Source organism: Pseudomonas sp. OST1909 (assembly GCF_015277575.1).
In the GTDB taxonomy this organism is placed as follows: domain Bacteria; phylum Pseudomonadota; class Gammaproteobacteria; order Pseudomonadales; family Pseudomonadaceae; genus Aquipseudomonas; species Aquipseudomonas synxantha_A.
The window spans coordinates 979,606-1,440,978 of the sequence record NZ_CP063780.1; the positions used below are offsets into that span (position 1 = coordinate 979,606).

The following is a 461,373-nucleotide window of genomic DNA, read 5'->3' on the forward strand; positions in this document are numbered from 1 at the left end:
GGTGTTTGTCGAGCCGATGGCCGGTTCAGCTGGCGTATTGGTGCCACCGCAGGGTTATCTCAAGCGCCTGCGCGAAATATGCGACCAGCACAATATCCTTTTGGTGTTCGACGAAGTGATCACAGGCTTTGGCCGCACCGGCTCAATGTTCGGTGCCGACAGCTTCGGCGTGACCCCGGACCTGATGTGCATCGCCAAGCAAGTCACCAACGGCGCTATTCCGATGGGCGCGGTGATTGCCAGCAGCGAGATCTACCAGACCTTCATGAACCAGGCGACGCCGGAGTACGCGGTGGAATTTCCCCATGGTTACACCTACTCGGCGCACCCGGTGGCTTGCGCGGCGGGCTTGGCGGCATTGGACCTGTTGCAGAAAGAAAACCTGGTGCAGAGCGTAGCCGAAGTCGCACCGCACTTTGAGAATGCGCTGCACGGTTTGAAGGGCAGCAAGAATGTGATCGACATTCGCAACTACGGCCTGGCCGGTGCTATCCAGATTACCCCGCGTGATGGGGATGCCATCGTGCGTCCATTCGAGGCCGGCATGGCATTGTGGAAGGCCGGTTTCTATGTGCGTTTTGGCGGCGACACCCTGCAGTTCGGGCCAACCTTCAACAGCAAGCCGCAGGACCTGGACCGTCTGTTTGACGCGGTCGGCGAAGTGCTGAACAAGATCGACTGATTTCTCCTTCTATATAGAACAATTTTTCAGGAGCCCTGCATGAGCCTTATCCAGCATTTGATCAATGGTGAGCTGGTCAACGACAGCGGTCGTAGTGCCGACGTCTATAACCCGTCTACCGGCCAGGTGATTCACCAGGTGCCGTTGGCCAGTCGTGAAACCATTCAACAGGCGATTGACTCAGCCAAGGCGGCGTTTCCGGCCTGGCGCAATACGCCTCCGGCCAAGCGTGCCCAGGTGATGTTCCGTTTCAAGCAACTGCTGGAGCAGAACGAAGCACGGATCTCGCAGTTGATCAGCGAAGAACATGGCAAGACCCTGGAGGACGCGGCGGGTGAGCTCAAGCGTGGGATCGAGAACGTGGAGTACGCGTGCTCGGCACCGGAGATTCTCAAGGGTGAATACAGCCGCAACGTAGGGCCGAACATTGATGCATGGTCGGACTTCCAGCCGTTGGGCGTGGTGGCGGGTATCACCCCGTTCAACTTCCCGGCGATGGTGCCGCTGTGGATGTACCCGCTGGCGATTGTGTGCGGTAACTGTTTCATCCTCAAACCTTCGGAGCGTGATCCGAGTTCTACGTTGTTGATCGCGCAACTGTTGCAGGAGGCTGGGCTGCCTAAAGGCGTACTGAGTGTGGTGCACGGCGACAAAGGCGCGGTGGACGCATTGATTCAAGCGCCGGAAGTTAAAGCCTTGAGCTTTGTAGGCTCGACGCCGATTGCCGAATACATCTATAGCGAAGCGACCAAGCGCGGCAAGCGTGTGCAAGCGTTGGGCGGGGCGAAAAACCATGCGGTGCTGATGCCGGATGCAGACCTGGACAACGCCGTGAGTGCCTTGATGGGCGCGGCTTATGGTTCTTGCGGCGAGCGTTGCATGGCGATTTCGGTGGCGGTGTGCGTGGGCGACCAGGTGGCGGACGCGTTGATCGCCAAGCTGGTGCCGCAGGTCAAGGCGTTGAAGATCGGGGCGGGCACCACCTGTGGCCTGGATATGGGCCCGTTGGTGACGGGGCAGGCACGGGATAAGGTCAGTGGCTATATAGAAGAGGGTGTTTCGGCGGGTGCAGAGCTGGTCGTTGATGGTCGCGGCTTGAGCATTGCCGGGCATGAACAAGGATTTTTCCTTGGCGGCAGTCTGTTTGACCGTGTTACCCCCGAGATGCGTATCTATAAGGAAGAGATCTTTGGGCCAGTGCTGTGCGTGGTCCGGGTGGATAGCCTGGAAGCGGCGATGCAACTGATCAACGATCATGAATACGGCAACGGTACCTGCATCTTCACGCGTGACGGTGAAGCGGCGCGGCTGTTCTGTGATGAGATTGAGGTCGGCATGGTAGGGGTTAACGTACCGTTGCCGGTGCCGGTTGCGTATCACAGCTTTGGTGGCTGGAAGCGCTCTCTGTTTGGCGACTTGCACGCCTATGGGCCGGACGGGGTGCGTTTCTATACCCGTCGCAAGGCGATCACTCAGCGTTGGCCGCAACGGGCCAGTCATGAAGCGTCGCAGTTCGCCTTCCCTAGTCTGTAAGACTCGGTAAGCGAAAGCCGGCCCCCTTGAGGCCGGCTTTCGCGTTTCTAAGGCATTTTCGACCGATATGGCAGAAATGTGAAAAAGAAGGTTGACGGCAGATTCTGGAAGCCTATAATTCGCCCCACTTCCGGCGCAGTCGAAACGGAAAACTCCTTGTTAAACAATGAGTTACGCAGTTTTCGACAGCAAGTTGCTTCAGTTCATCGAAGCCAAAAGGAAGTTGAAAAAGAGGTGTTGACAGCAGCGTGTAACGCTGTAGAATTCGCCTCCCGCTTCGGAGAGATCTTAAGCGCAAGTGGTTGAAGTTGTTGAAGAAATCTTCGAAAGCTTCTGAAAATAATCACTTGACAGCAAATGAGGCTGCTGTAGAATGCGCGCCTCGGTTGAGACGAAAGATCTTAACCAACCGCTCTTTAACAACTGAATCAAGCAATTCGTGTGGGTGCTTGTGGAGTCAGACTGATAGTCAACAAGATTATCAGCATCACAAGTTACTCCGCGAGAAATCAAAGATGTAACCAACGATTGCTGAGCCAAGTTTAGGGTTTCTTAAAAACCCAAAGATGTTTGAACTGAAGAGTTTGATCATGGCTCAGATTGAACGCTGGCGGCAGGCCTAACACATGCAAGTCGAGCGGTAGAGAGAAGCTTGCTTCTCTTGAGAGCGGCGGACGGGTGAGTAATGCCTAGGAATCTGCCTGGTAGTGGGGGATAACGTTCGGAAACGGACGCTAATACCGCATACGTCCTACGGGAGAAAGCAGGGGACCTTCGGGCCTTGCGCTATCAGATGAGCCTAGGTCGGATTAGCTAGTTGGTGGGGTAATGGCTCACCAAGGCGACGATCCGTAACTGGTCTGAGAGGATGATCAGTCACACTGGAACTGAGACACGGTCCAGACTCCTACGGGAGGCAGCAGTGGGGAATATTGGACAATGGGCGAAAGCCTGATCCAGCCATGCCGCGTGTGTGAAGAAGGTCTTCGGATTGTAAAGCACTTTAAGTTGGGAGGAAGGGTTGTAGATTAATACTCTGCAATTTTGACGTTACCGACAGAATAAGCACCGGCTAACTCTGTGCCAGCAGCCGCGGTAATACAGAGGGTGCAAGCGTTAATCGGAATTACTGGGCGTAAAGCGCGCGTAGGTGGTTTGTTAAGTTGGATGTGAAATCCCCGGGCTCAACCTGGGAACTGCATTCAAAACTGACTGACTAGAGTATGGTAGAGGGTGGTGGAATTTCCTGTGTAGCGGTGAAATGCGTAGATATAGGAAGGAACACCAGTGGCGAAGGCGACCACCTGGACTAATACTGACACTGAGGTGCGAAAGCGTGGGGAGCAAACAGGATTAGATACCCTGGTAGTCCACGCCGTAAACGATGTCAACTAGCCGTTGGAAGCCTTGAGCTTTTAGTGGCGCAGCTAACGCATTAAGTTGACCGCCTGGGGAGTACGGCCGCAAGGTTAAAACTCAAATGAATTGACGGGGGCCCGCACAAGCGGTGGAGCATGTGGTTTAATTCGAAGCAACGCGAAGAACCTTACCAGGCCTTGACATCCAATGAACTTTCCAGAGATGGATTGGTGCCTTCGGGAACATTGAGACAGGTGCTGCATGGCTGTCGTCAGCTCGTGTCGTGAGATGTTGGGTTAAGTCCCGTAACGAGCGCAACCCTTGTCCTTAGTTACCAGCACGTAATGGTGGGCACTCTAAGGAGACTGCCGGTGACAAACCGGAGGAAGGTGGGGATGACGTCAAGTCATCATGGCCCTTACGGCCTGGGCTACACACGTGCTACAATGGTCGGTACAGAGGGTTGCCAAGCCGCGAGGTGGAGCTAATCCCACAAAACCGATCGTAGTCCGGATCGCAGTCTGCAACTCGACTGCGTGAAGTCGGAATCGCTAGTAATCGCGAATCAGAATGTCGCGGTGAATACGTTCCCGGGCCTTGTACACACCGCCCGTCACACCATGGGAGTGGGTTGCACCAGAAGTAGCTAGTCTAACCTTCGGGAGGACGGTTACCACGGTGTGATTCATGACTGGGGTGAAGTCGTAACAAGGTAGCCGTAGGGGAACCTGCGGCTGGATCACCTCCTTAATCGACGACATCAGCTGCTCCATAAGTTCCCACACGAATTGCTTGATTCATTGAAGAAGACGAAAGAAGCAGCCCGAAATTGGGTCTGTAGCTCAGTTGGTTAGAGCGCACCCCTGATAAGGGTGAGGTCGGCAGTTCGAATCTGCCCAGACCCACCAATTTTGTGTGGGAAACGCCTGTAGAAATACGGGGCCATAGCTCAGCTGGGAGAGCGCCTGCCTTGCACGCAGGAGGTCAACGGTTCGATCCCGTTTGGCTCCACCACTACTGCTTCTGTTTGTATAAAGCTTAGAAATGAGCATTCCATCGTTGTGATGGTGAATGTTGATTTCTAGTCTTTGACTAGTTCGTTCTTTAAAAATTTGGGTATGTGATAGAAAGATAGACTGAACGTTACTTTCACTGGTAACGGATCAGGCTAAGGTAAAATTTGTGAGTTCTCTTAATCGAGAAATTCGAATTTTCGGCGAATGTTGTCTTCACAGTATAACCAGATTGCTTGGGGTTATATGGTCAAGTGAAGAAGCGCATACGGTGGATGCCTTGGCAGTCAGAGGCGATGAAAGACGTGGTAGCCTGCGAAAAGCTTCGGGGAGTCGGCAAACAGACTTTGATCCGGAGATGTCTGAATGGGGGAACCCAGCCATCATAAGATGGTTATCTTGTACTGAATACATAGGTGCAAGAGGCGAACCAGGGGAACTGAAACATCTAAGTACCCTGAGGAAAAGAAATCAACCGAGATTCCCTTAGTAGTGGCGAGCGAACGGGGACTAGCCCTTAAGTGGCTTTGAGATTAGCGGAACGCTCTGGAAAGTGCGGCCATAGTGGGTGATAGCCCTGTACGCGAAAATCTCTTAGTCATGAAATCGAGTAGGACGGAGCACGAGAAACTTTGTCTGAATATGGGGGGACCATCCTCCAAGGCTAAATACTACTGACTGACCGATAGTGAACTAGTACCGTGAGGGAAAGGCGAAAAGAACCCCGGAGAGGGGAGTGAAATAGATCCTGAAACCGTATGCGTACAAGCAGTGGGAGCCCACTTTGTTGGGTGACTGCGTACCTTTTGTATAATGGGTCAGCGACTTATTTTCAGTGGCGAGCTTAACCGAATAGGGGAGGCGTAGCGAAAGCGAGTCTTAATAGGGCGTCTAGTCGCTGGGAATAGACCCGAAACCGGGCGATCTATCCATGGGCAGGTTGAAGGTTGGGTAACACTAACTGGAGGACCGAACCGACTACCGTTGAAAAGTTAGCGGATGACCTGTGGATCGGAGTGAAAGGCTAATCAAGCTCGGAGATAGCTGGTTCTCCTCGAAAGCTATTTAGGTAGCGCCTCATGTATCACTGTAGGGGGTAGAGCACTGTTTCGGCTAGGGGGTCATCCCGACTTACCAAACCGATGCAAACTCCGAATACCTACAAGTGCCGAGCATGGGAGACACACGGCGGGTGCTAACGTCCGTCGTGAAAAGGGAAACAACCCAGACCGTCAGCTAAGGTCCCAAAGTTATGGTTAAGTGGGAAACGATGTGGGAAGGCTTAGACAGCTAGGAGGTTGGCTTAGAAGCAGCCACCCTTTAAAGAAAGCGTAATAGCTCACTAGTCGAGTCGGCCTGCGCGGAAGATGTAACGGGGCTCAAACCATACACCGAAGCTACGGGTATCACGTAAGTGATGCGGTAGAGGAGCGTTCTGTAAGCCTGTGAAGGTGAGTTGAGAAGCTTGCTGGAGGTATCAGAAGTGCGAATGCTGACATGAGTAACGACAATGGGTGTGAAAAACACCCACGCCGAAAGACCAAGGTTTCCTGCGCAACGTTAATCGACGCAGGGTTAGTCGGTCCCTAAGGCGAGGCTGAAAAGCGTAGTCGATGGAAAACAGGTTAATATTCCTGTACTTCTGGTTATTGCGATGGAGGGACGGAGAAGGCTAGGCCAGCTTGGCGTTGGTTGTCCAAGTTTAAGGTGGTAGGCTGGAATCTTAGGTAAATCCGGGATTCTAAGGCCGAGAGCTGATGACGAGTTAACTTTTAGTTAACGAAGTGGTTGATGCCATGCTTCCAAGAAAAGCTTCTAAGCTTCAGGTAACCAGGAACCGTACCCCAAACCGACACAGGTGGTTGGGTAGAGAATACCAAGGCGCTTGAGAGAACTCGGGTGAAGGAACTAGGCAAAATGGCACCGTAACTTCGGGAGAAGGTGCGCCGGTGAGGGTGAAGGACTTGCTCCGTAAGCTCATGCCGGTCGAAGATACCAGGCCGCTGCGACTGTTTATTAAAAACACAGCACTCTGCAAACACGAAAGTGGACGTATAGGGTGTGACGCCTGCCCGGTGCCGGAAGGTTAATTGATGGGGTTAGCTAACGCGAAGCTCTTGATCGAAGCCCCGGTAAACGGCGGCCGTAACTATAACGGTCCTAAGGTAGCGAAATTCCTTGTCGGGTAAGTTCCGACCTGCACGAATGGCGTAACGATGGCGGCGCTGTCTCCACCCGAGACTCAGTGAAATTGAAATCGCTGTGAAGATGCAGTGTATCCGCGGCTAGACGGAAAGACCCCGTGAACCTTTACTATAGCTTTGCACTGGACTTTGAATTTGCTTGTGTAGGATAGGTGGGAGGCTTTGAAGCGTGGACGCCAGTCTGCGTGGAGCCAACCTTGAAATACCACCCTGGCAACTTTGAGGTTCTAACTCAGGTCCGTTATCCGGATCGAGGACAGTGTATGGTGGGTAGTTTGACTGGGGCGGTCTCCTCCTAAAGAGTAACGGAGGAGTACGAAGGTGCGCTCAGACCGGTCGGAAATCGGTCGTAGAGTATAAAGGCAAAAGCGCGCTTGACTGCGAGACAGACACGTCGAGCAGGTACGAAAGTAGGTCTTAGTGATCCGGTGGTTCTGTATGGAAGGGCCATCGCTCAACGGATAAAAGGTACTCCGGGGATAACAGGCTGATACCGCCCAAGAGTTCATATCGACGGCGGTGTTTGGCACCTCGATGTCGGCTCATCACATCCTGGGGCTGAAGCCGGTCCCAAGGGTATGGCTGTTCGCCATTTAAAGTGGTACGCGAGCTGGGTTTAGAACGTCGTGAGACAGTTCGGTCCCTATCTGCCGTGGACGTTTGAGATTTGAGAGGGGCTGCTCCTAGTACGAGAGGACCGGAGTGGACGAACCTCTGGTGTTCCGGTTGTCACGCCAGTGGCATTGCCGGGTAGCTATGTTCGGAATAGATAACCGCTGAAAGCATCTAAGCGGGAAACTAGCCTCAAGATGAGATCTCACTGGAACCTTGAGTTCCCTGAAGGGCCGTCGAAGACTACGACGTTGATAGGTTGGGTGTGTAAGCGCTGTGAGGCGTTGAGCTAACCAATACTAATTGCCCGTGAGGCTTGACCATATAACACCCAAGCAATTTGTTTCTCGAAAGAGCATCAGATTGCGGTGTGTGAAGACGAAGATGAACCGAAAGTTCGACGCTCACAAAACACCGAAAGCTGTCACATACCCAATTTGCTGAAGCGAGACCAACTGGTCGCGACTCAGTACCCGAATTTCTTGACGACCATAGAGCATTGGAACCACCTGATCCCATCCCGAACTCAGCAGTGAAACGATGCATCGCCGATGGTAGTGTGGGGTTTCCCCATGTGAGAGTAGGTCATCGTCAAGATTAAATTCCAGAACCCCTGTTTGCTAACGCAAACAGGGGTTTTGTTTTGGGCGGTCGAAAAGCGTCTGCCCTTGCCCGTACCGCTGGCGTCTCTCAATCGCCCGACAAAATTGCACAGTTATTTCCGAGCCAGAGCACTAGAATAGCCGCCTAACTATTTTTAGAGTCAGAGCCCTATCTATGCCCGATCTGGTTGATGCCGTTGAGGTATCGGATTTACCACTGGACGAGCTGGTGGCATGCCATGAGTGCGATTTGCTGATGCGCAAACCAACGCTCGCCCTTGGCGAAAAGGCCCAGTGCCCACGCTGTGGCTACGAGTTGTACGCTCACCGCCACAATGTGGTCGAGCGGAGCCTTGCTTTAGTACTTGCGGCCCTGCTGCTTTACATCCCGGCGAACTTTTTGCCCATCATGCAGCTCAATCTACTCGGGCAGTCCTCGGAGGACACCGTATGGAGCGGCGTTGTTGGCTTATTCGATACCGGTATGCAAGGCGTTGCTGCCGTTGTGTTCTTGTGCAGCATGGGGATCCCCTTGCTCAAGCTGCTCTGCCAATTGGCAGTGTTGCTCAGCATCCGCTGGAACATCGGTCGCAGTTACGGGCTGTTGTTGTACCGCATCTACCACCATATGAAGGATTGGGGGATGCTGGAGGTCTACTTGATGGGCGTATTGGTGGCGATCGTAAAGCTCGCCGACATGGCCTCCATCACGATCGGCCTGGGTCTGGTCTGCTTCGTCAGTTTATTAATGGTTCAAGTTCTGCTTGAGGTGGTCATGTCGCCCCATCAGATCTGGCAAGCACTGTCAGGAGAGGATGACCATGCGGGCGATTGATGCAGGCATTCTGATTTGTACCGAATGCCATGAATTGAACAAGCAGGAAGCGGATACCGAAGAGCAACTCTGTAACCGTTGCGGCGCGTTGATCCATGCGCGTCGCCCCAATAGCCTCACCCGTACCTGGGCATTGCTGATCACCGCAGCGATCTTGTATATCCCCGCCAACCTGTTACCCATCATGACCGTCAACTCCCTCGGCCAAGGTGACCCGAGTACCATCATGGCGGGTGTGATCCAACTGGTGCAGCACGGCATGTTTCCTATCGCCGCCGTGGTGTTCATCGCCAGTATCCTGGTGCCGACATTCAAGTTGGTAGGCATCGGCCTGTTGCTGTTTTCGGTGCAGCGTCACCAACCGCTGTCTGCGCAACAACGCATTGTGATGTACCGTTTTATCGAATTCATTGGCCGCTGGTCCATGCTGGATATCTTCGTGATCGCCATCCTGGTGGCGGTCGTTAACTTTGGGCGACTTGCCAGTGTCGAGGCCAATCTCGGCGCTGCAGCGTTCGCCAGTGTGGTGATCTTGACGATGCTTGCCGCAGTAACTTTCGATCCCCGACTGATTTGGGATAACACGGAGTCGGACGACGACCATGAGTGATTTGCCTAAAGCTAAAACCCGCCCGGCCTCCAATTGGTCGGCTATTTGGGTGTTGCCCCTGATTGCCCTGATCATCGGTGGCTGGCTGGGGTGGCGCGCCTACTCCCAGCAAGGTCTTGAGATTCAGGTTCGCTTTGAGAGCGGCGAGGGTATTCAAGTCAACAAGACTGAAGTCGTCTACAAAGGCATGACCGTCGGCAAGGTCAAGACCCTGGCCCTGGATGACGAAGGCAGTAATCGCGGGGTGATCGCCACCATCGAGATGAACAAGGATGTAGAGCAGTATCTGAGGACCAACACCCGCTTCTGGTTGGTCAAGCCCAGCGTCAGCCTCGCCGGCATCACGGGCCTGGAGACCCTGGTTTCGGGTAACTACATCGCCGCCAGCCCGGGCGATGGTGAGCCCACGCGCAAGTTCAAGGCGCTGTCTGAAGAACCACCGTTATCCGACGCCAAGCCGGGCCTGCACCTGACGCTCAAGGCCGACCGCCTGGGCTCGCTGAACCGTGGCAGCCCGGTGTTCTACAAGCAGATTCAGGTCGGCCAGGTCAAAAGCTATCTGTTGTCCGAAGACCAGAGCATCGTCGAGATCAAGGTTTATATCGAGCCGACCTACGCCAGCCTGGTGCGCAAGCACACGCGTTTCTGGAACGCCAGCGGCATCAGCATCGACGCCAACCTCTCCGGGGTGAAGGTGCGCAGCGAATCGCTTTCAAGCATCGTGGCCGGTGGTATCGCCTTCGCCACGCCGGAGAATCGCCAAGACAGCCCACCCACCGACCCGAGCCTGCCTTTTCGCCTGTACGAGGACTTCGATGCCGCCGCAGCCGGCATCAAGGTCAAGGTCAAACTCACCGATTTCGAAGGCCTCCAGGCCGGGCGTACCCCGGTCATGTACAAAGGCATCCAGGTTGGTAGCCTGAAAACCCTGAAGATCGACCCGGACCTGTCCAGCGCCAGCGCCGAGTTGACCCTTGATCCTTTGGCCGAAGACTACCTGGTCCAGGACACGCAATTCTGGGTGGTCAAGCCGTCCATCTCCCTGGCAGGCATCACCGGCCTGGAAGCACTGGTCAAAGGTAACTACATCGCGATCCGCCCGGGTGACAAAGGCACCCCGCCACAACGTGAGTATGTGGCCCGCGCCAAGGCGCCGCCGTTGGACCTGCGCTCCCCCGGCCTGCACATGGTGCTGCTCACCGACAACCTGGGCTCGCTGGATGTCGGCAGCCCGATTCTGTACAAACAGGTCAAGGTGGGTTCGGTGCAGAGCTACCAGTTTTCACGCAAGAAGAAGCAACTCGTGATCGGCGTTCATATCGAGAAAGAGTATGAAGGCCTGGTCAACGGCTCGACACGTTTCTGGAACGCCAGCGGTGTCACTCTCACTGGTGGGCTCACCGGTGGCATCCAGGTCAAAAGCGAATCCCTGGCCAGCCTGATGGCCGGCGGTATCGCCTTCGAAACACCGGAGCCCAACGTTCCCCTGAAGCACCGTATCCCGCGCTTCCGTTTGTTCGCCGACCGTGACGCCGCGAATCAGCATGGCACCCTGGTGACGATCAAGGTCGATCGTGCCGACGGCCTGCGCCCCGGTACAGCCGTACGCTTCAAAGGTCTGGATGTTGGCAAGGTCGAGAGCGTCGACCTCAGCGCCGACATGCAGTCTGTATTGCTGCGCGCCCGTATCACTCAGGTAGCTGATCGTATCGCCCGCGCAGGCAGCCAGTTCTGGGTGGTCAAGCCGGAGCTGGGCCTGATGAAGACCTCCAATCTTGAAACCCTGGTCACCGGGCAATACATCGAGGTGCAGCCGGCGGTGAAAAATGCCGGGCCGCAAAAAAACTTTGTTGCACTGGATCAGCCACCGGAGGCTGTCCATCAGGAGCAAGGCCTGAGCCTGACACTCAGCGCCGCTCGCCGTGGTTCGCTCAAAGAAGGCGTGCCGGTCACTTACCGTGAAGTCACCGTGGGCAAGGTCATCGGCTATGAGCTGGGCCAGACCGCCGACCGTGTGCTGGTGCATATCCTGATCGAGCCCAAGTACGCCCCCCTGGTACGCAGTGGCAGTCGCTTCTGGAACACCAGCGGCTTCGGTCTCGACTTTGGCCTGTTCAAGGGCGCGACGGTGCGCACCGAGTCCCTGGAGACTTTGGTGGCCGGCGGTATCGCCTTTGCCACGCCAGATGGCGAGCGCATGGGCAACCCGGCACGGCCACAGCAGACCTTCCCGTTGTTCGATAAGTTTGAAGATGAGTGGCTGACCTGGGCGCCCAAGATTCCACTCGGTAAATAAACCGATGCGCGGCCTTCGCGAGCAAGCCCGGCTCCCACAGGGATATGCATTTTCGGCAAGTATGCATTCTAACTATGGGAGCCGGGCTTGCCCGCGATGAGGCCCACAAACACACCGCAAATCCCAAGCCGAAAAAAAGGCCGTGATCCAAAAGATCGCGGCCTTTTTGCATGTCAGCGCAACGCGTCAGACCTCATCCAGCTCCGGCTCATCGGCTTGCACATTCATCGTCGCCTTCACCACATCATGGCGACGGATGTATTTCCAGTCCGCCTCATCAATGTAGATTCCGTTCGGCCCGCTGCCGCCTTCCAGGTCGATCGCCACCTGGGCGGAAACCTGCGGCTTCACGCTGGCCAGGATCGGCACGAAGCCCAGTTGCAAGCTGGTTTCCAGCAAGGCAGCCTGGTTCTTCTCATCGATGTCTGCCGCTTCATCGAGGTAATACGGCAAACGCACACGGCCGGCCTGGTCGCGGTCCATCAAGTGCAGCAACAGATACATGTTGGTCAGCGCCTTGATGGTCATGGTGGTGCCGTTGGACGCGGCGCCATCGATGTCGGTATGAATCACCGGCTGACCGTGCACCTTGGTGATCTCGAACGCCAGTTCGAACAAGTCCTTGAGGCCCAGCTGGTTATGGTTGGCCGCAACGAGGCGCGCCAGGTATTCCTTGGCCTCTTCGTTCTTGTTGTCCTGCTCGGCGCTCTGGCTGAGGTCGAACACCGACAGCGTTTCGCCTTCTTCATACTGGCCAGCACTGTGGATGATCTGGTCGATATGCTTGAGGGCTTCCTTGTTCGGCGCCAGCACGATGCGAAAGCTCTGCAGGTTGGAGACCTGGCGTTTGTTGATCTCGCGGTTGAACAGCGCCAACTGGTGTTCAAGGCTGTCGTAATCGCTACGGATATTGCGCAGGGTACGGGCGATATCGGTCACCGCTGCTCGGCGTGCCTTGCCCAGCGTCAACGCTTCGTCGGTGCGGTGCGCATAGGCGTTGATCAGCAGCTGCAGGCGACGCTCCATGTCATCTTCGCTGTCGAACTTGGCCACACCCTTGAGGCGCACCTGGGCGTACAAGGCTTCGATCTGGCCGTCGGCGCGCAGCAAGCCCTGCCAGCTATCCTGGTAGTCATTGAGCAGTGGCAGCAAGTTGTCCATGGAGTCGTCGACCGGGTCCATGAACGGCGTGCCGAACGGCAGGTCCGCCGGCAACAGCTGACGACGACGCAACGCATCATCCAGCGTGCGTTGCTTGGCTTCCATATCGCCGATCTGGCGGCCGACCAGTTGCAGCTTGGCCGACAATTGCTGGACGCGCTCGGTAAAGGCATCGCTGGAGCGCTTCAGCTCATCCTGGGCGGCTTCCATTTGCGCCAGGTTTTCCAGCTTCTCGCCTTCTTCTGCACTCAGGGTCTGGGTGCGGCGGAAATCTTCCAATGCCTTCTGAGCATCCAGCACCTGCTGATACAGCGCTTCGGTCTGGGTCTTGCTCGCCGCGCGGTCGGACGCTACGGCCTGCTGGGTTTTGAGTTGCTTGAGTTCTTTTTCCAGGCGCTCCTTCTGGTCGCGCAAGGCGGCGCGGTCGGCCAGGGCCTGCAACGCAGGCGGCTCGATGTGCGAGATGTCGATGGACAGCCCCGGCACTTCAAAGCGCTCGCCCTTGAAGCCATCGAGGATCTGCTCCAGGGATTTGACCCACTGGCCGTCCTCGTCCAGCGTGATGCCGTGCTCACCCAGAGGCAGGCTGAACAACGAGCTGTTGAACAGGCGCATCAGACGTTCGACATCCTGTTGCGAGAACTCCTCGCGCAGCTTGGCATAGCTGTTGTTGTCGGCGTGATCGAGTTGCTGCCTGACCGACTTCAAGCGCTTTTCCAGGTCGCGCAGACGCTCGTCCAGGTCCTCGGCGCTGAACTGTCGCGACTGCGCCAATGCGCCCGCCAGTTCATCGTGGGCGTCTTTGGCGGCGAGCAACTGTTGCTCCAGCACCTTGACGTCATCCACCAGGGCAAAGCGATGCTTGAGTACCGACAGCTCGCCCAGCCAACGCTGGATACCGCTGATCTCCCGCTCCAGACGCATCAGTTCCTGAGTACCGCCACGCTGGTCGTTCTGCAGCGCGTCCTGCTCGTTGCGGTAGTGCTCGGCCTGGATGGTCAGCTCTTCCTTGCGTGCACTGGCGTATTCCGACCAGGTGCCCAGCAACGAATCCAGCAGCGGTGACAGGCGGTGCAGTTTGCCGCGCAAGGCGTCGCGTTGTTTTACGCCATTGGCCAAGGCTTCAACCAACGGCCCGGCGGCGACCAGGGAGTTGTAGTCCTGCTCCATGCGTCGTACATCACGGAAGGCTTCTTCGCACGCAGCGATGTAGTCGACACTGCCTGAACGCAAGCTGTGTTCGAACGCGTCGAGGAACAGTTGCTTGAGCTTGGCCGCGGTGATTTCGCGCATGTGCAGCAGGTTGATAAACAACGCACGGAACGTCTTCAAGCTCTGTTCGCTGGTGGAGCGCAGCGGGATCAGGGTCAGGTCCAGCGGGATCGACGTATGGCCGCCCACCAGCAAGCGCCGCAGTTCATCAGGCTTGAGTTCGTAGGCTTTGAGGCCCTCGCGCTCAAGGTTGGTAAACAGCTCTTTCTGACGCAGGCAGGTGTCGTTTTTCTGGTAATGAGCCAGGTCCAGCTTGCCCGCATAGGCAAAGAACTGGTGGCCGAAACCACCGCCCGGCCCGCGTCCGACCACGCCGATGACGTGCGGGCCGTGGGGCAGGGAGACTTCTACCAGGATGTAGCTGGTGTCGGTGGCAAAGTAGAAGCGCCGCGATTGTTCCAGCGTGTACTTGCCGAAACTCATGTCCGACATGCGCGCCAGGATCGGGAACTGCAAGGCGTTGATGGATGCGGATTTACCCAGGTTGTTCGCGCCATACACCGACAGCGGCTCTTCCAGCGGGAACAAGCCCAGGCTGTAACCGGCGGTGTTCAATAGGGCGAAGCGGCGGATGCCGTAACGTTCCTTACTCATACGTCGGTTTCCTGTTCTTCGGCAATGGCTCGGGCCAGGGCGTCTTCTTCGCTTTCCTCATCGAAGGCGCTAAGGTCCAGCGGGTCATCGGTCTTCAGCAGTTTTTCATCGCTGTCTTCGTCGATGATCACTGGCACCGGCAGCGGCAATACGCTGTGCACGCTGGCGGCGAGGTCGCGGTCCTGCTGCACCGACAGGCACACGTCGAGGAAACGGTGCATTGGTGGCAGGAAGCGGTAGATACCGTTGTCTTCGCTGGCAAAACCGAGTTGGGTCATGCGACGCATGATTTTTTCTTCGAGCTCTTCCTGGGTCTGCACTTCGGCCTGGATAAACAGGTCGCGGTACTTCTCCAGCAACGAAGGCAATTCGTCGCGCCCCAGGCTGCCGCCGTCGAGCACGGCAACCGGGTCGCGGCCCTGGTCGGCCAGGTGCTCGACGATAATGAAGGTAAACAAGGCCAGGCGCTGGGCGGTCTTGTTGACCTGCGCGGCAGCCACGGCGGTGTCCGGGACGAAGTAGTAGAAACCGCGGGTATCGCATACCAGCTCAAAGCCCAAGGCCTTGAACAGCGTGCGGTACTGGTCCTGGAAGTTCGACAGCTGCGCGTACAGCTCCGGGTCGCGGCGGCTGACGTGGTAACCCTTGAACAGCTCGCGAAAAATCGGCGCCAGCTGGGACAGTTCGGATAGATCAAGATGCATAAGGGGTGCTCGCAGAATTCTCGGTGGCGTCAACGCCGGCCGGGAGCAGGGCGAAGGAGCGCAGGCTGACCTGATGCTCGTGGGTGTGGTAATCGCGACGTTCCAGGCGCTCGCGCTTGAAGCGTTTTTCCCGGGACAGGCGTGAGAACCAGTACAGCAATTCGTCGGTGGCGCCGTCCGGCTCCTGCTCCAGCAGCCAGGTCATCAGGTCCGGCATCGGCAGGGCGTCTTCGCAACGTTCGAGCATTTCCTTGACCGTACGCGGGGCGCGCGGGGCCTCGCCCTTGTGGGATTTGTGCGCCTTGGGGAATCGCGCCGGTTTCGGCTCGAAATTGGCCAGGGCATACACATAAGCCTCGACCTGGCTGGCGCTGCCCAGGAAGGTGCTTTGCGGTCGGGTGAACATCGGCATCGCCGCTTGCGGCACCGCGTCCAGGCCTTTACGGCGAATCGCCGACAAGGCCAGCGCAGCGCCGCGAGTCACTGCGTTATGCCGGCGTGCTTCTTCGCGCAGCGGCAACAGCAGCTCGCGCGCATGGCGCAAGGTCAGCTGGGCGCTGGTCTGCATTTCGAGGATGCGCGCGTGGGTGCGCAGCAGCATGTCGTCGTCCACCAGGTGGCCAAGACGCTGTTGCTCGGTGAGCATGCGCAGCAGCACGTTTTCCACCTTGCGCACGCCTTGCTCGAAGGCGCCGTCAGCGTTCACCAACTGGATCATCGGCTCGACGTATTCGTCCCAGGTTGCCAACACCTCGGCGTAGCGCTGGCGCAACGGGATCTGGCGGTCGCTGGTCTTGGCGCGATCGGCCACGGCGGCGAGGGCCTGTTCGTCGTTGGCAAGCTTTTTCAGCACGTCGCGCACGCGCATATCCAGCAAGCGTAGTTGCCGGGCCAGGTCATGGCCGTCGCGGATGTCGAAGGCGTCCTGGATATAACCGGCCAGACGCTCGAGGTGGCGCAGGTAGGCTTCGATTTCCAGGCACAGGCCAAGCCGGTGCTCCTTGCGAAGATAAGCGAGGAAGTCGTGGATCTGCGCGTTGAGCTCGAAACGGTTCGGGCTCTTGGCGACAGGTACCAGGATATCCAGGCGAATCCACACGTCCAGCAGGCTGGTGATGTCCTGGGGCGTGCTGTCCAGTTGTTGGGCGGCCAATTGTGCGCGCAGCTCGCTCAGGCTCAGGGTGCCTTGGTCGAAGTGTTCGCACAGAGGCTCAAGTAAGGCCCAGTGTTCGGCGAGGGCGCGCAGGACGCGCTTGGGTTCGATCATGGGAATGGCCGGCTGGTTGGCGATTAAAAGTCGCGATTGTACTGCATCAGACGCGGGATTTATCCACAGCCGGTCAGTGCGCAGTGGGCGATTGTTGCCGAACAGCGGTAGAATCCCCGCTCTTTACTTATCCACAAGTGGCCGAGCTGTGCTTATCGAGTCCCGACGTCGCGCTTACTTGACCGCCATGCAGGTGGTCAACTGGCTGCCCCGCACCGAACTGCCGTTTGCCGCGCCATCTCGGGCCGAGTTGTTGCAGGCGCTTGAGCCCTATGAGGCGTTCGAGTCGTCAGGGGAAGAGGCGGCCGCGCCTGTGGCGGTGGTCAAGCCCCCAGTCGAAACACGCCCGGCGGTCGAACGGGCAAAGATCGAAGTGCCACGCCCTGCGCCGGTGACCAAGGCTGCCAAGGTGGTGGAGGAGGCTGCGCCGGTGGTCAAGGCACCGGTAGTGCCGCCGCCCCGCTTTGCCCTGCAATTGCTGCGGGCCGGGCGTTGCCTGTTGCTGGTGGAGCTGCCCACCGGCGAGCGCTTCCAGTCGCGCGACCCGGCCTACCTGCTGCTCAAGGACATGCTGCGCGCCGCCGGCCTGCCCGACAGCCCGCAAATCATCGGTGAGCCGGTGCGCTGGCCGCTGCTGGTACGCGGCACCATGGATCAGGGCCCGGAAGCTGCGCGGGATTTTGTCCAGGGCTTTGTCTCGGCGCGTCTGGAAGACGAACCCTGCGTGTGCCTGTGGCTGATCGGCTTGCCTGCCGTGCGGTTTGCCGGTGAAGCCAATGCCGAGGCCTGGTACCGCGAACTTCAGGTCGACAGCCTGGGTTCGGTATGGGCCCTGCCGGGTCTGGAATTATTAATGGAAGAGCCACAGCGTAAGGCTGATGTCTGGCAAGCCATGCGCCGGCTGATGGCGCGCTGGAAAACAACTGATGAGTGAGGCTTTATCCTTCCGCCCGATGACCGAGGCCGACCTCGACGCGGTGCTGAAAATCGAATACGCAGCGTTCAGCCATCCCTGGACGCGAGGGATCTTTCTCGACGGGCTGGGCAAGTACCAGATCTGGCTGATGTTCGAAGGCGAGCAGCAAGTGGGCCATGGGGTGGTGCAGATCATTCTCGATGAAGCGCATTTGCTGAACATTACCGTCAAGCCGGAAAACCAGGGGCGCGGATTGGGTCTGGCGCTGCTGGAGCACCTGATGTCTCGTGCCTACGCGGCCAGCGCGCGGGAATGCTTCCTGGAAGTGCGGGACAGCAATACCGGGGCGTTTCGGTTATATGAGCGCTATGGCTTCAATGAGATTGGCCGTCGCCGGGATTATTACCCGGCTGTGGGTGGCCGCGAAGATGCAGTCGTGATGGCCTGCACCCTGGTCGACTGAACACACAGACCAATGTGGGAGGGGGCTTGCTCCCGATAGCGATGGGGCAGTGACTTATTAAGTGCCTGACACACCGCCATCGGGAGCAAGCCCCCTCCCACATGTTGAACCGCGTTTTTTCAGCGGTTACCGTCTACAGGGTCAATATCGGCCAGCTCGGCCTCATCCAGGCCATTGCCGCCGCCAATTTCGTCCTCGTCGACGATACTCAGGTCAAAATCCGCCGGGTTATCTTCACCTGCTTCCCTGGCATCCCGCGCGCCATCCTCGTGAATCAGCGTTTCCGGGCTCATATCATCATCGGTTGATTCATGATCAGCGGTCGAGGCCCCGGTCATCCCGGCCTCTCGCACCCGTTCGTCGGGCATCAGCTGCTCGCGCTCGCCACGCGGGATTTCATCGCCGATTTCCGCTGTCTGGTCCTCTTCGTCAAAATCCAGCTCGCGCATCGAACCCATGCGGTCTTCGTTGTCGTCGATCGGTTCCGGCTGGGTTGCGCCGTAGGGACGTCGTGATTCAGTCATGGCCAATCCTCATACTGTGGGGCTTATAGTGTGTGGACAGGCGCTGCGTCCTAAAGATTCAAGCTAATTAACACTCGGCGTGACCCGGACGAGGGGTTGTCAGTCACAAAACTGCGCATCATTCCTGAGGCTTTCCCTGATGAACGAACTACAAGACCTGCTTGATAACAACGAACGCTGGGCGGATGCGATCAAACAGGAAGATCCCGAATTCTTCGCCAAGCTCGCCCGCCAGCAAACCCCGGAATACCTGTGGATCGGTTGCTCCGACGCGCGGGTGCCGGCCAACGAGATCGTCGGCATGTTGCCCGGTGATCTGTTTGTGCACCGCAACGTGGCTAACGTGGTGCTGCACACCGACCTCAATTGCCTGTCGGTGATCCAGTACGCGGTGGACGTGCTCAAGGTCAAACACATCCTCGTCACCGGCCACTATGGCTGCGGCGGCGTGCGTGCGTCGATGCAGGACCGCCAGTTCGGCCTGATCGACGGCTGGTTGCGTACTATTCGCGACCTTTACTACGAAAACCGCGACGTGCTCGCCCAACTGCCGACTGAAGAAGAGCGCGTGGACCGCATGTGCGAACTCAATGTGATCCAGCAGGTGGCCAACGTAGGCCACACCAGCATTGTGCAAAACGCCTGGCACCGTGGGCAGAGCCTGTCGATCCATGGCTGCATCTACGGCATCAAGGACGGTCGCTGGAAGAGCTTGAACACCACCATCAGTGGCTTCGAGCAACTGCCGCCGCAATACCGCCTGCGTCCGTTGGGCGAAGCCTAGGGCCGTTTGTTTTCGCGCCACCAGGCCAGGCCCTGGGCGTTCAACGGCTCTTTGCTGCCGGTGATCCAGCCCCGGCAGTTCAGCTCGCCGCAATGGCAAGCGAACTGCCGGTACAGCGCGTCTTCAGTAATGGCGTAATCCAGGGTCAGCAGGCTGCCTGCGGTAATGGTGTTCAGGGTCCATAGTTCCATGTACGTGGTGTCCAGGAGCACGTTCGGCTTGCAGGAGTGACGTATCAGGCCGCAGAACCACCTATCGTACAAGTGAATACGCGGCGACAGTTGCAGCGTATGCGCCCGGCGCTCGCTCACTGCGTAGCCTGAAACCAGGGCGATGCGAACTCGACTGTCAAAGTCGATGCGAGCCTTGATGCCACCCCGCTTGCCATTAGGGTATCGCACGACCTTGAATTGTGCGGTCGAGGGGTAACCCTGTTCCACCTGCAGCGTCTCAAAGGGGTAGAGGCAGTCATTCACTGCCGTTTTAGCCTTATCCATGGCTTGAGTTTTCATCACTCTCCTGAATTGGGCTGCATGGATCTGGGGTGTTCTGACTGCCAGTCTTGCAGCAAGTGGGCGCAAGCCAAGACTCGCCGAAGTTGGAGCTGGTTTCTACTGTCAGATCTGACAGTAGAAACCGCGGGTTCGCGTTAAAGCGCGGGAGAGGTAACGGTGGGGGTCGGTGCGGCGTTTTTCAGCTGCTTCAATTGCGCCTTGATAGTTGGTGTGGCGCACTTGGTATTGGCCTGCTCCGGGGTCAGGTTGCGCACCGAAGTAAAGAACAGCTCACAGGTCTGCTCCTTGCGTGTGACCTGCCAGGTATTCAAGCAGGCTTTGAGCAACACATTCGCATCGCTGGCGGGTTTCTGGCCCATGCCCGCTTGCCAGCAGGCCGCGCTTAAATCCTGCCCCATTACTTTCAATCCGGCCTCGTCGGCCTTTTGTTCATCGCCGTCATAGCTTGCCGGGTCCGCCGCGTACCAGATGTAGCTGGGGTGGTTGGCGCCCAGCACTGACACGCTCGTGCCTGGTGTCGGGCTGATCTGGGTCAGCTCCAGCACGCCTACGCTCTGACCGTATTGTTGCTTGACCCAACTGCGCACCGGCGCGCCGAACGCCACCATCGGCAGCGAGCCGTTGGCGTGCAGGCTCAGCTCCTTGACCATGCGGGTCTGGTAGTCGGTGAAGTAGCTGTAGACGTTCTCAAGGTCCTTGCCTGCATTGGACGGGGCGGCGATGGGCGCGATATCGATGATGGTCTGGTAAGCCGGTGTCTCGCTGGCCGGGATGCCGTTGTCGGTAAGCAAGGCCGCCCAGCGGTCAGTGGTGGCCGACTCCAGGTAATCCTGGGCCTGGGTGAGCGAATAGTCCGGCGGAAAGTGCAGCAGTTCGATGCTCTTGCGGTTCTCCAGGGCCATGCCCAGCGGCAGGAACAGGTACCAGTTATAAGCCCACTTGCCATCGCTGTTGAGCCGGCTGGCACCCTGATAAGCGAGGTCGGCGGTATTGAGCAAGGTGGTCAAGGATTGGCCGTAGGTGTCCGGTACGCCGCTGAAATTCGCCCAGACCTGGCCATCGTGGGTTTTCACACTGACCCTGGCGCGGCTGTAGCCGTCACGCTGCAGGCTCTGGTTCAAGTAGTGCTCAGCGGTCTGCTCCAGTGTCCATGGCCGAAAGCAGATAACGTTGCAGTTATTGGGAAATGCGAATAACTGGGTGACGCGCTGCGTACTGCCCAGAGGCACCTCGATGTCGGCCTGTACGACCGCACTCACCAGCAGTGCGGCGAGGGTGAAGGACAGCCTGGTCGTTTTAAACATAGTTGGTTCCTTGTCAGCGACGCCCGTCTGCGCGGGATAAAAGCCCACCTGCACACAGTAGCGGCTGACCGGGAAAATCGCGTGTTAAATCGCCAGGCATGTCGTTATTGGATAAGCCTCTACGGGTGAAATTGCAAAGCGTTGGTCAGGTCGCCCATGGGCTTCTGGCCGCGAGCGATCATCGCGTCGTCACGCTGCTTGAGGCCGTCCAGAGTCTCCAATTGGAACACCCGGGTGATCAAACGCAGGATCGATGCAGTGTCGTACACCGTGTGGTCAACCGTGCCTTTGCGCGCAAACGGCGACACCACCAGGGCCGGCACCCGCGTGCCCGGACCCCAGCGGTCACCCTTGGGCGGCGCGACATGATCCCACCAGCCGCCGTTTTCATCGACGGTGATCACCACCACCATGTTTTTCCACTGCGGGCTCTCTTGCAGCACTTTCAGGGCGCGGGCGATATGGCGGTCGCCCGAGGCCACATCGGCATAACCGGCGTGCATGTTCAGGTTGCCTTGGGGTTTGTAGAAACTCACGGCCGGCAGCTTGCCGGCCTGGGCATCGGCGAAGAACTTGTTCGTGCTTGATTCATCCCCCAAGCCGCCGTCGCGCAGGCGTTTATCACGTTCCGCACGGTTTTGCGGACCCTGCTGCTTGAAGTAGTTGAACGGCTGATGGTGGTACTGGAAGTTTGGAATCTTGGGGATACCGCCTGAGTCCTTGAACTGCTCCAGAGTGGCCTGCCACGCGCCGGCATACCAGGCCCAGTCGACGTGCTTTTTCGACAGCTTGTCGCCAATGTGCTCGTGGGTTTGCGGCACCAGCACATTGGGCAGGTCAGGCTTTGAGTAATCCGGGTTTTGCGGATCGCGAATCCAGGTGGGCCAATACGGCGGGGCCAGGGTGTTTACGGCGTAACCGTCCGGGGTCAGTGCGCTGGGGCCGAACTGCGGCGGGCCGGTCATGGCGCTGGCCGGGGACGCGTCCAGCGGCTTGAGGCGCGTGTCGGTGGGGTCATCGCTTTGCAGCGTGGCGATCTGCGCCTTGGCCACCGACTGCGCGGCATTGGGATAAACCGGCGCCGTGGCGCTGATCAGGTAGTGGTGGTTAAGGAACGAGCCGCCAAATGCGCCCTGGAAAAAGTTATCGCAGAGCACAAACTCCCTGGCCACGTCCCACAGGCGCAGGGAATAACGACTTTGGGCGTAATGGCCCATCACCAGGCCCCCGGCATCGCCCCAGGCGACAAAACCGTCGTTCTTGCCGCCGTTGATCTGCATCTGGTTTTGATAGAACACGTGCCACAGGTCGCGGGTCACCAAGCTCAATGGCAGGTCTTCGGCGTTCGGGCCCTTGAGGGCAAACGGTGCGTTGGGCAGGTTTTCCTGGAATTGCACACCGCTGGGGTAGGTCACTCCGTCCACCGTTTGCGGGCCGACTTGCAACACACCGCCCCATGTGGGCGGCAGGCTGGCCAGCACACTACCGTCGCGGTCGCGCTGCCGGGTGTCAGTGGCGGATAACGCCGACAGTGGTTTTTCAAGCCCGGGGAAATCGGCAAACAGGTTGTTGAAGCTGCGGTTCTCGGCGTAGATCACCACCACGGTTTTAACCTGGTCGCTCAAGGCCTTGTCCAGCTCCTGGGGCGTGTGCGGCCGGGCTATCGGTGTGCTCGGCGCTTCGCTGGTATGGCCGCAGGCACTCAAGGTCGCGCCTACCCCCAACACCGCCGCACCGCCGAGGAAGCGCCGACGGCTGGTGTCGACCGGTGTTTTGGGGGCGCAGTCGGGGGCAGGGCGGTCGTTGTGCTCGTCACTCATTGCGGGGGAAGTCCTTGGCGAGATGTTGCAAGATGTTTCGCAGGACGGTAGCAATGGAATGTGACGGAACGAAGACAGGCTTGAGAGCGCTACAGAACAAATTGTGGGAGCGGGCTTGCTCGCGAATGCGGTGGATCAGTTAATGAATCCGTTGACTGACACTCCGCATTCGCGAGCAAGCCCGCTCCCACACCGACCGCTGTTAAGGCATCACAGGCGGCAAATATTTCAACGTCGTCCCCAGCGCCCACAACAAGAACAACACCAGCGGCGTGTGCACCAACAACTGCACAAACGAAAAACCGATCAAGTCCCGCGCCTTCAGCCCCAACACCCCCAGCAGCGGCAGCATATAGAACGGGTTGATCAAGTTCGGCAGTGCCTCGGCGGCGTTGTAGATCTGCACCGCCCAGCCCAGGTGGTATTGCAGGTCATTGGCCACTTGCATCACATAGGGCGCCTCGATAATCCACTTGCCGCCACCCGATGGGATGAAGAAACCCAGCACCGCCGAATACACGCCCATCAGCAGCGCGTAGGTGTCGTGGGAGGCGATGGAGGTGAAGAACGTCGAGATATGGTGCGCCAGGGTCTGGCCGTCACCGCCCTTGACCACCGTCATCAGCGCGGCAATCGAGCCGTACAGCGGGAACTGGATCAGCACGCCGGTGGTGGTTGGCACCGCACGGGCCACGGCATCGAGGAAGCTGCGCGGGCGCCAGTGCAGCAGGGCGCCGACCATGATGAACAGGAAGTTATAGGTGTTGAGCCCGGAGATGGCGCTGATCGCCGGCTTGGTTGAGAACTCATGGAACAGCCAGCCGGCTGCCAGCAATGCCAACAGGATTGTCAGCAACGGGCTGTGTTCCAGCCATTCCCCCGGACGCGTCGGCGGTTGCGGCTTGGGCAGGTTAAAGGCCGGGTCGACGCCGCAGGCCTTGGCATCCCGGGCACTGTTGGGGCCTGGCGCGGTGGCGTAGGCGATGATCAGCGACACCACGATCAGCGCCAGAAGCAGCACACCGGATTGCCACAGGAAGATCGTTTCGGTGAACGGGATCATCCCGGTGATCGACAGGATCGACGGCGGCAAGCTGGCCGGGTTGGCCTGCAACTGGGCGGCTGACGACGACAGCCCCAACGCCCACACGGCACCGAGGCCCAGGTATGCCGCAGCGCCGGCGGCGCGGTAGTCCATGCGCAAATCGGCACGACGGGCCAACGCCCGCACCAGCAAACCGCCGAACACCAGGGACAAGCCCCAGTTGAGCAACGATGCCACCATGGAAATCAACGCCACCCAGGCTACCGCCGAACGACCGTTCTTGGGGATGCGCGCCAAGCGGTCGATCAACTTCACTGCGGGCGGGGAGCTGGCGACTACATAACCGCCGATCACCACAAACGCCATCTGCATGGTGAACGGGATCAGGCTCCAGAACCCGTCGCCAAATGCCTTGGCCGCTTCGGCGGGCGCTGCGCCCATGCCCAAGGTCGCCACGGCGACGATAATCACCGCGAGAGCGGCAAACACCCAGGAGTCGGGAAACCAGCGCTCGGCAAAATTGGAACAACGCAGAGCAAATCGAGCGTAGCGGCTTTCTTCGATAGCATCGGCCATGAAGCTTTCCTCTTGTATTTATTATGGGGTTTGGCAGTTTTACGGCATGTTCCTCTACCCCCATTGATTTGGGAATGTAGTTATCTTCAACGATCAATGAGTAAAACAAATATATCCGTCGTGATTGCCTTCAATGGGTTCAGCTCATAACCTGCACGCCATTTTGTTTGTCTGCCGAGCCTGCACATGACTGCCACCTTTTCCCCACGGGCGCAGCGTTTTTCCCGCTCCGACTACAAAACCCTGGGCCTGGCCGCCCTCGGTGGAGCCCTGGAAATCTACGACTTCATTATTTTTGTGTTTTTCGCGCTGACCCTCAGCCAGTTGTTTTTCCCCCCGGAAATGCCTGAGTGGCTGCGCCTGTTGCAAAGCTTCGGCATCTTCGTTACTGGCTACCTCGCCCGTCCGCTGGGCGGCATCCTGATGGCGCACTTTGCCGACCACCTGGGGCGCAAGCGCGTATTCAGCTTGAGCATCCTGATGATGGCCTTGCCCTGCCTGCTGATCGGCATCATGCCGACCTACGCGCAAATCGGTTATTTCGCGCCGCTGATCCTGCTGGCACTGCGCGTGCTGCAAGGTGCTGCGGTGGGCGGCGAAGTGCCTAGCGCCTGGACCTTCGTTGCCGAGCACGCACCGCGCCACCATCGCGGCTACGCCTTGGGCTTTTTGCAAGCGGGCCTGACCTTCGGTTACCTGCTGGGCGCATTGACCGCGACCTTGCTTGCGCAAGTCTTCACCCCCACCGAAATCCTCGACTACGCCTGGCGTTTCCCGTTCCTGCTCGGCGGCGTATTCGGCGTGATTGGCGTATGGCTGCGTCGCTGGCTCAGCGAAACCCCGGTGTTCCTCCAAATGCAGGCGCGTCGCCAGGCCGCCGCCGAAATGCCATTACGCACCGTGCTGCGCGAGCATCGCGCCGTGCTGTTGCCGGCCATGATCCTGACCTGCGTACTCACCTCAGCCGTGGTGGTGCTGGTGGTCATCACCCCGACCATGATGCAGAAAACCTTCGGCATGAGCCCCAGCCACACCTTCGCTCTGAGCGCGTTGGGCATCGTCTTCCTGAATATCGGCTGCGTCCTCGCCGGCCTGCTGGTGGACCGCATCGGCGCGTGGCGCGCGGTGCTGGTCTATAGCCTGTTGCTGCCGGTAGGGATTTTTATCCTGTACGCCAGCCTGATCAGCGGCGGCGTGTGGCTGGGCGCGGCGTACGCCGTGGCAGGCTTGAGCTGCGGCGTGGTGGGCGCGGTGCCGTCGGTGATGGTCGGGCTGTTTCCGGCGCAGGTGCGGGTATCGGGCATTTCCTTCACCTACAACATTGCCTATGCGCTGTGGGCGAGTACTACGCCGCTGCTGTTGATCGCGCTGATGCCGACCAGCCCGTGGGTCTGCGTGGGGTATTGCGTGGTGATGGGGGCGGTGGGGGTGGGAAGTGTGGCGTTATTTGGCAAACGCCACACCTTGGCCGCCTGAGGGTCAGGTCAGGAAGTGCCAGAGCAACAAGGTACCCACCAACCCAACCACCGAAACAATCGTCTGCAACACGGACCACACCCATATCGTCTGCTTCAACTGCAAGCCAAAGTACTCACGCACCATCCAGAACCCGGCGTCGTTGACGTGACAAAAAAACACCGAGCCGGCGCCAATCGCGAGGGCGACCAATGAGCTTTGCGTTGCCGCCAGCCCGGCCATCATCGGCGCGAGGATACCCGCCGTCGTAGTGGTCGCTACGGTGGCCGAGCCGGTGGCTTGGCGCAGGGCCACGGCGATCAGCCAGGCCAGCAACAGGTAGGGCATGTGCGCGCCTTCGGCGACCTTGCTGATGGTCTGGCTGACGCCAGCGTCCAGCAGGGTTTGCTTGAGGCCGCCACCGGCGCCGATGGTCAGCAGCAACACGGCGATGGGCGCCAGGGCTTTGCGCAGGGTGTTACCGACGTCGGCGCGTGGCATGCCTGCGGCCCAGCCCAGGCAAATCACTGCGGCGATGACGGCCAGGCCGAGGGCGATCAGCGGTTCACCGAGAAATTTCAAGGTCAGGCCGAGGGGGCTTTCCGGCGCCAGCGCGACTTTGGCCAGCGTGCTGCCGAGCATCAGGATCACCGGCAACAGAATGATCAGCAATGACACCCCAAAGCTCGGCTGGCGCGGGGCCTTGGGCGGTGCGCTGAACAGTGCGCCGATCTCGGCGGGTTCATCCACATGCAGGCGCTTGGATAGCCAGTTGCCGTAGAGCGGCCCGGCCAGGATCACCGCCGGTACCGCCAGGCAAAAGCCCAGCAACATGGTCAGGCCCAGGTCGGCGTGCAACGCGCCCACGGCAATCAGCGGCCCCGGGTGCGGCGGCATCAGGGCGTGCAGGGTGGTCATGCCCGCCAATGCCGGGATGGCGATTTTCAGCAGCGGCTGGTTCGAACGCTTAGCCATCACAAAGATGATCGGCACCATCATCACCAGGCCCACTTCAAAGAACAGCGGCAGGCCGATCACCATGGCGACCAGCGCCATCACCCACGGCAATGACTTGCCTTTGCCCAGCCCAAGCAAGGTAGTGGCGATACGGTCGGCTGCGCCGGATTCGGCCATCAGCGCGCCGAGCATTGCGCCCAGGGCAATGATAATCCCGGCCTCACCCAGAATCGCCCCGGCGCCCTTGCTGAACGCTTTGGCCACTTCCTCTGGTGGCAGACCGGCACCCACACCGGCGATAAAGGTACCGATCAGAATCGACAGGAACGGCGGCAATTTGGTCGCGCTGATCAGCACGATGATGCTCGCGATGGCCAGCAGGACGCAGAGCATAAGGCGGGTGTCGTGAACCATCCACGCGGCAGTCGATAACTCCAAAACGGAACTCCTTATCGAGCAGGTTGGCTAATATGTTTCTTTTTGTTTCGGCTTGAAAAGCATACCTGATAGAACTGCCCCAGCGTGTCCATGAACGATTTTGGTGCGCTCAACGCTAACGACGTTCTGGCGCTCAGATGACAATTTTGCAAACCATGCCCGTGGATCTGGCCTATAGCTCTATGATCCGCTTCCTCCCAACCCACAAGGACATCCCATGAGCGCAGGACACAGCCACGCCCAAGTACGCGCCGGTCACGAACGCAAGTTATGGATCGCCCTGGGGCTGACCGGCAGCTTCATGCTGGCCGAAGTCATCGGCGCCTTTGTCACCGGCAGCCTCGCGCTGTTGTCCGATGCGGCGCACATGATGACCGACGCCCTGGCCCTGGCGATTTCCCTGGTGGCGATCCAGGTCGCCAAGCGCCCGGCAGATCGCAAGCGCACCTTCGGGTATGCGCGGTTCGAGATTCTGGCGGCCGCGTTCAATGCATTGCTGCTGTTCGCCGTGGCGTTCTACATCTTGTACGAGGCTTACCAGCGGCTGCAGGCGCCCGCCGAGATCCAGTCCACCGGCATGTTGGTGATTGCGCTGCTGGGGCTGGTCGTCAACCTGATCTCCATGCGCCTGCTCAGCGCGGCCAGCGGCGAGAGCCTTAACGTCAAGGGTGCCTATCTGGAAGTCTGGAGCGACATGCTCGGCTCCGTCGGCGTGATCATTGCCGCGCTGGTGATCATGTTCACCGGCTGGGGTTGGGTCGATTCCGTGGTCGCGGCCGCCATCGGCTTTTGGGTATTGCCGCGCACCTGGACCCTGCTCAAGGCGAGCATGAACATCCTGCTGCAAGGTGTGCCGGAGGGCGTCGATATCGAGCAGGTGGAGCAGGGCATCCGCAGCGTGCCTGGGGTCAGGGACGTGCACGACCTGCACATCTGGGCCCTCACCAGTGGCAAGAATGTGCTGAGTACGCATTTGGTCGCGGATGCGTCCCAGGGTACTGAGCAACAGATCCTCAGCCGAGTGACGGAGTTACTGCACGAGCAATTCGATATTTCCCATGCCACGATCCAGGTCGAGGGCGAGGGTTTTCAGCATGACGATCACGACGACGTGCATGCCTGAGCCTGGCTAACGGATTTGTAATCTTTCACCCACGGCCCTGATAAGTACCGACAGCTACATTGCCTCCGCTGGGACACCTCAGCGACTTCATGGGCGTGGAACTCTCGTTATGGCAATTTCCGTTAGAACACTGTTGGGGGCGGCGGCATTGGCAATGTGGATATCCGCAAACGCCGCCCAGGCACAACCCCTCACCCTCGATGCAGCGCTGCAAACCGCCTTCGCCAACAACCCGGACCTGGCGGCCGCACAATGGGAAATCGACATCGCCCAGGGCGGCCGCCAGCAGGCCGGCTTGATCCCCAACCCGGTGGCCTCCTGGGACGCCGAAGACACCCGCCGCAACAGCCGCACCACCAGCATCAAGCTCAGCCAGACCCTGGAACTGGGCGGCAAGCGCAGTGCGCGCATCGAGGTGGCCACTCGCGCCCAGGATGCCGCCGCGCTGACCCTGGAGCAGCGCCGCAACCTGTTGCGCGCCGAGGTCATCGACAGCTATTACGGCGCTCTGCGCGCTCAGGAGCGCCTCGACCTGGCGCAACGCTCAATGACGCTTGCCGAACGCGGCCTGGTGGTCGCCAACGGGCGCGTCACCGCCGGCAAGTCATCACCGGTGGAAGCCACCCGCGCCCAGGTGCAGGTATCGGAAATCCGCCTGGAACTGAACCGCGCCCAGATTGGCCTCACTGACGCCTACCGCCGCCTGGCCACCAGTACCGGCAGCGCGGCCACCGACTTCCAGGCCGTCGCCACGCCAAGCACCTCCGCGCCGGCGTTACCCGCCGCCGCGCCATTGCTGGCCCGTCTTGAGCAAACCGCCGAACTGCGCCTGGCCGAACTCAATATTGTGCAGAACGAAGCCAGCGTGGGCCTGGAAAAAGCCCAGCGCATTCCGGACCTGGATGTGTCCATCGGCAGCCAGTATGACGCCAGCGTGCGCGAGCGGGTCAACCTGGTGGGCGTGTCGATGCCGATCCCGCTGTTCAACCGCAACCAGGGCAACATCCTCGCGGCCACTCGACGCGCCGACCAGGCCCGCGACCTGCGCAACGCCGCCGAGCTGCGCCTGCGCACCGAAACCCGCCAGGCCCTGGACCTGTGGCAAACGGCGAACACCGAAGTGCGTGCGTTCAACCAACAGATCCTGCCTGCCGCACAGAGCGCGGTCGACAGCGCCACCCGTGGCTTCGAGATGGGCAAGTTCAACTTTCTCGATGTGCTCGACGCCCAGCGTACCTTGATCGCGGCCCGCACCCAGTACCTCGCGGCGACGGCCCAGGCCACCGATGCCTGGGTGCGTATCGAACGAATTTACGGCGACCTCGCCCGGTTTTGATTTTTCCTGGAGTCCCCTGATGAACAAAAAACATGGCATGGCGCTCGCCGTCGCCTTGGGCCTGCTGCTATCGGGCTTGGCCCACGCCGAGGAAGAAGAAGGCAAACTTGAACTCACCGAGCAGCAGATCCAGGCCGCCGGTATTCAACTGGCCCAGGCTCAGCCGCGCTCGATTAGCACGGTGCTGACGCTGCCCGGCGAGGTGCGTTTTGATGAAGACCGTACCTCCCACATCGTGCCCCGTGCTGCGGGTGTGGTGGAAGCGGTGAACGTCAATCTGGGCCAGTCGGTAAAAAAAGGCGAGCTGTTGGCGGTGATCGCCAGCCAGCAGATTTCCGACCAGCGCAGTGAGTTGGCGGCCAGCCAGCGCCGGGTCGAACTGGCGCGTACCACCTTTGAGCGCGAGCGCCAGTTGTGGCAGGACAAAATTTCCGCCGAGCAGGATTACCTGCTGGCGCGGCAAACCCTGCAAGAGGCCGAAATCGCCCTGAACAATGCGCGGCAGAAGATGACCGCCCTCAGCGGCAGCGCAGTTCTGGCCGGTGGCAATCGCTATGAACTGCGGGCGCCGTTCGCCGGGGTGGTGGTGGAAAAACACTTGGGCGTGGGCGAGGTGGTCAGTGAAACCAGCAACGCGTTCACGCTCTCGGACCTGTCTCAAGTGTGGGTCACCTTCGGTGTCTTTCCCAAGGACTTGAACAAGGTCCGTGTAGGCAAACCCGTAAAAGTCAGCTCGACGGAAATGGGCACCGAAGTGCTGGGCACCGTGGCGTATGTCGGCAACTTGCTCGGCGAGCAAACGCGCACCGCCACCGTGCGTGTGACGGTGCCCAACCCCGACGACGCCTGGCGTCCTGGTTTATTCGTGGCCGTGCAGGTCGCCACCGATACCTACCAGGCCAAGGTCACCGTGCCGCAAGCTGCGATCCAGACCGTCGAGGACAAACCCTCGGTGTTCGTACGCACCGCAGACGGCTTTATCACCCGTCATCTTGAACTGGGCGTCAGTGAAAACGGCTACGTCGAAGTGCGTCAGGGCCTGGAGGCCGGTGCGCAAGTGGCGACGGCTGGCAGCTTCATCCTCAAGTCCGAACTGGGCAAAGGCTCGGCCGAACACGCCCATTGATCTGCGAGTGACTCCCCATGTTTGAGCGCCTTATCCAATTCGCCATCGAGCAGCGCATCATCGTGTTGCTGGCGGTACTGTTGATGGCCGGTGTCGGCATCGCCAGCTACCAGAAATTGCCCATCGACGCGGTACCTGACATCACTAACGTGCAGGTGCAGATCAACTCGGCGGCCGCCGGTTTTTCGCCGCTGGAAACCGAGCAGCGCATCACCTTTCCCATCGAAACCGCCATGGCCGGTCTGCCCGGCTTGCAGCAGACGCGTTCGCTGTCGCGTTCCGGTTTGTCCCAGGTCACGGTGATTTTCAAGGACGGCACCGACCTGTTCTTTGCCCGCCAACTGGTCAACGAGCGCCTGCAAGTGGCCCGAGGACAATTGCCCGATGGCATCGAAACCGCGATGGGGCCGATTTCCACCGGGCTCGGGGAAATTTTCCTGTGGACCGTGGAAGCTGAGGACGGTGCGCGCAAAGAGGACGGTACGCCTTACACCCCCACCGATTTGCGGGTGATCCAGGACTGGATCATCAAACCGCAGTTGCGCAACGTGCCGGGCGTGGCCGAGATCAATACCATTGGCGGCTTCGCCAAGGAATATCAGATCGCACCGGACCCCAAGCGCCTGGCGGCCTATAACCTGACGCTCAACGATCTGGTGACCGCGCTGGAGCGCAACAACGCCAACGTTGGTGCCGGTTATATCGAGCGCAGCGGCGAGCAGTTGTTGATCCGCGCGCCGGGGCAAGTGGCGTCTATCGATGACATCGCCAACATTGTCATCACCACCTCGGACGGCACGCCGATCCGCGTGCGCAATGTGGCTCAGGTCGACATTGGCCGCGAGCTGCGCACCGGCGCCGCCACCGAAAACGGCCGTGAAGTCGTGCTGGGCACCGTGTTCATGTTGATCGGTGAGAACAGCCGCAGCGTGTCCCAGGCAGTGGCGAAAAAACTTGAGGAGATCAACCGCTCGCTGCCCGAAGGCGTGGTGGCGGTCACCGTCTACGACCGCACCAACCTGGTGGAAAAAGCCATCGCCACCGTGAAGAAGAACCTCTTCGAAGGTGCGTTGCTGGTGGTGGCGGTGTTGTTCCTGTTCCTGGGCAATATCCGTGCGGCGCTGATCACGGCGATGGTGATTCCGCTGGCGATGCTGTTCACCTTCACCGGCATGTTCACCAACAAAGTCAGCGCCAACCTGATGAGCCTCGGTGCGCTGGACTTCGGCATTATCGTCGACGGCGCGGTGGTGATCGTCGAGAACGCCATCCGCCGTCTGGCCCATGCTCAGCAGCGTCACGGCCGCCTGCTGACCCGCAGTGAGCGCCTGCACGAAGTGTTCGCCGCGGCCAAGGAAGCGCGACGGGCGCTGATCTTCGGACAGTTGATCATCATGGTGGTGTACCTGCCGATCTTTGCCCTCACCGGCGTGGCCGGGAAGATGTTCCACCCGATGGCGTTCACGGTGGTGATTGCCTTGCTCGGCGCGATGATTCTGTCGGTGACCTTCGTACCGGCGGCGATTGCGTTGTTCGTCACCGGCAAGGTCAAGGAAGAAGAAAACTTCGTCATGCGCAGCGCACGCCGGGTGTATGACCCGGTGCTCAATTGGGTGATGACGCGCCGGTCCTTGGTATTTGGCCTGGCGCTGCTGACCATCGTCCTATCGGGCCTGGTCGCCAGCCGTATGGGCAGCGAATTTATCCCCAGCCTCAGCGAGGGCGACTTCGCCCAGCAGGCGCTGCGTGTACCCGGCACCAGCCTGACGCAATCGGTGCAGATGCAGCAGCAACTGGAAAAAACCTTACTGGCCCAAGTGCCGGAAATCGAGCGGGTATTTGCACGCACCGGTACGGCGGAAATCGCCTCCGACCCGATGCCGCCGAATATTTCCGACAGCTACGTGATGCTTAAACCCAAGGACCAATGGCCAGACCCGAAGAAGTCCCGCGAGGCCCTCATTGCCGACATCCAACGCGCCAGCGCGATTGTGCCGGGCAGCGTGTACGAGTTGTCGCAGCCGATCCAGCTGCGCTTCAACGAACTGATTTCCGGGGTGCGCAGCGATGTGGCGGTGAAGGTGTTTGGCGATGACATGGCGGTACTCAACAGCACTGCCGGGGAAATCGCCGAGACCCTGCAGAAGCTCAACGGCGCCTCGGAAGTGAAGGTGGAACAGACCTCCGGCCTGCCGGTGCTGACCATCAATATCGACCGCGACAAGGCTGCGCGTTTTGGCCTGAATGTGGGGGATGTGCAGGACACCATAGCCGTCGCTGTCGGTGGGCGACAGGCCGGTACGTTGTACGAAGGTGATCGGCGTTTCGACATGGTGGTGCGCTTGTCCGACGCGCTGCGCACGGATATCGAAGGCTTGTCACGGCTGTTGATTCCGGTGCCGGCGCTGGCCGGTAGTACATCGGGGCAACTGGGCTTTATCGCCTTGTCCCAGGTCGCCAGCCTCGACCTGGTGCTGGGGCCCAACCAGATCAGCCGCGAGAACGGCAAGCGCCTGGTGATCGTCAGCGCCAACGTGCGGGGGCGCGATATTGGCTCGTTTGTCGAGGAGGCCGAAGCCGCCATCACCACCCAGGTGAAAGTCCCTGCCGGCTACTGGACCACCTGGGGCGGCCAATTTGAGCAGTTGAAAGAAGCCTCCGAGCGCCTGCGTATCGTGGTGCCGGTGGCGTTGCTGCTGGTGTTCGGCCTGCTGTTCATGATGTTCAACAACCTCAGGGACGGCCTGCTGGTGTTCACCGGGATTCCCTTCGCGCTGACTGGTGGAATCATGGCGTTGTGGCTGCGGGATATTCCGCTATCGATTTCGGCAGGGGTGGGCTTTATCGCGTTGTCGGGTGTGGCGGTGCTTAACGGCCTGGTGATGATCGCCTTCATCCGCAACCTGCGTGAAGAAGGCCGCTCGTTATCGGTGGCGATCCACGAAGGCGCGCTGACCCGCCTGCGCCCGGTGTTGATGACCGCGCTGGTGGCGTCTTTGGGGTTTATCCCCATGGCGCTTGCCACCGGTACCGGCGCCGAAGTACAGCGCCCGTTGGCGACGGTGGTGATTGGCGGGATTATTTCTTCGACTTTGCTGACATTGCTGGTGCTGCCGGCGTTGTACCAGTGGGCCCATCGCCGTGAAGAAGAGGCCGAATAACAATCTTGAATGCACCACACAACCAATGTGGGGGGGGGCGGTGCGACGATTCGACTTGCTCCCGATAGCGGCAGGTCAGTTGATACATGTGTTGACTGACACACTGCCATCGGGGGCGAGCCCCCTCCCACATGAGATCTCTGTTGTTTGCAAAGGAAACACCAGGCTAAACCGTGTGAAACGCCCCGGCTGGCTGGTGACATGAGCATGCCCCTGATGCAAATGCATGATCGATTTCACAATGGCCAACCCCAGCCCGTTGCCGCCTTCGGCGCGGGTACGGCTGCTGTCGGCGCGGTAGAAACGTTCGAACAGGTACGGCAGGTGGTGCGCGTCGATGCCTCGACCGGGGTTGCCCACCGACAGCGACACGCTCTGGCAGTAGGTTTCCACCAACAGCAGGATGCTCGAACCTTCAGGCGTATGGCGTATGGCATTGGAGAGCAAATTGGAAATCGCCCGCTGGATCATCAGGCGATCCCCCGTTACCCAGGCATCGCCGCGCAGGCTCAGGGTGACTTGCTTGTCTTCGGCACTCAGGGCAAACAGCTCCATCACTCGCTCGGCCTCTTGCCCCAGGGATACGTCGGTGAATGACGCCCGCGCCGCCGGATGGCTGACCTGGGCCAGGAACAGCATGTCGCTGACGATACGAGCCAGGCGTTCGAGCTCTTCGGTGTTGGATTCCAGCACCGCCTTGTATTCCTGCGGCGGGCGCTCACGCGAGAGGGTCAACTGGGCCTTGCCCATGAGGTTGGTCAAGGGCGCGCGCAGTTCGTGGGCCAGGTCATCGGAGAATTGCGACAGTTGCTGCACCCCGGCATCCAGGCGGTCGAGCATCACGTTGATGCCTTGGGCCAGTTCACCCAGTTCGTGGGGCAAGTTGTCCACCGACAAGCGATGGGTGAGGTCCTGGGTCGTGACTTTCGCCGCCACCTGGCTGAACTGCTTCAACGGCGCCAGGCCACGTTGCACCAGCCACCAGGCGCCCATGCCGATCAATATCAACAGCAGCGGCAGCGCAATCAGCGTGGCGCGCAGGTAGGCACTGAGCAATGCCTGGTCGTCCATGCGGTCCAGGGACAGCAATACTCGCACACGTTCACCGTTGGCCAGGCGCATCAGGCTGGAGGCGCTGAGTATTTGGTTGCCGTAGCTGTCGACCCAATTGAGATAGCCAATGGTTTCCCGTGGCTTGAAGTCGGTGAGCAGTGGTTCCTGGGGCTTGCTGCCGACGTTCAGCAGCACGCTGTTATCGGGCGCGGTACCGACGATTGTCAGGTGGAAATTGTCGTGGCCCATCACCAGGTCCATCAGCGAATGTGGGCGGCCGCGAATACCATGGACGTCCAGGCCCAGGGCGAGGCTGTGCTGGATCTGTTCCATCTTGCTTTCCAGGTTCTTGCGCGCCAGTTTTTCAAGCTCATGGGTGAGGGCCAGGTAGGCGAGGGTCGCCAGCAGCAACACCAGGCCCGCGCCCATCAGGCTGACGGTCAAACCCAGGCGCATCGACAGGCTGCCGGTTTTCATGGGCGCGCCTCCAGCACGTAGCCGACGCCGCGAATGGTGTGGATCAGCTTGACCTCGCTCTGGTCGTCGACCTTGGCGCGCAGGCGGCTGATGGAGACTTCCACCACATTGGTGTCGCAGTCGAAATTCATGTCCCACACCAGCGAAATAATCTGCGTGCGGGTCAGCACTTCACCGCTCTGGCGCATCAGCACCTGCAGCAGGGCGAATTCCTTGGTGGTCAAGTCGATGCGCCGAGTGCCGCGATAGGCGCGGTGGCGACGCGGGTCCAGTTCCAGGTCCGAGACGCGGAACACTTCCGGCTGGGGGATGTGTTCGCTGCGCCGCAACAGGGTGCGCACCCGCGCCAGCAGCTCGGGGAACTCGAACGGCTTGACCAGGTAATCGTCGGCGCCCATGTCCAGGCCCTTGATCTTGTCCGCCAGCCTGCCGCGGGCCGTGAGCATCATCACCCGCTGGTTGCCATTGCGGCGCAGTTGTTCCAGCACTTGCCAGCCATCCTTGCCCGGCAGGTTGACGTCCAGAATCACCAACTCGTAGGCATGCTGCTCGGCCAGGTGCAGGCCATCAATGCCATTGGCGGCGCAGTCGGCCACGTAGCCGCTTTCGTTCAAACCCTGTCGCAAATAGTCAGCGGTTTTTTGCTCGTCCTCAATCACAAGGATACGCATGGGGGTTACCTCTTGAATGATGGAGAGAAGGCGCCCATGTCCTTATGGCGGCTGTTATCAAAGTGGGAAAAGTCTGAAGGCTGAAGTAACTCTAGGGTCAACTGCGACCGTCGGTCGCACCGCGCCGCAGGCAAAAAAAACGCCCCAAGCGGGGCGTTAAAAATTCATCTCTTTCCAAAGGAGCTACACAAAAGCTTCAGAGATGAACGTGCTCGGTAAATAAGTTGGCGCGAGTATAGAAAGTTGAACTTAACGAGAAGCTGAGGCCAATATTACAATTTTGATAACCGGCTATTTGTGAACAGATGTTAGTTAATCGCGAGCGAATGTAAGTGTCACAAAACGGCCAGTGGATATTCGGCAATCAAGCGAACTTCTTCCAGATCGGACTCAAAGGCACTTGAGCGCACGGTGGCCTGGCGCAAGCGCAGGGACAAATCCTTGAAACGCCCACTTTGCACCACGTACTTGGCCTCGATATCCCGTTCCCAACGGCGTTGATCGGTCAGCGGGTTACCCGCCGCATCGCGACGCATATACACGGTGTTGGCATTGCTGTAGTCGGCGCCGGTGCCCTTGCCGTAGCGGGTCATGAACGACAGGCCCGGGATGCCGAACGCCTGCATGTCCAGGTCGTAGCGCACCATCCATGAGCGCTCCTTGGGCGAATTGAAGTCGCTGTACTGGATCGAGTTGTTGAGGAAGATCGAATCAGACTGGCGCAGGTAGTCGAAGTCATCGTCCCCATTGTTGCGCTGGTGCGACACGGCCACGCTATGGGCGCCGACCTTGACCCCAAGCCTGGCGCTCCAGATGTTGTTGTCGAATTCGCCGAGTCGTTTGCGGCCTTCGTCCACGGCCTTGTAGTAGTTGAAATCGCCGAACAGTGACACGTCGTCGGTCAGCGCATAGTTGGCATTGCTGCCCAGGTAGTACTGATCCCAGGCGTCCTTCAAGCGGCTGCTGTAGAGGCTCAAGCCAAGGTGGCTGTTGAGTTGGTAGTCTCCGCCGAAGTAGGCGATCCAAGGCGAGTCGACCTTGCCCGCATAGAACGTCGCAAAGCCTTTGTTCATCCCGCTTTCATTGGGCTGGCTCATGCCGCTCAAGCGTCCGCCTTGCAGGCTCAGACCTTCCAGGCTGGTGTTTTGCACGGTGAAACCGCGAAAGCTTTGGGGCAATACCCGTGAATCGCCGTACGCCACAGCGGGCGTCAGCGGGAATACGTCGCCGGCCTTGATTACTGTATCCAATACCCGCAGTTTCGCCGCGCCGCCGAGTTTGCTGTAGCGGTTTTCGGGCTGATTGGCGCTGTCCACTGGCAACACACCGAACGAGCCCTTGCCGCCACTGCGGCCTGCACCGGAGTCGAGCTTGAGCCCCAGCATGGCAAACGCGTCCAGGCCAAACCCCACGGTGCCTTGGGTAAAGCCGGATTCGAACCGGCTGATCAGCCCCTGCGCCCAGGCTTCGGAATAGCCGTTACCGGTGGGGCTGGATTGGCCCTTGCGATCGTCGCGATTGAAGTAAAAATTGCGCGCCAGTACGTTCAGGCTGCTGCCTTCGATAAAACCGTCGGGCTTTTCCTGCCCTGCCGCCACGGCCAGGGGCAACGCGGCCATCAGTGAAAAGGGAAGGGTGTAGTGACGAATATTCATGATGCGCTCCTCGGTGATGGCAGTTATCGGCTTCTTATAGAGGCAGGCGTTCTTATTGATCTGGCCCAGGCTGATAGTTGCAAACGGCGTATAACAGGCGCATTGCGTGAAGATTACGATTCTGGAAACTAACGGCCATCTAACAAATACGTAATGTTCTGGTGAACCTGGTGTCAGGGTTGGTTGGTTAGTCTCGACACTTAACTTTTAGTCGAGGACTTGGTCATGAACTTCTATACAGTGGGTTTGGGTGTATTAACGGTGGTCTTGTCGTTCGGTGCACTGGCCGAAGGCGGAGGGGATCGCACCTTTGCCCTGATGATGGAGCGCAACGAGAAAGCCATGGCCGCTTACGCGATCAAAAAAGGCAAGGCAGTACCCCAGGTGCAGACCTATCGCTACGGCATGGACCTGGATATCGCCAAGGTGGTCAACGTGACGCCGCCGATCCGCTCGTGCAACGCCGTGCCGTCGCGCATGACCTATGAAGACTCCAGCGGCAAGCTCAATACCCTGGAATATCAAGTGATGGGTGTGTGCCGATTCAATGGGGGCTGATGGCGCTGAAAATATAGTTCGACTTGGGCTGCAAGCTCTCTTTAGAAAATTGCGCCAGCGCCGATGCAGATTAGGACGCCCACCCCATTTGCCTAATGGTGCCCCATGTTCAATACCCGCCTGAAGCAGGAGCTGACCGCTCTGCGCGAAGAATTGTCGAGCTTGCTACAGGTGAAAGAGAGCCTGGAAAGCGAAATGCTCGTCCTGACGCTGGACGCCGAAGGCCGGGTGGAGTGGGCGAATGCCAACTTCCTGCAGGAACTGGCTTATTCATTGAGTGAGATTGTGGGGCGTGCAATCGAAGACCTGGTACCGGCCCATGTGCGCCAGGATGAGTTTCAGTTGCGCTTCAAGCACGCCCTGGCCCGCGGCGAACACTTCGCCGGCGCCGTGCGCCTTATGCGTGGCAATGGCAAGGAAGCGTGGTTGCGCTCGATCGTGCAGCCGGTGCGCAGTTCGCAGGGGCATATCAAGCATTTTTCGATGTTCTCCAGCGACCTCACCCGCACCATCGAGAGTTCGCGTGAGCATGAAAACCTGATCACCGCGCTGATGCGTTCCACCGCGTTGATCGAGTTCGACCTGGACGGAAACGTGCTCACCGCCAATGACCGCTTCCTCAGCAGCATGGGGTACAGCCTGGCGCAGATCCAGGGTAAACATCACCGTATGTTCTGCGAACCGCAGGAATACAACAGCGCCGAGTACCAGCAGTTCTGGAAGCGCTTGAACGCCGGAGAGTTCGTGGCGGCGCGCTTCAAGCGCGTGGACAGCCACGGTCGCCTGGTGTGGTTGGAAGCCACCTATAACCCTGTGCTGGACGCCAACGAACGGCTGTACAAAGTGGTCAAGTTCGCCACGGTGATCACCGAGCAGGTCAACCGCGAGCAGGCGGTGGCCGACGCCGCCAACATTGCCTACAGCACCTCCTTGCAAACCGACGACAGCGCCCAGCGCGGCACCACCGTGGTCACCCAGGCGGTGGACGTGATGCGCGACCTGGCCCAGCACATGCAACAGGCCGGCGAAGGTATCGAGGCGCTGAACGCTCAGTCCCAGGTGATCGGCAGCATCGTCAAGACCATCAGTGGCATTGCCGAGCAGACCAACCTGCTGGCGCTCAACGCCGCCATCGAAGCCGCGCGTGCCGGTGAGCAGGGGCGTGGCTTTGCGGTGGTGGCCGATGAAGTGCGGCAACTGGCTTCACGCACCAGCAAAGCCACCGAGGAAATCGTCGGCGTAGTGCGCCAGAACCAGGACATGGCCCGCGATGCGGTTGCGCTGATGGCCGACGGTCGCCTGCAAGCCGAGCAAGGCCTGGCCCTGGCGGCCGAGGCGGGTACGGTGATTGTGGAAATTCAGGACGGTGCGCAAAAAGTGGTGAGTGCGGTCGGGCAGTTCGCCAATCAGTTGTCGAGCTAAAGAGCACGTTCGGACACCAAACTCGATTTTGGCGACAACAGAACCCAAATGTGGGAGCTGGCTTGCCTGCGATAGCATCACCTCGGTGTACCTGATGTACCGAGGTGTCTGCATCGCAGGCAAGCCAGCTCCCACATGAGTTTTGTCGTGTTTTCAGGTGCGTGGCATGCACTCGATGGTGCGGTTTAGCACGGTCTTGGCCATCTCCAGCAAATGCCACGCGGCATGGATTCTGGCACGGTCATGGGGTTGCAGGTGATCGCAACAGTCCCACACGGTGGCAGAGGCGCTGTTGATCAGGTGTGAGATATAGAGTTGAGCGTCTTCGAAGCTGAGGTCTTCGTTGACGACGAGGCAGTCCATGGGTGGATCGGGAAGTGCTTTGGTCATGGTGTAACTCCTATTGGGCATGGGAGCGACCACCAACGCTGCTAAACGTAGGGTGGCAGCTGTACGCGGGTTAGCAGACCGGTCAATAGGAAAACCAGCGCACCCGAAGGTGCCCCGCGCACAGCCACCATAAATGCAGATGTGGACCGTGTGCCTATTGAACTCAGGCTGCTAAACCCGATCACTGAAATCCAGCGACGGACCGAAGACTAGCCATCGATTCCAACAGGCACAAGGCGGCAGGGATTGTCTCGGAAACGTCCTGCAATTTAAAGGGACACAGCTTGCTGGCCCTTTACAAACCATGACCAAATGCCAGCAACACCACCTCATCCAACTGTGGGAGCTGGCTTGCCTGCGATAGCGGTGTGCCTGATACACCGAGGTGTCTGCATCGCAGGCAAGCCAGCTCCCACAGTTTGAACGTATTCCAACCCAGCACTCAGCGTCCGAGCATCTTTACCCAACGCGATGGCGGCATCCCGTATGTGCTGCGAAATTGCCGGGTCATGTGGCTTTGGTCGGTGAAGCCTGCGGTCATGGCCGCATCCACCAACGATTGGCCCTGGGCCAACAAGTGGCGCACCAGGTCCAGTCGGCGCATGGTCAGGTAGCGGTAGGGGCTGGTGCCGAACAACAAGCGAAAATCCCGCGATAACGCCCAGCGGTCGCGGTCGGCATGGTCGGCTATTTCATCCAGGGTGATGCTGCGGCCCAGGGCGCTGTGGATAAATTCACGGGCGCGTTCGGCGGCTGCGTAGTCGAAGGATTTACGGCTGACGACGGCACCGGATGCCTCGCTCAGGGCCTGGGCCAGGTCGAACATGGCGTCCTGCTCTTGCATCGGGTCAATCGGGCAATCCAGGCTTTGCAGCAATACCTCGCTGGCACGGTGCAGCCGAGCGTCGGTGGACAAGCCGCCGGGAATGAAAGGCAAGGGTTTGCCGCCGAGGATCTGCTGGATCAGCGCCGGCTCCACATAAATCATCCGGTACTTGAAGCCTTCATCGCTGCCGGCACGGCCGTCGTGGGTTTCGTCCGGGTGAATCACCATGGTGGTGCCAGGCATGCTGTGGGTCATGCCACCGCGATAATGAAAACTCTGCACGCCGAACAACGTGCGCCCGATGGCGTAGGTGTCATGGCGATGGGGGTCGAATGCGAAACCGGCAAAGTACGCCTCGATACGGTCCAGGCCGCTGGCGTGCGGGGCGCGGTGCAGCCAGTCGAGGGAGTGGGTGGGTTTGCCCATGGTGACTTGTCACAGAAGGAGGTGGGAACACGTTAACCGAGTCTGCCGCGGTTGTCTGCCTGGGGTCTTGTACGATTGTGCAGGCGTCGGCCGGGGCCTATGATCGCTGTTCGTCTACTACGCTGGTGAACCCTCCATGGATGTTTTCAACCCTGCCTATGTGGCGCCGCTGGTCTCGCTCGCGCTGCTGTGGACGGTCGCCGTGGTGACCCCCGGCCCCAACTTCTTCAATACGGCGCAATTGGCCGCCAGTTGTTCGCGACGTCACGGCGTAGTGGCGTCGGCGGGCGTAGCGACGGGCACGATTATTTGGGGGCTGGCAGGTGGCCTGGGTATCAAGTCGCTGTTTACCGCCGCGCCCATGTTGTACCTGGCGTTCAAGATCATCGGCGGTTGCTACCTGATCTACCTTGGGCTAAAGCTGTTCAAGCGCTCGGCGCCGACAACGGGGCAGGCGGTGTTGCCCGATGAGCCGCGACGTTCATTATTTTCCGCATGGCGTTTCGGTTTGCTCGGCAATTTGTCCAACCCCAAGGCCGCTCTGTTCGTCGCCACGGCCTTCGCCTCGACCATGCCGCCCTCACCCTCGCCGACGTTGCTGACCTTGGCGGTCATCACCATGGCTACGTTGTCGTTCAGTTGGTATTCCAGCGTAGCCTTGGTGTTTTCCAGCGAGCGCATGGCCAACCTCTACAGCCGTTCGCGCAAGTGGCTCGACCGCTTTGCCGGCAGTTGCTATCTGTTGTTCGGGGCGCATCTGGTGGCGAACCGCTGACTACCCGTGGTAAGAAGCCTTACTTTCAACAGTGAGGCCAGGTCATGAGCAAGGTGCGGGTAGGTATTATTTTTGGTGGCCGTTCGGCTGAGCATGAGGTCTCGCTGCAATCGGCGCGCAACATCGTCGATGCCCTCGACCGTTCGCGCTTCGAGCCCATCCTGATCGGTATCGACAAGGCCGGCCACTGGCACCTCAACGACACGTCGAACTTCCTGATCAACCAGGAAAACCCGGCCCTGATCGCCCTCAACCAATCCAACCGCGAATTGGCGGTGGTGCCCGGCAAGGCCAGCCAGCAGGTGGTGGAAACCTCCGGGCAGGGCCTGCTGGAACATATTGATGTGATCTTCCCGATTGTCCACGGCACCCTTGGCGAAGACGGTTGCCTGCAAGGTTTGCTGCGTATGGCCGACTTGCCTTTCGTCGGCTCCGACGTGCTTGGCTCGGCCGTGTGCATGGACAAAGACATCAGCAAGCGCCTGCTGCGTGACGCGGGTATTGCCGTCACGCCGTTCATCACCCTCACCCGTGGCAACGCGGCGCGCACTTCCTTTGAAGCGGCGGCGAACAAGCTCGGCGTGCCGATGTTCGTCAAGCCCGCCAACCAGGGCTCCTCAGTGGGCGTGAGCAAAGTCGGCAACGAAGCCGAGTACCGCGCCGCGGTTGAACTGGCGCTGGGCTTTGATGAAAAAGTGCTGGTGGAGTCCGCCGTGCAGGGCCGTGAAATCGAATGCGCTGTATTGGGTAATGATCACCCCATCGCCAGCGGTTGCGGCGAAATTGTGGTGAGCAACGGCTTTTATTCCTACGACAGTAAATACATCGACGATCAGGCCGCCCAAGTGGTGGTGCCTGCGGCTATCAGCCATGAAGCCAGCGAGCGAATTCGCCGCCTGGCCATCGAAGCCTTTGAGGTGCTGGGTTGCGCAGGGCTGGCGCGGGTGGATGTGTTCCTGACGAATGAGGGCGAAGTCCTGATCAACGAGATCAACTCACTGCCCGGTTTTACCCGCATCAGCATGTACCCCAAGCTGTGGCAAGCGGCGGGCATGAGCTACAGCGAGTTGGTGAGCCGGTTGATTGAGTTGGCGCTGGAGCGACATGCGGGGCGCAAGGGGTTGAAGATCAGCCGCTGATTGCTGGTGGCTTGCGGTTCAAGGGCTGCTTCGCAGCCCAGCGGGAGCAACCTCCCTCGCCACAAGGTACGGTATGTCCGTCAGGTCGTACGAGCAATCCACGAATAGATCAATGTCTTCGGCTCCTCCAAGTGATGCGTCCTCCTGCGATAGCTGGCAAACGTCGGTGACGTGCAATAAGTGCACACGTCACTCACCTCGATCTGCTCGCGCTTGACCCCCGCCGCTTGCAGCAACAGCAGCCCATACCCGCTCAAGTCAAACCAGGCACTTCCCGCTTGCCTGGCGTGGGGCGGTGTAATGTGCGGAGCTTGTAGCGGTGTCGTTTGCTCAATGCTCCAGGGCGCCTGGCTGTCCTCCCATAGGTGGCCTTGATCCGCTTGGAACTGGGCAATGAACGTTTCACTCACCTCATAGCAGCAAGGCTTGATCGACGGCCCAATTGCCACCCGCAACTGGTCCGCGCTAATGCCTTCATCGATAAAACGCTGCACGGCATTGCCGATAATCCCGCGTTGCAGGCCCTTCCAGCCGCCATGAATGGCGGCCACTAAATCACCGCCTGCGATCAGGATGGGCAAACAGTCGGCCGTGATGACCGCAATTGGCTGCCGGCTCCGGGTGAACACCCCGTCCGCCTCAACCGTATTAGTCACTTGGCCCGACTGCCATTCAATCACCGACGCGCTGTGCACCTGCTTGCAGATGAACACATCATCAGGTCGCAGCGGGTCATCAATCGAACAAAAACCGTGATCGACGCCGGGTAGGGCGCCGAGGTTGTGGGCTGTGTGCACCGTGCATTCTCCGTTGATCAAAACCCCTTAGTCACCCAGCGCCTCACCTTCACGCCGAGGGTCAGCACCGCCGCTCAATGTCACCTTGCCCTGGGCATCCCGCGTGCGCACGATGGCCTGCACGCCGCTGGTCATATCGATCTCGCTCAGGGCATGGCCCTTGTCCTTGAGCGCTTGTTTGAGCGCAGGGCTGAACAGGCCGGTTTCCAACTCAGTGGCGCCATTGCGGCTGCCGAAATTCGGCAGGCTGATGGCCGCTTGCGGGTCGAGCTTCCAGTCGAGCATGGCCACCAGGGATTTGCTCACGTACTCGATGATCTGCGAACCGCCCGGGGAGCCCACGGTGGCCAGCAACTCACCACTGTTGCGATCGAACACCAGGGTCGGAGCCATGGCCGAGCGCGGGCGCTTGCCGGGTTGCACGCGGTTGGCCACAGGCTGGCCGTTTTCTTCGGGGATGAACGAGAAATCGGTCATCTGGTTGTTGAGCAAAAAGCCCTGGACCATCACGTGGGAGCCGAACGCCGCTTCGACGGTGGTGGTCATCGACACCGCGCCACCCTGGTCGTCCACCGCCACCACTTGCGAGGTGGAGATGCGCAGCGGCGAGCGATCCGGTGCATACGCCACTTGAACGCCCTCCGGTTGGCCAGGCTTGGCGACCCCCATGCTGCGCTCGCCGATCAGCGCGGCGCGCCGGGCCAGGTAGTTGGGTGCAACAAGGCCGGCAACCGGCACGGGGGTGAAGTCTGCATCGGCCACATACAGGGCGCGATCGGCAAAGGCCAGGCGCCCGGCTTCGGCAATCAGGTGCACGGCCTCGGGTGTCGGTTCAAGCCCGGCCGGCGAAGTACTCTTGTTCGGGGTCATCGGCGCGATCGCCAGGCGCGGGTCGCGGGTCTGCAGCGCCTGCAAGGTGCCAAGGATCTGCGCCACGGCAATCCCGCCAGAGGAGGGCGGCGGCATCCCGCAGATTTTCCATTGTTTGTAGTCGGTGCACAGTGGGGCGCGCTCCTTGGCGCTGTAGCCCTTGAGGTCGGCTACGGACAAGCTGCCGGCATTGTGATTGCCCTGCACCTTGCGTGCGATCTCATCGGCAATCGCCCCGTGGTACAGCGCATCCGGCCCTTCCTTGGCGATGCGCTTGAATACCTCGGCCAGCGCCGGGTTTTTCAACAGCGTGCCGGTGGCTTTGGGCGAGCCATCGGCATTCAGGAAGTACGCCGCCATCTCGGGCGATTGCGCGATAAAGCGATCCGCCGCGATCAAGCTATGCAAGCGCGGTGAAATGGCAAAGCCCTGCTCCGACAGGCGGATCGCCGGCTCGAACAGCTTTGCCCATTGCAGATGGCCGCTCTTGTTGTGCGCCATTTCCAGTGCGCGCAATACACCCGGCGTACCGACAGAGCGCCCGCCAATTTGCGCATCGGTGAACGCCATCGGCGTGCCGTCGGCCCTCAGGAACAAGCGCTCGGTCGCCCCCGCCGGTGCGGTCTCGCGGCCATCGTAGGCCTGCACGTTTTTGCCATCCCACAGCATGATGAACGCACCGCCACCAATGCCGGAAGACTGTGGCTCCACCAGGGTCAGCACCGCTTGCATCGCAATCGCCGCGTCGATGGCCGAACCGCCTTGGCGCAACATCTCGCGTCCGGCCTCGGCAGCCAGCGGGTTGGCGGCGGCGGCCATATGACGCTCGGCGTGGCGGGTATTCAGGTCAGTGCGGTAGCCCGAACCCAGCTCCGGTGCTGGTGGTTGTTCGGTGACAGACGTGTGGCAGGCCGCAAGGGCCAGGGCTGCTGCGATGACCGTCAACTGACGGCGGGAAGTCAAAAACACGCGCTGAACTCCGTTCATTTTGAGAATGATCTGTTGTCCTTCGGGAACTGCGTTTTACAGATAAATCGTGCCTTGCATGTACAGCACCGCCTTGCCGGAGATAATCACGCGGTCGCCCTTGAGTTCACAGCGCAACTGGCCCTTGCGCTGGCCGCCTTGCTCGGCGGTCAGTTGCAACTTGCCCAGGCGCTCGGCCCAGAACGGTGCCAGCGAAGTGTGCGCCGAGCCGGTGACCGGGTCTTCATTGACCCCCACATTCGGGCCGAACCAGCGTGAGACGAAATCAAACTGTGTGCTTTTGGCGGTGACTGCAATCCCACGTTTGGGCAGGCCCTTGAGCCGTGCGAAATCGGGTGTCAGTGCCGCCACCTGCGCTTCATTTTCCACCAGCACGATGTAGTCATCGGTGCCAAACACCTCGGCAGTTTCAATGCCCAGTGCGCTCAACATTCCGGCCGGTGGCTCGCAGCGTTGGGGCTGTTTGGCCGGGAAATCCATCGCCAGTTCATCGCCATTGCGCGTCACCCGCAACTCGCCGCTGCGCGTGGCAAAACGCAGCACTTGCGGCGCATCGGCCAGCATATGAATCAATACCCAGGCCGCCGCCAAGGTGGCATGGCCGCACAGGTCTACCTCGACTTCGGGGGTGAGCCAGCGCAGCTCGTAGAACTCGCCACGGGGTACAAAAAACGCGGTTTCCGAGAGGTTGTTTTCAGCCGCGATATTCTGCAGTTGCTCGTCGGGCAACCATTCGGTGAGCGGGCACACCGCCGCCGGGTTGCCGCCGAAGGGGTGTTGGCTGAAAGCGTCGACTTGGTAGATGTCCAGTTTCATCGGGGCACTCCGCATTTTAGGGAGGCTGGACACTAACAGTGGGGGTGGGGGGCGTCAAAATACAGTTGGGGAGTTTTTTACGCGCACAAAAAAACGGCCTACCTTTCGGTAAGCCGTTTTTAGTACTTGGTGGCTACACAGGGACTTGAACCCCGGACCCCAGCATTATGAATGCTATGCTCTAACCAACTGAGCTATGTAGCCAAGTGGCGCGCATTATTCGCTCGGAACGGCAATGCGTCAAGTCTTTTTGTTGAGTTTTTTTCTACGCTTTCAACCGTTTAACCGAAAACGCTGCTTTGGGTGACAGGCGGCAGGGAGGGGCGCTGGCCGATGCGCTCTGTAGCGGGGGCAGATGCAGAGCATTGGTGTCTATCAGGCCAAGTCTGACAGTGTTGGGCAGATATCCCTGTCGCCCAACGCTTGCCCGGCTAATTCAGCTTAGCGATGCAGGGGGGTGTGGGTCACGCGCTTGAGCTGTTCGCGTGCCCGTGACAGGCGCGAGCGCACGGTGCCGATAGGGATGTCCAGTACGTCGGCGGTGTCCTGATAGCTACCGTCGGTTTCCAATGAGGCGTACAGCGTCTTGCGCATCTCGGTCGGCAAGTGATCGATAGCGCTCAGGGTATTTTCCAGGCGCCGGTTGATCTCAAACTCCCAATCCAGACTGTGGGTATCTTCCTGGCCATGCCACAGCGACTCATCGAATTCGCAATGTGCGGGTTTGGCATACAGGCGCCGAAAGTGATTGCGGATCAGGTTCTGCGCGATGCCGCACATCCAGGTGCTGAGCGTTGCGGTGCCGCTGAAACGGTCGCGATTACGCCAGGCTTCCAGGTAGGTCAATTGCAAAAGATCATCCGCATCTTCCGGGTTAAGCACGCGTTTATGAATAAAGCGGCGAAGCTTTTTCTGTTGATCGTCTGTCAGATGAAGCATGAATTGAGGCGAATTGCCACCAAGGTGAACTAAGGCTTCAATAGGAATATTCATGATTTTTTCCTTAAGGTAGACGCAGTCGAAACGTATCGACAGGAACCCGATTGCACTGCTTGTGCCAAACAGAAAAAATCACGTAACTACTTAATTTATATATATAAATATCTTGAATTGATGCTTTTTTGCGCAGACTTTTGCACGTGAGGATTAGAGGTCCGTGCAAGTATTTTCAAACCTGCCGTCGTCTCGATTTTCAATGGAACCATATGGGTAGGCTTTGCCACACAGAGACACACTCTTCCTGAACTGGCCTGTCCATGAAAGTCGAATCGCGCAACGATGTGCCAACGGTCCAACGCCTGGATCAACCTGTTATCAGCAATACTGCCGTGCCTGCGCCTGCGAAGGGTGTTGATGAACTGGCCCAACTGTTCACTCAGGAAGTAGAGCTCAATAAACTTCCGCTGGCCCAGCGGCAGATGGGCCCGCGCGTGCCTGCTGCGGAACAACTGGTGCAGCTTTATGACCAGTTGGGGCATCCGGCCCAGGCGAGCATGGCCTCGGTTTCTCGCCGCATCAGGATGCAGTTACTGCAAAACGCCAGCGTCGACAAATTGCTCGACCTCACAGGCGGCGACCCGGCGCGTGCGTTCGTGGTCCTCAAGCACGTGGCAAGCCAGGCGGACACTGAACTGCGTAAATCCGAGGCTGCCTTGGCCCGCGCAGCCATTGCCAAATTCGAGGCGCGTTTCAAAGGAGAAATCCAGGCTGGCCTGAACATTGCCGTCGCTTTGCAAGCAACCGGCGCAGACCCGCAGGAACGCCAGGCGCTCCGCGCGCTCTACTATGCCAGCGTGGTCACGCGCCAATCGCTGGCGACCATGATGCAAGCCCTGCTGGGCGTATACGGCGGCGAGCGCTTCTATGAAGGGCTCAATGTGATGCGTAAAGCCTTGGCAGACGATATCGCGGCCCGGGTGTCATCGATGCCCACCCCACTGTTGCGTTCTTTGCTGCTGGGCCTGCGAAGTTGTGGGCAGTTGGGCACCGTATTGGCCGATTGCCTGGCGTTCAACCTGCGACTGGGCATTGATCAGGACGCCGTTTCCCTGCTGCAGCGCCTGCTTGGATACGCCGACAGCGGCGTTGCCGCCGAGGAAATCCTGCGGTTGGGGAATGAGATGGGGAGTGGTTCGCCCTCCAGGCAACTGGCCGCTCTCAACGCGCTTTACCCTCTTATCCGGCAGTTGCCGTTGGCCTTATGGTCTGACAGTAGAGTCCGTGAGGAAACCTTGTTCAGGTTTGTAGCGGTGATGGACGAGCTGAACCGGATCGACGGTGGTACCCAGCGTTTTCCTGAGTTGGCCGGGGTTATGACGTGACCCTGCTGTCGACCATCAACGGCTTGCTGCTCAAAGTGGCACAGCGCGCAGAAGTGCTGGGCGCCGTGGTGGTCATGGCCATTGTTTTTATCTTTATCGTGCCACTGCCGACCTGGCTGGTAGATATTCTGATTGCGCTCAATATCTGCATATCTTGCCTGTTGATCGTACTGGCGCTTTATCTACCAGGCCCTCTGGCGTTCTCATCGTTCCCATCGATCCTGTTGCTGACCACCATGTTTCGTTTGGCGCTGTCGATTGCGACCACGCGCTTGATCCTGCTGGAACAGGATGCCGGTGACATCGTCGAGGCCTTCGGCAATTTCGTGGTGGGGGGAAACCTGGCGGTAGGGATGGTGATCTTTCTGATCCTGACCCTGGTCAACTTCCTGGTGATCACCAAAGGCTCGGAGCGGGTCGCCGAGGTGGCGGCGCGGTTCAGCCTGGATGCGATGCCGGGCAAACAGATGTCTATCGATAGCGATCTGCGTGCAGGGCTGATTGACGGCATGCAGGCGAGGGACAAGCGTGAGCAGTTGTCGCGTGAGAGCCAGCTGTTTGGGGCCATGGATGGGGCGATGAAGTTCGTCAAGGGCGACGCTATCGCCGGCTTGATCATCGTCGTGGTCAACCTGTTGGGCGGCTTCTCCACAGGAATGTTCCAGCACGGCTTGAGCGCAGGCGATTCGATGGCGTTGTATTCGGTACTGACGATCGGCGATGGCCTGATTGCACAGATTCCGGCGCTGCTGATCTCTTTGACTGCGGGCATGATCATCACCCGTGTTGCGCCGGATGGACGCAAAGGCGTCAGTAACATGGGCGTCGAAATTGCCCGGCAAATGACCAGCGAGCCCAAGAGTTGGATAATTGCCTCGGTGGGAATGCTTGCGTTTGCCGCGGTCCCAGGTATGCCTACCCTGGTATTTATCCTGATCGCGCTGATCACCGGCAGCGTGGGTTACTACCTGGTGCGCCAGCGTCAACACCAGTCAGGGCCTTCCAACGAGGCCGCCGAAGTCGTTCGCCCTGAAGAGAACGGTAAAGAGGACTTGCGCGGCTTTGACCCGTCGCGCCCTTACCTGTTGCAGTTTTCCCCTGTTCTGCGTGGCACGCCTGAAGTGACGAATCTGATTCACGGGATTCGCCAGGCGCGAAATTCGCTGGTCGCCAATATTGGCCTGACATTGCCGCCGTTCGAAGTCGAGCTCGATGACTCCCTGGCCCCTGATGAGATGCGCTTTTGTGTGCATGAAGTCCCCATGGTCAGGGCGTCAGTGGTCAATCATATGGCTGTTGAGCGCATGGCGTTTGAGGTTGAGCCAGAGCACGCCATCGCCGGGTTGGCTGAGCGCGATGAACAGGATTGGCTCTGGTTGGCCCCTGACGATCCGCTGCTTGATGATCCGCAACTGGAGCGCTTCACCGCCACGAGCCTGATCCTGGAGCGTATGAGGAAGGCGATGATGCTCAGCGGGCCACAGTTCCTGGGGATTCAGGAGAGCAAGTCGATCCTGAGTTGGCTTGAGCATAATCAGCCGGAACTGGTGCAGGAACTGCAGCGCATCATGCCGCTGTCGCGTTTTTCTGCGGTGTTGCAGCGCCTGGCCAGTGAAGGTGTCCCGCTGCGGGCGGTGCGGCTGATTGTCGAATCGCTGATCGAGTACGGACAGCATGAGCGTGAGCCGGAAGCCCTGGCCGACTATGCACGCATTGCTCTCAAGGCGCAGATCTATCACCAGTACAGCGAAGCCGACGGCCTGCACGCCTGGCTGTTGTCTGCGCAAAGCGAAAACATCCTGCGCGAAGCCCTGCGCCAGACCCAGACCGGGGTGTTCTTTGCGTTGGACCAGGATCACAGCGCGGCGTTTATCAACCTGCTCAATCAGGCCTTTACCTTGAGGGCCAAGAGCAAGAGCGTGATGTTGGTGGCGCAGGACTTGCGCAGCCCCTTGCGGACTTTATTGCTCGAAGAGTTCAACCATGTACCGGTGCTGTCTTTCGCTGAGTTGGGGAGCACATCCAAGGTCAAGGTGTTGGGGCGCATTGACCTCGGTCAGGAAGCATTGATGCGTGGCGCAGCGGCATGATTTCGCAGCCATGGACAGTACGAAGGAGGGCTCGATGATGTATGAGTTACGCGTGCTTGATGGGCTGCGCCAGGGCGCTGCGTTGCCGTTGTTCGGCGAGCGATGGAGCATCGGTGCCCAGCCGGACGCTGACCTGGTGCTGAGCGATCCTGGGGTCGCCGAGCATCATGCCCTGCTGCAGTTTTGCGACGCTAACTGGTCGGTGCAGGCCCAGGCGCAGCTGGTGTACGGGGCTGATGGCCAGGCCTTGGCGCAGATCCCGAGCCTGGCGTTGAACGCGCCCTTTCTGGTGGGCAGCGTGAGATTGTGCGTCGCCTTGGCAGATCATCCATGGCCTGGGCCTGAACCTGAGGCCCCGGTATCTGCAGCATTGCCATCACCGGAACAACCTGTGCAGACACTGCCGTTATCGTCCATCTCACCCTCGCAGCAAAAGCGGTTGATCAGCCTGATGCTGGTGGTGGCGGTAGTCATCGCAGTGGTGGGCATGGTTTCAACCGGGGAACATGACGCGCAGGCTTCGCTGATGCCATCGGTGATTGGCAAACAAGAGTTGGCTTCACCGTTTGATGTGCGTCAGCAGTTGTTGAAAATGCTCGGCGAGCGTGAGCTGAGCCAACGGATCGACTTGCAAGTCATCAACGGTCAAGTCGTGCTAAACGGCGATGTTTCCCAGGACGACGTGGAGCTGGTGTCGCGGATGCTCAGCCGCTTTGGTGAGCAATTCGACAGTATGGTGCCGGTGATCAGTCGTGTACGTGTGCGAGATGACGCCTTGCCGTTCAGGATCGTGCAAATAGTCGGCGGACCTAACGGCCATGTGGTTCTGGAAGAGGGTAGCCGGCTCTTTTTGGGGGATCAGGTGGACGGCTTGCGCCTGGTGCTGATCGACAACAGCAAAGTGGTTTTTGATGGCGCACAGCGTTACGAGGTGCACTGGTGAGTACCTCCGAGCAAGCGCGTCTGGACGCCTGGCAGCAACGCCAGGCCCAGGCGCTTGGCAGCTTTGCGCCGGTGTCCATGCGCGGGCGAATCCAGCGCGTCAACGGTATGCTGCTGCAGTGCCGGCTGCCTCAGGCGCGTATCGGTGACTTGTGCCAGGTGGAAAAAGGTCCGGGTGACTGCATGCTCGCTGAAATCATCGGTTTTGATCAGCAGGATGCGGTGCTCAGTGCCCTTGGGAACCTGGAAGGCGTGCGCGTGGGGGCGCCGGTCGAGCGCCTGGGCGTGTCGCATAGGGTGCAAGTCAGCGAGGCGCTCCTGGGCCAGGTTCTGGATGGTTTCGGAAGGCCGATTACGGGCCAGGGTGCCAGCGCATTTGTCGAATCCGAACTGCCGGATACCAGCCCGGTGTTATGTGAAGCGCCCTTGCCCACCGAGCGGCCGCGTATCAACCGTGCGCTGGCCACCGGGGTGCGGTCCATCGATGGATTGATGACGCTCGGTGAAGGCCAGCGTGTCGGTCTGTTCGCCGGGGCCGGTTGTGGCAAAACCACCTTGTTGGCCGAGATCGCCCGTAACGTCGAATGCGATGTCATCGTGTTCGGCTTGATCGGCGAGCGGGGGCGCGAGCTGCGTGAGTTTCTCGACCATGAGCTCGATGAGCAACTGCGCTCCAAAGCGGTACTGGTGTGTGCCACGTCTGATCGCTCCAGCATGGAGCGTGCCCGCGCCGCTTTTACCGCCACGGCACTGGCTGAAGGTTTTCGGCGCAAGGGCCAGCGGGTGTTGCTGCTGATTGATTCCCTGACCCGTTTCGCCAGGGCCCAGCGTGAAATCGGCCTGGCTGCCGGCGAACCCCTGGGGCGCGGAGGCCTGCCGCCTTCGGTGTACAGCTTGCTCCCGCGCTTGGTGGAGCGCGCCGGGTTGACCCGTGACGGCGTGATCACAGCGATCTACACAGTGCTGATTGAGCAGGACTCCATGAACGACCCGGTGGCCGATGAAGTACGTTCATTGCTCGACGGCCACATCGTGCTGTCGCGCAAATTGGCTGAGCGTGGGCACTATCCGGCGGTGGATGTGTTGGCGAGCCTTTCACGAATATTGAGCAACGTTGCGGCGCCAGAGGATATTCAGGCGGGCACGGCGTTGCGACGGTTGTTATCGGCGTACCAGCAGATCGAGTTGATGCTCAAGCTGGGCGAGTACCAGCCTGGCAGCGATGCGTTGACGGACCTGGCCGTGAACAGTCGCCAGGCGGTGGACGGTTTCCTGCGCCAGGATTTGCGTGAGCCGACACCGATGGCCGTCACGCTGGAGCAACTCAAGGAGCTGACGACCTATGTCCCCTTCTGATGTGCTGCACGATGAAGTGCAGATGCTGCGTTGCCTGCGCAGGCACAGGGCCGATCGTGCCGAACGTGCCCTGCGTGAGGCCAAGCGTGCGCAGCAGGCCCTGCTCGCGCATATCCAGCAGGCCCAGGATGCACTTGAACACGCTCGGCAGGAGCAAGCCCGGCAAAGTGCTGAGTTGCTCAGTCAGCACCAGGGCCAGCTCTTGACCTTGGCGGGCCTGAAATCCTGGAACGCACAGGAGCGCTCCTTATCCGCCAGTACCCAGCGCGAAGAGGGGCAGCTTGAGGCGCTGCGCAACCAACGGCAAGAAAAGGAACACCACGTTGGCAGTGCTCAGAGGCAAGCCACCGAATGCCTGCGACAGGTGGAAAAGTTACAGGAGCTATCACTTTTGCTTGCACAGGAGCCGACATGACCCAGGTTGCGAATAAACCCACTGAACGACCCCCCCTGCGTGAGCGCGAAGAGCGTGAGTCAGGAGCGGCGGGCGTGGTTGCGTGGGAACAAGGGCGACTGTTTGCGCGTTTGTTTGCGGGTGATGGGGAGGGCGCCGGGACGAGCGCCGGGACGAGCGCCTCCTTGTCGCGAAAAAAATCTGCGGCCGGTATTGCCATGATCGAGGCGCTGGCCGAACAACTGACGCCTCGTGTGTTGGCCGGTTCGCAGTGGCCGTTGCAGGCAGTGTTGTACTTGCCACGCCTGGGGCGGATCAACGCCAGCGTGCGCCGAGAGCAGAGCGGCTGGGCCATTGGACTGGAAGCGGAACACGACGCTACGGCCCGCTGGCTCAGCGGCGTACGGCAACAGTGTGAGGACCGTTTTACGCAAGCGCTGGGGCTGCCGGTCAGCCTTCTTCTGCCAAGCGTCGGCAACCCATGATCGTACCGCTACTGACATTACCTTCGATCCAGAGTGACGGGGTTGCCGCACGCCGCCAGCTGGGTCGCGGCCTGTACCTGCCGTTCCATGTTGCGGGTCAGGCCGGTGAGTTGCGGCTTGAGCCTGGGCGTGCGCCTGTTGGCGGTGACGTGGTGTGCTTCGACACGCAGTGCGGTGTGCTGGCGCTCGCCAAGGCGGGGCCGTTGCTTAGCCTGCTGGGCGAATGTCCGGTGACCCTTGCAGGGGTCGACAACGAACCGGATTCCTGGTTCTGGACGTTGTTTCAGTATTACCTGAGCCCCGAAGTGCGAGCGCTGTTGGGTTATGTGCGATTGCTACACACCGGGCGACCAAAGGGCTTTGGCTGTCGCCTCACCGTGACCCTGGGGGCATCGTGGGTTGAGGGTTATGTGTGGTTGAGCAGCGAAAGCTTTTTGGCTTTGTACGAAGCGGGGGCCTGGCGGGCCACGGCTGCGCCGCTGCCGTTGTCGTTTCAACTGGCAATTGCGGTGACCCTTGGGCGGTTGCGGTTACCGATTGTACAGGCCGGCAGTCTGCGAGCCGGCGATGTGCTGCTGCTTGAACAGACCTTTTTCCAGGCCCGGGGCAGCGGTTATGTGTCGGTCGGCAGAGAGCGCCTGCATGGCGGCATTGACGATGACACCGGGTGGTTACGTTTCACTCTTACTTCTATCGAGGACGTGTCTGTGGACGAAGATTTAGATGTACCTCATCACTCGGGGCATGAAGACGATGAACCCGTAATGGACGTATTCGGCCCCGAGCCGTTCGATGAATTGAGCATGACGCTGAGCGTACGCTGCGGAACACTGAACCTGACCCTGGGGGAGTTGCGTAACCTCGTACCCGGCTCGGTACTGGGCATTACAGGCTTTGCCCCAGGCATGGCGGGTCTGTTTTATGGCGATCGGCCCATCGGCCAGGGGCAGTTGGTGGAAGTTGACGGGCGCCTGGGGTTGCAGTTGTCCCGAGTGGTGTTCGGTCGATGATACTTCAAGGGCTGGACCCGATCGTCCTGGCGATATTTCTGGGCGCGCTGTCGTTGATGCCCATGCTGTTGGTGGTCTGCACAGCCTTCTTGAAAATCGTGATTGTGCTGATGATTACCCGCAATGCCATCGGCGTACAGCAGGTACCTCCGAGCATGGCCATCAACGGAATCGCTCTGGCGGCCACCTTGTTCATCATGGCGCCGGTGGGGTACGAAATCGCCGAGAATATCAAGGCGTCGCCTCTGGACATGAGCAACGTGCAAACGTTTCTGCATACCGGCAATGAGGCCATCAACCCCTTGCGTGCATTCATGCTGCGTAATGTGGACGCGGATGTGCTGACCCATCTACTGGACAATACCGCACGTCTGTGGCCTGCGAAAATGGCTCAGGAGGTACAGCGTGAGGATCTTATCCTGCTGATCCCGGCCTTTGTGCTTTCGCAATTGCAGGCGGGGTTCGAGATCGGGTTCTTGATCTATATCCCCTTCATCGTGATCGACCTTATTGTTTCCAACCTGTTGCTGGCGCTGGGTATGCAGATGGTCTCGCCGATGACCATTTCCCTGCCGCTCAAGCTGCTGCTGTTCGTGCTGGTGTCTGGCTGGTCGCGGTTGCTCGACAGCCTGTTCCTTTCCTATCTCTGAGTGGCGTATGGAACCTATCGTGCTGTTCAAGCAGGGCATGTTGCTGGTGGTTGTACTGTCTGCACCGCCGCTGATCGTGGCGGTGGTGGTGGGGGTGCTGACCTCTTTGGTACAAGCGCTGATGCAGATCCAGGACCAGACATTACCCTTTGGTATCAAACTAGTGGCGGTGGGTATCACCCTGATCCTCACGGGCCGCTGGATTGGCGTGGAGTTGATCCAGCTGATCAACCTGACGTTTGAAATGATCGGCCGTTCGGCCCTGAACTAAGGCGTTGCCTGTGCTGCTTTATCTTGAGTATCTCCCCAGCCTGTTGATCGGCATGGCGCGTATCTACCCCTGTGGCATCCTGGTGGCGGCGTTTTGTTTTCAACATGTGCGCGGCCTGCCCCGGCACACCATCGTGATGGTCATGGCGTTGTTGCCCGCTCCGGGTATTCATGCTGCTTTGGCGGGGCAGGACTATTCAGCATTGATGCTCGGTGCGCTGATGCTCAAGGAGGTAGCGTTGGGGTTGCTGCTGGGGGTGTTGTTGGCGATGCCGTTCTGGATGTTCGAGTCGGTGGGAGCGCTGCTGGACAACCAGCGTGGAGCCTTGGCCGGTGGCCAACTCAACCCGTCACTGGGGCCGGACGCGACGCCGATCGGGCACATGTTCAAGCAACTGGCGATTTACTTGCTGATGGCCATCCTGGGGTTGGGCGCACTCACCCAGGTGATCTGGGACAGTTACCTGATCTGGCCACCCACCGTGTGGTTTCCGCTTCCAGCAGCTAATGCCATGAGCGTATTTGTCGGGCTGCTCAGTGACACATTCATGCACATGATGCTTTATGCCGCGCCCTTTATTGCCGTGTTGTTGCTGTTGGAGTTCGGTATCGCGTTGCTGGGGGTCTACAGCCAGCAATTGCAAGTGAGTACCTTGGCGCCGCCGGTCAAATGCCTGGCGGGAATCGGTATTTTGTTGCTGTACTTCGCGCTGTTACAGGATCTTATTGTCGGGCGTATGAGCCAGCTGGGTGACCTTAAGCACTACCTGGGGCTTTTGTTCAAGGTCTCGGCGCCGTGAGTGATTCGGGTGAAAAAAAGCACCCGGCGTCCGCCAAGAAACTGCGTGACCAACGTAAGAAAGGTCAGGTTGCGCAGAGCCAGGATGTGAGCAAGCTGCTGGCGCTGACGGCTATCAGTGAGGTCGCCTTGTTCACTGCCGAAACCAGCTTGCAGCGCTTTCAGCAACTGCTGGTGTTGCCGATTTCACGCTTGGGCCAGCCGTTTGCGCGGGTGCTGGAAGAAGTGCTGGTGGAGGGCCTGGTGATGTTTTTTTCGTTCTCTCTGTTGATGGCCGGGCTTGCGATTGCCGCGAAGCTGATTGCCAGTTGGATGCAGTTCGGCCTGCTGTTCGCGCCGGATACGCTGAAGATGGATTTCAATCGCCTCAACCCTATCAGCCAGATCAAGCAGATGTTCTCTGCCCAGTCGTTAATGAATCTGCTGATGAGCATCGCCAAGGCGTTCCTGCTGGGCCTGATTGTGTACGTGGTGGTCTGGCCCGCGTTGGGGGCGTTGATCAACCTTGCCAACAGCGACCTGCAGAGTTATCTGCTGGCGCTGATCGCGTTGTTCCGTCACCTGCTGCATGCCTGCCTGGGGCTGTTGCTGGTGTTGGCGCTGATCGATCTGACTTTGCAAAAGCACTTCTTCGCCAAGCGTATGCGCATGACACAGGTTGAGGTCGTCAAAGAATACAAGGACATGGAGGGCGACCCCCATGTGAAAGGCCAGCGCCGCCAGTTGGCGCATGAATTGGCGCAAGAGGAGCCGAAGGTCAAGCTGCCCAAGCTGGAAGAAGCCGACATGTTGGTGGTCAACCCTACGCACTTTGCAGTCGCGCTGTACTACCGCCCAGGCGAGACACCTTTGCCCCTGCTGATCAGCAAGGGCACGGACGACGAAGCGCGAAAACTGATCGCGCGCGCAAAGGTCGCCGAGGTCCCGGTGATTCAATGTGTGTGGCTGGCCCGCACGATCCATACCAAGCAGCTGGGTGCAAGCATTCCCCGCGAGACCTTGCAGGCCGTAGCGTTGATCTACCGCACCTTGCGCGAGCTGGATGACGAAGCCAAGCGCGAAACGCTGGAACTGCCTGAGCTTGATCAGCGCTGATCAGCGACTGGAGCCTGGGTCCAGTGCGCTGAGATTGGCCAGTGAGAGCATCCTGCTGAGGAGCCTGCCCGGATTGCAGTGAGAGGCGGGCAGTGCGTGCCAGATCACCAAGGCACCCTGGGTATCGAGATAGATAAAACAGCCATCAAACACGTGCGGCTGCTCAAAGCGGCGCTGCAATACGCGTTGTAATTGCCCGGCCTGCAACGCTTCGCGAGCGACATGCAAGGCCAGCCCAGGGCGATTACCCGCGTTGAGCGCGCGCACCTCGATGCCGCAAGTGAGAACCTGGTGAGTGGCAGCGCCGCTCACCAGGTTCTCCAGAAATACCTGGCGTGGTTCGTCGGGTATTTCCTTGATGCTCATCGTTCCAGCGATATCGTCTGGTAATCCGCTCGCTCCCCGGAAGGGCCGGGCTCGACGCGCATGTGAGATGGCCACCAGATCACCATCTTTTGTGCGGTCGATTGCGGGCGTGAGCAGGAGTCGCCTTGGCACGTGGGGGTGCATGCGCTGACAAGCAGCGCCGCACCGATCAGAGTGACGCACAACAATTGATGTTTCATGGGCGGACCTTTTGAGAGGGCGTAATCAAGGTGGGGCGCGGTACGCTGAGATGTTCATCCTTCACCACCGGACGCATGGCAATAAATACCTCGGCTTCCTCTCCCGGTTTCAACCAGGCGTGTGGCCACACGGTGACGGCAAGCGTTTGCGAGTTGCTGCATTCTTTTTCATCGATGCGCACATTGCGGTTGAACTGGTTGCGTAGTACTACGACTGCAACGTTGTACTCAGGGCCTGCATACCATTGGCTGCGCTCGGTACTCAGTGCGAGCAGGTCGCGGGTACTGCACAGCGTGTTCAACCCCAGGGGCATTGGCGCCAACTTGAAGGCCTTGGGCACTTGCCCAGTCGCCAGGTGCGCCAGGGTGCTGATCACGTCGCTACGCTTGATCACCGGCTGGTGAGGGGCGTTACGCCTGGCCAGCGGTGTCAGCGCCGCCTGCAGTTGGGCCTGATCTGCCTGGGGCAAATAGCGAGACGGATCGGCCTGGTCGCCGATGACGCGCGGCGTGATGATAAACAGGCGTTCACGCCGATTGTTCTGCCTTTCGCTGGAAGAGAACAGCGCTTTGCCCAGCAGCGGGATATCGCCCAGCAGCGGCACCTTGTTTTGCCTGTCGGTGCTTTCCGTGACGTGAAAGCCACCTACAACCATAGAGCGCTTTTCCGCCATGACGGCCTGGGTGCTGACGTTACCGCGGCGAACATCAAGGTCCCTGAGGCTACGGTTGGGGTTGGATTCGTCGAACGTGCCGTCCTCGATATCCACGACCAGATGTATCTGATGGCTTCCCCTGCTGGTGATGACGCGGGGCACGACCTGGACGCTGGTACCGACAGTGACTGGCAAGATGGTGGCGTTTTCACGTCCGGGCGTCAGGTATTGAGTGCGGTTGAAGTCGATCACCGCCGGCTGGTTTTCCAGGGTGAGCACGGACGGGTTGGAAACCATAGTCGCCAGCCCCTTGGCTTCCAGGGCGCGTATGTCGGCATAGAAACGTTCGCGATTCTCAAGCGACAACTGTTGGGATGACGAACCTGCACGGAACCGGCTGTTCTGAAACCCCCAGTTCACGCCGAACTCATCCAACTGCGTACGCTCGATATCCAGAATGATCGTGTCGATCTCCACCAGTTTGCGCGCCACATCGAGTTGAGCGATCAACTCGCGGTACATGGCCTGGCGCTCTGGCAGGTCATAGATCAGGACTGCGTTATTGCGAATGTCGGCTTCGACGCGAATCCGGCTGCTGGGTATCGGTGCACGCGGGGGGAGTGTGGCGCCAATATCCAATGGCATGGTGTTGCTGTTTGTACCGAGTATCTGCCCCAGCATGGGGTTGCTCAAGCGGGCAACATTCGGCGCAATAGGCGCGGGCTGTGAGGAAGGGCGCTGGCTCAGCACCGAGGAGATCGGATTTGAACGGGGCTCCAGCAGCCCTTGCACAATGCTGGAAACACCGGCAATGGTCAGCTTCTGGCCGCGGTAATCCACTTGACGATCAGCGGCGTTGGCGAACTTCAGCGGGAAGCTCAGCACCGTCTGTTTTTCATCCACGGTGCGGCGTTGGCTGCTGAACTGCTTGATTTGTTCGATATAGCGCCGAGGTCCGGAGACCAGCACGACGCCATCCTCGGGCAACTCACCCCAGCCGAAGCGACTATCGAGCAGGCCAATATCAGTGAGCGCCTGCTTGAGGTCGGCAATGGTCTCAGAGGAAACCTCCAGGCGCGCGGACTCCTGCTGGTCCAGGGTGCTGATGTAGAGTGTGTTGTTGTACAGGTACCATTGGAAGCGATGTTCTACTCCCAGCCGGTCGAGCAAGGATTGTGGGGTATTGGCGCGTATCTTGCCGTTGACGGTGCCCTCCAGCAGGCCCTCGATTTGCAGTTGCGTACCGAAGGTTTGGGCGAAGTCGTCGAGCACGTCCCGAACTGGCTTATGCTCGGCTTCATAAGCGTAGGCGGTGTTCTTCCATTCGGCGGGGATCGCCGCTAACGCGCTTTGGGTTGAAACCAGCAGCCAGGAAAACAGGAATACATTCCGCCAATGGGCTCTTTTGAATGAAGCATCAGGCGAGTCAAGGCACAAGCGGCCGCCCTTATGGGTCTTGTTAGGCATAGACAGTTCTCTGATTAGTACGAGCGTGAACGTAGCGGGGTGGGTTTGAGGTTTTGGGCTGGACGAACAAGACGCGCAACGATGGCGCGCCACGTGTCGCGTTGGTTCAGCAGGGTCTCGAGGCAATCCAGTACGTGGGTTTCACCACGGTCGGTGCGCAGACGTTGAATCAGCCATAGCGCACCTGTGTCAGCTTTTTGAGCCAAGGCACCCTGGAAATGGTTCAAGCTGGCCGCACCCAGGCGCAGCCAGTCTTGCAAGGCTGAGTTATCTGTCACCGCTGAGGTCAGTTGAACACCCAATAAAACGGCGTCGCCCTGACGTCGCAAGGTGACTTCGTCGTCACCTTCAAATAGGGCGATTTTTTCCTCCCTGCCGCTCAACCAGTCGCCCACGAGCGCTTTCATTTACTGAAAACTTTCAATGGTTGTTTTGAGCATCTGATTGACCGTTTTACCGTGCTCACTATAAAGCGCAAAGGTAACCTCCCTGCGCGTTACTAAGTTGTGAAACAACTCGCTGTCTTCGGCCATCAGGCTTTCTTCAAAACCGGACTTGAACTCCTTGTATGTAGATGTTTTATTTCTGGCAATCGAGTGAGTCAGCTCTTTGAAAAAATCCATGGTTTCTCTCTGATAGCTATATTGAAGGGCGAATTTAAACAGTCAGTTCTAAGGGGTGAATATAAATAAAGTCTCTGTGCTCGTAGGATTAGATCTCGATCGAGTACTCTTTGCCCTGGTTGAAAAAAGTGTCGAGCATGGCATTCCAGCTGATACGGAAGTCCCCCTCATCTGTTTTCAATACGAGTGTTTGAGGATGAACCGTGTCGTCGGCGTTTAACTTCCAGAATCTGCTCTTGTGACGGGCAAGGCCCTGTCTTATCTCCTCAAGATCATGGGGATGACAGAGCAACGTCGCACTGACTTCCTGAACTTGGCTATCCAGCAATTGTTTCAACAGCGCTGCGAGCCGTTGCGGGGCAGTTGTTTCGTCGAGCAGGCAGCGAATGGCCTGGTTGGTGATGGCGGTCGCGTAGTGTTCAAGGTTGTCGCACATCGATTGACGGTCGCGTTCCCATTGCTTGAGCTGAGCGTCGGCGCGTTGCCAGATTTCCAGTGAGGCTTGTTCAAGCATGGCCTCGCATTTTTTTTCGGCCATACGTATCAATTCGTCGGCCTGGGCATTGGCGTGGCTCAAGAGATGGTTGGCCTGTTCCCAATTGGCTAGCTCTTCGCGCGGGATAAGGTTGGCGCGCGTGCCGGATGCGTCCTTGCGTAACTCAATAGTATGTCGGCATAACATCGCTGCTTTCCTCATCCTTGCGAGACAGGGGCATGTTGTCGCTCGCCATGCTTGCGACGCGCCAGACGACGGCCTGCCAGAGGGTGTTCAATCGGCTGCTCGCACTTTCGAGTGGGGCGTCTGCTGTTTCAGCCTCGCTCACACGTGTACGTGGGAAACGCAATCGAAGGCGCTGCCAGGTAGCGGGCTCAACCCAGCTATGAAGTAGTCGCAGCGGATCGGAATGTGGGGGCAGCATGGAAGGGTGCAGCGCCATGGAGAGGCGCATGCACCACTCATGATGATCTTCACTCAAGGGTGATGCTGCCTGGGGATTGAACGTGTGGTTAGCCAATGCGAGCGCCAGGTTGAGTTGGTCCGTGGAGGCCAGGGCCAACCGAAGCACAGTGGCATGTGGTGCAGCCGGCAAGCAGGCGACAAAACCCGTAAGGTCCTCTGGCGCTGACCGACCGCGATAAAAAAGCCTTTCAATCGCACGATACTTGTCGCCTTTCCAGTCTTCGTGGGCCTGCTTCCAGGGAAAAGCCCACCATTGAGCCCAGGCCAGTTGCTCACGCATCAGATGATCGGGTCTAGGTGCCATGCGTTGGCCCCGTTGAGTTTCCTGTAAGCGCTGGCTCCAGATGAGGACGTTTGCGCCGCGCTTGCAGGAAGATCATGGCTGCCACGGCCGAAGCCAGACCGAGCAGCAAGATCATGATGCTGGCTCGCCAGAATCCGAGATCGTCGCCGGGCACCAGGAAGGGGCCGAAATACACCAGGCGTTGTTGTTCCTGATAAGTGGAGGCTGGTACAAACACCACGGTGAGTTTTTGCGGGTTATCCACTGCGGTGGTCATCCCCGGGATACTGCTCGCCACCATTCTGCGGACCCGGGCGCGGATGTTGTCGGGGTCCAGGCGTGGATCATGCTTGATGAATACGGAAGCGGATGCGGGCTGGACCGGTTCTCCCGGCGCTATGCGTTCAGGCAATACCACATGCACACGTGCGACGATGACGCCGTCGATCTTGGATAACGTGGTTTCAAGCTCTTGAGACAAGGCATAGATGTAGCGGGCACGCTCTTCCAGGGGGGTGGAAATTACCCCTTCCTTGCGAAAGGTATCCCCCATAGTGGTCCGGGCGAGCCGGGGAAGGCCGGCGGCTTCCAAGGTACGTACGGCGCGCCCGATGTCGCTTGTATTAACCGTTACGACGACCCCGTCTTTGGCCGGTACCTTTTGCGCGCGAATATGTTTATCAGCCAATTCGGCTACAACCTCATTGGCTTCTTGTTCGGACAGTTGGCGATGCAGTTCTACCCGGTCACCACATCCGCTCAATATAAAAGTCATACTCAAAACTAAAGCGACAAGCAGAGAGTTATTCATGCTCAAGACTGCATGTTGCTGATCTTGTCAATGCACTGCGTTGTCTTGGCAAGACATTTCACCATCAGCTGTGTTGTCAGTTGTGCGTTATGTAACTCGCGTGGGTAATTTCCGATGGCCTCAACATCGATTCCTTTTTTGGTGGAGCGGATTATTTTTGCGAAGCCATCTCTTGAGTTGCTGAGGTGCTTTGATGCCTCTGTCAAAAGGAGTGAGACTTCAGGCTTGGCAGAAATTGTGCTTATGGGATGGGAGCCTTCGAACAGTGACGTGAAAAAACTGACGTCCGTACCGCCTGCCGATTGTTCCGGTGGCGTACGGTCGTGTTCGGTATTGCTGCTTTTCTGTGAAAAGCGGTCGTTTACTATTTGCATGGAGTGTCTACTCATTCAGGGTGGACAGCGGCTCTAGAGCACTAAAATGCTCTGTCGGGCTGGTTGGATGATTACCTTTCGGGCTGGAAAGCCTGAAAGGTAATCGATCACCTCGTAATTATTGACCTGAGCCCGACCGGATCAATGCTTGAATATTTTTTACTTCAGCACTCTTCCAGCCATTTTTTATTGCATCAGCCTTCATTTTCTCGAAGATAGCTTCGGCTGAGCCCTCGGTCGCGCCTCCAGCTCCAAGCATATTCCCTGAAGATGTCTGCGTTACAGAGCTCGAACCAATTCCTGCACCAATATTCATATAAAAATCCTACTATGGTTTTTTTGGGTCTTTATCTTTCCATCGGTCAAATCACGGCAACGTCTACGTGTTACAGAGATTTGCTCCTGGCAACGACTGTGTGGCCCGTATAAGTAATGCGTTCCAGATGTTTCCATGTGGCGATGTTACTAAATGTTTTCTCGGACGGTTGTTTGATTGGATCTCTGGCAATACAGGATTTTTATGGCCTGCTTGTTAGCTGTAAGAGCAACAATTGAGCTTATGCCAGTGATATATTCAATTGTTTCATCCTGTAATACAGCGTGCGCTTAGCGACCCCCAACTCAATTGCTACGGTATCTACACAGTGGTGGTGGCGGTACATGGATTCTTCGATCAATGCTTTTTCAATCTGTTGAAGGCGTGTCTTCAGGTCCGTCTGCGGCGGTTGCTGTCTGCATACGGGAGTTGAGAGCGGCGGGAGGCCCAAGACGAACCGTTTCGCCGTCGAACGTAGTTCGCGCACATTACCCAGCCAGGAGTGACAGAGCAGTTGATGCAGCAGGCTGTCAGGAGCCGATGGGGCACTGCATTTGAACTGCTCCGCTTCTTCCTGAACCATTTCCAGAAACAACGGAATGATGCGTTCGCGCCGATCTCGCAGGGCGGGGAGCTCGATGTTGACCACATTCAAACGAAAGTAGAGGTCACGCCTGAAGGCGCCTTGTTCGACCATGATTTGTAGCGACTGCTGGGCTGATGCGATGACGCGCATGTCCACGGAGATCAACCGAGTCGAGCCCAGGCGTTCCACCCCACGGCACTCCAGCACGCGCAGGAGCTTGGCTTGCAGGTTCAGGGGCATGCTGTCGATCTCATCCAGGTACAAGGTACCCAGGTGGGCAGCTTCGACGAATCCAGCCCTTGATTGTATTGCCCCGGTATAAGCCCCGCTGTTGACACCGAACAACTGGCTTTCCGCGAGGCTTTCTGGAATGGCCGCACAGTTCACAGCAACAAAATTACCGCGTCGCCCCGATAAACGATGAATCCGCTGTGCAAGAGTGTCTTTTCCGGTGCCGGTTTCTCCCAGCAACAGAATGTCAACGTTGAGCGCGGCAGTGTTGTTAAGCGTGGTTTCAATTTCCGGACCTTCGATGAGTGAAACGTCTGTTTTATTATCCTTCTGGACGTAGGTCGACATGAATTGATACTCCCTGTTCGCTATTACTTCACTGTTGCAAATACGGTGTGCAAGCGCTATTTCAGTAGAACGTAGATTATAAAAGTTGTCACTCGGTGTAGAGAGGTTTAAGCGGAGGAGTGATGTAGGAAAATGATGGTAAGTTAACGTTTGTTGGTTGCAGGAATAAGTGCGGAGTTAATCGGTCGATTGGTAAGTAGGAATATTCTGAGAGTCTGTTTTTTTTAGATATAAGTCTTTTATCATAAGCGCTCGCCCACAAAAAAGCCGATGCAATGCATCGGCTTTTTCTGGTCCCGCAGTCAATACCGCGGATGGTACTTACACGTTAAAACGGAAGTGCATTACATCGCCATCCTTGACGACGTATTCCTTGCCTTCCAGGCGCCATTTACCGGCTTCCTTGGTACCGGCTTCACCCTTGTACTGAATGAAGTCGTTGTAGGCGATCACTTCGGCGCGGATGAAGCCCTTTTCGAAGTCGGTGTGGATCACGCCGGCAGCTTGTGGCGCGGTAGCGCCAACCTTGACGGTCCAGGCGCGAACTTCTTCGACACCGGCGGTGAAGTAGGTCTGCAGGTTGAGCATCTCGTAGCCGGCGCGGATCACACGGTTCAGGCCAGGCTCTTCAAGGCCCAGGGCCTCAAGAAACATATCTTTTTCTTCGCCGTCATCGAGCTCGGCGATTTCAGCTTCGATCTTGTTGCATACCGGAACAACAATGGCGCCTTCTTCCTCGGCAATGGCCTTGACCACGTCGAGCAGCGGGTTGTTCTCGAAGCCGTCTTCGGCGACGTTGGCGATGTACATCACAGGCTTGGTGGTCAGCAGGTGGAAGCCCTTGATCACAGCCTTCTCATCGGTGCCCATGCTCTTCATCAGGCTGCGTGCCGGCTTGCCTTCGGTGAAGTGAGCGATCAACTGCTCCAGCAGGCCTTTCTGGACCACTGCGTCCTTGTCTCCGCCTTTGGCGTTACGCGCGACTTTCTGCAGTTGCTTTTCGCAGCTGTCGAGGTCGGCGAAGATCAGTTCCAGGTCAATGATTTCGATGTCGCGCTTGGGGTCGACGCTGTTGGAAACGTGGATCACGTTCTCGTCTTCAAAGCAGCGGACCACATGGGCAATGGCATCGGTTTCACGGATGTTGGCCAAGAACTTGTTGCCCAGGCCTTCACCTTTGGATGCGCCAGCGACCAGACCCGCGATGTCGACGAATTCCATGGTGGTCGGCAGGATGCGCTTGGGGTTGACGATCGCCGCCAGTGCCTCCAGGCGTGGGTCCGGCATCGGCACGATGCCGCTGTTGGGTTCGATGGTGCAGAAGGGGAAGTTCTCCGCCGCAATACCGGACTTGGTCAGGGCGTTGAACAGGGTGGATTTGCCGACGTTGGGCAGGCCGACGATGCCGCAATTGAATCCCATGGTGTTTCCCCTCGGGTAAAAGTCAGGCCTTCTGGCTGTGCAGGTTTTTCATCGCGCGGTTCCATTCACCGGCGAAGATATCCGGCAGCACGCCGAGGGCAAAATCGATGCTGGCATCGAGTTTTTCCTGTTCGGCGCGTGGCGCACGACCCAGGACGAAATTTGAAACCATACTGGCAACGCCTGGGTGGCCAATGCCGAGCCGCAGACGGTAAAAGGTATTCTGATTGCCCAGCTGCGCGATGATGTCGCGCAGGCCATTGTGCCCGCCGTGTCCGCCGCCTTGCTTGAGCTTGGCAGCGCCGGGTGGCAGGTCCAGTTCGTCATGGGCCACCAGGATTTCTTCGGGTTTGATCCGGAAGAAGCCCGCGAGCGCCGCGACAGCCTGGCCGCTGCGGTTCATGTAGGTGGTGGGAATCAGTAGACGAATATCCTGACCCTGGTGCGAAAAGCGCCCGGTCAGGCCGAAATATTTGCGATCGGCCACAAGGTTGATGCCTTGGGCGTGGGCGATGCGCTCAACAAAAAGGGCCCCCGCGTTATGCCGGGTCTGTTCGTATTCGGCGCCTGGATTTCCCAGGCCAACGATCAGTTTAATGGCAGTCACGACAGGGGCCCTTCCTTTGGAGTTGTGGATAACATCGCTACACCAGCGTGCGGCGAAAGTGGACGACAGGAGCTCACTTATCCAGAGATAAACTTCGCGTTGTTGCCCGCTTTCTCGCTACGTTTCGGTCCGCGATGTTCCCTCAAGCTCCTTCGTTGCAGAGTGTATTACTCGGCAGCGGTTTCGCCGGCTTCATCTTCTGCTACAACACGTGGCGCGTGGACGTTGGCAACAGCCTTGTCGTCGTTGTGAGCCAGTGCAACGAACTCAACGCCTTTAGGGGCCTTGAGGTCGGACAGGTGGATGATGGTGCCGATTTCAGCAGCCGACAGGTCGACTTCGATGAACTCAGGCAGGTCTTTCGGCAGGCAGCTTACTTCCAGCTCGGTAGTGGTGTGAGAAACAACGCCACCTTTCTTGACTGGAGCTTCTTCGCCAACAAAGTGCACAGGTACGATAGCGGTCAGTTTCTGACCGGCTACAACGCGTACGAAGTCAGCGTGCAGTACGTGGCCCTTGGAAGGGTGGCGCTGCAGGGCCTTGATGATAACGTTCTGCTTTTTGCCGCCAACGTTCAGTTCGATAACGTGGCTGTAGGCAGCGTCGTTTTCGAGCAGTTTGGCAACTTCTTTGGCCAGCATGCTGATGGATTCAGGGGCTTTGTCGCCACCGTAAACTACAGCTGGAACCAGGCTTGCGAGACGACGCAGGCGGCGGCTCGCACCTTTCCCCAGGTCGGAACGCACTTCAGCATTCAGAGTAAAATCGTTCATGTTGTATCTCCAAAATAACCACATTCGCCCCAGCGTTTGCGACCAGCGCTAAAGGCGATATGGGCAAAAAAGCCCCGCCCCAACAGTATGTTGGGGCGGGGCGCTTTTCGTCAGTGAGGTGCTCCGAAGGTTTGACCCTTAACGGAACATCGCGCTGATCGATTCTTCATTGCTGATGCGGCGAACCGCTTCGGCAACTACCGGTGCGATATCCAGTTGACGGATACGCGAACAGGCTTGAGCAGCAGCGGACAACGGGATGGTGTTAGTCACCACCAGTTCGTCCAGCATGGAGTTCTCGATGTTCTCGATCGCTCGGCCCGACAGCACAGGGTGTGTGCAGTAGGCGAAGACTTTTGCAGCACCGTGCTCTTTCAGGGCTTTCGCCGCGTGGCACAGGGTGCCGGCGGTGTCGACCATGTCATCAACCAGAATACAGGTACGCCCTTCGACATCACCGATGATATGCATCACTTCAGAGTGATTGGCTTTTTCACGGCGTTTATCGATGATCCCGAGGTCCACGCCCAGGGATTTGGCAACGGCCCGTGCACGCACGACGCCACCAATGTCCGGGGACACGATCATCAGGTTTTCAAAGCGCTGGTCTTCGATGTCATCCACCAGAACGGGGGAGCCGTAGATGTTATCTACCGGAATATCGAAGAACCCCTGGATTTGGTCAGCGTGCAGGTCAACCGTGAGAACACGGTCGATGCCTACCACGGTCAGCATGTCAGCAACGACTTTCGCGCTGATAGCCACACGTGCGGAACGCGGACGGCGATCCTGACGGGCATAACCAAAGTAAGGGATTACAGCTGTGATTCGAGTCGCTGAGGAGCGGCGGAAGGCATCAGCCATCACGACGAGTTCCATCAGGTTATCGTTGGTCGGAGCGCAGGTCGGCTGAATAATGAAGACGTCTTTACCGCGGACATTTTCATTGATCTCGGCTGTAATTTCGCCGTCGGAAAACTTACCGACAGAGATGTCACCGAGAGGGATATGCAGCTGACGTACGACACGTCGAGCCAGATCGGGGTTGGCATTCCCCGTAAAGACCATCATCTTGGACACGCGCAGTACCTAGAGGCTGAGGGTAACCTGGATGAGTATTAGAAAATGGCAGGGGCGGCTGGATTCGAACCAACGCATGGCAGGATCAAAACCTGCTGCCTTACCGCTTGGCGACGCCCCTGTATCTGTTGCAACGAGTGCCTAACACTCGATTCCTTTAGAGCAGACTTTGCAGCTTGCGATGCAACATCGAAACGTTGCTTCCCTTTGCTACAAACCCTGTAAGGGTCTCTGTAAGAAGGGCCGAGACTTTATCAGCTTCAGCTTTGCTTGGGAAGCCCCCAAACACACAACTTCCAGTTCCGGTTAATTTTGCTTCGGTAAATTTACCTAACAAATTCAAAGCGTTACGTACCTCTGGATAACGCCTTGCTACAACCGGTAAGCAGTCATTTCGACTGTTTCCCTTGGGAACGGGGCGCACTTTAATGGGAGAAGAGTTACGTGTCAACAACGGATCTGAAAAAATTTCTGCTGTACTTACAGATACTTGCGGCACAAGCACGACATACCAGGGTTCTTCGGGTTCTACAGGGGTAAGTTTCTCCCCTACGCCCTCAGCAAACGCGGCGTGGCCACGCACGAAAACCGGGACGTCCGCGCCCAGCGCCAGGCCCAGCGCAGCCAGGCGATCGTGGTCCCAGCCCAGTTGCCACAAGTGGTTCAGCCCCAGCAACGTCGTTGCAGCATTCGAACTCCCACCCCCGATGCCACCGCCCATGGGCAGGATTTTGTCGATCCAGATATCTATCCCGAGCCGGCAGCCGGATTGTTGCTGAAGTTTTTTCGCCGCCTTCACGATCAGATTGCTGTCGTGGGGCACGCCTTCGAATTCGGTGTGCAGCTGGATCACGCCATCGTCGCGTACGGCGAAGGTCAGCTCATCGCCATAGTCGAGGAACTGAAAGAGGGTCTGCAGCTCGTGATAGCCATCTTCACGGCGACCAAGAATATGCAGCATCAGATTGAGTTTCGCAGGCGAGGGCAGGGTCAGGCGTTCTGTCACGTTATTGCCCCAACTTGCGCGGTTGCCAGTCCTTGATCACCAACGTGACATCAAGGTCGGTGCCGTGCAGCTTGATGCGCTCGGGCAGCCAATAGCCGTTCTGTTGCACGTAGCTCAGGTACTCCACCTGCCAGCCGTCCTGCTCCAGGGAGGCAAGGCGACTGTCGCCATTGAGGCTCAGGCGACTTTTGCTCTCGGGCGCTGGAAGACCGCGCACCCACCAGACCAAATGCGAGACAGGCAGCTTCCAGCCGATCTGCTGCTCCAGCAGTTCCTCCGGGGAGGTCGCTTCATAGCGGCCCTGGTTGGCCACTTCCAGGCTCACTTGCCCCGGCCGGCCCGTCAGGCGAGCCGCCCCCCGGCCCAGCGGGCCCGAGAGGCGAATGTCGTAATAATCCTGGCGTTGCAGCCAGAACAGGGTGCCGCTGCCGGAATCTTTCGGCGCGCGAACCCCGACCTTGCCCTCGATCTGCCAGCCGTCGATGCTGCTGAGCTGATCCTTGTGTTGTTGCCATTGCGCCGGGTTGCCCTGGCCTTCAACGGATTCACGGGTGCCTACGCCCGCGCAACCGGCGAGCAGGGCGATAAAACTGAAGACGATAATGTGGCGAAAGAACATAAGCTTAAAGGGTCTCGGATCCGGTCAGGCGCTTGATGGTGCCGCGCAGGATTGGGCTTTCGGGTTGTTCCTTGAGGAATTTTTCCCAGATTTGTCGTGCTTCGCGTTGCTCGCCCTTGGCCCAGAGCACTTCGCCCAGGTGTGCGGCAACTTCTTGATCGGGAAAGCGCTCCAGTGCCTGGCGCAGCAAGCGCTCGGCCTCGTCGAGGTTGCCCAGGCGGTAATTCACCCAGCCCAGGCTGTCGAGTACGGCCGGGTCTTCAGGGTTGAGCGCATGGGCCTGTTCGATCAGTACCTTGGCTTCGGCGTAACGCGTGGTGCGGTCGGACAAGGTGTAACCCAGGGCGTTGAGTGCCATGGCGTTATCCGGGTCGCGCTTGATGATCAGGCGCAGGTCCTTTTCCAGTTGGGCCAGGTCATTGCGCTTTTCAGCCTGCATGGCGCGGGTGTACAGCAGGTTCAAATCGTCGGGATATTGCAACAACGCCTGTTGCAGCAGCTTCCAGGCGCGTTCGCCCTGCTTGTTGGCCGATAAGGTCTCGGCCTGGATCAAGTACAGCTGGATGGCGTAGTCCGGCTCGGCATCGCGGGCCGCGGCCAGGCGTTTTTCCGCTTCGTCGGTACGGCCATTGCTCATCAGGATGTCGGCCTGGCGCAACTGGGCGGGCAGGTAGTCATTGCCGGGGCCGACCTGGGCGTACTCGAGCAGGGCGGCCTGCGGGTCGTTGCGTTCTTCAGCAATGCGGCCCAGGTTCAGGTGCGCCGAGTCGACATGGCTGTCACGTTCAATCAACTGTTCCAGGTAGCCCTTGGCCTCATCCCAGGCTTTGGCTTCCAGGCACACCAGGGCCAGCGAATAGCGCAGTTCGTCGTCGTCGGGGTATTGCTGGACCAGGTTGGCGAACTGCACTTTGGCGTCTTCCATGCGGTCCTGCTCAACCAGCATTCGCGCATAAGTCAGGCGCAGGCGCTTGTCGTCCGGGTATTTCTTGATGCTTTTTTCCAGCAGAGGAATCGCTTCCTTGCCGCGGTTGAGGTTCTGCAGCAGGCGTGCTCGCAGCAGAATTGGCGCGATCTCGCCGTCTTCCGGCGGGTTTTGCTCAAGCAATTTGAGTGCGGCGTCGGCTTCGTCATCCTGTTGCAACAGCAAGGCTTTGCCGAAAATCAGCTGGCTGTTCTTCGGATGCTTTTGCAGCAGGCGGTCGAAGCTCTTCATCAGGCCATTGCGGGTGTCCTGATCGGTGTCGGCGGCCGACAGCGCCAGGAAATCGAAATGCGTGTCGCCCTTGCCCTGCAGGACTTTCTCCATATAGACCATAGAGTCGTCATAGCGGCCCGCGCGCGCCAGTTGCACGGCGGCGGCGCGCTGGGCTTCCAGATCGTCGGGGGCATTTTTTGCCCAGATCAGCGACGTATCCAGCGCAGCCTGGTCGGCGCCCAGGTATTCGGCGATGCGAAACGCACGCTCGGAAATGCCCGGATCCTGGGTGTTGATGGCCTGGGTCACGTAATTATCCAGCGCAATATCGAAACGATTACGCTGGCCGGCCAGTTCCGCGGTCAGCAGGCTGTAGATCGTTTCTTCACTGAACGAGGAATAAACCTTGGGCTTTTCAGGGGCGGGGGAGGTGTCTTCTACCGGCGGCGTAGCCTCCGGCGACACGGGTGCCATGGCCTGGCAGCCGCTGAGAAAGACAAAAGCAAGGAGCAACGCGGAAGATCTATTCATATAGGAAGAGGACGACTAACCTGCGGTCGGATCATCATGACACAAGCCTTCGGCCAAACATAACCGAGTCTCAGTGGAGGCCTTTATAGGCATAACGCATTAGGACAATAGACGACGGTGGTTGTTCTGGATCTTTCGAAGTAGGACAATTGTCGGCTTCCCGACATCATCAGCGATATTGAATGGCCTTCCTCGCACTCGGTATTAACCACAAGACTGCCTCCGTAGACGTGCGCGAGCGCGTGGCGTTTACGCCAGAGCAGTTGGTTGAGGCCTTGCAGCAGCTCTGCCGGCTCACCGACAGCCGCGAAGCTGCGATCCTTTCGACCTGCAATCGCAGCGAGCTCTATATAGAGCAGGAACATCTTTGCGCGGATGTGGTACTGCGCTGGCTGGCCGATTATCACCATTTGAGCCTCGATGACCTGCGCGCCAGTGCCTATGTGCATGAAGAGGATGCGGCAGTTCGTCACATGATGCGTGTGGCGGCCGGTCTCGACTCGCTGGTGTTGGGCGAACCGCAAATTCTTGGCCAGATGAAGTCTGCCTATGCTGTAGCGCGTGAGGCCGGCACGGTCGGTCCGCTGCTGGGGCGCCTGTTCCAGGCCACCTTCAATTCGGCCAAGCAGGTGCGTACCGACACGGCTATCGGCGAAAACCCGGTGTCGGTGGCCTTTGCCGCTGTCAGCCTGGCCAAGCAGATTTTCAGCGATTTGCAGCGCAGCCAGGCGCTGCTGATCGGTGCCGGTGAAACCATTACCCTGGTAGCCCGGCACCTGCACGATTTAGGCGTGAAGCGCATCGTTGTCGCCAACCGCACGCTCGAACGGGCGAGTATCCTCGCTGAACAGTTCGGTGCTCATGCCGTGCTGTTGTCAGACATTCCGGCTGAACTGGTGCGCAGTGATATCGTTATCAGCTCCACCGCCAGTCAGTTGCCGATCCTCGGCAAAGGTGCGGTCGAGAGCGCGTTGAAACTGCGCAAGCACAAGCCGATCTTCATGGTGGATATCGCCGTTCCCCGGGATATCGAACCCGAAGTCGGCGAGTTGGACGACGTTTACCTCTATAGCGTCGACGATTTGCATGAAGTGGTCGCCGAGAACCTCAAGAGCCGCCAGGGGGCCGCCCAGGCCGCCGAGGAGATGGTCAGCACCGGTGCTGAAGATTTCATGGTGCGCCTGCGTGAATTGGCGGCGGTGGATGTGCTCAAGGCGTATCGTCAGCAGGGCGAACGCCTGCGTGATGAAGAGTTGCTCAAGGCCCAGCGTCTGCTCGCCAACGGCAGCAGCGCCGAAGAGGTGCTGATGCAATTGGCCCGTGGCCTGACCAACAAACTGCTCCATGCACCCAGCGTTCAGTTGAAAAAGCTTACCGCCGAAGGCCGCCTCGATGCGCTGGCCATGGCTCAGGAACTCTTTGCCCTCGGTGAGGGCGCGTCAGACAGCTCTTCGGATAAAAAACCGCAATGAAAGCGTCACTGCTCAATAAACTGGACGTGCTCCAGGACCGTTTCGAAGAACTGACCGCTTTGCTCGGCGACGGCGAGGTCATTTCTGATCAGGCCAAGTTTCGCGCTTATTCCAAGGAGTACGCCGAAGTTGAGCCGATTGTAGCCACCTACAAACATCTCACCAAAGTGCAGGCTGACCTCGAAGGCGCCCAGGCGCTGCTCAAGGACAATGACCCGGACATGCGTGAAATGGCCGTGGAAGAAGTCCGCGAGGCCAAGGAAAAACTCGCCGAACTGGAAGGCGACCTGCAACGCATGCTGCTGCCCAAGGACCCCAACGACGGGCGCAACGTGTTCCTCGAAATCCGCGCCGGTACCGGTGGCGACGAGGCGGCGATTTTCTCCGGCGACCTGTTCCGCATGTATTCGCGCTACGCCGAACGACGCGGCTGGCGGGTCGAGATCCTGTCCGAGAACGAAGGTGAACACGGTGGCTATAAAGAAGTCATTGCTCGGGTCGAAGGTGACAACGTCTACGGCAAGCTGAAGTTCGAATCCGGCGCCCACCGTGTGCAGCGTGTCCCTGCGACTGAGTCCCAGGGCCGTATCCATACCTCGGCGTGCACCGTGGCGGTGTTGCCTGAGCCGGACGAGCAGGAAGCCATCGAGATCAACCCCGCGGACTTGCGTGTCGACACCTACCGCTCGTCGGGCGCCGGTGGCCAGCACGTCAACAAGACCGACTCGGCGATTCGGATTACCCACTTGCCGTCGGGCATCGTGGTGGAATGCCAGGAAGAACGTTCCCAGCACAAGAACCGGGCGCGGGCCATGTCCTGGCTGTCGGCCAAATTGAACGACCAGCAAACCAGCGCCGCCGCCAACGCGATTGCCAGCGAGCGTAAGCTGCTGGTGGGCTCGGGCGATCGCTCGGAGCGCATCCGAACATACAACTTTGCCCAAGGCCGGGTAACCGACCATCGTGTCAATCTCACCCTTTATTCCCTGGATGAGATTCTCGCCGGTGGCGTGGATGCGGTAATCGAGCCGTTGCTCGCCGAATATCAGGCGGATCAACTAGCCGCGATAGGTGAATAAATGACCATCATAGCCAGCCTGCTACGTGCGGCCGACCTGCCCGATTCGCCCACCGCGCGCCTGGATGTGGAACTGCTGCTGGCCGCCGCCCTGGGCAAGTCCCGCAGCTACCTGCACACCTGGCCGGAAAAGATCGTCAGCAGCGAAGACGCCCTGACCTTTGCCGACTACCTGCAGCGCCGCCGCAGCGGCGAGCCGGTGGCCTATATCCTCGGCCAGCAAGGCTTCTGGAAGCTGGATCTGGAGGTCGCACCGCACACGCTGATCCCGCGTCCGGAAACCGAATTGCTGGTGGAAGCCGCTCTGGAACTGCTGCCTGCTACCCCGGCCAATGTCCTGGACCTGGGCACCGGCAGTGGCGCCATTGCCTTGGCGTTAGCCAGCGAGCGCCCGGCCTGGCAGGTCACCGCCGTTGATCGCGTGCTCGAAGCGGTGGCCCTGGCCGAGCGCAACCGCCAGCGCCTGCACCTCAATAACGCCACGGTGCTCAACAGCCATTGGTTCAGCGCCCTGCAAGGCGATCGCTTCGACTTGATCATCAGTAACCCGCCCTACATTGCTGACAACGATCCGCACCTGGTGGCGGGGGATGTACGGTTTGAGCCGGCGAGCGCCCTGGTGGCCGGGCCTGATGGCCTGGACGATTTGCGCCTGATCATCGATCAATCACCGGCCCATCTGAATGCTGGCGGCTGGCTGTTGCTTGAGCACGGCTACGACCAGGCCTTGGCTGTGCGTGACTTGTTGTTGAACCAGGGTTTTGAAGGCGTACACAGTCGTATCGATCTTGGCGGTCACGAACGCATCACCCTGGGGCACCGACCGTGCTGACCGATCAGGAGCTGTTGCGCTATAGCCGGCAGATTCTGTTGCAGCATGTCGACATCGACGGCCAGTTGCGCCTGAAACAGAGCCGCGCGTTGATCGTCGGCCTCGGTGGCCTGGGCGCTCCGGTTGCGCTCTACCTCGCCGCTGCCGGTGTAGGTGAGCTGCACCTGGCGGATTTTGACACGGTCGATTTGACCAACCTGCAACGCCAGATCATCCATGACACCCACAGCGTTGGGCAGACCAAGGTCGATTCGGCCATGCGTCGCCTGAGCGCGATCAACCCTGAAATCACCCTGACCCCCCATCGGGTGGCGCTGGATGCTGACTCGCTGGTCTCTGCAATCGGCGCAGTGGATGTGGTGCTCGATTGCAGCGACAACTTCTCTACCCGCGAAGCGGTGAATGCGGCCTGCGTCGTGGCGGGCAAGCCATTGATCAGTGGCGCGGCCATTCGCCTTGAGGGGCAATTGTCGGTGTTCGACCCGCGTCGCGCCGACAGCCCGTGCTATCACTGTTTATACGGGCACGGCAGCGACACCGAACTGACCTGCAGCGAAGCCGGTGTGGTCGGGCCGTTGGTGGGGCTGGTCGGTAGCCTGCAAGCGCTGGAAGCCTTGAAGCTGCTGGCTGGTTTCGGTGAGCCGCTGGTGGGTCGCCTGTTGCTGATCGACGCCTTGACCACGCGTTTTCGCGAATTGCGCGTCAAGCGCGACCCGGGTTGCAGTGTGTGTGGAACCCGGCATGGTTAAGGGCGCGCCCATCGGTGTGTTCGACTCCGGCGTCGGCGGCCTGACGGTGCTGGAAGAAATCCAGCAGTTATTGCCCCATGAATCGCTGCTGTACGTGGCCGACTGCGGGCATATCCCCTATGGCGAGAAGACTCCGGCGTTCATCCTTGAGCGTTCTCGAACCGTCGCCGAATTTTTCCGCGAGCGCGGCGCCAAGGCATTTGTGATCGCGTGTAACACCGCAACGGTCGCCGCCGTTGCCGATTTGCGTCAGGACTACCCAGATTGGCCCTTGGTCGGCATGGAGCCTGCGGTCAAGCCCGCTGCTGCCGCTACCCGCAGCGGCGTGGTGGGTGTGCTCGCCACCACCGGCACGCTGCAAAGCGCCAAATTCGCGGCCTTGCTCGACCGCTTCGCCACTGATGTACGAGTGGTGACCCAACCCTGTCCGGGCCTGGTGGAGCTGATTGAAGCCGGTGACCTGAACAGCCCGGCTTTGCACATACTGTTGCAGGGCTATATCGAGCCACTGCTCAGCGCCGGTTGCGACACCATCATCCTGGGTTGCACCCACTATCCCTTCCTCAAGCCGCTCCTGGCGCAGATGCTGCCCCCCAGCATTATCCTGATCGACACCGGCGCCGCGGTGGCGCGCCAGCTCAAGCGCTTGCTGGATGGGCGCGACCTGCTGGCAGTTGGCAATCCCGATACTGCACAGTTCTGGACCAGCGGCGATCTGACTCACCTAAGAAATATCCTACCGACACTTTGGAAACATCCCGGAGTTGTGCGAAGCTTTGGCTCGTGAAAATTTCGTGAAATGGTGCTGATAAAAGCTGAACTTCCGGCTCTACGTCAGCTTCTATAGCCAGTTAGCCTGTTTAAAACTCTATAACTTCGTTCGGAAGGATGTTTCTTATGAAGCGCTTGTTCTGTTTGGCTGCGATTGCGGCCGCTGTGTTGGGACACTCTGTTTCAGCCCAGGCCGCCGGCCTGGAGTTCGGGTTGGGGAGTACCAGTGATTCGACGTTGACCTATCGACTGGGCCTGACTTCGGATTGGGATAAAAGCTGGATGCAAAGCGATGTTGGCCGTCTGACCGGCTACTGGAGCGGCGCCTACACGTATTGGGAAGGTGATGACCGTGCAGGTGCCAGCAGCCTGTCGTTCTCGCCGGTGTTTGTGTATGAGTTTGCCGGCCAGTCAGTCAAGCCCTACATCGAAGCCGGTATCGGCGTGGCGGTGTTCTCCCGTACCCGGCTGGAAGACAACAACATCGGCCAAGCCTTTCAGTTCGAAGACCGCCTGGGTTTCGGCCTGCGGTTTACCGGTGGGCATGAAGTGGGCATTCGCGCCACGCACTATTCCAACGCCGGCATCAGCAGCAATAACGACGGGGTAGAGAGCTACTCGTTGCACTACACCATGCCGTTGTAATTCAACAACAACGAAGCCCCCCCTGTGGGAGCGGGCTTGCTCGCGAAATCGGTGTATCAGCTAGCACATGCATAGACTGACCCTCCGCCTTCGCGAGCTGCTCCCACATTTAGATCTTTGCTCATCGCAGGATCAGCGGTAGACCGTCGCGATGCCTTCCCGCTCTTCAAGACACTCCGGCGCTCCCATCTCGAACTCCCGGCAAATCAGCGGTCGAAGCGCATAGATCGTGCACATCATCGTGTCTCGATCCAGTGCCGCGCACCAGCCGTCGTCCAGGCGCAGCATCACTTCGCCGCCCCACTCATCGGTATCGATAAAGCGCTGCGGCACGCCGGTGTCGGTGATCAGCATGACTTCCAGCTGACAGCAGCAGGCCGCGCACGTCGAGCAAGTGACGGCCGGTTCAGTGATTTGGATATGGGGGATGTTGGTCATAGCCGCGCAGTGTAAGGCAAGTGCGTTAAACGTGTATGAATGCTCGGACAAGCGTCAGTGTTCGAGCTTGCGCGCGAGCCCGTGCAGCAAGGGGAACAGCATGGCCCATAACAGCGCTAGGCCGATCAGAGTCGCTGCCGTGCCGTAGCCAAAACCCACGCCGGCCAATTGGCTGCCGGCGTAATAAGACAAAGGCCCACCCACTGCGCCCAACAGGCCGGCCAGCCACCAGGGCCGTGCACTCCAGGCCAGGCAATGGCGCAGGGTCGTGGCCAGCAGCGCCCACAGTACGATCAACCAGAATGGAATCAACGGCCCGGGCTCGCTGAAGTGGAAAACGCCCAGGGTGCGCAACAGCGTGTCCAGCAGTGTGCCTGCCAGTGTCACGTTGAGCACGAGCAGGCCGTCATCCGCCAGCGAACTTATCCACAGCAGGTGCACGCTCAATACCGCCAGCCCCGCCAGCAGCCATGGGCTGTCGCCGCCGAGTACGCAGGCAAACCAGCCGCATTGGAACAGCACGGCATTGGCCAGGGTTTTAAGCACTGAAGCGCCCAAGCAATGGCGGGTTGATCGCCGCGGGTTTGGCCAGCAGCAGTTGTGCGGTACCGATGGTGCGTTCCATAAACCCGCCTTCGCAATAGCACAGGTAGAACTCCCACAAACGCAGGAAATACTCGTCGTAGCCCAGTTCCATGAGACGGCCATGGGCGCGGCGGAAGTTTTCATGCCACAGGCGCAGGGTACGGGCGTAGTGCAGGCCGAAGTCCTCCATGTGCAGCAGGTTCATGTCGGTGTCGCGGCTGACGATGTGCAGCATGTTCTGGACACAGGGCAGGGCGCCACCGGGGAAAATGTAGCGCTGGATGAAGTCGACGCTGCGCTTGGCCTGTTCAAAGCGCTGTTCGCGAATGGTGATGGCTTGCAGCAGCATCAGGCCGTTGGGCTTGAGCAAGTGCGCACATTGTTTGAAATAGGTCGGCAGGAACCGATGCCCCACCGCTTCGATCATCTCGATCGACACCAGCTTGTCATACTCGCCAGTGAGGTCGCGGTAATCGCTGAGCAGCAAGGTCACTTGATCTTGCAGGCCCTGCGTATGAATGCGTTTTTCGGTGTAGGCGAATTGTTCCTTGGACAGGGTCGTGGTGGTGACCTTGCAGCCGTAATGCTGCGCCGCATACAACGCCATGCTGCCCCAGCCGGTGCCGATTTCCAGCAGATGGTCGCTGGGCTTGAGCGCCAGTTTCTGGCAGATGCGCTCCAGCTTGTTCAGTTGCGCTTGTTCCAGGCTGTCATCGGGTGTCAAAAACTGCCCCGCCGAGTACATCATGGTCGGGTCGAGAAACTCTTCGAACAGGTCGTTGCCCAGGTCGTAATGGGCGGCGATGTTTTTCTGCGAGCCCTTGCGTGTGTTGCGGTTGAGCCAGTGCAGGCCTTGGGTGAACGGGCGGGCCATGCGTGCCAGGCCACCTTCCATGGCGTCGAGTACGTCCAGGTTGCTGGCCATCACCCGGACCACGGCGGTGAGGTCGGGACTGGTCCAGTAACCATGGATAAACGCCTCGCCGGCGCCGATCGAGCCATTGGCGGCTACCAGGCCCCATACCGCCGAGTCGAGAATCTGAATTTCGCCTAACAGGTGCGCTTCCCGTGCGCCGAACACTTGTCGCTCGCCGTCTTCGATCACCACCAACTGGCCGTGACGCAGTTGGCTGAGCTGGCGCAGCACCGCCTTGCGCAACAGCGCAGCGGTCATGCCATTGACGTTCAGGCGGTTAGCCTTGACCGATAAGCTAGGGGATTTCATGGCGGCGATCCTTGGTGTACCCGACGGCGGTGCGAGAGGCGCCATCGGCGGCCCGGTGGGAAAAAATCGGTGTGCGCTTGAGCAGCAGGCGCAAGGCTTGCCAGTAGATTGCCAGGCAGGTCTTGGCGGTCATCCAAGGGAAGCGCCACAAATAGCGATGCAGGCTTGCGCGGCTGAGTGAATGTTTTTCCAGGCTCAAGGTGGCGTCGAAAACCTTTTGCGTGCCCTGCCAGTCGGCCATGTGCACGCCGAGCCGGGCAGATGGCGGGCTGAAACTCATGCGGTATTCCAGGTCGCGCGGTAAGAAGGGCGACACATGGAACGCCTTGGCCACGGCGAAGTGCTGATGCTCATCGGCGTCGAGGGGCTGGGCCGGCAGCACGTAGTGATAACGCTCGCGCCATGGCGTGTTGGTTACTTCACACAGGATCGCGGCCAACTGCCCGTCGGCCTCGAAGCAGTAGAAGAAACTCACCGGGTTAAACGCCAGGCCCCAACTGCGGGCCTGGGTCAGCAGGCAGATAGCGCCCTGGGGTGTACGCCCCAGAGCTTTGCCGACTTCATGGCGCACCGCATCGCTCAAGCTCATGCCGTGGCACGTGAGTTCACGCAGGTAATCCTGCTGGCGAAAGCCGAAAGGCGCCAGGCGACCAGTGCCGGCCAGAGGTGAAAGCCCGAGCACTGCATCCTGTTCGCTGAGGTCCAGATACAGCAGGCCGATGCGGTAGCGAAAGGCGTGGGCCCTGGGCGTAAACCGGCGATGGGCGATCCAGCCGCTGTACAGGGCGCTGTTCACAGGCTTTCCCCGAACGCCTGGGCCACGCGCAGGGCGCTGACCACGCCGTCCTCGTGGAAGCCGTTGGCCCAGTACGCGCCGCAATAAAAGGTGTTGCGGGTACCGTGCAATTCTTCCCAGCGTGCTTGAGCAGCCACGGCAGCCAGGCTGTACTGCGGATGGGCGTAGGTGTAGCGCGCGAGGATCTTCAACGGGTTGATCACTTGCGTCTGGTTGAGGCTGACACAAAACGTGGTGTCGCTGTCGATGCCCTGCAGGATGTTCATGTCGTAGGTGACGGCGGCCTGATTCTGCGAGTGGCCGGTCAGCCGGTAATTCCAACTGGCCCAGGCCAGCTTGCGGTCAGGCAGCAAGCGTGTGTCGGTGTGCAGCACTACGTCGTTGTCGGCGTAGGGCAGGGCGCCGAGGATCTCTTGTTCGGCCTGGCTCGGGTCTTCAAGCAAGGCCAGGGCCTGATCACTGTGGCAGGCCAATACCACCCGGTCGAAGGTTTCGCTGCCGTCCGGGCTGTGGATAACCACCCCACCGTCGATGCGTTGCACTTTATGCACAGGGCAGCCGAGGCGCACACGCTCGCGAAAACTGCGGGTCAGCGGTTCGATGTAGCCGCTTGAACCGCCTTCGATCACGCACCATTGCGGCCGGTTGTTGATCGATAGCAAGCCGTGGTTCTTGAAGAAGCGCACGAAGAATTGCAGCGGGAAACCGAGCATGTCCGAAAGGGACATTGACCATATCGCAGCCCCCATCGGCACAATGTAGTGGCGGATAAACCTTTGGCCGTAACCGCCGGCTGCGAGGTAGTCACCGAGGGTCATCTCGGCACTGATACGCTGCTCTTGCAGGTCCAAAGGCGCCTGGCGGTTGAAGCGCAGGATATCGCGCAACATGCCCCAGAACCCGGGCGACAGAATATTGCGGCGTTGGGCAAACAAGCTGTTGAGGTTGTTGCCGTTGTACTCGAACCCGCTGCTTTGGTCGCACACCGAAAAGCTCATTTCGGTGGGTTTGAACGTCACGCCGATCTGGCCCAGCAATTGGATGAAGTTGGGGTAGGTCCAGTCGTTGAACACAATAAAGCCGGTGTCCACGGCATAGCGTTCGCCCTCTACGGTAACGTGGACTGTGTGCGTGTGCCCGCCGATGCGGTCGCCCGCTTCGAACACCGTGATGTCGTGGCGGCGGCTGAGCAGGTAGGCGCTGGTCAGCCCGGCGATACCGCTGCCGACAATGGCGATCTTCACAGATCATCCTTTTTCGGTGGCGGGCTGCGCAACATGCGCTTGCCGATGATCAATTGCGCGCGGTTGGGCAGCTTCGACAGCGGCCACAGGGTGGCAATGAACATGGCCGGGAAGGCAATCTCCAGCGGGCGTTTTTCCAGTTTTGCAAAGATGTGCCGCGCCGCCTTGTCGGCGGACCAGCTCAGGGGCATCGGGAAGTCATTGCGTTCGGTCAGCGGTGTGTCGACAAAGCCTGGGCTGATCACGGTGACGTCGATGTTTTCCGGCGACAGGCTGATGCGCAGGGATTCGAACAGGTAACGCAGGCCGGCCTTGGATGCGCCATAGGCTTCGGCGCGTGGCATCGGCAGGTAAGTCACGGCGCTGGCCACGCCCACCAGATGCGGGGTACGCCCCGCGCGCAACAGCGGCAGCGCGGCCTCGATGCAATAACTGCTGGCCAACAGATTGGTACGCACCACATGTTCGATGATCGAAGCGTCAAATTGCCGGGCGTCGACATATTCACAGGTGCCGGCATTGAGGAGCACCGTGTCCAGTGCGCCCCAGACTTGAGTGATGTGTTCACCGATCTCGCGCACAGTCTGGCTGTTGGTCAGGTCGCCGGCCACCACCAGCACTTGCCCTGGATAGCGATGGGCGAGTGCTTCCAGCGGGCCTTTGGTGCGGGAACTGAGGGCCACATGGGCGCCACTGTTGAGCAGTTCTACGGCCAATGCGGCGCCGATGCCACTGCTGGCGCCGGTCAGCCAATAACGGCGGGGCGATGCAAGGCTCATCCCATTCTCCTTTTCAGCCAACTGATGACGCCGCCGAGAATCGGCACATGTTCATAAAGCAGTGCGCCGGCATCGAAATAATCACGATGCTGGTAGACCTTGTCGCGCCACATCAAGTGGGAACAGCCTTGTACCCGGATCATCTTGCCTGCGGCCAGGCGCGGGTGACAAAAAATCATGGTCCAGCGCAGGTAGCCTTCGCCTTCGGCCGTCTGGTCGAAACCCTGAAACTCGAAATCCAGTTGGTTGACGTCGCTGTACAGCTGCGCGAAATAACGCTGCAGTTCGGGCAACCCATGGACTTCATGCAGCGGATCGGCAAATACAATGTCATCACTGTACAAACGGCCAAGCAGGTGCAGGTTGTGCTTGTCCAGCGTAGCGAAGGCTTCGGCGAAGCGGCGCAGGAAGTCATTCATGATCGGCCATCTCCTGACGTGAAGGCAGGCGGCGAAAGGCAGCCAGTGCGCGTTCCCGAGAGGCTTTGAGGTCGACGATGGCGCGGGGGTAATCCGCCACGCCAAACAAACCGCCAGCCGCTGCCGGGTTATGCACTTCTTTTTTATTCAGCGTGGCCAGTTCCGGCAGCCAGCGCTTGATGAAAATGCCGTCGCCGTCGAATTTCTCCGATTGGCTCAACGGGCTGAAAATCCGGAAGTACGGTGCCGAGTCGGTACCGGTCGATGAGCTCCATTGCCAACCGCCATTATTGGCCGCCAGGTCGCCGTCGATCAGGTGGCGCATAAAAAAGCGCTCGCCTTCGCGCCAGTCGATCAGCAGGTTCTTGGTCAGGAACATCGCCACCACCATGCGCAGGCGGTTGTGCATCCAGCCGGTTTCCAGCAATTGGCGCATGGCCGCGTCGATGATCGGCAAACCCGTGCGCGCCTGTTGCCATGCCGCGAGGTCTTCGGGGGCATTGCGCCAGGCCAGCGCTTCGGTTTCCGGGCGAAAGGCGCGGTGGCGGGACACCCGTGGGTAGCCGACCAGGATGTGTTTATAGAACTCGCGCCATAGCAGCTCGTTGATCCAGGTGATGGCGCCGATGTCGCCGCTTTCGAACTCGCCCTGATTGGTTTGCAGCGCAGCGTGCAAGCACTGGCGCGGCGAAACCACACCGGCGGCGAGGTAGGCCGAAAGCTGGCTGGTACCGGGTTTGGCCGGGAAGTCGCGCTCGTCCTTGTAATAGCTGATCTGCTCGTCGGTGAAGGCGTCGAGGCGGCGGCGCGCCTCGTCTTCACCGGCTGGCCACAGGGCGCGCAAAGTTTCGCTGGGCGACTCGAAACCGTCGACCGTGGTCGGCACCGGATCGCTTTTCACGTCGAGCCTGGCCTGAGTTTTCGGCGTTGCCACCTGGCGCGGCAGGGCGCTGTGCAGGCGGTTGTAGCAAACCTTGCGAAACTGGCTGAACACCTGGAAATAGGTGCCGGTCTTGGTCAGTACGCTACCGGGTTGGAAAAACAGTTGGTCCAGGTAGCTGTGAAACGTGATTCCCTGCGTTTGCAGCGTCTGTGCCACGGCAGCATCACGCTGGCTCTCGTGGATGCCGTATTCCTCGTTGACGTGCACAGACTCCACCGACAATTCCCGGCACAGTTCGCTCAGTGCAGCAGGCGCCTGGTCCCAGGTCGCGGCGTAGCGGATCAATAAAGGGATGTTCAGTTCGCCCAGCGCCTGACTCAAGTGCTGCAGGTTGCGCAGCCAGAAATCGATTTTGCACGGCGCGTCATCGTGGGCCAGCCACTGCTCGGGAGTGATCAGGTAAATGGCCGCGACGGGGCCACGCTGGCATGCAGCAGCAAGGGCCGTGTTGTCGTGCAGGCGTAAGTCGGTGCGCAGCCAGATCAGATGCATTTAGACGATTCCACGCTGGATCAATAATTGGTGGGCCGATAACGGGTCTTGCGCCATGAACAATTCAGGGACGTCGCGGGTGATTACGGATAACTCGGCGTTGTGAATGCGCACCGTCGGGCCGGCAATCACTATTGGGCAACTGACGCCGCCCAATAGTTTTGTCAGTGTCGACAAATGGAGGGTCTTGCTCGAATACAACAGCACGGCGCGTGGTTGCAGGTGTTCCACCGCCAGGGCCAGTTCGCCGGCAGGCAGCGGCCAGTCGAATACTTCCACCGGGCAGTCGGCGCTGCTGGCCAGCCAGGCACTGAGCCACAGGTGCGGTTCCAGCGGTAAGTCGGAATGGTTGACCAGCAGCAGCGGCGCGCCGTGGAGTTGGCGATTGTTGTGATAAATCCGCGCGCCGAACTTGCTGCGCAGCCACGACAGGAAAAACACCCGCTCCATCTGCGCGCCGAACTGACCCTGCCATCTTTGTTCCAGCTCCTTGAGCAACGGCAGCATCAATTGCTCGCACAAGGTGCGTGGCGGGTAGAGCGCCATGGCCTGGTTGAAGGCGTCATCGACCCGGCGTTCGGCCAGTTCGCTGATGGCATCCACCAAATGCTGGCGCAGGGCGTGCCACTCGTTTTCCATGGGCTCGGGGCGGGCGTGGGCTGAGTCGATCAAGCCTTTGACCTGACTGACCGGCACGCCTCGATTGAGCCAGGTGAGGATGGCGTGAATGCGTTGTACGTGTTCGGCACTGAACAGCCGGTGCCCCTTGGGCGTGCGCTGGGGCACGATGAGGCCGTAGCGGCGTTCCCAGGCGCGCAGGGTCACGGCGTTGACGCCGGTCTGGCGCGCCACTTCGCGGATTGGCAACCAGCCGTTTTCGAGGGCCAGGGCAATGTCTTCGCCGGGTTCGTCAAGCAGGGCAGCTTTCATGGGTTATATCGCATTACGCAGGCTGAGGTTTTCCGGGTGCGGTTGCAGGTAGGCCTGCTGCGCGATGTAACGGTCCGGGTGTTGGCGAAAGTGATGCTTGAGCAGGGTGAGTGGCACTACCAGCGGCACGATGCCTTGACGGTACTGGCCGATCACGGTTTGCATTTCCTGTTTGTCATCGGCGCTGATGACCTGCTTGAGGTAGCCGCTGATGTGTTGCAGCACATTGCTGTGTGTGCCGCGGGTGGCGCACTTCTTCAGGCCCGTCATCAGCTCGCCGAAGTAGCCGTGGGCCAGAGCCTGGAGATCGACGTCCTTGCCCATGCTGCCGAGCAAATGGCCCAGGCTTTTGTAATGCGCCGGGCTGTGGGCCATCAGCAGGTACTTGTAGCGCGAGTGAAACGTCAGCAAGCCGTGGCGGGTGAGCCCCTCGGCCAGCAGTTGTTGCCAACTGGCATACACGAATACGCGGGTCAGGAAATTTTCCCGCAACACAGGGTCGTTCAGCCGGCCGTCTTCTTCTACCGGCAGGTTAGGGTGGCGCGCACAAAACGCCTGGGCGTAAATGCCGCGGCCGCCACCGTCAACGGGCGTGCCGTTGGCGCGGTACACCTTGACCCGCTCCAGGCCGCACGATGGCGACTTCTGCATGAAGATATAACCGCACAGGTCGGTGTGTGCCTGGGCCATTTGCTGGCCGTAGTCGTGCAGTGGCTGCGTGACGTTGAGTTCACGGTTTACCGTGCCAACGGCTTGCGGCTGCGCAGGGTCGCCTACCAGCCGGATTGGCTCGCGGGGGATGCCCATCCCGATGGCAACTTCCGGGCACAACGGCACGAAGTCGAAGTAGTCGCTGAGTGTCTGGGTGCACAGCAGCGACTGTTTATGCCCACCGTTAAAGCGCACGTTCTCGCCGAGGAGGCAGGCGCTGATGGCGATCTTCGGTTTTGTACTACTCGACATACCCAAAACCTCTGCAATAATCCTGTACAACTTATAAAGTTTGTACAACTACGTCTCATCATAGATTCGATGTTGTACAAGTCAAATAGTTTGTATAGGTTTTTTGCAGCGTTACTTCCAGCCGATTTTCCAGCACTCGGCGTTTTGCAGGGTCTGCCATGGCAGGCGTTCGGCACGGTGAGTCAGCACCGCTTGCAACTCGATTTCCAGCACCGTGCCTTCGTCATCACGAAACAATTCGGTGACCAGAAAGTGTTTTTCCTTGTTGCGTGGCTGTGCTGCCGTCCATTTCGACAGCAGCAGCTTGCTGGGGTTGAGGCGGTTCATTGCAGGTGTGCGATCAAGCGTCGCGCCGCTTCCTGGCCACTGAGCCAGGCGCCTTCTACCCGGCCCGAAAGGCACCAGTCGCCGCAGACGAAAAGGCCCAGGTCGGCATCGGCCAGTACGCCGAACTCATGGCTGCCCGACGGGCGAGCGTAGAGCCAGCGGTGCGCCAGGCTGAATGACGGCGCGGGCATGGCGCTGTGCAGCAGTTCGGCGAAGGCGCCGTGCAAGTGCTCGATTACCGCTTCCTTGGACAGGTCCAGGTGCGCCTTGCTCCAGGCGCTGGTGGCGTGCAGCACCCAGGTGTCGAGGGTGGTGTCGCGCCCCGGTTTGCTGCGGTTGCGCGCCAACCAGTCAAGGGGGCTGTCTTGCACGAAGCAGCCCTCCATCGGTGTATCCAGGGGCTTGTCGAAGGCCAGCGCAATGGCCCAGGTCGGGTCCATTTTCACCCCGGCGGCGGCACTTGCCAGCTTGGGGGCAGCGGCCAGCAGGGCAGTGGCCTGAGGGGCCGGTGTGGCGATGATCACATGGCTGAAGGGGCCGTGACTCTCACCGTCGGCGTCGAGCAGGTTCCAGTGCTGTGTGCCCTGGAACACCTCGGTGATGCGGCAACCGAACTCCACCGGCAGGTCATCGAGCAGGGCGCGGGTGATGGCGCTCATGCGCGGTGTACCGACCCAGCGGATCTGTTCATCGGGGGAAGGCGTCAGTTGGCCGGACTTGAAGTTGTACAGCTGGGGCTTCCACTGTTCGGCCCAGCCATTGCTTTGCCAGCGCTGCACTTCGTTGACGAAGCGCCGGTCGCGGGCGGTGAAGTATTGCGCGCCCATGTCCAGCGCGCCGGCATCGCTGCGCTTGCTGGACATGCGGCCACCGCTGCCGCGGCTTTTATCGAAGAGTTGTACGGTGTGGCCCGCGTCTTTTAACGCTCGGGCGGCGGAGAGACCGGCTATGCCGGTGCCGATGATCGCGATGGGGACAGTCATGGGAGGCCTCGTTTTACCGTTGGGTACAGACTACGCCGACACCAATAGCTGTACAATATTGTTTTTTGGTATAAGTTTTGGCGTGCCTGATTGTGTGGCGTGACCTATGGTTAAGCTCAGGCTTGAACGCGCGTCACGCTCGATTATCAAATTGATCCCTGCTTATAAAATAGACCAGTGAGTGGCGGCGAACGTTACATGAGGAGAGTCCCATGCATATTTTGCTGACCGGCGGTACCGGCCTGATTGGTCGTCAACTTTGCCAACACTGGCTCGCCCAGGGTCATCGCCTGACGGTGTGGAGCCGGCAACCGGAAACGGTCGCCAGGCTCTGCGGCGCACAGGTGCTTGGGGTGGCTCGCCTGCAAGAGGTGATTGGCGCGGTGGACGCGGTGGTCAACCTGGCGGGTGCCCCCATCGCTGACCGGCCCTGGACCCACAAGCGCAAGGCATTGCTGTGGAGCAGTCGAATCAGTCTCACCGAAACCCTGCTGGCCTGGATCGACAGCCTGGAGCAGAAACCGGCGGTACTGATCTCCGGCTCCGCCGTGGGCTGGTATGGCGACGGCGGCGAGCGCGAATTGACCGAAGCCAGCGGGCCGGTGCTGGACGATTTCCCCAGCCAGTTGTGTATTGCCTGGGAAGAAACCGCCCAACGTGCCGACGCCCTGGGCGTTCGCGTGGTGCTGGTGCGCACCGGCCTGGTGCTGTCGGCGCAGGGCGGCTTTTTGTCGCGCCTGTTGCTGCCCTTCAAACTGGCGCTGGGCGGGCCGATCGGTAATGGTCGGCAGTGGATGCCATGGGTGCATATCAAGGATCAAATCGCCCTGATTGATTTTCTTCTGCACAAGACTGACGCCAGCGGTCCTTATAATGCCTGCGCGCCACACCCGGTGCGTAATCGCGAGTTTGCCAAGACCCTCGGCCAGGTTTTGCACCGCCCGGCGTTCATGCCGATGCCGGCGTTTGCACTGAAGGTTGGGTTAGGCGAATTGTCTGGTTTGTTGCTGGGCGGGCAGAAGGCCTTGCCTGAACGGCTGCTGGCGGCGGGTTTCACTTTCCAGTTCACTGAGTTGCGTGCGGCTCTGGACGACCTGTCCAGCCGCCTCTAAAGATAGGATGTTGCATGACCGATCACGCGTTGTTACTGGTCAACCTGGGTTCGCCAAAGTCCACTTCGGTGGCCGATGTGCGCAGCTACCTCAATCAGTTCCTGATGGACCCTTATGTGATCGACCTGCCATGGCCGGTGCGGCGTTTGCTGGTGTCGCTGATCCTGATCAAGCGCCCGGAGCAGTCTGCCCATGCTTATGCGTCGATCTGGTGGGATGAGGGCTCGCCGTTGGTGGTCTTGAGCCGTCGTCTGCAACAGCAGATGACTGCGCAGTGGACCCAGGGCCCTGTGGAACTGGCAATGCGTTATGGCGAGCCGTCGCTGGAAACCGCCCTGACACGGCTGGCCGCCCAGGGTATCGGCAAGGTGACACTGGCGCCGCTGTATCCGCAATTTGCCGACAGCACCGTGACCACGGTGATAGAAGAAGCCAGGCGCGTGGTGCGCGACAAGAAACTCGCTATCCAGTTTTCGATCCTGCAGCCTTTTTACGACCAGCCCGAGTACCTCGATGCTCTGGTAACCAGCGCACGCACTTACCTGGAGCAGGATTTCGATCACTTGCTGCTCAGTTTCCATGGCCTGCCCGAGCGCCATCTGAAAAAGCTCGACCCTACCGGCGGGCATTGCTTCAAGGATGCCGACTGCTGCAAGAACGCATCGCCAGAGGTGCTCGCCACCTGCTATCGCGCCCAATGCTTCAGCGTCGCCCGGGATTTTGCCGCGCGTGCCGGTTTGCCCGATGGCAAGTGGTCGGTGGCGTTTCAGTCGCGCCTGGGCCGGGCCAAGTGGATCGAGCCCTACACCGAGGCCCGCCTGGAGGCGCTGGCCCAGCAGGGCGTGAAGAAGCTGCTGGTGATGTGCCCGGCGTTTGTCGCCGACTGCATCGAGACCCTGGAAGAAATTGGCGATCGCGGGCGGGAACAGTTCCGCGAAGCGGGGGGTGAAGAGCTGGTGTTGGTGCCGTGCTTGAATGATGACCCGCAATGGGCGGCGGCGCTCAATACCCTGTGCGAACGAGCGCCCGTTGCCTTGTAGTCAAGCCTTGCGGTGACTCAAATGTGGCAGGGGGCTTGCTCCCGATGGCGGTGGATCAGTGACAGATATACTGCCTGATACTCTGCTATCGGGAGCAAGCCCCCTCCCACATTTAGTTTTATGCTCGTCAGAGATTGAGGGTCAGGCTGACGGTGAGGTTGCGCGGTTCACCAGGGTTGGTCCAATAGCGGCTATAGGACCGCTCGTAGTACTTCTCATCGAACAGATTGTTAAGGTTCAGCCCCACGGTGACATTCTTCGTGGCCTTGTAATGGGCCAGCAAATCCACGGTGTGGTAGGCCGGCAGTTCGAAGCCTGTGCCCGCCTCACCGGAGCGGTCACCCACATAAGTAAACGCCGCCCCCAGGTCTGAACCGCGCAACGCCCCGTCCTGGAATTCATAAACGCCCAACAGACTGCCGCTGCGCTTGGCGACCCCGAGAATGCGACTGCCCGTGGGGATGGTTTTGTCGCCCTTGGTCACTTCGGCGTCGATATAGGCCAGGGCGCCGATCACGCGTATGGCGTCGGTCACTTGCCCGGTCACCTGCAGGTCAAATCCCTGGCTGCGGGCCTTGCCAATGGCGCGGTCGGTGTTGGTCGCCGGGTCCAGGGTGAGCACGTTTTCCTTTTCGATATGGAAGGCTGCGAGCGTCGCGCTGAGGCGCTCGTCAAACAGCTCGCTCTTGATGCCCACCTCATAGCCCACGCCTTCTTCGGGCTTGAAGGATTTGCCGCCGGCATCCAGGCCGCTGTTCGGCTTGAATGAGGTGGATGCGTTGGCAAATACCCCGACTTGCGGTGTGAGCTGATAGAGCAGGCCGGCGCGCTGGGTCAGGGCGTCGTGGGTCTGGCGGCTTTTGGCGTGGTTGCGGGCGAAGTTGTCGGTGCTCTGTTCGAAGTGCTCGAAGCGCGCACCGATCATGCCTCGCAGGCGGTCGGTGAAGATGATCTGGTCTTGCAGGTTCAGCGCGTGGCTTTTGGTCTGTTCGAAGAAGTCGGTGCCGGAGCGTGCGCCATTGGGTTTGGCCTGGCCATAGACCGGTTTATAGATGTCGATAGGGTAGTCGCCGCCGATTGCTGTCACGCGCTCCTTTTTGCGGTAATCCTCGTATTCGGTGCCGATCAGCAGTTCATGCTGCCAGCTGCCGATATCGAACAGCCCACGCAATTCCAGCTGGGTGATGCTGTCATGCCAACCGGTCGAGCGTTCACGGTAGCGACGGTTGACGGTGTGACCGTCCCCATTCAGCGCACGGCTTTCCGACGCATCGCCCCACAGGCTGCCCTGCTTGTAGTGGCTGGCCAGGCGCAGCTTCCAGGCGTCGTTGAGGTGGTGTTCCAACGCGGCCTGGATGCGGTTGTTGTGGTTGCGAATATTGCCGTCGTTGGGCTCGCCCAGAAAGGTGGAATGGGACATGCCAGTATCGGCGACGATGCCCCGGTCGAAGGTGGAGCTGTGGCGCACGAATTCGCTTTCGACCAGCAACTGGGTGTCCGGGGTCAACTGCCAACTGAGCGACGGCGCGACGAACACTCGTTTAGCGTCCACGTGATCGCGGAAACTGTGCTTGTCTTCAACCGCCAGGTTCACCCGTGACAAGACGCGCCCTTCGCTGTCCAGCGGCGTATTCACATCCAGCGCAGTGCGGTAGCGGTCCCAGCTACCAGCACTGGTTTGCAAGGTGGTGAACGCTTCGGGCTGGGGTTTCTTGGTGACGATGTTCACCGTGCCGCCAGGATCGCCACGCCCATACAGGCTGGCGGCGGGGCCTTTGAGAACTTCAATGCGTTCGATATTTGCCGCGTCCGGGGTACTGGGGTAACCGCGGTTGGCGCTGAAACCGTCCTGGTAGAACTCAGACGTAGTGAAGCCGCGCACGCTGTATTCGTAGAGGGTCAGGCCACCGAAGTTGTTTTGCTTGGATACGCCGCCGGCAAATTCCAGGGCGCGCTCCACGCTGGTACTGCCCAGGTCCTTGAGCACCGTGGCGGGGATCACGCTGATCGATTGCGGTATGTCGCGAAGGGCGGTATCCGTTTTGGTGGCACTGGCAGAGCGGGTGGCGCGATAGCCCTGGACCGGGCCGGTGGCGGACTCATACGCCTCGGAGGTTACGCTGATGGTGTCCAGTTCCAGGGTGTTTTCTTCGGCGTAGGCAGGGTCGAGCAGCAAACCCAAGGCCAGGCCGGCCAAGGGCACAAACTTTCGAGACGGCATGATAGAGCGTTCCAATAGCGATATTGAAACAATATAACATGCCCAATGAGAATGAGTCGCCGCAAAAATGGCCTTGCAAGTGCCCGCGGACGGGCACTTGGGCGTATCGGCTACTGCTCTTCTTTTATCGGTGCGGTCGCCGGTGGCGGACGCAGGCCGATTTCCGCCGAGAGCTTGATCTCCTTGCCGTTACGCATGACCAGGATCGCCACCTTGTCGGTCGGTTTGATTCGCGCTACCTGGTTCATCGACTTGCGGCCATCACCGGCCGGTGCACCGTCGATGCTGAGGATTACATCGCCCAACTCCAGGCCGGCTTTCTGTGCCGGGCCATCACGGAAGATTCCGGCGACCACGATGCCTGGGCGTCCGGTCAGGCCAAACGACTCGGCCAGTTCCTTGGTCAAGGGTTGCACTTCAATGCCCAGCCAGCCGCGAATGACCTGGCCGTGTTCGATGATCGACTTCATCACTTCCATCGCCAGCTTCACCGGGATCGCAAAACCGATGCCTTGGGAGCCGCCGGACTTGGAGAAAATCGCCGTGTTGATGCCGGTCAGGTTGCCATTGGCATCCACCAGCGCACCGCCGGAATTGCCCGGGTTGATGGCTGCGTCGGTCTGGATGAAATCTTCGTAGCTATTAAGGCCTAACTGGTTGCGCCCGGTGGCGCTGATGATGCCCATGGTGACCGTCTGGCCCACGCCGAACGGGTTGCCGATAGCCAGTGCTACGTCACCCACGCGCAACCCGTCGGAGCGACCGAGGGTGATCGATGGCAGGTTCTTCAAATCGATTTTCAGTACTGCGAGGTCGGTTTCCGGGTCGCTGCCCACCACACGGGCCAGGGTTTCGCGGCCATCACGCAGGGCGACCACGATCTGGTCGGCGCCGGTAGTCACGTGATTATTGGTGAGGATGTAGCCTTCGGGGCTCATGATTACCCCGGAACCCAGGCTCGACTCCATGCGGCGCTGCTTGGGGCCGTTGTCACCGAAGTAGCGGCGAAACTGCGGGTCCTCGAACAGCGGGTGCGCCGGTTTGTTGATGACCTTGGTGGTGTACAGGTTGACCACCGCAGGGGCCGCAATGGTGACCGCGTCGGCATAGGTGACCGGGCCCTGCACCACCGTGTTGGTTTGCGGTGCTTGTTGCAGGTTCACATCCAGGGTAGGCAGGCCCACCCATTGGGGATAACGCTGAATAATCAGCATCGCGATCAGCACGCCAGCCAACAATGGCCATCCAAAAAAACGCAGTGCCTTGAGCATCAAGTAAGTCCTGACAGGTTGCAGGGGGCGGGCGAGCGCCCATAATGTCGCGCATTATACGAGGCTGCGATGCCTGCGAACCGGATATTTAGGAGTCTTTTATGGCCGTCCCCCTTACCACCCTCGTCGAGGAAGCCGACCGCTACCTTGGCAGTGCCAAAATTGCCGATTATTGCCCCAATGGCTTGCAGGTCGAGGGCCGCCCGCAGGTGATGCGCATCGTCAGCGGTGTGACCGCAAGCCAGGCGCTGCTGGACGCCGCCGTCGAAGCCGGGGCCGATCTGGTGCTTGTGCATCATGGTTATTTCTGGAAGGGCGAGAGCCCGTGTATCACCGGCATGAAGCAGCGCCGCCTGAAAACCCTGCTCAAGCACGACATCAGCCTATTGGCCTATCACCTGCCATTGGACCTGCACCCTGAGGTGGGCAATAACGCGCAGCTGGCCAAACAACTGGACATCACGGTCGAAGGCCCTTTGGACCCGAGCAACCCCAAGGTGGTCGGACTGGTCGGGTCGCTGGCCGAACCCTTGTCACCGCGTGATTTCGCCCGCCGTGTGCAGGATGCGATGGGGCGCGAACCGCTGTTGATCGAAGGCAGCCAGATGATCCGCCGCGTCGGCTGGTGCACCGGAGGTGGTCAGGGCTATATCGACCAGGCGATTGCCGCCGGGGTCGACCTGTACCTGAGCGGTGAGGCCTCCGAGCAGACCTTCCACAGCGCCCGTGAAAACGACGTCAGCTTCATTGCTGCCGGTCATCACGCCACCGAGCGCTATGGGGTGCAGGCGTTGGGCGATTACCTGGCGCGACGCTTTGCCCTGGAGCATCTATTTATCGACTGCCCGAACCCGATCTGAGCCTTAGAGCGCGACTGAATGTGGGAGGGGGCTTGCTCCCGATGGCGATGGATCATTGAAATGTACTAACTGACACACTGCTATAGGGAGCAAGCCCCCTCCCACACTTGAGTCTATTTGCGGCCAAACTGGCCGGTATATTCATATACCGTTTCGATCTAGATGGCGCCCTGAATAGAAGAAGGTGCTGTGCTAGCATGCCCCGCTCGAACACGGCCCGCCTGGCCGTCCATAAGATCGTTTTTCCGTGAGTAACCATGGTCGACAAACTGACGCATCTGAAACAGCTGGAGGCGGAAAGCATCCACATCATCCGCGAGGTCGCCGCCGAGTTCGACAACCCGGTGATGCTCTACTCGATCGGTAAAGACTCCGCCGTGATGTTGCACCTGGCACGCAAGGCTTTCTTCCCGGGCAAGCTGCCGTTCCCAGTGATGCACGTCGACACGCGCTGGAAATTCCAGGAAATGTACAAGTTCCGCGACAAAATGGTCGAAGAGCTTGGTCTGGACCTGATCACTCACGTCAACCCGGATGGTGTGGCGCAGGGTATCAACCCCTTCACCCACGGCAGCGCCAAGCACACCGATATCATGAAGACCGAGGGCCTCAAGCAAGCCCTGGACAAGCATGGTTTCGACGCAGCGTTCGGCGGCGCCCGTCGCGATGAAGAGAAGTCCCGTGCCAAAGAGCGCGTGTACTCGTTCCGCGACAGCAAGCATCGCTGGGACCCGAAGAACCAGCGCCCGGAGCTGTGGAACGTTTACAACGGCAACGTCAACAAGGGCGAGTCGATCCGCGTGTTCCCGTTGTCCAACTGGACCGAACTGGATATCTGGCAGTACATCTACCTGGAAGGCATCCCGATCGTGCCGCTGTACTTCGCCGCCGAGCGCGAAGTGATCGAGAAGAACGGCACGTTGATCATGATCGACGACGACCGCATCCTCGAACACCTGTCCGACGAAGACAAAGCCCGCATCGTCAAAAAGAAGGTCCGTTTCCGTACCCTTGGCTGCTACCCGTTGACGGGCGCGGTGGAGTCCGAAGCCGAGACGCTGACGGACATCATTCAGGAAATGCTCCTGACGCGAACTTCCGAGCGCCAGGGCCGGGTCATCGACCACGATGGCGCCGGCTCCATGGAAGATAAAAAACGTCAAGGCTATTTCTAAGGGGCTGTCATGTCGCATCAATCTGATTTGATCAGCGAGGACATCCTCGCCTACCTGGGCCAGCACGAGCGCAAAGAGATGTTGCGCTTCCTGACCTGCGGCAACGTCGACGACGGCAAGAGCACCCTGATCGGGCGCCTGCTGCACGACTCCAAGATGATCTACGAAGATCACCTGGAAGCCATCACCCGCGATTCGAAGAAGTCCGGCACCACCGGCGATGACATCGACCTGGCCTTGCTGGTCGACGGCCTGCAGGCCGAGCGTGAGCAGGGCATCACCATCGATGTTGCCTACCGCTACTTCTCCACCGCCAAGCGCAAGTTCATCATCGCCGACACCCCGGGCCATGAGCAGTACACCCGCAACATGGCCACCGGTGCGTCCACCTGTGACCTGGCGATCATCCTGATCGACGCCCGCTATGGCGTGCAGACCCAGACCCGTCGCCACAGCTTTATCGCCTCGTTGCTGGGCATCAAGCACATCGTGGTGGCCGTCAACAAGATGGACATCAACGGCTTTGACCAAAGCGTATTCGAGTCGATCAAGGCCGATTACCTGAAGTTCGCCGAAGGCATCGCGTTCAAGCCAAGTACCCTGGCCTTCGTGCCGATGTCGGCGCTCAAGGGCGACAACGTGGTGAACAAGAGCGAGCGTTCGCCCTGGTACACCGGCCAGTCGCTGATGGAGATCCTCGAGACCGTCGAGATCGCCAACGACCGCAACTACACCGACCTGCGTTTCCCGGTGCAGTACGTCAACCGCCCGAACCTGAACTTCCGTGGTTTTGCCGGCACTCTTGCCAGCGGCATCGTGCACAAAGGCGACGAAGTCGTGGTGCTGCCGTCACGCAAACGCAGCCGGGTCAAATCCATCGTCACCTTCGAAGGTGAGCTGGAGCACGCCGGCCCAGGCCAGGCCGTCACCCTGACCATGGAAGACGAGATCGATATCTCTCGTGGCGACCTGTTGGTGCATGCCGACAATGTGCCGCAAGTGACCGATGCGTTCGACGCCATGCTCGTGTGGATGGCTGAAGAACCGATGCTGCCGGGCAAGAAATACGACATCAAGCGCGCTACCAGCTACGTGCCGGGCTCTATCACCAGCATCGTGCATCGCGTGGACGTGAACACCCTGGCCGAAGGCCCGGCGAGTTCGCTGCAGCTCAACGAAATTGGCCGGGTCAAGGTCAGCCTTGATGCCGCCATTGCGTTGGATGGCTATGACAGCAATCGCACCACCGGCGCCTTTATCGTCATCGACCGTCTGACCAATGGCACCGTGGCCGCGGGCATGATCATCGCGCCACCGGCCAGCCAGGGCGGTGCAGCGCAGCACGACAAATTGGCACACGTGGCCACTGAAGAACGTGCCCTGCGTTTCGGCCAGCAGCCGGCCACCGTGTTGTTCAGCGGCTTGTCGGGCGCCGGCAAGAGCACGTTGGCCTATGCGGTTGAGCGCAAGCTGTTCGACATGGGGCGTGCGGTATTCGTGCTGGACGGCCAGAACCTGCGGCATGACCTGAACAAAGGCTTGCCTCAGGACCGTGCCGGGCGCACCGAGAACTGGCGCCGTGCGGCTCACGTGGCGCGTCAGTTCAACGAAGCCGGTTTGCTGACCCTGGCGGCTTTTGTCGCGCCGGATGCCGAAGGCCGTGAACAGGCCAAGGCGCTGATTGGCAGTGATCGCCTCTTGACCGTCTATGTGCAGGCGTCGCCGCTGGTATGTGCCGAGCGTGATCCGCAAGGTTTGTACGCGGCCGGTGGGGATAACATCCCTGGCGAGTCCTTCCCGTACGACGTGCCGTTGAATGCCGACCTGGTGATCGATACCCAGGCCTTGTCGCTGGAAGACAGCGTCAAGCAAGTGCTGGAGTTGTTGCGTCAGCACGGCGCGATCTAGGCTTTATTGCCGCACAAAAAAGCCCGCCACCGAGTGATCGGTGGCGGGCTTTTTACACATTCTCAAATGTGGACTCGGTCAATGTGGGAGCTGGCTTGCCTGCGATGGCGGACTGTCAGTTTATTTATCCTTTGCTGATCCACCGCTATCGCAGGCAAGCCAGCTCCCACATTGAATTGCATCCACATGTTGATCAGCGGCTGGCTGGAAAGTCTTTGTGCAACTGCTCCAGCAACGCATCCTTGTCTTCCCACAACCGGTTGATCCAGCCCTGGAACGCTAACCGGTACTCCCCATCCTGCTCATAATTCTTGCCAATGAATTCAGCCGGGATCTGCACCTCTTCAAACTGCACCACCACCTCCTTCACATTCCCGCACAGCAAATCCCAATAGCCGGGACGCCCGGCAGGGTAGTGAATGGTCACATTCACCAGTGATTTGAGCTGCTCCCCCATGGCATCCAGCACAAACGCAATACCGCCGGCCTTGGGCTTGAGTAAATAGCGGAATGGGGAGTTTTGCTGCGCATGTTTGCCCGGTGTAAACCGTGTGCCTTCGGCAAAGTTGAAAATCCCCACGGGGTTGTCGCGAAACTTCGCACAGGTCTTGCGGGTGGTTTCCAGGTCTTTGCCTTTCTTTTCCGGGTGCTTCTCAAGATAAGCCTTGGTGTAGCGCTTCATGAACGGAAAGCCCAGTGCCCACCACGCCAAACCAATCACCGGCACCCAGATCAGCTCTTGCTTGAGGAAAAACTTCAGCGGGCGAATGCGCCGATTAAGCACGTATTGCAGCACCATGATATCGACCCAGCTCTGGTGGTTGCTGGTCACCAGATACGAATGCTGATAGTCCAGGCCTTCAAGGCCGCTCAGGTGCCAGCGTGTGCGGCGCACCAGGTTCATCCAGCCTTTGTTGTTGGTCACCCAGGCTTCGTGGGTGTGGTTCATCAGCCATTCGCTGAAGCGCTTGGCGAAGGGCAGTGCCTTGAACAGCGCGACAATAAACAGGAACGAGCACAGCAGGATCGTGTTCAGCGCCAGCAACAGCGAAGCGATCACCCCGCGTACGGCGGCAGGTAGAAAATCCAGCATTTAGATATCCATAGGTCGGTTGGCGGCTTGGATCGCAGTCAGCGCGATGGTGTACACGATGTCGTCTACCTGGGCGCCGCGCGGCAGGTCGTTGACCGGTTTGCGCAGGCCCTGGAGCATCGGCCCCAGGCTCACGCAATCGGCGCTGCGTTGCACGGCTTTGTAAGTGGTGTTGCCGGTGTTCAGGTCGGGGAACACGAACACCGTAGCCTTGCCCGCCACCTGACTGTTGGGCGCCAATTGCCGGGCCACGCTTTCATTGGCGGCGGCGTCGTATTGCAGCGGTCCGTCGATCAGCAGCGAGCTTTGCTGTTCGTGGGCGAGCAGGGTGGCTTCGCGGACTTTTTCCACTTCTTCGCCGCTGGCCGAATCACCGCTGGAATAGCTGATCATCGCCACGCGTGGCGTGATGCCGAACGCGGCGGCCGAGTCGGCGCTTTGCAGGGCGATTTCCGCCAGTTCTGCGGCGCTCGGGTGCGGGTTCATCACGCAGTCGCCGTATACCAGCACCTGCTCGGGGAACAGCATGAAGAACACCGACGACACCAGGGTGCAGCCCGGCGCGGTCTTGATCAGTTGCAGGGCCGGGCGAATGGTATTGGCGGTGGAGTGGATGACGCCGGAGACCAGGCCGTCCACTTCGTCCAGGGCGAGCATCATGGTGGCGATCACCACTGTGTCTTCCAGCTGTTGCTCGGCCATGGGGGCGTTGAGGCTCTTGGTCTTGCGCAAGGCAACCATCGGCTCGACATAGCGCTGGCGAATCAGGTCCGGGTCAAGAATCTCCAGCCCCTCGGGTAGCTCGATACCCTGGGCACGGGCGACCGCTTCGACATCCTCCGGTTTGGCCAACAGCACGCAGCGGGCAATGCCTCGGGCCTGGCAGATGGCGGCGGCTTGCACCGTCAGCGGCTCGCTGCCCTCGGGCAACACGATGCGCTTGTTGGCGGCCTGGGCCCGTTGGATCAACTGGTAGCGGAACACCGCCGGCGACAGGCGCATCTCCCGTGGCGTACCGCAACGCTGGTGCAGCCAGCGTGCATCGAGGTGGCTGGCGACGAAGTCGGTGATGATCTCCGCGCGCTCGCGGTCATCGATGGGGATTTCCTTGTTGAGGCTATTGAGCTGGTTGGCGGTATCGTACGAGCCGGTGCTCACTGACAATACTGGCAATCCGGCCTGAAAGGCGCCGCGGCACAGGTCCATGATGCGCGGGTCGGGCAGGGTGTCGCTGGTCAGCAGCAGCCCGGCCAGTGGCACGCCGTTGATCGCGGCCAGGCTGACGGCGAGGATGATGTCGTCGCGATCGCCGGGGGTGACCACCAGGACGCCGGGCTTGAGCAGTTCTACGGTGTTGCGCATGGTACGGGCGCAAATGATGATCTTGGTCATGCGCCGGGTTTCATAGTCGCCGGCGTTGAGGACCTGCGCACCCATCAGGTCGGCGACATCGCGGGTGCGCGGGGCATTGAGTTCGGGCTGGTAGGGGATGCAGCCAAGCAGGCGGAAATCGCCGCTGCGCAACAACGGCGAGTGCTCTTTAAGGCGCGCCGAGAATGCCTCCATGCTTTCGTCGGTGCGCACTTTGTTGAGGATCACGCCCAATACTTTCGGGTCTTTGGGGCCGCCGAACAGTTGGGCCTGCAATTCCACCCGGCCAGAGAGCTCGGTGAGCACTTCGTTCTCCGGCGCCGAGACCAGGATCACTTCCGCATCCAGGCTCTTGGCCAGGTGCAGGTTGACCCGCGCGGCGTAGCTGGCGCTGCGGGTCGGCACCATGCCTTCGACGATCAGCACGTCTTTGCCTACGGCGGCCTGCTGATACAGGGTGATGATTTCTTCAAGCAGCTCATCGAGTTGGCCGTCGCCGAGCATTCGCTCCACATGGGCCAGGCCCAGGGGGTGTGGTGGCTTCAGGCCGTGGGTACGTGCCACCAGCTCAGTGGAGCGCTCCGGGCCGGTATCGCCCGGGTGTGGCTGGGCAATCGGTTTGAAGAAGCCGACTTTAAGGCCGGCCCGTTCCAGGGTGCGCACCAGCCCAAGGCTGATGGAGGTCAGACCCACACCAAAATCGGTGGGCGCGATAAAAAAAGTCTGCATGCGAATTCTCTGGAGGTGCATGGCTTGGGTGGCGCCCTATGCATGGGCGCCTACCGCGAATCAGGCGTCAAGGTTATCGTTATTCGCGCACTTGCGCACACCAGCCGCACGCAAAGGGTTGGCCTATTTTTTCAAGGCGTTGCGCGGGGTCCAGGACCCAGGCGCGCGACTGCCACGGTGGCTGGTGGCGCAGGTGCTGGGTGTGGCCGCAGGACAGCTCGGCAACCCAGTGCAGGTCTTCGTCCTGGCGGAATCCGGTGATCGTCGAGACCGTTGGTCGGCCCCGTCTGTCCGGGTTCTGTTCGCTTTCGGACAAATCCTTGTTTAGACTTGTCCGTTCTTCATTCTTATGCAAAAGGTCTCGCCCCATGACGATCGCCGCTAACAAGGCTGTCTCCATCGACTATACCCTGACCAACGACGCTGGTGAGGTCATCGACAGCTCAGCCGGCGGCGCGCCGCTGGTCTACCTGCAAGGCGCAGGTAACATCATCCCAGGCCTGGAAAAAGCCCTGGAAGGCAAGAACGTCGGTGACGAACTGACCGTTGCCGTAGAACCTGAAGATGCCTACGGCGAATACTCCGCCGAGCTGGTCAGCACGTTGAGCCGCAGCATGTTCGAAGGCGTTGACGAGCTGGAAGTGGGCATGCAGTTTCACGCTTCCGCGCCGGACGGCCAAATGCAGATCGTCACCATCCGTGACCTGGACGGCGATGATGTGACTGTCGACGGCAACCACCCTCTGGCTGGCCAGCGCCTGAACTTCCAGGTGAAAATCGTTGCAATCCGCGATGCTTCCCAGGAAGAAGTGGCTCACGGCCACGTCCACGGTGAAGGCGGTCATCACCATTGATTGTGGTTTGATCAATCGGTAGCAAAAACGCCCCGACTGGTTCGGGGCGTTTTTTTTGCCCTGAGAATATTCCCGGTCAACTCCTTGTAGGGGCGAGCTTGCTCGCGAAAAACCTGAGAACTCTGCTGGGCGCCAGGCTTCCCGCGTCATCGTTAACGATCTTCGCGAGCAAGCTCGCTCCTACAGTTGTTGGGCGTGTTTTCAGGCACATACAAAAATGCCCCGGACCTTTCGGTACGGGGCATTTCTTAACTGTTACGCAACCTGGGCTGCGTGGCAGTTGTTACCACTTAGGCTGCAGCAGGAACGCTCAGAGCCTTGATGTGGCCATTCAGGCGGCTCTTATGGCGAGCGGCCTTGTTCTTGTGGATGATGCCTTTATCGGCCATACGGTCGATAACTGGCACGGCCAGAACGTAAGCAGCTTGAGCTTTTTCAGCGTCTTTGGTGTCGATGGCTTTAACTACATTCTTGATGTAGGTACGAACCATGGAACGCAGGCTGGCGTTGTGGCTGCGACGCTTCTCAGCCTGTTTTGCACGTTTTTTGGCGGAAGGTGTGTTGGCCACCGTCGAGCTCCTCGAAAGACTTTTTAGGAAATAGCAAACAAAATAGGCCGCGAATCATGCCGATGACTTGATGGGTTGTCAAGGGCGGCTGATGCGAACTGCTGAGTGGTCGATCTGAAGAGGCGGGTGATTTATTTCCGGCGCTTGACCTGTAAACTCGCGAGCTTTGGCTCTGTGCTGTTGCAGGCGCGCAGTATCGCATAAGTGGGCGCTTTGTTCGCCTGCTCTTTATCTATAGGCGCAAACTCTTTCAATGAATCTGCTCAAATCGTTGGCTGCGGTCAGCTCTATCACGATGATCTCCCGGGTTTTGGGGTTTGTGCGTGACACTCTGCTGGCGCGCATCTTTGGCGCCAGTATGGCCACGGATGCCTTCTTTATTGCCTTCAAACTCCCAAACCTGCTGCGACGGATCTTTGCCGAAGGCGCGTTTTCCCAGGCGTTCGTGCCGATTCTGGCCGAATACAAGACCCAGCATGGTGAGGAGGCGACTCGTACGTTCATCGCCTACGTCTCGGGTTTGCTGACGCTGGTACTGATGCTGGTAACCATCGTCGGGATGCTCGCCGCGCCCTGGGTGATCTGGGCCACGGCGCCCGGTTTTGCCAATACGCCGGAAAAGTTTGCGCTCACCACTGATCTGCTGCGGGTGACCTTTCCTTATATATTGCTGATTTCCCTGTCTTCGCTCGCCGGGGCGATCCTCAATACCTGGAATCGTTTCTCGGTACCGGCCTTTGTGCCGACCTTGCTGAACGTCAGCATGATTATTTTTGCGCTGTTCCTTACGCCGTATTTCGATCCGCCCGTCATGGCCCTGGGCTGGGCGGTCCTGGCCGGCGGCCTGGCGCAGTTGCTGTACCAACTGCCGCACCTGAAAAAAATCGGCATGCTCGTACTGCCACGCCTGAACCTCAAGGACACCGGCGTCTGGCGCGTGATGCGCAATATGCTGCCGGCGATACTCGGGGTATCGGTCAGTCAGATTTCCCTGATCATCAACACCGCGTTTGCCTCGTTGCTGGTATCCGGCTCGGTATCGTGGATGTACTACGCCGACCGCTTGATGGAGTTGCCATCCGGTGTGCTTGGCGTGGCATTGGGCACGATCCTGCTGCCCACCCTGGCACGCACCTACGCCAGCAAGGATCGTCAGGAGTATTCGCGCATTCTCGATTGGGGCCTGCGTCTGTGCTTCCTGCTGGTGTTGCCGTGCGCCTTGGCCCTGGGAATCCTGGCCGAGCCGCTGACGGTCTCGCTGTTTCAATACGGGCAATTCGATGCGCATGACGCCTTGATGACCCAGCACGCGCTGGTTGCCTACTCTGTCGGCCTGCTCGGCATTATTGTGATCAAGGTGCTGGCACCGGGCTTCTACGCGCAGCAAAACATCCGTACGCCGGTGAAAATCGCGATTTTCACGCTGATTGTCACGCAACTGCTCAACCTGGTATTTATCGGTCCTTTGGCCCATGCCGGGCTGGCGCTGGCGATCAGTGCCGGAGCTTGTATCAATGCTGGCCTGCTGTTTTATCAACTGCGCAAACAGCAGATGTATCAACCACAGCCGGGTTGGGGGATGTTTACCCTCAAGTTGCTCGTGGCGGTGGCTGCGATGTCCGCCGTGCTGGTGGGCTTGATGCACGTGATGCCGGCCTGGGGCGATGGCGATATGCTGGAGCGCTTTATGCGCTTGGGCGTGTTGGTGGTGGCGGGCGTGGTGGTGTACTTCGGGATGTTGCTGTTGCAGGGTTTCCGCCTGCGCGATTTCAATCGCAAGTCGCTGGGATAGAGACTTTGCCGCGATAAAACGATTGTTTTATCGATTCGACCCATTTGGCCTGCGCTGTTGCCTGTCGTCCGGGGCCGGGTGTGGTTATAATCGACCACTTTATGAGCAAGAAGCGCGTTATGCAGCTGGTTCGAGGTCTCCACAACCTGCGCCCCGAGCATCGGGGCTGCGTCGCCACTATTGGCAACTTTGACGGTGTTCACCGTGGCCACCAGGCTATCCTGGCAAGGTTGCGCGAGCGTGCGGTCGAGTTGGGTGTGCCCAGCTGCGTGGTGATTTTCGAGCCACAACCGCGGGAGTTCTTTACCCCGGAAACAGCGCCGGCCCGTTTGGCGCGCTTGCGCGACAAGCTGCAACTGCTGGCGGAGGAGGGCGTGGACCGCGTCCTCTGCCTGGCTTTCAACCAGCGCTTGCGCAGCCTCAGCGCCGCCGAGTTCGTCGACCGCATCCTGGTGGACGGCCTGGGTGTACAACACCTGGAAGTCGGCGACGACTTCCATTTCGGTTGTGACCGGGTCGGGGACTTCGATTTCCTGCAACATGCTGGCGTCAACCAGGGTTTTACCGTCGAAGCCGCGCAAACCGTCGAACTGGACGGCCTGCGCGTGAGCAGCACCCAGGTGCGTAACGCCCTGGCTGCCGCCGACTTCGACCTGGCCGAGCGTTTGCTCGGTCGCCCGTTCCGCATTGCCGGGCGGGTACTGCACGGCCAGAAGCTGGCGCGCCAATTGGGCACGCCAACTGCCAACGTGCAACTCAAGCGCCGTCGTGTACCGTTGACCGGGGTTTACCTGGTCAGCGTCGACATCGACGGCCAATCGTGGCCGGGAGTCGCCAATATAGGCGTCAGGCCCACGGTTGCAGGTGATGGCAAGGCCCACCTGGAAGTTCACCTTTTGGATTTTGCCGGTGATTTATACGACCGGCGTTTGACGGTGGTTTTCCACCAGAAGCTGCGTGAAGAGCAGCGTTTCGCCTCCCTGGAGGCGTTGAAAACGGCGATCAATGCGGATGTCGCCGCCGCCCGTGCACTAGCCGCACCTAGCGCCCATCGCTAACCGAAGAGCCTTAAATGACCGACTATAAAGCCACGCTAAACCTTCCGGACACCGCCTTCCCAATGAAGGCCGGCCTGCCACAGCGCGAACCGCAGATCCTGCAGCGCTGGGACAGTATTGGCCTGTACGGAAAGTTGCGCGAAATTGGCAAGGATCGTCCGAAATTCGTCCTGCACGACGGCCCTCCTTATGCCAACGGCACGATTCATATCGGTCATGCGCTGAACAAGATTCTCAAGGACATGATCCTGCGCTCCAAAACCCTGTCGGGCTTTGACGCGCCGTACGTTCCGGGCTGGGACTGCCATGGCCTGCCGATCGAGCACAAAGTCGAAGTGACCTACGGCAAGAACCTGGGCGCGGACAAGACCCGCGAACTCTGCCGTGCCTACGCCACCGAGCAGATCGAAGGGCAGAAGTCCGAATTCATTCGCCTGGGCGTGCTGGGCGAGTGGGACAACCCCTACAAGACCATGAACTTCAAGAACGAGGCCGGTGAAATCCGTGCCTTGGCTGAAATCGTCAAGGGCGGCTTCGTGTTCAAGGGTCTCAAGCCCGTGAACTGGTGCTTTGACTGCGGTTCGGCCCTGGCCGAAGCGGAAGTCGAATACGAAGACAAAAAGTCGTCGACCATCGACGTGGCCTTCCCGATTGCCGATGAGGCCAAGCTGGCCGAGGCGTTCGGCCTGGCAAGCCTGGCCAAGCCGGCTGCCATCGTGATCTGGACCACTACCCCGTGGACCATCCCGGCCAACCAGGCGCTGAACGTGCACCCGGAATTCACCTACGCCCTGGTGGATGTCGGTGATCGCCTGTTGGTGCTGGCCGAAGAAATGGTCGAGTCGTGCCTTGCCCGCTACGAGTTGCAAGGCTCGGTGATCGCCACCGCCACCGGCTCCGCGCTGGAACTGATCAACTTCCGTCACCCGTTCTATGACCGTCTGTCGCCGGTGTACCTGGCTGACTACGTCGAGCTGGGTTCGGGTACCGGCATTGTCCACTGCTCGCCTGCCTATGGCGTGGACGACTTCGTGATCTGCAAGAAGTACGGCATGGTCAACGACGACATCATCAACCCGGTGCAGAGCAACGGCGTATACGTGCCTTCGCTCGAGTTCTTCGGTGGTCAGTTCATCTTCAAGGCTGACCAGCCGATCATCGAAAAGCTGCGTGAAGTCGGTGCGTTGATGCAAACCGCCGCCATCCAGCACAGCTACATGCATTGCTGGCGTCACAAGACCCCGCTGATCTACCGCGCTACGGCGCAGTGGTTTATCGGCATGGACAAAGAGCCGACCAGCGGCGACACCTTGCGTGTACGCTCGCTCAAGGCCATCGAAGACACCCGGTTCGTCCCGGCCTGGGGCCAGGCACGCCTGCACTCGATGATCGCCAATCGTCCGGACTGGTGCATCTCCCGCCAGCGCAACTGGGGCGTGCCGATCCCGTTCTTCCTGAACAAGGAAAGCGGTGAGCTGCACCCGCGCACCGTCGAGCTGATGGAAGTCGTGGCCCAGCGTGTCGAGCAGGAAGGCATCGAAGCCTGGTTCAAGCTGGACGCTGCCGAGCTGCTGGGCGACGAAGCGCCGCTGTACGACAAGATCAGCGACACCCTCGACGTGTGGTTCGATTCGGGCACCACTCACTGGCATGTGCTGCGTGGTTCACACCCGATGGGCCACGAGACCGGCCCGCGTGCCGACCTGTACCTGGAAGGTTCGGACCAACACCGTGGCTGGTTCCACTCGTCGTTGCTCACCGGTTGCGCCATCGACAACCATGCGCCGTACCGCGAACTGCTGACCCACGGCTTCACCGTCGACGAGACGGGCCGCAAGATGTCCAAATCGCTGAAGAACGTGATCGAGCCGAAAAAGATCAACGACACCTTGGGTGCCGACATCATGCGCCTGTGGGTGGCTTCCACCGATTACTCGGGTGAAATCGCCGTGTCGGACCAGATCCTGGCCCGCAGCGCCGACGCCTACCGTCGTATCCGCAATACCGCACGCTTCATGCTGTCGAACCTGACCGGCTTCAACCCGGCTACCGACCTGCTGCCGGCCGAAGACATGCTCGCCCTCGACCGTTGGGCTGTGGACCGTACCCTGTTGCTGCAGCGCGAGTTGCAGGAGCACTACGGCGAATACCGCTTCTGGAACGTCTACTCCAAGATCCACAACTTCTGCGTGCAGGAGCTGGGCGGTTTCTACCTCGACATCATCAAGGACCGCCAGTACACCACTGGCGCCAACAGCAAGGCGCGCCGTTCGGCGCAGACCGCGCTGTACCACATCAGCGAAGCGCTGGTGCGCTGGATCGCACCGATCCTGGCATTCACCGCTGACGAACTGTGGGAGTACCTGCCGGGCGAGCGTAACGAGTCCGTCATGCTCAACACCTGGTACGAAGGCCTGACCGAACTGCCGGCCGACTTCGAACTGGGCCGCGAGTACTGGGAAGGCGTGATGGCCGTCAAGGTTGCGGTGAACAAGGAACTGGAAGTCCAGCGTGCCGCCAAGGCCGTGGGTGGCAACCTGCAAGCCGAAGTCACCCTGTTTGCCGAGGACGGCCTGACCGCCGACCTGGCCAAGCTGAGCAACGAGCTGCGCTTCGTGCTGATCACCTCTACCGCGAGCCTGGCGCCGTTTACCCAGGCTCCGGCAGATGCGGTGGCTACCGAGGTGCCTGGCCTTAAGCTCAAAGTGGTCAAGTCGGCCTTCCCCAAGTGCGCTCGTTGCTGGCACTGCCGTGAAGACGTCGGCGTGAACCCTGAGCACCCGGAAATCTGCGGTCGTTGTGTCGACAACATCAGCGGTGAAGGCGAGGTTCGCCACTATGCCTAATGCAGCCAGTCGTTTCGGACGTCTGGGCTGGCTCGTACTGAGCCTGCTGGTCCTGGTCATTGACCAGGTCAGCAAGGCTCACTTCGAGGGCTCCCTGGAAATGTTCCAGCAAATTGTGGTGATCCCGGATTACTTCAGCTGGACCCTGGCCTACAACACCGGCGCCGCCTTCAGCTTCCTGGCTGACAGTGGCGGCTGGCAGCGCTGGCTGTTCGCCCTGATCGCCGTGGTGGTCAGTGCGGTACTCGTGGTCTGGCTCAAACGCCTGGGCCGTGATGACACCTGGCTGGCGATCGCCTTGGCCCTGGTGCTGGGTGGTGCGCTGGGCAACCTGTACGACCGCATTGCCCTCGGCCATGTGATCGACTTTATCCTGGTGCATTGGCAGAACCGCCACTACTTCCCGGCGTTCAACTTTGCCGACAGCGCCATCACCGTCGGCGCAATCATGCTGGCGCTGGATATGTTCAAGAGCAAGAAAACCGGAGAAACCGTCAATGACTGATCAGGTATTGGCTGAGCAACGCATCGGCCAGAACACGGAAGTCACTTTGCATTTCGCACTGCGCCTGGAGAATGGCGACACGGTCGACAGTACCTTCGACAAAGCGCCGGCGACCTTCAAGGTTGGCGACGGCAACCTGCTGCCGGGTTTTGAAGCGGCGCTGTTCGGCTTCAAGGCCGGTGACAAGCGCACCCTGCAGATCCTGCCGGAAAACGCCTTCGGCCAGCCCAACCCGCAAAACGTGCAGATCATCCCGCGTTCGCAGTTCGAAGGCATGGACCTGTCGGAAGGCTTGCTGGTGATCTTCAATGATGCGGCGAACACTGAATTGCCTGGCGTGGTGAAAGTATTTGATGACGCGCAAGTGACCATCGACTTCAATCACCCGTTGGCCGGCAAGACGTTGACCTTTGACGTCGAGATTATCGACGTCAAAGCGCTGTAACCGACCGTACGCGGTCTAAAATGTGGGAGGGGGCTTTCTCCCGATAGCGGTGTATCAGCTAAATGTGCAGACTGATATACCTGTATCGGGAGCAAGCCCCCTCCCACCTTTGATCTCCATTGTCGGTTGAGTCAGTGTCAAATCGACTCAATGTGGCTGCAATACACGAGGCACAGCATGCAAATCAAACTCGCCAACCCCCGTGGCTTCTGCGCCGGCGTGGACCGGGCGATCGAAATCGTCAATCGCGCCCTGGAAGTCTTCGGGCCGCCGATTTATGTGCGCCATGAAGTCGTCCATAACAAATTTGTGGTCGAAGACTTGCGCGCGCGCGGGGCGATCTTTGTCGAAGAACTCGATCAGGTGCCCGACGACGTGATCGTCATCTTCAGTGCCCACGGTGTTTCCCAGGCTGTACGGACCGAAGCGGCAGGCCGTGGCCTCAAGGTGTTCGATGCCACCTGCCCACTGGTGACCAAGGTGCATATCGAAGTGGCGCGCTACAGCCGCGACGGTCGTGAGTGCATCCTGATCGGCCACGCCGGTCACCCGGAAGTCGAAGGCACCATGGGCCAATATGACGCCAGCAACGGCGGTGCTATCTACCTGGTCGAGGACGAGAAAGACGTCGCCAACTTGCAGGTGCACAATCCGGAACGCCTGGCCTTCGTGACCCAGACCACCTTGTCCATGGACGACACCAGCCGCGTAATCGATGCCCTGCGCACGCGGTTCCCGGCCATTGGCGGCCCTCGCAAGGACGACATCTGCTACGCCACGCAAAACCGCCAGGATGCGGTCAAGCAACTGGCAAATGAGTGTGACGTAGTGCTGGTGGTCGGCAGCCCTAACAGCTCCAACTCCAACCGCCTGCGTGAACTGGCCGAGCGCATGGCTACGCCGGCGTACCTGATCGACGGTGCCGAAGACATGCAGCGCAGTTGGTTCGATGGTGTCGAGCGTATCGGCATCACGGCAGGCGCCTCCGCACCGGAAGTGCTGGTACGCGGCGTGATCCAGCAGTTGCAGGCCTGGGGCGCTACTGGCGCCGATGAGCTGGCAGGTCGTGAAGAGAACATCACGTTTTCGATGCCGAAGGAACTGCGGGTCCGCTCGCTGCTCTGACGCCAACAATGCCGGCATCGGCTCGGCATAATGCCTGCTCGGTCTTGTCACTGCGCAGACTGATGCGACCGCTGGGGGCCAGCACGATCTGATACAGGCTCTGTGCCTGGCTCGTGTCGCACACATGCACGGTGCCGGCACGGAAGCCTCCGCCGGCGAAAACCGGTTCTCCCAAGCCGCTGAAACGCACCTGGTCCGTGACCGGGCCATTACCTGCCACTGGCACGCGACCATCGCCCTGGCGCTCCAGCAGCACCGGGTTGTCGTCGTCCTGATGGCCGCGTCCACTGGCATCCAGTATCACGCGCCACCCCAGGCTCCAGTCCCTGTCGTTTGCATGAATGACCACCGCCTGATTGCGTGTGATGGCCTCCATGCGCGCGTAACGCAGCCCGGCGGCAAGTGATTGGGCCACGTTTTGTCGTTGCTGCGATTCAAGCAAACCTTTGAAACCGGGTACGGCCAATTGCGCGAGACAGCTGGTGACGATCAGCCCCAGCAGCATTTCAATCAGGGTGAACCCTCGTTGTGACATGTGCGTTCCCTCCGTGGACGCGAGTGAATCTTCGAGCTGCAGACCTAGGTATAGCGCCTGGCCCCGAATGCTGGGTGATGGCCTTTATGTCCAAAGTATTTCCCTTTGTTCCGGCAGCAGCGCTGCTCGAAATCCGCCGCTAGTCTTGGATCGCACAGCAGGGTTTGCCTGCTTTTTTCCGGCCTTCGACATGGATGACGACGGTAATGCCTGCCCGCCCGAATCGATTTTTTCTGCGTACCGCGCATCGGCACCAATCCGGCATGACGCTGATCGAGGTGCTGATAGCGCTGTTGATCCTGGCTGTCGGCCTGATGGGCGCTGCAATGCTTCAGCTCAACGCGCTCAAGTACACCGACAGCGCCAGGATGATCAGCCAAGCCAGCTTTATCGCCTACGACATGCTCGACCGAATTCGCGCCAATGCTGGTGCGGATTACACGTGGGGGAGGGACGAGTCGGGGCCGCCCAACACTTCGGCCGCCAGTGTGCGCGACCTGGACCTGCACGATTTCGAGGCCAATATCATTGGTTTTGCTGGCAAGGATGCCAAGGGTTCCGTGGCGGTAAGCGGGCATGAGGTCACCATCAGCATCAGTTGGGAGGATCGCCGCTCAGCAGGCACCCCAGGAGCACGGGAAACCTTCACGCTGACCAGCCGAGTCACCAGTGAGCAGGGAGCCTTGCAATGAATCGCCATGCCCGAGGTTTCAGCCTGGTGGAGTTGTTGCTCGCACTCGCCGTCGGGCTGGTGCTGGTGTTGGGGGTGAGTCAGGTGCTCATAAGTTCACGATTGACTCACGACAGCCAGCAGGCCGCCATGGTGCTGCAGGATGATGCGCGGCTTGCCCTGGGCAAGATCACACAGGACATTCGTCAGGCAGGCATGTTGGGATGTTTGGCAGCCACCGTTATCGACAACGCCCCGGCCGCCTTCGACCGACCGATAAGCTGGGACGCGTCGGGAAGTTCAAGGTCGCTGACGCTGGTCACCGCGCACGTCGGTGACGGCGCTGGCAAGCCCGACTGGACGGTGTTGTCCGACTGCAAGGAGACGGCCCATGCGTATGAGGGGGCAGCGCCTGCCGCCGCACCTGGCCTGATCCGCTTTGGCGTACGCCAGCTTACGTACACCTATGAATCGGGCCAGTTGAAGGTCAGTACTCCGGCAGCACCGGCAAAGGCGGTACTGATTGATAACGTGCGGGCATTCGACATCAGTTTTGGCTTGGCGGCTGAACCTGCATCAACGGTTGTGGTGCGTTACGACAGCCATCCGGCTGACAGTTCTTTGGTACGTAGTGTGCGTATCTCCTTGACTCTGCAAGACCCAGCTGGGCGGGTTAAGGACCAGACCTACAGTGTCGTCGCGGCGCTGCGAAATCGGTTGGGTTAGGGGTGATGTCGATGCTAGGCGGTATTCGGGTACGGCAGAACGGGATGGTGCTGCTGATCAGTCTGGTATTCCTGCTGTTGTTATCGCAGGTGGGGCTTTCGTCGATACAGGGGGCGGTCGCCCAGCAAAAAGTCGCGAGTAGCCTGTGGCAGCGTAATCAATCCTTTCAGTCTGCTGAAAGCGGTTTGCGGCGGGGGGAGTCGGTTGTGCAGAGGGGCGGCCCTGCGATGCCTGTGTGCCACTCGGTTATTACGTGTGCGCCGCCCAATGAAGCATTTTCCTTGACTGGCGCCGGGGCAAACCCTGTCTCAGCGGTCACCTGGTTGGCCTTGAGGGGCGGATTTTATGGCGTTCAATCCCTGGGGGAAGGAGCAGGGCTGGCTCATTTGCCGCCCGGTACACGGGCAGCGCTCTTTCGCATCACTGCCGTGGGCCTTGCAGGCCAATCGCGCACGGTGTTGGAGTCGGTTTATGCCCGGGTGGAGGAGGGCGGCAACGTCAGGTTTCGACGGATTTCATGGCGGCAACTTCAATAAGGAGCAATGGGATGGGCATGGATAGCCAGGGCTTTACCCTGATGGAGTTATTGATCGCCGTGGCGATCGTTGCGTTGTTGGCTGGCATTGCGTATCCCGGGTACATCGGCCAGGTAAAAAAGGTGTATCGCGCGCAAATCGTCGCGTTGTTGAGCGAGCAAGCCCAGCATCTGGAGCGCGCATATACCAGAGATGGCACTTTTATTGATGCGGGCGGCGTCATTGCGGGCAACGATCACTATAGAATCAGTGCGATTTTAAACCCCCAGGATTTCGACTTGCTCGCTACGCCTGCTGTGGACTCAGTCATGGCGGACGACGCGTGTGCAGCTTTCAGCTTGAGCAGCACCGGTATGCGAAGCAACCCGGGAGCGGCGCCTGAAATGTCGCGCAAAGTCTGCTGGGGGCAGTGATGAGAGTGCTTGAAGAGTGGGCGCCGGGCGCGCCTTTCCCTGTTTATCGGCGGGATCAGATGATGGCAAAGCAACAGCAAGTGGTGATTGTCGGCGGCGGAGTAATCGGGCTGTTGACGGCGTACAACCTTGCCAGAGAAGGGCGGGCAGTCATGCTGCTGGAGCGTGCGGGGCTTGGGCAGGAGTCTTCCTGGGCAGGTGGCGGAATTGTCTCGCCGTTGTATCCATGGCGTTATAGCCCGGCCGTGACTGCATTGGCCCATTGGTCCCAGGATTTCTATCCGCAGCTGGCACAGCGTTTGTTTGCTGCGACCGGTGTCGATCCCGAGGTCCATACCACGGGTTTGTACTGGCTTGACCTGGATGATGAAGCTGATGCACTGGCCTGGGCTGCGCGTGAAGGGCGGCCATTGAGCAAGGTGGACGTGTCCCAGGCTCATGATGCCGTGCCGGCGCTGGGAGGCGGTTACTCCCGGGCGATCTACATGGCCGATGTGGCCAATGTGCGCAACCCGCGCCTGGTAAAATCCTTGAAAGCGGCGCTGCTGGCGTTGCCGGATGTGACGATTCACGAGCACTGCGAAGTGTCGGGTTTTGTGCAGAACAACAATCGCGTGGTGGGGGTGAACACTGCGACGGGACCGGTTTTTGCCGATCAGGTGGTGCTCGCCGCCGGGGCCTGGAGCGGGCAGTTGCTGAGCACACTGGGCATGACCCTTCCCGTGGAGCCGGTCAAAGGCCAAATGATCCTGTACAAGTGCGCGTCCGACTTTTTATCCAGCATGGTCTTGGCCAAGGGGCGCTATGCAATCCCCCGCCGCGATGGGCACATTCTGATTGGAAGCACATTGGAACATGAGGGGTTCGACAAGACGCCGACCGAAACTGCGTTGGCGAGCCTCAAGGCGTCTGCGGTGGAACTGATCCCCGCCTTGGCGGACGCCGAGGTGGTCGGGCATTGGGCGGGGTTGCGGCCCGGTTCGCCGGAAGGTATCCCCTATATCGGAGAGGTTCCCGGCTTTCAGGGCTTGTGGCTCAATTGCGGGCATTACCGCAATGGCCTGGTGCTCGCACCGGCCTCCTGCCAGTTGTTCGCCGACTTGCTGTTGGGGCGGGCTCCGATCATTGATCCGGCGCCTTATGCCCCGGCAGGTCGCCTCAACGCTGGATAGACTTCGGCCCTTGTTCCAGATGCGCCTGGGTGCAGTACCACTCCTGGCGCGAACTCAGTGCGCGATCCTGCGGCAGGTGCACGCCGCAGTGGGCGCATCGCACCATCAGCGCTGCGTTCGGCTCGGCAGGTCGTTGCTGGCGGGCTGCAGGGTTTTTGAATTTGCGCCAGAACCATACCGCGGCAGCAATGACGGCAATCCAGAACAGTAGACGAAGCATGATGGGCAGTTTCTCGACAAGGAATGCGCCAGTTTAGCCAAGCTGGCCACAGGCGCACAGCGCAATAAATACTCGCTCATAAAAAAGGGAGCTCGTTCAGAGCTCCCTTTTGCGTTGCGTCGAACAATCAGTCGAACACACCGAAGGTCATGTAGCTGAACCACGAACGGTCTTCGTTGTTGCCAAGGGCCTGCGGCTCCTCTTCTTCGATAACGTCGCCGTTCTCGTCGTGAGGCTTGAGGTCCGAAGGGATGGCATCCTTGGCGTCCTGGTACTGCTTGATCACGTCCTGGTTGGCGCGGGTTTCACCCGGCGGCAGTGGCGGACGAGACTCGATCAGGCCCAAGGTGTACTTGCTCAGCCACGAACGGTTGTCGGCTTCGGCAACCTGAGGCACGAACTGGCCGTCTTTCAGGCTTGGGTGATCTGGGTAGTTGAGCTTCAGGGTTTCCAGGCTGGTGGTCGCCAGCGTGTCCAGGTGCAGACGCTGGTAAGCCTCGGTCATCACCGCCAGGCCGTCGCCCACGGATGGGGTTTCCTGGAAGTTCTCCACAACATAGCGGCCACGGTTGGCGGCAGCTACGTAGGCCTGACGGGTCAGGTAGTAGTGAGCCACGTGGATTTCGTAGGAGGCCAGCAGGTTGCGCAGGTAGATCATGCGCTGCTTGGCGTCCGGCGCGTAGCGGCTGTTGGGGTAGCGGCTGGTCAGCTGGGCGAACTCGTTGTAGGAGTCGCGTGCAGCGCCCGGGTCACGCTTGGTCATGTCCAGCGGCAGGAAGCGCGCCAGCAGGCCAACGTCCTGGTCGAACGAGGTCAGGCCCTTCATGTAGTAGGCGTAGTCCACGTTCGGGTGCTGTGGGTGCAGGCGGATAAAACGCTCGGCAGCGGACTTGGCAGCTTCCGGCTCGGCGTTCTTGTAGTTGGCGTAGATCAGCTCCAACTGGGCCTGGTCGGCATAGCGGCCGAATGGGTAGCGCGACTCCAATGCCTTCAGCTTCGCTGTGGCGCTGGTGTAGCTATTATTGTCCAGGTCTGTCTGAGCTTGCTGGTACAGCTCGACTTCGCTCAGGTTTTCGTCGACGACGTCCTTTGTTGACGAGCAAGCAGCAGTCATGGCGAGGATGGCGATCAGCAGCAGGTGTTTCACTTGCATGGCGGCTTGCGTCCCTATGACGGCCGCTGTCTTGGGCGGGGCCGTCCTGTTATGATGAGCGCCCCGTTGAAAGCCTCGGGGCAAAAGACGCCGTATTTAACCACAAGCGCGCAGCCGAAACCAAAGGCTGTGCCACGCCTAGTCTGAGCATGTCCGATAAAATTGAACTTCGCGCAGAGGTGCCGTCCGAATTGGGCGGCCAACGCCTCGATCAAGTCGCCGCACAATTATTCGCTGAGCACTCGCGCTCGCGCCTTTCCGCCTGGATCAAAGACGGCCGCCTGACTGTGGATGGAGCGGTTATCCGCCCGCGAGACATAGTCCATGGCGGTGCGATTCTTGAGCTGACTGCCGAGCAGGAAGCCCAGGGAGAATGGGTCGCCCAGGACATCGAGCTGGATATCGTCTATGAAGACGACGACATCCTGGTCATCAACAAACCCGCTGGCCTGGTGGTTCACCCGGCTGCCGGGCACGCTGATGGCACTTTGCTCAATGCCCTGTTGCACCACGTCCCGGACATCATCAATGTCCCGCGCTGCGGCATCGTGCACCGTCTGGACAAGGACACCACCGGTTTGATGGTGGTGGCCAAGACCATTCAGGCGCAGACGCAGCTTGTTACTCAGTTGCAGAGTCGCAGCGTCAGCCGGATCTACGAGTGCATCGTGATCGGTGTGGTGGTGGCCGGGGGCAAGATCAACGCACCGATTGGTCGCCACGGCCAGCAGCGCCAGCGTATGGCGGTGATGGAAGGCGGCAAGCAAGCCGTTAGCCACTACCGTGTGCTGGAGCGTTTCCGCTCCCACACCCATGTGCGGGTCAAGCTGGAAACCGGGCGCACCCACCAGATTCGCGTGCACATGGCGCATATCAACTTCCCGTTGGTCGGCGATCCTGCCTACGGTGGGCGCTTCCGTATTCCGCCGGCGGCAAGCCAGACAATGGTCGAATCGCTGAAGTCCTTCCCGCGCCAGGCACTGCACGCACGCTTCCTGGAACTGGATCATCCGACGAGCGGTAAGCGCATGAGCTGGGAATCGCCACTTCCAGACGACCTGGTCTGGTTGTTGTCGCTGCTCAAGCAGGATCGTGAGGCGTTTATCGGATGAGTGACTGGCTGATTCCTGACTGGCCCGCGCCGTCTCAGGTCAAAGCCTGCGTCACCACTCGTGCGGGCGGCGTCAGTCTGGCGCCGTTCGACAGCCTTAACCTGGGCGATCACGTCGAGGACAGCCTTGAGGCAGTCCTTGAAAATCGCCGGCGTCTGAGCGGCGCCTTCGATATCCGGCCTGCCTGGTTGCGCCAGGTCCACGGTACTCACGTGGTTGAGGCCGATCCAGGCCGTACTGTCGAGGCAGATGGCAGTTGGACCAGCACCCCCGGCATCGCTTGCACATCCATGACCGCCGATTGCCTGCCTGCGCTGTTCTGTAATCGGGCGGGTACCCGGGTTGCCGCAGCCCATGCCGGTTGGCGTGGCTTGGCGGCTGGCGTACTGGAGGCTGTATTCGAAAGCCTGGATACTGCTCCTGAAGACGTCCTGGTCTGGCTCGGCCCAGCCATTGGCCCGCAAGCCTTTGAGGTCGGCCCGGAAGTACGTGAAGCCTTCATGCAGCAACTGCCGGCCACCGCTGAAGCCTTTGTTCCCAGCCACAACCCCGGCAAGTTCATGGCCGACATCTACCAGCTGGCGCGCCTGCGTCTGGCAGCAAACGGTGTCACCGCTGTATATGGTGGTGGTTTTTGCACCGTGACCGATCCACGCTTCTTTTCTTATCGCCGCAGCCCGCGTACGGGCCGATTCGCCTCCCTTATCTGGCTTGAACGCTAGACTGTCCTGACCTGTATCAACCGTCCGCCGCTTGAAACCCCCAGAATCCACCCCATCTATAAGGGTATCTGGCAGGTTTCTTCATTCAGGATGTGTTTGTTCATAGCTCCGGCCTGCTCAAAAGGAAGGTGACTAATGCGTATTGATCGTTTAACCAGCAAATTGCAGTTGGCCTTATCGGACTCCCAATCCCTGGCGGTCGGCCTCGACCATCCGGCGATTGAGCCGGCACACTTGATGCAGGCGCTCCTGGAGCAACAAGGTGGCTCTATCAAACCCTTGTTGATGCAGGTGGGCTTTGACATCAACAGCCTGCGCAAGGAGTTGAGCAAAGAGCTCGACCAACTGCCGAAAATTCAAAACCCTACCGGCGACGTGAATATGTCCCAGGACCTGGCGCGCCTGCTCAATCAGGCGGACCGACTGGCCCAGCAGAAGGGTGACCAGTTCATCTCCAGCGAACTGGTGCTGCTCGCCGCTATGGACGACAACAGTAAGCTTGGCAAATTGTTGCTGGGCCAGGGCGTGAGCAAGAAAGCTCTGGAAAACGCCATCAACAACCTGCGTGGCGGCGAGGCCGTGAACGACCCCAACCATGAGGAGTCGCGTCAGGCCCTGGACAAATATACCGTCGACCTGACCAAGCGCGCCGAAGAAGGCAAGCTCGACCCGGTGATCGGTCGTGACGACGAAATCCGCCGCACTATCCAGGTTCTGCAACGCCGCACCAAGAACAACCCGGTGCTGATCGGTGAGCCTGGCGTGGGTAAAACCGCGATTGCCGAGGGCCTGGCCCAGCGCATCATTAATGGTGAAGTGCCGGACGGCTTGAAAGGCAAGCGCCTGTTGTCCCTGGACATGGGGGCCCTGATCGCCGGTGCCAAGTTCCGTGGTGAGTTCGAAGAACGACTGAAATCCCTGCTTAATGAATTGTCGAAGCAGGAAGGCCAGATCATTCTGTTTATCGACGAACTGCACACCATGGTTGGCGCCGGTAAAGGCGAAGGCTCGATGGATGCTGGCAACATGCTCAAGCCGGCCTTGGCGCGGGGCGAGTTGCATTGCGTCGGTGCGACCACGCTCAACGAATACCGTCAGTACATTGAAAAGGATGCGGCCCTTGAGCGGCGTTTCCAGAAAGTGCTGGTGGAAGAACCAAGCGAAGAAGACACCATCGCGATCCTGCGGGGCCTGAAAGAGCGCTATGAGGTCCACCATAAGGTGGCGATCACTGATGGCGCGATCATTGCGGCGGCCAAGCTGAGCCATCGCTACATCACCGATCGTCAGTTGCCGGACAAGGCCATCGACCTGATCGACGAAGCGGCCAGCCGCATTCGCATGGAGATTGACTCCAAGCCGGAAGTGCTCGACCGCCTGGATCGGCGCCTGATTCAACTGAAAGTAGAATCCCAGGCGTTGAAGAAAGAAGAGGACGAGGCAGCGAAGAAACGCCTGGAAAAACTTCAGGAAGAAATCGTCCGTCTGGAGCGTGAGTATTCGGACCTCGAAGAAATCTGGACCTCGGAAAAAGCCGAAGTACAGGGTTCGGCGCAGATCCAGCAGAAAATCGAGCAGTCCCGTCAGGAACTGGAAGCCGCGCGTCGTAAAGGCGATCTGAGCCGCATGGCTGAGTTGCAATATGGTGTGATTCCGGACCTGGAACGCAGCCTGCAGATGGTCGACCAGCACGGCAAGCCTGAGAACCAGTTGCTGCGCAGCAAGGTGACCGAGGAGGAGATCGCCGAAGTGGTCTCCAAGTGGACCGGCATTCCTGTCTCGAAAATGCTCGAAGGCGAGCGCGACAAACTGCTGAAAATGGAAAGTTTGTTGCACCAGCGCGTCATCGGTCAGGAAGAGGCTGTGGTGGCGGTATCCAATGCGGTACGGCGCTCCCGTGCCGGCTTGTCCGACCCGAACCGTCCAAGCGGCTCGTTCATGTTCCTCGGCCCGACCGGCGTAGGTAAGACTGAGCTGTGCAAGGCCCTGGCCGAGTTCCTCTTTGATACTGAAGAGGCCATGGTGCGCATTGATATGTCCGAGTTCATGGAGAAACACTCGGTGGCTCGCCTGATCGGCGCACCACCAGGCTATGTGGGCTACGAGGAGGGCGGTTACCTGACCGAAGCCGTGCGACGCAAGCCTTACTCGGTGATCCTGCTGGATGAGGTCGAGAAGGCGCACCCGGATGTGTTCAACATTTTGCTGCAGGTGCTGGAAGATGGTCGCTTGACGGACAGCCACGGGCGTACGGTGGACTTTCGCAATACGGTGATCGTGATGACCTCCAACCTGGGCTCGGCACAGATCCAGGAACTGGTGGGGGATCGCGAGGCCCAGCGCGCAGCGGTGATGGACGCCTTGACCACCCACTTCCGCCCGGAATTCATCAACCGGGTGGATGAAGTGGTGATCTTCGAGCCTCTGGCACGGGATCAGATTGCGGGTATCACCGAAATCCAGTTGGGCCGCCTGCGCAGTCGCCTGGCTGAGCGTGAGCTCGACCTTGAGCTGAGCGGCGAGGCGTTGGACAAGCTGATCGCAGTGGGCTACGACCCGGTGTATGGCGCACGGCCGTTGAAGCGTGCGATCCAGCGCTGGATCGAGAACCCGCTGGCACAGTTGATCCTGTCGGGCAGCTTTATGCCGGGCACTCGCGTCACGGCAACGGTGAAAGACGACGAAATCGTCTTCCACTAAGACCTGCAACCGGTGTAATAACAAGAGGCCTCGCATTGCGAGGCCTTTTTTTTCGATAGGGCGTTGAACTGTAAGGCAAAGGCTTGTAAAGTGCGCCCCGCAGCAACGTCAGCCCACGGGTTTCTTCTCCCCAAGAAGAAATCAGAAAGAAGCGCAAATCATTGTCTTAAAAGCAATTTAAAGGGTTGACAGGGGTTTTTAAGATTGTAGAATAGCGCGCCTCAGAGATGCTAACGTAGCGATACGGACAGGGTCGAAGAGAAGGTTACACAGCAGTAAATTTGAAATATGTAGTTCCGTGATAGCTCAGTCGGTAGAGCAAATGACTGTTAATCATTGGGTCCCAGGTTCGAGTCCTGGTCACGGAGCCAATTTCAAATCGGGGTATAGCGCAGTCCGGTAGCGCGCCTGCTTTGGGAGCAGGATGTCGGGAGTTCGAATCCCCCTACCCCGACCATATTTGGGTCGTTAGCTCAGTTGGTAGAGCAGTTGGCTTTTAACCAATTGGTCGTAGGTTCGAATCCCACACGACCCACCATTTTTGAGACCAGTTAGCGCTGGAATCAAATCTTAGAGTCAGAGGTTATAGCTCTGATTAAAGGCGGTTTTACGGTTTTGGAAAGTGTTACAGCACTTAGATATCGCCGTAGACATGCAGCCGTCTGAGGCGAACAGTAGTTTCGGTTCGTCATGATGTCAATGTGCATCGGTTTTGCGATGCGCATTCCGGGGTATAGCGCAGTCCGGTAGCGCGCCTGCTTTGGGAGCAGGATGTCGGGAGTTCGAATCCCCCTACCCCGACCATATTTAGTGAAAAAAGGCGCCTTTATGGCGCCTTTTTTTGTGCCTGGAGCAAAGTCGTACCGTTCGTCTGAAAAAAGCCGGATTTCGACATGGCGCTTTATTCCGGGCAAGCGAAAGCCTCTGGCCAACCAGAATTCCCTATAGGCAGTGCGCTTTGCTTATGAGCGTACTAGGGCGATGCTCGAGAAAATGATGAGCTTCGCATTGAATGCTCAGTTGAGGTGCGTTTCCTGAATGTGCCGACACCAAGCCCGCTCGCCATTAGCGTCAATAGTAGACTCTGCTCTACTTGATCTACTGGTGGGTCCATAGAGCATGTTATTGACTCGCGATGCAGTTGCGCAGATGCGAGCTCGAGAGCCCTCTGTAGCGCGCTTCGGCCAGTCGACTTGGTCGGCCGATCAATACTGACCTCTGTGCTGCTAGATTGTTGTGGAGCTGGCAACTTCTTGGGCTCTGGTTGAGCGGTATCCTTTGAGTGCACACCTATCTTGGCGGGTAAGGGGGTAGAGGGTGTGCCACTTGGATCAACCCGTCTCACTCGGCTTAGAGCGCCCTGAGCCAGGCTTCGCTCATGCAGAACAGCACGCATATGGTCGTAGTCCGCCTCAATGTAATTCATCGTTGTCGCTAGATTCGAGTGATTCAGCAGGCTTTTCGTGAGATGAATGTTTCGCTCAGGCTGCTTCATCAGGTCTGTTGCTAATGTGTGCCTGAAGCGGTGAGGGGTCATGCGCACGCCGATCTTATCGGTGAGCTTGCCGTACATTGACTCCACCTGGTCGATGTTCATTTCCTTGCCATGGAAGTGACGAGAGAATCTGTTGACGTTGAACAGCTGATCGTCTGGTGAAAAACCAATTTTCTCGGCCTCCCCCAGGATCCTGGATAAGTGTGGAGCGAGTCCTTCCATAATGGGGAGGAAAAACTCCCGATGGGTCTTCTCTGTTTCACCGCGGACCAAGATCATCTGGCTGTCCCAGTCGATATCTTTGTAGCGCAGGCACAGCAGGGCATTCAGGCGTATGCCTGTGTAATAAAACATCTCGAAAACGCTGAGCCAGAACCATGCTGGTGTTATCTGGCTGCGTTCATGCGTACAACGTTCTTGGCCTACAAGGGATGTGAGCCAGTTGCGTGCTCGTTGGATAGCGTCTCCATTGATTGTCTTGCTGGCTCGCTTAGGTGGGATAACGCTGGTTTTCTTGAATGGGTTGATCGAGGTATGTGTCATCAGGCCGTGTTCTATGGCGTAACCCCAAACAGTTCGAAGGTGATTTGAATAGGTGTTCCAGCTGCGTTTGGATAATCCCTTCTCAAGGACTTTTTTTCGCCATGCCAGAATCGCACGATGATCTATCTCCTCAACTGAGGCCGTTCGGAAATGCTTAAGTAGTGCTTTGGTCGAGGCACGATAGATCTTTGCACTGGCAGGTCGTAGATCATGGGCAAAGATGTATTCCTCCGTCAGATTCGAGGGCGTCGTCATTGTGGCGGCTCCGTTACTTCTGACTTCAAGGACAGGCTGATATTGTCGAAGGGGACCTCAGAGAAGATTGTTCGCGGGTCTACAAGTAGGTAACCCTTGAGCTGCTTGGATTTTCGAGGTCCAACAACGTCGCAGGTCCAAATATTCAGACTCTTATGCGTTTTTCGATGAAGTTTTTGTTTCTCGAAACTGCGTTGAACCAGCTGCCAGGCGCTGACTTGCTGTACTTTGGCCTGCTGTTCGATGTGGGGGAACTCAAGGACGTAGCGCTTGAATATTCCAGGCGTTACCAGCATAGCGGTCCCTGCTACGGTGTGAACCAGCGCTTTGGTATCGTTGATAATAATGGTCCGGGATGCGATGCCTTTCTTAAGCCATTCAACAAATCCCTGACCGATCTCGGTGTTATTGCTAGGCATCGGGGTGACTTCTTCGATTATTGCTAGAGGCGCACCCCGTTGATTGGAGGTTTGGGAAGGCTGGATGTCATCCAGTATCGGAGGCGCGGTTTGTGCCGCTGAGACCTCTTTGTTTTTGGTGTCTTCTGATGGCTCATTGATGTTACCAAGGAGCGCCAGTAGCTCGTCAAATTCGTCGTTACTGCTCGAGGAATGCTGCGGGAGTTCGAACGGTGATGGCTGTGCCAGTGCTAAAGGCGCCGGCGCAGGACTGGATTGAATGTCCGTAGGCGATTTTCTTGCCGGTGTGGCGACAGTATTTTCAGCTGCAGAGTCTCCTGCCGGATTGCCAGCTTCTACTTCAAGCGTCCCCAGGTACGCTGCGGGCCGATCATTTGGATCATTCCAGATCAGTGCCGGTGAGAGCTTCAGCAGGGTGAAGGTGTTTCGCCAGCCACGACCATTGTCTATCGTGGCTTTCCAGATTGCCTTGTCTTGGGCATTGGTTTGGATTACCCCCTGATCTTGCAGCATGTTGAAGAAAGGCGCATTCGAACTGGGTACACCTTCAACGCCTTGGGTCAGCAAATAGGCTCGCAATTGATCAGCAATAGGCTTGCTAACCAGCCAAAGAGCATCCTGTGTCAGCCAACCATCTGACGGTCCATCGGGTTGATTCAGTTTGAATGTATCTCGGACCAGGTGACGCAACCCATCTGCCAATTGACGCTGCAAAGACTGTTTGGGCGCGGACAGCGCGCGGGCTGGATTTCCACCGAGTTCCTGTGCGACGGACGCCTGATCGGCCTGGACCACGATCTCTCCCAAAATGCCGGCATGTTCGTACTGACCAGCCAAAATGAAGATTAACTGCGACCACACTTCGGGGAAATTACTGAGCCAATCTAAGATTTCTGAGGAGAGAATCTGCGCGTAGATCAGTGCGGCAGCGGCTCCGTGAAGTTGGTAGTTGCGTCCTTTCACGTAGCGGAATCGATAGGGACGATCGATTGGGCCATGCCATGGATGCCAGATTTTACCTCCCTCCAGTTCGATCTGTACGTCGACGGCAATCTTGCCGAGGTCGTGAAGCAAAGCGCCATAAGCCGCTGCCGCAGTCCACGCTTCGGCCTGGGCCGATTGAGACTCCGGTGGCGCACCTATGGGTAGAAGGTAGGTCTGTCGAATCTTCAGCGCATAGGCGACGATTTCTAGGCCGTGATCAAGCATGCCGCCTGGGTGTGCATGGTGGTGGTTCTGCGAGGCAGGGAGCTGCTGGACCAACTCTGCGTAGCGCTCCAGTGGACGTCGATAGAGCTCCACGAACTGAGAGCGCGATAGCGAAGCACGCTGCCAAATGTTCTCCAGCAACTTTTGACGCCGTGGGGTCGCTAGCAAATCCTGTCCCTGGGCAGGTTTCATAAAACCGTTTGGTGAAGAGGCAGCAGCAGGTAAGGTTTTGCTGCGGCGGAAGAATGAGAACATCATCAGCTCCATAAATGAATCATGGACTGGCTTTTCCGCTACTGGTGGGTTTACTTCAATGGGAAAAGGTCACCGGCTGCGTTAGGGTATTTCGAGAGGCGTTACGCCATGAGTGTGAGGCTCCAGGTGACTTCGCCTGCGCAGAACAGTTGCACGACGAGGTTCCGAACCCTTTTTTTATTGAGTGTCGCTCCATGAGTTGCGACTAACAGCATGTGAGGGCTACGACCTTTTTGCGTAGCAAGCCCTTTCAGGTAGGGCTTTTACCCTTGTGAACCATTCCATTCGATTTTAGAAACCATTTACCCTTTGGGCCATTTGACTGTGGAGTGGGATAGGGCGTCCGCGTACGCATAACGGCGCATCCTTTTATCCATTGGTCTTGCGGCAGCGCGAAATCAGGATTATAAATGATGTCAAAGCGCCTCTAGTTTACGGAGGGCTAGGAGAAGCATGATGACCGCTTACACCTCACAGACCTTTGCAAGTCGCTTGAGCTATAGCCTTGGTCGTGCGGTGCGCATCGTTTGGTGCAGCGAGAACCGCACTTTACGCTGGGTCAAACGTCTTGCCCTAATCGCATTAGCTGTATATTCCTGGGTATGGTTGGCTCATACGTTCATGGCTGTCCTGACTGTTGGTCTTATATTGCTGGCTTTGGCTGTAGGAGACTTTTCCAGACTACGTGGCATAGGCAATTCTGAGGATCGCGATGCGCCGTACGGGCGAAACGTATTTGGCCAACCATTAGACCCATGGGGTAATGTTGAGGGTGAAATTTCTGATGAGGATAATTTTTCCCATTAATTTAAGGCATAGAACCCGCTTACGGATCTATCCAGAATGAATGGATCCGTAACTTCCTGAGTTTATTATATTGCTTTTTTGATAATGTCGGCTCCAGCTAAACCCGCCTTTTCAACTGGTTGCGTCCCACGTGTGAGCCCCTCCATCGCCTTACCTGCACTTATTCCCGCCCATCCCAGTGCGCCTATCCAAAACATCGGTAGGATGATGAACATGGCTCCCATGACGAAGTTCAGAATCGCATCCTGGGCTGTTGAGTTCAGTCCCATGACAGGGTCAAAAGACAAATGGGGTGAGCCTGCTCCATACAGGGCGTCCAAGATAGTTGTGTCCACCCACCTCGCCAGTTGAAACCAAAAGTCCACGAAGATCAGCGCGAAAAATACTACTGTCATGGTCATGGCCACCTGCAGTTGATAGGCACCCACTACCAGTACCAGCGGGATGCAAATCACCATCGCCATCTTCAAGAACGCCATAACCATTGGTAGCGCCTGACGAACCATGTCCATGGCCGGGAAATATGCCAATGAGCCCAATGCGACCCCTAGGGTGCCGGTGACACGAGCTGCGCCATTCCACACCGTCCCGTTAATTTGCCCTCCGTAGTCCGTATAAACATCTCCTTTCACCTGGTTCGACGGTGAGACCAGTTGCCGAACAAGCGAGTCAGTCACTTCGTCCTGGGACAGCCACTTCGCCCAACCAAGCATTTTTGTCATGAGGTCAGGTGAAACTTGATCTTTGATACGATTTCGTAAGCCTACTCCGCTATCGGACCACCATTGTTTACACGTTGGATATCCTCCACCTCCGCTCACCTGTGGCAACCCCACATCACGCGAAGCGTTGTATGGCCAGGACGTTTTAGGTGTCTTGGAGTAGTCCGTGTCGTAGTAGCCCGATGTGTTCAACAAGAAATGGGAGCCGATCCAACTAAGGTCCTGCAAGAACTGGGGATCGTTGGCTTTCGTACCCAAGTCTGGTTGACGCATGAAGAGCCGGGCGCGTGAAGGTCCATAACAGTCGTGGGTAAAGTCGCCGATTTCCTGGGCGAGCAACGGGTTGTTGATCTTAGTGTTGTTCACCTCCATCCGGACTTGTCGCAGGTCGGTCCCACAAGGGATGGCTGCGACTGCTCCGTTGGTTAACCCTTTTGACAGCGCATGCATGAAGGCCCACCACATGGGCATCTGCGCAGTCTTTCCAGCCAGAGAGCTGAATGTTGTGTTCCAACCCGTGTCAGCTGGTTTAGGTAAGTTGTACTGACATTGCTGGGCTCTACTTTGATCGAACGCCAAGGTATCGAAGCTCACATTGACGGCAGGGACTGCGAAGAATGCGACGACGACGTAGCCAACATAGATGTTGGTCTCGATCCGGGCCAGTGAAAGCACGCCTTTGTTACCCTCATCGGCCCCTTCTCCACGGACCTTGAGCCATTCTCGAATAACGATTATGCAGAAGGGCAGGGCGAACAGGCCGGTATCTGAAATCATATCCCAGATACCGTTATTGATGATCCAGCCGACCAGCGTCAGGTAGTACTCCAAATAATCATTGGTGTAGAGCGTCACTGGGCACCTCCTATCTGATACAGCACTTTGCTCATCTCAACCATGGCAAACAATAAAACCACCATGACCTCGATCTTCAACAGGCCTTTGCGCTTCGATTGCGGCAAACGAGCCTTGAGCGTGAGCCAGGCAATCGCCAGTGCGATATAAAGCATCAGTCGCCAGGTGAAGAACGGCCAGTAGTTGTCGACACGCCATGCTTGCCATTGCTCAGCACTGTCGAACACGCTCATCAAGACGGCGCTGAGTAGCACTACGAGGGCGGTAGTTGCAAGCAGAGTGCCGAGTACAAGTAAAATGCCCCGCCCGAATCGCCGAGTCAGTGAGCGGTTGGGGATGGCGACAGGATCTTGAATATCGGTCATGGCCTACACTTCATTGTTTGCTCTTGGCCGGTGATTGCAACTGATTCAGGCGATCCGTTTCTGGATCTCCTGGAAACACGCCGCGGGAGTCTTCGGCCCGAGCTTTGCCGCGCTCAATGATGGTCAGAGGGGAGTTCTTCGCGAGCTGCTGACGCATATCCAGCTCCATCTTCAGATTGCCAATTTCCTGCTGCAGCGAGGAGCTTTGCTGACCGACTGCCTGGACGGCGAGGTCATTCGCCGCAACGTTTGGCTCTCGGCTACCCGCCATCAGCGTGCGCTGTAAGGTCAAGGCTTTCTCCAGCACATCGGACAGCGCCACTTCCGAGGCAAGCCTGCGAGCAAGCACGTCCTGATCACGCTCGTCCTTCAGGGCGGCGACTACGCCCCGGGTGATCGGCAATAAGTTACTACTCGCAGCTTCAAGATTTTCGACCGATAAGGTTTTGCCTCCGGTCAGTAGTTCCTGTAGCGCCTTTAGCTTGGTGTCGTATGTTTCCTGGATCAGTGGCGTGAGTCCGACGCCTGCTGCTGTCACCGTTTTAGGGCAGCTGTCACAGGTCTGCTGTTGCTGTTCCCCCAGTACACGATTGGCGAAGGTGGTGGCTTCCAGTGGCGATGACCAGACATTGCACACCATGCCGTTGTTGCAGCTGTCCTTGCTGATCGAACCGGTGTCGCCGGCCGCGCGTTTGTTCAGCAGGTTGTAACCCGCTTTTGTGACGTCACCCACGATACGGATTGGCTTCTGGCCGGAACCTCCTGCTCGATCACCCCCTACCCATGTGACACCATCGTTGCCACCTTTCTTTTCGACTTGCTCTACTGCCGAAACTGCGTCGGTATTGGATGCCAGTGTCTGGCTCATAGCCTGGCCTTCAGCAAGCTTGCCCCAACCCATCTGATTGCCGGCAATATCAGCCATTTTTTCCCCAATTGCCCGACAAGTACCTTTGGACCGGTCAAAGTCCAAGCGGGCCTGCAAGATGCCGTTGGTAATCAGGTTGTACAGCGCCGGGTTGGCACGTTGAAGAATTAGGGCTGGCAGCGAGGCGACGGCGCTGGTGGCGTTCTGCACCACCGAGCTCATGATGTTCTGGAATCCGGAGGTGGCACCATTCAACTGGTTCTGCAGGGTGTTACTCATGCTCATGTTTCCGCAAACCAGGTTGTTGTTCCAGCCACCGCCGACGGAAATACTGTCCATGTTGCCAGCACTCCCCATTGTCACGGCGTTCCCCCCGCCGATGTTGTAGAGCACGTCGTCGCCGATGACGCTGCCAGAGGAGGAGACGTTGATTGGGTCAGCAGATTGAGCTACGGCGCTGCCGAAACAGCAGATGAGGCAGATCGCCAAGGGGGTGAGTTTCATGTGGTGCTCCGGTCGCTGAAGTTCATTGGTAGTCCGTACTGCCGAGGAAGGTCTGGCCACGGCGTTGGCAGCACGAATACGGGCGCCAAAGCGCCCAAGCGTAGCCACCGTCTTGGGCGTCGATGTTGGGTCCGATGGTTGGAAATGTTGCGCAGGTGGGGTTGAGCACCGGGGTCAGTTCCTGCCACTTGCCGGTTGAGGCGTCACTTTCGCGCAGCGCTCCCGCTGGCCAGTAGCCTGGATAGGGAAGTGCTAGCATCGGCAGGTAGACGTGAACTTGACCGAGACGAGTGGTCACATCGCCTGCACGTTGTGCAATGACGGCACCCGTCTTGTAGTCATCGGTCTGGTTGAGAAAGCCGCTACGGGGATAGACATTCCCCCAGCTGCTCGCAGACAGCAGGCTGCCGACCTCGCGCATACCCGGAATGAGGGCTTCCGGGTATACGGCCTCGGGCACGCCATATCTCCAGGCAATGGGGTCCAGGGTGCTGAGGAAGTAAGGCACAAGCGGTAAGGTTGCGCCTTTGCAGGCATAGCCCGAAGCGCTGGCGAACTGGCTTAACGCCGCACCACCGGGATGGCCGATCACGTCTGCTTCCTTGAACTTGATGATGTTGTTTTCGGCGACGTGGTTGGTGGTACCGTCGTTACCTGCTTGAGCCATAGGGTTCAGTGTGCCAAGAGGCGACATCTCTATCCATGGATTCATCCCCGTATTTGAGTATGCAGACACCACTGCGTCCGGGACGTAGTGACGAACCTTGGTTGAGGTTTTGACTTTGCAGCCGAAAGGCGTGCAGAGCAGCCAATAGCAAATGCCGACCACCTTGTATTCCAGGCATGTCGGCGACAGCGTCGAGGCAACGATTGTGGCCGAGGTGATTGCAGCTGATGCACTGAAGGACAAGCTGAAGGTGATAGCCAGCGACAGTGGCCGTAACGCATACCGTGAGCGCTTCATCGTGACTGGCTCCGTGCTCGCTCGATCAGCGCGACGGCTTTAACCACATCTGGCTCTCCATAGACGACGTAGCGGCGATCAACGACTACGGCCGGGAGTTTCTCAACTCCTAGACTCCAAGCGTCCGTGACGCCTTGCTGGGCCTGAGCCAGTTCACTTTGCAGGCGCTTGCCATCAGGGCTGGCCAAGTAGCGTTGAATAATCGCTTCTGCCTGACGTGGGTCTGCTGGAAGCTGGCCCGTCAGCTGTTCTTCAAGGCGTTGTTGGTCATCGAGACGAATGGTGCGAACGCCGGCAGGCGCGGACACCGGGTGTGCTTGATTGGTGATCACCCATGTCTCGGCCTGGGCGACCATGGGCGTGAGTAGCAGGAAAAGGGTGATATACCAGCGAGGCAACTGATTGAGGTTGGTGTGGATGTCGGTCATGGCACCGTACCTGATGTGAGTTCAGGCTCAGGAAACCGTATGACGGCAGTTGGTGCAGCAGGAAATAGGATTTAGGGCGAAGAGGTATTTCAGTCAGTCAAAGTCGATATCTCAAGGGGCAAGTTGATAGTTATGAGATTTCGATCAGTATATGGGAGAAACAAGCTTAGAGTTGAAAGAGCGAACCGTCGGCATTTCTGGGAAGGAAATAGCCCTTGATGCAGGATATATCGCGTATGCAGAGTTGCACATGCGTTTGCTTGCGGAAGAAAGTGCCAGGGTATAGCTCTGGGCCCTCCAGGAAGGGAGAGCGGATTGAGGCGTAGTCCGGTAGCCCTACAGCATCTCGAGCTTGGTGAAGGGTCTGAAACACTGCACAATCGAGATGGCGCCTAAGGTTGTCCTGATCGCCATTAAACCCAGGCATATTCATCGGTGTTTCCGCGGAAGTAGCGACCAGAATGTCATAGGCGCCTCGCAGTTCGTCGAGAGCACCTTCGTCTGTCAGGTTTAGACATAAGCCCAAATCGATGATGGCCCCTACGACAAATGGGTCTTTGATCGCGCCCTTTCCACGCTTGGAATGCTTTTTAATATGTTCGGCATAGCTCAACGCACTCTCTGGGCTATTTTCCCAAAAGTACGCACCTTCGCCCAGCCAGTCATAATCATTGACGCTCTGCGCAACATGCTCACCAGCGATAACAGCTTCCCCAATTTTGCGATTACATCCATGAAAGCCCAGGACAAATGAGGGGAGTTGTTGATACATCAGCGATAAGCGGCTTTGAGCTGGCCTTTGACGTTATACACGCCAGTTTTTACGCGGAAAGCCTTGGCCTCAACTGGATCTTCAGCCAGGATCTGAGCCAGCTGACGAAAGCGCTCAGCAGCTTCGATATGCGGGTTATCAGTCTTGCTGGTCTTATTCGCTTTTACAATCATGTCGACCTCCTAGAGGGATCGGCGGGATATGCGCTCATTTTATAGACAATCGAAAGGTTTGTCAGGCTGACTTGTCCTGTCATTTAATGTCCTGTTTTCAATGCCCGCAAAATGGCATCTTGCAGGATCTTCGGGCATGCCCTGAAACGTTCGATCAGGAGCGTTTCCTCCGCTGGGAATTCACCTGACAAGACGAAGTGAACGTTTCCTCCTACTTTTAGGAAAGCTTACAGAACCTCACTTCCTGGCAGTCCCTTGGCTTGCTCATGGCGACCCCAAATCTCGCGAGATATGCCGCATTGGTCAGCCATCACAGCTTGCGTGAGAGCTAGTCGCTTGCGTTCACTTTTGAGCCTTGCGGCAATAGTTGGCATCAGACCTTTCCTTGTGGGCGACATTAGGCGTCGCCCTGGTTAGCTCCTGGCCTGCAGGTCTTTTTCAATATCGGTCAGGTTTTGTGCGAACGCCTGATCAAGCAGGCTAGGGCCTGCCGTTGCGTGCGACTAATGTCGCAAGCAAGGCTGGGGCGCAAAAAATTCTATTACGATGGGGGTTAAAGTATTCTAGGAAGACAGTCAAGCACTATCTATCTCTACAAGCTATAACTTTTGGCATTATTACCATTTGTATCCGGCCCCCACGGTCCCTCCCAGAAGTCCACTCGTAGTGGTTGCACCATTAGCTTGATAGATCCAGCTACCATTGGCAGACATGCCCGATACACCAATAGCCACCGCTGACTCTCCCTCAAAAGTTGAAGCAGATACGGAAATCATCCCATTTCCAGCAGACGTTACTTGCGGAAGAGCTGACATTGCCATTGCCGCTGCAACGCCTGCAAAGGCGTCACGTCGCAAGTCACTCACCTTTCTATCGGTATAAGCATTAGCCTCCTGAACTGCCTGCCGCGAGGACTGTCGAGACAGATTCAGTGTTTGGCCCAAGTTAACGGCGTCAGTTTCTTCAGTCGCGGGTGCGACGTTCGTCATTTGACGTTCCGCGCCGCGGGATCCTACCGAGACGGATTGAGCTCGGTCTGCCTGTGAGTTTTGTCCAATTGCCACTGCTCCAGCAGCAGTTGCTGAAGCGTTGCCCCCTAACGCGACACTACCATTTCCAGGAGCCTTAGAGTCTGCACCGACCGCAACAGCTCCTTGACCTTGTGCATTGGCACTTGCGCCAACTGCTATGCCTCTACTTCCCTTTTTCACTACAGCGACATCGCTTCCGTCGCCGCTACTATCGACTGCATTTGCCGAATTGTTGGCTTGTTTAACTAGGCTCGCCACCGCTCCTGAATTTTTAATCGATTCGAACTTCGCGATCTCGGCTGCGGTATTGGCGCTAGTAGCTTGAACGAGGGCACTGCCCGCATCTGTTCGAGCATCATTGGCTGTAGCAACGGCATTGTCCGCGCCTTTTTTTGCATCGGTGGCGGTAGCGACGGCTTTACCTGCATCAGCTTTGGCATCATCGGCGGTCGCGAAAGCCTTGCCCGCATCGGTCTTAGCATCGTTAGCGGTAGTGACGGCCTTGCCCGCGTCGACCTTGGCTTCGTTAGCTGTGGCGACCGCCTTGCCTGCGTCAGCTTTGGCGTCATCGGCGGTGGCGACGGCCTTGCCTGCGTCAGCTTTGGCGTCATCGGCGGTGGCGACGGCCTTGCCTGCGTCAGCTTTGGCGTCATCGGCGGTGGCGACGGCCTTGCCTGCGTCAGCTTTGGCGTCATCGGCGGTGGCGACGGCCTTGCCTGCGTCAGCTTTGGCGTCATCGGCGGTGGCGACGGCTTTACCTGCATCAGCTTTGGCATCATCGGCGGTCGCGAAAGCCTTGCCCGCATCGGTCTTAGCATCGTTAGCGGTAGTGACGGCCTTGCCCGCGTCGACCTTGGCTTCGTTAGCTGTGGCGACCGCCTTGCCTGCGTCAGCTTTGGCGTCATCGGCGGTGGCGACGGCCTTGCCTGCGTCAGCTTTGGCGTCATCGGCGGTGGCGACGGCCTTGCCTGCATCAGCTTTGGCGTCATAGGCGGTGGCGAAAGCCTTGTCCGCATCGGTCTTAGCATCGTTAGCGGTAGTGACGGCCTTGCCCGCGTCGACCTTGGCTTCGTTAGCTGTAGCGACGGCCTTGCCTGCGTCAGCCTTGGCGTCATCGGCGGTGGCGAAAGCCTTGTCCGCATCGGTCTTAGCATCGTTAGCGGTGGTGACGGCCTTGCCCGCGTCGACCTTGGCTTCGTTAGCTGTAGCGACGGCCTTGCCTGCGTCAGCCTTGGCGTCATCGGCAGTGGAGACGGCCTTGCCCGCGTCGACCTTGGCTTCGTTAGCTGTAGCGAGGGCCTTGCCTGCGTCAGCCTTGGCGTCATCGGCGGTGGCGACGGCCTTGCCTGCGTCAGCTTTGGCGTCATCGGCGGTGGCGAAAGCCTTGTCCGCATCGGTCTTAGCATCGTTGGCGGTAGTGACGGCCTTGCCCGCGTCGACCTTGGCTGCGTTAGCGGTGGTGATAGCTGTGCGGGCATCAGCTTCAGCAGCATCTGCTGTCTTCTGGGCGGTATCCGCTTTGGAAGTGACTGCTTGAACATTGTTGTTAGTCTTGTTTAACTGGTTACCAGTAATAGCATCAGAGCTGCCAGCACCAACAACCCCATCAACTACGCCTGTGACTTTCTGTGTGAGAACGAAGATAGTGCCATTACCACCGATACTAGTACTTCCCGTCCCTGCTCCGTTGATAGAAACACCTTGGGAGCCGTTAATGCTTGTTGTACCTCTGATGCTGTTGACAGTTGTATTGCCTGTTGTTGATTCAATACTCGTATTGTTGCCCCCAGTTAGAAAGAGGTTGTTATCTTTACTTGATACGCTAGTTTGAAGCGTAGGCGACCTTTGAGACCCGCTATCAGTGGAATGATTATTAAGGCTGAAGTCAGCGGCAGTGCAGGTAGGAGGCACCGACTGACCGACTCCACCAATGCTTTTTCCGCCACTTCCAGGCTCGCCGCATAGTGTAAGTCCGCCACCGGCAAATGCACTTTCTACTAAGAAAAGTGGCGATAGTATCAACGCGATTAGGGATGGTAATGCCATCTTCAATAGGCTTCGGATACTGGACTTCGTGATCTCTGAAACGATTTTCCACGATTGAGTTGCGTTGCTCCAAATAATACAGTAACTTCTGTTCATTATAAAGATCTCGTACTTAACTGATAAGGCCACTGCTATTCGCTAGTTAGCGGTCTTTTAAAGAGGGCCTAGCTTGTACATATTTAGGGAAGTAAACCAACTCGGTGAGTTGAATGATTATGGTTTCGTCAGCGAGCAGCATTGCAGAGCAATCTTGAGGTTTTGATTGCTGATGAACAACATACTTTGCCCGTGTTAGCATTATGTTTTGCTGAAAGTAGCCGCATGCGCATGCAGGGCAATTGCTCATTGCTTCTTCAACTGCTGGATTAGTCTGACTGAGTTCTATCTGCGTGGCTGTCAGAGGGGGAGGAAGGTGAGCAGGGTTTTTTCCGGCTTTGCGTAGGGGGTTCCCTACAAATGTCTTGAGCTTAGCGATGAGTATGCACGAAGTTTAATACGTGCCGGTGCTACGGCTGATCTATCGTGCCGGCTGGCTGCATTTTCGTGTAATCAATGTTTGATTGAGGTTCTGAGCTGGGAACGGTGACAACAGTTGAAAAGTTTAGGGATGGGGCGGCTTTTGAAATGATTACTCGATCCCGATAAGCGCCGATAGATTCGATATTGCAGAGTGTCTTCATATTTGTAGCTATGGCCGCAGGATTTTCTGCTGTCTGCTTGGGTGAGAGAACATCGTTAGAGTTCTCATGTTTAAGAGCTTTACTTGTTTTCCTATCGACTTCATTAGGATAGGTACCTTTCGCTATGAGAAAGTGTCTAAGTTTGGCAGAGAACACTTGTGAGCATGGTGTGGGGCTATGCTTTGTACGGCTTTGAACTTAACCGGTTGCAGTTTGCCTTACCATGGTAGTCATGCCAAGGTAGAATGTTGTTATTTCAATACTGCGGTGGGCAAGTATTACCTGGCGTTGCTGGGAGACTTTTAGACCACGGACGACAATACATGCAGGCCATGGCTGCGCTCTTTGGCGAAGTCAGCAGCCTGCCCTCGGGTATTCAGTTCAGTGAGATCGCCTGGACCCTGGCTTGCGATGTTGTGATCTGCATAACGTGCTAGATCAAATCAGCCCAAGCTAAAGCTACACCGGACGGCCACCTTCGTCTCTCGTACCATGCGGGGCGTCTCGATCAAGGTAATCATGCTCTTCCAGGACACGACCTGATCCACTTGATCAGGAGCCGCTCGCAGCGGGTCTGATCGCGTTTGTCGGCGTAAACGGCATCAGCGAAGGACATCTGCTTCTTCGGAGTTCAACCGGCGTGTTCGTATCGCCGGCTATCTCACCAAATCTGAAAATATTTTTCAAAGTTTCATTAGGGGCATAAGGGAAGCTCCGAAACGTAAGCGTCCGTGGAACTCACCTTGCTAATCTGCTTCCGGCAACAACTCAGCCATCGCTCCGTGCAGAGAGGAGAGATGCACAGGTTTTGTTAGAAATTTCGCATTCGAAGGAAGAAATCCAGGGGCGAGCACTGTGTTTGCGGACATGATGATGACTGGCACCTCAGGCCATCGCGACCAAATTGCCTGAGCCACGTCCAAGCCATCGAGCCTGCCAGGCATGCGAACGTCAGTGATCACTAAGGAAAATGGTTTCAAGCCCTCCAGTGCATTCAGCGCTTGATCGGCACTTGGGCAGTCGGTGACCACCAGACCGAGGATCGTTATAGCCTCTGCCATCACTGAGCGTAGAAATACGTCGTCCTCGACCAAGAGTACATTTAGCGACACGATGAAGCTCCCAGATGGGTCGACAGGGTGTAAAACACTCATCAAGTTTGTGCTGACCGGCTACGCCACTATCTATCCTAGAGCTAGTTTTGAAGGGCACAATGGCATCAGTATCGCACTTTTCCAGCCTAATCAAAGGACAATGATGAGACTGCACGAGTTCATCCTTACGCATACCGAGCAAATCTTGTCAGCTTGGGAAGGTTTTGCCCGCTCTATGGAAACCCCATTGCCGACGATGGATGCCAAGGGGTTGAGGAACCATGCTGAGCACATACTGAAGGCTGTGGCTCAGGACATGCCAACCCCTCAGACAGAGCGGCAGCAAATTGCAAAATCAGAGGGCCATGGCCCGGTGACTGAAGAGGAGTTGCCCTCCCAGACGCATGCGATGACGCGATTCGTCGCAGGATTTTCAATGGATCAAATGGTTTCAGAATATCGGGCTCTTCGATCAAGCGTGCTCAGGCTTTGGCTTGAAAACAACGGCGTGACCAATGCCCAAGATTTTCAGGATATGATCCGCTTCAATGAAGCCATAGACCAAGCGCTCGTCGAGTCTATTGCTACATTTGGGAGGGCAGTTGAATCGACACGCAAGACGGTTTTAGGAGTTTTAGGTCACGACCTACGCTCACCATTGGGCGCTGTGTTGATGGCGAGTGACCTACTCCGCGAGAGCGAAGATCTTGCAGCCAGAGAAAAACAGCTTGCGACGCAGATCAGTGCAAGTGTGCGTCGCGCCAACCAGATGGTAGCCGACTTGCTTGACCTAGCTCGCTGCAATCTCGGCAGTGGCATACCAGTAAATCCCGAGGGCGCTGATTTACGCGTCCTTTGCGCCTCTGTCGTAGAAGAGCTTCGCACCGGGTTTCCCGGCGCACAGATCATTTTGACCACAAGCGAGGCGGTGACAGGTATGTATGACCCGCCACGCATGGAGCAGGTGTTCACTAACCTAATTGGCAACGCGGTTCGGCATGGGGATTTAAAGCAACCGATTTACGTGGCATTGTCGCAGGACGACGACTTCGCGGTTTTCAGCGTGCAGAATCGCGGCGAACTCATTCCTTCCAGTGCAATGCCCCATCTTTTCAATCCTCAAGCCCGCTACTCAAGCTATGCGGCGAGAGAGAAAGGTGCATCTGCCGGCCTAGGGCTAGGTCTGTTCATTGCGGCGGAAATCGTCTCCGCCCACGGTGGAAAAATCGAGGTGGTGTCAACGATTGAGCAGGGAACAGTATTCAAAGTGCTGCTTCCGATTACCTAACGCGGCCTACACCATTTTGTAAGCGTCTACGGGCTACGCTTGCATGGCTGAACAGACGCCCACCTGTGCGGCAACAGTTCGGTAATCTCACTCGAACGCTGTGTCGGCAAGCGCGTAAGAACATCCTTTAAGTAAGCATACGGATCGTGCCCGTTGAGTCGTGCCGATTGGATCCAACTCATGATTGCAGCCGCTCGTTTTCCGCTGCGTAACGAGCCCGCAAACAACCAATTCGAGCGCCCAAGTGCCCACGGTCGGATTTGGTTCTCGCACCAATTATTGTCAATGGGGACGGCCCCGTCATCGAGATAACGCGTCAGCGCTATCCAGCGTTTGAGGCTGTAATCCAAGGCTTTGGCGATGGCCGATCCTTCAGGCACAAGCTGCCTCTGGGCCATCATCCAAGTATGAAGTGCGTCAATGATCGGCGCTGCTTTTTCCTGCCGTATTCGCTGCCGGTCACCTGGTTCCAGTTCGCGAAATTCTCGCTCCACTTCGTACAAAGTGGCAATGTAGTGCAGCGTTTTTTTGGCTATTTGGCTTATATTGGTCGCGTGCAAGTCGAAGAACTTGCGGCGTGCATGGGCCATGCAGCCGATCTCAGTGACGCCCAGTTCAAAGCCTGCTTTGTAGCCCGCGAAGTCGTCGCAGACTAGCTTGCCGTTCCAGTGGCCAAGGAAAGCTCGGGCATGTTCGCCAGCACGGCTCGGACTGAAGTCATAAACGACCGCTGCTAGATCGGAGAACTGGCTAGTGGCATAGGCACAGACATAAGCGCGATGAGTTTTCTTCGCGCCAGGCGTCAGCATTTGTACCGGGGTCTCGTCGGCGTGGACGACGCCGTGCGTCAGCACGGCTTCGCGCAGCGCATCAACCAGCGGCTGTAATTGCACGCCGCAGTTGCCCACCCACTGCGCCAAGGTCGAACGGGCGATGGGCAGCCCGGCGCGGCCAAAGATTTTCTCCTGCCGATAGAGCGGCAGGTGGTCGGCAAACTTGGCCACCATCACATACGCCAGCAGGCCCGCAGTGGGGATGCCCTTGTCGATTACCTGTGGCGATACCGGCGCCTGGATCAGCGTTTCGCACTTCCGGCAGGCCCATTTCCCACGCACGTGCTGTTCGACGGTGAACACGCCCGGCGTGTAGTCCAGCTTCTCGCTGATATCTTCGCCGATGCGCTTGAGGGCGCAGCCGCACTGGCAGTGGCTGTTGTCCGGTTCGTGATGGATCAGCGTGCGAGGAAACTGCGGTGGCAGCTGCGCGCGCTTGGGTTGCAGGCGCACTTTGGCTTCGACAGGTGCCGGTTGCAGTGCCTCAAGTTCGGCTTCGATAGCGGCAATATCCGTATCGATCAAGTCGTCGAGCAGGCTGACTTGATCCGGGCTCAACTGTTCGCTTCGCTTGGCAAACTTGAAGCGCTTGAGTAGCGCGATCTCGTGGGCCAGTTTCTCGTTGACCGCCTTGTGATGAGTGATTTGCTTGTCCATGGTCTCGACGCGCTGGATCAACCGTGCCGCCAAGGCACGCAGTTCTTCAGGGTTTAATTGATCGAGATTCGGATGCGAAGTCATGCCGCTGATTTTGCCAGAGAGGGCAAGTGGCGGCGATAGACTGATGGGCCAATTGCGCTGGCCAGCGCGCCATGGCAGACGAGTTAGAGCACCGTGATGGCTCCTCCGGAACCGACGCGTTGCCAAGGTAAACCGAGCACTCAGGCTTGAAGTTGCTCTGCATCCAACTCAACTTCAGAATCGTACCGCACGCCTGGCCAAAAGAAACGACCTTGATTCAAGCGCCGGGCAGCCAACCAAATCCCCACTCCGTCATGCACCAGCACTTTCATACGATTGGCGCGGCGGTTGGCGAACAGATAAGCACAGTGCGGCTTCGCCGCACCGAACACTGCGACAACTCGCGCCAATGCGGTTTCAGTGCCGGCGCGCATGTACATGGGCTCGATGGCGAGCCAGATGGTGTCGATGCGGATCATCGCAGCAAATCTCGCAGGAAAGCGGAACATGTCGCTGCATTTTCTGCTGGCCAGCTCACCACAACTATGCCTTTTAAATGAGGCACTTCGATTCGAATCGTGGCCGGAAGAACTTGAGGGCCCGCTGTCGAAGACAATGCCTTGACCGGAATAAAGGCAGTTTGCAGTGCCAGGTTTTTCTGCGCATGCAGCCGAATCCATTTATGGACGAGGTTGGCATTGAGGTTGTGGGTCAAGGCGACATTGGCAATCGAGGTGTCAGCCTGCGCGCACTCTGCGATGACCTGGGCCTTAGAGGACTTGGAATAGGAACGACGTTCTTGTGGCATGGGCGTCCGCTTAAAAGGGCTAAAAATGGTGTCCACTTAAATTTAGGTGGACACCATCGCCTCAAGCGACGTTTTCAGGAAGATGTATTGCCCTGACGGTTACTCCGAAACAGTCACCAAGTAAGCTTAAATACGCCCTCAGTACCTGATCGGAGTGCTCCGCGAGCCATATCTTTCTCTACGCCAAGGTACCATCGCTGATGTAACGTTTTTGCACTTGTCAGCTGTACTAAAACGAAGACTGAAGACGTGATTCTGAGATGCGCCTAGTCCAGAAAAGTAACCAATATTTTTAGGGAGAAGATGCAAGCAAAGTTCTTATTGAAGAGGGGCAGTTTCATTACGTCTACGGCGCAGAGCCAAATGTAGCCGATCTCACTTAGACTGGCGAGCTGCTACATGGCGAGGGAAGCGCGGTCTATGCCGAAAATCGCGAAAAACATTAAAACATCGAGGTGAGTTGGCACGGTGCAGCTCGGTGCATCACATCCTGTAGATTTACATCCGTTTTGCGATCGGACGGCTGAAGTGGCAAAAAAGCAATGGCGACGTGGTCATCGTGAGTTGTACGAAGCGTCCCTAGCTGTCGCTGTTCGTCCGTATCTGGGGTTCGATGTTTGTCCTCGCCGTGTCTTGTTTTTTGAACTGTATGTAGTGTTTTCCGTGCCTTAGGCGGCTTGCCATACCATTGAGGGCATTATTCTTAGCATTTTCTGATGCGGGTGTAACCGGCTTCGGCTTAAGCAGCTCACCAAGTCATGTAGGTGGTTTCTTTGCTGTTGTCGGATTCCCCCTACAGAATCTTGGGCGATCGGTAGGATCATTGAAGGAGCGGAATAGCTAAATTTTCTCGGTGTGCAAAGCGTATGGCCACGTTGCGAAACCGAGTGTACGCAGAACATTTCCTGACTAAGATTTTAATCCTTTGAGGCAACTTATGAATCCTCCACACTTAGCCTTCGCAGCGTTGGCTTCCATCTTCGTTATGTCAGGTGCCCATGCCGCGGATGGCACCATCAACTTTACCGGCGAATTGACTGCACAAACCTGCACGTCGAAGGTCAATGGCACTACTAGCGTACCTACCGTTACGCTGCCTAAGCTCAGTACTGCATCGCTGGCTTCGGCAGGGGCCACGGCGGGCTCTACGAACTTTACCATAGAGCTAAGCAAATGCACTGGCACAATTGCAACTGCTGCCGCGATCTTTGAGGCTGGGACTGGCGTTGATCCGGTAACTAAAAACCTAGTCAATACCGGCACTGCCAAAAATGTGCAGTTCCAGTTGCTCGACTCCGCTGGTAAGGTAATTCGAGCTGGCGATACCGCGAGCCAAGTTTCTAATACTACGCGTACCGCAATGTCCGCCGGCACTGCCGTGCTGCCATATGCCGTGCAGTACGTTGCCAGCGGTGCTAGCACTGCCGGTACTGTAGTAGGTTCCGTCACTTACTCGATTAACTATCAGTAAACAGTAATTCCCAAGCGCATTTTGCTTTCATTTTTAGATGCGCTTGTGGTGCTGGGAGATAAGTGTATGTACGCTCGGTGTCTTGCTCTAATGGCGGGATTGTTATGCTGCTCACAAGCGATGTCTTCAGTGGTAATTACTGGCACTCGTGTGGTTTATCCTGCTGATAAGAAGGAAGTTACAGTCAAAATCAATAACGAAGGTGCTAATCCGGTACTTGTGCAGTCGTGGATTGATCAGGGGGATTCGTTCTCCACACCGTCTAATTCTTCAGCCCCTTTTGTGATTTCGCCGCCAGTTTCGCGGGTGGATCCTGGCAAGGGGCAGAGTTTACGCCTGATGTTTACAGGCGCCCCATTGGCCGATAACAAGGAGTCGGTGTTCTGGCTTAATGTCTTGGAGATTCCTGCCAAGGTTGCGGCGAGTGAAGAGCAGAATGTACTGCAAATGGCTTTTCGCTCTCGGATCAAAGTGTTCTATCGTCCTTCCAAGTTACCAGGCTCCTCTGCTGCTGCAATTGACGCCGTTCAGTGGAAAGTTTTAGCCGATAAGAATGGTGCCTATGTACTGCAAGCTTTTAATCCGACAGCATTCTATGTTTCTCAGTCCGAGCTGACATTGATTGCTGCAGGTGTGAAAACCTCAAGCGAGCCTGGAATGATAGCGCCTGGAGAAACTCATCTATTTCCTTTGCCCGGTTTGAAGACAATGCCTAGTTCAGGTGTCGAAGTTGAGTATAGCGCTATTAATGATTACGGCGCCATAGTGCAGGCGCGTAAGGCGCTCCAGCCCTAGCAATTATTGAGTTCTTTTTCGGGTTACTTATGACGATGCTCTCTTTATTCCATTTCTTCTGGAAGGGCTCCTCTCGCTCTGATGCCAGTCCCTCAAGGAGGCGGGGTCAGAGGGTTGTGTTGGCTTGCGGCTCGTTCCTGGTGCTGCAAGTTTGGGCTGAAGAAGTTCAATTCAACGACGCATTTCTTCCCGCTGGGTCAAGTGGCATTGACTTGTCGCTCTTTCAAAGCGGCAACCCAGTGATGTCGGGGGAATATCGTGCTGATATTCTCGTTAACTCCACGTTGAACGGGCGCCAGGATATTCGAATCGTTTCCGACGACAAAGGTAAGAGCCCGAGAGTCTGTGTCAATATACGCTTGCTTGAGTTGATCGGAGTAAACATCACGATACTTTCACAAGAGGCGATGAGTGCGCTAATACCCGATAAAAGTTGTCCTGTCATAAGTGAAGTGATTGAAGGTGCTACAGCCTTTTTCTCGGCTGATACGCAGCAACTGGACTTCAGCATTCCTCAGATTGCCCTGCGTCGTAATGTCCGCGGTTACGTCAGCCCAGAGTTGTGGGATCGTGGCGTCAACTCGGCGATGCTTGGTTACGACTTCAACGCCCACCATAACAAGAACCACTCTGGTAATTATGACTCAGCCTACTTTGGGTTGAATACGGGACTCAATATGGGGAACTGGCGTCTGCGACATAACGGCTCGTTGAGCTGGCAGACGTTTTCGGGGGGGGAATACCAGAAGCTCAACACTTACGTTCAGCGAGATCTGACGGGCTTGAAGAGCCAATTAACCTTGGGCGAAGCGAATACCAATGGTGAGATATTCGACACGCTAGCCTATCGCGGAATTCAGGTTGCCAGCGACGATCGTATGCTACCTGATGCATTGCGTGGCTATGCCCCCGTGGTGCGCGGTATCGCCCGAACTAATGCCCGTGTCTCTATTAGTCAGGGCGGTAATTTGCTGCTACAAACGACGGTTTCGCCCGGCGCCTTTGTCATTGATGATCTGTACGCTACTGGTTATGGTGGTGATCTGCAGGTATCAGTGTTGGAGGCTGATGGTAGTGAACAGCACTTCAATGTGCCTTATGCCTCAGTGAGCCAGTTGTTGCGCCCAGGCACTTCACGTTTCAATATGACGGCAGGGGAGACACGTAATAATTTTATCAGCCAGCAAGCCAAATTGGTACAGGGCACTTACCAGTATGGTGTCGCCAATTCGCTGACTGGATACACGGGTGCCCAAGCCAGCCAAGACTACCTGTCGGTACTGGGCGGTGCAGCGTTCGGTACACCCATTGGTGCTATGGCGATTGACGTGACCCAAGCTCAGACAAAGCTATCATCCGGAACACGACAAGGGCAGAGTGTACGTCTTTCTTATAATAAAAACATACAAAGCACCGGTAGTAATCTCTCCCTTGCGGCGTTTCATTTCTCAACCAGCGGATATCTGGATTTCAACGACTCGGTTCTATTCAAAAGCGCCGAAGTCAGAGGCGATGATACTAGTCATTACGGGCGGCCCCGCAATCGATTGACCTTGTCCGTTGATCAAAGTCTCGACACCTGGGGGCATTTGTATTTGAGTGGTTTTACCCAGAACTATTGGAATCGCCCGAGCCAAGATGTGCAGTACCAACTCGGTTACAGTAAACAAGTTGGGAGGGTCAGTTACGGACTTAACATTAACCGTAGCCGCGCAGGGTTAGGGGAGCTGCAAAGTAGTCTGCTATTTACGCTTAGTATGCCTTTGGAGTTTGGTTCGTCTTACAGTAATCCTCCACAACTGTCGGCCCGTTTAGGTCGCGATAACCGAGGGGACTACAATCAGCAGGTGTCGGTAAGCGGTAGCGCTGGTGAAGATCGTGAGTACGGCTATAGCCTCACCGCAGATCGTGTTGGAGGGAGTCGTGCTACCAATACTTCGGTAGGCGGGCAATACATGAGCTCCAAGGTACGTTTAAATGGTTCTCTTAGTCAGGGTGATGGTTATAGCAATGCATCACTGGGCGGTGGCGGTTCTGTAGTGGTTCACCCACAGGGTGTGACATTGACGCCTTACACCGGTGAGACCATGGCCGTCGTCAGTGCGCCCGGGGCTGCGGGTGCAAAAGTGATGGGCTATCCGGGAATGCGACTCGACGGCAGTGGCAACGCCGTAGTCACTTACCTCCAGCCTTACCAGCTGAATGAGGTTGCCATCGACCCTGAAGGTACAGATCAAGGAGTTGAATTCAACGAAACAAGTAGGCAAGTTGCCCCCCGAGCTGGCGCGGTTGTGGCTGTGAACTTCGCAACTGTGCGCGGCGACGCCTTGTTGCTGAACGTTCGCTTGAAAGATCAGAGTCCACTACCGTTCGGGGCCAGAGTGATTGATGACGCCGGTAACCCGGTTGGTACTGTAGGGCAGGGCGGACAGCTGTATGCGCGAGTTAAGGAGGGCACCCAGCTCTTGCAAGTCAGTTGGGGGAGTGAGGACAGCCAGGCTTGTACATTGAGAGTCCCTGCGATGAAGGGCCACGGCGTGATGCAGAAGGGTAACGCTCTGTGCCTAAACGGTTCAGTGCTGACCGAAGTTGGAAATGGTGATCAGGATAAGAGTGTTGGATTATGATGGGCATGCCGGGCCCCTTCGCGTATACGCATAAAGAATCTCAAGTTGATAATGTTGATATAAAAAAAACTTCAGCCTTTAGATTAGTCATGGGTCTGATGTTGCTTGGGGTGCCCCTTATAACCTTGGCGGCAGATTGTACAGTGCATTCAGGGGCGCCTGGCCGAATAAAAATCCCACTGCAAGTTTCGAAACTTACCGTGCCGCGAGACATGCCAACTGGCACAGTAATTTACCAACAACAAATGAATACTGGGGCTCCGCCTCGTTACCGGTTAAAGTGCCCAGCAGGAGGTCCGCTGCCTGGGGACTTCGGAGCATCATATTCTATAACGCCCGGAGGGGGGCTAGTCGGGGGAGGCCTTGAAGGCGTTTATGAAACTGGAGTTAAAGGTATTGGAGTGAAGTGGGCTTTTTCCGGAGATGTATTAACATCAAACAGAGAAGATAGCTTGACGGGCTCATCACCTATTTGTGGCAACTATGGAGCAGAAGGTACGCCCGCAGGTTACTGTTTAACCGCAGCATTAAGTGCAATGAATGATTGGACCCGAGTGATAGTTAGTCTAATTAAGACAGGGCCTGTAGGGTCAGGTGTAATAGACGGTTCTGCGTTGGGTGAGTTTCAGAGAGATGTACGTGTGGAAGGTTATACTCCACAATTTACTTTGCAAGCGTCTATCACTGGACGAATTGATGTGGTAAGCCGTACCTGCAAAACGCCTGACGTGAATGTGCCAATGGGCAACTATAAAGTTTCGGATTTTCGTGGTGTCGGTGCGATGGTAGCTAGCATAAATTTCAATATAGAGCTATTAGACTGTCCCGGATTTCCAGGTAATTATCGGGCTGGTGCTGTATCCAGCGAGTTAGGTGTAGTAACCGCAGCACCTTTATCACCTAACTATATCAGTATCCAGATAGATCCTGTTATTCCGCCTATTGACGCGAGCGAAGGGATATTGGCGTTGACTCCAGGTAGCGCTGCGGCGAAGGGTATCGGGTTAAAAATTTCAAGGGTTGGAAACGTAAACGGGCCGATAATACTTTCGCAACTATTCCCGGCTGCAGGTGTTTCTTCAGGTGTTAGTGCGATAATGCTAGCAGACAGCACAACATCTGTTCCACTGAAATTTAATGTTGCTTACGTGCAAGTTGAAGAAATAGTAACTCCCGGTAAAGCCAATGCTGTGGCTACATACACAATTAACTACCGATAGCTAGCTCTGGGTTAGTGTAGATAGTAGGCCCTAGCTGTCTAGTGATCAGTTTGGTCTCGTTTTCTATACTGGATGTCTATAGCAGTTTAGATTCTATGCTGAGTAATTTATTTTGAGTTATTTATATTTGATCATCGCTTTTATTATTTCAGGTCAAGCCGCCAATGCTAATCCGCAAATCGATGTCGGTGAAATGTATAGCTATATTGAAAGCGACAAAATCTCTGTTGTTAAACATGTATTTAACTCGGGAGGGGGCAGTGATGCCTTGGTGAGAGTTGATGTGCTCGAGATTCTTTTCACTGTGAACGGTGTGCCAATAGAAATACCTATTAAAAATCCGCGTCAAAGTTTGATAGCAACCCCGAATCGATTTTTCGTTCCTGTGGGCGACTCGCGGGGAATAAGGCTGGCTTTTTCGGGTAAGCGAGATCATGAGCGGTACTTTAGGGTGCGTTTTAAGCCCTTAATACCAGAGCGATCTTCCAACTTTAAAGCAGCAGAGGATAAGTATGGTGTCAGTGAGAAGGCTCCCACTGTCAGTGTGAATTTGCTCGTAGGATATGGAACCGTACTTTTTGTGAGACCTACTGATACAGTATTCAATACCCTTATTAACGAAGACGTTCAGAGCTATATAATTGAGAATCAGGGTAATAGCGTAGTGATCGTTGATGCGTTCACGGATTGTCCGCAAGGGAAGCGCGCGCTTTGCAAGCCTGCAACGAAGCACCATCTATTACCTGGAAAAGACTTCAAGTTTGGAAAGCTATTGGGGCACGAATACCGCTTCACGCTCATTGAGGGGAGCAGTGTGAAAGATGTAATCGTGAGGGGGTAAGGCTCTTTGCAGTTTAATATTGAGGCGTGAAGAAATCGAAATGAACAGAACCATTAGGTATTCTCCGAACAGGTCTGTAGATGTGCTGAAATATGCCCGTCCCCTGATCCGAGCTACCCATGAGCCAGATGAGCTTTCCGAATGTGAATACGCGGGCAAGCGCAAGCAGGCACGCCGTGAATGCTTCCTCTCCGAGATAGATCATGTCGTGCCCAGGAGCGCTTTGCTAAAGCAGGTCGAACCTTTTACCCGAAGGCTGGCGGTGGTCGAAAACCCTATCCTCTGGAAACCATGCTGTGCATTCATCTGCTGCAAAACTGGTTCTCCCTGAGCGACCCAGTGATGGAAGAGGCGCTGTATGAAACCGTGCCTACATGCCAGTTCGCGGGTTTGACACTTATTGCGCCAATCCCTGAAGACACCACGATCATGATCTTCCGGCACTTGCTGGAGAAACATAAGCTCGCGCCTGCAATCCTCGCTGTCATCAATGGCTATTTGCAGGTCTGCCGCTGCGCCAGGGCACCATTGTATATGCGACCATTATTCTTCCCCCCATTTCGACAAAGAAAAAGGAAAGCACGAAGCCGAGATGCATCAAACCAAGAAAAGTAACCAGTATTTCTTCGATATGAAGGGCCATATTGGCGCTGATGCGGAGTCATGATCGGTTCATGATGTCCATGGCACTGCCGCCGATGTGGTCGATGTCATGCAGGTTGCCGAGCTGTTTCATGGCGAAGAAAATGCGGTATACGCGGATGCTGGATACATCGGGGTTGAGAAGTGTGAAAAGTATGAAAGTCGTGAGGTGATCTGGCAGATCGCAGCGCGCCGTAGCACTTATTCCAAGCTGAATTAAAGCAGTGTGCCTTCCAATATCCAAGCGCAAGATCGAGCACTGCGAAGCTCAGAGCGGGCCAAGGTCGAGCATTCTTTTCGACCGATCAAACGGCAGTTCGATTATAGGAAAGTACGCTTTCGTAGGCTGATGATAAACACAACTCAGTTGACTACGCTGTTTGCCCTGTCGAACCTGTGGATGGCTCGAAAGCAGCTGGTGGGTATGGGCGAGTTACGTGCTTAAAACGACGATGCGGGCAAGAACGCTCTCAATGCCCGATTCACCGTTGGCTTTTGAGCAAATAGTGGTGCGCTTCGAGAAAGTTGTGTCTGGCGGCCAGCATACGGCAAGTTGATCGGAGGATCCGTAGGTGGTTCGGCAGATTGTAGCTGTGTGCAACACCTACTCTAGAGATACAGCCATTTTGCGCCCGGACGGCTGAATTAGCAAAAACCTCAACTGGTGACGTGGTCGTCTTAAATTTATTGGAATGTCCCTAGCTGTCGCTATTCGTCCGTAACTGGGGGTTGATGTTTGTCCTCACTGTGTCTTGTTTTTTGAACGGTATGTAGTGTTTACCTTGCCTTTAGCGGCTTGCCAAACCACTCAGAGCATTACACTTAGCATTTTCTGGTGCGGGTGTAACCGGCTTTGGAGTAAGCAGCTCGCCAAGTCATGTAGGTGGTTTCTCTGTTGTTGTCGGATTCCCCCTACAGAATCTTAGGCGATCGGTAGGATCATTGAAGCAGCGAAATAGCTAAATTTTATCGGGGTGCAAGGCGTATGGCCACGTTGCGAAAGTGAGTGTACGCAGAGCATTTCCTACTGATATTTAAATTCTTTGAGGCAACTTATGAATCGTCCACACTTAGCCTTCGCAGCGTTGGCTTCCATATTCGTTATGTCAGGTGCCCATGCCGCGGATGGCACCATCAACTTTACTGGCGAATTGACTGCACAAACCTGCACATCGACGGTCAATGGCACTACTAGCGTACCTACCGTTACGCTGCCTAAACTCAGTACTGCATCGCTGGCTTCGGCAGGGGCCACGGCGGGCTCTACGAACTTTACCATTGAGCTAAGCAAATGCACTGGCACAATTGCAACTGCTGCCGCGATCTTTGAGGCTGGGACTGGCGTTGATCCAGTAACTAAAAACCTAGTCAATACCGGTACTGCCAAAAATGTGCAGTTCCAGTTGCTCGACTCCGCTGGCAAGGTAATTCGAGCTGGCGATACCGCGAGCCAAGTTTCTAATACTACGCGTACCGCAATGTCCGCCGGCACTGCCGTGCTGCCATATGCCGTGCAGTACGTTGCCAGCGGTGCTAGCACTGCCGGTACTGTAGTAGGTTCCGTCACTTACTCGATTAACTATCAGTAAACAGTAATTCCCAAGCGCATTTTGCTTTCATTTTTAGATGCGCTTGTGGTGCCGGGAGATAAGTGTATGTACGCTCGGTGTCTTGCTCTAATGGCGGGATTGTTATGCTGCTCACAAGCGATGTCTTCAGTGGTAATTACTGGCACTGGTGTGGTTTATCCTGCAGATAAGAAGGAGGTTACAGTCAAAATCAATAACGAAGGTGCTAATCCGGTACTTGTGCAGTCGTGGATTGATCAGGGGGATTCGTTCTCCACACCGTCTAGTTCTTCGGCCCCTTTTGTGATTTCGCCGCCAGTTTCGCAGGTGGATCCTGGCAAGGGGCAGAGTTTACGCCTGATGTGTACAGGCGCCCCATCACGGGCGCCAGGATATTCGAATCGTTTCCGGCGATTAATTTAAGAGCCGTAGAATCTGTGCCAACATACACTTGCTTGAGTTGACCAGAGTGGACATTACGATACTTTCACAAGGGGCGACGAGTTCGCTAATGCCTGATAAAAGTTGCCCCGTCATAAGTGAAGTCCCACGGGGCATGACGTCGACGCCTTACACCGATGAGACCATGACCGTTGTCAGTGCGCCCGGGGCTGCGAGTGCTAAAATGATGGGCTTTCCGGGAGTGCAACTCAGCCGCCGCGGCAATGCCGTAGTTACTTACCTGTAGTTTTACAAACCGAACGAGGTTGCCATTAACTCTGAAGGTACGGATCACGGTGTTGAATTGAACGAAACTAGCCGGCAATTTGCTCCTTGATATGGCGCGGTGGTGGCTCTGCTCTTCGCAATCTCACGCGGCGTCGCCTTATTACGGAGCGTGCGTTTGTAGGACCAAAGCCCATTACCTTTTGGGGCCATGGTGACAGACGAATCCGGAGAGCCGGTTGGCATTGTAGGGCTGGGGGGGGCAGTGGTACGCGCGGGTTAAGAACGGTACGCAACGCTTACAGGCCAACTGGGGCGGAGATAGTTATCAGCGCACTTTGCGAGTGCCAGCAATGAAAGCTCAAGGCCAAGTTCAGAAAGGTAGTGCACTGTGCCTTAGTGACTCGGTACTGACTGATGTCGGGTCAGGTGATCAGAGCAGGAGCGCAGGAATATGATGGGTGCTAAATTTTATTTCAGCAGGCTCCAGCTAAACAAGTGAACAAAGGTATTGGTGTGAGCGTGGTTTTTGTTCTGAAGTTAATAGTTCTAATTGTTGTTTTCTTATTTGCCGCGAGGTCTGAAGCAGCTGTCAGTTGCAACTACCTTAGTGAAGCAAAAAGTTTTAATGGTAATATGGCTTTACAAATCTCGAACATAGCCGTTCCTCGTGATGCGCCAAATGGCACAATACTTCACCAGCAGACATTTGTACAAAATGCTTCCGGTGTAGGACTTGAATGTACGGCACCCCCGGGTAAGGTTTACAATGTTTATCAAGTCGAGGGGTTAAGCGCAAGAAGCGACTATTATGGAGGGGGAAGTTATAAAGTCTACGAGTCTGGTGTTAAGGGGATTGGGGTCGCATGGCGTTTGTCTAACGATCCGAATAGCGCGATCGGCTCAGATCTAGTAGTTGATGAAGAAGTCTCGCCTGGTTGCACCCGTCAAGTGGATGGTCAGATCGCTCCAGAAGGAAAGTGTTTGATTCATTTAAGGGCCCTTACGAGTGCCGCGGTAGTTCTAATTAAGACTGGTCCCGTCGGCGAAGGTGTAATTAATGGCGGAAGGTTAGGGCGGCTTAAGTATTCTAGATTTATTGATGGAAGTGAAAAGTTTGCAATCTCGGAAGTCGGTGTGACGGGAAATATCAACGTGGTGAGCCGGACTTGCAAAACTTCTGATGTAATAGTGCAAATGGGTAGCTATAAAACGTCAGATTTCAATGGTCCAGGCTCTTTAGGTAAGGTGGTTGGGTTTGATATATCTCTAAGCGACTGCCCTGGCTTTCCTGGTACATATGGCGGGTGGAGCGCCTCTTCGGAGCTAGGTGTGGTGTCCCCTGTGAGTCTGGCGCCTAATACCATTAGTATTCGGGTAGACCCAGTCAATACGCCGTTTGATGCAGCTAAGGGTGTATTGAGTCTGACAGAGGGCGTGGATTCGGCAGCTGGTGTCGGTGTGCAGTTGCTAATTAGTTCTACACGAGCTCTACCACTATCACGAAACTTACTGATCGGAAGGCTGGATGCGGATGTCTCGACCTTCACCGTGACCCTTTTTGCTCGGTATCTGCAAACTGCTAACACGGTGATAGCAGGTAAAGCCAATACTGTCGCCACTTATACGATTATTTATCAATGAGACTCGTTGTATATGATAGCCATTTCTACATGCTATCGGTGGTAGTACGGAGTGTTGGGTGATGTCGATAAAGTTTTCATGTTTAACTCTATGTCTTGCTTTTCAAGTCGCATGGCTTTCTGTCTTTCGCAAATCGACGTAGGTGCTATATATGAACATCTAGAATAAGACAAAATTTGGTGTTAGGTGCATGTATAACTTGGGTGTGGGTGTTACTTTGGTCAGAGTTGGTATGTCGAAAATGGTTTCAGTGCAGGAGGAGTGCCAAAGGCATTTTACTAGACAAAGGCCCATGAGAGTTTGGTACCTGCACTGAAAGATTTTGTCGTGCTCGTGGGCGAGGCGAGTTATGTCAAATTCATTTTCTTGGGTGCGCGAGATAATAAGCGGTACTTCGAGTGCGCTTTATTCCCTTGCTGCAGGAAGAGGAAAATGATTCCTCAGTGGCAAAGTAGAGCTCTGAGGCCGTTGAGACTACACTAAATGTTAATATCAATCTGCTAATTGGGTGTGGGGCAGCATTATTTGTAGGGTTCACTGACGCAGTATTTTAAACCAGTATTAACGATGAAGTTAGACACTATAAAGTTGCGAGTGAGGAGATAGTGTAGGGATCGTGAGTCGTTCAGGGATTGGCCGCCAGGTAAGCTCGCGCGCTGCAAAGCCGCAATCAAGTGCCTCCTACTGCCCGGAAGAAGAGTCCAGTTTGAAAAGTAGGCTGATCATTAATGCCGCTTAGTCCTCATTGAGGGGGCAGCGCAAAAGACTTAATAGTATGAGAGTAAGTCTCATCGCGTTTTGATATCGCATAGGCGTTAAGGAATCGAGATGATTAGATTCATTAAGCGAGTCCTACTTTCAGGGGGACTGTTAATTTCGTTTTCCTGCGCATTGGAAGCAGGATCGGTAGCTGATCGCTGGGCCTACGGCATATCGTCGGTCAATGTTCTTCCCACTCAAGATTTCTATGTTTTGCCGGTAGATCCGCAGTTGCTCACCCAGCAACAGACATTAGAGTGGGATGGAGAGAAAGGCGACTTCCATCCATTTGGGGCGAGCTTTGATGTAAAGAGCACTGCTGGGGCGATTAGGGTCTATTTGGATACATCTGATATGAGCAGCAGGGCGGCTGAGGTAAGCCTCGTCGTGCAGCTCGACCAGAACAAGCTTTCCAGCACCGCGGTCGAGGTAGTCAATCAAGCTGATGCCCAAGCCGGTAAGCGAGTGTGGCTGAATATTTGGGCCGAACGTCCTGTTGGTGGCTATAAGGTTGGTGTCTATAGCGGAAACATCACGATGGTTTTTGACGCCGTCATGCCATTTGGCGCTTAACCACCTCCTGCTCGTAGGGAGCTAGTAGGGAACATCTGCCTGTGGTGTCGTTTTGTTGACTATATTGATATAGAGTTTTCTGACGCTCGTGCTGCGGCACGATGCATTACCCCCTTTTTTTGCGAGATTTACATGAAAGCAATCATAGTCGATGATCATCCGTTTATTCGCATTGCGATCAAGATGCTCCTTGAAAAAGAAGGCATGGAGATTGTCGGGTGCGCGTCTGATGGGATAGAGGCCATCCAGATGGCTAAGGACTCTATGCCTGACCTAATTATACTAGACATCGCCTTACCAAGGTTGGATGGACTGGAGGTTATTGGCCGTATCGGCACCTTGGGGTTGCACTGCAAGATCCTTGTGTTGACGTCCTTGAATGCTGAGTTCTACTCGATACGATGCATGAAGGCAGGGGCAGCGGGTTACTTGGCAAAAACCAGCGATATGGCTGACCTGAGCCGCGCTGTGAATGCTGTCATGTCCGGATATACCTTTTTTCCAAACCTAGCAATGAGTACGGTACGCCGCGATGACTCGGGCTCCAGCGATGAAAGTTTGATCCAGAAGCTGTCTGATCGTGAACTGTCGATCCTTCAGCAACTAGCACGCGGAATGACTAACAAGGAGATCAGTGAAGCGATGTTTCTCAGCAGCAAAACGGTTAGTACATACAAAGCTCGGCTGATTGAAAAGCTTAAGGTGAAGTCGTTGGTATATCTGGCTGACTTTGCTCGTCGCAACCATTTGATTTAACTCATGATTACTCTTCGTACAGTCATTTTCTCAGTTTTTTTGTTTGGTCAATGGATGTTGGGCGCGAGCGCATGGTCGTCTGATTCACTCACGCTCCTCAGTCGATCCAATGCTCAAGGGTTGACTGTGCCTCTGGCCGAAGAAGATTGGCGCTGGCTGCGCGTCAAGGGTGTTCTACGCTTGGGGGTTTCTGCTCCTGACTCAGCACCGATGGACATCACGTCAGATGATGCTTTTTACGAGGGGTACACTGCTGACTACATAGGTCTCCTTTCCGAGATGTTAAGTATTCGGATTGAGGTGATTCGTTACAATTCTAGAGCAGAGTCTATTGAAGCACTGAAGCAGGGGAAGATCGATTTACTAGGTTCTTCTACCGGTTATGAGTCTGCTGACCCGGACTTAGAGTTGTCACAAGCATACGGCGAGAGCCAGCCTTTGTTAGCCGTTAATTCCCGTTTTGGCGATCTTGAACTGGAGCCGACATTAAAAGGAAGGCGATTGGCGGTGTATGATCATTTCCTACCAGAAAGCATGATTAAAACTTTCTATCCGGATGCAGATATTAGACTGTACCCCTCGGAATTAAGCGCGTTAGGTGCTATAGCTTTTGGGCAAGCGGATGCCTTTCTTGGTGATGCCATTACCACCAGTTATCTGATTAATAAGTATTTTCCGGCCAACGTTCGGATTAATAGTTATGCGCAAATTCCGTATGATAATGTTGCGTTCGTGCTACTGCCTCAGAGTGAACCCTTGCGACGCATACTCAACAGCGCTCTCACATCTATTCCAAGTTGGAAAAATCTAACCATACTTCGTCGCTGGAGCGCTGGGGCAATCAATCTTCCGTGGCGACAAGCCGTGGATCTGAGTCCGCGAGAACGACGCTGGCTGGAAGGCCACTCACGCCTGAAAGTTGGCGTGTTAGATGGTTATCCACCTGCTTCATTTTTCAATCAAGACGGGCATTACAGTGGTGTCACTGAGGAGTTACTTGAAAAGATCACCGTCCGTACTGGATTAAACTTTGAGTTTGTGCGTATGCAAACGTTGGATGAGTTGAGCCGTGCGCTGCAAAATCGCGAGGTCGATATTATAGCGGGTTTCAATCGGGATACAGTCCAGGATGAGGCGTTTCGTTTTACTCGGTCTTATTTTGCTAGCCCGTTTGCCTTGATAGTTCGATCCGGACGAGTTGAAATCCGAGGCTTGCAAGACATGAGCGGTAAAGTGATAGCTATACGCAAGGCGCACACCCAGCGGCCTTATGTCGCCAAACATTACCCCGACATCAAATTGGTTGAAGTCGAGAGTGGCGCCGAAGGTATGGCATTAGTAGTAGATGGTAAAGTTGACGCATCCATCAATACTTTGATGAACGCAAATTATTTAATCCGTAAAATGGCCACTGATCAACTCAGAATTGTCGGGATTTTGGGGGACGACTCTGCGGAGTACGCCTTAGGGGTAAAGCGAGGATCGGTTGAGCTGTTTTCTATTTTGAACAAATCCTTGATGACAATTTCTCCTGAGGAATTTGACCAGTTGGCCAACCGTTGGCATTACGAAGTGACGATTGATGAGACTACTTGGCATCGCCATAGAGCTATTATAATTCAAGGCTTTATTTTTGCTGCTGTTTTACTATTGTTTGCTCTTTATTGGATACTATATCTGCGTAAATCAATTATGCGTAGAGAGCGTGCCGAGAAGGCTCTCAATGAACAAATGGAGTTCATGAGAGTTATGATTGACGGCACGCCGCACCCGATCTACGTTGGCGATCAAAAAGGTTTGCTGTTGATGTGCAACGCCGATTATTTGAATGCTGTGGAGCTCCGTCGCGAGGAGGTAATTGAGCGGCCGGTTGCTCAGGGCATCGCCGGATGGGATCAAGTTCTGCCTTATGAGCAGGCTTATGCGCGAGTGGTTAATGTCGGCGAGCCTCTACTCAAAGACTGCGTGGTTAGAGTTCAAAGTGGCAAGACATTCACCACTCAGCACTGGTTAGTACCATTTCGTGCCAGGGATGGCCAGATTAGAGGCGTGATTGCTGGGTGGGTCGATATTGGCGAACGCCACTCTTTGCTACATCAGCTTCAGGATGCAAAGGACGAGGCAGATCGTGCTAACCGTGCAAAAACATCATTTTTGGCTACTATGAGTCATGAAATTCGCACACCAATGAATGCGGTTATTGGCATGCTGGAGCTGGCGTTAAAGCGTGCTGATAAGGGGGTTCTAGACCGATTCTCGATTGAAGTGGCATCACGCTCTGCTCACGGATTACTTGACTTGATCGGCGACATTCTTGATGTAGTCAAGATCGAGTCAGGAAAACTGACTCTTTCGCCGCAACGTGCAAACTTGCGTACACTGATTGAGTCGGTGGTTCAGGTTTTTGATGGCGTAGCCCGGGCAAAGGGCTTGCAACTAATTCTAGAGTTCGACTCTCAAGCCAATGGCGATGTGCTAGTTGATCCGTTGCACTTCAAACAGGTCTTATCCAATCTACTAAGTAATGCTATTAAGTTTACCTTCCAAGGCTACGTACGCCTCGACTTGGGTGTCGTGCCCACGCCCGATGAGGGCAGGCTGGCAATCCGGCTTACGGTGTCGGACACAGGGCTTGGTATATCCGAGGACAACCAGAAAATACTGTTCAAACCTTTCAGTCAAATAAAGGACGGTGAGCAGGTAGTGCAACGTGGTTCGGGGTTAGGGTTGATGATCTGTCGCACACTATGCATTCTAATGCAAGGGGAATTGAACCTAACAAGCAAAGAGGGTGAGGGTACGCAGGTAGAGATTCTGCTGAGCCTCCTAAAACTTGATGCGTTGCCTGTGCAGACAAATACAATCGAAGTTGAAGATGATGATCGCGGCCCACTGCGGGTGTTGATTGTCGACGACTATCCGGCCAATAGAATTTTGCTTTCCCAGCAACTTAGTTATCTCGGACACACCGTGTCCGAAGCGGATGACGGCGCGCAGGGGTTGCAAACGTGGCTCGCCGGGCATTTCGATGTGCTTATAACTGATTGCAATATGCCGGTAATGAGCGGCTATGAGCTTGTAAGACGAATTCGACAGTTAGAGCTTGAACAGCAGGCCATCCCGTGTCTAGTGTTGGGCTTCACTGCCAATGCCCAGGAAGAAGAGAAGCGTCAGTGTTTGGAGGCAGGTATGGATGACTGTCTTTTCAAGCCCACTAGCTTGGCAGATTTGCACGCCAGCCTTCGCCTAGTTGAATCGAGGTATGTTGAGCCGCGGGCTGAACTAGTCGATGACTCTGACTCTATCGATCTCCGTGGACTTGAACAGTTAACAGGTGGAGATCGCAGTTCCATGTACAGATTGATATACGATTTGGCAGCCAGCAATGAAGAAGATTCGTCGCGCCTCGTCAAGCTATTCGGGGAGCAAGACCAGTCAGGGCTAGCGGAACTTGCCCATCGGATCAAAGGCGCAGCGAAGATTATCAAGTCCGAGCAGTTGATCTTGTACTGCGAACGCTTGGAAGTCGTATGTAAGGGCGATAAGGACGAAGCATTGGTTCAATCGGTCGATGATTTGCAGCGTGGCATGGAGAGACTATCTGTCAGGCTAAAGATCCTTTTAAAAGAACTAGAAATTGTCGACGTGTATTCCTGACGCGCTTTGGCCAAGGCTTCAAGATTGTGTAGGGGAATTCCTCTTTTTGCTCAGAAAAACCTTTCACTCCTTACTGAGACGCCCTACGGCAGCAAATTCAAATAAAGAGGATACTTGCGCTGTATCTTTAAGTAGGTGTCCAATGAACCCTTCCTCCATCACTATTCTCGTCTTAGAAGAGCATGCCTTCCAGCGCTCAATTGCACTAATGCTCCTGGAGCGGGCCGGCGATCTTAACGTGTTGAGTGCATCCTGCATCAAACAAGCCTTGCGAATCCTCCAAGGCGGGCAGCGCATCGATATTTTAATGTGTGACCTGCGGATGGATAGCATCGAAAGTCTGATGTTTTTGCGCCAAGCCAGGCAGAAACATCAGATGCCATCTATAATACTCAGTGGTTCATTGGGCGCTGAGCAGCAGTATGGAGTGGAGAGCTTAGTACCTCGGCTAGGCTTTGTCTTTCTGGGCACTTTAGACAAGCCATTGCAGCTAGAGCAACTGGTCCGTTTATTGTCCTTGTACCGACGTCAGCAAACTTCAGGGGGCATGGGCTCTACTTTATCCACGGTGGCAAGTGAAATCGCAGTAAGGCGAGCTTTTTCAGAGGGGCAAATTCAGTCATTCTACCAGCCAAAGTTTAACCTTCTTACGGATGAGATTGAGGGGGTCGAAGTTCTAGTTCGATGGCACCACCCACAACGAGGAATATTGTCGCCATACATTTTCATGCCGGTGCTGGAGCGTTGCGGTATGTTAAATGATCTGCTGTTCTCTCAGTTGCATCACGGGTTGGCTTTGCAGAAGAGCCTGAGGTCGCGTGGGCGTACCATGACTTTTGCTTACAATTTGGAAGTAGCCCAACTAGCAAGCCCCGACCTGATTCCCAGAGTGTCGGCCATTCTGAAAAGCCATTCTATGGACGCCGAAGGTCTGATATTCGAGCTTACGGAGCGAGGCACGAACGACGTACTAACGCACTATAGTGAGAGTTTGCGGCGCATTCAAATGTTGGGTTGCCGGCTATCTATCGATGACTTTGGAACTGGTTTCTCTTCATTGCAACGCTTGTGTCAGACTCCCTTCAGTGAAATTAAACTTGACGGCGAGATGGTTAGAAGTGCAATTCATGATGTTCGAGTTAAAGCTGTGCTTCAAGCAATGATAGTACTTGGGAATACGCTTGGTATCTCGGTTATTCTCGAAGGTATAGAGACTGAAGAGCAGCGCCAGACACTTATCGACATAGGGGGGGTTACCGGGCAAGGATACTTGTGCGCCAGGCCTATGAGCTCAGGAAGTCTGCTGCAATGGTTTGAGCGACAGAAATATTCAGAGGCAGAGTGCATCTAATCATCGATCTGTTTTAGCAGTGGAATCTGGGCAATGTTTTTTCGTTAAAACTTGAATATTATCGGAGGGCTATACATTTTCATGGTAATATTTGTGTTATGACAGGTTCGCGCCCATATGTGATAACAGTTGATATCGATTTTGTATGCAGTTTTAGAACGGAAGTAAAATTATTTCAAACTAAATCGTAACGGACGATCCAGGCGCTGGTCTCTGAGGCTGCTATTCGTTGATGCTGGGTGTGAATTTGTTCTGACCGAGGTGCTGGTTAACGGAGTAAATGCAGATTGCAGTACTTTGTTTCTCTGCGGATGCGAACGCATCCATATATGGGTCAGATTTGCATTGAGACTTTAGCCTGGTGCGGTTTTGGCAATCGGGGCGGCGCGCTTGGTGCGCTCTTGGATCCTGTACCTTGAGGTGTCTGGAATAGAATGTCGTATTGATTGCGCGAGTCCCCATTATAATTTAAGTACATACTTCGTCTTCCTCTTGCAGTTCTGGGTATGGATCTTGGCGTGATGGTTACAAGGAATTAGTACGAGAATTATCTGTGGAGAATGACTCGAGCTCGTTATATTTTTCCTACGTGTATATGGGCGATTTCTGTCTAGGAAGGGTATATGAGGGGATTTTTGCGTGCGGTATTTTGTGTTTGGCTTTCTCATCTCATATTTTGATAATTTCTAAGGGGTCTATGTGAACTATCTTTCAGCTTCTACGTTGATGATTATATTACTCGCTGCGCCTGTGATCCATGCGTCTGAAGGAACGGTTAACTTTGACGGCGCGCTGGTCTCAAGGAGCTGTAGCTCAACTGTAAACGGAGTTGCTGGTATACCTAATGTGAAATTGCCTAGATTGAGCGTAGAAGCTCTAAGCACAAAGGGAGAAACGGCAGGCCGTACTGAATTAGAGATTGGATGGACTTGTCCTGGAAATGCGGTTCTTGGTTCAGTGCTCGTGTACTTTGAGGGTGGTTCAAGAATTGATTCCCAGACAAATAATATTATTAATGCTGGAGGTAGTGCTACGGGTGTGCAACTTCAGTTGCTTGATGTCGAAGGTAAAAAGATAGACATCGGTAGTTTGAATCAGACGGCGGGTATAAGGAAGTTGGAGACGAGAGGCCCAGGTGTCTTTCTGATGCAGCAGTATTACGTTCAATATTATGCTAACGCGAAAGTTACTCCTGGCACGGTTGTAGGATCTGTTACATATTCCATGAATTATCAATAGTTTTAATGAGTGGGGCACTGCTTGCGTCAAGGTTGTCGATGTAATTCAGGCAGGCCAGAAAGTCGCAGTCCAGATCATCGACCTGCGCTGAAATAGTATTCAAAGTCTGGTTTTTCTGTGCCGACCATGGGAACTCGTCGCGTACGTTCCTCATCAGGACGGAGGGAGTTCATCTAAACTACAGCTTAGCGTTAGACGTTGATTGAGATGAGCGGTCATATCAGCCGAGGTTACTTCTGCGAACGCTGCTATGATCGCGACCGCGACAAACCTATCTTTGGGAAGTCGCGCTACTGCAAGATTTCAGGATGATAATTCGCTTCGTCTAATACTTGAAAAAACGACGTGTATTTTTCACTTATATTAATTATAGCCGCAAATCTTCGATGTGCGACTTGGTGGTAGAGCTTTATGGGAAACAAACAGCTAAGGGTAATGATCCTGGAGGCGGACTTCCTTCAGCGTCTGGGTATAGAGAAAATGCTCAACGATCTCGGCTATTATGCCGTAACAGCAATGACCTCTGGAAGAGAGGTGTTTTCGGTATTACGTTATGCTACTCAAGCATTTGATCTGGTTATCGCCAACGGTGATTTGGTGGAAGAGTCAGGTATCGATTTTCGGATAGGGTGTGATCTTCATCCACTCGTTCACCATATGCTGATCTATGAGTCCGCTGTCCCTGTGTTCGAGCCTGCCTTGAGCTATCGTGCACAGGCTGTTCAATCGATATTATCTCACCCTCCCGATATTCGTACAATGCGTTATCTGATGAGAACTATTGACAGCGAGGCGCTACCACCGCTTACTGCCGTTACGCCTGGTGATAACTAAAAGTATTAGACGGTAGGGCGTGCCTCTCATAATTAGAGCGACGCTGTTGGCACATATTTGGATTCGAAATTGGGAATGTAGATTCGCAGGATGCGAGGAAGCGTCATTATTGAGTCACGAGTGGGGGCAATGCTGAACGAGTCTTGGAGTGGCTGGCGAGGGGCTAGCTTATAAAGCTTTAGATGCAAAAATAGTAGGGATAGGAACTGATTTCTTCGGATTCTTCTGGTCATGTCTCGGCCCTGTCTGACTATTGTAGTATTGCCAAAGAGCTAGATCTGTTCTTTGCGCGCTCCCAATGGCGTTCCTTGAAGGGGTCGTTTAGAGTGTTTGGTGGGTCGTATATATCTCGTGGCTAAATTGCTATTGGCTACACTTTCTGCACCTATAGCGTTTGTAACTCGTAAGGTTAATTTATAATAAGGTTAGCCTTTTCCACATGCTCTGCTGATACTGTTGCTGGCAAAGCCTCTACATAGGTAAAGTGATCCAAGTTTTGAACTGGCTAGAGTAAGTTTGGAGTCGCTGCCTATTGTAATTGACGCCCGAATGGTAATTGCTTCGAAATTCTCCAATCATTTTTTGAGTATAAGTTAGTGGCTGTATTAGCCTGCTTTGAAAGTGGTCTAGGTTTCGATTTTATGTCAAGATATTCTTGACATTAACGAGGCCGCTAAAAGAGTGCGACTTCAATCGCTTGACGCTGATAATGAACTAGCAGAATAGGTCATAGTTAACAGTCGATCGGAGTAGTGACATGTTGTTATATGTTGTCCAGTGCTACGAAATTAATAATATCGTTCACGGTAAATAATTGATTCGGTTGCTTGCTCAAGTCAATGTCAGTGTTTATGGGCGGGGGATGTTTTAATTTCTTAGATTTGCTTGGATTGGCGTTTATAGTTGGTACTTTGTTGGGGGGGTATATGTATACTGCTTAATTTAATGTTGTCGCTTCGTTGTTGTCGTTTGCTTAGCTATTAAAATGCTCAACATTGCGCTCGGAGCAGGATACTTCAGTGAGTTAGAACAAAACTCATTTAAGCCTATAGCTAAATTATGGCTGTGGCGCGCTGGGCCATCGCTGCATCTCCGGATCTTGGTGAAACTAAATAGTTTGATTTTGTGCCGCGGCGATCTGAACCATACAAATGACTGAAAAGCTACAGGCTAGGGCGCGCTAATTAACAGGTGTAGATATTGCGTTAAAGCCTTTTTATGACTTCTCGGAAAGTTGTGCCTGTAAGATATTACAGTTAACTGTCGTTGGGATTTGTTGATTACTATGTTCTGCTGCTTGATCTGCAATTCATCCCATAAGAGATATATGTTTGTTGGGGCTATTTGAATTTTCCTGTGGTGAAATTCTTCATATGTAATGACTCCGGCATCGGCCAAAAGCAGCAGTGACTACAGAGTCAACTTGTCCCTGCCAACTTTCACTAGTGTTTCCGTGGATGCTATCTATCAAATCAGGTATCCAAACTGGCTCCGACCACTTTGCCGGCTCGGTAACAATCGTTCTAAAAATCAAGGCCCAGCCTCAATAAATCTAATTGCAGTTCTCCCGGGGTTATATGACTTTTCTAACTTAGTGCCATTTAGCTTCGTGCGGGTGAACTTGGGCCGTTGCAATCCAGCAATCGGCTTAATGTGCTTCATTTTTTGCGTTATGGAACGAAACGCCCCAGGCAGGAGCTTCTCGATTTTTGAAAGGATCAAATACAACCATTAAACTTTTACTTTTAAGGAGTCTCTAATAATGGGGTTCAAGGCAAACCGTAGGTGCATAATTATCTTCGTAATAGCTCTCTTCCTAGTATCTGGCTGTACTAAAACTACATGGGTTAAACAAGGCTGCGGGGAGATTGACTCAACAGTTGCGTATGCCGAATGTCAGGTAGAAGTACTGAGATCACTACCAATCCAAAATCTATATGTCGGCAATACCTTCAACGAAGAGTGCAAGGTTAAAGGTAGTAACAAGAAATGTCATTCTGATTCAAAGTATGAAACTTCAGACCCCCAAGCATCTTTGCGTAAAAGTCTTGAGGAGGCTTGTATGTTAAGGAGAGGTTGGTCACCTATCCAAACCCCAACTGAATTCGGTCGTATGATAGGGGGGTAGGTGGAAGCTAAGGATTGGGCATGACTTAGCGGCTAAAATCCAGAACTTAGGAAAGTCGTCTTACTTTATAGTTCTGCAGTCAGATTCCCGTTTCATCGACATCATAGCGATTCTTCATTTAGGATGACGCAGGGCGTGAAGCGTAGGCTATTTCGGTGACGCTTTCTGCTTCCGTATCATGCGCTCGTGCGGGTTCCGGCACTAGGCGCTGCCAGCGTTGGTGATTTAACTCCATTTGATGTACGCTACGCTCGTCCTTCATCTTGGTGCCCGCCGCTGCTTACCGTCGACGCGCCCTAGACTAGGGGCCATCGGATGAGGTGTATTGATACAGCGGCACAATGGTTATTTGATGTGTGCGCCATAGGGCACCCAGGCTGATGCCCTCCAGTTTATATGTATTGTTTATTTTTTAGTATAATGATTAACAGCCGATCGCGAGGGTTTGATGCCGTAAGCGACACGACCAACATGATGGCCATCGACCTCGATATCGTCTAGATAGGTTGTACGGGAAATACTAAGTAACCTCATGGGGTCTTACCGGCGATTAGTCAGGTACAAGCAATCGGCCTCGACACTCAGGTTTTCGCCGCAGTTTTACAAAAGAAATCATGCATCAGCTCAAAATTGATGGACGGCCAATGCTGTTCAGAATTGTAGATAACGTATTTTATCAGGACTTAAAGAGGCCGCGAGCATCACGGCCGTTTTTGTCGATAAGTGACCATTAGACGATCTTTGTTCCCATTAAGGGCAAATGCGGGGTGACCAGTATTGATGGTGTTTTGACGGACGGGAGGGGGGCAAATCGATCAGTTGAGGTCGACCAGATGAGTGTCGGTTGCGAGGGATTGCCTCGGCCGGAGCTGGCCGAGGCAAAAACAGCTGGATGGGACAGGATTATGCACGGGGCTAGCTACCTTGCAAATTAACCCTCTACCCAGTGAACATAAAAAGTATAACAGCCATCATCTGCACGACATGGCTCAGCGAAAGGATTTTTGCCGGCAGCCGATGCATTGGCGCCGAAGCCAAGAGTTAACAAAACGGAAAATAAGACATAGCGCAGTTTCATAGGTCTCTCCCTGAGCGAAATTGCTCGTATATACCTTGAGTTGAACTTGCAGAGTCATACCTATTGAAATAGGTATAGATTACATTCTGCGAACTTTTTATTTTCAGGCAATAGTACAAATGAGCTACTCAATCGATCTGGGCGCGCAGGTCGTCGCAAAATTTGTACAGAGACAGTATTCACCTGACACCTGACATAAGGTGCCGTCGTCGGCCGCGCGACATGGTAGTGCAAATATGGTGCGGAGCTAGTTATTTTTCTGAATCAACAAGTCAATAGCTGACGTCAGCATCACACCATCGACAGGACCTTCAAGTTTTAAAGATTTACCTGTTTTGTTGTCTCTAATTAGCACGGTGGGTGACGCTGTGACCCCAGACTTCATCGCTTCTTCAGCCTGCCGACTGATGCGTAGAGAGATCTGTTTATTGTTTGCAGCACAGGCCATCAGTGCCTGGTGAGTAACGTCGTTTATATCCAACTGACCATTGAAGCTTAGGCCGTTGCTACGGGTTCGCTCAAAGACCTGGTCGACGGCTTGCCAGAATGCCGGCGCGCCACCCAACTCTCCCGCGCATTCAACGATTTTGGCTTCGGTTATCGCGGCCGAACCGTGAAAGTCCAGTGGCAGGTGGTGCCACTGCAAGTTCACGCTCTTCTGCTTCTGGACCCAGGCTTTCAGAGCCGGTGTGTATATCTTGCAGTACGGACATTCAAGATCCGCAAACTCAGTCACAGTCCAGCGAGCATTGACCTGGCCGAACGTCCAAGGGCCTGAATGTTGTCGTGTTTGCACCTCGCTTTTGAAAACTTCAAAGCCGACAGTAACCAAAAAAAATCCTAGAAAACCCACTACCCCCATATACCGAATCATGTGTGGAGCTCGGTCGTAGGCTTCGATGACAGAAGTGCTTGTTTGCGCAGTGCTTCAAGGAGGGCGTGTTCAGCGCTCTTGGGTTGTGGATGTTGGTGAAGCCAATTGGCCAACACCGTTTGAAGCTGGGACTCGATGTCGCGACGATCCACCGCTCGTACCAAGACCTGTTGCAGCTCCTCTATCAGCACGGGCGCGCACACCTCCAAGGTCTGCAGGGCATCCTCACCAGGCTGTTCAAGCAACTGGGTCAGACTTTCAATCAGGTTTTGGGTCAAGGAATTCAGTGTTCTCATACGTGGCGCTCCAAGGCCGTGACTTGCTCGGGAAAAGTGATGATGTGAGGTTCGATACCGCGATAGCGGTCTAGCGTTGCGGCAACTTCAATGGCCGCGTCGAGCTCATTGCAGCCTGTGGTCTGCATGATGTCGTAGCGTTGTTTCTTCTCTTCCGGTTCTGTCATGGCCAGGGCCAGGTACAAACTAGGCGGTACCACCCGGAACAACATTTCCATACTTTTGGATAGCACAACGCCCTCGGTAAACTTCCCGCTTTCTTTGCGTGCAGATAGCATCATCGTCTTCTGAGCTGGGGTCAGTTCACGAAAGCGTGCGATCTTCTCCACCTCATCAGGCGGCATATTCAAGCAGATCCACCACTCGATCATGTTGAGCAGGGCCGATGCCTCTGGCGGCACGTCGTCAACGTTTTGAGTGGCCATCCAGAACCAAGCTCCCAGCTTTCGCCACATTTTGGTGATCTTGACGGAGTAGGGAGACAGCAGTGGAACCTTCAACTGGATGTGGCCTTCGTCAGTGAAGAAGATCAGGGGGCGGCCTTTGAATTGATCCCGCTCAGCGATGTTGTTGACCGTGTTGAGCAGCGAAATGTAGGCGATGGCCATCTGTGCGCTGTAGCCCTCTCGGGCATACGTAGCCAGGTCCACAATGGTGATGTCCGCTTCGGGCCATGGCGTACCTGGACGGTTGAACATGTCGCCTTCAGTGCCCATGCAGAACATGGACAAGGCTTCCGCCATCTCCAGGAAGCGTGAGCTTCGAGCGGCCGGTATACCCGGTTCATGCCCCATCTCTCGCAGTGCCTCACGGATGTCTTCGGGAAGCACAATGCGTTGTTCAGCCACACATTTTTGTGCCGCATTGAGAATGCATTGGCGGATGGCACTACGGTCGGCCCGTGTAAGACGTGCATCCTCTTTATCTTCCCCGCCAGTGATCATCAGCCTGGCTGTAATTTCCATCTCTCCCAGGATGTCGCGCTGTTCGTCTTCGGTTTGGCTTGCCAAGTGTTCGTCCGAGGCCTCAATGTCATCAGCCTTGAGCGTTTTGACGTTCGCGGTCGGCTCAATGAGTTTTTCGGCATCAGCGAAGGGCGCTAAGCTGACCCCAGATCCTGGTGCGAGCCGGACACGGTTGACCGTCAAACCGAGCTTCTTGGCAAAGTCCCCCAGCAGGCCAAAACTGTTGCCGGCCTCGACGATGAAAAGTCGCGGCCGATAGATGGCAACGATCTGACTGAGGATATTCGTTGCGCTAGCCGACTTTCCTGAACCCGTAGGGCCGAAGATGAATAGATGCGCGTTCATCTGGCGGTCGAGCTTGTTCAGCGGATCGAAGGTGATCGGCGCCCCACCTCGGTTGAACAAGGTGATTCCTGGGTGCCCCGTTCCGGTGGACCGTCCCCAGACGGGGGCCAGGTTCGCAATGTGTTGAGCGAACATGAGTTGCGCGTACCACTCCAGTGCTTTGCGCTCATTGGGATCAAAATTGCCGGGCAACCATCTGAGGTACGAGTTTAAGGGGGCAACCTCATCGCGAGGTTCCACGGGTTCCATACCCGCTCCCAGCAAGGCACTGCTCAGTTGCAAACTGCGCTCCTGCAGCTCCAAGTCGTCTTTCCCGCGTAGGTAAAACGCTACGCTACCCCGGTATAGCTTGTGCTTGCGGCCAAGCAACTGGCGGGCGACTGCAACGTCTTCGCGGGTCAGGATCGACGCTTGAGTATCACCAACGGCCTTGCGTGAAAGCTGCTCCAGGTGGCCTTCAAGTATGTCCTGGGGAGTGATCACGAGGGTGATACAGAGAATGGTGTCCTCTGGCATTTTGTCAAACAGCGCGTTGAGCGCATCACCACCCTTACGTGTTTCACCGGTCAGGTGTCCTGTCTTGGGCGCTTCCCGCAGGCGATCGAGCATCACCACGCGGTGGGGCAGACCGTCGAAGTACCACAAACCTTTCTCTGTGTCGGACAGCGGTTCGCGGTAACACAGGTTTTGCGAAAAGTCGGTCCCACTTGCCAACGGTAACTCGCCTTCCTCCGTTGCTGGCACTTGCTTGCAAACCACCTCATAGAAACGGCGGATATCAGCGTCTGCAGGGCCGAGATGGTCAGGCCGTGGATTGAACCAGTGAATCAACCAATGACGTATAGCGTGACCATCCATGCGATGGGTCTTAATGCCGGCATTCGCCAGCCCGCCTACCAAACGATCACAGATGATTTTTAAGTAGGGGGCAGGTGCTTGGCCGCGCACATCAGCTTGTGCCCCCTGAGTGCGTCGGTAGACGACAATGCGGACGCGGCGTTGCTGGCCCCTCCAAGGGAGTTGGCTGACCTTGGTGTCTTCAAATAGCCCGCCTGGCTTGGAAATAGCCTCCAGGTGCTGCTTGATCAGCTTCAAGTAAAGCTCGGTGAAGTCACTGCCCTGTGCTCGGGGTTGGATGTAGTCGTGCAACTGCTGCAGGTAGTTGTCCCAACTGGTTTCGTCCTGAGCGTACAACTGCACGACCCATGGGGAGGTTTCAAGCTCATCGAAAGAGTCTTGCAGGGCGTTTTCCAGGGCATCCCGGGCTTTGCGCAACCAGTCGGGATCTCGACCTTCGGTGCCGATCGGTGTCAGCTCAAAGAACGCAGCACGAGACACACCATCTTCCAACAGCATGGCTTTTTCCGCCGGCAGATAGTCCACCCACGGCAGAAGATCCACGAAAGAGGGGTTTACGTCATACATGCGGTCGACGTCAGCGGTAGTCGCTGGTTTTTTCTTTGGGTTGCGCCAATCACTCGGCGAGGGAATGCCCATAGAAGCCAGGCGTGCGAAATAGCGCTCTGTCGCTGCCTCAAAGGACTCAGTCGCCGATGCCTGCACGTCGACGTGCTCGGTAGCATTAGAGGCGAGGTCCGGCTCGACTCTGTCTGAGCTACGTCGTGTTTTAAACCGCTCAAAAAACCTCATTAATAGGCCTCCGTGCGTTCACCGGGCATGGCGTATTGCACGCGCTGGTACAGTGGAAATACGGTTGTGTACCCCGGAATTGGTGCAGGATCTGAGCCCGCTAGATGGGGAAAGACATACATGACCAGGTCCGGGTTGGGCAGACGCTTGAATTGGCTGTAAATCTCGTTCTGAGCTGTACGGGTAAATTTCGCATTCTCGCCCAGGGTTCCAGGCTGATTTGGTTGCAGAGGCCTACGCAGATCCTGTCGGGCATCGAGCAACTGGCGGTTACTCGTGCTATTGCCTGAACCTCTGGCGCCTTGATCCCAAACGTCCATCATCGTGCTGTCGCCATGGGGAAGAAGCTCGTCCTTACTGGTGGAGCAGCCAGTCCCGAGCATTGCGATCACCAGGTAGGTTCCGATTTTCAAAGAATGATTAGTCAAGCGCAGTCGAAGCATGACGGGCTCCTGAGCGATAGTTGACCTTGCGGCCTTGGAGTTCGTAATCGATGGTCAGCTGCTGGTCCAGGTGAACGGCAAGTTTCGCCCCGGGCTGCACGTACACTGCCGCGAAGGCTTGCCCGTAGAGCTTGTTCACCCAACTGGACACATCATTGACGCCTTGGCCGATGATCTTGCCCATGGCATCACTGCCTGAGCCGCCAACTGAACCGATGGTCCCGGACTGCGGATTTATAAATGAACTGCTGTTTCCATCCGATTTGATGAGGGAGGCAGCGCCGGCGCCGGCCGCAGTAATCAGTACCTGGGAACCGATGTATTGCGAGGCGTTGCTTTTACGATCGCCACTGATGCACGGAATACCGTAGGCATCGCTGATCCAGCCCAGGCCTCCCTGGATGGTGTTCTGGTTGCCATTGTTCTGGTTATTGCTGTTCTGACTGCCATTCGTTTCTTCTTGTGGCTGTGGCAGCGTCCGTACCGTGCCGTCATTGAAGACAAAGGTCAGGCTTTTGATCTGCCCGCGTACGCAAGATAGAGTCCAGTCGCCGGACGCTGTGCCGCTGGCCACGGCGCCGGCAACGTCGGGCAAATCGATACCGTTGGCGGTGAGGTTGTCCGGACCTATCAGCACTTTGAAGGGGTAGGGATCGTTGACTGTGCCGTCGATAGGCACCCGTCCGATCAATGCGGACATCGCGACAGAACCCATCAATGTGGAGTTCTGTGGCAGCGTATAGACCTTGCGTACCTGTTTGCGGGCCTCCTGTGGCGAGATCTCACTCGCTACGTTCTGAGCGCCCGTACGCAGAGCATTTTGGCCTCGATCTACGGACTCGCCGAAGGAGGTCGGGAAGTTGAATCCCGAGGCGGTTTGATTGGAACTGGCCGCAATGGGCTTCCCATTGATATCGACAGGGGTTGCGTCCTGCGGCTCGATCCAGACGACATCCGGTCCAGGCGCGCCTTTGAAGTCTTGCCCATCACCAGGCTGAACGCCGAATCCGATCGGCAAATCCGATCCCGACTGATTGCTGCTAGCTGATTTGCTGCTCAGGCTGTTGTATTGCTGCTGCAGCGTATCCAGGATGGTCTGGCTTTGTTGTTGTGACTCCTGTTTCATTGTTTGCTGGGCGTTTTGTAGCTTGCTGTCAACGTTGTCGTTGATCGACTGCAAGCGTCTTTGTAGCTCAAGGTTTTGTTGCTTCAACTCATCGTTATTCTTCAGCGCATTGGACACCTGGTCTTTGAGCTGTCTGCTTTCCACGACGATGGTGCGCAGCGTGTCGCCGGGGGTATCGCCGTCAACGCCAAGCTTTTTAGCTTCCCCCGTACTGAGCACGAGCGTTTCTGGAGCCTGAGCCTGCTTCTCAGAACTGTCCTTACTGAATAGTTTGACCACCACGAATAACGCCATGATCGCGAAAGGGATGACCAGGTATTTGACCAGGGGATTACTCTTCACGGCGACCTCCTTTCGGATCGATCTGGCTGACGGCCACCGGCAGTAACGATTCGGCCAAACCATGGCCGCGTGTCACCAGATAAATCGTTGTGGTGTCACTTGCATCACCCTTGGTGCCGAGGTACGGGTGCTGAAACGTCGCCGTTGTGAAGTCCCCCATCAGATCCCGAGGATCCAGTGCAAGTTGCTGAGTGCTGGTGTTGCGCAGTTTCACTGCCGTCACCCAGTAGTCGTCTAACCGCCACGCTCCTAATGCAGAGGCCTCGACCGGCAACGTCGGGAGCAAAGTGGTGAGGTTAAGGCCCCGCTTAAGATTGACCTGGGCGATACCGTCTACAGGCTCAACGGTGCGCAGAGGGGTATATAACATCTGTGCGGCATAGCGTGTAATGACCACAGGGATAGGCGTCTCACGGCGAGGCGTCGGCGGATCCTCGTCTTGAACGTTGGGCTCCGACATGGTGGCCGGAGCGCGACTGGTCGTTGGCTTAGAGCTGGCCTGCCCGTAACGAGGCGAGGGACCTTCACCGGCAACAATTTTTGCAGGCTCGGGCGCAGCCTGATTTGGTTTGCCTTCTGTAGCGATGATGTCCACCAACATGATGTCGCCACTGCTCATATTTTGGAGCTGCAGGCGAGTCGGAGGTATTGGTTCTTTGGCCAGAAGGTACAGTGCGCCACCCGTGCTCTGGACGCGCAGCTTATCAACCAAATTCCGGGGCAGACCCACTCGAACATTTTGGTCGACAAAGACAATGCGTTCCTGGCCGACGATTAAAGGCAGTGCCAGTGGAATTCGGTCCCAGCGTAAAATTTCAACGGCGTTGGCCAGCCCGCAGAAGTTGAGAATCAGTAATCCGATAATCAGCAGCCGACGCATCATCATTTACCTCCCGAACGGGCAGGTTCTGCGGAGACTTCGATGCGCTGAGGGTTACTGCTGTAGCAGTCCCAAGCCAAGCCAAAAGGATTTTTTTCGGGATCAACGTCGGAACGAATGATGTGCAAGGGGTAACGAGCCAGAGCTCTTTTTACACGCTCACCTCCGTAATGCTCGTCGGCAGTGATATCCAGGTTCACCGTCCAGTCGTTGATACTGTGCTGCTCTACATGCTGCTCCGAGGTATCGGTTATGCCTCGACCTGGTATTTCAAATACACCACGTTCGCGCTTGCGTAATTCCCCGCTGTTGCGGCGCAGTTCGAAGTCTTTTTGCAGATAAGCTTTGCAACTAGGCGTCAGGTATCCACCCAAGCGTGTGATGTTGTCCTCGTAGTCGGTTTCCCCGTCGACGGGCCAACGATTCATTTGCTGGAAGATATACAACCCAAAGGCATACACAGACTCTGGGGGGACATCCCACCACTGACGGGTGCTGCCCGACCGGAGGTCAGGCGGCACATGAATAGTCAGATCACGCGGCGCGCTCTGCCAGCCGTAGGCCATGTAAAGACCCAGGGCAATCAGTAGGCCAATGACCAGGCGCAGGCTGTTGATATGGGACAGTTGGGCGTCCACTTTTTTTCGATAAGTCATTGAGCCCCCGTTCTACGGCAGGTCCACGCACCCGTGCGTGTGATCAGGTGGGCCTTGTTCCAGGTAGGAAGATATCGTGCAACGCTCAGTTGCATCTGGCGGTAGAGCCAGGTGTCCGGTCGGCCGCGTTTCCAACGCCGTAAAAAACGGCTGGAGAGGGTCAGCCCAAGGATCGCAAAGAGCATGGCTGTGGCGATAATCAGCGCCCAGATATGGGTCAAAATTGCTGCCAGAATCCCAATTACCAATCCTGAGCCGGCACTGATCGCTAGGGTTGCCCACATTTCATCGGCAGTGAGGCCGCCCATGATGACCGGCTGATTGTTCAGCCGCACCGGTAGGAAAATTAGCGTCCCATCGTCAGAGAGTTCTGTCATGGCCAAGGCTCTTTAAAGAATGTTAGTCGCCTTGGTGATCAGGAAGATGGCGACACCCAAGATGGCCACACCGACAGCGGCCGTTGCTCCAAGATCAGCCCATTTCTTCTTGCCGTGTTGGATCTCGTGGTAAACGCCGAAGGCGTGCCACGCTACCCCGGTGAAAATGACGGCGCAGACGATCAGACCCATCAGCGACATGCCGTCAAAGGCGTAGTTCTGCATGGTTTGCATCAGGTTAGAGCCCTCACCTCGAGTCGGAGGTTGGGACTGGGGGAGGGCAGCCATGGACAGTTGTGGAAGAGCAAGCATGCCGATCAGCATGTAGCGTGTTTGTGAAAGCAAATTCATGGTGAGTCTCCAATACGATCAACTGAGTACAAAGGTGGTGAGGATCATGCAAAGCAGCAGGATGCGAACCAAAGAGGTCGAAGCAATCGTCCGGTCAAGGTTGCCGGTGGCCCATCCTCGGTAGCAGCTCCAGACGGCCCAGGCCCCCCACACGAACGTGATAGCCACGGCCACGCCGACGAAAAATAGGTAGCTCGACGAAGCCGGGAAACCACTCGCCGCTTGAAAGGCGGACGCCTGAGTGCCGTTCATGCTCATGGCTTGCGACCTTCGGTGGTGTATTGGCCCGAAAGCTCGGCTGGATCCCGAGGTTGGGCTCGGCTTGGCGTCAGGTAGCCCTCCAAGCCATGGCGGATTCGGGCGGTGTCACCCGCCAAGCGCTGGTAATCGAAGAAGTACCGTTTGCCCGGCTCGTCTGCTACTTGAGCGCTACGACGTGCTGTGTCCTCCAAGGCATTCAACTGGCGGATCATGACGTCCAGGTTGGCCTGTTCGGAGGCAGAAGCAGCTACCGCTTGGGAGGTAGACAGAATGATCCCGAAAAGCGAGATCAGTCCTGTCAATACGAATCGGCATGTAAGGGCGGGTAGGCGCAGTGTCTGGATCACGGCTAGGCTCAAGTCATTCCTGTTGCCGCCAGCTTGCCGTGATCAAGCTATAGTCGCCGCAAGAAAACCATATTCCGGGCTGTTAGGATTTCTTCGTACGGTAACTGCACCCTCAGTCTCGGTGGATCGAGCGTTTGAAGAAAAGAAGATAGCCGGTGGGCAAGGCAATGCCGTATGCCCAGCCCTGGGCATTTTGATTGCCAATCTGGACTTCGCCCCTGACTACGGGTTGAACGCTGATCAGTTCCCAACCCTCTTGGCCTAGCTGAGCAAGGCGCTGCTGGTGTTCCGGATCCTTCAGGAAACCTTGAATGTCAGGTTCGGTAGATGGCTCTTCGGACTTGAACATGAAGAGTTTTTTGGTTCGGACGAGATAGTGCAGAGGGGCGAATTCGGTATGGTATTCAAATGCCTGGCGACTCATGGCGACATCCTTCATGTGTGGAGCTGCCAGGTTTTCAGTATTGAGGATGTGCAATCAACCGGAAATGGTCTGCCACTAGGCTTGTGATTTCTGATGTTGTGCTGGAGAGGTCCGAGCATCCACGTAACGCTGCATGATGGATAACACCATCGAATTTAATGCCAGTATCTTCATTGCCCGCGTCACGGCCACATACAGCAAATTCAGTTCATCGTCTTTACGACCCTGATCGATATCGGGGGACAGAGGGTCAGCGCTAAAGTCGTCATACAGGCTGACAAAGTCCCACTCTAACCCCTTGGCTTTATGCCCTGTTGTCAGTGTGATCGTGGCATCCAACTCGTTGTCTACTGACCGAGAGCGCAGTGTCTGGATGCGCTGAGGCAGATCGGGATAGGCAGCGATGATCTTGATCGATCGCAGCATCTCCGTGTCTTGGCTAACCTCGGCAATTTCAACGTATTGCGAGAAGTCCCGGTAATCGCGCAGCAACTTACGGTTTTGCACGGCTTGGTTTTGGTTGCGGCTGAACAGATACAAGTCTTCCAGGTCGCGCAATGAATAACTGTCGATGCCACCTACCCAAAAGATCTTTGGATTGCTCGCTACCAAGCTAAGCGCGTTCTCTATGACGCCGGTAACCGTGCGATGGATGTATGTGCGATGCGGTAGGTCTTCAGGAAGCGCACGTTTAACCTGGGTTTTGGGGCCTAGCCCTTGCAGCTTTCGAGTTTCACCCTTGTAAAAAAGGATAATGTTGGCCACATGCGCGACTGCTGGACCGAAGCGAAAGCTCTGGGTCAGGTAGTGACGATCTGCATCGGCCATCCAATCACTGTTGAGAGCGTCTTCGGCACCACGGAAACGGTAGATCTGCTGGTGAGGGTCGCCGACAGTCACCTTGCGTATGCGCTGTATTTTAACCAAGTCGGCAATGACCGGATTCACGTCTTGACCTTCGTCGAGAAGAATTGCCTCAAACCGCTGGCTCAGGTCAGGTTTACTCAACTGATACAGCTTTAAATATCCATCGTGGGTGATCGACATTCCCGTGTCTTGGAGGTCGATCATCCGGTTCCAAATCGCTCTCGCAGTAGCCAGCGCCTTGTCCAGAAATCGTTCCTGCGCGCTGGTGAGCATTCGTTGTCCCTGAAACCTGGGAAAGTGTCCACGGCCGAGCTCGTTATCGGCGCTGGCCATGAAGTTGTTCAGCGTGCTCAGTACATCTCGTACCAGCTCCCAGTCCTGGGTATTGATGGCCCTGGCGATATCGGTAAGGCGTAAGTTATTGGTCTGTTTGGCGACGTATTGGCTGCCATAGACCGCATAGGCCAGGCCATGCGCTGTCTTGCAGACCACATTGCGAGGAAAACGCCCTTTGGCTGCGAGTTCGACGGGTTTGTTGTAGCAGAGGTAGAGCATTTTCACCGAGGCGTGGTGGGTGGCATAACCAACCAGTGTGGTGGTTTTGCCTGTGCCGGCGAAGGCTTGGACCAGTAACTTCTCAGCTTTTGAATCGACGATGGGCTGCTGTTCTTGTGTCCACTGCATGGGCAGCTCCTAAAGGTATTTTTTGAAACTGGAGACAGTGATGTAAACCGACACGCCCAATAACAACGCGCACGGCAGCAAAATCAGTAATGGGCTGATGCCGATCGGGATGGCCAGGTAAATCGTCCAAGGCACGATGGCCAGCGGAATAATAGTTCCGCGTGCTTTGTGATACAGGTAGCTCGACTCACGGCCGGAGCCGAACTTGCGCAGATCACGTCGCACCAGGCCATCCACCAGGCCCGTGAAAGCCGCCAGTGCAAACAGTGGGATTGTCAGTGTCAGGATGACCATTCGTACGCAAAAGGTGAGCACGGTATAAAGCGTGGCCAAGCCGTAATCCTGGAACTTGATCATGACCCGACCGAGCTCATAGCGCAGGTCGAGCGTGCCGGCTTGCTGCGGCGACGTGGAGCGAGCGTATTGGGTCAATGTGTTTATGCTGTCCTGCAGGCCGCTTTTTACCATCAGCCATTCATAGGTTGTTTTTGCCAGCCAGGTTGCGGTGCGCCCGGGCTCTTTGATGACGACACTGTGTAACAAATCCTGGGACAGCCAGCCCAGCTCATGTTCAAACATCTGCTGGGCGTGCCTCCATCCAGCATCCGGCCAGAACACGTACATGCACAGCCACTCAACGAGGATGGCGCCCAGCAGTGAGCCGAACATCACCCCCAGAAAGTGGAAGGGCGCTGAGATCACCATGCCCAGAAAGGATTTTTGTCCTTCCTGCTGTTGCTGGGCTTTTTCCGCGATATCGGCCATCGCTTTGCTCCTTTACGCTAAGCGACTTTGTCGTCGTTGGCCATAAGGCGGAAATCGTCGACCAGGTCTTCGGGTAGCGATTCGCTTAGTGACTGATATCCCGGCGCTTGCCACCATTCGCTGTTGGTTCCTGATCCTTTACGCATTCCTTCAACCAGGGCCTGCAGATCCTTGGGCATCACCTCGTCGGGATCACTTGCCGGCAACGGCATACGGATTTTCCAGAGGTTGCCGCCTTCGATCAGGGCAAAGCATTGCCCCTTGGGCAGAGCAACCACATGCGCCGGCTCGATCATTGGCACGCTGACGCTTTGGATCTGGTCGTGGGTGTTGGAGGTAAAGGCCGTCTTGCCGTTGATTGCGTCATTGGCGCTGCTGGCCGGTGTGCTGGTAAACACCTGAACCTTGGGTAATTGATTGGTCAGCAGCTCGGCAGTGGCGGTCTCGCGCACACGCAACATAAACAGGTTGTTGAAGTTACCGATGACCTGGACAGCTTTCGCCCTGTTACCGATCTTCGCTTCAATGTCGCTCATGGTCTGGGTATAGGCGGTGACTTGCATGCCGGCGCCGCCGCCTTTGTTGATCATCGGGATAAATTCTTCGCCCATCAGCTCGTTGAACTCATCAGCATGCACGTTGATCGCCACCTTCGCGCCGGAGGCACCGGGCAAGCCGTCGTCGATACCGAACTTGTAGATGTGACCTGCGACTGACACCAGGTCGCTGAACATGGAGTTCCCGACGGCTGCAGCCACTTCGGTATCCGACAGTGCATCCAGTCCCACATAGACCACCGCTCGTTTACGTATGACCTGCATCCAGTCGAAGATGGGTCGCGGATCTTCAAGATCCATGTAGTCAGGCGAAAGCAGCTCGGCAATTCGTCCTGTGGTCAGCTTCTCCAGCAGCGGCAGCAGGCTGGCAACGATCTTGTCGAAGTAGGTTTTGTCATAGCGCACTGCTGATCGCAGACCCTCCATCACGGGGTCGGAGATGCGCTGCTGAGTCAAGTACATGTCCAAGGCCACTACACGGAGTGGCCGGTCCTTCATGGCGAAACTGAGGTTTTTGCGATCGATCTTGCCCTCAAGTTCGACGATGGTCTGCCAGGCTTTAGGATCATGTTCAGCAAAGTGTTTCTGTGCATACTCGATGAACAGAGCGTCGATGTTGGTTACGTGCTTTAGGATCTGCTCGTAATCTGGCCGACGTCCAAGGGCCACCAAGGCGCGTGCGATGATATTGACGAACCGCCAGGCGAACTCACGGAATGCTGCTGAGTTGCCTTCCCCTGATAGCTGACCGGCAATTCGGGTCGCCACCTCTGAAATTCGGCCAAAGCGGCCCACGGCGTTGTAACGTGCGGAGTAGTCAGGCCATCCCAGGTGGAATACATAAAATTCGTCCAGTCGGCCGGCACGCATGCATTCGATGTACATGCGTTTGAGAAGGTCGGCATCGCCTTTAGGATCGAAGACAATCACCACCTCGCGATCAAGGTTCATCTCTTCGTTTTGTGCCGCTGTGCGCTGGCTTCGATGGACCGGCTGAACGCGTCGACCCATCTGAACGCGGCGCCGAGACAGGCTGCGGGTGCGTCTGATGTCCTGGGTGATAAACAGTTCCGCCAGGCGGGTCTTACCCACCCGCGTCGTACCCAGCACCAGCGAGTGACCAACCCGTTCACCCAGCGGCAAGCTAACGTCAATTTCATGGGGTTCTATACCGTGTAAACGCGGTAATCCACCCACTGGCGGCAGTGGCCGCACCGGATTAATCGCTACGTTCCACGAGGTGGCTTTGGTCAGGAGTCTGAGTGGAAAGGGGGCGAACTCCAGCCGCTCCTCGATGCGCCGTGCCAGGGAATAGATCGAGGTTGGCTCGACATACTCGGCGTATTTGGGCAGATAGGTGTCCATCAACCGCTGGGTGTGTTTCTGAGTCCAGCGAAAGCCCTTACCGATGAACAGGCGTTCATTACTGACCGGCATGTCCTTGCTGGTCATGGTGTAGTGGGGGAGACGCCGAATATTGCGTCGATACCGCAATACAACCAAAGCCTGTCTCAGGCGCACATATCCAAGAATCAAAAAGCCAAAGGCGGAAACCGCTCCAAATAAGGGAGTCAGTGCAAAGGCCCAGGGCGCAAAAATACAGAGCAGTGCTGCAGCGGTGCAGACACAGACCGTGTAAAGCTCGACGGCAGGACGAAGCAATGCCTCAATGGTGAAAGAACCAGCCATGGTTGGAGCCTTCTATAGCTAGGGGGGGTTCAATGGGAACTGTTCGTCCAGCTCCTGGCTTACTTGTGATATCTCGTGTGAAGCCAATCGATCAGCTAATTTCAAGCGCATTGCGATGGCATCACCTTGTTCTGTCGAGGTCACACGACCGCCATACAGCCAGGCCACATACCTCACTTGCTCCAAGATGAGCTGGCATGTTCGCGGGTCTTCCGGTTGTCTGATCACCACGGTGAGTGACTGAGGTGGTGGCATCCTTGCCTCCTATTGCTGAATGGCTGTTGCAGTGATGAGCAGCGGGTAGTGCTTGATTCCAAGACGTTGCGCCAGGTCATTTGATGGGACTGGTACCATTTGAAGGCCGCTTCCCCAACGTTGCACTTCAGCAAATCGCTCGGCGCCGGCCACGTTGACCACCAGACCAACAGCGTTCAGGTGCTGAAGCTGTTCGAGTCGTTGTGATAGCCAAACCCTTGAGCTTTCATCGTCACCCACAATAAACAAGGGTTGCAGGCCTGGCGCATTGATTACTCGACCTTGAACCTGGCCAGGTGTCAGCTGGTCTGAGCGCACTGGAAACGACCCTTGGCCGCGCACTCCGATGTTTTCTAACGGTGCAGACTGGCCGGTAGGTTCTGGTACCAGGTCTTGGTAGTAGGGCAGGGCGGAAACGCCGCCACGGTCTTCCACCACAATCAATGAGCTGGCATTCGCCACAATGGGCGAGATCGAACACAGCAACAGCATTAAGCTCAAGATTCTCTTCATGGGTTGTTCGCCATCAGGTTGATACCGGTTACGCGGCTAAGGTGTTTGGCAAAGGCACGGCGGTAGCGTGCGGCAGGTTCACCACCAGCCGGGCGGTGGTACCGGCCGGCGGCCGTGATCCAGTCCCCGCCCTTAGCCTTTTGCTCAGCCAGGATCTGGGCGGTAACCGAGAGGTTCTTGTAGGGATCCAAACCTTCGCAGGGATAACTGTAACGGTGGCCATTGGCACCTATGTTGGTTTGACCTAGACCAACGTCGACCCGACTGGGGCCTGCGGTTTGAAGCGCAATCATCAATGCCCTGCATGCATCGCTTCGGGTTGCAAATCGGTAGCCGGCGCCGGCGACATTCAACGTCCATGGCCAAGGCACTATTTGGCCGCGTAGTCGCGTACCGCTCTCCTGCAGTGCGACGGAGTAGAGCACTTCGGACGGAACGCCGGCAGGCAAGGCAATCAATTGATAGGCCGGTGGAGGGACCTCAGCGCTGTTGGCCAACGCCGCGCCCAACATAAAACAGCCTGCCAACACGGCGCGTACTACTGTCGCTGCCATTGCCCATTCACCTCGCGCACCACAGCAGGAAGCTCGCCGCCGAGCCCAAGGCCGAGCCAGCGGCCGGCATCGTGATTCAGTGTTATCTGCCGGCTGCGTACGCTGGTTGGCTCGATGCCTGCCAGGATTGCCCAGCGGCGGATGGTCTCGTCGTCCCCTTGGCTGCCCACGAAGTAGAGATCGAAGGGTTGTTTCTGAGCCTGAAGGTCTTTCACCCGGGCAATACAGCTGGTGCAACTGTCTTGAATAAATACGGCTAATCGACCTGAGCCTTTGAGAGCATTTGTCGCGCCGGAGGTTTTAGGAGACAGCGCCTCTGATGAAATTTGAATGACTTTTTCGTTGGGGTATAGGCGAGCGAAGGCTTGGTCATACGCCTTTTGATAAGCCAGTTCCTTGTCGATACGTTGCCGTTCAGCTTGCACCTGCAGTTCAGCGTAACGCCGGCGTTCTTCCGCTGATTTAGCTTCGATACCCAGTGCAGTCAGAGGATCCAGTCCTGGTGAATAGATGCCCCGGGGACCTTCCATGACGGTGCGATAGCGACTCCACTCTTGGGGTGTTAATCCCCACTCGCGGGCCAGTTCTGTCTGGCTGGCCCCTTGAGAAGAGTTCTGGGTTTCGCTGTTCTGCGTACTGGTGATGGACGTTGAAGGCCCTGGAGCAGCTGAGCAACCATAAGCCATCACAATGGCTGCCAGACCAATAATCAACGAGGCGTTTTTAGCGTTCATTTTCTTTGAGAGTGTGAGAAGGCCATACATAAAGGAGGTCCTATTGCGCGACGGTTATGATTTGCGGCGTTCCGGCCACCTCGAATCGTGCGGATTTGCCGTCCAGAGCGTTTAGGCGCCAGGCCGTACCGGCCACGGCATCACCCGGTCGGATGAGGTAGATCTGGTTTAACTGCGTGCTGCCAGGCGGTGCTACGGACAAAAAACGCTCACCGCCCCTGTATTCAATACCGACGATGGTGAAGGGCGGCGCTTGCGGTGTGATAACGCTGGTACTGGGCTTCTGAGCGGGACGAGGCTTGCGGACAACGGCTTTGGACTTGGACGGAGGAACTGCAGGTTGCTTGGTCTGGGCTTGGCTTAATTCGTGAACACGGCCATCGAGCAATTCGACATTTGCCTTGAGCACCACCAGCTCACCAGAAGACGCGGCATTACGGGAGAGATCCTGCACTGATTCGGTTGCTTGCTTCGCATAGGCCTGTGCGGCATCGATCCGATTTGACAGCGCTTGTTGTCCGGAGCGGAAGTCATCGTTGCTGACCCACTGCTTGCCATCCACAGAGTCCAGCCGTTCATCGACTTTGCTCAGTCGCGTCAGCATTGCATCCAGGGATTCTTTATCAGCAGTCGTAGACATGCTGATCCTGAGTAAGGACAGTTGATAATGTTCATAGGCCAGCATGCCTGTCAGGGCGACGAGGCAGAGGCTGAGTATCACAGTGGTTCGGGTAGGGCGTGGTATGTTCATGGGCGTCCTCGCGCAGAAGCGAAGACACCCTCTCAAACCGGCTAGTGGGGGTGCAGCAGGAAATAGGTTTTCCAGACTGCTTTGTTTTTAGGGCATGCCGTTGTGAACGGTTTGGCTACGGACAGCTAGGCTGCACCGCGGTGACGGACTTCTACTTCGCGATATTTCTGAACAAACCCTTCAACTGTAGATTGCCCGAGTCAACCAGGTGGTTGTCATCATAGTATAAAGCCACTCCATTTTTAGATCCCATGCATTGCTCATCTGGGCAAAGGTAAGGAGTCGGATCAATAACTGTGGCGTTACACTGTTTCGCGGCAGCATTTATTGCATTGCTGGCGTCGTAATTCCGCTTCTGATAGCTCATAAGAGATATCGAGATATCTGATTCATGTTGAAAAATACGTTTATGCAAATTTAATCCTTTATAAACGCTAAAAGGCATTTCTGGGATAGGTCTAACGATATATACAGGATGATTTGTAGCGATAGAGCAAACAGTCTTCGAATATTCAGCAGTATAGGCATTGATAAATTTCTGACCTTGAAGATGCTCTTGTCCTATTATATAGGTGCGGTAGCTATTTCCACGGCTTAAGTCCAAATACATCGCTGCCCGGCTAAATAGGATAACGGGAATGCCCTGGTAGGATTTAGCCAGTGTATCCAACTTTTCACGCATAAAATCATGGCATTTATCAGCTAGCTCTTTGTCATGCATCTCAAAGTTTTGCAGTATCGGGCAGCCACCACGAGCCCAAGACAAAGCCGCTTGTTTATTCTCCATTTGCACTGCTGCTGCAGTTGATTCTGCATGACTGTCACCGAACAATATGACAGATACTTCTCCAGAGCCGAGCTTGCAATCAGAAGCACCATAAGGGTTGGGGTAGCATTCTCGATCATAAAGCTTGCTGGTGTATTCAGGTCGACCTAAATCGACGTAAGCAAACCTTACTTCAGGATGATCTTTAACCACTGAGGAGATAATGGCAGATATACCAACCATGACCACAACTAGGCTTATGTATTGTATTGCAGCTTTGCGTGAAGATGTTTTTTTGTTTGTTTTCGATTCGACGAAGTAAAAGGATAGGGTCCCCATTACAAAAGAGAGAATTATCGCGCCTACCAAATGGTGTAAGCTATTTAATAAGCCACAGGTGTATAGGAATACAACTAGTGGCCAATGCCATAGGTACACGGAGTATGAAACTGTGCCCGTAAATTGTAATGCTCGATTATTGCCAAAAATCGATTGCGAATTAGCTGAAATTACAAGGGCTGCACCGAGAACAGGAATCAAGGCTAGATAACCCGGCCAAGGATCTTGCTCAGTGAAGCAAAAAATACTCATGAGAATAGCTGCTAGGCCAAGGCCCTCACACGCATATCCGAGTCGTCTACTGAAGTGAAGCGGGTACAAAATACCAATCCGCCGACGATTAGCTCCCAAGCACGAGTAGGCAGCATATAGAACGCGAAGACCGGATCAGTATTCGAAAGATGGATCGAAGTTGCCAGAGAAGCTATAGCGAGAAAAATCAAAGATATTTTGGTTTTTTGAGTGCCAAACAACTTGTGAAGGCCCATTAAAATCAGTGGGTAAACAAGGTAGAATTGCCATTCGACAGATAGCGACCAGGTGTGCAATAGCCAGTTTTCGTGCAGTGGTGCATCAAAGTAGTTCCCAGTTTTGGCGAACATAAAATTTGAGCTAAAGAAAAGACTGCTTTTAATTGACCGAATAGCTTCGCGGTAGTCATCTAAAGGAAGGTAGATGAACCCAAATATCAGTAGTGCTGCGCATAGTATCAGGAGTGCCGGAATAATGCGGCGAGCTCTCGACACATAAAAATTTATAATAGAAAAGTCCTGTGCCTGCAAACCCTTGAAGATAATTCCGGTCATCAAAAAACCGGAAATCACAAAGAAAACGTCGACCCCTACGAATCCCCCAGCAAATCCACTGATTTGGAAGTGGAAAAGCACTACGGATAGAACCGCCAGTGCTCGTAGTGCATTTATACTTTTCCGGAATTGCATCTTCGCGTCCATGGTCACCTACATTGTGGGGTGGCATTGTAGTGGCCATGGAGTCGCATTTGAACAAGAAATTGGTGTTCGACGTCAGTAGCTTTTATCGGCGATGTCTCTGGATAAGAGGAGGATCGTCCGCATAGGCAATTTGCACATGACAAGATGAGATTAGCTTCTGAACAAAAATGGCCACCCGAAGGTGGCCATGCAGTCATGCAGCAATCAACTGTCTTGCGAGTGCCATTTCAACCGAATCCCCATCCTGGTTTAACGAATCGAGGCCCGAATCAGGAACATCTCCCGACGTGCTTTGCGCCACGGCGATCTTTTTGGCCATCAGTTGCAGACAGGTGATCTGAGAGCTGTTGGCATAGCCAAAGAAAATCACCCGCACGGCTTGCTTCTGCCCAATCCGCCAAGACCGCCGAGCTGCCTGTTGAAGGGTGTACACGTTGTACCCCGTCTGCAGGAACGCGATGGTCGGAAAGTCGAGCAGATCCAGACCGGTCTTAACCAGCTCCGGGTTAGTGATCAGCACATCGATCCCACGATCTACCTGGTCTAGAATCCAATCCTCGCGCCTGGCGGTATCGACTGACGCCCTTAACACCGCCACCTTCAAACCGGCCTGTTCCAGCAACCGTTTGAGACGTGAAGTGGTGTCACGAGTGCCGCTGTACACGGTGTAGACCAGAACTTTGCGGCCTTTGGCTTTTTCCGCGAGGCAGAGGTCGAGCAGTGCCTGTTCCTTGGGCATGCGTTGTTCATCTGCAAAGATCGACGGCACAAAAGCCAGCGTGTCCTTGCTGCGTGGATGTTTGACAATCTCCGGCCGGAAACAGCAGTCCGGCCAGGCCAGCAGTACGTTGAGGACAACCCCCAGAAGGGTCGTATCTCGGCGTGCCAGTGCCTGGCGAAGCTCCTGGGTCAGTTTTCCTGCTATCTGCTGATAGGCCGAAGCCTGTTCAGCAGACATGGCTATGTCGATGAACTCCTCTTGGTACGCCGGCAACACGTTCCCACCGATATCCTTGAGTTTCAGAAATACAGTGAATGGCAGCACGAACCGGTGGATGCCTTTTGGACCGAAGCCTGGGGCCTTCACCGTTCGCACCGAGAGTTTTTTTCCCTTGGCGGTTTTGTGTGACTCGTTATCTCGCTCGGTGTAGATATCCTTCAATACGCCGTGATCCCGCATGAACGACATGGCCGCAGGGGCCATGCTGCCGCGTGCGTTTGGTCGATAACCGTCCTCGATCATGCGGCGGGTAAGGATCCGAAACAAAAGATAAAACAAGTCGTCGGCGTAGCCGCCCATAAGCGTACCGGTCAGCAAAACACACTTGTGTGCTTTAGCTGCCAGTACGCCCATAGCCTGGCCCTGAGCCGAACCACTGTTTTTGTACTCATGGCCTTCGTCCACCACCAGCAGGTCGAAATATCCATCGGGCAAGTAGCGCTTGATGAATTCAGTGGGTTGGTAACCACCTTCCCCAAAGCCAAACTCGATGTTGGCCATGGCTCGTTCCATGCGTTTGGCCTGACGGTCGTTGAAGATGAAATTGCCTTGAGCGTCCATCAGGTTGATGAACTCGCTAACGTTGTCGATCAGCATCGAGGCGAGGAAGTCCTCCCCGAAGTCGTTCAGCAGTCTGTCAGCGCGCACTGGGCCAATGGTCGGAATCCGGCACATTGACTTCAATATGATTGCTCGTCGGGAGCCGCTTTCAGCTTTGCCTGGGCGCATCAGCGTCCAGAGTGGGCCTTGGCAGTGAGGGCAGCTGCGACGGCGTTCCTCTTGGTGAAACTCTTCGAAGGTTATCCGGTTGCCTTCCTGATCTTCCAGCAGGCGTCCGCAGTCTGGGCAACCAGCAAGGTGATGGTTGCCTCCCACACGACGTGGCCAGCACACCGACCGCCAATGAAACCCCATCCGCATGCGCACGCGCCCGAGGATGAAGAACTCTTGCCGTCCGTCGTAAGGCTCGTTCAGTTGGTCGCGCAGCTTGAGCAACTTAACCAGGCTGTCGGGTCCATTGAGTACCCAGACGCGGGCGTCTGGAATGGTTTCGAGAATCTCTCGCCGCCACTTGTAGACCAGGTGTGGAGGCGAAATGATCAAGGTGCGGCGATAGCCTGCTTTGTGCATGACGGCGGCTACAGCGATGGCCATCATGGTTTTGCCAGTGCCCATCTCTGCGTTGATAACTGCAGCCTGCTCGTTTCGATCCAACAATAACGCTGCAACGGCTTGTACCACTTCGGCCTGAGCAGAAAATGGCTGACGTTTGAGTTCATCCATCACCCGTTGCCGGGCTGGGTTGATGTGACCGGCGTAGACCGGTGGATTTGATCGGTTGAGTGAGTCCAGCAGCTCATCACCGAACTCGTCGATGAATTCGGTCAGTCCGATGGAAAGAGGTGAGAGTGAGGTATGTGATAGGTCGTTCATGGTTGTTTCTCCTGGAAGGATAAAACAGGGCATGCACGACACCCCTGGGGGTATGGTGAATACCCTGGGGGTTGGTTAAGGAAATGCCTTATAGGCTGGTAGAGAATCAGTAATCCGATGGCAGCAACAAGGTGGTTACGCTTCGGTCGGCTTCAGTGATGATCCAGAGCCGGTTTTCGTCCCCGGCGTCGATGTCGTAGCTTGAGAACAGACGCTCTCCAGTAGTCAGGGCTCGTTGGTTGCTGCTCCAGTCTTCCTGGGGCAGCTCTCCCCAGTCACCGGAGAAATGCCGTCGCAAGTAGGTGCTTGGGTCGAGATGGCCGTGCTCCACCAGGTGGTGTACGGATTGGGTCAGTACCAACTGTCCAGCTTCAAACGTCACGCGTGAGGTGGTGTCCGAGACCGCCGGTGCAATCGGTTCGTCAGGTTCAGGTTGTTGATCCGCCGAAGAGGTGATGGTGATAACGCGTCCTTGGTTGGCAGATCCCGGCGTCATGTCCCATGCCCGAATGATAGGCACGAAACGATCGGTCAGGATCCTTACCTCAGAAACGTTACCGTCCTGGTCTTCGGTAAACTCGGTCTTGCGAACCTTGTCTTTGTAAGTATCGCCTTTGAGTACCAGCACTCTCCCGGACTTCGAGGTAACGACGCCCGATATTGCGCCGGCAGCCAGGGCTAATGCCAAGTGCCACCGGGACAGCTCTCGTACTGGTGGTCGTGGTTGAACACCCGTTTGACCAAAGTGCAGGGTGAAGTCTGGCCACATGCCGCGAAGCTGTTTGACTTCAGAGCTGAGCTGCTCCGGTTCGAGACTGATGCGATAGAAGTGCTCCAGCTCGCTGGTCGACGACAGGACCCTATAGGGCTCCCAAGACCAACTCTCAGGTAACACTTCTGCATTCAACGTCCCGGCGCCAATCGCCTGAAGTCGTGCGCGTACGTATTTGACTTCTTGCGGTCGAGCCAGGTCTTGGCGGCGAATTCGTATACCGAATATCACCACCTGTTTGAAGGTTGAATCGGCTGCGCTATAGATCCGCAGTTCAGTGAAGTGGTTACACAGCCAACTGCAGAGTTCGTCGTCCAGCACATAGTGTGGAACGATGAACACCAACACGCCGCCGTACTGCAGCAGTGGAAGCGTCCGTTGATAGAACATCTTCTCCAGACGCCGGCGTCCAGTGCCCTGATACTGCGAAGCGCCAGAGTGGTCCGCAACCAGATCGCCGTAGGGTGGGTTGAGCCAGAGCAAGCCAAAGGCCTGGCGGCTGATCATGGTGTCCATCAGATCGCTATGCAGCACACGATCCAGGAGCGTCCTGCAATGCGCCGCACGCTCCTGGTCGTATTCAACTGCGAATGTGTCTGTGCGGTCTCGCCCAAGAAAATGTGCTGCTTCGGCCAGGGCAACCCCTTCGCCGGCACATGGATCGCAGATCCGCATTTTGCCGGTGGGAGAGGGGGCCAATGCCTGCAGGGTCCGTTCCAGAGTCGTTTCGTCGGTAGGGTAGTAGCCATTGCGAGCGAAGTTGCGCGCCAAGCGTGGGAACATCAAGGCCATGATGGGGCTCCTGAATCAAGGCTCAAAAGTGAGCGTGGGTTGAGAGATGCCCTTGGCGAATCAAATCGCCCAGGGCGGGTTCAAGAACGTCGAGCTGCAGCGACAAACGCCAGGCCGAGATAGCGCCTAACGATCCGGGTAGGGGCTGCAACATGTCGTGTTGGGTGAGCACTTCCATCACTTGGTTATGCCAATGCGGTAGCAGCGGTAATGGGCATGTGTCCATTACCAGGGGCCATAGCTTTTGATGAGACGATTGCCCGTCCTGTAGAAGGGCGTAGGAGAAGTGGTTGGCCCGGTCGGGCTGCGCGCAGCGCCGGTCGAACAGCCAGAGGTGTACCAGGCTGCCGAATAACGTCCCGCGGAATTGCCGGGTGGTTCGTTTTTCCAGCAGGTCGACGTTGGGGAAGACAGGAAGACTCCGGCCGTCAACGACGATATGAAACTGGTCCAGACCGTTTTTCGCGGCGCCGAGGGTCAGTCTGGCCAAGAACTCCTGCAGTGCCGTGTCACGGCCCCAAGTCGAGAAAAACACTAGGTTGCGTTGTTCATCACAGACGAAAGCATCGACGTAAAGGTCAGGACATTCGTCAACCTGATACAGCCGTGTGAGAGAAGGGGTGGACATTGAGCATCCTCCGGATCGGAGGGCGGCCCCGCCCCCGAGGGGCAGGACACTGCCCCTCGGGGTTAATGGTTGGTGGGTTATCGATCGCGCTTGAAAGAGCGGGTGTGTGGATCGAAGCTTGTGGTCGTGTCGCCTTGGAACAACGGCGATTGACCAATCATGTAGAGGTTTACCCGGTACAGGGGGCGCAGTTGTAGGGCAGCGTTCGCTTGCGTTTCTGTCAGTCCGATTTCGGTGAAGTGCTCGCGCATTTCGTCATCATCGGACACTTCGTTATTGGTCAGTTGGTCTTCGACGGTCAGCAGGATGTGCTCACCGATGTCTGAGAAAATAGGATTCATAATGTGCTTCCTTGGTGGTGGAGCTCCCGCAAGGTGGGAGATTGGCAGTTCCAGGTTTGTTGCTTGAAGTCCAGCACATAGCCAAGCTCGCCGAGGCGAGTGCATTGCTGACGCAGGCGCTGCCGGTCAACGGTGGTGTCAAGTTTGACCGCATCCTTCAATGGCCAGATCGTGCCAAACAGAATCGCGTCTTGCTCTGTGGTGTTCTTCGAACTGGGTATTGGCATCCCAAAAGGGGCGTCCTCTTGTGATGACGATTTGTCGACGTCGCTTACCGCCGTTACGGTGGTCGGCGTTTTGCGCTGTCGCGCAGGCTTTGTTGGAGTTGAAGACGACTCTTCATCTATAGGATCTGGCTCGCTCGGTGAAAGCTTGGCAGCGTCTTCCGCCGTCAAGTTGTCCACGTCGTCGAGACTCATGCTTTCGAGCTTGGCCCGGATCTCAACCACTAACCGTCCAGCGGTTGAGTAGTACGAGGGGCGTATTTCAGTGATGAGGAAATCGCCTCTGTATTTTCCTTCATCGTATTGGTCGAGAAGCGCGTCTTTTATAACGAACTCGCCGATTGAGGTGGATAGCCGTCCGACGTTGAACTCGCCGTTGCGGCCGCTGATGGTACGAATGGCCAATTGGCCTGGGATGTTGATCATGCGCAGCTCCACTCTGCTATGAATGAAAAAAGCCCGACTAATGTCGGGCTTGGGGGGCTGTGAGTGTCAACGCGGTTATGGGCAAGAAGTGTGCATTTCTTCTTTGAGTGAGATGTAGAGGTAGAAAGCGCCAGGTGGCGATTCAATTCTGTCAATTTTCAGGTCCAACCAAACTCGATCTGTGCTGTTGCCGTCGGGCAGCAGCCGATAAAGGCCGAAATGGATCAGATCACTGTCAGGTTGCAGATTCAGCTCTCGGTAGGCCTCCAGGACAACATTGCCCAGTCGCTCACTGATAACAGATACATCCTGTGGGTTTTCAATATGCACCGCTTCTTGCCAGGCCCGAGGCGTTAGAACGACCGGGAGTTTGAGCAAGTCAGACGACACGAGGTTATTGGTATTTTGCATGGTGAACTCCAGGTGAGAAATCACCTGGCCCGTACGGGAGGTGATTTCCCGTAGGGTGTGATTTGGACGTTTGAGAGTTAGTGCGAGAAGCAGTAAGTGTTTAAGGTCGTTAGCAATCGTCGAAATCGTCTGGATCTGGACGCAGATCAATACGACTGCGAGCTTTCCAGTACTCTTCGAGCAGCCCGAATTCCGACAGCATTGGGTTGGCTTTCGGAGTGATACCCGTAAGGACGTCTATCTCTGCCAGGATACTGATCTTGAATGACGCTTCATCCCAAAGGGATTCAGACTCAAAGTATCTTGGGCCATCCTGTGAATCGAGGGCTGTTTCGATTGGAAGTTGTTTATCTAACTCGGTGTACATATGAGCTTGAGCCGCAAGTAGACCGATCTCGATCAACAGCTCCAAGCGCGGGGTGTAGTGCATCATGATGAATCTCCTTGGTACGGAAATCACCTATCCCGAAGGGAGGTGTTCCCTTCGAAATATCAGAATTGAAAGGCACCCCGAGGGATGCCTTGTTCTCAATCATGCGGACTGACGCATTTGCGCGTCAGGCTGTTGTTGACCATCTTCCGAATTGTCATCAGCGTTACCTTCCTGGTTTGCCAGGGGCTCAGCAGAGTCTTTCGGTTTGGCTTGGTAGACAGTATCGCCATCGACCTTGATCCAGCCGATAAAAAGAAGACGTCCTTTGAGGCTGGCTCCAGGTTGACCCTTCTTATCGCCCTTTTCATAGATAAAGCAGTCGGTCCAGATGTCACCGATACGGAAGCTCACAAGGACCTTCTTTCCTGCATCAACAGCGGCCTGGCTACGACGAATCAGCTTTTCAGCTTCAGCGCCAACGACATTGCAGTCGATGTAGGAGTACTCGGTGTCGTCAGACGAACCGCGTAATGCAGCAACGGTGACAGCCATGAATGGCTTGCCCTTGCCGCGAGGTTTCACTTCACGGATACGGTTGAGGTAACCAATACCAGTGGTGTGCAGGTCGAAAAACTTGGTGTCGTTGGTTTGAGTAGTGCTCATGGTGATTCTCCAATTTCGAAATAGCAGAAAGCGGAGAAACACTTCGCCCTTGGGGGAAAGTATTCCCCGCGAGGGTGGGTAGAGCAAAAGGGTTTGCTTAGTGCATGAACTTCATGGACGCAATCAGCACACCAACGGCAGCTGACAACATGACACCCATGCGTATTGTGAGTTTGACTTCAAGCTGAGCAATTTCAGCGCGAAGAGCGGTCACATCAGCTTTAGTGGCGAGTAGCGTGAGCATGTCGGTCTCCAGAGCATCAATGACAGCGTTTGCTTTCTGTTCCGGAACGTTGATCGAAATCAGCGCTTGGTAGAGAGCCAGTTCGGTTTTCATCAGACCTCCAAAAATTGAGAGGCCTGCCCTGACGGGAAAGGCCCGTCATGGGTGGGAAAGGTGCTTCCATCGACAAAGTCGACTGATCGCGCTACCGGAAGCTATGGCGATCTTGGGAGTGGATCAATGCGGTAAACCGCATCGTAGTCTTGCGGATCCAGACTACATGGGCATGTTGCTGACGACGTCAGCTATACATGGGTACAGCATGAAAAATCCTATTGCTGGTTGTCAAGCTCCATGTGAAGAATTTCAGAGAAGCCTCCCCAGCGGGAGGGTTCCCTGCTGGGGTGAATGAGGAGAGGTTTAGCAAGCAACAGGTGTCAGCTGTTGAGCCTTGCCACGGGAACGCGGTTTGCGCACCGGCTTTTCGACCTCACGAGTATTAGCCTTGTACCAAAGATTCAGATCTACACCTTTGGCACGGACCATGGCTGGCAAGTGATCCATTTCACGCACCATGCTGTCAGAAACGCAGGGTGGTGGAAGCTGCCCGTGAGACTTCGCCTGCGGCTTATCTGCTGGACGTATGTTCGACTTCTTCATGGCACGCAAAAACTCTCGGGCAACAACGCCGAGTGCGAAACCGAAGTTATAAGTGAGTTTGGACATGGTGATTCTCCTGCAGGTTGAGATGCGGAGAAAACACTGGCCCTGTCGGGGAAGTGATTCCCCGCGAGGTGAGTAGCATAAGGTGCTTCTATCGACGTTTGTCGACCGACCGCGCTACCAGAAGCTCAGCGGTCTTGGGCGAATCAACACGATTGACGTGTCGCAATCTTAAAGATCCTGGTTGCCTGGGCATGATGCTGACGACGTCAGCAAAACACGTCCATATCATCGAAGGGGGGATAGTGATGTGTCAAGCGGGGAGGGATATTTCGGGGAGGTCAAAGCAGATCGAATTTTGCAGGAGAAGCTACCGAGAGTAGCTGGGTCAACAGTCACTCTCGGATGTAGTACTAAGCGTCTTTCAGAAAAAAATACCACCTGTGCGGGATAAAGGCGTCATCGATCCCTGGGCTGTGATCTGAACGTCTCACTTCCTACACCTGGCCGATTATCGTGGCTGAGGCCAGCAAACATAAGGCACGCATCCGCGCACAAAGGGAGCCCTGCGTTTCGCCGGCGGGCCACCGGCAGGGAAAAGCAGCTACCAAAGGGTAGGCTGATAATCCTTCGCAAGATCATCAGGCTACCCTTTGTGTGAGCTTTAAAAAATGTGGGCCACAACACCAGTGTGGCCCTGAGATTACTGTGCTTCGAACCTCATCAAAGCCCTATGTGCCTTTGAACTCGCAATTCACGAGTTAGACGGCTGCGTGTCTGGCTTGAACAGGGAGACACAGGGAGAGCTTTGAACCAGATCCGCACGCCCTTCCCGGAGCTCAGCGTGCTTTGGGGATGGAGATGAGGCGAACCGCATCTCCGGGCGCTACTGATGACCGCCAGTAGCCAACGGGGTGGAAACGTTGTGGCGTGCATTATGTTGTTAGGCTGGGCGATATGCAACATAGCCAGTGTTGACCTGGGCTTTGATCAGTTCACTGCAGTGACGGCACCGTCAGGTATTACAGATGGAATGGGGATACCGGTCACTCCAGCTTTCGGGGAGACAAGCACTCCCGAGCGATTTACACCAACGGAAGTCGACTGAGTCAGATCGACCAGCGTCGATGGCATCCCTGCCGGCGCCGTGCCGTTGTAAAAGGTGTAGGTTGTTCCGGCATTGATGTAGGCCTCAATACCGAGCGGTTTCACATACCACATCGGTAGGTTCAGTGCAGTGTCGTCAGGCTTTCCAGAGAAGCCAGGATTGGACTGCGCAAACCCGGCGGCTGCCGATCGGTAAACAAGAAAGTTCCGTCCAAGTGAATCAACTGAGGCGAAGTCCGAGGCGGTTTGGGCCTGTTGCTGGGTTTCCATCAAGATCCCCGTGGCAATGATCAGAATCATCAAAACAGCCCATTGAAGTGTCATATCTGGTGATCTCTACGCTTGCGAAGGACAGCAAAACAGGCATGCAATGTTCTCATTCATCTTTGTAGCAAGAATAAGACACGCACGGATTGCAGCCTCCGATGGCAACGGCAAACTGATTATTTGCTTTGTAACCGACAGGACAACTGCATGAACCTGTATATGGATTTGGCCCTGGGCAGCCGCCAGCCGTGTGCGTGGCTGTCCAAAATGAACCGCCCCATCTGCCTGCGCCGCCTACACCTTTCCATACGGCGTTCTGACAAGAGAGCACTATTCCCACTGCACTCTTTGCAATGAGCGTGCGATCGCTGCAGGCGGAACCTTCTGTAGCAAGCCCCCCGACGGAGATGAATTCGTTGGTAGCGATTCGATCGTAGGCCGTTATTCTGCCGGTTGAAGTGATCTTCCCACCCCAGAGCTGGCCGCCGGTTGAGAAGTTTTTGTCGTTGTACACCTGGACCCAATCGGGGCTGTTCTGATAGATACCACCTCCCCATTTTTCGCTGTACCAGCCAGTGTCGCCCCGAGTTCTGAACCATCCACCCGTGTACGTTTCGCCCGTGACGTTCGCGGTCGCCGCGTTCACATTCGCGGTGGCTGTGACGTTGCGAGCTGTCACGTCGGCTCCAGTCGTAACGTTGCCAGAGGCGGAGATGCTCCCTGCATTATTAATGTTGTGGTTGCCCATACCAAGGTCAGTATTCATCGTGTTGAGTTCAGGATGATTTGGCACAGCATTTCGATACAAGTAATCGTTGGCCAAGGCGCCGTCCATGAGAAACAGTGCACTGGCAGTGTGGCCTGGCCCAGGCGCAATGGAGTAATTACTGAGCGCGACTTGCCAGCCACCGCGGATGCCTTGAACGACGTTAGGGTTGGTTGTAGATATGAAACCACCAGGTCCTCCAAGGTTTTCAGCAATGGCACGCACACCCATTTCCGGAAGCGTCTGTCCGCCCGTGGTGACCACAATCGCTTCTAGCTGATTGGGGTTGGGTTTTCGGGCCAGGCCCAGAATGGTCTGCCCGAAAACATTGGTAGAGCTGAAACCCGCTGGCAGGTAGTTGGTACTGATGAGCATCGGCACCGTAATTTGCACTGGCACGGTCGCCGACGCGTTAGCGAGCACTACGTTGAAATTGTCCTTCAAGTACTTGGCCTGGGCCTCTGAAATAGTTCGCTGCTGATCGGCCGCAATTCGATAGTCCTGGCCATCCATTTGTTTGATTTGCCAAACCATCGCCAAGGTCACAACGACACCAAATACGAGCAATCCGATTGCCATATCCAGGCTTAAGAAGCCTCGCTGTTTATTCTTACTGGTCATTCCAGAGGCTCCTTGAGGATTGGTGAGCGATATCTTGTTCCAGCAGTGTGATCTTCCCCGCATGGACTTTCTCTCGAATACTGGCACTGTCAGCTCCCGTGAAGAGCAGGCTCTGCAGGGTCAATCGACGACTGCCCTCACTGCCCGTCGACAAAGCCTGGTGAATGACCGCTACAAGCCCTTTGGAAAGTAATTCACGGGCGTTACTCAGCAGGGGCTGCGCTAGGGCTGCTATACGCTCAATACCTTGAGTGACGCTACCGGCATGGCCGGTGCAAATAATTAGATGCCCGTTGATTGATGCCTGGATGACTTGTGCGGCGGTTGCACTGTCGCGAATTTCACCGACAAACAACAAATCGGCTCGGGTGCGCAACGCCAATATCAATGCTTCCTCGTAGCCGCCCATCCTGCGTGAGACTGGAACCTGGATACAGCGTCCATTACCGTGTTGACCGTTCAAATAGGGTTCCGGTGGATCCTCTACAGCGACACAGATTCCCCCCCAGGTTTCAAGACGCGCTTTTACCAGCGAGGCCGCGCTGGAGGTTTTCCCAGAGTCCATTTCGCCGCAGATAAAAATCAGGCCACGGACTGTTTCACTCATCAGTTCGTCCTGGAGGTAATCAGGCAAGCCCAACATGTCCAAGGGACGGATCTGAACCGATGATTTGCTCAGGACGAAAACGGGCTTGCCGTTCAAGTCCAGCAGCTGTGTGACGCGAAGGACTACTCCATCTTCAATCAGAGCGAACTCAGGATCCTTTGTCTCAGCGTATTTCGCGTCACATTGCACACGTAAGCGGTCAAGCGCTGTCCGCCACTCGACGGGTGCTTCAACCCTTCGCGCCTGTCCCGGTAGGCCTTTGGCATCGGCATAATCGTCACCTAGGTACAGGTCGACGAATTCTGCTTCGGAGATCACGCTCACACAGGACTCCTTAGTACGAGGTCCAGGCGATGGTGTTGGCATCCGAAGAGCAACTAGTCGCAGCGGCCACCGCTGTGATTTCGCCGGCATTGGCAGTACCACCGTTGATCGCCGTTGTGGTCTGTTTGTCTTTGGCCATGTTGGACGCAAGCGTGATGCAGGCATTCTTCGGAAGATTGGATTCGGTGATGGTGAAGGTCATGCCGTTGCTGGTCACAGTAACGGCTCCGTTCCAACGGTTGGATAAGGCGTTGCCGTTAATGCTCATACCGCCTGTGGCCTCCAGGTTGATCAAGGACGGGGCCAAGTTGGTACCGGCTGTTGCATACCCTGTTGTGCTTTTCAGCCTTTTGGTATTGCTCAGCAAAGTGCCCAGGTTGCTCTGTTCAATGGTGACGTCCGAGCTACCGAATGTCCTGTACCCCATGAACACGATAAAACCGAGTGCCACGGCAATCAGCATCAGCCAGAACATCCCGTCCAAGGAAAGAAATCCGCGTTGGTTTTGGCGGGTATTAGTTCTCATCTTTACGACCTCATTTGGGTTTATTTAAGGGTTTCAGTCACATTGCCGGCCAACTGGAAGATGCCGATCACCACCAGAATCATCATGATTCCCATGGCCATCGAGGACACCCCAATAAGCGACTTCGCGATGGCCTCGACACGCTGGAGCGTTTGCTCCAGCCAGCGGTTGGAAAACCTTTCCATCGATTCGGCGAAGCCTTTGCGGGTGGCGAGCACTTCAAGAAACTGCATGGACATGGGGTCTGGAAATTCATGGCCAGCAAGTTTCAAGGCGGTACCGAAGTTTTTGCCGGCACTGACACCGTAATGAATGGCGCTCAACCGTTCCTTGAGCCATGGAGATGCGTTGCGCTGCAGCGACTTCAATGCGTCGAGCTGGTTGATGCCTGAGCGCAACATCACGGCCATGTTGAGCAAAAAGATGGAACCGTGAAGCGCCTTGTAGACCGACCACGGGGGAAGGCGCTCTGCTCGGACTCTCAGGACCTGGAGCAATTTATTCAACTGTAGCTTCCATGACGGGCTGGCGGCCGTGATCTGAAGCCCGCAAAACACCGGCAGGGTGAAGATCGATACGAGGATGAAGATGACGACCGCGATCAGGGTCACCAGTCCGTAGTGGGTCACGAAATTAGATAGGGCGTAGAGAAACGCCGGCACACCTGTCCAAGCATCGGGATTGGAGCGCTTTGTCATTGAAGGCACCATCCACGCGGCGATCACATACAGCAGCGCTGCCATAACGCTCCACACCACCGAAGGGTAAACCGTGGCTGAGGCCACCAGCTTGCCGATCCTCTGGCGTACTTCAATAATCCTCACGCAATCCCTAAAGGCCTGCACCAGGTTGCCGGTTTCTTCCCCGGAAGCGATCAAAGAGTTTTCGTCATAAGGCACCCAGCCTTCGCATGACACGCTGAACGACTTTCCTCCTTTGACCAATTGCGCGATTTCACGACAGGCAATCGATACGGGATGCCGTTTTTGGCCGTTATCACTGAAAGCTCGCGCAACAGTATTCAGGGCATCTTCAAGTGAAACGCCATCCCCGTGTATGCCCATAAGGCTTTCATAGAATTGAATTCGCTCGTTTTTGCCGAACTGTTTGGCGTAGAAGGTATCTGCCCAGCGGTTTAGCACCGCTCTGACGTCACTCAGCATGGGCGAGCTCCAGGGTTTGCCGGTCAAAGTCCAACGGCCCCACCATCATTTCGGCGTGACGTGGATCTACCAAACCTTGTTTGAGCTTGAGGACTGTGTGGGCAGTTTTGGTGATGCCGCCCATTTCCTTCACCCAGTAACGACGTGCTGCACTGGCGCCTTTTTTATTAAAAATGTGCATGAAATTGTTGTCGGTGATGAGCGCCTCCGCGGCTACTGTACGATCAACGACGCCCAAACCTTTGCAGTGTGGGCATCCAGGACCTTTGAGGTAGGTCAGGTCGACCGCGTCCAGGCCGCGCAGGCGTTGCACCAATGCACCGTTGAGCTGGTCCAGGTGAGCTGCGGCAGGTACATGACAGTGGTGGCACAGCACGGGAAGCAAGGACTGATTGACGATGCTGGTCATTAGCGCGGGATCTGTCACAAGGTAGCGGTCTACCCCCATGTCGATTAGCCGCTGAAGCGCCGCCACCGCGTTATTGGTGTGCAAAGTGGAAGACACCAGGTGCCCAGTCATCCCGCCGCGGAAAGCCGCTTGGGCCGAGGCAAGGTCTCTGATTTCCCCATACATCAGGACGTCCGGATCGAGTCGCATCGAGTTGGTGATGCCGTCGCTCCAGGTTTCTCCTGCGCCTAAAGGGGACTGGTTGGCCATGATTGGATATTCGGGCGGATCCTCCATGGTCAAAATGTGTTTTGTGCCACCGCACTCTTCATAGAGCAGGTTCAGGTTGACCTGCTGAGTCTTGGATTTGCCGGATCCTGTGGGGCCGGTGACCAAGTTCACGCCATAAGGAAAGCTGCGGATACGGCTAAACGCCTCAATTTGCTCGAGGAGAAAACCGAGAGCCTCAAGGGTCATTTTGGTTTTGTCGTCATACAGCAGACGCAGAACCATTAAAGGCCCCTCTACGAGGGGCCTGGTGGCAACCCGGGCACCAAACAGACCAAGTTGATCCACGTAGGATCGTTTGATACGTGCGTCCTGGCTGACTTGTGGCTGGTAGTGGTCTTTCGCAACATCACACATGCTGTTGTAGAGGGATGAGCAGAGCTCAAGGCCCACCTGACTTTGATGCTGCTCGGCCTCCCACAACAGCCCGTGGATGCGAAAGAAGATCTTGGTGATGTCGTGGCCCACCACAAAGTGAACATCGCTTGCATTATCCCGATGTGCCTTGTCTAGCAGTTGTACCACCTGCGCCTGGCGTTTGGTCTCGGTAGTCGAGAGGGCTCTGCCATTGGCGTCGTCATTCGCCTGGTAGAGCGCCTTGATCGTGCTCATCGAGCAGACCTTGACTGCAAACTGATGATTTTTGTGTTCTAACTCATCCTCGAAAGCCATGACATAGGGATCGGTTTGATGCTGGGCGGACACATAAAGGATTCCATCGTTGGTCAGTGCGCACAGCTGACGTAACTCCGGTTTCAGCTCGAACGATCCGCCAGGCGCAGTGAGCAATTGCTGATGCGAGTTCAGCAGCGCTGCAGCGGCCTCATCGAGAACTGGTTCCGCTTCAGTTTGTATTTCAGTCAAAGTCGTCATTGGCTCGAACCTCATCGCTGTCCTTGGATAAACCCGGGCAGCGTGGTGGCTGACGGGATGTTGCTGGAGACTGGGTTGCTACTACTTGAGGCGCTTCCCGGTGGAACATTGGAAAACCCGAGGGGGAAGCGCTTGCCTTCACGTTCCAGTGTCACGCTGTCCAGGGTGAGCTTCGCCACGCGGTAGCCTCCTGGGAGTTCCCGCGAGGAGGCGTCTGCGTCCACTTCAAATCCGCTGCTGTAGAGCAACTTGGCACGAAGCCGCCTTGCGGAGCCAAATATGGCTTTGACGACCGGCAGTTCTTGCTGGGTATCAGTGGCGCGTGTGGCGGTAATAGGGGGTGGGAGGAGGCCTTGAGGGACGAATGAGGCTGGAGACTGAGCGTTTGAATGGTTGTCATCGCCATTGATTGACCGCTGAGCCTGAGCCCTTTCCGCCTGCGCTTTGAGGAGGATCGTCTGACTTTGAACGATGGCCAGCTCACCTACGTTGACACCGAAGACACCGTTTTCCGCTGCCCAGCCAATAGAGGATCCGGCAGCAATAACCAGGCAGAAAAACTGCTGAATTTTACTTCGCATAAAGGTCACCTATAACTGACCATTCAAGATGGTCGGCTTTGTAATCAGCTTTGATTTCTGAAAGACGAAGCCCCTGACTTGGAGCGCCGGATAAAGAGTCGATTGGTGTAATACCTGTGGTGTAGCGCAGCTCGAATTGCTTCCACTGAGGCGGTGGTGGGGGTGGTGGAGCAGGCTGACCAGGTAGTGCCGGCTGGATGGGCACTACGACCGGCACCTCCTTCAAAACGGGGCTTTGGCCGAAGCTGTGCAGCCAGGAAGACAAATTCGCCAGCATGACGATGGCTTCTTTTAACGGTTCATCACCGGCTGCTGGCAAGGAAATGTCGAGTTTCAACGTGGCCGAGTTGCCGTCGTCAAAGAAGACCGGCCGATCAGCATAGTGGCCCTGAGTTGCCTGTATCAGTTCATCGGCCGTGCTATTGCCCGTGCGTTTGTAAGATGACAAGACCTTTGCACCATCGCAGACGGCACTTGTGAACAACCAGCCTTCAATGGACAGGGGCGACTGATAAATGCCGCTGCTGCATCCCTCAATGAAGTCTGTGACCGAAGGGCGTTTGGCCCAGGGGTGCTCCAGAGCCTGAGGCAACTGCTCCACGCCAGACTCTTGCTGCAGCCTGGCTAACTCTGCCAGGCGAAGTTGTTCTGCCTGGAAAGCTGCTTCTTTGGCTATCCGGTCCTGATGACTCTGCCATTGAACCCACGCGATGATGCCGGCAGCGATCAGCGCACCAACAATCGTCAGTTGCACCAACTCTGCTTTGGACAGCCCAAAGACAAGTGGTCGAAGCCGGTATTCGCGTTTCAGGTGCGAGGGTTGCAGTAGCTCTTCCACGTCCAGTGGTTGGCCACCCATTTCAAATTCTGAAGGCAGATACTCCTGGCTGAACTGGATGCCCCGACTGCGCTGTTGAACAACTCTCCGACGAACCTCGGCACCGGTGCCGATCATGTCGCAGCCAGAGATCACGCCTCCTTGAAACACCGCGACAAGGGCGTATTGGTCAAGGTCAGCGTCCGTTCTCCAGGCCGCAATCCACGAGTCCCCCAACTGGCCTGCCAGGGTCGCTGCGAGCGAGTACATGCCCTTGGTGACTTCGTCACTGCGCGCAACGAAACCGGCCTGGATGATGGCCGGTGTTCTGCGAATGGCGACGATATCTAACTGGTGTTCACGGCCGTACTGCCGTGCTTCCTTCATGTGGCCGGTTACGCTGCCCAATGGATGCCAGCGTAGGCCTGTGACGAACGATTTTCCTCTGTGCTGCAGGACCTGGACCCGCGCAGAGCGTGTGCTTTTTGCGATTTCCGCGACCATGACTTAACCCTTGAATGCGCTGCAACGCAGCAAAGGGCTGGGGCAAGAGCCCCACGGATCATTGGCGGCAGGAATACTCAGAGCGCTAGGGCTTCCAGTGTCGCTATCGACAACAGGTGTAATCAGCACGACTAGCACGTTGTGCTCCGTGCTGCGGATGCGACTACCACCCAGGCCGAAGAATCCAGGATCACCGACACCGGATTTGGTCGCGTTTTCGCTGTTCTCCTCAAAGCCCGTCAGAACCAAGGTTTGGCCGCTTCGCAATTTGACTTTGGGGGACAGATTTTTGGTGTCGTAGTCGGCTGTTTGGACGCTGGAACCATTGCTGGTGAAGGGGGTGAAGGTGGGTTTGCTGCTCATGCTCAGGGTGATCATCAGCAGCAGGTTGTCCTGGTCAATAATCCGAGGAAGCAACATCATGTTGAAACCGCTGGTGATCGTCGCGGGAGTCAGTGAGGTTGACGATCCTACAGAGGCCGTCGTGGTAGTCGAACTCGAGGCGATGTAGCTTTGCACGTTGCCGATCTGGATAGGGGCCGGTTGCAGATTGAGCGTAGTCACCGACGGCGAGCGGACATTTGAAATTCTGCCCTGCTCCGACAGTGCCTTTATGATCAAGTTAGATCCCGCCCAGGGCGACTTGGAGGTGTCCAAGATGCTCAGAGAGCCTGAGACCGCGTTGGCACCAATCCCGGTGGTGGCATTTTTTAGAGAAAAGCCCCACTTGTTGTTCAGGTTGGTATAGACCGCGGTCCAGTCCAGACCATTCTGATCCTTATCGCTGAGAGTCACTTCAAAGACTTTGACGTTGAACAGCACCTGGCGCGTGATGCTGCGGTTGATCGAGTTCAGGTATTTCGAAACGTTGGAAAGGACTGCAGGACGGTCGTTTACCGTCAGTGTTCCTGTTGATCGAGAAAGGAACATACGACCCTGCGGCTGCTGGCTTAGCATCGCTTGGACGTTTTTTTCAATGTCACCGATCAGTGATGTCTTGATCGAGACGGTGGTGCTCTGATTGCTACCAGACTCGCCCGATGCACCTGATGACGAAGATCCTCCACCACCACCCGAGCTTCCGCTACCTGTTGAGGTCAGCAGGCCGGACTTCACCGTGCTTTCGATGACTTGATCATCACCAAAGGCCCAGACATCGAACGTTTTGGTATCGAAATAGGTGACGTGCACGCTGCGATCATCTGACAAATAGTTCCATGCCAGGCCCTGTTGAGCGGTCACCTGATTCAACAAACCAGAAAGCTTGCCGCTGTACTTAACTGGGAATGTACGAGGCGCAATGAGCCCATCCATACCGGAAGATCGGCCGTTGCTCGGCATGTTGCCGATGACACCGGCTGGCATGAAACTGGACAGGTTATCCGGCGAGGCCATAACCGGAGGCGAATTGGAACCTGCGTTACCTTGATTGCGAATGGATAGGACACTTGGATCGATCGCATCTGGAGCCACGATGACCGGAACGCCACACTCGCTCGTGATGTAGTTCGCGACCTCTGCGATCCCAACGTTGTATGAAGGGCGATAAGTAATTTCGCAGTCCATGGCCAGCGGCAAACCGCGCTTGGCGACCATGGGTTGTTTGGATACCCATGGCTTGTCACTGAAAACGACGGTTTCGCGTGCCGGCTCTTGTTGCTGATTACGCAAGAAGCGGCTGTATTGGGAGGCGGTCGCTGCGTCGTTTTCGGCACGGCTGGCCGACTCATTCACGCGCTGCAGTGAGCAGGAGCTGATCAGAGCCATGACCAGTAATGAGGCTGTGCCTCGAATCCAGAGGCGTACAGTCATCATTTTTTCCTCTCTGCGATGTAAAGCACCAACTGTGCTGGGCTGCCGTCCACGACGAATGACCGAGGGGCTGAGTCGTACAGCGGAAAGATCTCTTTGATTGCCTCTTCAAAGCTGCCTTCGAATCGAAGCGGGGCGTCAATGGGGTAATCCAAGTCGTCGACCTTCCAGATCAGCGTCCATTTGGCCCTTGCTGCCCAGGCTTCCACGGTTTGCCGAAGTGTTGAGCCAGTGGTCGCCGTCCATATCTGGGCCAGCGGCTTTGGTGCGGTTACCACCGCGGGAGCAGGCTTTGGCGCGACTGAGGTACTTGGGGCAACGTTTCCAGACTTCCCAATGCTTGCAGGCTGAGTGGTAGAAGCGTTGATCGTGGATGTGGCTGCCGGGCTCGAAGTGGATTTCCCGGAAGAGGTCGTAATAGAGCCTTCCTTGGCGGGCACTGCTGGGGTAGATACTGGGGTTGCAGCTGCAGGTGCTGCAGTAGCGGTTTTGATCGGCGCCGGTGAGGGTACGGCGGCGACCACAACGGTGCTGGGCGTTTCGCCGCTGGTGGTGTTTTTCGGAGTCGCTGCAGCCGATGGAGTGGGAGGTACGGAGATGGCTGCCACTTGGGTTGGAGCAGTGCGCGATGTTTCCGGGAGCTGGTAACCGGGACGCAGCACGTAACACACCTGGCGATTCACTTCGTCCACCTTCACTTGCCAGGCCGGACCCGCGAGTACTTGCAGCGTGTTGCGCAGTGTCATTGGCCCAAGCTTGTACTGGGCCGCTGGGAGTGGTCTCGTGTAAAGGATGTTGACATGACCCGTGTCAGGCGAGCACAGCGTGTAGCCTGAACGATCCACGACGTACTGCATGGCATCGCGCACATTGGGGTGCATGTTGGCAGGAATGCTGATGTCAATGATCTGAGCCATCAGGTCACGCTGACCCGAGTCAGGCAAGGTACTGACCAGGGTGTAACGGCCGTAGCGCACGACGGGCTCTTTTTCAGGCACGACGCCGCTGGGATAGAGGTCCGGCGTCAACATGTCCGGGTTACGGCTGCTATCAAACGCCGGCTTAGGCGTCTGTGGCGTGTGGGTTGCGCAACTGGCGACGAGCGCGAGAAGGGAGAGTGTGGTGAAGTGCCTGATCATGTGCCGAAAGGCCCCCTTTGATAATGGAGGCACAGTGACAGCCGGTCATTGACGGCGCAGCAGGAAATAGAGAACTGCGTCGCAAGGTTTTTAAGCGATCGCTAGCTCGTAGGGGGATTTCTCACACCGATGAAAATGACCGGTTTGTTTTCGCGCGTCTGCGGTTCTTTTCAAGAAGAGCCCACATGCTCACGCAAAATGCTAAAGCTCCCCCAAGATCCATGCAGAACTGATCCTTCTGGAAGAAACCATGAGCTGCAACCTGGCCCATTTCCCATTGTAGGGAGACCAGTACGTAACTACATGCTAAAGCACCCGTCCAATGGGTGAGGTAACTTGGGCGAACCCTTGTCGTCAGCCATCGACGAAACTTCACAAATGCCAATATTCGAATCTTCGACTTTATGAAATGTTGCTTATTTGTAATGGGGGTGGCAAATAGAACTATCCCTACAAATGCAGCTGGCACCGCGAAACCTGTGGTGAAGTGTTCAACAAGGCTCGCATTGCCAAATCCAACAAGCTTGAAAATGGCACGTATTGGGAGGTGTGTCTCGTAGCGGCTCAGGTACGCAAGTAGCGCACAAATGAGAGCGGTGCTTACTAGAATGTAAAGCTTAACTGGAAAAGCCGTTCTTCTCATAACTATCCCATAATCGTTTTCCTATCCCTGCGAATTTTACACAAAAGGCGGGTGCTTAAACCAAACACTCTGCACAAGAATATTGTGGAATCCAGGCTTGGAAAAAGCCCACTAAATTGCTTACAAGTAAGTCAGCAGTTCGGATCTAGTGTTGGCCGCTGCATCGGGCTCAATGAGGTCACTCGCCAGTTGGCGTTTAACCAGCAGCATTTGCCAAAGCATCTGATCAATGGTGTTCTCCACTAGAGGGATTTTCACCACAACCATGCGTAGCTGCCCATTTCGGTAGGCTCTATCCTCAGCCTGATCCTGTAGTCCTGGCGTCCAGGGCAGCCCCAGGAACATGACATAGTTGGCAGCTGTCAGATTATTTCCGGTACCGGCGGCAGAAGTGGTAGCAGCGAACACTCTGGTGTCAGGATCACTTTGAAATCGGTCGATCGCTTTTTGGCGTTTACCGAGGGAGTCACTCCCTACCACCGTGACGCAGCCGTATCCGGCTTGCTCGCACTCAGCACGCAGAGTGCCGACCGTGTCCTTGAACTCACAGAACAGGATGACTTTGTCTTCCACATCCAGCTCGCACAGCAGCTCCATGACGACCCGAACCTTTACCTGCTCCAGTAACTGGCGCAGCGAGCCAAGCCTGGCAAGACTTGGTCTGTCTTCAAGGCGTATCCGGTCGTATTCACGACGTTCCTCGACTGACAGCTCTACCGGCAAAGTCTGCCGTTGCTTACCCTTGAGCTCCGTGAGCACGTCTTTGCGGCGCCTAAGCATCCAGTCGCCAATCGCCTCTCGAAGATTCTTGCGAAACTCTGGACTGCCGGCGAACTGTTCGCAGAATTCTTTGAGTGACAGCTTCCCAACGGGATGGCCGGAAAGCCGCAGGAGCGTGTGAAGTTCTGACTCTCGATTCAGGACGGGTGTACCGGTCAACAAATAACGATTGGGCACCTTGGCGGCAATGTCGAAGCCATGGCGCGTCCACGCGGCTGTCGGCTCTTTCAGACGGTGAGCTTCATCGATGATCATCACCTCAAAATGGCCTGCCTGAAGGACATAGTCGCCCAAGCGCTCGTAGTTAATGATTGTCCACTGCAACGAGTGATCAAAGACCTGCTGGCCAATTCTGGCGTCGGGATACACCATCTGGATTTCACGTTGCCAGTTGATAATCAGAGTCGACAAGGTGATGACGAGGATGGGGCTGTCCCCCGCTCGAATAGCGGCAGCGATGATAGCCTGACGCGTTTTCCCAAGGCCCATATCATCAGCAAGTAAAGCGCTTGTCCGTTGCAGCAGATGCCGGATGCCTGCCGGTTGATGGTCCAGCAATGAGTGCCCCGTCAAAGCCTGATCGATTTCTTCACTGGTGAACTCGGTCCGCTCGATGGATGGAATAGCGGCAAGGTATACGTCTGTTGAGACGTCCTCATGCCCAACTGGGGCTGCGCGCTCTTGCGGCGGACCTCCTAGGCTGATGCGGGTGACTTCATCAGCGGACACAATCGATCCGTCGGTCAGCAGCTCCTGTACGGTGTCGAGGATCTCGAACTGATCCTCGGACAGCCCCAACTCAAGGATGAGGTTAGAGCGCACCAACTCGGCAGTCGAATCAATGCGCCAAGACTTGGACTGGCCAAGGAACACACCGTGCATACGCCGAGATACAGCGACGGCGCCAGGGTGATAGTCGCCCGACAGCAGAATGCCCCCCTGAGCCAGTGGAGCTATTCGGAAAGTCAAACCCCAGGTGAAAGCTTGCCGGTCTGGTGATTTTTGCGCTGCTGCAAGCTTTGCAGAGAAGGTTTGCCAGCTCTCGTTGAAACGACTTTCGGTCAACTCCATCAGGCGGTGGAAGAGCAGATCCAGGTCATCCAGCAATTTACCCTTGGGCATTCGCCAGTAGCGATGTTTAGGATGCTCTGCACGGCGGATGTAGAAACCGTCACGCTCAAGAAACAGGCGGTTGGCCCCCTCGACGTACTGCAGCAGGATCCCGAAGTCATAGCCGTCGAAGATCACCTTTTCGACCAGGTCCTGCTGGCGGCTCATGAGGCGCGGACGGCTCATGTTCTGCTCAGACGCAGGTTGATCCATTCCGCGCACGCTTGAGCATGCAGCGTTTTCCGGTTTCGATTTGTATAGCGAGGCATGGATAGTGTGTGGTCGGGCCATTCCAGGTTGATCTGGAGTTCACCCGATTTGATTTTTGCCCAAAACCATTGATAAGCTCGGTCAACCTTTGAGCCCGACTTAGGTGTGCGATTGCCGAGCCCTCTCAGTTGTGTCGTCACGAGATGTTTGGGAGTCAATTTTGCCGCTGCTTCGCCCCAGGCACTCTCATCCAGTTGGACTTCAGCAGAGGCCAACGATTTCCCAATTTCGCGTACTGAAAAAAGACGGCAGTTGCCCCGATAAGCGCTGTAGTCGTAACCATCAATGCAATGGCCAAGCGCTCGATGTTCTGCATCAAGGTCCGCTGGGCATTTCAGCTCGACAATTTGCAGCCCATTCGGGCTTACGAGAAGTGTGTCGTTCGAATTAAGCAGCGTCCTCCAGGGCGTTGAAGAGTCCGCTTTTGTTTGGGGGTCTGCGGCATCAAGAGCTTCACGTATGTCTATCAGTGCCAGGTGAAAGCCATCCACTAAGTTGGCGATCTGGTGATAGGTAGCAGTACCTATGAAGCTTTTGATTTTTTGCAGTGCGTCACGGGCGTCGGGACCGTCGCTTTCATCAACGCTATTAAAAACATCATTCAGATCTTGCAGCCTATCGGCAATTTGAAGCCAATCAGGGTTGGACCACTCTGTCGGGCATCCTGAGAACAACCTGCTCCAGTCTTTTGTCTGCTCCAAAAGTTGATAGGGAATCTTATCCAGCAATGCAAAAAAGGTTTTCCAATGCGTCTTGGTCGAGGGGCGGCGGTTGACCATTGATGCTCCAAGCAGCAATCGATGCCACGGAGTTTCCGGACCTTCACGGTTTATTCGCGTCAATGCGCTGCCGGTATCAAAAACGCGTTGTTGGCCCAAGTACCGAACTGATGTTCTTGGAGCTTGTAAGAGCCATGCCAAGATGTCGATAAGTGGGAGGCCAGTGTCCGTGATGCGGCCCATTAGGCATTCCCTGGATTCCACGTAGTAGTCGTCGTCGCACAAGATAGGTCGAAATTCTTGAAGTTCATCCCATGGGCTTTCCAGGAAAATCTTTTGCTCTTCGTCCCATGGCCAAGGCCATTGGTTGGCCAAAACTAAGAGAGGTACCAGCACCGGTTGAGCTTTCAGCGCCTGCATTCGGCGTGTCCGGTCGCCTTGAGCCAGCCAGTTATAGAGCTTTGGGGAAGGGCACTGCGCGGAACGGATAGCGAATAGAAGTTCCTGGTCCAGGCACTGGCAATACTGCTTCAGCGTGCTGCCGATCTGTTTCAAGTAAAACTGCGTGCGCGGGTTGAAGTAACGATTGTTGCTTACAGACGCATCCGAGCCTTTGCGAATAAAACTACCCAGATCCTCAACCGCGAGCGCTACTGCTGCCGCTCGTGCCGACTTGCAAAACGATGTCAGAAGCACATCTGCAAACCAACGTCCCTTAAACCTCATCACCAGCTGCTGGGCTACTTGGACGGACGGTTTTTTTTTATGTACGCGATCTTTAGTTACGATCTTGCAGGCCATTAATTGCTGGCCGTCGAAGTACTGAAGCTGGTTGCCGATCCTGGCCAGAACCTGGCGCGTTTGAGCATTGGTACTGTCCCAAGCCACACACCAGCAGCGGGAGTGGACATTAGAGTTGAGGTAGTGCTCGATAAACGAGGTCAGGAGGGAAGGTGAGATCTGAAAGTGCAAAGCCCAAGTCTGGGCCACTTCAATCTGGCGATCTGAGAACTTCTCCAGCTTCGGCGCTAAGATGCGCAGTCCCAACACCGATTGTCTCTTCTGTACGCTCACCCATGACCTCCTCTGCAATATCGCAGAGGAATGTCAGGTATAGGGGAGCGGGCTTCTAGGGTTAATGCGTATCGGCGTGGCGGTGATTTATGTTGGCAATGTTGGAAGTTACATCCCTCTGGGCTTTTTGAGATCGGGTTTGCCATTCAAGGTTGGAAAACTCACCTTGCACCCATTCGATTTGAAGCCGGTACACCCCCAGAAGTCATAACCACCGTCCCCTTTTTTCTGCCGCCTTGCGAGGGGCTGACTGCATTTGGGACAGTTGAAAGCGCCACCTGCTGTGGCTGGGCGTGGAGCTGACGCCATTGGCACACTTGGCATCCCACGTTGCTGAGACAGTTCCTCTTCCAGGCGCTTATGCAAACGTGCAACGACGGCGCCGTAGGTGTCTTGTCCCTGGGCGATTTTGTCCAAATCGCGCTCCAGCTCCCGCGTAAAATCCAGCTCCACGAAACTGAAGAACCCCTCGAGCTTCGCAATCGTTTCCTCCCCCAGCGGCGCCGGTACCAGCTTGCGGCTTTTCTCCTCAATCAGTCCTTTGCTGGTGATGTTCTTCAAGATCGAGGCGAACGTACTGGGGCGACCGATACCGCGCCGTTCCATTTCTTTGATCAGGCTGGCCTTGGTGTAGCGTGACGGTGGTTGAGTTTTCTTCTTCAACAGTTCGCCGTTGTGGACTGAGAGAATCTGTTTTGGGGAGAGCGCTGGCACAGGGTTGTCTGCTTCTGCGTCTTCGTCCTCATCGGTATCATCACCCTTGAGTAGCTTCAGCCATCCCGGATGGCAGAATGTTTTGCCCGATGCAGTGAAGCGCAGCGCTTTGCCGCCAGGACCAACGGCGAGCAGTTTCGCAGTACGCACGTCGTAGACAGCGGCTTCGAGCTGGCTGGCCAACGCCCGAACCCAGATCAACTTGTACAGGGCCAGTTCGTCATCGTTTTCACCGGCTGACCTTTCGGACCAATAGGTAGGTGTGATGGCAGGGTGACCTTCCTGCGCGCCTTCTGCAGCTTTGAACATGCGTCGTTCATTCACGACCTTCATCCCAAGAGCGTTGGCCACCGTTCGAACATCTACCATGGCTTCGTCTGGGACATTGGGGTTGTCCGTTCGGTGATAAGTGATCACTCCTTGCTCGTACAAGCGCTGGGCCACTTGCATGGTTTTATCGGGGTCCCATTTCAACGCGTTGCTGGCTGCCTGTTGAAGAGTCGATGAGATGAATGGTGCGGGAGGATGACGCTCGACCTTGCGATCCTCGCAAAACTCCACTACCACATTTCGAGTCCCGGCGACGTGCTGAGCCAGGTTGCTATCCTGAACAAAAGGGAAGTCCTTGCTTACAAAGTCCGGTACAGGCTGCCACTCCGCATACCAAGTGGTGTCCCGATTCATGTCGGCAAAGATCAGGCGCACGCCGAAGTGATTGATCACCTGAAAGTTACGGATCTCGCGCTCGCGCAAAACTACCAGAAAGACTGCAGGGGATTGAACGCGCCCAGCAGAAGTAGGTTTGCCCATCAGGCGCCGCAACTCTTGGGTCACCAGGTAGCCCACCAAGCGATCCAAAACACGCCGGCACTCCTGTGAGGCAACCCTGTTCAGATCGATTTGTCGTGGATTGGCCAGTGCCTCTTCAACGCGCTTGAGAGTGATCTCATTGAAGGTAATGCGTTTGTAGTTTTTGACCGCCAGTACCTGCTGGATGTGCCAGCTTATGCTTTCACCTTCACGATCAGGGTCGGTTGCGAGATAAATTTCACTGGCCTGTTTCGCTGCGGCCTTGATCGTTTTGACGGCCCTGGCGCTCTTATCCAGGATCTCGTACACCGGTGTGTAGTTTCTACGTACTCCGGTGGTGATCATGCTGTCGTCCTGACCTTTGGCGGGCAGATCGCGGATGTGCCCACCACTGGCAACCACCTGCCAGTCTTCGCCTGGGCGTAGCTTCTTCATCATTGGCTGGAGCTTTTTCAGCTTACCAGGTGCCTCGATGATCAATAGCTTCACGGTGTGTCCCTCTCAAATAATCAGAGCGGGACTGTTGCGTCAGGCGGGTAGGGCTTCAATAGGAAATGGTCAATACGCGGGGGAGGGCATTAAGCGGCTATAGGTCCAGCGAGAGCTGCTGTGCCTGGGCAAAGCCCTTTAGCCACGACGCACGCATAGCGGGATGTTGGTAAGGGCAGTCATACACCCGTAGCCCTTTCCGCGCAGCGGCCGCACCAGTGGCAATAACCGTCAGGTGAGGGTTGTTGCAACTTCGCTTGTCAGAGGTCTTAGGCAAAAAAGCGTTATCACCCATGCCGGTTGCTCCTCGATGCTCAAATTCATCTACCAGCAGATCCGCGCACGGCGCGATTTTTTACGGCAAAGCGTTGCAGCCAGGTGCCGGGATGTCGAACCAATTGGCGGCCCTTAACCAATGCACGAAAAACTCGACGGACTGACCACTTCGTCGTTGAAAATCGTGTAAATCGCCATGAAGCTCAAGATCCTCAGACTCATCATCCCAGTTGAAAAGTTCGAAATAGTTGGTGTCGTAGCGATCAGGGTTCAAAAGCTCTTGTATGAATCTTCGTGCGACGAATGAGCTCATGTCACTGTAGTCATTAGCCCAGACGTCTTTATCACGCCAACCAGCCTTTATCCAGGAGGCGAGTCGAATGTTATCGGTTATACCGTAGAAGTCTGCTGCGTTGACGTCGCGCTCATCACAGTACCGCCAGTACAGCCGTCCCAACGTGGGGTGATCTGCTGCTACCAGAAGCCAGCCATCTGGACACCTCACTTCATCATCGTCCCGCATTGTCATACACCTTAAGGCTTCACGATTGGGGAGGGAAAGACGTTGATGTTTACCCTCCACCACGAGCTTCACGATTGGGGGGCCGAAATTAAGCCCCTGCAATCAGAACTGACGGTCGGGGTCCGGGTAGTCGTCGAAATCAGGGGCAGGTTGCGGACTGGATTGATCACGTGACGTGCTGCCTTGGCTCTGTGACGGTGCCAGGGTCACGCTCGCAATCCTGTGCGGCAAGATGGCGACCCGCGAGGCTTGAACTTTCAGAGCCGCATTTTCCTCACCATCTTTTTCCCAGCGATCCATGACGGCTCGGCCGGAAACGATCACGCGCATGCCCTTCTGAAACAGGTGCGAGTAGTGTTCAGCATCCTTGTGCCACCACTCGACGTTCGCCCAGAACCCACCACGATCTTCGAATCCACCTTTACCGTCCGGAATCGAATTGTCGAAGTAGACGTTGACCCGCATGAGCCTCCGTGGGTCCTTATTGCCGTTGGGGAACTCTTTGAATTCCGGGGTTGAACCGATATTGCCTTCCCAGCCTTGTACGGGTGTAGACATGAGTATTCTCCGAGGTTATGGATGTTGCGTTTGATTGGTGAGCTGCTGCAGTCGAGCGGTGTACACGGCCTCTGCCTGGCCCATTTTTTCGGCGCACTCGGCGGCCTGTTTGGCAATTGAGTGCATCAAGCTCATTTGCATGTTCAGCGTGATGCGCTGCAGTTCCATTGCGTACAAGTCCTGCAGCATGGCTTCCGGTGTTCTGGATGAACCCATCATGTCTGCCCAAACACCGACGCCCATTCGGCGGTCCGTCACCTGCTGCCATCTCAGAAATTGAGTTCCGGCCTGGGTGTTCTGTTCGGTCAGGCGAACTGGCACAAGGGTGAATGGATATCGGCGAGCCTGGCTCAGCACTTCCTGGGCAAGTGCTTTCAATTCCGATTCTTGAACCCGGCATAGATCGGCAAATTGGCTCAGCTCCCCCTTACCTTTAAAAGGCTTTAAAAGGCCTTTTAGTGAGGCAGCCTGTTGCAGTCGTTGGAAGGCATCCTGTTGCAGTGGTCGGAAGGCGGTCTGTTGCAGCACGCTGTCTTCTGAGGATGTCTGGCCCATGACCATCAGCCTTCCTCGGCATCATCATAGGGATCACTCGCCTCGGACTGCTGTTGGCCTCGAATGATGGGGGGAGCAAAGTTTGAACGGCGGGTGCCCTCCAGGACGTCCTGCGGCAGCTCACCGTAACGCTCGTACATTTTGCGGGCTGCTTCAGCCTTGGCATTGTTGGCGGCGAAGTCATCGCGTGTAGCGCCGGAGTATTTATAGATCTGGGCCAGGCCAAAAAGTCTACGCAGCACGGCTGCGCCTTCATCGATCCAAGTTTCCATATCGTGACGACCGACCAGACCGACGTGCTGGGCCAGCAAAATGCGCCTGACAATTTCGTCGTAGTTGGTCAGCAGGTACACGGCTTGGAAGCCGAGTGGATTGGCGATGTACAGAGGTAGGCTGACAGGCTGGATGGACAGGTTCTCGCTGATACTGATAGCCGGGGGAAGGGAAGCCATGGCTGTGTCGAGACGATCTTCGATGGTTTTGAGTGCCTCCTTTGAATCCCGGATTTTCTCTTCCAACTGGATCATCCACCAATCTGAATACGGATCATCCTGCTGGGCGCCACGTGACATTCGATTGACTACAGTGCAGAAGCCAGACAATCCGATGATGCCGACCTTGAGATCGTTTTTTGGGCGTCCCATCCAGATCCGTGCAGCGTGATGCGTGTGAAGGGTGAGCTTCACATCGCTGCGTAGTGAGCCAATATTGAGCCGGTAATTGTCAGCCATGGTGCAGTTATTCCTTGGAAAGAGGATTGACATGGCCATGCTGCAATTGGGCTGCTACGGACGCAGCAATAAATCCATAGTCAGACGGAAGGGGATTTGTTGAGGCTTCTTCATATAGTAGGAGGGCCAAAACCCCTGAATGGCTGCGACTACCGATATCGGATCCTGATTGAGTGTTGTGGGCCACAACACTTAAGTGGCTGCGACTACCGATATCGGATCCTGATTGAGTGTTGTGGGCCACAACACTTAAGTGGCTGCGACTACCGATATCGGATCCTGATTGAGTGTTGTGGGCCACAACACTTAAGTGGCTGCGACTACCGATATCGGATCCTGATTGAGTGTTGTGGGCCACAACACTTAAGTGGCTGCGACTACCGATATCGGATCCTGATTGAGTGTTGTGGGCCACAACACTTAAGTGGCTGCGACTACCGATATCGGATCCTGATTGAGTGTTGTGGGCCACAACACTTAAGTGGCTGCGACTACCGATATCGGATCCTGATTGAGTGTCATTGACCGATATCGATCCTGATTGATCCTGATTGAGTCTGTGGGCCAAAACACTGAATGGCTGCGACTACCGGGCCACAACACTTAAGTGGCTGCGACTACCGATATGGATTGAGTGTTGTGGGACTACCGATATCGGATCCTGATTGAGTGTTGTGGGCCAACACTTAAGTGGCTGCGACTACCGATATCGGATCCTGATTGAGTGTTGTGGGCCACAACACTTAAGTGGCTGCGACTACCGATATCGGATCCTGATTGAGTGTTGTGGGCCACAACACTTAAGTGGCTGCGACTACCGATATCGGATCCTGATTGAGTGTTGTGGGCCACAACACTTAAGTGGCTGCGACTACCGATATCGGATCCTGAGTGAGTGTTGTGGGCCACAACACTTAAGTGGCTGCGACCACCAATATCGAATCCAGGTAGGGTGATGCGTTTCGCATCACCCAATACGCTGCCGTCAAAGATATCTGTAACAGGTGTAGTGGTGTGGCCCACTCTGCGTGATTGATTGATACTTTCGCCCAGAGTCATGGATTTGCACTCCGGTTAGGCTTTAGCAGATGCAGCATCTCGCTAAGTGTTTGATTCGCGGTTTGTATTGATTCCGGGTTGCGTGGGGTCACCATCGCTTTTACCGGTTGAGCAACTTCCACGGTGCTTGAGCCCGTCGGTTGTCTATCAGTGTTCATGTGACCGGGACGTGGTTTTTCATCCGGTTTCCAGTTGCTGTTGAAATCGCCTCGTACCGCCGTGGTGACTAGCGTCATCAGATACCCCAAAGGGTTTCGAACGCTTCCCATGTCACAACGGTGCACCCATTGCTTGATGAGAGCAGGTTTTACCTCTGGAGGGACTTTCTGCAACGCCACTAGGGCACTCTGTTTCTGATCCGTGGGCAGCCGGTGCAGGGCATCGAGGAAATCTGCAGCCGTGTCATCTGACGTGGGCGGTACATGTACAGAGCTTTTACAACCATCTTTGTTTGTATCTGTATACGTACTATATGAGTTCGGATTCCGAACTGAGTCCGAACTCAGTGATTTACGTCTGGGTTCGGATTCCGAACTCAGCTCAAAAGCGATTCGCTTATCGCTGATTTCACTGAGTTCGGAATCCGAACTCAGTGTGGAGGCAGGTGTATTTTGCTGAGTTCGGATACCGAACTCAGGCGCAGTCAAAGGCTGCAGGGCAGTTGCCTGAACCCATGACTGACTGTTCAAGCGAGCTTCGATGATGTTCAACCGAGTTGGTAAGCGCTCACCAACCTCCGGATCCGCGGCGAACTCTTTCCAGGCAATTTCAGCGACTTCACGAATCGCCTTGGTCTGATGCTCCACAGATTGAGCGAGTAACTGCAGATAGTCTTTGTCGAACTCCAGTGCTTCACCGGGTGTTACGGGTTCATCGTGAAGGAGGTAGACGTTGCCTTGAACCTGACCACTGAGGTCATTACGTACTCGACGACCCAGGCTTAGCCAGCGAGTCAGGCGAAGGGTAACTAAGGCTTTTGATACGGTTTCGCGGGACGCCGGTCTGCCGGGTAGCATGCCCAGGTATGGCCGTAACTGCTCATAGGTGGGGAACGCCGTCAGGCCGTCGTCATTAATCAGTAGGCGGAAAACCTGCCAGGTGTTTCGTTCAAGCGGAGACAGTCGATCATCCAGAAGCAGTTGACGAGGAACTGTCTCATGAGGGTTACCGCTGAAAATAATGCCGGAGTAGAGCGCTGAGCCCTCTAAACCCGGTGGCGTTAACTCTTTTTTCTGACGAAGATGAGCCTCAAGATGCCCTGATGCAGAGTCCAGAAGTGTCGAGAAGGGGAGCCGGGACAACTTCATAGATCGTTGTCACCTTGCCCCAATGTCACTACCGGTTGAGCCAGCTGATGGTTTGTCGATGACACCAGCTTCAATTTCTTTGTTAATCCAGCGTTAGGATGCGAAGGCGGATAAAGGCCGTCTCTGATCCAAGACTGAACGCGGTGCCAGATAATCGCCAAGCTGAGGTTTTCCGTGCCTTCAGTTGAGTCGGCGCCCTGTGGGGCATTGAGTTCTTCTGCCACCAACATGGCCACGTCCAGCAACGCCAGGCTATCGTCTAATTCAACCTGATGTTCTTTCATCAGGTGGGTCCACCGGTACCAAAGTTGAGCATCCATTTCTTCACTGAACTCTCTCCATCGACCACGTCGTGCCGTTACGCCGATCACCAGCCGTTGCAGGGCGACGTCTTGCGGGGACAAGCCAAAGAACTGTTGCAGCATCTGCGTCGTAGCGCCCAATCGAAGAGCACGTTCAATCATGCGGACTTCTTCGTCAGAACGTTGTGCCCCGGTCAGTAGCTTCTTCACCATGTCCCCATCAATCGTGACGTTGCACCAGGAAACGGGAGTGTTAAGCAGTAAGCTCAGCACTGAGGGTTGTTGAAGCTGGGCCAAAATTTCGGGCTCCAATCCCATCTCAATGCAGCGACGGAGTTGGCCGTTGCGCATGTGGTGCAGTACCTGAGACAGGATTGCTTCATTGATAGGTGTTTTGGACATCTGACTCTCTCCCTGCCATCGACCAGATCAGCTAGGTGAATTCGGACCGTTGTTGGCCATAGACTTGATTTCTAAGTCGATCAAACGTCGTGCAAGACGAATGATTCGAAACAGCTTCACTAGGGCGCCATCACCAAGACGGTTTTCGTTTTCTGGCGATTGATCCTTGACATAGGGTTGACCTAACAGGATCTGGCCGAGGCCTGCAGCAAATTCAAAATCGGCAAGAGAGTCAGCCTGTTCAGCCTGCAATTCGGGCTGTTGCTGAATCATCTTCAGTGCGATAGCAATCGATCCGCTTAATGACTGGAGGAGCGTCAAGGTATGCTGAGCTGTGGCAGTGACTTCAACGTCTTCACTGGGATGGCGATAGCTAAAGCCCACCCCACCGTTGACGTCTAGGAACTCACCTGGTGCTTTTACTGAACTCGCTACTTCACGCGCCAACTGAGCTATATGCTGACGCAGGGTGACCGGATTATCGATCTCACGTTCGATGTACCAGAGGTCAGAAATTGGATTCAGCCCGCCGGCTTGGACCGGGATGGCCACCAAAGCATTGGCAGCAAAGTCAGGCAGTATTTCCCCATCAAGCGCTGCGACTTCGCGCTTCATCTTTTCGACCCGGGCAGATGTTTTCACCGGGCTCGCAACGTGTCCGTCTAGCCGGCTCTTCTGTTCCTCCTGACTCATTTGTTCCAAGGGCGGAGGCGTGAGCTGCGGCTTGATTGGCTCTTTGCTTTTTTGTTGTGTAGTGCTCGTTTCAATCCATCCCCCGGTTTGGTGGGAGGGCGATTGTGGTACCGGATTTTGAGGGGGATTGTTACCGCCCTCGGTCGAGCTACCACCCTGCGGCACACTGCCGAAGGTTATGGTGGGCTGAGGTAGTTCGAGTATCGGTGTGGATCTGCGCAGTTGGTCCTGATTCTGGGTAATCTCCAGCAGGATTTTCTCGTACCCTAGATTCAGCGGCTTTTGCAGTTGCGCGATCAACTCGTCTTGAAAGCGCTGAAATAGAAACTCTTCGGCATCTCCCTCAAACTGAGAGAGAACATCTTGGAAGACTGTTTCAAACTCAAGAGGCAGCTCTTTTTCTTGCTGCTGGTAATTTCGCTCCCAGCATTGAAAAGCTGTCTTGCGCAGAGATAGTAGCTTTATGATCCGGTCTACTCCGAGTCCGGAGTACAGCACACCAGGAATCGTAGGTAACAAATAACGGATTGCATCCAGCATGCGGCTCAAGTGTGATGCCGAAATTGGATATCCGTCGGCTCCGAGTCGCCTAGAAAGTTCACGTAGCGAAATGGGCTGCCCAGCTTCTTCCTCATAGAGCGCTCTTGCCCTATCAACACCGATTGCCCGCTCGATGAAAAGAAGCTGACCCTGCAGATCGTTTTCGGCCAAGTGTCCGGTAAGAGAAATAATCTCCCCCCTGACTGCATCCCACGGACGAAACAGGCAATGGAACCTGAAGAATTTCTCGTCCCCGGTCTCCCTATACAATTCATTGAGAATCGCGAGGCGAGTGTTACCGCCGTTCCTGATCCGAAACTTCTCCTCACCAGGCTTACGGGTTACGGGCGGTGGCGAATCCAGCCCACGCTGACGTATCGACTCCTTGATGTCGTCGTATTTGGGGTTGCGTGTGGTCCGTGGGTTTTCGTCATACGGCAGCGTCTCGTCCAATGTCAGCAACATTGGTGTGTCGACGATGGGGTCGCTCAAGCGAGCAGCAGCTGGAGACTTGGATTCAAAGCCAGGAAGCTGCAGCTTTTCTTTCATGGTCTGGGCCAATGACGGTTTCATGGTCTTGCCCCAGGTTGCTCATTGGCCGGAGCTGCAGCCAAAAGTTGGTCAATGATCTTGTGGGCTCGATCCAAAGCGGCTTCAAGCCCTGCGGTCGCTTCCAGGCGGTGAACGATTTCCGAGTTCATTGACCGGGTGTTTTCACGTGCCTGCAGTGCGATTCGCTCGCGCATTCCGTCCGGAAGGCGGACTACGAATTTTTCTTCGAGCTGACGTTTGGTTTCATTGCTCATAGCGTTCTCCATTACTTATCGGGCAGGGGTATGTTCAGCGACGTTTCAACTGATCACTGAGTTGGGTAGGCAAACCTTTGATGATGAGCGTGCTTGAAGCCTCGTCGTACTCAATCTTGTCGCCTAGCAGGTGCGCTTCGAAGCTGATGGACAAGCCTTCGGCGCGGCCGGTGAAACGGCGGAACTGGTTGAGGGTGCGCTTATCCGCCGGGATTTCCGGCGACAAACCATAGTCGCTGTTGCGTATGTGGTCGTAGAACGCTTTTGGCCGATCCTCATCGATCAAGCCCGACAGTTCTTCTAGGCCCATGGGCTCGCCGAGTTTGGCCTGGCTACTGGCATAGTCCACCAGGGTCTTGGTTTTCTCTCGTGCGGATTCTTCTGGTAGGTCTTCGCTCTCAACGAAGTCGCTGAACGCCTTGAGCAGGGTACGGGTCTCGCCCGGTCCGTCGACGCCTTCCTGGCAGCCGATGAAGTCGCGAAAGTACTCCGAGAATTTCTTGCCGCTCTTGCCCTTGAGGAATGAGATGTACTGCTTTGTTTGCTTGTTGTTCTGCCACTCGGACACGTTGATCCGCGCGGCCAGGTGCAGTTGGCCAAGGTCGAGGTGACGTGAAGGGGATACGTCCAAATCGTCCGTCACCGTCACGCCTTCTCTGTGTTGCAGCAAGGCGATCGCCAGATAATCGGTCATGCCTTGCTGATAGTGCGCGAATAGCACGTGGCCACCCGTGGACAGATTTGACTCTTCAATCAATCGTTGCAGGTGCTCGACTGCCTCCAGGCTAAACTGCGTGAAGTCCTGGTTACCGTCGAAGTACATCTTTAGCCAGCCACTGAAAGGGTATGCGCCGGACTCTGCATGGAAGAAGCCCCACGCTTTACCTTGTTTTGCGTTGTAGGCTTCGTTGAAGTCGGACAGCATATTTTCCAGGGCTTGCGACTTCGCCAATTCGTGTTGGCTGGCATGCAGGACCGCAGGTGTGCCGTCGGGCTTCTTGTCGATCAAGTGAACGATGCAATGACGAATAGGCATTAGATGGCTTCCTGAGTACGTTGAGATTGAGTCCGATCAGCGCGACGAAGTCGGGCCTTAGCGTTGAGGCCTGAGCGGTGATCGGAGGAGGTCGACGAGGTGTAAATGGACCCAAGCCCAGCTTTGGTGAATCTGATGTGGCCACCGTGAGTTCGAGAGACGGTCCAGCCGTTAGCCTCAGCAAACTCCACCAAGTGGCGAAGGTTCTCGTGCTGTCCACGTAAACGACTGACGGTCATTGATCAACATCCTTGTCTGCCAGAACGTTGCCGGCCTGAATCGCAATGATTTCAGCCTGATCACCAGGAAACTTGGTACCCAGCTCATGTAGAAATTGACGTGTTGCTTCACGTGCGCCTGGCACGCGGAATACAACGCTGCAGTGTTGAACTGGCTCTGGATGTTGCAGGTGGGACATCACAGCCACTTTCAACGAGCAGCTTTGGAGATGACGGGGAACCCAAACCGACCAGAAGTAGCTTGAGAGCAACGCACCTGCGCAGAGCAGTTCGACGGTGAGCGTTGAACTTGCTGTTTCGGATACCTCGATGTAACCGAGCTTCTGAAACTCCAGAAGATCGCCACGCATACTCAACGGGACCACTGTGCTGTGGTCACGAGCAAGGCGACCAATAGCTTGAGCAAGAGCGTCCAGTTCAACGGGGTTGATCCCAGTTTTATGAGCGTGAACCACGGCCGAGGATTCGAATCCCGCACCGGCATTAATGCATGGGAAAAGCGAGGCGTTACTGTGCATCTGGCACCTCCAGAAGCTTCTCGATGCCATAGCTATTGCAGGTTGGGCAAATCAGCACGTCCACTTCACCGTCAGGAGAGGCCGGTACAGCTCCACTCACCTGATGTTTCGGATGGTGACTGTCACAATGTCGGCACCAATGAGTGATGGCGGGAATGTTATTCACGGCTGAACTCCTTGCCAGCCACTGCTAGCACTGAGATTTGCAAAACGAGTTTGGTGTGGAATAAAGGCGGTGCGCACCGTTCCGGTCGGGCCATTACGAGCCTTGCCGATGATGATTTCTGCAATGCCTTTGTGTTCGGTCTCCGGGTGATACTTTTCGTCGCGGTAGACGAACATGATCAGATCCGCGTCCTGTTCGATGGCGCCGCTATCACGTAAGTCGGCATTGATAGGGCGCTTGTTAGGACGGCGTTCCAGCTCCCTATTGAGCTGAGAAAGCGCTACCACTGGGCAATTCATCTCCTTCGCCAATGCTTTGAGAGATCTGGAAATGACGCTAACTTCGTTGGCCCTGTTTTCATGACCGGGGCATTGCATGAGCTGCAGGTAATCGATCAGGATCAGACTCGGGGGGCCGAAGCGGCGAGCAGCTCGACGAGATTTGGCCCTGATCGCCCCAGGTGTAAGACCTGATGAGTCGTCTATGACCAGGCGCTCACCGTAGCTATCGATACGCGAAACTGCGGCGGTCAGTTTTGGCCAGTCTTCGTCTTCGAGCTTGCCCTTCAACAGCTTGCCAAGATCGAGATGGCCAAGAATGGCCATCAATCGGTAGAGCAGTGCTTTTGCAGGCATCTCCATGCTGAAAACCTGGACCGTACGATCTGGTTTTGCCTGCAGCGCTGTATCCACAAAGTTCAAGGCCAGGGAGGTTTTACCCATCGACGGACGGGCGCCGAGGATGATCAAGTCGGCTTCCTGGAACCCAGAGGTCATCTCGTCCAGGTCGTCCAGCCCTGAAGGCACACCGGTCACAACTACATCACCGTTGAAGTGCGTATCGATTTGTTCGACGACCGCCGTCAGGCACTGGTTGATGTTGACGAATTCCGATGCGCTTTTACCTTCCCCCAGGGCGAAGAGTTGCTGCTCGATGGACTCCTGAACTTCCGTTGCGTCGGCCTGCGGATCTGTAGCTTCGCGAGAGCACTGGTAGCCCAGTGTCATGAGCTGCCTGAGCTGAGAGCGGTTACGTACGATGAATGCGTAGTGCTCTATGTTGGCCACTGACGGGGTATTTTTGGCTAACTCGCCGAGGTAAGCGAGGCCACCCGCTGCGTCGGGATTCTCCAATGCGTCATGTACCGTCACGATATCGAACGGAATCGCCTTGTCGGCCAGGCTGGCAATTGTTTTGAACAGAAGCCGATGGTCGTGTCGAAAAAAGTCCGAGTAGTCCAGTTTGTCCGCGACGAGATCCCAGGCGTTATTGTCGAGCAGCAGCCCGCCTAATACGCCTTGTTCGGCCTCGACGGAGTGGGGGGGTGAGAGGTCGAGGTGGTTCATTTCAACGGCTCCTGACCTATCTGCATAAAGCCGCTTCCACTAACCGCGTCCAGAGCCTTCACCATCGCCACTTCGACCTTGGCCGAATTGATCATCACCTGCGCAACCTCGGCCACGGCTTTGGCGCGATCGAGTTCCATTGGCTTGTCTGGATCCAGCAGGCCTTCAATAATGGCGAACAGGTGGTTACGGAGATCCTCAATCTTATTTTTCATGTTCAGCCTCACGAATGGTTCGATTGAGCTTGCCGACGGCGCGAATTACGGTCTTCAGCTCTTCCGGATAGCGATGGATGGAGTTGCGGCGCATACGCTCCGCTCGTGTGAGCAGCTCAAGATTGTCGAGGGCGATATGGGCCTTATTACCGTCCTTGAAGCACACGCATTGGTTGATAGGCACGGGGCCGTAATGCTCTTCCCACAGCAGGATGTGCACACCTTGCCAGTCAACTGGTGGGTAACCGGTGTCAGTGATTTTTCGCTGTTGATACCCATCTGGTGTTGTGCGCAGGCTGCCAACGGGGAGCCAGTTCTCGGGTCTGTTGCCGGCCTTGAACTGTGTTGTTGCCATGCGGCCGACGGAGGGAAGTCCCTTGACGCCTTTATTCCAAGGGGTTGTGCCCTTGGCAAAGCGGTGCTCCGTGCCTGAGCTACCATCAAATCGGCCACAGAGATGGCTGCTTAGGAATTCAGCGCTCTTGGATATGCCAAGGCGTTTAGCCTTGGCATAAACCTGATAGACGCTGAGTCCGATTTCATCGGCCAGGGCCTGGGTCGTTTCGTTGGGATAGCGGGCAATGAGCAAGCGCTCTTCAGCCTCAGTCCAAATATGATGTTTTTGAACCGGCACCAGCCCCAATTGGGAGCGCGCATGCTCCAAGGTAGCCTTCGCCAGAGGGGATAGACATTGACGTGTCATTGCCCACCTCCCGAAATGAGATCGGTGTGGCCTGTTTTCCCTACACCGTGATGGAGCCGAACGTTTTGCCCTTGATTCCAACCTGCGGTCAGCGACCCGGTATCGTGTCCTTTGGCTTCGTGGGACTGGATCTCGAAGGTTTTCATCGTTGGATGGTGGTGTTCCAAGTAAGCGCTGATAGCTTCGCTTGTTTCACTGTCCATACAGCCGGCGAATTCAGCCACTTTGTAACTCACGGCGTTTATCCAACCTTCGGCGAACAGGGCACCCCTACGGCGCTTGGTTCTCAGTTGGCATCGCTTTTGTAGAGCCACATGCACACGGCGCGCTGCCACCAATTGGTGATGCAGTGCGGAGTACGCGTGTGCAGCGAGCTCTGGCGAGATACCTTTGCCCAGGAACTTGAAGGCCCAACCCTGTAATGGGTTGTGGTAGGCGAGGTGTTGACAATCGAAAGCTCGCGCACACGTCTGAGCTAGCTGGTGAAGCCAATCTTGAGGAGCTCGGCGGGTATGGGTGGCAACGCTCGCTTCGTCAACCGTATTAGCCGCGACCTCGATGGCGTCGAGGTTGTACTGTTTCATCAGGTTTCGGGCCTGGCGAAGCGCTGTTTCTACTTCGTTCGGCGATGCACCATTGGAGTTGGCCAGTGCAAAGCATTTGGCAACTTTTTCAAGCACTCTTTGCTTATCCATCACTCACCCCCTTCCTGCTGGTCACGAGGGGAGAGCGCCTCTGACCAAAGACGCAGTGTTTCCTCTTCATCCACTGAGAGGTAAACCTGGGCGCGACAGTCCGAAACCTTCTGTTTCAGCACATTGAGACGGTCCTGGACGCTGGAACCATCGTCGTAAGCAATCTCCTGCTCGATAGCTTGCACAACGTCATTGCGCAGGGAGAGCACCGTGCTTATCCAGAACGCATTTGGGCTGGTCCAGCCAATGAGCTTTCGTGTTCGGGCAGGCGACAGGTAATCACGGAGCCTGAGATTGAACACACCAGGGGAATAACCATTCCTGAAAACGTCTGCGCGATTGAGCGTCAGCGCTGTTCTAAGAATGTCCAGGAGAGGTTCCAGAGCTGCTGGGTCAGGGACGAAAGGTTTCAGATATGTTTCAGCTACCAGTCGCTTAGCTTCTGCATCTCGTGCTTGTTGAAGCCGCTTGGCCACGCTTTCGTCGCGGCCGCGCTTCTCCTTTGCGTGCTTTATGTTCGAATTCACAGACTCAATGAGCTTCGCGGCGTCCTGCAAAAGCTGACGCTGTTCAAAGCTCAAGTGAGCGCCTATACGGCCGGGTAGATGCGTACCACTTGTCAGGGAATGGATGTCACGAGCGGTACCACTAAGTTTGGCTTGCAAGCTGCGTAATTGTTGAGCGCTGTAGTACTTGCCAATCTCAAGGATGACGTCTGCAGAAATGCTGCGAGCATCGGTGATAGAGGGCTTTGCCATCTCAACGATCCTCCCTCACCAATTTGGCCACCTTCTCTTCGGTCATGGCCTCGAAGCGGTCGCGCCATTCTGGAAAGAGCTCAATGGCCAATTGCCGGATGACGACTAGGGCTGCTGGGGATTTGCGGTTGGAAGGCTGGCGATATTCCAGGCGGTGTGCTGGAACGCCTTGGGACGCAGCGCTACGAAACACCACTGCAGTGGGAATAATGCTGTCCAAAACGCTGATTTCTTCATTGTCTTGGAATATTTCGCGGACTGACTGCTCGATCACCTGCGCGTCGGTGGTTTGATCAAGGTTGTTAATAGCGATCCGCACGGGAGGAATTTTCATACCCAGGCGCCCATATGCACGGAGGCCATCCAACATCTGCATGGTTCCACGGCTGAATTCGCGTGCGGCGAGCATGTTGGGTGGAAGAGGGGATATGACCAAGTCAGACGCGAGAACTACCATTTCCAACATGGCCGATCTGGCACCTTGGGTGTCAATCAGTACCAGGTCAAAATGGCCTTCGAATGCCGGCATCAGATTGGCCAGTCGCAATCTGCCGTCCGGTGCCTGCAGGAGCAAGCTGTTCAATTGGTTATTTACGTCGTTCGAGATCACCAGGGACAGATTAGGAATCGTCGTGCTGGAGATGATCTTGAGGGAGTCGGTGATATTGAACGCGAGCAGGTCATAGATGCCGCCCTGAGCTTCCTCGACCAATTGGTAATACGAAGAAAGCGAAGGCTGGGCGGGATCCAGATCGATTAGGAGGGTGCGAAGGCCCGAGTCCGCGCAAAATGCGCCAAGGTTGGCCTCAATGGTGGTTTTACCAACGCCACCTTTGGTCGAAACGACCGCAGTGATTTTCATGGTTTGGAGCCTCTAATGTGGGTTCATTAGAGGCTGCGAGGCCACGGGAATAGCCATGTGTAGCGAACACGATCCTGGGCTTTGAAGCACTAAAACCAATTGTCTTTTAACCAATTGGTCGTAGGTTCGAATCCCACACGACCCACCATTTTTGAGACCAGTTCAGGCTGGAATCGAATCTTAAGATCAGAGGCCAAAAGCGCTGATCGAAGAAGGCGACTGAAAGGTCGCCTTTTTTTTACCGGGGTATAGCGCAGTCCGGTAGCGCGCCTGCTTTGGGAGCAGGATGTCAGGAGTTCGAATCCCCTTACCCCGACCATATTAAAAATCCCCGTATCGAAAGATACGGGGATTTTTTTTGCGCGCGCGAATCCTGAATTCTCCGCATAACCCCTGTGGGAGGGGGCAAGCCCCCTCCCACAGTGTTAGTGGAGTTTGAGGCGCGGTTCGGTGCCTCGGCCAATTTTGCTGCCCAGCATCAGCATCGCCGTGCGGAAAAACCCGTACAGAGCCATCTGGTGCATACGGTACAGCGACACGTAGAACATCCGCGCCAACCAGCCCTCCAGCATCACGCTGCCAGTCAGGTTACCCATCAGGTTACCTACCGCCGAGAACCGCGACAGCGAGATCAGCGAGCCGTAGTCGGTGTACTTGTAGGTCGGCAGATCCTTGCCTTCAATGCGCAATTTCAGCGACTTGGCCAACAACGAAGCCTGCTGATGCGCAGCCTGGGCCCGTGGGGGCACATTGCGGTCTGTGCCAGGTTGCGGGCAGGCGGCGCAATCGCCAAAGGCGAAGATGTTTTCATCGCGGGTGGTTTGCAGTGTTTGCAGCACCTGAAGCTGATTGATGCGGTTGGTTTCCAGGCCATCGATGTCTTTGAGGAAACCTGGTGCGCGGATCCCGGCTGCCCATACCTTGAGGCTGGCGGGGATCACTTGGCCGCTGCTGGTAATCAGCGCGTCTGCGGTTACTTCGCTGACCGCCGAGTTGGTCAGCACGGTCACCCCGAGTTTTTCCAGGGTTTTATGCACCGGGCCGCCGATCCGCTCCGGCAGGGCAGGCAATACCCGCGGGCCGGCTTCGATCAGGGTAATGTGCATGTTTTCCGGTTTGATGCGGTCCAGGCCATAGGCGGCCAGTTCATGGGCTGCGTTATGCAGCTCGGCGGCCAACTCCACCCCGGTGGCGCCGGCACCGACGATGGCCACGCTGATTTGTTCAACGGCATCGGTTTGTCCGGCATGGGCGCGCAGGTAGTGGTTGAGCAGTTGTTGGTGAAAGCGCTCGGCTTGCTTGCGGGTATCGAGAAACAGGCAATGCTGCGCCGCACCCTCGGTGCCGAAGTCGTTGGTGGTACTGCCTACGGCAATGACCAGGCTGTCATAGCCCAGTACGCGCGCGGGCACCAGCTCGCGGCCTTCTTCATCGAGGGTGGCGGCCAGCTGGATTTTCTTCTGTTCACGGTCAAGCCCACTCATGCGCCCAAGCTGGAACTCGAAGTGGTTCCATTTCGCCTGGGCGACGTAATTGAGTTCGTCTTCCGAAGAGTTCAGCGAGCCGGCAGCCACTTCGTGCAGCAGAGGCTTCCAGATGTGAGTCAGGTTGGCGTCAACCAGCGTGATGCTGGCCTTGCCGCGCTTGCCCAGAGTCTTACCCAGGCGGGTAGCCAACTCCAGGCCGCCGGCGCCGCCGCCGACGATAATAATACGATGGGTCATGGGGATATCTCGCAAGGCTAAAAGAAATCGGAGCAGTTACCCCCGCGAGCGCAAGGCAGCTCATAGCGTCAGGTAACTCAATAGGCGGCTCAGCACGCCGAGCCCGATCACCACTACCAGCACCACACAAAGGAGCAGCCATGGCCGGAAAGGCTTGCGCTCGACTCTGTGCTGGGAGAGTTGCAGGTACTCTTGGACATGCTGTTGGTCATCGGGGTTCAGGCGGCTGGTCATAAAGGCCTCGTCAGGTAGACGTTGCAAAAGGGCGCCACGTTACAGCCAAGGGTTCAAAGGCTGATGCCCACATCGAACACTATGCTGCGGCCCAGGTTGTTGCGCAAGAAGTCCGGCGCGTCCGGGTGTGCGAACAGTACGCGCGCGAAGGTTGGCCCCACCAGTGACAGTGAGCGCCAGCCCTGGCGCAGGTATTCAGTTGGCGGCGGAAAGTGGCTGTTGAGGTCCAGCACTTCGCGTTTGAGGCTGGTGAAAGCGATAAGGTCCAACTCCCCCAGGTCCATGCCGCGTTCTTTGTAGTTATGTGCTTTTTTGCGCAGTGTCGGTGCCAGGCGCAACAAAAACTCATGGGCGGGAATGCGTCGTGGCTTGGCTTCGCGCCGCACTAGTTGGCTCAAAGAGAACGCGCTACGCCTGCGCAGCAATTCATCGCGCCATTCGTCGTTCAGGCGGCGTCCCTCGTCCAGCACGAAAAATACCTCGAAACTGGCGTCGCGAAACAATACATCCGGCGGCTCCTGGCCCGCAGCGTGAAACTCTTCGACGCGGTAGGGCACATTCAAGCCCTGCAGCAGGCGCTGGCAGACCCAACGCTCACGCTCCCATTTGCGGGCATTGGACAGAAACGCATTGGCTTGTTCGGCTGCTACGGTGAGCAGGCGCAAATAATCTGAGTCATCCATATTCCCAGCTTAGCGTTCAAATGATGACCACAGGAAGTCCTGCTTGCACCGAGTTGCTGCTGAAACAGCTGGGTATCTATGCCAGTGAGATCCAAATGTGGGAGGGGGCTTGCTCCCGATAGCAGTGGGTCAGTCAAAATTACTTAGACTGGCACACCGCAATCGGGAGCAAGCCCCCTCCCACATTTGAATCTCGCTTCGACCCAGACCAATGTTAAAACGCAGGTGTAGACTGCTCACTCGGCAGCAAGCTTTTTGTAGAGGTAGTGCATCTGTGATCAGTGCAGCTGTTCTGGCGCCCATGACCCTCGGCATTGGCTGGCTGTTATATGCGCCGGTGGTGATGTGGGCGATGTTGCGCTCGCCTTGGGTCGAATTGTTCGCCGACCGACGGCGCCAGCATTTGCTGTTCGGTACGGTGTTCGCGTTGTTTATGCTGTGGCTGGTGCGCCGGGATTTCGATACCGGGGTCTCGTACCACTTTATCGGCATGACCGCCGTGACCTTGTTGCTGGATTGGCCGCTGGCAATCGTCGGTGGGTTTGCTGCCCAGTTCGGCTTGATATTGCTGGGGCGCCAGGATCTGGCCGCCCTTGGCGTCAACGGCCTGCTTCTGGTCGGGTTGCCGGTGCTGGTCACCGAAAGCTGCGCGCTGTTGGTCGAGCGGGCGCAACCGCGAAACCCCTTTGTGTATATTTTCTGTTCCGGCTTTTTCGCGGCGGCGCTGTCGGCATTGTTGTGTCTTTTGGCCGGCCTGGGCCTGTTGTGGTTCGACGGCCGCTTTGCGATGCCGGAATGGTTGGAGGACTTTGTAGGTTACCTGTGGCTGATCATCTTCCCTGAAGCCTTTATCAACGGCATGGTCGTCAGCGCGTTGGTGGTGTTTTGCCCGGAATGGCTGGAGACCTTCAACCGAACTCGCTATCTCTCGGCCCCCTGGAAGGACGACGATTCACGGCGTTGATCCAGGTCAAATGCCGGGCACCGGCGCAGGTCCATGCTCTGCAAAATTTTTTCTGGAGCACGGATCATGAGTGTGTACGAGTGGGCACGGCAGGAGCTGCGCAGAAGCCAGGACGCAGCGCAGGAAATCGGTTTCGATCCCGGCTTGACCTTACGCGCCATGCTCAGTGCCGTGGTGCAGCAAAGCAAGGGCGTACGCAGTTTTGAAGACCTGGCCGACGAGTTGCAATACCTTGCAGAAAACCTCGACGACCAGCAGGAATATGCCTTTATGCGGCCTTAGTGGCGCGGCGGCAGGTCTTCGGAAAACAGTTCGTCTTCGGCATCCGGGGCCACGGGGATCTTGTGTTCCTCTGCGGCCCAGGCACCCAGGTCAATGAGTTTGCAACGGTCCGAGCAGAACGGCCGGTTGAGGTTGGCCGCTTTCCATTCCACGGGTGCACCGCAGGTTGGGCAGTCGACGGTCAAGGGTTGGCTCATGATCGGCCTCCACGCAAAGTAAGGTAAAAGTGGTGCAGTCGCTCGACCTCGCCGTGCAGCCAGGCAAGGTCCTTATCGTTGACCAGCACGTCATCGGCATGGTTCAGGCGGTCTTCGCGGCTCGATTGGGCCTTGAGAATCGCCTGCACCTGTTGTTCGCTGATGCCATCGCGCTGCAGGGTACGCTGAATCTGCAGCGATTGCGGCACGTCGATCACCAGGATGCGCTGGGTCATGCTGTATTGGCCGGACTCGATCAGCAGCGGTGACACCAGGATCGCGTAAGGCGACTGGGCGCGTGCCAGGTGGCTGCGAATTTCCTCGGCAATCAGCGGGTGCAGCAAGGCTTCCAGCCACAGACGTTCTTGCGGTACCTCAAAGATCAGTTTGCGCAGCGCGGCGCGATCCAGCTGACCGTCGGGTAGCAGCACGCCGTCGCCAAAATGCTCGGCAATGCGCGCCAGTGCCGGCCGCCCGGGTTCGACGACCCAGCGGGCAGCATGATCGGCGTCCACCAGGTCGATGCCCAGGTCGATAAAGTGCTCGGCCGCAGCGCTTTTGCCGCTGCCAATGCCGCCTGTGAGGCCAAGAATCCAGGGTGTTGCGACAGAAGTGGTCATCTGAAACCGACAGACTGCAAATAGAAGTCGGTTATTTGACCACCCCAGAGCAATGCAATCCAGCCGGCAATTGCCAGGCACGGCCCAAAGGGCATCGGCGTCGACGTTTGGACCTTGCGCAAGCGCAGTAGGATCAGCCCTGCAAACACGCCCATCAGCGAGGCCATCAGCAACGTCATTGGCAGGATCTGCCAGCCCCCCCAGGCCCCCAGCAATGCCAATAACTTGAAATCGCCATGGCCCATGCCATCCTTGCCGGTAGCCAGCTTGAATAGCCAGAACACGCTCCATAGGCTCATGTAGCCAATGACCGCGCCCCACAGTGCATCGGGCAGTATTGCCAGCAGGTCAGCGCTGTTGAGGACCAGCCCCAGCCAGAGCAGCGGCAGTACCAGCACATCCGGCAGCAATTGGTGGTCCAGGTCAATCAGGCTCATGGCCAGCAAGCCCCAGCTCAGCAACATCACCGCAGCGGCTTGCCAGCCGAAGCCGAAATGCCAGGCAACGGCGGCGGTGATCAGCGCGCACGTCACTTCGGTCAGGGGATAGCGGACGCTGATGGGCTCACGGCAATGAGCGCAACGACCCCTGAGCATCAGGAAGCTGAGCAGCGGGATATTTTCCCAGGGCCGAATCGGCTGGTTGCAGCGCGGACAGCAGGAGTTCGGGCGCATCAGGTTGTACACCGGCCCGGCGGGCTCGGTTGGCAGGCCGAGGACCTCATGCGCCTGGGCACGCCATTCGCGTTCGAGCATTTTGGGCAGGCGCCAGACCAGCACGTTGATGAAACTGCCGATGATCAGGCCGAGCACCAGTGCCATGCAGGCAAACGCCCAGGGCTGCTCGCTCAGCAGCAGGCTCAAAAGGCCGTACCCAATTGAAAGACCGGCAGGTACATCGCGATCACCAGCGCGCCGACAATGGCCCCCAGGACAACCATGATCAGCGGCTCCATCAGGCTGGTGAGGTTATCGACCAGGGTGTCGACGTCCGACTCGTAGTGGTTCGCGACTTTTTCCAGCATCCGGTCCAGGGTGCCGGACTCCTCTCCAATGGCGGTCATCTGGATCGCCATGCCGGGAAACAAACCGCAGCTGTGCATGGATTGATTCAACTGCATGCCTGTGGATACATCGTGGCGCATACGTTCGATTGCCTGTTTGAAGGGGTCATTGCCGACGGCTCCGGCTACCGAGCCCAATGCCTGGACCAGCGGGACACCCGCTGCAAACGTGGTCGAAAGCGTGCGGGCGTAGCGGGCGACGGCGGTTTTTTGCAGCAGTTTGCCTGCCAGGGGCGCTTTCAACAAATGCCCTTGCAGACAATGGCGAAAGCCAGGGTAACGGCGGTAGGCGTGGCGCAGCCCGCCCACCCCCACGACCAGGCCCAGCACGAGTATCCACCACGCTTGTTGCAAGAACTCGGACAGGGCAATGACCCCCAGGGTAAACCCGGGCAGTTGGCTGTCGACCCCGGCAAACAGATGCTGGAACTGAGGCACGACGTGTATCAACAGCACTGTGCTGACTAGTGTAGCGACTACCAGGACTGCGACAGGGTAAGTCATGGCTTTTTTGATCCTGGCTTTGAGCTGTTGGCTTTTTTCCAGATGAATCGCCACGCGCTCCAGCAGGGTTTCCAGAGCTCCGGCCTGTTCTCCGGCAGCTACCAGGTTGCAGTACAGGTCATCGAAATAACGCGGATGCAGGCGTAGCGCTGCGGCCAGGTTATTGCCGCTGGCGATCTGTTGTTTCAACGCCTTGACCAGTTCACGCACCTGCGGGTTTTCAAAACCTTCACTGATGATGTCGAAGGCTTGCAGCAGCGGGATGCCGGCTTTGAGCAAGGTCGCCAACTGGCGAGTAAACAGGGCGATATCGGCTGGCAGGATTCGCGGGGTGAAAGCCGAGCGTGATCGAGGCTTCTTGCACACACGCTCGGGGCAGATCCCTTGCTGGCGCAGTTGTGCCTTGATCAGCGCAAGGCTGTCGCCAGCGGTTTGCCCGGTCACCCTGCGTCCTTTGCGGTTGATACCTTCCCAGGCATAGATCGTTGACGTGTCGTTCATATCGGTTTGCGCACCCGGCAGTGAAGAATTTATAGCGTAGTCAGGTGGCGGATTCGGGACGGCTGGTGTTATGGGATAAAGTGTCAGAATGTGCGTCTTGCAGGCGATGGGCTTCGTGGTGGTGGGTACACTGGCGCCGTTGCACACTTCGGGGCGCAGGACGCGCCTTGTCATGGTTTTATTCTGGAGAGTGAAAGAGATGCGTCAAAAAGGCTTTACCTTGATCGAGTTGTTGATCGTTGTGGCAATCATCGGCATTTTGGCCACCATCGGTTTGCCCATGTACACCAAGCACCAGGCCAAGGCCAAGTTTACGGCGGGGCTGGCTGAAATCAGCGCGTTGAAGGCCGGTTATGAAGACGTCATCAACCAGGGCACTGTGCCCACTGTGTCGTTGATCGGTGGCAACAGCCCCACTGCCAATTGCAAGATCGACGTGACAGGAGATGTAGCCTCGGGCGCCGGCTCCATCAGCTGTGAAATCCTCGATGCGCCAGCGCCCGTGCTGGGCAAGACCATCACCTTGACCCGCAACGCAACCAGCGGATGGACCTGTGCTACCACAGCGGATCCGCAGTACGTTGCCAAGGGCTGCTCTGCCAACGGCGCGTGATGGCGCCGGGCGGTGAGCGAGTCAGTTGCTGCATGACCAATGCAGTGCTAGCTTTAGCCCACCGCCCGTGTAGCTCAGCCGGTAGAGCAGCGCACTCGTAACGCGAAGGTCGCAGGTTCGATTCCTGTCTCGGGCAAAAGCGCACCACTGCTTCAAAGGCAATGTTTTCAGATGATCCCAGAATGGTTCTGAAGGCCAGACGAGTCGGCATTCGTGCTCGCTCTTTTGTATCTGCGCAACCTTGATGACCCAGATGCATCCCCATTCCTCGATCCAAGAGAACGACATGACCACGACTGAGATAACCCAGCAAGCGCGTCACGAAGAAGCACTCAAGCAATACCTTGAGGAGTCGCCGCAGCTTAAAGAAGAGATCAAGGACCTGAGCGCTGACGACCAGCGCGATCAGATTCAGTGGGCATTCGAGGACGAGGCAGAGAGCCAGAACCTCCAGCCTTGGGAGTTGACCCTCAAGTACACCTCGACACCGGAAGAATTCGAAGCTGCGCGGTTGGCCTTGCATAAAGAGGCGGCCGAGGTGCTGGGCGTCGAATGGGACGAGTACTGCGAGATGAATAATCTTGTAGTTTAAAAGCAGCCGCGAGTTTCAAGCTGCAAGCGGCAAGTTGTCTCGCAGCCTTCTTGCAGCTTGCAGCTGGCAACTACTCAGATACTCAGGCGCATCGACAGATCCACTGCCTTCACATCCTTGGTCATCGCGCCGATGGAGATGAAGTCCACACCGGTTTCAGCGATAGGCAGCAGGGTACTTTCATTGATCCCGCCGCTGGCTTCCAGCTTGGCCTTGCCGGCGTTCAAGCGCACGGCCTCGCGCATGTCTACCAGGCTCAGTTCATCGAGCATGATGATGTCGGCTCCCGCCGCCAGGGCTTCGCGCAACTCATCCAGGTTTTCCACTTCGATTTCCACCGGCTTGCCTGGGGCGATCTTGTGGGCGGCCGTAATCGCCTGGGCAATGCCACCGCAGGCGGCAATATGGTTTTCCTTGATCAGGAACGCGTCATACAGCCCGATGCGGTGATTGTGGCAACCGCCACAGGTGACCGCGTATTTTTGCGCCAGGCGCAGGCCCGGTAATGTCTTGCGAGTGTCCAGCAGCTTGACCTGGGTACTGGCGACAAAGTCCGCCAGGAACTGCGCTCGGGTGGCTACACCTGACAGCATCTGTAAAAAATTCAGCGCACTGCGTTCACCTGTGAGCAGCGAGCGTGCCGGGCCTTCAAGGTGGAACAGCGCCTGGTTGGGGCTGACACGTTCACCGTCGGCCACCTGCCAATGCACGGCGACCCGTGGGTCCAGTTGGCGAAATACCGTATCCACCCAGGCCGTACCGGCAATAACAGCCGCTTCGCGGGTAATGATCGTGGCCTTGGCCAGCCGTTCGGCGGGGATCAACTGCGCGGTGATATCGCCACTGCCTATGTCTTCCAGCAGTGCGCGGCGCACGTTGGCTTCGATTTCGGCGGTGAGGTCGGCAAGACGGAGGTTCGGCATAACAGGCTCCACAAACAAAGTGCCTGGATTATAGGGGCTGCGTGCGTTCGAACCCAGCGCGCCGCTCATTTACAGCGTAAAGGCAGAGTTTGCTGGCGCAACCCCCCTCCTTTGCAAGATAATCTCGCGCCTTTCAATTGGCGTCATAGCTTTGACGTCGAGGTGGTAGCCGGTTTATATGCAGCGCACTGCCGTGCCTGCCCCGTTCTTTGCCCCTCTCAACACCGCCGTTTCAGGAGGCCAGGATGCACAATGACGGAAAGGTGGTGCCTATCAACAGGGCACAGGCTACGCCATCGCCGCTCGCGCGCCTGCCGGTGGTGTTGCTGCAGGTGCGTGACAAGGCCGCGCAACAATTGCAGCAGGGTTTGCAGGAACTGTTCGATAACGCCGACGACACCCTGTTCGAAATGGCTGACAAGGCCCGAAGCACCGTCGACCATCATATTTTTTTCGAAGCAATGCGCGACCTGCGCCTCAAGCGCAAGAACTTCGAACGCGTGTTCATGGAGCAGCTGTTTGTCGCCTTCGCCAATCTGGGCCAGGCCGGAAGCGGCGATCTGCACCTGGTGCCGGTGGTGTCCTACGAAGCGGTATCCGGTACCAGTGCCGACGACATGGAAAAAGCCGTAGCCCTTGAGGCGATGCTCAGTCGGGTGCGGCATCGTGATGGCTTGGCCCTGGGACAGTTAAGCGCGCGCATGAGCCAATTGCTGGGCCGGCGCCTGGATGACCAGGCGAACCCACTGGGCCCGGCACTGCTCTGTGAGTTTTTTCTGCAGGCAGGGCGCAGCCTGGGGGTGGAAATCCGCGTCAAACTGATCATGCTCAAGCTCTTTGAAAAATACGTGCTCAGTGACGCGGACCTGTTGTATGGCGAAGCCAATCAACTGCTGGTCGCCGTTGGTGTACTGCCTGAACTCAAGGCCGTGCCATCCCGTCGTCCCGGCGGGCGCGCCAGCCGGGAACACCAACGCGCCAGCCAGCCGATCGTCGACCCGCCGCTCGATAAAAGCGGCCAGCAAGCGTTCAGCGCATTGCAGAAGTTACTGCAAGCCGTGCGTGGCAGCGTGGCGCCGACCCTCGAAGCCAGTGCCGAGCCGCAACCCATTGCCACCCGTGATCTGCTACGCCTGCTGTCGCATTTGCAGCAGTACGTCCCCGAGCCCGAGGTTGAAGACGATTTCGACCTGCGTAACCAGCTTGAACAGCTGCTCACCCGAGTCAGCGTCAAGAGTGGCAAGTCGCGGGTCCTGGAAGATGCTGACGAAGATGTAATCAATCTGTTCGCTATGCTGTTCGCCTTCATACTCGGTGATAGCAGCGTGCCGGACGCGTTCAAGGGCCTGATCGCCCGTTTGCAGATCCCCTTGCTGAAAGTCGCCGTGCTGGACAAGAGCCTGTTCAGTTGCACGCGCCATCCGGCGCGACGCTTGCTCAATGACATCGCGGGCGCCGTCATGGGCTGGAGCCCGCCCGAAGACGCCTCCCGCGATACTCTGTACCTGTGTGTCGAGCAGGTCGTGCAGCGTTTATTGAATGAGTTTGTTGAAGACCCGGCGATTTTCTCCCAGCTACTGACCCAATTCAGCGCGTTTACCGCTGATGAATCCAGGCGCAGCGAGTTGCTTGAGCGCCATACCCGAGAGGCCGAGCAGGAGCGCCTGCATACCGAGGCTGCCCGCCAACGTGTGGCGCAGGTGCTTGATCGAAGGCTGGCGGGCAAGGTTCTGCCGCAGTTTGTGGTGCAATTCCTCCAGCAAGCCTGGAGCCAGGTGTTGCTATTGGCCATGCTCAAGCATGGCGGACAGTCGCTGCAATGGCAGGCAGCGCTGCGCACCCTGGATGAGTTGATCTGGAGCGTCGGCCTGCGGGAAGACACCGAAGCGGGCCGGCATTTGCTTGAGCAACTACCCGCGTTGCTCAAGGCGTTGCGTGACGGTTTGGCCGCTGCGGCGTTCGACTCTTTCAGCACCCGTGAATTTTTCCGGCGGTTGCAGACCATGCATGTTCAGTGTTGCGGGGGCGACGGCGCCGAAGTGCTGGTCGAAGTCCGTGAGTCCTTCACGCTTGGCACCGGTGCGCCGTCCGTCGTTGCGCCGCTGCCCGATGATGACCCCGACCTGCTCAAGGCCAGGCAGTTGCAGATCGGCGCCTGGGTAGCGTTTCAGCACGATCAGGAAATCACCCTGCGCTGCAAGTTGACGGCAATCATGCCGCCTGCCAATACCTGTATTTTCGTCAGCCGCACCGGGCTCAAGGTTCTGGAAAAAACTACCGACCAGTTAGCCCATGCGTTCAAGCGTGGTGTGCTGCGCACGCTGGATGATGGCCCTTTGTTCGAGCGTGCATTGGCTGCGGTGATGGGCGACCTGCGTCAACTCAAACGCGGCAAGTGATCGCAACCGCAGGGTGGAACGCGGCATACTGGTAACACCTCGTCTCATTTCAGGAGCCTGTATGCAGTTGGACCCCGCCAGCGGTTGGTGCCAGGGCATCCGTCATTGCCCGTCGCCCAACTTCAACGAGCGCCCTGAAGGCGAAATCTCGCTGTTGGTGGTGCATAACATCAGCTTGCCTCCAGCGCAGTTTGCCACGGGCAAGGTGCAAGAGTTTTTTCAGAATCGTCTGGATGTGTCAGAGCACCCCTACTTTGCCGGTATCGACCACCTACGCGTGTCTGCGCATTTTCTGATTGAACGTGACGGCACTGTGACGCAATTTGTCTCGTGCCGGGACCGGGCCTGGCACGCCGGTATTTCCAGCTTCGAGGGGCGCGAGGTGTGCAATGATTTCTCGCTGGGGATCGAACTGGAAGGCACAGACGAACTGCCGTTCACCGATGCCCAGTACGCGGCGCTGACCGAGCTGACGCGCCAGTTGCTCAAGGCTTACCCAAAGATCACTCGCCAACGTATTTGTGGTCACAGCGATATCGCTCCGGGGCGCAAGACCGACCCGGGCCCCGCTTTTGATTGGGCGCGCTTTCTCGGCGCCCTGCAGGATGGAGGACACGAACAATGAGTTTCCTGGTGTTGGTGCTGGCGGTGTGGATCGAGAAGTTCTCGGCCTTGCGCCTGCGGTTGCAGCGCGACGGTGGATGGCTGCGTGAGCTGGCCAAGCTGGAGTCGAGCCCGCGCATGGGCAAGCGACCCTGGCTGATCCTGACGCTACTGGTGCTGCTGCCGGTAGCGTTGCTGGCGCTGTTGTTGTTGGTACTGGAGCCGGTGGCCTATGGCCTGTTGGCGTTACCGGTGCACATGCTGGTGGTGATCTATAGCCTGGGCCGTGGTGATTTATTGGCAGGGCTGGGGCCGTTCCGTGATGCCTGGCGACGTGGCGACCTGCAAGCTGCAGAGCATGTGGCCGAGCGCGACCTGAAGCTTGGCGCCGACACTGGCGAGCAATTGCTGGAGCGGGTCCAGGGCTATCTGTTGTGGCAGGCGTACCAGAGCTTTTTTGCGGTGATTTTCTGGTATTTCCTGCTGGGCCCGGTGGCGGCTTTGGCCTACCGGCTGTTGGCGCTGGCCAGCGAACATAGCCAGAATCCCTTGGTGGCCGAACGTGCCGCGCAGTTGCGTCACGCGTTTGACTGGTTGCCGGTACGCCTGTTGGCGGCGAGCTTTGCTTTGGTGGGCAACTTTGTCGGGGTCAGTCGGGTGATGCTCCACGAACTGCTGAGCTGGGACATCAGCGCGGCGCAGTTGATGGAAAAGGTCGGGCTGGCCGCGGCTGAAATCCCTCCTCCAGTGGTGGGGGCTGACGGCATCAATAGCCTGGATCGGTTGTGGGAGCTGCTGCTGCGTGCGGCGGTGTTGTGGTATGCCGGGTTTGCCATCTGGACTGTATTGCCCTGAATACTGTGGGAGGTGGGCTTGTCCCCGATGACCACCGGGATCTACACCTCTTGTGGGAGGGGGCTTGCTCCCGATGGCGGCCTCCGGGCCGACCAGGGGGCTGGATCAGACCGAGTACATATCCATTCCTGCGGTAACGGCCACGGTTGGTTCCGCTTTTACAGCGGGTCACTTTGGAAAAGAGCCCCAAAGTAACCAAAGGGCTCTTGCCCCACCACTCGGCACCTCGCTTAGGCTCGGTGTGCCCGTAATCCGCCAGTGATTTGGGGGGCCGCCGCCACGCGCCATCCATGGCGCGGGGCGGCTAAACCGGCATCCCTGCCGGTTTACCCCCCAAATCCCTGTCGAATTCCGGCCAGCGTGGTTTGACGGGGCGCTTAAGATCAAGATCAAAAGCAGATCAAGATCAAGAGCGGCTCGCTTCGCATCGTGGTTACGGGGGCAAGCCCTCCTACATGTGCTCTCCGGATCTGCCGTTAACCTTACGTTACAAAACTTCCCTTCGAATTGAGCTATACAGACAGAGCGCCAAATAGTGGCTATCTGCCGCCGCCCTGCGCCTCAATAACAATAAAAGAAGGGGAGGTCACCTGTGATGAGCTTGCTCTATCCTGCCGTTGCGCTGATGAACCGCCTGAGCTTCGGCATGAAGTTCAGCCTGATCAGCGTGCTGTTTCTGCTGCCGATGCTGGCGACCAACTATTACCTGGTGCGTGACTCGTGGCGCGAATTCCAGGGCACCCGTGTCGAACTGCAAAGTCTCGACCTGCTTGGCAGCAGCCTGGCATTGCGTCGTGAGTTGGAAACGCTCAACAACCAGGTGCAGATCAACGTCATTCTCGGGCAGTCCGGCAAGGCGGCTGATCTTGAAGCGCAGATCACTGCCCTGGAGCAAGGTGTGCTGGAGCGGTTGCAGGGGTTGCACGCCATGGCGACGCAGCCCGAGCAAGTCGAGGTTTTTGAAAACAAGCGCGACGAGCTGATCGCCGCGTTCAAGGCGCAGCAACAGGAAACCTCGTTGCTCAACAAAGCGGCGTTGATCGGCAAGTTACTCAACCAGGCCCAGATGCTTAGCCAAATTATCGCCAGCCAAGCCGGCTTGAGCCGTGATGTGCAGAGTGACCTGCGCCAACTCAGCGACCTGGTCACTGCGGTCACCCCACAGGTCACCCAACTACTCGGTGAGGGCCGCGCGATGGGCGCGTATTCCCTGGGCCAGGGCTTTATCAATTCCTCCTCCAGTACGCGCTTTGACGAATTACTGCAGCAGGTGGAAAAGCTCCAGGGCGAATACGGCTTGAAGCTGCAGGACGCGCTGGGCGCCAGCAACGCCGCGCACGCAGCACTCGATAGCTTGGCGCAAGCCAGCCAGGCCAGCCTCAAGCAAGGCAGTGAGTTGTTCGAAGAACAGGTGGTAATGGCCGAGACCCTGGATACACCGTGGCAAGGTTTTTACGACGGCGTCAGCCAACTGATGGCCAAGACCTATCAACTCGATGACGCCACCTTAGCGTTCATCGGCCAGCAACTGGAGCAGCGTCTGGCGCAAAACCGCCTGCACATGGTGTTGCTGGTCGCGGCCCTGTTGGCGGTATTTGCGCTGATCTTCTACTTGTATGCAGGTTTCTTTGTCTCCACCCGCACTACCTTGCGCAGCCTGGGGGCGATGATGGACAAAGTCGCGGCCGGTGACATGACGGTCACTTTCGTCGCCCACAGCCGCGACGAGCTGGGAGACCTGGGCCAGGTATTCAATGGCACCGTGGCCAAGATCCACGACCTGATTGAGCGCGTCGGGCATACGGTCAGCCAGGTCGAGTTGCAGGCCAGCCAGGTGCAGACGATTTCGGCACAGAGTAACCAGGCGGTTTCCGGCCAGCGCAGCCAGATCGAACAAGTGGCAACGGCGATGAACCAGATGTCTGCCACCGCACAGGAGGTGGCGCGCAGCGCGGCGGCGGCGGTCAACAGTGCACAGAGCGTCAATGATGAAACCGTCAGCGGGCGGGCGCTGGTGCAATCTCAACAAAGCGGCATCGCACGCCTGGCTTTGGAGATCGATGAGTCGGTGCGGGTGATCAATCAGTTGGCGGCCGATAGCCAGTCCATCAGCAGCGTATTGGAGGTGATCAAGAGCATCGCTGAGCAAACCAATTTGCTGGCGCTCAACGCGGCCATCGAAGCTGCGCGTGCCGGTGAGCAAGGACGCGGTTTTGCCGTAGTGGCCGATGAGGTGCGCACCCTGGCCCGGCGTACCCAGCATTCCACCGGAGAAATCGAACAAATGATCAGCCGCTTGCACAGCGGCGTCGGCGCAGCGGTAAAGGCGATGGGCAGTAGCCATGAAATGGCGAGTGGCACGGTAGGGCGGTCGGAAAAGGTCCAGCACGCCCTGGAAAATATCCTCGGTGCCGTAGGCATGATTGTTGACCAGAACCAGCAGATCGCCGCTGCCGTGGAGCAGCAAACGGCGGTCGCTCACGACATCGACCAGAATATTGTCCAAATCAACCGCGCCGGTGAACATGCAGCACAAGGCGCCCAACAGACCGAAGCGGCCAGCCGGCAGTTGTCGGCGCAGGTCATTGAGTTGAAGCAATTGATTGGCGCGTTTCGGGTGTAAGAACTTTCTGTGGGACGGGGTCATGAATCACGTGGCATTTGTCCTGATTTTGCCGGGCTGTGTTTTATCGCAACGTGAATGGGTGAGAATTTGTTTCATCAGTCACGGTCACGAGGGGATACGACGATGGCCGCTGCAATCGGCATCAAAGGGCATTGTGCCCAGTGCAACATGACGTTTGAACTCAAGCCTTGGCAACTGAACGCCATCGCCATGGAAGTACCGTTTGACTGCGCGTACTGCCACTCGGGCCTGCAGTTGTGCTGCCACAAGCAGTTGCGTCAGTTTCGCGCCCTGGACCAATGGGCGCTGGTGCGGCCCGGCATGATCATGCTGACGTGCGCGACCTTGCTGATGGCGTTGTTCGCAGAGTGGTTGGGGCTGCTCAGCGTGATCGGGCAGTTGAACATTTCGCTGGTCGCGGTGTTGATTCATCTGCTGGTCGTGCGCTATGCCCGTTATCGGCAAAGGATGACCTTGAACTTGCAGGTCATCAGCCCGCTACCAATTGAACAGCTCGCACGCATTGCGTGTGCTCGTCTCACCCAGCAATAAAGGGCTGATGCCCATACGCTCAGCCAGGGCGGTGCAGATAGCCGGCAGGTGTTGCGGGCTATTGCGCTGGTTGGGATACATGGCCGGGGCCATGTCCGGCGAATCGGTTTCCAGTACCACGGCTTCAAGAGGCAATTGCGCCAGTACCTTGTGCATGCGCAGGGCCTGGGGCCAAGTGGCGGCGCCGCCCAGACCGAGTTTGAAACCCAGTTTGATGTACTCGCGGGCCTCTTCAATGCTGCCGGCGAACGCATGAATAATCCCGCCCCTCGGTAGACGGATGCGCTTGAGCGTGGCAATCACGACGGCGTGGCTGCGGCGTACATGCAGCAAGGCGGGGAGTTGGAAATCCGCCGCGAGTTTCAGCTGGGCTTCGAACAGGCTTTGCTGGCGCTCGCGATCCAGGTGCTCAAGGAAGTAATCCAGACCGATTTCGCCCACGGCGCAGAGTTGCCGATGGCCGTGCAAGCGCGTCAACCAGTCACCCAGCTCCAGCAGGTCGGCAGGGCGATGCTCATCGAGATACACCGGGTGCAAACCAAAGGCCGCGAACAAACCGTCGTCCTGCTGCACCAGATCCCACAGCTGCTGCCAGTTTTTCTGATACACCCCCAGTACCACCAGACGCCGTATCCCGAGTTCACGGCTATGGGCGAGGACTTGCGGGCGGTCGTGATCGAAGTCCGCAAAGTCCAGGTGGGTGTGGGTGTCGATCAGCTCCACGTTCAGGCCTCGTGAATGCGCTGCTTGAACGTGCGGCCAATTGCATGCACACCCGGTTGGTACTGCTCTTCTTCGATGGCCGCCAGGGCCAGGCGCAGGGCGGTCTCGGCGATCAGTTGATGTTGCTGGGCCATGGCGTTGACTGGCAGCGGCAGGAAGTCCAACAGTTGGGTGTCGCCAAAGGTGCCCAGGCGCAGCGGCCGCGACCGGAGCGGGAAGTCATGCAGCGCATCGAACACGCCTTGCAGCAGCACGTAGGAGGTAGTCACCAGCGCGTCAGGCAAATGCCCCAGGCGCTGCAGCAGTTGCTCCATCAGCTGTCGGCCACAGTCACGGCTGAAGGCTTCGCCCTGTTCGATGATCACTTCGCCGGTGAAGTCTTGCAGCGCTTCACGAAAACCCGCAGTACGTTCCTGGCTGATGCTCAGCTCGGGACGTGCGCCGATCAGCGCGATTTGCTTGGGCAGCGGTTGTAGCAGGCTGCTGGTGAGTTGCTGACAGGCCTGGTGATCATCGCTGACCACTGAGCAGAACTGGTCAGGCTCCATCACCCGGTCGATGGCAATCACCGGCAGCCCCTTGGCTTGCAAGTCGCGATAGCTGTCATCGCTGGCCGGCAGGCAGCTGGCGACGAACAACGCATCGCAACGCCGCGCACGGAACAGTTGCAGCAGTTGGCGTTCGCTGTCGGCTTCGTCATCGGAGCTGGCAATCAGCAACTGATAGCCCCGTGCCCGGGCGCCTTGCTCCAGCAGCTTGGCAATGCGTGCGTAGCTGGGGTTTTCCAGGTCTGGCAGGATGAACCCCAGGGTGCGCGTATGCCGGCTGCGCAGCCCTGCGGCTTGAGGGTTGGGGGTAAAACCATGGGCCTGGACCACGGCACGCACACGCTCAACGGTTGCGTTGCTGATGCGCTGCTGTTCGGCCTTGCCATTGATGACATAGCTGGCGGTGGTCACGGACACACCGGCCAAGCGTGCAATATCACTGAGTTTCAAACCGGGATTTCCTTGTTTTTTAGAGCGTGCCCCGACATTTTGTCCAATCGTAACCGATTCCAGCCCACGACCAATGTTTCGCGACAGGTGCCGAGTGGTGCTTCAAGCTTGCGCAATTAACGCGTAATCTGCCATAAATTCTAGATTAAACGTTTCAGCAAGCGTATTTTTACGATGTTCGCCGCTGAGTGGCTACTGCCAATTGACCACTCAGTCAGTTATTTTTGAACGTCTCGCGCTGATTTATTCAAAACAATACCTAGTGCGCACATCGCACTAACTAGGAGAACGGCATGCTTGAGCTCACTGTAGAGCAGATATCCATGGGCCAGGTGGCTGTGGATAAATCTGCTGCCTTGCACCTGCTCGCTGACAAACTGGTGGCCGATGGCCTGGTTGCCGAGGGGTATCTGAGCGGCCTGCAAGCCCGTGAAGCCCAGGGTTCGACCTTTCTTGGCCAGGGCATCGCTATTCCCCACGGTACGCCAGAGACCCGCGACCAGGTGTTCACCACGGGTGTGCGCCTGCTGCAGTTCCCCGAAGGGGTGGACTGGGGTGATGGCCAGATCGTCTACCTGGCGATTGGCATCGCCGCCAAATCCGACGAACACCTGCGCTTGCTGCAACTGCTGACCCGTGCCCTCGGTGAAACCGATCTCGGCCAGGCGTTGCGCCGTGCCGGCAGTGCCGAAGCGTTGTTGAAGCTGTTGCAAGGTGCGCCCCAGGAACTGGCGCTGGATGCGCAGATGATCAGCCTGGGCGTGTCTGCCGATGATTTTGAAGAGTTGGTATGGCGCGGTGCGCGCCTGCTGCGCCAGGCCGACTGCGTGAGCAATGGTTTTGCTGCGGTGTTGCAACAGGTCGACGCGTTGCCCCTGGGCGATGGCCTGTGGTGGTTGCACAGCGAACAGACGGTCAAGCGCCCGGGCCTGGCGTTTGTCACGCCGGACAAACCCATGCGCTACCTCGGCCAGCCGCTGCACGGCCTGTTCTGCCTGGCGAGCCTGGGCGAAGCCCACCAAACCTTGCTTGAACGCTTGTGTGCCCTGTTGATTGAAGGGCGCGGCCAGGAATTGGGGCGTGCCACCAGCAGCCGTGCGGTGCTGGAAGTGCTGGGCGGCGAATTGCCGCCAGACTGGCCCAGCGCCCGCATCAGCCTGGCCAACGCCCACGGCCTGCACGCACGCCCGGCCAAGATCCTTGCGCAACTGGCGAAAAGTTTTGACGGCGATATCCGCGTGCGCATCGTTGATGGGCCGGTGGGCGCGGTATCGGTCAAAAGTTTGAGCAAGTTGCTCAGCCTCGGTGCGCGTCGTGGCCAGGTGCTGGAGTTTGTCGCCGAGCCGACGATTGCCGGCGATGCACTGCCTGCATTGTTGGCCGCGGTCGAAGAGGGCCTTGGCGAAGAGGTCGAACCATTGCCGACCCTGAGCGCCCAGCCTGCTCCGGTGGCTATCGAGCCGGCGCTCAGCGCGCCATCGAGCGGCAGTCAGATCCAGGCCATCGCCGCCGCGCCGGGCATCGCCATCGGTCCGGCGCATATCCAGATTCCACAGCTGTTCGATTACCCCCTGCGCGGTGAGTCTGCCGCCACTGAACGCCAGCGCCTGCACACCGCCCTGGGCGATGTGCGTAAGGATATCCAGGGCCTGATCGAGCGCAGCCAGGCCAAGGCCATCCGCGAGATTTTCATTACCCATCAGGAGATGCTCGACGACCCGGAGCTGACCGACGAAGTCGACACCCGCCTCAAGCAAGGCGAAAGCGCCGAAGCGGCGTGGATGAGCGTGATCGAAGCCGCCGCCAAGCAGCAGGAGGCCTTGCAGGATGCCTTGCTGGCCGAGCGTGCCGCTGACCTGCGTGACATCGGCCGTCGCGTGCTGGCGCAGTTGTGCGGCGTCGAAACCGCCCAGGAGCCCAGCGAGCCCTACATTCTGGTGATGGATGAAGTCGGCCCTTCGGACGTTGCGCGTCTGGACCCGGCCCGCGTAGCCGGCATTCTGACTGCCCGCGGTGGTGCTACAGCTCACAGCGCCATCGTCGCGCGCGCCCTGGGGATTCCCGCCTTGGTCGGTGCTGGTGCTGCGGTGCTGCTGCTGAGCGCCGGTACGCCACTGCTGCTCGACGGCCAGCGCGGTCGCCTGCATGTCGACCCGGACGCCGCTACCCTGCAACGCGCCACCGTGGAGCGCGACACCCGCGAACAACGCTTGCAAGCTGCCTCGGCTCAACGCCACGAGCCGGCGCTGACCCGTGACGGTCACGCCGTGGAAGTGTTCGCCAATATCGGTGAAAGCGCCGGTGTGGCGAGTGCGGTGGAGCAGGGCGCCGAAGGCATTGGCCTGCTGCGCACTGAACTGATTTTCATGGCCCACCCTCAGGCGCCGGACGAGGCTACCCAGGAAGCCGAGTACCGCCGCGTCCTTGATGGGCTCGGCGGCCGCCCGCTGGTGGTGCGCACCCTCGATGTGGGCGGCGACAAGCCCTTGCCTTATTGGCCCATCGCCCAGGAAGAAAACCCCTTCCTTGGCGTGCGCGGCATTCGCCTGACCTTGCAACGCCCGCAGATCATGGAAGCGCAATTGCGGGCGCTGCTGCGTTCGGCGGATAACCGGCCGCTGCGCATCATGTTCCCCATGGTCGGCAGCGTGGATGAATGGCGTGCCGCCCGCGACATGACCGAGCGCTTGCGCCTGGAAATCCCGGTCGCCGATTTGCAACTGGGCATCATGATCGAAGTGCCGTCAGCCGCCTTGCTGGCGCCGGTACTGGCCAAGGAAGTCGACTTCTTCAGCGTCGGCACCAACGATCTGACCCAGTACACCTTGGCCATCGACCGCGGCCACCCGACCCTGTCGGCCCAGGCCGATGGCTTGCACCCAGCGGTCTTGCAACTGATCGACATCACCGTGCGCGCCGCCCATGCCCACGGCAAATGGGTCGGCGTATGCGGCGAGTTGGCGGCAGACCCGCTGGCGGTGCCGGTGCTGGTCGGCCTGGGGGTGGATGAGTTGAGCGTGTCGGCCCGCAGCATTCCTGAAGTGAAGGCGCGGGTGCGCGAATTCAGTCTGAGCGAGGCCCAGGGCCTGGCGCAACAAGCACTGGCGGTGGGTTCGCCCGCCGAGGTGCGTGCCCTAGTGGAGGCCGTGTAGATGGCGAAGATTCTGACCCTGACGCTGAACCCGGCGTTGGACCTGACGGTGCGCCTGGCGCGCCTGGAGCCTGGTGAGGTCAATCGCAGTGAAGCGATGCTCACCCACGCGGCGGGCAAGGGCGTGAATGTAGCGCAGGTGCTGGCGGACCTAGGCCATTACGTCAGCGTGGGCGGGTTCCTCGGCAGTGCCAACCCACAGGCTTTCAATGCGCTGATCAAGCGCCGCGGGTTTGGCGATGCCTTCATCCGTGTCCCCGGCGAAACCCGGAGCAACATCAAGATTGCCGAACAGGATGGGCGTGTCACCGACATCAATGCACCGGGGCCGCTGGTGGATGAGCAGGCGCAAAAAGCGCTGCTCAAGATGATCGCGATGATTGGCCCGGAGTTTGATGCGGTGGTGGTGGCCGGCAGCTTGCCGCGCGGCGTCAGCCCGCAGTGGTTTAAAGGTTTGCTGGAGGCGTTGAAAGACCTCGGGTTGAAAGTCGCCCTGGACACCAGTGGTGAAGCGCTGCGCCTGGGGTTGGAGACGGGCCCGTGGTTGGTCAAACCCAATACTGAAGAGTTGGCCGAAGCCTTGGGTCACGCCACCGATGCCATCAGCCAATTGCATCAGCAAGGCGTCGAGCATGTGGTGGTCTCCGACGGCGCCGCAGGCGTGACCTGGTACCGCCCAGGCGCGGCGCTACACGCCACGCCGCCCAAGGTGACGGTGGCCAGTACCGTGGGCGCTGGCGACTCGCTGCTGGCCGGGATGCTTCACGGTTTGCTCAGCGGCGATACCCCCGAGCGCACCTTGCGCCGTGCTACGGCGATTGCCGCGATGGCCGTCACGCAGATCGGTTTTGGCATCAGCGATGACGCGCAGTTGGCGCGCCTGGAAAGCGGCGTCGATGTACGCGCGCTGACAGAACAATAAGAGGGTTTGTGATGAAGTTAGCCATTGTTACCGCCTGCCCCAACGGCATGGTCACCAGTGTGCTGTGCGCCCGCTTGTTGGACGCCGCCGCCCAGCGCATGGGCTTGCACACCAGTGTCGAGGTCGTTGATGTGCAGCGCCCGGAACGTCAGTTGTCCCAAGCCACGATCGATGATGCCGAGTGGGTACTGCTGGTCAGCAGTACGCCCGTGGATATGCAGCGTTTTGTCGGCAAACGCGTGTTCCAGACCACACCGGCCCAAGCGCTGGCGGATGTCGAAGGCGTATTGCGCCGGGGCGCTGAAGAGGCCCAGGTGTATGTCGCCAGTGACGCCCCGGTATCGGCGAAGAATGCGCCGCGTATCGTCGCGATTACTGCGTGCCCGACCGGGGTGGCCCACACCTTCATGGCCGCCGAAGCCTTGCAGCAGACCGCCAAGCGCTTGGGCTACGACTTGCAGGTCGAGACCCAAGGCTCGGTCGGCGCCCGCACACCGCTGAGCCCGCAAGCCATCGCCGAGGCCGACGTGGTGTTGCTGGCGGCGGATATTGAAGTCGCCACCGAGCGTTTTGCCGGCAAGAAAATTTACCGCTGTGGCACCGGCATCGCCCTCAAGCAATCCGAAGCCATCCTTAACAAAGCCCTGGCTGAAGGCGCGGTGGAAAACGCCGCCAGCGGCGCGCCGGCCAAGTCGGAGAAAACCGGGGTCTACAAGCACCTGCTCACTGGCGTGTCGTACATGTTGCCGATGGTGGTGGCGGGGGGCTTATTGATTGCCTTGTCATTTGTGTTCGGCATCCATGCTTTCGAGCAGCCAGGCACTTTGGCTGCGGCGCTGAAAAGCGTCGGTGACCAGGCATTCCTGCTGATGGTGCCGCTGCTGGCGGGCTACATCGCCTACTCGATCGCCGACCGTCCTGGCCTGGCGCCGGGCATGATCGGCGGCTTGCTGGCGGGGACGCTGGGGGCTGGGTTTATCGGCGGCATCCTGGCCGGTTTCGTCGCGGGTTACTGCGTCAAGCTGATCAGCCGTGCGGTGCAATTGCCCCAGAGCCTGGAGGCGCTCAAGCCGATTCTGATCATCCCGTTGCTGGCCAGCCTGTTCACCGGCCTGGTGATGATCTACCTGGTGGGCCCGCCGGTCGCACGTTTGCTGACGGGTCTCACCGATTTTCTCAGCACCATGGGCACTACCAACGCGGTGCTGTTGGGCATTTTGCTCGGCGGCATGATGTGCGTGGATTTGGGCGGGCCGATCAACAAGGCGGCGTATGCGTTTTCTGTCGGCCTGCTGGCGGCGTCGAGCGGCGCACCGATGGCCGCGACCATGGCTGCCGGCATGGTGCCGCCGATTGGCATGGGCATCGCTACGTTATTGGCTCGGCGCAAGTTCGCCCAGACTGAACGCGAAGCCGGCAAGGCCGCGATGATCCTGGGCCTGTGCTTTATCTCCGAAGGCGCGATCCCGTTCGCGGCCAAAGACCCGCTGCGCGTGATCCCGGCCAGCATCGCCGGTGGCGCGCTGACCGGTGCGCTGTCGATGTACTTCGGCTGCAAGTTGGCCGCGCCCCATGGCGGGTTGTTTGTGCTGGTGATTCCGAATGCGATGAACCACGCTTTGTTGTACTTGCTGGCGATTGTGGCGGGCAGTGTGTTGACGGGGTTGGTGTATGCGCTGCTCAAGCGACCGGAAGCTGTGGAGCTGACGGTCACTGCTGCCAGGGGCTGATGGGATTCAGAATGTGGGAGGGAGCAAGCCCCCTCCCACATTTGGATCTCCATTGTTTGTAAGGCCGGTGTCATCTTCGCTTCATCCCATCATGCTTAAGTGGCCCTTTTGATACTCAAGAGGGCACCTGCATGAGCCACTTCGATCTCGGCCGCCGCCGCGTGATGCAAGCCGTGGGCGCCGGCCTGTTGTTGCCGGGCCTGGCCCCTGCGGTGATCGCTTCGGTGAAGGACCGGCCGCAACTCACGGATGGCGTGCAATCGGGCGACCTGCTCGGCGACCGTGCGATGATCTGGAGCCGCAGCGACCGCCCCGCGAAGATGGTGGTGGAGTGGGATACGCGCAGTGTGTTCAGCAATCCCCGCCGCTTGGTTTCCCCCCTGGCCGACAGCCGCACCGACTTTACTGCCCGTGTCGAGCTCACCGGTTTGCCGGTCGATCAGTCGATCTTCTACCGTGTTCACTTCGAAGACGCCCAGACCGGCGTCGCCAGCGAGCCCTGGTTCGGTCACTTGCGCAGCGAGCCGCAACAGCGTCGCGACATCCGCTTTGTGTGGAGCGGCGACACCGTTGGCCAAGGCTTCGGCATCAACCCGGAGATTGGCGGTATGCGTATCTACGAAGCCATGCGCCTGCGCCTGCCAGACTTTTTTATCCACAGCGGCGACACCATCTACGCCGACGGCCCGGTGCCCGCGCAGTTGACCACCGAAGGCGGACGTATCTGGCGCAACATCACCACCGAGGCCAAGAGCAAAGTCGCGGAAACCCTCGATGAGTATCGCGGCAATTACCGCTACAACCTGCTGGATGAAAACGTGCGCCGCTTCAATGCCCAGGTGCCGCAGATCTGGCAGTGGGACGATCATGAGGTGATCAATAACTGGTCCTCCAGCAAGCAACTGGATGAGCGTTACCAGACCCGCGACATCAATACCCTGGTCGGCCGTGCGCGGCAGGCCTGGCTGGAATATTCACCGATGCGCCGCCAGAGTGCCGACGGCGGCGGGCGTATTTATCGCAAGCTCAGTTACGGGCCGCTGCTGGACGTGTTTGTGCTGGATATGCGCAGCTATCGTGGGCCGAATGATGACAACCTGGGCGGCGAAAAACCCTTCCTCGGTCGCCAGCAACTGGACTGGCTCAAGCGCGAACTCAAGGCGTCGCAGGCGCAATGGAAGGTGATCGCCGCCGACATGCCGATCGGCCTGGGCGTGCCCGACGGTGAAGTCAGCCCCGGCGTGGCGCGTTGGGAAGCCATCGCCAATGGCGACCCCGGCCCGGCGCAAGGGCGTGAGCTGGAGATTGCCGAACTGCTTGGCTTTCTGCGTGCGCAGAAGGTGCGCAACCATGTGTGGTTGACGGCCGATGTGCACTACTGCGCGGCGCACCACTACCACCCGGACCGGGCGGCGTTCCAGGATTTCGAGCCGTTTTGGGAGTTTGTGGCAGGGCCGCTGAATGCCGGCAGCTTCGGGCCGAATCCGTTGGATAAAACCTTTGGCCCGCAAGTCGTGTTCGAGAAAGCGCCGCCTGCGCAAAACACCTCGCCGTTTGCTGGCTTTCAGTTTTTTGGTGAAGTGCAGATTGATGGGCAGACAGGGGAGTTGACCGTCATTTTGCGCGATCTCGATGGCGTTTCGGTGTTTGAGCAAAAACTGCAACCTGCCTGATTGGAATGCAGTTAAAACTGTGGGAGGGAGCAAGCCCCCTCCCACAATTGATCTTCATTGCCTGACGGGTCAGTAGACATCCCGGCGATAGCGGCCCTGTTCAATCAAGCGCTCCACCGCCTCACTGCCCAGGATATCCACCAGCGCCTGATCAACCCCGGTCGCCATCCCTTGCAAACTGCCGCACACATAAATCGCCGCGCCGTCCGCCAGCCATTTGCGCAACACATCTGCCGATTCGCGCAGGCGATCCTGTACGTAGATCTTCTCTTCCTGGTCCCGCGAAAACGCCAGGTCCAGCAGCGCCAGGTCGCCACTGGCGAGCCAGCCTTGCAGTTCGTCCTGGCACAGGTAATCGTGGGCGATATTGCGCTCGCCAAACAGCAACCAGTTACGCTGCTGGCCATCGGCAATACGCGCCTTGAGCAGGCTGCGCAGGCCCGCAAGGCCGGTGCCGTTGCCCAGCAGGATCAACGGCACGGGAGCGTCCGGCAGGTGGAAGGCACTGTTGCGGCGCAGGCGCAGGCTGATACCCGAACCGATGTCGGCGTGTTCGGTCAGCCAGCCGGAGCCCAGGCCCAGACTGCCGTCGGGGTGGCGTTCCTGGCGCACGATCAGTTCCAGCACGCCGTCGCTGGCAATCGAGGCGATGGAATATTCGCGCATACCCAGTGGCACCAGCGCGTCCACCAGGGCTTGGGCATGCAGGCCGACCAGGTGTGCACGGTTGTCCGGCAGTTGACGGTTGGCCAGGGCTTGATCGAGCGTTTGTGCCAAGCCGTCGATCAACACGCCGTCACTGCCGGCCAGGCCGAGGCCGTCGAGGAAATGCTCCACGGCCCACGGGCAATTGCGCGGCAAAATTTCCACCAGGTCACCAGCCAGCCAACGCTTGGGCGTGGGCGGTGTGAGGCCGAGCAGGTAGACATCGGCCCCAACGCTGCCGGGGTTGAGCAGGCGGCGTTGGCTCAACGTCCAGTTTTCGTACGGGTCTGCCTGCCAGGCCGCCGCGGATGCGTGACCGGTGAGCTGGCCCAGTTGCTGTTGCCAGGTGTGCAAGGCCACTGCGTCGCCGCTGTCGACTTCCACCGGGGCAAACAGCGGGTTGCCGCCCTGGTTGGTCAGCCAGAAATGCAGGCGCCGGGCGAAGCCACAGAAGTGCTCGTACTGCCGATCACCCAGGGCCAGTACCGAGTAGTTCAAGCCTTTGAGGGGCAGGTCCTGGCCGAGCACGCTGCGCTCGAAACCACGGGCGCTGTCGGGGGCTTCGCCATCGCCGAAGGTGCTGACCACAAACAGCGCATGTTGCGATTGGCTGAGGTCGTCGCGGCTGACGCTGCCCAGGGGCTGCACCTTGACCGCAACGCCGGCGGCCTGCAATTGCCCGGCAGTCTGCCAGGCCAACTGTTCGGCAAAGCCGCTTTGGCTGGCAAACCCGATCAGCCAGGCCGGCGCACCGCTGTGAGGGGCACTCAAACCTTGGCGGGCTTCGCGTACCTGGCGTTTCTTGCGACGACGGTCGAGGTACAACAGCCAGCCAGTGATGAAAAACAGGGGCATGAGCAGCGAGCTGACGGTGAGCACGATGCGCCCGATCAGGCCGAAATAACTGCCAGTGTGCAACGCATAGACGCTGGTCAGCAGTTGAGCCTTGAGGCTCTTGCTGGCATAGCGGTCATGGGATTTGACCTCACCGGTGGCCGGGTCCAGGTTGATCTGGTTCAGCGCACGGTCATGGGGTGAATCCTTGAGCAGGTAGTACACGGTGGCCGGTTGCCCGGCGACGGCCGGCATACGGATATTGTAGGCACTCAGGTCGGGGCCGGCGTTGCTGTAGATGCTGCTCCAGATCGCCTCGTAGTTGGCCACCGGGGCAGGGCCTGTGGGCGGCGGGCCGCGCTTGCGCATCCGCTCGTTCTGCGGCGCATCGGAGAGCAGTTTGGTCACGCCCTGGTTGTACCAGTCATAAGACCAGTACAACCCAGTCAATGCCGCCAGCAGATAAAACAGCAGGCACCAGGTGCCGAACACCGAGTGCAGGTCCCAGTTGAAGCTGCGGCCCTTTTTGCGCCAGTCCAGGGTCAGCCACACGCGCCAGCTTTTTACCTGGCGCGGCCAGCGCAGGTACAAACCTGAGAGGCAGAAAAACACCAGGATCAGGGTGCAGGCGCCCGTGATATTGCGCCCGGTGTCGCCGATGGCGAGGAAGCGGTGCAGTTGCAGGATAAAGCCGAATACGTCCTGGCCGACGGCGTCGCCCAGGTAGTCGCCGGTGTACGGGTCGAAGTAGCGCATCTGGCCACGACGCTCCCCCGGTGGCGGGGTGAAGGACACCCGGCCGGCATTGCCGCTGTCGCTTTCTACCCACAGCATCGCGACGCTCTTGCCTTCGGTGGCCTCCAGCTTGCGCACCAGCTCGGCAGGCGGCAGTACGCCGGCTTCGCGTTTCTGTACGTTCAATACTGTGGGGTTGAGGGCCCGCAGGATTTCATCCTGGAACGAGTACGCAGCCCCGGTGATCCCCATCAAGGCCAGCACCAGGCCGGCAGTGATGCCGAAAAACCAGTGCAACTGGAATAGGGTTTTCTTCAACACGTCAGAGCGCCTCGCTGATCTGGATATCGATGTCACGGCGCGCATTATGCCGTGGGTTATCGAGAAAAATTCTGTTTTACACACAAAAGCCCCACGCATCCGATGCGTGGGGCCTTGGGTCGAGCATTGATTGCGTTTAGAAGTGGAAGCTGGTGGTCAACAGGGCGGTACGACCGGCCGCCTGGTTGGCGAAGTGCGTGGAGAATGCCTTGTCGTAGTAGGTCTTGTCGGTCAGGTTCTGCACGTTCAATTGCAGGTCGACGTTCTTGGTCAGCTTGTAGCTGGCCATGGCGTCGTAGCGAGTGTAGGAGGGTACATACACGGTGTTGCCGACATCGCCGTAAACCTGATCGACATAGAAAGCACCGCCGCCGATGGTCAGCTTGGGCGTGATGTCGTAGGTGGTCCACAGGCTGAAGGAGTTCTTCGGCGTGTTGGGCATCTGGTTGCCTTTGTTGGAGCCGGCACTCACTACACCGTTACGCCCGTTCAGGCCGGATTTGACCAGCTCGCTGTCCAGGTAGCTGTAGCCCGCAAACAACTGCCATTGATCTGTGATCTTGCCGCTGGCGGACAACTCGATGCCGTCGACCTGAGATTCACCGGCGTTCTGGTAGGTGAGAGCGTCCACCAGGATGCGGGTGTTTTTCTTCTCGGTGCGGAAGATAGCTGCGGTCAGGGACAGGCGATCGTGGAACAGGTCCCACTTGGTGCCCAGTTCATAGTTGACGGTTTCTTCGGGCTGCAAGTCGCTGGTGGCGGCACCGGCTGACAGTGGGTTGCCGTCGGAGCCTTCGCCGATCAGGCCACCGGCAGGCGTGGCCGAGGTCGCGTAGGACGCGTAGATGCTGCCGTTCTCCAGCGGCTTCCACACCAGGCCGGCCTGCCAGTTGAAGAACTGGCTGTCGTCCTTGATCTTGGAGCGTCCGGCCACGGCGTTGCTGTTGGCCTCGGTATCGAAGGTGTCGTAACGCAAACCCACGTTCAGCAGCCATTTCGGATCGAGCTCGATGGTGTCGAACACATAGGCGGCGCGGCTGGTGGCCTTGGTGTTGGTGCCCATGTAGTTGCGCGCAACGCTGCCATTCCAGGCATCGTCCGGGTTCGGGTTGCCGAGCGAGGTGCACTGGCCGCCCAGGCTGCCCTTGGCCGGGTTGCACACCGGGTTGGCGTTGGGGCTGACGGTATAGCCGCTGACACGGGTTTCTTCACCGGTGAATTCCAGGCCGGTGGAGTAGCTGTGCTTGAAACCCAACGCCTGGAAGCTGCCGAACAGGTCGGTCTGGTTGGTGGTTGTGGTCGTGGTGGAAACACGGCTATTGGCACGACGCCATACGGTGCCGAACTTGTTGACGTTGAGTTTGCTGTCGTCCGGTTGTGTCAGCACATAGTCCTGGCCGGTGCTGCCATGGCGCAGGGTATTTTTCAGCGTCATGTTGTCGTTCAGGTCGTGCTCGATGGAGATCGTGCTGATGTCGGCGCGGGTCTTGCGGAAGTCGCGGCTTTTCAAACCGTAGAAATTGTTGCTGTCGCCGCCGTCGTTGGGTTTGTCGTGCGCGTGGGCGGTGGCGGTCGAGGAACCATAGCCATACGGAATCCCCGAATCCGGCAGGTCGTCGCTTTCCATATGGTAATAGCTGAGGTTGACGCGGGTCGGCGTGCCCAGGCCAAACGTCAGCGACGGGGCTACACCCCAGCGGTCGTAATTCACCGCATCGCGGCCAGCCACGTTTTGTTCGTGGCTCATCAGGTTCAGGCGGAAGGCGGCGCTGTCGTCGAGGAACTGGCGGTTCACGTCGAGCACGTAGCGGCGGGTCTGGTCGGAGCCGTAGGTGAAGCCGCCGTTGGTGAAGTCCCGTGCTTGTGGGGTTTTGCTCACCAGGTTGAGGCTACCACCGGCCGAACCACGGCCGCCGAACGAGGAGTTCGGGCCCTTGCTGACTTCGATGGACTCGATATCGAAGATCTCGCGGCTCTGGCCGCCGGTGTCGCGCACGCCGTCCAGGTAAGTGTCGCCCTGGGCATCAAAACCACGAATGAACGGGCGATCGCCTTGGGGGTTGCCGCCTTCACCGGCGCCGAAGGTAATGCCCGGTACGGTGCGCAAGGCGTCCTGCAACGACGTGGCGGCAGTGTCCTTGAGTACTTGTTGCGGCACCACGGTGACCGAACGCGGTGTGTCCACCAGCGGCGCGGTGTATTTCTGCGACGAGGCTTTTTCCACCTGATAGGAGGTGTTGTCCTGGTCCTGGCCGGTAATGTTGGTGGCGCCGAGGGAGATAGGGTTGCGCTCGCCTTTTTGCTCGGTGTTTTCTGCTGCCTGCGCCAGGTGGGCGGCAGAGCTGGCGCTGAGGGCAACGCCGATGGCCGAGGCCAGCATACGTGGTGAACTGGCGGTTGTTATTAGCGTAGTGCGCGACATGACGTGTCCCTTCCCCAAGGATGTGAGGCCGCGGAATATAGGGCCAACAAGAGTTTGTATCAATTGCGAGATATTGCTATTCGCATCGAATTTACATTCTTTACACTTTTTCGTTACGGATTTTGCGTTCTCGTTCGTCCCCGGGTTTTACAGGGCGGATAAGAATCAATACCATTGGCGCCTCTCTGATCGCAGGTATTGCCTCATGTTGCTGCACATTCCCGGCCTGTTCTCTCGCGAGGAGGTGCTGCGCATTCGCCAAGCCCTGGAAGAGGCCGAATGGGCCGATGGCAAAATCACTGCCGGGCATCAGTCCGCCAAAGCCAAGCACAACCTGCAATTGCCCGAAGGCCACCCATTGGCCAAGGAGATCGGCGCAGCCATGCTGGAGCGGTTGTGGAGCAACCCGCTGTTCATGTCGGCGGCGCTGCCGCACAAAGTCTTCCCGCCGCTGATCAACTGCTATACCGCAGGTGGCAGTTTTGACTTCCATATCGACAATGCGGTGCGCCAGCCCAAAGGCAGCCACGAGCGCGTGCGCACCGACCTGTCGTCCACGCTGTTCTTCAGCGATCCCGACGAGTACGACGGCGGCGAACTGGAGATCCAGGACACCTTCGGCCTGCAACGGGTCAAGCTCCCCGCCGGCGATATGGTGCTGTACCCCGGTTCCAGCCTGCACAAGGTCAACGCCGTGACCCGCGGTGCACGCTATGCCTCATTCTTCTGGACTCAAAGCCTGGTGCGCGAAGACAGCCAGCGCACCTTGCTGTTCGAAATGGACGGCGCCATCCAGCAACTGACCCGTGACGTGCCCGAGCACCCGGCGCTGATCCAGCTCACCGGCACCTATCACAACCTGCTGCGCCGTTGGGTCGAGGTCTGAAATGGGCTTTTTATTGCGTCGCCAGGAAGTGCTCAACGTCGAGCAATTGCAGTCCATGCTTGATGATTCCCCGGTGCGCGCTGCCCAGGCGATCCTGATCGCAGCCAAGGAAGGCGTGGTCGATGCCCAGGCGTTGCTCGGGCAGATCCTGCTGGAAGGGCGCGGTATTGCACGCGATGAAGCGCTGGCGCTGCGCTGGTTCCAGATTGCGGCGCAGGGCGGGCACGTGATGGCGCGCAATATGGCCGGGCGTTGCCTGGAGCATGGTTGGGGTTGCGCCGTCGATGAAGCGGCAGCTGCGCGGCAATACCGGCTGGCAGCAGAGGCCGGCCTGGATTGGGGCCAGTACAACTATGCCAACCTGCTGGCGACCGGCCGTGGCGTTGTGCAAGACCAGGCCCAGGCGCTGACGCTTTATCGCCAGGCGGCAGAGCAGGGCCACGCCAAGTCGATGAATCTGTTGGGGCGTTATCTGGAAGATGGGCAGTATTGCCCCAAGGATCTTGAGGCAGCCGTTGAATGGTACCGGCGCTCCGCCGAAGCCGGGGATTTTCGGGGGCAGTTCAGTTATGCGGCGGTGCTGGCGCACAGAGGCCAAATCGACGCTGCGCTGGAGTGGCTGCGCAAGGCGTTGGCGCATGGGAATCTCAAATTCCTGCGAACGGCGCACAAGGCGTTGGCGCTGGCCAATGAGCCGCAGATTCGCGCCATGGCCAATGCCTATCAACAGCGTGCCGCGACCTTTTCCTGAAGCCAAAAAAACCCATGACTTGTCATGGGTTTTTTATATGCGGCGTTCTTACACGTAGAACGACTTCAACGGCGGAAACCCATTGAACTCAATCGCGCTGTAGCTGGTGGTGTACGCACCGGTCGACAGCCAGTACAAACGATCACCAATCGCCAGGTTCAGCGGCAGGCCGTACTTGTAGTTCTCGTACATGATGTCGGCGCTGTCGCAGGTTGGGCCGGCGATGACCACTTCTTCCATCTCGCCCTTCTTCTCGGTCCAGATCGGAAACTTGATGGCTTCGTCCATGGTTTCGATCAGGCCGGAGAACTTGCCCACATCCGTGTACACCCAACGCTCGACGGCGGTACGCGACTTACGGGCCACCAGCACCACTTCGCTCACCAGGATACCGGCGTTGGCGATCAGCGAACGGCCTGGCTCCAGGATGATTTCCGGCAGGTCGTCGCCGAAGTCTTCCTTGAGGAAGCGGATGATTTCTTCGGCGTAGGTTTCCAGGCTGTTGGTGCGGGTGATGTAGTTGGCCGGGAAGCCGCCGCCCATGTTGATCAGCTTCAGCTCGATGCCGTCTTCTTCCTTCAGGCGCTCGAAGATCACTTTGACCTTGGCGATCGCCGCGTCCCACACGCTGATGTCGCGCTGTTGCGAGCCGACGTGGAACGAGATGCCGTAAGGCACCAGGCCCAGGTCGCGGGCGAGGATCAGCAGGTCCATGGCCATGTCGGTCTGGCAGCCGAATTTGCGCGACAAAGGCCAGTCGGCCGTGGTCGAGCCTTCGGTGAGGATGCGCACATACACTTTCGAGCCCGGCGCGGCCTTGGCGATGTTGCGCAGGTCGGCTTCGGAGTCGGTGGAGAACAGGCGCACGCCCTTCTCGTAGAAGTAGCGGATGTCCTTGGATTTCTTGATGGTGTTGCCGTAGCTGATACGGTCGGCGCTGACGCCGCGGTCCATGACCTTGTCCAGCTCGTAGATCGAGGCGATGTCGAAGCTCGACCCCTTGTCTTTCAACAGGTCGATGATTTCGACGGCCGGGTTGGCCTTGACGGCGTAATACACTTTGGCGAATTCGAAACCGGCGCGCAGGTCATCGTAGGCCTGGCTGATCATCGCGGTGTCGATCACCACGAACGGGGTTTCTTGCTTGTCGGCGAACGCTTTCATTTTGTCAAAGGTGGCGCGCGCGAAATAGTCTTCGACGTTGATCGACATGCTGGGGAACTCCTAAGGGCAAACTGTATTGATCAATGGGTGCAAATGAACGTCCTCCGTATCCCCACTTTGGTTCGCCTACTTCCCAAGGCATGTCGCCGAAAGCAAAAAGGCCATGGGTTAAGCTTCCCTTGGCCTTGCTGTCTCGTCGTCAGTACTTGAGCCGGATGGATCGTTTCCAGCATGGACGTTCGGCGCGAACTTTAGGGCTTGATGGGCGTGGGATCAACTAAAAATGTCGCGTTTTTGCACGCGTTCGTCGCGGGACCCAGTCCAGCTACTTATGTAACCGACCGGTGTGACGGATTGATGTTCCCCGGATGGGGCCAATCAGATGAATTTGCGGTGTATTCATCGCAGGCAAGCCAGCTCCCACAGGGGAATGCATTCCAACAGATAAATGCAGTTCAACGGTGGGAGCTGGCTTGCCTGCGATAGCGGCGGATCAGGCCAGCGCAGTCTCGGCAGGCGAAACAATACTGGTCTTGCCCCCACGGGACTTACCGGAGCTCAGGTACTCGGCAATCGACTCCTGAGTCACTTCACCCAGGAACACCCGCTCGGCATCCATCACCGGCAACCACGAGCGGTTGAACTCGTACATGCGCGACAGCAGGATGCGCAAATGCTCGTCGTAGGCAGCCGTGGCGTTGAACTCGCGCAGGTACTGGCCGCAGGTACCGGTCTGACGGTGCAAATCGCGACGGCGCACATACCCCAGTGCCTTGTTCTCGGCACAGGTGACCACCACATAGCGGCGGTCGTGCTCGTCCATCAGCTCCAGCGCATCGGCCACCGGCGTTTCCGGGCTCACCGACGGAGCGTTGTCCGCCGCGTCTTCGGCCTTCACCAGCAGCAGGCGCTTGAGCGTGCTGTCCTGACCCACGAAGTTGCTCACGAACTCGTCGGCCGGGTGCGCCAGCAGCGTGTCCGGGTGGTCGATCTGCAACAGCTTGCCGGCACGGAAGATGGCGATCTTGTCCCCCAGCTTGATGGCTTCGTCGATGTCGTGGCTGACCATGATCACGGTCTTGTTCAGCGCGCGCTGCATCTCGAAGAACTCGTTCTGGATCATCTCGCGGTTGATCGGGTCGACCGCGCCGAACGGCTCATCCATCAGCAACAGCGGCGCATCGGCCGCCAGCGCACGGATCACGCCGATACGCTGTTGCTGGCCACCGGACAGCTCACGCGGGTAGCGATGCAGGTACTGCTTGGGTTCCAGCTTGATCATGCTCATCAGTTCGCGGGCGCGATCGTGGCATTTTTGCTTGTCCCAACCGAGCAGCTTGGGCACGACCACGATGTTTTCCTCGATGGTCATGTTGGGAAACAGGCCGATCTGCTGGATCACGTAGCCGATGTTGCGACGCAGGGTCACTTCGTCCAGGTCAGTGGTGTCTTCACCGTTGATCAGGATCTTGCCCGAGGAGGGCTTGATCAGGCGGTTGATCATCTTCAGCGTGGTGCTCTTGCCGCAGCCCGAGGGCCCCAGGAATACGCAAATTTCGCCTTCGTTGACGGTCAGGCTTACATCGTTGACGGCGGTGACAGTCTTGCCGTTGCTTTGAAAAGTCTTGGACAGGTTTTGAAGTTCGATCATTTGAGCAATCCTTTTGGAGTCAGCGAGCGTTGCAGCCATTGCAGAAGCAGGTCGGCGAAGATGGCCAGGAGACTGACCAGCACGGCGCCGACAATCAGCATCGACATATCGCTGCGGCTGATGGAAGCCAGAATAAGTACACCCAGACCACCGGCACCGATGGTGGCGGCGATGGTCATCACACCAATGTTCATCACCACGGCGGTGCGCACACCGGCGAGGATCACCGGCACGGCAATCGGCAGTTCGACCATGCGCAGGCGCTGGCCGAAGGTCATGCCGATGCCTTTGGCGGCCTCGCGAATGCCTGGTTCAACGCCAGTGAGGGCCAGGTAGGTGTTACGCATGATTGGCAGCAGGGAGTACAGGAACACGGCGGTGATCGCCGGCATCGGCCCCAGGCCCTGGCCGAACTTGGAGTAGAACGGCAACAGCAGCCCGAACAGTGCAATGGATGGCACGGTCAGCAATACCGTGGCGCTGGCTTGCAAGGGACCTGCGAGGGTTGGGAAGCGCGTCATCAGAATACCCAGGGGCACGCCGATAAAGATCGCGAGAATCACGGCGATGCCGACCAGGGTGATGTGCTGCCAGGTCAGGTGCAGGACTTGGGCCCAATCAAGATGGGAAAAGGCGTTCAAAAATTCCATGTCTTCTCCTTTTTAGTTGATTGGATGTTGGCGCAGGAAATCGGCGGCAACGGCGGAGGGGCTTTCATGGTCGACGTCGACCCGTGCATTGAGCTGGCGCATGGTTTCGTCGTCGAACAGATTGGCCAAAGGCTTGAGCTCTGCGGCCAGCTGCGGGTGCTTGTCGAGGTATTCCTGGCGGATCACCGGGGCTGCGGTGTAGTCGGGGAAGTAATGTTTGTCGTCTTCCAGCAGCTTCAATTTAAAGGCATTGAGGCGCCCGTCAGTGGTGTAGACCAAGCCGGCGAACACTTGGCCATTGCGCAACGCGGTGTAGACCAGGCCTGCGTCCATTTGCCGGGTGTTCTTGCGCGTCAGGTTCATGTCGTACAGCTTGACCATGCCCGCCAGGCCATCGGAGCGGTTGGCGAACTCGGTGTCCAGCGCGACCAGGCGGTGTTCCTTGGTGTCTTCGGCCATGGCTTTGGTGAGGTCGCTGATGCTGTTGATCTCGGGATGTTCCTCAGCAACTTTCTCCGGCAGCGCCAGTGCGTAGGTGTTGCTGAAACGCGATGGCGATAGCCAGACCAGGCCTTTTTTCGCATCGAGTTCCTTGACCCGGGCGTATGACTGTTCGCTGTCGAGCTTCTCGTCGATGTGGTTATAGGCCACCAGCGATACGCCGGTGTATTCCCAGATCAGATCCAGTTGCCCGCTTTCCTGGGCGCTGCGTGCCAGGTTGCTGCCCAGGCCACCCGTCACACGGGCGTCGTAGCCCTTGGTGCGCAGGTACTGGGAGGTGATTTCGGCGAGCAGGGTCTGCTCGGTAAACACCCGGGCGCCAATGCGAATCAGCGGTTTTTCAGCGGCTTGCGCAATACCTGCAAACAGCAGGACGCAGCCTAATATCAAGCTTAGTTTTTTCATGTCGATTCCTTTCCTGGCGTTAAGACGGGCGCAACCCGCGTTCCAGCCAGAGGCGGCTGGCCATGGTCACCAGGCCGTCAAGCAGCAGTGCCAGCAGCGCGGTGCACGCGGCGCCGAGCAACAGTTGCGGCTGGTTGTTCAGGGCGATGCCGGGGAAGATCAGGCTGCCGAGGCTGTTGGCGCCAATCAGGAACGCCAGCGGCGCGGTGCCGACGTTGATCGCCAGGGCCACACGTACACCGCCGATGATGATCGGCACGGCGTTGGGCAGTTCCACGCGAAACAGCACCTGGCGCGGCGTCATGCCGATGCCGGTGGCGGCTTCCTTGAGGGAACCCTGGACGTTTTTCAAGCCTTCGTAGGTGTTACGCACGATGGGCAGGAGGGAGGCGAGAAACAGCGCGAAGATGGCCGGGCCGCTGCCGATGCCGAGGACGCCGAGGGCGATGGCCAGTACGGCCAGGGGAGGGACGGTGTTGCCGATGTTGAAGATCTGCATGAAACGTTCTGCACGCCCGACCATGTTGGGTCGGCTGAGCAGGATACCAGCGGGGACGCCCACAATCAGGGCTGCCAGCATGGAGACTAGGACAAGAATCAGGTGAGCTTGCAGGTAAAACAACAAATCGTCGCGGTACAGTTCGATCGTGTTGATGCCGATCCAGTGGACCAGCAGGGCCAGGAGCGCGACGACAACCGCGCCTCCTATCAGCCCTTTGCCATAGCGAATAGCCACAGGCGGACTCCTTTTTTTCTTTTGTCGGCGAACACATTCTCCGGCGGCAATGCCATTCCTGGCTGTCGGCGAATAGGTTCGCGAAAAGCAGCTCGCCGATACTGGCAATGCAGTATGCGATCAAGCCATGAGCGCAGCCTCGTCAGGCTAACTTGCTGATATTTCAGCCCCTGTTCCGAGTGCGGTAGCAGGGGAGTGGACGTCTCGACCTTTTAAAAGGTTCCACACTTGGGCGCATTTAGCCACCCCCAATGGGCTCAACGGTGGTCTGTACCCTCGCGTTTGCGCTATACTCGCCGCCCTTTTTTGACTCACCTGCCAGGCGATTTCCCATGACCCACCAGGCCGCCGAAGTCGCGAAACGCCGCACTTTCGCCATTATTTCCCACCCCGATGCCGGTAAAACCACCATCACCGAAAAGCTGTTGCTGATGGGCAAGGCGATCGCGGTAGCCGGCACGGTGAAATCGCGCAAATCCGACCGCCATGCCACCTCCGACTGGATGGAAATGGAAAAACAACGGGGTATTTCCATTACCACGTCGGTCATGCAGTTCCCGTATCGCGACCACATGGTCAACCTGCTCGACACCCCGGGCCACGAAGACTTCTCCGAAGATACCTACCGCACCCTGACGGCGGTGGACTCGGCATTGATGGTCCTCGACGGCGGTAAGGGCGTTGAGCCACGCACCATTGCGCTGATGGACGTTTGCCGCCTGCGTGACACGCCGATCGTCAGCTTCATCAACAAACTCGACCGTGATATCCGCGACCCGATCGAGTTGCTGGATGAAATCGAAGCCGTCCTGAAGATCAAGGCCGCGCCGATTACCTGGCCGATTGGTTGCTACCGCGACTTCAAGGGCGTGTACCACCTGGCCGACGACTACATCATTGTCTACACCGCCGGCCATGGTCACGAACGTACCGAAACCAAGATCATTGAAAAGCTCGACTCGGACGAAGCCCGCGCCCATCTGGGTGACGAGTACGACCGTTTTGTCGACCAACTGGAACTGGTGCAGGGCGCCTGCCACGAATTCAACCAGCAGGAATTCCTCGACGGCCAGTTGACCCCGGTGTTCTTCGGTACCGCCTTGGGCAACTTCGGCGTCGACCACGTGCTCGACGCGGTAGTGGACTGGGCACCGCGCCCGCTGGCGCGTGTCGCCAACGAGCGCACCGTGGAACCGGTTGAAGAGAAATTCACCGGCTTTGTGTTCAAGATCCAGGCGAACATGGACCCCAAGCACCGCGACCGTATCGCCTTCATGCGTATCTGCTCCGGCAAATACGAAAAAGGCATGAAGATGCGCCACGTGCGTACCGGTAAGGACGTGCGCATCGGCGACGCCCTGACGTTCTTCTCCTCCGAGCGTGAACAGCTCGAAGAAGCTTACGCCGGCGACATCATCGGCCTGCACAACCACGGCACCATCCAGATCGGTGACACCTTCACCGAAGGCGAAGCGCTGGGCTTTACCGGTATCCCGCACTTCGCCCCGGAACTGTTCCGCCGCGTGCGCCTGCGCGACCCACTCAAGTCCAAGCAACTGCGCCAAGGTTTGCAGCAATTGGCGGAAGAGGGCGCCACCCAGGTGTTCTTCCCTGAGCGCAGCAACGACATCATCCTCGGCGCCGTCGGTGTACTGCAGTTCGACGTGGTGGCCAGCCGCTTGAAAGAGGAATACAAGGTCGAATGCTCCTACGAGCCGATCACGGTGTATTCCGCACGTTGGATCGAGTGCAGCGACAAAAAGAAGCTAGAGGAATTTTCCAACAAGGCTGTGGAAAACCTCGCGGTCGACGGCGGCGGTCACCTGACCTACCTGGCCCCGACCCGGGTCAACCTGGCGCTGATGGAAGAGCGCTGGCCGGATGTGAAATTCCGCGCAACCCGCGAGCACCACTAAGGTCTGAGCGTTTGAGAGAGGGCGAAGCTGCAATGGCTTCGCCCTTTTTTAATCAATGAGATGAGTTGAAAGTTTCCAGGGCTCGCCCCTAAGTTGCTCTCTCCAACCGGCCCATCCCCTGTATGTGTTTTCAGAGGTTTATCGATTTACTGTCAGAAATGACAGTGGTGGGATGTTGCTTGTCAGGCTATAAAACACCGTAGGCTCAGTCATATACGTTGATTGGTTTTATGCAAAGAGGGTGTTGACATGATCAGGCAAGCGAAGGCGGATATAGAAGGGGAGTTAACTGCACGTATTGGTGGGCAGGATGGTTTTAAAGCTGTGGAGTATTCATTTATATCTGATGTGCAAAATTTTGTAGTGGCGGGATTTTCTGAGGACGGCCGAAGTCTTTATTTTTCATTTGGTGATAAAAATATTAAACCCGGCATTCATAAGATTTCTGAACAAAGTAAAATTTCAGTTTGGTATAACGCCGGAGCAGGCTATTCGTGGGTAGCGCTGCAGGACGAAGCCGGAGAGTTGGAAATTAAAGAAATTTCTTTCCCTGAAAATCCTCGAGTGGATTTTACGTTTCACTTTAATGCGAAGCAATTTCAGGGTGATGATACAGTGCTCGTATTCGATGGCGCGGCAACACTGAGAACTGTTGCAGCGTTGGCTACCACCGGAACGTTTAACGCGTATGTTAAAGACGGCCCAAGTTTCAGCGCAGATACGTTGTATTTCTTTTCTGAAGGCTCCGATTTTACTTTCGGTGGGGAGAGCAGCAAAGATGCTCGGCGCGGCGTGTTTTTCTATTTAGACTTTTTCAATATCGAAGAGCGCAGCTACGATATAGCAGAGGGCAATAAAGTCTATGCGTGGTACAACCCTGGCGAAGCGCATGCCAGCTGGCCGGCGACGGAAGGGACGCTGGTTATAAAGTCGTTCTCCCTGGCGGGGCGCGCTTATATAAAGTTCGACTACCAGTTGACGGCCATGGATAGGATAGGAGGAGAGCAGGTCAACATTTCGGGAAGTGCTGAACTCACCGGTTTTTCCCGTAAGGCTCCATAGGCCCAGCCGGCGCCAAAGGAGGACGCTCAGACCCCATATAACAAAGGGCACGACAGTGCCAGGTTCGACGACGACGAACTTGATGCCTGGCGAAAACGTGGGGTCGGGACTAGCGTAAACACTGGCGGCGGTAGACCGCTGCCTTGCGGGATCCTACTGAGTGGAGGGAATCGATCATGAGTATTTTTCAGCGAATCGTGCTGTTGATGAAGGTACTGGTGCTGTTGTCGTTGGGGATGTCGACGGCCTGGGCGCATAACCCGGTGCAGAGCGCGGCGATGGAGCAGAGTGGTAAGAGCATGGACTTGCAGTTAGCCAAGTCTGAAGCCGAACCAGGCGATCAAGGCCAGGGCGGCAGCGAGGGCGACGACGACTCCACCACTGACGACGCGGAGGACGGCGATAGCCAGACTTAGGTCAGCTCACAAGAAAGCGCCTCAAGCAATGCCTTGGAGACGTTCTCCAAGGCATTTTTATTGGTCGCGTATTGCGATCAGAACGACGTTGTTACCGACGCAAAGTAAGCCCGGCCCGGCTCGTTATAGGTCTGTGCACCGGCATCCTCGGCATTGCCTTTGCGCGACAGGCGCTTGTCCAGCAGGTTGTTGATACCGACACGCACGCTCAAGTTTTTGCTGAACTCATAACCACTGCTCAGTCCCATCAGCCCATACGGGTCGACATCCTGCTGGGCGCTGCGGTCATAGCTGTTGGCGCTGCGTGAGTTGAGTGTCGGCGCTTCTTGCTTGCCGTAGTAGGTGCCGCTGACCTGGAAGGACAGCTTGTCGGTGGCTTGCCAGTCCAGCGTGGTGTTGACGGTGTACTTGGGGATGATGCTCAACGGCTCGCCGGTGTCCTTGTCCTTGGAGTCGATCATGTAGGTCAGGTTGGTGTTCCAGTCCAGATCGCTGCGCAGGCTTACGAACAGGTTGCCTTCAACCCCCTGGACCAGGGCGGGCCCGCTGTTTTCCCACTCCAGCACGCGGCGACCATTGCCCAGGCGGAACGCCGCCTCGTTACTGGCATTGATCTTGTTCTTGTAGTCATTACGGAAGTACGTCGCGCTGGTGCGCCAGGTGCCCTTGTCGAAGGCGAGGCCGATTTCCTTGTTGACGCTGATTTCCGGCTTCAGGTCGCGATTACCCACCAGGTAACAACCGCCCATATTCGCTTCGCTGGCATTGCAGCCATTGCCACGGCTGTACAGCAGGTAGTTCGGGTTGGACTGATACAAGTTTGGGGTCTTGTACGCGCGGGCGATACCGCCCTTGAGGCTCAGTTCATCGGTCAACTGGTGCGAGGCGTTGAAGCTGGGGCTCCAGTTGCCGCCGAATTCTTCATGGTCGTCGTAGCGCAGGCCAGGGGTGATGATGGTCTTGCTGCCCAGTTCGATGTTGTCCTCGGCAAACAAGGCATAGCTCGATGCGGTGGTCTTGGTGCTGTTGCGGCTGACGCCGGGGATGGCGGGGACGCCGCCGGTGCCCGGGTCATAAGTTTGCGGGCGCAACGAACCTGGATCGTTCATCGACTCGTAGAGGTATTCGCTGCCCAGGGTCAGTACCTGTTCGGCACCCAAGCTCAGGGGCAGGTTGACCTCGGCAGTGGCCCGGGTGTTACGCAGGCGTGATTCGAAACGCCCGGCGCTGGCCGAAGGCGCGCCCTCGCCGGATCCGGCCAGGCCTTCGTTGAGACGCTCATTGCGGGTCAGGTCGTGGGTCAGCGAGGCCAGGGTCGAGCCCCAGTCAAATTCGCCGCGGTGCGTGGCCGAGAAGCTGCTGCGTTGAATCACGCTGGTTTCCTTGCCCACCAGGCTTTCAACGAATGCGCCACCGCCGTTGAGCATGGTATCGCCGGCGAAAATATTGCCCTGGCGGCTATAGCTGGCTTCCAGGTCGAGGGTTTGCTCGGGGGTGAATTGCCAGCTCAGCAAGCCATTGACGTCTTTATTGCGCACGCCCTCGCGGCCAGCGACCAAAGAATCAGGCGTCGCTTGAGCTGCGCGGTTGATGTCGGCGTCATCCGCGTCGGTCTTGTTCAGTCCGCCATAGACACGGAATGCGAGACTGTCGGTCAGCGGGCCGCTGAGGTTGAAGTTGGTACGTTTGCTTGCGCCTTCGGCGTCATTTTCGGGGAAGGCGGTGTAGGCGGTCAGCGAACCGTGCAATTGGTCGGTCGGGCGTTTGGTGATGATGTTGATCACCCCGCCCATGGCCCCGGAGCCATAACGAGCGGCGGCCGGGCCGCGCAGGATTTCAATGCGCTCGACTTCTTCGGCCGGCACCCAGTTGGTTTCGCCACGGGTATCACGGTCACCGCTCCAGCCATAACGCACGGCGTTGCGTGAGGTGGAGGGTTTGCCATCGATCAGGATCAGGGTGTTTTCCGGGCCCATGCCGCGCAGGTCGATCTGACGGTTATTACCGCGGCTGCCGCTGGAACTGTTGCCGGTCAGATTGACGCCTGGCTCGCGGCGGATGATCTCCGACAGGTCGTTGCTGGGCGGGCGTTTCTTGATGTCCTCGGCGGTGATGATCGACACGCCGGGTGCTTGCTTGAGTTCTTCGGCAGCGGTGCCCAGCACGCGCGTCTCGCCCAGCACCAAGGCCTGGGGCGTGCCATCTACAGGCAGGTCTGTCGCTTCGATTGGCACTTTATCGCGTTCTTTCTCCATACCCTCCGCCAGCAGCGCGGGGGACGAAAGGGTAGCGATAAACGCCAGCGAGAGATGGCTGAGCCTGAAGTGAGACGACATATCCACAAAGTCCTTTAGGAGGGGCGATTGAACGAGATGCGTCTGAATTGCGTTTGTTTGGGGTCAGCATCCAGCGCTCTCTTGGCGCTCAAATGATATTGATTATCAAACAAAAGTAAATTGCATTTACAATCTATACACTTCGAAATGGCTCTGGCTCAAGGCCCTCATGGGCAGGAGCGGAGGGCTGCGGACTCTTCCCTGTGTGTTTTGTTAAAAAGCCATACGCTTGAGATACGCTGTCCCGCGCAAAAACGAAAAATCCCCCCGACAAGACCGATGCGCATGCCTGAGTCTGGATCAACAGCAGTGTTAACAGGATGTTGAATGCGTAATGCACTCACGTGGTGAAACTTCACCGGGGGCGCCGATTGTCAACTGTTGAGTCTGACAGTTGACGTCTGGGTAGAGGCCTCCTACTTTCAAATCAAGGACGGCATTTGATCCGTCTGGAAGGTGGAGATAAGGTAATGTCAGAGATTAAGGATATGGAAAGTTTTTTGCGTAATGCCACAGGCGAATTCATATATACCGGTCATAATGGTACTTACGTAGACCCTCGTTATAAATTTGCGTATTTTGGTTCGGAGAGTGACCCGTATGCTGTTTTTGTCGGTCGCGATACAAGTACGGGTCAATACGCAACAGGTGTACATATCATTTTTATGAAACGCTTGGATTTTGCGGACTTTGACGTGCCTGTTAGCCCCGAGGTGTCTGCCGGGTTTGACTCGAGGGGGGTTGCATTGGAGACTGTCTCCGGAAGGATAAGTGGGATGTTTAGTAATTCGAGGAAAAAAGCTGTGATTGCTTTTGACTTTATTACGAGACAAGGAACCAACAGTTGGACAGTAAAGGGGTATCTTAGACTGTCGGCATAATCTGTTTCTGTGGTGAGTGCGACATAGCGTTTAAGTTGCTGTGCTGTGCCGTGCCGTGCCGTGCCGTGCCGTGCTGAGCGTTGGCGTAGTTAAGGTCATGGCGTCTCAATAGTGAGGCGGAAACTATAAAGAGAGTGAAGCTTTCAAGGCGTTGTTTCGTTTGTGATGGGCTAATAAAAATAATGCGCTAAATAAGTGTGTTAAAAAAAGCAGTATTTAATTGCCCGGATGAGCCACACTGGGTTTGCGCGAAAATAAAGCCCCTCCGGCCAGACTGATGCGCAATCTGGCGGGAAGGGCGGTAGAACTCGATATCACGTGCCCATTGGGAGCAAGCCTGCTCCCACAGAGGGGAACAGTGTTGCTTCAGGCCACGAATTGCTCCGCATAGTGGCAAGCCACCTGCCGATTATCCAATGGTCGCAACAGCGGCTCTTCGCTGCTGCATCGCTCGGTCGCATACGGGCAGCGCTTGTGGAATGCGCAGCCAGGTGGCGGGTTCAGCGGGTTGGGCAGTTCGCCAACGATCTTGATCTTCGGCTTGTTCGGGTCCGGGTGAATGGTCGGGGTGGCCGACAGCAGCGCCTGGGTGTAAGGGTGCAGCGGGCGGGCGTAGATGTCTTCCTTGGGGCCTACTTCCACCGGGCGGCCGAGGTACATCACCATCACATCGTCGGCAACGTGTTGCACCACCGCCAGGTTGTGGGAGATGAACACGTAGGCGGTGTTGAATTCCTGCTGCAAATCCATGAACAGGTTGAGCACCTGGGCCTGGATCGACACGTCCAGCGCCGAGGTCGGTTCGTCCGCCACCAACACTTTGGGTTGCAGCATCATCGCCCTGGCCAGTGCGATACGTTGGCGCTGACCACCGGAGAACATGTGCGGGTAGCGCTGATAATGCTCAGGGCGCAGGCCCACTTGCTTCATCATCGCCTGGACTTTTTCGCGGCGCTCGGCGGCGGACAGGTTGGTGTTGATCAGCAACGGCTCCGCCAGTTGATCACCGACTTTCTGGCGTGGGTTCAACGACGCATACGGGCTTTGGAACACCATCTGCACGTCTTTACGCAATTGCTTGCGCTGGGCCTTGTCGGCACCGGCCACTTCCTGGCCGGCGATTTTCAACGAGCCCGAAGACGGCTCTTCAATCAGCGTGAGGGCACGGGCCAGGGTGGATTTGCCGCAACCCGACTCGCCCACCACCGCGAGGGTCTTGCCGGCTTCCAGCTCAAAGGACACGCCATTGAGAGCACGCACGGTGGCGTGGCCCTTGAACAGGCCACGGGACACTTCATAGTGACGGGTGAGGTCGCGGGCGGTAAGTACGACGGCCATTACGCCACCTCCTGGTTCAGCGGGTAGAAGCAGCGGGCGAGGCTGTTGCTTTTCGGGTCAAGGCTTGGACGCTGGGCGCGGCAGGAGTCCTGCACATACGGGCAGCGCGGTGACAGCAAGCAGCCCTGCGGACGGTCATAGCGGCCGGGAACGATGCCCGGCAGCGTGGCCAGGCGCGTGGCGCCGAGGCTGTGCTCGGGAATCGCCTTGAGCAACGCTTCGCTGTACGGGTGCGCCGGGATGTCGAACAGTTGCGGCACCTGGCCGACTTCCACCGCTTGGCCTGCGTACATCACGCACACGCGCTGGGCAGTTTCAGCCACCACCGCGAGGTCGTGAGTGATCAGCACCAGGCCCATGTTCTGTTCTTTTTGCAGCGCCAGCAGCAGCTCCATGATCTGCGCCTGGATGGTCACGTCCAGCGCAGTGGTCGGCTCATCGGCGATCAGCAGTTTGGGCTCGCCGGCAATTGCCATGGCGATTGCAACACGCTGGCTCATACCGCCAGACAATTGGTGCGGGTAGGCGTCCATGCGGCTGGCGGCGCCTGGGATTTCGACTTTTTCCAGCAGCTCGATCGCACGCTTGCGCGCTTGCTTGCCGGACATTTTCAAATGCAGGCGCAGCACTTCTTCGATCTGGAAACCCACGGTGTAGCTGGGGTTCAGCGCGGTCATCGGGTCCTGGAACACCATCGCCAGGTCTTTGCCGACGATCTGGCGGCGCTGGCGGTTGCTCAGCTTGAGCATGTCCTTGCCGTCGAAGTTCAGCGCATCGGCGGTAACGATGCCGGGATGCTCGATCAGGCCCATCAGCGCCATCATGGTCACGGATTTACCCGAGCCCGACTCGCCAACGATCGCCAGTACTTCGCCTTTGTCGACGGAAATGTCTAGGCCATCGACCACCGGTACGGCGGTCTTGTCGCCGAAGCGGACGTTGAGATTCTTGATTTCTAACAGTGACATGGGAATCTCCTCAGGCGGCGTTCTTGAGTTTCGGGTCCAGCGCATCGCGCAGGCCGTCACCCATCAAGTTGATTGCCAGCACGCTGAGCAAAATGGTCAAGCCAGGCAGGCTCACGACCCACCAGGCGCGTTCGATGTAGTCACGGGCCGAAGCCAGCATGGTGCCCCACTCAGGGGTTGGCGGTTGTACGCCAAGGCCGAGGAAGCCCAGGGCCGCGGCATCGAGAATCGCCGAGGAAAAGCTCAAGGTCGCTTGTACGATCAGCGGTGCCATGCAGTTAGGCAGCACGGTGATGAACATCAGGCGTGGCAGGCCGGCACCCGCGAGGCGGGCGGCGGTCACGTAGTCGCGGTTCAGTTCGCCCATTACCGCCGCGCGGGTCAGACGCACGTAGGACGGCAACGACACGATAGCGATGGCGATCACGGTGTTGATCAGGCCAGGGCCGAGGATGGCGACAATCGCCACGGCCAGCAGCAGCGATGGCAGGGCCAGCATGATGTCCATCAAGCGCATGATGGTTGGGCCGAGCAAGCGCGGGAAGAACCCGGCGAAAAGGCCCAGCAGGATGCCTGGGATCAGCGACATCACTACTGATGACAAGCCGATCAGCAACGACAGGCGCGAACCCTGGATCAGGCGCGAGAGCAAGTCACGCCCCAGTTCGTCGGTGCCGAGCAGGAACTGCATCTGCCCGCCCTCCAGCCACGCCGGTGGGGTCAGCAGGAAGTCGCGGTATTGCTCGCTGGGGTTATGCGGGGCAACCCAGGGAGCGAAGATCGCGCAGAACACGATCAGCAACATGAACAGCAGGCCGGCAACCGCGCCTTTGTTCTTGGAGAAGGCTTGCCAGAATTCTTTATACGGGGACGGGTACAGCAGGCTCTGATCGACTGCTGACACTGGAGTAGAGGTAGTCATGGTCATGATCTCAGCGCTGGTGACGGATGCGTGGGTTGGCGAAGCCGTAGAGGATATCCACCACGAAGTTCACCAGGATCACCAGGCAGGCGATCAGCAGAATGCCGTTTTGCACCACCGGGTAGTCCCGCGCGCCAATGGCTTCGATCAGCCATTTGCCGATGCCGGGCCACGAGAAGATGGTTTCGGTCAGTACCGCACCGGCCAGCAGCGTGCCGACTTGCAGTCCGACCACGGTCAGTACCGGGATCAGCGCGTTACGCAGGCCGTGAACGAATACCACGCGCGCCGGCGACAGGCCCTTGGCCTTGGCGGTGCGGATGTAGTCCTCGCGCAGTACTTCAAGCATCGAGGAGCGGGTCATCCGTGCGATCACAGCCAGCGGGATGGTACCCAGCACGATAGCCGGCAGGATCAGGTGGTGCAGGGCGTCCCAGAACGCGTCCGGCTCGTCGGCCAGCAGGGTGTCGATGAGCATGAAACCGGTGCGCGGCTCGATGTCGTAGAGCAGGTCGATACGCCCGGAAACCGGGGTCCAGCCCAGGCTTACCGAGAAGAACATGATCAGGATCAGGCCCCACCAGAAGATCGGCATCGAATAGCCCGCCAGGGAGATGCCCATCACCCCATGGTCGAACAGGGATCCTCGTTTGAGTGCCGCGATCACCCCGGCCAACAGGCCCAGGATACCGGCGAACAACAGGGCGGCCATGGACAGTTCCAGGGTCGCGGGGAAGAGGGCGGTGAACTCGGTCCACACGCTGGTGCGGGTGCGCAGCGATTCGCCAAGGTCGCCCTGGGCGAGCTTGCCGACGTAATCCAGGTATTGCGCATACAGCGGCTTGTTAAGGCCAAGGCGCTCCATTGCCTGGGCGTGCATTTCGGGGTCAACCCGCCGCTCGCCCATCATGACTTCTACGGGGTCGCCTGGAATCATGCGAATCAACGCAAAAGTCAGCAACGTGATGCCGAAGAACGTGGGGATCAATAACCCCAATCGGCGGGCAATAAAACTAAACATCTTGGTGTGTACCTCAATCAGCCGGTTAGGCAGGTTCGGCACCGTCAATGTCGACGGTGCCGAGCGTTTTTCTTATTTACTTCACCTGGGTGGTGGCGAAGTTATTTGTACCCAGAGGGCTTTGGGTGAAGCCCTCTACGTTCTTGCGCAGGGCGGTGAACAGTTTCGGGTAAGCCATGGGAAGCCAGGGTTGGTCTTTCTCGAACACATCCTGTGCTTGTTCATAGAGCGCGGCCCGTTCGGCCGGTTCCGCGACTGCACGGGCTTTGTCGATCAAGTCCTGAAACTCTTTGTTACACCAGCGGGCGTAGTTTTCGCCGTTTTTGGCTGCATCGCAACTCAGGTTTGGCGTCAGGAAGTTATCCGGGTCGCCGTTATCACCGACCCAGCCCGCCGAAACCATGTCGTGCTCGCCGTTTTTGGCACGCTTGAGCATCTCGCCCCATTCCATGACCTTGATATTGATCTTCAAGCCAATCTGGGCCAGGTCTGCTTGCATACGCTGGGCGCCGAGCATCGGGTTGGGGTTGGTCGGGCCGCCGCCGTTACGGGTGAACAGGGTGAATTCGGTGCCTTCCGGCACGCCGGCTTCCTTGAGCAGGGCACGGGCCTTGTCCAGGTCGCGCGCTGGGTTTTTCAGCTTTTCACTGAAACCCAGCAATGTCGGTGGATAAGGGCCGGTGCCCACGACTGCATTGCCTTTGCCGAACAGCGCTTCGGTATAGCCGGTCTTGTCGAACGCGATATTGATTGCATGACGTACCCGCGCATCGCTCATGTATTTGCGGGTGGTGTTCAATGCGGTATAGCTGGTGGTCATCGCCGCCAGTTCATCGACTTTCAGGTTCGGGTCTTTCTTGATGCTTGGGATGTCGTCCGGCTTGGGGAACAATGCGATCTGACATTCGTTGGCCTTGAGCTTCTGCAGGCGCACGTTGTTATCGACGGTGATTGCCAGAATCAGCGGATCGACCGCCGGCTTGCCGCGGAAGTAGTCGGGGTTGGCCTTGAAGCGTGCCTGGGCGTCTTTCTGATAACGGGTGAAGATGAACGGGCCAGTGCCGATGGGCTTGGCATTGAGGTCTTCGGTCTTGCCGGATTTGAGCAACTGGTCGGCGTATTCCTTCGAATGGATTGAAGAGAATGCCATGCCCAGGTCAGCCAGGAACGGAGCTTCAGGACGGGTCAGGGTAAAGACGACGGTATGATCGTCGATCTTCTCTACGCTCTTGAGCAGTTCCTTGAACCCCATGCTTTCGAAGTACGGGTAGCCCACGAGGGACTTTTTATGCCAAGGGTGATTCGGGTCCAGCTGGCGCTGGAAGCTCCAAAGCACGTCGTCGGCGTTCAGGTTGCGCGTGGGTTTGAAATAGTCGGTGGTGTGGAACTTGATATCGTCACGCAGGTGGAAGGTGTAGGTCAGGCCATCGGCACTGATTTCCGGCAGGTCTTTAGCCAGCGCAGGGACCACCTCGGTAGTACCGGGCTTGAAGTCCACCAGACGGTTGAACATGGTTTCAGCGGCGGCATCGGCGGTCACGGCGGTGGTGTACAGGACCGGGTCGAAACCTTCCGGGCTGGCTTCGGTGCACACCACCAGCGGTTTGGCCGAAACGCCGATCGCCACGCTCAACAGCGCGGCAGCCATGGCGGCTTGTAGCGGGAGCATTTTCATTCAGAGCCCTCTGCAATCGATGGAACCAGAAAAGCGTAGACGGCGAGCTCGTCCTGAGCCCGCCGTCTGCCTGGCGCTAATTAAAGGATGTTGAATGGGATGGTGGTGACCAGACGGAACTCTTTGATGCTGCCGTCGGATTGGAACTCGCTGCCACGGTGTTCAACGTAGGTGGCACGAATCGCGGTGGCCTTGAGCGGGCCGCTCTGGACCGCGTAGGAAGCGCCGATACCGTATTCCTGGTGCTTCTCGCCGTCCTGGGACTGGATGCCGTCGTAGGCGAACTTGGCCCGACCACCGTTGCCGGTGTAGTGGGTGCCGTCGATATCCCAGCCGCGCGCCGAGTAGGCGTTGAACTTCAGGCCCGGCACGCCGTATTCGGCCATGTTGATGGCGTAGGCGATCTGGAAGGACTTCTCGTTCGGGCCGTTGAAGTCCGAGGTCAGGGAGTTGGCCAGGTAGATGCCGTTGGTCTCGTGCAGGTAGTCGAAGTACTCGTTACCGTTCACTTGCTGGTAAGCGAAGGTCAGGCTATGCGCCTGGTGAGTCAGGCCCAGGGAAAGGGAGAAGGTATCGTTGTCGATTTCCCCCATCTCTTTTTTGCCTTCATCGACGGTTTTGTAGTAGTTGAAACCGGTGGTCAGGCCCAACTGCTGCGCGTCGCCCAGCTCGTGGGTGGCGCCGAAGTAGTACTGGTTCCAGAAGTCTTTCACGTTGGCGGCGAAGAAGCTGGTTTTCAGGCTTTTGAGCGGCTGGTAGTTCGCGCCCAGGGTATAGACTTTATCGGTTTCCGCGCCATTGCCGTATTCGGTACGGAATTTCGACAGGCTCTGTTCGCTACGTGGCGAAACGCGGTCAAACACGCCGCCCTGGAACGACAGGTTGCTGAACTCTTCGCTGTTGAAGCTCACACCCTGGAAGCTAGAAGGCAAGGCACGGTTGCCGATGGTGTCGACGATGCCGCTGCTGAAGTTCTGGCGACCGGCGGTCAAGGTGGTGTTGGACACGCGGAACTGTACGTTGGCCAGGCCCAGTTTGCTCCACTGGTCTACGGCGTCACCATTGGAGTCCGCCAGGGTACGGTTGGAGCCGCCCTTGATATCACGCTTGCTGCGGTCCAGTACCAGAGCGTTGTAAACCGCCACTTCGGTCTTGACGCCGACAGTGCCCTGGGTGAAACCCGAGCTGGCGTTGAGGATGGTGCCCTGTACCCAGTTGGTACGGTTACGGTCGGTCAGGGTCTGGCCATGCTTCTGGTACGCGAAGGTGCCCCCACGGTATTTGCTTTCATGGGAGTACCAGTTACGTGTGGTGCCGCCAAGGCTGAAGTCTTCAACGAAGCCTTTAGCCTCGCTTTGGGCGCTGGTGCCGGCCAAGGTGGTAGGAACGAAGTCCTGGCTTTGCGTTTCAGCATAGGCGGTTGCCGTGATGCTGCTGATGGCCAAGGCCAGAAGCGCTTTGCTGCTCAGTTTCATGGGTGAAGCTCCTTTGGTTCTCTTTTTTAATGCCGGTCTTTTTAGGTGAACCGGCTATTGGGTGTGGAACTCGTTCAAGCCTGTGCAAACGTTTGGCGTAGGAATTTTCCCAACAAAAGCCTGCGCGTTTGCCGGGAAGCGAACTTCGCTCCCCGTAATCCGGTTATTTTCTTATGGGGTAATGCTGACGCCCGAGAACACGTTGCGGCCGAAGGGGCTCACCTTGAAACCTTCGACTTTGGCGCTTAACGGCTGGTTGACCGTCGAGTGGGCGACTGGCGTGATCGGCACCTGCTGCTTGAGCAGTTGCTGCGCCTGTTTGTATAGAACAGTCCTTTGTTCGCGGTCGGTCACGACCTTGGCTTGCTTGATCAGCTTGTCGTACGCCGGGTCACACCACATGGAGTAGTTGTTCCCGCCGATGGCGTCGCAGCTGTAGAGGGTGCCCAACCAGTTGTCCGGATCACCGTTGTCGCCAGTCCAGCCAATCAGGCTGACATCGTGCTCACCGTTCTTGGTGCGCTTGATGTACTCGCCCCATTCGTAGCTGACGATTTTGACTTTCAGGCCGATCTTGGCCCAATCGTTCTGCAGCATCTCGGCCATCAGTTTGGCGTTGGGGTTGTACGGGCGCTGCACCGGCATCGCCCACAGGGTGATCTCGGTGCCTTCCTTGACGCCGGCGGCCTTGAGCAGCTCCTTGGCTTTTTCCGGGTTGTAGGCGGCGTCCTTGATGCTGTCATCGTAAGACCACTGCGTCGGTGGCATACCGTTGACCGCCAGTTGCCCGGCGCCCTGGTACACAGCGTTGAGGATGCTCTGCTTGTTCACCGCCATGTCCAGCGCCTGGCGCACTTCAAGCTGGTCGAACGGCTTGTGGCGCACGTTGTAGGCGATGTAGCCGAGGTTGAAGCCAGGCTTGGTCAGCAGTTGCAGGTTCGGGTCGGCCTTCAGCGCGTCTACATCGGCGGGGCGCGGATGCAGGGTGACCTGGCATTCGCCGGCCTTGAGCTTCTGCACCCGTACCGAGGCGTCGGTGTTGATGGCGAAGATCAGTTGGTCAAGTTTGACCCGGCTCGGGTCCCAATACTGTTTGTTGCCCACGTAACGGATCTGCGAGTCTTTCTGGTAACGCTGGAACACAAATGGGCCAGTGCCGATCGGCTTCTGGTTGATGTCGCTGGGCTTGCCTTGCTTGAGCAACTGCTCGGCGTATTCGGCGGACAGGATCGCAGCGAAACTCATGGCGATGTTCTGCACGAACGCGGCGTCGACCGTGTTCAAGGTCATCACCACGGTATGCGGGTCGGTTTTTTCGACCTTGGCGATATTCTTGTTCAGGCTCATCCCGTTGAAGTACGGAAACTCGGTAGGGTAGGCCTTGCGGAACGGATGCTCGGGGTCAAGCATGCGGTTGAAGGTGAACAGCACGTCGTCGGCGTTGAAGTCGCGCGTCGGCTTGAACTCCTTGTTGCTGTGGAACTTCACCCCTTCACGCAGGTGGAAGGTGTAGGTCAGGCCATCTGGCGAAATATCCCATTTGGTCGCCAGCCCAGGTACTACGTCGGTCGCGCCTTTTTCGAATTCAACCAGGCGATTGTACAAAGGCTCTGCCGCATCGTTGTCGGTGGCCGTGGTGTATTGCGCAGTGTCAAACCCTGCCGGGCTGCCTTCGGAGCAGAACACCAGGCTCTTCTTTTCGGCGGCCTGGCCCATCGTGGCCACGGCCAGCAGGCTGGTGGCAAACATCGCGGATAGAACAGTGGTATGGCGCATGACGATCCCGATCCTTGTTTGTAGTTATCAACAGCGAACCATCCCGCTGGCCACAGCCAGGGAGACATCACTGATCCCACGCACAGCAAGTGCCATTTCCCAGAGTGATGCCTCTGCTGTCCTACGACGTTATGGGACGTGGACCTTGCAGTAAATGCGCCAATTCTGACTGGACTTGTAGGTAACGGAGACATAAGGCGCAGTTCGTTGCTGTAGGACGGCAACGCTTGCAAATGTGGTCTGTTTCCTACGGCCCTGGCGGATGGAATAACGGCGACGTTGTGAAACGTCGCCGTTATTGATCCTTACTTGCCGCTTACGCTAACGCCGTAGAAGGAGTTCAAGCCAAATGGGCTGATCTTGAAGTCCTGTACGGTATTACGCATGGGTTGATACACCGTCGAGTGCGCGATAGGTGTCATCGGGACTGCATCTTTGAGGATATGTTGCGCCTGCTTGTACAGCTCGGTGCGTTTGGCGACATCCGATGTGGCCTTGGCTTCTTTCACGATGCCGTCGAATTTCTTGTCACACCACTTGGAGAAGTTGTTGCCCGACAGCGAGTCGCAGCCGAACAGCACGTTCAGCCAGTTGTCCGGGTCACCATTGTCGCCGCTCCAGCCAATGATCATGGCCTGGTTCTCGCCGCCTTTGGAACGCTTGATGTACTCGCCCCATTCGTAGCTGGTGATCTTGACCTTCAGACCGATCTTGGACCAGTCGTTCTGCAGCATCTCGGCCATCAGCTTGGCGTTCGGGTTGTACGGACGCTGAACCGGCATGGCCCACAGGACGATTTCGGTACCTTCCTTGACGCCGGCTTCCTTGAGCAGCGCCTTGGCTTTTTCAGGGTCGTACTTGGCGTCCTTGATGCTGGTGTCGTAGGACCATTGGGTCGGCGGCATGGCGTTGACGGCCAACTGACCGGCGCCCTGGTACACGGAGTCAATGATCTGCTGCTTGTTCACCGCCATGTCCAGCGCCTGGCGTACGCGCAGGTCAGCCAGCGGGTTAGGCTGGTCGCTGCCCTTGACCTTGTCCATCACGTTGTAGGCCACATAGCCCAGGTTGAAACCGGCCTGGTGCGGCAGTTTCAGGTCTTTGTCTTCGCCCAGCGCCTTGAGGTCGGCCGGACGTGGGAACAGAGTGATCTGGCATTCGTTTTTCTTGAGCTTCTGGATACGCACCGACGGGTCGGTGGTGATAGCGAAGATCAGGTTGTCGATCTTCACGTCTTCAGGTTTCCAGTAGTCCTTGTTGCCGGTGTAACGAATGTTCGAGTCTTTCTGGTAGCTCTTGAACACGAACGGGCCAGTGCCGACCGGCTTCTGGTTGATGTCGGCGGGTTTGCCTTCCTTCAACAATTGCGCGGCATATTCAGCGGACTGGATCGACGCGAAGCTCATGGCCAGGTTCTGGATGAAAGCCGCGTCCACGGTGCCAAGGGTGAACTTGACGGTGTGGTCGTCGACTTTCTCGATGTTCTTGATGTTGGTGTCCATCCCCATGTCCGTGAAGTACGGGAACTCAGTGGGGTAGGCCTTACGGAACGGATCGTCTTTGTTGATCATCCGGTTGAAGGTGAACAGTACGTCGTCGGCCGAGAATTCACGAGTAGGCTTGAAGTACGGGGTGGTGTGGAACTTGACGCCTTCGCGCAGGTGGAAGGTATACGTCAGGCCGTCCGGGGACACGTCCCAGCTGGTGGCCAGGCCAGGAACGACAGCGGTGCCGCCACGCTCGAACTGGCTCAGACGGTTGAACATGGTTTCGGCCGAGGCATCGAAGTCTGTTCCGGTGGTGTACTGGCCTGGGTCGAAACCGGCCGGGCTCCCTTCGGAGCAGAACACCAGGTTAGTTGCCGCCAGGGCTACGGGGGCTGCGGCCATCAGGCCGGCGCTCACTAATAACGGAAGGACTGCGTGTTTAAGCATGTTGGCCTCATGATTTGTTGTCATTTTTGGTGGTGAGGGCGACCTCGTGAGTCGGCCTGCGGATACTTATGCAGGCGCCATACCCAATGCAAGATGCTGAACGGTTACGAGCGGCAAACAGTGGTACGAACGTACAGGAATGTCGCAATTATGAAAGTTTTGCCATAAAAGCGTCGATTTGATGGTTTTTTTCGGTGCAATGTGCGCACCAAAAAAGCCCAGCCGAGGCGTCTAGCGCACTCGGTTGGGGCGTCGATGTTACTTATCTAGACTCACACCGTAGAAGGGCGTCAGTCCAAACGGGCTGATCTTGAAGTCGCGCACTTCCTTGCGCAGGGGCTGGAAAACCGTCGAGTTTGCAATAGGCGTTATAGGTACCTGTTCCTTAAGGATTTTCTGCGCCTGTTGATACCACTTGATACGCTGCTCGCGATCATTGCTGACCTTAGCTTGCTGCACCAGCTTGTCGTAGGCCGGGTTACACCATTTGGCATAGTTGCTGCCCTTGACTGCGGCACAACTGTAGAGCACGCCGAGCCAGTTGTCCGGGTCGCCGTTGTCGCCGGTCCAGCCGTAAATCATTGCGTCGTGTTCGCCATTTTTAGCGCGTTTGATGTACTCGCCCCACTCATAGCTGACGATGTTGGCTTTAATGCCGACCTTGGCCCAATCCTGTTGGATCATTTGTGCGGACATCCGCGCATTGGGGTTGGAGGCGCGTTGTACGGTCATCGCCCACAGATTGATGGTGGTACCTGGTGCAACCCCTGCTTCTTTTAGTAGCAACCGGGCTTTGGTCGGATCGTAGGGGGCATCCTTGATGCCGGGGTCATAAGACCACTGCGCCGGCGGTAACGCGTTCTGCGCCAATTGTCCGGCGCTCTGGTATACGGCCTTGATGATTGCCGGCTTGTCGATCGCCATGTCCAGCGCCTGGCGCACCTTGAGTTGGTCCAGCGGCGGGTGAGTCACGTTGTAGGCCAGGAAGCCCAGATTGAAACCCGCTTGTTGCAGCACGCGCAGATTGGGATCTTGCTTCATCACGTCGATATCGGCAGGACGTGGGTAACCGCTGACCTGGCATTCACCGGCCTTTAGTTTTTGCAGGCGCGCGGCGGCGTCCGGGGTGATCGCAAATACCAGGTTATCGAGCTTTACGTCCTCGGGCTTCCAGTACTGTGTGTTGGCCACATACCGGATCTGCGCGTCTTTCTGGTAACGCTTGAACACAAACGGCCCGGTGCCGATGGGCTTCTGATTGATCTGCTCGGCCTTGCCTTCTTTCAACAGCTGGGCGGCATATTCGGCCGATTGCACCGAGGCGAAACTCATCGCCAGGTTCTGTACGAATGAAGCATCGACATTGTTCAGGTTGAAACGCACGGTGTGTTCGTCGAGTTTGTCGACGCTCTTGATCGTGGCGTTCAAGCCCATGTCAGTGAAGTAGGGCGATTCGGAGGGGTAGGCCTTGCGAAACGGGCTGTCGGCATCGAGCAAGCGATTGAAGGTGAACAACACATCATCGGCGTTGAAGTCACGGGTCGGGGTGAAGAAGTCGGTGGTGTGGAACTTGACGCCATCGCGCAGGTGGAAGGTATACGTCAGGCCGTCCTTGGATACATCCCAGCTCGTGGCCAGACCCGGTTCTACCTCGGTGCCACCGCGCTTGAATTGGGTCAGGCGGTTGAACACGGTTTCGGCGGACGCGTCAAAATCGGTGCCGCTGGTGTACTGGCTGGGATCGAAGCCGGCGGGGCTGGCTTCGGAGCAGTAGACCAGGGTGGTTGCGGCCTGGGCCATCGGCATAACAGCCAGTAGGCTTGCGGCGAGGAGCAGTGGCTTGACGGCGATTCTTTCCATGGAGACCCCTGAAATGGCAGGCAGACCAAAGCTGCCTAAACGAAAACGGCGGTCACCGAGGTTACCGCCGTTCCGGTTACTCAGGTAGGGACATCTGCATCAAAGGGTGCCCTTGATTACTGAGGGAGATCATCGGGGATCGACACTTCCAGGTGAGTTGGAGCGTAATCGTCAATCGTGTAAAGGGCGCCGGACACATCATTGTTCTCGCCAATAGTGAAGGTTCTAACGGTGGTTGCCTCTAAATCCGGAATCACTTTTGGAACGTGATCGCTGACATCGCTTACAAACCACGTGGTGACGACTTTGACTCGGGCTTCATTGCGTGTCGGGTCGTATTCAATAAAGTAAGAAGCATTGCTTGCTGTGACGCCGTAACCGTCTTTCATGCTTTGGAGCAACTCCCAATGGGCGGGAAATACTGATCCTTGATGGGCGACCTCGGAGATACGGGATCGCAGTTCTGCATCGGGAATTGCCTTTTCGAATTGTTTGAGACGGTTCAGTCTCGTAGCCTCTGGCGTTTTTCCAACGGCATCCAGGGGCAATTCGATATCGCCGCCTTTTGAGCTTTTGATGACCGTGTAGTTGTTACGATTCAGGTCGGTAAGAAAGTGCTCTGAATAATTGGTCTCGCTCAGAGGCGAAGGAGCCGCTCGCTCCGAGGGCAACATTTCGAACTTCTCCCTGGGGGCCTCCCAGCCAATATTCAGCTTTCTTTTAACAACGCCGTTTTCTTCATAGCCGCGGGTCGATACGGCGTAAGGTTTGGTCTCATCCACTTTCATGAATTGGTCGAATCTGTCGGCTCGCGCCACGGCCTGTTGATCGACGTCGGCGAACAGGTCCGAAAAATGGGGGGTCAGATTTTCACTGGGTGTTGGCGATGGTGAACGCTGCCACGGCCACCTCACCCCCCCATTGGCTGCATTGCGAACCCAGTTTCCGTCACCGGCTGAATGCACGGTCAATACAATCTTTCCGGAGCGATCAATAATCTGCACGTAGTCATTGCTAGGTTTGAAGTTGCTTTTTATTTCATATACGCCAGGGACGCCTGTCCCATCGGTGTAGCGGATAAACCAGTGATCTTCGCCGGTGGCGGTGTTCTTGAGCTGATAGATGCCCTTCTGGTTGTGCGCGGCCTTTTCAATCAACTGCTCGCCGTCAGGGATGGCATGTTCGCTGATCATCCCCGCGTGGCTGGGCCGCAACGGGTTCACCTGGGGCGCCGAGTGATTTGCAACCGGGTTGGTATCACTCTCGCTCAACGCTTTTGGCGTGCGCACGAGTTCAAGATCGCTAGTGTCCTGACTGAATCGCCAGTTGTAGGGTTTTGCGCTGGGAGCGCCAGGTGTCAAAACCGCCTCCCCAAGTCCGGCTTCCAATCCAATGGGGGCAATCTCGTGCGCCAGTTGCAGGCTGGAAATTACCGCCGCGGCGTTACCTGCGACACGATCATCGGCCGTCTTGCCGTAGAGGCCATCGTGTACGCCGAAGACAATGTTGCCCACATTGCCTACGATCGGTAAGTAACCAAACGTGTTACCCCAAAACTCTTTGGCTGCTTTCCAACTTTGTTGGGAGGCGCCAAAGACCTCGGTTTGATCGGTCCAGCGTGCATTCTTGGCATTTATCGCCTGGTAGTGGGGGGCAATACCGTTTTTAAGGTCGCCAAATTTCAAGTAGTAATCGCTGTCTCGCGATTGTGTGTAATTGAATGTCTCCCGGACCGGTACGGCCTGATCTGTGAACGGACCTTTTCTTCCTGGAAACGTAGAATGGTTATCCTGAATCAATGCATCGAGTACATACCCGGCCCCTACCCAGTGAGCATCATGACCGCCTTGCCTGTCACGAGCGTTGAAGCGGCTAACTAATTGAGCCTGATTGTTTTTAGCCCAACTGGCAAAGTCGTCATCACCGTGTATTTCACGGGCGGAGCCATTCTTTAAGTCAATCATCAGTCCCTTATTCGGGCGGTGGTCATAATCACCGTGATAGTTGATATAAGGAATAAATGCATAACCCTCTAAGGGATAACCATATATGTTGGGGATTACCGCGTTTCCGTCTTCTTCAAGTGTGCGGACAATGGCGGCTCGCGCAGCGGGGGTTAGGTGTTTGTTACTGGAATTGTCGTCATGCAGACTTTGTAGTATTCCTCGCAACACATAGGCATCCGCTTTGCCCGATCGCTTCGCCAGTTGCCCCGAGGCGTCGCGCATGGGCGCCGCTATTTCATTTTCCCAATGGCCTTGGAGCTGGCTGCCCAAGGAATCCAGTTCGTGAAGCTTGTTTTTATCTTGCGGGTTGATGTGCATGTCCTGGAAGTTCAACGGGCCGCCCCTTGACACCTGGTCGTGCGCAAGAGCGCCGGCTGCAATCTCCCATGCAAAATAGGTGCGTACCTCTTTGTTGGTTTCCTCCTTGGGCTTGCCCATTCCTACATAGGAGTGGAAGGTCACCGAGATTTTTTCATGGGGATCGTAGCCGGCTGCTAGCAACCCGCCGCTGAAGTAACCTGCGGGTTCTAGAAACGGGCGAGTTTGCTGGAAGCTGATATTGCGTTCTGCGTCGCTGCCATTTTCGATGTGTTGAATGTGCGCGACGACTCGACCGGTATAGGCATCGATACGATGCATTCGCTCTTGCTGTGTATAACCCGCGGTTGGCGGAATAACGTTGACTGACCCATAGATGATGCTTTTGGAGGTATCGAGTTCATGGGCGGGTGTAGGCATGGGAAACGGGGGGTGGTCGAGCAATTTTTTTGGATGTTTTGAAGAGGTTTGTTCTGCCTGCTGCCGGGTTTGCGTTGCGGGTAAATCATCAAGCGCTCGACGCTGGCGATCATGTGTGGGAGGGAAAGAGGGAACGACGAGTGTGGGAGCGAGAGACGGCGTTATATTCATTATCGACTCACATTAATTATTGGGTAAATAACTGCCGTTCATCGAGAAACAAAGAAATCGATATGTGTAATATTCTGTTGTCAGTACGTCCGTGTGTGGCAATTAACCTGTTCGATGTTCTGATTCAAGATGATGTGCATGGCAACCCTGGGTGGAAAGTTGAGTGCCGTAAGTTCCAGGCCTGCATTCGCAATGTTTGACGAGTGGTGTCGTGAGGGCGAGGTTTAGATAGATTGGAGTAAGGCTGTAGTATCAAGTTACTTGGTGTGTGGTAGCGGTCTGAGTGTTCCGTGGGCGGCAACACCACTGCGTAACCGGTGAAGGTTACGCAGTGGTGTTCTCGCGAAGACTTACGGTAAAACTTCGATCACTCCATCGGCGCTCATGCTCACTTGGCTGGTGCCCGCTTCAACGTCTGGCGTCGGTGCAGAATCTGCCATGGCCGCCTTCATCATCATCCCGCCGCGAGCAAAAGGCATCGGGTAACCATTGGTGTTGAAGTTCAGGTTGACGATCTTGTAACCCTTGCCGCCCAGTGCATCGGTAGCCAGTTGCGCACGGGCCTTGAACGCAGTAACCGCGTCCTTGAGCAACGCATCTTCGCTGGCCTTGCGCGTGGCATCGGCGATGGCGAAGTCCATGTTTTCCATTTTCAGCGTGTTCAACAGCTCGCCGGTGAGCTTGGACAGCGCCGGGAAGTCCGCGCTTTCCAGGCGCAGTTCGGCGCGCTCACGCCAGCCGGTGATCTTCTGGTTCTTGTTGTCGTAGATCGGGTAGCTGTTACGACTGCCCTGGCGCAGGGTCACGCCTTTGACTTCGCGGGCCTGGCCTAAGGCCGTGTTCATGGTGGTGGTGATTTCAGCGGCAAGCTTGGCCGGGTCGGCGTTTTGCGACTCGGTATAGAGGGTGACGATCATCTTGTCGCGGGCCACTTCCTGGCTGACTTCGGCGCGCAGGGAGATCTGGTTGTAGTTCAGTGCATCGGCGGCCATGGCCGGCAGGCTGGCAATGGCGCTGGCGCTGAGAGTGATGATGGCTGCACTGCGAATGAAACGAGACATGGAAGCTCCTTGAAGTAGTCGTGCTCGGTAAGACTGTAGACGCTGGCACCGGGTTCTTCGGGTTTACACATTACCTACAAGTTATGCGGGCGCCGACGAACGGTCATTTAGCCGGCCTGCGTCAAAGAGCCACACGCGCCGTGCCAGCCGGTCTGCTTCGTTTATACTCGTGCCGATCCGCCTGCAGCGCTCATCGGGAGAGCTCATGCTCGCCGCCGTAAAACTGACTTCCGCCACTCGCCAGAACCTCTGGCGCCTGACGTTCATTCGCACCCTGGTATTGGCCGCACAGGCCGGTTCCGTCGGGCTTGCCTATTGGTTCGACCTGCTGCCGCTGCCCTGGCTGCAACTGGCTGTGACCCTGGGTTTTTCCACCGTGTTGTGTGCATTTACCGCCATACGGCTGCGCACCACCTGGCCGGTGACCGAGTTGGAATATGCCCTGCAATTGGCTTGCGACCTGTTTATCCACAGCGTGTTGCTGTATTTCTCCGGTGGGTCCACCAACCCGTTCGTTTCGTATTACCTGGTGCCACTGACCATCGCTGCGGTGACGTTGCCATGGCGCTACTCGGTGGTGCTTTCGGGGATCGCGCTGACGCTGTACACCCTGTTGCTGGCTCAGTTCTACCCGTTGCAGACCTTCCCTATCGCCCGGGAAAACCTGCAAATCTACGGGATGTGGTTGAGTTTTGCCCTGTCTGCCGCCGTCATTACCTTTTTCGCCGCACGTATGGCCGAAGAGCTGCGTCGCCAGGAAGAGCTGCGCGCCATTCGCCGCGAAGAAGGGCTGCGCGACCAGCAATTGCTGGCCGTCGCCACCCAGGCTGCCGGTGCCGCCCATGAGTTGGGCACGCCGTTGGCGACCATGAGCGTGCTGCTCAAGGAAATGACCCAGGACCATCACGACCCCGCGCTGCAAGACGACTTGAGTGTGCTGCAGGAGCAGGTCAAGCAATGCAAGCTGACGCTGCAGCAACTGGTGCGTGCTGCCGAAGCCAACCGCCGCCTGGCAGTTGAGATGCAGGACGTGACCCAATGGCTCGATGAAGCCCTGAACCGTTGGCACCTGATGCGTCCCGAAGCCAGTTACCGCTTTAACCTGCTGGGCCAAGGCAACGTACCGCGCCTGGCGCCACCGCCGGACCTGACCCAGGCGCTGCTCAACTTGCTGAACAACGCCGCTGACGCCTGCCCTGAAGGGCTCGGCGTACAGTTGGACTGGGACGCCGAAAACATCACCATCAGCATTCGTGACCACGGCGCGGGCGTGCCGCTGGCCATTGCCGAGCAGATCGGCAAACCTTTCTTTACCACCAAGGGCAAAGGCTTCGGCCTGGGCCTGTTTTTGAGCAAGGCCAGCGTGACCCGCGCGGGCGGCTCAGTGAAGCTCTATAGTCATGAGGAAGGTGGCACGCTCACCGAGCTGCGCCTGCCCCGTGTCGCACGAGGAGATATCGATGAGTGACGAGATCCAAGTCGAAGGCGAAGAACTGCCGCACCTGTTGCTGGTAGATGACGATGCTACCTTTACCCGCGTGATGGCGCGCGCCATGAGCCGTCGCGGTTTTCGCGTCAGCACCGCAGGGTCTGCCGAAGAAGGCCTGACCATCGCCCAGGCCGACCTGCCCGACTACGCCGCCCTCGACCTGAAAATGGACGGCGACTCCGGCCTGGTGCTGCTGCCCAAGCTGCTGGAGCTCGACCCGGAAATGCGCGTGGTGATCCTCACCGGTTACTCCAGCATCGCCACCGCTGTCGAGGCGATCAAGCGCGGCGCCTGCAACTACCTTTGCAAGCCGGCGGACGCTGACGACGTGCTGGCCGCTCTGCTTTCCGAGCACGCCGACCTTGACACCCTGGTACCGGAAAACCCGATGTCGGTGGACCGCCTGCAATGGGAGCATATCCAGCGCGTGCTGACCGAGCACGAAGGCAATATCTCCGCCACTGCCCGTGCTTTGGGCATGCACCGCCGTACCTTGCAGCGCAAGTTGCAGAAGCGCCCGGTACGACGCTGAACGGCGACTGAACAACCTGCTTCAGGCTGCACGGATGCACGAACCGATCACCTATGATCGGTTCAAACGCCTGTGATGTTTTCCTACCGAGCCTGAACAATGAATCAGAACGCTGAATATTGCGCGGTCAACGATGCGGTGCGTGGGCAATTCTTCCGCCGAACCTGGGCCATGATCACGCCTTATTGGCGCAGCGAAGAGAAGGGCAGGGCCTGGCTGTTGCTGGCTGCAGTGATTGGCCTGTCGCTGTTCAGCGTGGCGATTTCCGTGTGGATCAATCACTGGTACAAGGATTTCTACAACGCCCTGGAGAAGAAGGACACCGCCGCCTTCTGGCAACTGATAGGTTATTTCGGCGGCATTGCGGCGGTGGCGATTCTCGGCGCGGTCTACCGTCTCTATCTGACCCAGATGCTGACGATCCGCTGGCGCGCCTGGCTCACCGAACAACACTTCACCCGGTGGCTGGCCCACAAGAATTACTACCAGCTGGAACAGGGTGGTTATACCGACAACCCAGATCAGCGGATTTCCGAAGACCTCAACAACTTCACCTCCGGCACCTTGAGCCTCGGCCTTGGGTTACTGCGTAATGTGGTCAGCCTGGTGTCGTTCTCGATCATCCTGTGGGGCGTATCGGGCAGCATCGAAGTGTTTGGCATCACCATCCCCGGCTATATGTTCTGGTGCGCGTTGCTGTACGCCGCCGTGGGCAGTTGGCTGACGCACCTGATCGGCCGCCGCTTGATCGGCCTGAGCAACCAGCAGCAACGCTTCGAGGCAGACTTGCGTTTTTCCATGGTGCGGGTGCGTGAGAATGCAGAGAGCATTGCCCTGTACAACGGCGAGCCGAATGAAAGGCAGCGCCTGAGTACGCGCTTCGGCAAGGTCTGGCACAACTTCTGGGACATCATGAAAGTGTCCAAGCGCCTGACCTTTTTCACCGCCGGCTACAGCCAGATTGCGATCATCTTCCCGTTTATCGTGGCCGCGCCGCGCTACTTCAGCGGCAAGATCGAGCTGGGCGAGCTGATGCAAATCAACTCGGCATTTGGCAACGTGCAGGAAAACTTCAGCTGGTTTATCAACGCCTACTCGGAACTGGCGACATGGCGCGCCACCAGTGATCGTCTGCTGAGTTTCCAGCAAGCCATGAGCGACAACGAGCAGCGAGCCCCGGCCATCGATGTACGCCCTGACGGCGAGCGCCTGGAGATCACGGATCTGGGCATGGACCTGGCCGACGGCCGTCACCTGCTCACCGACGCCGACATGACCGTGGAGCCTGGTCAGCGCGTGATGCTCAGCGGGCGTTCCGGTAGCGGCAAGAGCACCTTGCTGCGGGCGATGGGCCATCTTTGGCCCGCAGGTCATGGCAGCATTCGGTTGCCGGCGACGCGCTACCTGTTCCTGCCGCAGAAGCCTTACCTGCCGATTGGTACGCTCAAGGCGGTGCTGAGTTATCCACAAGACGACAGCGTCTATCCGGCAGAACGTTATGCACAGGTCCTGCAAACCTGCCGCCTGCCGCACCTGGTCAATCGCCTGGATGAAGCCAACCACTGGCAACGCATGCTTTCGCCGGGTGAGCAACAGCGCCTGGCCTTTGCCCGTGCGTTGTTGTTCGCACCGCAGTGGCTGTATATGGATGAAGCGACCTCGGCGATGGATGAAGAAGATGAGGCAACCTTGTACCAGGCATTGATCGATGAATTGCCGGGATTGAGCATCGTCAGCGTCGGCCACCGCAGCAGCCTCAAGCGTTTCCATGGGCGGCATGTGCGCATCGAGGGTGGGCGGTTGCAGGAGCAACAGCTTACTTAAGCTCACGCTCGGTAAGTGTGGGAGGGGGCTTGCTCCCGAGGGCGGCCTGTCAGTAACAGATGCATTGGCTGATCCACCGCTATCGGGAGCAAGCCCCCTCCCACATTGATCTGCATTGTTCTTGAAGTGGCGCCCAAAAAAAGCCCGGCTGATCATCGATCAGCCGGGCTTTTTGTTGCTTGAGGACGACTTACTTCTTCAAGCCGTAATGCTCATCCAGCATCCCTGGGGCGTTCGGCGTCTTTGGCGCGTAGTCCCGTGGTGGCTCCTGGTTTTCCCGTGGCGGGGTCAGGCGTTCCCGTGGGGTTTGCGGTGCATCGGAATGCAGCGCAGCCAGCAGGCGCTGGCGGGTGATGTCGTCGAGGGCCAGGCGATTAGCGCCTTCGGCGAGGTGATCCTGTACTTCCTGGTAGCTCTGGGTGAGCTTCTTGACCAGGGTCGCGGTGCTGTTGAAGTGGGTAACAACCTCGTTCTGATAACTGTCAAAACGTTCCTGAATGTCATCCAGCTGACGCTGCGTGCGGTTAGGCGCGGCATTCGGCAGCAGGCGGGCAACCAGGAATCCAATGGCGACACCGGCAACCAGGGCAAGAGTCGGCAACAACCAAACTAAGAGCGAGTGTTCCACGAGTCCTTCCTCTATAAACGGCTTTGCTTTACGTTAACGGCTCAAACCTGCGCTGTATACCGCGATTAAGCTCGCAATGATGCCATGCACAGACTTTTAGCTAGACGAGTCGACCCCTTGAGAGGTCACGGAGTTCATCCTTGCTCATGCGTGAAACCCCCGTTTTGATCGATGGCCCGGTGGGCCAATTGGAAGCCTTGTACCTGGATCACCCCGAACCACGTGGCCTGGCGCTGATCTGCCACCCTAACCCGGTGCAGGGTGGGACCATGCTCAATAAAGTGGTGTCGACCCTGCAACGCACTGCGCGCGATGCCGGTTTGATTACTTTGCGTTTCAATTATCGTGGCGTCGGTGCCAGCGCCGGTACACACGATATGGCCAGTGGTGAGGTCGACGATGCCGAAGCGGCCGTCACCTGGCTGCGGGCAAAACATCCCGAACTGCCGATCACCTTGTTGGGTTTTTCCTTCGGTGGCTATGTCGCGGCCAGTCTCGGCGGCCGTCTGGAGGCCAAGGGTGAAAAGCTTGCGCACCTGTTTATGGTGGCTGCCGCCGTGATGCGCCTTGGCGATGCAGATGTGTTGCCCCAAGGCTGCCCGTTGACCCTGATCCAACCGGAAAGCGATGAAGTGGTCGACCCGCAACTGGTCTACGACTGGTCCGCCGCCCTGAAACGCCCCCATGAGTTGCTGAAAGTGGCAGAATGCGGACACTTTTTTCATGGCAAGCTGACCGATCTCAAGGATCTGGTGCTGCCACGCCTTTCGAATTGATGACAAGCGATCACCCATGACGACCCGTACCCGAATCCTCACCGGCATTACCACCACCGGCACGCCGCACCTGGGCAACTACGCCGGTGCGATCCGCCCGGCGATCCTCGCCAGCGAAGACGCGAATGCCGACTCCTTCTACTTCCTGGCCGACTACCACGCGCTGATCAAGTGCGACGACCCGCAGCGCATCCAGCGCTCGCGCATGGAAATCGCCGCGACCTGGCTGGCCGGTGGCCTGGATGTGAACCGTGTGACCTTCTATCGCCAGTCGGACATCCCGGAGATTCCCGAGCTGACCTGGCTGCTGACCTGCGTTGCCGCCAAGGGCCTGCTCAACCGCGCCCATGCGTACAAGGCGTCGGTGGACAAGAACGTGGAAAACGGCGAAGACCCGGATGCGGGCATCAGCATGGGCCTGTACAGCTACCCGGTGCTGATGGCCGCTGACATCCTGATGTTCAACGCGCACAAGGTGCCAGTTGGTCGCGACCAGATCCAGCACGTGGAAATGGCTCGCGACATCGGCCAGCGTTTCAACCACTTGTTCGGCAACGGTAAAGAGTTCTTCACCATGCCCGAGGCGCTGATCGAAGAAAGCGTCGCCACCTTGCCGGGCCTGGATGGCCGCAAGATGTCCAAGAGCTACGACAACACCATCCCGTTGTTCACCAGCGCCAAGGACATGAAAGACGCGATCTCGCGGATCGTGACCGACTCGCGTGCGCCGGGCGAAGCCAAGGACCCGGACAATTCGCACCTGTTCACCCTGTACCAGGCGTTCGCGACCAAGGCGCAGGAAGAAGAATTCCGTGGTGAGCTGCTGCAAGGCCTGGGCTGGGGCGAGGCGAAGAATCGTCTGTTCCAGCTGCTCGACGGCCAACTTGGTGAAGCGCGCGAGCGTTACCACCAACTGATGTCGCGCCCCTCCGATATGGAAGACCTGCTGCTGGTCGGAGCCAAGAAAGCCCGTGCCGTGGCCGCGCCATTCCTCGCCGAACTGCGTGAAGCAGTGGGCCTGCGTTCGTTCGTCAACCAGGCTGCGGCGCCGGCTGCCACCAAGAAAAAAGCGGCGAAGGCTGCGCGTTTTGTGAGTTTTCGTGAAGACGATGGCAGCTTCCGCTTTCGCCTGCTGGCCGCTGATGGTGAGCAACTGCTGCTATCGCGCAACTTTACCGATGGCAAAGCGGCTGGCGCTGTGACCAAACAATTGCAAAGTGGTGATGCGCTGGACGTGCGTGCGCAGGCTCTGAGCTTCAGCGTATGGCTGGACGGCGCCGCCGTGGCTGACAGTGCCGAGTACGCCGATCAAGCATCGCGTGACGCGGCCATCGAAGCCTTGCGCGCTGCGTTGACTCCAATCGAGGATTAACCCGACCAAGGGTTGATTGCCATTCTCCAGGGCCGTCGTTACAGTGTCGGCCCGTTTTTGTTGCCTTGCTAACGAAATTATGACGCCCCTAGAACGATATCAAGCTGATCTGAAACGCCCTGAATTCTTCCATGACGCGGCCCAGGAAAATGCTGTGCGTCATTTGCAGCGCCTGTACGACGATCTGGTCGCGGCCTCGCAAAGCAAGCCGGGGATGTTCAGCAAGCTGTTTGGCAAGAAAGACCATACGCCGGTCAAGGGCCTGTACTTTTGGGGGGGCGTCGGCCGGGGCAAGACTTATCTGGTAGACACCTTCTTTGAAGCGCTGCCATTCAAGGAAAAGGTCCGTACTCACTTCCACCGCTTCATGAAGCGCGTGCACGAAGAGATGAAAACCCTGCCGGGCGAGAAAAACCCGCTGACCATCATCGCCAAGCGCTTCTCCCAAGAAGCGCGGGTGATCTGCTTTGATGAGTTCTTCGTCTCCGACATCACCGACGCCATGATCCTCGGCACGCTGATGGAAGAGCTGTTCAAGAACGGTGTGACCCTGGTTGCCACGTCGAACATCGTGCCCGACGGTTTGTACAAGGACGGCCTGCAGCGTGCGCGCTTCCTGCCGGCCATTGCGCTGATCAAGCAGAATACCGATATCGTCAACGTCGACAGCGGCGTCGATTACCGCCTGCGCCACCTGGAGCAAGCCGAGCTGTTCCACTTCCCGCTGAACCAGGCGGCGCACGACAGCCTGAAAAAAAGCTTCCGCGCGCTGACGCCGGAATGCACCCAGGCGGTGGAAAACGACAAGCTGATGATCGAGAACCGCGAAATCATCGCCTTGCGTACCTGCGATGACGTGGCCTGGTTCGAGTTCCGCCAACTGTGCGACGGCCCGCGCAGCCAGAACGACTACATTGAGCTGGGCAAGATCTTCCACGCGGTGATCTTGAGCGGCGTCGAGCAGATGGGCGTGACCACCGACGATATTGCGCGGCGGTTTATCAACATGGTCGACGAGTTCTACGACCGCAACGTCAAGTTGATCATCTCGGCGGAAGTCGAGCTCAAGGACCTGTACACCGGCGGTCGCTTGAACTTCGAATTCCAGCGCACCTTGAGCCGCCTGCTTGAAATGCAGTCCCACGAGTTCCTGTCGCGCGGACACAAGCCTTAATCAATCTCCAGCTCAATGGAGATCCAATGTGGGAGCCGGGCTTGCCCGCGATGGCGGTGTATCAGTCAACTATAGGCTGGCTGATACACCGCCATCGCAGGCAAGCCAGCTCCCACAGTGGTTTGTGTTGGTCTGAGGTCAGGCAGCCTGTTGGAATTGCTGTCTGTACTGATTCGGCGACAACTCCGTGTGCTGCCTGAACAACCGCGCAAAGAAACTCGCATCGTCGTAACCCACCTCATAACTGATGGTCTTGATGCTCTTGCGGCTGCCTGAGAGCAGGCCCTTTGCCGTCTCGATGCGCAACCGTTGCAGGTAATGCAGCGGCTTGTCACCGGTGGCGGTCTGGAAGCGCCGCATGAAGTTGCGGATGCTCATGCCGTGTTCCCGGGCCACGTCTTCGAAGCGGAACTTGTCGGCAAAGTGTTCTTCGAGCCAGTGCTGGATCTGCAGGATGATCACGTCCTGGTGCAGCTTCTGGCCGCCAAAACCGATACGCCCCGGCGAATAGCTGCGCTGCACCTCATAGAGGATGTCACGGGCCACGGCCTGGGCGATGTTGGCGCCGCAGAAGCGTTCGATCAGGTAGATGTAGAGGTCACAGGCCGAGGTGGTGCCGCCGGCGCAATACAAGTTATCGGCATCGGTCAGGTGCTTGTCCTGGTTGAGCTGCACCTTGGGGAAGCGCTCGCTGAAAGCATTGAAGAACCGCCAGTAGGTGGTCGCCTCCTTGCCATCGAGCAGCCCGGCTTCGGCCAGCCAGAACACCCCGGTGGCTTCACCGCACAGCACGGCGCCGCGGGCGTGTTGTTCGCGCAGCCACGGCAACACTTGCGGGTAGCGGGTGCACAGGGCGTCGAAGTCGTCCCAGAAGGCCGGCAGCACGATGATATCGGCATCTTCCAGGCCGCCGTCCACCGGCATGATCACATCGCTGAAGCTGCGCACTGACTGTCCGTCGGGGCTGACCAGACGCGTATCGAACCCTGGGGTCAAGCCCAGGCCCTGCTGTTTACCGTAACGCAGGCTGGCCAGATGGAAGAAGTCCTTGGCTTGCATGAGGGTGGAAGCGAATACCCGATCAATGGCCAAAATGCTGACGCGCCGCAAGGGCGTGGAGATTTGGTTAGACATAATTTCATTTATTCTTATAGGGGAAAGTGGTCACCAGACGGCTGGATCGTCTTATTTTTTGTCGCATGTGTCCAGTGTCCCGTGACGCCATCGGGGCATAGGCTCTGTGGGCTCGTCCTTGTCCGACAATCCACGCAGGTGACTCATGATCCCCAGAACCTTGTTCAGCTCGGAGCACGAACTCTTCCGCGAGAGCGTGCGCACCTTCCTCGAAAAACACGCCGCGCCCTTTCATGGGCAATGGGAAAAGCAGGGCTATATCGATCGTAGCCTGTGGAACCAGGCGGGGGAGGCGGGCATGTTGTGTTCCCACCTGCCGGAGGAATATGGCGGCCTGGGCGCAGATTTCCTCTACAGCGCGGTAGTGATCGAAGAAGTCAGCCGCCTGGGGTTGACCGGCATCGGTTTTTCCCTGCATTCGGATATCGTCGCGCCCTACATCCTGCATTACGGCAGTGAAGCGCTTAAGCACAAATACCTGCCCAAGTTGATCAGCGGGGAGATGGTCACGGCAATTGCCATGACCGAGCCGGGCGCCGGTTCCGACCTGCAAGGGGTCAAGACCACGGCAGTGCTGGACGGCGATGAGTACGTCATCAACGGCTCCAAGACCTTTATCACCAACGGTTACCTGGCCGATCTGGTGATCGTAGTCGCCAAGACCGATCCCAAGGCCGGCGCCAAGGGCACCAGCCTGTTTCTGGTGGAGGCTGGCACGCCCGGTTTCGACAAGGGCAAGCGCCTGGAGAAAGTCGGCATGAAGGCCCAGGACACCTCGGAGTTGTTTTTCCAGGACGTGCGGGTGCCCAAGGAAAACTTGCTGGGCCAGGCCGGTATGGGCTTCGCATACCTGATGCAGGAGCTGCCTCAAGAGCGTTTGACCGTGGCGATAGGTGCGCTGTCTTCAGCCGAAGCGGCATTGCAATGGACCCTGGATTACACCCGCGAGCGCAAGGCGTTCGGCAAGGCGATTGCCGACTTCCAGAACACCCGATTCAAGCTGGCCGAGATGGCTACCGAGATTCAGATCGGTCGTGTGTTTGTGGATAAATGCATGGCACTGCACCTGGAAGGCAAGCTGGATGTGCCGACAGCGGCGATGGCCAAGTACTGGGCCACGGACCTGCAATGCAAGGTGCTCGATGAGTGCGTGCAGTTGCACGGCGGCTACGGCTTCATGTGGGAGTACCCGATTGCCCGGGCGTGGGCGGATGCGCGGGTGCAGCGTATTTATGCGGGGACCAATGAGATCATGAAGGAGATTATTGCGCGGGCGCTTTGATTGTCTGGTGCTCTTGATGGCCTCATCGCAGGCAAGCCAGCTCCCACATTTGACGGTATTCACAGATCAAAATGTAGGAGCTGGCTTGCCTGCGATGGCGGCCTGAAGGTCGATCAAGGCGCCGGATTCGGATGATCCTTTTGAATCGCCTCAATTCCTTCCAGCACCTCTTTCGACAGTTTCAGATCAGCACTGGCAATATTGCTGTCCAACTGCTCAAGGCTGGTGGCACCAATAATATTGCTGGTCACAAACGGCTGCTGCGTCACAAACGCCAGCGCCATCTGCGCCGGGTCCAGGCCGTGTTCGCGTGCCAGTGCCACATACCGGCTGCACGCCGCCTCCGACTGCGGGTTGAAGTAGCGGCTGAAGCGGCTGTACTCGGTCAGGCGCGCCTTGGCCGGCCGTGCGCCGCCTTCGTACTTGCCGCTGAGCATGCCGAACGCCAGCGGTGAGTAGGCCAGCAAACCGCACTGCTCACGGATGGCGATTTCCGCCAGGCCCACTTCAAAGCTGCGGTTGAGCAGGTTGTAGGGGTTCTGGATCGACACCGCGCGCGGCCAGCCACGGGCTTCGGCCAGGGCGAGGAACTTCATGGTGCCCCATGGGGTTTCGTTGGACAGGCCGATGTGGCGGATCTTGCCGGCCTTGACCTGTTCATCCAGGGCTTCGAGGGTTTCTTCCAGGGGGGTGAGGTCGTCTTCGTCCTTGTGCCTGTAGCTCAGTTGGCCGAAGAAATTGGTGCTGCGTTCCGGCCAGTGCAGTTGGTAGAGGTCGATCCAGTCGGTCTGCAGGCGCTTGAGGCTGGCGTCGAGCGCCTGGGTGATGTGCTTGCGGTTGTGACGCAGGTAGCCATCGCGGATGTAGTCAATCGTGTTGCCGGGGCCGGCGATCTTGCTGGCGAGTATCCAGTCGGCGCGGTCGCCACGGCTTTTGAAATAGTTGCCGATGTAGCGTTCGGTGGTGGCATAGGTGTCGGCCTTGGGCGGTACCGGGTACATTTCTGCGGTATCGAGGAAGTTGATCCCCGCGCCCTTGGCCCGTTCGATCTGCGCGAAAGCCTCTGCCTCGCTGTTCTGCTCGCCCCAGGTCATGGTGCCCAACGCAATGGCGCTGACGTTCAGATCGGTGCGGCCCAGCTGTCGGTAATCCATCGGGTACTCCTTCAGGGGAAAACAATCATAAAAGCAGGTTGAATTTTTTTTCGCAATCTGCATAATTGCCCACCTCTTTCTGCAGTGGAAGTGATGCGCCGCCTGCCGAAGAATCTTGCCGTTGAACGGACGCGCCGACCCGAGCCCCCGATAGCGTCTGTATCCGGCTGCCTTTGACTTGTCAAAGTACGCACTATTCAGTAAGATCCGCCGTCTAATTTACAGGGCGGCCCCTGAGGCTATTAAAGAATGACAACTTTTACTGCAAAACCGGAAACAGTTCAGCGCGACTGGTTTGTCGTCGACGCCGCTGGTCAGACCCTGGGTCGTCTGGCCACTGAAGTCGCCAGCCGTCTGCGTGGCAAGCACAAGCCTGAATACACCCCGCACGTTGATACCGGTGACTACATCGTGATCATCAACGCTGAGCAGGTACGTGTTACCGGCAACAAAGCGCAAGACAAAATGTACTACCGTCACTCCGGTTTCCCAGGCGGTATCAAGTCTTCCAACTTTGAAGGCCTGATCTCCAAGAAGCCTGAAGCCCCGATCGAAATCGCGGTCAAAGGCATGCTGCCGAAGGGCCCACTGGGTCGCGATATGTTTCGCAAGCTGAAAGTCTATGCGGGCGCTGTACACCCTCATGCTGCTCAGCAGCCCCAAGAACTGAAGTTTTAACGGAATAGTTCATTATGTCGGCGACTCAAAATTACGGCACTGGCCGTCGCAAAACCGCAACCGCACGCGTTTTCCTGCGTCCGGGCACTGGTAACATCTCGATCAACAACCGCTCCCTGGACAACTTCTTCGGTCGCGAAACTGCCCGCATGGTAGTTCGTCAACCGCTGGAATTGACCGAGACCGTTGAAAAGTTCGACATCTACGTCACCGTTATCGGTGGCGGTGTAAGTGGTCAAGCTGGCGCAATCCGCCACGGTATCACTCGCGCTCTGATGCAGTACGACGAAACCCTGCGTGGCGCTCTGCGCAAAGCTGGCTTCGTTACTCGCGATGCTCGTGAAGTTGAACGTAAGAAAGTCGGTCTGCGTAAAGCGCGTAAGCGTCCGCAGTACTCGAAGCGTTAATTCGCTTTACGTTCCAGAAAACGCCCAGCCTCCTCACGGAGCTGGGCGTTTTTTATTGCCTGCGATTTATGCACATTTTTCGCCGTGACAACTTGCCACATCCGTAGACCCCCTATACTACAAGGCCTGAGGGCGGAGGCCCGGGCAATTCCCTTGTCATACGTGGGGCTTTTCATTACCATCCGTCAAAATTTTTATAAGTAAAGATTCAACACTTAGTAGACGCCTGATTTAACAGGCCAAAAAGCTGATGGGAGAGGACTGAATGAGCAATGACGGCGTGAATGCAGGCCGGCGTCGCTTCTTGGTAGCAGCCACATCCGTGGTGGGTGCTGCAGGAGCGGTGGGGGCTGCGGTCCCGTTCGTGGGGTCATGGTTTCCCAGTGCCAAGGCGAAAGCCGCAGGTGCACCGGTGAAGGTGAATGTCAGCAAGATCGAGCCAGGTCAGCAGATGATTGCTGAATGGCGCGGCCAGCCGGTTTTCATTGTTCGCCGTACTGAGGAAATCCTGGGGAATCTGAAAAAGATCGAAGGCCAGTTGTCTGACCCGACATCCGAAAATTCCGATCAGCCCGCCTACGCCAAGAACGAAATGCGTTCGATCAAGCCAGAGATCCTGTTGCTGGTTGGTCTGTGTACACACTTGGGTTGCTCGCCTACCTTCCGCCCGGAAGTGGCCCCTGTCGATCTGGGCAAGGATTGGGTCGGTGGTTATTTCTGCCCCTGCCACGGCTCGCACTACGACCTCGCTGGCCGTGTCTACAAATCCCAGCCTGCTCCATTGAACCTGCCCGTGCCTCCGCATACCTACGAAACTGACGACCTCATAGTCATTGGCCTCGACAAGGAGAACGCGTGATGAGCAAGTTCATGGATTGGGTGGATGCGCGCTTCCCCGCCACCAAAATGTGGGAAGACCATCTCAGCAAATATTACGCGCCAAAAAACTTCAACTTCTTCTACTTCTTTGGCTCCCTGGCCTTGTTGGTGCTGGTCAACCAGATCGTCACCGGCGTGTGGTTGACGATGAGCTACACCCCGTCGGCGGAAGAGGCCTTTGCTTCCGTCGAATACATCATGCGCGACGTCGAGTACGGCTCGATCCTGCGCCTGCTGCACTCCACAGGCGCATCAGCGTTCTTCATCGTCGTCTACCTGCACATGTTCCGCGGTCTGCTCTACGGTTCATACCAGAAGCCCCGCGAGCTGGTGTGGGTGTTTGGCATGTTGATCTACCTGGCGCTGATGGCCGAAGCCTTCATGGGCTACCTGCTGCCATGGGGCCAGATGTCGTACTGGGGCGCCCAGGTGATCATCTCGCTGTTCGGTGCAATCCCGGTGATCGGCAACGACCTGACCCAGTGGATACGTGGCGACTACCTGATCTCCGGCATCACCCTGAACCGCTTCTTCGCCTTGCACGTGGTGGCCCTGCCGATCGTGATCCTGGGCCTTGTGGTACTGCACATCCTGGCACTGCACGAAGTGGGTTCCAATAACCCTGATGGTGTGGACATCAAGAAGCACAAGGATGAGAACGGCATCCCGCTCGACGGCATTCCATTCCACCCTTACTACACCGTGAAAGACATTGTCGGCGTAGTGGTGTTCCTGTTTGTGTTCTGCTCGATCGTGTTCTTTTTCCCGGAGATGGGTGGTTATTTCCTGGAGAAACCTAACTTCGAACAGGCCAACGCCTTCAAGACGCCCGAGCATATTGCCCCGGTCTGGTACTTCACGCCGTTCTACGCGATCTTGCGTGCGATCCCCGACAAACTCATGGGCGTGATCGCCATGGGCGCAGCCATCGCGGTGCTGTTCGTGCTGCCGTGGCTCGATCGGAGCCCGGTCAAGTCGATGCGCTACAAAGGCTGGCTGAGCAAGATCTGGCTGTGGGTGTTCTGCATTTCGTTCGTGATCCTGGGTGTGCTAGGCGTGCTGGCGCCGACCCCCGAGCGTACGTTGCTGTCGCAGGTCTGCACCTTCCTGTACTTCGCCTACTTCATTCTGATGCCGTTCTATACCCGGCTCGAGAAGACCAAACCGGTTCCGGAAAGGGTGACTGGCTGATGAAAAAATTATTCGTTGCATTCGTGCTTGCGGCTCTGCCGCTACTGTCCTTCGCCGCCGAGCATGGCGCGCAGCTGGAAAAAGTCGATATCGATGTGTCTGACAAGGCCGCCATGCAGGATGGGCTGCGTACCTTCACCAACTACTGCATGGGCTGCCACAGCGCCAAGTTCCAGCGTTACGAGCGTGTGGCCGATGACCTGGGCATTCCCCATGAGGTGATGCTCAGTCACGCGGTGTTCACTGGCGCCAAGATTGGCGACCATATGAACATCGGCATGCAACCGGCTGACGCCAAGACCTGGTTCGGCGCCGCACCGCCCGACTTGACCCTGGTGGCTCGTGTACGCGGTACCGATTGGCTCTACGGCTACCTCAAGTCCTTCTATGAAGACCCGGCGCGCCCCTATGGCGTGAACAACAAAGTCTTCCCGAATGTCGGCATGCCGAACGTTCTGGTCGGCCTGCAGGGTCGTCAAGTGGTAGGATGCAAGCAGGTTCAGGTCGTTGAAGACGGCAAGAAGCAATATGATCCGTTGACCGGCACGCCGCTGACTCATGAAGCGTGCGATCAACTGACCATCGTGCCCAAGACCGGTACGCTGAACGAAGAGCAGTTCGACGAGAAGGTCAAGAATCTGGTGACCTTCCTGGCCTACTCGGCCAACCCGGTCAAACTGCAGCACCAGCGCATCGGTACGTACGTCTTGCTGTACCTGGCTTTCTTCTTCGTATTCGCTTATCTGCTCAAGCGCGAATACTGGAAGGATGTGCATTGATCCAACCGTAAGCAATTGCTGTTAATCTTGCGCGCCCAGCGGCATCTCTGAACACGTAACGCCTGGTTTGACCGGACGTTACAGAGATGCTCTCTGGGCGCGCTCGTTTTTGAGCTTTCGATAATTTCAACAAGCGAGGAGGACCGCCATGGGCGTGACCAATCGGTTGGCCTGTTACTCCGACCCCGCCGACCACTATTCCCACCGAGTACGCATCGTGCTCGCAGAGAAGGGTGTCAGCGCCGAGATCATCAGTGTGGAGGCGGGCCGTCATCCGCCGAAACTGATCGAAGTGAACCCTTACGGCAGCTTGCCCACCCTGGTCGATCGTGACCTGGCGTTGTGGGAGTCAACCGTGGTGATGGAATACTTGGATGAGCGTTACCCGCATCCGCCTTTGCTGCCGGTGTACCCGGTGGCGCGTGCCAACAGCCGCCTGCTGATCCATCGGATCCAGCGTGACTGGTGCGGGCTGGTGGATGTGATTCTGGATTCGCGTTCTAAGGAAGCCGCTCGGGTGCAGGCGCGCAAGGAATTGCGCGAAAGCCTGACCGGTGTTTCGCCGCTGTTCGCCGATAAACCTTTTTTCCTCAGTGAGGAACAAAGCCTGGTGGATTGCTGCCTATTACCCATACTCTGGCGCTTGCCGATCCTGGGCATTGAACTGCCACGGCCGGCCAAGCCGCTGCTTGATTACATGGAGCGCCAATTTGCGCGTGAGGCTTTCCAGGCGAGTCTGTCTGGTGTCGAACGCGATATGCGCTAAGGCTTAAGGAGCCGTTGATGAACTCCAGTCGACCTTATTTGGTCCGCGCGCTCTATGAGTGGATTGTGGACAACGATTGCACACCGCACATGCTGGTCAATTCCGAGTTTCCCAAGGTGGATGTGCCACAGGGTTTCGCCAGCGACGGACAAATCGTGCTGAACGTATCGCCCAGTGCCGTGCGCCATCTGCACATGGACAACGAAGCGGTGAGCTTTGAAGGGCGTTTCGGTGGCGTACCGCATACGCTGTTCGTGCCGATTGGTGCCATCCTCGGGATCTACGCCCGGGAGAACGGCCAAGGCATGGTGTTCGATCTGGAGTCGCCTTTCGAGGACGACGAAACGATTGACGGTGAAGGCGGTGATGATCTACCGCCACCGGACAGCGAGCCGCCGCGTCCTAGCGGTCGGCCGAGCTTGAAAGTGGTGAAGTAGGCGGATTTTGCCTTCAGCCCCCCGTGAGAAATGCCTCGATGTTTGTCGGGGCATTTTTTTGCGTGAAGGATATGGATGAAAGTCGCGCCACAACGGTGATCGTACAACCACCATGGGCTATGATGCGGTCTTCAGTTCGCCGAGAAAGATGGTTCATCATGGAAAACGCCAGCGCCGCTCCACGTCTGCCCCGCAAGCGCCGCAGCCTTGCCCAGGAATTGGTCACGGTGTTGTCCGAGCAGATCCGCGATGGCCAGCTCAAACGCGGCGATAAATTGCCTACCGAGTCGGCGATCATGGAAGCCCACGGCGTCAGCCGCACCGTGGTGCGCGAGGCCATCTCGCGCTTGCAGGCGGCGGGGCAGGTCGAGACCCGCCATGGTATCGGCACCTTTGTGCTGGACACGCCCAGCCCCAGCGGTTTCCGCATTGACCCGGCCACCGTGGTGACCTTGCGTGATGTGCTGGCGATTCTGGAGCTGCGTATCAGTCTGGAAGTAGAGTCGGCGGGCCTTGCCGCCTTGCGTCGCAGTGATGCGCAACTGGCCGCCATGCGTGCGGCTCTTGATGCGCTGAATGAAAGTGCGGCCCACGCTGGCGATGCGGTGGCGTCAGACTTTGCCTTTCACCTGGAAATTGCACTGTCTACCGGTAACCGCTACTTCACCGATATCATGACCCACCTGGGTACCAGCATCATTCCGCGGACCCGCTTGAATTCGGCGCGCCTGGCCCATGATGACCAGCAGCATTACATGGGCCGCCTGAGCCGCGAACACGAAGAAATCTATGAGGCAATTGCCCGCCAGGATTCGGATGCGGCGCGGGCGGCCATGCGTCTGCATTTGACCAACAGCCGTGAGCGGCTGCGCCATGCCCATGAAGAGGCAGAAGCGCAGCGCGGCTGAAGCATTGCCCTGTAGGAGCGAGCTTGCTCGCGAAAGATTCAAGGGCACCGCGTTTATTCAGTATGTGCGCGCTGACCGCAGGTTCTTCGCGAGCAAGCTCGCTCCTACAAAAGGTTTCAGCTGTTAGCTGGCCGGTTGATTGGGCTTGTAGTCTTTGAGCAACAGGTACGTACTCCACCCCCACCAATCATTGGTCCAGTGTTTGTCGTTCAGGTCATTGACGTCCTTGCGCCGCAGCACCTTGTCCCCCTCCATCTTGAACAACGGCGAGAAGTTGTTCGCCGGGTTTTGCGCGGCGTTCAGGTCGGGCACATACAGCGGTGCCTTGAAGCTGGCTGGGGAGGGCGCGACGCCGCTGATGAAGGTTTCGAAGATTTCGTCTGCCGAAGCCTGCACCGCACGTTTTACCTGTACGCGATTATCGGCGTCGATGCTGTCGAAGTAGCGCTTGTCGCCGTAGGCATGCCACTGATCACCCATGGCATTACGCACCTTGAGCCCGAACTTGCTGTCTTCGTCGTGCATGAAGCGGCTGATCAGCGAACCCAATTCACCTGGTGTCACAACGGCTGCCAACTGTTTGCGTGGCACTCGCAGGTGCCCGGCGGAAAACAGGTCGGTCAAAAAGTGATCAGCGAAGCTGTTCATTGCATAGGCCAGTTCCAGGGCCTGGTCGGTACCCGTCTGGTGGGCCACAACGGCTTGTTGCAGCGCCGCCGTGTGACCGGCCAGGTACGCGGACAAGGCCCACTCACCGAAGTGATCGGCATTGTCCGCTGCCAGCTTGAGGTAGCGTCCCAAGGGAATCAGGGCCGAAACAGCGCTGCCGCCACCCGTGATGCGGTTCCACTCCTCCGACAACGTATCACCCAGTGCGTCGTAGGCTTCATGGGGTTGTTTGCCATCCTTGATCGCCTGCTTGACCGCGTTGATTTCCTTTTGCATCACCGCCAGGATCTTCTGCGCCTCTTCCCGTGAGGCGGGTAATACGGCGAGAGAGTTGAAGGCTGCAGTGAAACGTTGCACGCGCTCGGCCGCAGAGGCGCCATCGCTGATGGCTTGGCCGGGGATGCCATAGAAATCGCCACCTAAAGCGATCACTTGGCCGTAGGTCAGCGCGAGCCCGTTGGGCAGATGCAATGGCACCTGGTGTGCAGGAATCGCCGCAGCGTCCTTGGCGAAGCGCAGCAGGGTTTCATCGCCGATGGCGGTGTGTTCACCCCCTTCAAAACGCAGGGTTGGCGGGAGTTTCTCGGGTACTGCGAGTTCAAGACCTGACATGTTAGCTCCTTGCTATGTCGTGGAAATCTTCCTTTTTAACTGTATGTATATACAGCTGAAGTTACTATAGGTGAGAAATTTCCTACGTCAAGAATTGCAATCCACACGTCAGGTGCGAGCGGAGGCTCAACGAATTGCAGTTGACGAATTTTTTTATAGTTGTACGATGACGTACGACATCATCAAAACCAACAACAACGCTTTCCTTAGAAAGTCTTCGCCCAGGGTGTTCGAATAATGAATCCACAAGAACTGAAGTCCATCCTCTCCCACGGTCTGTTGTCTTTCCCGGTGACCGATTTCAACGCCCAGGGTGACTTCCACCAGGCGGGCTACATCAAGCGCCTCGAATGGCTAGCCCCTTACGGCGCCACCGCGTTGTTCGCAGCCGGTGGGACGGGTGAGTTTTTTTCCCTCGCTGCCAGCGAATATTCCCAAGTGGTAAAAACCGCCGTGGACACTTGCGCGTCCAGCGTGCCGATTCTTGCCGGTGTGGGCGGTTCGACCCGCCAGGCCATCGAGTACGCCCAGGAGGCGGAGCGCCTCGGTGCCAAAGGCTTGCTGCTGCTGCCGCACTACCTTACCGAAGCCAGCCAGGACGGGGTTGCTGCCCATGTTGAAGCGGTGTGCAAGTCGGTCAAGATCGGCGTGGTGGTGTACAACCGCAACGTCTGCCGCCTGACCGCGCCGCTGTTGGAACGCCTGGCCGAACGTTGCCCGAACCTGATCGGCTACAAGGATGGCCTGGGTGATATCGAGCTGATGGTGTCGATCCGTCGCCGCCTGGGTGACCGATTCAGCTACCTCGGCGGCCTGCCGACTGCAGAGGTTTACGCCGCGGCCTACAAGGCCCTTGGAGTGCCGGTGTACTCCTCGGCGGTGTTCAACTTCATCCCGAAAACCGCCATGGACTTCTACCACGCCATTGCCCGCGAAGATCACGTCACCGTCGACAAGATCATCGATGACTTCTTCCTGCCTTATCTGGACATCCGTAATCGCAAAGCCGGGTACGCAGTGAGCATCGTCAAGGCCGGCGCGAAAATTGTCGGGTATGACGCCGGCCCAGTGCGTACGCCGCTGACCGATCTGTTGCCGGAAGAATACGAAGCCCTGGCCGCGCTGATCGACAAGCAAGGCGCGCAATAAATTATCCACAAGGCCGCTGAGCAATCAGCGGCCTTTTGCGTCAGGAGAAGATTTGTGTCCCAAGCAAAGCGTTTCGAAAACTACATCAACGGTGAATGGGTAACTGGCGCCGACTATTGCACCAATATCAACCCGTCTGATTTGGCCGATGTCATCGGCGAATATGCCAAAGCGGACGTAGCCCAAGTCAACGCGGCCATTGACGCGGCCCGCGCCGCTTTCCCGGCCTGGTCCATGTCCGGTATCCAGGCGCGCCACGACGCGCTGGATAAAGTCGGCAGTGAAATCCTTGCCCGTCGCGAAGAGCTCGGCACCCTGCTGGCCCGGGAAGAGGGCAAGACCCTGCCCGAAGCCATCGGCGAAGTGACCCGCGCCGGTAATATTTTCAAGTTCTTCGCCGGTGAATGCCTGCGCCTTTCAGGTGATTACGTGCCCTCGGTGCGTCCGGGCGTCAACGTTGAAGTGACTCGCGAAGCCCTTGGCGTGGTGGGGCTGATTACTCCATGGAATTTCCCGATTGCCATTCCCGCATGGAAAATCGCCCCGGCCCTGGCCTACGGCAACTGCGTGGTGATCAAGCCAGCGGAGCTGGTGCCGGGTTGCGCCTGGGCCCTGTCGGAGATCATTTCTCGCGCTGGTTTCCCTGCTGGTGTGTTCAACCTGGTGATGGGCAGCGGTCGTGTCGTCGGCGACGTGTTGGTCAACAGCCCGAAAGTCGATGGCATCAGCTTTACCGGCTCGGTTGGCGTGGGTCGTCAGATCGCCGTCAATTGTGTGTCGCGCCAGGCCAAAGTGCAGTTGGAAATGGGCGGCAAGAACCCGCAGATCATCCTCGATGACGCCGACCTCAAGCAGGCGGTGGAGTTGTCGGTGCAGAGCGCGTTCTATTCCACCGGCCAGCGTTGCACCGCGTCGAGCCGTTTGATTGTCACCGCCGGTATTCACGACCAGTTTGTTGCGGCAATGGCTGAGCGCATGAAGTCGATCAAGGTCGGCCACGCGTTGCGCACCGGCACCGACATCGGGCCAGTGGTGTCCCAGGCCCAGTTGGACCAGGACATGAAATACATCGACATCGGCCAAAGCGAAGGTGCGCGGCTGGTCAGCGGTGGCGGCCTGGTGACCTGCGACACCGAAGGCTATTACCTGGCGCCGACCTTGTTTGCCGACAGCGAAGCGGCGATGCGCATCAGCCGTGAAGAAATCTTCGGCCCGGTGGCCAACGTGGTGCGTGTGGCTGACTACGAGGCGGCGCTGGCCATGGCCAACGACACCGAATTCGGCCTGTCGGCGGGTATCGCCACTACGTCGCTGAAGTACGCCAACCACTTCAAACGCCACTCCCAGGCTGGGATGGTGATGGTCAATCTGCCAACCGCCGGTGTGGATTACCACGTTCCATTTGGTGGCCGTAAGGGGTCATCCTACGGTTCGCGTGAGCAAGGTCGCTATGCGCAAGAGTTCTACACCGTGGTGAAGACCAGCTATATCGGGTCGTAATACGCAGCATCCTGTGGCACTGGCTTTATGTGGGAGCTGGCTTGCCTGCGATAGCATCACCTCGGTCTTGCTGACACACCGAGGTGTCTGCATTGCGGGCAAGCCCGGCTCCCACAGGAAAAACAAAAAATCATTACCCGCAAAAAAAATAATTAGTGGGAGTACCTCTTCATGCAAGCGACCAAGCCGACCCATGTCCGCTATTTGATCCTGCTCATGCTGTTTCTGGTGACCACGATCAACTATGCCGACCGCGCAACTATCGCCATCGCCGGCTCCAGCCTGCAAAAAGACCTCGGCATCGACGCGGTCACCCTCGGTTACATCTTCTCCGCATTCGGTTGGGCTTACGTGGCCGGGCAAATTCCTGGCGGCTGGCTGCTCGACCGCTTCGGCTCGAAAAAAATCTACGCCTTGAGCATCTTCACCTGGTCGCTGTTCACCGTGCTGCAAGGCTATGTCGGTGAGTTCGGCGTCTCCACTGCTGTGGTTGCGCTGTTCATGCTGCGCTTCATGGTGGGCCTGGCCGAGGCGCCTTCGTTTCCGGGCAATGCCCGTATTGTTGCGGCGTGGTTTCCTACGGCTGAGCGCGGCACCGCATCGGCGATCTTCAATTCGGCGCAGTACTTCGCCACGGTGTTGTTTGCGCCATTGATGGGCTGGATCGTCTACCGCTTCGGCTGGCAGCATGTGTTTATCGTGATGGGCGTGATCGGCATCGTGTTCTCGCTGATTTGGCTGAAAGTTATCCACAGCCCGCGCCAGCATCCGATGATCAACGAGGCCGAGTTCAACCACATCGCTGCCAACGGCGCGATGGTCGACATGGATCAGGACAAGGGCAAGGGTAAGAAAACTGACGGGCCGAAGTGGGATTACATCCGCCAGTTATTGACCAACCGCATGATGCTTGGCGTATACCTGGGCCAGTACTGCATCAACGGCATCACCTACTTCTTCCTGACCTGGTTCCCGGTGTATCTGGTGCAGGATCGCGGCATGACCATCCTCAAGGCTGGTTTTATCGCCTCGTTGCCGGCGATCTGCGGCTTTATCGGCGGTGTGCTCGGCGGGGTGATCTCTGACTACCTGCTGCGTAAAGGCCACTCGCTGACCTTTGCACGCAAGGCGCCGATCATTGGCGGCCTGCTGATCTCCAGCAGTATCGTGGCCTGCAATTACGTGGACATCGAATGGATGGTGGTGGGCTTCATGGCCTTGGCGTTCTTCGGCAAAGGCGTTGGCGCACTAGGTTGGGCGGTGGTGTCCGACACCTCGCCGAAACAAATCGCCGGCCTCAGCGGCGGCCTGTTCAACACTTTCGGCAACCTGGCGTCGATCACCACGCCGATTGTCATCGGCTACATCATCAGCACTACCGGCTCGTTCAAGTGGGCCCTGGTGTTCGTCGGCGCCAACGCGCTGGTCGCAGTGTTCAGCTACCTGGTGATTGTCGGCCCGATCAAGCGCGTGGTGCTCAAAGAGCCGCCCGCCAAAGGCCCTGAGTTGACCAACCTTTCCCAAGCGCATTCCTGAGGTTCGTGTGATGCAGTTGATTGAACATGCCGACTCGCCGCGCTCGATCCGTTTGCACGAGCGCGACAATGTGGTGATCGTGGTAAACGACCAGGGCGTGCCGGCGGGCACTGAATTTCCCGACGGCCTGGTCACCGTGGAGTTCATACCCCAGAGCCACAAGGTGACGTTGGAAGATATCCCCGAGGGCGGCCGGATTATTCGCTACGGCCAGACCATCGGTTACGCCTTGGCTCCGATTCCGCGTGGCAGTTGGGTGCAGGAAGATCAGCTGCGCATGCCCACCGCGCCACCGCTTGACAGCTTGCCGCTGTCCACCGAGGTGCCTGAAACCCAGGCACCGCTGGAGGGGTTCACCTTCGAGGGCTATCGCAATGCCGACGGTACCGTGGGCACGCGCAATATCCTCGGCATCACCACCACCGTGCAGTGCGTCACCGGCGTGCTGGACCACGCAGTCAAGCGCATCAAGGATGAGTTGCTGCCCAAGTATCCCCACGTCGATGATGTGGTGGCGCTGACCCACAGCTACGGCTGCGGCGTGGCGATTACGGCGACGGATGCCTATATCCCGATCCGCACCGTGCGCAACCTGGCGCGCAACCCGAACTTGGGCGGTGAAGCCCTGGTGATCAGCCTGGGCTGCGAGAAATTGCAGGCCGGCCAGGTGATGCACGATAACGACAGCTCGGTGGACCTGAGCGAGCCGTGGTTGTATCGCCTGCAGGATTCCAGCCATGGCTTTACCGAAATGATTGAGCAGATCATGGCGCTGGCCGAGGTGCGCTTGAAGAAACTCGACCAGCGCCGTCGGGAAACCGTGCCGGCTAGCGAGCTGATCCTGGGTATGCAGTGCGGTGGTAGTGATGCGTTTTCCGGTATCACCGCCAACCCGGCGCTGGGGTATGCCTCGGACTTGTTACTGCGGGCCGGCGCGACGGTGATGTTTTCCGAAGTGACTGAAGTGCGCGATGCCATTTACCTGCTGACTTCCCGGGCGCAGAACCAGGAGGTTGCCCGGGAACTGGTCAGGGAAATGGACTGGTATGACCGTTACCTGGCCAAGGGTGAAGCAGACCGCAGCGCCAATACCACGCCGGGCAACAAGAAGGGCGGGCTGTCGAATATTGTCGAGAAGTCCTTGGGCTCCATCGTCAAGTCCGGCAGCAGCGCGATCAACGGCGTGCTCGGCCCCGGCGAGCGCTTGAAGGGCAAGGGCCTGATTTTTTGCGCCACCCCGGCCAGTGATTTTGTGTGTGGCACCTTGCAACTGGCGGCAGGGATGAACCTGCATGTATTCACCACCGGGCGTGGCACGCCGTACGGGCTGGCGATGGCGCCAGTGGTCAAGGTGTCGACCCGCACCGAGCTGGCCCAGCGCTGGCCGGACCTGATCGATATCGACGCCGGGCGCATTGCCACCGGGCGCGCGAGCATCGAGGAACTGGGTTGGGAGTTGTTTCACTTCTACCTGGACGTGGCCAGTGGCAGGAAGCAGACGTGGGCCGAGCATCACAAGTTGCACAACGATATTACGCTGTTCAACCCGGCGCCGATTACCTGAGACCGAGTCGCCTGCATCGGGAGCAAGCCCCCTCCCACATTGGTCCGCATTCCAACACAATGAATGCGTTCAAATGTGGGAGGGGGCTTGCTCCCGATAGCGGTAGACCAGACGACACGGGCTGCATGGCTTATCATTAGCCAACTAACGACGCCCACCAAGGTTCTCCCCGGCATGCTGGCAATCTTCCTTACCACCCTCACCATCACCGCGCCGGTGTTTGCCATGCTGTTTCTTGGTGTGCTGCTCAAGCGCATCAACTGGATCAACGACAACTTTATCCACACCGCTTCGTCCCTGGTGTTCAACGTCACCATGCCGGCGCTGTTGTTCCTGGGCATCCTGCATGCCGACCTGCACGCGGCACTCAAGCCGGGTTTGCTGATCTATTTTGCCGTCGCCACCCTGGCGAGCTTTGCTTTGGCTTGGGGCTGGGCGATTTTTCGCTGCAAGCGTGAAGACCGGGGCATTTACACCCAGGGTGCGTTTCGCGGCAACAACGGGGTGATCGGCCTGGCGCTCGCCGCCAGCATGTACGGTGACTACGGGATCTCCCTGGGCGCAATCCTCGCGGCGCTGGTGATCCTGTTTTACAACACGCTGTCGACCATTGTGCTGGCGGTGTACAGCCCGGTGATCAAGTCCGACCCGTGGAGCATTTTCAAGAGTGTGGTGGCTAACCCACTGATCATCAGCGTGATCGTTGCGGCGCCGTTCGCGTACTTTCAGATCAGCTTGCCCGGCTGGTTCGAAAAGTCCTTGCAGTACCTGTCGGATACCACGCTGCCGTTGGCGTTGATTTGCATCGGCGGCACCTTGTCCATGGCCGCGCTGCGCAAGAGCGGCAACATGGCGTTGAGTGCGAGCCTGATGAAGATGATCTGGTTGCCGGTGATCGCAACCCTGGGCGCTTGGTTGCTGGGCTTTCGCGGGCCGGAGCTGGGGATTCTGTTCCTGTACTTCGGCGCGCCGACAGCCGCGGCCAGCTTCGTGATGGCCAGGGCGGCGCAAGGCAATCATGAGCTGGCGGCGGCGATTATCGTGATCACCACGTTGATGGCGGCGGTGACCACCAACATCGGGATTTTCGTATTGCAGGCGGGTGGCTGGATCTAGGCGTCTTTCTGGTAGCTTTCGATCACTTCCTGCGCTGCCCGAAAGGCATCAATCGCCGCCGGCACACCGGCATACACCGCGCAATGCAGCAGCGCTTCGCGAATCTCGTCTACCGTGCAGCCATTATTCAGTGCACCGCGCACGTGGCCCTTGAGTTCCTGCGGGCATTTGAGGGCTGTCAGGGCGGCGAGGGTGATCAGGCTGCGGGTCTTGAGCGGCAAGCCTTCGCGGTTCCAGACAGCGCCCCACGCATGTTCATTGACGAAGTCCTGCAGCGGCTGGGTGAACGCCGTGGCACTACCCAGGGCGCGGTCGACGAATGCATCGCCCATGACTTGGCGTCGTACCTCAACTCCGGGTTTTTTCTGATCGGTCATTTCGATTCCCTCTTGTGTTGGCGGTGCCAGGCGCGCACAGAGGTGAACAACAGCAAAGCCACCAACGCCGGCAGGACGTAATACAGCATCAATTGTTCAAGCTTGTTGGCCAGGGGCATACCGGTGGTGAACGCCATTACGTGCAGCCCGTACGCCAGGTACAACCCCAGCAGCACCAGCCCTTCGATACGCGTCACACGGTAGCCGGTATAAAACACCGGCAGGCACAGGACGATGGCACCGAGCATCACCGGCAAATCGAAGTCCAGGGCATTGGGTGATACCGACAGCGGCGACGGCGCCACCAGCGCGGTAAAGCCCAGCACGCCCAGCAGGTTGAACAGGTTGCTGCCGATCACGTTGCCTACCGCAATTTCCCGCTCGCCGCGCAAGGCGGCGATCAGCGATGTGGCAAGGCAGGGCAGCGAGGTGCCCACGCCGATGAGCGTCAGGCCGATGACGCGCTCCGACAAGCCCAGGTCGCCCGCCACTTCCACCGCGGCGCCCAGCAACAAATGCCCGGCCAGTACCAGCACCAATAGCCCGGCGAACATCAGCAACGCGCTGCTCAACCAGGGTGCCTTGGCCACGGTGTCCAGGGTGCGCGGGCGGCGTGAATGACGCGTCTGGTGGTGCAGTACGCCAAGGTAAGCCACCAGCGCCACCAGCAGCAAAACACCATCGAGCGGTGTCAGCACTTCATTGGCGGCCAGGATAAACACCAGCAGACCGGCGAAGATCATCACCGGGATATCCACACGCACCAGTTGCCGCGAGACCCGCAGCGGAATGATCAGCGCCGACAGGCCCAGGGTGACGAGGATATTGAAAATGCTGCTGCCAATAACGCTACCCACGGCGATATCGGTATTGCCGGCCAGCGTGGCCTGGAGGCTGACGGCCATCTGCGGCGCGCTGCTGCCGAAGGCGACAACGCTCAAGCCGATGATCAGCGGTCGCACTTTGAGGCTGGCCGCCAGGCGTACGGCGGCGCGTACCAGGATCTCGGCGCCGACGATCAACAGCAGCAAGCCGCCGACCAGTTCGAGCAGGCTCCAGGGCGAAAGGGCGTTCAATCCGAAAATACTCAAGGCGGCCTCAATCAGTTGTTCAGGGCTTGCACGCGAACCCGTGCGGTGCCGCTGCCCAGCATACGCAATTGCTCGGCAGCCTTGCGGGAAACGTCGATCAGGCGCCCACGGGTGTGCGGGCCGCGGTCATTGATACGCACCACGACCGATCGGTCGTTGTTCAGATTGGTCACTTTGACCCGCGTACCGAAGGGCAGGCGCCGATGCGCAGCGGTCAAGGCGTTCTGGTTGAAGGGTTCACCACTGGCGGTTCTTTTGCCATGGTGTTTAGCGCCGTAATAGGAGGCGGTGCCGGTTTCGTCGTAACCGTTGGGGTCGATGAGGCCGCTGGCGCAACCCGCCAGCAGGGAGGACAAGGCCAGGAGGCCGAGTAGACGCTTCATTGTCAGGACATCCCCAATAAAAAATGTGGAGAGGGAGCAAGCCCCCTCCCACACAGGTTGGAGCCAGACCTTGAAGTCTGCTCCAACCATTCACCGCAATCAGCCTTCGAGCTTGCTTTTAAGCAGCTCGTTCACCTGTTGCGGGTTGGCTTTGCCCTTGGAGGCTTTCATGGCCTGGCCGACAAAGAAGCCGAACATCTTGCCGCGCTTGGCTTCGTCTGCGGCGCGGTATTGCTCGACCTGTTCGGCATTCGCCGCGAGCATTTCATCGAGTACGGCCGAAATCGCGCCGCTGTCGGTGACTTGCTTGAGACCACGCTTCTCGATGATCTCGTCGGCGTTGCCTTCACCCGCGGCCATCGCTTCGAACACCGTCTTGGCGATTTTGCCGGAGATGGTGTTGTCCTTGATGCGCAGCAGCATCCCGCCCAATTGTTCGGCAGTGACAGGCGCTTCGTCGATTTCCAGGCCCTGTTTGTTCAGCAGGCTGCCCAGTTCGACCATCACCCAGTTGGCCGCCAGCTTGGCGTCGCCGGCAATGCTCACGACTTTTTCGAAGTAGTTGGCTTGTTCACGGCTGGACGCCAGCACGCTGGCATCGTAGACCGACAGGCCGAACTGCTCCTGGAAGCGCTCGCGTTTTTGCTGCGGCAGTTCCGGCAGGGTGGCGCGGATGTCGTTGAGGAACGAATCCTCCAGCACCACCGGCAACAGGTCCGGGTCGGGGAAGTAACGGTAGTCGTTGGCTTCCTCTTTGCTGCGCATGGCGCGGGTTTCGTCTTTGTTCGGGTCGTACAGGCGCGTTTGCTGGATCACCTTGCCGCCGTCCTCGATCAATTCGATCTGGCGACGCACTTCGCTGTTGATCGCCTTCTCGATGAAGCGGAACGAGTTGACGTTCTTGATCTCGCAGCGGGTGCCGAACTCAACCTGGCCCTTCGGCCGGATCGACACGTTGCAGTCGCAACGCAGCGAGCCTTCGGCCATGTTGCCGTCGCAGATGCCCAGGTAGCGCACCAGCGCGTGGATGGTCTTGACGTAGGCCACGGCTTCCTTGGCGCTGCGCATGTCCGGTTCGGAGACGATTTCCAGCAGCGGCGTGCCGGCACGGTTCAGGTCGATACCGGTGGCGCCGGGGAATTCTTCGTGCAGGCTCTTGCCGGCGTCTTCTTCCAGGTGCGCACGGGTTACGCCGACACGCTTGATGGTGCCGTCTTCCAGCGGGATGTCCAGGTGGCCCTTGCCGACGATCGGCAGTTCCATCTGGCTGATCTGGTAGCCCTTGGGCAGGTCTGGATAGAAGTAGTTCTTGCGTGCAAACACGTTGTGCTGGCCGATTTCGGCGTCAATCGCCAGGCCGAACATCACCGCCATGCGCACCGCTTCCTGGTTCAGCACCGGCAGCACGCCGGGCATGCCCAGGTCGACTAGGCTGGCCTGGGTGTTGGGCTCAGAGCCGAACGTGGTGGCGCTACCGGAGAAAATCTTCGATTGGGTGGCGAGCTGGGTATGAATCTCCAGCCCGATCACAACTTCCCATTGCATAGTGTTCTCCTCAGAAGCCGGTAGGGGTGCGGGTGTGCCAGTCGGTGTGCAACTGGTACTGGTGCGCCACATTGAGCAGGCGGCCTTCCTGGAAATACGGGGCGAGCAATTGCACGCCAACCGGCAAGCCGTCGACGAAACCGGCAGGCATGGACAAGCCCGGCAGGCCCGCGAGGTTGGCGGTAATGGTGTAGAGGTCTTCCAGGTACTCGGCGATCGGGTCGCCGGTCTTGGCGCCGATCTTCCAGGCCGGGTTCGGCGTGGTCGGGCCGAGGATCACGTCGACTTCTTCGAAGGCGGCCATGAAATCGTTCTTGATCAGGCGACGGATTTTCTGCGCCTTGAGGTAGTACGCGTCGTAGTAGCCGGCGGACAGGGCATAGGCGCCGACCATGATCCGGCGCTGGACTTCACTGCCGAAGCCTTCGCCACGGGAGCGTTTGTACAGGTCGGTGAGGTCTTTCGGGTTCTCGCAGCGATAGCCGAAGCGCACGCCGTCGAAGCGCGACAGGTTGGAAGACGCCTCTGCCGGCGCGATCACGTAGTAGGCGGGAATCGCGTGCTGGTTGTTCGGCAGGCTGATTTCCTTGATCACGGCGCCCAGCTTTTCCAGCTCTTTGATGCTGTTTTGCACCAGTTCGGCGATACGCGGGTCGAGGCCGGCGCTGAAATACTCTTTCGGCACGCCGATGCGCAGGCCCTTGAGCGAGGTATTCAGGCTGGCGCTGTAGTCCGGCACGGGCTCATCGATGCTGGTGGAGTCCTGTTTATCGAAGCCTGCCATGCCTTGTAACAATATTGCACAGTCTTCGGCGGTGCGTGCCAGAGGGCCGCCCTGATCCAGGCTTGAGGCGTAGGCGATCATGCCCCAGCGGGAAACGCGACCGTAGGTCGGCTTCAGGCCGGTGAGATTGGTGAACGCGGCCGGCTGGCGGATCGAACCACCGGTGTCGGTCGCCGTAGCGGCGGGCAGGAAGCGTGCGGCCACGGCCGCAGCCGAGCCACCGGACGAACCACCGGGCACGTGCTCAAGGTTCCACGGGTTTTTCACCGCGCCGTAGTAGCTCGATTCGTTGGCCGAACCCATGGCGAATTCGTCCATGTTGGTCTTGCCCAGGGTCACAGCCCCGGCGGCGGCCAGCTTGGAGACCACGGTGGCGTCATAGGGCGCCTTGAAGTTGTCGAGCATCTTCGAGCCGCAGCTGGTGCGAATGCCCTGGGTGCAGAACAGGTCCTTGTGGGCGATGGGGGCGCCCAGCAGAGGGTTGTTTTCACCGTTGGCGCGACGTGCGTCGGCGGCCTTGGCCTGGCTCAGGGCCAGCTCTTGGGTGAGGCTGATGAAGCTGTTGACCTTGGGGTCGTGCTCGGCGATACGCGCAAGCAGGGTCTTGGTCAGCTCTTCGCTGGAAAACGTTTTGTCGGCGAGACCGCGGGCGATCTCGGCCAGAGTCATGTGATGCATGAAAGGCTCTTTCCCTTTAGTCGATGACTTTCGGAACCAGGTACAGGCCGTTTTCGACCGCTGGCGCGATGGACTGGTAGGCCTCGCGGTTATTGCGCTCGGTCACGACGTCTGCGCGCAGGCGCTGACTGGCTTCCAGCGGGTGAGCCAGGGGCTCGATGCCGTCGGTATCGACAGCCTGCATTTGGTCAACCAGCCCGAGAATGCTGTTCAGGGCTGCGGTGGTCTGTGGAAGATCGGCGTCATTGAGGCCAAGCGAGGCCAGATGCGCGATTTTTTCCACGTCGGAGCGTTCAAGCGCCATGGGATTCTCCAGTGGAAAACAGAACGGAAGGCGTCCGTGTGTTAGATTGTCGGAACACTACCGCATTTCTACGGTCATATGGCCGCGATTGTGGGGGTTGGTGCACAGAAAGTCGGCCAATTTAGCACATTGGCGCCTTGCCCAAAATCCCTGTCGTTGTTAGAGTTTGCCGCACTTTTTTACCCACGCGTTGCCTAGGGTCCCTTTCCCATGTTCAAGAAACTGCGTGGCATGTTTTCCAGCGATCTTTCCATTGACCTGGGCACTGCCAACACCCTTATTTACGTGCGCGAGCGCGGTATCGTTCTGAATGAGCCATCGGTTGTGGCCATTCGGACCCATGGTAATCAGAAAAGTGTCGTTGCCGTTGGCACCGAGGCCAAGCGTATGCTCGGCCGTACACCAGGCAACATTGCTGCCATTCGTCCGATGAAGGATGGCGTGATCGCCGATTTCAGCGTCTGCGAGAAGATGCTGCAGTACTTCATCAACAAGGTTCACGAAAACAGTTTTCTGCAGCCCAGCCCTCGTGTGCTGATCTGCGTTCCGTGCAAGTCCACCCAGGTTGAGCGTCGTGCCATCCGTGAGTCGGCCCTTGGCGCCGGTGCCCGCGAAGTGTTCCTGATCGAAGAGCCGATGGCGGCTGCGATCGGTGCCGGCCTGCCGGTTGAAGAAGCCCGCGGCTCGATGGTGGTGGATATCGGTGGTGGTACTACCGAAATCGCCCTGATTTCCCTGAACGGTGTGGTGTATGCCGAATCCGTGCGTGTGGGTGGCGACCGTTTCGACGAAGCGATCATCACCTATGTACGTCGCAACTACGGCAGCCTGATCGGCGAATCCACCGCCGAGCGCATCAAGCAGGAAATCGGCACCGCCTACCCGGGCGGCGAAGTTCGCGAAGTCGATGTTCGCGGTCGCAACCTGGCCGAAGGCGTTCCACGTGCCTTCACCCTGAATTCCAATGAAGTGCTGGAAGCTCTGCAAGAGTCCCTGGCCACCATCGTTCAGGCCGTGAAGAGTGCCCTGGAGCAGTCGCCGCCGGAGCTGGCTTCCGATATCGCCGAGCGTGGCCTGGTGCTGACCGGTGGTGGCGCCTTGCTGCGCGACCTCGACAAGCTGCTGGCCCAGGAAACCGGTCTGCCGGTGATCGTCGCCGAAGACCCGCTGACCTGCGTTGCTCGTGGTGGTGGTCGTGCGCTGGAAATGATGGATAAACACACCATGGACCTGCTCTCCAGCGAATAAGATTGCCTGGATGGTTCATGCTTGGTCGGCAGGCAGCACTTTGCAGTGCTGCCTGTTGGCGTTTATCTTCTTCAATCTGCATCCAGGCCGGTTTGATGCCGTATGAATAAAGAGAACATTTGCCTGGGAGGAGCGGCTTATTAAACCGCTTTTCGCCAAAGGCCCCTCATTGGGCGTGCGCTTATTGGTGCTGACCGTGCTTTCGGTCGCGCTGATGGTGGTCGATGCCCGCTTTGCACTGCTCAAGCCCGTGCGTAGCCAGATGTCGCTGGTGTTGATGCAGACCTACTGGATCACCGATCTGCCACAACGTCTCTACCAGGGCGTGGCCAGCCAATTTGGCAGCCGCACCGAGCTGATCGCCGAGAACGAAAAACTCAAGACTGAAAACCTGCTGTTGCAGGGGCGCATGCAAAAGCTGGCGGCCCTCACCGAGCAGAACGTTCGGCTGCGCGAGTTGCTCAATTCTTCCGCGTTGGTCAATGAAAAGGTTGAAGTCGCCGAGCTGATCGGCATGGATCCCAACCCGTTCACTCATCGCATCATCATCAATAAGGGGGAGCGCGACGGTGTGGTCCTCGGCCAGCCGGTGCTTGATGCCCGTGGCCTGATGGGCCAGGTGGTGGAGTTGATGCCCTACACCTCCCGCGTCCTGCTGCTGACGGACACGACCCACAGCATTCCGGTGCAGGTCAACCGCAACGGCTTGCGCGCGATTGCCAGCGGTACTGGCAACCCCGAACGCCTCGAACTGCGCCATGTTGCCGACACTGCGGATATCAAGGAAGGCGACCTGCTGGTCAGCTCCGGCCTGGGCCAGCGCTTCCCGGCCGGCTACCCGGTGGCGACGGTCAAGGAAGTGATCCACGATTCTGGCCAACCATTCGCTATCGTGCGGGCGGTGCCGACGGCTGCCCTCAACCGCAGCCGTTACCTGCTGCTGGTGTTCAGCGACAATCGAACCCCGGAAGAGCGCGCCAACGACGCCGCCCAGGCCCAGGAAGCCGAAGACAAGCAGAACGGCACCACGCCGGTCGTCCCCGCCACTGTGCCCAAACCGGCTTTCGTCGGGCCACCAGCGCCTGCGCCGGCCGTTCCGGCAACCGCAGCGCCTGTCGCCACACCAGCCAAGCCTGCTGCACAGAGTGCTCGCCCGGCTAAACCGGCGGCGACCACCGCGCCTGCAAGGCCTGCGACAACCGCTCCAGCCACCACACGGCAGAGGGAGGAATAATGGCCGGTACTCATTCGCGCAATGGCTGGATCGTCTGGCTGACTTTCGCTATTGGCTTGCTGCTCAGCGTTTCGCCGCTGCCGCAATTCATGGAAATCCTGCGCCCGCTCTGGCTGGCCTTGCTGCTGGCGTTCTGGTCTTTGAACCTGCCGCACAAGGTGGGCATGGTCACGGCGATGTGCCTGGGCTTGGCGGAGGATGTGCTCTATGGCACCTTGCTGGGCCAGAATGCGTTGATCCTGACCCTGATCACTTTCCTTGTGCTGTCGTTGCAACAGCGCCTGCGCATGTTCCCTATGTGGCAGCAGTGCCTGGTGATCCTGGTGATCTTCGGTCTGGCGCAGCTGGTACAACTGTGGCTGAGCGCCTTGACCGGCAACCGTCAGCCTACGCTGGCGCTGGTCTTGCCGGCCCTGGTCAGTGCACTGCTGTGGCCCTGGATCAGTTTTGGCCTGCGTGGGCTGCGTCGTCGCTATAAAATCAATTGAATGGTTGCGAGGCTCTGCCTGGTTATCGAACCCAACAGGGAGAGGCTGCAATGATTTCGCTTTATCTGGCCTCGGGTTCCCCGCGGCGACGTGAGCTGCTGACCCAGATCGGTGTGCCCTTCACCGTAGTCAGCGCCGCTATTGATGAAACCCCTCATGCCAACGAACCCGCCGTTGCCTATGTCGAGCGCCTTGCGCGCGGTAAGGCAACGGCGGGTTTTATTGCGCTTGGCCAAACCTCCGGCGCCTGTGTCCTGGGCGCCGATACGGCGGTGATTATTGACGGCCAGATCCTGGGCAAACCGGTGGACCAGGCCGACGCGCTGGCAATGCTGATGGCCCTTTCGGGCCGCGAGCATGAAGTGCTCACCGCGATTGCCCTCACCGACGGCCAGCGCTGCGAAACTCGATATGTAAGCAGTCTTGTACGTTTTCGCCAGGTTTCTGTCGAAGAGGCTACAACCTACTGGCACAGTGGCGAACCGCAGGACAAGGCCGGCGGCTATGCTATCCAGGGCCTGGGTTCGGTGTTCGTTGCCGGCCTCAATGGCAGTTATTCTGCGGTGGTTGGCCTGCCCGTGTGCGAAACCGCGCAACTGCTCGCCCAATTCGGCATACCCTGTTGGCAAAACCTTACCGTGCGCTGAACGCCGTATTCCAGCGCCAAGCCTTGAGCGATCGGTCACTATTGTGAAAACGCCTGAACGAGACCCAGCCATGAGTGAAGAGATTCTGATCAATATCACGCCGATGGAATCGCGCGTGGCGGTGGTAGAGAACGGTGTTCTGCAAGAAGTGCATGTCGAGCGCACCCAGAAGCGTGGGATCGTCGGCAATATCTATAAAGGCAAGGTGGTGCGCGTACTGCCAGGTATGCAGGCAGCATTTGTCGACATCGGTCTGGACCGTGCAGCATTCATTCATGCGTCGGAAATTTCCCTGCGCGAAGGCCCTGCGGTGGAAAGCATCAGCGCCCTGGTGCATGAAGGGCAGAGTCTGGTGGTGCAAGTCACCAAGGACCCTATCGGCTCCAAGGGCGCACGCTTGACCACCCAGTTGTCGATTCCCTCGCGCTACCTGGTGTACATGCCGCGCACGGCCCATGTCGGCATTTCCCTGAAGATTGAAGACGAAGCCGAGCGTGAACGCCTGAAAAAGGTGGTCAGCGACTGCGTGGCTGCCGAGGGCATCAAGGAAGCGGGCGGGTTTATCCTGCGTACCGCCGCCGAAGGCGCAGGCGCTGATGAGATCCTTATGGATATCCGCTACCTGCGGCGCCTGTGGGACCAGATCGACGCACAGATCAAAACCATTGGCGCGCCCAGCGTCATCTATGAAGACCTGGGCCTGGCGCTGCGTACGCTGCGTGACCTGGTCAGCCCGAAAATTGAGAAAATCCGTATCGACTCGCGGGAAACCTTCCAGCGCACCACGCAATTTGTTGCCGAGCTGATGCCGGAAATTGCCGACCGCCTGGAGCACTACCCCGGCGAGCGGCCGATCTTCGACCTGTATGGCGTTGAAGACGAAATCCAGAAAGCCCTGGAGCGCAAGGTGCCGCTCAAATCCGGCGGCTACCTGGTGGTGGACCCGGCCGAAGCCATGACCACCATCGACGTCAACACCGGCGCATTCGTGGGCCATCGCAACCTCGAAGAGACCATCTTCAAGACCAACCTGGAAGCCGCCACGGCGATCGCTCGCCAACTGCGCCTGCGCAACCTCGGTGGCATCATCATCATCGACTTCATCGACATGGAAGATGAGGAGCACCAGCGCCAGGTATTGCGCACCCTCGAAAAGCAGCTGGAGCGCGATCACGCCAAGACCAACATCATCGGCATCACCGAGCTGGGCCTGGTGCAGATGACCCGCAAGCGTACCCGCGAAAGCCTTGAGCAGGTGCTGTGCGAGCCGTGCAGCAGTTGCCAGGGGCGGGGTAAATTGAAAACCCCGGAAACCGTTTGCTACGAAATTTTCCGCGAAATCCTGCGTGAGGCACGTGCCTATCAGGCCGAGGGTTATAGAGTGCTTGCCAACCAGAAAGTGGTCGATCGCCTGCTGGACGAAGAGTCGGGGAACGTCGCGGAGCTTGAGAGCTTTATCGGTCGCACGATTCGCTTCCAGGTCGAAACCATGTATTCCCAGGAACAATACGACGTGGTGCTGCTCTGATCCCCAATTGCTTGCCTTATTCGAGACCGGCGGACCTTGATCCGCCGTCCGCCAACTGTTTTTTGAGGGTCGCCTGACATGGAGCGTCTGATACGCTTTTTTGCCGCTTTGACCCGCTGGGGCTTGGGCCTGTGTGCGTTGCTGCTGGTATTGGCGGCGGTGTACGTAAGCCTGGGGCGTGAATTGACCCCATTGGTCGCCGAATATCGCGCCGAAATCGAAGCCAAGGCCCAGGCTGCAGTGGATACACCGCTGCATATCGGCAGCCTTGAAGGCCGCTGGAGCGGGTTTGCCCCGGTATTGCTGGCCCACGATGTGATGGTCGGCGAGGGCAGCAGTGCCCTGCGCCTGGACCAGGTGGAAGTGGTACCGGATATATGGGCCAGCCTGTTGGCCCGTGAAGTGCGCATCGCCCACCTTCAAGTCAGCGGCCTGCAACTGAGCGTCAAGGAAGACAAGGACGGCCGCTGGACGCTGCAAGGCTTGCCGGTTCAGGACGACCAGCCGCTGGACCCGCAACAGTTGCTGACGCGCATGCAAATGATCAAGCGCGTGTCGGTGCTGGACAGTCAAGTTACCTTGCAACCCTTCGATCAGGCGCCGGTGACCGTGACCTATGTAGGCCTGAGCCTGCATACCGGCATGAGCCATCAGCGTCTGGATGCACGGCTGACCTTGCCCGATGGCCAGCCGCTTGCTGTCAGCCTGCGTAGCCGTATTCGCGCCAGCCAGTGGAAGGACGCAGAGATCGACGGCTACCTGAGCCTGCCGCAAAGCGACTGGGCCAAATGGATTCCCGCCCGGCTGACCCAGCAATGGAAACTCACGCAGTTCAAGGCCGGCGGTGAGTTTTGGCTCAGTTGGGCCAAAGGCACCGTGCAAAGCGCTGCGGTTCGCCTCAACTCGCCGCAAGTGAAGGGCAGCTACGCCGACCGCAAGCCCGTGCATCTGGAGAATCTGGCGCTGACGGCCTACCTGCAACGCAGTGACAGGGGCCTTGAAGTGCTGTTCGATTCGCTGGCAATGAACATTGGCGACACCCGCTGGGAGTCGCGCATTCAATTGCAGCAAAGCCTTGCGACCGATAAAGAACAGGAAGTGTGGAAGTTGCAGGCCGATCGTCTTGACCTGACGCCGATCACGCCGCTGCTCAATGCCTTGGCGCCCTTGCCCGAAGGTTTCGCCAAGACTGTCGAGCATCTCAAGGCCACTGGCTTGTTGCGTAATGTGCTGGTGGATTTCCGCCCTCAGGACACCACCGACCAGAAAGTCAGTTTTGCCGCGAACCTTGAGCGCGTCGGTTTCGACGCGTATTTCGGTGCGCCGGCCGCGCGTAATGTGTCCGGCAGCATCAGTGGCGACCTGGGCCATGGCGAACTGCGCATGGACAGCAAGGATTTTTCCCTGCATCTGTTCCCCATCTTCGCCAAGCCCTGGCAGTACATCCAGGCCAATGCACGCCTGACCTGGAAACTCGACAAACAGGGTTTCACCCTGATCGCTCCGTACATCAAGGTGCTGGGCGAAGAGGGCAAGGTCGCGGCGGACTTTCTGATTCGCCTGCATTTTGATCATAGCCAGGAAGACTACATGGACCTGCGGGTCGGCATGGTCGATGGCGATGGCCGTTTTACCCCCAAATACTTGCCAGCCGTGTTGAGCCCGGCGCTGGATGAGTGGCTGCGTACGGCGATTCTCAAAGGTGCAGTGGATGAAGGCTTCTTCCAGTACCAGGGGTCGCTGAGCCACAACGCCCTGCCTGCGTCGCGCAATATCAGCCTGTTCTTCAAGGTGCATGATGCCGAACTGGCCTTCCAGCCGGGTTGGCCCCATGTGAACAAGGTCAATGGTGAAGTGTTCGTCGAGGAAAGCGGCGTGCGCATCCTGGCGAGCAAGGGGCAGTTGCTCGACACCCGGGTCAAGGATGTGTACGTCAATATTCCCCACGCACCGGCCGGCAAGGACAGTCATCTGTTGCTCACCGGCGGGTTTTCCGGTGGCTTGGGTGATGGCCTGAAAATTCTTCAGGAAGCGCCCATCGGTACCGCGTCCACGTTCGCCGGCTGGAAAGGCGAGGGTGACCTGCAAGGTAGCCTGGACCTCGACGTTCCCCTGGCCAAGGGCACCGAGCCCAAGATCGTGGTGGACTTCAAGACCGACAAGGCACGCCTGCAATTGGCTGAGCCGCCCTTGGACCTCACCCAGCTCAAGGGTGATTTTCGCTTCGATAGCGCCAAGGGCCTGAGCGGTCAGAACATCTCGGCCCGGGCATTCGAGCAACCTGTCACTGCGCAGATCTTCGCCGAGGGCAAGCCGGGCAATATCAGCACCCGCGTGACTGCCAAGGGCCAGGTGGCGGTCAAGCGCCTGACGGATTGGCTGAACGTCAGTCAGCCGTTGCCGGTATCCGGCGATATTCCTTACCAGTTGCAGGTTATTCTGGACGGTGCGGACAGTCAGTTGATGGTCAACTCCAACCTCAAGGGTGTTGCGGTGGATCTGCCGGCGCCGTTCGGCATGCCGGCCAGCCAGGGACGTGACAGCACCTTTCGCATGACGTTGCAGGGCGCTGAGCGACGTTACTGGTTTGATTACGGCGAGCTGGCGAATTTCACCTTTGCGGCGCCGCCGGACAACTTCAATAACGGCCGTGGCGAATTGTTCCTCGGCGACGGTGACGCGCTGTTGCCCGGGGCCAAGGGCTTGCGCATTCGTGGCGTGCTGTCGGAACTGGATATCGATCCCTGGAAAAAACTCGTGGACCGCTACGCGGTTAACGACCCAGGTGGCAATGCCAAGCAACTGCTCAGTAGCGCCGACTTCAGGGTAGGCAAGCTGACCGGGTTTGGTACCCGGTTTGACCAGGTCAAGTTGCAGCTTGATCGCAAGCCGGCTGCCTGGGGCCTGCAACTCGACAGCCAGCAAGCCAAGGGCACGGTGAACCTGCCCGATGCCAAGGGCGCGCCGATTGCGATCAACCTCAAGTACGTCAAATTGCCCGCGGTGGACCCGACAGCGCAGGCCGACGAAAACGCACCGGACCCGCTGGCCGATATCGACCCCAAAAGCATCCCGGCACTGGACATCGCCATTGACCAGCTGTTCCAGGGCCCCGATCTGATAGGGGCATGGTCGCTGCGGATTCGTCCGACCACCAAGGGCCTGGCCTTCAATAACCTGGACCTGGGCCTCAAGGGGATGCTGCTCAAGGGCGCCGGTGGCTGGGAAGGCGCGCCGGGCGCCAGCAGCAGTTGGTACAAGGGCCGCCTCGATGGCAGAAATATCGCCGATGTGCTCAAGGGCTGGGGTTTTGCGCCTACGGTGACCAGTGAGGATTTCCATCTGGACGTGGATGGCCGTTGGCCGGGCTCACCGGCCTGGGTTGGGCCCAAGCGCTTTTCCGGTAGCCTGGATGCGGCATTCCGTAAAGGTCAGTTCGTTGAAGTGGAAGGGGGCGCCCAGGCATTGCGGGTGTTTGGCCTGCTTAACTTCAACTCCATTGGCCGGCGTTTGCGTTTGGACTTTTCCGACCTGTTTGGCAAAGGCTTGAGCTATGACCGAGTCAAGGGCTTGCTGGCCGCCAGTAATGGTGTGTTCGTGACCCGTGAGCCCATCACCATGACCGGACCCTCGACCAATCTTGAGCTTAACGGCACCCTGGATCTGGTCGCCGATCGCGTCGACGCCAAGCTGCTGGTCACGTTGCCGGTGACCAACAACCTGCCTATCGCGGCGCTGATTGTCGGTGCGCCGGCCATCGGTGGTGCGTTGTTCCTGATCGACAAGCTGATCGGTGATCGGGTTTCGCGCTTTGCCAGTGTGCAGTACAAGGTGCAAGGCCCTTGGAAGGATCCGAAAATCACCTTCGACAAGCCATTTGAAAAGCCAAACTGAGAGCCTGTGGAGTAGCATGGCCCCATGCCTTGTCTGGAGTGTCGGCCCATGTCCTTTGCAGTAATCCAAATGGTCAGCCAGAGTGACGTGCTGGCCAACCTCGCCCAGGCACGCCGCCTGCTGGAGCAGGCGGCGGCAAACGGCGCGAAACTCGCGGTTTTGCCGGAGAACTTCGCCGCCATGGGACGCCGTGACGTGGCCGACATTGGCCGCGCCGAAGCATTGGGTGAAGGCCCGATCCTGCCATGGTTGAAACAGGCCGCCCGCGACCTCACCTTATGGATAGTGGCCGGCACGTTGCCGCTGCCGCCCAGGGACCAACCCCACGCCAAGGCCAACGCTTGCTCGCTGCTGATCAATGATCAGGGTGAAATCGTCGCTCGCTATGACAAGCTCCACTTGTTTGATGTGGACGTAGCGGATGCTCGCGGTCGCTACCGCGAATCCGACGACTATGCTTTTGGAAGCAATGTAGTGGTGGCGGATACGCCAGTGGGCCGCGTGGGGCTGACGGTGTGCTATGACTTGCGCTTTCCCGAGCTGTACAGCGAATTACGCGCTGCGGGGGCTGAATTGATTACCGCGCCCTCGGCCTTTACGGCGGTGACTGGGGCCGCCCATTGGGATGTGCTGATTCGGGCGCGGGCCATTGAAACCCAGTGCTACCTGCTGGCAGCGGCCCAAGGCGGTGTGCACCCAGGCCCACGTGAAACCTTTGGCCACGCGGCGATCATCGACCCTTGGGGTCGGGTGCTGGCGCAACAGGATCAAGGCGAAGCGGTGCTACTGGCCGAACGCGATAGCGGTGAACAAGCGTCGATACGGACGCGCATGCCGGTGGCGAACCACCGGCGCTTTTTCTCGCAGGGCGCGCAGCGGCCTGCTTCAGAACGATGAATTTAAGGCCAAACCTATGAGCGAGTTGTTGTCCTCAGTCAGTGAACACCTCCTGGCGCCCGGTGGCGTGACCATCGAAAGTCTGCAGACCGTGCTGGGCGACCTGGCCGGGCCAGGTATCGATGCGGCCGACCTGTATTTCCAGGGACAGATTTCCGAGTCCTGGGCCCTGGAAGATGGCATCGTCAAGGAAGGCAGTTTCAACCTTGATCAGGGCGTTGGCGTGCGTGCGCAATCGGGTGAAAAAACCGGCTTTGCCTACAGCAATGCAATCACTCTTGAAGCCCTGGGCCTGGCGGCGCGTGCGGCACGCTCGATCTCCCGTGCCGGGCAAAATGGCACGGTACAGGCGTTCAGCACCCAGGATGTAGCGCAGTTGTATGCGCCGGATAACCCGTTGGAAGTGATCAGCCGTGCGGAAAAGGTCGAGCTGCTCAAGCGTGTGGACGCGGCTACCCGTGCCCTGGACCCGCGTATCCAGCAGGTAACCGTAAGCATGGCCGGTGTGTGGGAGCGCATCCTCGTTGCCTCCACCGACGGCGGGCTGGCGGCGGATGTACGGCCGCTGGTGCGTTTCAATGTGAGTGTGATCGTTGAACAGAACGGTCGCCGCGAGCGCGGTGGCCATGGCGGCGGCGGGCGCACCGACTACCGTTACTTCCTTGCTGACGACCGTGCCATGGGCTATGCCCGTGAGGCGCTGCGTCAGGCATTGGTCAACCTCGAAGCCATCCCTGCACCGGCCGGCACCTTGCCGGTGGTGCTGGGCTCGGGTTGGTCTGGCGTGTTGCTCCACGAAGCCGTCGGCCACGGGCTGGAAGGCGACTTCAACCGCAAGGGCAGTTCGGCCTACAGCGGGCGAATGGGTGAGATGGTTGCGTCCAAGCTCTGCACCATCGTGGACGACGGCACGCTGGCCGGGCGCCGTGGTTCGCTGAGCGTCGATGACGAAGGCACACCGACCGAATGCACCACCCTGATCGAAAACGGCGTGCTCAAGGGCTATATGCAAGACAAGCTCAACGCTCGCCTGATGGGCGTGGCGCGCACCGGTAACGGCCGTCGTGAGTCCTACGCGCATTTGCCGATGCCACGCATGACCAATACCTACATGCTCGGTGGCGAAAGCGATCCGGCGGAAATCATCGCCTCGGTGAAACGCGGCATCTATTGCGCCAATCTGGGCGGTGGCCAGGTCGACATCACCAGCGGCAAGTTCGTGTTCTCCACCAGCGAGGCGTACCTGATCGAAGACGGCAAGATTACCGCGCCGGTCAAAGGGGCGACCTTGATTGGTAACGGGCCGGAGGCCATGAGCAAGGTTTCGATGGTCGGTAACGACCTGTCGCTGGACAGCGGCGTGGGCACATGCGGGAAGGATGGGCAGTCAGTGCCGGTAGGCGTGGGGCAGCCAACCCTGAAAATTGATGCGATCACCGTGGGTGGCACGGGGTCGTAAGGACGGAGCTTCGGGTGGCGAAGGCCGCCACCCGGGGAAGAGGATCAGCGCAGGCCGCGTTGAGTCTCGTCCAGCTCACGGATGTACTTGAAGATTTTACGGCTGGTGGCCGGCGCTTTGTTGTGCGCCTGCTCGTGCTGGGCCTGACGGATCAGGGAGCGCAATTGCTGGCGGTCCGCATCCGGGTAGTCCATCACGAATTTCTCCAGCACGGCGTCATCGCCCGCGATCAGGCGGTCACGCCAACGTTCCAGGTTATGGAAGCGTTCGTTGTACTGGCGAGTGGAGGCATCGGTTTGATCAAGCAAGGTCAGAATGGCGTCAATGTCCTGATCGCGCATCAGTTTGCCGATAAACGAGATGTGCCGTTTGCGCGCGATATTCGCGGTGTGCTTGGGCGCATCAGCCAGGGCCCGGCGCATTTCGTCGGTCAATGGCAGTTTGGCAATCAAATCCTTTTTGAGCGTTGTAAGGCGCTCGCCGAGGTCAACCAGAGCATGCAGCTCGCGTTTGACCTGGGTTTTGCTTTTCTCCCCATCGAGGGAGTCGTCGTAAGAATCAACCATGGTGGCAGTCCGCAAAGAAACGCCGCCATGATAACCAGTCGGGGGCCGCTTGTCCGGCCCGGTCGCTCGATGGCCTTAACCGAAAGCAGAATTTGAGTGGAGAAAACCATGAGTGCAGCCCAAAGCGTCGGTCCGCAAGCGTTACCGGCACTGCAGGAACAAGTCGAGCAGATCCTCGCCGAGGCCAAGCGCCAGGGGGCCAGCGCCTGTGAAGTGGCGGTGTCGCTGGAGCAGGGGCTGTCGACTTCGGTGCGCCAGCGGGAAGTGGAAACGGTCGAGTTCAACCGCGACCAGGGGTTTGGCATCACCTTGTACGCAGGCCAGCGCAAAGGCTCGGCCAGCACCTCGGCCAGCGGCCCGGAAGCGATTCGCGAGACCGTCGCCGCTGCGTTGGCGATTGCCAAGCACACCTCCGAGGATGAAAGCTCGGGGCTGGCCGACAAGGCGCTGATGGCCAGGGACGTGCAGGATTTCGACCTGTTCCACGCCTGGGACATCACCCCGGAGCAAGCCATTGAACAAGCGCTGATCTGCGAAGCGGCGGCCTTCGATACCGACCCTCGGATCAAGAATGCTGATGGCACCACGCTGAGCACTCACCAGGGCTGCCGTGTGTACGGCAACAGCCATGGTTTCATCGGCGGTTATGCGTCCACGCGTCACAGCCTCAGTTGCGTGATGATCGCCGAAGCCAACGGCCAGATGCAGCGTGACTACTGGTACGACGTGAACCGCCAGGGTGATTTGCTGGCAGGCCCCGTCAGCATTGGCCAACGGGCTGCACAGCGTGCCGCCAGTCGCCTGGGCGCGCGCCCGGTGCCGACGTGCGAAGTGCCGGTGCTGTTTTCTGCGGAACTGGCCGGTGGTTTGTTCGGTAGCTTTTTGGGGGCGATTTCCGGTGGCAACCTCTATCGCAAATCGTCATTCCTTGAAGGCGCAATCGGCCAAAAGCTGTTTCCTGAGTGGCTGACCATCGATGAGCGCCCGCATTTGATGCGTGCGATGGGCAGTTCGTCGTTCGACGGTGATGGCCTGGCGACCTATGCCAAGCCGTTTGTCGAAAATGGTGAGCTGGTCTCCTATGTGTTGGGTACCTATGCCGGTCGCAAGCTTGGCCTGCCGAGTACCGCCAACTCCGGTGGCGTGCATAACCTGTTCGTGACCCATGGCGACGAAGACCAGGCTGCATTGCTGCGGCGCATGGGGCGCGGCTTGCTGGTGACTGAGTTGATGGGCCAGGGCCTGAATATGGTCACAGGTGATTACTCACGGGGCGCGGCAGGTTTCTGGGTGGAAAATGGCGAAATTCAATTCGCCGTCCAGGAAGTGACGATCGCCGGCAACATGCGCGATATGTTCAAGCAGATTGTCGCTGTGGGTAATGATCTGGAGTTGCGCAGCAATATCCGCACGGGGTCTGTGCTGATCGAGCGAATGACGGTCGCCGGTAGCTAACCTCTCCGGCACTCAAGGAAAGGCGCGCCATCCCAAGGATGGCGCGCCTTTTTTATTGCCCATGTCACAGGGGTATTAATCGGCCACTCTTGTTTTGATTCTCAATATCATTTAATAATAAATATCATTACCGAATGAGTGTGGATCATGAGTTCTGTCCTGCATGAGGATCCGTATCTGGAAAGCTGGCGCTGGATGAGCCGCCAGATTCGCTGTGGCTTCGATCCCAATGAACCTCGCCTGATCGAACATTACCTCAATGAAGGTCGATACCTGGCCTGCTGCACCGCGACCCATCCGTGGACGATCGCCGAAACTTCATTCCGCCTGCTGATCGACACCGCCAGCGATATCGCGCTGCCCTGGCATTGGCGTTCGATGTGCCTGGATCAAGCGTGGCGCCCGCTGCGCGACCTGGAAAAGCTCTCCCAGTGTGCCTGCCGCCTCAAGCGCTGGCAGACCTTTGCCTGGCAGTTGGCTACCTGTGAATTACTGCCTTCGATTTCCGTTTCTGACTTGGTGCAAGGATCTAATGATGAGTAACACCCGTATCGAACGCGACAGCATGGGCGAGCTGCATGTGCCGCAAAACGCGTTGTATGGCGCGCAAACCCAGCGAGCGGTGAACAACTTCCCGATCAGTCATCAGCGTATGCCGGCGCAATTCATCCGCGCCCTGATCCTGGCCAAGACAGCCGCGGCCAAGGTCAACGTCGACCTCAAGCAGATCAGCGAAGGGCAGGGCAAGGCCATTGTCGACGCCGCCCAAGGCTTGCTCGAAGGCGACTACATGCAGCACTTCCCGGTGGATATCTTCCAGACCGGTTCCGGCACCAGCTCCAACATGAACGCCAATGAAGTGATTGCGACCCTTGCCAGCCGTTTGCTTGGCGAGGTGGTCAACCCTAACGATCACGTCAACTGCGGCCAAAGCAGCAACGACATTATCCCCACCACCATTCACGTCAGCGCCGCCTTGGTACTGCATGAGCAAACGCTGCCAGCCCTGCTGCACCTGGTGCAGGTGATCGAGCAGAAGGCCGAAGAGGTGCATCCGTTCATCAAGACCGGCCGTACCCACTTGATGGACGCCATGCCGGTGCGCATGAGCCAGGTGCTCCATGGCTGGGCGCAGCAGCTCAAGGCCAATATCGGGCACTTGCAGGACCTGCTTCCGGCCTTGCAGGCACTGGCCCAGGGCGGCACAGCGGTGGGCACCGGGATCAACGCGCATCCTGAATTTGCCGGGCGTTTCAGCCAGCAACTGAGCCATTTGACCGGGGTGAAGTTCACGCCCGGCAAGGACCTCTTTGCATTGATTGGCTCCCAGGACACTGCCGTCGCAGTCTCAGGCCAGTTGAAGGCCACGGCTGTATCGCTGATGAAGATTGCCAACGACCTGCGCTGGATGAACTCCGGCCCCTTGGCCGGCCTCGGTGAAATCGAGCTGGAGGGGTTGCAGCCGGGCTCGTCGATCATGCCCGGCAAGGTCAACCCTGTGATCCCGGAAGCTACGGCAATGGTGGCCGCGCAGGTCATCGGCAATGACACCGTCATCACAGTTGCCGGTCAATCGGGCAACTTCGAGCTGAACGTGATGCTGCCGATCATCGCCCAGAACCTGCTCAGCAGCCTCGAGTTGCTGGCCAACTCCAGTCGTTTGCTGGCGGACAAGGCCATTGCCAGCTTCAAGGTCAACCAAGCCAAGCTCAAAGAAGCACTGTCGCGCAACCCGATCCTGGTCACCGCCCTTAACCCGATCATTGGTTACCAGAAGGCCGCTGAAATTGCCAAGAAGGCTTACCAGCAAGGCCGCCCGGTCATCGAGGTCGCCCTTGAGCACACCGACCTGCCGCGCAGCCAACTGGAAGTCCTGCTGGACCCGGAAAAGCTCACGGCTGGCGGCGTGTAATTAACCACCCTGCTTTGGAGGCTCACCATGGAGCACTGGAAACGTACGATCGAACGGGCCAATCGCTGCTTTATGGCGGGCGAGCTGGTGGATGCTCGCGAGGCTTATCTGCAAGCCCTGGCCCTGGCCCAAGTGTTGTTCGAACGCTGGGCGGATGCCGACGAAGCAGTGGCGGCTTGTGTCATTTCCCATCACAACCTGGCGGACCTGCACTTGCGCCTGAATCAACCTGAGGAAAGCGCGGAATACCTCTGCGCCATTCACCAGCGATTGTTGCAGACCATGCAGGACCCGCGCCTTAACCCGCAGTTGCGCGAGGCGGCGTTGCACCAGAGCAGCAAGACCTACGTCGAGCTGTTGAATTTCATCAGCGATCACGGCGAGTACCCCCGCACCCACCGGTTGCTGGGCGATGCTGCGCCGCAGTCGACCTCGTCTCACTATGGAGCACATTGATATGACTTACACCCTGCCGGCCCTGCCTTACGCCTATGACGCCCTTGAGCCGCATATCGACGCGCAAACCATGGAGATTCACTACACCAAGCATCACCAGACTTACATCAATAATCTGAATGCTGCCGTGGAGGGCACGGAATTCGCTGGTTGGCCGGTGGAGAAGCTGGTGTCCAGCGTGCAGAAACTACCGGAGAAGTTACGCGTTGCCGTGGTCAATCAAGGAGGCGGCCATGCAAACCATTCGTTGTTCTGGGCGGTCATGTCACCTACAGGGGGTGGTAAACCCGAAGGCGCGCTGGGCAAGGCTATCGATGAGCAATTGGGCGGTTTTGACAGTTTCAAGGAGGCATTCACCAAGGCTGCGCTGACCCGCTTCGGCAGTGGCTGGGCCTGGTTGAGCGTCACCCCGAAAAACACACTGGTCGTGGAAAGCAGCGGCAACCAGGACAGCCCGCTGATGAGTGGCAACACGCCAATCCTCGGTCTGGACGTCTGGGAACATGCCTACTATTTGCGTTACCAGAACCGTCGCCCTGAATACATCAATGCGTTCTACAGCGTAATTAACTGGCCGGAAGTTGCTGCCCGCTACCAGGCCGCCTTGGCCTGACATTCACTCTAAAACAAGATCTAAGGGCGATTATGGGCACTGAAACACTGGCGATCAGCAGCGTGCGAATGTTCCGTTATGCGTTCGGTTCACTGCTGTTATTGGCAGGGACTGCATTGCTGGTGGCCCATGGGCTGGCCTGGTTGGACCTTGAGCCGCGTATCCTGCGCGCGTTGCAGGGCGGCGCGATTTGCGCGCTCGGTACGGCGCTGGGCGCGGTGCCGGTCCTGGTGATTCGGCGGATGCCGGTAGCGTTGAGCGATACCTTGCTGGGCTTCGGTGCAGGTGTGATGCTCGCAGCGACCGCTTTTTCCCTGGTCGTGCCGGGTATCGCAGCGGCTGAAGGCCTGGGGCTTTCGCCGTGGGGGGCGGGTGGGCTGATCAGCTTCGGCATCATGCTGGGCGCATTCGGGTTGTATCTGGTGGATCGCAAGGTCTCCGGCGCCAGCCCGGAGATGCTGGTGGGGACGCCGGATAAGCCGGTGATCCCGCCGCGCATCTGGCTGTTTGTGTTCGCCATCATTGCGCACAACATTCCCGAGGGCATGGCAGTGGGCGTCTCCGCGGGAGGAGGGATGGCGGATGCTGACAGTCTCGCCATGGGCATTGCCTTGCAGGATGTACCCGAGGGCTTGGTGATCGCGCTGGTATTGGCTGGGGCGGGGATGTCGCGGATCAAGGCGTTCCTGATCGGCGCCGCATCAGGATTGGTTGAACCGGTATTTGCGATGCTCTGCGCCTGGCTGGTGAGCCTGGCCGAGGTATTGCTGCCCTTGGGGTTGGCGCTGGCCGCCGGTGCGATGTTGTTGGTAGTGACCCATGAAGTGATCCCCGAATCGCGTCGCAACGGTCACGAAAAGCTCGCCAGCCTGGGGTTGTGTATCGGGTTTTGCCTGATGATGGTGATGGATACGGCGTTGGGCTGAAGCCAGCTCTCGCATCGGCGGTTATTCGCCTTCATCGAACTTGTTGTTGATCAGCCCAACCAAAGCGTCCATCGCTTCCTGCTCTTGCTCGCCTTCAGTGCGCAGATGAATCGTGGTGCCCTTGCCAGCTGCCAGCATCATCATCGCCATGATGCTCTTGCCATCGACCATGGACTCCGGGGTGCGCCCGGCGCGGATCTGGCAGGGAAACTTTCCAGCCACGCCGACGAACTTTGCCGACGCCCGGGCGTGCAGGCCCAGCTTGTTGATGATTTCAATTTCCAGAGCGGGCATCGCGCAGGTGTTCCTTTCAGCTAAGGTCGCGGTGGCGAACCTGTACATTCTTGAGGGTTTGTTGCAGCACCTGGCCTAGCCGCTCAGTCAGGTAAACCGAGCGGTGATGGCCACCCGTGCAGCCAATGGCAATGGTGACATACGCCCGATTGCTCGCGGCAAAACGCGGCAACCATTTAAGCAGGTAGCTGGAGATGTCCTGGAACATCTCTTCCACATCTGGCTGCGCGGCGAGGTAGTCGGCGACGGGCTGATCCAGCCCCGACTGATCGCGCAATTCCGGCTTCCAGTAAGGGTTGGGCAGGCAGCGCACATCGAACACCAGGTCGGCATCGACCGGCATGCCACGCTTGAAGCCAAACGACTCGACCAGGAACGCCGTGCCCGGCTCGGGCTGATTCAGCAGGCGCAACTTGATCGCGTCACGCAACTGGTACAGGTTCAGGCTGGTGGTGTTGATCTTCAGGTCGGCCAGATCAATGATCGGCCCCAGCAGTTTGGTCTCGTCTTCAATGGCTTCGGCCAGGGAGCGGTTGGCGCTGCTGAGTGGGTGGCGTCGACGGGTTTCGGAGAAACGCTTGAGCAGGGTTTCTTCATCGGCATCCAGGTACAGCACATCGCAATGAATGTGCTTGGCGCGCACTTCTTCCAGCAGTTCCGGGAATCGCGAGAGGTGGCTGGGCAGGTTGCGGGCGTCGATAGACACAGCGACCAGCGGCTGCGCCAGCTCGGTGTGGATAAGGGCGCGCTCCGCCAACTCCGGCAGCAGGCCGGCCGGCAGGTTGTCGATACAATAGAAACCGTTGTCCTCAAGCACATTGAGGGCGGTGCTTTTACCTGAGCCGGAGCGGCCGCTGACGATGATCAAACGCATGATTACTGCCCGTTTTGTTCATCCAGGACGACCTGATACAGCGCCTCGTTGCTTTTGGCACTGCGCAACTTGTCACGTACTTCCTTGCGGTCGAGCATACTGGCTATCTGCCGGAGCAGTTCCAGATGCGCATCTGTGGCGGCTTGCGGGACCAGCAGCACGAATAGCAGGTCAACCGGAGCACCGTCGATGGCGTCGAAGTCGATGGGTTTTTCCAGGTGCAGCAAGGCGCTGACCGGGGTCTCGCAGCCTTCGAGACGGCAGTGAGGAATAGCGATGCCGTTGCCAAAACCGGTGGAGCCGAGTTTTTCACGGGCAATCAGAGCCTCGAAAACATCTTGCATCTCCAGCTCAGGCACTTGGCTGCTGATCAGGTTGGCAATTTGTTCCAGGGCGCGCTTTTTACTGCCGCCCGGCACGTTCACAAGGGAACGGCCGGGGGTCAGGATGGTTTGAAGTTGGATCATGGGGGAGGGTTAACGACCTGTACCTTGCATCAGGTGCAGATTCTTTTCCTTATGCTTTATGAGTTGGCGGTCGAGCTTGTCGTAGAGCGAGTCAATCGCCGCGTACATGTCTTCATGTTCTGCATTGGCAACGAGCTTGGCATTCGGTACGTGCAGGGTGGCCTCGATTTTCTGCTTGAGCTTATCGACCTCCATGATGACCTGCACGTTGGTGATCTTGTCAAAATGCCCCGCAAGCTTGTTCAGCTTGCTCTCGGTGTATTCACGCAGGGGCTTGGTGACTTCCAGCTGGTGTCCACTGATGTTGACTTGCATACAGCTTCTCCTTCGTTGCCAGTGCATAAAGCGGTGGGCAGGAATACCCACCACTGGAACGCTGTGGCCCGCCCGTCACATCAACCGCTTACGCTCGCTGGAAGGCGCGATCCCAAGGGACTCGCGGTACTTGGCGACGGTTCGACGGGCGACCTGAATGCCTTGTGCCTCCAGTAAACCAGCGATCTTGCTGTCACTCAACGGCTTTTTCTGATTTTCCGCGGCAACCAGTTTTTTGATGATCGCGCGGATCGCCGTGGACGAGCATTCGCCGCCTTCGGAGGTGCTGACGTGACTGGAGAAAAAGTATTTCAGCTCATAAATACCACGGGGGGTATGCATGAATTTTTGCGTGGTTACCCGGGAAATCGTCGATTCATGCATGCCTACCGCTTCGGCGATATCGTGCAGCACCAGCGGCTTCATGGCTTCGTCGCCGTATTCCAGGAAACCGCGCTGGTGCTCGACGATCTGGGTGGCGACTTTCATCAGGGTTTCGTTGCGGCTTTGCAGGCTTTTGATGAACCACCGCGCTTCCTGCAACTGGTTGCGCATGAAGGTATTGTCGGCGCTGGTATCGGCGCGGCGTACAAAACCTGCGTATTGCGGGTTGACCCGCAGGCGTGGCACCGATTCCTGGTTCAACTCCACCAGCCAGCGCTCGTTGTCCTTGCGCACGATCACGTCGGGAACCACGTATTCGGCTTCGCTGGATTCAATCTGCGAACCGGGGCGCGGGTTGAGGCTTTGCACCAGCTCGATGACCTGGCGCAAGTCGTCTTCCTTGAGCTTCATGCGGCGCATCAACTGGCTGTAGTCGCGGCTACCCAGCAGATCGATGTAGTCGCTGACCAGGCGCTGGGCCTCGGCGAGCCATGGCGTCTTGGCAGGCAACTGGCGCAGTTGCAGCAGCAGGCACTCGCTGAGCGTGCGGGCGCCGATGCCGGCGGGCTCGAATTGCTGGATGCGGTGCAGGACGGCTTCGATTTCGTCCAGCTCGATGTCCAGTTCCGGGTCGAAGGCTTCGAGGATCTCGTCGAGGGTTTCGTCCAGGTAACCCTGGTTATTGATGCAATCGATGAGCGTAACTGCGATCAGGCGATCAGTGTCCGACATCGGCGCCAGGTTGAGTTGCCACAGCAAGTGGCTCTGCAGGCTCTCGCCAGCCGAGGTGCGGGTGGTGAAGTCCCACTCGTCATCATCATTGCTCGGCAGGCTGCTGGCGCTGGTCTGGTACACGTCTTCCCATGCGGTATCCACGGGAAGCTCGTTGGGAATGCGTTCGTTCCATTCGCCTTCTTCCAGGTTGTCCACCGTAGGGGCGGTTTCCTGGTAGGAGGGTTCCTGCACGTCGGGATTGGGTTTTTGCTCGATGTTGTCGGCCAGTGGGTCGGCATTGTCGAAGTCGTCGCCTTCTTCCTGGCGTTCGAGCATCGGATTGGACTCCAGGGCCTCCTGGATTTCCTGCTGCAGGTCCAGGGTCGACAATTGGAGCAGGCGGATGGCCTGTTGCAGCTGCGGTGTCATCGTCAGCTGCTGGCCCATTCTCAGGACTAGCGATGGTTTCATGGCAGGGGCTTAACACCTTATTCGCCGGCGCAATGCGCCATCCACGACAGGGCGCGTGAGCGCCAACATAAGCAAATTATATGCCTGATATCAGGGCCTTTGCCTAGAGCGCGGTAACAATAAAAAAACCAAGGTTTCTATTGACTCCTGCGCGCTCCGGCGAAAGGCGCGATACCACTCCGTCTACAGGCGGAACTCGTGACCCAGGTAAACTTCCTTGACCAGTTCATTGGCCAGGATGGTCTCGGCGTCGCCTTCAGCAATCAACTGACCATCGTTGACGATATAGGCGGTTTCACAGATATCCAGCGTCTCACGGACGTTGTGGTCGGTGATCAGCACGCCAATACCCTTGGCCTTGAGGTGGTGAATGATCTGCTTGATATCGCCGACCGAAATCGGGTCAACGCCGGCAAACGGCTCATCCAGCAGGATGAACTTCGGTGCGGTGGCCAGGGCGCGGGCGATTTCCACGCGGCGGCGCTCACCACCGGACAGGCTCATGCCGAGGTTGTCGCGAATATGGTTGATGTGGAACTCCTGCAACAGGCTTTCCAGCTCTTTGCGGCGGCCGTCGCGGTCGAGTTCCTTGCGGGTCTCGAGGATCGCCATGATGTTGTCGGCTACCGACAGTTTACGGAAGATCGACGCTTCCTGGGGAAGATAGCCGATACCGGCGCGTGCACGACCGTGCATGGGCTGGTGGCTGACGTCCAGGTCGTCGATCAATACGCGACCCTGATCCGCCTGGACCAGCCCGACGATCATATAGAAGCAGGTGGTCTTGCCGGCACCGTTGGGGCCGAGCAAACCGACGATCTGGCCGCTGTCGATCGACAGGCTGACATCACGTACCACCTGGCGGCTTTTATAGGCCTTGGCCAGATGCTGGGCTTTCAGGGTTGCCATTACTCGGCCTTCTTCTTCGGCTGGATAACCATGTCGATACGTGGACGAGGTGCGGTGACCTTGTTGCCATTGGCGCGACCGGCCTGAGCGACCTGGGTCTTGGTGTTGTAGACGATTTTCTCGCCTTCAGTCGAGTTGCCGTCGGCGCTGAGCACTTTGGCCTGGTCGATCAGGACGATGCGATTCTGCAGGGCATGATACTGAATGGTCTTGCCATAGCCCTTCATCGGGCCTGGATCTTCTGCCTTTTGCTTCTGTTCGAAGTAAGCCAGGTTGCCCACTGAGGTCACGACATCGATATCGCCGGCCTGGGTACGCGTCAAGGTCACCGTATTGCCGGTGATCTTCATCGAACCCTGGGTGATGATGACGCCGCCGGTGTAGGTGGCAACACCTTGCTTGTCATCGAGCTGCGCATCGTCAGCCGAGATGTGGATCGGTTGCTGGCTATCGTTCGGCAGAGCCCAGGCGCTCACGCTTCCCAGTGCTGCGCCCAGACCGAGCAAAATAGGGAGGGTTTTAACGAGCCTCATACTGTCCTCTTACGTTCGATAGCAGGTGTATCCTGCTTTCTTTCAAATACGCTTTCATTCCCTTGCCAGTCGATACACCGCCAGCGCCGTCGATTCTAACGTCTTGCTCGGTCTGCGCATATTGCTTCTGTGGGAATACCGTCATGCGACTGCTGGTAATGATGGTGTCGCGGTTCTGCGCGTCTGTACGTGCGACGCGGACCGAGTCGATCAGTTCAACTTCGGTGCCGTCCGGGTTGACCTCGCCACGTTTGCTGGTGACATGCCACGGGAATTCGGTGCCGCGATACAGGTTCAGGTCCGGATTGGTCAGCAGGCTGACTTCAGAGGATTTCAAGTGCTCGACCTTGTCCGACGTCATTTCATACTGCACCTTGCCGTCTGGCAGGAACTGAATGCTGTAGGCGTTGGTGGCGTAATAGTCGATAACACCTTCGTCAACCTGCGCAACAGGCTTGTCGAGAAAGCGCTCCGGGCTGATATTCCAGTAGCCCACCGCCAGGAACAGCGCGGCAATGACCCCGAATAGCAGGAAGTTGCGAATCTTTTTGCTCAGCATATAACGCTCTATAGGTAGGCGGCGTGGGCCGCTTCAAGGCTGCCCTGGGCACGCAGGATCAACTCGCAGAACTCGCGGGCAGCACCTTCGCCGCCACGGGCGGTGGTGATGCCATGGGCGTGTTCGCGCACAAACGCCGCGGCATTCGCGACCGCCATGCCCAGGCCCACCCGGCGAATCACCGGCAGGTCGGGCAGGTCGTCACCCAGATAGGCGACTTGTTCATAGCTTAGGTTGAGTTGGCCAAGAAGCTCGTCCAGCACCACCAGTTTATCCTCGCGGCCCTGATACAGGTGAGCAATTCCGAGGTTTTGTGCGCGGCGTTCCACAACCGGCGTCTTTCGACCACTGATAATCGCCGTTTGCACGCCCGCTGCCATCAGCATCTTGATGCCCTGGCCATCGAGCGTATTGAATGTCTTGAATTCGCTGCCGTCTTCGAGAAAGTACAGGCGGCCGTCGGTCAGCACGCCGTCAACGTCGAAAATCGCCAGCTTGATGTTTTTACCGCGTTGCAACAGATCGCTGGTCATTTACATCACTCCTGCGCGCAGCAAGTCGCCAAGGTTAAGGGCTCCGATCGGTCGATCATCGTTATCGACGACGATCAGCGCGCCGATCCGGTGGTCTTCCATGATTTTCAGCGCTTCAGCCGCGAGCATTTCAGCGCGGGCGGTCTTGCCGTGGGGTGTCATCACCGCGTCGATGGTGGCGGTGTGAATATCAATGGTGCGGTCCAGGGTGCGGCGCAGATCACCGTCGGTGAATATCCCGGCAAGGCGTCCGTCGGCCTCCAGGATTGCCGTCATGCCCAGGCCCTTGCGGGTCATTTCCATCAGCGCATCCCTGAGCAGGGTACCGCGTGGAACGCTTGGCAGTTCGGCGCCCGAATGCATGACATTTTCAACTTTCAGCAGCAGGCGACGGCCGAGGGCACCACCTGGATGGGAAAATGCGAAGTCTTCTGCGGTAAACCCGCGGGCCTCCAGCAGCGCCACCGCCAGGGCATCGCCCATGACCAGTGCAGCGGTGGTGGAGGAGGTCGGCGCCAGGTTCAACGGGCAGGCCTCATGGGCCACGTGCACGTTGAGGTTGACGTCGGCGGCCTTGGCCAGGGTCGATTCCGGGTTGCCCGTGAGGCTGATCATCTGGATACCCAGGCGCTTGATCAACGGCAACAGGGTCACGATTTCGTTGGTGGTGCCGGAATTGGACAGCGCCAGAATCACGTCATCCTTGGTGATCATGCCCATGTCGCCGTGGCTGGCTTCGGCCGGATGCACGAAAAAAGCGGTGGTCCCAGTGCTTGCCAGGGTGGCGGCGATCTTGTTGCCGATGTGGCCGGATTTACCCATGCCGACCACGACAACGCGGCCCTTGCTGGCCAGGATCATCTCGCAGGCGCGCACGAAATCCGCGTTGATATGGGCCAGCAAGCCTTCTACGGCTTCAAGCTCTAGGCGGATGGTGCGTTGTGCGGATTGAACAAGTTCGCTGGATTGGCTCATGTCTGAAATCGTATAGCCTGACGAAAAGGCGGCGATTATAGCGGTAATGATCAATTCCCTCACGTAAGTTCGTCAGGCTTTGTGCGCGAAGTTCCAGCCAATCACCTTCGGTAACGGTTATTCCCTGTCCTAAATCTGAACGAGCGCTGTTCCGGCCTTGGGGGCGCCGCACCAGCGGTGATATAGTTCGCCGCCAGTTCGGTCCGCCCAACCCATGTGCCTAATTATTGCGCATCCGTTGCAAACCAAAGTCGCACACATGGTGTCTGAGTGAAAGGCTGCATCCCAAGGAGATTAGATGAGTGCCGATAACGCCTACGCGGTCGAGCTGAAGGGCCTTACCTTCAAGCGCGGTTCGCGCAGCATCTTCAATAACGTCGATATTCGCATTCCTCGCGGCAAGGTCACGGGCATCATGGGGCCTTCCGGTTGCGGCAAGACCACCCTGTTACGCCTGATGGGCATGCAATTGCGCCCCAGTGCCGGCGAAGTGTGGGTCAACGGCCAGAACCTGCCGACGCTGTCGCGCAGCGATCTGTTCGATGCGCGCAAGCATATGGGCGTGCTGTTCCAGAGCGGCGCGCTGTTTACCGACCTCGATGTTTTCGAAAACGTAGCCTTCCCGCTGCGGGTGCATACCCAGCTGTCCGATGAAATGATTCGTGACATTGTGTTGCTGAAGCTGCAGGCCGTTGGCCTTCGCGGTGCCATCGACCTGATGCCGGACGAATTGTCCGGCGGTATGAAGCGCCGTGTCGCCCTGGCGCGGGCCATTGCCCTCGACCCGCAGATCCTTATGTACGACGAGCCATTCGTGGGGCAGGACCCGATCGCCATGGGTGTACTGGTGCGTCTGATCCGCCTGCTCAATGATGCATTGGGTATCACCAGCATTGTGGTCTCCCACGATCTGGCCGAAACCGCGAGCATCGCCGACTACCTGTATGTAGTGGGTGATGGCCAGGTGCTGGGGCAGGGTACGCCTGAAGAGCTGATGAACGCCGATAACCCGCGTATCCGCCAATTCATGACCGGCGATCCCGATGGCCCGGTGCCTTTTCACTTTCCGGCAGCGGACTACCGCTCAGATCTTCTGGGGAAGCGCTGATGCGCAAGACATCTCTTATCGAAAAGGTTCGCCTTTTCGGTCGCTCGGGCATCGACATCATCGAAGTCCTGGGGCGTTCGACCATTTTCCTGTTCCACGCCTTGCTGGGCCGCGGCGGCATCGGTGGGGGCTTCGGCCTGCTGCTCAAGCAGCTGCACGCAGTGGGTGTGATGTCTCTGGTGATCATTGTGGTCTCCGGGGTGTTCATCGGCATGGTGCTGGCGCTGCAGGGCTTCAACATCCTGTCCAGCTACGGTTCCGAGCAGGCGGTAGGCCAGATGGTGGCCTTGACCCTGCTGCGTGAGCTCGGCCCGGTGGTTACTGCCTTGCTGTTCGCGGGGCGTGCAGGTTCGGCGCTGACCGCCGAAATCGGCAACATGAAGTCCACCGAGCAGCTGTCCAGCCTGGAAATGATCGGTGTGGACCCGCTCAAGTACATTGTTGCCCCGCGCCTGTGGGCCGGCTTCATTTCCCTGCCATTGCTGGCGATGATTTTCAGCGTGGTGGGTATCTGGGGCGGTTCGTGGGTGGCGGTTGACTGGTTGGGCGTCTATGACGGTTCCTACTGGGCCAACATGCAAAACAGCGTGACCTTCACCGGTGACGTGCTCAACGGCATCATAAAGAGCATTGTCTTTGCCTTTGTAGTGACGTGGATTGCCGTATTCCAAGGCTATGACTGCGAGCCCACCTCAGAAGGGATCAGTCGTGCCACTACCAAGACCGTTGTGTACGCCTCGCTGGCGGTACTGGGCCTTGACTTCATTTTGACCGCCTTGATGTTTGGAGATTTCTGATGCAAAACCGCACTGTGGAGATCGGTGTCGGCCTTTTCTTGCTGGCTGGCATCCTGGCTTTACTGTTGTTGGCCCTGCGAGTCAGCGGCCTGTCGGCCAGCCCCACCGCCGATACCTATAAACTTTACGCGTATTTCGACAATATCGCCGGTTTGACGGTCAGAGCCAAAGTGACCATGGCCGGCGTTACCATCGGCAAGGTCACGGCAATCGATCTGGATCGCGACAGCTTCACCGGGCGAGTGACCATGCAGGTGGACAAGAAGGTAGATAACCTGCCGACTGACTCCACGGCATCTATCCTCACTGCGGGGCTGCTGGGCGAGAAATACATCGGTGTCAGCGTGGGCGGGGAAACAGCCTTGCTCAAGGATGGCTCTACAATCCACGACACACAGTCGTCGTTGGTACTTGAAGACCTGATCGGTAAATTCCTGCTCAATACGGTCAATAAAGACGCTAAATGAGGAATCTGTTCATGATCTCTACCTTGCGACGTGGCCTGCTGGTGCTGCTGGCGGCGCTGCCGCTGATGGCTAACGCGGCAGGTTCTGCTCACGACCTGGTGCAGGACACGACCAACAAAATGTTGGCTGACCTGACTGCCAACAAAGAAAAGTACAAGCAAGACCCGAGTCAGTTTTATAACGCGCTCAATACCATTGTCGGCCCGGTAGTCGATGCCGAGGGCATTTCGCGCAGCATCATGACGGTCAAGTATTCGCGCAAGGCAACACCTGCGCAGATGCAGACGTTCCAGGAAAACTTCAAGCGTGGTCTGTTCCAGTTTTACGGCAACGCTCTGCTGGAATACAACAACCAGGGCATCGTCGTTGACCCTGCCAGGGAGGAGTCGGGCGACCGTGCCGAGGTCGGGATGAAAGTCTCGGGCAGCAATGGCGCGATCTATCCGGTGTCCTACACCCTGACGAAAATCAACGGTGAATGGAAGCTGCGCAACGTGGTCATCAACGGCATCAACATCGGCAAGCTGTTCCGTGACCAGTTCGCCGATGCGATGCAGCGCAATGGCAATAACCTGGACAAGACCATCAATGGTTGGGCCGGTGAAGTGGCCAAGGCCAAGGAAGAAACCGACAAAGCTGCCGGGAAGCCTGCGCAATGACCGAGGCGGCTGTTCGTATCGGCGACGCCGGCGAGCTGTTGCTCAGCGGCGTGCTCGATTACCGTACCGGGCCTGACCTGCGCAAGCAGGGCCAGGCACTGATCAAGGCCAGCAATGCGCCTGCGCTGGTGGTTGACTGTTCGGCGGTGACCAAGTCCAGCAGCGTCGGTCTGTCGTTGCTGCTGTGCTTCATGCGCGATGCCGAAGCGGCAAAAAAGCCGCTCAGTATCCGTGCCTTGCCTGAAGACATGCGCGAGATTGCCGAAGTTTCCGGCCTGACCGAGCTGTTGGCACACCCTTAATACACATTTATCAGAAAAGCCCCCCGTCAGAGTCCTGCTATGCGGGGTTCGCAGGCGCGGGGCTTTTTTGTATGATGTGCGACCCGTGCGCACTGGGCGCCGATAGAGGTTGAGCATGCAGGCCCTAGAAGTTAAGAGCTTCCTTGAAGGAAAGCTGCCGGAAACGACTGTTGAAGTTGAAGGCGAAGGCTGCAATTTCCAGCTGAACGTGATTAGCGATGAACTGGCGGCATTGAGCCCGGTCAAGCGTCAGCAGCAGATCTATGCCCATTTGAACCCATGGATCACCGATGGCAGCATCCATGCGGTCACTATGAAATTTTTCAGCCGCGCGGCCTGGGCCGAGCGCACCTGAGCCCCCAAGGCGTCGAGATTCTTATGGATAAATTGATTATTACCGGCGGTGCCCGCCTTGATGGCGAGATCCGCATTTCCGGTGCGAAAAACTCCGCCTTGCCGATCCTGGCAGCGACCCTGCTGTGCGATGGCCCGGTGACTGTAGCCAACCTGCCGCACCTGCACGACATTACCACCATGATCGAGCTGTTCGGCCGCATGGGTATTGAGCCGGTGATCGACGAGAAGCTGGCCGTCGAGATCGACCCGCGCACCATCAAGACCCTGATCGCCCCGTACGAACTGGTGAAAACCATGCGTGCGTCGATCCTGGTGCTGGGCCCGATGGTTGCTCGTTTCGGCGAAGCCGAAGTGGCCTTGCCTGGCGGTTGCGCCATTGGTTCGCGTCCGGTCGACCTGCACATCCGTGGCCTTGAGGCCATGGGCGCAGTCATCGACGTCGAAGGCGGCTACATCAAGGCCAAGGCGCCGGAAGGCGGCCTGCGTGGCGCGAACTTCTTCTTTGATACCGTCAGTGTGACCGGTACCGAAAACATCATGATGGCCGCTGCCCTGGCCAAAGGCCGCAGCGTGCTGCAAAACGCCGCGCGTGAGCCGGAAGTGGTCGACCTGGCCAACTTCCTCAACGCCATGGGCGCCAAAGTTTCCGGTGCTGGCACCGACACCATCACCATTGATGGTGTAGAGCGTCTGCACACCGCTACCTACAAAGTCATGCCTGACCGCATCGAGACCGGTACCTACCTGGTTGCCGCTGCCGTGACCGGTGGCCGCGTGAAGGTCAAGGACACCGATCCGACCATCCTTGAAGCCGTCCTGGAAAAACTCAAGGAAGCCGGCGCAGAAATCACCACCGGTGAGGACTGGATCGAGCTGAACATGCACGGCAAGCGGCCAAAAGCCGTCAACGTGCGTACCGCTCCGTACCCGGCGTTCCCGACCGACATGCAAGCGCAGTTCATCTCCCTGAACGCGATTGCCGAAGGCACGGGTGCCGTGATCGAGACCATCTTCGAAAACCGCTTCATGCACGTGTACGAACTGCACCGCATGGGCGCCAAGATCCAGGTCGAAGGCAATACCGCCATCGTCACCGGCATCGACAAGCTCAAGGGCGCGCCAGTCATGGCTACCGACCTGCGTGCCTCGGCCAGCCTGGTGATCTCGGCACTGTGCGCCGAAGGCGACACCCTGATCGACCGCATCTACCACATAGACCGTGGCTACGAGTGCATCGAAGAAAAACTGCAGATGCTCGGCGCTAAAATCCGCCGCGTACCGGGCTAACCCCCGCTGCCCTGTAGGGGTGAGCAAGCTCGCTCCTACACACTGGTTTGTTTCAAATCGAGGCTGTCATGGCCTCGATCTGTGTCTGGCACTGTTTGTGACCGGACAGCAATAGCCTGATGAAGGACTGACGTTCCCATGTTGACCATCGCACTGTCCAAGGGCCGCATCCTTGACGACACGTTGCCGCTTCTGGCTGAAGCGGGCATCGTGCCGACCGAGAATCCGGACAAGAGCCGCAAGCTGATCATCCCCACGACCCAGGACGACGTTCGCCTGCTGATCGTGCGGGCTACCGACGTGCCGACCTACGTTGAACATGGTGCCGCCGACCTCGGTGTCGCGGGTAAGGATGTGCTGATGGAATACGGTGGCCAGGGCTTGTATGAGCCACTGGACCTGCGTATCGCCCTGTGCAAGCTGATGACCGCTGGCCGTGTCGGTGATGTCGAGCCCAAGGGCCGCCTGCGGGTGGCGACCAAGTTTGTCAATGTCGCCAAGCGCTACTACGCCGAACAAGGCCGCCAGGTCGATATCATCAAGCTCTACGGCTCGATGGAGCTGGCGCCGCTGATCGGCCTGGCCGACAAGATCATCGACGTGGTCGACACCGGCAACACCCTGCGCGCCAACGGTTTGGAGCCACAGGATTTCATCGCCGACATCAGCTCTCGCCTGATCGTCAACAAAGCTTCGATGAAGATGCAACACGCCCGTATCCAGGCGTTGATCGACACCCTGCGCAAGGCAGTGGAGTCTCGACACCGCGGTTGACTCACCCGCGTAGCCCAAAGGCTGCGCCCGTCTATCCGCCTCATAGCCAGAATTCTCAGGTGCCCAAGCGGAAACGACTGCTAGTTTAGGGCGCCTGAGTTTTTGCCAATTCTATTGAGGCCCTCGCTATGACCACGTCCACTGCAATTGCCCGACTCAACGCTGCCGACCCGGATTTCGCCCATCATCTGGATCATCTGCTGAGCTGGGAAAGCGTGTCCGACGACTCGGTCAACCAGCGGGTGCTCGACATTATCAAGGCCGTGCGCGAGCGCGGTGATGCGGCGCTGGTGGACTTCACTCGTCAGTTCGACGGCCTGGACGTCAAGTCGATGGCGGACCTGATCCTGCCCCGCGAGCGCCTTGAGCTGGCCCTGACGCGTATCACCGCGCCCCAGCGCGAAGCCCTGGAAGTCGCAGCGGCGCGGGTACGCAGCTACCACGAAAAGCAGAAGCAGGACTCCTGGAGCTACACCGAAGCCGATGGCACCGTACTGGGCCAGAAGGTCACGCCGTTGGACCGTGCCGGCCTTTACGTGCCGGGCGGTAAAGCCTCTTATCCGTCGTCCGTGTTAATGAACGCGATTCCGGCCAAAGTGGCGGGTGTCACTGAAGTGGTCATGGTGGTGCCGACCCCTCGTGGTGAAATCAACGAGCTGGTACTGGCTGCCGCCTGCATCGCGGGTGTCGACCGGGTGTTCACCATCGGTGGCGCCCAGGCCGTCGCGGCCCTGGCCTATGGCACCGAAAGCGTGCCGAAGGTCGACAAGGTTGTTGGCCCAGGCAACATCTACGTCGCCACCGCCAAGCGCCATGTGTTCGGCCAGGTCGGCATCGACATGATCGCCGGCCCTTCGGAAATTCTGGTGGTGTGTGACGGCCAGACCGATCCGGACTGGATTGCCATGGACCTGTTCTCCCAGGCTGAGCACGACGAAGATGCCCAGGCGATCCTGGTCAGCCCCGATGCCGAGTTCCTCGACAAGGTCGCCGCCAGCATCAATAAGCTGCTGCCGACCATGGAGCGTGCCGAAATCATCGAGAAGTCGATCAATGGCCGCGGCGCACTGATTCTGGTGCGTGATATGGAGCAAGCCATCGAAGTGGCCAACCGCATCGCGCCGGAACACCTGGAGCTGTCCGTAGCGGACCCACAGGCCTGGTTGCCGTCGATTCGTCACGCCGGTGCCATCTTCATGGGGCGTCACACCAGCGAAGCCCTGGGCGACTACTGCGCCGGGCCTAACCACGTGTTGCCGACCTCCGGCACTGCGCGTTTTTCATCGCCGCTGGGGGTGTATGACTTCCAGAAGCGTTCGTCGATTATCTTCTGCTCGCCACAAGGTGCTTCCGAGCTGGGCAAGACTGCCTCGGTGCTGGCCCGTGGTGAATCCCTCAGCGCTCACGCACGCAGCGCTGAATACCGCATCGTCAAGGGAGAGTAAGGCATGAGCAAATTCTGGAGCCCTTTCGTCAAGGACCTCGTGCCTTACGTACCCGGTGAGCAACCGAAGCTGACCAAGCTGGTCAAGCTCAACACCAACGAAAACCCATACGGCCCATCGCCCAAGGCATTGGCAGCGATGCAGGCCGAGTTGAACGACAACTTGCGCCTGTACCCGGACCCCAACAGCGACCTGCTCAAACAAGCCGTGGCCAGGTATTACGGGATCGACGCCGGCAAGGTATTCCTTGGCAACGGTTCCGATGAAGTCCTGGCGCACATCTTTCATGGCCTGTTCCAGCACGATCTGCCACTGCTGTTTCCGGATATCAGCTACAGCTTTTACCCCGTGTATTGCGGCCTCTACGGCATCAAGTACGACGCGCTGGCGTTGGACGAGCAGTTCCAGATTCGCGCATCTGACTATGCCAGGCCCAACGGCGGGATCATCTTCCCCAACCCTAACGCACCCACCGGCTGCGTACTGGCGCTGGATGCGGTGGAGCAGATCCTCAAGACCAGCCCGGATTCGGTGGTGGTGGTCGACGAAGCCTACATCGACTTCGGTGGCGAAACCGCCATCAGCCTGGTGGACCGTTACCCGAACCTGCTGGTGACCCAGACCCTGTCCAAATCGCGCTCACTGGCCGGTTTGCGTGTGGGCTTGGCCGTGGGTCATCCGGACCTGATCGAGGCGCTGGAGCGGGTCAAGAACAGCTTCAACTCCTACCCGCTGGATCGCCTGGCGATTGTTGGCGCGGCGGCGGCGTTCGAAGACCGTGAATACTTCGAGCAGACCTGCCAGATGGTGATCGACAGCCGCAACAAGGTGGTCGCGCAACTGGAAGGCAAAGGGTTTGAAGTGTTGCCCTCGGCGGCGAACTTCATCTTTGCGCGCCACCCACGGCATGACGCTGCTGGATTGGCAGCCAAGTTGCGTGAGCAGGGGGTTATCGTGCGGCACTTCAAGCAGGAGCGGATTGCCCAATTCCTGCGGATCAGTATCGGTACGCCTGAGCAGAACCAGGCGCTGATTGATGGGCTCGGCGAGCTCTAATTCTTTGCAGGCAGTAAGGGCCTCATCGCGGGCAAGCCCGGCTCCCACAGGAGACTGCATTTCCCTGTGGGAGCCGGGCTTGCCCGCGATGAGGCCACCAGCTACACCAGAAAACTGGAGGGCTTAGATCAGCGGCTCATCCGGCTTCTTGTTCTTCCAGCCATCATTGCCCGGCAGCAACAGGTTCAAACCAATCGCCACCACGGCACACAGGGCGATGCCCTTGAGGCCGAAATCGTCCGGGCCGGTGCCGGTGCCGACCAGCACACCGCCAATCCCGAATACCAGGGTTACCGACACAATCACCAGGTTGCGTGCTTCACCCAGGTCGATCCTGTGGCGAATCAGCGTGTTCATCCCCACCGCAGCAATCGAGCCGAACAGCAGGCACAGAATCCCGCCCATCACCGGCACGGGGATGCTCTGCAGCAGTGCGCCGAACTTGCCGATAAACGCCAGGCTGATAGCAAACACTGCCGCCCAGGTCATGATTTTCGGGTTGTAGTTCTTGGTCAGCATCACTGCGCCGGTCACCTCGGCGTAGGTGGTGTTCGGCGGGCCGCCAAACATGCCGGCAGCCGTAGTGGCGATACCGTCACCCAGCAAGGTGCGGTGCAGGCCGGGCTTTTTCAGGTAGTCGCGACCGGTCACGCTGCCCACCGCAATCACACCGCCGATATGTTCGATCGCCGGGGCCAGGGCCACCGGGACGATAAACAGGATCGCCTGCCAGTTGAACTCTGGCGCGGTAAAGTGGGGCAGGGCGAACCACGGCGCAGCCGCGATCTTTGCCGTGTCGACCACGCCAAAGTAGAACGACATGGCAAAACCCACCAGTACGCCGGAGATGATCGGCACCAGGCGGAAAATGCCTTTGCCGAACACGGCCACGATCAAGGTGGTCAGCAGTGCGGGCATCGAGATCAGCATCGCCGTCTGGTAATGGATCAACTCGGCGCCGTCGCCGGACTTGCCCATGGCCATATTGGCGGCAATCGGTGCCATGGCCAGGCCGATGGAAATAATCACCGGGCCGATCACCACTGGCGGCAACAGCCGGTCGATAAAGCCGGTGCCCTTGACCTTCACGGCCAGGCCCAGGAACGTATAGACGAAACCGGCCGCCATCACCCCGCCCATGGTCGCCGCCAGGCCGAATTGGCCTTTGGCGAGGATGATCGGGGTGATAAACGCGAAGCTCGATGCCAAAAATACCGGCACCTGCCGCCCTGTCACCACCTGGAACAACAATGTGCCCAGGCCGGCGGTGAACAGTGCGACGTTTGGATCAAGACCTGTGATCAGCGGCATCAACACCAGCGCGCCAAATGCTACGAAGAGCATCTGTGCGCCAGACAGGATCTGGCGCCAAAGCGGGTCGTTGAATTCATCCTGCATGTTCACGCGTCCTTCTGCTTGGTGCCGAAGATCTTGTCACCGGCATCGCCAAGGCCTGGGATGATGTAGCCGTGTTCATTCAGGCGCTCATCAATGGATGCGGTGTAGATCTGCACATCCGGATGGGCTTTCTCGACGGCGGCGATGCCTTCGGGCGCGGCCACCAGCACCATGGCACGGATGTCCCGGCAGCCGGCTTTTTTCAGCAGGTCGATGGTCGCGACCATGGAGCTACCGGTGGCGAGCATCGGGTCGATGATCATGGCCAGGCGCTCGTTGATTTCCGGAACGAGCTTCTCCAGGTAGGTGTGGGCCTGCAGTGTTTCTTCATTGCGGGCAACGCCCACGGCGCTGACCTTGGCGCCCGGGATCAGGCTGAGTACACCTTCGAGCATGCCGATACCGGCGCGCAGGATAGGGACGACGGTAATTTTCTTACCGGCGATTTTTTCCACTTGTACGGGACCGGCCCAACCGGGGATCTCGTAGGTTTCCAGGGGTAAATCCTTGGTGGCTTCGTAAGTCAGCAGCGCTCCGACTTCCTGAGCAAGCTCACGGAAATTCTTCGTGCTAATGTCGGCACGGCGCATAAGGCCGAGTTTGTGTCGGATCAGCGGGTGGCGGATCTCGCGAGTGGGCATGGGAAAGGCTCCGGCGGCGGGCAAAAAAACCGGCCTAGATTAATCTATCCGAGAGTGTTGTCCTATAGACATCAAGTACGTTAGTCCATAAAGGCTTGATTGGAGCGCACGAGAAGCGTACCTTCGCCCGCTTTTCTTGCCACAGCACCCCCTTGGAGAGCGCCATGTCTGCTGATCTCGAGCATATCCGTCAAATCATGCACGAGGCTGACTGCCTGTACACCGAAGCGCAGGTCGAAGCAGCAATCGCCAAGGTCGGCGAGCACATCACCCGCGAAATGGCCGACACCAACCCGGTGGTCTTTTGTGTGATGAACGGTGGCCTGATCTTCGCCGGTAAATTGCTCACCCACCTGCAATTCCCACTGGAAGCCTCTTACCTGCACGCCACCCGTTATCGCAACGAAACCAGCGGCGGCGATCTGTTCTGGAAGGCCAAGCCGGAAGTTTCGTTCATTGACCGCGATGTGCTGATCATCGATGACATCCTCGATGAAGGTCATACCCTGGGCGCGATCATCGATTTCTGCAAACATGCCGGCGCGCGCAAAGTGCATACCGCTGTGCTGATCGACAAAGACCACGACCGCAAAGCCCGTCCTGAATTGAAAGCCGATTTTGTTGGGCTGCCGTGCGTCGACCGCTATATCTTCGGGTATGGCATGGACTACAAAGGCTACTGGCGTAACGCCAATGGCATCTTTGCCGTTAAAGGAATGTAATCGATGGCCCGCTTTCTTGATCAGACCCTGTTTGCCGAATTGGCCGAGAAAGCGGCCGCCAGCCCCCGTGGGCGTCAGAACGTCAACTTCCATGAGATGCAAGAGCCTTGTCATCGCATGGCGGTCGGCTTGCAACCCAGCACCTATGTGCAGCCTCATCGTCACCTGAGCGCTGATAAAGCTGAAACTCTGCTGGTGCTCAAGGGGCGCTTGGGAATCTTGATTTTCAGCGAGGTCGGCGAGCTACTCAGCAAGCGTGTGTTGCAAGCCGGCGGAGAGTGCCAGGGCGTAGACCTTTCGCCAGGTGTTTTTCATAGCCTGGTGGTGCTGGAGCCGGACAGCGTGATGTTTGAATGCAAGGCTGGCCCTTACCGTCCTGTTGGCGAAGGTGAGCTGGCAAGCTGGGCGCCCCGTGAAGGCGAGGCGGGTATGGCGGAGTATCACCGCTGGATGCTTGCCCAGTTCGATTGAGCCCCTCCCACATCCTGCGTCGCGCAGGTAGACTTCAAACCCCGTGTAAATGTCTGCAGGCTGGAGTCGGTAATGCGTAAAGATAAGAAACAGGTGATTGGTGACGAGATCGGTGACGACCAAATCAAGTTGTTCCTGGACTTCGAGCCGGTTGATGCGACTTCGCCGTCCCTGCACAAACTGATCAAGGCCTATCGCGGCCTGCGTATCGACGACTTCGAGCGTTTCCTGGGCTTTTTCCAAGAAGCAGGCCTGGACCTGGATGGCCAGGACGAGCATGGCCAGACCTTCGTTGATCTGATCAAGGACCAGCGCAACGCCGCTGAATACATCGAGCTGATCGACAAAGCACGCGGCTGATTATCCGAGCCACAAAAAAACGCCCCGAGGGGCGTTTTTTTTTGCATTCAAACCTTAAGCGTAGCTTTGGGCTTCGTTGCTTTGCTCCACCAGCTCAAGGCTGATGTTGTTCTGCGTGTTGATCTTGCGATACAGCTCGGCATCCGTCTCCAGGACCTTTTCCCGCGCCGGGAAGATCTCGTGCAGCTTGCTCGCCCATTCACCGGCAGCCTTCTGCGGGAAGCAGCGTTCAATCAGCTCCAGCATGATCGATACGGTCACCGAGGCACCCGGAGATGCGCCCAGCAGCGCCGCGAGCGAACCGTCCTTGGCCGCCACCAGCTCGGTGCCGAATTGCAGCACGCCGCCTTTCTTCGGGTCTTTCTTGATGATCTGCACCCGCTGGCCGGCCACTTCCAGGCGCCAGTCTTCGGCTTTCGCCTCGGGGTAGAAGCGACGCAGGGATTCCAGGCGCTGCTCCATGGATTGGCGCACTTCGCTGACCAGGTACTTGGTCAGGTCCATGTTGTCGCGGGCCACGGCCAGCATCGGGCCAATATTGCCAGCGCGAATCGACATCGGCAGGTCAAGGAACGAGCCGTGCTTGAGGAACTTGGTGGTAAAGCCTGCGTATGGCCCGAACAACAGCGACTTCTTGCCATCCACCACGCGGGTGTCCAGGTGCGGCACGGACATGGGCGGCGAACCCACGGCAGCCTGGCTATAGACCTTGGCCTGGTGCTGTTTGACCACTTCAGGGTTGTCGCAACGCAGCCACTGGCCACTGACCGGGAAACCGCCGAAGCCTTTGCTTTCTTCGATGCCCGAGGCTTGCAGCAGCGGCAGGGCCGCACCACCGGCGCCGAGGAACACGAACTTGGCGTCCACCTCGCGGCTGTTGCCGCTGTTGACGTCCTTGATGCTCACGGTCCAGCCGGCGCCGTTACGTTTGAGGCCGGTGACGCGCTTGCAGTATTTGACCTGGGCATCAGGCGAACTGGTCAGGTGGCTGAGCAACTGATTGGTCAGGGCGCCGAAGTTGACGTCGGTGCCGTTCATCACGCGGGTCGCGGCGATTTTTTCGTCAAGCGGGCGGCCCGGCATCATCAGCGGCATCCACTCGGCCATTTCGCTGCGGTCTTCGGTGTAGTGCATGTCCGAAAACGCGTGGTGCTGGCTGAGGGTCTCAAAGCGTTTCTTGAGGAAGGAAACGCCTTTGTCGCCCTGCACGAAGCTCAGGTGCGGGACCGGGCTGATGAACGACTTGGACGAGCCAAAGGTGCCCTTCTTGGTCAGGTACGCCCAGAACTGTTTCGACACCTCGAACTGGGTGTTGATGTGCACGGCTTTCTTGATGTCGATGGAGCCATCGGCGGCCTGTGGCGTGTAGTTCAGCTCACACAGCCCGGCGTGGCCGGTACCGGCGTTGTTCCACGGGTTGGAACTCTCCGCGGCACCCGAATCCATCAGCTCAACGACTTCCAGCTTGAGGCCGGGGTCGAGCTCCTTGAGCAGTACGGCCAGGGTGGCACTCATGATGCCGGCCCCTACCAGAACTACGTCGACTGCTTCGTTATGCGCCATTTAACGCGTCTCCAAAATCTGCAGCACCAAATTGACGGCATGGCTGCCAGGAGTGACGGGGCGGTTCACGTGTTGCCCCAGGTTACCCATGGCCAGGATCGCCATGTCCGTTTCGCAATTCTTTGCAACTTCAGCACACGCTTCCTGCCGGGCTAATCTGCCTATGAACGCATTCATGGGCGCCTGTGGCAATTCGACTTATGGTCAAAGCGTGCGATTCGTGCAACCAATCCGTAGCGGACAGGCTCAAGCTCCGGTTTTTGAGGAAGGCTCGATCCTGTGTAATTGGGCTGCCCCAGACGCTGATGGTGCTTGTACAAACGCCAAACTATTCATTTGCTCGCCACACTCTTGTGAAGTTGTGAAAACCCGTTTTTTCACGCTCTTTTGAAGACGTGAACCTCAAAAAAGGGCTGCCCCAGCCTGGCACCTGGCCCGTAAACCTCTGCCGACATGCGGCAAAACGGGCAAACAACACAAGTGGCCGAGCGCAATGGCAGCTCTGGCAGATCCGATAAAGGCGGGGTGGTTTGCAAAGGAAACAGCAAGCACGCCAGCTTCACTTGATCTGTGTGGGCGGCTCTCTGTGGGCGATTTTGGGGCTAATGCCTGGGCATTAACGATGCTGCGGGGCCCGATCAGGAGACGTCCTTATAATCGGGGGGAGATTGTAGCGAAGAACGCCAAGGAAATGGGCGTGTTTTATGACTTTTATTCGGGTCCCGGTCAGGAGGCCAACGCTTGCCGGTGTTGTGCGCGAAAAACCTGCGGCTTGACCCGGGCGCTGGCCGGCAGAGGGCGGTGCATCCAGCCCAGATGAGTCTCGGTCACTTCCACCCAGCCTTCACCGACGGGCGGCAGGCTGCATTGCTTGAATGCCTGGCAATGGCCCTGGGCGTCGAGCAGGGCGAAGTGGCGGTGACGGGTGTGTGACATGAACAGTGTCTTGAGAAGGCGCATGGCTGTGTACCTGGTGTGTTACATGCTTGAAGATTGCCAGTGTGGCATGACACTGCGGTGACCAATTTATGCGAATTTGTAATTTGCCCATGGCTTCAGCCACCGTTCAGGATTGCTGGTGAGTGGCGTGCGTGCACCGTTATACTGGCGACCTGTCTGCACCTAGTCCTGGAGAAATGAGTATGTTGCAACGCCTGTTGTTCGGTTTGATCACTGTGACCAGTTTGACCCTGGTTGGCTGCGCCAACAGCCCGCAACAACTCAGCCCGCAACCTAAAGTCACCGCGCCGTTGGCTGCGGTAGGCCATGGCCAGGCGGTGTCGGTACGTGTGGTCGACGGTCGTCCGTCGCCAACCCTGGGCTCGCGTGGCGGCCTGTATCCGGAGACTGCGCTGATTTCGGTAACCGGTCAGGATGTGCTGCCCAAACTGCAGGCCCAGGCTGAAGCCGCTGTGCGCTTGCTGGGCTTTACACCGACCAACTCGCCAGGTGTGCCGCAACTGACCGTGACCCTGGCCGAGCTGAAGTACCAGTCGCCCAAAGAGGGGCTGTATGTGACCGAAGCCTCCATCGGTGCGACCTTCAAGTCTGACGTCAGCGCCGGTACCCGTCGCTACAGTGGCCGCTACGCCGCATCGCTGAACCAGCGCTTCGGCATGTCGCCCAACCAGGAAACCAACACCAAGCTGGTCAGCGATGTGCTCAGCGATGCCTTGACCCGCCTGTTCAAGGATCCAAGCATCGGCCAGTTGCTCAGTTCGCAATAAACCGTGCACAAAAAACCGGGCTCAGTGATGAGCCCGGTTTTTTTATGCCCGTGGTTTGGTCATGCCGCCGTATCGACATAGAAGTCCAGCACACTCACGCCGGTGAGCAAATCCAGTTCCGGCAAGTCCGCATGTTGGTGGCCGCCGAGCGCGCAATACACCAGCCAGTGGCGATCCTGGACGTTGAACGCAAGGCTGCCGACCAGCGCCTCTTGCTCATCGTTTGGGGCGATCAGATACAGCCGATCCTGGTTTTGCGCGTGCAACATGACTAGCTCCTCAAGCATCGAAGGGCAACAGAGTGACTTGTTAAGGTGACGTTCAGGTGACGCTGTAAATTACTGGATACATTAGCCGTCAACGGAGAAGGAGCATTAAAGGCGCAGGAGGCGACTATCGTTCAGGTTGGTATCTGGACTGATATCCGAATACTGATTCGCCGAGGTTTGCGATGGCGCTGCTCATCAATGCTGTTGCCCTGTTGGTTGCCTGCTCGGGCGCCTTGGTGCTGTTCATCACCCGCCTGCACGCGCAACGTGCGATGGCCGAACTCGCCATGCGTAGCGAAGAGCGCGCGATTGATCAGCCGATGCTTTTTCTGGAAACGCACACTGAACGGGCGCATCGTCAGGCTTACCGTGTGGGGTTCGGCTGCCTTGGCCTGGCCCTGGCCGCCTCCTGGTTCAGCACCCATTTCTAATTCCACTGCAAAACCAAATGTGGGAGCGGGCTTGCCCGCGAAGGCGGTGTATCAGCCACTGAATCTTTAACTGAACCACCGCTCTCGCAGGCGAGCCAGCTCCCACACTGGCCATGTACTGCCCGTAGAATCAGCGCCTGCCACATATCCCCTGTAGGGTCACATATTACAGAGGGATCCCGGCCTTTACGCGGTATTGATTGCGTACCGGCGTCGCATACTGCACCACCAGATAAGGCCGGTGTTCGGCCGGGCATTCGTTCAGGCGCCGCTCCCATTCAGCTTTCGCCTTGGCCAACTCATCGGCCGGGAATACTTCGGCGGCTTTAGGCACTTGCAACTGCGGATCAGCATCATCCCACTGTGCGTACGCCAGGTAATGCACCGGAAACAAGCGGTAGCCACCGAGGATCTGCCGGTCCATTTCCACTGCCAGCAGCTTGGTATCTTCGAAACGCTCGGTAATCGGCGGCGCAAAGTTCACATGTACGCGGCCCTTGTAGCCGGTGATACCCAGGGCGATGCTCACGTCGTCCTCGCCCGGCGCCTTGGTGTAGGTGCCGGTGGTGGCGCGGATATACAGCTCGCGGGCCTTGGCGGCATCGCAAGGGTCGTACTCGTAGCTGATGGACACCGGCGTCAGGTTCAGCGACTGGATTACCTCGGCAAACGGCTCGTCCTTGCGGCTGACGTGGAACATCTTGAGAATCGCCGATTCGGTACGGTCATCGCCATCCTTGGCCCGGCCTTCAGCCTGGGCGATCCAGATCGACTGGCAGTCGTTGCGGATCGAATGGTTGATATAGGCCGACAGCAGGTTGTAGGCCGCCATCTTCTCCTTTCGCCCGGTGATTGAACGGTGCACGATGAAGCTCTTGTTCAGGCGCATCAGGTCGCTGACAAACGGCTTTTGCAGCAGGTTGTCACCAATGGCGATGCGTGGCGTCGGCAGGCCGGCGTGGTACACGGCATAGTTGACGAAGGCCGGGTCCATCACGATGTCGCGGTGGTTGGCCAGAAACAGGTAGGCGGTGCCGGATTTGAGCTGCTCGACGCCGGTGTAGGTCACGCCGTCGGTCGCCCGGTCAATCGTGTGGTCAACGTAGTATTCGACTTTGTCTTGCAGCGTCGCCACGGTGGTGACGCCGGCAAACTCACGGCGCAATTTACGCGCGATCATCGGCTTGAGCAACCAGCCCAGGGCGCCGGCAAAGCGCGGGAAGCGAAAGTGGGTCAGGATGTCCAGAAAGGCCTTGTCACTGAACAGACGCGCCAGCACTGCCGGGACTTCGCTGTCGTTGTAAGGTCGGATGGTATCGAATTCGCCCATCATGCTCTCTTGTTAGAAACGGCTAGGGTAAGTAAAGGAAATAGCAGGGGCGGCGTGAGTAAACTGGCTCTGCCGGAAATAGCCCTGTAAATAGACCGGCGATTATACGCACAAGTCACCTTGGAGACTGCGATGCTGGAAACTGCGATGTACGATTGTCCTTATTGTGGCGAAGTGGTCGAGACAACAGTGGATTTGTCTGGCGGAGACCAGACCTATATAGAAGACTGCCAGGTGTGTTGCCGGCCGATCACGTTCGACCTGCAAGTGCATGGTGACGAGTGGATGCTCGAAACCCGCAGCGAAAATGAATGATGCGTAGCGAAAACGAATAACAGGTACGCCCATGCAGCGAATCTATGAGCCGGAAAACCTGATGGAAGGCGAGCTGTTGCAACAGATGCTGGCCAGTGAGGGCATCGAAGCGCACTTGATGGGCCGCCACTTGCTCGGTGGTACCGGCGAGTTGCCGATCTTCGGCTTGCTGGGGTTGGAGGTCGATAATGATCAGGCGGCGTACGCCCGCGAGCTGATCACGGCCTATATCGGCGCGCAACCCTTGCCCGGCGACGAACCCGACAACTTCCCCGACGTATTGGTCTGTTAGGCTGTCGGTCGGTTTACCCCAAGAGTCGTGTTGCCCCATGTGTGGACGTTATGCCCTGTTTCGCTGGAACCCTGCCTTTGCTGCCTTGCCCGGCTTCCCCGCCGACCAGCAGGCCCAGTGGAACATTTCCCCCAATGATTCGGTGCTGATCCAGCGCCTGAGCGAAGGCCAGCTCACCCTGGCGCGTGCCCGTTGGGGGCTGACGCCGCCCTGGCTGACGGATCTTTCCCGTACTCCGGCCCATGCCCGCGCCGAAACGCTCGCCGAGCAACCGATGTTTCGCGAGGCATTCCGCCAGCGCCGCTGCCTGTTGCCAGCCAACGGTTTCTACGAATGGCGCGGTACCCAGCGCAAGCGCCCGTATTGGTTGACGCCGGGGGAGGGCTCCACCCTGTTTTTTGCTGCGATCTGGGAAGCGTATCCCGTGCAGGAGCAGGTGTGGCTGAGCACCGCCGTGGTCACCCAGGCAGCGCAAAGCCAACGTCGACCGTTGATTCTTGATGCGGCGGGGCAAGCCGCCTGGCTCGACCCCGAGACGCCGCTGCACGTGCTGCAGGGCTTGCTGGCCGGTGAGCCCAGCGCTTTACGTGAGCGCGTGCTGGCCAATATGGTCAATGATCCCAAGCTCAATGGGCCGGAGTGCCTGACCCCGGCTTGAGCCTGCACTGTGGGATGTGTCCGGAATTCGGCGGTTAAATGTCTGATGTATCTGGCGCCAATACAAACGACCGCCTACGATACGCGCCATGTTTTCAGGGAGCGTGTTCATGAAGAAGTCATTGGCGGTAAGCGGTTTGGTTGCAGCGATGTTGCTGGCGGGTTGCCAGTCGGTCAACACGACCAGCGGCGGTGCTGTTGGGGTTGAGCGCAAGCAATACATGTTCAGCATGTTGTCGAGCCAGGAAGTCGACCAGATGTATGCCCAGTCTTACCAGCAGACCCTGGGTGAAGCCAGTGGCAAAGGCGTTCTGGACAAGACCAGCGCCAACGCCAAGCGTGTGCAGGCCATCGCCAAGCGCCTGATCGCTCAGGCGCCGACCTTTCGCGCAGACGCCGCTCAGTGGAACTGGGAAGTGAACCTGATCAAAAGCGACGAGATGAACGCCAACTGCGGGCCTGGCGGCAAGATCCTGGTGTACAGCGCGCTGATCGACAACCTCAAGCTCACCGATGACGAGTTGGCTGCGGTGATGGGCCATGAAATCGCCCACGCCCTGCGTGAGCACGGTCGTGAAGCGATGTCCAAGGCATACGGTATTGAAATGGCCAAGCAGGGCGCTGGTGCAATATTCGGTCTCGGCCAGGACAGCCTGGCACTGGCCGATACCGTGGCCAACTATGGCATGACCTTGCCCAACAGCCGCAGCAACGAAAATGAAGCTGACCTGATCGGCCTGGAGCTTTCGGCGCGTGCCGGCTACAACCCGAACGCCGCGATCACCTTGTGGAACAAAATGGCCAAGGCTTCCGAAGGCGCGCCGCCGGAATTCATGAGCACTCACCCGGCTTCCGACAGCCGCATCGCGTCGTTGCAGGCAGCGATTCCGAAGGTAATGCCGCTGTACCAGCAGGCCAAGAAGTCCTGATCGATGTAGGAGCGAGCTTGCTCGCGAAAAACTCACCGGCGCCGCGTTTATTCAGGCAGCACGCGTTATCGCTGACGTTTTTCGCGAGCAAGCTCGCTCCTACAGGCATCAGGGCCAACCATCCCTGGTGTTCGGTTTAGATCCAGCCACTGCTTTGCATGGCTTTGTACACCGCCACAATCGCCAGTACAAAGAACGCTGTGGCCGCCAATCGACGAATCAAGGTCAGCGGCAGTTTCTCCGCCGCGAAATTCCCCGCCAGAACCACCGGTACGTTGGCAATCAACATGCCCAGCGTAGTGCCGATAATCACCAGCCACAACTCCGGATACTGCGCTGCCAGCATCACCGTGGCGATCTGGGTCTTGTCACCGATTTCCGCAAGGAAGAACGCAATCAGCGTGGTCAGAAATGGCCCGAACTTGCGTGTGGTACTGGCTTCGTCATCATCGAGTTTGTCTGGCACCAGGGTCCAGAGTGCCGTGGCACAGAAGCTCGCCGCGAGGATCCAGTGCAGCACCGCATCCGAGAAGAAACTCCCGAACCAGGCGCCCACGGCACCGGCCGCCGCATGGTTGGCCAGGGTTGCGGCGACAATGCCGGCAATGATCGGCCAGGGTTTGCGAAAGCGGGCAGCAAGAATGAGCGCGAGTAGCTGCGTCTTGTCGCCGATTTCGGCCAAGGCAACGATTGCGGTAGGAACGAGTAGTGAATCCAGCATCAGGTAGTTTCCAGGGGCGGGTCGACACGGCTATGACACGTACAGCCTTCCCGCCCCGGGTAAGGTGTGCGTGTCATAGGTCTTGTCAAACCCCGGTCCGTCTGTGCGGACTCCTGGGTCGCATACGCCATGGTCTGCTGACCAAGTATGTTGACGTATGCCGGACGAGCATGGGCTCGTGGGAGACTACTCCCCTAGGACGCAGCGGATTCTGCCTAGGCAAAACCCATTCGGCAAGCCTTCTTTTTCAAACGCCCGTCAGGGGCGCTTGGCGCGGTAGATGCGAAAACCATTGCCTTCGGCCTTGATTGCGCAGATGCCCAAATGCTCTTCGATCAGCGGCTGATACTTCAGGAAGCTGTTGGCAACCAGGCGCAGTTCGCCACCTTTTGCCAGATGTTTGGCTGCTTTTCGCAGCAAGTTCTCCGTGGCGAAATAATCGGTATGCACCCCGACATGGAACGGCGGGTTGCTCAAAATCGCGTTCAACCCCATCGGCGCGGCATCGATTCCATCCCCGGTCAGTACCTCGGCTTCCAGGCCGTTCGCCGCCAACGTCAGCCGACTGCTGGCAGCCGCGAAGGCATCCACATCCAGCATGGTCACGGTGTTGTGCGGGTAGCGACGCTTGACTGCCGCCCCGAGTACACCGGCGCCGCAACCGAAATCGAGCAGATGCCCGCTGGGCAGCTTGTCCAGGTGCTCCAGCAGCAACTCGGTGCCGCGGTCCAGGCGGCCATGGCTGAACACTCCCGGCAAGCTCACCACCTTCAGCGGGCCTTCGGCCAGTGGTACATCGAAAACCTGTGCCAGACTCTCCAGTTCGACCGCTTGCGGGGCGTTGGCGACGGTAACTTGCCATAGCTGGCAATGCCGCGCGTTATCCAGCTTGCGCGGCTTGCCGAAGGGAATCATCTGCTTGGCGGCGCTTTCGATACCGCCTTTTTTCTCACCCACCAGAAACAACTCGGCGCCAGGCAGGCGAGCGGCCACGGTGTTGAGCAGGTAGTCGGTAAGGTCCTTGGACTTGGGCAGGAAGATCACCGCAGCATCGAAGGCGCGCTCGGGCACATTCACCCCGAACTGGCTACGCTCGGGAAACCGTGCATCAAGCGCGGCCTGGTCGCCGGCGTGCCAGCACCAGCCATGGGCGTTGGGCAAGCGCCCGAGCAAATCGTCAGCGGGCAAACCTGCCAGCAGCAGGTTGCCTTGAAAAAGTTCGGCCTGGCGAAGCAGTACTTCACTGCGCGGATCCATGGTCTGCTCCTTGAAAAGGGGCGCAGTTTATCAACTGACGACGCGCAGCGGGGCACCGCTGAAAAAGCCGCGGGCGTTTTCCGTCAGTTGGCCGACGATGCGTTGCCGCGCTTCGCGACTGCCCCAGGCGTTGTGAGGGGTGACAATCAACCGAGGAATATCGTCGGCCAGCAGCGGGTTGCCATTGATCGGCGGCTCCACACTCAACACGTCGGTCGCCGCGCCGCCCAGATGACCACTGCGCAACGCGTCCGCCAAGGCCTGTTCGTTGATCAAGCCACCACGGGCGGTGTTGACGATAAACGCGCCGGGCTTGAGCAGCGCCAGTTCACGGGCGCCGATAAAGTCGCGGGTGTGTTCATTGAGCGGGCAATGCAAGGTCAGCGCATCGACCTGGGCCAGCAGTTGATCCAGTGGCACGCGGTCGGAGCGGGCAGGGCGCCCGGGAATCGCGCCGAGTACCACGCGCATGCCGAAGGCTTCGGCCAGGCGCGCCACCGCGCTGCCCAGTTCGCCATGGCCGAGCAGGCCGAGGGTTTTGCCTTCCAGCTCGACAATTGGATGGTCCAGCAGACAGAACTGCCTGGCCTGCTGCCATTTGCCGGCGGCCACATCCTGTTGGTAGTCCTTCAAGCGCGTGGCGAGGTTGAGCAGCAGCATGATCGTGTGCTGGGCCACCGACGGCGTGCCGTAACCCTGGCAGTTGCTCACGGTGATGCCGTGGGCGCGGGCGGCTTCGAGGTCGATATTGTTGGTGCCGGTGGCTGAAACCAGGATCAGCTTGAGCTCGGGGCACGCCGCCAGGGTTTGCGCTGTGAGCGGGATTTTGTTGCTGATGGCGACTTGGGCACCCTGCAAGCGTTCCAGCACATTCTGTGGCGTGGTCTGCTCAAACAGCTGCAACTGGCTGAAGCAGTCGCGCAAACCGCTCAGGTCGAGGTCGCCCAAGTCCAGCGAAGGGTGGTCGAGGAAGACGGCGCGGCGATTGTTCATGATCAACTGTACCTTTTGCGACGAGGTTCGAAGGCGTAATCTTCCGAGCCTATCAGATGAAATAATCAGTTACTTAATGGAGTGAGCATGTACGTCGCCGAGTTTTTGACCGTAGCCTTGATTCACTTGTTGGCGGTGGCCAGCCCCGGCCCGGATTTCGCCGTGGTGGTCCGTGAGAGCGTGACCCACGGTCGCCGCGCCGGCACCTGGACGGCCCTGGGCGTCGGCACGGCGATTTTCGTGCATGTAGGTTATTCGTTGCTGGGCATTGGCTTGATCGTGTCCCAGTCCATCGTGTTGTTCAATGCGCTCAAATGGGCCGCAGCGGCGTACCTGCTGTATATCGGCTTCAAGGCCCTGCGTGCGCAGCCGGCCAGGCCCGCCGCCGAGGGCGAGTTGCACCGCGAAGCGGGCGAGCGCACTCCACGCGGCGCGTTTACCGCAGGCTTTGTGACCAATGGCTTGAACCCCAAGGCCACGCTGTTCTTCCTGTCGCTGTTCACCGTGGTGATCAACCCGCATACGCCACTGGCGGTACAAGCCGGTTATGGCGTGTACCTGGCGGTGGCGACTGCCTTGTGGTTTTGCCTGGTGGCCATGTTGTTCAGCCAGCAACGTGTGCGCGCCGGCTTTGCGCGCATGGGGCATTGGTTTGATCGAACCATGGGCGCGGTGTTGATTGCCATTGGTGTGAAGTTGGCGTTTACCAGCATGAAGTAATCAATTTTCTCAAGGGTACACAGCTCAAATGTGGGAGGGGGCTTGCTCCCGATAGCGGTGGATCAGCCAGCAAATACAGTGGCTGACACATCGCTATCGGGAGCAAGCCCCCTCCCACATTGGTCTTCCATAAGCTGCAGATACTGGCGCAAAGCTAGCATTTGCTGAGTTCCGCAAATCATTCCTTTGGCTGATTTGGTTGAAACATAAGCCCTCTACAGTGCAGGTCTTCAAGCCAAGACCGTGCAGTCATTAAAGGGATTCGTATGTTGCAGACCCGTGTTATCCCGCCCGCCGAAGGTGCGTACCAATACCCGCTGCTGATCAAGCGCCTGTTGATGTCCGGGACTCGCTACGAGAAGACCCGGGAAATCATCTACCGCGACAAGCTGCGCTACACCTACCCGACGCTGATCGAGCGCGTTGCGCGCCTGGCCAATGTGCTGACCGAAGCCGGGGTCAAGGCTGGTGATACCGTGGCGGTGATGGATTGGGACAGCCACCGTTACCTGGAATGCATGTTCGCCATTCCGATGATCGGCGCGGTGATCCACACCATCAACGTGCGCCTGTCACCGGAACAGATTCTCTACACCATGAACCACGCCGAAGACCGCTTCGTGCTGGTCAATAGTGAGTTCGTGGGGCTCTACCAGGCGATTGCCGGGCAGCTCACCACCGTCGACAAGACCCTGTTGATTACCGATGGTGACACCCACACCGCCGAACTACCCAACCTGGTCGGTGAGTACGAAACCCTGCTGGCCGCCGCCAGCCCCCAATACGACTTCCAGGACTTCGACGAAAACTCCGTCGCCACCACCTTCTACACCACCGGCACCACCGGTAACCCCAAAGGAGTGTATTTCACCCATCGCCAATTGGTGCTGCACACCATTGGCGTGGCGACCATCATGGGCAGCGTCGACAGCGTGCGTCTGTTGGGCACCAACGATGTGTACATGCCGATCACACCGATGTTCCACGTACACGCCTGGGGCCTGCCCTATGTGGCGACCATGCTCGGCTTGAAGCAGGTCTACCCCGGGCGCTATGACCCCGAATACCTGGTGCAGCTGTGGCGCAAGGAGAAGGTCACGTTCTCCCATTGCGTGCCGACCATCCTGCAAATGGTGCTCAACGCCAAGGCTGCCCAGGGCGTGGATTTTGGTGGGTGGAAAATCGTCATTGGCGGCAGCGCGCTCAACCGCTCGCTGTACGAAGCCGCCAAGGCCCGCGGCATTCAATTGACCGCCGCGTATGGCATGTCCGAGACCGGGCCGCTGGTATCGTGCGCACACCTCAATGAGGAGCTGATGGCCGGCAGCGAAGACGAACGCACCACCTATCGCATCAAGGCCGGTGTGCCCGGGCCGCTGGTGGAGGCGGCAATCATGGACACCGACGGCAATTTTCTCCCCGCCGACGGCGAAACCCAGGGCGAACTGGTGCTGCGCGCGCCCTGGCTGACCGAGGGGTATTACAACGAACCGCAAAAGGGCGCCGAGCTGTGGGCCGGCGGCTGGATGCACACCGGCGACGTTGCCACACTGGACGCGTTTGGTGTGATCGATATCCGTGATCGCATCAAGGATGTGATCAAGACCGGTGGGGAATGGATCTCGTCCCTGGCCCTCGAAGACCTGGTCAGCCGCCACCCGGCGGTACGCGAGGTCGCGGTGGTGGGCATCGCCGATCCGCAATGGGGCGAGCGCCCGTTCGCGTTGCTGGTGGTACATGAGGGCCATGGGATTGGTGCGCGGGAGCTCAAGGAGCACCTCAAGCCTTTTGTCGAATTGGGGCATTTGAGCAAGTGGGCGATTCCGAGCCAGATCGCCGTTGTTACTGAAATTCCCAAGACCAGCGTAGGCAAGCTCGACAAAAAACGTATCCGTATCGACATCATCGAATGGCAGGCCAACAACAGCACCTTCCTGTCTACGCTTTGATGCCCCTCGCCGCGCCCTTTCGGGCGCGGCACTGCTCTATCTCAAGCCTCTACTTGTGATTTGCCGAATTTCAGCCATTCTTCCCGCGTCGACCTTCGTCGGCGTGGCGAAAGGGTTGTGGCAGACAGGTTGGTGATGCAAATCACACTTTAGAGGGATCAAGCACTACCCCCCTCTGGCTATAGTCCCTTTCAGAGTTTTTCGCGGATGTTGCGCGTCGAGCCAGGGAGGCTTGGTTGCGTTTCGGCATTGGAATCGTTGTATCCCGGCCGTTACATCTGAAGAAAGGGCTCACTGCCATAACAATAAAATATGCACATGGAGTAGCGTCGATGACCCAAGTAAACCAGTTCTGGCGCCGGGCAAGACTGCCCCTGGCCGTCAGTCTCGCTTCTACGCTCGCCGGGCCTGCATTCGGCGTCAGTTTCAACATCGGTGAAATCGAAGGGAGCTTTGACTCCTCGCTTTCGGTGGGTGCGAGCTGGTCTACGGCCAAGCCCAATCGTGATCTGATCGGCGCCAACAATGGCGGCAAGGGCCTGTCCCAGACTTCCGATGACGGTCACCTGAACTTCAAGCGCGGCGAGACGTTCTCGAAGATCTTCAAGGGTATCCATGACCTGGAACTGAAGTACGGCGACACCGGCGTGTTTGTGCGCGGCAAGTACTGGTACGACTTTGAACTCAAGGACGAGAGCCGTCAGTTCAAGGACATCAGCGACAACAACCGCAAGGAAGGCGCCAAGTCTTCCGGCGGGCAGATTCTCGATGCGTTCGTCTACCACAACTACTCGATTGCCGATGCGCCGGGTTCCGTGCGTTTTGGCAAGCAGGTCGTGAGCTGGGGCGAGAGTACCTTCATCGGCGGCGGCATCAACTCCATCAACCCGATCGACGTGTCGGCGTTTCGTCGTCCGGGGGCCGAGATCAAGGAAGGCCTGATTCCGGTCAACATGTTCTACGTGTCCCAGACGCTCACCGACAACCTCTCGGCCGAAGCGTTCTACCAACTGGAATGGGACCAGACCGTCACCGATAACTGCGGCACCTTCTTCTCCCAGCCAGACGTGATCTCCGATGGCTGCAGCAATAACCTGCGGGTGTTGAACAAGCGCTCGACCATTCCTGGCGCGGCGCTGCCGACCCTGAATGCATTGGGTGTGGATGTGAACAGCGAAGGCGTGCTGGTGCGCCGTGGGCCGGACCGTGATGCGCGTGACAGCGGCCAGTTCGGTGTGGCCATGCATTACAACTTCGAACCGCTGGACACCGAGTTCGGCGCCTACTTCATGAACTACCACAGCCGTGCGCCGATCTTCAGTGCGCAGGGTGCGCCGTCTGCGGCCTACACCCGTCCGCTGGGGCCGCTGGGGGCACTGCGTCCACTGATCGTGGCGGGCAGTTCGAACTACTTCGTCGAGTACCCGGAAGATATTCGTCTCTACGGCTTGAGCTTCTCCACCACGCTGCCTACCGGCACCGCCTGGAGTGGTGAATTGAGCTATCGGCCGAATGCGCCGGTGCAGTTGAGTACCACCGACATTCTGTTTGCCGGTGTCACGCCGATTCCTGGCTTTGGCAATGCTTCGGTGCTCAAGGGCTCGCCGGGCCAGGACCTGCATGGCTACAACCGCAAGGAAGTCACCCAGTTCCAGACCACCTTTACGCACTTCTTCGACCAGGTGATGGGCGCCAGTCGCCTGACCACGGTCGGTGAAATCGGTGTGACCCATGTGGGTGGCCTGGAGAGCAAGTCCCAGGCCCGCTATGGCCGCGATCCGGTGTTCGGCCCAGGCACGCTACCGGGTGGGTTCTGCAACGCGCTGAACAACTCCACCGCCAACGGCGCCGGGCTGCCCAACGCTGCCGGCCTGAACACCAACTGCAACAACGACGGCTACACCACTGCAACGTCCTGGGGCTACCGCGCCCGTGCCATCTGGGAATACCCGGACGTGTTCGCTGGCGTGAACCTCAAGCCCAACGTGGCCTGGTCCCATGACGTCAAAGGTTACTCGCCAGGTCCCGGCGGCAACTTTGAAGAGGGTCGCAAGGCGGTCAGCCTGGGCCTGGATGCCGAGTACCAGAACACCTACACCGCGAGCCTGGCGTACACCAACTTCTTTGGTGGCAAGTTCAGCACCGTGGATGACCGCGACTTTGTCGCCTTGAGCTTCGGCGCCAACTTCTAAGCACACTCTTTTCAAGTGGCATGTATTCAGGAAGACCAGAGTATGAAAATAACTAAAAGTCTGTTGCACGTCGGTGTGCTTGGGCTGTCGATCCTGGCGAGCAACGTCATGGCGGCAGTCTCGGCGGATGAAGCTGCCAAGCTCGGTACTACCCTGACCCCGATGGGCGCCGAGATGGCGGGCAACGCGGCCGGCACCATCCCCAAATGGTCACCCTTGCCAACCAACGCAGGCGCTGTGGATGCCCGTGGCTTCCTGGCCAACCCATATGCCAGCGAACAACCGCAATTCACCATCACCGCGCAGAACGTCGAGCAGTACAAAGACAAACTGGCTCCAGGGCAGTACGCGATGTTCAAGCGTTACCCGGACAGCTTCAAGATGCCGGTCTACCCGACTCATCGCGGTGCCACGGTGCCGGCTGACGTGTTCGCCGCCATCAAGAAAAACGCCACCACCACCAACCTGGTGTCCGGCGGCAACGGTCTGGAAAACTTCGAGACCGCCGTGCCGTTCCCGATTCCCAAAACCGGCGTTGAAGTCATCTGGAACCACATCACCCGTTATCGCGGCGGCAGCGTAACCCGTCTGGTCACCCAGGCCACGCCGCAAACCAACGGTTCCTACAGCCTGGTGTACTTCCGCGATCAGTTTGTGTTTCGCGACAAGATGAAGGATTTCGATCCGAAAAACCCGGGCAACATCCTGTTCTACTTCAAGCAGCAAGTCACCGCGCCAGCGCGTCTGGCCGGTGGTGTACTGCTGGTGCACGAAACCCTGGACCAGGTGAAGGAACCGCGTTCGGCGTGGGTCTACAACGCGGGCCAGCGCCGTGTGCGCCGGGCCCCGCAAGTGTCCTATGACGGGCCGGGTACTGCTGCCGATGGCCTGCGCACCTCCGACAACCTCGACATGTACAACGGTGCGCCGGATCGCTACGACTGGAAGCTGGAAGGCAAGAAAGAAATCTACATCGCCTCCAACAGCTACAAGATCGACGATCCGAAGCTCAAGTACGCCGACATCATCAAGGCCGGCCACATCAACCAGGACCTGGCGCGTTACGAGCTGCGCCGCGTCTGGCACGTGGTCGCCACCTTGAAGGAAGGCCAGCGCCACATCTACGCCAAGCGTGACTTCTTCATCGACGAAGACACCTGGCAAGCGGCGGTGATCGACCACTACGACGGCCGTGGCCAACTGTGGCGGGTTGCCGAAGCCCATGCCGAGAACTACTACGACAAGCAAGTGCCGTGGTACGCCCTGGAAACCCTGTACGACCTGCAGTCCGGCCGTTACCTGGCCCTGGGCATGAAGAACGAAGAGAAACAGGCTTATGACTTCGGCTTCACCGCCACCACCAGCGACTTCACCCCAGCGGCCCTGCGCCAGGATGGTGTTCGCTAACCTGTAGGAGCGAGCTTGCTCGCGAAGGTCGCCAACGAGAACGCGCCCATCCTGGATGGGCGCGTTTTTTTTGAGTGCTTCGCGAGCAAGCTCGCTCCTACTTCTTGCTTGGCGGCTGGAAGGGATATTTTTTGTCGCAGTTCTTTTTCAGCCAATTGTTGCAAAGATCTACAATCCCGCCGCTTTTACCGCTAGTCTGCGGACATCTGCAATGCCGACAACAGCCTTCCACAAGAGCCCGGCGATGACTGATCTGTCCCGAATCCAAGGGCCTGCCAGTGTGGTGATACCAACCCTGGAAGGCCGCTTCTACAGGCCCCCATTGCCTGACGGCTACGTGCTGCGCCCGCGCCTGTGCCAACGGTTGAACGCGGGCCTGGACGGGCGATTGTTGCTGGTCTGCGCACCGGCGGGGTTCGGCAAGAGCTCGTTGGCGGTGGAGTTCTGCCAGGGCCTGCCGGCCCACTGGCAAAGTCTGTGGCTGGGCCTGAGCCCACGGGACAATGACCCCGGCCGCTTCCTGGAGCGATTGCTCGACGGCTTACAGCACTATTTTCCGCAGTTGGGCGCCCAATCCCTGGGTTTGCTGAAAATGCGTCAGCGTCATCAACCCTTTGCCTTTGAAGAATGGCTGGACGGCCTGCTCGATGAGCTGGCGGAGCATCTGTCCACGCGTTCGCCGCTATTGCTGGTGCTGGATGACTACCACCTGGCCCAGGGCCCGGTGCTGGATCGTTGCCTGCAATTTTTCCTCAATCATTTGCCCGACGGTCTGCTGGTACTGGTCACCAGCCGGCAGCGTCCGGACTGGCACCTGGCGCGCCTGCGTTTGTCGCGGCATCTGCTGGAGCTGCATGAACAAGACCTGCGCCTGACTCACGACGAATCCCTGGCCGTGCTGGATGGGCACAGCAGCGCGTTAGGCGGCGAAGCGTTGGAAAACCTGATCCGCCGCAGCGAGGGCTGGGTCGCCGGCCTGCGCTTCTGGTTGTTGGCAGCGTCCGAGGCCGGTGGCAATGAGGGGGCTTTGCCCCAAAGCCTGCACGGTGGCGAAGGGTTGATTCGTGATTACCTGCTTGAAGAGGTCATCGACTGCCTGCCTGCCGATGTGCAAGCGTTCCTGTACGACACTGCTCCCCAGGAGCGTTTTTGCAGCGATTTGTGCGACGCGGTCCGCGAAGCCCATGACAGCGCCGAAATCCTGAATTATTTGCAGGCCCATCAGGTTTTCCTGGTGCCGCTGGATGAACAGGGCCACTGGTACCGGTATCACCATTTGTTTTCCGACCTGCTGCGTACCCGCCGCGAGAAGAGCACCACATTGCCGCCTGCCAGCTTGCACTTGCGCGCCTGCCGCTGGTTCAACGCCCAGGGGTTGATCGACGAGGCAGTAGAGCAGGCGCTGCGGGCCGGCCATTTGGACGTGGCGGCGAACCTGGTCCAGAACCTGTCCGAAGAGCAACTGTTGGCAGAGCAGAATGTTGGCATGTTGCTGCGCTGGAAGATGGACTTGCCCGACAGCCTGCTGATCAGCACGCCGCGCTTGATCGTGCTCTACAGCTGGGCATTGGGCCTGGCGTGCCAATTGGACGCGGCCCAGGAGCTTTCCAGCTACCTCAGTCGCTTCCTGCCGGCACCCTCGGCGACCGCGCAAAGGTCGATGTTGGCCCAGTGGCTGGCGTTGAGCGGGATCATTGCCCGTGGGCGCGGGGACCGCGAATTGACCCAGCGCTATTGCAACGAGGCATTGGAAAGCCTGCCGCAAAAGCGCTACGGCCAGCGTCTGATGTGCCTGTCGACCCTGTCCAACCTGGCGATTGTCGATGCCGACCTGTGGCGCGCCCGCGGTTTGAACCGCGAATCCCTGGAGCTGGCGCAGCGCGTTGGTAATCCGTTGTTTGAAGCCTTGGCCCATTACGACCGGGCGCGGGTGTTGCAGTCACGCGGCGAAATCCTGCGCTCCCTGGACGAAGTGCGCCAGGGCCTGGAACGCTTGCACGGTCTGGCGCCCCAGCGCCTGTATGCGGTGCGTGCGCGGTTGTCGCTCTACGAAGGTTACCTGCTGCTGGCGCGTTACCAGCCCGAAGCCGGCCTTGTGCGTTTGCGCGCCGGCCTGGCCGAAGCCCGTGCCTGCCGGGATATCAGCGTGCTGATCGGGCATTGCGTGATCGCCAACTTTGAAGGGCGGCGCGGCCAGTTTTCCAATGCCTTTGCCGAGCTGGCCGAGGCCGAGCGCTTGATGCACATCTGGGACGTGCCGCCGATCTATTACCTGGCGATGATTACGTTGATCAAATGCGAGCTATGGCTGGCCCAGGGCCGTACCGAGCTGGCGGACGCCTGGCTGACCAGGCTGGGGCAGACCTACAACGGCGAGCACGCCGCTGCCGCGCCGGAGTTCCACCCACACCTGCCACAACATATCGAACTGCAACAAGCTGCGCTTGATGCCATACGCCATCAGCCCGACACCGCGTTGCAACGCCTGGAAGCATTGGCGCAACAGTCCCGGAACAGTGGGCGACAGATGATTGCCTTGATGGCGCTGACCCAGCAGGCACAGCTTCTGTTGGCGGGCGGCCAGGAGGCCAAGGCCGGACAGGTATTGGCCCGTGCACTTGAAGCAGGCTCGGGCGGCGCGTTGCAGCCGTTCCAGCGGTTGCTGGAGGGCTACCCGGACTGGATGCGCGAGCAGTTGGGCAAAGATTCCCATGGTCTGCTGAACCAGAGCTTGCTGGCGCTGCTGCCCCAAGTCAGCGTGGTCCAGGCCCCGGCTCATCAGGAAACCCTGAGTACGCGAGAGCTGGCGGTGCTGCAACTGATTGCCCAAGGCTGTTCAAACCAGGAAATCAGCAACCAGCTGTTTATTTCCTTGCATACCGTCAAGACCCACGCCAGCCATATCAACAGCAAGCTCGGCGTGGAGCGCCGAACCCAGGCAGTGGCGCGAGCCAAGGCCATGGGCTTGCTGGTCTGAGCCCAGCGCAGTTTATGGCGCGGCAGGGCAGCCTTTGAGTGACGTGCCGATGGTTTGATTGATCAGTGCCGCGAACCGCTTGAGGTTGTTCTGATGCGCCACCACCAGGTCGTCGATGCCAGGCCCCGCGGGTGACTGCAAGGTGCTGCGACAAGTCAGGGCAGGGCGGTCGCCATTGATCTGGCGCAGGCGCCAGCGCACGTCGAGCAGCGCGTACTGCCCGGGGACCGAGTCAAAGCGCTGCACTTCAAGGCGCAGGGCCACGGCGTGGCGCGGATCGCTATTGGCCAATTGATCCACCAGCGCGCTCCTGAGTTCGTCAGCGAGGCTGGCCGCCCACCACTGGGTTTCAAGAATCGCCAACCCACTGTCACCCTGGCGCACCACTATCTGCGCGCGGTCGACCTGGGGCGGCACGCTGAGGCTTTCAATCCGTACACCACCGGCATCTGCGCGTGAGCTGTTGCTCGCATGTGCCGGGGTCAGGGTGTGGAAGGCGATGGGGTCACTGCGACAGGCCGCGAGCAACAGCATCGTGGTCAGCAGTGTGATCTTCAACGGCGACGTCATGGCGGCTCCAATGGTCATTTGCGGGGTGGCCCTTGCAGGTCGTTCGGCGCGGCGTTATCAGGACGACCGCGAATCAGCGACTCCGGATGCCGGCCCAGGTAATCGGACAGCTCGCGCAAGGAGCGCGACATGCGTGCCAGTTCATCCAGGGTCTGGGTCAGTTGTTCACGCTGGGGTGAGTCTTCTGCCAGGGTTGAGCTGGCCGATTGCAGGGTCTTGCTCACGTCGGCCAGTGTCGTCTGCACACCCGGCAGTGTCTTGGCGTTGAATTGCGCCAGGCCCTTGCGCAGTTCGACCAGGCTGGCGTCGAGGTTGCCGGCAATCCGCTCGACCGGCAGTTGGCTGAGCTTGTTGACGATACCTTCGAACTTCTCCTGCAGTTGTTCCAGGTTGCCCGGGATGGTGGGAATGCCCACGGGGCGCTGGTTCGGGTCGAACGCCACTTTCTCGGCCTTGGGGTAGAAGTCCAGGGCGATGTACAACTGGCCGGTCAGCAGGTTACCGCTGCGGGCCTGGGCGCGCAGGCCGTTTTCGATGAAGCTGCCGATCAGGCGCACGCCGGCCGCTTCATCGTCAGGGTTATTGTTCATGGCCTTGAGCAGCTTGGTATGGGCCGCGCCGAGCAGTTGCGGATAGATCACGATGCCGACATTGACCGGGAAGCTGCGTTTCTTCGCATCGAAGTCCAGATTGATCGACACCACCTTGCCGAACTCGACGCCGAGGAACTCCACCGGTGCGTCGACTTTCAGCCCACGCAGGGCCTGATCAAAGCGCAGGACCATGTATTGCCCCTTGCCATTGGGCGGGGCGAGGGCGCTTTGCTGGTCTTCGAACAATTCAAAGCCGCGATTTTCCTCGGCCGGCTTGTCGTTGGGGTTGTAGGGTGGGGCCCGGAAGGAGATCCCGCCCATCAGCATGGACGACACCGATTCGGTCTTCAGCGCAAAACCATTGGCACCGACGCTCAGATCGACACCGCTGGCATTCCAGAACCGCGTGTTCTCGGTGACATACCCATCATTGGGCGCGTGTATGAAGACTTCGACATTCACGCCCTTGCCTTCACTGTCCAGCTCATAAGCCACCACCTGGCCTACCGGGATTTTGCGGTAATAGACCGGCGAGCCGATGTCCAGGGAGCCCAGCGTCTGCGTGTGCAGGGTGAAGCGCTTGCCGGGCTCGCCATAGGTGATGGGTGGCGGGTTTTCCAGGCCGGTGAAATGTTTGGCGCGGGTTTCGGACTGGCCGATATCCGCGCCGATGTAGTCGCCGGACAGCAGCGTGTCGATACCGGATACGCCGCCTGCGCCGATACGTGGGCGTACCACCCAGAATTTGGAGTCTTCGCGGGTGAAGCTTTCGGCCTGTTTGGACAGTTCGATGGTGGCGTTGACACTTTTCTGGTCACCACTCAAGGCCACGGCCGTCACCTGGCCGATCACCACATTGCGGTACTTGACCTCGGTCTTGTTGGCGACCAGCCCGCTGCCGGTCTTGAAGTTGAGGACGATGGTCGGCCCCTGCTGAAGCACGCTGTGGACCACCAGCGAGATACCTACCAGGACGGCGACAATCGGCACGATCCAAACCAGCGAGACACTGAAGCGACGCGTCTTGATCGCGGGTTGCCCCGCAGGGGTGTCAGCCTTGGATGCGCTCATCCGCGGTCTCCTCGTTATGTGGGTTTTCCCAGATTAGCCGGGGATCAAAACTCATGGCCGCGAGCATGGTAAATACCACCACCAAGCCAAAAAACAGAATGCCCAGGCGCGGTTCGATCGTGCCCAGGGCTTGAAACTTAACCAGCGCGGCCACCAGTGCGACCACGATGACATCCAGCATCGACCAATAGCCGATCAGCTCGATAAACCGAAACAGCTTCGAGCGTTCCTTGCGCGCCCACTGGCTGTTGCGCTGCACGGTGATCAGCAGCAGCCCCAGTGACAGGAACTTGATGCCCGGCACGGCAATGCTGGCGATGAAAATGATCAGGGCAATGTCCCAGGCGCCATGCTGCCAGAACTCCAGCACGCCGCTCATGATGGTGCTGTCTGCGCCGGAGCCGAGCATGGTGGTGTTCATCACCGGCAGCAAATTGGCCGGTATGTAAAAGGCGAGGGCGGTGAGCAAGTAGGCCCAGGTGCGTGTCAGCGATTGCGTTTTGCGCCGGTGCAAGGGCGCGCCGCAGCGCTCGCATTCAGTGGGCTCCAGGCGCATGTCGCAGGCCTGGCCGCAGGTATGGCACAGGCACAGGTTGAGCTCGCGGGCGGTGGGCGGTGAATTCATACGGTGTCCCACAGGTCGCGGACATCGCGTCCGGCAATGCGGATCAGCAACAGGCTGAGGGCGGCCAGGGCAAACAGGCCGGTACCGGGGATCACATCCAGCATACCCGCCAGTTTGAACACGGCAACCATGGCGCCCAGCAGGCAGACTTCCAGCATACTCCAGGGCCTGAGCGCTTCCAGCCAGCGCATGCACAGTTTGAACGCCGGCGAGCGCTTGCCGGTCAAGGCGAAACTCAGCACCCAGATCAGCAAGACCAGCTGAAACACCGGCGCGATGATGATGGAGATCGCCGCCACCAACGCAATGAACGTGATCGGCCCCAGGCTCAGCGCCACCACCGAATCCCACAGCGTCGCACTGTTTTTCAAGCCCTGCAGGCTGATGCTCATCACCGGATAAAAGTTGGCAAAGGTCCACAGCACTGCCGCGGTCACCGTCAGCGCGAGGCGTTGTTGCACCGACAGGCCGTTATAGCGCTGCAGCACACCCGAGCACTGCACACACAGGGCTTTTTGATGTTTGGCGAGCGTGACCTTTTCGTACACGCAGTCGCAGTGCTCGCAGATGATCTGTTGATTCGCCATGGGTGTTGCTCCAAATGCGACGGACTGCAGCGGGGGATGGCGCTTGTGTAGCTTAGCAGCGGATACACCGCCGAATCGATCCCTTCCAGAGTGGGGGCACCTCCACCATACTGCACTTGGAACGCGCCAGAGAGCTTGCAGGACACTCATGACTACCGAAAAAACACCGCTGATTCGCGAAACCTTCCCCGTCGGCCCGTTGCAGTGCAACTGCACCATCATTGGCGACCCGATCACGAAAAAAGCCATCGTAGTCGACCCCGGCGGAAATCACGAATTGATCCTGGCGCGTCTTGATGCGTTGGGTCTGAAGGTGGTGAGCATTATCCACACCCATGCTCACCTGGATCACTTCCTGGCCTCCGGCCAATTGAAAGAAAAAACCGGAGCCACGCTGCACCTGCACAAAGATGATCAATTTCTATGGGACAACCTGGAAATGCAATGCCAGATGTTTCGCGTGCCCTATGTGCCGGTGCCGTCGCCGGATCGCTGGCTGGAACACGATGAAGAATTGGCCTGTGGATGTGGCGTTGCCTTGCACACCCCCGGGCATACGCCGGGTTCGATGAGCTTCTGGTTTGCCGATGCCAGGCTGCTGATTGCCGGCGACACCCTGTTCCGGCGCGGCGTTGGGCGCACGGACTTGTGGGGCGGCGACCAGGCGACGATCGTGCGGTCGATCAAGCAGCGCTTGTATACGCTGGATGAGCGCGCGACAGTGGTGACAGGGCATGGGCCGGATACGTTACTGGGCGATGAGATGCGAGAGAATCCTTTCGTGCGTGCGTGATGGGTTGTCGGCGCTGATACAAGTCGGTACAGACACGCAGGCACAGGCTCTAGCCAAAGACAGCTATGCTTTGCGTACCCCCCACGGAATTTTTGCCGCTTGTCGCGTTCCAAACTCGGCACAGGTCCATTGCCAATGTCCTCTGCATCACAGAATGCAAAAGTAGGAGCTCCCTTCATGTTTACTCCGCGTCGTCTGCTTGTTGTCGCTACCGCCGTAGCCCTGTTGTCTGGCTGTGCCTCACCTAATCCTTATGACGGCAGCCAGGGACAGGCCGGCAATGGTTCTGAAAGCGGTATGAGCAAGACCGCCAAGTACGGCGGCCTCGGCGCGCTCGCCGGTGCATTGGCCGGTGCGGCCATCGACCATAACAACCGTGGCAAGGGCGCGCTGATTGGCGCCGTCGTTGCAGGTGCCGGTGCCGCAGGCTATGGCTACTACGCCGACCAGCAAGAGAAAAAGCTGCGCGAAAGCATGGCCAACACCGGTGTGGAAGTGCAGCGTCAGGGTGACCAGATCAAGCTGATCATGCCGGGCAACATCACCTTCGCCACCAACTCCGATGCGATCTCCAGCAGCTTCTACCAGCCGCTGAACAACCTGGCCAACTCCCTCAAGCAGTTCAACCAGAACACTATTCAGATCGTCGGCTACACCGATAGCACCGGCAGCCGCCAACTGAACATGGACCTGTCCCAGCGCCGTGCGCAGAGCGTGGCCAACTACCTGACTTCCCAGGGTGTCAGTGCTGCCAACCTGAGTGCTCGCGGTGCCGGCCCGGATAACCCGATTGCCAGCAATAGCGACGTGAATGGCCGTGCCCAGAACCGTCGTGTCGAGGTCAACCTCGGCCCGATCCCTGGCCAGCAATACGGCCAGCCTGGTCAGCAGCAGGCGCCACAGCAGAACAACCAGTTCCAAGGCAATCCGTACCAGCAATACCAGTAAACGCTAGGCACTAAAAAGGGCGCCGTGCAGTCAATGCACGGCGCCCTTTTTTGTGGCTGTGTGTCTACATCAGTCGATGTATTCGAACACCTTCACGATCTTCTGTACGCCCGACACGCCCTGCACCAGGTTGGCGGCGCGGGTCGCTTCGGCCTGGGTCAGCAGGCCCATCATGTAGACGATGCCGTTATCGGTAACGATCTTGATGCGCGAGCCCGGCACCGCGCTGTCGGTGAGCATCTGCGCCTTGATCTTGGTGGTCAGCAGCGCATCGTTGCTGATGGCCAGCAGGGTGATCGGGTCCATGACCTGCAGCTCGTTATGGACTTTCTTGACTCGTTGCACGCCCGCAGCGGCTTGTTCAGCCTGGGCCTTGAGGTCGGCGCGCGGGGTTTGCCCGGCCAGCAGGACGACGCCGTTGAAGCTGGTCACCACAATGCGCGAGGCGCCGTTGCCCAGATCTGTGGCGGCCTTGGCGACATTGACCTTGACCTTGGTTTCGATCAGCGAATCATCGATGGTGCTGCCGAAAGTACGCGTGCCCCGGTCGTCCTGGATGGGGGTGTCCCGTGTAGCGGTGATTGCCGAGCTGCAGCCGCTGATGGCAAGGCACAGCGTAATGGCCAAAAGGCTGAGGCGGTTAACGGTCATTCTTCACTCCCGAACAGTTGGCTGTCGATCAGATCGCACAGGCAGTGGATCGCCAGCAGGTGGACTTCCTGAATGCGTGCAGTGACATTGGCCGGGACGCGAATCTCCACGTCCTCAGGCAGCAGCAGCGAAGCCATGCCGCCACCATCGCGACCGGTCAAGGCTACGACAATCATTTCACGATCATGTGCGGCCTGGATCGCTTGAATAATATTCGCCGAGTTGCCGCTGGTGGAAATCGCCAGCAACACATCGCCCGGCTGGCCGAGGGCGCGGATCTGCTTGGAGAAGATTTCGTTGTAGCTGTAGTCGTTGGCAATCGAAGTGATTGTCGACGAGTCGGTGGTCAAGGCAATGGCCGGCAGGCTCGGACGCTCGCGCTCGAAGCGGTTGAGCAGCTCGGAAGAGAAATGCTGGGCATCGCCAGCCGAACCACCGTTACCGCAAGAAAGCATTTTGCCTTCGTTGAGCAAGGCGTTGACCATGACCTGACTGGCTTGCTCGATGTGCGGTGCAAGTACGTCCATCGCCTGTTGCTTGGTGTCGATGCTGGCCTGGAAAAGCTGGCGAATTCGGGATTGCATGTCCATCTGTGTGACCTTAAGTAGCGCGGCTGTTTGGCACAGGTAATGTGCAGCCCGCAATGCAAAGAGCAAAAGTGTGTGGTGAAGGTGCCGGGTGCGTCAGCTGTCGAAGGCATCTTTGAGCCAGTTCAGATCAGCAGGACCCGACGGTGTGCTTTCTATGGCGACCACATCGAAACGGCAGGGGCTGTCAGCCCAGCGATGCTCTTTTAGCAGAAAAAACTGCGCGGCGAGTATCAGTTTCTGACGCTTGCGCCCGTCGATACTGGCGAGCGCGCCACCCCATTGTGCGTGTTTTCTGTAGCGGACTTCGACGAATACTACTGTATCGCCGTCAAGCATGACCAGATCAAGCTCGCCGCGTTTACATAACCAGTTCTGCGCCAGAAGGCGCAGACCCTGTTGTTGCAGATATTTCAGCGCTTGAAGTTCGGCATCCTTGCCGCTTTGTGCGCTGGACCGCTCGGGCATCAGCGTGGGGTATCGGGCAGGCGCTGAATGGCGCCGCCGACGAACTTCGCCCATGGCATCTGGCGGTCAACGCGCTGGTTGGCGCTGATGCCCAGGTTGCCCGAGAGACCGTCGACACGGGTGTCCGGCAATGCCTTGAGTTGGCCCAGGCGCGGTGCCAGGCGGTAGGCGTCGACGCCCATCGCGTACAGGCGGCCCAGGCTGCCATTGGCTTGCGGCCATTGCGCGGCGACCTGGTTGCGCAGCGGGTCGGTGGTGTCAAGCAGCCAAGGGGTTTCGCAGAACATCACGTTGGTCATGTCCAGATACTGGTTGCGGTCGCCGCTGGCACTGAAGACATGGGACGTGGCGTAGACCGGCACATCGCCGGCGTACTGGAAGTTCAGGGTCGGCTTGATCTGCTGGGCCAGTTGCGGGGTGACCGCCAGGAAGATGAACTCGATGTCCTGGCGACGTGAAGGCTGGGCGGCAACGTCGGTGCCGACCGTGCTTTGCAGGCTCTTGGCGCGACCTTCGCTTTTACGCAACTGGAACAGGTCGGCGATCTGCTGGGCCAGTGCCACTGGCTGATCGACATACTCAACGCCCATCACAGTGCCGCCATTGGCTTCCCAATCCTGGCGGAAGGCCTTGTAGACACGCTCGCCCCATTCGCCACGGGGCACCATGGCGGCGGCGCGATGCAGGCCATCGGCACGGGCACGGCGCGAGACTTCACGGGCTTCGTCTTCAGCGGCCAGGCCGAACTGGAACAGTTGCGCCGGGCCTTGATCGGTCTCGCTGTAGTTCAGCGCCAGGGTGGTGATCGGCAATTGCGGGCGTGCACTGAGTTGCTTGACCAGCGGTTTTTCCAGCGGGCCGACCACCAATTGCACGCCGGCGGCCTGGGCCTTGGCGTAGAAGTCGTCGAGGGAGGTCATGCGCGAGCTGTCGTAGAACTCGATGACCGGCGCCTTCTGCCCGGCCTGTTCGGCCTGGTAGTGAGCCGCCATGAAACCTTCTCGCAATGCCTTGCCGACCGAAGCCAATGGGCCTTCCTGCGGGAGCAGCACGGCGATCTTGTTCAGGGGCTGGCTGGCCAGCTCCTTGAGCCTGGTCAATGGCGTCGGCAGTTGCACCGCTGCCGGGTGGCCCGGGTTCTGCGCGCGCCAGGTATCGATAGCGGCCTGTTGTTGCTCCAGGGTGCCGGCGCCCTTGACCGCCTGGGCCAGGTTCACCCAGCCATCGAGTGTCGGGTTGCCGGTGGCCTGCAACTGTTCGGCCGGCAGCGCGGCAATCAGCACCCAGATGGCTTCGTGGTTGCTTGCAGCGGCATCGCCGGTCAGCAGCGGCGCCATGGCAACCCGCTCGCGAGCGGCGGCCAGGGTCTGGCCGTCGGCTTCGTAAGCGCGGGCGTGCACGGTGCCGGTGCGGATCTGCTGGTCTGCCGGCAGCTCCTTCAGGCTTTGCAGGCTGGGATGGTTCAGCGCCGCCAATGCCGCCTTGGGCTGGTTGCGAGTCATCGCCAGTTCGGCGGCCAGGGTGCTGGCAAATATCTGCGCGGCGGGTTTGAGGACGTCCAGGGGCACCTGCGCAAGGATCTGCGACGAGCGGCCGGCATTGTTCTGCTGGTAGGCCAGGTCTGCCGCACTCAGGCGCAGCATGGCGGCCTTTTCCGGTGTGTTGGCGTTCGTTGCCTGTTCGAGCAGTTGCTCGATACTGGCATCCGGAGTCCGTGGCAGGTCGCCAAGGCTGGACGAGGGCGAGCTGGCACACGCGGCCAGCAAGGCAGCGAGGCAGAGGGCGGAGAGCAGCCGCAGGCAAGCGATCATGTAAGTGTTCCTGATACCGATCAAATTAGCGTGGAAGTGTACCCAAGCACTGGCCCAGGCGCGATGTTAGTGGCGTGAAACCGTGGATTTAGGTCGTGCAAATGTTGCGATTAACCAATGCTGGCTGAAACGGCATCCACCGTGATGGCATATTTTCCCGGCGTCTACGCGCTACAATGTGGCTTTTGCCAACCATCGAGGTGTGCGTTTTGACTGCTCCAGGTCCATTGAATTCCACTGCTGGCTCGCTTTTTGTGGTGGCGACGCCGATTGGCAACCTGGACGACATCAGTGCCCGGGCGCTGAAGGTGTTGCGCGAGGTTAAATTGATCGCGGCGGAAGACACGCGACACTCCCAACGGTTGATGCAGCATTTTGGAATCAGCACGCCACTGGCGGCGTGCCATGAGCACAACGAGCGCGAAGAAGGCAGCCGTTTCATCACCCGCTTGCTGGCCGGTGACGACGTGGCATTGATCTCCGATGCGGGTACGCCGTTGATTTCCGATCCGGGATACCACCTGGTCCGCCAGGCACGCGCCGCTGGTATCAATGTAGTGCCTGTTCCGGGAGCGTGCGCGCTGATTGCCGCATTATCTGCCGCAGGCTTGCCGTCGGATCGGTTTATTTTTGAGGGTTTCCTGCCGGCCAAGGCCGTCGGCCGTCGCGCACGCCTTCAGGCCCTGAAGGAAGAGCCGCGAACCCTGATCTTCTACGAAGCCCCGCACCGCATCCTTGAATGCCTGCAGGATATGGAGCTGGTGTTCGGCGGCGAGCGCCTGGCGTTGCTGGCCCGGGAGTTGACCAAGACCTTCGAAACCCTCAAGGGGCTGCCGCTGGAGGCGTTGCGGGCGTTTGTCGAGGGCGACAGCAATCAGCAGCGGGGCGAATGTGTGGTGCTGGTGGCGGGCTGGAGTGCGCCGGAGAATGAAGACGCCGTGGGCAGCGAAGCCATGCGCATCCTCGATTTGTTGCTCAAGGAAATGCCGCTCAAGCGTGCCGCTGCCCTTGCCGCAGAAATTACCGGGGTGCGCAAAAACGTGTTGTATCAAGTGGCGCTCGATAAACAGAAGGCTGAATAGTTCCGGGGCCGAATCTGTATTTCGTCCGAACATGATGGCACTGCTGCACTTTAATACTTGTCCTCAGACCTTCGTGCCGTTAACCTGCGCGGCGGAGAGTCGATTGGACAGTCGCTGCCCTCTATGAAAATTAGGGGGGGGAGGAAAGTCCGGGCTCCATAGGGCGAAGTGCCAGGTAATGCCTGGGAGGCGTGAGCCTACGGAAAGTGCCACAGAAAATAACCGCCTAAGCACTTCGGTGCCGGTAAGGGTGAAAAGGTGCGGTAAGAGCGCACCGCACGACTGGCAACAGTTCGTGGCTAGGTAAACCCCACTTGGAGCAAGACCAAATAGGGTCCCAAGGCGTGGCCCGCGCTGGGACCGGGTAGGTTGCTAAAGATGTCCAGTGATGGCCATCGTAGACGAATGACTGTTCAAGACAGAACCCGGCTTACAGATCGACTCTCCACCTTTTTTCCTTGCGTTCGAATCTCGTGCGCAAACCCGGTAGTAACGCAAGAATCCCTCCCTGCCAAATCATTGGCAGATGCGTCTTCGTAATACCAAAAAAATCTTACTCTTAATAAATCACTTTAACTTTAAGTCGTAGCTCCATGAGCTATTTGCCGTTGTTGAGTCAAAAACATCGTCAAACTCTCGTTTCTCCTCCTTTTACCTTCCTAAATCTCCGTTCTGTAAGGCTTTTCCTTGAATACGCGCCTTGACGGTGTGGTAGGCGCATTCCTATAGTGTGCGCAAGTGGCGGAAAGTGGCACAAAGTGGGTTTTTTGAACGTAAAACGCTAAAATTTGGAGAAACGCATCTGTGTTTCGCGGAGCTAACGCTATCAGTCTCGATGCAAAAGGCCGTCTCGCCATGCCGAGCCGGTATCGTGACGAGCTCATTTCGCGAAGTTCAGGGCAGTTAATCATCACGATTGACGCCGTTGACCCTTGTTTGTGCGTTTACCCTCTCGATGAGTGGGAGTTGATCGAAACCAAGTTGCGCGCGCTGCCTTCATTGCGTGAAGAGAACCGCCGCCTCCAGCGTTTGCTGATCGGCAATGCCGTTGACCTTGAACTCGATGGCAGCGGTCGTTTCCTGGTGCCGCCGCGTCTGCGCGAGTACGCCAAGCTCGACAAGCGCGCAATGCTGGTAGGCCAGCTGAACAAGTTCCAATTGTGGGACGAAGATGCCTGGGATGCTGTTTCTGCAGCTGACCTGGCTGCTATTCAACAACCGGGCGCCATGCCTGATGAACTGCGTGATTTGATCCTGTGACTATTGATAGCGGCTTTAACCACATCACCGTACTGCTTGACGAAGCCGTTGAGGCTCTCGCCGTACGCGCGGATGGCTGCTATTTGGATGGCACCTTCGGCAGGGGCGGGCATAGTCGTTTGATACTCAGCCAGCTCGGGCCCGACGGTAAGCTCCTCGGGTTCGACAAGGACCCTCAAGCGATTGCCACCGGGCAAGCGCTAGCGGCCGAAGACGGCCGCTTTGTCGTTGTGCAGCGCAGCTTTGCCGAGCTGGGTGCCGAAGTCGCCGAGCGCGGCATGGCAGGCAAGGTGGCCGGGGTTTTGCTCGACCTGGGCGTGTCTTCGCCGCAGCTCGACGACCCGGAGCGCGGCTTCAGCTTCATGAACGACGGCCCCCTGGACATGCGCATGGACCCCACCCGTGGGGTCAGCGCTGCCCAGTTCATCGCCACTGCACCGGTGGAAGAAATCGCCCGCGTATTCAAGGAATACGGTGAAGAACGCTTCGCCGGCCGGATGGCGCGTGCCGTGGTCGAGCGTCGGGAAATCCAGCCATTCGAGCGTACCGCCGACCTGGCTGAAGTGCTGAAGGTCGCCAACCCTGCGTGGGAAAAGGGCAAGAACCCGGCAACCCGTGCGTTCCAGGGCCTGCGCATTCACGTCAACAACGAATTGGGTGATCTGGAAGCCGGCCTCGAAGCCGCTCTGGATGCTCTGGAAGTGGGCGGTCGCCTGGTGGTGATCAGCTTCCACTCGTTGGAAGACCGCATCGTCAAACTGTTCATGCGTCGTCTGGTCAAGGGCGAGTCCGACAACCTGCCGCGCAACCTGCCGGTACGTTTCGAAGCCTTTGTGCCGAAAATCAAAATCCATGGCAAAGCGCAGTTCGCTTCCGAAGCCGAACTCAAGGCCAACCCACGTTCCCGTAGCGCCGTCATGCGCGTCGCGGAGAAGCTGCGGTGAGCAAGCTTTTCGCCAAACCCCTGCCGGGCGGCAGCTTCTTTATGTTGCTGCTGTTTGTCGGCGTGCTGGTGTCCGCGATTGCGGTGTCCTACAGCGCCCACTGGAACCGCCAGTTGCTCAATACCCTGTATGGGGAGTTGAGCGTGCGTGACAAGGCGCAGGCGGAGTGGGGCCGGTTGATCCTCGAACAAAGTACCTGGACAGCCCACAGCCGTATCGAAGTGCTGGCTACCGAGCAGCTGAAGATGCACATCCCGGGCGCGGCCGAAGTCCGCATGGTGGCGCCATGATGAAGCTCGAAGGCGCACTCTACCCGTGGCGCTTCCGCCTGATGCTCGGCTTGCTGGCATTGATGGTGGGTGCGATCGTCTGGCGCATCTTCGACCTGCAGGTGGTCGACCGCGACTTCCTGATCGGCCAGGGTGACGCCCGCAGCCTGCGGCATATTCCAATTCCTGCGCACCGCGGCCTGATCACCGACCGCAATGGCGAGCCCCTGGCCGTCAGTACCCCGGTGACGACGCTGTGGGCCAACGCTAAAGAGCTGCAAGTTGCCAAGGACAAGTGGCCCGAGCTGGCCGCCGCCCTTGGCCAGGACCGCAAGGCCCTGACCGATCGCCTCGAAGCCCAGGCCAACAAGGAATTCATCTATCTGGTTCGCGGGCTCACCCCCGAGCAAGGCCAGCAGGTGCTCGACCTTAAAATCCCCGGTGTCTACGGCATCGAGGAGTTTCGTCGTTTCTACCCGGCCGGTGAAACCACCGCGCACATGGTCGGCTTTACCGATATCGATGATCATGGTCGCGAAGGTGTTGAGCTGGCGTACGACGAATGGCTGGCCGGAGTTCCGGGCAAGCGGCAGGTCATCAAGGATCGGCGCGGCAGGCTGATCAAGGATGTCCAGGTCACCAAAAACGCCAAGGCCGGCAAGCCTCTGGCGTTGTCGATCGATCTGCGCCTGCAATACCTGGCCAACCGCGAACTGCGTAACGCGATCATCGAGAACGGCGCCAAGGCCGGTAGCCTGGTGATCATGGACGTGAAGACCGGCGAGATCCTCGCCATGGTCAACCAGCCGACCTATAACCCCAACAACCGTCGCAACCTGCAGCCGGCGATGATGCGTAACCGCGCAATGATCGACGTGTTCGAGCCGGGTTCGACCATGAAAGCCATCTCCATGAGCGCTGCTCTGGAAACCGGGCGCTGGAAACCTACCGACAAGGTCGAGGTTTACCCAGGCACCTTGCAACTGGGCAAATACACCATTCGCGACGTATCCCGCAGCGAAGGTCCGGTGCTGGATCTGACAGGTATTCTGATCAACTCCAGTAACGTGGGCATGAGTAAGGTCGCCTTCGACATTGGCGGCGAAACGATCTATCACCTGGCGCAAAAAATCGGTCTGGGGCAACCCACCGGCCTCGATTTCCCGGGTGAGCGCGTGGGCAACCTGCCGAACTACCGCGAGTGGAGAAAGGCCGAGACTGCCACGCTGTCCTACGGCTACGGCCTGTCGGTCACTGCGATCCAGCTGGCCCACGCGTTCTCTGTATTAGCCAACAACGGCCGCATGGTGCCGTTGAGCCTGATCCATGTGGATGAACCGCCGAAAGCCAACCAGGTCATTCCGGAAAAAGTCGCCAAGACCATCCAGGGCATGCTGCAACAAGTGATCGAAGCTCCACGCGGGGTGTTCCGTGCCCAGGTGCCGGCATATCACGTGGCAGGCAAGTCGGGTACTGCGCGCAAGACATCGGTAGGCACCAAGGGCTACGCCGAAAATTCCTACCGCTCGCTGTTCGCTGGCTTCGGCCCGATGAGCGACCCGCGCTACGCCATCGTCGTGGTGATCGACGAACCGAGTAAAGCCGGCTACTTCGGTGGCCTGGTATCGGCGCCGGTGTTCAGCAAAGTGATGTCCGGCACCCTGCGCCTGATGAACATCACGCCGGACAACCTGCCGCCGACCCAACAAGCCAACGCCGGACCACCGGCCGCCGCTGTCAAAGCCAATGGAGGGCGCGGCTGATGTCTCTGAGCCTCAACAAGATTTTTGCCCATGCCGGCCGCGATCTGCTGATTCGCGAATTGAGCCTGGACAGCCGCAACGTACGCGCCGGTGACCTGTTCCTGGCGGTGCCTGGCGGCAAGTTCGACGGTCGTGCGCATATCGCAGACGCCCTGCAACGCGGCGCGGCGGCTGTGGCCTATGAAGTGGAAGGCGCCACTGTGCTGCCGATCACCGACGTGCCGTTGATTCCAGTCAAGGGCCTGGCTGCGCAGCTCTCTGACATCGCCGGGCGTTTTTACGGCGACCCGAGCCGCCAGCTCAACCTGATCGGCGTGACCGGCACCAATGGCAAGACCAGCGTGACCCAGTTGGTCGCCCAGGCCCTTGACCTTTTGGGCCAGCACTGCGGCATCGTCGGCACCCTGGGCACTGGCTTTTATGGTGCGCTGCAAAGCGGCCTGCACACCACGCCGAACCCGATTGCCGTGCAAGCGACCCTGGCCGACCTGAAAAAGGCCGGCGCCAAGGCGGTTGCAATGGAAGTTTCCTCACATGGTCTGGATCAGGGGCGAGTGGCTGCCCTGGCCTTTGACGTTGCGGTGATGACCAACCTGTCCCGTGATCACCTCGACTACCACGGCACCATGGAGGCGTACGCCGCCGCCAAGGCCAAGCTGTTTGCCTGGAATGACCTGAAGTGCCGAGTGATCAACCTGGACGACGCATTTGGCCGTCAACTGGCTGGCGAAGAAAGCGAAGCACGCCTGATCAGCTATAGCCTGAAAGATTCCAGTGCCTACCTGTATTGCCGCGAAGCCCAGTTCAATGACGAGGGCGTACGCGCCACGTTGGTCACGCCCCAGGGCGAACACCACTTGCGCAGTACCTTGCTCGGCCGCTTCAACCTGAGCAACGTACTTGCTGCCATCGGCGCGCTGCTGGGGCTGGATTACGCCCTGGATGAAATCCTGCGCGTACTGCCCAAGCTTGAGGGCCCGGCTGGCCGTATGCAGCGCCTGGGTGGCGGCAAGCAGCCGCTGGTGGTGGTCGATTACGCCCATACCCCGGATGCCCTGGAAAAAGTTCTCGAAGCGCTGCGCCCACATGCCAAGGGCAAATTGCTCTGCCTGTTCGGCTGCGGCGGTGATCGCGATCGCGGCAAGCGTCCGTTGATGGCCGAGATTGTCGAGCGTTTGGCCGACGGCGTACTCGTCACCGACGACAACCCGCGCAGCGAAGACCCAAGCCAGATTTTCGATGACATCCGTGTCGGCTTCAAAGATGCCTCCAAGGCCACCTTCGTTGCCGGTCGTGGTGCCGCCATTGCCCAACTGATTGCCAGCGCCAGCGCTGACGATGTGGTGGTGCTGGCGGGCAAGGGGCACGAGGACTACCAGGAAATCAACGGCGAGCGCCATGCCTTCTCCGATCTGATCGAGGCTGATCACGCCTTGACTGCCTGGGAGGTCGCCCATGCTTAAAGTCATGCAGTTCAGCGAACTCACCCAGGCCCTGTCGGCCCGCGTAGTGTCGAGCGATTGCACCTTCAACGGCGTGAGTATCGACAGCCGCAACATTCAGCCTGGGCAGTTGTTTGTCGCCCTGGCAGGCCCGCGCTTCGATGGTCACGACTACCTGAACGAAGTCGCCGCCAAAGGTGCCGTCGGTGCCTTGGTACAGCGTGAAGTGGCCGACTCCACCTTGCCGCAATTGCTGGTTGCCGATACCCGCCTGGCCCTGGGCCAACTGGGTGCGCTCAACCGCGCGGCTTTTGACAAGCCGGTGGCGGCCATTACCGGCTCCAGCGGCAAGACCACGGTCAAGGAACTGCTTGCCGGCGTCCTGCGTACGCGCGGGCCAGTGCTCGCGACTCGTGGCAACCTCAACAATGATTTCGGCGCACCGCTGACCCTGCTCGAGCTGGCCCCGGAGCACACGGCAGCCGTGATCGAGCTGGGGGCTTCGCGCATCGGCGAAATCGCCTACACCGTGGCGCTGACCAAGCCTCACGTGGCGATCATCAACAATGCCGGTACCGCCCATGTCGGCGAGTTCGGCGGCCCGGAAAAAATCGTCGAAGCCAAGGGTGAAATCCTTGAAGGGCTCGACGCCTCGGGCACCGCTGTGCTGAACCTGGACGACAAGGCTTTCGAGACCTGGCGTGTACGCGCCGCTGGTCGCAAGGTGCTGACGTTTGCGGTGCTCAATGCCGCGGCCGACTTCCATGCTTCAAATATCACCGTTGACGCCCGCGGTTGCCCGTCTTTCACCTTGCATACCCCGCAAGGCAGCGAACACGTGCAGTTGAACCTGCTGGGCAACCATAACGTTGCCAACGCCCTGGCCGCCGCCGCCGCCGCCCATGCCCTGGGCGTGTCGCTGTTCGGTATCGCTACGGGCCTGGGCGCGGTGCAGCCGGTCAAGGGCCGCACCGTGGCGCAATTGGCTGCCAACGGCATGCGCGTGATTGATGACACCTACAACGCCAATCAGTCCTCGGTCTGCGCCGCCATAGATCTGCTCAAGGGTTTCGATGGCCGCAAAGTACTGGTGCTGGGCGATATCGCCGAACTGGGCGACTGGGCCGAGCAGTCCCATCGCGAAGTGGGTGCCTACGCCAGCGGCAAGGTCGACGCGCTCTACGCGGTCGGCCCGAACATGACTCACGCCGTGAGCACCTTTGGCCCCGGTGCGCGGCATTTCGCGACGCAAGCTGAATTGATCCAGGCGCTGACGGCGACTGAACACGACAAACACACAACCATTTTGATCAAGGGATCGCGCAGCGCGGTGATGGAAAACGTCGTCGCAGCCTTGTGTGGCTCAAGTACGGAGAAACATTAATGCTGCTGCTGCTGGCTGAGTATCTGCAACAGTTCCACAAAGGCTTCGCGGTCTTTCAGTACCTGACCCTGCGCGGGATCCTGGGTGTGCTGACCGCGCTGTCTTTGTCACTGTTCCTGGGGCCGTGGATGATCCGCACCCTGCAGAACCTGCAAATTGGTCAATCGGTTCGTAACGACGGCCCGCAGTCGCATCTGTCCAAGTCCGGCACGCCGACGATGGGCGGTGCGCTGATCCTGTCGTCCATCGGCGTCAGCACCTTGCTCTGGGCCGACCTGCATAACCGCTACGTGTGGGTGGTGCTGCTGGTGACCCTGTTGTTCGGTGCCATCGGCTGGGTGGATGACTACCGCAAAGTGATCGAGAAAAACTCCAAGGGGCTGCCAAGCCGCTGGAAGTATTTCTGGCAGTCGGTGTTCGGCCTCGCTGCGGCAGTCTTCCTGTACACCACTGCGCCAAGCGCCGTGGAAACCACCTTGATCATCCCGATGCTCAAGGATGTAAGCATTCCACTGGGTGTCGGCTTCGTGGTGCTGACCTATTTCGTGATCGTCGGCTCCAGCAACGCAGTGAACCTGACCGACGGCCTTGATGGCCTGGCGATCATGCCGACGGTGATGGTTGGCGGTGCACTCGGCATCTTCTGCTACCTGTCGGGTAACGTGAAATTCGCTGAATACCTGCTGATCCCTTACGTACCGGGCGCCGGTGAGCTGATCGTGTTCTGCGGCGCGCTGATCGGTGCCGGCCTGGGGTTCCTGTGGTTCAACACCTACCCGGCACAAGTCTTCATGGGTGACGTCGGCGCGCTGGCGCTGGGCGCTGCCCTGGGCACCATTGCGGTGATCGTTCGCCAGGAAATCGTGCTGTTCATCATGGGCGGTGTGTTCGTGATGGAAACCCTGTCGGTGGTCATCCAGGTGGCTTCCTTCAAATTGACCGGGCGTCGTGTGTTCCGCATGGCGCCGATCCACCACCACTTTGAACTCAAGGGCTGGCCCGAGCCACGTGTGATCGTCCGTTTCTGGATCATCACCGTGATTCTGGTACTGGTCGGCCTTGCCACCCTGAAACTGAGGTAGAAACGAGTGTCCCTGATCGCTTCAGACCACTTCCGCATCGTTGTCGGCCTCGGCAAGAGCGGCATGTCCCTGGTTCGCTTCCTGGCGAACCGGGGCACGTCGTTCGCCGTGGCCGACACGCGGGAAAATCCACCGGAGCTGGTCACGCTGCGCCGTGACTACCCGCACGTGGAAGTGCGTTGTGGCGAGTTGGATGTCGAGTTTCTGTGCCGTGCCGATGAGCTCTACGTGAGCCCCGGCCTGGCCCTGGCTACGCCCGCCCTGCAAGCTGCCGCAGCGCGTGGCGTCAAGCTGTCCGGCGATATCGATCTGTTTGCGCGTAACGCCAAGGCGCCGATCGTGGCCATCAGCGGTTCCAACGCGAAGAGCACCGTGACCACCCTGGTCGGCGAAATGGCGGCTGCGGCCGGCAAGCGCGTGGCTGTGGGCGGCAATCTCGGTGTGCCGGCGTTGGACCTGCTCAGCGACGACGTCGAGTTGTACGTGATGGAGTTGTCGAGCTTCCAGCTGGAAACCACCCACGATCTCGGCGCTGAAGTGGCCACCGTGCTGAATGTCAGCGAAGACCATATGGACCGCTACAGCGGCCTGCCGGCTTATCACTTGGCCAAGCACCGGATCTTCCGTGGCGCCAGGCAATTTGTAGTCAATCGCCAGGATGCCCTGAGCCGTCCGCTGATGGGCGAGGGCATGCCTTGCTGGACTTTCGGCCTGGGCAAACCCGATTTCAAAGGCTTCGGCATTCGCGAAGAGAACGGCGAGAAGTACCTGGCCTTCGAATTCCAGAACCTGATGCCGGTACGCGAACTGAAGATCCGTGGCGCACATAACCAGTCCAATGCCCTGGCTGCACTGGCGCTCGGTCATGCGGTTGGCCTGCCATTCGACGCCATGCTCGCCAGCCTGCGTACGTTCGCTGGCCTTGAGCATCGCTGCCAGTGGGTACGCGACCTCAATGGCGTGAGCTACTACAACGACTCCAAGGCCACCAACGTCGGTGCCGCCCTGGCTGCCATCGAGGGCCTGGGTGCCGATATCGACGGCAAGCTGGTGCTGATCGCTGGTGGTGATGGCAAGGGCGCCGACTTCAAGGACCTTGCAAATCCGGTCGCCGCCCATTGCCGCGCTGTGGTGCTGATGGGTCGCGATTCGGACCTGATTGCCGCCGCCCTCGGCGACGCGGTGCCGCAAGTACGCGCGACTTCGCTGGATGACGCCATTGCCCACTGCAAAGCCCTGGCCCAGCCGGGTGACGCGGTGTTGCTGTCGCCGGCCTGCGCCAGTTTCGACATGTTCAAGAATTACGAAGAGCGCGGTCAGCTGTTCGCCCGCGCCGTGGAGGCCTTGGCATGAGCCTCAACCTGAAAAACATCATCAAGCCGTACCCGTCGCCGATCATTACCGGGCGCGGCATCGACCTCGATTTCCCAATGCTCGCCGGGTGCCTCGCGCTGCTCGGCCTGGGCCTGGTGATGATCACTTCGGCATCCTCCGAAGTGGCTGCCGTGCAGTCGGGCAATACCCTTTACATGATGATCCGTCACCTGGTGTATCTGGTGATCGGCCTCGGCGCGTGCATCGTCACCATGATGATTCCTATCGCCACCTGGCAGCGTCTGGGCTGGCTGATGCTGATCGGCGCGTTCGGTTTGCTGGTGATGGTGATCGTGCCCGGCATCGGCCGCGAGGTGAACGGTTCGATGCGCTGGATCGGCTTCGGCGCGTTCAACGTGCAGCCCTCGGAGATTGCCAAAGTGTTCGTGGTGATCTACCTGGCCGGTTACCTGGTACGCCGTCAGAAAGAAGTGCGCGAAAGCTGGATGGGCTTCTTCAAACCCTTCATCGTGCTGCTGCCCATGGCCGGGCTGTTGCTGATGGAGCCCGACTTCGGTGCCACCGTGGTCATGATGGGCGCTGCGGCGGCCATGCTGTTCCTCGGCGGCGTCGGCCTGTTCCGCTTCACCTTGATGGTGGTGCTGGCAGTCGCGGCGGTGACCATTCTGGTACAGGCGCAACCTTACCGGATGGCCCGTCTGATTACCTTCACCGACCCCTGGTCCGATCAGTTCGGTTCCGGCTACCAGTTGACCCAGGCGCTGATTGCCTTCGGTCGCGGCGAGTGGCTGGGCGTGGGCCTGGGCAACAGCGTGCAGAAGCAGTTCTACCTGCCCGAAGCCCACACCGACTTCGTGTTCTCGGTACTCGCCGAAGAGCTGGGTGTCGTGGGTTCGCTGTGCACTGTCGGCCTGTTCGTATTCGTCTGTGTACGCGCCATGTACATCGGTCTGTGGGCCGAGAAGGCCAAGCAGTTCTTTGCCGCCTACGTTGCCTACGGGCTGGCATTCCTGTGGATCGGCCAGTTCCTGATCAACATCGGCGTGAACGTCGGCCTGCTGCCGACCAAGGGCCTGACCTTGCCGTTCCTCAGTTACGGTGGCAGTTCGTTGGTGATCTGCTGCGCCTGTCTTGGCTTGTTGCTGCGTATCGAGTGGGAGAGTCGAACCCACTTGGGCAGCGAAGAGATGGAGTTCAGCGAAAGCGACTTCGCCGAGGAGCCGACCCATGGGCGCTAACGTGTTGATCATGGCTGGCGGCACCGGGGGGCATGTGTTCCCGGCCCTGGCTTGCGCCCGTGAATTCCAGAACCGCGGCTATACCGTGCACTGGTTGGGTACGCCCCGTGGCATTGAAAACGAATTGGTGCCCAATGCCGGTTTGCCCCTGCATCTGATCAACGTCACCGGCCTGCGTGGCAAGAGCAAGTTGTCCCTGCTCAAGGCGCCGTTCGTGTTGCTCAAGGCGGTCATGCAGGCACGCAGGATCATCCGCGAACTGAAGCCGGTGTGTGTGCTCGGTTTCGGCGGTTATGTGACCGGCCCTGGTGGCGTCGCGGCGAAGCTCGCTGGCGTACCGGTGATCGTGCACGAACAGAACGCCGTCGCCGGGACTGCCAACCGTCTGCTGGTGCCGTTGGCATCGCGGGTGTGTGAAGCCTTCCCGAAAACCTTCGCTGCCTCGGACAAGCTTCGTACCACCGGTAACCCAGTGCGTACCGAACTGTTCATGGCCATTGCGCGTGACGCTCTGGCCGGGCGCAAGGCGCACCTGCTGATCCTGGGCGGAAGCCTGGGCGCCGAGCCACTGAACAAATTGCTGCCTGAAGCCGTTGCGCAACTTCCTGAGGATGTGCGCCCGGAGATCTTCCACCAGGCCGGCAAGAACCATGATGAAGTCACCGCCACGCGTTATCGCGAGGCCGGTGTGGAGGCCAATGTACAGCCCTTCATCAAAGACATGGCCCAAGCCTATGGCTGGGCCGACCTGGTGGTCTGCCGCGCTGGTGCGCTGACCGTCAGTGAACTGGCCGCTGCCGGTCTGCCGTCGTTGCTGGTGCCTTTGCCCCATGCGATCGACGATCACCAGACCCGCAACGCCGAATATTTGGCCGGGGAGGGCGCTGCCTTCCTGCTGCCGCAAAGAACGACTGGCGCCGCCGATTTGGCCGCACGCCTGACCGAGGTTTTGATGCAACCGGAACGACTCAACAGCATGGCGAGCACCGCAAGCCGCCTGGCCAAACCTGACGCAACCCGCACCGTGGTCGATATCTGCCTGGAGGTGGCCCATGGTTGAGAATCAGAAAGCCATGCCGCAACCCGAGATGCGCCGCATCCGTCGCATTCATTTCGTCGGTATCGGCGGTGTGGGCATGTGCGGCATCGCCGAAGTACTGCTGAACCTGGGCTACCAGGTGTCCGGCTCGGACTTGAAAGAGTCGCCGGTCACCGAGCGCCTGAAGTCCTTCGGTGCGCAGATCTTTATCGGCCACCGTGCCGAGAACGCTGCCGAGGCCGATGTGCTGGTGGTGTCCAGTGCCGTGAACACCTCCAACCCGGAAGTGGCCACCGCCCTTGAACGCCGTATCCCGGTGGTGCCGCGTGCCGAGATGCTCGCCGAACTGATGCGCTATCGCCACGGCATCGCCGTCGCCGGTACCCATGGCAAGACCACCACCACCAGCCTGATCGCCTCGGTGTTCGCCGCCGGTGGCCTGGACCCGACGTTCGTCATCGGTGGCCGCCTGAATGCAGCCGGCACCAATGCCCAGCTCGGCACCAGCCGCTATCTGATCGCCGAAGCCGATGAGAGCGATGCGAGCTTCCTGCACCTGCAACCGCTGGTCGCCGTCGTCACCAACATCGACGAAGACCACATGGCGACCTACGACGGTGACTTCAATAAACTGAAGAAAACCTTCGTCGACTTCCTGCACAACCTGCCGTTCTACGGTCTGGCGGTGGTGTGCCTGGACGATCCGGTGGTGCGTGAAATCCTGCCGCAGGTCAAGCGTCCGACCGTGACCTACGGCTTCAGCGAAGACGCCGATGTGCGCGCAATCAATGTACGCCAGGAAGGCATGCAAACCTTCTTCACCGTGCTGCGTCCTGACCGCGAACCGCTGGATGTCTCGGTGAACATGCCGGGCAACCACAACGTGCTGAACTCCCTGGCGACCATCTGCATCGCCACCGATGAGGGTGTCAGCGACGAAGCCATCGTCGAAGGGCTGTCGCGCTTTGCCGGTGTCGGCCGTCGCTTCCAGGTCTACGGCCAGTTGCCGGTTGAAGGCGGTGACGTGATGCTGGTGGACGACTACGGTCACCACCCGACCGAAGTTGCCGCTGTGATCAAGGCCGTGCGCGGCGGCTGGCCGGAGCGTCGTCTGGTGATGGTTTACCAGCCGCACCGCTATAGCCGTACCCGCGACCTGTACGACGATTTCGTCAATGTACTGGCCGATGCCAACGTGCTGCTGCTGATGGAGGTTTACCCGGCCGGTGAAGAACCGATCCCGGGCGCTGACAGCCGCAAGCTGTGCAACAGCATCCGCCAGCGTGGCCAACTGGACCCGATCTACATCGAGCGTGGCGTCGACCTGGCCCCTATCGTCAAGCCGTTGCTGCGCGCCGGCGACATCCTGCTGTGCCAGGGTGCCGGTGATATCGGTGGCCTTGCGCCCAAGTTGCTGGCGAGCCCGCTGTTTGCAGCCGTGGCAAAGGGGGCGTCGAAATGATCACTGACTACGGCTCCCTGTTTTCCACTGTCGCGCCTGCCGATTTCGGTCGCGTCGCCGTGCTGTTCGGCGGCAAGAGCGCTGAACGCGAAGTGTCGCTCAAGTCCGGTAATGCCGTGCTCCAGGCGCTGCAAAGTGCCGGTGTGAACGCCTTTGGCATCGACGTCGGCGATGACTTCCTCGCCCGTCTGCAAGCCGAGAAGATCGACCGCGCCTTCATCATCCTCCATGGTCGTGGCGGTGAAGACGGCAGCATGCAAGGCCTGCTCGAATGTGCCGGCATCCCCTACACCGGTAGCGGTATCCTCGCTTCCGCGCTGGCGATGGACAAATTGCGCACCAAGCAGGTGTGGCACAGCCTGGGTATTCCGACCCCGCGTCACGCCGTGCTGTGCAGCGAAGACGATTGTATTTCTGCGGCCAAGGAACTGGGCCTGCCTTTGATCGTCAAACCAGCCCATGAAGGCTCCAGTATCGGCATGGCTAAAGTGAACTCGGCCGCCGAATTGATCGACGCATGGAAAGCGGCAAGTACCTACGATTCGCAAGTGTTGGTCGAACAGTGGATTTCCGGTCCCGAGTACACCATCGCCACCCTGCGTGGCCAGGTATTGCCGCCCATCGCCTTGGGTACGCCCCACACCTTTTATGACTACGACGCCAAGTACCTGGCTTCCGATACCCAGTACCGGATTCCATGTGGCCTCGAAGCAACCAAGGAACAGCAATTGATGGACCTCACGGCGAAAGCCTGTGAGGCGTTGGGTATCGCCGGTTGGGCGCGGGCAGACGTGATGCAGGATGACCAAGGGGATTTCTGGTTCCTTGAAGTCAACACCGCACCGGGGATGACCGACCACAGCCTGGTGCCGATGGCCGCTCGCGCAGCCGGCCTGGATTTTCAGCAGTTGGTGCTGGCGATCCTGGCGGCAAGTATCGAGTCACGAGGCTAAGACATGAAAGGCGCATCGCTTCGTCATCAGCCCCCACAAGCACCGAGCCGCAAGCCGGTGCCACGGGGTGCCAGCCGCATGGTGGCCAAAGAGCCGATGTCGGCGCGCCTGCCCAAAGCCAACTTTGGCTTTATCAAGGCGCTGTTCTGGCCGGTATTGCTGGTGGTGCTGGGCTTCGGTACCTACGAAGGCGCGCAACGCCTGCTGCCGTATGCCGACCGGCCGATCACCAAGATCAGCGTGCAGGGCGACTTGAGCTACATCAGCCAGCAGGCGGTACAGCAGCGCATCGGCCCGTACCTGGCGGCGAGCTTCTTTACCATCGACCTGGCCGGCATGCGCTCGGAGCTGGAACAGATGCCGTGGATCGCCCACGCCGAAGTGCGCCGCGTATGGCCCGACCAGGTCACGATCCGCCTGGAAGAACAGCTGCCCGTGGCCCGTTGGGGTGATGAAGCGCTGTTGAACAACCAGGGCCAGGCGTTCACCCCGCGTGAGCTGGCCAACTATGAGCACCTGCCGCAGCTGTTCGGGCCGCAGCGGGCGCAGCAGCAAGTGATGCAGCAGTACCAGGCCTTGAGCCAGATGCTGCGGCCACTGGGCTTCTCCATTGCACGCCTGGAACTGCGTGAACGGGGCAGCTGGTTTTTGACGACCGGGGCAGGCAGTTCCGGCCCGGGCATCGAGTTGTTGCTGGGACGCGACCGCTTGGTGGAAAAGATGCGCCGCTTTATTGCCATCTATGAAAAAACCTTGAAAGAACAGATTACGAACATTGCGAGCGTCGACCTGCGTTACGCCAACGGCCTGGCCGTCGGCTGGCGTGCACCGGCCGCGCCCACGGCAGCACAACCCGCTGTCGCGAAGAATTAAGAAGAGGCAGGACCCATGGCAAACGTGCAAAGCGGCAAAATGATCGTCGGTCTCGATATCGGCACCTCCAAGGTGGTGGCGCTGGTGGGCGAGGTTGGGGAAGACGGCGCGATCGAAATCGTCGGTATTGGCACGCATCCGTCCCGGGGCCTGAAGAAGGGCGTGGTGGTGAACATCGAGTCCACCGTGCAATCGATCCAGCGCGCTATCGAAGAAGCGCAGCTGATGGCCGGTTGCCGGATTCACTCGGCGTTTGTCGGCGTGGCCGGCAACCATATCCGCAGCCTGAATTCCCATGGCATCGTGGCGATCCGCGACCGTGAAGTCAGCTCGGCCGACCTTGAGCGCGTCCTCGACGCCGCCCAGGCCGTGGCGATCCCGGCTGACCAGCGCGTGCTGCACACCCTGCCGCAGGACTACGTGATCGATAACCAGGAAGGCGTGCGCGAGCCCCTGGGCATGTCGGGCGTACGTCTGGAAGCCAAGGTTCACGTGGTGACCTGCGCCGTCAACGCCGCACAGAACATTGAAAAATGCGTGCGCCGTTGCGGCCTGGAAATCGACGACATCATTCTCGAGCAGTTGGCTTCGGCCTACTCGGTACTCACCGACGACGAAAAAGAGCTGGGCGTGTGCCTGGTGGACATCGGCGGCGGCACCACCGACATCGCGATCTTCACCGAGGGTGCGATCCGTCACACCGCGGTGATCCCGATTGCCGGCGACCAGGTCACCAACGACATCGCCATGGCGTTGCGTACACCGACCCAGTACGCCGAAGAAATCAAGATCCGCTACGCCTGTGCCCTGGCCAAACTGGCCGGTGCCGGCGAGACCATCAAGGTGCCAAGCGTGGGCGACCGTCCACCGCGCGAACTGTCGCGCCAGGCGCTGGCCGAAGTGGTCGAGCCGCGCTACGACGAACTGTTCACCCTGATCCAGGCTGAACTGCGTCGCAGCGGCTACGAAGATCTGATCCCGGCCGGCATCGTGCTGACCGGTGGCACCTCGAAGATGGAAGGCGCGGTCGAACTGGCCGAAGAGATCTTCCACATGCCTGTGCGCCTGGGCGTGCCCCATGGCGTGAAAGGCCTTGGCGACGTCGTGCGCAACCCGATTTATTCCACCGGTGTGGGCTTGCTGTTGTACGGGCTGCAAAAGCAGACCGATGGCATTTCCCTGTCGGGCCCGAGCATCCGCGACAGCTACCGCAGTGACGACGAAGCCAAAGCGCCGTTGTTCGAGCGGTTGCAGGCTTGGGTCAAAGGCAATTTCTAAAGATTTACCGCGACACCGCAGCACCCGCAGTAAGCAGTAGGCGAAAAAACTAGAGAAAACGAAAGGAGAGGGAACATGTTTGAACTCGTAGACAACATCCCCGCTAGCCCGGTTATCAAAGTAATCGGTGTCGGCGGTGGCGGCGGCAACGCTGTCAACCACATGGTCAAGAGCAACATTGAAGGCGTTGAATTCATCTGCGCCAACACTGATGCCCAGGCGCTGAAAAGCATCGGCGCGCGGACCATCCTGCAATTGGGCACAGCGGTGACCAAGGGCCTCGGCGCTGGCGCCAATCCGGAAGTCGGCCGTCAAGCCGCTCTGGAAGACCGCGAGCGTATTGCCGAAGTGCTGCAAGGCACCAACATGGTGTTCATCACCACCGGCATGGGCGGAGGTACCGGTACCGGTGCTGCTCCGATCATTGCCGAAGTGGCCAAGGAAATGGGGATTCTGACCGTCGCTGTCGTGACGCGTCCGTTCCCGTTCGAAGGCCGCAAGCGCATGCAGATCGCCGACGAAGGTATCCGTCTGCTGTCTGAAAGCGTCGACTCGTTGATCACCATTCCCAACGAGAAACTGCTGACCATCCTGGGCAAGGACGCAAGCCTGCTGTCTGCGTTCGCCAAGGCTGACGATGTACTGGCCGGTGCCGTTCGCGGTATCTCCGACATCATCAAGCGTCCGGGCATGATCAACGTCGACTTTGCCGACGTTCGTACCGTCATGAGCGAAATGGGCATGGCGATGATGGGCACTGGCTGCGCCAGCGGTCCTAACCGTGCACGCGAAGCGACCGAAGCGGCCATCCGCAACCCGTTGCTCGAAGACGTGAACCTGCAAGGCGCACGCGGCATCCTGGTGAACATCACCGCAGGTCCCGACCTGTCCCTGGGTGAGTACTCCGACGTGGGTAGCATCATCGAAGCCTTCGCGTCCGAGCACGCCATGGTCAAGGTGGGTACCGTTATCGATCCGGACATGCGTGATGAACTGCATGTAACCGTGGTTGCGACCGGCCTGGGTGCGAAAATCGAGAAGCCTGTAAAGGTCATCGACAACACCCTGCACAACAGCCAGGTCAGCCAGGCTAATCAGGCAGCGGCCGCTGCAGCACCTGCTCGCCAGGAACTGCCGTCGGTGAACTACCGTGATCTGGACCGTCCGACCGTGATGCGCAACCAGGCCCAGGCCGGTGCTGCTGCATCCCGTAGCCTGAATCCGCAAGATGATCTGGACTACCTGGACATCCCGGCATTCCTGCGTCGTCAGGCCGATTAATGGAATGTATCAGGGCTATGAAGGTGATTGGTGTTCAGCAAAGGTCTGGTCTGTTATTATCGCCAGCCTTTGTTGATACCAGTTCGCAATTTGCGCTGAAGCGGTCCAAGCCATGATTAAACAACGCACCCTGAAGAATATTATCCGTGCCACAGGTGTAGGTCTGCACTCCGGGGAGAAGGTATACCTGACCCTCAAGCCCGCACCTGTCGACACCGGCATCGTGTTTGTTCGTGCCGACCTGGACCCTGTGGTGCAGATTCCTGCTCGCGCGGAAAACGTTGGCGAAACCACGATGTCGACCACTCTGGTCAACGGTGACGTCAAAGTGGACACGGTGGAGCACTTGCTCTCGGCCATGGCTGGCCTGGGCATCGATAACGCCTACGTCGAGCTCTCCGCGTCCGAAGTCCCGATCATGGATGGCAGCGCTGGACCCTTCGTATTCTTGATTCAATCTGCCGGCCTGGAAGAACAGGACGCAGCCAAGAAGTTCATTCGCATTCTGCGGGAAGTGACAGTAGAAGACGGCGACAAGCGCGCCACCTTCGTCCCGTTCGAAGGCTTTAAAGTGAGCTTTGAGATCGATTTCGATCACCCGGTATTCCGTGACCGCACCCAAAGTGCAAGCGTGGATTTTTCCAGCACTTCGTTCGTAAAAGAAGTCAGCCGCGCCCGTACCTTTGGTTTCATGAGTGACATCGAGTACCTGCGCAAGCACAACCTCGCACTCGGCGGCAGCGTTGAAAACGCCATTGTGGTCGACGCGGATGGTGTACTGAACGAAGACGGCCTTCGCTACGAAGACGAATTCGTGAAGCACAAGATCCTCGATGCAATCGGTGACCTCTACCTGCTGGGCAATAGCCTGATAGGCGAGTTCAAAGGCTTCAAGTCGGGCCACGCCCTTAACAACCAGCTGCTGCGCAAGTTGATTGAGCAGACAGACGCTTGGGAAGTCGTGACCTTCGAAGATGCCAGCACCGCACCGATCTCTTACATGCGTCCCGTTGCGGCGGTGTAAGTAACAACTCTCTTTCTTTAGTTTTTAAAGGCTGCCTTCGGGTGGCCTTTTTTTATGGCGCGCCGTTTTATATGGGAAGGGTTGCCGCGTCCACAATGCGATTGCGCCCACTGTGCTTGGCCTCATACAACGCTTGGTCAGCCTTGAGCAGCAAGTCCTCAAGGGTGATACGGCTGTGCTTGTGCCAGGTACTCATGCCGATGCTCACCGTGATCGGCTGATCATCCCCGGCCACCTGCGGCAAATGCTGAACGCTCTGGCGGATACGCTCGGCGATCACCCAGGCGCCCTTGGCGTCGGTATGGGGCAGCACCGCGGCGAACTCTTCACCGCCATAACGCGCTGCCAGGTCGGCCGGGCGACGGATAGTGCTGTTGATTACCTGCGCGACTGCCCGCAACGCATCATCCCCACCCTGATGGCCGTGGCGGTCGTTGAAGGCCTTGAAGTGGTCCACGTCGATCATCAGCACGGTCAGCGGCTCGGTTGAGCGCTGCGCACGGTCCCATTCCATACGCAAACGCTCGTCCAGAGTGCGACGGTTGGCCAGGCCGGTGAGGGCGTCGGTGGCTGCCAGTTCTGACAGCACCTGCTCGGCACGATGGCGACGGCGCAATTCCATGCACAGCGCCCAGGTCAGCCACAACAGACCCACACATAACACCCCCGTTGCAAGGCTGACCAGCCACGCCGCGCGCCGCCAGGGCGCGAACACTTCATCACTGGAGAGGGCCACCGCAACGATCAATGGCAAATTGCCCACATTGGAGAAACTGTAAAGGCGTGCCTGATGGTCGACACTGGAGATGCTTCGGAAACTGCCGTCCCGTTCACGCAGCATACGTGCGACGTTGGGGCGTTGGCTCAGGTCCTTGTTGATGATATCCGCTTCCAGCAAAGGCTCTTGCGCCAGCAGGATGCCTTGGTGGTTGAGCAGGTTGATCGTGCTGTTGCTGCCGATATTCAGGCTGGTGAACAGCTGGCGGAAGTACGACAGGCGCATGGACGCGACGGCGACTCCCAGGAAGCGCCCGTCCGGTGACGAAACGCGGCGGCTGAACGCGATGCGCCATTGGTCATCGCACACACAGCGGGCCATGAACGGACGGCTGATGTACAACCCCACGTCCGGATTCTGGCGGTGAACCTGAAAATAGTCCCGATCAGCGAAGTTGCCGGGCTTGATCGTGAGCAGTGACGAGTCGGCAATCACCTCGCCGGTGGGGTCCAGCAACAGGACATCGCCCTTGTATGGCGCGGCGGCGGAGCGGTCGAACAGCACCAACTGACGGATACTCGCGGATACATCCTGCAGGTCAGTACGTTCGGTAGCGGTGATCAAACCCTTGAGGCCCACATCGTAGAGTTCGACATTGCGCAACACGTCGGCGTCGATCAATTGGGTGATGGTATTGGCGGTGCGCTTGGCCGTCTGCAAGGTATTGGCGTGTTCACGAATCAGCAGCGCCGTGACGACTCCCACGATCAGCAACACTGTCAGCGTGCTGCCCAGGATCAGCAGGCGCTCAGGGCGGGTAAGGCTTGGGCTCATCGGACGCACTTCTGCTTTGAGGATGCCAATAGCTTAGTAGCAACTCTGGAATAGGTCGCAGAACCCAAATGTGGGAGCAATCCCCCTCCCACATTTGGAACCTTGTCAGAAGATGTTGATGGGGTAATCCACAATCACACGGTACTCATCCACATCCCGATCCACTGCCGAGTAGCCATTGCTTCCTCGATTAGTCGCCCATTGCAGGCGCACGGCGAGGTCCTTGGCCTTGCCACCCTGCACCACATATTTCACGTCGATATCCCGTTCCCAATGCTTGGCGTCCTTGCCGTCGGCGCTGTACCAACTGCTGTAGCCACGACTGTTGGGGTCGACCTTGGTCAGGTCGGTCTTGCCGCTGATGTAGGACACGGCAGACGTCAGCCCCGGCACGCCGAGGCCGGCGAAGTCGTAGGCGTACTTGAGCTTCCAGGAGCGCTCGTTGGGGCCGTTGAAGTCCGAGTACTGCTGGGAGTTGTCCAGGTACACGCTGTCGCCCTGGGTGATGTAGTCGAACGGCGTGTTGCCGTTGACCCGCTGATAGGTGGCCGTGACGCTGTGGTTGCCCACGCCTACGGTGAAATGCAGGCTGTAGGTGTTGTTGTCGATATCACCCAGCAGCGATTGGCCGGTGTCCTGGGTGTGGTAGTAGTGCAGGCCGGGGGTCAGGCTGACCAGATCATTGAGGGCGTAGGTATATTCGAGGTCGTAGTAGTACTGGTGCCATACGTCCTTGAGTTCGGAGGCGTACAGGTTGCTGGTCAACCCGGCAATGCCGCTGAACGACACGCCGGCCCAGTCCAGGTGCTGGCTGTCGGCATTGGCCGGCAATGCGCCGTAGCTGGTGCCGATGCGCCGATGGCCGCTCTGGTTGTAGAGCTTGGTAAAGCTGGCCTGGCCGCCTTCGATCATCCAGCCGTCAAAGCTGTGGTTGGTCAGGCTTACACCCCGGAACGTCTGCGGCAACATGCGCGTCATGCCGCCGGCGATCACCGGGTTGTTAAGGAACAGGTCGCCGGCTTTCAGTTCGGTATCGAAGGCACGCATTTTCAAGGTGCCGCCGGCGGTGGAAAACGAACCCGGTGCCTTGCCGTTGCCGCTGCCGTAGGGAAGGATGCTGGAGCCATCAGTGCCGCCGCCGCCGTCGAGCTTCAGGCCGAGCATGGCGTTGACGTCCAGGCCAAAGCCGACGGTGCCCTGGGTGTAGCCGGACTCGAAAGTGCCGATAAAGCCCTGGCCCCATTCCTTGCTGTCATCGGTATGGGTGTCGCGTCGGTCGCGGTTCATGTAGTAGTTGCGGGTGTTGACCGTGAGGTGCGAACCCTCGACGAAGCCTTCGTCGGGCGGGGCGTCCGCCGCGTGGGCAAGGGGGATGATCGTTGCTGCGATTGCGAGGAATAACGGGGTGAACGTCAGCGAGTTCTTCACCGGTGGAGCTCCTTTGGTCAATCATGAACGGCCAGTGTCGTGGGGTGTGCCCGGCCTTTTTTCACGGCAAAAAAAAGCCGCTGAAGTCAGCGGCTTTAAGACAGATTCCCAGTGTAGAGCCCTGGAAATAAGTCGAGGGAAATTCGGGTAAGCGGGTCAGCTGCCTTTGCCGTCGCGCTCATCGATGCGTCAAAGTAACGCAGGCGAGCGGTGCGATACAGAGTGTAACAAGATAATAACTATTGCCCAAATCGCAACAGTGTGGGCGATAGGATCTTCTGTGGGAGCTGGCTTGCCTGCGATGCAGACACCTCGGTATGCCACGCGCGCCGGGATGATGCTATCGCAGCATGGGTATCTACACATCTTTTGGTGCGGCGCTGTACCTGTGGCGAGGGAGCTTGCTCCCGCTGGCGGCCTCAGGGCCGACGAGGGTGCTGGGTCAGACCGAGTACATATCCGTTATTTAGGTAACGGCTGCTATTGGTTCCGCTCTTACAGCGGCTCACTTTTGAAAAGCCGGAATGCCGGCCCAGACAAAAGTAAGCAAAACGCTCTTGCCCCAACACTCGGCACCTCGCTTAGGCTCGGTGTGCCCGTAATCCGCCATGGATTTGGGGGGCCGCCGCCACGCGCCATCCATGGCGCGGGGCGGCTAAACCGGCATCCCTGCCGGTTTACCCCCCAAATCCATGTCGGATTCCAGCCAGCGTGGTTTAACGGGGCGCCTGAGATCAAAAGCAGATCAAGATCAAGAGCTACTCGCTTCGCATCGTGGTTACCGTCGGTTGCTATCAAGTTGTGTAGATACCTATGGCTATCGCAGGCAAGCCAGCTCCCACATTTTTGAACGAGTTGTTTAGACCGGAAGGGTGATACCAAAGGTATTGCCACCGCCTTCGCTGCGCACAAACACATCCCCGCCATGCATCAACGCAATCGCCTTGACGATAGCCAGCCCCAGCCCGTGATTGGCCCCGCTGTTGCTGCGTGATGCATCCACCCGGTAGAAACGTTCGAACAGGCGCGGCAAGTGTTCGCTGGCGATCGTCTCGCCCGGGTTGGTCACGCCAATCGCTACCTGTTGCCCCTGCACTTGGATGTGCACGTTGATAACCTGTCCGGGCGCGGTGTGTTGCACGGCATTGCTCAGCAGGTTGATCAGCGCACGCCGCAGGTGGGCCTTTTCGATCTGTACCCGGGCATCGCCGTGCACGCGCACCTGGACCTGGGCGTCTTCGAGGATGAAGTCCAGGTAATCGAGGGTGGTGGCCACTTCATCGGCCAGGGAGCATTCGATCAGCTTGGTGGCTTTGCTGCCCTGGTCGGCGCTGGCGAGGAACAGCATGTCGTTGATGATCGAGCGCAGCCGTTCCAGCTCTTCCAGGTTCGATTGCAACACCTCGAAATAGTGCTCGGCCGAACGCCCGCGTGTCAGTGCGACTTGGGTCTGGCCGATCAGGTTGGTCAGCGGCGAGCGCAGTTCATGGGCCACGTCGGCGTTGAACGATTCCAGGCGCGAGTAGGCTTGTTCCACGCGGTCGAGAGTGGCATTGAACGAATTGACGAAGAGGCTCAACTCCGGTGGCAGCGGTGACAATTGCAAGCGCCCCGAGAGTTTGGGCGGGGCGAGTTTGCGCGCTTCGTCGGAGAGCTTTTCCAGTGGCTTCAAGCCGATGCGCGCAACCCAGAAGCCCAGCAGCGCGGCCATGACCACACCCACCATTGCCAGGCTGATCAACGCCACCAGCAAATGATGCTGGGTGGCGCGGAAGTTTTCGGTGTCGATGGCGATCATAAAGCGCAACGCCGGGCGCTGGTCCTTGGCCGCAAACTGGCTGACCAGCACCTTGAACGGATAAGCGTGGCCGGGCAGGCGCAGGTCGCGCTTGCCCGTCGGGCCCTGTGCAAAGGCACGGATTTGCGCGTCCGGCTCGCCATATTCATAGCTCGGGTCGCTGCTGACCACCCAGAATCGAATGCGCTTGTCTTCTTCGCCCAGCAGCTTGAGCTTGGACTTTATCTTGACCCAATGCTCCGGCGTGCCGAAGCGGTTCACCGACGATTCCAGCACGCTGTAGCGCGCATCCAGTTCGGCGCCCGGCAACAACCCCAGGCCGCGATCCACCTGCTGGTACAGCGCGCCGCCGATCAGCACGAAGATCAGCAGCGCCACCAGAGTGAACATGCTGCTCAAACGCAGGGCAATGGAATTAGCCGACACTACGGTTCTCCAGTACATAACCCATGCCGCGAATGGTGTGCAGCAGCTTGTGTTCGAACGGCCCGTCGAGCTTGGCGCGCAGGCGCTTGATCGCCACTTCCACCACGTTGGCATCGCTGTCGAAATTGATGTCCCAGACCATCTCGGCAATCGCGGTCTTGGACAGGATTTCTCCCTGGCGCCGCGCCAACACGCTGAGCAGCGAGAACTCCTTGGCGGTCAGGTCCAGGCGTACACCGTTGCGACTGGCCTTGCGGCTGATCAAGTCGATCCACAGGTCGGCAACGGTTACCTGCACCGGCTCATGGCCGCCGCTGCGGCGGGTCAGGGCTTGCAGGCGCGCCACCAGCTCAAGAAACGAAAACGGCTTGCCCAGGTAATCATCGGCGCCCTCACGCAGGCCGCGAATGCGGTCCTCCACGCGCTCGCGGGCGGTGAGCATGATCACCGGCGTCTGCTTGCGGGCGCGCAACGCCCGCAATACGCCAAAGCCGTCCAGGCCGGGGAGCATCACGTCGAGCACGATCACCGCGTACTCATTCTCCAGCGCCAGGTGCAGGCCCTCGACGCCTTCGCGTGCCACATCGACGGTGTAGCCTTGCTCTGTCAGGCCACGGTGCAGGTAGTCTGCGGTTTTTTCTTCATCTTCAATAATCAGGACGCGCATGACCGCCTCAGTGTGTGGTCGCCAGCGCCAGCGCTGGTTTGGGCCTGTGGAAAGTCCGTTCAAGGTACAAGTATATGACCGGAGTCGTGAACAGCGTCAGCGCCTGGCTCACCAGCAAGCCACCCACCACCGCAATGCCCAGCGGTTGACGCAGTTCCGCCCCCGGGCCCGAGCCCAGCATCAAGGGCACCGCGCCGAGCAGGGCGGCGAGGGTGGTCATGATGATCGGTCGGAACCGCGTGACGCAGGCTTCATAAATCGCATCCTCCGGCGTCAGCCCGCGCACGCGCTGGGCTTCCAGGGCGAAGTCGATCATCAAAATGCCGTTTTTCTTGACGATGCCGATCAGCAACACCAGGCCGATCAAGGCCATGATCGAAAAATCCTGGCCCAGCAGCCATAGCATGATCAGCGCACCCAGGCCCGCCGAGGGCAGGGTGGAAATGATCGTCAGCGGGTGCACGAAACTCTCGTACAGCACACCCAGGATGATGTACACCGCCACCAGCGCCGCGAGGATCAGCCACGGTTGGCTGGCCAGCGAACTCTGGAACGCCTGGGCTGCGCCCTGGAAGTTGCCGATCAGGGTGCTCGGCATACCGATGTCGTTCTTGGCCTGGTCGAGCATGATCACCGCGTCGCCCAGGGCCACGCCGGGCGCCAGGTTGAACGACAGGTTGGCGGCGGGGAACATGCCGTCATGGCTGATGGATAAGGGCCCCACGCTGGGCGGCTCGACCCTGGCCAGTGCCGACAGCGGCACCATTTCGTTGGTCAGCGGCGAGCGCAGGTAAAAGTAGTTGAGGCTTTCGGCCTTGCCGCGTTGCTGGCTGTCCAGTTCGAGTATCACCTGGTACTGGTTGATCTCGGTCTGGAACTCGTTGATCTGGCGCTGGCCGAAGGCGTCGTACAGCGCCTGGTCGACATCGGTGGCGGTCAGGCCGAAGCGGGCTGCGGCCTGGCGGTCGATGTTGATGTGGGTAATGCTGCCGCCCAGTTGCAGGTCGTTGGACAGGTCACGAAACGCAGGGTTGCTGCGCAGTTTCTCCGTGAGGCGTTGGGTCCAGGTGTTGAGCGTCGGGCCGTCGTTGCTCTTGAGCACGTATTGGTACTGGGCGCGGCTGGGGCCGGAGCTCAAGTTGATGTCCTGGCCGGCGCGCAGGTACAGCACGATACCGGGCACTTTCGCCAGTTGCGGGCGCAGGCGGTCGATGAACTGGCTGGCGGACACGTCGCGATCACCGCGATCTTTCAAGGCAATCCAGAAGCGCCCGTTGGCGATGGTCTGGTTGCTGCCGGTGACGCCCACCGAGTGGGAAAACGCCTGCACCGCCGGGTCGGCCTTGACGATGTCCGCCAGGGCCTTGTGCTTGGCAACCATGTCCTTGTACGACACATCGGCCGCCGCCTCGCTGGTGCCGAGCACGAAACCGGTGTCCTGCACCGGGAAGAAACCCTTGGGGATAAACACATAACCGACCACAGCCAAGGCCAGGGTCACCACGAAGATCGCCGCCATGCTGCGTTGGTGCGCCAGCGCCCGGCGCAGATTGCGTGCGTAGCCGGCCAGCAGGCGCTCGCTGAAGGAGGGTTTGGCGTGGGCAGGATGGCTCGGTGCGCGCATGAACAAGGCGGCCAGGGTAGGCGCCAATGTCAGCGAAACCACCACCGAAATCAGGATGGTCGAAGTGGCCGTCAGCGCGAATTCCTTGAACAACCGCCCGACCACACCGCCCATGAACAGCAGCGGAATAAACGCCGCTACCAGCGAGAAGCTGATGGACACCACGGTAAAACCGATTTCGCCGGCCCCCTTGATCGCCGCTTCGCGCTGGCCCAGGCCGGCCTCCAGGTGCCGATGGATGTTCTCCACCACCACAATCGCATCGTCCACCACGAAGCCCACGGCGATCACGATAGCGACCAGGGTCAGGTTGTTCAGGCTGAACCCCATCACGTACATCAGGGCAAAACTGGCCACCAGCGATACACCCAGCACGCCCGACACAATCAGTGTCGCCGAGAGCTGGCGCAAAAACAGCGCCATCACCGCCACCACTAGCAGGATGGCGATCAGCAGGGTCATTTCCACTTCATGCAGGGAGGCGCGGATGGTCTTGGTGCGGTCGGTCAATACGCTGACCTGCACCGAGGCCGGCAACATGCCTTGCAGGCGCGGCAGTTCGGCCTGGATGCGGTCGACGGTTTCGACGATGTTGGCGCCGGGCTGACGCGAAATCACCAGGTTGACCCCTGGCGTATCGCCGGACCAGGCTTGCACGTAGGCGTTTTCCGAACCATTGATGACGTTGGCGATATCGCGCAGTTGAACCGGTGCGCCGTCTTTGTAGGAAACGATTAACTGGCCGTAGTCTTCGGGATGAAACAGCTGGTCGTTGGTCGACAGGGTCGAGACGCTGTTCTCGCCATAGATCGCGCCCTTGGCCAAGTTGAGGCTCGACTGCTGAATGGCCAGGCGTATGTCGGCGAGGGTCAGGCCGATGGCCGCGAGTTTGTCGGGGGAGGCCTGCACGCGAATCGCCGGGCGTTGCTGGCCGGTGATGTTGATCTGGCCGACGCCGTCGATCTGGCTGATCTGGCGCGCCAGCAGGGTTTCCACGTAATCACTCAGCTCGGTGCTGGGCATGCTGCCTGAACTGACGCTGAGGATCAGCACCGGGCTGTCGGCCGGGTTGACCTTTCTCCAGGTCGGCAAGTTCGGCATATCGCTGGGCAGCTTGCCGGAGGCGGTGTTGATTGCGGCCTGGACTTCCTGGGCGGCGGTGTCGATGCTTTTTTCCAGGGTGAACTGCAACGTCAAAAGGCTTGAGCCCAAGGCGCTGCTGGAGGTCATCTGGGTCACGCCGGGGATGGCACTGAATTGCACCTCCAGGGGCGTGGCCACTGATGAGGCCATGGTGTCCGGGCTGGCACCGGGCAGTTGCGCGGTGACCTGGATCGTCGGAAATTCCGCTTCCGGCAGCGGGGCGATGGACAGGCGTGGGAAGGCGATGATCCCCAGCAGTACCAAGGCAAACGTCAACAACAGGGTGGCTACCGGGTGATCAACGCACCAGGCCGAGGGCGAACGGCTGCCGCTCATGGTTGCACCGTGGCGTCAGCGGTCTGGATCACCTGTGGTGGCTCCTTGAGTACTTCCACCTGGGCGCCGGCCTTGAGCCGCGACTGACCGTCGCTGACCAGCACGTCCCCGGCCTGCACGCCGGTGATGATGTTGATCTCGCTGTCCTGATAGGCAACCTGTACCGGCACCACTTCTGCTTTATTACTGTTGACCCGGTACACGAAGTGCGCGTCCAGCCCACGCTGCACTACGGTCGGTGGTACCACTAGAACATGCTTGTCGAGGGCCGTCTGGATCTTGATGGTCACCAGTTGCCCCGGCCACAGCTTTTGCGCAGGGTTGTTGAACTCGGCCTTGGCTCGCAGGGTGCCGGTGGTGGAGCTGATCTGGTTGTCGATCAGGCTCAGGTGGCCTTCGCCGAGCAGGTGGCCGGTGTCGCCGTCGGTATCGGCGCCCAGGTAGGCGTCGACGCTGGCCGGGGTTGGCGCCGCGATCAGGCCCTGCAGGGTCGGCAGCATCTGCTGCGGCAGGGAGAACTCAACGGCGATCGGGTCGAGCTGGGTGACGGAGAACAACCCCTGGGTGTCGCTCATGCGCAGGAAATTACCTTCATCCACACTGCGAATGCCCACGCGACCACTGACGGGGGAGCGAATCTGGGTGTAGGAAAGTTGTACCTGAGCAGCATCAATCGCAGCCTGATTGCCTTGCACGGTGGCCCTGAGCTGGTTCACCAATGCCTGCTGCTGGTCATAAGTCTGCTTTGATACGCCGTCGTCAACGCTCAGCGCCTTGTAGCGCTTGAGGTTGACCAGTGCCACTTGCAACTGCGCCTGGCTTTCACCCAGTTGCGCCTTGGCCTGGTCGAGGCTGGCGCGGATCGAGCGGTCATCGAGGGTCGCCAGCAGGTCACCGGCCTTCACCGACTGACCTTCCTGGACCAGCAACCGGGTGAGGATGCCGTCGATCTGCGGGCGAATCACCACATTGTGCAACGACAGCACCGAGCCGATGCCGCTGACAAACCGCGGTACATCCTGTTGCGTCACGCTCACCACCCGCACGGGAATGGCGGTAGGCGCCGCCAGCCGCGCCTTGGCCGGCCGGGTCAATGCCCAGGCTGCGACAGCCAGTATCAGGAGGGCACCCACTATCAGGGCCATGTTTCGTTTGATCTGCATAGGAGGGCGCCGGCGCAAACTGCACGTTGGAGTTTGGAAAGCTGCTTTATAGCGCTGTTTCACCGTCAGCACGGTGACGGCAAACTGACAGCCGTGACAGTTAGGCTGTGTGAGCCTGTCGCTTGAAGTTACTGCTGGCAGCCTCGGCCCCGTATACTCGCGTTTTTACACCTATAGCTGTGCCGGAGCCCCTATGACTTCCCCCACCCAACCCCCTGTTGAAGCGGCCGACCTCGTCGATTCGGCCACCGCCGACAGTGCTGAAAAAGCCGAGATCCCGGCATTCAAGTTCCCCTTCAAGCCGGGTGAACTGGCAGGCGCCAAAAACGCCAGCCAGCCCTGGTACAAAGGCGGCGCCAAGAACGGCCATACCAAGACCCCTGGCATGGCACCCCCAGGCACGCGCCGTTCGATGGGTAAACGTTAAGGCTAAATCGAAGCTAGCGTTATAGGCTGTTGCCTACGTCGCCTGTCGATATTTCTACTTGTAGGTCCGCGGTCGATTCTTGAAAGCTTGCACAGCGTTTGCTTCGTCCCGATGACGCTCCATCGGGACGAGTGAGTAAGCTTTCCGGAAAAGGACGTTCCCGTGGCCCTGATACACCTCTGTGCAGTGCTTGCCTTCTTGCTCTCGACGACGGCCGTTGCGGGCGACGTTCAACCGCGGCGCGAGATCCGTTTCGCCGTGGCCGCGCATTTTCCCCCCTTTCAGAGCCGCAACCCGCAAGGGCAACTGGTGGGGCTGAACATCGAACTGGGCAATGCCTTGTGCGAACAACTCAACGTGCGCTGTATCTGGGTTGACCAAGTCGTCATGGAAAATTTTCCGGCCCTCGAAGCCCGGCAGTTCGACGCGATCATGGGCATGGCGCCGACATGTCGGCGCCGACAACGGGTGAGTTTTACCGATGACCTCTACCCGATCACCACCCGCCTGGTGGGTCGTAAAGGCTCAGGCTTGACCCCTGGCCGGCGCTCGCTCAAGGGCAAGCGCGTGGGGGTGCTGGTCAGGAGTAATCGTGAAGCCTTTGCGCTCTCGCAGTGGGCACCGGCGGGGGTGATCATCAGAAGTTTCTGGCTCAACGACCAACTGGTTCAGAGCCTGGTGTCGGGTGATATCGATGCGACCTTGCAAGGTGCCGTGGAGATCCGTGAGGCGCTGCTCGACACAGCCGACGGCCTGGACTTCGGTTTCCTGGGGCCTGTGGTGTCATCGGGCCTGTTGGGCAACAGCGTGGCTATCGCGGTACGCAAACCTGATACCGCGCTGCGCAATGAGCTGAACCATGCGCTTGAACAGCTGATGCAAAACGGCGAATACCAACGCATCCTCCAGCCCTATCGTCTGGATGTAGCGCCTGCCACTCCATGATCGCGATAGATCTCAATGCCGGAGCAGACTCAGTCAAATCCCCGTCAGCGGTCAGGCAGCCCGCAACGAGATAAACGCATAGTTGGCCGGCACTTCGGTGGCAATCTGCGCCCCGGCGTCCAGCAGTTGTTCGGCGATGTCCATACCGGATACGTGGAACACCCACTCATTGGCCATGCTCGGCTGGACCACTGCCTGTTCGACAGCTTGGGCAAACGCCTGCATATCCGGCAGGTAGGCGGTGAAGCCGTCGCCCTTGAGCGCTGTGGTACGAATGCCGAGCAACGCACACACCGCTTCCTTGGTTTGTACATCGTCACGGTCGGCCTGGCGCGAGCGGCCAATCAGTTCAGCCAGTTCCTTGTCCATTAACTCGCCACCGACGATCAAAGCCGGGCCCTGTTCCCAGGATTCTGGCGGGCAATCCTTGGCACTCGGGTTCAGCGGGATATGCGGGTTGATCTCCATCGGGTAAATCCGGCACACCAGTGGGCGCCGTTCATAGATGCGGCAAAGGTTGTCTTCGTCAAGATTCCGGCAGCGTCCGGCGTTATAGGCGGCAAAGGTGATTGCCACAAACGCCTCGGTAGTGCCGCTGGGCACGCTCACCGATCGGCGCTCGGCGTGCTCACGTTGTTGCAGGGGCAGGCCCAGGCCGTTGCCGAGGAAACCCTCGACCAGGACGATGACGTTACCGCCGTCCGCCGCCCAGCTACGGGCTTCTGCGAGGGTCAGGGGGACGTGATGGTCGCTGCAGCATTTGCCGCAACCTACGCAAGAAAACTGAGTGTTCATGGCGGATCTGTCACCAGGCTAGGTCAGAGGGCACGCTTGAGGGGTGACGGGTTTTTTACCTCTATCGACCGCTCGGCACTCTGGAAGCAAGTTATGCGCCAGTGGTTGTCAGCCCTTGGGCACTGTGTCGCGCAGGACAAATCTCATATCGGCACTTTCATACAGTTGCCGGGCACGCAGGTTGCTTTCCAGCACCTTGAGGTCGACATAGGGTTCGCCGCGCTGCTTGAACACCTGAAAGCTGTGCAGTAACAAGGCGCGCCCCAGCCCCTGGCCCTGGGCGCAAGGGTGTACCGCAAGGTTCTTGATGAAGGCGCTGGTCCAGCACTGGGCGACACCGAGAATGCCGTCGGCGTTAATGGCGACCAGGCACAACGTCGGGTCGCACTCGGCATCGGTCACGAACTGTCGGCGCCATTCATCCAGGCTGGCGACACGGCCGCCGCCCTGGTCTTGAGTCATTCGCAACACGGCATGGATCGCCGGGGCCAGCTCATCACGGTAATGATCCAGCCGGGTATTCGCCGGCCACTGCGGGGCGGGCAGGCTGCCCGTGAGGTCGCGACGCAGCAGCTGGAAATACTCGGCCACTGCTTACAGGCCCTTTTGCGCTACGGTTTGCGCGGCGATGACCAGGTACTTGGTCAGCTCCGGGGAGGAGAACTTGGTGAGCACCGCATCGGCACCGGCCAGGCGGGCTTTCTCGCTGTTCATCGCGCTGTCCAGGGAAGTGTGCAACAGCACGTAGAGGTCCTTGAAATCCGGGGTTTCGCGCAGGGTGCGGGTGAGGGCGTAGCCGTCCATCTCGGACATCTCGATATCCGACACCACCACATTGATCTGCTCGCCCGTGCCTTGCAGCTCCAGCAACACGTCGATGGCTTCCTTGGCGCTGCGCGCGGTGTGGCAGGTCAGGCCGAGATTACGCAGGGTGTGTACCGACTGCTGCAAGGCCACCTGACTGTCGTCCACCACCAGGATGCGGGCGTTGCCGAGCACTTCGGCTTCTTCCATGGTCAGGTCGGTCGGCGCCGTTTCAATCGGTGCCGGGGCGATGCCGTGGATGACTTTCTCGATATCCAGCACCTGTACCAGGCCACCTTCCACTTGGGTTACCCCAGTGATAAATGCACGGTTGCCCCCGGAGCCGTAGGGTGGCGGGCGGATATCAGTGGTCAGGCAATGCACGATCTTGCTCACTGCCTGCACATGCAAACCCTGCTTGGAACGGCTGACATCGGTGACGATCAGGCAGCCGCCGTCCGGGTCTTGCAAGGGCATTTCACCGAGGGCGCGGCTCAAGTCGATCACCGACAGCGAGGTGCCGCGCAAGGTGGCAATGCCTTTGACGTGCGGGTGGGACTCCGGCAGCTTGGTCAGCGGCGGGCAGGGGATGATCTCACTGACTTTCAGCAGGTTGATGGCCATCAGCTTGCCGCTGCGCAGGGTAAAGAGCAGAAGCGAAAGTGAGTCTGCGCGGGCTTTGGTGGTGGACATAAAAACCTTCTGTGGATCAGGGATGACGATCATCTATGGAAGGTTATCGACTCGGCTGGCCTGGGCTTTAACCGGATTTTGTGTCGGGCACTGCTAATGTGGGAGGGGGCTTGCTCCCGATATCGGCGTGTCAGTCAGCAGATGTACAACTGATCCACCGCCATCGGGAGCAAGCCCCCTCCCACATTGGGTTATGTATCAGCCCTTCCAGACCTGTGGGTTCACCAGGTCCTGCGGGCGTTGGCCCAGCAGGGCGCTGCGCAGGTTATCCAAAGCACGATTGGCCATGGCTTCGCGGGTTTCACCGGTGGCCGAACCGACGTGCGGCAGGGTCACGGCATTACTCAACTGGAACAACGGCGATTCGGCCAGCGGTTCCTTTTCATACACATCCAGCCCGGCACCGCGAATTTGCTGGGTTTGCAGGGCTTCGACCAGCGCCGGTTCATCCACCACCGGCCCACGGGAAATATTGATCAGGATCGCGCTGGGCTTCATCAGGCCTAATTCGCGCGTGCTGATCAGGTGACGGGTCTTGTCGCTCAATGGCACCACCAGGCAGACAAAATCCGCCTCGGCCAGCAACTGGTCCAGGCTACGGAACTGCGCGCCCAGTTCTTGCTCCAGCGCGGTCTTGCGGCTGTTGCCGCTGTACAGGATCGGCATGTTGAAACCCAGGCGCCCACGGCGGGCCACGGCCGCGCCGATATTGCCCATGCCGACGATGCCCAGGGTCTTGCCATGTACATCGCAGCCAAACAACGGCGCGCCGACGCTGGCTTTCCACTGACCGGCCTTGGTCCAAGCGTCCAGCTCGGCCACCCGGCGTGCGCTGCTCATCAGCAACGCAAAGGCCAGGTCGGCAGTGCTCTCGGTGAGTACATCGGGGGTGTTGGTCAGCATGATGCCGCGCTCGTTGAAGTACGGCACGTCGTAGTTGTCGTAGCCCACCGACACGCTGGACACCACTTCAAGTTTGCTCGCGCCTTCAAGCTGTTCACGGCCCAGCTTGCGGCCCACGCCGATCAAACCGTGGGAGTGGGGCAGGGCGTCGTTGAACTGCGCGTTGATGTCACCCTGCTTGGGGTTGGGCACGATCACCTCGAAATCCTGTTGCAGGCGTTCGATCATCGGTGGGGTGATGCGGCTGAAGGCCAGGACAGTCTTTTTCATTGTAGAACTCCACTCAACGTGTGGGAGCTGGCTTGCCTGCGATGGCGGTATGTCAGTCACTATTGTATTGGCTGATCCACCGTCATCGCAGGCAAGCCAGCTCCCACAATGAATTTATAAGGGTTGGGAAGCAGCATTCCAAAATCAGGTCGCAATGCGCGTGCCACCCAGGCCGCCGCTCAACTCATACGCCACCAGCTCCGCCTGGTGCGCCGCCAGGATCTCCGGCAACGAACCACGCAGGTACTCCACCCAGGTCTTGATCTTCGCATCCAGGTATTGGCGCGAAGGGTAGATGGCGTACAGGTTCAGTTCCTGAGAGCGGTAGGTCGGCATCACTCGCACCAGCGTGCCGTTGCGCAGCCCTTCGATGGCGGCATACACCGGCAGCAGGCCGACGCCCATGCCGCTGGTGATTGCGGTTTTCATCGCGTCGGCCGAGTTGACCAGGAACGGCGAGCTGTTGATCGCCACGCTTTCCTGGCCTTCAGGCCCGTTGAAGGTCCATTTGTCCAGTTGGATCACCGGGCTGACCAGGCGCAGGCACGCATGGTTGAGCAAATCCTGCGGCTGCTGTGCACAGCCCTTGGCCTTGACGTATTCCGGGGAAGCACAGGCGATGCTGTAGGTGATGCCCAGGCGCTGGGACACGAAACCCGAGTCCGGCAGTTCACTGGCCAGCACGATGGACACGTCGTAGCCCTCGTCGAGCAGGTCCGGTACGCGGTTGGCCAGGGTCAGGTCGAAGGTCACGTCGGGGTGGGTGCGGCGGTAACGGGCAATCGCGTCGATGACGAAATGCTGGCCGATGCCGGTCATGGTGTGCACTTTGAGCTGCCCGGCAGGGCGGGCGTGGGCGTCGCTGGCTTCGGCCTCGGCTTCTTCGACGTAGGCGAGGATCTGCTCGCAGCGCAGCAAATAGCGTTTACCGGCCTCGGTCAGCGCGATGCGCCGGGTGGTGCGGTTGAGCAAGCGGGTTTGCAGGTGGGCCTCAAGGTTGGAGACCGCGCGCGAGACATTGGCCGTGGTGGTGTCCAGTTGCGCGGCGGCGGCGGTGAAGCTGCCGGCTTCGGCCACGCAACTGAAAGCGCGCATGTTTTGCAAAGTGTCCATGGAGTGTTCTCAAGGGAGATGACAAATTGTGACAGAAAGTTACGCCGACCAGTGATCCCTACCAACGGATTATCGCCTGAACGGTAACAAAGATTCACAGGAATGCCAGCTTATCGTCCTCCATGCCGCCGCCTAGAATTGCGCCACCTCTTGCGCAACACCTCTCAGGAATTCGCTTGCCGTGCCGCGTCGCATCAGCAGAGAGCTGAAGACTCTCAGTGTTTGGGCCTTATCGTTAGCCATCAGCGGTTGCATCGGAACCGGAGGAATTGCCCCCCAAGGCCAGGCCCTCAACGCCAATACCCTGGCCACCGATAAAGCCATTCAAGACGCCGCCCGGGACGCCCATTGGCCCACCGCCCAATGGTGGCAAGCCTACGGCGATCCGCAGCTCAACCGTTGGGTCGAACTCGCCACCCAGAACAGTCCCAGCCTGGCCGTGGCCGCCGCACGCGTGCGGCAAGCGCGGGCACTGGCCGGGGTTGCGGAGTCGGCCGAGTCGTTGCAGATCAACAGCGACACCACCCTCAAGCGCCACAACTGGCCGAAAGATCAGTTCTACGGCCCCGGCGAATTGAGCGGCGCCAACACCTGGGACAACAACTCGTCCCTGGGCCTGAGTTACGCCCTCGACCTGTGGGGGCGGGAAAGCAACAGCACCGAACGTGCGGTCGACCTGGCGCACATGAGCGCTGCCGAAGCACGTCAGGCCCGGCTCGAACTGCAGAACAACGTGGTGCGCGCCTATATCCAGTTGTCGTTGCATTACGCCAACCGCGATATCGCCGCGGCCACCCTGGCCCAGCAACAGCAGATCCTCGACCTGGCCAACAAGCGCCTGGACGCCGGGATCGGCACCCACTTCGACGTCAGTCAGGCCGAAACCCCGCTGCCGGAAACCCATCGCCAACTGGATGCCCTGGACGAGGAAATCGCCCTGAGCCGCAACCAGTTGGCGGCGCTGGCCGGTAAAGGCCCGGGCGAGGGCGCGCAGTTGCAACGCCCGACGCTGGCCCTCGCGGTACCGTTGAAACTGCCTTCGAACCTGCCGGCGCAACTGCTCGGTCAGCGCCCGGATGTGGTCGCCAGCCGCTGGCAGGTGGCGGCCCAGGCCCGTGGCATCGATGTGGCCCACGCCGGTTTCTACCCCAACGTCGACCTGGTCGGCAGCCTCGGCTACATGGCTACGGGCGGCGGTATGCTGGAGTTCCTGGCCGGCAAGAAATTCAACTACAACGTCGGTCCGGCGATCACCTTGCCAATTTTTGATGGCGGCCGCCTGCGTGCTCAATTGGGCGAAGCCAGTGCCGGCTATGACATCGCGGTCGCCCAGTACAACCAGACGCTGGTCAATGCGCTCAAGGGCATCAGCGACCAGTTGATCCGCCGTGAGTCCATGGACAAGCAGTCGGCTTTCGCCGCGCAGTCGGTGGCTTCGGCGCAGAAGACCTACGACATCGCCATGATCGCCTATCAGCGTGGCCTCACCGATTACCTCAATGTGCTCAACGCCCAGACCCTGCTGTTCCGTCAGCAACAGGTCGAGCAACAGGTGCAGGCGGCGCGCCTGAGTGCCCATGCCGAACTGGTAACGGCGTTGGGCGGCGGCCTCGGTGCCGGCGATGATGTGCCCCTGGCTAACAAGACCCTCCCGAGCAAGACCCCGGCGGCACTTGCCGTGTTCGACCACTGAGTAGGATTCGATGACTTCCTTGCCTGCACCGCTGCGCTGGCTGCATTCCCTTGAGTGGCGCCGTGGTTTTTTCGATTGGGCACGTAGCGACGGCGTGACCTGGGTGTATATCTTCAAGGTGCTGGTCGCCGCATTCTTGACGCTGTGGCTGGCCATGCGCCTGGAACTGCCGCAACCGCGCACTGCGATGATCACCGTGTTTATCGTGATGCAGCCCCAGAGCGGCCAGGTGTTCGCCAAGAGTTTCTACCGTTTCCTCGGCACCCTGGCAGGCTCGGCGGTGATGGTGCTGCTGATCGCCTTGTTTGCGCAGAACACCGAACTGTTCCTCGGTGCGCTGGCGATCTGGGTGGGCATTTGTACCGCTGGCGCTACGCGCAACCGCAACTTCCGCGCCTATGGGTTTGTGCTTGCCGGCTACACCGCCGCGATGGTCGGCCTGCCGGCACTGGCCCACCCGGACGGCGCCTTTATGGCAGCGGTGTGGCGGGTGCTGGAAATCTCCCTGGGGATTCTGTGCTCGACAGTGGTCAGCGCCGCCATCCTGCCGCAGACCTCCAGCGCCGCCATGCGCAACGCGCTGTACCAGCGCTTTGGCGTGTTCGCGCTGTTCGTCACCGACGGCCTGCGCGGGCGCAGCCAGCGCGAAGGGTTCGAGGCCAGTAACGTGCGTTTTATCGCCGAAGCCGTGGGTCTGGAAGGGCTGCGCAGCGTCACCGTATTCGAAGACCCGCACATGCGCCGACGCAACGGGCGGCTCAGTCGCCTCAACAGCGAATTCATGAGCATCACCACGCGCTTCAACGCCTTGCACCAGTTGCTTGAACGCTTGCGTGCCGATGAGGCCGATCATGTGGTCGCAGCGATCAAGCCCGGGCTGCAAGACCTGGCCGAAGTGCTCGACAGCTTCTCCGGTCGCGCCCTCACCAGCCCGGACGCCGCGCGCCTGGTCAACCAACTGAGCGCCTACAAGGACGACCTGCCCGCCAAGGTGCGCAGCCTGCGGGCGAGCTTCCAGGGCGATAACCCGACCGAAGCCGAGCAGTTGGACTTTCATACGGCCTACGAGCTGCTGTACCGCTTCGTTGACGACCTGCACAACTACGCACAAACCCACGCGTCCCTGGCTGACCACCGCCATGCGCGGGAAGACTGGCACGAAGCCTATACGCCAAAAACCAACTGGCTGGCCTGCGCCGCCGCCGGGGTGCGGGCCTCGTTTATCCTGATCGTGCTGGGCAGTTACTGGGTAGCCACCGCCTGGCCCAGCGGCGCGACCATGACCTTGATCGCGGCGGCCACGGTGGGCCTCTCCGCTGCCACACCCAACCCCAAGCGCATGGCGTTCCAGATGGCCTGCGGCACCTTGATCGGCGCCTTGGTCGGCTTTGTCGAAATGTTCTTCGTGTTCCCCTTGATCGATGGCTTCCCGCTGCTGTGCGTGATGCTCGCACCGGTGATCATCTTCGGTGCTTTCCTCTCCTCCCGCCCGCAGTACGCCGGTGTCGGCGTGGGCCTGTTGATTTTCTTCAGCACCGGCTCGGTGCCGGACAACCTCACGGTCTACAACCCTTACACCTTTATCAACGACTACATCGCCATGGTCATCGGCATGTTGGTGTGCGCGGCGGCGGGGGCGATCATCCTGCCGCCCAACAGCCGCTGGCTGTGGCGCCGCCTGGAGCAGGACCTGCGTGAGCAGGTGGTGTATGCGATCAGCGGCAAGCTCAAGGGCCTGGCGTCGAGTTTTGAAAGCCGTACCCGCGACCTGCTGCACCAGGCTTATGGCCTCGCGGCCGGCCAGCCGCAGGTGCAACGCGACCTGTTGCGCTGGATGTTCGTGGTGCTGGAGGTCGGTCACGCAATCATCGAGTTGCGCAAGGAACAGGCGATTCTGCCGGTGCATCCGGCCTATGCCGAGTCCCAGCCGTGGCGCCAGGCGATCCGCGTGATGGGCCGTTCGCTGGTGCGGTTGTTCCTGCAACCCAGCGCCAGCAACCTGGAGCGCGGCTTGATCGCCGTCGACCATGCGATCAGCCGCGTGCAGGCCACCGACGAACCTTTCGCCCCGCACTTCGATACCTCAGCCCTGCGCCGGGTAAAGAGCTACCTGCACTTTATCCGCACCTCGTTGCTCGACCCGCAATCGCCACTGGCGGCCCTCAAAGGAGCCTCGAATGCCCCGTGAAATCGCATTCCACGGCATCTATATGCCGACCATGACCCTGATGTTCCTGATCGCCGCCGGGCTGGCCTGGGCGATTGATCGCTTTCTGGCCGGGTTCGACCTGTACCGGTTTTTCTGGCACCCGGCGCTGTTGCGCCTGAGCCTGTTCGCTTGCCTGTTCGGCGCCCTGGCGCTGAGCGTCTACCGTTGAGAATGCCCCGATGAAAAAGTTTTTCAGCCTGCTCGCGACCTTGCTGGTGCTGGCCCTGGCGATCTGGATTGGCCGCACGTTGTGGGTGCACTACATGCAAACGCCATGGACCCGCGACGGCCGCGTGCGCGCCGACATCATCAACGTCGCGGCGGACGTTACCGGCGAAGTGGTAGAGGTGCCGGTACGCGATAACCAGTTGGTGAAAAAAGGCGACCTGCTGATGCAGATCGACCCCGAGCATTACCGCATCGCGGTCAAGCAGGCGCAATCGCTGGTGGCTTCACGCAAGGCTACCTGGGAGATGCGCAAGCTCAACGCCCACCGCCGCGCCGACCTTGACGCTCTGGTGATCTCCAGGGAAAACCGCGACGACGCCAGTAACATCGCCGACTCGGCCCTGGCCGATTACCAGCACGCCCTGGCGCAACTGGAGGCCGCTGAACTCAACTTGAAACGTACCCGCGTGCTGTCGGCGGTGGACGGCTACGTCACCAACCTCAACGTGCATCGCGGCGACTATGCGCGTATCGGTGAAGCGAAGATGGCTGTGGTGGATATGAATTCGTTCTGGGTCTATGGCTTCTTTGAAGAAACCAAGCTACCCCACGTCAACGTCGGGGATAAAGCCGATATGCAATTGATGAGCGGCGAGACACTCAAGGGTCACGTGGAAAGCATTTCGCGCGGTATCTACGATCGCGACAACCCTGAGAGCCGGGAACTGATCGCCGATGTGAACCCGACTTTCAATTGGGTACGTTTGGCCCAGCGTGTGCCGGTGCGCATTCACATTGATGAAGTGCCCGAAGGCGTGCTGCTGGCGGCAGGGATTACCTGCACCGTGATCGTAAACCCAACACAAAACTAAAAATGTGGGAGGGGCATGAAGTATCTACACAACTTTTCGGTACACCGCGGGACCCTGTGGGAGGGGGCTTGCCCCCGATGGCGGCCTGACAGCCGACCCAAATGTTGGATCAGACCGAGTACATATCCGTTATTTGGGTAACGGCTGCTATTGGTTCCGCTCTTACAGCGGCTCACTTTTGAAAAGAGCCGGAATGCCGGCCCAGCCAAAAGTAAGCAAAAGGCTCTTGCCCCACCACTGGGCACCTCGCCTAGGCTCGGTGTGCCCGTAATCCGACAGTGATTTGGGAGGGCGCCTAAGATCAAAAGCAGATCAAGATCAAGAGCGGCTCGCTTTGCATCGTGGTTACCGTAGGGGGCTGCGAACTGAAGTTGCGTAGATACCTATGCTCATCGGGGGCAAGCCCCCTCCCACATTTAGGCCCGCGTTAAGCCTTGATGAAGGTTTCATGCAAGTGCCGCCACAACAGCGCACCACTGGCCTGCTTCTCGAATACCACCGTGGCGCGGCGATCTGTCTGGGTGCCACTGTCATCCACCTGATGCTCGCGATACGTCACCGTGGCTCCCCGCGCATGACGATCAATCCCGGTCATTTCGCTCAAGGTGATTTTCAACCCCGGCCGCATCCCACCCAGGCGCGTGAACAACGCATTGACCCCGGCTCTGTTGACCCGCGTACCGGTGGCCGGCGCGATCATGCTGAACTCCGGTGAGAAGCGCGCCAGCAGATTTTGCAGCGTGCCCTCAGGCGCAACGCCGGCAAACCATTGCTCGATCTCGACGTGGGTCTGGATCACTTCTTCAAAAAAATCGCTGTAGTCAATCATGGTCGGGCTCGCTGCAAGGGTGAAGCAGCGTGCGTATCCTGGAGGCATCCAGGCGCAACACTGCGAAAAACGGCAACAGGGTCAGAGCTGCCGCTATCGTGAAGGTTATGGCGAAGGAATCCAAGGTCGACAGTACTGCACTGAGCAAGGCGGCGCCGACGCAGAAGCTCACTTGCCGGTTCATGTTCCACAACGCGCTGGCGTGGCCCATGCGCTCGGCGGGAATATCCAGGAAAGCCAGGGTTTGCGCGGTGCTGCTGCACAAGCTGCCGCCCAGGCCCATCAAGACGTAGGCCGCAATCATCAGCGCCGGCTCGTTGAGCAACAGGATGCCGCCGCATTGCAGCGCCATGCCGGCCAGTAACAAGGGTTTGGGGCCGCAGCGGTTGAAGAGTCGCTTGCTCAGGTAGATCGCCACGGCCGAGGCCAATGCCCACGGCAACATGAGTGCGCCGGTCTGGGTGGCGTCATACCCCAGGTCACGCACGTAGAGGATGGCGATCAGGCTGGTGCCGATAAATATCCCCGGAATACACAGGTAAACCAGCATTGCCACACGCAGCATCGGGCTGGCGGCTTGTTTGAACATACTGCCCAGGTCCAGGGGCGGGCGTACGGTGGAAGGCACATCGGGTTTTATCCACAGCAGCGCCAGCAGCAGGGTCACCAGCGCCAGAGGCAGGTTGGCGTAGAAAATCCAGCGCCAGGACAGGCTGTCGACAATCACCCCACCCAGCGCTGGAGACAATGCCGGTACCAGCAATGCCACCGACATGACCCGCGCCGTCAACTGGCTGCGCTCGGCCGCGGGAAAGTGTCGGTAAGCCATGGCTTGCCCCACTGGAATCAGCAAGCCGCCACCGAGCCCCTGCACAGCGCGCCAGCCAATCAACGCCTCGATGGAGCCGGCCTGGCCGACCATCACCGATGCCCCGGCAAACAGCAGCAGGCTGGTGGCGATCAGGGTGCGCTCGCCCATGAGCGCCGCCAGCCACACACTCAAGGGAATGATCACCGTCAGCCCGAGCATGTAGGCGTTGCTGATCCACGCCAGTTGCGTGACCGAGGCGTGCAGTTCGCGGGCGATGTCCGGGTAGGCGACGGTGGCGACAAACATGTTCACCAGGTCCAGGGTAAAGCCCAGTAGAAAGATCCAGGCGACTTTCGAGCGGTAGGTCATGAACGCGATCCTGCGAATGAAGCGCGCAGGGTAGGCGGCAAGCAGGGTTTGGGATACCTCGGTTTGCCTGTTAGTTTGTCAAAAATATTTTGACAAACGGAGGGCGTGGCCCATGGTCAGCCTGGATCGATTCGACACCTTCAAGGCCGTGGTCGAGGCCGGCTCGCTCACGGCCGCCGCGGATCTGCTCGGCCAGACCCGCGCCGTGGTCAGCTTCAACCTCAAGCGCCTGGAGGCGGAGCTGGGCGTCACCCTGCTGACCCGCAACACTCGCCAGCTGGCGCTCACCGATGCCGGCGAACGTTTCTACCTGCGCTGCACACGAATGCTCGAAGAGGCGCGCCTGGCGGTGGAAGAGGCCCGTTCCGAACATGCGCAGCTCAAAGGCACGCTGCGCATCACCACCACCGTCGAGTATGCCCTGGCCGTGGTCGCCCCGGCGGTGGAAGCGTTTCGCCGCCTGCACCCGGACTTGAATATTCACTTATCCACATCCTCCACCCACGCCGATTTGATCTCCGAGCGTTTTGACGTGGCGATTCGGCTGGGGCGCTTGCTGGACTCCAATCATCGGGCGGTGCAGTTGTCGACGTTTGAAGTGTTCGCTGTCGCGGCGCCAGCGTTTGCGGGCGTTCAGACCCTGGAGGAGTTGGAGCAGGTGCCCAGGCTGGGCCATGGTCGCTTGACTGAGTTGAGCGTGACCAACCCTGTCGGTGATGAGCATCAATACCGCGCAGGTCCGGCCGCCTTGGTGGCCGACAGTGCCGCGGTGCTCCAGGCGTTTGCGGTGCGTGGCCACGGTGTGGCGATCTTGCCACAGTGGCTTGTGCAGGAGGATTTGGAGGCGGGACGGCTGGTGCGTGTGTTGGCGGACCATCGCTTCGAGCCTCAAGGGGTCTACGCGATGTATCCGGATACCCGGCATTTGCCGCTTAAGGTGCGGGCGTTTATTGATTTTATGAAGGGATAATGTCAGGTGGTTAGCTGGCGGATGACGTTTATGAGGACAGGCGCGAAAGGTTTCAGTCGGTTGTTGGCGTCTGGAACGCTCAACTCATCCATTAACAGGAGCAACAGCTCGGTATTTTCTACTTCGAGCTCTACTCCCCCCTCATACAGAAGCGCTTCCACTAGAGTTTTTCGGGCATTAATCAATGCTCGGTTGCTTTCATGGCTGTCACCCAGGTTTAGCACTTTAATGGCGGTTGCTGCCCTTGGGGTCAGCCCCTCCACTCGTCCTGAAATATAAAATTTCAGTTCGCTTTCGCATTCATCCATCAACGGTGTGAGTGGTAATACTTGGTGGCCGTGGGCTTTGTCGCATTGTTTGGACCTGTCGCAGCTAGCGACGATGTTGGAAAAATCCAATGTGCGATTTGGCGCGAGTTTTCGAGCTTGAACATGCTCATTGCGAGCGTTGTTAGCAGTGATTTCGTGGCAGCAGTAAGCACAAAGTCCATGTTGTTCTTCGACGCATGCCTGCCGAATGGATTGGCTTGGCTCATGCGCCAAGTCTTGGTAGCGACTCTTTGGGTTTGCACGTTTCCATTGCGTTAGTGCTGCTGGTTCATCTCCTTTGATGATCTTACGCACTGCGCAACTCCAGTTTGCGAATCAGAAGGGCGGCTTTGGTGAGTTCGATATGTCCTGGAGGAAGGTCTGAGGACAACTCTTCGAAGAGGACCTTGGCCTCGCTTAGCTTTTTGTCTTGCACCAGTTCCAATAGACGATCAAGACTGGCCTGAACCTTACTATTACGCACGTCCGTGTCCATGACACTAATCAGCACTTGGTTAGCGTCCAAGCCATAGAGGCCATTGCGTTCTTCCAATTCGCCGTCATCGAGGACGTAGCACAAGACATCCTTGGCATCGCTGATCACTAATGGAGAATGGGTCGTCAGGATGAATTGGCAGTTGGGGAAGGTTTCAGTCAACTGGCAAATAAGATTGCCTTGCCATTTGGGATGTAGGTGAAGATCTACTTCGTCTATCAGAACAATGCCTGATCCATATAATGGGTTTTCTAAAGCGGGGTTCATTATGGCGAGACGACGGGCGATATCACCAACCAAGGCCATTAAAGATTTTTCGCCTTGAGAAAGTTGTGAGACATTAAGTGTCACCCCTTTTTTATCAATTGCCATATGTAGGTTAGGTGTTCGTTGAACTCGCAAGTTGTCAAAGTCGTGCATAAATACGGTAATTGCAGAGCGCACTGCTGAGAGTTGGCGGTCTCTTGAGGCATTTTGTACGCGATTCAGCTCATCAACAAATTCTTTGTCTGCCCCGAAAGTTTTTTTCAGGTGGACCAATACATCGAAAGGTATGGCAGCTTCATTTTCACCATCCTCACGGTCTCGGAACCATTCGAAAAAGTGTGAAAAATTTACGCTTCCTCCCAAGGAGTTTTCATAACCGCTCAGTTGGTCAGCAGAGTTTTTAGTTTTTTTGATGGCTAGCGGAATTTGTAATACGGACCGCTCTACAGGATAAAAAGCGATCATAGGTAGAGAGATGTTTTCGTCCACCAATGACCAATGGTACCGGTAGTTACCAGCCAATTCAGTTGCATCTGCAAGTTCACTGGTGCCCAACCCCATTCGACCTTGGCGTGACTGGGAAATCGTCCAGTAATAAGTTGAGCGTTTTGAATGCCTGGTGTCGTTTATTTCAATGTAGATGGCGGCTGTGTTGGCAGCGTTTTTAATGACCTCTGAAGCAATCGACGAGCCTCTCCCTCTTTCAGTCTTCACTCTCGCTACAAACCAACTAAGCGCCGTCGCCAGCGACTTCAGAATTGTCGTCTTCCCCGCCCCATTATTCCCCACAAACACCGTCACCTTCGACGCATGCTTTTCGGTAGGCGCAAAGGCGACTTCCAAGTCGGTAAAACGACCGACGTTATTCAGTCGAATTTTTCTGATTTCCATCGCATTACCCTTATGGGCCGGTCAGTTTCAAGAGGCAGGCGGCGATTATGGCACTCATCCCGAGTTTTGGCAGGTAGGCTTCACGCGTGCTTACAACACGCCGCCCAAGCCAAAGCGCTTCTTCAACACCTTCTCCAGCAACCCCTTGGGCAACAGCGCCGCCATCAACGGCAGTGCGCGGCTGCCGTTGCCCGAGCGCAGCAGGCGCGGTGGCTGGTCTTGTTGCACGGCCTTGAGCACATCCGCCGCAAACTCAGTGGCTGGAGTTGGCTTGTCCTGGGAGGCTTGGCTGCGCGCGCGAATGCCCTCGCGCAGCGGCCACCACGGCGACGTTTCATTGATCAACAATTCGGCCTGGGCCCCGGCATTCTTCGCAAAATGGGTATTGATCGCACCGGGCTGCACTTCCATCACCCGCACGCCAAACGGTGCCAGTTCCATGCGCAGGGCATCGCTCAAGGCATGCACAGCGGCTTTGGATGCGCAGTAGGCGCCGGCGAACGGCGTCACCAATACGCCGGAAACACTGCCGATGTTCACCACCAGGCCCTTGCTGCGACGCAAGGCCGGAAACAGCGCCTGGGTCACGCCGACGATAGAAAAAACATTGGTTTGGAACTGGCGCTGCATCGCTTCGGTGCCGCCGTCGAGCAACGGGCCCATGGCGCCGTAGCCGGCGTTGTTGATCAGTACATCCAGCTCGCCCCACTGTTCGGACAATCGTTTCAGGGCGGCGCTGTCGTTGACGTCCAGTTGCACGGCATTAAAGCCTGCAGCGGTAAGCGCAGCGACGTCATCGGGTTGGCGGGCGCTGGCCCACACGTTGAAGCCTGCGGCTTTGAACGCGTCGGCGAGGGCGCGGCCGATGCCGCTGGAGCAACCGGTGATCAGTACGTTGAGCATGCATCATTCCTTTGTCAGTCCGAGAAACTGCCTTGCAGGTGCTCGGCGCGAAATTCCAGGGTTTGTGGGCGATAGCCAGGGCGCAGGGGCGGTGTGGGCAGGCAATCGTCCCAGGTGGCGCCGGCCTGCAATTCGCCGGGGCCGCGATAGCGTGGGGCGGCGTAGACGTTGTCGGCCAGGTTGACCGTATCGCCCGGTGCATAGGCGGCGACGCGCCAGCGCAGCTCGGTGAGCGGTACGTCGTTGCCGTTGTTGAGGGTCAGTTTGAGCGGTCGGTCGGCGGGGCAGTCCTGAGGGGCGTAGCTGATGCGCAACTCGAGGCGTGCCAGTTGCGCGGCTTCGCGGTTGTCCAGCCACACCACCCAGACGGCGACGAAACCCAGGCCGACCGCAGCGGCCAGCGAAACCGGCAGTGCCTTGGCCGGGTAACGCAGCAGCAGGATCAGCCAGGTAATGATCAGGAGAACGCCGAAGAACATGGAGACCACCTCGAATGGGGAACGAGCATCCTAACTGAAGCGTAGGTGGGATTGGTTACCTTGAGTGCTGTGGTGACCCTGCGGGCCTCATCGGGAGCAAGCCCCCTCCCACCTTTGATTTGTGAACACATTCAAATGTGGGAGGGGGCTGTACGCAAAGCAGGTGTTTTTCACTTCAATCAATAGGACCGTACAGCGCCCTGGTACTTGATCTTATTCAGCAGAGCTCACAGCGATCTGCTACTTGAGCTTACATTCCTGGCAGGAACCGGAGCGCATTGAACGTCCACTTATCTGACGACCTACAGGGAGGTAGCGGCGACGTTCAACTCTTCTATGTAAGGTTTATTTTATGTTTGCAGCGACCGACAACTCGACCCACCTTTCCCCCCCACAAAGCGTTGTTGCCCCAAACGCATTGGCCACCCAAACCGATATTGCCGTTGACACCCCCCCGCTAAAGCCCGTGCACCTGCCACCGGTATTGACCTACGCGCCGGACGATATTCCTCTTCCCACCTCGGCCGGCATCCCCCCGGCCAGGCTGGAATACCCACGGCTCATGCAGCAATTCAAGGTTACCAATCAGGAGGCGTTTGTCACCCAACACGCCCTTCAATCCCGCGACATGCAGCGTTTGCACGGTGAGCAACCGAGCTTCCAGGACTTCCTGCGTCAGCAAGTGGGCCAAATGTTTCCGTACATGTCGACCTTGAAGCCACAAGACCTGGTCTTCAAGCGCTGGGTCGAGCAGGACGATGGCTCTATCAAAACACTGTCGTCCGAGCCGGTGCTGGACGCCTTGAACAGGAAGGTGGCGAACTTGCTGGCCAATCCTGACAAGCAGCCCAAGGCAGACGACGTTGAACAGTCCGGCATTTTTACCCGTGCCACGGACACCAGCCCGAGCACCCTCGTCACGCCACAGTTGACCCTGGATACGATTGCCCAGCGCATCGTCACGCAGTTTCCGATGGTCCTTCAAACCTTCTGGACAACCCCCCGCCCGACGTTGAAAGACCCTCAGGTTCTGCAGGCCCCTCAAGACCAGTTGTTGACCTTGCACAAGCAGCAACTTTCGACGCTGGCGGCATTGCGCGTGAGCGATGGAACACTGAGCGCGGCGAGCAAGCGGTTGATCGACGCAGCACTGCAATACCCCACGCTGGCTGAACGGGAAGCGGCCTTCCCCAATGGCGCACGCCCTGGTGTCTACCCGCTTACCGTTGATGACGGTAGCGAGGGGGGAGCCTTGATGGCGGGCTGCTTCCTGATCACCAGCACCGACGGCTCCGGGGCCACGCCCCCCGTCTGGACCAAAAGCCGGACCCTGGCACTTGATGAGACGAACGGGCCGGTCGTGCTGTACACCCCGGGTGAGGGGTTCGAGCAGTTCGCGACGCCGGCCCTGGCGCGCCAGGCGATTGCAGCGCGCCTTGACGGGGGAGGTACCGACGCTGACCTATTGTTGCAAACACTGCCGTTGTCGTTACAAAACAAGTCCGAACCGCCCTCTGGCGACGATGTGATGTTGAGCGCCTCACCCTTGACGGGGGATGTGCTGGCCGAGGGCATCCCCTGGATGCTCAAGCGTCAGCAGGAGGAAGTCGTTGCGAATCTCGCCCGGGTATCGACAGAGCCGGGAGCACTCAAGCGCATGGATGATGCCGCTGACTGGTCGTACTTGCTCAGTAGCGACAACGCCATGGCGGCGCGGGATGAACAACTGGCTGACAAGCTGGCCCCCGAGTGGCTGAAAAACCTGAGCCCGGCCCAGGAAGCGTTGTTTGATTACCTGGAACACACCGAGGCCCGCAGTGCAAATGCGCTGGCGTCATCGCTGGCAACCCTTCCTTCTCTGGGTAGCTTTTCCCGCGACCGGATGAACGAAGCAATCAAACGGCAGTTCCCCGCTGCACAGGTCGATGCGGACAAGCTGATGGTGCGGGTGAAAACCAGGTCCAATCCTCACACTGGCGGGCAAAGCAGCAGTCATACGCTCACCGTCAAGCACCACCGCGTATCGCTGACTGATCTGGCGCTGAAAAACCCCAGTGAGTTTCCAGCCGTCCAGCACGGCCACTTCACCCAGCTCACCTTCGAATTACCGCTGACGGATACTCACGGCAACCCTCTGTTGGGCGACGATGGCAAGCAGGTCGTCCTGAATACCGAGCAGCTCAAAGCGTTGGTCAACACTGCTGATGTAGGAGGAGCCTATACCGAGCTGCTTAAACAGGAGTTGGCCGCGGATGCCCCGTCGGGTGCGGCCGGCGACGTCCGCAATGCGTGGAAAACCCACCTGAGCGACATGCTGGATAAAGAGGCTTTTCTCGCAGCACTCAACCCCAATAGCTACAACATAGACGCTACCCAAGACACTAGCACCAAGCGAGGGGCGCAGTGGGTCGCGGCTGTTCTTGATTACCCGGACCCGGCTGACCGGCCTTTGGTGGATGGGAAAAAAATTGTCACCAATGCCCTTATCCAGCGTGGGTTGCCGGTTCAGGGAGCGATGGTGATTGGCAATGACACAGACGCCTCGCTTGTACTGTGCACGCCGAATGCGCCCGATGGCGTGTGTTTTCGCGAGGTGGCGGATCTGAGCGCCTTGAACGCCTTGATGGCGAAAAAGGAGTGGCGGCTCTACACCGCGAGCAGAGCGTCACCGGTCGATAAGAGCGACGTGGTTAAAGCTGGCGAGGCGATCAAGGCACACACATTCGATCCGACGAAGAACCCCTTGCGCGCTCTGGATACGCTTATCAAGGTGCTTAAGTTGACGGACGTTCCCGTGACACTCAAGCCCTTCGATGGCAACTTTCAGGATGAGCTGTACAAGCAGAAAGTAAAGTTACTCATCGATCACGCGGACCACCAAAGCGTCAGCAGCGCAGAGGTCGCGTATCAATCGAGAATCAACAAAGTTCAGTTCGGCGTTGAGGTGGCCTCCATCTTCCTCGACTTGTTGCCAGTGCTCGGAAAAGGCATCTCCATGGGGGTTCGCTTAGGAAAGGCTGCCGTGACGGCCTTGCGCGCCAATGCCCGAATCTTGCCGCGACTGCTCAAAAGCCCGGGCGCACTGCGTGCGGTCTACTCGGATTTCACGCTGGCCGCCTCTGGTATTCCCAATGTGAGTGCTGTGCCGTTGCGGCCGGTGTTCAAAAGCTCGGTGGTCCCGCCAGCCCCTCCAGTCATCGTCAGAGCACCAACGGCTGGCGCGCGTCCAAACCTTAATCTGAGCACCTTCTCCGTGTCGGAAGATGTCATCAAAGGTCGCCCTTTGAGGCCAGACGGTACCTATAACGTGGGCAATGATTTTTACGTGCGCTTTACCGACAGTACGGGGGTCAACAAGGTGTATCAGATTGATTCGGCCTTCCACGCACGTGACGGGCGGGTCGCTATCGTGGATCCTCAGGCGCCACTGGAGACGTCGAAGCTCTATAGGGTTCAAGCATTTCTGGAGTCCGCGGGTAACGGTGAGTGGCGTTTGAGCCGATTGCCGGGCGGGGCTCCCACTGCTACGGGGGCATCTCGGCCGAGCAAGCGCCCGTTTGACCAAGGCAGCTCTTCAGGCAGCGTCGGCACGAGTAACGCGACAAGTGCTCAACCGGCCAATAAGCGACCGAGGGTGCCGGAAAGCTTTCCGGGAGAAAAAGCGCTGATGGAGCCACCGGTAAAAGGTAAGAATGTTTTTTATCACTACACCGGGGATAAACCGCATGCCGCAATCATGGCCGATAGGAGCCTTTCACCTTCAAGTTCAGATTTGAGCGGTCGACCTCTGCCCGGAAAGCGAGGCCGGCATTACTTTACGGACTTGACGCCAGGAAATATGCCTGCCCGACAGATTTCCGAAACCATCTTTGGGAAGCGTAAGTATGGCAATGCGATGGATAAAATGTCGCGCTACTACGAAGTCAATACGTCGGGGTTAAATGTTATCCAAAGCCCTGATAATCCGCATATTTTCTATGTGGATGTGCCGTTTTCCATTCCTTTGAAGTACCGGGGTGGGCCTAACGGTGAATTAGTCGATCGCGTTATTTCTCATGGGAGAACGCCGATTTAAATATAAGCCCATGGCGTTGGCCGGTATTGGGTGGCCATGATGACTGTCGTGCTTTCGGCCTATTCACCACAAAGCCCTCAACAAAAAGCCCCCACCCAACCCACTGCGGATAGGGGACGCAATGGGCTGGGCGAGGGCTTCTTGTACGACTGTTTTACTGCGCGATAGTTTTCACCGACACGCCACGTTCAACCGGCGTCGAGCGACCGTAGATATCTTCGAACCGCTCGATATCGTCTTCCCCCAGGTAGCTGCCCGATTGCACTTCGATGATCTCCAGCGGGATCTTGCCCGGGTTGCGCAGGCGGTGCACCGAGGCGATCGGGATGTAGGTGGATTGGTTCTCGCAGAGCAGGAACACGTTGTCGTCACAGGTGACTTCCGCGGTGCCGCTGACCACAATCCAGTGTTCGGCGCGGTGGTGGTGCATCTGCAGCGACAGGCACGCACCCGGTTTGACCGAGATGTGCTTGACCTGGAAGCGGCCGCCCATGTCCACCGAGTCGTAGGAGCCCCACGGACGGTAGACTTCGCAGTGGTTCTGGGTTTCGCTGCGGCCCTGTTCGTTGAGCGTGTTGACCATCTGCTTGACGCCCTGGACCTTGTCCTTGTGGGCAATCATCATCGCGTCTTTGGTTTCCACCACCACGATGTTGTCCAGGCCGATCACCGATACCAGTTTGCCGTTGCCATGCACCATGCAGTTGCGGCTGTCCTGGATCACTACGTCGCCTTTGCTCACGTTGCCGTTGGCGTCTTTGTCGTTGACCGCCCACAGCGAGGCCCAGCAACCCACGTCGCTCCAGCCGGCGGCCAATGGCACCACGCAGGCGCGTTGGGTCTTTTCCATCACGGCGTAGTCGATGGAGTTGTCCGGGCAGCAGGCGAAGGTGGCGTCGTCGAAGGTGACCGTGTCGTGGGTCTGCTCACTGCGTTCCAGGGTCAGCACGCAGGTGTCGTAGATGTCCGGATCGTGCTTTTTCAGCTCTTCGAGGAAGCGGCTGGCGCGGAACAGGAACATACCGCTGTTCCAGAAGTAACCACCGCTTTTGACGAACTCGATGGCGCGCTTTTCATCGGGCTTTTCCACGAACTGCTGCACGCGGCTCACGCCTTCGGGCAGCAGCGAGTCGTTGGCGGACTTGATGTAGCCATAGCCGGTTTCCGGACGGGTCGCCGGTACGCCGAACAACACCATCTCGCCACGCTCGGCCGCCACAGTGGCCAGGGCCAGGGCACGTTGCAGGGCTTTCTGGTCGTCGATCACGTGGTCGGCAGGCAGCACCAGCATCAGCTCGTCACGGCCTTCGTTGACCAGCATCATCGCGGTCAGGGCCACGGCCGGTGCGGTGTTGCGCCCAAAGGGCTCCATCAGGATGCGTTGGCATTCAAGCTTACGTGCGCTCAGTTGCTCGTTGACGATGAAGCGGTGATCCTTGTTGCAGACCACGATAGGGGAGTCCATGCCTTCGAACACCAGGCGTTCCAGGGTTTGCTGGAACAAGGTGTGCTCGCCGGTCAGGGCCAGGAACTGCTTGGGGAACTGTTTACGCGAAAGCGGCCAAAGACGTGAGCCGCTACCACCGGAAAGGATTACTGGGATCATGGGTGTTTCTCCTTGAATCAGTTTGGGTCAGAGCTACGAAGGTTTGTCGTTTCACTCTTGTTTTTGTCTCGGTCCTGAGTTGAAAACCGGTCAGTGTGGGAGCTGGCTTGCCTGCGATGGCGCCTACAAGACCGCCATCGCAGGCAAGCCAGCTCCCACAAGGGGACGTGTCAACTCAGGGAAATAGTTATCGGGTCGACACTGGGCGTTTCACCCACACTGGCGACAGGCTCGAACCGGAACCGGTGACGTACAGCACCGCTGCCTCACCACGCTCCAGCGCTACCGGCTTCACATCGCCGACCTTCTTGTCGCCGTCATACAACGCCAGGCTCACTTTCACCGGGTTGATTTCACGTTCGCCACGGCCCTTGGCGGCCACCGACTTGACCACATCGGTCTTGCCGTCGGCAGTTTTCAGGCTCAGGGCCTTGTCGCTGAGGTTCTGCACGCGTACCAGGGATTTCTGCTTGTTCTTGAACGGCGGTTCTTCGATCAACTGCGGTTGGCCGCTGCCGCTGTTGACCAGGGTGTAGTAGTGGTCGGCGGCGAGTTTGACCGGTACGGTCTGGCTGCCGACCTTGGCGCTGTAGTCACCGCCCGGCATGAAGCTGAAGTCGCTGCTGGCCAACGGTGCAACGTCGCTGAGGTTGGTGGCGCCGACGGTGGCGCTGACTTCCTGGTTGCTGGCGTTGTATATGCGCACGAAGCTGGAGCCCTTCGGCGCGGTTGGGCCGTAGAGGGCGGCGTCACCACCGGCAAAGGCGGACATTGATACGAAGCTCAGGCCGGCAGCGATAGCCAGGGTCTTGGCGAGACGACGAGGAGTAGTAGTGAAAGTCATGTGAGTTACCTCTCTTTCAGTTTTGCGCCCGGTCGGGCGTCTCGGATTTAGATGTATTGATTGCCATGTTCTGTTGGCGCGAACCGGCTTGTTTAAGCTGCGCAACCCACGCTGGGTCGGCGTCACCGATTTCGTTATTCACGGGCAGATAGCGTTCGGGGAATTCCCAGATCAGCACCTGGGGCGGGTTGTTCTTGAAATCGTCACTTTTGAGGTAGCTGAGCATCGGCAGGATAGGGCCGTGGCCGTCTTCGGCGTAGCTGACCACGTCGCTGTGCAAGGCTTGCTTGAGCGCGCCCACGAAGTTCCAGTTGGGGTTGGCGCTGTAGCTGGTGCCCACCAGGGCCACCGGGGTTTCGCTGTCGCTGAACAGCGCGTCGTCACCTTTCTCTTCGGCCAGGTGCGTGACGCGTTTTTCCAGCGGCTCTTTGGGCGGCATCAGGTTTTCGAACAGCGGGTCCAGGGGCAGGAACAAACGCAGGTCGCCTTTATGCGGCTCGGTTTTCTCGGCCTCGGTGACAAAACGCTGCGGCTCGCCACTCAGCGGGGTCTTGTCGGCAATCGCCTTGGCCAATTGCGTGGCAGCGACTTGCGCACCGTCCGGAGTCCAGTGAGTGTCGGTACGCAGGAACACCTGCTTGCCACCCAGCTTGGCCTGTTGCAGCGGGCCGAGCAGGTCGGGGGCCGGGATGTTGTCGGCGGCGACCCGGGCGTGGAAGTCCTGGTACAGGTTGGCGTGAATGCTCGCCGGTTTCACCTCACCCAGGTGTTCCGGGTACAGGCGCACCTTGGCCGGCACAATCGCCATCACCAGTTGGATGCCTTGGGCCTTGAGTTTCTGGCGCACGCCTTCGACCAGCGCGTAGTTGCCTTCAAGGTTCTGGTCTTCGTTGACGGCGGGGTTGAACTCCTCGTCGCTGTACAGCCAGTGGTCGCGGCCCAGCACTACGCCAGGGCGACCTTCATTGAACAGCTTGTAGTCCAGCGCAGCCCACAGGTTGGTGCCCAGGCGCTTGATCGGGAACTCCTCGTCGTAGTGAGTCTCGACGGCTTTGGTCCAGCGACCGTTAAGCACTGTGGCATCAGCGTTGGTGCTGAAGCCAAAGAAGCTGCGCAGTGACCACGCCCCCAGTGCCAGCAGCAGCACCAGGAACAGGCCGATATAGAGGACGCGTAATGAACGGGTCATGGTCGGCTCCCTCAGAATTGGAAGTAAAGGAACGGCGAGAAACTCTGCGCCGACAGTTTCAGAATCGACGCCACGAACAGCAGCAGCACCGCAGCGCGCATGGCGTAGCGTGGCCAGTCAGCGGTCCAGTAGGCCGGTTGCACGGCGGCGTCACGGCCCACGCTGAAACCGGGCTCGTGAATGCTGCCTGGGTTGTCGCCCGGTACCGCCTTGATCAGGCTCGGGTCGGCTGGCTTGGTCTTGTCGGCAGGGCGGTTGGTGTAGAAATCGCGCAGGCCGAAGAACGCCAGGGTTGCGTAGGCCACCACCAACGTTGCCACTTGCAGGCCAGTAAGGTTGGCGCGGTTGAGTTCCGACAGCGACCATTCGCTGAAGCTGAACATCGCACCGTACATGCGGCCTGCGACGTGCAGGTTTTCGGCGCGGAAGATCACCCAGCCCATCACCACCAGCAGGAAGGTGAAGGCCCAGCGCAACACGTTGAAGCTGCGCGGCGCAGTATTGAGGCCGATGGCTTTTTCAATCGCCAACCACATGCCGTGCCAGGCGCCCCACACGATGTAGGTGATGTTGGCGCCGTGCCACAGGCCACCGAGCAGCATGGTCAGGAACAGGTTGCGGTAGGTGGTCAACGTGCCTTTACGATTGCCGCCCAGGGTGATGTACAGGTAATCACGCAGCCAGGTAGAGAGGCTGATGTGCCAGCGCCGCCAGAACTCGGTGATCGACTGGCTGATGTAGGGCTGCTTGAAGTTTTCCATGAAGCGGAAACCCATCATCAAGCCCAGGCCGATGGCCATGTCGCTGTAGCCGGAGAAATCGAAGTACAGCTGCGCGGTGTAGGCCAGTGCGCCGAGCCAGGCGTCACCCGTGGTGGGGTTTTGCAGGGCGAAGCAATGGTCGGCCACCACCGCCAGGGTGTCGGCAATAAATACCTTCTTGATGAAACCCTGCATGAACCGCGTGCAGCCCTCGGAGAACTTGTCGAGGGTGTGGGTGCGGTTGTTGAACTGGTCGGCCAGGTCGCGAAAACGCAGCACGGGGCCGGCGATCAAGTGCGGGAAGATCGCCACGAACGCCGCGAAGTCGATCAGGTTGCGGGTCGCCGGGGTGTCGCCGCGGTACACGTCGATGATGTAGCTGATGGACTCGAAGATGTAGAACGAGATACCAATCGGCAACAGCACGTGGGTGAGAATGAACGGCTCCAGGCCCGCCGACTTCATCATCACATTGATGCTGTCGACGCCGAAGTTGGCGTACTTGAAGTAGCCGAGGATGCACAGATCGACCGCCACGCCGAGCAGCAGCCAGCGCTGCGCCGGCTTGGTGCGTACGCCGGCGGCACCGACCTTGAGGCCGATCCAGTAATTCCACAGCGTGACGGCGGCGAACAGCGCCAGGAAGTCCACTCGCCACCAGGCGTAGAACACATAGCTGGCAATCAGCAGCAGCAGGTTGCGATAGCGTTGCCCGCTCAAATAGTACAAGCCGAGAAAGATCGGCAAGAACAGAAACAGGAACACATTGGACGAGAAAACCATCCCGATCTCTCCATGTTTAACCAACAGTCAAGGGCCAGAGCCCCCCCAAACCCCCCCACGATTTCGGGGGGAGGTTGTATTGCAATTTCACTGAAGGAACCGGGTTAACTGTGGGAGCTGGCTTGCCTGCGATGGCGGTGTATCAGTCGACATCAATGTTGAATGTCAGACCCCTATCGCAGGCAAGCCAGCTCCCACAGTTGGACCGAGTCCAACCGGGAGCTATGTATCAGCTGCCTTTGTTGCCTTTTTCGTGCGCCGGGTCGTAGACCTTGGTCAGGTCGCCACCCAGGCGGAACGTCTTGAACGGTTGCATCCCGTGCTTGCGCTCGATCACATCCGGTGCGCAGGTGTAGAGGGTGCAGAAGGGTTCAAGCCAGGCGAATTTCATGTCCTGCTTCAAGTCCTTCATGTCCTGCTCTTTACCGTTCTTCTGCTCGAAGATGTCCGGGTCTTTCACCCCGGCCAGCACTTTGTCGCCCAGGCGCTTGAGCGCGCTGTTGTTTTCCTGGCGCAGGTCCACGCCGTTGACCAGGGCAAAACTGGCGATCATCGACAGCGGCGGCAGGGCGTAGTTGTGGTACGACAGCGCGCGTTGCTGACGCTTCAATTCGTTCGGCAAAAAGCCCTGGTCATCGACCTGGTTCACACCGACCTTGTATTCCTTCACGGCCCAGTCAAACAGGTCGCGACGGTTGGTGGCGATGGAGGTCGCCATCACCGACCAGGCGGCCCAGTAGGAGTGGTTGTTGGTTTTTTCCAGTGGCAGGTTGTCCCAGTCGCTCACCACCTGATCGGCCAGTTTGTTGAACCAGGCTTCGATCTGTTGCGACTCCTGCTGATGGTTGGCCAGCGGGTGAGATTCGGAGAACTTCAGGCGTACATAGGCCGAGGCCATGCTGCCCAGTGCCCATTTGCGCATGGACTTGCCGGTGTGGTTGAAGTCCTTGGACATCAGTGCGTCGGCCTTGGCCCACGACACCAGCCAGTTCAGGGTGCATTCGAGCTGCTGCGGGCGACCGTCGCGCATGAACTGCATCACCCGTTTGCTGGTGTCTTTTTCCAGCTTGGTGATATCGGCAGTGCTATCGCGGAAGGCTTTTTCCGATTGCACGTTCAGCGTGGAGCGCGCCTTGTCCGAACCTTCGTACTTGCTGCGAAACTGCAACGGCCCGGTGTAGGGGGTCGGCATGGTGTCGCAGTTTTCCTTGAAGTCGCCGGTCTTGAACGCTTCGATCGGTGCGAAATAGCCCTGGGGCGGGCGCAGCGGCGCGGCGGCGTTGGCTGCCCCGGCGAAGATCGCCAGGCCCAGTAACGATGGAATCAATAGCTTCTGCATAAGTAACCTCATTGCCCAGTTGAAGCGGTCTGCTGACCACCGCTTGGGAATACGTTGCGTGTGCAAATTTTCGCTTCGACTTTCTGCGCGGCAGCACCCTTTTCCGGGCCCTGTACTTCCACGGCCAGCAAGTTCTGCGAGGCCCAGTCTTCATCGGTGCGCAGTTCAAAGGCGAAACGCCCGTCTGTATCGGATGTCTCGGGTTTCTCGATCTTGATGTCCTCGTGGCGACCGTTCATGTACCAGAGGGTGGCTTGCAAGGTTTTGACCGATGGATCGGCGAAGCGGATGTCGACCTGATGGTTGGCGTTGCGCAGGTCTCTGTTCGCGCTGTTGACCATCAGTTCGTTCTTGCCGGGCTTGAGGGTGGTGCTGGCGGACATCTGTGCAGGCTTGCCTTCGCAACCGTTGTCCAGCAGCGCCATCATCTGGCGGTAGATGGTTTCCTGGTCGAGACGGTACAGCGGCGAGAATTCCCAGATCAGGATCTTCGGTGGGGTCTTCTGGAACTCGTCGCTGCCCAGGTACTGCAACATCGAGCCTTCCAGGCCACCGCCGGGGAAGGCGACGTTGAGGATGTCGGCACCGATTTCTTCTTCGAGGAAACCGGCGAAGTTGTAGTTCTTGCCGCTGTGGCTGGTGCCCACCAGGGTGATCTGCGGGTTGCCCGAATCACTGAACAGGTCACCGTCACCGGCTTCGCCCTTGGGCTCGGTGGTGAACTGGTCCATGTACTGGATCGCATAGCTGGTGCCGCACAGTTGCCCGGCCATGTTGTGCAGGGTGCCGGTCTTGCCCATGCGGCCCGAGCGCTTGGTCTCGAATTCGCGCTTGGGAATCTCGGCGTACTCCGGCATCTGCTTGACCTTGGCCGCGACGATCTTCGCCGTGCGCTGGGCGCCGTAGGGGGTCCAGTGCTGGTCGCCGCGGAAGTAGAAGTCGTGAGCCGGCAGTTCGTCCGGCAACTGCTCGTTGGTCAGCGGCGACAGGTCCGGCACCACGTAGCCCATCTTGGCGAAACGCCCAAGCATGGTCTTGTAGTTGGTCAGCGCCTTGTCGAAGTCGAACTTGGCTTTTTCTTCAGGGTTGAGCTTGTTGCGGTTCACCAGGCCACGGGTTGGCTGGTAGACCACCACCAGTTCCACGCCCTTGGCCTTGAACGCATCGTGCAATTGCTGCATGCGTTTGTAGCCGGCCGGTGTGGTGTCGAATTCGGTGCGCAGGTCTTCCTGGGTACGGAACAACCAATCGCCCTGGGCTTGTACCAGGGTGGTGAAGTTCTGCTGGTAGCGCGTGGTGTAGTTCTTCGCGTCATGGGCCGCCGGGCACAGGCTGCAGCACGGCTCGGCAGTGAAGGTCGGTGCCTTGACTTCATCGGCGCGCACGCCCTGGCTGGCCGCCAGCAGGCCGAGGGTCAGACCCGAGAGGCTCAGCAGTTTGATCATGTGTGGGTGCATAAGGGTCATCCTCAGTCCTGCAATTCGGTCTGGCGTTCGACGGGGTCGATCAGCACGGCTTTCTGCTGGCGCACCAGCAGGTCGAGAATTTCTTCCTGGCGATCGCCCAGAATGCCGGAGAAGCTGATGCCGCTGGATTTGGTCGGCGCCAGCATCGACACGCGATACAACTCGATACTCAACGGCGAATCGATGGACAGCGGCCCGCTGCCGTTACCCGCCAGTTCACCACCCACCACGATCAGCGAGACCTTGGCATCGAATGGGTCGAGGGCGATGTCGCGGTCGGTGTCGGTCAAGTCCTTGATGTGGCCGTACACGCCGGTCAGGCCGTTGGCCATCGAGGTGTTTTCGTAGAGCTTGATGTTCACGCTGTTACGCACGCGGATGCCGTGGCGACGGTTGCTGATCACCTTGTTGCCCCACAGCAGGTTGTCACCGCTCTCATAGAGAGTGATGCCGTCGGTGTGGTTACGGTAGATCTCGTTGTCGGCGATCAGGTTGTTCACGCTGTTACGGTCGATCACCAGGCCCGAGAGCTTGTTGTCGTAGCTGCGGTTATTGAAGATGAAGCTGTCGTTCACTTCCCGCGAAATGATGATGCCGTGCTTCTTCTTGGTGCCGTACACCGTGTTGTCGGCGATGATCAGGCCGTGGGAGCGGTCGTGGGGGTCAATGCCGTAGACGATGTTGTCTTTGTAGGTATTGCCCTTGATCACAAAGCCTGTGGTCTCGTAGCAGTAGAAGCCGTACCACATGTCCGAGAACTCGGAGTCGATGATCCAACCGGTCGGCTCGGGACGCTTGAGCACCTTGGCCATGTTCGGCGTGTACTGGGAAATACTCACCCCGTAGGACTTACTGTTGGCGTAGCCGAAGCTGGCCATCTTGGTCTTGGAGATATAGGTCTCAGTGCCGCCCCAGGCCAGCAGGAATGGGCGGAACTCCTTGGGCGATTTGAACAGGGCAGGGCCGTTGGTTTTTTCATCCCAGCCGGTGACCTTGGTGTCACGTACGAACAACTGGCCGTCGTTGATCAAAAATGAGCCAGCTTGCTGGGACAGGCGCAATTCCTGGGTGTTCTTGTCGATATCGAGGATGCCCTTGCGTCCGACCACAATCGGCAGTTTGGCCAAAAAGACACCCGGCGACGTTTCGCTGAAGTACTGCTTGGGCACCTTGCCCAGTAGGTCCTTGAGGTTCATGTAGCCGTCGTCGACAAAGATTGCCTGGGGGATGCCATGCTGGCGCACCACCCATTCGGCCATCTTGTTATCGCCGCCGATAAAGTCCTTGAGCGCGTCTTCCTGCATCATGCGGCGGATGCTGATTTTGCCCGCCTTGGTCTTGATGATCTTCTTTTCCATCGCGGCGGCGGTGTAGCCCGACAGATCGGGCAGCGCCGGCTTGGCCATTTCCAGCGGCGCGGTGGGCGGGCTGGAAATAGTGTAGGTCTTGGCCTGTTGCAGTTCCTTGGCGATGATCGGCGCCTTGGCCGCCGTATCGGCAAACGCTGTGGCGCTGGCCATCAGCATTGCCGCGACGAGTAGGCTTTGAGCATTCATGGCGCAGGCTCCCATCAGAATTTCCAGACCACGTCGACAAACGCGCGGTGCATGTAGGAGTCGACCTGGCTGCCGTAGGCGTCGCCCGGCTTGAACACGCCGGCGCGCAAGCGCACCAGGGCCGATGGCTCGTCGATCGACTGGCTCAGCGCGGCGGGCAGCAAGCCTTTCTTGAAGTACTTGGTGACCACCAGGTCCATCTCCTGGCCGAGGTCCTTCTTGCCATCTTCCAGCGGCAGGGAGGTGCTGGAGAGGATCGCGCCGGTGACGTCGTCGGTGTTGTTCTGCACCGCATCGATACCGTTGCTGCCCACCGGCTTGTTGCCGTCCACGCGCCAGAACTTGTGGTACACCAGGCTGGCGTCGTAGTCCTCGCGCAGCTGCCAGGAACCGAACAGGCTCATGGACTGCATGTTGTTCATCTCGCCGCGAAACGCTTCACCGAAACGGTGCACGCGGGACTGGGTGCCGGTCCAGTTCGAACGGTTGCTTTGCAGGCCGTTCTGTTCGTATTCGGCGCTGGCACGGGAATAGGCCGCGCCGACTTGCCATTGCGGGTCCAGGCGCAGGCGCACACCGATGTCGGTGGCCCAGCCGCTGAGGTCATCGCTGCGCTTGGCGCTGGTGGGGCGCGTGCCGTCGGCGTTCAAGGCGTTGACCTTGTCGCGGTCGCCGCGCATGCCGGTGATGCTGGCCCAGTAGTTGACGGTGTTGGTGTTGCGCCAGTTGTAAGCATCGCTGTTGGCTTCGATACCGAGCCAGGTCAGGTCGCCGTTTTCGCGCTTGTCCAACGGGTCACTGGCCACACCCGGTTCGGCGTAATCGAGCTTGCCGTCGTCATGGGTGTGGTGGCCGCGCAGGCCGATCCACTGGCCCGGCGTCCACTGGTAGGCGGCGTCGGCGTAGAAGTGCTGGCGGTCCTTGTCCACTGGCGAGAGTTCCTTGAGGTCGGTGCGGTATTCGCTGAAGCGTTCGGCGGCGCCGACATTGGCCTTGAGCAAGGTGGTGTCGAAGGTCCAGTTCAGCGCTTCGATGTTGGTGTCGCGCCATTGGCCGTCGTCATTGCGCAGGCGCTGGCGACCGAACTTGAGGATCTCGCCGGGGTAGGGCGTGAAGCCGCTGTAGCCGACCCAGAACTCGCGCAGGGCCAGATAGTTTTTCTTGGCCTTGCGGTCGTCGTTGCTCGACTGCTGCTCGGTGGTGTCATCGGCCGACTGTTGCAGGGTGTCGGTCTCGATGATGTCGCTGGACACCACCGCCTGGCCCATGGCATAGGCGCTCCACGCGCCGCTTTCGCCGTAGATCCAGGGGCGCAGGTCAAGGCCGATACCGTTGACGTCGCCGCCTTTCTGGGTGCCCAGGTCGCGGTCGTCTTCGGACTGCGCGGTGGCTTTGACTTCCAGGCCGAAGTTCTTGGCTTCGGTCAGCGCGGCCAGGGTCGGGCACGACCACAGCAGGGCGAAGGACAGGCCGATACCGGCCTTGACGAATGGGTTGAGCTTCATAGGGATTCCTCGCCGTCTTCTTCTTGCAGGGCGTGCAGTTGCAGCGTGCTTTGGGCCAGGGTGCCGCGGGCGGCCAGTTCCTGTTGCACCAGGCGTTGGCCCTCGGCGCGTTGCTCAGGGGTCAACGGCGCTTCGAGCTGGGTGGCCAGGTCATTGGCCTCTGGCGTGTCCTGGGCCTTGGCCAACTGGCTGAAGACATAGGCGTTCAATGGGTCGGGCTTGGTGCCCTTGCCTTGGGAAAACAGTTGGGCAATGGCAAAGTCGGCGCTGTTCTGGCCGTTGCGCGCAGCGGTCAGCAAGTGGTCCAAGGCCTTTTGCGGGTAGACCTTGCCCAGGTAGCCACGGCGGTAGATCTGGCCGAGGTAGTAATCGGCGGCCACTTCACGGCCCACGGCTTTTTCGAAATGCGCCTCGGCGGCCTTGGCGTCGGCTGGCACCCACTTGCCTTCGTAGTAGAGCTTGCCCAGCAGCAATTCGGCGCGCGGCTGGTCGGCGGCGCGGCCGTTGTCGAGGTACTTCATCATCTGCTCGACATCGCCCAGTTCGGGGAAGTCGTAGAGCAACTGCGCCAGGCTGACCCAGGACGCCGGGTAGCCGGGGGCGATTTTTTCAAGCAAAGCCTGGGCGGTTTTTTCGTCCGGGGTGCCGAGGGTGGCATCGCCGAGTACGCGGGCGACGCTGTCGACGCGCTGGGCGGTGACGCTGCCACGGCTGAAGCCTGCTTCCATCTGCTTGAGCAATTCGGCCTGTTGTTCAGGCTGCTGTTTTTTCTGATAGACCGTGGCCAGTTCGACATAGCAGATATCGGTGGTGTTCAACGCGGCCTTGCAGATGCGCTCCACATCATCCAGGTGCTGGTCGTAAGTGCCCTGGGTGCGATACAGCAGCACCTGGGCCAGGCCGGCTTCCGGGTAACCGGCCGCTTGCCATTTGCTGATCTGCTGCTGGGCATTCACGTTGGGGAAGCTGTGCGGGTATTGCAGGTACAGCATCGCCAACGGGATCAGGGTGTTGCCTTCGCCATTGGCAAAGGCTTTTTTCAACAGGCTTTCGGCTTCGTGGTGCTCGGCCTCAGTGGCGCCCGGCTTGGCCGCCAGCAGGCGACCGAGACGCGCTTGGGCACGCGGCGAGGTGTCTGCCGCCGCACGGTAAGTGGCTTCGGCCTGCTTGATTTGCGCTGGGTCGCGGGTGCCGACCTGGATATCGGCCAGGCCCACCTGGGCCTCGCTGTAGCCCAGGTCTGCCAGTTGCTGGTAATTCTGCTGCGCGGTGACGGTATCGCCGCGCTTGAGGGCTTCATTGGCCAGGCGTTGGTCGGGCAGGCCGGCGCAACCGGCCAGGCTCACGGCCAGTGCCAGCGCGCAGTACGCAGAGGCCAAGTGAAATCTGCTCTGTGTGGGAGCTGGCTTGCCTGCGATGGCATCGCTGCGGTGCAACTGATGCACCGAGTCGCCTGCATCGCGGGCAAGCCCGGCTCCCACAGAGGTCAGCGGTGTTGTTGGAATAGGGTTCACAGGCATGTCCTCGCTTACAGACCGTGAGCCATGGCTTTGTCGATCAGCCAGTTCAGCGATGGGCCACGGTCACTGGTGACTTCCACCGGGCGACCGGCGTAGGTGCTGTCCAGCGGTGCGTCGGGCTTGATCTGCACACGGATGTCAGAGGACAGGTCGGCGCTGTTCAGGCTGGTGCTGCTGACGATGGTGCCGGTGCGAACCTGTTCTTCGTCGGCGACCTGGAAGCTCACCGGCGTACCTGGACGCACATCGCCAAACTGGCGGTAGGTGAAGCGGGCTTCGACGTTAGCCTGGCTGCCACGCGGCACCAGTTGGAAGATCACATCGCCCTTGCTGGCGTACTGGCCATCGGCGACCAGTTGCTGGGCCACTACGCAATCGCATGGCGAGGTGAGGGTGCCGGTCATTTGCTTGCCGAACAGCTCTTCAACCTTGGCCGGTTGCAGTTGGTCTTCGTCCAGGTGGCCCTTGAGTACGTCGAGCATACTGGTGCTGAACGTCGCCAGTGGCGCGCCCTTGGCCGCTACCGAGTCACCTTTGAGCAGGCTCTGTACGGTGCCGTCACGCGGCATGGTCACGTTCATGCCCGGTACGCTCACAAGGCCGGCCTGGGCGTGGCTGACGAAGTACATGCCGTACAGCGATTTGAAGACAAAACCGAAGGCGGCCAGACCAACCAGGAAAATCGCCAGGCTGAACGTCACCGCACGCAGGCGACCGAACGCGGTCATGCCACTGCCGCCGTCCTTGACCTTGCGCGCCTTGGTGAAGTTGTCGCGTTGCAGCGTCGCCAGCACGTCGCCCATGGTCACGATGTCGCCGGACAAGTGCGAGGTGATCAGGTGGCGCAGGGTGGAAATGTCCTGGGCATCGAGGTTCTGGAACTGGCAGCCGGTGCGGCCGGTCTGGCGATCGTAGGAGCGGATTTGCAGCTCCACGTCCATGGCCAGGCCGAGGTTATCGATCACGAACTGCAGGCGGCCCTTGTGCACTTGGCCGACGGTGAGCGGCTGGGTGGCGGTAAAGGCCAGGCCACCGGCGGACAGGTCGATCACGCGTGCTTCGGTCGGCGTGCGGTCGCTGTTGAAGAAGCGCAGCTTGGCCGGGATTTTGACCCGGGCGTGCTGGCGCTGGGCTTCGGATTCGTGGACAACGTTGGCGTTTACTTGGCTGTTCATAGTATTCGATTTCCTAGTTAATTCAGGCTTGGCAGGGTCAGACCATCATCAGCAACACGGCAACGAAGATGCTGCCGGCGGAGAAGGTCATGGTCCGAGACGACCAGGTGTTGAACCAACGTTGAAAGCTGGCCAAATCGCGGGTCAGTTTGGTGTCCTGGCGGGTCCAGGACTGTTGATCAAGGCGGAAGAACACGTAGATCTTCACCAACGCGCCCATGATCTGGTTGTAATAGAGAATCAGCGGGTAGGCCGGGCCGATCTTGTGGCCTGAGCACGACAGCAACAGGGTCAGGATCAGGCGGGTGATACCGATCCACAGCAGGTACGCGAGGATGAACGCGCCGCCATACTTGAACGTGGCGATCATCGCCACGGTCAGGCCGAGCAGGGAGGTCCACATCGACACGCGCTGGTCGAACAGCACCACGCTGGTGAACACGCCGAGGCGACGCACGCCCAGGCCGAGGGCACGGGAGTTCTGGCGCAGGTTGTTGCCATACCAGCGGAACATCAGTTTACGGCTGGCTTTGATAAAGCTCTTTTCCGGCGGGTGTTCCACGGTGTTGATGGCGGCGTCCGGTACGTAGAAGGTGTCGTAGCCCAGGCGCATCAGGCTGAACCAGCTGGACTTGTCATCGCCGGTGAGGAACTTGAAGCGCCCCAGGCGCCAGTGTTGCAGCGAGTCGCTTTCCACATCGGCGATAAAGCCCGGGTCAGTCACTACGCTGGCGCGAAACACCGACATGCGCCCGGTCATGGTCAGCACGCGCTTGGACAGGGCCATGGAGCACATGTTGATGTGGCGCTGGGCGAAGCGCAGCTTGTGCCACTCGCTCATGATGTAGCCGCCGCGCACTTCGCAGAATTCGTTGGTGGTCAGGCCACCGACATTGCCGAACAGCTGGAACCAGGGGACGGTCTTGCGGACCACGCCTTCGGCGAGCACGGTGTCGCCATCGATCACGGCTACCACGGCACGGTCATCCGGCAGGTGGCGGGAGATGGCACGGAAGCCGAAGGCCAGGCCGTCGCGCTTGCCGGTGCCGGCAATGCGCACGAAGTCGAGCTTGACGTGGGCCGGTGGGTTCATCTTTTCCCAGAGGCTTTTCACCAGCAGCTCATCGGACATTTCCACCAGCGAGCAGACCACGGTGGTAGGGAAACCGCATTCGATGGCTTCGCGAATCACCGAGCTGTAGACCTGGGCGGTGGTCAGCGCATCGATACGAAAACTGGTGACCATCAGGAACACATGGGACGGGTCGGCGGCCTTGCCCAGCTTGCGCACTTTGCGGCGCAGGTGCGGGTACACCACGTAGAGAAACAGCATGCCGCGAAAGAAATGCGTGGCGCCCATCGAGTAGCGCCAGATACCCACGGCGCCAATCAGGAAAATAAAATTCTTCGATTGCGAATCGAAGGTGCTCGCCGGCAACAGCAGGGCGAGACCCATCAACAGGCTGAGGAATAACAGCCAGCCGGCCGATTGCAGAAATACATGTTTTAACTTGGACATAAGCGTCATCCGGAAGGGGAGGAGGCTTCAGGCTGCAAGCACTGGGGATAAAGACACTTGCAGCCTGAAACTTGCCGTTGCTGTTACCAGCAAATACCTTCAGTACGGCCACTCACGCTGGTGGCCTTGGACATGAAGCCCACCAGGTCGACCACTTGCTTGCCTTCCGGAGCGTTATGCGCCAGGGCACGGAACTTCTCGTCACGGTTACCGAGGATGATCACGTCGGAGTTGTTGATCACATCATCGAAATCCGAGTTGAGCAGGGACGACACGTGCGGGATCTTGCCTTCGATGTAGTCCTTGTTCGCGCCGTGCACACGGGCGTACTCGACGTTGCTGTCGTAGATGCTCAGGTCGTAGCCCTTGCCGATCAGCATTTCCGCCAGTTCTACCAATGGGCTTTCACGCAGGTCATCGGTACCGGCCTTGAAGCTCAGGCCCAGCAGGGCGACTTTGCGCTTGTCGTGGCTGGAGACGATGTCGAAGGCGTTTTGCACTTGCGATTCGTTGCTGCGCATCAGCGAGTTGAGCAGCGGCGCTTCCACGTCCAGGGAACCGGCGCGGTAGGTCAGGGCACGCACGTCTTTTGGCAGGCACGAACCGCCGAAAGCGAAGCCAGGGCGCATGTAGTACTGGGACAGGTTGAGGGTCTTGTCCTGGCAGACCACTTCCATCACTTCACGACCATCGACGCCGACAGCCTTGGCGATGTTGCCGATCTCGTTGGCGAAGGTGACTTTGGTGGCGTGCCACACGTTGCAGGTGTACTTGATCATTTCGGCGACGGCGATGTCCTTGCGGATGATCGGCGCGTCGAGTTCTTCGTACAGCGATTGCAGGACATCGCCGGAGGCTTTATCGAACTCGCCGATGACGGTCATTGGTGGCAGGTCGTAGTCGGCAATGGCGGTGGATTCACGCAGGAATTCCGGGTTGACCGCAACGCCGAAGTCGACGCCGGCTTTCTTGCCGGAGCAGTCTTCGAGGATTGGAATCACAACGTTGGCGACGGTGCCCGGGAGGACGGTGCTGCGCACCACGATGGTGTGGCGGGTGGTCTTGTCACGCAGGACAAAACCGATCTCGCGGCATACCGACTCGATGTAGTTCAGTTCCAGGTCGCCGTTCTTCTTGCTGGGCGTGCCGACGCAAATCATCGACAGGTCGGTATCGCGAATCGCCTCGGCGAAGTTGGTAGTGCCACGCAGTCGGCCGGTCTGGATACCCTGGCTCAACAACTCGCCAAGACCCGGCTCAACAATCGGCGATTTACCCGCATTGATCAGATCGATCTTTTCCTTGGAGATGTCTACGCCGACCACTTCGTGGCCACGGGCAGACAGGCAACCGGCACACACGGCGCCAACGTAACCCAAACCAAATATGCTGATGCGCATCGCAATTACCTCTTTGTTTAATTCATGCCATTAAATGGCCGGAGTTCATGTTTGCAAGCGTCACTGATGCCGCGAAAGTTAGGCGAATAGACGCCGACTTACCGCGTGCAGGCATGTTGAATAACGAGTGACTAACTATTGCACTCAAGTTGTGCGCAACGAGGCCTTATTATTGGGGCTTGCCCTGAAATGCAGCCGTGCTTCCTTGGAGGAAGGCTCCGGCGCCGGTGCGGCAAGGTTCTGATGAAGGCAAAATGCCTTTTCTATCAATGCCTTGTGTATTTGCACGGGCTCATTTAGGTCAGCGCTGCCTTGGCCTGCAGGGGATAGCAATGCGTACTTATCGCCACCCTTAACTCGATCAGTTGATGTTATGACCATAGAACCAAAGTGTTTTATGACAACTTGGCTACTTCCGTTGGTCGTTATGTAAGTCATCTCTTACGCAAACAGAGAATTTCGTTACCGGTGGTATGAGCGGTGCATCAGGACGAAGTTCCTGGCCGCTCATCCCCTTTCCCGAAATTTTTTGAAATATTAGAAAAGATGGCACTGGTACTATATTGATAGCACTTGCTATTTAGACCAGTAGTTATGGGGAGTTGGTGCGAGAGGATAGTTTTGTGCCACTACTGATTAAAAAAAGTGGTGCCACTACGAAAAAAACCGACAAGTGTCGAGTGAAAAAATCGTTAGGGTTGTGTCTGGATGTTTTTCTGGCGCCAAATAAATGACGATTCTTAAGGTGAAATGCAGGCAAAAAATGTGGGAGCTGGCTTGCCTGCGATAGCTGTCTATCAGAAACATGTGAGCCGGCTGACCCTGCGCTATCGCAGGCAAGCCAGCTCCCACATTTGATTTTGGTGGCTGTACAGGCCTTACTCCGGTGCGTGATCGCGCAAAAACACCAGGTTATCCGGCTTGGATTGCTCCGCATTGAAGCGATAGCCCTGCACATCGAACTGCTTGAGCTTGGCCGGATCGTTGATGCGTTCTTCAATCACAAAGCGGCTCATCATGCCCCGGGCCTTTTTTGCGTAGAAGCTGATGATCTTGTACTGGCCGTTCTTCAGGTCCTTGAACTCGGTGTTGATGATGCGCGCATTCAGGGCCGTGCGCTTGACCGCCGAGAAGTACTCATTGGACGCCAGGTTGAGCAGCACATCGTCGCCTTGTGCGGCCAGGGCCTCATTCAACCATTCGCTGATGCGGGTGCCCCAGAACGCGTAAAGGTCCTTGCCCCGGGCGTTGGCCAGCTTGGTGCCCATCTCCAGGCGATACGGCATCATCAGGTCCAGCGGGCGCAGCAGGCCGTACAGGCCTGAGAGCATACGCAGATGGTCCTGGGCATAGCTGAAATCGGCATCGCTGAAGGTCTCTGCGTTGAGGCCGGTGTACACATCGCCCTTGAAAGCCAACAGCGCCTGCTTGGCATTGGCCGGGGTGAAGGCGGGCGTCCAGCTGCCGAAGCGGGCGGCGTTGAGGCCACCGATCTTGTCGGAGACGTGCATCAATTCGCTGATCTGTGCCGGGCTCAGTTCGCGCAGCTGTTCTATCAGCTCCTGGGAATGGTCCAGGTATTGCGGTTGGGTAAAGCGCGCAGTGACCGGCTTGGACTCGAAATCGAGGGTTTTGGCGGGGGAAATCACCATCAGCATGAAGTTGGCTCCTGGAATCGTGGGCGAGATTCTAGGGGTTGGGGCGTTTGGACTCCACCTATGATGGCGATAGATGCGATCCGCTATGATGGGCGGTAACTCTGGAAAGGAAGACCCCGTGTGCGATTAGCGCTTTTATTGTCGGCTTGCCTGCTGTGCGTCACCGCCCAAGCGGCGCCGGTGGATGTCGCCAGCCTCGACCGCAGCACCTGGCCGGAAAAACTCACCAGCCCCGCGCTGTTCGATGTGGCCTCGCGGGCGGAAATCCTGATGTTTGCCCACGGCCTGCTTGCCAGCGAAGCCCTGGACGACACCGCGCTCAAGCAACGCCTGGGGCTGAAGATCATCAACCTGGCGGCCATCGACGACCTGCGTCGCCAGCTCTGGCAACGGCTGTTGGAGAACTACACATTCGCCCAGCAGAGCTGCGAAGAAGATGCTTCGTTCTGCTACCTGGTGGAAAACATGGACGACCTGCGCGAGCAGGCCGGCAAGTTCGAGGTCAGTGACAACTCGTTCTATATAGGCTGGGCCGCACCCAGCCGGCACTTTCATGAGCGCTATCTGGATGAGCTGCTGCGCAAGGCTGCGCTGTTCCCGCAGATCAGTAGCGAAGTGGCGCGCTTTGGCGACCATGAGCGCAATGGCGACGAGCTCAACGATCGCATGTTCCTGCTGACCTTCGATGGCGGCCCGGCGTTGGTGGGCGGTAATACCGACTGGCTCACCGACTACCTGCGCAAGCAGAAGATGAACGCCACGTTCTTCTCCCTCGGCAGCAGTTTGCAAAGCCGTGTGGAGCGCAGTTCTGTTGCGGATGTGCAGGCGCTGTACCAAGGGCAGTGCGTGGGTATCCAGGGTTGGCAATACCGTTCCCATAGCCATTGGGTCGACTGGCAAAGCTCCATCACCCGCAGTGCCGCGCTGGTGCAGAACCTGATGCCGGAAAACTATGTGCCGCTGTTCCGACCGCCTTATGGGCAGCGTCGTGCGGACAGCCAGGGGTTCTTCCAGCAGCAGGGTTTGCAGGTGGCGTTGTGGGACATCGATTCCCAGGACGATCCGGGCAAACTCAAGGCCGAGGAATCGGCGCAGCGGGTGCTGACGCTGATGCTGCTGTGGCGCAAAGGCGTGATTGTGTATCACGACACCCAGGACAAGGCGCGAGTGGCATTGCCGATGGTGTTGCAGGCAACGGCGCAGAGTGGTTTGGGTTGGCAGGAGTGTCGCGAGGCATTTCGCTGAAAATCCCCGGCCCCGTTGAGGATGAGGCATTTCTGGGGTGATTTGCTGCGACATTTCGATGCAGGCGGACTTCCGACTTTAACGGGGTGGCTGGCACTCGGCTAGTGCTATTCGTCATCCTGAAAAATAAACTTCAAAAAAGCGTCAAAGTGCTTTTTCCTGTCATGGGTTTTGCGGTATTACGAAGTCAGACCGCCGAACCCTGCGACACAGGTGGCGTCTTCCAAGACTCCTCATGTGGGCAGTGCACTTGACGTCCCTCAGGTGCATTCGGTGGTCGAATCGAGGCGCAGCACCGCCCAGGTATTGCGTCGACTGGCTCCCACAAAGGTGACCGAGTATGGATGATCATGGACGTAACCCTTCTTCCGACCAGCCAATCCTTTACGTGCTTGATACCAACGTATTGATCCACGATCCAAACGCATTGCTTAACTTTGAAGAACACCACGTCGCCATCCCGATGATCGTGCTTGAGGAGCTCGACAAACTCAAAAGCGGCCACCACAGCGTCGCCGCCGAATGCCGCCAGGCCATCCGTCTGATCGACAAGACCCTGGGCGAAGCCTCGCCCGAGGACGTTGAGGTCGGTGTGCCGATCCAGCGTGGCAAAAGCGGGCCCAAGGGTTTGCTGTCGATCCTGATGAGCAAGCGCAGCGAGCCCAACAGCCTGCTGCCGGAAAACCTGAACGACAACAAGATCATCAACCAATTGATCGACCTGCACGCGCGCGACAAGGACCTGCGCGTAGTGCTGGTGACCAAAGACATCAATATGCGCCTCAAGGCACGAGCGTGTGGGATCGCTGCCGAGGACTACAGCACCGACCAGCTAGTCGACGACGTGTCGATGCTGTCGCGGGGTTATCACATGATGACCGGTTCGTTCTGGGACCGTGTCAGCAAGGTCGAGACCCGTCAGGACCATGGCCGCACCTGGCACCAGGTACAGCTGATCGACAACCTGCCGGCCGTGCATATCAATGAATTCATCGTCGATGAACAAGGCTTCGTGGGCTGGATCAAAGAGATCCAGGTCGACAAGCTGCTGATCCTCGACCTGCATCAGGAACCCCTGTTGCACCAGGAAGCCTGGGGCCTGAAACCGCGTGATATCTACCAGAGCCTGGCGCTGTATGCGCTGCTCGACCCGGACATCCACCTGGTCAACCTGACCGGCGCCGCAGGCTCGGGCAAAACCATCCTCGCCCTGGCGGCCGCCATCGAGCAGACCATGGTGACCAAACGCTATCGCCGCATCATCGCCACCCGCAGTGTGCAGGGCCTGGACCAGGAAATCGGCTTTTTGCCCGGAACCGAAGCGGAAAAAATGGAGCCGTGGCTGGGGGCGATCACCGACAACCTCGAAGCCTTGCACATGGATGACGAAAACACCCATGGCAGCGTCGATTACATCCTCAGCAAAGTGCCGTTGCAGTTCAAATCCCTCAACTACATCCGAGGTCGCAGCTTCCAGCAGAGCCTGATACTGATCGATGAATGCCAGAACCTTACCCCGCACCAGATGAAAACCATCATCACCCGTGCCGGTGCCGGTTCCAAAGTGGTGTGCCTGGGCAACCTGGCACAGATCGACACCCCTTACCTGTCCGCGACCAGCTCCGGGCTGACCTACCTGACGGAACGTTTCAAAGACTTCCCCAACGGCGTGCATATCGCGCTGCAAGGGGTGCCTCGTTCGATTCTGGCTGAATACGCCGAATCCCACCTGTAACCAACAAGTGGCTAAATGCCACGAACCCCCCGGATTTTTCACGAAATCCGGGGTTTTTGTTGTGGGCGACATTTGCCTGCGATAACGCGCCCTGGGTACTTGTGGTTTTTGTAATTATTTTGTTACATTTTTTCCCGCGGTAAAAACAATAAGAACACTCCACAACCCGTCGGAACACCACCTCCTTGATTCGACGAACGTTTTGAAGACCTGTCTAGGGTTTTCACCGTGACCCTGCCTATTACAAAAGCCCGATACATCGCTCATTGATGACGCACATATCCAAAGGGAAAGGAAAATGGACGTAGCAGGTAATGGCTTCACTTTGTCGCAACGCAAGCACGCCACTCGTTTCAAGCAGATACCCCTGACACCTATCGCACTCGGCCTGGCCCTCTGGCTGGGCCAGGGCTCATTGGCCTGGGCGGACGACAATCCCTACACCTCCCAGGTACTGGAGTCGGCATTTCGCAAAGCCGTCGCCTCCTTCGGCTCCGACACTGAGGTGTACAAGAACCTGCGGTTTGCCTACGCGGATATCGTCGACCTGGCGGCCAAGGACTTCGCCGCCCAGTCCGGCAAGTTCGATTCGGCCCTCAAGCAGAACTACGAACTACAGCCTGAAAACCTCACCATCGGCGCCATGCTCGGCGATACACGGCGACCGCTGGACTACACCTCGCGCCTGGATTACTACCGCAGCCGGCTGTTCAGCAACAATGGTCGCTACACCACCAATATTCTCGATTTCTCCAAGGCCATCATCGCCAACCTGCCGGCCGCCAAGCCCTATACCTACGTAGAGCCGGGTGTGAGCAGCAATCTCACTGGGCAACTGAACGCCGGGCAATCCTGGGCCGGCGCGACCCGTGACTGGAGCGCCAACGCGCAAACCTGGAAGACCCCGGAAGCCCAGGTCAACTCTGGCCTGGACCGCACCAACGCGTATTACGCCTATGCCCTGGGCATCACCGGCAAGGGTGTGAATGTCGGCGTGCTGGACTCGGGCATCCTCACCCGGCACTTCGAATTCCAGGGCAAGAATGCCCAGGGCCAGGACCGAGTGCAGGCGGTGACTTCCACTGGCGAGTACTACGCCACTCATCCGCGCTACCGCCTTGAAGTGCCCAGCGGCGAGTTCAAGCAGGGTGAACATTTCAGTATTCCCGGTGAGTATGACCCGGCGTTCAACGATGGCCACGGTACGGAAATGTCCGGTGTGCTCGGCGCCAATCGCAACGGCACCGGTATGCACGGCATTGCCTTCGATGCGAATATCTTTGTCGCCAACACAGGCGGCAGCGACAACGATCGGTACCAGGGCTCCAACGACCTCGACTACAACGCGTTCATGGCCAGCTACAACGCCCTGGCGGCGAAGAACGTGTCGATCGTCAACCAGAGCTGGGGGCAAAGCTCGCGCGATGACGTGGAGAACCACTTTGGCAATGTCGGCGACAGCGCCGCGCAAAACCTGCGGGACATGACCGCCGCCTATCGCCCGTTCTGGGACAAGGCCCACGCCGGGCACAAAACCTGGATGGACGCCATGGCCGACACTGCACGGCAAAACAGCTTTATCCAGATCATCTCGGCGGGCAACGACAGCCATGGTGCCAACCCTGACACCAACGCGAACCTGCCGTTTTTCAAGCCGGATATCGAAGGCAAGTTCCTCGCGATCACCGGCTATGACGAGACCAGCGCCCAGGTCTACAACCGCTGCGGCACCTCGAAGTGGTGGTGTGTAATGGGCGTATCGGGCATCCCGTCTGCCGGGCCTGAGGGCGAAATCATCCCGAATGCCAATGGTACCTCCGCGGCGGCGCCGAGCGTTTCCGGCGCCTTGGCCTTGGTGATCCAGCGCTTTCCCTACATGACCGCCAGCCAGGCGCGGGATGTGTTGCTCACCACCTCCAGCCTGCAGGCGCCGGACGGTGCGGACACGCCCGTGGGCGAGCTGACGGGAGGGCGCACCTACGACAACCTGCAACCGGTGCATGATGCCGCGCCGGGAACGCCGCAAGTGCCGGGTGTGGTCAGCGGATGGGGCCTGCCCAATCTGCAAAAAGCGATGCAAGGGCCGGGGCAGTTCCTGGGTGCCGTGGCGGTGGCCTTGCCTACCGGTACCCGCGATATCTGGGCCAACCCGATTTCCGATGAAGCCATTCGCGCCCGCCGTGTGGAAGACGCTGCCGAGCAGGCCACCTGGGCGGCGACCAAGCAGCAGAAGGGCTGGCTCAATGGCCTGCCCACCAGTGCCTCGGCCGATGATCAGTTCGAATACGAGATCGGTCATGCACGGGAGCAGGCGACGCTCACCCGTGGCCAGGACTTGCTCACCGGCGCCACCTACGTCGGTAGCCTGGTCAAGTCCGGTGACGGCGAGTTGGTGTTGGAAGGCCAGAACACCTATTCAGGTAGCACCTGGGTGCGCGGAGGCACATTGTCGGTGGACGGTGCGTTGACCTCTGCCGTGACGGTGGATGGCAGTGCCGTGGGCACGCGTAATGCTGACAATGGCGTAATGACCACAGTGGGCGGCACCCTGGCCGGCAACGGCACGGTGGGCGCCCTGACCGTCAACACTGGCGGGCGCGTGGCGCCGGGGCATTCGATTGGCACGCTGCGTACCGGCGACGTGACCTTCAACCCTGGCTCGGTGTATGCCGTTGAAGTGGGGGCCAATGGCCGCAGCGACCAGATCCAGAGCAGCGGCGTGGCGACCCTCAATGGCGGTGTGGTGAACGTGTCCCTGGAGAACAGTCCCAACCTGCTGTCCGCCAGCGAGGCGCGCAGTTTGCTGGGCCAGCAGTTCAACATCCTCAGCGCCAGTCAGGGTATCAATGGCCAGTTTGCGGCGTTCGCGCCCAACTACCTGTTCATCGGCACGCAACTCGCTTACCAACCGAACCAACTGACCCTGGCGATAGCGCGCAACCAGACCACCTTCGCCAGCGTCGCGCAAACCCGCAACGAACGGGCTGTGGCGACAGCGGCCGAGACGCTGGGCGCCGGCAGCCCGGTTTACGAAAGCCTGTTGGCTTCCGATTCCGCTGCACAGGCTCGGGATGCATTCAAGCAATTGTCGGGGCAGCTGCATTCGGATGTTGCGGCGGCGCAAATGGCCGACAGTCGATACCTTCGCGAAGCGGTCAATGCTCGTCTGCAACAGGCCCAGGCCCTGGATTCCAGCGCGCAGATCGATAGCCGTGACAACGGCGGCTGGGTGCAACTGCTCGGTGGGCGCAATAACGTCAGCGGTGACAACAACGCCAGTGGCTATTCTTCGTCCACCAGTGGGGTATTGCTGGGGCTGGATACCGAGGTCAGCGACGGCTGGCGCGTGGGGGCGGCGACCGGTTATACCCAGAGCCACCTCAATGGCCAGTCGGCTTCGGCGGACAGCGACAACTACCACCTGTCGGTGTATGGCGGTAAGCGCTTCGAGGCGATCGCCTTACGCCTGGGCGGCGCTACCACCTGGCATCGTCTGGATACTTCGCGGCGGGTGGCTTACGCCAACCAGTCGGACTATGCCAAGGCCGATTACAATGCGCGCACCGACCAAGTGTTTGCCGAGATCGGCTACACCCAGTGGAACCCATTCGAACCCTTCGCCAACCTCACGTACCTGAACTACCAGAGCGACTCGTTCAAGGAAAAAGGCGGCGCCGCTGCCTTGCACGCCAGCAAGCAAAGCCAGGACGCGACGCTCTCTACGGTGGGCCTGCGTGCGCATACGCAGTTGCCGGTCAGCTCCACCTCGGCAGTGACGTTGCGCGGTGAGCTGGGTTGGGAGCATCAGTTCGGTGATACCGATCGCGAAGCCTCGCTGAAGTTTGCCGGCAGCGACACTGCTTTTGCCGTTAATAGCGTGCCCGTCGCCCGGGATGGCGCGGTGATCAAGGCCAGTGCGCAAATGGCCTTGACCAAAGACACCCTGGTGTCGCTGAACTACAGCGGCTTGCTGTCCAACCGCGGTAACAACAACGGGATCAACGCCGGGTTTACCTTCCGTTTCTGACCCTGCACTGGTGCCCTGTGGCGAGGGAGCTTGCTCCCGCGCCACAGTCATCTATGGAATAAACAGCCCTGCGCAAATTTGACCCACAGGTTTACAATCTCTGCTCCTGATCAGGAGTATTGCTGTGCTGACTCATCTCGATTCCCAAGGTCGTGCCCATATGGTCGACGTCACCGACAAAGCCGTGACGTTCCGTGAGGCCGTGGCCGAAGCGCGGGTGCGCATGTTGCCCGAAACCCTGACAATGATTGTCGATGGCGCCCACCCCAAGGGCGACGTGTTCGCCGTGGCCCGCATTGCCGGGATCCAGGCGGCGAAAAAAACCAGTGACTTGATCCCCCTGTGCCACCCGCTGATGCTCACCGGGGTCAAGGTCGAACTGCGCGCCGATGGCGTGGATGCCGTGCATATCCTGGCGCGCTGCAAGCTCTCCGGCCAGACCGGCGTGGAAATGGAAGCCCTGACGGCGGCCAGCGTCGCCGCGCTGACGATCTACGACATGTGCAAGGCGGTGGACCGTGGCATGACCATCGAAAGTATTCGCCTGCTGGAAAAGCTTGGCGGTAAAAGCGGGCATTTCAAGGCGGACCAGATATGAGCATCAACGTATTGTTTTTTGCGCGTTACGCTGAAGCGGTAGGCTTGGACTCTCTGGAGATGGAGGGCGATTTCGCCACCGTCGATGCTGTGCGCCTGGCGCTGGCCGGTGACCCGGAGTTTGCAGTGCTCAACGAGAGCAGCCTGATGTGCGCACGCAATGAAGAACTGTGCGGCCTTGATGAGCCGGTGCAAGCGGGTGACGACGTCGCGTTTTTCCCGCCCGTGACCGGAGGCTGAGCATGGCCATTCGTGTGCAGGTCGAAGCCTTTGATCCGGGCGCCGAAGTCAACGCCATGCACGCGGCCAATGTGGGCGTAGGCGCGGTGGTGAGCTTTGTCGGTTACGTGCGTGACTTCAATGACGGACGCGATGTGTCTGGGATGTTTCTGGAGCACTACCCGGGCATGACTGAAAAGGCTTTGGCCAAGATTGCCGTTGAGGCTGAGCAGCGTTGGCCGTTGCTCAAGTTGGAGGTGTTGCACCGCATTGGCGCCTTGGAACCGGGTGAGCCGATTGTGTTCGTGGCGGCGGCCAGTGCTCATCGGCAGGCGGCGTTTGACGCCTGTGCGTTTGTGATGGATTACCTGAAGACGCGGGCGCCGTTCTGGAAAAAGGAGAACACCAGTGAGGGGGTTCGTTGGGTGGATGGGCGAGACAGTGATCACGCAGCGGCGGATCGCTGGAAATCATAGGCGTTGCCGCGCTTTTAACCGATAGCGATATTTAAAATAAATCTATAGAACTGTCAGATCTGACAGTTGTTCCGCCCCTCTTTGCGGGTTCTGATGATCTCAGTACTTACTTAATGATGGGGTGGGACATGGTCACACAAGCAAGCAAATGTCGTTTGTCGAAGTTCAGCATCAGTCGTCCCGCCAATACGCAAGCGGCTAATGGGCTCTATGCCAACGGACGCCATCAATGTGAAGTCCTCATTGACGTTGTTAAAGAAATCAGTGGCGTAGGCGACGAGTGGGTCCGTGTGCGCTTGACTGATGAAGAACGCGCCAGTGTTACCGTTGTCGAATGCTCAGAACATGGCAATCAAACCCTCACACCCGGGTGGAGCTGCGATGTAGAAAAAAATCAATTCACGCTTGGGCTTTGGCGGGATAAATCACTGCCGCTGGAGCCGGGCAACGACTTGGAAAAACGTCTTGAGCGTTCATTGGAGGAACCTATCAAGCGCTATTTACGTTGCGCTCCGGACGCACCCATCGGGCCAGCAGTATTTATGGCGTGTGTGACCATAGATAGTTGTGTTTACACAACTTACAGCTTTAAGCGCGACGCCGTTTTTGAGTCTTTTATCACGATTAACCCTGTTCGCCCAATGAGCTGGGATGCGGACGATATGGATCTTTATGTGGATTATCTCGCCTACTCCAGTGCGCCTCCTTATCGCACCTTGGTGGATGTTTACTACTGGACCCCACCAGGAGGCTTGTGGGTAGTAAAAAATATGGGTTTTGATAGCCCGCTGGGTTTGCCGGGGGAGGGTAAGGATTTTCACAGCGTTTTATCGTGGCATTCGCCTATCGATAACACTACTTCAAGCAGGGTAGGAACCTTTATAAACAAGGATGAGCTTGACTCGACACTTCATCTGCATGAGATTGATGCAGGGCTTCCTGCACCCTCTCCCGATCCCTTAATCCCGTTTAACAAAAGAGCGACTGTGCTGCGTGCGATCAGGTTGAAGTCCCCACTGGTGCCTGAGAATCGCGACGCGAAGAGTTTTTGGCGGGTGTTGGATAACTATGGCACTGAGCAAAAATTTTTAGTGAAACACACAGATCCACTGAATCTTCCTGGCGTTCCTTTTTTTAAATTGACCGGCGAGATCGTTCGGACCCTCAAGCTCATTCTTTTTAAAATCATGTTGCCCGGTGGCGGGTCCGTTACCGATGAGCTGTATGCCAATGGGCGTCATCAATGCAAGGTGGTCGTTGAGGTTGTTGTTGAACAACTGGATGCTGGTGGGTATTGGATACCTGCCAGGCTGTCGGATGCGGAGCGTAATAGCTTGACCATTACGCTCTACTCGCCAAATGTCAATGAGCCGCTTCCTGAAGGTTGGAGTTGTGATAAGGAGAAGAACATTTACGATACGGGTCTATGGCGTACACGTATCGATGAGGTAAGGCCGGATCAAAAACCAGAGGTCGTGGCTGGGCACGCTCAGCGACAAGTCGAGATCGTAGAGCGCTATTTACGTGTGGATCCGAGTGTGCCCATCGAAGAGCGCAGATTCATGGCGTCAATCGAATTAGGTGGGGTGACGTACACCACTAACTACAGTGATGATGATGTTGCCTTTGACTCGTATGTAACGATTCGCGCAACACTACCCTATGCGTTGTCAACGAGCCAGCTTGTCGAGTATGTCGATAATGATGCTTATAGTGATAATCTGTGTGATGTCGATGTTTATTATTGGACACCCCCGGCGGGTTTGCGATTTCTTGTAAATAGAGGTCTTGACTCCCCTGCGTCAATTCCTGCTGAAGGATGGAATTTTCGCACCTCCTATTTTACAAGAAACAAGCAAAGTTCATTTGCAAAGGGCGGGGTGGTGATTAATAAAGATACTGTTAATGCTTCAGTTTTGATAGGGGATATTTTTAGCGGACACCCCAATCCATCCGGAGATTCTGTCAGGTTCAATCGGCGATCGACAATAATGCGAGCTGTTCGTTTTTGTGGGGAATATAATATAACGGGTAGCAGGGATAATAATAGTGTTTGGCGCTTGTGGGATAATTACGGATGCGAACATGTTTTTCGAATTGAGCAATTATATGACGGAGATAAGCTTGGTTTGACGGATGTTTAGAGTGTTGTGGGTTTTTGCTTTCTCTCATTCTGGATTCTACGTTAAGTGTCGGAGTCAGATATGGATGTTTACTCTCAAGCCTTTAATTTCCGCTCTTACTTCGGCGGCGCAGTAGACCCACGCACCGGCCAATACGGTTGTCGAATTCAGTTGGCCACCTTGTACCCGCAAGGCCCGCTGGAGATCAGTAGAACGATCGCGCTGTCATTCTCCATGCTGAATAACAAAGTGGGTGTTTATGGAACCAGTTGGAGCATCAGCAACACCGAGTTTGACAGCACCCTTTCGCGGCTCACACTGCTCACCGGCGAACAATTCAAAACCCAAAGCCTGCCCCCAGTTGGAGGAACGCTGCTGATCAAGGACCGCAAGCTTAAGGACCTGGTAGTCAAACGACCGGATGCCACGACGCTTCATGTGATTTACAAGGACGGTACCGTCGAGATATTGAAGCGTACGGGCAGCACCACGCCCTATCGTATTGATGCTATCCAGTTTGAAAACGGTGAGCGTCTGAAATGGGAGTACGCGCCGGGTGGTTCTCTTGAGCGTATTCTGGATCATGATCAGCAAGTGCTGCTGTTGTTGACCTATTCCAACGGGCGCTTGGTACGTAGTGATACGCGAGTCGACGGAGGACGTTATGCGCGTATCGCCTTCACTCAGTCGAATGGTCGACTGACCGGTTTCACCGCCCCTTATGACAGTCTCGAGTCGCCTCCCAGTGCAAACTATGTATTGGAGTACGGACAAGCTTTTCGCAACGGCATCATTGCGATCCGCCGGGTGCGCCCACCGATGGGGGGTGATGAGTTGATCAACTATGCTGAAAACGGCCATCAGTATGCCAATGGTCAACACATCCCCCGCGTCACCAGTTGGGTCCAGACACCCGCTGCCGGCCAGCCCGGCATGTCACGTACCTATAGTTACAGCCCGGGCAGGAATTTCACCGGCTATCCCTTTTCAGGCGGTTTTCGTGAGGGCGAGGACAATCTGTACCTCATAGGCAGTGACTACAACTATTGGACGGAAGAGACCCGCATCGATGACATAACCAGTAAGACAACGCTGAGCGTTACGCGTACCACCTACAACAAATTCCACCTGCTGACCGAGGAGCAGGTCCTGCGCGAAGGCACCCGGACTACCAGGACCATTGAATATAACGTGTGCCCAGGGCTCTTTCCGGCGCAGCCTCCCAACCTCCAGCTACCCCGCGTTATCACGACCAGTTATGCGCTGGTGGCGGGAGGCGCGGAGCGGGTGGTAAAGGTCGAGATTGAGACTGACGACTACGGTAACGAGCTAAGCCGTACCGAGGACTCCGGGGTGCGCATTGAATACAGTTATTACTCCAAAGACGGAGAACTGGGTAAGTGTCCGGCCGACCCCCATGATTTGTTCCCGCGCTATGTCAAGCAAGAGCGTCTTATCCCCGCCGGGGGCACGCCTGCCGTCCGATTCACCGAGTACACCCATACCCGTGTGCAGCATACGGATAACAGCTATTTTGTCATGCCGGAGTCGGTCACTCAGGCTGGCGCATTCAGCACACAGCAAACCTACTACGACGCGCCTGCCGAGCTGGCTGGCCGGTTGAAAAGCACCACGTCTACCGTTGATGGCCAGGTGTTAGTCAGCAATTACAGTTACACCGTCACAGGCGACACGCTTAGCGAAACCTGTCGGCTGTTGGGGCGTGAGGGCCACTGGCTGGAATCAGTGCGCACGCACTCTCTGGTCGACAGGCGCCTACTGTTGATGAGCCGGGATGGAGGGGCAACGCTGGTCACCGCGTACGATGTTGCAGGACGATTGACGGCGCAAACCGCTTCGCCAGGTGAGCCGCAGCAGGCCAGTCGTAGTTTTGTTTATCACTATGCAGCGCCAACGAAACGCGCTCATTTGGTGATGACTGATGCACAAGGCCGCAGTACCGTCACTTACTTCGACGGGGCGGGGCGGCCGGTCGCCGAGGCGTTGTTGCTGGAAAACGGTGCAAAGGAGCAGCCCCTCGGGACTTGGCGCTATGACGCCCTTGGGCAAACGGTGGAACGGACTCATATTGATTATCTGCCGGATGGCGAGCGTGTATTGACCACGCGCTACGCTTATAACGCGTGGGGCAACGCCTGCCGTGTAAGCCGTGCCGATGGCAGCGTGGCGATCGATGAATATGACCCAAGGCTGCACCTGCGTGTAACGGGGGTCGAAGGCGGCGAGCGCCTGGAAACCTATCTGAATGCTCATCATCAGCCGTTCCTGGTGAACCAGGTGGACGCCCTCGGGCAGATTACCGAAGTGCAGTCATGCCTCTATGACGGCCTGGGGCGCTGCCTGTCACGCGTGGACGTGGACAAGCATCGCATCGATTACACCTACGACCTGTTCGACCGCATATTGACCACCCTCCACACGCCTTCGGATGGCAGCCCTGCGCGGCTGCGCACGGTGGCCTACGCGCGTGGAACCAGCGAGTCGCTGCCCAGTTCAATCAGTATCGATGGCAAACAGGTGGGGTCGCGCACCTACGACAGCCTGGGGCGTTTGACTGCTCAGTCCAGGGGCACGGCACCCGCCACCACTTGGCACTATGAGACAAACTGGACCGAACCTGTCGCCGTGGTCTCGGGCAGTGGGCACCGTCAGCAATGGACCTACGACAAGGAGTTGGGCACCCCGAGCACGGTCAAAATGTCGGGGCACACGGAT

The 461,373-nt window shown here is 58.2% G+C and carries 414 protein-coding genes, 10 tRNA genes, 3 rRNA genes, 1 other RNA gene, 2 pseudogenes and 1 riboswitch (2 of these 431 cut by a window edge); of the genes and pseudogenes, 196 read left to right on the top strand and 234 right to left on the bottom strand.

All coding sequences use genetic code 11. The features are described from left to right. The 10 genes from IH404_RS04215 to IH404_RS04260 form a co-directional block, all read left to right on the top strand. A protein-coding gene (locus IH404_RS04215; protein ID WP_005784493.1) for an aspartate aminotransferase family protein crosses the window boundary here: on the top strand, positions 1 to 682 show its 3' portion. Its footprint begins 668 nt before the window's first position; the window shows 682 of its 1,350 coding nt (coding positions 669-1,350); the start codon falls outside the window, past its left edge; the stop codon is at positions 680 to 682. A 39-nt stretch (positions 683 to 721) separates the two neighbouring features. Beyond that, the gene (locus IH404_RS04220; protein WP_194440001.1) at positions 722 to 2,215 is read left to right on the top strand and encodes a CoA-acylating methylmalonate-semialdehyde dehydrogenase; all 1,494 of its coding nucleotides are present in this window, start codon (positions 722 to 724) and stop codon (positions 2,213 to 2,215) included. Between the two features lie 572 nt (positions 2,216 to 2,787). Beyond that, positions 2,788 to 4,324 (top strand): 16S ribosomal RNA (locus tag IH404_RS04225). 81 nt (positions 4,325 to 4,405) lie between these two features. Then, positions 4,406 to 4,482: transfer RNA gene (locus tag IH404_RS04230), tRNA-Ile, on the top strand. Between the two features lie 30 nt (positions 4,483 to 4,512). Beyond that, positions 4,513 to 4,588: transfer RNA gene (locus IH404_RS04235), tRNA-Ala, on the top strand. 247 nt (positions 4,589 to 4,835) lie between these two features. Then, a 23S ribosomal RNA gene (locus tag IH404_RS04240) occupies positions 4,836 to 7,727 on the top strand. A gap of 157 nt (positions 7,728 to 7,884) precedes the next feature. Beyond that, positions 7,885 to 8,000: ribosomal RNA gene (rrf, locus tag IH404_RS04245) — 5S ribosomal RNA — on the top strand. Together the 16S, 23S and 5S rRNA genes with 2 tRNA genes alongside form the textbook arrangement of a ribosomal RNA operon. A 180-nt stretch (positions 8,001 to 8,180) precedes the next feature. After that, positions 8,181 to 8,840, top strand: coding sequence for a paraquat-inducible protein A (locus tag IH404_RS04250; protein ID WP_005784496.1), 660 nt, complete (start codon positions 8,181 to 8,183; stop codon positions 8,838 to 8,840). Continuing rightward, on the top strand, positions 8,827 to 9,450 hold the full coding sequence (locus IH404_RS04255; RefSeq protein ID WP_194440002.1) for a paraquat-inducible protein A: 624 nt from the start codon (positions 8,827 to 8,829) through the stop codon (positions 9,448 to 9,450). The genes IH404_RS04250 and IH404_RS04255 overlap by 14 nt, the downstream gene beginning before the upstream one ends. Further along, positions 9,443 to 11,746: an MlaD family protein gene (locus IH404_RS04260; RefSeq protein WP_194440003.1), complete on the top strand. Its 2,304-nt coding sequence runs from the start codon at positions 9,443 to 9,445 to the stop codon at positions 11,744 to 11,746. Before IH404_RS04255 ends, IH404_RS04260 begins: the two co-directional genes overlap by 8 nt. A gap of 186 nt (positions 11,747 to 11,932) precedes the next feature. Here the strand turns inward: IH404_RS04260 and mksF are convergent, their stop codons facing one another. The 3 genes from mksF to mksB are packed head-to-tail and all read right to left on the bottom strand — an operon-like array spanning position 11,933 to position 16,744. Next, positions 11,933 to 14,773, bottom strand: a complete 2,841-nt coding sequence (gene mksF / locus IH404_RS04265; RefSeq protein WP_194440004.1) for an Mks condensin complex protein MksF — start codon at positions 14,771 to 14,773, stop codon at positions 11,933 to 11,935. After that, complete coding sequence (gene mksE, locus IH404_RS04270; RefSeq protein WP_005784505.1) at positions 14,770 to 15,477, bottom strand: Mks condensin complex protein MksE; 708 nt, start codon at positions 15,475 to 15,477, stop codon at positions 14,770 to 14,772. The genes mksF and mksE overlap by 4 nt, the downstream gene beginning before the upstream one ends. Then, a complete protein-coding gene (gene mksB / locus IH404_RS04275) occupies positions 15,467 to 16,744 on the bottom strand; it encodes an Mks condensin complex protein MksB (RefSeq protein WP_005784507.1) in 1,278 nt (425 codons plus the stop codon). Before mksB ends, mksE begins: the two co-directional genes overlap by 11 nt. A 187-nt stretch (positions 16,745 to 16,931) precedes the next feature. Here mksB and IH404_RS04280 point away from each other — a divergent pair, with 187 nt between their 5' ends. Next, positions 16,932 to 17,678, top strand: a complete 747-nt coding sequence (locus IH404_RS04280; protein WP_194440644.1) for an energy transducer TonB — start codon at positions 16,932 to 16,934, stop codon at positions 17,676 to 17,678. Then, entirely contained in the window at positions 17,671 to 18,123 is a 453-nt protein-coding gene (gene rimI / locus IH404_RS04285) for a ribosomal protein S18-alanine N-acetyltransferase (protein WP_005784514.1), read from the top strand. The genes IH404_RS04280 and rimI overlap by 8 nt, the downstream gene beginning before the upstream one ends. Before the next feature lie 119 nt (positions 18,124 to 18,242). Here the strand turns inward: rimI and IH404_RS04290 are convergent, their stop codons facing one another. Continuing rightward, the gene (locus IH404_RS04290; RefSeq protein ID WP_194440005.1) at positions 18,243 to 18,647 is read right to left on the bottom strand and encodes a serine kinase/phosphatase; all 405 of its coding nucleotides are present in this window, start codon (positions 18,645 to 18,647) and stop codon (positions 18,243 to 18,245) included. Between the two features lie 139 nt (positions 18,648 to 18,786). On the opposite strand from IH404_RS04290, the gene can reads away from it, so the two are divergent. Beyond that, complete coding sequence (gene can / locus IH404_RS04295; protein ID WP_003188288.1) at positions 18,787 to 19,431, top strand: carbonate dehydratase; 645 nt, start codon at positions 18,787 to 18,789, stop codon at positions 19,429 to 19,431. Here can and IH404_RS04300 read toward each other — a convergent pair. From IH404_RS04300 to IH404_RS04315, 4 genes are all read right to left on the bottom strand, one after another. Continuing rightward, positions 19,428 to 19,943 carry a hypothetical protein gene (locus tag IH404_RS04300; protein ID WP_005784520.1) on the bottom strand — a complete coding sequence of 172 codons (516 nt, stop codon included), beginning with the start codon at positions 19,941 to 19,943 and terminating at the stop codon, positions 19,428 to 19,430. The two genes, can and IH404_RS04300, sit on opposite strands and share 4 nt — an antisense overlap. A gap of 137 nt (positions 19,944 to 20,080) precedes the next feature. Further along, complete coding sequence (locus IH404_RS04305; RefSeq protein ID WP_194440006.1) at positions 20,081 to 21,250, bottom strand: hypothetical protein; 1,170 nt, start codon at positions 21,248 to 21,250, stop codon at positions 20,081 to 20,083. A gap of 119 nt (positions 21,251 to 21,369) precedes the next feature. Beyond that, a complete protein-coding gene (acpA, locus tag IH404_RS04310; protein ID WP_194440007.1) occupies positions 21,370 to 23,070 on the bottom strand; it encodes an acid phosphatase in 1,701 nt (566 codons plus the stop codon). 202 nt (positions 23,071 to 23,272) lie between these two features. After that, a complete protein-coding gene (locus IH404_RS04315) occupies positions 23,273 to 24,691 on the bottom strand; it encodes a TIGR00366 family protein (RefSeq protein WP_194440008.1) in 1,419 nt (472 codons plus the stop codon). A 186-nt stretch (positions 24,692 to 24,877) separates the two neighbouring features. On the opposite strand from IH404_RS04315, the gene IH404_RS04320 reads away from it, so the two are divergent. After that, on the top strand, positions 24,878 to 26,167 hold the full coding sequence (locus IH404_RS04320; protein WP_005784531.1) for an MFS transporter: 1,290 nt from the start codon (positions 24,878 to 24,880) through the stop codon (positions 26,165 to 26,167). A gap of 3 nt (positions 26,168 to 26,170) precedes the next feature. Here the strand turns inward: IH404_RS04320 and IH404_RS04325 are convergent, their stop codons facing one another. Further along, positions 26,171 to 27,541: a gluconate:H+ symporter gene (locus IH404_RS04325; protein ID WP_122733201.1), complete on the bottom strand. Its 1,371-nt coding sequence runs from the start codon at positions 27,539 to 27,541 to the stop codon at positions 26,171 to 26,173. Between the two features lie 217 nt (positions 27,542 to 27,758). Here IH404_RS04325 and IH404_RS04330 point away from each other — a divergent pair, with 217 nt between their 5' ends. From IH404_RS04330 to IH404_RS04345, 4 genes are all read left to right on the top strand, one after another. Further along, a complete protein-coding gene (locus tag IH404_RS04330) occupies positions 27,759 to 28,664 on the top strand; it encodes a cation diffusion facilitator family transporter (protein WP_194440009.1) in 906 nt (301 codons plus the stop codon). A 109-nt stretch (positions 28,665 to 28,773) separates the two neighbouring features. Further along, entirely contained in the window at positions 28,774 to 30,000 is a 1,227-nt protein-coding gene (locus IH404_RS04335) for a TolC family protein (protein WP_194440010.1), read from the top strand. 19 nt (positions 30,001 to 30,019) lie between these two features. After that, positions 30,020 to 31,126 carry an efflux RND transporter periplasmic adaptor subunit gene (locus IH404_RS04340; RefSeq protein ID WP_005784540.1) on the top strand — a complete coding sequence of 369 codons (1,107 nt, stop codon included), beginning with the start codon at positions 30,020 to 30,022 and terminating at the stop codon, positions 31,124 to 31,126. A gap of 17 nt (positions 31,127 to 31,143) precedes the next feature. Further along, positions 31,144 to 34,287 carry a CusA/CzcA family heavy metal efflux RND transporter gene (locus IH404_RS04345; RefSeq protein WP_194440011.1) on the top strand — a complete coding sequence of 1,048 codons (3,144 nt, stop codon included), beginning with the start codon at positions 31,144 to 31,146 and terminating at the stop codon, positions 34,285 to 34,287. Positions 34,288 to 34,362: 75 nt separating this feature from the next. Here IH404_RS04345 and IH404_RS04350 read toward each other — a convergent pair whose 3' ends face one another. The 3 genes from IH404_RS04350 to IH404_RS04360 form a co-directional block, all read right to left on the bottom strand. After that, positions 34,363 to 35,817: a heavy metal sensor histidine kinase gene (locus tag IH404_RS04350; RefSeq protein ID WP_194440012.1), complete on the bottom strand. Its 1,455-nt coding sequence runs from the start codon at positions 35,815 to 35,817 to the stop codon at positions 34,363 to 34,365. Beyond that, a complete protein-coding gene (locus tag IH404_RS04355; RefSeq protein WP_005784544.1) occupies positions 35,814 to 36,488 on the bottom strand; it encodes a heavy metal response regulator transcription factor in 675 nt (224 codons plus the stop codon). The genes IH404_RS04350 and IH404_RS04355 overlap by 4 nt, the downstream gene beginning before the upstream one ends. 335 nt (positions 36,489 to 36,823) lie before the next feature. Then, entirely contained in the window at positions 36,824 to 38,143 is a 1,320-nt protein-coding gene (locus IH404_RS04360; protein ID WP_194440013.1) for an OprD family porin, read from the bottom strand. Positions 38,144 to 38,368: 225 nt separating this feature from the next. Between IH404_RS04360 and IH404_RS04365 the strand changes: the two genes are divergently transcribed. Both IH404_RS04365 and IH404_RS04370 read left to right on the top strand, forming a co-directional pair. Next, positions 38,369 to 38,701, top strand: a complete 333-nt coding sequence (locus tag IH404_RS04365; protein ID WP_194440014.1) for a DUF2790 domain-containing protein — start codon at positions 38,369 to 38,371, stop codon at positions 38,699 to 38,701. A 105-nt stretch (positions 38,702 to 38,806) separates the two neighbouring features. Next, positions 38,807 to 40,123: a PAS domain-containing methyl-accepting chemotaxis protein gene (locus tag IH404_RS04370; RefSeq protein WP_194440015.1), complete on the top strand. Its 1,317-nt coding sequence runs from the start codon at positions 38,807 to 38,809 to the stop codon at positions 40,121 to 40,123. Positions 40,124 to 40,276: 153 nt separating this feature from the next. Here IH404_RS04370 and IH404_RS04375 read toward each other — a convergent pair whose 3' ends face one another. Next, a complete protein-coding gene (locus IH404_RS04375; RefSeq protein ID WP_005784550.1) occupies positions 40,277 to 40,513 on the bottom strand; it encodes a hypothetical protein in 237 nt (78 codons plus the stop codon). Positions 40,514 to 40,955: 442 nt separating this feature from the next. Beyond that, positions 40,956 to 41,765: an AraC family transcriptional regulator gene (locus IH404_RS04380; RefSeq protein WP_194440016.1), complete on the bottom strand. Its 810-nt coding sequence runs from the start codon at positions 41,763 to 41,765 to the stop codon at positions 40,956 to 40,958. Positions 41,766 to 41,901: 136 nt separating this feature from the next. Here IH404_RS04380 and IH404_RS04385 point away from each other — a divergent pair, with 136 nt between their 5' ends. Then, positions 41,902 to 42,540: a LysE family transporter gene (locus IH404_RS04385; RefSeq protein WP_005784554.1), complete on the top strand. Its 639-nt coding sequence runs from the start codon at positions 41,902 to 41,904 to the stop codon at positions 42,538 to 42,540. Between the two features lie 44 nt (positions 42,541 to 42,584). Then, a complete protein-coding gene (gene ddlA / locus IH404_RS04390; RefSeq protein WP_005784557.1) occupies positions 42,585 to 43,679 on the top strand; it encodes a D-alanine--D-alanine ligase in 1,095 nt (364 codons plus the stop codon). An 80-nt stretch (positions 43,680 to 43,759) separates the two neighbouring features. Here ddlA and IH404_RS04395 read toward each other — a convergent pair whose 3' ends face one another. The 5 genes from IH404_RS04395 to IH404_RS04415 all read right to left on the bottom strand — a co-directional run bounded on the left by IH404_RS04395 (position 43,760) and on the right by IH404_RS04415 (position 48,142). Beyond that, entirely contained in the window at positions 43,760 to 44,476 is a 717-nt protein-coding gene (locus IH404_RS04395) for a polyphenol oxidase family protein (protein ID WP_194440017.1), read from the bottom strand. Positions 44,477 to 44,503: 27 nt separating this feature from the next. After that, the gene (gene ggt / locus IH404_RS04400; protein WP_194440018.1) at positions 44,504 to 46,333 is read right to left on the bottom strand and encodes a gamma-glutamyltransferase; all 1,830 of its coding nucleotides are present in this window, start codon (positions 46,331 to 46,333) and stop codon (positions 44,504 to 44,506) included. A 36-nt stretch (positions 46,334 to 46,369) separates the two neighbouring features. Then, the gene (locus IH404_RS04405; RefSeq protein WP_005784562.1) at positions 46,370 to 47,149 is read right to left on the bottom strand and encodes a PhzF family phenazine biosynthesis protein; all 780 of its coding nucleotides are present in this window, start codon (positions 47,147 to 47,149) and stop codon (positions 46,370 to 46,372) included. Positions 47,150 to 47,276: 127 nt separating this feature from the next. Further along, positions 47,277 to 47,353, bottom strand: a tRNA-Met gene (locus tag IH404_RS04410). A 237-nt stretch (positions 47,354 to 47,590) separates the two neighbouring features. Further along, on the bottom strand, positions 47,591 to 48,142 hold the full coding sequence (locus IH404_RS04415; protein ID WP_005784564.1) for an RNA polymerase sigma factor: 552 nt from the start codon (positions 48,140 to 48,142) through the stop codon (positions 47,591 to 47,593). A 263-nt stretch (positions 48,143 to 48,405) separates the two neighbouring features. Here IH404_RS04415 and IH404_RS04420 point away from each other — a divergent pair, with 263 nt between their 5' ends. Genes IH404_RS04420 through sctU form a run of 11 tightly spaced genes read left to right on the top strand, consistent with a single transcriptional unit; the run spans position 48,406 to position 58,561 of the window. Further along, a complete protein-coding gene (locus tag IH404_RS04420; RefSeq protein WP_005784566.1) occupies positions 48,406 to 49,470 on the top strand; it encodes a TyeA family type III secretion system gatekeeper subunit in 1,065 nt (354 codons plus the stop codon). Further along, positions 49,467 to 51,560: a type III secretion system export apparatus subunit SctV gene (gene sctV, locus IH404_RS04425; protein ID WP_194440019.1), complete on the top strand. Its 2,094-nt coding sequence runs from the start codon at positions 49,467 to 49,469 to the stop codon at positions 51,558 to 51,560. The genes IH404_RS04420 and sctV overlap by 4 nt, the downstream gene beginning before the upstream one ends. A gap of 37 nt (positions 51,561 to 51,597) precedes the next feature. Further along, positions 51,598 to 52,503, top strand: coding sequence for an FHA domain-containing protein (locus IH404_RS04430; protein WP_005784569.1), 906 nt, complete (start codon positions 51,598 to 51,600; stop codon positions 52,501 to 52,503). Continuing rightward, complete coding sequence (locus IH404_RS04435) at positions 52,500 to 53,858, top strand: FliI/YscN family ATPase (RefSeq protein WP_005784571.1); 1,359 nt, start codon at positions 52,500 to 52,502, stop codon at positions 53,856 to 53,858. Before IH404_RS04430 ends, IH404_RS04435 begins: the two co-directional genes overlap by 4 nt. After that, positions 53,845 to 54,273 carry a YscO family type III secretion system apparatus protein gene (locus tag IH404_RS04440; RefSeq protein ID WP_005784574.1) on the top strand — a complete coding sequence of 143 codons (429 nt, stop codon included), beginning with the start codon at positions 53,845 to 53,847 and terminating at the stop codon, positions 54,271 to 54,273. The genes IH404_RS04435 and IH404_RS04440 overlap by 14 nt, the downstream gene beginning before the upstream one ends. Further along, positions 54,270 to 54,737, top strand: a complete 468-nt coding sequence (locus IH404_RS04445) for a type III secretion system HrpP C-terminal domain-containing protein (protein ID WP_194440020.1) — start codon at positions 54,270 to 54,272, stop codon at positions 54,735 to 54,737. The genes IH404_RS04440 and IH404_RS04445 overlap by 4 nt, the downstream gene beginning before the upstream one ends. After that, a complete protein-coding gene (locus IH404_RS04450) occupies positions 54,734 to 55,747 on the top strand; it encodes a FliM/FliN family flagellar motor switch protein (protein WP_194440021.1) in 1,014 nt (337 codons plus the stop codon). The genes IH404_RS04445 and IH404_RS04450 overlap by 4 nt, the downstream gene beginning before the upstream one ends. Further along, entirely contained in the window at positions 55,744 to 56,397 is a 654-nt protein-coding gene (gene sctR / locus IH404_RS04455) for a type III secretion system export apparatus subunit SctR (protein WP_005784580.1), read from the top strand. Before IH404_RS04450 ends, sctR begins: the two co-directional genes overlap by 4 nt. A 7-nt stretch (positions 56,398 to 56,404) precedes the next feature. Continuing rightward, positions 56,405 to 56,668, top strand: a complete 264-nt coding sequence (sctS, locus tag IH404_RS04460) for a type III secretion system export apparatus subunit SctS (protein WP_005784582.1) — start codon at positions 56,405 to 56,407, stop codon at positions 56,666 to 56,668. A gap of 10 nt (positions 56,669 to 56,678) precedes the next feature. Further along, a complete protein-coding gene (sctT, locus tag IH404_RS04465) occupies positions 56,679 to 57,467 on the top strand; it encodes a type III secretion system export apparatus subunit SctT (protein WP_005784584.1) in 789 nt (262 codons plus the stop codon). Continuing rightward, positions 57,464 to 58,561, top strand: coding sequence for a type III secretion system export apparatus subunit SctU (sctU, locus tag IH404_RS04470; protein WP_194440022.1), 1,098 nt, complete (start codon positions 57,464 to 57,466; stop codon positions 58,559 to 58,561). The genes sctT and sctU overlap by 4 nt, the downstream gene beginning before the upstream one ends. Here sctU and IH404_RS04475 read toward each other — a convergent pair whose 3' ends face one another. The 19 genes from IH404_RS04475 to IH404_RS04560 all read right to left on the bottom strand — a co-directional run bounded on the left by IH404_RS04475 (position 58,562) and on the right by IH404_RS04560 (position 73,019). After that, positions 58,562 to 58,927: a hypothetical protein gene (locus IH404_RS04475; protein ID WP_005784588.1), complete on the bottom strand. Its 366-nt coding sequence runs from the start codon at positions 58,925 to 58,927 to the stop codon at positions 58,562 to 58,564. Beyond that, a complete protein-coding gene (gene hrpT, locus IH404_RS27750; RefSeq protein ID WP_005784590.1) occupies positions 58,924 to 59,127 on the bottom strand; it encodes an HrpT family type III secretion system protein in 204 nt (67 codons plus the stop codon). Before hrpT ends, IH404_RS04475 begins: the two co-directional genes overlap by 4 nt. Continuing rightward, positions 59,124 to 61,250: a type III secretion system outer membrane ring subunit SctC gene (gene sctC / locus IH404_RS04480; RefSeq protein WP_005784592.1), complete on the bottom strand. Its 2,127-nt coding sequence runs from the start codon at positions 61,248 to 61,250 to the stop codon at positions 59,124 to 59,126. The genes hrpT and sctC overlap by 4 nt, the downstream gene beginning before the upstream one ends. Positions 61,251 to 61,264: 14 nt before the next feature. Then, complete coding sequence (locus IH404_RS04485; protein WP_005784594.1) at positions 61,265 to 61,657, bottom strand: hypothetical protein; 393 nt, start codon at positions 61,655 to 61,657, stop codon at positions 61,265 to 61,267. After that, positions 61,658 to 61,873, bottom strand: a complete 216-nt coding sequence (locus IH404_RS04490; protein WP_005784596.1) for a hypothetical protein — start codon at positions 61,871 to 61,873, stop codon at positions 61,658 to 61,660. Positions 61,874 to 61,961: 88 nt separating this feature from the next. Continuing rightward, positions 61,962 to 62,555 (bottom strand): type III secretion system stator protein SctL, encoded by a 594-nt coding sequence (sctL, locus tag IH404_RS04495; RefSeq protein ID WP_194440023.1) that lies wholly within the window; start codon positions 62,553 to 62,555, stop codon positions 61,962 to 61,964. After that, complete coding sequence (locus IH404_RS04500; RefSeq protein WP_232289404.1) at positions 62,533 to 63,114, bottom strand: type III secretion protein; 582 nt, start codon at positions 63,112 to 63,114, stop codon at positions 62,533 to 62,535. Before IH404_RS04500 ends, sctL begins: the two co-directional genes overlap by 23 nt. A 13-nt stretch (positions 63,115 to 63,127) precedes the next feature. Then, positions 63,128 to 63,928: a type III secretion inner membrane ring lipoprotein SctJ gene (gene sctJ, locus IH404_RS04505; RefSeq protein WP_005784601.1), complete on the bottom strand. Its 801-nt coding sequence runs from the start codon at positions 63,926 to 63,928 to the stop codon at positions 63,128 to 63,130. Between the two features lie 2 nt (positions 63,929 to 63,930). Next, a complete protein-coding gene (locus IH404_RS04510) occupies positions 63,931 to 64,302 on the bottom strand; it encodes a hypothetical protein (protein WP_032803245.1) in 372 nt (123 codons plus the stop codon). Positions 64,303 to 64,420: 118 nt separating this feature from the next. Next, the gene (locus IH404_RS04515; RefSeq protein ID WP_005784604.1) at positions 64,421 to 64,618 is read right to left on the bottom strand and encodes a hypothetical protein; all 198 of its coding nucleotides are present in this window, start codon (positions 64,616 to 64,618) and stop codon (positions 64,421 to 64,423) included. 241 nt (positions 64,619 to 64,859) lie between these two features. Next, positions 64,860 to 65,783, bottom strand: coding sequence for a sigma-54-dependent Fis family transcriptional regulator (locus IH404_RS04520; RefSeq protein ID WP_005784606.1), 924 nt, complete (start codon positions 65,781 to 65,783; stop codon positions 64,860 to 64,862). Between the two features lie 321 nt (positions 65,784 to 66,104). Further along, positions 66,105 to 67,205: a redox-regulated ATPase YchF gene (gene ychF / locus IH404_RS04525; protein WP_005784608.1), complete on the bottom strand. Its 1,101-nt coding sequence runs from the start codon at positions 67,203 to 67,205 to the stop codon at positions 66,105 to 66,107. 22 nt (positions 67,206 to 67,227) lie between these two features. Then, a complete protein-coding gene (gene pth / locus IH404_RS04530) occupies positions 67,228 to 67,812 on the bottom strand; it encodes an aminoacyl-tRNA hydrolase (RefSeq protein ID WP_194440024.1) in 585 nt (194 codons plus the stop codon). A 167-nt stretch (positions 67,813 to 67,979) separates the two neighbouring features. After that, entirely contained in the window at positions 67,980 to 68,585 is a 606-nt protein-coding gene (locus tag IH404_RS04535) for a 50S ribosomal protein L25/general stress protein Ctc (RefSeq protein ID WP_005784612.1), read from the bottom strand. A 138-nt stretch (positions 68,586 to 68,723) separates the two neighbouring features. Beyond that, complete coding sequence (locus tag IH404_RS04540; protein WP_003208392.1) at positions 68,724 to 69,665, bottom strand: ribose-phosphate pyrophosphokinase; 942 nt, start codon at positions 69,663 to 69,665, stop codon at positions 68,724 to 68,726. A 46-nt stretch (positions 69,666 to 69,711) separates the two neighbouring features. Then, a tRNA-Gln gene (locus IH404_RS04545) sits at positions 69,712 to 69,786 on the bottom strand. Positions 69,787 to 69,822: 36 nt separating this feature from the next. Further along, the gene (ispE, locus tag IH404_RS04550; RefSeq protein WP_005784613.1) at positions 69,823 to 70,671 is read right to left on the bottom strand and encodes a 4-(cytidine 5'-diphospho)-2-C-methyl-D-erythritol kinase; all 849 of its coding nucleotides are present in this window, start codon (positions 70,669 to 70,671) and stop codon (positions 69,823 to 69,825) included. A gap of 1 nt (position 70,672) precedes the next feature. Continuing rightward, entirely contained in the window at positions 70,673 to 71,290 is a 618-nt protein-coding gene (lolB, locus tag IH404_RS04555; protein WP_005784614.1) for a lipoprotein insertase outer membrane protein LolB, read from the bottom strand. A gap of 4 nt (positions 71,291 to 71,294) precedes the next feature. Beyond that, positions 71,295 to 73,019 carry a tetratricopeptide repeat protein gene (locus tag IH404_RS04560; RefSeq protein ID WP_005784615.1) on the bottom strand — a complete coding sequence of 575 codons (1,725 nt, stop codon included), beginning with the start codon at positions 73,017 to 73,019 and terminating at the stop codon, positions 71,295 to 71,297. 182 nt (positions 73,020 to 73,201) lie between these two features. Here IH404_RS04560 and hemA point away from each other — a divergent pair, with 182 nt between their 5' ends. The 6 genes from hemA to IH404_RS04590 all read left to right on the top strand — a co-directional run bounded on the left by hemA (position 73,202) and on the right by IH404_RS04590 (position 78,566). Then, positions 73,202 to 74,491 (top strand): glutamyl-tRNA reductase, encoded by a 1,290-nt coding sequence (gene hemA / locus IH404_RS04565; RefSeq protein ID WP_005784616.1) that lies wholly within the window; start codon positions 73,202 to 73,204, stop codon positions 74,489 to 74,491. Continuing rightward, a complete protein-coding gene (gene prfA, locus IH404_RS04570) occupies positions 74,488 to 75,570 on the top strand; it encodes a peptide chain release factor 1 (RefSeq protein ID WP_032878002.1) in 1,083 nt (360 codons plus the stop codon). The genes hemA and prfA overlap by 4 nt, the downstream gene beginning before the upstream one ends. After that, positions 75,571 to 76,401, top strand: coding sequence for a peptide chain release factor N(5)-glutamine methyltransferase (gene prmC, locus IH404_RS04575; RefSeq protein WP_194440025.1), 831 nt, complete (start codon positions 75,571 to 75,573; stop codon positions 76,399 to 76,401). After that, positions 76,395 to 77,150 carry a molybdopterin-synthase adenylyltransferase MoeB gene (locus IH404_RS04580; RefSeq protein ID WP_194440026.1) on the top strand — a complete coding sequence of 252 codons (756 nt, stop codon included), beginning with the start codon at positions 76,395 to 76,397 and terminating at the stop codon, positions 77,148 to 77,150. The genes prmC and IH404_RS04580 overlap by 7 nt, the downstream gene beginning before the upstream one ends. Continuing rightward, on the top strand, positions 77,143 to 77,937 hold the full coding sequence (murI, locus tag IH404_RS04585; protein ID WP_194440027.1) for a glutamate racemase: 795 nt from the start codon (positions 77,143 to 77,145) through the stop codon (positions 77,935 to 77,937). Before IH404_RS04580 ends, murI begins: the two co-directional genes overlap by 8 nt. Before the next feature lie 110 nt (positions 77,938 to 78,047). After that, positions 78,048 to 78,566 carry an acyloxyacyl hydrolase gene (locus IH404_RS04590; protein ID WP_005784623.1) on the top strand — a complete coding sequence of 173 codons (519 nt, stop codon included), beginning with the start codon at positions 78,048 to 78,050 and terminating at the stop codon, positions 78,564 to 78,566. A gap of 132 nt (positions 78,567 to 78,698) precedes the next feature. Here IH404_RS04590 and IH404_RS04595 read toward each other — a convergent pair whose 3' ends face one another. From IH404_RS04595 to IH404_RS04650, 12 genes are all read right to left on the bottom strand, one after another. Further along, entirely contained in the window at positions 78,699 to 79,004 is a 306-nt protein-coding gene (locus IH404_RS04595; RefSeq protein WP_032803249.1) for a YkgJ family cysteine cluster protein, read from the bottom strand. A 54-nt stretch (positions 79,005 to 79,058) separates the two neighbouring features. Then, positions 79,059 to 79,550 (bottom strand): DUF2878 domain-containing protein, encoded by a 492-nt coding sequence (locus IH404_RS04600; protein WP_005784625.1) that lies wholly within the window; start codon positions 79,548 to 79,550, stop codon positions 79,059 to 79,061. Continuing rightward, positions 79,543 to 80,814, bottom strand: a complete 1,272-nt coding sequence (locus IH404_RS04605; RefSeq protein ID WP_194440028.1) for a cyclopropane-fatty-acyl-phospholipid synthase family protein — start codon at positions 80,812 to 80,814, stop codon at positions 79,543 to 79,545. The genes IH404_RS04600 and IH404_RS04605 overlap by 8 nt, the downstream gene beginning before the upstream one ends. Next, complete coding sequence (locus tag IH404_RS04610) at positions 80,801 to 81,610, bottom strand: DUF1365 domain-containing protein (protein WP_005784627.1); 810 nt, start codon at positions 81,608 to 81,610, stop codon at positions 80,801 to 80,803. Before IH404_RS04610 ends, IH404_RS04605 begins: the two co-directional genes overlap by 14 nt. Further along, positions 81,607 to 82,854, bottom strand: a complete 1,248-nt coding sequence (locus IH404_RS04615) for an FAD-dependent oxidoreductase (RefSeq protein WP_194440029.1) — start codon at positions 82,852 to 82,854, stop codon at positions 81,607 to 81,609. Before IH404_RS04615 ends, IH404_RS04610 begins: the two co-directional genes overlap by 4 nt. Beyond that, positions 82,851 to 83,633 (bottom strand): SDR family NAD(P)-dependent oxidoreductase, encoded by a 783-nt coding sequence (locus IH404_RS04620; RefSeq protein WP_194440030.1) that lies wholly within the window; start codon positions 83,631 to 83,633, stop codon positions 82,851 to 82,853. Before IH404_RS04620 ends, IH404_RS04615 begins: the two co-directional genes overlap by 4 nt. Beyond that, positions 83,630 to 84,052 carry a nuclear transport factor 2 family protein gene (locus IH404_RS04625; protein WP_194440031.1) on the bottom strand — a complete coding sequence of 141 codons (423 nt, stop codon included), beginning with the start codon at positions 84,050 to 84,052 and terminating at the stop codon, positions 83,630 to 83,632. The genes IH404_RS04620 and IH404_RS04625 overlap by 4 nt, the downstream gene beginning before the upstream one ends. Beyond that, the gene (gene phrB / locus IH404_RS04630) at positions 84,045 to 85,487 is read right to left on the bottom strand and encodes a deoxyribodipyrimidine photo-lyase (RefSeq protein WP_194440032.1); all 1,443 of its coding nucleotides are present in this window, start codon (positions 85,485 to 85,487) and stop codon (positions 84,045 to 84,047) included. The genes IH404_RS04625 and phrB overlap by 8 nt, the downstream gene beginning before the upstream one ends. Further along, complete coding sequence (locus tag IH404_RS04635; protein ID WP_194440033.1) at positions 85,488 to 86,417, bottom strand: MerR family transcriptional regulator; 930 nt, start codon at positions 86,415 to 86,417, stop codon at positions 85,488 to 85,490. Between the two features lie 3 nt (positions 86,418 to 86,420). After that, positions 86,421 to 87,380 carry a DUF523 and DUF1722 domain-containing protein gene (locus tag IH404_RS04640; RefSeq protein WP_005784633.1) on the bottom strand — a complete coding sequence of 320 codons (960 nt, stop codon included), beginning with the start codon at positions 87,378 to 87,380 and terminating at the stop codon, positions 86,421 to 86,423. A 111-nt stretch (positions 87,381 to 87,491) separates the two neighbouring features. Then, on the bottom strand, positions 87,492 to 87,707 hold the full coding sequence (locus IH404_RS04645) for a TIGR02450 family Trp-rich protein (RefSeq protein ID WP_005784634.1): 216 nt from the start codon (positions 87,705 to 87,707) through the stop codon (positions 87,492 to 87,494). Next, the gene (locus IH404_RS04650) at positions 87,704 to 88,690 is read right to left on the bottom strand and encodes an FAD-dependent oxidoreductase (protein WP_005784635.1); all 987 of its coding nucleotides are present in this window, start codon (positions 88,688 to 88,690) and stop codon (positions 87,704 to 87,706) included. The genes IH404_RS04645 and IH404_RS04650 overlap by 4 nt, the downstream gene beginning before the upstream one ends. Positions 88,691 to 88,902: 212 nt before the next feature. Here IH404_RS04650 and IH404_RS04655 point away from each other — a divergent pair, with 212 nt between their 5' ends. Together IH404_RS04655 and hemH are read left to right on the top strand one after the other, a co-directional pair. Continuing rightward, on the top strand, positions 88,903 to 89,802 hold the full coding sequence (locus tag IH404_RS04655; RefSeq protein WP_005784636.1) for a TIGR01777 family oxidoreductase: 900 nt from the start codon (positions 88,903 to 88,905) through the stop codon (positions 89,800 to 89,802). Between the two features lie 14 nt (positions 89,803 to 89,816). Beyond that, positions 89,817 to 90,842: a ferrochelatase gene (gene hemH / locus IH404_RS04660; RefSeq protein WP_005784637.1), complete on the top strand. Its 1,026-nt coding sequence runs from the start codon at positions 89,817 to 89,819 to the stop codon at positions 90,840 to 90,842. 127 nt (positions 90,843 to 90,969) lie between these two features. Here the strand turns inward: hemH and IH404_RS04665 are convergent, their stop codons facing one another. Continuing rightward, positions 90,970 to 93,063: a TonB-dependent siderophore receptor gene (locus tag IH404_RS04665; RefSeq protein ID WP_194440034.1), complete on the bottom strand. Its 2,094-nt coding sequence runs from the start codon at positions 93,061 to 93,063 to the stop codon at positions 90,970 to 90,972. 110 nt (positions 93,064 to 93,173) lie between these two features. Then, positions 93,174 to 94,334, bottom strand: coding sequence for a Do family serine endopeptidase AlgW (gene algW / locus IH404_RS04670; protein ID WP_005784639.1), 1,161 nt, complete (start codon positions 94,332 to 94,334; stop codon positions 93,174 to 93,176). Positions 94,335 to 94,435: 101 nt separating this feature from the next. On the opposite strand from algW, the gene IH404_RS04675 reads away from it, so the two are divergent. The 3 genes from IH404_RS04675 to cysN all read left to right on the top strand — a co-directional run bounded on the left by IH404_RS04675 (position 94,436) and on the right by cysN (position 98,277). After that, positions 94,436 to 95,194 (top strand): Nif3-like dinuclear metal center hexameric protein, encoded by a 759-nt coding sequence (locus IH404_RS04675; RefSeq protein ID WP_005784640.1) that lies wholly within the window; start codon positions 94,436 to 94,438, stop codon positions 95,192 to 95,194. 257 nt (positions 95,195 to 95,451) lie between these two features. After that, a complete protein-coding gene (gene cysD, locus IH404_RS04680) occupies positions 95,452 to 96,369 on the top strand; it encodes a sulfate adenylyltransferase subunit CysD (RefSeq protein WP_005784641.1) in 918 nt (305 codons plus the stop codon). 9 nt (positions 96,370 to 96,378) lie between these two features. Then, positions 96,379 to 98,277: a sulfate adenylyltransferase subunit CysN gene (gene cysN / locus IH404_RS04685; protein ID WP_194440035.1), complete on the top strand. Its 1,899-nt coding sequence runs from the start codon at positions 96,379 to 96,381 to the stop codon at positions 98,275 to 98,277. 193 nt (positions 98,278 to 98,470) lie between these two features. On the opposite strand, the gene IH404_RS04690 is transcribed toward cysN, so the two are convergent. The 3 genes from IH404_RS04690 to IH404_RS04700 all read right to left on the bottom strand — a co-directional run bounded on the left by IH404_RS04690 (position 98,471) and on the right by IH404_RS04700 (position 101,840). Continuing rightward, entirely contained in the window at positions 98,471 to 99,370 is a 900-nt protein-coding gene (locus tag IH404_RS04690; RefSeq protein ID WP_005784643.1) for an acyltransferase, read from the bottom strand. Further along, entirely contained in the window at positions 99,371 to 101,470 is a 2,100-nt protein-coding gene (gene pta, locus IH404_RS04695; RefSeq protein WP_194440036.1) for a phosphate acetyltransferase, read from the bottom strand. Positions 101,471 to 101,549: 79 nt separating this feature from the next. Then, positions 101,550 to 101,840 carry a DUF3565 domain-containing protein gene (locus tag IH404_RS04700; RefSeq protein WP_157264111.1) on the bottom strand — a complete coding sequence of 97 codons (291 nt, stop codon included), beginning with the start codon at positions 101,838 to 101,840 and terminating at the stop codon, positions 101,550 to 101,552. On the opposite strand from IH404_RS04700, the gene IH404_RS04705 reads away from it, so the two are divergent. Continuing rightward, positions 101,839 to 102,324, top strand: coding sequence for a peptidylprolyl isomerase (locus tag IH404_RS04705; protein ID WP_003188398.1), 486 nt, complete (start codon positions 101,839 to 101,841; stop codon positions 102,322 to 102,324). The two genes, IH404_RS04700 and IH404_RS04705, sit on opposite strands and share 2 nt — an antisense overlap. 85 nt (positions 102,325 to 102,409) lie before the next feature. Here IH404_RS04705 and IH404_RS27755 read toward each other — a convergent pair. Together IH404_RS27755 and rpsT are read right to left on the bottom strand one after the other, a co-directional pair. Then, a pseudogene (locus IH404_RS27755) lies at positions 102,410 to 102,535 on the bottom strand (outer membrane lipoprotein carrier protein LolA); the annotation flags it as partial. A 79-nt stretch (positions 102,536 to 102,614) separates the two neighbouring features. After that, positions 102,615 to 102,893 carry a 30S ribosomal protein S20 gene (gene rpsT / locus IH404_RS04710; protein WP_003188401.1) on the bottom strand — a complete coding sequence of 93 codons (279 nt, stop codon included), beginning with the start codon at positions 102,891 to 102,893 and terminating at the stop codon, positions 102,615 to 102,617. A 253-nt stretch (positions 102,894 to 103,146) separates the two neighbouring features. Between rpsT and murJ the strand changes: the two genes are divergently transcribed. From murJ to ispH, 6 genes are all read left to right on the top strand, one after another. After that, on the top strand, positions 103,147 to 104,685 hold the full coding sequence (murJ, locus tag IH404_RS04715; protein WP_194440037.1) for a murein biosynthesis integral membrane protein MurJ: 1,539 nt from the start codon (positions 103,147 to 103,149) through the stop codon (positions 104,683 to 104,685). Positions 104,686 to 104,804: 119 nt separating this feature from the next. Next, positions 104,805 to 105,743, top strand: a complete 939-nt coding sequence (gene ribF / locus IH404_RS04720; protein WP_003188404.1) for a bifunctional riboflavin kinase/FAD synthetase — start codon at positions 104,805 to 104,807, stop codon at positions 105,741 to 105,743. Between the two features lie 14 nt (positions 105,744 to 105,757). Further along, positions 105,758 to 108,589, top strand: coding sequence for an isoleucine--tRNA ligase (gene ileS / locus IH404_RS04725; protein WP_194440038.1), 2,832 nt, complete (start codon positions 105,758 to 105,760; stop codon positions 108,587 to 108,589). Beyond that, complete coding sequence (gene lspA, locus IH404_RS04730; protein ID WP_005784650.1) at positions 108,582 to 109,094, top strand: signal peptidase II; 513 nt, start codon at positions 108,582 to 108,584, stop codon at positions 109,092 to 109,094. The genes ileS and lspA overlap by 8 nt, the downstream gene beginning before the upstream one ends. A 7-nt stretch (positions 109,095 to 109,101) precedes the next feature. Further along, on the top strand, positions 109,102 to 109,539 hold the full coding sequence (locus tag IH404_RS04735; RefSeq protein ID WP_194440645.1) for a peptidylprolyl isomerase: 438 nt from the start codon (positions 109,102 to 109,104) through the stop codon (positions 109,537 to 109,539). 177 nt (positions 109,540 to 109,716) lie between these two features. After that, positions 109,717 to 110,664, top strand: coding sequence for a 4-hydroxy-3-methylbut-2-enyl diphosphate reductase (gene ispH, locus IH404_RS04740; protein WP_005784653.1), 948 nt, complete (start codon positions 109,717 to 109,719; stop codon positions 110,662 to 110,664). Here the strand turns inward: ispH and IH404_RS04745 are convergent. Beyond that, entirely contained in the window at positions 110,618 to 111,199 is a 582-nt protein-coding gene (locus tag IH404_RS04745; RefSeq protein ID WP_005784654.1) for a GspH/FimT family pseudopilin, read from the bottom strand. The genes ispH and IH404_RS04745 overlap by 47 nt on opposite strands. Positions 111,200 to 111,405: 206 nt before the next feature. Here IH404_RS04745 and pilV (IH404_RS04750) point away from each other — a divergent pair, with 206 nt between their 5' ends. The 5 genes from pilV (IH404_RS04750) to thiO all read left to right on the top strand — a co-directional run bounded on the left by pilV (IH404_RS04750) (position 111,406) and on the right by thiO (position 114,716). Then, positions 111,406 to 111,891 (top strand): type IV pilus modification protein PilV, encoded by a 486-nt coding sequence (gene pilV / locus IH404_RS04750; RefSeq protein WP_194440039.1) that lies wholly within the window; start codon positions 111,406 to 111,408, stop codon positions 111,889 to 111,891. After that, positions 111,888 to 112,595 carry a prepilin-type N-terminal cleavage/methylation domain-containing protein gene (locus IH404_RS04755; protein ID WP_005784656.1) on the top strand — a complete coding sequence of 236 codons (708 nt, stop codon included), beginning with the start codon at positions 111,888 to 111,890 and terminating at the stop codon, positions 112,593 to 112,595. Before pilV (IH404_RS04750) ends, IH404_RS04755 begins: the two co-directional genes overlap by 4 nt. A gap of 5 nt (positions 112,596 to 112,600) precedes the next feature. Continuing rightward, positions 112,601 to 113,131, top strand: a complete 531-nt coding sequence (locus IH404_RS04760; RefSeq protein ID WP_032803250.1) for a PilX N-terminal domain-containing pilus assembly protein — start codon at positions 112,601 to 112,603, stop codon at positions 113,129 to 113,131. 11 nt (positions 113,132 to 113,142) lie between these two features. Next, positions 113,143 to 113,544 (top strand): type IV pilin protein, encoded by a 402-nt coding sequence (locus IH404_RS04765; protein ID WP_005784657.1) that lies wholly within the window; start codon positions 113,143 to 113,145, stop codon positions 113,542 to 113,544. Between the two features lie 62 nt (positions 113,545 to 113,606). Continuing rightward, positions 113,607 to 114,716 (top strand): glycine oxidase ThiO, encoded by a 1,110-nt coding sequence (thiO, locus tag IH404_RS04770; protein ID WP_005784658.1) that lies wholly within the window; start codon positions 113,607 to 113,609, stop codon positions 114,714 to 114,716. Here thiO and IH404_RS04775 read toward each other — a convergent pair. Then, entirely contained in the window at positions 114,703 to 114,936 is a 234-nt protein-coding gene (locus IH404_RS04775; RefSeq protein WP_005784659.1) for a PP0621 family protein, read from the bottom strand. The two genes, thiO and IH404_RS04775, sit on opposite strands and share 14 nt — an antisense overlap. A gap of 127 nt (positions 114,937 to 115,063) precedes the next feature. Next, positions 115,064 to 116,089, bottom strand: a complete 1,026-nt coding sequence (locus IH404_RS04780) for an outer membrane protein assembly factor BamD (RefSeq protein WP_005784660.1) — start codon at positions 116,087 to 116,089, stop codon at positions 115,064 to 115,066. Positions 116,090 to 116,238: 149 nt separating this feature from the next. Between IH404_RS04780 and rluD the strand changes: the two genes are divergently transcribed. From rluD to IH404_RS04815, 7 genes are all read left to right on the top strand, one after another. Next, a complete protein-coding gene (gene rluD / locus IH404_RS04785) occupies positions 116,239 to 117,201 on the top strand; it encodes a 23S rRNA pseudouridine(1911/1915/1917) synthase RluD (RefSeq protein WP_005784662.1) in 963 nt (320 codons plus the stop codon). Next, the gene (pgeF, locus tag IH404_RS04790) at positions 117,198 to 117,923 is read left to right on the top strand and encodes a peptidoglycan editing factor PgeF (protein ID WP_194440040.1); all 726 of its coding nucleotides are present in this window, start codon (positions 117,198 to 117,200) and stop codon (positions 117,921 to 117,923) included. The genes rluD and pgeF overlap by 4 nt, the downstream gene beginning before the upstream one ends. Positions 117,924 to 118,058: 135 nt before the next feature. After that, positions 118,059 to 120,623 (top strand): ATP-dependent chaperone ClpB, encoded by a 2,565-nt coding sequence (gene clpB / locus IH404_RS04795; RefSeq protein WP_005784667.1) that lies wholly within the window; start codon positions 118,059 to 118,061, stop codon positions 120,621 to 120,623. 295 nt (positions 120,624 to 120,918) lie between these two features. Then, positions 120,919 to 120,994 (top strand) — tRNA-Asn (locus IH404_RS04800). Positions 120,995 to 121,003: 9 nt separating this feature from the next. After that, positions 121,004 to 121,080: transfer RNA gene (locus tag IH404_RS04805), tRNA-Pro, on the top strand. A gap of 5 nt (positions 121,081 to 121,085) precedes the next feature. Further along, a tRNA-Lys gene (locus IH404_RS04810) sits at positions 121,086 to 121,161 on the top strand. A 189-nt stretch (positions 121,162 to 121,350) separates the two neighbouring features. After that, positions 121,351 to 121,427, top strand: a tRNA-Pro gene (locus IH404_RS04815). Between the two features lie 169 nt (positions 121,428 to 121,596). On the opposite strand, the gene IH404_RS04820 is transcribed toward IH404_RS04815, so the two are convergent. Both IH404_RS04820 and mobH read right to left on the bottom strand, forming a co-directional pair. Continuing rightward, positions 121,597 to 122,916, bottom strand: a complete 1,320-nt coding sequence (locus tag IH404_RS04820; protein WP_194440041.1) for a site-specific integrase — start codon at positions 122,914 to 122,916, stop codon at positions 121,597 to 121,599. Continuing rightward, positions 122,913 to 124,799, bottom strand: a complete 1,887-nt coding sequence (gene mobH / locus IH404_RS04825) for a MobH family relaxase (protein ID WP_194440646.1) — start codon at positions 124,797 to 124,799, stop codon at positions 122,913 to 122,915. The genes IH404_RS04820 and mobH overlap by 4 nt, the downstream gene beginning before the upstream one ends. Positions 124,800 to 125,255: 456 nt before the next feature. Between mobH and IH404_RS04830 the strand changes: the two genes are divergently transcribed. Continuing rightward, a complete protein-coding gene (locus tag IH404_RS04830; protein ID WP_194440042.1) occupies positions 125,256 to 125,606 on the top strand; it encodes a hypothetical protein in 351 nt (116 codons plus the stop codon). A gap of 65 nt (positions 125,607 to 125,671) precedes the next feature. Here IH404_RS04830 and IH404_RS04835 read toward each other — a convergent pair whose 3' ends face one another. The 9 genes from IH404_RS04835 to IH404_RS04875 form a co-directional block, all read right to left on the bottom strand. Next, a complete protein-coding gene (locus tag IH404_RS04835) occupies positions 125,672 to 127,183 on the bottom strand; it encodes a conjugal transfer protein TraG N-terminal domain-containing protein (RefSeq protein ID WP_194440043.1) in 1,512 nt (503 codons plus the stop codon). After that, positions 127,180 to 127,548: a hypothetical protein gene (locus IH404_RS04840; RefSeq protein WP_194440044.1), complete on the bottom strand. Its 369-nt coding sequence runs from the start codon at positions 127,546 to 127,548 to the stop codon at positions 127,180 to 127,182. The genes IH404_RS04835 and IH404_RS04840 overlap by 4 nt, the downstream gene beginning before the upstream one ends. Positions 127,549 to 127,558: 10 nt before the next feature. Further along, positions 127,559 to 128,920 carry an integrating conjugative element protein gene (locus IH404_RS04845; RefSeq protein WP_194440045.1) on the bottom strand — a complete coding sequence of 454 codons (1,362 nt, stop codon included), beginning with the start codon at positions 128,918 to 128,920 and terminating at the stop codon, positions 127,559 to 127,561. A 22-nt stretch (positions 128,921 to 128,942) separates the two neighbouring features. Then, complete coding sequence (locus IH404_RS04850) at positions 128,943 to 129,884, bottom strand: TIGR03756 family integrating conjugative element protein (protein WP_194440046.1); 942 nt, start codon at positions 129,882 to 129,884, stop codon at positions 128,943 to 128,945. Next, positions 129,881 to 130,240, bottom strand: coding sequence for a TIGR03757 family integrating conjugative element protein (locus tag IH404_RS04855; protein ID WP_242462662.1), 360 nt, complete (start codon positions 130,238 to 130,240; stop codon positions 129,881 to 129,883). Before IH404_RS04855 ends, IH404_RS04850 begins: the two co-directional genes overlap by 4 nt. Positions 130,241 to 130,478: 238 nt before the next feature. Then, positions 130,479 to 131,084 carry a hypothetical protein gene (locus IH404_RS04860; RefSeq protein ID WP_194440048.1) on the bottom strand — a complete coding sequence of 202 codons (606 nt, stop codon included), beginning with the start codon at positions 131,082 to 131,084 and terminating at the stop codon, positions 130,479 to 130,481. Then, positions 131,084 to 131,257, bottom strand: coding sequence for a hypothetical protein (locus tag IH404_RS04865; protein WP_194440049.1), 174 nt, complete (start codon positions 131,255 to 131,257; stop codon positions 131,084 to 131,086). The genes IH404_RS04860 and IH404_RS04865 overlap by 1 nt, the downstream gene beginning before the upstream one ends. A gap of 617 nt (positions 131,258 to 131,874) precedes the next feature. After that, on the bottom strand, positions 131,875 to 134,463 hold the full coding sequence (locus IH404_RS04870) for a YadA-like family protein (RefSeq protein ID WP_194440050.1): 2,589 nt from the start codon (positions 134,461 to 134,463) through the stop codon (positions 131,875 to 131,877). 1,297 nt (positions 134,464 to 135,760) lie between these two features. After that, positions 135,761 to 136,126, bottom strand: coding sequence for a response regulator (locus IH404_RS04875; protein WP_194440051.1), 366 nt, complete (start codon positions 136,124 to 136,126; stop codon positions 135,761 to 135,763). A 145-nt stretch (positions 136,127 to 136,271) separates the two neighbouring features. Here IH404_RS04875 and IH404_RS04880 point away from each other — a divergent pair, with 145 nt between their 5' ends. Beyond that, positions 136,272 to 137,396: a HAMP domain-containing sensor histidine kinase gene (locus IH404_RS04880; protein WP_194440647.1), complete on the top strand. Its 1,125-nt coding sequence runs from the start codon at positions 136,272 to 136,274 to the stop codon at positions 137,394 to 137,396. 26 nt (positions 137,397 to 137,422) lie between these two features. Here the strand turns inward: IH404_RS04880 and IH404_RS04885 are convergent, their stop codons facing one another. From IH404_RS04885 to IH404_RS04895, 3 genes are all read right to left on the bottom strand, one after another. Continuing rightward, positions 137,423 to 138,970: an IS66 family transposase gene (locus IH404_RS04885; RefSeq protein WP_194440052.1), complete on the bottom strand. Its 1,548-nt coding sequence runs from the start codon at positions 138,968 to 138,970 to the stop codon at positions 137,423 to 137,425. Positions 138,971 to 139,110: 140 nt separating this feature from the next. Beyond that, positions 139,111 to 139,389, bottom strand: a complete 279-nt coding sequence (tnpB, locus tag IH404_RS04890) for an IS66 family insertion sequence element accessory protein TnpB (protein WP_194440053.1) — start codon at positions 139,387 to 139,389, stop codon at positions 139,111 to 139,113. Further along, on the bottom strand, positions 139,386 to 139,718 hold the full coding sequence (locus IH404_RS04895) for a transposase (protein ID WP_194440054.1): 333 nt from the start codon (positions 139,716 to 139,718) through the stop codon (positions 139,386 to 139,388). Before IH404_RS04895 ends, tnpB begins: the two co-directional genes overlap by 4 nt. 937 nt (positions 139,719 to 140,655) lie before the next feature. Between IH404_RS04895 and IH404_RS04900 the strand changes: the two genes are divergently transcribed. From IH404_RS04900 to IH404_RS04975, 16 genes and pseudogenes are all read left to right on the top strand, one after another. Continuing rightward, positions 140,656 to 141,189, top strand: coding sequence for a fimbrial protein (locus tag IH404_RS04900; protein ID WP_194440055.1), 534 nt, complete (start codon positions 140,656 to 140,658; stop codon positions 141,187 to 141,189). A gap of 90 nt (positions 141,190 to 141,279) precedes the next feature. Continuing rightward, a complete protein-coding gene (locus IH404_RS04905; protein ID WP_277953092.1) occupies positions 141,280 to 141,984 on the top strand; it encodes a fimbria/pilus periplasmic chaperone in 705 nt (234 codons plus the stop codon). 29 nt (positions 141,985 to 142,013) lie between these two features. Further along, entirely contained in the window at positions 142,014 to 144,611 is a 2,598-nt protein-coding gene (locus IH404_RS04910; RefSeq protein ID WP_242462640.1) for a fimbria/pilus outer membrane usher protein, read from the top strand. Between the two features lie 401 nt (positions 144,612 to 145,012). Further along, entirely contained in the window at positions 145,013 to 145,831 is an 819-nt protein-coding gene (locus IH404_RS04915) for a fimbrial protein (RefSeq protein WP_194440057.1), read from the top strand. Between the two features lie 112 nt (positions 145,832 to 145,943). After that, complete coding sequence (locus IH404_RS04920) at positions 145,944 to 146,672, top strand: molecular chaperone (RefSeq protein WP_194440058.1); 729 nt, start codon at positions 145,944 to 145,946, stop codon at positions 146,670 to 146,672. A 106-nt stretch (positions 146,673 to 146,778) separates the two neighbouring features. Further along, positions 146,779 to 147,759: pseudogene (locus IH404_RS04925) on the top strand (IS5 family transposase). Positions 147,760 to 148,369: 610 nt separating this feature from the next. After that, a complete protein-coding gene (locus tag IH404_RS04930) occupies positions 148,370 to 148,903 on the top strand; it encodes a fimbrial protein (RefSeq protein ID WP_194440059.1) in 534 nt (177 codons plus the stop codon). A 120-nt stretch (positions 148,904 to 149,023) separates the two neighbouring features. Beyond that, complete coding sequence (locus IH404_RS04935; RefSeq protein ID WP_242462663.1) at positions 149,024 to 149,305, top strand: fimbria/pilus periplasmic chaperone; 282 nt, start codon at positions 149,024 to 149,026, stop codon at positions 149,303 to 149,305. A 454-nt stretch (positions 149,306 to 149,759) separates the two neighbouring features. After that, positions 149,760 to 149,831 (top strand): hypothetical protein, encoded by a 72-nt coding sequence (locus IH404_RS27760; RefSeq protein ID WP_242462664.1) that lies wholly within the window; start codon positions 149,760 to 149,762, stop codon positions 149,829 to 149,831. Positions 149,832 to 150,046: 215 nt separating this feature from the next. Further along, positions 150,047 to 151,192 (top strand): fimbrial protein, encoded by a 1,146-nt coding sequence (locus IH404_RS04945; protein ID WP_194440060.1) that lies wholly within the window; start codon positions 150,047 to 150,049, stop codon positions 151,190 to 151,192. A gap of 828 nt (positions 151,193 to 152,020) precedes the next feature. Next, the gene (locus tag IH404_RS04950; RefSeq protein WP_194440061.1) at positions 152,021 to 152,524 is read left to right on the top strand and encodes a CS1 type fimbrial major subunit; all 504 of its coding nucleotides are present in this window, start codon (positions 152,021 to 152,023) and stop codon (positions 152,522 to 152,524) included. 132 nt (positions 152,525 to 152,656) lie between these two features. Beyond that, positions 152,657 to 153,280 (top strand): response regulator transcription factor, encoded by a 624-nt coding sequence (locus IH404_RS04955; protein WP_194440062.1) that lies wholly within the window; start codon positions 152,657 to 152,659, stop codon positions 153,278 to 153,280. Between the two features lie 3 nt (positions 153,281 to 153,283). After that, entirely contained in the window at positions 153,284 to 156,937 is a 3,654-nt protein-coding gene (locus tag IH404_RS04960) for a transporter substrate-binding domain-containing protein (RefSeq protein WP_194440063.1), read from the top strand. Positions 156,938 to 157,079: 142 nt separating this feature from the next. Further along, a complete protein-coding gene (locus IH404_RS04965; protein WP_194440064.1) occupies positions 157,080 to 158,288 on the top strand; it encodes an EAL domain-containing response regulator in 1,209 nt (402 codons plus the stop codon). A gap of 699 nt (positions 158,289 to 158,987) precedes the next feature. Further along, positions 158,988 to 159,527: a fimbrial protein gene (locus tag IH404_RS04970; RefSeq protein ID WP_194440065.1), complete on the top strand. Its 540-nt coding sequence runs from the start codon at positions 158,988 to 158,990 to the stop codon at positions 159,525 to 159,527. Positions 159,528 to 159,938: 411 nt separating this feature from the next. Further along, a complete protein-coding gene (locus IH404_RS04975) occupies positions 159,939 to 160,361 on the top strand; it encodes a hypothetical protein (RefSeq protein WP_194440066.1) in 423 nt (140 codons plus the stop codon). A 3,059-nt stretch (positions 160,362 to 163,420) separates the two neighbouring features. Here IH404_RS04975 and IH404_RS04980 read toward each other — a convergent pair. From IH404_RS04980 to IH404_RS05280, 63 genes are all read right to left on the bottom strand, one after another. Then, positions 163,421 to 163,567, bottom strand: coding sequence for a hypothetical protein (locus IH404_RS04980; RefSeq protein WP_194440067.1), 147 nt, complete (start codon positions 163,565 to 163,567; stop codon positions 163,421 to 163,423). A gap of 247 nt (positions 163,568 to 163,814) precedes the next feature. Further along, positions 163,815 to 164,441, bottom strand: coding sequence for a thioredoxin domain-containing protein (locus tag IH404_RS04985; protein WP_194440068.1), 627 nt, complete (start codon positions 164,439 to 164,441; stop codon positions 163,815 to 163,817). Continuing rightward, positions 164,438 to 164,737, bottom strand: a complete 300-nt coding sequence (locus IH404_RS04990; protein ID WP_194440069.1) for a hypothetical protein — start codon at positions 164,735 to 164,737, stop codon at positions 164,438 to 164,440. The genes IH404_RS04985 and IH404_RS04990 overlap by 4 nt, the downstream gene beginning before the upstream one ends. After that, the gene (locus IH404_RS04995; protein ID WP_194440070.1) at positions 164,734 to 167,697 is read right to left on the bottom strand and encodes a conjugative transfer ATPase; all 2,964 of its coding nucleotides are present in this window, start codon (positions 167,695 to 167,697) and stop codon (positions 164,734 to 164,736) included. Before IH404_RS04995 ends, IH404_RS04990 begins: the two co-directional genes overlap by 4 nt. Beyond that, complete coding sequence (locus IH404_RS05000) at positions 167,697 to 168,140, bottom strand: TIGR03751 family conjugal transfer lipoprotein (RefSeq protein WP_194440071.1); 444 nt, start codon at positions 168,138 to 168,140, stop codon at positions 167,697 to 167,699. Before IH404_RS05000 ends, IH404_RS04995 begins: the two co-directional genes overlap by 1 nt. Continuing rightward, positions 168,118 to 169,608, bottom strand: coding sequence for a TIGR03752 family integrating conjugative element protein (locus IH404_RS05005; protein WP_194440072.1), 1,491 nt, complete (start codon positions 169,606 to 169,608; stop codon positions 168,118 to 168,120). Before IH404_RS05005 ends, IH404_RS05000 begins: the two co-directional genes overlap by 23 nt. Beyond that, positions 169,598 to 170,491 (bottom strand): TIGR03749 family integrating conjugative element protein, encoded by an 894-nt coding sequence (locus tag IH404_RS05010; protein WP_194440073.1) that lies wholly within the window; start codon positions 170,489 to 170,491, stop codon positions 169,598 to 169,600. Before IH404_RS05010 ends, IH404_RS05005 begins: the two co-directional genes overlap by 11 nt. After that, positions 170,491 to 171,144, bottom strand: a complete 654-nt coding sequence (locus IH404_RS05015) for a PFL_4703 family integrating conjugative element protein (protein WP_194440074.1) — start codon at positions 171,142 to 171,144, stop codon at positions 170,491 to 170,493. The genes IH404_RS05010 and IH404_RS05015 overlap by 1 nt, the downstream gene beginning before the upstream one ends. Then, positions 171,141 to 171,521 (bottom strand): TIGR03750 family conjugal transfer protein, encoded by a 381-nt coding sequence (locus IH404_RS05020; RefSeq protein WP_019819648.1) that lies wholly within the window; start codon positions 171,519 to 171,521, stop codon positions 171,141 to 171,143. The genes IH404_RS05015 and IH404_RS05020 overlap by 4 nt, the downstream gene beginning before the upstream one ends. Before the next feature lie 12 nt (positions 171,522 to 171,533). Next, entirely contained in the window at positions 171,534 to 171,872 is a 339-nt protein-coding gene (locus IH404_RS05025; RefSeq protein ID WP_019819650.1) for a TIGR03745 family integrating conjugative element membrane protein, read from the bottom strand. Between the two features lie 18 nt (positions 171,873 to 171,890). Further along, the gene (locus tag IH404_RS05030) at positions 171,891 to 172,130 is read right to left on the bottom strand and encodes a TIGR03758 family integrating conjugative element protein (protein WP_159954134.1); all 240 of its coding nucleotides are present in this window, start codon (positions 172,128 to 172,130) and stop codon (positions 171,891 to 171,893) included. Beyond that, positions 172,127 to 172,435 carry an RAQPRD family integrative conjugative element protein gene (locus IH404_RS05035; RefSeq protein WP_242462665.1) on the bottom strand — a complete coding sequence of 103 codons (309 nt, stop codon included), beginning with the start codon at positions 172,433 to 172,435 and terminating at the stop codon, positions 172,127 to 172,129. Before IH404_RS05035 ends, IH404_RS05030 begins: the two co-directional genes overlap by 4 nt. Positions 172,436 to 172,592: 157 nt before the next feature. Then, positions 172,593 to 172,904: a hypothetical protein gene (locus tag IH404_RS05040; RefSeq protein WP_194440075.1), complete on the bottom strand. Its 312-nt coding sequence runs from the start codon at positions 172,902 to 172,904 to the stop codon at positions 172,593 to 172,595. Positions 172,905 to 172,979: 75 nt separating this feature from the next. Further along, positions 172,980 to 174,455 carry a UvrD-helicase domain-containing protein gene (locus IH404_RS05045; RefSeq protein WP_194440076.1) on the bottom strand — a complete coding sequence of 492 codons (1,476 nt, stop codon included), beginning with the start codon at positions 174,453 to 174,455 and terminating at the stop codon, positions 172,980 to 172,982. 9 nt (positions 174,456 to 174,464) lie between these two features. Beyond that, entirely contained in the window at positions 174,465 to 175,220 is a 756-nt protein-coding gene (locus tag IH404_RS05050; protein ID WP_194440077.1) for a TIGR03747 family integrating conjugative element membrane protein, read from the bottom strand. Between the two features lie 17 nt (positions 175,221 to 175,237). After that, positions 175,238 to 177,466, bottom strand: coding sequence for a type IV conjugative transfer system coupling protein TraD (gene traD, locus IH404_RS05055; protein ID WP_194440078.1), 2,229 nt, complete (start codon positions 177,464 to 177,466; stop codon positions 175,238 to 175,240). Between the two features lie 264 nt (positions 177,467 to 177,730). Further along, positions 177,731 to 178,234: an integrating conjugative element protein gene (locus IH404_RS05060; RefSeq protein ID WP_194440079.1), complete on the bottom strand. Its 504-nt coding sequence runs from the start codon at positions 178,232 to 178,234 to the stop codon at positions 177,731 to 177,733. Continuing rightward, positions 178,231 to 178,788 carry a lytic transglycosylase gene (locus IH404_RS05065; protein WP_044275404.1) on the bottom strand — a complete coding sequence of 186 codons (558 nt, stop codon included), beginning with the start codon at positions 178,786 to 178,788 and terminating at the stop codon, positions 178,231 to 178,233. The genes IH404_RS05060 and IH404_RS05065 overlap by 4 nt, the downstream gene beginning before the upstream one ends. After that, positions 178,773 to 179,552 carry a TIGR03759 family integrating conjugative element protein gene (locus tag IH404_RS05070; protein ID WP_242462641.1) on the bottom strand — a complete coding sequence of 260 codons (780 nt, stop codon included), beginning with the start codon at positions 179,550 to 179,552 and terminating at the stop codon, positions 178,773 to 178,775. The genes IH404_RS05065 and IH404_RS05070 overlap by 16 nt, the downstream gene beginning before the upstream one ends. A 10-nt stretch (positions 179,553 to 179,562) precedes the next feature. Further along, the gene (locus tag IH404_RS05075; protein ID WP_194440080.1) at positions 179,563 to 180,273 is read right to left on the bottom strand and encodes a methyl-accepting chemotaxis protein; all 711 of its coding nucleotides are present in this window, start codon (positions 180,271 to 180,273) and stop codon (positions 179,563 to 179,565) included. A 151-nt stretch (positions 180,274 to 180,424) separates the two neighbouring features. Further along, on the bottom strand, positions 180,425 to 181,630 hold the full coding sequence (locus tag IH404_RS27765; protein WP_242462642.1) for an acyltransferase family protein: 1,206 nt from the start codon (positions 181,628 to 181,630) through the stop codon (positions 180,425 to 180,427). A gap of 11 nt (positions 181,631 to 181,641) precedes the next feature. After that, positions 181,642 to 182,331 carry an acyltransferase gene (locus IH404_RS27770; RefSeq protein WP_242462643.1) on the bottom strand — a complete coding sequence of 230 codons (690 nt, stop codon included), beginning with the start codon at positions 182,329 to 182,331 and terminating at the stop codon, positions 181,642 to 181,644. A gap of 193 nt (positions 182,332 to 182,524) precedes the next feature. After that, positions 182,525 to 184,765, bottom strand: a complete 2,241-nt coding sequence (locus IH404_RS05085; protein WP_194440081.1) for a DEAD/DEAH box helicase — start codon at positions 184,763 to 184,765, stop codon at positions 182,525 to 182,527. Positions 184,766 to 184,871: 106 nt separating this feature from the next. Continuing rightward, on the bottom strand, positions 184,872 to 186,329 hold the full coding sequence (locus IH404_RS05090; RefSeq protein ID WP_194440082.1) for a DUF6094 domain-containing protein: 1,458 nt from the start codon (positions 186,327 to 186,329) through the stop codon (positions 184,872 to 184,874). 22 nt (positions 186,330 to 186,351) lie between these two features. Then, positions 186,352 to 186,957 (bottom strand): hypothetical protein, encoded by a 606-nt coding sequence (locus tag IH404_RS05095; RefSeq protein ID WP_194440083.1) that lies wholly within the window; start codon positions 186,955 to 186,957, stop codon positions 186,352 to 186,354. Positions 186,958 to 187,034: 77 nt separating this feature from the next. Continuing rightward, positions 187,035 to 187,298 carry a hypothetical protein gene (locus IH404_RS05100; protein ID WP_044275417.1) on the bottom strand — a complete coding sequence of 88 codons (264 nt, stop codon included), beginning with the start codon at positions 187,296 to 187,298 and terminating at the stop codon, positions 187,035 to 187,037. Then, complete coding sequence (locus IH404_RS05105; protein WP_194440084.1) at positions 187,295 to 187,948, bottom strand: DUF3275 family protein; 654 nt, start codon at positions 187,946 to 187,948, stop codon at positions 187,295 to 187,297. Before IH404_RS05105 ends, IH404_RS05100 begins: the two co-directional genes overlap by 4 nt. 75 nt (positions 187,949 to 188,023) lie before the next feature. After that, the gene (locus IH404_RS05110) at positions 188,024 to 188,359 is read right to left on the bottom strand and encodes a hypothetical protein (RefSeq protein ID WP_154950969.1); all 336 of its coding nucleotides are present in this window, start codon (positions 188,357 to 188,359) and stop codon (positions 188,024 to 188,026) included. Positions 188,360 to 188,468: 109 nt separating this feature from the next. Next, positions 188,469 to 188,792 carry a hypothetical protein gene (locus IH404_RS05115; protein ID WP_194440085.1) on the bottom strand — a complete coding sequence of 108 codons (324 nt, stop codon included), beginning with the start codon at positions 188,790 to 188,792 and terminating at the stop codon, positions 188,469 to 188,471. Positions 188,793 to 188,891: 99 nt separating this feature from the next. Continuing rightward, positions 188,892 to 189,395 (bottom strand): STY4534 family ICE replication protein, encoded by a 504-nt coding sequence (locus IH404_RS05120; RefSeq protein WP_194440086.1) that lies wholly within the window; start codon positions 189,393 to 189,395, stop codon positions 188,892 to 188,894. Positions 189,396 to 189,492: 97 nt separating this feature from the next. Further along, a complete protein-coding gene (locus IH404_RS05125; RefSeq protein ID WP_154950963.1) occupies positions 189,493 to 189,732 on the bottom strand; it encodes a hypothetical protein in 240 nt (79 codons plus the stop codon). 306 nt (positions 189,733 to 190,038) lie between these two features. Further along, on the bottom strand, positions 190,039 to 190,344 hold the full coding sequence (locus IH404_RS05130; RefSeq protein WP_020302990.1) for a hypothetical protein: 306 nt from the start codon (positions 190,342 to 190,344) through the stop codon (positions 190,039 to 190,041). Positions 190,345 to 191,271: 927 nt separating this feature from the next. Continuing rightward, on the bottom strand, positions 191,272 to 191,688 hold the full coding sequence (gene pilM / locus IH404_RS05135; protein ID WP_242462644.1) for a type IV pilus biogenesis protein PilM: 417 nt from the start codon (positions 191,686 to 191,688) through the stop codon (positions 191,272 to 191,274). A 76-nt stretch (positions 191,689 to 191,764) separates the two neighbouring features. Then, positions 191,765 to 193,042: a shufflon system plasmid conjugative transfer pilus tip adhesin PilV gene (gene pilV / locus IH404_RS05140; RefSeq protein WP_194440088.1), complete on the bottom strand. Its 1,278-nt coding sequence runs from the start codon at positions 193,040 to 193,042 to the stop codon at positions 191,765 to 191,767. Beyond that, a complete protein-coding gene (locus tag IH404_RS05145; RefSeq protein ID WP_194440089.1) occupies positions 193,032 to 193,973 on the bottom strand; it encodes an ATPase, T2SS/T4P/T4SS family in 942 nt (313 codons plus the stop codon). Before IH404_RS05145 ends, pilV (IH404_RS05140) begins: the two co-directional genes overlap by 11 nt. A gap of 10 nt (positions 193,974 to 193,983) precedes the next feature. Continuing rightward, on the bottom strand, positions 193,984 to 194,448 hold the full coding sequence (locus IH404_RS05150) for a type 4 pilus major pilin (RefSeq protein ID WP_242462666.1): 465 nt from the start codon (positions 194,446 to 194,448) through the stop codon (positions 193,984 to 193,986). Between the two features lie 71 nt (positions 194,449 to 194,519). Continuing rightward, complete coding sequence (locus IH404_RS05155; RefSeq protein WP_194440091.1) at positions 194,520 to 195,662, bottom strand: type II secretion system F family protein; 1,143 nt, start codon at positions 195,660 to 195,662, stop codon at positions 194,520 to 194,522. After that, complete coding sequence (locus IH404_RS05160; RefSeq protein WP_194440092.1) at positions 195,652 to 197,211, bottom strand: ATPase, T2SS/T4P/T4SS family; 1,560 nt, start codon at positions 197,209 to 197,211, stop codon at positions 195,652 to 195,654. Before IH404_RS05160 ends, IH404_RS05155 begins: the two co-directional genes overlap by 11 nt. Positions 197,212 to 197,222: 11 nt before the next feature. Beyond that, positions 197,223 to 197,792 carry a type IV pilus biogenesis protein PilP gene (pilP, locus tag IH404_RS05165; protein ID WP_194440093.1) on the bottom strand — a complete coding sequence of 190 codons (570 nt, stop codon included), beginning with the start codon at positions 197,790 to 197,792 and terminating at the stop codon, positions 197,223 to 197,225. After that, positions 197,782 to 199,113 carry a type 4b pilus protein PilO2 gene (gene pilO2 / locus IH404_RS05170; protein WP_194440094.1) on the bottom strand — a complete coding sequence of 444 codons (1,332 nt, stop codon included), beginning with the start codon at positions 199,111 to 199,113 and terminating at the stop codon, positions 197,782 to 197,784. The genes pilP and pilO2 overlap by 11 nt, the downstream gene beginning before the upstream one ends. A gap of 3 nt (positions 199,114 to 199,116) precedes the next feature. Next, positions 199,117 to 200,925: a PilN family type IVB pilus formation outer membrane protein gene (locus tag IH404_RS05175; RefSeq protein ID WP_194440095.1), complete on the bottom strand. Its 1,809-nt coding sequence runs from the start codon at positions 200,923 to 200,925 to the stop codon at positions 199,117 to 199,119. Continuing rightward, on the bottom strand, positions 200,925 to 202,064 hold the full coding sequence (locus tag IH404_RS05180; protein WP_194440096.1) for a TcpQ domain-containing protein: 1,140 nt from the start codon (positions 202,062 to 202,064) through the stop codon (positions 200,925 to 200,927). The genes IH404_RS05175 and IH404_RS05180 overlap by 1 nt, the downstream gene beginning before the upstream one ends. Positions 202,065 to 202,827: 763 nt before the next feature. Next, positions 202,828 to 204,783, bottom strand: coding sequence for a DEAD/DEAH box helicase (locus tag IH404_RS05185; protein WP_194440097.1), 1,956 nt, complete (start codon positions 204,781 to 204,783; stop codon positions 202,828 to 202,830). After that, on the bottom strand, positions 204,780 to 206,660 hold the full coding sequence (locus IH404_RS05190) for a hypothetical protein (RefSeq protein WP_194440098.1): 1,881 nt from the start codon (positions 206,658 to 206,660) through the stop codon (positions 204,780 to 204,782). Before IH404_RS05190 ends, IH404_RS05185 begins: the two co-directional genes overlap by 4 nt. A 108-nt stretch (positions 206,661 to 206,768) precedes the next feature. After that, a complete protein-coding gene (gene topA, locus IH404_RS05195) occupies positions 206,769 to 208,673 on the bottom strand; it encodes a type I DNA topoisomerase (protein ID WP_194440099.1) in 1,905 nt (634 codons plus the stop codon). Positions 208,674 to 208,770: 97 nt separating this feature from the next. Then, positions 208,771 to 208,968, bottom strand: coding sequence for a CrpP family ICE-associated protein (locus IH404_RS05200; protein ID WP_044275449.1), 198 nt, complete (start codon positions 208,966 to 208,968; stop codon positions 208,771 to 208,773). 60 nt (positions 208,969 to 209,028) lie between these two features. Further along, positions 209,029 to 209,472, bottom strand: coding sequence for a hypothetical protein (locus IH404_RS05205; protein WP_194440100.1), 444 nt, complete (start codon positions 209,470 to 209,472; stop codon positions 209,029 to 209,031). Positions 209,473 to 209,574: 102 nt separating this feature from the next. Continuing rightward, positions 209,575 to 210,030, bottom strand: coding sequence for a single-stranded DNA-binding protein (locus IH404_RS05210; protein ID WP_194440101.1), 456 nt, complete (start codon positions 210,028 to 210,030; stop codon positions 209,575 to 209,577). Positions 210,031 to 210,045: 15 nt separating this feature from the next. Then, positions 210,046 to 210,585: a DUF3158 family protein gene (locus tag IH404_RS05215; RefSeq protein ID WP_194440102.1), complete on the bottom strand. Its 540-nt coding sequence runs from the start codon at positions 210,583 to 210,585 to the stop codon at positions 210,046 to 210,048. 5 nt (positions 210,586 to 210,590) lie between these two features. Beyond that, positions 210,591 to 211,316, bottom strand: a complete 726-nt coding sequence (locus IH404_RS05220) for a PFL_4669 family integrating conjugative element protein (protein ID WP_194440103.1) — start codon at positions 211,314 to 211,316, stop codon at positions 210,591 to 210,593. Between the two features lie 1,055 nt (positions 211,317 to 212,371). Continuing rightward, positions 212,372 to 213,682 carry an STY4528 family pathogenicity island replication protein gene (locus IH404_RS05225; RefSeq protein ID WP_194440104.1) on the bottom strand — a complete coding sequence of 437 codons (1,311 nt, stop codon included), beginning with the start codon at positions 213,680 to 213,682 and terminating at the stop codon, positions 212,372 to 212,374. Next, positions 213,679 to 214,386 (bottom strand): DUF2857 domain-containing protein, encoded by a 708-nt coding sequence (locus tag IH404_RS05230; protein ID WP_194440105.1) that lies wholly within the window; start codon positions 214,384 to 214,386, stop codon positions 213,679 to 213,681. Before IH404_RS05230 ends, IH404_RS05225 begins: the two co-directional genes overlap by 4 nt. Before the next feature lie 27 nt (positions 214,387 to 214,413). Then, the gene (locus tag IH404_RS05235; protein ID WP_194440106.1) at positions 214,414 to 216,192 is read right to left on the bottom strand and encodes a ParB family protein; all 1,779 of its coding nucleotides are present in this window, start codon (positions 216,190 to 216,192) and stop codon (positions 214,414 to 214,416) included. Further along, positions 216,189 to 216,425, bottom strand: coding sequence for an Arc family DNA-binding protein (locus tag IH404_RS27955; protein ID WP_194440107.1), 237 nt, complete (start codon positions 216,423 to 216,425; stop codon positions 216,189 to 216,191). Before IH404_RS27955 ends, IH404_RS05235 begins: the two co-directional genes overlap by 4 nt. Positions 216,426 to 216,459: 34 nt before the next feature. After that, positions 216,460 to 217,461 carry a nucleoid-associated protein YejK gene (gene yejK, locus IH404_RS05245; RefSeq protein ID WP_194440108.1) on the bottom strand — a complete coding sequence of 334 codons (1,002 nt, stop codon included), beginning with the start codon at positions 217,459 to 217,461 and terminating at the stop codon, positions 216,460 to 216,462. Next, positions 217,461 to 217,700 carry a type II toxin-antitoxin system HicA family toxin gene (locus tag IH404_RS27780; protein WP_242462645.1) on the bottom strand — a complete coding sequence of 80 codons (240 nt, stop codon included), beginning with the start codon at positions 217,698 to 217,700 and terminating at the stop codon, positions 217,461 to 217,463. Before IH404_RS27780 ends, yejK begins: the two co-directional genes overlap by 1 nt. Beyond that, complete coding sequence (locus IH404_RS05250; RefSeq protein ID WP_194440109.1) at positions 217,697 to 218,218, bottom strand: hypothetical protein; 522 nt, start codon at positions 218,216 to 218,218, stop codon at positions 217,697 to 217,699. The genes IH404_RS27780 and IH404_RS05250 overlap by 4 nt, the downstream gene beginning before the upstream one ends. 162 nt (positions 218,219 to 218,380) lie before the next feature. Further along, the gene (dnaB, locus tag IH404_RS05255; protein ID WP_194440110.1) at positions 218,381 to 219,730 is read right to left on the bottom strand and encodes a replicative DNA helicase; all 1,350 of its coding nucleotides are present in this window, start codon (positions 219,728 to 219,730) and stop codon (positions 218,381 to 218,383) included. After that, positions 219,727 to 219,945 carry a hypothetical protein gene (locus IH404_RS05260; RefSeq protein ID WP_194440111.1) on the bottom strand — a complete coding sequence of 73 codons (219 nt, stop codon included), beginning with the start codon at positions 219,943 to 219,945 and terminating at the stop codon, positions 219,727 to 219,729. Before IH404_RS05260 ends, dnaB begins: the two co-directional genes overlap by 4 nt. Beyond that, the gene (locus IH404_RS05265; RefSeq protein ID WP_194440112.1) at positions 219,935 to 220,648 is read right to left on the bottom strand and encodes an HNH endonuclease signature motif containing protein; all 714 of its coding nucleotides are present in this window, start codon (positions 220,646 to 220,648) and stop codon (positions 219,935 to 219,937) included. The genes IH404_RS05260 and IH404_RS05265 overlap by 11 nt, the downstream gene beginning before the upstream one ends. Beyond that, a complete protein-coding gene (locus IH404_RS05270) occupies positions 220,645 to 221,343 on the bottom strand; it encodes a DUF2786 domain-containing protein (RefSeq protein ID WP_194440113.1) in 699 nt (232 codons plus the stop codon). The genes IH404_RS05265 and IH404_RS05270 overlap by 4 nt, the downstream gene beginning before the upstream one ends. Further along, the gene (locus IH404_RS05275; protein ID WP_194440114.1) at positions 221,343 to 222,101 is read right to left on the bottom strand and encodes a hypothetical protein; all 759 of its coding nucleotides are present in this window, start codon (positions 222,099 to 222,101) and stop codon (positions 221,343 to 221,345) included. Before IH404_RS05275 ends, IH404_RS05270 begins: the two co-directional genes overlap by 1 nt. A 1-nt stretch (position 222,102) precedes the next feature. Then, positions 222,103 to 222,963, bottom strand: a complete 861-nt coding sequence (locus tag IH404_RS05280) for a ParA family protein (protein ID WP_194440115.1) — start codon at positions 222,961 to 222,963, stop codon at positions 222,103 to 222,105. A gap of 242 nt (positions 222,964 to 223,205) precedes the next feature. Between IH404_RS05280 and IH404_RS05285 the strand changes: the two genes are divergently transcribed. Then, positions 223,206 to 223,282 (top strand) — tRNA-Pro (locus IH404_RS05285). A gap of 106 nt (positions 223,283 to 223,388) precedes the next feature. On the opposite strand, the gene IH404_RS05290 is transcribed toward IH404_RS05285, so the two are convergent. From IH404_RS05290 to IH404_RS05300, 3 genes are read right to left on the bottom strand one after another with little or no spacing between them, the layout of a single operon-like run. After that, the gene (locus IH404_RS05290; RefSeq protein ID WP_005784669.1) at positions 223,389 to 224,687 is read right to left on the bottom strand and encodes an NAD(P)/FAD-dependent oxidoreductase; all 1,299 of its coding nucleotides are present in this window, start codon (positions 224,685 to 224,687) and stop codon (positions 223,389 to 223,391) included. A gap of 60 nt (positions 224,688 to 224,747) precedes the next feature. Further along, on the bottom strand, positions 224,748 to 224,921 hold the full coding sequence (locus IH404_RS05295; protein ID WP_005784671.1) for a DUF3094 family protein: 174 nt from the start codon (positions 224,919 to 224,921) through the stop codon (positions 224,748 to 224,750). 53 nt (positions 224,922 to 224,974) lie between these two features. Continuing rightward, complete coding sequence (locus IH404_RS05300) at positions 224,975 to 225,604, bottom strand: DUF1780 domain-containing protein (protein WP_003188431.1); 630 nt, start codon at positions 225,602 to 225,604, stop codon at positions 224,975 to 224,977. A 274-nt stretch (positions 225,605 to 225,878) separates the two neighbouring features. On the opposite strand from IH404_RS05300, the gene IH404_RS05305 reads away from it, so the two are divergent. Both IH404_RS05305 and IH404_RS05310 read left to right on the top strand, forming a co-directional pair. After that, on the top strand, positions 225,879 to 226,568 hold the full coding sequence (locus IH404_RS05305) for an energy-coupling factor ABC transporter permease (protein WP_005784673.1): 690 nt from the start codon (positions 225,879 to 225,881) through the stop codon (positions 226,566 to 226,568). A 66-nt stretch (positions 226,569 to 226,634) separates the two neighbouring features. Further along, positions 226,635 to 226,850 carry a hypothetical protein gene (locus tag IH404_RS05310; protein ID WP_003171680.1) on the top strand — a complete coding sequence of 72 codons (216 nt, stop codon included), beginning with the start codon at positions 226,635 to 226,637 and terminating at the stop codon, positions 226,848 to 226,850. Here the strand turns inward: IH404_RS05310 and yacG are convergent. The 4 genes from yacG to IH404_RS05330 are packed head-to-tail and all read right to left on the bottom strand — an operon-like array spanning position 226,847 to position 229,735. Next, positions 226,847 to 227,047, bottom strand: a complete 201-nt coding sequence (gene yacG / locus IH404_RS05315; protein ID WP_005784677.1) for a DNA gyrase inhibitor YacG — start codon at positions 227,045 to 227,047, stop codon at positions 226,847 to 226,849. The two genes, IH404_RS05310 and yacG, sit on opposite strands and share 4 nt — an antisense overlap. Beyond that, positions 227,044 to 227,667: a dephospho-CoA kinase gene (gene coaE / locus IH404_RS05320; protein WP_032877844.1), complete on the bottom strand. Its 624-nt coding sequence runs from the start codon at positions 227,665 to 227,667 to the stop codon at positions 227,044 to 227,046. The genes yacG and coaE overlap by 4 nt, the downstream gene beginning before the upstream one ends. Then, positions 227,664 to 228,530: an A24 family peptidase gene (locus IH404_RS05325; RefSeq protein WP_194440116.1), complete on the bottom strand. Its 867-nt coding sequence runs from the start codon at positions 228,528 to 228,530 to the stop codon at positions 227,664 to 227,666. Before IH404_RS05325 ends, coaE begins: the two co-directional genes overlap by 4 nt. Then, entirely contained in the window at positions 228,527 to 229,735 is a 1,209-nt protein-coding gene (locus IH404_RS05330; RefSeq protein WP_194440117.1) for a type II secretion system F family protein, read from the bottom strand. Before IH404_RS05330 ends, IH404_RS05325 begins: the two co-directional genes overlap by 4 nt. Before the next feature lie 199 nt (positions 229,736 to 229,934). On the opposite strand from IH404_RS05330, the gene IH404_RS05335 reads away from it, so the two are divergent. From IH404_RS05335 to IH404_RS05345, 3 genes are all read left to right on the top strand, one after another. After that, a complete protein-coding gene (locus tag IH404_RS05335; protein WP_005784685.1) occupies positions 229,935 to 230,348 on the top strand; it encodes a pilin in 414 nt (137 codons plus the stop codon). A gap of 63 nt (positions 230,349 to 230,411) precedes the next feature. Further along, positions 230,412 to 230,484: transfer RNA gene (locus IH404_RS05340), tRNA-Thr, on the top strand. A 150-nt stretch (positions 230,485 to 230,634) separates the two neighbouring features. Beyond that, positions 230,635 to 230,940 (top strand): DUF6388 family protein, encoded by a 306-nt coding sequence (locus IH404_RS05345; RefSeq protein WP_005784687.1) that lies wholly within the window; start codon positions 230,635 to 230,637, stop codon positions 230,938 to 230,940. A 74-nt stretch (positions 230,941 to 231,014) separates the two neighbouring features. Here the strand turns inward: IH404_RS05345 and nadC are convergent, their stop codons facing one another. Further along, positions 231,015 to 231,863 carry a carboxylating nicotinate-nucleotide diphosphorylase gene (gene nadC, locus IH404_RS05350; RefSeq protein ID WP_005784689.1) on the bottom strand — a complete coding sequence of 283 codons (849 nt, stop codon included), beginning with the start codon at positions 231,861 to 231,863 and terminating at the stop codon, positions 231,015 to 231,017. A gap of 245 nt (positions 231,864 to 232,108) precedes the next feature. On the opposite strand from nadC, the gene IH404_RS05355 reads away from it, so the two are divergent. From IH404_RS05355 to IH404_RS05375, 5 genes are all read left to right on the top strand, one after another. Then, positions 232,109 to 234,262 (top strand): DUF1631 domain-containing protein, encoded by a 2,154-nt coding sequence (locus IH404_RS05355; protein WP_194440118.1) that lies wholly within the window; start codon positions 232,109 to 232,111, stop codon positions 234,260 to 234,262. 61 nt (positions 234,263 to 234,323) lie between these two features. Continuing rightward, complete coding sequence (gene ampD / locus IH404_RS05360) at positions 234,324 to 234,887, top strand: 1,6-anhydro-N-acetylmuramyl-L-alanine amidase AmpD (RefSeq protein ID WP_005784693.1); 564 nt, start codon at positions 234,324 to 234,326, stop codon at positions 234,885 to 234,887. Further along, positions 234,884 to 235,720 carry a regulatory signaling modulator protein AmpE gene (gene ampE / locus IH404_RS05365; RefSeq protein ID WP_005784695.1) on the top strand — a complete coding sequence of 279 codons (837 nt, stop codon included), beginning with the start codon at positions 234,884 to 234,886 and terminating at the stop codon, positions 235,718 to 235,720. The genes ampD and ampE overlap by 4 nt, the downstream gene beginning before the upstream one ends. Positions 235,721 to 236,312: 592 nt before the next feature. Next, complete coding sequence (locus IH404_RS05370) at positions 236,313 to 238,343, top strand: methyl-accepting chemotaxis protein (RefSeq protein ID WP_194440119.1); 2,031 nt, start codon at positions 236,313 to 236,315, stop codon at positions 238,341 to 238,343. 126 nt (positions 238,344 to 238,469) lie between these two features. Continuing rightward, complete coding sequence (locus IH404_RS05375) at positions 238,470 to 238,898, top strand: hypothetical protein (protein ID WP_032803252.1); 429 nt, start codon at positions 238,470 to 238,472, stop codon at positions 238,896 to 238,898. Here IH404_RS05375 and IH404_RS05380 read toward each other — a convergent pair. Together IH404_RS05380 and cra are read right to left on the bottom strand one after the other, a co-directional pair. Continuing rightward, positions 238,845 to 239,621 carry a TatD family hydrolase gene (locus tag IH404_RS05380; protein WP_005784699.1) on the bottom strand — a complete coding sequence of 259 codons (777 nt, stop codon included), beginning with the start codon at positions 239,619 to 239,621 and terminating at the stop codon, positions 238,845 to 238,847. The genes IH404_RS05375 and IH404_RS05380 overlap by 54 nt on opposite strands. 2 nt (positions 239,622 to 239,623) lie before the next feature. Beyond that, on the bottom strand, positions 239,624 to 240,619 hold the full coding sequence (cra, locus tag IH404_RS05385; RefSeq protein WP_005784701.1) for a catabolite repressor/activator: 996 nt from the start codon (positions 240,617 to 240,619) through the stop codon (positions 239,624 to 239,626). A 293-nt stretch (positions 240,620 to 240,912) separates the two neighbouring features. Between cra and ptsP the strand changes: the two genes are divergently transcribed. The 4 genes from ptsP (at position 240,913) to IH404_RS05405 (ending at position 248,095) form a co-directional block, all read left to right on the top strand. Next, positions 240,913 to 243,771, top strand: a complete 2,859-nt coding sequence (ptsP, locus tag IH404_RS05390; RefSeq protein WP_194440120.1) for a phosphoenolpyruvate--protein phosphotransferase — start codon at positions 240,913 to 240,915, stop codon at positions 243,769 to 243,771. Continuing rightward, a complete protein-coding gene (gene pfkB / locus IH404_RS05395) occupies positions 243,772 to 244,692 on the top strand; it encodes a 1-phosphofructokinase (protein WP_005784704.1) in 921 nt (306 codons plus the stop codon). It abuts the gene before it with no gap. A gap of 11 nt (positions 244,693 to 244,703) precedes the next feature. Next, complete coding sequence (locus IH404_RS05400; RefSeq protein WP_148853452.1) at positions 244,704 to 246,422, top strand: PTS fructose-like transporter subunit IIB; 1,719 nt, start codon at positions 244,704 to 244,706, stop codon at positions 246,420 to 246,422. Positions 246,423 to 246,553: 131 nt separating this feature from the next. Next, a complete protein-coding gene (locus IH404_RS05405; RefSeq protein WP_005784708.1) occupies positions 246,554 to 248,095 on the top strand; it encodes an alkaline phosphatase D family protein in 1,542 nt (513 codons plus the stop codon). A gap of 69 nt (positions 248,096 to 248,164) precedes the next feature. Here the strand turns inward: IH404_RS05405 and IH404_RS05410 are convergent, their stop codons facing one another. Both IH404_RS05410 and IH404_RS05415 read right to left on the bottom strand, forming a co-directional pair. Beyond that, positions 248,165 to 250,690: a sulfite reductase flavoprotein subunit alpha gene (locus IH404_RS05410; RefSeq protein ID WP_005784710.1), complete on the bottom strand. Its 2,526-nt coding sequence runs from the start codon at positions 250,688 to 250,690 to the stop codon at positions 248,165 to 248,167. 136 nt (positions 250,691 to 250,826) lie between these two features. Continuing rightward, positions 250,827 to 253,112: a TonB-dependent siderophore receptor gene (locus tag IH404_RS05415; protein ID WP_005784711.1), complete on the bottom strand. Its 2,286-nt coding sequence runs from the start codon at positions 253,110 to 253,112 to the stop codon at positions 250,827 to 250,829. A 205-nt stretch (positions 253,113 to 253,317) separates the two neighbouring features. Between IH404_RS05415 and IH404_RS05420 the strand changes: the two genes are divergently transcribed. Together IH404_RS05420 and IH404_RS05425 are read left to right on the top strand one after the other, a co-directional pair. Continuing rightward, on the top strand, positions 253,318 to 253,998 hold the full coding sequence (locus tag IH404_RS05420; RefSeq protein WP_194440121.1) for a Fe2+-dependent dioxygenase: 681 nt from the start codon (positions 253,318 to 253,320) through the stop codon (positions 253,996 to 253,998). 1 nt (position 253,999) lies between these two features. Beyond that, positions 254,000 to 254,749 (top strand): tetratricopeptide repeat protein, encoded by a 750-nt coding sequence (locus IH404_RS05425; RefSeq protein ID WP_005784715.1) that lies wholly within the window; start codon positions 254,000 to 254,002, stop codon positions 254,747 to 254,749. A gap of 48 nt (positions 254,750 to 254,797) precedes the next feature. Here IH404_RS05425 and IH404_RS05430 read toward each other — a convergent pair whose 3' ends face one another. The 5 genes from IH404_RS05430 to IH404_RS05450 form a co-directional block, all read right to left on the bottom strand. Further along, positions 254,798 to 255,961 carry a type III PLP-dependent enzyme gene (locus IH404_RS05430; RefSeq protein ID WP_005784717.1) on the bottom strand — a complete coding sequence of 388 codons (1,164 nt, stop codon included), beginning with the start codon at positions 255,959 to 255,961 and terminating at the stop codon, positions 254,798 to 254,800. 445 nt (positions 255,962 to 256,406) lie between these two features. Continuing rightward, complete coding sequence (locus IH404_RS05435; protein WP_005784718.1) at positions 256,407 to 257,564, bottom strand: ABC transporter ATP-binding protein; 1,158 nt, start codon at positions 257,562 to 257,564, stop codon at positions 256,407 to 256,409. Further along, a complete protein-coding gene (locus tag IH404_RS05440; protein WP_005784720.1) occupies positions 257,561 to 258,214 on the bottom strand; it encodes an ABC transporter permease in 654 nt (217 codons plus the stop codon). The genes IH404_RS05435 and IH404_RS05440 overlap by 4 nt, the downstream gene beginning before the upstream one ends. Positions 258,215 to 258,226: 12 nt before the next feature. Beyond that, a complete protein-coding gene (locus tag IH404_RS05445; RefSeq protein WP_194440122.1) occupies positions 258,227 to 259,120 on the bottom strand; it encodes a glycine betaine ABC transporter substrate-binding protein in 894 nt (297 codons plus the stop codon). Positions 259,121 to 259,139: 19 nt separating this feature from the next. Continuing rightward, on the bottom strand, positions 259,140 to 259,856 hold the full coding sequence (locus IH404_RS05450) for an ABC transporter permease (protein WP_005784724.1): 717 nt from the start codon (positions 259,854 to 259,856) through the stop codon (positions 259,140 to 259,142). Positions 259,857 to 260,188: 332 nt separating this feature from the next. On the opposite strand from IH404_RS05450, the gene IH404_RS05455 reads away from it, so the two are divergent. The 3 genes from IH404_RS05455 (at position 260,189) to IH404_RS05465 (ending at position 263,250) form a co-directional block, all read left to right on the top strand. After that, the gene (locus IH404_RS05455; protein ID WP_005784726.1) at positions 260,189 to 261,772 is read left to right on the top strand and encodes a peptide chain release factor 3; all 1,584 of its coding nucleotides are present in this window, start codon (positions 260,189 to 260,191) and stop codon (positions 261,770 to 261,772) included. A 249-nt stretch (positions 261,773 to 262,021) separates the two neighbouring features. Continuing rightward, complete coding sequence (locus IH404_RS05460) at positions 262,022 to 262,834, top strand: hypothetical protein (RefSeq protein ID WP_005784728.1); 813 nt, start codon at positions 262,022 to 262,024, stop codon at positions 262,832 to 262,834. A 176-nt stretch (positions 262,835 to 263,010) separates the two neighbouring features. Then, positions 263,011 to 263,250, top strand: coding sequence for a hypothetical protein (locus tag IH404_RS05465; protein ID WP_005784730.1), 240 nt, complete (start codon positions 263,011 to 263,013; stop codon positions 263,248 to 263,250). A 77-nt stretch (positions 263,251 to 263,327) separates the two neighbouring features. Here IH404_RS05465 and IH404_RS05470 read toward each other — a convergent pair whose 3' ends face one another. After that, positions 263,328 to 265,586 (bottom strand): TonB-dependent siderophore receptor, encoded by a 2,259-nt coding sequence (locus IH404_RS05470; RefSeq protein ID WP_005784732.1) that lies wholly within the window; start codon positions 265,584 to 265,586, stop codon positions 263,328 to 263,330. A 440-nt stretch (positions 265,587 to 266,026) separates the two neighbouring features. On the opposite strand from IH404_RS05470, the gene IH404_RS05475 reads away from it, so the two are divergent. Then, on the top strand, positions 266,027 to 266,467 hold the full coding sequence (locus IH404_RS05475) for a hypothetical protein (RefSeq protein WP_157264113.1): 441 nt from the start codon (positions 266,027 to 266,029) through the stop codon (positions 266,465 to 266,467). 366 nt (positions 266,468 to 266,833) lie between these two features. Here IH404_RS05475 and IH404_RS05480 read toward each other — a convergent pair whose 3' ends face one another. The 11 genes from IH404_RS05480 to IH404_RS05530 form a co-directional block, all read right to left on the bottom strand. Beyond that, positions 266,834 to 267,805, bottom strand: coding sequence for a peptide ABC transporter ATP-binding protein (locus tag IH404_RS05480; protein ID WP_005784734.1), 972 nt, complete (start codon positions 267,803 to 267,805; stop codon positions 266,834 to 266,836). Beyond that, complete coding sequence (locus IH404_RS05485; RefSeq protein WP_005784736.1) at positions 267,805 to 268,773, bottom strand: ABC transporter ATP-binding protein; 969 nt, start codon at positions 268,771 to 268,773, stop codon at positions 267,805 to 267,807. The genes IH404_RS05480 and IH404_RS05485 overlap by 1 nt, the downstream gene beginning before the upstream one ends. Before the next feature lie 10 nt (positions 268,774 to 268,783). Next, a complete protein-coding gene (locus IH404_RS05490; RefSeq protein ID WP_005784738.1) occupies positions 268,784 to 269,695 on the bottom strand; it encodes an ABC transporter permease subunit in 912 nt (303 codons plus the stop codon). A 10-nt stretch (positions 269,696 to 269,705) separates the two neighbouring features. Then, positions 269,706 to 270,716: an ABC transporter permease subunit gene (locus IH404_RS05495; protein WP_003171721.1), complete on the bottom strand. Its 1,011-nt coding sequence runs from the start codon at positions 270,714 to 270,716 to the stop codon at positions 269,706 to 269,708. Between the two features lie 76 nt (positions 270,717 to 270,792). Beyond that, entirely contained in the window at positions 270,793 to 272,391 is a 1,599-nt protein-coding gene (locus tag IH404_RS05500; protein ID WP_005784742.1) for an ABC transporter substrate-binding protein, read from the bottom strand. Positions 272,392 to 272,471: 80 nt separating this feature from the next. Further along, positions 272,472 to 273,866: an OprD family outer membrane porin gene (locus tag IH404_RS05505; RefSeq protein ID WP_005784745.1), complete on the bottom strand. Its 1,395-nt coding sequence runs from the start codon at positions 273,864 to 273,866 to the stop codon at positions 272,472 to 272,474. Between the two features lie 171 nt (positions 273,867 to 274,037). Next, positions 274,038 to 275,642 (bottom strand): ABC transporter substrate-binding protein, encoded by a 1,605-nt coding sequence (locus IH404_RS05510; protein ID WP_194440123.1) that lies wholly within the window; start codon positions 275,640 to 275,642, stop codon positions 274,038 to 274,040. A 305-nt stretch (positions 275,643 to 275,947) separates the two neighbouring features. Beyond that, positions 275,948 to 277,576, bottom strand: a complete 1,629-nt coding sequence (locus IH404_RS05515; protein ID WP_005784750.1) for an ABC transporter substrate-binding protein — start codon at positions 277,574 to 277,576, stop codon at positions 275,948 to 275,950. A gap of 258 nt (positions 277,577 to 277,834) precedes the next feature. Further along, positions 277,835 to 279,436: an ABC transporter substrate-binding protein gene (locus IH404_RS05520; protein WP_005784751.1), complete on the bottom strand. Its 1,602-nt coding sequence runs from the start codon at positions 279,434 to 279,436 to the stop codon at positions 277,835 to 277,837. Positions 279,437 to 279,552: 116 nt separating this feature from the next. Continuing rightward, a complete protein-coding gene (locus IH404_RS05525) occupies positions 279,553 to 282,351 on the bottom strand; it encodes a hypothetical protein (RefSeq protein ID WP_005784752.1) in 2,799 nt (932 codons plus the stop codon). 350 nt (positions 282,352 to 282,701) lie between these two features. Then, positions 282,702 to 283,412 carry an SIMPL domain-containing protein gene (locus IH404_RS05530; RefSeq protein ID WP_005784754.1) on the bottom strand — a complete coding sequence of 237 codons (711 nt, stop codon included), beginning with the start codon at positions 283,410 to 283,412 and terminating at the stop codon, positions 282,702 to 282,704. Between the two features lie 205 nt (positions 283,413 to 283,617). Here IH404_RS05530 and IH404_RS05535 point away from each other — a divergent pair, with 205 nt between their 5' ends. The 3 genes from IH404_RS05535 to IH404_RS05545 all read left to right on the top strand — a co-directional run bounded on the left by IH404_RS05535 (position 283,618) and on the right by IH404_RS05545 (position 287,257). After that, on the top strand, positions 283,618 to 284,880 hold the full coding sequence (locus tag IH404_RS05535; RefSeq protein ID WP_005784756.1) for an ATP-binding protein: 1,263 nt from the start codon (positions 283,618 to 283,620) through the stop codon (positions 284,878 to 284,880). Continuing rightward, positions 284,873 to 285,433 (top strand): response regulator transcription factor, encoded by a 561-nt coding sequence (locus tag IH404_RS05540; protein ID WP_003171731.1) that lies wholly within the window; start codon positions 284,873 to 284,875, stop codon positions 285,431 to 285,433. The genes IH404_RS05535 and IH404_RS05540 overlap by 8 nt, the downstream gene beginning before the upstream one ends. 99 nt (positions 285,434 to 285,532) lie before the next feature. Then, positions 285,533 to 287,257 (top strand): ABC transporter ATP-binding protein/permease, encoded by a 1,725-nt coding sequence (locus IH404_RS05545; protein ID WP_005784761.1) that lies wholly within the window; start codon positions 285,533 to 285,535, stop codon positions 287,255 to 287,257. Between the two features lie 190 nt (positions 287,258 to 287,447). Here the strand turns inward: IH404_RS05545 and IH404_RS05550 are convergent, their stop codons facing one another. Beyond that, positions 287,448 to 287,885, bottom strand: a complete 438-nt coding sequence (locus IH404_RS05550) for a DUF1043 family protein (RefSeq protein ID WP_005784763.1) — start codon at positions 287,883 to 287,885, stop codon at positions 287,448 to 287,450. Positions 287,886 to 288,031: 146 nt separating this feature from the next. Between IH404_RS05550 and IH404_RS05555 the strand changes: the two genes are divergently transcribed. The 3 genes from IH404_RS05555 to zapE all read left to right on the top strand — a co-directional run bounded on the left by IH404_RS05555 (position 288,032) and on the right by zapE (position 291,207). After that, a complete protein-coding gene (locus IH404_RS05555; RefSeq protein WP_005784765.1) occupies positions 288,032 to 288,661 on the top strand; it encodes an alpha/beta fold hydrolase in 630 nt (209 codons plus the stop codon). A gap of 16 nt (positions 288,662 to 288,677) precedes the next feature. Continuing rightward, positions 288,678 to 290,033 carry a tryptophan--tRNA ligase gene (locus IH404_RS05560; protein WP_194440124.1) on the top strand — a complete coding sequence of 452 codons (1,356 nt, stop codon included), beginning with the start codon at positions 288,678 to 288,680 and terminating at the stop codon, positions 290,031 to 290,033. 79 nt (positions 290,034 to 290,112) lie between these two features. Beyond that, positions 290,113 to 291,207, top strand: coding sequence for a cell division protein ZapE (gene zapE, locus IH404_RS05565; RefSeq protein ID WP_005784768.1), 1,095 nt, complete (start codon positions 290,113 to 290,115; stop codon positions 291,205 to 291,207). A 138-nt stretch (positions 291,208 to 291,345) separates the two neighbouring features. On the opposite strand, the gene IH404_RS05570 is transcribed toward zapE, so the two are convergent. Then, positions 291,346 to 292,242 carry a GlxA family transcriptional regulator gene (locus tag IH404_RS05570; protein ID WP_177327423.1) on the bottom strand — a complete coding sequence of 299 codons (897 nt, stop codon included), beginning with the start codon at positions 292,240 to 292,242 and terminating at the stop codon, positions 291,346 to 291,348. A 244-nt stretch (positions 292,243 to 292,486) separates the two neighbouring features. Between IH404_RS05570 and IH404_RS05575 the strand changes: the two genes are divergently transcribed. Then, a complete protein-coding gene (locus IH404_RS05575) occupies positions 292,487 to 293,623 on the top strand; it encodes an acyl-CoA dehydrogenase family protein (RefSeq protein WP_005784771.1) in 1,137 nt (378 codons plus the stop codon). Between the two features lie 113 nt (positions 293,624 to 293,736). On the opposite strand, the gene IH404_RS05580 is transcribed toward IH404_RS05575, so the two are convergent. Continuing rightward, the gene (locus IH404_RS05580) at positions 293,737 to 294,777 is read right to left on the bottom strand and encodes an NADP(H)-dependent aldo-keto reductase (protein ID WP_005784773.1); all 1,041 of its coding nucleotides are present in this window, start codon (positions 294,775 to 294,777) and stop codon (positions 293,737 to 293,739) included. Positions 294,778 to 295,026: 249 nt separating this feature from the next. On the opposite strand from IH404_RS05580, the gene rplM reads away from it, so the two are divergent. The 8 genes from rplM to IH404_RS05620 all read left to right on the top strand — a co-directional run bounded on the left by rplM (position 295,027) and on the right by IH404_RS05620 (position 300,822). Further along, positions 295,027 to 295,455, top strand: a complete 429-nt coding sequence (gene rplM / locus IH404_RS05585) for a 50S ribosomal protein L13 (protein ID WP_003171742.1) — start codon at positions 295,027 to 295,029, stop codon at positions 295,453 to 295,455. 14 nt (positions 295,456 to 295,469) lie between these two features. After that, positions 295,470 to 295,862 carry a 30S ribosomal protein S9 gene (rpsI, locus tag IH404_RS05590; RefSeq protein ID WP_002555064.1) on the top strand — a complete coding sequence of 131 codons (393 nt, stop codon included), beginning with the start codon at positions 295,470 to 295,472 and terminating at the stop codon, positions 295,860 to 295,862. Between the two features lie 265 nt (positions 295,863 to 296,127). Beyond that, positions 296,128 to 296,721: a ubiquinol-cytochrome c reductase iron-sulfur subunit gene (petA, locus tag IH404_RS05595; protein ID WP_005784775.1), complete on the top strand. Its 594-nt coding sequence runs from the start codon at positions 296,128 to 296,130 to the stop codon at positions 296,719 to 296,721. After that, positions 296,721 to 297,932, top strand: a complete 1,212-nt coding sequence (locus IH404_RS05600) for a cytochrome bc complex cytochrome b subunit (RefSeq protein ID WP_003188526.1) — start codon at positions 296,721 to 296,723, stop codon at positions 297,930 to 297,932. The genes petA and IH404_RS05600 overlap by 1 nt, the downstream gene beginning before the upstream one ends. Continuing rightward, positions 297,932 to 298,711: a cytochrome c1 gene (locus IH404_RS05605; protein WP_005784777.1), complete on the top strand. Its 780-nt coding sequence runs from the start codon at positions 297,932 to 297,934 to the stop codon at positions 298,709 to 298,711. Before IH404_RS05600 ends, IH404_RS05605 begins: the two co-directional genes overlap by 1 nt. A gap of 148 nt (positions 298,712 to 298,859) precedes the next feature. Continuing rightward, complete coding sequence (locus IH404_RS05610; RefSeq protein ID WP_005784778.1) at positions 298,860 to 299,477, top strand: glutathione S-transferase N-terminal domain-containing protein; 618 nt, start codon at positions 298,860 to 298,862, stop codon at positions 299,475 to 299,477. A 17-nt stretch (positions 299,478 to 299,494) separates the two neighbouring features. Beyond that, the gene (locus IH404_RS05615; RefSeq protein ID WP_005784780.1) at positions 299,495 to 299,914 is read left to right on the top strand and encodes a ClpXP protease specificity-enhancing factor; all 420 of its coding nucleotides are present in this window, start codon (positions 299,495 to 299,497) and stop codon (positions 299,912 to 299,914) included. 158 nt (positions 299,915 to 300,072) lie between these two features. Continuing rightward, positions 300,073 to 300,822 (top strand): FadR/GntR family transcriptional regulator, encoded by a 750-nt coding sequence (locus IH404_RS05620; RefSeq protein WP_194440125.1) that lies wholly within the window; start codon positions 300,073 to 300,075, stop codon positions 300,820 to 300,822. 123 nt (positions 300,823 to 300,945) lie between these two features. On the opposite strand, the gene IH404_RS05625 is transcribed toward IH404_RS05620, so the two are convergent. Continuing rightward, positions 300,946 to 302,103 (bottom strand): phospholipase, encoded by a 1,158-nt coding sequence (locus IH404_RS05625; protein WP_194440126.1) that lies wholly within the window; start codon positions 302,101 to 302,103, stop codon positions 300,946 to 300,948. A 237-nt stretch (positions 302,104 to 302,340) separates the two neighbouring features. Here IH404_RS05625 and kdgD point away from each other — a divergent pair, with 237 nt between their 5' ends. From kdgD to IH404_RS05650, 5 genes are all read left to right on the top strand, one after another. After that, complete coding sequence (gene kdgD / locus IH404_RS05630; RefSeq protein WP_005784786.1) at positions 302,341 to 303,252, top strand: 5-dehydro-4-deoxyglucarate dehydratase; 912 nt, start codon at positions 302,341 to 302,343, stop codon at positions 303,250 to 303,252. Between the two features lie 54 nt (positions 303,253 to 303,306). Continuing rightward, positions 303,307 to 304,752 carry an aldehyde dehydrogenase family protein gene (locus IH404_RS05635; protein ID WP_194440127.1) on the top strand — a complete coding sequence of 482 codons (1,446 nt, stop codon included), beginning with the start codon at positions 303,307 to 303,309 and terminating at the stop codon, positions 304,750 to 304,752. A 171-nt stretch (positions 304,753 to 304,923) separates the two neighbouring features. After that, positions 304,924 to 306,288 carry an MFS transporter gene (locus IH404_RS05640; protein WP_005784790.1) on the top strand — a complete coding sequence of 455 codons (1,365 nt, stop codon included), beginning with the start codon at positions 304,924 to 304,926 and terminating at the stop codon, positions 306,286 to 306,288. Between the two features lie 10 nt (positions 306,289 to 306,298). Continuing rightward, entirely contained in the window at positions 306,299 to 307,852 is a 1,554-nt protein-coding gene (gene garD / locus IH404_RS05645) for a galactarate dehydratase (protein WP_005784791.1), read from the top strand. Positions 307,853 to 308,026: 174 nt separating this feature from the next. Then, positions 308,027 to 308,968: an AEC family transporter gene (locus tag IH404_RS05650; RefSeq protein WP_005784792.1), complete on the top strand. Its 942-nt coding sequence runs from the start codon at positions 308,027 to 308,029 to the stop codon at positions 308,966 to 308,968. Here IH404_RS05650 and IH404_RS05655 read toward each other — a convergent pair. The 6 genes from IH404_RS05655 to gatC all read right to left on the bottom strand — a co-directional run bounded on the left by IH404_RS05655 (position 308,965) and on the right by gatC (position 314,130). Further along, entirely contained in the window at positions 308,965 to 309,345 is a 381-nt protein-coding gene (locus IH404_RS05655; RefSeq protein ID WP_194440128.1) for a carboxymuconolactone decarboxylase family protein, read from the bottom strand. The two genes, IH404_RS05650 and IH404_RS05655, sit on opposite strands and share 4 nt — an antisense overlap. Beyond that, the gene (locus IH404_RS05660) at positions 309,342 to 310,388 is read right to left on the bottom strand and encodes a calcium/sodium antiporter (protein ID WP_177327422.1); all 1,047 of its coding nucleotides are present in this window, start codon (positions 310,386 to 310,388) and stop codon (positions 309,342 to 309,344) included. Before IH404_RS05660 ends, IH404_RS05655 begins: the two co-directional genes overlap by 4 nt. A gap of 59 nt (positions 310,389 to 310,447) precedes the next feature. Next, positions 310,448 to 310,819, bottom strand: coding sequence for a septal ring lytic transglycosylase RlpA family protein (locus tag IH404_RS05665; protein WP_005784798.1), 372 nt, complete (start codon positions 310,817 to 310,819; stop codon positions 310,448 to 310,450). A gap of 99 nt (positions 310,820 to 310,918) precedes the next feature. Beyond that, a complete protein-coding gene (gene gatB, locus IH404_RS05670; RefSeq protein ID WP_005784800.1) occupies positions 310,919 to 312,364 on the bottom strand; it encodes an Asp-tRNA(Asn)/Glu-tRNA(Gln) amidotransferase subunit GatB in 1,446 nt (481 codons plus the stop codon). Between the two features lie 10 nt (positions 312,365 to 312,374). Beyond that, complete coding sequence (gatA, locus tag IH404_RS05675) at positions 312,375 to 313,826, bottom strand: Asp-tRNA(Asn)/Glu-tRNA(Gln) amidotransferase subunit GatA (protein ID WP_194440129.1); 1,452 nt, start codon at positions 313,824 to 313,826, stop codon at positions 312,375 to 312,377. A 16-nt stretch (positions 313,827 to 313,842) separates the two neighbouring features. Beyond that, a complete protein-coding gene (gene gatC / locus IH404_RS05680) occupies positions 313,843 to 314,130 on the bottom strand; it encodes an Asp-tRNA(Asn)/Glu-tRNA(Gln) amidotransferase subunit GatC (RefSeq protein WP_005784804.1) in 288 nt (95 codons plus the stop codon). 210 nt (positions 314,131 to 314,340) lie between these two features. On the opposite strand from gatC, the gene mreB reads away from it, so the two are divergent. The 8 genes from mreB (at position 314,341) to tldD (ending at position 325,525) form a co-directional block, all read left to right on the top strand. Then, a complete protein-coding gene (gene mreB / locus IH404_RS05685; RefSeq protein ID WP_002555108.1) occupies positions 314,341 to 315,378 on the top strand; it encodes a rod shape-determining protein MreB in 1,038 nt (345 codons plus the stop codon). A gap of 139 nt (positions 315,379 to 315,517) precedes the next feature. Beyond that, the gene (gene mreC, locus IH404_RS05690; RefSeq protein ID WP_194440651.1) at positions 315,518 to 316,612 is read left to right on the top strand and encodes a rod shape-determining protein MreC; all 1,095 of its coding nucleotides are present in this window, start codon (positions 315,518 to 315,520) and stop codon (positions 316,610 to 316,612) included. Then, entirely contained in the window at positions 316,612 to 317,100 is a 489-nt protein-coding gene (gene mreD / locus IH404_RS05695; RefSeq protein WP_003188558.1) for a rod shape-determining protein MreD, read from the top strand. Before mreC ends, mreD begins: the two co-directional genes overlap by 1 nt. Positions 317,101 to 317,150: 50 nt before the next feature. Further along, complete coding sequence (locus IH404_RS05700) at positions 317,151 to 317,747, top strand: Maf family protein (RefSeq protein WP_194440130.1); 597 nt, start codon at positions 317,151 to 317,153, stop codon at positions 317,745 to 317,747. 70 nt (positions 317,748 to 317,817) lie between these two features. Continuing rightward, positions 317,818 to 319,275, top strand: coding sequence for a ribonuclease G (gene rng, locus IH404_RS05705; protein WP_003188562.1), 1,458 nt, complete (start codon positions 317,818 to 317,820; stop codon positions 319,273 to 319,275). 78 nt (positions 319,276 to 319,353) lie between these two features. Beyond that, positions 319,354 to 323,169 (top strand): YhdP family protein, encoded by a 3,816-nt coding sequence (locus IH404_RS05710; RefSeq protein WP_194440131.1) that lies wholly within the window; start codon positions 319,354 to 319,356, stop codon positions 323,167 to 323,169. Between the two features lie 48 nt (positions 323,170 to 323,217). Continuing rightward, a complete protein-coding gene (locus tag IH404_RS05715) occupies positions 323,218 to 324,066 on the top strand; it encodes a carbon-nitrogen hydrolase family protein (RefSeq protein ID WP_005784812.1) in 849 nt (282 codons plus the stop codon). A gap of 16 nt (positions 324,067 to 324,082) precedes the next feature. Continuing rightward, positions 324,083 to 325,525: a metalloprotease TldD gene (gene tldD, locus IH404_RS05720; protein WP_005784814.1), complete on the top strand. Its 1,443-nt coding sequence runs from the start codon at positions 324,083 to 324,085 to the stop codon at positions 325,523 to 325,525. A 44-nt stretch (positions 325,526 to 325,569) separates the two neighbouring features. Here the strand turns inward: tldD and yjgA are convergent, their stop codons facing one another. Continuing rightward, the gene (gene yjgA / locus IH404_RS05725; RefSeq protein ID WP_005784816.1) at positions 325,570 to 326,091 is read right to left on the bottom strand and encodes a ribosome biogenesis factor YjgA; all 522 of its coding nucleotides are present in this window, start codon (positions 326,089 to 326,091) and stop codon (positions 325,570 to 325,572) included. A 108-nt stretch (positions 326,092 to 326,199) separates the two neighbouring features. On the opposite strand from yjgA, the gene pmbA reads away from it, so the two are divergent. The 6 genes from pmbA (at position 326,200) to IH404_RS05755 (ending at position 331,453) form a co-directional block, all read left to right on the top strand. Next, entirely contained in the window at positions 326,200 to 327,546 is a 1,347-nt protein-coding gene (gene pmbA / locus IH404_RS05730; RefSeq protein ID WP_194440132.1) for a metalloprotease PmbA, read from the top strand. A gap of 147 nt (positions 327,547 to 327,693) precedes the next feature. Continuing rightward, positions 327,694 to 328,089 (top strand): hypothetical protein, encoded by a 396-nt coding sequence (locus IH404_RS05735; RefSeq protein WP_005784820.1) that lies wholly within the window; start codon positions 327,694 to 327,696, stop codon positions 328,087 to 328,089. Beyond that, the gene (locus tag IH404_RS05740; protein WP_194440133.1) at positions 328,082 to 329,458 is read left to right on the top strand and encodes a class II fumarate hydratase; all 1,377 of its coding nucleotides are present in this window, start codon (positions 328,082 to 328,084) and stop codon (positions 329,456 to 329,458) included. The genes IH404_RS05735 and IH404_RS05740 overlap by 8 nt, the downstream gene beginning before the upstream one ends. Positions 329,459 to 329,485: 27 nt before the next feature. Continuing rightward, positions 329,486 to 329,914, top strand: coding sequence for a hypothetical protein (locus IH404_RS05745; protein ID WP_194440134.1), 429 nt, complete (start codon positions 329,486 to 329,488; stop codon positions 329,912 to 329,914). A gap of 1 nt (position 329,915) precedes the next feature. Next, a complete protein-coding gene (locus IH404_RS05750) occupies positions 329,916 to 330,527 on the top strand; it encodes a superoxide dismutase (RefSeq protein ID WP_194440135.1) in 612 nt (203 codons plus the stop codon). 32 nt (positions 330,528 to 330,559) lie between these two features. Further along, positions 330,560 to 331,453, top strand: a complete 894-nt coding sequence (locus tag IH404_RS05755) for a ZIP family metal transporter (protein ID WP_194440136.1) — start codon at positions 330,560 to 330,562, stop codon at positions 331,451 to 331,453. Positions 331,454 to 331,474: 21 nt separating this feature from the next. On the opposite strand, the gene IH404_RS05760 is transcribed toward IH404_RS05755, so the two are convergent. The 10 genes from IH404_RS05760 to IH404_RS05805 all read right to left on the bottom strand — a co-directional run bounded on the left by IH404_RS05760 (position 331,475) and on the right by IH404_RS05805 (position 338,481). Continuing rightward, positions 331,475 to 331,747: an HPr family phosphocarrier protein gene (locus IH404_RS05760; RefSeq protein WP_005784832.1), complete on the bottom strand. Its 273-nt coding sequence runs from the start codon at positions 331,745 to 331,747 to the stop codon at positions 331,475 to 331,477. A 16-nt stretch (positions 331,748 to 331,763) separates the two neighbouring features. Next, positions 331,764 to 332,621, bottom strand: coding sequence for an RNase adapter RapZ (rapZ, locus tag IH404_RS05765; protein ID WP_005784834.1), 858 nt, complete (start codon positions 332,619 to 332,621; stop codon positions 331,764 to 331,766). Positions 332,622 to 332,623: 2 nt separating this feature from the next. Continuing rightward, positions 332,624 to 333,088, bottom strand: a complete 465-nt coding sequence (gene ptsN, locus IH404_RS05770) for a PTS IIA-like nitrogen regulatory protein PtsN (RefSeq protein WP_005784836.1) — start codon at positions 333,086 to 333,088, stop codon at positions 332,624 to 332,626. 9 nt (positions 333,089 to 333,097) lie between these two features. Continuing rightward, complete coding sequence (raiA, locus tag IH404_RS05775; protein ID WP_003171804.1) at positions 333,098 to 333,403, bottom strand: ribosome-associated translation inhibitor RaiA; 306 nt, start codon at positions 333,401 to 333,403, stop codon at positions 333,098 to 333,100. Between the two features lie 75 nt (positions 333,404 to 333,478). Beyond that, a complete protein-coding gene (locus tag IH404_RS05780; RefSeq protein ID WP_005784839.1) occupies positions 333,479 to 334,972 on the bottom strand; it encodes an RNA polymerase factor sigma-54 in 1,494 nt (497 codons plus the stop codon). Positions 334,973 to 335,155: 183 nt separating this feature from the next. Next, positions 335,156 to 335,881 (bottom strand): LPS export ABC transporter ATP-binding protein, encoded by a 726-nt coding sequence (gene lptB / locus IH404_RS05785; protein WP_005784841.1) that lies wholly within the window; start codon positions 335,879 to 335,881, stop codon positions 335,156 to 335,158. After that, positions 335,881 to 336,414: a lipopolysaccharide transport periplasmic protein LptA gene (gene lptA / locus IH404_RS05790; protein WP_005784843.1), complete on the bottom strand. Its 534-nt coding sequence runs from the start codon at positions 336,412 to 336,414 to the stop codon at positions 335,881 to 335,883. Before lptA ends, lptB begins: the two co-directional genes overlap by 1 nt. Beyond that, positions 336,401 to 336,973 (bottom strand): LPS export ABC transporter periplasmic protein LptC, encoded by a 573-nt coding sequence (gene lptC / locus IH404_RS05795; protein WP_005784845.1) that lies wholly within the window; start codon positions 336,971 to 336,973, stop codon positions 336,401 to 336,403. Before lptC ends, lptA begins: the two co-directional genes overlap by 14 nt. Before the next feature lie 8 nt (positions 336,974 to 336,981). Further along, entirely contained in the window at positions 336,982 to 337,506 is a 525-nt protein-coding gene (locus tag IH404_RS05800; protein ID WP_005784847.1) for an HAD family hydrolase, read from the bottom strand. Continuing rightward, positions 337,507 to 338,481, bottom strand: a complete 975-nt coding sequence (locus IH404_RS05805) for a KpsF/GutQ family sugar-phosphate isomerase (protein WP_005784849.1) — start codon at positions 338,479 to 338,481, stop codon at positions 337,507 to 337,509. A 298-nt stretch (positions 338,482 to 338,779) separates the two neighbouring features. Between IH404_RS05805 and IH404_RS05810 the strand changes: the two genes are divergently transcribed. From IH404_RS05810 to hisC, 10 genes are all read left to right on the top strand, one after another. Further along, complete coding sequence (locus IH404_RS05810; RefSeq protein ID WP_005784851.1) at positions 338,780 to 339,589, top strand: ATP-binding cassette domain-containing protein; 810 nt, start codon at positions 338,780 to 338,782, stop codon at positions 339,587 to 339,589. After that, positions 339,589 to 340,386 (top strand): lipid asymmetry maintenance ABC transporter permease subunit MlaE, encoded by a 798-nt coding sequence (gene mlaE, locus IH404_RS05815; protein WP_005784853.1) that lies wholly within the window; start codon positions 339,589 to 339,591, stop codon positions 340,384 to 340,386. The genes IH404_RS05810 and mlaE overlap by 1 nt, the downstream gene beginning before the upstream one ends. Then, complete coding sequence (gene mlaD, locus IH404_RS05820; protein WP_005784855.1) at positions 340,386 to 340,853, top strand: outer membrane lipid asymmetry maintenance protein MlaD; 468 nt, start codon at positions 340,386 to 340,388, stop codon at positions 340,851 to 340,853. The genes mlaE and mlaD overlap by 1 nt, the downstream gene beginning before the upstream one ends. A gap of 11 nt (positions 340,854 to 340,864) precedes the next feature. Next, complete coding sequence (locus IH404_RS05825; RefSeq protein WP_005784857.1) at positions 340,865 to 341,512, top strand: ABC transporter substrate-binding protein; 648 nt, start codon at positions 340,865 to 340,867, stop codon at positions 341,510 to 341,512. Beyond that, positions 341,509 to 341,814, top strand: a complete 306-nt coding sequence (locus IH404_RS05830; RefSeq protein WP_005784859.1) for an STAS domain-containing protein — start codon at positions 341,509 to 341,511, stop codon at positions 341,812 to 341,814. Before IH404_RS05825 ends, IH404_RS05830 begins: the two co-directional genes overlap by 4 nt. Positions 341,815 to 341,929: 115 nt before the next feature. Beyond that, complete coding sequence (locus IH404_RS05835; protein ID WP_003188597.1) at positions 341,930 to 342,169, top strand: BolA family protein; 240 nt, start codon at positions 341,930 to 341,932, stop codon at positions 342,167 to 342,169. Positions 342,170 to 342,192: 23 nt separating this feature from the next. Next, a complete protein-coding gene (murA, locus tag IH404_RS05840; protein WP_005784861.1) occupies positions 342,193 to 343,458 on the top strand; it encodes a UDP-N-acetylglucosamine 1-carboxyvinyltransferase in 1,266 nt (421 codons plus the stop codon). 138 nt (positions 343,459 to 343,596) lie between these two features. After that, positions 343,597 to 344,232 carry an ATP phosphoribosyltransferase gene (hisG, locus tag IH404_RS05845; RefSeq protein ID WP_003188599.1) on the top strand — a complete coding sequence of 212 codons (636 nt, stop codon included), beginning with the start codon at positions 343,597 to 343,599 and terminating at the stop codon, positions 344,230 to 344,232. A 128-nt stretch (positions 344,233 to 344,360) separates the two neighbouring features. Then, complete coding sequence (gene hisD, locus IH404_RS05850) at positions 344,361 to 345,677, top strand: histidinol dehydrogenase (protein WP_003188601.1); 1,317 nt, start codon at positions 344,361 to 344,363, stop codon at positions 345,675 to 345,677. Positions 345,678 to 345,680: 3 nt separating this feature from the next. Then, positions 345,681 to 346,733 carry a histidinol-phosphate transaminase gene (gene hisC / locus IH404_RS05855; RefSeq protein ID WP_194440137.1) on the top strand — a complete coding sequence of 351 codons (1,053 nt, stop codon included), beginning with the start codon at positions 345,681 to 345,683 and terminating at the stop codon, positions 346,731 to 346,733. Positions 346,734 to 346,856: 123 nt separating this feature from the next. On the opposite strand, the gene IH404_RS05860 is transcribed toward hisC, so the two are convergent. Beyond that, the gene (locus IH404_RS05860; RefSeq protein ID WP_005784866.1) at positions 346,857 to 348,131 is read right to left on the bottom strand and encodes a uracil-xanthine permease family protein; all 1,275 of its coding nucleotides are present in this window, start codon (positions 348,129 to 348,131) and stop codon (positions 346,857 to 346,859) included. A gap of 2 nt (positions 348,132 to 348,133) precedes the next feature. Further along, a complete protein-coding gene (upp, locus tag IH404_RS05865; RefSeq protein ID WP_003188608.1) occupies positions 348,134 to 348,772 on the bottom strand; it encodes a uracil phosphoribosyltransferase in 639 nt (212 codons plus the stop codon). A gap of 164 nt (positions 348,773 to 348,936) precedes the next feature. Here upp and IH404_RS05870 point away from each other — a divergent pair, with 164 nt between their 5' ends. The 3 genes from IH404_RS05870 to IH404_RS05880 all read left to right on the top strand — a co-directional run bounded on the left by IH404_RS05870 (position 348,937) and on the right by IH404_RS05880 (position 350,325). After that, complete coding sequence (locus IH404_RS05870; RefSeq protein ID WP_005784869.1) at positions 348,937 to 349,494, top strand: hypoxanthine-guanine phosphoribosyltransferase; 558 nt, start codon at positions 348,937 to 348,939, stop codon at positions 349,492 to 349,494. Between the two features lie 3 nt (positions 349,495 to 349,497). Beyond that, the gene (locus IH404_RS05875) at positions 349,498 to 349,965 is read left to right on the top strand and encodes a WbuC family cupin fold metalloprotein (protein WP_194440138.1); all 468 of its coding nucleotides are present in this window, start codon (positions 349,498 to 349,500) and stop codon (positions 349,963 to 349,965) included. A 72-nt stretch (positions 349,966 to 350,037) separates the two neighbouring features. Further along, on the top strand, positions 350,038 to 350,325 hold the full coding sequence (locus IH404_RS05880) for a PA4642 family protein (RefSeq protein ID WP_005784873.1): 288 nt from the start codon (positions 350,038 to 350,040) through the stop codon (positions 350,323 to 350,325). Between the two features lie 54 nt (positions 350,326 to 350,379). Here IH404_RS05880 and mqo read toward each other — a convergent pair whose 3' ends face one another. Continuing rightward, entirely contained in the window at positions 350,380 to 351,888 is a 1,509-nt protein-coding gene (gene mqo / locus IH404_RS05885; RefSeq protein WP_005784875.1) for a malate dehydrogenase (quinone), read from the bottom strand. A gap of 726 nt (positions 351,889 to 352,614) precedes the next feature. After that, positions 352,615 to 352,848 carry a hypothetical protein gene (locus IH404_RS05890; RefSeq protein ID WP_005784877.1) on the bottom strand — a complete coding sequence of 78 codons (234 nt, stop codon included), beginning with the start codon at positions 352,846 to 352,848 and terminating at the stop codon, positions 352,615 to 352,617. A gap of 182 nt (positions 352,849 to 353,030) precedes the next feature. On the opposite strand from IH404_RS05890, the gene IH404_RS05895 reads away from it, so the two are divergent. Further along, complete coding sequence (locus tag IH404_RS05895) at positions 353,031 to 353,615, top strand: YajG family lipoprotein (protein WP_005784879.1); 585 nt, start codon at positions 353,031 to 353,033, stop codon at positions 353,613 to 353,615. Positions 353,616 to 353,674: 59 nt separating this feature from the next. On the opposite strand, the gene IH404_RS05900 is transcribed toward IH404_RS05895, so the two are convergent. Next, complete coding sequence (locus IH404_RS05900; RefSeq protein ID WP_005784881.1) at positions 353,675 to 353,884, bottom strand: hypothetical protein; 210 nt, start codon at positions 353,882 to 353,884, stop codon at positions 353,675 to 353,677. Between the two features lie 182 nt (positions 353,885 to 354,066). On the opposite strand from IH404_RS05900, the gene IH404_RS05905 reads away from it, so the two are divergent. Then, positions 354,067 to 354,315 carry a hypothetical protein gene (locus IH404_RS05905; protein WP_005784883.1) on the top strand — a complete coding sequence of 83 codons (249 nt, stop codon included), beginning with the start codon at positions 354,067 to 354,069 and terminating at the stop codon, positions 354,313 to 354,315. 166 nt (positions 354,316 to 354,481) lie between these two features. On the opposite strand, the gene IH404_RS05910 is transcribed toward IH404_RS05905, so the two are convergent. Next, positions 354,482 to 355,645, bottom strand: a complete 1,164-nt coding sequence (locus IH404_RS05910; protein ID WP_194440139.1) for a 1-acyl-sn-glycerol-3-phosphate acyltransferase — start codon at positions 355,643 to 355,645, stop codon at positions 354,482 to 354,484. Positions 355,646 to 355,777: 132 nt separating this feature from the next. Here IH404_RS05910 and IH404_RS05915 point away from each other — a divergent pair, with 132 nt between their 5' ends. The 4 genes from IH404_RS05915 to IH404_RS05930 all read left to right on the top strand — a co-directional run bounded on the left by IH404_RS05915 (position 355,778) and on the right by IH404_RS05930 (position 357,838). Further along, on the top strand, positions 355,778 to 355,960 hold the full coding sequence (locus IH404_RS05915) for a CPXCG motif-containing cysteine-rich protein (RefSeq protein ID WP_005784887.1): 183 nt from the start codon (positions 355,778 to 355,780) through the stop codon (positions 355,958 to 355,960). A gap of 31 nt (positions 355,961 to 355,991) precedes the next feature. Then, a complete protein-coding gene (locus tag IH404_RS05920) occupies positions 355,992 to 356,252 on the top strand; it encodes a DUF2007 domain-containing protein (protein ID WP_005784889.1) in 261 nt (86 codons plus the stop codon). A 37-nt stretch (positions 356,253 to 356,289) separates the two neighbouring features. Then, a complete protein-coding gene (locus IH404_RS05925; RefSeq protein ID WP_005784892.1) occupies positions 356,290 to 356,910 on the top strand; it encodes an SOS response-associated peptidase in 621 nt (206 codons plus the stop codon). Positions 356,911 to 357,019: 109 nt separating this feature from the next. Beyond that, positions 357,020 to 357,838, top strand: a complete 819-nt coding sequence (locus IH404_RS05930) for a M48 family metallopeptidase (protein WP_005784894.1) — start codon at positions 357,020 to 357,022, stop codon at positions 357,836 to 357,838. 136 nt (positions 357,839 to 357,974) lie between these two features. On the opposite strand, the gene IH404_RS05935 is transcribed toward IH404_RS05930, so the two are convergent. From IH404_RS05935 to IH404_RS05945, 3 genes are all read right to left on the bottom strand, one after another. Then, a complete protein-coding gene (locus IH404_RS05935) occupies positions 357,975 to 358,559 on the bottom strand; it encodes a TMEM165/GDT1 family protein (protein ID WP_005784895.1) in 585 nt (194 codons plus the stop codon). A gap of 88 nt (positions 358,560 to 358,647) precedes the next feature. After that, positions 358,648 to 358,767, bottom strand: a riboswitch (yybP-ykoY riboswitch). 50 nt (positions 358,768 to 358,817) lie between these two features. Continuing rightward, positions 358,818 to 359,816 (bottom strand): class I SAM-dependent methyltransferase, encoded by a 999-nt coding sequence (locus IH404_RS05940; RefSeq protein WP_122733930.1) that lies wholly within the window; start codon positions 359,814 to 359,816, stop codon positions 358,818 to 358,820. Between the two features lie 30 nt (positions 359,817 to 359,846). Then, positions 359,847 to 360,812: a 2-hydroxyacid dehydrogenase gene (locus IH404_RS05945; protein ID WP_194440652.1), complete on the bottom strand. Its 966-nt coding sequence runs from the start codon at positions 360,810 to 360,812 to the stop codon at positions 359,847 to 359,849. An 84-nt stretch (positions 360,813 to 360,896) separates the two neighbouring features. Here IH404_RS05945 and IH404_RS05950 point away from each other — a divergent pair, with 84 nt between their 5' ends. The 5 genes from IH404_RS05950 (at position 360,897) to IH404_RS05970 (ending at position 370,054) form a co-directional block, all read left to right on the top strand. Then, positions 360,897 to 361,529 carry a LysE family transporter gene (locus tag IH404_RS05950; RefSeq protein WP_194440140.1) on the top strand — a complete coding sequence of 211 codons (633 nt, stop codon included), beginning with the start codon at positions 360,897 to 360,899 and terminating at the stop codon, positions 361,527 to 361,529. Between the two features lie 266 nt (positions 361,530 to 361,795). Further along, positions 361,796 to 363,478 (top strand): fatty acid--CoA ligase, encoded by a 1,683-nt coding sequence (locus IH404_RS05955; protein WP_194440141.1) that lies wholly within the window; start codon positions 361,796 to 361,798, stop codon positions 363,476 to 363,478. A 332-nt stretch (positions 363,479 to 363,810) separates the two neighbouring features. Next, positions 363,811 to 365,670: a DUF1302 domain-containing protein gene (locus tag IH404_RS05960; protein ID WP_122733928.1), complete on the top strand. Its 1,860-nt coding sequence runs from the start codon at positions 363,811 to 363,813 to the stop codon at positions 365,668 to 365,670. 42 nt (positions 365,671 to 365,712) lie between these two features. Further along, positions 365,713 to 367,077 (top strand): DUF1329 domain-containing protein, encoded by a 1,365-nt coding sequence (locus IH404_RS05965; protein ID WP_005784906.1) that lies wholly within the window; start codon positions 365,713 to 365,715, stop codon positions 367,075 to 367,077. Positions 367,078 to 367,321: 244 nt separating this feature from the next. After that, on the top strand, positions 367,322 to 370,054 hold the full coding sequence (locus tag IH404_RS05970) for a LuxR C-terminal-related transcriptional regulator (RefSeq protein ID WP_194440142.1): 2,733 nt from the start codon (positions 367,322 to 367,324) through the stop codon (positions 370,052 to 370,054). A 12-nt stretch (positions 370,055 to 370,066) separates the two neighbouring features. On the opposite strand, the gene IH404_RS05975 is transcribed toward IH404_RS05970, so the two are convergent. Genes IH404_RS05975 through IH404_RS05990 form a run of 4 tightly spaced genes read right to left on the bottom strand, consistent with a single transcriptional unit; the run spans position 370,067 to position 373,500 of the window. Beyond that, positions 370,067 to 370,624: a PqiC family protein gene (locus IH404_RS05975; RefSeq protein WP_032877738.1), complete on the bottom strand. Its 558-nt coding sequence runs from the start codon at positions 370,622 to 370,624 to the stop codon at positions 370,067 to 370,069. A gap of 14 nt (positions 370,625 to 370,638) precedes the next feature. Then, entirely contained in the window at positions 370,639 to 372,288 is a 1,650-nt protein-coding gene (locus tag IH404_RS05980) for an MlaD family protein (RefSeq protein WP_122733924.1), read from the bottom strand. Continuing rightward, complete coding sequence (locus tag IH404_RS05985) at positions 372,269 to 372,913, bottom strand: paraquat-inducible protein A (RefSeq protein WP_122733923.1); 645 nt, start codon at positions 372,911 to 372,913, stop codon at positions 372,269 to 372,271. Before IH404_RS05985 ends, IH404_RS05980 begins: the two co-directional genes overlap by 20 nt. Further along, positions 372,910 to 373,500, bottom strand: a complete 591-nt coding sequence (locus tag IH404_RS05990) for a paraquat-inducible protein A (RefSeq protein ID WP_122733922.1) — start codon at positions 373,498 to 373,500, stop codon at positions 372,910 to 372,912. The genes IH404_RS05985 and IH404_RS05990 overlap by 4 nt, the downstream gene beginning before the upstream one ends. Before the next feature lie 148 nt (positions 373,501 to 373,648). Here IH404_RS05990 and IH404_RS05995 point away from each other — a divergent pair, with 148 nt between their 5' ends. Both IH404_RS05995 and IH404_RS06000 read left to right on the top strand, forming a co-directional pair. Beyond that, a complete protein-coding gene (locus IH404_RS05995) occupies positions 373,649 to 374,293 on the top strand; it encodes an MBL fold metallo-hydrolase (protein ID WP_122733921.1) in 645 nt (214 codons plus the stop codon). A 177-nt stretch (positions 374,294 to 374,470) separates the two neighbouring features. Further along, complete coding sequence (locus IH404_RS06000) at positions 374,471 to 375,241, top strand: OmpA family protein (protein ID WP_122733920.1); 771 nt, start codon at positions 374,471 to 374,473, stop codon at positions 375,239 to 375,241. 69 nt (positions 375,242 to 375,310) lie between these two features. On the opposite strand, the gene IH404_RS06005 is transcribed toward IH404_RS06000, so the two are convergent. From IH404_RS06005 to IH404_RS06020, 4 genes are all read right to left on the bottom strand, one after another. Further along, positions 375,311 to 375,892: a BON domain-containing protein gene (locus IH404_RS06005; RefSeq protein ID WP_005784922.1), complete on the bottom strand. Its 582-nt coding sequence runs from the start codon at positions 375,890 to 375,892 to the stop codon at positions 375,311 to 375,313. After that, positions 375,889 to 376,482 (bottom strand): phosphoheptose isomerase, encoded by a 594-nt coding sequence (locus IH404_RS06010; protein WP_007904374.1) that lies wholly within the window; start codon positions 376,480 to 376,482, stop codon positions 375,889 to 375,891. Before IH404_RS06010 ends, IH404_RS06005 begins: the two co-directional genes overlap by 4 nt. Positions 376,483 to 376,575: 93 nt before the next feature. Next, a complete protein-coding gene (locus IH404_RS06015) occupies positions 376,576 to 376,947 on the bottom strand; it encodes a YraN family protein (protein ID WP_005784926.1) in 372 nt (123 codons plus the stop codon). After that, complete coding sequence (locus IH404_RS06020) at positions 376,947 to 378,758, bottom strand: penicillin-binding protein activator (RefSeq protein WP_194440143.1); 1,812 nt, start codon at positions 378,756 to 378,758, stop codon at positions 376,947 to 376,949. The genes IH404_RS06015 and IH404_RS06020 overlap by 1 nt, the downstream gene beginning before the upstream one ends. A gap of 176 nt (positions 378,759 to 378,934) precedes the next feature. On the opposite strand from IH404_RS06020, the gene rsmI reads away from it, so the two are divergent. The 18 genes from rsmI (at position 378,935) to lpxC (ending at position 398,467) form a co-directional block, all read left to right on the top strand. Further along, positions 378,935 to 379,840 (top strand): 16S rRNA (cytidine(1402)-2'-O)-methyltransferase, encoded by a 906-nt coding sequence (rsmI, locus tag IH404_RS06025; protein WP_164699512.1) that lies wholly within the window; start codon positions 378,935 to 378,937, stop codon positions 379,838 to 379,840. A 95-nt stretch (positions 379,841 to 379,935) separates the two neighbouring features. Beyond that, an RNA gene (gene rnpB / locus IH404_RS06030) (RNase P RNA component class A) lies at positions 379,936 to 380,289 on the top strand. 355 nt (positions 380,290 to 380,644) lie between these two features. Continuing rightward, complete coding sequence (gene mraZ / locus IH404_RS06035) at positions 380,645 to 381,100, top strand: division/cell wall cluster transcriptional repressor MraZ (protein ID WP_003171868.1); 456 nt, start codon at positions 380,645 to 380,647, stop codon at positions 381,098 to 381,100. A 2-nt stretch (positions 381,101 to 381,102) separates the two neighbouring features. Further along, positions 381,103 to 382,044, top strand: coding sequence for a 16S rRNA (cytosine(1402)-N(4))-methyltransferase RsmH (gene rsmH, locus IH404_RS06040; protein WP_087945273.1), 942 nt, complete (start codon positions 381,103 to 381,105; stop codon positions 382,042 to 382,044). Further along, positions 382,041 to 382,334, top strand: coding sequence for a cell division protein FtsL (gene ftsL / locus IH404_RS06045; RefSeq protein WP_003188663.1), 294 nt, complete (start codon positions 382,041 to 382,043; stop codon positions 382,332 to 382,334). Before rsmH ends, ftsL begins: the two co-directional genes overlap by 4 nt. Continuing rightward, positions 382,334 to 384,076 (top strand): penicillin-binding protein 2, encoded by a 1,743-nt coding sequence (locus tag IH404_RS06050; protein WP_164699553.1) that lies wholly within the window; start codon positions 382,334 to 382,336, stop codon positions 384,074 to 384,076. The genes ftsL and IH404_RS06050 overlap by 1 nt, the downstream gene beginning before the upstream one ends. Then, positions 384,076 to 385,539 carry a UDP-N-acetylmuramoyl-L-alanyl-D-glutamate--2,6-diaminopimelate ligase gene (locus IH404_RS06055; protein WP_194440144.1) on the top strand — a complete coding sequence of 488 codons (1,464 nt, stop codon included), beginning with the start codon at positions 384,076 to 384,078 and terminating at the stop codon, positions 385,537 to 385,539. Before IH404_RS06050 ends, IH404_RS06055 begins: the two co-directional genes overlap by 1 nt. Next, positions 385,532 to 386,902: a UDP-N-acetylmuramoyl-tripeptide--D-alanyl-D-alanine ligase gene (murF, locus tag IH404_RS06060; protein ID WP_005784937.1), complete on the top strand. Its 1,371-nt coding sequence runs from the start codon at positions 385,532 to 385,534 to the stop codon at positions 386,900 to 386,902. Before IH404_RS06055 ends, murF begins: the two co-directional genes overlap by 8 nt. Further along, positions 386,902 to 387,984 (top strand): phospho-N-acetylmuramoyl-pentapeptide-transferase, encoded by a 1,083-nt coding sequence (gene mraY, locus IH404_RS06065; RefSeq protein ID WP_005784939.1) that lies wholly within the window; start codon positions 386,902 to 386,904, stop codon positions 387,982 to 387,984. The genes murF and mraY overlap by 1 nt, the downstream gene beginning before the upstream one ends. A 6-nt stretch (positions 387,985 to 387,990) precedes the next feature. After that, the gene (gene murD, locus IH404_RS06070; protein ID WP_005784940.1) at positions 387,991 to 389,337 is read left to right on the top strand and encodes a UDP-N-acetylmuramoyl-L-alanine--D-glutamate ligase; all 1,347 of its coding nucleotides are present in this window, start codon (positions 387,991 to 387,993) and stop codon (positions 389,335 to 389,337) included. Positions 389,338 to 389,345: 8 nt separating this feature from the next. Continuing rightward, positions 389,346 to 390,557 (top strand): putative lipid II flippase FtsW, encoded by a 1,212-nt coding sequence (ftsW, locus tag IH404_RS06075; RefSeq protein WP_164365925.1) that lies wholly within the window; start codon positions 389,346 to 389,348, stop codon positions 390,555 to 390,557. Beyond that, the gene (gene murG, locus IH404_RS06080) at positions 390,547 to 391,617 is read left to right on the top strand and encodes an undecaprenyldiphospho-muramoylpentapeptide beta-N-acetylglucosaminyltransferase (protein WP_005784943.1); all 1,071 of its coding nucleotides are present in this window, start codon (positions 390,547 to 390,549) and stop codon (positions 391,615 to 391,617) included. Before ftsW ends, murG begins: the two co-directional genes overlap by 11 nt. Next, complete coding sequence (gene murC, locus IH404_RS06085; protein WP_005784945.1) at positions 391,610 to 393,058, top strand: UDP-N-acetylmuramate--L-alanine ligase; 1,449 nt, start codon at positions 391,610 to 391,612, stop codon at positions 393,056 to 393,058. Before murG ends, murC begins: the two co-directional genes overlap by 8 nt. Then, the gene (locus IH404_RS06090) at positions 393,055 to 394,011 is read left to right on the top strand and encodes a D-alanine--D-alanine ligase (RefSeq protein ID WP_005784946.1); all 957 of its coding nucleotides are present in this window, start codon (positions 393,055 to 393,057) and stop codon (positions 394,009 to 394,011) included. Before murC ends, IH404_RS06090 begins: the two co-directional genes overlap by 4 nt. Positions 394,012 to 394,014: 3 nt before the next feature. Continuing rightward, a complete protein-coding gene (locus IH404_RS06095; protein WP_032803262.1) occupies positions 394,015 to 394,884 on the top strand; it encodes a cell division protein FtsQ/DivIB in 870 nt (289 codons plus the stop codon). Positions 394,885 to 394,899: 15 nt separating this feature from the next. Then, on the top strand, positions 394,900 to 396,162 hold the full coding sequence (gene ftsA, locus IH404_RS06100) for a cell division protein FtsA (protein ID WP_003188682.1): 1,263 nt from the start codon (positions 394,900 to 394,902) through the stop codon (positions 396,160 to 396,162). 75 nt (positions 396,163 to 396,237) lie between these two features. Continuing rightward, positions 396,238 to 397,443 carry a cell division protein FtsZ gene (ftsZ, locus tag IH404_RS06105; protein WP_005784951.1) on the top strand — a complete coding sequence of 402 codons (1,206 nt, stop codon included), beginning with the start codon at positions 396,238 to 396,240 and terminating at the stop codon, positions 397,441 to 397,443. A gap of 112 nt (positions 397,444 to 397,555) precedes the next feature. Then, a complete protein-coding gene (gene lpxC / locus IH404_RS06110; protein ID WP_003171886.1) occupies positions 397,556 to 398,467 on the top strand; it encodes a UDP-3-O-acyl-N-acetylglucosamine deacetylase in 912 nt (303 codons plus the stop codon). Between the two features lie 67 nt (positions 398,468 to 398,534). Here the strand turns inward: lpxC and IH404_RS06115 are convergent, their stop codons facing one another. From IH404_RS06115 to IH404_RS06140, 6 genes are all read right to left on the bottom strand, one after another. Beyond that, the gene (locus tag IH404_RS06115) at positions 398,535 to 400,019 is read right to left on the bottom strand and encodes a diguanylate cyclase (protein WP_005784952.1); all 1,485 of its coding nucleotides are present in this window, start codon (positions 400,017 to 400,019) and stop codon (positions 398,535 to 398,537) included. Positions 400,020 to 400,124: 105 nt separating this feature from the next. Then, positions 400,125 to 401,447 carry an OprD family porin gene (locus IH404_RS06120; protein ID WP_005784954.1) on the bottom strand — a complete coding sequence of 441 codons (1,323 nt, stop codon included), beginning with the start codon at positions 401,445 to 401,447 and terminating at the stop codon, positions 400,125 to 400,127. 859 nt (positions 401,448 to 402,306) lie between these two features. Continuing rightward, a complete protein-coding gene (locus tag IH404_RS06125; protein WP_005784956.1) occupies positions 402,307 to 403,671 on the bottom strand; it encodes a heavy metal sensor histidine kinase in 1,365 nt (454 codons plus the stop codon). Continuing rightward, the gene (locus IH404_RS06130; protein ID WP_005784958.1) at positions 403,661 to 404,338 is read right to left on the bottom strand and encodes a heavy metal response regulator transcription factor; all 678 of its coding nucleotides are present in this window, start codon (positions 404,336 to 404,338) and stop codon (positions 403,661 to 403,663) included. Before IH404_RS06130 ends, IH404_RS06125 begins: the two co-directional genes overlap by 11 nt. Before the next feature lie 7 nt (positions 404,339 to 404,345). Then, positions 404,346 to 407,441, bottom strand: a complete 3,096-nt coding sequence (locus IH404_RS06135) for a multidrug efflux RND transporter permease subunit (protein WP_194440145.1) — start codon at positions 407,439 to 407,441, stop codon at positions 404,346 to 404,348. Beyond that, positions 407,438 to 408,604 (bottom strand): efflux RND transporter periplasmic adaptor subunit, encoded by a 1,167-nt coding sequence (locus IH404_RS06140; RefSeq protein WP_194440146.1) that lies wholly within the window; start codon positions 408,602 to 408,604, stop codon positions 407,438 to 407,440. The genes IH404_RS06135 and IH404_RS06140 overlap by 4 nt, the downstream gene beginning before the upstream one ends. 193 nt (positions 408,605 to 408,797) lie before the next feature. On the opposite strand from IH404_RS06140, the gene IH404_RS06145 reads away from it, so the two are divergent. Together IH404_RS06145 and IH404_RS06150 are read left to right on the top strand one after the other, a co-directional pair. Then, a complete protein-coding gene (locus IH404_RS06145) occupies positions 408,798 to 409,031 on the top strand; it encodes a hypothetical protein (protein ID WP_005784964.1) in 234 nt (77 codons plus the stop codon). Positions 409,032 to 409,193: 162 nt separating this feature from the next. Next, positions 409,194 to 409,976, top strand: coding sequence for a transporter substrate-binding domain-containing protein (locus IH404_RS06150; protein WP_005784966.1), 783 nt, complete (start codon positions 409,194 to 409,196; stop codon positions 409,974 to 409,976). 51 nt (positions 409,977 to 410,027) lie between these two features. On the opposite strand, the gene IH404_RS06155 is transcribed toward IH404_RS06150, so the two are convergent. From IH404_RS06155 to IH404_RS06175, 5 genes are all read right to left on the bottom strand, one after another. Further along, on the bottom strand, positions 410,028 to 410,771 hold the full coding sequence (locus IH404_RS06155; protein WP_005784968.1) for a YkgJ family cysteine cluster protein: 744 nt from the start codon (positions 410,769 to 410,771) through the stop codon (positions 410,028 to 410,030). A 108-nt stretch (positions 410,772 to 410,879) separates the two neighbouring features. Beyond that, positions 410,880 to 411,362, bottom strand: a complete 483-nt coding sequence (locus IH404_RS06160; RefSeq protein ID WP_005784970.1) for a GNAT family N-acetyltransferase — start codon at positions 411,360 to 411,362, stop codon at positions 410,880 to 410,882. Between the two features lie 3 nt (positions 411,363 to 411,365). Next, the gene (locus tag IH404_RS06165; RefSeq protein WP_005784972.1) at positions 411,366 to 412,268 is read right to left on the bottom strand and encodes a chemotaxis protein; all 903 of its coding nucleotides are present in this window, start codon (positions 412,266 to 412,268) and stop codon (positions 411,366 to 411,368) included. A 198-nt stretch (positions 412,269 to 412,466) separates the two neighbouring features. Next, positions 412,467 to 413,441, bottom strand: a complete 975-nt coding sequence (locus IH404_RS06170) for a D-glycerate dehydrogenase (protein ID WP_005784974.1) — start codon at positions 413,439 to 413,441, stop codon at positions 412,467 to 412,469. A gap of 144 nt (positions 413,442 to 413,585) precedes the next feature. After that, entirely contained in the window at positions 413,586 to 414,554 is a 969-nt protein-coding gene (locus tag IH404_RS06175; protein ID WP_005784976.1) for a LysR family transcriptional regulator, read from the bottom strand. A gap of 181 nt (positions 414,555 to 414,735) precedes the next feature. On the opposite strand from IH404_RS06175, the gene IH404_RS06180 reads away from it, so the two are divergent. From IH404_RS06180 to IH404_RS06195, 4 genes are read left to right on the top strand one after another with little or no spacing between them, the layout of a single operon-like run. After that, complete coding sequence (locus tag IH404_RS06180) at positions 414,736 to 416,247, top strand: efflux transporter outer membrane subunit (protein WP_194440147.1); 1,512 nt, start codon at positions 414,736 to 414,738, stop codon at positions 416,245 to 416,247. Positions 416,248 to 416,257: 10 nt separating this feature from the next. Then, positions 416,258 to 418,435, top strand: a complete 2,178-nt coding sequence (locus IH404_RS06185; protein WP_005784980.1) for an FUSC family protein — start codon at positions 416,258 to 416,260, stop codon at positions 418,433 to 418,435. Then, positions 418,425 to 418,625 (top strand): DUF1656 domain-containing protein, encoded by a 201-nt coding sequence (locus IH404_RS06190; protein WP_005784982.1) that lies wholly within the window; start codon positions 418,425 to 418,427, stop codon positions 418,623 to 418,625. The genes IH404_RS06185 and IH404_RS06190 overlap by 11 nt, the downstream gene beginning before the upstream one ends. Before the next feature lie 10 nt (positions 418,626 to 418,635). Then, positions 418,636 to 419,496 (top strand): HlyD family secretion protein, encoded by an 861-nt coding sequence (locus IH404_RS06195; RefSeq protein ID WP_194440148.1) that lies wholly within the window; start codon positions 418,636 to 418,638, stop codon positions 419,494 to 419,496. A gap of 427 nt (positions 419,497 to 419,923) precedes the next feature. On the opposite strand, the gene IH404_RS06200 is transcribed toward IH404_RS06195, so the two are convergent. Continuing rightward, on the bottom strand, positions 419,924 to 420,325 hold the full coding sequence (locus tag IH404_RS06200; RefSeq protein WP_043049775.1) for a nuclear transport factor 2 family protein: 402 nt from the start codon (positions 420,323 to 420,325) through the stop codon (positions 419,924 to 419,926). Next, entirely contained in the window at positions 420,318 to 421,505 is a 1,188-nt protein-coding gene (locus IH404_RS06205; RefSeq protein ID WP_194440149.1) for an MFS transporter, read from the bottom strand. The genes IH404_RS06200 and IH404_RS06205 overlap by 8 nt, the downstream gene beginning before the upstream one ends. Before the next feature lie 112 nt (positions 421,506 to 421,617). Here IH404_RS06205 and IH404_RS06210 point away from each other — a divergent pair, with 112 nt between their 5' ends. Beyond that, positions 421,618 to 422,475 carry a LysR family transcriptional regulator gene (locus tag IH404_RS06210; RefSeq protein ID WP_194440150.1) on the top strand — a complete coding sequence of 286 codons (858 nt, stop codon included), beginning with the start codon at positions 421,618 to 421,620 and terminating at the stop codon, positions 422,473 to 422,475. Between the two features lie 2 nt (positions 422,476 to 422,477). Here the strand turns inward: IH404_RS06210 and IH404_RS06215 are convergent, their stop codons facing one another. The 4 genes from IH404_RS06215 to IH404_RS06230 form a co-directional block, all read right to left on the bottom strand. Next, complete coding sequence (locus IH404_RS06215) at positions 422,478 to 423,098, bottom strand: retron system putative HNH endonuclease (RefSeq protein ID WP_032803263.1); 621 nt, start codon at positions 423,096 to 423,098, stop codon at positions 422,478 to 422,480. Beyond that, positions 423,091 to 424,437 carry an AAA family ATPase gene (locus tag IH404_RS06220; RefSeq protein WP_005784992.1) on the bottom strand — a complete coding sequence of 449 codons (1,347 nt, stop codon included), beginning with the start codon at positions 424,435 to 424,437 and terminating at the stop codon, positions 423,091 to 423,093. Before IH404_RS06220 ends, IH404_RS06215 begins: the two co-directional genes overlap by 8 nt. Before the next feature lie 90 nt (positions 424,438 to 424,527). Continuing rightward, positions 424,528 to 425,340 (bottom strand): SDR family oxidoreductase, encoded by an 813-nt coding sequence (locus IH404_RS06225; RefSeq protein WP_194440151.1) that lies wholly within the window; start codon positions 425,338 to 425,340, stop codon positions 424,528 to 424,530. 14 nt (positions 425,341 to 425,354) lie between these two features. Beyond that, positions 425,355 to 425,819, bottom strand: coding sequence for a hypothetical protein (locus tag IH404_RS06230; protein WP_005784995.1), 465 nt, complete (start codon positions 425,817 to 425,819; stop codon positions 425,355 to 425,357). Between the two features lie 352 nt (positions 425,820 to 426,171). On the opposite strand from IH404_RS06230, the gene IH404_RS06235 reads away from it, so the two are divergent. Further along, on the top strand, positions 426,172 to 429,894 hold the full coding sequence (locus IH404_RS06235; protein ID WP_194440152.1) for a DUF6543 domain-containing protein: 3,723 nt from the start codon (positions 426,172 to 426,174) through the stop codon (positions 429,892 to 429,894). Between the two features lie 154 nt (positions 429,895 to 430,048). Here IH404_RS06235 and IH404_RS06240 read toward each other — a convergent pair whose 3' ends face one another. The 13 genes from IH404_RS06240 to yaaA all read right to left on the bottom strand — a co-directional run bounded on the left by IH404_RS06240 (position 430,049) and on the right by yaaA (position 448,215). After that, a complete protein-coding gene (locus tag IH404_RS06240; RefSeq protein WP_194440153.1) occupies positions 430,049 to 431,500 on the bottom strand; it encodes a mannose-1-phosphate guanylyltransferase/mannose-6-phosphate isomerase in 1,452 nt (483 codons plus the stop codon). Between the two features lie 187 nt (positions 431,501 to 431,687). Then, complete coding sequence (locus IH404_RS06245) at positions 431,688 to 432,344, bottom strand: alginate O-acetyltransferase AlgF (protein WP_005785001.1); 657 nt, start codon at positions 432,342 to 432,344, stop codon at positions 431,688 to 431,690. A gap of 16 nt (positions 432,345 to 432,360) precedes the next feature. Then, entirely contained in the window at positions 432,361 to 433,533 is a 1,173-nt protein-coding gene (locus tag IH404_RS06250) for an alginate O-acetyltransferase (RefSeq protein ID WP_005785003.1), read from the bottom strand. An 11-nt stretch (positions 433,534 to 433,544) separates the two neighbouring features. Further along, complete coding sequence (locus IH404_RS06255; protein WP_032877692.1) at positions 433,545 to 435,077, bottom strand: MBOAT family protein; 1,533 nt, start codon at positions 435,075 to 435,077, stop codon at positions 433,545 to 433,547. 229 nt (positions 435,078 to 435,306) lie between these two features. Beyond that, the gene (locus IH404_RS06260) at positions 435,307 to 436,416 is read right to left on the bottom strand and encodes a mannuronate-specific alginate lyase (protein WP_005785006.1); all 1,110 of its coding nucleotides are present in this window, start codon (positions 436,414 to 436,416) and stop codon (positions 435,307 to 435,309) included. Between the two features lie 8 nt (positions 436,417 to 436,424). Next, positions 436,425 to 437,873, bottom strand: a complete 1,449-nt coding sequence (locus IH404_RS06265; RefSeq protein WP_194440154.1) for an alginate O-acetyltransferase — start codon at positions 437,871 to 437,873, stop codon at positions 436,425 to 436,427. A gap of 11 nt (positions 437,874 to 437,884) precedes the next feature. Further along, positions 437,885 to 439,453 (bottom strand): mannuronan 5-epimerase AlgG, encoded by a 1,569-nt coding sequence (gene algG / locus IH404_RS06270; protein WP_005785009.1) that lies wholly within the window; start codon positions 439,451 to 439,453, stop codon positions 437,885 to 437,887. Next, on the bottom strand, positions 439,453 to 440,943 hold the full coding sequence (locus IH404_RS06275; RefSeq protein WP_005785011.1) for an alginate export family protein: 1,491 nt from the start codon (positions 440,941 to 440,943) through the stop codon (positions 439,453 to 439,455). Before IH404_RS06275 ends, algG begins: the two co-directional genes overlap by 1 nt. Beyond that, complete coding sequence (gene algK / locus IH404_RS06280; protein WP_194440653.1) at positions 440,940 to 442,361, bottom strand: alginate biosynthesis TPR repeat lipoprotein AlgK; 1,422 nt, start codon at positions 442,359 to 442,361, stop codon at positions 440,940 to 440,942. Before algK ends, IH404_RS06275 begins: the two co-directional genes overlap by 4 nt. Positions 442,362 to 442,471: 110 nt before the next feature. Continuing rightward, positions 442,472 to 443,638, bottom strand: a complete 1,167-nt coding sequence (locus tag IH404_RS06285) for an alginate biosynthesis protein Alg44 (RefSeq protein ID WP_005785015.1) — start codon at positions 443,636 to 443,638, stop codon at positions 442,472 to 442,474. A 37-nt stretch (positions 443,639 to 443,675) separates the two neighbouring features. Further along, entirely contained in the window at positions 443,676 to 445,157 is a 1,482-nt protein-coding gene (alg8, locus tag IH404_RS06290) for a mannuronan synthase (RefSeq protein WP_005785017.1), read from the bottom strand. A gap of 83 nt (positions 445,158 to 445,240) precedes the next feature. After that, the gene (locus IH404_RS06295) at positions 445,241 to 446,557 is read right to left on the bottom strand and encodes a nucleotide sugar dehydrogenase (RefSeq protein ID WP_014717010.1); all 1,317 of its coding nucleotides are present in this window, start codon (positions 446,555 to 446,557) and stop codon (positions 445,241 to 445,243) included. A gap of 878 nt (positions 446,558 to 447,435) precedes the next feature. After that, complete coding sequence (yaaA, locus tag IH404_RS06300; protein WP_005785021.1) at positions 447,436 to 448,215, bottom strand: peroxide stress protein YaaA; 780 nt, start codon at positions 448,213 to 448,215, stop codon at positions 447,436 to 447,438. Positions 448,216 to 448,335: 120 nt separating this feature from the next. On the opposite strand from yaaA, the gene IH404_RS06305 reads away from it, so the two are divergent. The 8 genes from IH404_RS06305 to IH404_RS06340 all read left to right on the top strand — a co-directional run. Next, entirely contained in the window at positions 448,336 to 449,460 is a 1,125-nt protein-coding gene (locus IH404_RS06305) for a polysaccharide deacetylase family protein (protein WP_005785023.1), read from the top strand. Positions 449,461 to 449,800: 340 nt separating this feature from the next. Further along, a complete protein-coding gene (locus IH404_RS06310; RefSeq protein ID WP_005785025.1) occupies positions 449,801 to 451,195 on the top strand; it encodes a PhoH family protein in 1,395 nt (464 codons plus the stop codon). A gap of 298 nt (positions 451,196 to 451,493) precedes the next feature. After that, positions 451,494 to 455,222 (top strand): autotransporter serine protease, encoded by a 3,729-nt coding sequence (locus tag IH404_RS06315; protein WP_005785027.1) that lies wholly within the window; start codon positions 451,494 to 451,496, stop codon positions 455,220 to 455,222. 124 nt (positions 455,223 to 455,346) lie between these two features. Beyond that, positions 455,347 to 455,820: a cyclic pyranopterin monophosphate synthase MoaC gene (gene moaC / locus IH404_RS06320; protein ID WP_005785030.1), complete on the top strand. Its 474-nt coding sequence runs from the start codon at positions 455,347 to 455,349 to the stop codon at positions 455,818 to 455,820. After that, positions 455,817 to 456,059: a MoaD/ThiS family protein gene (locus IH404_RS06325; protein WP_005785032.1), complete on the top strand. Its 243-nt coding sequence runs from the start codon at positions 455,817 to 455,819 to the stop codon at positions 456,057 to 456,059. The genes moaC and IH404_RS06325 overlap by 4 nt, the downstream gene beginning before the upstream one ends. Positions 456,060 to 456,061: 2 nt before the next feature. Next, positions 456,062 to 456,514, top strand: a complete 453-nt coding sequence (gene moaE / locus IH404_RS06330; protein WP_005785035.1) for a molybdopterin synthase catalytic subunit MoaE — start codon at positions 456,062 to 456,064, stop codon at positions 456,512 to 456,514. A 128-nt stretch (positions 456,515 to 456,642) separates the two neighbouring features. Then, positions 456,643 to 458,658: a hypothetical protein gene (locus tag IH404_RS06335; protein ID WP_194440155.1), complete on the top strand. Its 2,016-nt coding sequence runs from the start codon at positions 456,643 to 456,645 to the stop codon at positions 458,656 to 458,658. 60 nt (positions 458,659 to 458,718) lie between these two features. Further along, positions 458,719 to 461,373, top strand: the 5' portion of a protein-coding gene (locus IH404_RS06340) for an RHS repeat-associated core domain-containing protein (RefSeq protein ID WP_194440156.1). It continues 2,076 nt past the right edge of the window; 2,655 of the gene's 4,731 nt are visible here — the first part of the coding sequence; it begins with the start codon at positions 458,719 to 458,721; the stop codon falls past the right edge of the window.

Coding starts and splice junctions, on each gene's coding strand:
- IH404_RS04385 (WP_005784554.1), top strand. CDS start 41,902: ATGGATGTTTTCAACCCTGCCTATGTGGCGCCGCTGGTCTCGCTCGCG.
- murC (WP_005784945.1), top strand. CDS start 391,610: ATGGTTGAGAATCAGAAAGCCATGCCGCAACCCGAGATGCGCCGCATC.
- IH404_RS06315 (WP_005785027.1), top strand. CDS start 451,494: ATGGACGTAGCAGGTAATGGCTTCACTTTGTCGCAACGCAAGCACGCC.
- IH404_RS04350 (WP_194440012.1), bottom strand. CDS start 35,817: ATGAAAACCGGCAGCCTGTCGATGCGCCTGGGTTTGACCGTCAGCCTG.
- IH404_RS05985 (WP_122733923.1), bottom strand. CDS start 372,913: ATGAATTCACCGCCCACCGCCCGCGAGCTCAACCTGTGCCTGTGCCAT.
- IH404_RS05750 (WP_194440135.1), top strand. CDS start 329,916: ATGACTTACACCCTGCCGGCCCTGCCTTACGCCTATGACGCCCTTGAG.
- IH404_RS04775 (WP_005784659.1), bottom strand. CDS start 114,936: ATGCTTCGTCTACTGTTCTGGATTGCCGTCATTGCTGCCGCGGTATGG.
- IH404_RS06285 (WP_005785015.1), bottom strand. CDS start 443,638: ATGAACAGCCAAGTAAACGCCAACGTTGTCCACGAATCCGAAGCCCAG.
- pilV (WP_194440039.1), top strand. CDS start 111,406: ATGCCTGCCCGCCCGAATCGATTTTTTCTGCGTACCGCGCATCGGCAC.
- IH404_RS05010 (WP_194440073.1), bottom strand. CDS start 170,491: ATGATGCGTCGGCTGCTGATTATCGGATTACTGATTCTCAACTTCTGC.
- IH404_RS06140 (WP_194440146.1), bottom strand. CDS start 408,604: ATGCAGATCAAACGAAACATGGCCCTGATAGTGGGTGCCCTCCTGATA.
- lolB (WP_005784614.1), bottom strand. CDS start 71,290: ATGTTCTTTCGCCACATTATCGTCTTCAGTTTTATCGCCCTGCTCGCC.
- IH404_RS05085 (WP_194440081.1), bottom strand. CDS start 184,765: ATGAACGACCTATCACATACCTCACTCTCACCTCTTTCCATCGGACTG.
- IH404_RS04700 (WP_157264111.1), bottom strand. CDS start 101,840: ATGGGGCGAGACCTTTTGCATAAGAATGAAGAACGGACAAGTCTAAAC.
- IH404_RS04590 (WP_005784623.1), top strand. CDS start 78,048: ATGAAGCGCTTGTTCTGTTTGGCTGCGATTGCGGCCGCTGTGTTGGGA.
- IH404_RS05710 (WP_194440131.1), top strand. CDS start 319,354: ATGGAGCGTCTGATACGCTTTTTTGCCGCTTTGACCCGCTGGGGCTTG.
- IH404_RS06005 (WP_005784922.1), bottom strand. CDS start 375,892: ATGACCGTTAACCGCCTCAGCCTTTTGGCCATTACGCTGTGCCTTGCC.
- IH404_RS05620 (WP_194440125.1), top strand. CDS start 300,073: ATGGAAAACGCCAGCGCCGCTCCACGTCTGCCCCGCAAGCGCCGCAGC.
- IH404_RS04705 (WP_003188398.1), top strand. CDS start 101,839: ATGACGATCGCCGCTAACAAGGCTGTCTCCATCGACTATACCCTGACC.
- IH404_RS04780 (WP_005784660.1), bottom strand. CDS start 116,089: ATGCAAGTGAAACACCTGCTGCTGATCGCCATCCTCGCCATGACTGCT.
- IH404_RS05490 (WP_005784738.1), bottom strand. CDS start 269,695: ATGACTACCTCTACTCCAGTGTCAGCAGTCGATCAGAGCCTGCTGTAC.
- IH404_RS04625 (WP_194440031.1), bottom strand. CDS start 84,052: ATGAATGACTTCCTGCGCCGCTTCGCCGAAGCCTTCGCTACGCTGGAC.
- thiO (WP_005784658.1), top strand. CDS start 113,607: ATGGCAAAGCAACAGCAAGTGGTGATTGTCGGCGGCGGAGTAATCGGG.
- lptC (WP_005784845.1), bottom strand. CDS start 336,973: ATGCTGAGCAAAAAGATTCGCAACTTCCTGCTATTCGGGGTCATTGCC.
- phrB (WP_194440032.1), bottom strand. CDS start 85,487: ATGCATCTGATCTGGCTGCGCACCGACTTACGCCTGCACGACAACACG.
- IH404_RS04440 (WP_005784574.1), top strand. CDS start 53,845: ATGTCCCCTTCTGATGTGCTGCACGATGAAGTGCAGATGCTGCGTTGC.
- IH404_RS05485 (WP_005784736.1), bottom strand. CDS start 268,773: ATGTCACTGTTAGAAATCAAGAATCTCAACGTCCGCTTCGGCGACAAG.
- IH404_RS06015 (WP_005784926.1), bottom strand. CDS start 376,947: ATGCCCGAGCGGTCCAGCGCACAAAGCGGCAAGGATGCCGAACTTCAA.
- IH404_RS04430 (WP_005784569.1), top strand. CDS start 51,598: ATGTATGAGTTACGCGTGCTTGATGGGCTGCGCCAGGGCGCTGCGTTG.
- IH404_RS05830 (WP_005784859.1), top strand. CDS start 341,509: ATGACCGAGGCGGCTGTTCGTATCGGCGACGCCGGCGAGCTGTTGCTC.
- nadC (WP_005784689.1), bottom strand. CDS start 231,863: ATGCCGAACCTCCGTCTTGCCGACCTCACCGCCGAAATCGAAGCCAAC.
- IH404_RS06115 (WP_005784952.1), bottom strand. CDS start 400,019: ATGAGCCCAAGCCTTACCCGCCCTGAGCGCCTGCTGATCCTGGGCAGC.
- IH404_RS05065 (WP_044275404.1), bottom strand. CDS start 178,788: ATGGCAGCGACAGTAGTACGCGCCGTGTTGGCAGGCTGTTTTATGTTG.
- IH404_RS05920 (WP_005784889.1), top strand. CDS start 355,992: ATGCAGCGAATCTATGAGCCGGAAAACCTGATGGAAGGCGAGCTGTTG.
- rapZ (WP_005784834.1), bottom strand. CDS start 332,621: ATGCGTTTGATCATCGTCAGCGGCCGCTCCGGCTCAGGTAAAAGCACC.
- IH404_RS04620 (WP_194440030.1), bottom strand. CDS start 83,633: ATGAGCCTTGCATCGCCCCGCCGTTATTGGCTGACCGGCGCCAGCAGT.
- IH404_RS04930 (WP_194440059.1), top strand. CDS start 148,370: ATGAATCGTCCACACTTAGCCTTCGCAGCGTTGGCTTCCATATTCGTT.
- tnpB (WP_194440053.1), bottom strand. CDS start 139,389: ATGATCCGCATCGACACCATCTGGCTCGCCATCGAGCCCATGTACATG.
- IH404_RS05640 (WP_005784790.1), top strand. CDS start 304,924: ATGCAAGCGACCAAGCCGACCCATGTCCGCTATTTGATCCTGCTCATG.
- IH404_RS06020 (WP_194440143.1), bottom strand. CDS start 378,758: ATGATCGCTTGCCTGCGGCTGCTCTCCGCCCTCTGCCTCGCTGCCTTG.
- hemA (WP_005784616.1), top strand. CDS start 73,202: ATGGCCTTCCTCGCACTCGGTATTAACCACAAGACTGCCTCCGTAGAC.
- IH404_RS06325 (WP_005785032.1), top strand. CDS start 455,817: ATGAGCATCAACGTATTGTTTTTTGCGCGTTACGCTGAAGCGGTAGGC.
- IH404_RS06190 (WP_005784982.1), top strand. CDS start 418,425: ATGCCCCGTGAAATCGCATTCCACGGCATCTATATGCCGACCATGACC.
- IH404_RS04605 (WP_194440028.1), bottom strand. CDS start 80,814: ATGAAATCCCCTAGCTTATCGGTCAAGGCTAACCGCCTGAACGTCAAT.
- ychF (WP_005784608.1), bottom strand. CDS start 67,205: ATGGGATTCAATTGCGGCATCGTCGGCCTGCCCAACGTCGGCAAATCC.
- IH404_RS05800 (WP_005784847.1), bottom strand. CDS start 337,506: ATGACCAGCGATCTGTTGCAACGCGGTAAAAACATCAAGCTGGCGATT.
- IH404_RS04330 (WP_194440009.1), top strand. CDS start 27,759: ATGAGCGCAGGACACAGCCACGCCCAAGTACGCGCCGGTCACGAACGC.
- IH404_RS04675 (WP_005784640.1), top strand. CDS start 94,436: ATGGCCGTCCCCCTTACCACCCTCGTCGAGGAAGCCGACCGCTACCTT.
- pmbA (WP_194440132.1), top strand. CDS start 326,200: ATGAGTGCAGCCCAAAGCGTCGGTCCGCAAGCGTTACCGGCACTGCAG.
- IH404_RS06210 (WP_194440150.1), top strand. CDS start 421,618: ATGGTCAGCCTGGATCGATTCGACACCTTCAAGGCCGTGGTCGAGGCC.
- can (WP_003188288.1), top strand. CDS start 18,787: ATGAACGAACTACAAGACCTGCTTGATAACAACGAACGCTGGGCGGAT.
- IH404_RS05890 (WP_005784877.1), bottom strand. CDS start 352,848: ATGCGCCTTCTCAAGACACTGTTCATGTCACACACCCGTCACCGCCAC.
- IH404_RS05995 (WP_122733921.1), top strand. CDS start 373,649: ATGACTACCGAAAAAACACCGCTGATTCGCGAAACCTTCCCCGTCGGC.
- IH404_RS05160 (WP_194440092.1), bottom strand. CDS start 197,211: ATGACGACTTTGACTGAAATACAAACTGAAGCGGAACCAGTTCTCGAT.
- IH404_RS05700 (WP_194440130.1), top strand. CDS start 317,151: ATGATTTCGCTTTATCTGGCCTCGGGTTCCCCGCGGCGACGTGAGCTG.
- IH404_RS06225 (WP_194440151.1), bottom strand. CDS start 425,340: ATGCTCAACGTACTGATCACCGGTTGCTCCAGCGGCATCGGCCGCGCC.
- sctR (WP_005784580.1), top strand. CDS start 55,744: ATGATACTTCAAGGGCTGGACCCGATCGTCCTGGCGATATTTCTGGGC.
- IH404_RS04255 (WP_194440002.1), top strand. CDS start 8,827: ATGCGGGCGATTGATGCAGGCATTCTGATTTGTACCGAATGCCATGAA.
- IH404_RS05505 (WP_005784745.1), bottom strand. CDS start 273,866: ATGAAACTGAGCAGCAAAGCGCTTCTGGCCTTGGCCATCAGCAGCATC.
- IH404_RS05615 (WP_005784780.1), top strand. CDS start 299,495: ATGAACTCCAGTCGACCTTATTTGGTCCGCGCGCTCTATGAGTGGATT.
- ampD (WP_005784693.1), top strand. CDS start 234,324: ATGCAGTTGGACCCCGCCAGCGGTTGGTGCCAGGGCATCCGTCATTGC.
- hisC (WP_194440137.1), top strand. CDS start 345,681: ATGAGCAAATTCTGGAGCCCTTTCGTCAAGGACCTCGTGCCTTACGTA.
- mqo (WP_005784875.1), bottom strand. CDS start 351,888: ATGGCGCATAACGAAGCAGTCGACGTAGTTCTGGTAGGGGCCGGCATC.
- IH404_RS05060 (WP_194440079.1), bottom strand. CDS start 178,234: ATGAAGAGAATCTTGAGCTTAATGCTGTTGCTGTGTTCGATCTCGCCC.
- IH404_RS05650 (WP_005784792.1), top strand. CDS start 308,027: ATGCTGGCAATCTTCCTTACCACCCTCACCATCACCGCGCCGGTGTTT.
- pfkB (WP_005784704.1), top strand. CDS start 243,772: ATGGCGAAGATTCTGACCCTGACGCTGAACCCGGCGTTGGACCTGACG.
- IH404_RS05510 (WP_194440123.1), bottom strand. CDS start 275,642: ATGCGCCATACCACTGTTCTATCCGCGATGTTTGCCACCAGCCTGCTG.
- lpxC (WP_003171886.1), top strand. CDS start 397,556: ATGATTAAACAACGCACCCTGAAGAATATTATCCGTGCCACAGGTGTA.
- IH404_RS05130 (WP_020302990.1), bottom strand. CDS start 190,344: ATGTCCAAACTCACTTATAACTTCGGTTTCGCACTCGGCGTTGTTGCC.
- IH404_RS06130 (WP_005784958.1), bottom strand. CDS start 404,338: ATGCGCGTCCTGATTATTGAAGATGAAGAAAAAACCGCAGACTACCTG.
- ptsP (WP_194440120.1), top strand. CDS start 240,913: ATGCTTGAGCTCACTGTAGAGCAGATATCCATGGGCCAGGTGGCTGTG.
- zapE (WP_005784768.1), top strand. CDS start 290,113: ATGACGCCCCTAGAACGATATCAAGCTGATCTGAAACGCCCTGAATTC.
- IH404_RS06145 (WP_005784964.1), top strand. CDS start 408,798: ATGACTTCCCCCACCCAACCCCCTGTTGAAGCGGCCGACCTCGTCGAT.
- hisD (WP_003188601.1), top strand. CDS start 344,361: ATGACCACGTCCACTGCAATTGCCCGACTCAACGCTGCCGACCCGGAT.
- IH404_RS27955 (WP_194440107.1), bottom strand. CDS start 216,425: ATGAGCAATGAAACCAAACGTCAGCTCGAAGAAAAATTCGTAGTCCGC.
- IH404_RS05745 (WP_194440134.1), top strand. CDS start 329,486: ATGGAGCACTGGAAACGTACGATCGAACGGGCCAATCGCTGCTTTATG.
- IH404_RS05860 (WP_005784866.1), bottom strand. CDS start 348,131: ATGCAGGATGAATTCAACGACCCGCTTTGGCGCCAGATCCTGTCTGGC.
- IH404_RS05965 (WP_005784906.1), top strand. CDS start 365,713: ATGAAAATAACTAAAAGTCTGTTGCACGTCGGTGTGCTTGGGCTGTCG.
- IH404_RS04635 (WP_194440033.1), bottom strand. CDS start 86,417: ATGAAAGCTGCCCTGCTTGACGAACCCGGCGAAGACATTGCCCTGGCC.
- IH404_RS05665 (WP_005784798.1), bottom strand. CDS start 310,819: ATGAAGCGTCTACTCGGCCTCCTGGCCTTGTCCTCCCTGCTGGCGGGT.
- tldD (WP_005784814.1), top strand. CDS start 324,083: ATGAGCGAGTTGTTGTCCTCAGTCAGTGAACACCTCCTGGCGCCCGGT.
- IH404_RS04300 (WP_005784520.1), bottom strand. CDS start 19,943: ATGAAAACTCAAGCCATGGATAAGGCTAAAACGGCAGTGAATGACTGC.
- IH404_RS04905 (WP_277953092.1), top strand. CDS start 141,280: ATGGCGGGATTGTTATGCTGCTCACAAGCGATGTCTTCAGTGGTAATT.
- IH404_RS04250 (WP_005784496.1), top strand. CDS start 8,181: ATGCCCGATCTGGTTGATGCCGTTGAGGTATCGGATTTACCACTGGAC.
- IH404_RS05955 (WP_194440141.1), top strand. CDS start 361,796: ATGTTGCAGACCCGTGTTATCCCGCCCGCCGAAGGTGCGTACCAATAC.
- IH404_RS04845 (WP_194440045.1), bottom strand. CDS start 128,920: ATGAAACTCACCCCCTTGGCGATCTGCCTCATCTGCTGTTTCGGCAGC.
- IH404_RS05280 (WP_194440115.1), bottom strand. CDS start 222,963: ATGAAAATCACTGCGGTCGTTTCGACCAAAGGTGGCGTTGGTAAAACC.
- IH404_RS04895 (WP_194440054.1), bottom strand. CDS start 139,718: ATGCCACAAGAACGTCGTTCCTATTCCAAGTCCTCTAAGGCCCAGGTC.
- coaE (WP_032877844.1), bottom strand. CDS start 227,667: ATGACCACTTCTGTCGCAACACCCTGGATTCTTGGCCTCACAGGCGGC.
- raiA (WP_003171804.1), bottom strand. CDS start 333,403: ATGCAAGTCAACATCAGTGGACACCAGCTGGAAGTCACCAAGCCCCTG.
- IH404_RS05740 (WP_194440133.1), top strand. CDS start 328,082: ATGAGTAACACCCGTATCGAACGCGACAGCATGGGCGAGCTGCATGTG.
- IH404_RS05780 (WP_005784839.1), bottom strand. CDS start 334,972: ATGAAACCATCGCTAGTCCTGAGAATGGGCCAGCAGCTGACGATGACA.
- IH404_RS05030 (WP_159954134.1), bottom strand. CDS start 172,130: ATGAGCATGAACGGCACTCAGGCGTCCGCCTTTCAAGCGGCGAGTGGT.
- IH404_RS06000 (WP_122733920.1), top strand. CDS start 374,471: ATGTTTACTCCGCGTCGTCTGCTTGTTGTCGCTACCGCCGTAGCCCTG.
- IH404_RS05515 (WP_005784750.1), bottom strand. CDS start 277,576: ATGCTTAAACACGCAGTCCTTCCGTTATTAGTGAGCGCCGGCCTGATG.
- IH404_RS05575 (WP_005784771.1), top strand. CDS start 292,487: ATGATCCCCAGAACCTTGTTCAGCTCGGAGCACGAACTCTTCCGCGAG.
- IH404_RS04760 (WP_032803250.1), top strand. CDS start 112,601: ATGTCGATGCTAGGCGGTATTCGGGTACGGCAGAACGGGATGGTGCTG.
- murJ (WP_194440037.1), top strand. CDS start 103,147: ATGAATCTGCTCAAATCGTTGGCTGCGGTCAGCTCTATCACGATGATC.
- IH404_RS04485 (WP_005784594.1), bottom strand. CDS start 61,657: ATGAAAGCGCTCGTGGGCGACTGGTTGAGCGGCAGGGAGGAAAAAATC.
- IH404_RS04375 (WP_005784550.1), bottom strand. CDS start 40,513: ATGACCAAAGCACTTCCCGATCCACCCATGGACTGCCTCGTCGTCAAC.
- IH404_RS05070 (WP_242462641.1), bottom strand. CDS start 179,552: ATGTATGGCCTTCTCACACTCTCAAAGAAAATGAACGCTAAAAACGCC.
- IH404_RS04820 (WP_194440041.1), bottom strand. CDS start 122,916: ATGACGACGCCCTCGAATCTGACGGAGGAATACATCTTTGCCCATGAT.
- IH404_RS05400 (WP_148853452.1), top strand. CDS start 244,704: ATGAAGTTAGCCATTGTTACCGCCTGCCCCAACGGCATGGTCACCAGT.
- IH404_RS05300 (WP_003188431.1), bottom strand. CDS start 225,604: ATGGATGACTCAGATTATTTGCGCCTGCTCACCGTAGCAGCCGAACAA.
- IH404_RS04405 (WP_005784562.1), bottom strand. CDS start 47,149: ATGAAACTGGACATCTACCAAGTCGACGCTTTCAGCCAACACCCCTTC.
- IH404_RS05235 (WP_194440106.1), bottom strand. CDS start 216,192: ATGAAACCGTCATTGGCCCAGACCATGAAAGAAAAGCTGCAGCTTCCT.
- IH404_RS05715 (WP_005784812.1), top strand. CDS start 323,218: ATGTCCTTTGCAGTAATCCAAATGGTCAGCCAGAGTGACGTGCTGGCC.
- ftsA (WP_003188682.1), top strand. CDS start 394,900: ATGGCAAACGTGCAAAGCGGCAAAATGATCGTCGGTCTCGATATCGGC.
- IH404_RS05925 (WP_005784892.1), top strand. CDS start 356,290: ATGTGTGGACGTTATGCCCTGTTTCGCTGGAACCCTGCCTTTGCTGCC.
- sctL (WP_194440023.1), bottom strand. CDS start 62,555: ATGTTATGCCGACATACTATTGAGTTACGCAAGGACGCATCCGGCACG.
- pta (WP_194440036.1), bottom strand. CDS start 101,470: ATGCAGACTTTTTTTATCGCGCCCACCGATTTTGGTGTGGGTCTGACC.
- IH404_RS04865 (WP_194440049.1), bottom strand. CDS start 131,257: ATGATTGTAAAAGCGAATAAGACCAGCAAGACTGATAACCCGCATATC.
- IH404_RS04885 (WP_194440052.1), bottom strand. CDS start 138,970: ATGACTTCGCATCCGAATCTCGATCAATTAAACCCTGAAGAACTGCGT.
- IH404_RS04520 (WP_005784606.1), bottom strand. CDS start 65,783: ATGTCGACCTACGTCCAGAAGGATAATAAAACAGACGTTTCACTCATC.
- murA (WP_005784861.1), top strand. CDS start 342,193: ATGGATAAATTGATTATTACCGGCGGTGCCCGCCTTGATGGCGAGATC.
- rplM (WP_003171742.1), top strand. CDS start 295,027: ATGACAACTTTTACTGCAAAACCGGAAACAGTTCAGCGCGACTGGTTT.
- IH404_RS04690 (WP_005784643.1), bottom strand. CDS start 99,370: ATGCTGGATTTTCTACCTGCCGCCGTACGCGGGGTGATCGCTTCGCTG.
- murF (WP_005784937.1), top strand. CDS start 385,532: ATGCTTAAAGTCATGCAGTTCAGCGAACTCACCCAGGCCCTGTCGGCC.
- IH404_RS06265 (WP_194440154.1), bottom strand. CDS start 437,873: ATGCACCCACACATGATCAAACTGCTGAGCCTCTCGGGTCTGACCCTC.
- IH404_RS05975 (WP_032877738.1), bottom strand. CDS start 370,624: ATGACGTCGCCGTTGAAGATCACACTGCTGACCACGATGCTGTTGCTC.
- IH404_RS05835 (WP_003188597.1), top strand. CDS start 341,930: ATGCAGGCCCTAGAAGTTAAGAGCTTCCTTGAAGGAAAGCTGCCGGAA.
- IH404_RS04965 (WP_194440064.1), top strand. CDS start 157,080: ATGAACCCTTCCTCCATCACTATTCTCGTCTTAGAAGAGCATGCCTTC.
- IH404_RS05540 (WP_003171731.1), top strand. CDS start 284,873: ATGAGTGACGAGATCCAAGTCGAAGGCGAAGAACTGCCGCACCTGTTG.
- IH404_RS06195 (WP_194440148.1), top strand. CDS start 418,636: ATGAAAAAGTTTTTCAGCCTGCTCGCGACCTTGCTGGTGCTGGCCCTG.
- IH404_RS04290 (WP_194440005.1), bottom strand. CDS start 18,647: ATGACTGAATCACGACGTCCCTACGGCGCAACCCAGCCGGAACCGATC.
- IH404_RS05930 (WP_005784894.1), top strand. CDS start 357,020: ATGAAGAAGTCATTGGCGGTAAGCGGTTTGGTTGCAGCGATGTTGCTG.
- IH404_RS04500 (WP_232289404.1), bottom strand. CDS start 63,114: ATGCGTGAGCAACTGGCCTGGGCTCAATGGTGGGCTTTTCCCTGGAAG.
- IH404_RS04990 (WP_194440069.1), bottom strand. CDS start 164,737: ATGAGAACACTGAATTCCTTGACCCAAAACCTGATTGAAAGTCTGACC.
- upp (WP_003188608.1), bottom strand. CDS start 348,772: ATGCCCACTCGCGAGATCCGCCACCCGCTGATCCGACACAAACTCGGC.
- IH404_RS05150 (WP_242462666.1), bottom strand. CDS start 194,448: ATGTTCTGGCTGATGCTGATTGCCGTGGCACTCGGTTTTATCGTGTTC.
- IH404_RS04960 (WP_194440063.1), top strand. CDS start 153,284: ATGATTACTCTTCGTACAGTCATTTTCTCAGTTTTTTTGTTTGGTCAA.
- IH404_RS04745 (WP_005784654.1), bottom strand. CDS start 111,199: ATGTCACAACGAGGGTTCACCCTGATTGAAATGCTGCTGGGGCTGATC.
- IH404_RS05265 (WP_194440112.1), bottom strand. CDS start 220,648: ATGACACGTCAATGTCTATCCCCTCTGGCGAAGGCTACCTTGGAGCAT.
- IH404_RS05415 (WP_005784711.1), bottom strand. CDS start 253,112: ATGTCGCGCACTACGCTAATAACAACCGCCAGTTCACCACGTATGCTG.
- IH404_RS04665 (WP_194440034.1), bottom strand. CDS start 93,063: ATGCCGTCTCGAAAGTTTGTGCCCTTGGCCGGCCTGGCCTTGGGTTTG.
- IH404_RS05295 (WP_005784671.1), bottom strand. CDS start 224,921: ATGACCAGCCGCCTGAACCCCGATGACCAACAGCATGTCCAAGAGTAC.
- IH404_RS05980 (WP_122733924.1), bottom strand. CDS start 372,288: ATGAGCGCATCCAAGGCTGACACCCCTGCGGGGCAACCCGCGATCAAG.
- IH404_RS04475 (WP_005784588.1), bottom strand. CDS start 58,927: ATGAGCATCAAGGAAATACCCGACGAACCACGCCAGGTATTTCTGGAG.
- IH404_RS05555 (WP_005784765.1), top strand. CDS start 288,032: ATGCGTGAAACCCCCGTTTTGATCGATGGCCCGGTGGGCCAATTGGAA.
- IH404_RS06235 (WP_194440152.1), top strand. CDS start 426,172: ATGTTTGCAGCGACCGACAACTCGACCCACCTTTCCCCCCCACAAAGC.
- IH404_RS05915 (WP_005784887.1), top strand. CDS start 355,778: ATGCTGGAAACTGCGATGTACGATTGTCCTTATTGTGGCGAAGTGGTC.
- IH404_RS06055 (WP_194440144.1), top strand. CDS start 384,076: ATGTCTCTGAGCCTCAACAAGATTTTTGCCCATGCCGGCCGCGATCTG.
- IH404_RS05095 (WP_194440083.1), bottom strand. CDS start 186,957: ATGTCCACCCCTTCTCTCACACGGCTGTATCAGGTTGACGAATGTCCT.
- IH404_RS04655 (WP_005784636.1), top strand. CDS start 88,903: ATGCATATTTTGCTGACCGGCGGTACCGGCCTGATTGGTCGTCAACTT.
- sctC (WP_005784592.1), bottom strand. CDS start 61,250: ATGCCTAACAAGACCCATAAGGGCGGCCGCTTGTGCCTTGACTCGCCT.
- prfA (WP_032878002.1), top strand. CDS start 74,488: ATGAAAGCGTCACTGCTCAATAAACTGGACGTGCTCCAGGACCGTTTC.
- yacG (WP_005784677.1), bottom strand. CDS start 227,047: ATGAGCCAACCCTTGACCGTCGACTGCCCAACCTGCGGTGCACCCGTG.
- IH404_RS04260 (WP_194440003.1), top strand. CDS start 9,443: ATGAGTGATTTGCCTAAAGCTAAAACCCGCCCGGCCTCCAATTGGTCG.
- IH404_RS05250 (WP_194440109.1), bottom strand. CDS start 218,218: ATGCACAGTAACGCCTCGCTTTTCCCATGCATTAATGCCGGTGCGGGA.
- IH404_RS05625 (WP_194440126.1), bottom strand. CDS start 302,103: ATGTCAGGTCTTGAACTCGCAGTACCCGAGAAACTCCCGCCAACCCTG.
- IH404_RS04980 (WP_194440067.1), bottom strand. CDS start 163,567: ATGAAACTGCGCTATGTCTTATTTTCCGTTTTGTTAACTCTTGGCTTC.
- IH404_RS04830 (WP_194440042.1), top strand. CDS start 125,256: ATGACCGCTTACACCTCACAGACCTTTGCAAGTCGCTTGAGCTATAGC.
- IH404_RS05530 (WP_005784754.1), bottom strand. CDS start 283,412: ATGTCTCGTTTCATTCGCAGTGCAGCCATCATCACTCTCAGCGCCAGC.
- IH404_RS05910 (WP_194440139.1), bottom strand. CDS start 355,645: ATGGGCGAATTCGATACCATCCGACCTTACAACGACAGCGAAGTCCCG.
- IH404_RS04650 (WP_005784635.1), bottom strand. CDS start 88,690: ATGACTGTCCCCATCGCGATCATCGGCACCGGCATAGCCGGTCTCTCC.
- pilO2 (WP_194440094.1), bottom strand. CDS start 199,113: ATGGTCGCGGAAATCGCAAAAAGCACACGCTCTGCGCGGGTCCAGGTC.
- IH404_RS04900 (WP_194440055.1), top strand. CDS start 140,656: ATGAATCCTCCACACTTAGCCTTCGCAGCGTTGGCTTCCATCTTCGTT.
- IH404_RS05990 (WP_122733922.1), bottom strand. CDS start 373,500: ATGGCGAATCAACAGATCATCTGCGAGCACTGCGACTGCGTGTACGAA.
- IH404_RS06170 (WP_005784974.1), bottom strand. CDS start 413,441: ATGAAAAAGACTGTCCTGGCCTTCAGCCGCATCACCCCACCGATGATC.
- IH404_RS04280 (WP_194440644.1), top strand. CDS start 16,932: ATGCAGGTGGTCAACTGGCTGCCCCGCACCGAACTGCCGTTTGCCGCG.
- IH404_RS04975 (WP_194440066.1), top strand. CDS start 159,939: ATGGGAAACAAACAGCTAAGGGTAATGATCCTGGAGGCGGACTTCCTT.
- IH404_RS05270 (WP_194440113.1), bottom strand. CDS start 221,343: ATGGATAAGCAAAGAGTGCTTGAAAAAGTTGCCAAATGCTTTGCACTG.
- IH404_RS06255 (WP_032877692.1), bottom strand. CDS start 435,077: ATGGTTTTCTCGTCCAATGTGTTCCTGTTTCTGTTCTTGCCGATCTTT.
- ptsN (WP_005784836.1), bottom strand. CDS start 333,088: ATGATCCAACTTCAAACCATCCTGACCCCCGGCCGTTCCCTTGTGAAC.
- IH404_RS05655 (WP_194440128.1), bottom strand. CDS start 309,345: ATGACCGATCAGAAAAAACCCGGAGTTGAGGTACGACGCCAAGTCATG.
- lptA (WP_005784843.1), bottom strand. CDS start 336,414: ATGAGGCTCGTTAAAACCCTCCCTATTTTGCTCGGTCTGGGCGCAGCA.
- ileS (WP_194440038.1), top strand. CDS start 105,758: ATGACCGACTATAAAGCCACGCTAAACCTTCCGGACACCGCCTTCCCA.
- IH404_RS05260 (WP_194440111.1), bottom strand. CDS start 219,945: ATGAAAAATAAGATTGAGGATCTCCGTAACCACCTGTTCGCCATTATT.
- gatB (WP_005784800.1), bottom strand. CDS start 312,364: ATGCAATGGGAAGTTGTGATCGGGCTGGAGATTCATACCCAGCTCGCC.
- IH404_RS05600 (WP_003188526.1), top strand. CDS start 296,721: ATGAGCAAGTTCATGGATTGGGTGGATGCGCGCTTCCCCGCCACCAAA.
- IH404_RS06295 (WP_014717010.1), bottom strand. CDS start 446,557: ATGCGCATCAGCATATTTGGTTTGGGTTACGTTGGCGCCGTGTGTGCC.
- IH404_RS05185 (WP_194440097.1), bottom strand. CDS start 204,783: ATGAGCCGTCCGCGCCTCATGAGCCGCCAGCAGGACCTGGTCGAAAAG.
- ispH (WP_005784653.1), top strand. CDS start 109,717: ATGCAAATCAAACTCGCCAACCCCCGTGGCTTCTGCGCCGGCGTGGAC.
- algG (WP_005785009.1), bottom strand. CDS start 439,453: ATGGGAGCCTGCGCCATGAATGCTCAAAGCCTACTCGTCGCGGCAATG.
- IH404_RS04985 (WP_194440068.1), bottom strand. CDS start 164,441: ATGATTCGGTATATGGGGGTAGTGGGTTTTCTAGGATTTTTTTTGGTT.
- lspA (WP_005784650.1), top strand. CDS start 108,582: ATGCCTAATGCAGCCAGTCGTTTCGGACGTCTGGGCTGGCTCGTACTG.
- IH404_RS04415 (WP_005784564.1), bottom strand. CDS start 48,142: ATGAATATTCCTATTGAAGCCTTAGTTCACCTTGGTGGCAATTCGCCT.
- IH404_RS04955 (WP_194440062.1), top strand. CDS start 152,657: ATGAAAGCAATCATAGTCGATGATCATCCGTTTATTCGCATTGCGATC.
- yjgA (WP_005784816.1), bottom strand. CDS start 326,091: ATGGTTGATTCTTACGACGACTCCCTCGATGGGGAGAAAAGCAAAACC.
- IH404_RS04855 (WP_242462662.1), bottom strand. CDS start 130,240: ATGGTCGCCCAGGCCGAGACATGGGTGATCACCAATCAAGCACACCCG.
- IH404_RS05870 (WP_005784869.1), top strand. CDS start 348,937: ATGTCTGCTGATCTCGAGCATATCCGTCAAATCATGCACGAGGCTGAC.
- IH404_RS05495 (WP_003171721.1), bottom strand. CDS start 270,716: ATGTTTAGTTTTATTGCCCGCCGATTGGGGTTATTGATCCCCACGTTC.
- IH404_RS05545 (WP_005784761.1), top strand. CDS start 285,533: ATGAATCAGAACGCTGAATATTGCGCGGTCAACGATGCGGTGCGTGGG.
- IH404_RS04595 (WP_032803249.1), bottom strand. CDS start 79,004: ATGACCAACATCCCCCATATCCAAATCACTGAACCGGCCGTCACTTGC.
- IH404_RS05735 (WP_005784820.1), top strand. CDS start 327,694: ATGAGTTCTGTCCTGCATGAGGATCCGTATCTGGAAAGCTGGCGCTGG.
- IH404_RS05175 (WP_194440095.1), bottom strand. CDS start 200,925: ATGACTGTACGCCTCTGGATTCGAGGCACAGCCTCATTACTGGTCATG.
- IH404_RS05900 (WP_005784881.1), bottom strand. CDS start 353,884: ATGTTGCACGCGCAAAACCAGGATCGGCTGTATCTGATCGCCCCAAAC.
- IH404_RS05610 (WP_005784778.1), top strand. CDS start 298,860: ATGGGCGTGACCAATCGGTTGGCCTGTTACTCCGACCCCGCCGACCAC.
- IH404_RS05120 (WP_194440086.1), bottom strand. CDS start 189,395: ATGAGCACTACTCAAACCAACGACACCAAGTTTTTCGACCTGCACACC.
- IH404_RS06275 (WP_005785011.1), bottom strand. CDS start 440,943: ATGAAGCTCAACCCATTCGTCAAGGCCGGTATCGGCCTGTCCTTCGCC.
- IH404_RS04535 (WP_005784612.1), bottom strand. CDS start 68,585: ATGAACGATTTTACTCTGAATGCTGAAGTGCGTTCCGACCTGGGGAAA.
- IH404_RS05480 (WP_005784734.1), bottom strand. CDS start 267,805: ATGGCCGTCGTACTTACCGCCCGCGACCTCACCCGTCACTATGAAGTG.
- IH404_RS04880 (WP_194440647.1), top strand. CDS start 136,272: ATGAGACTGCACGAGTTCATCCTTACGCATACCGAGCAAATCTTGTCA.
- IH404_RS05525 (WP_005784752.1), bottom strand. CDS start 282,351: ATGAATATAACGCCGTCTCTCGCTCCCACACTCGTCGTTCCCTCTTTC.
- IH404_RS27770 (WP_242462643.1), bottom strand. CDS start 182,331: ATGGACGCGAAGATGCAATTCCGGAAAAGTATAAATGCACTACGAGCA.
- IH404_RS05960 (WP_122733928.1), top strand. CDS start 363,811: ATGACCCAAGTAAACCAGTTCTGGCGCCGGGCAAGACTGCCCCTGGCC.
- IH404_RS05200 (WP_044275449.1), bottom strand. CDS start 208,968: ATGGGTGATAACGCTTTTTTGCCTAAGACCTCTGACAAGCGAAGTTGC.
- IH404_RS06185 (WP_005784980.1), top strand. CDS start 416,258: ATGACTTCCTTGCCTGCACCGCTGCGCTGGCTGCATTCCCTTGAGTGG.
- IH404_RS06205 (WP_194440149.1), bottom strand. CDS start 421,505: ATGACCTACCGCTCGAAAGTCGCCTGGATCTTTCTACTGGGCTTTACC.
- IH404_RS04490 (WP_005784596.1), bottom strand. CDS start 61,873: ATGGATTTTTTCAAAGAGCTGACTCACTCGATTGCCAGAAATAAAACA.
- IH404_RS27765 (WP_242462642.1), bottom strand. CDS start 181,630: ATGAGTATTTTTTGCTTCACTGAGCAAGATCCTTGGCCGGGTTATCTA.
- IH404_RS04345 (WP_194440011.1), top strand. CDS start 31,144: ATGTTTGAGCGCCTTATCCAATTCGCCATCGAGCAGCGCATCATCGTG.
- dnaB (WP_194440110.1), bottom strand. CDS start 219,730: ATGAACCACCTCGACCTCTCACCCCCCCACTCCGTCGAGGCCGAACAA.
- IH404_RS04320 (WP_005784531.1), top strand. CDS start 24,878: ATGACTGCCACCTTTTCCCCACGGGCGCAGCGTTTTTCCCGCTCCGAC.
- IH404_RS05105 (WP_194440084.1), bottom strand. CDS start 187,948: ATGATCAACATCCCAGGCCAATTGGCCATTCGTACCATCAGCGGCCGC.
- IH404_RS04765 (WP_005784657.1), top strand. CDS start 113,143: ATGGGCATGGATAGCCAGGGCTTTACCCTGATGGAGTTATTGATCGCC.
- IH404_RS04755 (WP_005784656.1), top strand. CDS start 111,888: ATGAATCGCCATGCCCGAGGTTTCAGCCTGGTGGAGTTGTTGCTCGCA.
- IH404_RS05445 (WP_194440122.1), bottom strand. CDS start 259,120: ATGAAAAAACTAAGCTTGATATTAGGCTGCGTCCTGCTGTTTGCAGGT.
- moaE (WP_005785035.1), top strand. CDS start 456,062: ATGGCCATTCGTGTGCAGGTCGAAGCCTTTGATCCGGGCGCCGAAGTC.
- murG (WP_005784943.1), top strand. CDS start 390,547: ATGGGCGCTAACGTGTTGATCATGGCTGGCGGCACCGGGGGGCATGTG.
- mobH (WP_194440646.1), bottom strand. CDS start 124,799: ATGTTCTCATTCTTCCGCCGCAGCAAAACCTTACCTGCTGCTGCCTCT.
- IH404_RS04445 (WP_194440020.1), top strand. CDS start 54,270: ATGACCCAGGTTGCGAATAAACCCACTGAACGACCCCCCCTGCGTGAG.
- IH404_RS05375 (WP_032803252.1), top strand. CDS start 238,470: ATGGCCGCTGCAATCGGCATCAAAGGGCATTGTGCCCAGTGCAACATG.
- IH404_RS04950 (WP_194440061.1), top strand. CDS start 152,021: ATGATTAGATTCATTAAGCGAGTCCTACTTTCAGGGGGACTGTTAATT.
- IH404_RS05025 (WP_019819650.1), bottom strand. CDS start 171,872: ATGAATTTGCTTTCACAAACACGCTACATGCTGATCGGCATGCTTGCT.
- IH404_RS05345 (WP_005784687.1), top strand. CDS start 230,635: ATGACCACGACTGAGATAACCCAGCAAGCGCGTCACGAAGAAGCACTC.
- rsmI (WP_164699512.1), top strand. CDS start 378,935: ATGTGGCTTTTGCCAACCATCGAGGTGTGCGTTTTGACTGCTCCAGGT.
- IH404_RS05205 (WP_194440100.1), bottom strand. CDS start 209,472: ATGCGGGACGATGATGAAGTGAGGTGTCCAGATGGCTGGCTTCTGGTA.
- mlaD (WP_005784855.1), top strand. CDS start 340,386: ATGCAAAACCGCACTGTGGAGATCGGTGTCGGCCTTTTCTTGCTGGCT.
- IH404_RS06165 (WP_005784972.1), bottom strand. CDS start 412,268: ATGTCCACCACCAAAGCCCGCGCAGACTCACTTTCGCTTCTGCTCTTT.
- IH404_RS04305 (WP_194440006.1), bottom strand. CDS start 21,250: ATGTTTAAAACGACCAGGCTGTCCTTCACCCTCGCCGCACTGCTGGTG.
- IH404_RS04640 (WP_005784633.1), bottom strand. CDS start 87,380: ATGTCGAGTAGTACAAAACCGAAGATCGCCATCAGCGCCTGCCTCCTC.
- rluD (WP_005784662.1), top strand. CDS start 116,239: ATGTCCGATAAAATTGAACTTCGCGCAGAGGTGCCGTCCGAATTGGGC.
- IH404_RS06200 (WP_043049775.1), bottom strand. CDS start 420,325: ATGATTGACTACAGCGATTTTTTTGAAGAAGTGATCCAGACCCACGTC.
- IH404_RS05355 (WP_194440118.1), top strand. CDS start 232,109: ATGCACAATGACGGAAAGGTGGTGCCTATCAACAGGGCACAGGCTACG.
- gatC (WP_005784804.1), bottom strand. CDS start 314,130: ATGGCGCTTGAACGCTCCGACGTGGAAAAAATCGCGCATCTGGCCTCG.
- IH404_RS06135 (WP_194440145.1), bottom strand. CDS start 407,441: ATGAGCGGCAGCCGTTCGCCCTCGGCCTGGTGCGTTGATCACCCGGTA.
- mraY (WP_005784939.1), top strand. CDS start 386,902: ATGCTGCTGCTGCTGGCTGAGTATCTGCAACAGTTCCACAAAGGCTTC.
- IH404_RS04510 (WP_032803245.1), bottom strand. CDS start 64,302: ATGCAAATAGTAAACGACCGCTTTTCACAGAAAAGCAGCAATACCGAA.
- IH404_RS04910 (WP_242462640.1), top strand. CDS start 142,014: ATGACGATGCTCTCTTTATTCCATTTCTTCTGGAAGGGCTCCTCTCGC.
- mksE (WP_005784505.1), bottom strand. CDS start 15,477: ATGCATCTTGATCTATCCGAACTGTCCCAGCTGGCGCCGATTTTTCGC.
- IH404_RS06260 (WP_005785006.1), bottom strand. CDS start 436,416: ATGCAGAAGCTATTGATTCCATCGTTACTGGGCCTGGCGATCTTCGCC.
- yejK (WP_194440108.1), bottom strand. CDS start 217,461: ATGCCTATTCGTCATTGCATCGTTCACTTGATCGACAAGAAGCCCGAC.
- IH404_RS06155 (WP_005784968.1), bottom strand. CDS start 410,771: ATGAACACTCAGTTTTCTTGCGTAGGTTGCGGCAAATGCTGCAGCGAC.
- mreD (WP_003188558.1), top strand. CDS start 316,612: ATGGCCGGTACTCATTCGCGCAATGGCTGGATCGTCTGGCTGACTTTC.
- IH404_RS05100 (WP_044275417.1), bottom strand. CDS start 187,298: ATGAATCCTATTTTCTCAGACATCGGTGAGCACATCCTGCTGACCGTC.
- IH404_RS05430 (WP_005784717.1), bottom strand. CDS start 255,961: ATGTCGATCAACGTCGAAGACTATTTCGCGCGCGCCACCTTTGACAAA.
- IH404_RS04355 (WP_005784544.1), bottom strand. CDS start 36,488: ATGCGTATCCTTGTGATTGAGGACGAGCAAAAAACCGCTGACTATTTG.
- IH404_RS05760 (WP_005784832.1), bottom strand. CDS start 331,747: ATGCCCGCTCTGGAAATTGAAATCATCAACAAGCTGGGCCTGCACGCC.
- murI (WP_194440027.1), top strand. CDS start 77,143: ATGGTTAAGGGCGCGCCCATCGGTGTGTTCGACTCCGGCGTCGGCGGC.
- IH404_RS05180 (WP_194440096.1), bottom strand. CDS start 202,064: ATGATCAGGCACTTCACCACACTCTCCCTTCTCGCGCTCGTCGCCAGT.
- clpB (WP_005784667.1), top strand. CDS start 118,059: ATGCGTATTGATCGTTTAACCAGCAAATTGCAGTTGGCCTTATCGGAC.
- yaaA (WP_005785021.1), bottom strand. CDS start 448,215: ATGCTGATGGTGATTTCCCCCGCCAAAACCCTCGATTTCGAGTCCAAG.
- IH404_RS06050 (WP_164699553.1), top strand. CDS start 382,334: ATGAAGCTCGAAGGCGCACTCTACCCGTGGCGCTTCCGCCTGATGCTC.
- petA (WP_005784775.1), top strand. CDS start 296,128: ATGAGCAATGACGGCGTGAATGCAGGCCGGCGTCGCTTCTTGGTAGCA.
- IH404_RS04850 (WP_194440046.1), bottom strand. CDS start 129,884: ATGAAGCGCTCACGGTATGCGTTACGGCCACTGTCGCTGGCTATCACC.
- IH404_RS05420 (WP_194440121.1), top strand. CDS start 253,318: ATGTTGCTGCACATTCCCGGCCTGTTCTCTCGCGAGGAGGTGCTGCGC.
- IH404_RS04560 (WP_005784615.1), bottom strand. CDS start 73,019: ATGAATAGATCTTCCGCGTTGCTCCTTGCTTTTGTCTTTCTCAGCGGC.
- pilV (WP_194440088.1), bottom strand. CDS start 193,042: ATGACCAGTAAGAATAAACAGCGAGGCTTCTTAAGCCTGGATATGGCA.
- IH404_RS05605 (WP_005784777.1), top strand. CDS start 297,932: ATGAAAAAATTATTCGTTGCATTCGTGCTTGCGGCTCTGCCGCTACTG.
- algW (WP_005784639.1), bottom strand. CDS start 94,334: ATGCTCAAGGCACTGCGTTTTTTTGGATGGCCATTGTTGGCTGGCGTG.
- IH404_RS05090 (WP_194440082.1), bottom strand. CDS start 186,329: ATGGCCTTGATGTTCCCACGCTTGGCGCGCAACTTCGCTCGCAATGGC.
- IH404_RS04935 (WP_242462663.1), top strand. CDS start 149,024: ATGTCTTCAGTGGTAATTACTGGCACTGGTGTGGTTTATCCTGCAGAT.
- IH404_RS05125 (WP_154950963.1), bottom strand. CDS start 189,732: ATGAAAACCGAACTGGCTCTCTACCAAGCGCTGATTTCGATCAACGTT.
- garD (WP_005784791.1), top strand. CDS start 306,299: ATGCAGTTGATTGAACATGCCGACTCGCCGCGCTCGATCCGTTTGCAC.
- IH404_RS04645 (WP_005784634.1), bottom strand. CDS start 87,707: ATGAACCGCCTCAACCCCAGCAAGCTGCTGCTGTCGAAATGGACGGCA.
- mreB (WP_002555108.1), top strand. CDS start 314,341: ATGTTCAAGAAACTGCGTGGCATGTTTTCCAGCGATCTTTCCATTGAC.
- IH404_RS05215 (WP_194440102.1), bottom strand. CDS start 210,585: ATGGGCCAGACATCCTCAGAAGACAGCGTGCTGCAACAGACCGCCTTC.
- mlaE (WP_005784853.1), top strand. CDS start 339,589: ATGCGCAAGACATCTCTTATCGAAAAGGTTCGCCTTTTCGGTCGCTCG.
- IH404_RS05935 (WP_005784895.1), bottom strand. CDS start 358,559: ATGCTGGATTCACTACTCGTTCCTACCGCAATCGTTGCCTTGGCCGAA.
- pilP (WP_194440093.1), bottom strand. CDS start 197,792: ATGCGAAGTAAAATTCAGCAGTTTTTCTGCCTGGTTATTGCTGCCGGA.
- IH404_RS05275 (WP_194440114.1), bottom strand. CDS start 222,101: ATGGCAAAGCCCTCTATCACCGATGCTCGCAGCATTTCTGCAGACGTC.
- IH404_RS05000 (WP_194440071.1), bottom strand. CDS start 168,140: ATGCTTCGACTGCGCTTGACTAATCATTCTTTGAAAATCGGAACCTAC.
- cysD (WP_005784641.1), top strand. CDS start 95,452: ATGGTCGACAAACTGACGCATCTGAAACAGCTGGAGGCGGAAAGCATC.
- IH404_RS04360 (WP_194440013.1), bottom strand. CDS start 38,143: ATGAATATTCGTCACTACACCCTTCCCTTTTCACTGATGGCCGCGTTG.
- IH404_RS05810 (WP_005784851.1), top strand. CDS start 338,780: ATGAGTGCCGATAACGCCTACGCGGTCGAGCTGAAGGGCCTTACCTTC.
- sctJ (WP_005784601.1), bottom strand. CDS start 63,928: ATGAATAACTCTCTGCTTGTCGCTTTAGTTTTGAGTATGACTTTTATA.
- IH404_RS05465 (WP_005784730.1), top strand. CDS start 263,011: ATGAGTATTTTTCAGCGAATCGTGCTGTTGATGAAGGTACTGGTGCTG.
- alg8 (WP_005785017.1), bottom strand. CDS start 445,157: ATGTCCAAGTTAAAACATGTATTTCTGCAATCGGCCGGCTGGCTGTTA.
- IH404_RS04340 (WP_005784540.1), top strand. CDS start 30,020: ATGAACAAAAAACATGGCATGGCGCTCGCCGTCGCCTTGGGCCTGCTG.
- IH404_RS05520 (WP_005784751.1), bottom strand. CDS start 279,436: ATGGAAAGAATCGCCGTCAAGCCACTGCTCCTCGCCGCAAGCCTACTG.
- IH404_RS05805 (WP_005784849.1), bottom strand. CDS start 338,481: ATGAGCCAATCCAGCGAACTTGTTCAATCCGCACAACGCACCATCCGC.
- ribF (WP_003188404.1), top strand. CDS start 104,805: ATGCAGCTGGTTCGAGGTCTCCACAACCTGCGCCCCGAGCATCGGGGC.
- ggt (WP_194440018.1), bottom strand. CDS start 46,333: ATGAACGGAGTTCAGCGCGTGTTTTTGACTTCCCGCCGTCAGTTGACG.
- gatA (WP_194440129.1), bottom strand. CDS start 313,826: ATGCATCACATGACTCTGGCCGAGATCGCCCGCGGTCTCGCCGACAAA.
- rpsI (WP_002555064.1), top strand. CDS start 295,470: ATGTCGGCGACTCAAAATTACGGCACTGGCCGTCGCAAAACCGCAACC.
- ampE (WP_005784695.1), top strand. CDS start 234,884: ATGAGTTTCCTGGTGTTGGTGCTGGCGGTGTGGATCGAGAAGTTCTCG.
- IH404_RS05155 (WP_194440091.1), bottom strand. CDS start 195,662: ATGCTGAGTGACGTCAGAGCGGTGCTAAACCGCTGGGCAGATACCTTC.
- IH404_RS05875 (WP_194440138.1), top strand. CDS start 349,498: ATGGCCCGCTTTCTTGATCAGACCCTGTTTGCCGAATTGGCCGAGAAA.
- IH404_RS05560 (WP_194440124.1), top strand. CDS start 288,678: ATGACGACCCGTACCCGAATCCTCACCGGCATTACCACCACCGGCACG.
- IH404_RS04840 (WP_194440044.1), bottom strand. CDS start 127,548: ATGACCGATATTCAAGATCCTGTCGCCATCCCCAACCGCTCACTGACT.
- IH404_RS05075 (WP_194440080.1), bottom strand. CDS start 180,273: ATGAACATACCACGCCCTACCCGAACCACTGTGATACTCAGCCTCTGC.
- IH404_RS04315 (WP_194440008.1), bottom strand. CDS start 24,691: ATGGCCGATGCTATCGAAGAAAGCCGCTACGCTCGATTTGCTCTGCGT.
- IH404_RS05940 (WP_122733930.1), bottom strand. CDS start 359,816: ATGGATCCGCGCAGTGAAGTACTGCTTCGCCAGGCCGAACTTTTTCAA.
- IH404_RS06310 (WP_005785025.1), top strand. CDS start 449,801: ATGGATGATCATGGACGTAACCCTTCTTCCGACCAGCCAATCCTTTAC.
- IH404_RS05755 (WP_194440136.1), top strand. CDS start 330,560: ATGGGCACTGAAACACTGGCGATCAGCAGCGTGCGAATGTTCCGTTAT.
- IH404_RS05290 (WP_005784669.1), bottom strand. CDS start 224,687: ATGACCCATCGTATTATTATCGTCGGCGGCGGCGCCGGCGGCCTGGAG.
- hrpT (WP_005784590.1), bottom strand. CDS start 59,127: ATGAAACATCAATTGTTGTGCGTCACTCTGATCGGTGCGGCGCTGCTT.
- mksF (WP_194440004.1), bottom strand. CDS start 14,773: ATGAGTAAGGAACGTTACGGCATCCGCCGCTTCGCCCTATTGAACACC.
- IH404_RS05470 (WP_005784732.1), bottom strand. CDS start 265,586: ATGTCGTCTCACTTCAGGCTCAGCCATCTCTCGCTGGCGTTTATCGCT.
- kdgD (WP_005784786.1), top strand. CDS start 302,341: ATGAATCCACAAGAACTGAAGTCCATCCTCTCCCACGGTCTGTTGTCT.
- IH404_RS06250 (WP_005785003.1), bottom strand. CDS start 433,533: ATGACCCGTTCATTACGCGTCCTCTATATCGGCCTGTTCCTGGTGCTG.
- hisG (WP_003188599.1), top strand. CDS start 343,597: ATGTTGACCATCGCACTGTCCAAGGGCCGCATCCTTGACGACACGTTG.
- IH404_RS05970 (WP_194440142.1), top strand. CDS start 367,322: ATGACTGATCTGTCCCGAATCCAAGGGCCTGCCAGTGTGGTGATACCA.
- acpA (WP_194440007.1), bottom strand. CDS start 23,070: ATGAGTGACGAGCACAACGACCGCCCTGCCCCCGACTGCGCCCCCAAA.
- IH404_RS05230 (WP_194440105.1), bottom strand. CDS start 214,386: ATGTCCAAAACACCTATCAATGAAGCAATCCTGTCTCAGGTACTGCAC.
- pilM (WP_242462644.1), bottom strand. CDS start 191,688: ATGATTCTGATCATTGCCACGGGGATCTTGATGGAAACCCAGCAACAG.
- IH404_RS05500 (WP_005784742.1), bottom strand. CDS start 272,391: ATGAAAATGCTCCCGCTACAAGCCGCCATGGCTGCCGCGCTGTTGAGC.
- IH404_RS05435 (WP_005784718.1), bottom strand. CDS start 257,564: ATGATCGAACTTCAAAACCTGTCCAAGACTTTTCAAAGCAACGGCAAG.
- IH404_RS05330 (WP_194440117.1), bottom strand. CDS start 229,735: ATGAACGACACGTCAACGATCTATGCCTGGGAAGGTATCAACCGCAAA.
- IH404_RS06230 (WP_005784995.1), bottom strand. CDS start 425,819: ATGTTCTTCGGCGTTCTCCTGATCATTACCTGGCTGATCCTGCTGCTG.
- IH404_RS05950 (WP_194440140.1), top strand. CDS start 360,897: ATGTACGTCGCCGAGTTTTTGACCGTAGCCTTGATTCACTTGTTGGCG.
- sctS (WP_005784582.1), top strand. CDS start 56,405: ATGGAACCTATCGTGCTGTTCAAGCAGGGCATGTTGCTGGTGGTTGTA.
- IH404_RS05040 (WP_194440075.1), bottom strand. CDS start 172,904: ATGAGTCGCCAGGCATTTGAATACCATACCGAATTCGCCCCTCTGCAC.
- rng (WP_003188562.1), top strand. CDS start 317,818: ATGAGTGAAGAGATTCTGATCAATATCACGCCGATGGAATCGCGCGTG.
- ftsZ (WP_005784951.1), top strand. CDS start 396,238: ATGTTTGAACTCGTAGACAACATCCCCGCTAGCCCGGTTATCAAAGTA.
- IH404_RS05110 (WP_154950969.1), bottom strand. CDS start 188,359: ATGCAAAATACCAATAACCTCGTGTCGTCTGACTTGCTCAAACTCCCG.
- IH404_RS05210 (WP_194440101.1), bottom strand. CDS start 210,030: ATGTCTACACCCGTACAAGGCTGGGAAGGCAATATCGGTTCAACCCCG.
- IH404_RS05045 (WP_194440076.1), bottom strand. CDS start 174,455: ATGCAGTGGACACAAGAACAGCAGCCCATCGTCGATTCAAAAGCTGAG.
- IH404_RS05580 (WP_005784773.1), bottom strand. CDS start 294,777: ATGGATTACCGACAGCTGGGCCGCACCGATCTGAACGTCAGCGCCATT.
- IH404_RS06010 (WP_007904374.1), bottom strand. CDS start 376,482: ATGGACATGCAATCCCGAATTCGCCAGCTTTTCCAGGCCAGCATCGAC.
- IH404_RS05440 (WP_005784720.1), bottom strand. CDS start 258,214: ATGGAATTTTTGAACGCCTTTTCCCATCTTGATTGGGCCCAAGTCCTG.
- IH404_RS04380 (WP_194440016.1), bottom strand. CDS start 41,765: ATGGGCAAACCCACCCACTCCCTCGACTGGCTGCACCGCGCCCCGCAC.
- IH404_RS04860 (WP_194440048.1), bottom strand. CDS start 131,084: ATGTATCAACAACTCCCCTCATTTGTCCTGGGCTTTCATGGATGTAAT.
- IH404_RS04370 (WP_194440015.1), top strand. CDS start 38,807: ATGTTCAATACCCGCCTGAAGCAGGAGCTGACCGCTCTGCGCGAAGAA.
- IH404_RS06245 (WP_005785001.1), bottom strand. CDS start 432,344: ATGACTTTCACTACTACTCCTCGTCGTCTCGCCAAGACCCTGGCTATC.
- IH404_RS05220 (WP_194440103.1), bottom strand. CDS start 211,316: ATGGCTGACAATTACCGGCTCAATATTGGCTCACTACGCAGCGATGTG.
- IH404_RS05460 (WP_005784728.1), top strand. CDS start 262,022: ATGATCAGGCAAGCGAAGGCGGATATAGAAGGGGAGTTAACTGCACGT.
- IH404_RS05050 (WP_194440077.1), bottom strand. CDS start 175,220: ATGGCCGATATCGCGGAAAAAGCCCAGCAACAGCAGGAAGGACAAAAA.
- IH404_RS06175 (WP_005784976.1), bottom strand. CDS start 414,554: ATGGACACTTTGCAAAACATGCGCGCTTTCAGTTGCGTGGCCGAAGCC.
- IH404_RS05455 (WP_005784726.1), top strand. CDS start 260,189: ATGACCCACCAGGCCGCCGAAGTCGCGAAACGCCGCACTTTCGCCATT.
- IH404_RS04365 (WP_194440014.1), top strand. CDS start 38,369: ATGAACTTCTATACAGTGGGTTTGGGTGTATTAACGGTGGTCTTGTCG.
- hemH (WP_005784637.1), top strand. CDS start 89,817: ATGACCGATCACGCGTTGTTACTGGTCAACCTGGGTTCGCCAAAGTCC.
- IH404_RS06240 (WP_194440153.1), bottom strand. CDS start 431,500: ATGATCCCAGTAATCCTTTCCGGTGGTAGCGGCTCACGTCTTTGGCCG.
- IH404_RS05425 (WP_005784715.1), top strand. CDS start 254,000: ATGGGCTTTTTATTGCGTCGCCAGGAAGTGCTCAACGTCGAGCAATTG.
- IH404_RS05825 (WP_005784857.1), top strand. CDS start 340,865: ATGATCTCTACCTTGCGACGTGGCCTGCTGGTGCTGCTGGCGGCGCTG.
- IH404_RS06220 (WP_005784992.1), bottom strand. CDS start 424,437: ATGGAAATCAGAAAAATTCGACTGAATAACGTCGGTCGTTTTACCGAC.
- IH404_RS05335 (WP_005784685.1), top strand. CDS start 229,935: ATGCGTCAAAAAGGCTTTACCTTGATCGAGTTGTTGATCGTTGTGGCA.
- IH404_RS05895 (WP_005784879.1), top strand. CDS start 353,031: ATGTTGCAACGCCTGTTGTTCGGTTTGATCACTGTGACCAGTTTGACC.
- prmC (WP_194440025.1), top strand. CDS start 75,571: ATGACCATCATAGCCAGCCTGCTACGTGCGGCCGACCTGCCCGATTCG.
- IH404_RS05310 (WP_003171680.1), top strand. CDS start 226,635: ATGAGTGTGTACGAGTGGGCACGGCAGGAGCTGCGCAGAAGCCAGGAC.
- cysN (WP_194440035.1), top strand. CDS start 96,379: ATGTCGCATCAATCTGATTTGATCAGCGAGGACATCCTCGCCTACCTG.
- IH404_RS04220 (WP_194440001.1), top strand. CDS start 722: ATGAGCCTTATCCAGCATTTGATCAATGGTGAGCTGGTCAACGACAGC.
- IH404_RS05225 (WP_194440104.1), bottom strand. CDS start 213,682: ATGAAGTTGTCCCGGCTCCCCTTCTCGACACTTCTGGACTCTGCATCA.
- mksB (WP_005784507.1), bottom strand. CDS start 16,744: ATGATCGAACCCAAGCGCGTCCTGCGCGCCCTCGCCGAACACTGGGCC.
- IH404_RS27780 (WP_242462645.1), bottom strand. CDS start 217,700: ATGACCGTCAGTCGTTTACGTGGACAGCACGAGAACCTTCGCCACTTG.
- IH404_RS05015 (WP_194440074.1), bottom strand. CDS start 171,144: ATGACTTATCGAAAAAAAGTGGACGCCCAACTGTCCCATATCAACAGC.
- IH404_RS04515 (WP_005784604.1), bottom strand. CDS start 64,618: ATGAATATTGGTGCAGGAATTGGTTCGAGCTCTGTAACGCAGACATCT.
- IH404_RS05905 (WP_005784883.1), top strand. CDS start 354,067: ATGGCGCTGCTCATCAATGCTGTTGCCCTGTTGGTTGCCTGCTCGGGC.
- IH404_RS06095 (WP_032803262.1), top strand. CDS start 394,015: ATGAAAGGCGCATCGCTTCGTCATCAGCCCCCACAAGCACCGAGCCGC.
- IH404_RS05535 (WP_005784756.1), top strand. CDS start 283,618: ATGCTCGCCGCCGTAAAACTGACTTCCGCCACTCGCCAGAACCTCTGG.
- IH404_RS04420 (WP_005784566.1), top strand. CDS start 48,406: ATGAAAGTCGAATCGCGCAACGATGTGCCAACGGTCCAACGCCTGGAT.
- IH404_RS05020 (WP_019819648.1), bottom strand. CDS start 171,521: ATGACAGAACTCTCTGACGATGGGACGCTAATTTTCCTACCGGTGCGG.
- IH404_RS06335 (WP_194440155.1), top strand. CDS start 456,643: ATGGTCACACAAGCAAGCAAATGTCGTTTGTCGAAGTTCAGCATCAGT.
- IH404_RS05880 (WP_005784873.1), top strand. CDS start 350,038: ATGCGTAAAGATAAGAAACAGGTGATTGGTGACGAGATCGGTGACGAC.
- traD (WP_194440078.1), bottom strand. CDS start 177,466: ATGGCTGGTTCTTTCACCATTGAGGCATTGCTTCGTCCTGCCGTCGAG.
- ddlA (WP_005784557.1), top strand. CDS start 42,585: ATGAGCAAGGTGCGGGTAGGTATTATTTTTGGTGGCCGTTCGGCTGAG.
- pgeF (WP_194440040.1), top strand. CDS start 117,198: ATGAGTGACTGGCTGATTCCTGACTGGCCCGCGCCGTCTCAGGTCAAA.
- IH404_RS05115 (WP_194440085.1), bottom strand. CDS start 188,792: ATGATGCACTACACCCCGCGCTTGGAGCTGTTGATCGAGATCGGTCTA.
- rimI (WP_005784514.1), top strand. CDS start 17,671: ATGAGTGAGGCTTTATCCTTCCGCCCGATGACCGAGGCCGACCTCGAC.
- IH404_RS06090 (WP_005784946.1), top strand. CDS start 393,055: ATGATCACTGACTACGGCTCCCTGTTTTCCACTGTCGCGCCTGCCGAT.
- IH404_RS04450 (WP_194440021.1), top strand. CDS start 54,734: ATGATCGTACCGCTACTGACATTACCTTCGATCCAGAGTGACGGGGTT.
- IH404_RS05405 (WP_005784708.1), top strand. CDS start 246,554: ATGAGCCACTTCGATCTCGGCCGCCGCCGCGTGATGCAAGCCGTGGGC.
- IH404_RS04995 (WP_194440070.1), bottom strand. CDS start 167,697: ATGAGGTTTTTTGAGCGGTTTAAAACACGACGTAGCTCAGACAGAGTC.
- IH404_RS04335 (WP_194440010.1), top strand. CDS start 28,774: ATGGCAATTTCCGTTAGAACACTGTTGGGGGCGGCGGCATTGGCAATG.
- lptB (WP_005784841.1), bottom strand. CDS start 335,881: ATGGCAACCCTGAAAGCCCAGCATCTGGCCAAGGCCTATAAAAGCCGC.